The sequence below is a fragment of the Bradyrhizobium sp. PMVTL-01 genome, assembly GCF_051861855.1.
Taxonomy (GTDB): Bacteria; Pseudomonadota; Alphaproteobacteria; order Rhizobiales; family Xanthobacteraceae; genus Bradyrhizobium.
On record NZ_CP193982.1, the window covers coordinates 2,375,689 to 2,836,011 of the forward strand.

Below are 460,323 nucleotides of genomic sequence, written 5' to 3' on the forward strand. Positions count from 1 at the left end.
GCCTGGCGGGCAATTCTATCAGTTGGCTTTGACCCTCGACCTGCCACTTGTCTTCAAAAAAGGCGCTCAAGGTCCGTTTCTCGTCGATGTAGTCTTGTTTCCTCCATCCTCCCAACGTCTTATCGAACAGGTTCGCAATGGCATGACCACAGCGCCCACCCCGCGCGCACGCGATCAGGGACTCTGAACCTTCGACGAAATCGCCCACGAGAATCCCTAGTGTTGATCCAAGATTGCAGCGATCCCGCCGCAAACGGGGCCCTAGGTGGAAAGGCACATATTCAAATATGTGGCCGCAGTATTTGTCGTACTCATCAATGATCTTTTTACGCGGGCCGATTTTCACGAAAAACAGATGGGGATAAGCGCCGGTTGAGCCGCGCTGCACTAACCCGGCCTCCGCTGATGCGTAAGCCTTGAAGACCGGTGCTCCGGACATACCCCCGTTAAGCAATGTCAGTCGAAGTTCCGAGCAATTCCAGAACGCCCGTTTGAGCAAGATCACGCGCTCGGAGTGGCCATCAGGGCCAAACCGGTCGAGGAGAACTTTTTCGTCAAAAACCAAACCAGTTTTTGGAGATGAACTTGCAGGACGATCACAGACCAAAGCTGCGATATCCCCCCAAGACGACGCCGTGTCGAAAAGGTAGACGCAGGGCAGGAGAAAGCCTCGCTCTCTCTCGCGATCACTTTTACGTATGGTCTGCCACTCGTCCGAGCGAAGATTGGCAACGGGAATTGTGCTTTCCAGCAGCGCATTCACGACCAGCTTACGCGGTGCATCCGTTTGGTCCTTATCAGCCGCGAGACGAATGTAGACCCTAACATCATGGTCCAGCAGACAAGGGACAAACGAACCTAACTGTCGAGGCAAGGCGTTAATTTTGTTGCCGTCCTGGGTCCAAATCACAGCATCTAATTGTGCAGCGTATGCGGGATCAGCAAGCTCGCCTGGGGTCGATGGCTGGCACTGGAAGCTGCGGTCGCGGAACTTGTCCAAATCTACTTTGGACGGCACCTCCCCGACGAAAGCGATTTTCGCGCGCGGCCGACCTTCAGGCGAAAATTCGCGTATCGCCATTTCAGTCGTCCCGCGTAAACAAATCTTGCGAATCGCCGCGCGCGAGAACGCCTCGCGAGGAGCATACATAGCAATTCGGGTTGCTGGTGAACGAAACGGCCCGCAATGACGGAGACCGCGCGTCATAGATGAGATGCCTTGCCGCGCTTGGAATACCGACCATCATGGCTAAGAACATCGTGATCGCCATTGAGGTCACGGTGCCGTTGATCGAGATGACGGCGGGCGCCGGCTCATGCGCTCCTTGAATGTATTGGTCCCGGCTTCGCTCCTCGGCGTTCATCATGTCTCGTCGGACTTCTTCAGAGTCTAGGAGCCCGCAGCAGGTGAAGCAGGGCAGCCTTGGAGCGAGGGCTTGGACACGGCCATGTATGCCCGCGATCTGACCAGCTCTGGCGGTGATGATGGAGCCCATATCAACGCAGGGGACTAGGTATTGATACGCAATCTGCTGAATTACCGCGCGGCTCCCATGGGAATCTGTACATGAGAAAATAAAATCTGCAGCCCGGAGCTCACGAGCAATCCCCGTTCGTGTCACATCGCCGATGACGCTCTTACACGCCGCGCCCGGCGCGATGGCTGCGACCATTTCAGCAGCCACGTCTGTCTTGAAGCGGTTCACATCACCTATGCGAGAGCCAGCCACGCGGTTCAGATTCGTTGTTTCGATGCGATCGGGATCGATGAGAATGAACTTGCGCACCCCAAGATGTGCCAACTGTTCTGCAGCAATGGAGCCTGTGCCGCCGAGACCCACTATGGCAATGGTAAGTGCTTCAAGATATTTTTGGCCAGCGGAGCCCAGTGCCCTGACCTGACGGTCAAATTTCAACGACGGGGGGCCTGACCCATCACCGGCGTCGAAGAGCACTTGCAATTGAGGGCCGACCGACACGACGCGCATTGGAGTCTTTTCGCCTAGCCGACGTGCGCACCAGCCGCCAGCGCTGACGACTACCGCGCCGTGGACCGTATCGGGCGCGCGCACGGACAAGAACCGGGCCAGATGTGCCTCACCATCGTCGTCTATCTTGGAGAATTCCGGCGGAGCGGAGCCGGGATGGGAGTGAACAAAGATGGCCGAAAGATTTTGGCGGGCGGCTCTTTTGCCGATCTTCGCAATATACTCCGGCTTGAGCTGCGCACTGATGAGCGACCGATCCGAATAATCTTCATCGGCAGGGAAATCGAGGCTGGATACGACAAAACGGTCCATCCCCGGCAAGGCAACGCGGGATGCCAGCATGACAGCGCAGCGTTCCGTCTCTCTGCCCACAAGCTCACCGATAATTCGGCTGGCATCTCCGTCCTGAAACCTGAGCTCCATCATCGAGCCGGATCCAGTCGCTGAAGGATTGCTCGATAGAACTGTTCCAGCCGGTCGCGGTTGGGGTCCCATGTCTGCAGGTGCCACGAAAACCACGTCAGTGGGCGCCCCGGATTGGTATCATAGGGCAAAGGAGTTCCTTCATTCGCATTCTGCGGAATCGCGCCATTTGGGAGTCGTACTGGCGGCGAAACCCAGAAGCAGTCGGGTCTTGCGGCGGGATAGCCGGGAGGTGCGATGAAGAGAACGTCGACCTTTCTAGCGCTCCAGCCGTCGGGCAGATCGACCCCTTTAACTGTAATGAGGTACGACGCATCGGCGCGGCGCTGAATTTCAGCCTCCTGCCGCTTGAATTCCTGAAGGTATTCCTTCAGTTGCTGAAATTGCTCGCCGATCATCAGAATCCAAATGTCGCTGGCGGGACAGCGAAAAAGTGCTTCACGCGTTCAGTGATTCCCACGGCTTCTCCGTCGCCTACCCCCTTATCCGGCTTGTCACCTTCTTCTTCGAGGAAGAGCTGATAATTGGGGGCGACATTGGCGATCGCCTTTATCTCCGCCCCCGTAAGCGCGGTCTTGGCATTTTCGTGGCGAATCGCGTCCACGTAGAATACGTGAAGTTTTTTGTCCGATTTCTCTGCTTCAGACATATCATGCTCCTTCTAAGTGTTTTGCTTGTGATTCGTCGTCGTCCCTTGAACCTTCAAACTGCGCGCGGTTGGCCCATACGATCGGTTGAGGCTCTTGCGGCAGTTCGATTCGCAGATGGCGCACAAAGTATGAAACCAGCGAGCGGCGGATCGTCTTGGACAGCCGTCCATCCTGCATACCGAAGTCGGCAATGACTGAATCGCGCTGGCTCGGGGTCAGATTCGGATTGGGCTCGATCTCGATCACGACAAAAGTCTGCCAGTCCGTATCGTCCTGCGGATTCACATTGCTAACACGGCGTCCGTGGACTCGCTGGAATCTCGTCAGGACGAAATCGCGAAATCGAGAAGTTCCGTGACACCATGCGCGGGCATGCCAACGAGATCCGTCGAAGGCCAAAGAGTGCGGAGCAATCCACTGGCGAGTCGGATCGGGAGTGCGCATCGATTGGTATGTGACGTCTATCTCCGTGCCATCGCGGATCGCCCAGAGAATTGGCAACAGCATCTCAATGCGCACACGGCGGACTGGCAGAGTCACGACATCACAGGGGGGGCGAGTGCCGACAAAGCTGACTGATCGGGAAATCGTCCCGATGGCGAGGCCCTGAATCTCGTTCAAATAAGTCTGGGTATCGGGCGCGAGAAAAAGCGGCTTAAAATGCTCGGTCGCGCGATAGACCTTTTCGTGACGATCGTACTCCATGTTGTGTTTGGCCAAATCAAGGTACTTTGCGAAATCCAGCGAGGCCTGTTGAACCGAGATGTTGAAATATTCGGCGACCTCACCGCGATTGATTTTGCCGTCCCACAAGAGACGAAATTCGATGAATTCCAGTCGCCGGTCTTGTCCCCATGGCCGGGACTTGGGAGCAGCCTCCATGGACCGATCAGTCATTGTGCCTGTTTGGTACGTCGTGTTACACGATCGGTCATAAAACACGACGCGTTCTGTGTCAAGGAATTCTCGGTAAATGCGTCGACTGGGCCGAGCCCTGAATCAGTGCATTGCTCGTAAGTTATTGAAAACATGCCGACGCTTGCCGTCCGCGTCGGGATCCCGATCTCGTCTTCTTCGCGCGCTCGGGTCGGTGAATCGTCCGCATTGCGTTCTTTGTTGGTTCGTTGCGCTCTGTGATTGCGCTCCGGTTTCTCCGGCCGCTCGCGGGTACGCTTGCGCCGTGGATCGTGATCTCGGCGTCGGCGCAGGGTCCTGAACGGCACCAAAACGCGCGACGGGCGCGCTCACCTAAGAGCGGCGCCTAACGTAGCGGCGGCGCGACCGGCACCGTTCGCACTAAAGCATCGGGGCCACGCTCATGGAGCAGCCGTTGTCCGCATGTTGGTGATCCCGCGAGAAGAGATCAATGCCAGGGAAGCTCATCGCCGGCTTGGTCGGTTGCGAGCTTGTCCTGACGGGGCGACGAAGACAATCGTGAGTCGCCTTCTTCTCTGCGCGCGATTAGGCGGGTGGCAGATAGTCCAGACCCATTCCCGCGTCAGTAGCGCGAGCCAGATACGCCTCCTCTAGCGATCGGTCGACGAGCATCTGCACCGATCGCACGCAGCTGCTGCGGCTCACGCAAGAGTCCGGCACAATCGGCATCGAGCGTGGATGTGAGCCAAAGCGGGGACTTCTCGCTAGTCAGGATAAAGGAAGTTAGCGCTTCCCCAGCGGTTGTTCCTGAGGTCGGGCTCTGCTCAAAACGAGATCGGTCAGCCAGTCAACAATGACATAACCTGACGCGTCCTGGTACCGGTCTAGGAGGACGTCAAGCTCCTTGGCGATCGTCGCGGAGCCAGACCTAGCGATCGCCATCCTTAAATGTCCTGATTGGCAGTAGCCGCGAAACTGCACTGCGGTCGTCGTCTGGCGCCATTCCAGCTTGTAGCGCTCCACAGACACCAGATCGTGCCTCGCACGGAGTTCCGCTTCGAAATCAGCTTTCCCATAACTCCCCCAGAAATCAGAGTAGTGGTCTCGACGAAATCCAGGGATGTAGCGCTCTTGAAGGCTAACGAAATCATCGAGAAATGCGCTTTCCTCGTGCCGATGCTTGTTCTGTAGGAGCAGCAATGTTCCTGAAGGCTTCAGCACCCGTGCAGCCTCTTGGTAGAATAGAGGCCGATCGAACCAGTTGGCCGCCGTTGCTGCCGTCACGAGTTCACATGAACGATCCGGGAGCGGAAGCATCTCAGCAAACCCGGCGAGGACGTCGAGGCCACGAAACCTTGCGGATCGCTCCTTGGCAACGGCGGCCATATCGCAGTTTGGCTCAATACAGGTTAGGCGCTCAATGCTCGGAACCGACGCCATTAGCTGTCTGCTGAAAATCCCCGTACCCGCGCCCACGTCTGCGGCTGACCGCAGTGGCGCGAGTGCCGAGTGATAGTCGGTGAGGATATCAAAGACCGCGTGAGGATACCTCGGCCTATACTCGTCGTAGTCCAGAGCGGCGCCGTTATAGAGCTGCCATGTCACCCGTTCATTCATAGCGATCCTCGAGCGGAGAATTAAATAAGAAGAGAGTGGCGTTCTGCGGTGGAAGCCGAGCAGCGAGTAGGGTCAAATCCACGGATGGTTCCCGCACGTTCAGGGCGACGAAGACGCAAAGCATGCCCCGAGTGCGGGCGAGCTATTCAAATCTGCGATCGATGCCTCCGTCTATCCTATCAAGTAGCGCTCAAGACGCAGACTACGAATACCAGTAGGTGAAGAGCGAGAGGGGAGGTGCGCACCTATTCCGGTTGGGCTCGTGGTGCCAATAGCGCCACTCGCGATTGGTGGCGCGGTCCTTGCCGGTAGCTACCGCAACAGCGTCAGCGGCGCGTTAAGGAATTAGACTCGGCATTGCGGCAGTTCTGGGCTGGAGAACCGCAAATAATTAGACGATTATGGCATCAATGACTGGCTAGAGAAACGCTGAGGTCGTCCCGTTGCATCAATGTCTTCAAAACACAGGAGTTCGCCATGACTCGTGTGCGGTATTCGTTCCAGTGGCGATTGCCCGGTAGCTCTCGATTAGCTGCCGTGTGATCGCTCCGGGTTGACCACTCCCTACCACCATGCGGTCGATCGAAGTCACCGGAGTGATTTCGGCGCCCGTGCCGCAGTAAAACACCTCCTGGGCGAGGATAAGTTCCGTTCGATCAACATCGCGCTCGACGGTGTCTAACCCGAGGTATTCACGTGCTAGCTGAATAACGGTCTGGCGTGTGATCGATTCCAGTATATCGTTGGTGCCGCTTGGCGTTATCAACTGACCATCGCGAACCATGAAAATGCACATTGCTGGCGCCTCGGCTAGTTTTCCTCTTGAATTAAGGAGAAAAGCGATGTCGTACCCATCGAGCTGCGCCTGCATCATAGCCAATCGTGCGTTATGATAGTTTGCATTGCATTTAATGCGTGCGGGCATGACGTTGTCCGGCATGCGCATCCACGAACTGATCTGAGCAGAAGCGCCTTCGACGGATTGTCTGGTGGTCGCGCGCGGCAAGGCCGTAATGGCAGTCCCTACAGGCCCTTTTGTTCCCAAGTCGCCAAGCCCATCAATGTAAGCCATCATCCGAATATGCACCGTCGTGCGAAATGCATTTGCACGGCAAAGGTGAATGAGTGCCTCGATCAGCTTGTCGCTGGAGATCGGCTGATCGAACCTCATTGCTTTTTGCGAGAAGGCATATCGCTCGAGGTGCTCTGCAACACGAAAGAGATACAATTGCTGGAGGGTTTCGTTCCAGTAGCCGCGTATTCCTTCGAAAACACCAATGCCATACTTCGCCACCGGCGAGAATACATGCACCCTGGCGTCATCCCATGGGACGATTCGGCCGTTGAGATACGCAAATTCCGGCGCCAACATCTATGCTTACACCTATCCTGAGTTACCTTGATCCCGTGAGTTAAGTTCGACTGAGGAGTAAGTCCGCTAGAACGCTCAGTCCACGTCGGAGGTCCTCGTGGGTTGTCGGAGCGATCAGCGATGCCCTGATATTGCGCTCGACGTTGATGCCAGGTGCCGCAAACACTCCCGGATGTCTCAGACTTACGCCCTTCGTACGAGCAGCTTGGATGAATGGCTCTGCTGTCCAGGGAGATGGCAAGTCGATCCAGACGTGCAAGGACGATTTATTCGTGCGCATCAGCCCTAGCTGCCCAAGCATCTCCTGCGCAATGTCTTGCCTGGCCGCGATCTCCTTGGATATCTGTCCAACAATGTGACTTGCCGCACCACTTTCAATCAGGTGAGTGATAATGGCCGCGGATAACCCTGGTACAAACCAGCTCGAGACGCTTGGTATTGGTCGAAGAAGATCGGCAAGGCTCTCGTCCGACGGCGCAATAAGATACGCAGTCCTCAATCCGATGCCCAAGCATTTTGAGACACTCATCAGGTACCAAGTGAGATCGGGCGCGATCGAAGCCAGCGGAGGGGGCGCGTTCGCGGTTATAAGGCCATGTACGTCATCTTCGATAATGGGAAGAGCGTACTTGCGGGCAACGCGCGCGACCCTCTGCCTGCGTTCAAGCGACATCATTGAAGTCGTCGGATTGTGACCTGTCGGGTTAATGTAAACAGCCGCCAGATTGTGACTTTTGCACAATGACTCAAGGGAATCGTCACGCATGCCATCTTCGTCTATGTCAACGGGCAGAACGCTTATCCGCCCCAGCATTGCGAGTTGGCCGATCGCTGCATATGTCAGCTTTTCCGCGGCAATGGCAGCTCCTTGGGGAGCCAAGCGCGAGAACAGGACCATCAGCGCGTTCTGAGTGCCACCTGTCATCAGTAAGCGCGTAGGGGTAGGGGGCCCGCCTAGCCGGTTGCTCAACCAATCGGCAGCGGCCTGTTTGTCACGTGCACTCCCGTGGAAGCGATGGCGTTGTATTGTGTTGGCAAGGTCCGGTGCGCGCGCCGCCGCAGCGAGGCTTTTTTCGACATGTTCGCGGAAAGCTGGCACTTGAGGTGCCCATGTCCGCGTCATATCGATCTGCGCCGTCGTTTCACCACCAGACATTTGCACTCTCCTCAACGACCGATACGGCGTTACATCAGAGCTGTGGTTGTTGGCCGGATCTCCGCCGGCAAAGGATGGAAGCGAGGTCGGGGAGGCGACTTCGCATGATGCGGTTTGCGGAATCCACGCTTCGGCCTCCGCCCCAATTGCCACGTTTCGCAGTCAGCTGCAGTTGCTCTGGGACGAGCAGCACGCCTTTAAGACTGATCAGGGCTCTCGGACGTAACTGGGATGGTTCGATGACCCGGCCAGAGCCGCGGGCAGTGACCAACCTCATCAGCAAAAGCATGGGGAATCTGCTCGCCAGTAGTGGCCAGCATAGAGGCCATTCTGCCGCTCAGAATGGACGACATCGCGAGCCGCGAAAGGACGAGTCGCCAATCAAGGGTGCACCTTGAGCGATTGAAACTTAGCGTCATCTGCATGTGCGAAGCTCCGTAGGGTTACCGTTTTCCGATTGCCTGAAGAACATTTCGTATGAACTAAGCCCTTAGTACCGGCCGGCGTACAGGATTTCTAAATGGCATTTTTCGATCAACGTATCAGCAGGCGACAGTTGGTGAAGTAATGAGCGTAACTTTTCGTCGAATTCATCTCTTCTCTTCGTTAGTACACCTGGACAGGCCTTTGATGTGGAATACATATACTGGACGAGTTTCTCGGACGTCCACGACACCGTGTAAGGGATGTGGCTCCTTGTGATGCTCGAAAACGTCGATTGGAGTAGAACAGCTTCATGGTCTACACGCAATTCGCGGCGCTTATCGCTAGGTCCGGCGGGAAAATGGCCTCCCCACCAGCTGTGCACGAACTCCCAGACCCTGTTCCACCAATCACTGGGTACGGCTTCGTCGCGAACTCTTGTGATTATCGCTACCTTGCCGGACGATAGCAGCCGACGATCCAGCATCTCCATAACGAGCGAGCGGTCCATCCAATGAAAGGCACTCGCGATCGTAGCCCCTTGGTAGCCAGTAAAGCCCGAATCCATCTCCTCGGCGGTGCTTTCGATCAGCGAAATGTTGAGCAGGCCGCGTTCGGAGGAGAGTCGGTCGGCCTCGCCCAGCATGGCGCGGTTTGGATCGACGCAGTCCACATGTCCAACGCCGGGAGCAAGTCCAAGTCCGATCTGCCCGGTACCACATCCAAGATCAAGTACCCGACTTTCAGGTGTTAGACAAAGATGCTCGCTAAGGGATCTGAATAGTTCGCGCGGATACTCCGGTTGATGGCGAGCATAGTAAAACGCTGCTCCCTCAAAGATGCTGCTTGCTAACATCCAGCCCTCCTTTCGACTGCTAACACCTCAACCGCCGTTGACGTCGCTAGGCAGCTAAGTCTAAGACGAACCTGCGAAGATCTAGAGCTCCGCACCGATACCACCTGGCGCCGGGTTGGTTTAGCTTACGCCTCTCAATCCCAGAACCGATGAAGCGATGACGGCGAATATTGTGATTGCGACGTACATGGTCACATTTGGCGCTGCGACGCGAATTGGCGCGACGTGCAGCCCTGCGAGTAGGATAAAAGTGCTGAGCGTGAAGTGTCCGAATAACTCATCCGGAAGCAACGGTCGAGCCAGGAAAATGATCGCCATCACAGGAATGTCGTATGATAGTGGGAGCCCTAGAAAACGGCCATCGCCTAAGCGGCCGAAGTTGTCAAAGTAACTGAGCCGAATTGCTCCCGCTGCGAGCAGGGTAGTCGCGGTGACTAGGGCAAAAATCGAGGCCCCGCTGAGTTGGATTAGGATTACCGCGGGCAAGACGGCTCCGTAGATAATGTCAGCAAACCCGTCGAGGCTCTTTCCCATCTTGGCAAAATCTGGGTGGCGATTTTTCGTGTGAGCTGCGACTATTCCGTCGAGATGGTCGGACAGGACCGCCCAAAGTGCTGTCGCTATCGACAGTTCAAGGCGATTGGACAGCGCAAGAAACAGACTGACGGACGAAAAGATAAGGCCACCAGTTGTTATGGCGTTCGCCGGATCCCAGAGATATTTGAGCATCGAAAATTCACCTATTGCCAAGCATGCCTCGATCTTGCGCTCCCCTGAAAAGTCGCTCCGCGACTTGAAGATCTTCAGCGGTGTCAATTTCGTACCACCTGACATGATCGCACCGCGTAGTGGCGAGCTGCAGGCCGCGCCGTTCAATAAGGTGCGAAAGAAGCTCCTCGATATAGGCTTGGGTCACTCCGGACCCTATGATCTGATTTAGCGCTGGAACAATCGTTGCATTGAGGGTCGGGGCTGAAAGCCGTAATAGGTTCATCGTTTTGAAAAGCTGTGGGCCATCCGGGGTTAGGTTTGCACCGGTTTGCCGCATACGGAACTGCGAAATCAGGCCGCTATCCGTTAACAGGACGGCCGAGCCTTCCATGGATTCGTCGAAGGGAACAATTGCTGCCACGTCGGTCGGCCCGCTGTGCAGCAGATGTCGCAGCGCCTCTTCCTCGAAGAACACATCGCCCTCAAGGAGAAAGCAATCTCCCGACAGCAGCGCGTCACGCGCGAGCCACAGCGAATAGGCGCTTCCGGTACGGTCGAAAGCCGAAGAGTCCACATAGTTGATCGCAAGCGTGCCAAAGCGATGCCCGCAAGCGTATTGAATAGCGTGCTTGCGATAACCGACCACGAGCGTCACCTCTTCGACTCCGACGGCTTCCAAATTTCGAAGCGCGTTGTAGAGAATCGGCGTACCGTTGACTTCGACCAAGGGCTTCGGCCGGAGGTCCGTCAAGGGTCGAAGGCGAGAGCCAATGCCGGCGGCGAGAATGATTGCTTTCTTGACAGTCATTTGATGCAGTAGATGTGGCTCGCCAAAGGCTTAGTCTGTTTCGACACATCTCTGGCACTAGTTGGCGCAGCAAGCGGTGCCATTGTTGGTCTAAGCCGACCGTGAATGACCCTAATGCTGCAGCTTGTTAGGATGGAGGTACCGCGCTTCGGCCTCGGCGAGTTCATCATAGCTGGAGAGTTCAAAAATATCTTCGAGGGAGGCGGTATCGGCCTCGATAGTTGCAACGTTCTCTTCAGCGAAGATGGGGCCGCAGACCCGACGCATTGCGGCGGCTGCCGCAAGGAGTGATTGGCCCAAATGACCGTTGAGATGCCAACGTGACGATACTCGTAGGTCCGTGTCCGATAGTATTTCGTTGAAATGATCACGACGGGCAACCTGTTCTGCCAAGCATCTGCGAACGAGAGTATTTCGTCTGCGGAGCTGCTTCGCGAGTGAATTAGGATCGCATCGGCTCCGGCGTTTCGGTATGCGTGAGCCCGTGCGACCGCTTCGTGCATTCCGTGTCCGGCGATCGATGCTTCGATCGGGGCCACAAGGACGAGCTCGTTCGCAACCGTGTCTTTCAGAGCGCGCAAGCGTCCGCAGAATTGGTCAACGTCGGCGAGGGGATGACGGTTGCCAACAAACGAGTTAAGCTTCGGACAGCAGCTGTCTTCCAGCGCAGCACCCGCCGCGCCGCGCTCACGGAGCTTGCGAGTCAGCAGGCGGCTATTGTTGAAGTTCCCGAAGCCGCCATCTCCGTTGACAAGAACCGGAAGTTGGCTTGAATTCACGATGCGCTTGATTGCGTCGACAAGTTGGCTCCACCATGCTTCGTTCACGTTGCAGTAACCGAGGGCACAGCGAATCGACAGACCGGAAGCCCATAGGCCCTTGAACCCTACTCGCTCGGCGATCGCGGCGGACAGGCTGTCGTGCGCTTCCATGAGAGAGAGTGCGCTGCTGGAGCAGACCTCAGCACGCAAGGCAGCAGCTCGAGTTAGATCGAGGGATTGATCATTGCAAGGGGCGACGAGAGATGGTGAATGATCCTGCATGCCAAATCCGTAGCTCGAGGCCGATGTTATCCAGCTTGTGACAGGTTTCTGGCATCTTATTCAATTGCGAGAACTGGTAGGTGACATGAATAGAACGTGTCGCTGAGGATGAGATGACTTCAAGCCCGCGAACGCATTCCACCTCAGATAGCCCGATGCAGACGAAACGGACTATGCGCTATGCTTACATAGTGAAACTGTTCCAGATGGAATAGTCGATCGAGCGCCGTTGGAGCTCCTTATGTGGCTGCACGGGACGAGTTAGGGCGGCTCATGTTCAGGCGTATACCATGTAACGCTCATCGAGCGGAGAGAAGGTGGCCGATGATTGTCGTCCGACAGAATCGGCCCTCGGCTGCCTAATTGAATGTTTGAAGCGGGCATGCTTAGGAAATCGGCCGGCCGCGGTGGTCCTGCGACGATTGACGAGTGCCCCGGTTTCGACAGGGCAGCAGGCGCAGAAGAACGACTAGGTCCTTAATTGCTCCGCAGTTCACGGGTCGGGAATATCAAGCTCGATCTCACGCGTCAGTTCGATGATGCTCTCTGGACGGCGTCCGTTCTTGAAGAGAGCGTATTTCAGAGCTTCAGCGCGGTTGATAAAAAACCCGCCAAACGCGCCTCGTTGTTCACGGGCAACCCAGTTACCGGCCCGATTTCTGCCGACAAACACAATCGACGGAGAGCAGTCACTTGAAGGGGATCGAGGATCTGAATCACCATCGCCTTCGGTGAGATGACGGCTTACATTCATGTGGAACAATCCATAGCGGAGGTGCTCCGGGCGATCGTAAAGCGACTGTCGACTTGCGTGCTACTCACATCGCTGCATCGAAACCAGCATCAGCGACTTCAAAGTTCGTCTGAGGGCCGCCAATCGGCTGTCGCCTTCGCTCGGTGGCAAGTATTCGTCAAGCTGGAATAGCTCAAACGGAAACGGAGTTCTCCTATCAGTTCTGAGAAGAGAGATGAGGTTCCGCGAGGATACGCGGATCGAGCCCGCCAACAGCGAAAACTACTGTGTGTGTTTGCGGGGTGTTGCTGTTGATACCCGGCAGGAGATCGCGCGGGTCATTGAAGTTAAGGCCGAGGGGCGACCGCCCGCCCCCTAGCGCGGAAGAATACGACAGCGCCGGCGCTCGCGTGCTCAAGGACGATGAGCTTCGCCAGGTGTGGGGCGCTGCCGATCAGATGGAGTATCCGTACCGCCCCTGCATATCCTGTGCGGCCAGCGCCAAGGCGGAGATAAGCGAGGCGGTATGGTCCGAGTTCGACCCGCGCAAGAAGCTCTGGATCACCTTGAAGGAGCGCATGAAGATGGACCACGAACATCTCGGGCCGCTGACTGAGGACATGCTGGTGCCGGTTGCCGACCTGCCGCGGTTCAACGCCGGGCCGCATCTGTTCGGCACCACGTTCGGCGAGCGCCCGGCCAATAGCAGGAGCAAGGCGAGGGAGCGCATTGACGAGATCACCGGCCCTGCCGCACGGGGTCTTTCACGACCTGCGCCGCACGATGCGGACTAAGCTGAGTGCCATACCGCAGATATCGGGCCGAGTTCGCGAGGTGATGATCGCTCACAAGGGGCATGCTCGCGGTCTACACCTGTACGACTACGCAGACGAGAAGCGGCAGGGCTTCGGGCTGTGGAACGCGCGGCTGCGGGGCACCCTTGCAGCAGAGGCGGGTAGCAACGTCGTCAGTTTGTTCACGTGTGCGTGACGAACCGTAGTGACGCATCGCGAGCGTTAGCGAACCGCAGCGAGTGGTAACAACGCTCATGTCGACAGTCGGATTGCCCGGCCAGAAAACTGTGCAGTCTCTCCTTAACGCAGGAGCCTGTCCGAATGCCGAACAAAACCCCGAGCCGCCGGAAGGTCGGCTCGAAAACCCGGTATGCTAGCATTACAGTTGGTGCGCCGGGAGACCGGCAAGGAGTAAGTGGTGGAAGTCCACTGCGATGAAGGAGTAGCGACCCACATCGGCCCCGAGCCGTGCGCAGGCGTCCGCGAGGATGTCGGCGAAGCGTCGGCAGGGGAGCGCATAGGCCAGCCATCGAGCCGCGAAAGAATGTTTTCCCGAGAGCCGACGCTGTCAACTGAGCGGAAGGCAACACGAAGGGGCGCGATATCGCGAGCGCCCGGTCGTCTCGGCGTGGTCGCAGACCCTGGCATGTGCAGAAGCTTCTTGTACGGGAACCGGGAGCTCTCTTGGTCGGCCAGATGCTCATGGAAGCAGCCTGGTCCGCGGCGGGAAGGCGAGGAGCTGTAGCCGCCGATGAACGATCAGGAGAAGTCTGACTCCGCCATAGTAGCTATGAAGTCGCCGAACAATGCCGGAGGTGCGGTGGCGGAGGCGATGGAGCGAAGGGCGGGGACCAAGGGAAACGCGAGACAGCAAAGCACACTCCGGACACGGGGCCGGGATCGTGTGATCCAGGAGCTTGATCGCGTACGGCAAGCCGCAAGGCAGAGGAAGAAGGAGCGGTTCACCGCGCTTCTCCACCATATCAACACAGACACGCTCCGTATGGCTTTCTACGCGCTCAAGCGCAAAGCAGCCCCCGGCGTGGATGGTGTGACATGGCAGGACTTCGAGACAGATCTGGAGCCTCGGCTTGCGGATCTGCACCGGCGGGTCCACGGAGGAGCGTACCGTCCCCAGCCGTCACGTCGGACGTACATCCCGAAGACTGACGGCCGGGAGAGAGCGTTGGCGATCGCTGCCTTGGAGGACAAAATCGTCCAGGGCGCGACCGTCATGGTGCTCAACGCCATCTACGAAGGCGACTTCGTCGGCTTCTCATACGGGTTTCGACCCGGTAGAGGCCCACATGATGGGTTGGACGCCCTGGCGGTAGCGATCACCACGCGGAAGGTGAACTGGATACTTGACGCCGACGTGCAAAACTTTTTCGGAAGTGTGAACCAAGACTGGCTGGTCCAGTTTCTGGAACACCGCATCGGCGACAAGCGCATCATCCGCCTGATCCGTAAATGGCTGAAGGCGGGCATTCTCGAAGACGGGGTCGTAACTGTGGACGACAGGGGCACGGGGCAGGGATCGGTGATTTCGCCGCTGCTCGCCAATGCTTACCTGCACTACACGTTTGATCTCTGGGCCGAACGCTGGCGACGGCAAGAGGCCCACGGCGACATGATTATCGTGCGCTATGCCGATGATCTCGTGGTTGGCTTCGAGCATGAGGACGACGCTCGCCGTTTCCTTGATGCGATGCGTGAACGGTTTGAAGCATTCGCGTTGACGCTCCATCCAGACAAGACCCGCCTGATTGAGTTCGGTCGCCGTGCGGCGGCCAATCGCAAAGGGCGCGGATCCTTGGCAAACCGGAGACCTTCATGTTTCTGGGCTTCATCCACATCTGCGGTAAGTCACGCCGGGGGAACTTCCTGCTCGAAAGGAAGACCCGTCGCGACCGTCTGCGGAAGAAGCTTCAGGACATCAAGGAAGAGCTGCGACGACGGATGCACCAACCGATCCGTGCCCAGGGTGCATGGCTGAGACAGGTCGTCACCGGCCACTTCGCATACTATGGGGTTCCTACAAATGGGCGGGCGCTCTCAGCGTTCCGCTACTGTGTGACCGATCTTTGGCGTCGAACGCTTCGGCGGCGAAGTCAACGAGGCGGCTTCACGTGGGACCGTATGACGAGGTTGGCGGACGAATGGCTCCCACAACCCCGCATCCTCCATCCCTGGCCACAGCAGCGCTTCGCGGTCACATACCCAAGGTAAGAGCCGGATGCCTTAATTGGGCTCGTCCGGATCCGCGCGGGGGGCGCTCAGCAATGAGCGTCCCTACCGCGAACAGTTTTTGTCTGAGGTGTGCGCGGCGAGCGTCGGCTTGGTGAGCTCGCCGCCAGAGCGACCATGCGAGAACACGGTCGATCGAGATGCGCCGTTGAGCGAGCTTGATAGCGATGCGACGGATTTCCTGGATCGACCAGCGGATCAGGAACGATGTTTGGTGCGCCGGCGTCGTGTTTTTTTGAGTGCTGGCTCAGCGTTGGCCCGATGACGGATGACGGCCATCATGGCAAAGGCAAGCATGACGAGTGAGACATGGCGATGCCAGCCATGCCAGGAGCGAGTTTCGTTGTGATCAAGACCGAACTCGTTCTTGGCAGTTTCGAAGCTGTCCTCGACGGCCCAGCGATGGCCTTCCACTGACACCAGCTTCTGGATGGAAGTGCCCTTGGGGCACCATGTGGAGAAGAAGGCCAAGCTGCCGTCGGCAATGTTGCGGCGGATCAGAAGACCCCGCGTCCATTCCCCGGCAAGGTCGTCGTTGTATTCACTGGCTTCGAGATCGGCCAACTCGAGATAGGCCCAGTCGTGCCAGCGCGGACCTTTGGTCCCTTCGCCGGACGACAGGTGGTGCCAGGCCTTCTTGGGAAGACTCTGCGCGATCGCGGCGGCGGTGCCGGCGACAGGCTGCTGCTTGCCCCAGGAACGGAACACATGATTGGACGCAACACCCAGAACATAGCCCTTGCCCTCCTTGCGCAGCAGGGTTTCGATCTCACCGGTGCCATACACGCTGTCCGCGGCCACGAACGCGAACGGCACCTGTGCGGCGATCGCGCCAGCGATCATGCGACGCGCGATCTTGGGCTTCGTGGCAAAGCCCACACCGCTCGGGACATGCGCTGCCTTCAGGCGAGCGGGGTCGTCCGTCCATTCCTTTGGCAGGTAGAGCGCCCGGTCGACGAAGGCATGGCCATGCCGCGACACATAGGAGGCGAACACTCCGATCTGGCAGACCGTATGTTCGTTGTCAGAGAGGTGGCTCGTCCGCAGTATGCGATGAGCGAGGGTTGCGCCGGGTGGGCCGGCACCGAGCCTCTCGCATAGGAGGACGAGCCGTGCGGCAGGATAGCAAAATCTACGTGGGACTGGATACGTCGAAGCTAAAGATCTCGGTAGCCGTGGCCGAGGCGGGACGCGATGGCGACGTGCGCTTCATCGGAGAGATCGATAGCGCGCCTGATGCGGTGGAGCGACTGGTTACGAAGTTCGCCAAAAGGCACCAGGACCTCGCCTTTTGCTACGAAGCCGGCCCGACCGGCTACGGTCTCCATCGTCAGATCACACGGCTTGGCTACGACTGCATCGTGGTTGCACCATCACTGATTCCAAAGCGGCCTGGAGAACGGGTCAAGACCAACCGCCGTGATGCGCTGACCCTGGCCAAGCTGCATCGTGCGGGAGAGCTGACCGCGGTCTGGGTACCGGATCCGGAGCACGAGGCGGTGCGAGAACTGGTGCGTGCCCGAGAAGCCGCGATGGAAGATCTGCGGCGGGCCCGTCAGCACTTGCAGTCCTTCCTGCTACGTCACGGCCGGGTCTTCACCGGCCGTCAAGCGTGGACCAAGGCGCATACACGATGGCTGTGCGAGCAACGCTTCGAGCATCCGGCGCAGTATCTCGTGCTGGCCGAGTATCGCCAAGCGATCGAGGCCGCCGAGATCAGGCTCAAGCGCCTGGACGAACAAGTTGCCGAGGCGGTGAGCTCATGGTCCATGGCTCCAGTGATCACAGCCTACCAGGCGCTACGCGGCGTCGCCTTCCTGACCGCGATCACCTTCGTCACCGAAATCGGCGACGTGCGCCGCTTCGACAGCCCGCGCCAATTGATGGCGTATCTCGGCCTGGTGCCTTGCGAAAACTCCACGGGGGAACGCATCCGGCGCGGCGGCATCACCAAAGCTGGTAATGGCCGGGCGCGCCGCGTGCTCATTGAGGGCGCCTGGACTTACCGTTTTCCCGCCCGGATGAGCCGCCTGCTGCAGGAGCGGCAGGCCGGCCTGACGAAAGCGGTGTGCGACATCGCCTGGAAAGCCCAAGTCAGACTCTGTGCTCGCTATCGCAAGCTGATGGCACGTGGCAAACGCCAGGCAGTCGTCACCGTGGCCATCGCCCGAGAACTGGCCGCCTTCCTCTGGGCTATCGGCCGAAAGGTGGAGCCGCACAGCGCAACCTGATCGCTTACCGAATTAGCCAACGCTTCCTTCCACCTCAACACAGGAGAACTCTCAGGAGCGACATCATTGTTGCGCATCGCTGGGGGCAGAGCCCCGGTTGGGGAACTCTCGCACCAATTGTGTGGCCGACATTGTCGATGCCCGCTGGCAGATCGAAGCAGCCCCGGACGAACAAACGGAAATGCGGTATCCAACCCGCGTATCAGAGTCTGCAAACCGTCGTCTCAGCGGCTCTGCCTCCTGCGCTGCGTAACAATCATCCAATTGGCAACTCCGGGATAAACGGAGATCGCACTCTTCATGCCAATAGCCCTGGACAACGAACATTAGAATTGGTGATCTTGCCCGCCGAGCCAGTGTACTGGCGCGCGACCGCGCACGAGGCCTTGCCCTGTTTCAAAAAGCCGGTCTCATCGATGACCAGGACCGCGTCCTCATCGCCAAGCGATTCCAGCGCGTACTCGCGCACAATGTCGCGCAGCGCGTCGGCGTCCCAATGCCCTCGGCCCAGAATCGCCTGCTGGCGCCACAGGCCTGGATCGCCAGCCGCCTCCGCCCGCATCCAACCCGTCTTGCGCGGTTCGTTGCCCAACAGTCCGTCGAGAAACTGCCACGCCGAGGCCGCGACCCGCTCCTGCGTAAACAGCGGACGGATGCGTTGCTTGGCATCTCGCAACGAGGAAGCCCACAGCGTCAGCGTATCTTCAACCGACGCACCACCAATCATCAGATCCCGAATCATGGTCACCCGCGTCCTGGCCTGGAGTGAGATGAAATGCGCAAGGTCTGCAGTCAGGGTCGCTCAGCGGGTGGATTTTCGTGGTCCGCCCGCCGCGCGAGCGGCCGATCGCTTGTTCATGCTTCCCCCTTTTCCGCCGCTCGCCGAGCGATGCGCTTTGATCGTGGTGGAGTCGATGGACAAAGTCACGCCGTCTTTGCCGCAGCGGGCGAGCGCTTCAAAGATCGCCCGCCAATGTCCGCGCTTGGCCCAGCGATTTCGAATCCCGCAGCCGAAAGCGCTTGCGTAAAGATACAAATCTTCGCTGCATCGGGGCGCGAAGCATGGCAGACTTGGGCCAATGAGTGATTTGCCTGATGAGCTGCCGAGCGATCCAGCCGAACTGCGTGACTTTGCCGCGGCTCTGCTGGATCGCTGCGCCAGGCGCAAGCGGTTGCTCAAGCTTGCAAAAGATGCGCAGTTCGGTCGGTCCTCGGAAAAGCTGGACGCTGATCAGCTGCAGCTTGTGCTGGAGGATATCGATCAGGCCGTCGCGGCCCTCGAAGCAGCCGAGGATCGCGCCATCCCAGAGTTTGCGAGAAGAGGACGGCCGAGCGCAGGGCCAACCGTGGTCAGCTGCCGGAGCATTTGCCGCGCATCATCGAAACCCTGATGCCCGCTGCAACTTGCTGCCCGTGCTGCGCAGGCGTCTTTTTCACGATGAGAGCCAGAGGCTGGACGTCGTACCGGCGCAGTATCGCGTCATCTCCGGCCCAAGCTGGCTTGCCGCGCTTGTCACGGCGTCGTCCTCCAGCACGCCGCGCCCGAGCGACTGATCAGGGGAGGATTGCCGACCGAGCGACTGGTCGCGCATTTGATCGATACCAAGTATCATTGGCATTTGCCGCTTTACCGCCAGGCACAAATGCTGGCGACCCACGGAATAGCGCTGGACCGTTCGACGCTCGCCTTCTGGGTCGGCTATGCCGCCCAGGAATTGAAGCCGTTGTGGCATCGTCTGCGCGAGCTTCTGCTCGCCTCCTCGAAGCTCTGTGTCGATGAGACCCCGGCGCCGGTGCTGGATCCGGGGCGCGGCAGGACCAAAACCGGCTACTTCTGGGCGCTGTCGCGCGATGACAGGCCCTGGGCCGGGCCTGATCCGCTTGGGGTGGTCTATGCCTATGCACCGGGCCGCGGCGCCGCTCATGGCTTGCGGCTGCTTGAGGGCTATCGCGGCATCATCCACTGCGACGGCTATCAGACTTACAAGACCATGACCCGAGAGACGCGTGCGGACGCCCTGTCCGGGACGCTCGCCTTCTGCTGGTCGCATCTGTGGCGCCAGTTTGTGAAGATCGAGCGGGAGGCTGCGCCGGCGCCAGCTCCGGTTGCCCGCGAGGCCCTCGAGCGCATCGCCCAGCTTTACGCGGTCGAAAGGTACTCCGCGGCCGGTCTGCGGACGAGCGCTATGCCGGCAGGCAGTCGCATGCCCGACCTCGCGCAGATCACGAAGGCGGTTAGCGCCATAGTGCCGCGATGGAGGTCGTTCTTCGACAGGCCGCCCACAGCGGGGCTCTCGCGATGCGTGCGAGAAACTTGCGGTGCGCTCCAACGGCCCAGACCGGGGCACCTTAGATCGATCCGCATAAGGACATTTGGCCCATCGCCCAGCGGGACTACAAGGCAGGTAAGCGGACGTTCATCCCGGAGGTTAAGCGCGACGCGGGATAGCCAAACGACCGCGAGGCCCTCAAAAGTAATGAATTTGAGAGCCTTCGCCTAACTCCCCGTTTTTCTCTTAGCCAAAGCCTTCATCTGTGCCGGAGTCACGCTGTATCGCAGATAGAACGACTTCCGCTTAGCGCCGGCGCCAACCTTTTTCTTCTTCGGCTTCGGCAGGTGCTTGGTCTTCGGCTTGAATTTGCGGCTGCGACCGCTGGGAGCAGTTTGAGTATGCCATCCCGTCGGCATTCGTTGGATCGTGGCCTCGATATGATCCTTTAGTTCCTTCGGCCGGCCCTTCAATATGTATCTACAGTCGATCTTCTCTGTGTAGGCATCGACGTCGCCCGAGTCGTGGACCGAGTACACGACGACTTGAAACGAGTTATGGCCGGTGGTCCGCGCGCGGCGTGCGGCCATGAGCCCGGGATATCGAAAGAATTCTGTGCCGAGCGAGGCTAGCGGCTGCGCAAGTGCAGGGGACACTGGAATGCTAAGATCAATCACCACGTACCTATAGCGGGTGCTCTCAAGGGCTGCCAAGGCGGATTGAAGATCCTCGGCATGCACCACATTGAACTTGCGGGCTTGAAAGTAATCCCTAAGCCATTCCGTGTTGAACGGCTCATCGTCGATTACTAAAACGGTGTCCAATTCATCTTCAAAAATCTTCATACGTATGCCCTTGGCAGGCGGATAGTGAAGATCGATTCGTTCGAACGCGTTGCGGCGTAGCTGATCGACCCATCGTAGACGCTCAGTATGAGGCGGCAGATATACAAGCCCAGCCCGGTGCCGCTCGCAATTAGCTTCTGCGCGTTTTCGCCTCGAAATCCTGCCTCAAATATCTTGTCCCACAGCTCCTTTGGTATCGGGTCCGACTGATTGATGACTTCGATAAGGAGATCACCCGACTTCTTCTGGATGTGGGTTCGCACGGTAATGTCCGACGACTGGTGGGCATACTTGACGCCATTGTCGAACAGGTTGATGAACACCTGGCGCAACAAGTCGGGATCGGCCTTGATCTTGTATTGAGTATCTCGGTCGACCATGTGGATCTTCATTTTCTTTTTGCGAGCCGTCTCCTGAAAGAAAAGAGCCGCCTGAATCAAAACCTGCGGAATTACGGTGATCTTGCCATGGTGACGCTCTCGATAGAGAACCGGATCGCGAGTATACTCTGCTAGGAAGGCGAGGTTGCGGATTAGCTCCACGCAATATTCTATTTGACCTCGCGAGGCTGCGATGCGTTGCTTTATGCTGCCCTGCGGGACGTCGCCTTTCACGATGTTGTCGAGCGTGCCGCACACCGCGTTGAGTGGGTTAACGACTTGATGCACGAAATTCGACATCAGTGTTAGGCTGAAAACCTGCTCGTCGGGGGCCGCCTTCTGCTCTGTCATTTTCTTACCGCGCCTTAAGGGTGATTTCTGTTTTGCTAAGCTGCCAGTCGATCATGCCAAAGGTGCTGACGAGACCGAACAGCGCATTCCCGCGCAGAGCATCGGTCGTGGCAACCGTGATAACGACAGCCTCTCCGTCGACCCGGCACTTAAGCTCCAGCAGGCTCAAAACGTTCTTTACGGTGGCCAGAGCCGCCCGAAGACTGGTGGAGTCGAAGTTTGCGGCGGGTAAAGGCGCAGGTTTGCACCAGTCATAGGTATCGCGGTCTGGCTTGAAGTGATCGTTGACAAATCGCCCATGCTTCCGCGAGTCTTCTATTCGGGCGGAGACCAGCTCCGTGAGTGCTGCAAGGAGCGTAATTCGGTCTACTGGTGTCTGCCCGAACGCTGCGGCCGCGTAGGTGGCCTGTGCCAGCTTCTTCAGTTCTTCGATAATCTTGGCAAAGTCGACGTGCAATGATTGCTGCGACTTTACCAGGCCGTACTTGACTGCCACCTGGCCATGAATGGTCAATAGTTGATCGAGATAATAGAACGGCCAAACGCGAATCTGAACGCCGCGTCGGTCGTTGTGGCGTTGAATCTCGTCCCGGCAGGGGACCGAGACATTCGCCGTGGTGACAAGCAGCAGGTAATCCGCCTGGTGATTGATAGCAACGGTCAGCTTCTCGTAGATCGTGGGCCAATCGACTGACTTGGCATATCGTTTGCATTCTATGTACCAGCGCTGTCGGTCAGTATGTCCGGAAAAATCGATGCTGACGACTTCGCCCTCCAAGTCGCGACCACCGTCTGCGCTCGGGGTTCGCCATCGCAGATTCTGGACACCTGATAGAAGCAAAATGTCATAGGTCAGATTCTCGAACTGCTCCGGATGCAGGCGCTTAAGACCAGCGACAAGGCTAGAATTGTTTCGTTTCGCCGCCATAACTCCGATGCTCGCTAGGTTTTTCACACGGCTGGAATCGATAGCCTGCGTAGCGGATGGTGCGCCTATGTCGCGCGCGGGTTGTTGCGGGGGCGGCGCCTCGACCATCATCTACGAAAGCAAGGATGCGAACGCACAACAGAAGCGGAGAATCTTCACGCGCCTCAGAAAGGCTCTTGGCGGTGATCCGGACTCCCGTGGCGCTGAAGGCCTCGTCGACGACGACTTTAACTTCAACTGAGCCAGCCCTGGACAAGCGCAAGGTCAGCTCCTGGCCTATCGCGACATTTCGGTGCGCTGCGGGATTTGATCGCTACCGGAGCATAGCGGACTCGCGACTCGTCAGCGCTGCCGATTTATGGGGTCACGGACTAGCCGGCGCTGACCGTAACAACAACGTGATTGCGACTATAGCAAGATCTTTATCTTGATTGATGCAATAAGAAGCGCATCGACGCCCAAATCCCGCGTTGAGGGGCCTGTCTTCGATGATTTTCAGCCAAGCGAATGAAGGCGTTTGCGCCGGCTCGGACTCAACGCGCGACATTCTTGCTTTTGCACCCTCGTAGTGAGCGATGCGATGATCGCGTCCAGGACATTTGTCGCATGATCAGGCGGCGATGTGCGTCTTTCTCGCCATGCATGATTGAAATCCCGAGAAGGCACGGGAGAGTGGAACGGATCAGGTCAACGCCTCGATAGCGGGTACGAGACGCTCACCCGCACCGGTACAATCAATCCTCTAGGGCAAGCTCGAATCCCACCTTTACGCGATCTGACCACGCTCGAGCCGTGCGGCGTGATAAATCCATACCGAAACGGCGTCTTGATTCAGGTTAGCCAGCTACGCGCCCGCTGAGGAGTGCGCGCCAAGGCGCCGTTTGTCTCTGACAGGCTTTTGGTCGACTTCGTCCTCCAGCTCGATAGCAGCCGCAGGAGCTTTTGCTAGCGGCGTTCCTGTTAGCCGTCGACGCCCCGACAGCTTCACGCGATGCTCATCGCGGACAGGAGCTCGGTGCCCGCGAGGACTGACCGCAGCAGAGCACGGCGGATGACAGACTTCTATAGCAGAACGGAGGAGCAATGCAGGCCTTGGCGCTGACGCGGTTCTTGCGGGCGGCGCAGGGCTGCATGAGATCAAGACATCAGTGCTAGTGGTCCATGATCAGAAGGGGCCGATACAGTCAACTCAGGTTCTATCTCTAAACGACGCTGATGCGAGTGATGGCGGCGCCAGTCCGCGTGCTGCTGCCCGTTGATCGTTTCGCCCCGGAAAGCGGCGCTTGCTCTGGGCCACAACAGCACCGTTACGGAACAGTTAGCAGTGAGGCTTGCACGAGCCTTGAACCAGCCCGGATGATCCGGCAGCAGCGCGTATTCTCGATCAAAAATCTCGCCCTTGATATTCTTCGATGAGGACCACGGCTCGTGCGTGGGTCCTCGGGTGGATCAGGATCGTTTAAGCTGGACCTAGCTCCCTCAATTGCTGCTGATGCCCAGCTTCATTTCGCAGTTTTGCGCCGAACAACCTGATCCGGTGCTTGCACCTGTTGTTGATTGTTGGCTCAATCTCAAGACGTGTTGCAACGTGGGCCGTTTTTTAGGGCACTTTTAGTCTCCTCGTCTCGAGCGCGATCCTCTCGGCAATCAGTCAACGAACCGATCTTTCGGCGTGACTAGTGGGTTTTGCGAGGAAAAAGCTCGTCCAAATCGGCAATGCTTGCAGTCAACGAGTCGGAGGTCGCCATGCATACCACGCTTGCCCATGTCGACCTGGCTGCTGATCAAAGCGCCGCTCTTCGTGGGGATGATGCCCGTCAAGTCCGTCCGGTGGCGCCAGCGAGAAGGAACAAGCTCATATGCGGAGGAAAGCAGCATCGCTGCGTCCCGGGTTGTTGCCACTCAAGATCTGGCAGGCGGTTCGCCGACACGCTGTGATGTTCGCTTCGCAACCAATGTCGGCAACCGAACAGGTCGTGCAGCTCCGACGGCTGAAACTTGCGATTCTTTAGCCGGCACGCAGCTTGCAGTGAGGGGGCGCGACATAGCGCAAGCCGCGCTATGTCATGCGCTTGCGTGCTTTCCGCTGCTTCTGCTTGACGCTCCGGGGCCCGCGAGCGTGGCCACTCGACCTCAGCCGGAGCAAATCCATGAAGGCATCACTCCTCGTCGCCGTGCTGATTTCGATTGCCTGCTTCATCTCCACGACGCTTTCACAGGAGCGAACGGATGCGGCGGTGACTGATGATCCATTCCTTTGGCTCGAGGAGATCGAAGGGCCAGGCGCAGTGGCTTGGGCTCGCGCCGAGAGCGAGAAGACGCTCCGGATGCTTCAGTCAGATCCTCGCTATCAGCGGTTCTACGAACAGGCGCTCAGCACCCTACAGGCTAAGAATCTGAGCGCAGATGTTCCATTGGAAGGGCGCGGTTTGGAGCAGTTCTGGCAAGAGGAGAACCAGGTGCGCGGCGTCTGGCGGCGCGCCACGCGTGAGAGAGATCGCAGCCAAGATCCAAAGTGGGAAACCATCCTCGACGTGGACGCCTTAGCCGTCGCCGAGAACAGAAATTGGGTCTATGAAGGTGCCAGCTGCCTTCCGCCTGAAGAGCGCCTCTGCCTGATTAGTCTTTCCGATGGCGGCAAGGATGCCGTGTCTATACGAGAGTTCGATCGCACCGCCAAGCCCTTCGTTGCGGACGGCTTTTATCTCCCAGAGGGCAAGCAGGAGGTCAGCTGGATCGATGGTGACACACTCCTTGTTGCCCGGGGCTGGGGCGAGGGGACTTTGACGCAAGCCGGCTATCCCTTTGTGGTAAAGGAGCTCAAACGCGCTCAGCCGCTCAGTGAGGCTCGCGAGATCTTTCGTGGCGAGCCCACCGACAGTGAGACGCAGCCCCTCGTGCTTCGTGACAGCGAGGGTCATATTCATGTGACCGGCGCGGTCCGCGCAATCAGCTCTTTCGAGTCCGAATATGTGGTCTTCGGCCCCGATGGGCCGGTCAAGCTCAATCTACCGAAGAAGGCCGAGATCGTCCCGCTCGCGTGCGGCCGCCTGCTTGTGAAACTTGACGAAGACTGGGCGCCGTCCGAGCACAACCGCTTCACGGCAGGCTCGGTGATCTCGTATGACCTCGACGAATGGAAGCCGGATCCGCTGCGCGCCAAAGCCTCGCTTGTCTTTCAACCTGGGCCCCGCCAGGCCCTGAGCGAGTTAACCGCCACAAAGAATTTTTTGATCCTGACGATTCTTGAGAACGTTCAGAGCAAAGCGTTCGTTTATAAGTACGATCAGGGAGCTTGGTCCGCGAGCCCGATACCGCTGCCGGAACATACAGGTGTCAGCCTGTCAGTTACCTACGATGAAGCGGACCGGGCCATGTTTACCGTCTCGAGCTATCTCGGACCAACGTCAGTCTGGTATTTTGATGCCGAAAGCAAAAGGCTTGAGGAATTGAAGAAGACGCCGTCTACTGCCTTCGATGCGTCCAACCATGTCGTGGAGCAGCTGGAAGCCACTTCGCGTGATGGCACGTCAATTCCCTATTTTCTGGTGCGGCCGAAGAACGCGAGGTTTGACGGCACGATCCCGACGCTTCTCTATGGCTATGGCGGTTTCCAGGAGTCGCTTCTGCCCTCTGATCTGGGACCGGAGGGCCGGCTATGGCTCGAACAGGGCAATGTTTATGTCGTTGCGAACCTGCGCGGGGGCGGCGAGTTTGGCCCTCTATGGCATCAAGCGGCCCAGGCGGCAACGAAGCAGACCACATGGGATGATTTCATTGCCGTCGCCGAGGACCTGATCCGCCGCAAGATCACGAGTCCACGCCGGCTAGGAGTCATTGGCGGGAGCCAGGGCGGCCTGCTCGTTGGCGCCGCAATCACCCAACGTCCCGAGCTCTTCAACGCGGCGATCATTGAGGTGCCGCTGCTTGACATGCTTCGATACACCAAACCGGGCGCGGGCGCCTACTGGATCGGCGAGTACGGTGACCCTGCCATTGCCGAGCAGCGTGCGTGGATCGAAGGCTACTCGCCCTACGAGAAGCTGTTGGCCGGCAAGACTTATCCCGCTCCCTTTATTCTTACCTCCACGAAGGACGACCACGTGCATCCAGCGCACGGCGGCAAGGCTGCCGCGAAGCTCGCCGCGCTGGGGCAGCCTTACTTCTATTACGAGAGCATCGACGGGGGACACCGCGCCGCCGCCAATATCATGCAACATGCGCGTCAACTGGCGCTTGAATACACCTATGCATCGAGGCGGCTTTGTTCTGAGTAAATTCGCTCGTCGGGGTGATCGAAGCAGACAAATAGGGACCATTGGCAATCTCAAGCGTCTTCACGTGCTCAGCTTAATTCATCGAAGCCAAGCGAGAGGCTGATGAGCCCCCGGCGGCGCGACGAAGTTCGTCAGATGCGCAAGTTACCGTTTCAACAAGATTCACCGTTGCCGAGCGGTTTGCTGGCTTCCTAATACAACATGACGAGCGGATAACTGCCAAATGCGATTCCTTCAGGGTTGTCTCGACAGACCCTGCTCATTCGACAGGGCGCGACCTGCGGTTGACATCCGAAGACGAAAGCCAGAGCGCAGCCCTGCGGGCGTCTTCGTGCTTGAGAAAGCATGTCAAATAGCTTCAATACAGGCATGCGCGGATTGATAATCCCGCTCCAGGCTGCGCAAAGGAGTTCACGACCGCCCTGTTGTTCAACGTCGATGAAAACCATCCGCCAGCTCTGGAGCGCTGGATGCTCGAGGCTCCTCAACTCCTCTGTAAGCCGGTGGCGAGCGACGATTGGAGCGAAGGTCGAATGTCATCTGGACGGAAGCGTTGAGGCGAGGCGTCGTCGCCGTCAGGCCCCTTTTGTCGCTTGCACAATGAGGCCGCAGCTAGACCACGCACTAGCAAAACGAGCATGTGACCAGCGCACGGCTGGGCGTCACTTGCCGACCATCTTGATGGCCGGGAGACTCTTCGCTAGATCACAACGGTTCACTATGGAGATGCCGCCGTGGCAATGGGTATTGTGAAATGGTTCAACCCGACCAAAGGTTATGGGTTCATCAGGCCTGAGGACGGAGGTCCCGATGTCTTCGTGCACATCGGTGCCGTCGAAAAGGCCGGTTACACCACTCTCGAAGAGGGGGCGCGGGTAAGTTATCAGCTCAAGGCCGGGCGTTCGGGTAAGATGTCAGCTGAGGATCTCCGGGTTGGCTGATCCGACTCGCCTCCGCAAACTGCTGTCTGCAAAGCGTGTTCTCGCACCCGTCCGGCGATGCCTTGTGACGGCGCGCCGGGCGTTTGGCCTTTCGACGGTCTCTTCCAGCCATACGGCTGTCTCTTGAGGCCTTCGACCTGATCACTGCTGTCAGAGTCACAGGAGTTGCGAGCCAAGTCGCAGCGTGGGCGTGGCAAGATATTCCTGCCGCCGGACACGAACAGCCCGAACCGGACGCTCGTGACCAACGCGCCGCGCAGTGCACGCCGCCGGGCTGGTGCTCGCCTGTCCAGGCGTGATGCATCTAGGGCATGAGGGTGCTCGCACAACCGGGTTCGTCCGTACTGGCCGGCTGCGCTGAGGCTACAGGTCTGTTTCTGCTACGCTGATGCCGTGAGCTTCGAGGGCCGGTGTAAACAAAACCGCATTGTCTCGTAACGAGGCAGCGCCGCCCAAGGCAGCTGCGACCCTTGTAGACCCAGTTCTTGTTCTCGGCGCGAGCGAGCGCGTCAAACTCTCCGACGGTGGCAAGGACGCCGTGTCCATACGCGAGTTCGACAGCGAAAGCCAAAAGCTTTGTTGCAGGTGGATTCCAGCTGCCCGAGGGCAAGCAGAGCGTCAGCTGGACTGGCGATGCGGCGCGGCAAGTTTATAGTTTTTCAAGGACCGGCAATCTACTTTAGAGGTGTACTGCACCGAATTGGATGCGGGTGCTATCGACGCTTTTAACGCTTTGGTGCTTCCAAGCGTTGACGACGGAGCAAGCAGATCTATGATGTCTCTCCGTTTTCAAACATTTTAGTGAGTCGTATTATGTCACATGCGATGGAGTTGATTGTAGAGGGCTTTATTCGATTGAAGGACCGTCAGTCCCTTGAGGATCTAATGATGCATCGACGTCGGTTGGCGATGGATTTGAAGGCGGGGACGGGTTTCGACTGCAAGGCAACAATAGCTCAGATCGATCAGGACATCTCCATCATTGGAGCTGGATTGAGTGCTCTTTCCAATCCGGTATTAGGAGAGGAAGGCCTGCCGAAGATCCGGGCTGGGCAATCGCAAAAGACTTTCTGAGTCGGGGCGTCTGTAGCACAGCCTTTCAAGAAAATGACGGCCTGTACCATGCTTGATGCCAGGCAGGAATGTGATTCCCACCCTGGCGTCGAGGTGATCACCGGACAGCGCCCGGCGACACGAGCGGTCCTGCTCGCGGCCGCGGCATCAGCCAGGCAAGTAGCGACTCGCATTCTGGCGGCGGTGCATAGATGCCGGCGATGTCGAAGAAAACGGCACCGGAGATTATTGCCATCGTGGAAAGAGGATTATGACCGGGCCCTCGAGACGGTGAGGTGAAGCCTCTTTCCGTCCTCCAGAAGAACAGATAGTAGCGGGCAGTCGCTGGTGGTCTTACTGAGGGCAACCGCGGCCTTGCGCTGCCCGATGGAGTAGTGCCTCAGGAGGGCTTCCGTGAAGTCCTCCGCAAGGATTTCCAGCGGGTCTGAAAGCATGGTGGTTGCCACGGCTTTGATTCCCTAAGCTTTTGCGGCGCACTTTCCTGAGATTTGGACGATTTCCTGCATCGCATAGGAATTTCGCGGCAGAATTCACCTCAGGCCGGAGCTGATCATCCGATACGATCGAGTAGACGCCCACATCCTATAGATTGGGCAAAAGAACAGCCGCCTAACTTCCGAGGTGCTCGGTGAAATGGCCGGGCTTTCTGCTACCGCCCTGTCAATGACGACTGAAGAGGCTCGCTCAGAGAGCATCATCAAAGCGGACGTCTCAATCGTCTCGCCGAAGGCGGTCGGAAGACCTATTCAAGTGCTTGTGCTGGTCACCCTGAAGCGGGAGCGCGCATCCCTTGCGAAATCGATCCTATCTGCCCTTGCTACATGATGCGTTCGGGCGGCGGCAGTCCTAGACGCGAGATCTTGCCGGATCGGCTTGCATGACCAAGTGCTCACCCACAAGGATTTCGTGTCCAACTTCTGACATCGGACAAAGTCCGTCAGGTTCAAAACACCGGCTGCGTTTGGGCCGTCTTGGGTTTTCAAGGCGTAGTCAGGCGTTTGACGCGTGCGAACCGAGATGGCACGCCTTTTGCTGTTGGGATGCAGAAACACGGAGTGAGGGCTGAGCGCACACCACATGCGCAAAACGCGTGATGCTCTCTAACCCGTGTGCTCCGTTTGAGAGAAACAGCGGTCGCGCAACGAGTGGCAATGGTTTTGGAGAGCAACATGGTGCTGCGCATGGAGTCCCCAGCTCCTCCGATCAAGGTGGAGAACTGGCTGCGCGGCGAGCCCCTCACGAGCTTCCAGCCCGGGAAGGTGTACATCGTCGAATTTTGGGCAACTTGGTGCGGACCATGTACGGAAGTCATGCCTCATCTAGTCGAGCTGCAAGAGAAATACAAAGATAGCGGACTTGAGCTGCTCGGCGTCGCAGCTTGCGAAAAAGCTCCAACGGCGGACGAGGCCCGAACAACGTTGGACGCGTGGTTGACCGACAAGTTCTCGAACCTGAACTATCGGATCGGGTTCGACTCCACAGGCGAAATGAACAAGCTTTGGATGGACTCCAGCTTTTCTGTCGGGATTCCCACCTCGTTCGTCGTTGACCGTGACGGCCACATCGCCTTTATCGGTCATCCGATGCAGCTCGATGACGTCTTGCCGAAAGTTCTTAACGGCAGTTGGCGGACCAGCGATGAAGCTAAAGCCGCCGATACAGAGCGGATCGACAGCGGACGACGCGAAATGCGCGAAATGAAGCGCAAGCGGGCGCTGACTGAGCCGATTCTCGCCAAGCTTTCACCGGCGATGGAGGCGGAGGATTGGGCAAAGGCGCTTTCGGCGGTTGAAGAGGCCGTCGCGGTGATGCCGGACGATCTCCGCTTCCGTGCGCTCCATGCGGAACTGTTGCTTCACAAACTGCGCAACTTGCAGACCGGCTTGCCGGTTTTGAGGCAATTCGCTCGCGACGCGATCGACAAAAACGATGAGCAGTGGATGGAGTGGGCGCTGCGCCAACTCTTTGATCCGGCGAATGACAACTCCCACTTCCCGTCTGCCGAGCGCCTCGCGATGGGCAAAGAGTTGTCCGAACACATTCTTGCGCTGAATCCTCCGCAAGGGGACGGTGACTTCAAGTACCTGTCTTATGGGACGGTCGCTCAGTATTATTATGAGAGCGGCAACAAGGATCGCGCGATCGAATTGATCGAAGTGGCGTTGAACTCGCTAGGAGGTCCTGAGCCTATCCCCGACGAACTGAAAAAGGACGTCATGTCGGCGTTGGTCGAAGCGCTGGCTAACTACAAGGGTGAGAAGGCTTGCTATGGGACTGTTTGTGCAACTCCGCAAGACGGGTTTCCAAGAGCGTCAAAGCGCAGGCAACGGAGCAAACAACAAAAAGAAGGATGATAGTCGGAATTGCTCGCTTGACATCATCCATTTCTCCGGCTGCCAGTGACAAGTCTGACGGTTTACACGCAAATGCTAACGACGCCTCCGGCATTAAAATGCACGCGCGCACAGCCATCGGGGAGGCCGGAGTTAGGCGGGCATCGCCACGCTTCTGCAGACAGGCGAAGGAATGTTGTCAATCCGCCGTACGCTCACCGCCATCCCGATGCAGAACGCAAGCATGAAAAGGGCAATTGCGAGTTGGAAGGCAATCTGATGGGCGGCAACGGCTGTGGTGCTGATCACACCCCTCGGAAGCGTCACCGCGGAAAAAGGCCCGAAAAACGGCACCGAAACCGTCGTCCCGGGTCGCGGAACGGGCGACACCGTATGACGAACGAAATCCCGGCAACGAAAGTCGCACTGTTCACAAGACTGGTCGCAAGGCCGGCTCCGAACAAGTGCGACAAGCCGAGTTGGCCTGATCAACCAAGTGCGTTGGTCGGGATGGCGGCGAGAGTGATCTACAAGGCTAGCGTCGGGCAATTGACCGCCGCCATGAAACTGCGGATCGCCAGGAACCACAATGTCGGCAAGATGCCCCAGGCCAGCCCGAACAGATATTGTTGAGCTAGTCGAGCGATGGCTGGTTCGTGGCCGAGCGCAAGCACGATTTGCTCGCCATGCCCCGGCAAAAACCATAATCGGCAATGCAGCCCATAGCCCATGCGCAGCGACCGCGCCACATGCTTGCGCCGCGCGCGGGTCCAGCATCGAGATCACAATCACCACACGGACCTGTGTTGTCTTGAGGGCATTCTCAAATTCGGCAAATTCTGGTTCACGAGATCCGAGTGAACTCAAGCACGGAATCGACATTGCGTGAGAAGAACGCGACTGGAGCGGACGGGCGCTCCCCCTGTTTATCGAATGTCTGCTCACCTCACGATAATTATGCGTCGAACGCTGGAATTCTTCATCGCCTGCTTCAGCCGGGCGCGCCACGATCTCGGCCAATGGCGAGCATATGCGGACAAACGCCGGGGGGGCGCATCGGGCTCTCGCCTTGGATCTTCGCGGTTCATGACAAACCGCCTGCACGATTTTGTCGGACCCGTTCGCTACGACCTCGACGAGGTCTGCGCCGATATGGCCATGTATCGAGAAGGCGACCTTGTATTGTCGGCTGCGCAAAGCCACCCCATTTTTTGTCAGACAGCAACATCGGGATTGCGTCCTGGATCAGTTGGCGCTTGGTCATAGCTTCTTCATTGATCTGAAACTGCCTGGCTCGAAGCATCCGGCCTTTCAGACGAAGCGGAAGTGCGGCGGCAATCATCGGCACGCTCGGATCACCTAGCGCCTCATGTTTTGACGCGGTTCTCGCCGCAGCGAGCCGTCTCCTACATCCCCCATCCGCTGCCAGTTCGTGAGTCCACAAGATCGCCGAGATCGTTGTGGGGCCGGCAGCGCGGCTCGACACCGAGCGGACGATAGAGACCATGCGTTCGACGGGGATTAGCGCGGATTTCCCGTGGGCCCGTCGTCGATCTCCTTTTCAATGAACCCAGTTGCGCCAGAGAGTTCCCGATCGGTAACTTTCTGGACCGCTCAGCCCTCGGTTTGAGGTAATGTTCCCGTTCGGTAACTTTTATCCTTCTTTGGAATAGTAAAGAAAAGTTCCCGTTCGGTAACTTTCCTGTGGACATTTGCTGTTTCAACCCATTAAGTTCCCGCTCGGTAACTTACGACGAGAGAGCTATGAACACGCCTCCAAAACGCACTCCCCCCTCGGGCGGAAACGAGGCTCCTGGCGAGACCGGTGTCGCACGCCAAGCGGCCGAGTTCGCTGCAGCATTCGGTCGCCTCATCCAGGAAGAACGCAAACGCCAGGGCCTCCGGCAGGACGAGCTGGCCATGGTGAGCGGGACAGGAAAGCGCTTCATCGTCGACCTTGAGGCCGGAAAAAGCACCTGTCAGCTCGGGCGCAGCCTACACGTGGCAAACGTGCTCGGGCTGCGCATCGAGGATGTTCTCAAGGATGCGCAAGCCCGCCGCGCGAACACTTCCGAGACACCGGACATTCCCGACAGCGACGAGGAGGAGCCTCATGGACCGTCTTCCGGTCTACTTTGAGACGCGAGAGGTCGGCTGGATCACGGCCGCCGACGAAGCGTCAGGCTTCACCTATGCCGAATCCTGGCGCGGGCTGACCGGCGCCTTCCCTGTGTCGCTCACCATGCCGCTCTCGCGGGCGTCGCATGATGCCTCGGCAATTCTAGTATGGGCGGCAAATCTGCTGCCGGAAAACGCAACTCTCGGGACCGTAGGTCATATGCTCGGCAAGTCGCCGGCCGATGTCATCGGTCTTCTTGCCGAGATGGGCCGCGACACCGCCGGCGCGCTCTCCGTCGGACAACCTGGCACCGGGCTGATCGCCGGCAAATGGCGGGAGATCCCCGACAAGGCCTCCCTCGAGCGCATCCTCAATGAGCTACCCCACAAGCCCTTCCTCGTCGGCGAAGATGGCGTGTCGATGTCGCTTGCCGGTGTGCAGACGAAGCTCGCCGTCGCTCTGGATGGCGACACCCTGTACATACCGATCGACGGCGCGCCATCGACCCACATCATCAAGCCCGATGGCGAGCGCTTGCCTGGCGCCGTTCAGAACGAGGCATTCTGCCTCACGCTCGCGCGCATGATCGGAATCCCGACGCCGAAGGTGACGACCGGGACGGCAGGCGAACGTAGCTACCTGCTGGTTGAGCGCTATGATCGCCGTCATGACGGCAAGAGGTGGCGGCGGCTGCATCAGGAGGACTTCTGCCAGGCCCTGGGCCGACCGCCAGCTGCCAAGTACCAGAACAACGATAGAGGACTAAAAGGACCATCATTGGCCGACATGGTCGGCGTGACCCAGCGCCACATGACAGCACAGGAGACCGCCCGCTTCGTCGACCTTGCCATCTTCAATCCGATGGTTTGGAATACGGATTCCCACGCCAAAAATTATTCGCTGATGCTATCGGCGCGCGGCGCCGCCATGGCGCCAGGCTACGACATCGTCTGTGCGGCGCCATATCCGAAGATCACCCGCAACATGGCGCAGAAGATCGGCGGGCAGAAGCAGGCCGACCAGCTCGGACGCAACCACTGGGAGCGATTCGCCATCGACTGCAAGCTCTCTCCAAGGCAGACGATCCGGCGCGTCTCCGAGATTGCTCAGGCCGTGACGCACCATGCAATGGTGGCTAAGGCCGAGGTCGAAGCCATGCCTGCCGGCGGCGATCCCGTCCTGGACACGGTAGTCGAGGCGGTGATTTCGCGCGCACGCGGCTACCTAGAGCGCCTGAAACAAGCGGAGCCAGCGCCGGAAGGCGCAGCAGCCCCATCGCCCTAGGAATAGGCGCATGTGGCGACAAAGCCGAGCTCGCCTGCCTCACCGCCGGAAAACGTGGCTGCACATCTGCGCTCAAGGCTTCCGGGGGCTTCCGCACAAGTTACGATCATCGCACTCAAGGCGCTGCTCGAAGACGACGACAAGGATTTCATCCAGTAGCCCCCGATCTTCCGCATGGCTTATGTACTAGGCGCGGCCCGGCGGATAGCAAGATGTCTGCTCCCGGCACGATATCCGCGACGTGGCGTGTGAAACCGCAAACGGCGGTTAATCGCAAGGCCATGATGCGTGCCGATCGAGTGGCAGAGCGCCCAGGCTACGGCGAGCTTCGTGCTGATGTCGTGGCCTTCTTCGCCATCAAGGAGACGAACTCGGCAAGCCGCCGCGCCTCATGCGGGTCGTTGTCTCCAACTCTTGCCTCCAAATCCGTTGTCTCCAAAACTTGGCCCCCTCGCGTTTGCGAATCGCGGAGTCATTGGACGCGTACCAGCCGCGGCAGGGTCAATGTGCGTGTCTTTGGATTTCTACCTTCGTCAAAGATGCCGCTTAGGTCATGGCTCTCGCTTCGGAGCAATTGGCCGATCTCTGACAAAGTCGCGCCGGACCGGAGAAGGTCGTTAGCAAGGCGTTGTCGGAAGATATGGACCATGCAGCGGCGGACATATGACCTTACGTTCAGTGGACCACGGGGGGCCGACATCGCGATGATTCCCGGCGTGAATTTTGGCCCCCACACAAGGGCGGACGTTCTTTAGAGGCTCAGAAATCGGCTTCTCGAAACCCCGAGATGATCCGGTCTCGGCATGTCGAACTGCAGTGCGGGCGTTCAAGCGCTAAGCCTTCCACGGAGACCTAACAGAGCAGTTACAACCATTCTGATTCCTCGTCAGCTTCCCGAAAGCTAAGCCTCGTAGCGAGAACGTGTTTATCCAGGTTTGACGTTAGCTGCTCAGATTGTCAGGAGAATCGGATGGATCTGTTCAACCACCTCCACCCATTCGAGGCCCCAGATGTCGAGGCGTATGACGACGAGCTGGAACAGCAGCAGGAGTACCAAGCGGGATTTCAGCAGCACCTGAACGAGTTGCATCCGCACGAGCGCCCGCCCCAGAATTCAAATAACCTCAGCGACCGCGACGTTGTGTCGAACAGAGCGGATTGTTTGAGGATGCCGCACGCGGATCGCGTTGGACAAGGCACCTCGCGGTTACCCTCGGATTCGCCCGTCTTCTCTGGACAAGGGATCAATCAACATCTGCTTTTTCCGGGCGCGGATCGGAGTGGCCAGTTGCCAGCCGGCAGTTCCAGTCTGACGGATAGTTGGCACGGCGTGGATGCAGCTGCCGATTGGCCGACGCAAAGTTTCGATCAGGAGGAGCATTGGTGGGCGGAGCCCGGTGATGTGGTGCCTGAGTGGCCAATGACCGCGGCAATTCCTTGGCAGCAAAATCTCGGAGCATCAATCCTCGGGCGACAGCCCCGGCCGGCCGATGGCAGTACGACGGATCTTGAAGACCCTGTCCTCAGGCAATCGCGGCTCGACCATATCTTGGACACCTGGGCCGGCGAGGAGGGGCAGACGGAAGGCGAAGACCGCCAAGAGGCCGTAAGACGAATAAGAGCCTGGGCAGAGGCCGGCGACGTCTATGCAGGGCTGGAGCTGCATGATCTGGGCCTGACGACATTGCCCGCCGCCCTTCCGCCCGGGCTCCAGTCGCTCAACGTTAGCGAGAACGAGCTGGTGCGCCTGCCCGACACCCTTCCGTCCGGCCTCCGGACGCTTAGCGCCAGCAACAACCGGTTAACTGGCCTGCCCGACACTCTCCCGACTGGACTCCAGTCTCTGGTCATCAGCAGCAACCAGCTGACCGGGCTGCCCGAAACGCTTCCGGAGAGCCTTTCGAGACTCGCCGTCTGCAGCAATCGGCTGACCAGCCTGCCAGACAACCTGCCGGCCGGGCTCCAGGACCTTGATGTCCGCGGCAACCTGTTGACCCGCCTACCCAACACCCTACCATCCGGACTTCAGTCGCTGGCCCTCGGCAGCAACCGGGTGACCAGTCTACCCGACACTCTCCCGCCCGAACTTGAAGAGCTCGAAGCCGACGGCAACCGGCTGACCAGCCTGCCCGACACTCTCCCGGCCGAGCTCCTGTTGCTCTTCGCGCGCGATAACCGGCTGAACAGCCTGCCCGAGACCCTCCCGACTGAGCTCCAGAGACTCCACGTCAGCGGCAACAGCCTGTCGAACTTGCCCGAGAACCTCCCGACCGAGCTCCAGATGCTCGAGGCACGCAACAATCAGCTGACCAGCCTGCCGGAGACCCTGCTAACCCGGCTAGGTTCTGGATGCATGGTTTATGTGGAGGACAATGCGCTGCCCGAGCAGGTGCGGACGAATTTGGCGGCAGCCCTGAATGCGCCGAGCTATGCCGGCCCCCGGGTCTTCTTTTCAATGGGTGAGGGGACGATGGTGGAGCAGGAACGACCGCTGGCCGATGCGGCCGCGGACTGGTTGAAGGGCGAGCCGGAGGCGATCGCTGCCTGGCAGAACTTCGCTCACGAGGATGGTGCCCCGGAATACGCGCGCTTCCTCGACAAGCTGCAGAAGACTGTGAATTATGACAATCCCGAATTCCGAGAGGCGGTGGCCGAGGATCTACGGCAGGCGGCGATCAGGCCGGAATTGCGGCGGCAGTTTTTTGAGCTGGCCTACGGGGCGAGCGAGACCTGCCAGGATCGCGTCACCCTGACCTGGAACGGCATGCAGACCGCACGTCTGAAGGCTGATGTCGAGGACGGAGCCTATGACGATCGGCTCGGCGAACTCATCCAGCAAGCGCGGGTCCTGTTCCGCCTGAACGCGCTCGAGCCGATCGCCCGTCAGAAGGTCGACTCGCTCGGGTTCGTCGACGAAATCGAGGTCTATCTCGCCTATCAGGTCAAGCTACGTGAGCGGCTGGACCTGCAGCTCATCGCTCCGGACATGCGATTCTTTGATGTCGCCCACGTCACTGAAGACGACCTCACCGCAGCCGAGATCCAGGTGCGCAATGAGGCGGCGGCGGGGTTCGCCGACTATCTGGCAACTCGCTGGCAGCCCTGGGAGATGGTGGTGAGCCGGATTGCCCCCCAAGCCCATGCACAGATGCAGGACCGCCTCATCGCGGCGATGGAGGAAGAGTTGCCAAGCCGCCTTGAGCAACGGCTCGCCGATCATCAACTTACCGGAGACAGCGATGCCAAGGTGCAATTTGGAGCCCAGATCCGCGAGGAGATCGCCCGCGAGATCAAGGGCGCTCTAATGCGCCAAGTGCTTGGGGACCGTGGGCTTGAGCTGTGAAGCGGCCATCCAATTGCGAGGAGCGTCAATTTTGCTTCCACCCGCCCTCGCTATGGTGGTCGTCCTCAGGCGTATAGCTGCCCTTGAAGAAAGATTTTGGGGATGCCTGGTCCGCCATCGGATTCATACTTTCGTGCGGGTGGAACGGACAGCGCCTGGCAGCAGTCTTCCTGCGGCAGCCGAACAGGCGGTCGTCGCGCGTCCTGAGGCGATCGAACCGCTCAACTGCGAGCACGCGGCGCCCGGCGAAATCGATGATGCTTGATTTGGCGACAGGCAAGCCGAGTTCCGCAACAGCTCAAGGCACAGATGATCGTTTTCAACGCTGCCGGTGTCAGGTCGATTGCGTTCCGCAACTTCCCAATCTGCGGCTTGATAATGTGCGTAGTTGCGGTCGTGCCATGAGGCACGTGCCACTTGTCTTTCCAGTAAAGCAGCGCTGTCTTTTCTTTCGCGCCTGCGAGAGAAATGCGGAAGTCCTGGTCGGGGCCGATGCCGAGCGGATTGTTGGCAAGATTGCCCAGAATGGCGGCGATCTCCTGACCGCTAGCGGCGCGGCCATCACTCGTGCCGGCGGCGCCGGGTGCGGGACCGTCGGGAAGGAATTGCAGCGCGCCGATGCAATCGCGACCGATTGCGGAGAGCAGGCTGTAAGCGTCGGCTCCGTCAGCATGCGCGCGTTCGGCGACGCGTCGGCGGATGTCGTCATTGTCGGGCAGAAGATTGTCAAAAACAGCGACGACGGGATCGCCGATATAACGATCCTCCCGCAATGGCAGCGACACCGAAACGGGCTGGGCATTTTCCCACGCGAGCCCCTGCCTGTCGTACTGGAAATCGATTGCGCCGCGGCTCTCGGCCGCAGCCGCCCGACCAGCCGTGCGTTGAGATAGACGGTATCGGCGCGCGGGCAGGACGACGCGCCATCAGAACAGATCCTCAATTGCTTCAGCCGTCAATTTGGTGCGAGGCCGGATGACCAACTCGAGGTCGAGCGCGGCCAGCGCATCCATCAGAATACGTAGCTGCGTTGCAGGTGCACCAGCTTCCAGCTTCGAGACCGTCGCTTGACGCGCATGCATCTTCTCACCGAGGCCAGCCTGGGTGAACTTCTTCTGCCGTCGGTAGCGCCTGATCCCGGCGCCAATTTGTGGGGGGGGGGGAGCGGGCAATCGTATCCACTAAAGCAGCATACGTGAACGCGTATATCGCCTCAATATACGCGACCGCGAATATCTGCCGATTATACGTGTTCAGGTATGTTTATGCATAACACGCAATTGCGTCATAAAGCCCCGCGATCCGGCGCCTCTCTTATTGAAATTGCTAAAAGAACCATCACAGGCACCCGCCCGCCTGTGCGCGGTAGAAACAGCCAGCGCCGATGCTATCTTCTCGACCTGGAGGGTAGCGGCCGTCAGCTTATTGGAGGCCCACTCCCCGTAAAAAAACGTGGCCCCCCGGTGGATGCGGTGACGCCGTTCGGACGGTCATCCCGATTAGCTTTTGGACCCTCGACAGCGATTGGGCTGGAAAGCTATGGCGATTATCAGGTTGACACCACAAGGCTCAACGGGCAGTGTCTTGGCCATCGGAGCAGTCCCATGGCCAAGAACAGCCTTTTCGCCGAACCTCATTTCCAGAACGACGAAGCCGCCCGCGAGATGCTGGAAGGCATCATGTGGCCGGATGGCCCGGTATGCCCGCATTGCGGCGTCGTGAACCATGCCTACAAGACCAAGCGCCCGGGCGTATACCGTTGCGCTGAGAAGGCTTGCCGCAAGGACTTCACGGTCACCATGAAAACCGTCATGGAGCGGTCCAAGATTGCGCTCCACAAGTGGCTGCAAGCCTTCCACCTGATGACCAGAAGCAAGAAGGGCGTTTCTGCCCATCAGCTCCACAGAACCCTCCAGATCGGCTACGAGGCCGCGTGGTTCATGGCGCATCGCATCCGCGAGTCCATGCGTGCCGGGGGCTTGCAGCCGCCTATGGGCAGTGGCAGCAAGGTCGTGGAAGCCGACGAAACGTTCTATGGCTTCCAAGAAGGCCAGCCCAAGACCGGCCGTCGCGCTTGGTCGAACAAGAACGTCGTCTTGAAGCTGGTTGAACGCGGCGGCTCTGCCCGCAGCTTCCACGTTGACGGCGTGCGCGTTGGCGACCTGATGCCGATCATCCGCAACTTCAGTCGCGAAGTTCAACTGATGACCGACAAAGCCAACGCCTACAAATTCATTGCGGAGGTTGATGGCCTCGACCATTCGACCGTCACCCACAGCAAGGACGAATATGTCCGCTATGAAGGCGACAAGATGATCTCGACCAATACGGTCGAGGGCTACTATTCGATCTTCAAGCGCCGCATGAAGGGCGTTTATCAGCACTGCGCTGAAAAGCACGTGCACCGCTATCTTTCAGAGTTTGACTTTCGCTATTCCAACCGCTCCGCGCTCGAGGTTACCGATGGGGAACGGCGAACGCTTGCGATCAAAGGCGCATCTGGCAAGCGTTTGACGTATCGGGGACGTCACTAAACCCGATCACTCTCGCCTTGAACGGAGAATCGCTCGCAAGTGCAACAAAAAAATTAAGCGGAAGCCTTAGATTTTTTTCTTTGGCTTCTGTTGCTTCTTGGCTTTTCCCTGAGTCAGACTTTCCATTGGCTTGTGGCCAACAATTCGCGCGCCCTTTAAAGCGGCTTCCAAGCGAAGTCGCGCCTCTTGCACGGAGTAGTTCTCTTCCGTTGGTTTTTTAGCATTCAAGGCTCTCTCATGTGGTTGGCGTTAACTTCAAAAACTCTTCAGGCTCTCGAAGAACTTAAAACCGGCTCTGATCGCGTCGTTGCCGTTGTTGCCGGAGCAATCATCGATTCATTACTCACAGATATTTTGAAGAGCGAACTAAGCCCGAGAAAGTCGGGAAAAGTTAGCGAAGTGCAATCCAACTTCTTCCAGCCCGAAGGCCCAGTTGGAAGCTTCGCGGCGAAGATCAATCTCGCCTATTTGCTCGGCTTCTTCAGCGACGAAGCATACTCCGATCTTCATAACTTCAAAAACATCCGAAACCTGTTTGCGCACTATTCCGAACACAATTCGTTTGACTCGCAACGGGTCAAAGATCGCTGTGCAAACTTCAAATTGATAGAGACTTGGGTCGGTCCCGCCACCGCTACCAGGGATTTGGGTGACGGTAAGACGGAGTATATAGACAGCCTAATGGCATACGGCGACGGAAGCGGGATAAGGCTCTCTCTCGTCAAGCATGAAGAAGTTAAGGTATCCCCCCGGGGCCGCTTTATTGCCACTGCCCAAGTGCTCAGCGCCAACATTGAAATTTTCGCGTCATCAATACCGCTTCATCCTGATTTGAAAGAGAACGTATTTAAGACGAAACCGATACTCTAGCGCGCGCCACATTGCTTGGAAGATACGAGGAGAACATCCTTATGTCTTCTATCCTGCCGTCCCGCATGGCGTAAGCCATCGCACCCGCCTCAATCATCGCAGGCGTTATCTCAATCTCCGGGGAGTCAGCCTCGAAATGGGCCGAAGCGGCCCTATTACTACCATTCGCGTTTGTGGTGGCAACCATATGGTCACCAATTGTACTTCACGTACCCACGGTGCTACCAGTGAGTAGCGCCGGGGAAAGATTCGCTCCCGGCAGGCTATGGAGCCTGTGGGATATGCTTAGAATTCACGCCTACGATTACGTGTTCTTCGGCACCGACCTTGTTTGGCTTCGCGAGAAGTTGGAGGCGATTGAACACCGCTGGTCAATGACAACGCCGGGTGAGGATGGGACTGCAACAACTCTACTTGAGACCGCGCCAGAAGCCCTTTCTGCCGAACAGCAGGAATTTTCCAGACAGGCGTTTGAAACGCTTGGCAAGAGATGTCGGGAGGTGGGTTTGCCGGTCACGGCCGCCCTTGCAGAGCGCGCAATAGAAATTCCACCAAAAACGGCAGCTGAGATTGACGCATTGATAGCGGCGTTTGCTGCCGAGCTTAAATCTCTTCTATTTTTGTTCGTTCCGAACCATCTGGCGAAGTTCTACGAACTAACTCTGCAAAATGAGATCGCTATGGCTTTTCCACACGCGTCTAAGGAAATCGTGGCAGCGGGAAATTGTTTAGCGTCCGGGCTCTTTACCGCATCAGTCTTTCATTCGATGCGAGCGGCAGAGATTGGCGTTCGCGTTCTTGGCGCCGAATTGGGAGTGTCGTTCCCCGATAAACCGCTAGAGTTAGCAGAATGGCAGCAAATCCTAGATCAGTCTGAGTCAAAGATAAAGGCAATGAAAGCCCTTCAGCCGAAGCAACGCAGAGACGAAGAGCTTAATTTTTACTCTCAAGCAGCTGTACAATTTACCTACTTCAAGGATGCGTGGCGGGTTCGTGTCGCCCATGCTCGCGAAACCTACGACGAAAACCCTGCAACCAGAGTATTAAACCACACCATCGAATTTTTCGAGGTGCTGTCTACTCGCTTGAAGGAGCCTTCAATTTAGGACGAACGATCTTTTTGAAGATTCTTTCGAAATCCTCCTCGCTTTCATTCGATCCAAGCTCCCGAGCGGTCTCAATAAACCGCTCGGATTGCTCTTTGTCACTTAGCTTCAGTTTCGGCTTTGCCTTTTTTCCCTTTTGGGAAGCGGCGGCTTTTGCCATACGGGGCCTTTTGGCTAATTAGTCGTTCGATAGGTGAGCCGCTTTCCCGTGAAACCCTTCAACGCGCGTTCTGCACGGTCGGTATCGTTCACGCCAAGCGCGATGCGGTTGCTGTAGCGGAAATCGAATTCGTTCAGATATCGGTGCAAATGCTTCTCAGCGCAATGCTGATAAGTGCCCTTCATGCCGCGTTTGAACACGGAATAGTAGAATAGTAGCCTTCAACGGTGTTGGTCGAGACCATCTTGTCGGCTTCGTAACGGACGTACTCGTCCTCGCTATGGGTGACGGTTGAATGGTTGAGCCCATCAGTTTCCGCAATGAACTTGTAGGCGTTGGCTTCGTCGGTCATGAGCTGCGCTTCGCGGGACAGGTTCTCGCGAACGATAGGCATGATGTCCGCAACGCGCACGCCATCAATGTGGAAGCTGCGAGCAGAGCCGCCGCGCTCCACAAGGGTGAGAACCACGTTCTTGTTAGCCCAAGCGGTGCGGCCCTTCTTGGGAGCGCCTTCAACGCGGCCGAAGAAAGTTTCGTCGGCTTCCACAACGCCGCCGTTACCACCCATCGGGGAGGCGTCAGTCGAGCGCATAGCCTCGCGGATGCGATGGGACAGGAACCACGCAGTCTTGAGGGTGCAGCCAAGGGTGCGGTGAAGCTGGTTGCTTGAAATCCCCTTCTTGCTGGACGCCATCAGGAAGATGGCCTGTAGCCAGTGACGCATGGGGACGTGGCTGGCCTCAAAGATGGTCCCAACCTTCACGGTGAAGGGCTTGCGGCACTGGTAGCACTTGTAAGCGCCGATGCGGGTGGATTTGCCGCCCATCTTGGAGATGCGCTCCACGCCGCCGCAATGCGGGCAGACCGGCCCTTGCGGCCACAAGCGGGCTTCAACGAAAGCATAGGCGGCTTCTTCGTTGTGGAAGTGCTTGGCTGAAAGGACCGATTTCATGACCATTTCTCCCTATGCCGCAACCCTATAGGGACGCGCTGGGTACGTCAAGTATCGCAATTACGGTATTCCGAATTTCAATAGGTAGTCTATCTTTTCTTCAGTCGCGCTTGGACGATTGGGAATGTTTGATGGACGCAGTGCTGCCGCTGGAGGCGAACGGGCCGGTGCGAGTGAAGCGCAACTTCACCGTAATTCGTGGTGGAAAGGACTAGCGGTTGTGCTGCTGGTTGTTGACTCGGGAAAGGGGAATCACCGAAAGTTCCCGGTGGTGTGCAGATTCACGCACCCACTGGAAAACCGGGGTCTGGCCACCCCGGCTTCCCGTGAACCTCAGCAAGGCCTTGGGGACTCTTGCAGAAAGTCGCTCACAACCGGCACCGTAAGGTGCTGCGATAATCTGTCAAGCGTCTTCAAGGCCCTTTCCTAAAAGGGTAATGAAATGAAGACCTCAACTTATGCACTGACTTTCGATGACGCTGTGGATATCTGGCTTCGCCACTGGAACGGCGAATTCCAGCATCGAATCGCAGCACACTACGACGTGAATCCTGGTCGCGTGAACGAAGTCCTGAAGGGCTCTCGCCACGTGGGCAGCCGCGAAGCGGCCTTGTCCCGCAAATCGGCCTGAGATGGAGCCCGCGCAAGCCGGGCTTTTTCATTCACTCGAAACAGGACCCATGTAATGGCAATTATCCTTGTCACCTACGACCTTAAACAGCCGGGGCGCAACTACACGCCGGTTCACAACTATCTGCGCCAGTTCACCCACTGCAAAGGACTGGAGTCGGTGTACCTGCTCGATACCACTGCGTCGGTCAGCACGATCCGCGACAACTTGCGGTCGGTCATCGACACGAATGATGTCGTGTTCGTCGTGCGCCTCACTCAAGAATGGGCGTCGTGGGGTTACTCATGTGGCGACTGGCTGAATTCCCCCCAGCGCAACTGGTAGATACCGAAGCTCCGTAAGGAGTGCCGTCCACCTTGAACTGAATGCGAAGCAGTTTGGCGAAGCAGTGCAGAACTTGCAGTCTCATTTTGGTTCTCCAAAAAAGACCCCGGGCAATGGCCCGGGATCAATTCGTTAGTGTCCTCTCACGGCTGAGGGGCTTGACTGGGTACGGCAAGTGCAATATGTCAAAGCTATATTAGAACATACTAAGAACGATCGAGCTTCCGGTTGTATTTTCAAGACCCACTCTCAATAACGATGTTGTCCGGCACATCATGCGTTTAGCGTTGCCATCTCAGCATGAAGTCGGGCTCAGGAGCCGCGTCATTGACTTTGTTCCGCCATTTGCATGACGACGCGTTTTTGGCCTTCTCGCGCGACCACAAGCATCTCTACGCGGCCTGTCTGCTCGACCTCCATGAACGCTTCTTTTCAGGCGCGCCGTCGTTTCCGACGCCGCAGCAGGTGGTCCATGCCATCTACGACGTCATGCGCGCCAACCCCACCCTCTGGAACGAGGGAGATGATTTGGGCAGCCTGCCGGAAATGATCTCCGCGGGACGCCGCCGGATCCGGAAGGCCGACGTCGCGCTCGCTTCCGAGAAGGGCGACAAGGCGCTCGGTCTTGCCCGACAATTGTATGCCCGGCTGCTCGCCTGGGGATGGCTTGAAGAGGAGGAATACGGGCTTCGCGTTACCGTGGATGTCGCTATGGGACCGCTGCTCGTAATCCAGCGGCTCGCGAGCCTCAACAAGGATCTCTCGCAGCGCTTCGGCGGCTTGATCGTGCAAATCCGCCTCAACCTGGAGGCTGTCGAAAAACTAAGGCCCGAGATCACCGACCGCAAGCAGCGCGAAGCCGCGCTCGCCGTCCGCGAGGCGCGCAATCAGGCCGACCAGTTCACGAAGAGCCTGCGGGCCATTCTGGCCGACCTGAAGCGCGTCCGACGGACTGTCATGGAGTCCAAAACAGTCGCTACCCGGCTGGAAGCCTTTTTCGACGAGTTCGTCGAACAGCTCCTGCTGAAGGATTTCGAGTCCATCCTCACCGTCAACCATCCGTACCGCTTCCGCGACGCCATCGTCGATCTCGCGCGCAGGATCTCCTACACCCCGGAAACCATGCAGGTCCTCGCCGAGGAGTACACAGCTTCCAGCATGGCAGCCGACATCGAGGACGGTCGACTGGCCGCGGCCGACGACCTGCTGGCCATCGAAAGCATCTTCGATCAGATCGGGGAGATGTTCGACAGGATCGAGGCCTTCCGCAGGCAGCTCGAAGCCCGGGTCCGCAACACCATCAAGTACGCCGAGCGGGGCGGGCAGGGACTCGCCGGCCGGGCCGGCGACCTGGTGCGACGCCTGGATGCCCTACTGCGGGACGGCAGACACCACAACGCGACAATCGAATGGAGCATCGAGCCGCGGCGGTCCCCCTGGTCGGAGCACCATCAGGCGCCGACCAGGCAGCCGCGCCGTCCCGTCGAAGCAAGAGAGCTCGCCGAGCCGCCGTCGGATCCGCTGTACGAACTGCGCAAGAAGCTCCGCCTCGAATACATCGCTCGCGTCGCGCCCCGCCCCGAGGATGTCCGACGATTCCTCGAGGGCCAGGTGCCGCCATTCGCGACCAGGGAAGCCCGCTTCATGGAGATCGGTACCGTGGACGACTTTCTCGCCTTCGATTGCGCCCGCCGATATGCGTTGACGGGCGAGGTTCCGGCGCAGGTCGCGGCCGGGTTTGAACTCGAACCGTGCCCCGGCACGCCACCACACGACAGCGAATGGCTCCGTTGCGCAAACTTCCTGGTCAAGCGATCGGGCGCACTTCGGAAGGCGAGGGCGGCTCATGCTCAGTGAATTCGAAAACGTCGAGCGCTCCTTCGGCGCGGAAAAGGCAGCCGACCTCCGCAAAGCGCTGCACTTCCTCCTACGGCGGCAGTTCGTGTTCGCGGGAGACCCCCGGACCGGGACAGTCTACAATACGATCATGGATGGCCGCTCCCGCGACGTGGTCGACGGCTTCTTCGATGGTTGCGGATACCGCGTCCATCGCGATCCGGAGGCGCAATGGGCCGGCATCGTCGCCATGGACGAGGACGTGCCGCTGCCCCGGATGAAGCTCGATGAAACAATCGTCATACTGGTGCTGGCGGCATACTGGCAGCAGGAGGTGAACGTCGGAGCAGTCGAGGACCGGGCCGTCATAGTGGCCACTTTGAATGACCTGTTCGATCGCTACCGCGAGATGGCGCAACACGGCGGCGGTGGCGCGATCTCGCCCGCCCGCTTCCGGGACATCCTGCGCGAAGCCGCCCAACGCAGTTTGGTCGAGATCGGTGATTTTGACGACGAGCAGCAGGACTGCGAGATCAGGATCCGTCCGATGATCAAGCTGATCAGTGGCGGCGATGCCCTCCAACGGCTCGAGCGCTACGTCCGCAGCGAGGAGGCGCGGTTTCCGCAGCCGGCAGGAGACGAGGCATGATGGAGCTACGCCACCTGACGATGGTGAACTGGCACCTGTTCGACGTCGCTGACATCGACGTGACAGGACACGTCGGGGTCCTGGGCGAGAACCGGTCCGGCAAATCGACAATCCTCGACATGGCACAGGTCGTTCTCACCGGGGCGAGCCGGCGGTTCTTGCGCCTGAACGCGGTCGCCGGCGATAGCGGAAAATCGCGCAGCGGCTCGAAGCGCAGCGTCGTCGATTACTGCCTTGGGACGCTCGGCGAAGATCAGCGCCGGCGCGACGAGGCGCGCACCTACATCGCGCTCGGTTTCGAAGACACGGAAGGCGCCCGGCCACCGGTCACGATCGGCATGGCGCTCGAGGCGCGCAAGTCCGACAGCAGGGAGACCGTGCTGGCAATGTTCGTCGCCGTCGGGACCGTTCTGAGCTCCAAAGACTTCATCGAGCAGCGAGGAAAGTCGCAATTCCCGGGGCAGTGGGAGGACGTGCGCGCCCGGATCGTCGCGGCGGTCGGCGAAGGCAACTTCGTCAATCATCGCGACCGGGCGAGCGACTACGTCCGCGAGTACATGCGCCATCTTCTGCCGCATTCGCCCTATGGCGAGCAGAACGCCAGCGCCCTGCAGAAATCAATCGTCAACGCGATGACGCTCGACCACAACCAGACGGCCACGCAGTTCGTGCGGAACTACATCCTCGAGGACAGTCCGATCGGCATCAAGGAGCTGCGCGAGTCGATCCAGACATACCGGAACATCAGCGAAACCATCCGGAAAATGCGCCTCAGGCTCGAAGCCCTCAGGGCGCTTCGGGGCGTCCTTGCCGCGCTTGAAGAGGCGCTCGAGACCAAGTTCAGGGAGGAGTGGATCGCAAAACGCGCGACTTGGCTCGCGGCGCGGGCGACAAACATGGACTTCAAGACCAAGTGGCGTACCGAGTTGGCGCGCCGGAACGCCGCAGCAAAAGAACTCGAATTCATCGACGACGACGTCAAGGCCATCGATAACGAGATCGAACGCCTCACGGCCGCGATCGCCGAGCACGATGCCAAGACCGGCAGAAAGTCCCTGCAGCAGACCGCCGATGTGGCCGGCCAGGCGGCGCACCGCGCCTCGGCGGACTTCAAGGCTCGCATGGAGAACATCCGTCGCCTAGAGCCGCTACGCGCGATGTGCGCGGACGGTTTCGAGGACTTCGTCCCTGCGCTTGAGCGTCTTGTGACCGGCACCGCCGGCGCCGACATCGGGGGCATCTCCGACGAGGTCACCGCGGCCGAGAAGTCCTTCGCGGCAAGCGGCACCAAATGGCTTCCGAAGATCGACGAAGCGCGTCAAACGATCATCGCAGAGCTTTCCGGGCTCCGAGGCCGGCGCGACGAGGTGCTCGAACGGATCCGACAGCACGCCGCCGGAGGGGCGCGCGCCTATCTTGGGGACGACACTGAACTCCTCTGCCGCAGGCTGCGGCAGAGGGGAATGGTCCCGCGCGTGCTCTGCGACATCATCGAAGTCGCCGAACCCGAGTGGGTGGGAGCCGCCGAAGCGCTCCTCGGCCGCGACCGCGAAGCTGTGTTCGTGGACAGAGCGGATATCAGCGCCGCCACGTCAATCTTCAAGGAAGGTCGCCGCGAGTTTCGCCACGCATCCCTAGTGAGCCTAAACAAGCTCGAGCAGTTCAGGGCCAAGCCGGAGCGCGGCACTTTCCCCTCAATCTTCCGGAGCCAGGATCCGGACGCGATGGCCTTCATCATGCGCCGCTACGGCACGGTCCGCCTCGCGGACACGCTCGACCAGTTCAACAGGCCCGGCCGGGCGATTATGAAGGACGGCCTCTACGACGACGGACTCGTAAGGACCCATCGCTGGATCGAGGCCTCGCATCACAAGATTGGAAAGGCGGCCCAGGCCAACGCCCTGCGCTCCCTGCAGGATCAGGCCGAGGAGCTGGGTCGGATCTTGACCGACAAGGGGAGGGAGGCCCATGCCGCGGAGCAGGCTTTTGCCGCTCTGAAGAACATCTGCGAGGGACGTAATGACCTGGGGGCTTGCGCGGCCGCCTTCGCGGCCGCGCAGACTGAGGTCGCTGAAGCTCAGGCCAGGCTCGATGCCCTCGACGGCGCGGGGGACGGCGGGCTTCGCGACAAAAAGAGGGCGCAGCAGAAGCTGAAGGACAAGAGGCTGGAGGAGAGAAAGACACAGCAGAAGGCGTTCGGCGAGCATGACGGCGAGGTCAGGTCGGCGGAGAGGAGGCTCGGAGAGGGCGAGAACGTGCCCGGCTCCGTACTCAACCTCAGGGTCGCCCGGTCGATATACCGCAAGTTTTTCCCACTCTACTCCACCGCGAAAGGCAGGGCCGTCTACCGCGACCGCCTCGATGCCGCAGCCCAAAAGGGCTTCGCGGAGAAACACCGGGCCATCGCCGAGAAGGCCTTGAAGGATGCGAACGCGTCCGATAACGAGCGCGCCCGGATCGAGCGACGGGTCCGCGAGCTTCTTTACGATTACTTTGAACAGTTCGGGATGAGTTCGCAGGTCGGCGCGGAAAGCGAGCCGCTGCGGGAGGTGAAGCCGTGGATGGAGCAGCTCATCTCGGATATCGAATCCAACGAGCTGCGCCAGTACGAAAGGCAGGCGCGGGGAGCGGCGGAGAAGGCGTCCACCCTGCTGCGCGGCGAGTTCATCAACGCGCTCACGGCCCGGATCGGAAAGATGGAGCGGGAGCTGCAATCGTTGAACCGTAGCCTCTACGCACATCCCTTCCATAACGAGCGATATTCATTCCACCGCACCCAGATGGTGGAATTCCAACCCATCCTGAAGATCATCGAGATCGCCAAAACCTCTCCGGAGGCGCTTGATATGCTGTTCCGGGGCGACGTGCCGGATGACTTCCCGCACAAGGATACGATCGTCGCACTCGAGGCGCTGCTCGAGGACCCCGACAAGGATTTCACCCAGTTCGAGGACTACCGCAACTTCTACACTTTCGAGATCCACATGGAGGATGTCGCCACCGGCCGCTCGACCCGCTGGGAGCAGCGGCGCGGCACCGGGTCTGGCGCCGAACAGCAGGTGCCTATCTACGTTGCCATCGGCGCTTCGCTGGCCGCTGTCTACGGCAGCGCGGAGCGTCGCGCCGGCAAGCCCGCCGGTTTCGCGCTCGCCATGTTCGATGAGGCCTTCTCCAAGATGGACGGCAAGAACCAGCGGCAGATGATGAGCTTTTACAAAAACCTTGGCCTGCAGTTCGTGATCGCGGCGCCGTTCGAGAAGCGGGTCGCCGTGCTCGAGCACATGGACACCATCGTGGAGGTGGACCGGATCGGCGAGCAGTCCAGGGCCACCGTGGTGGAACTGAAAGAGAAGGCCAAGCGCGAACTCATGGCCATCGATCCGGACCTGATGTCCGAAGATGAGCTCGCCACCCGTCTGGCCGCAGAGTAGCCATGGCTCGGCGTTTCACGGATGCGATCGGCCTGCTGAACGACCTGCTCAACCGCTTCGAGGCCGGGGCCGCAAGCCCGATCGGCCACCCGGACTACCCCGCTTTCCCATCAGTCGTCGCGGCAGACGCCTTCCTGAAACAGATCAGGGAAGCCGAAAGTGCCGGCGCGGTCTGCCTTGGTTGGGGGCGCGGCGCCATGCGCGACCAAGTGGCACATGTGCGGCTGGCCTCGGCGGAGATCCTATACCGATATCTCCGCCGTACCCCGGCGTCGCGCATCGCGGAGGACGCCGCCGTGCGGCTTGTCGCCGGGTCGGCGATGCACGAGTCTCTGAAGGACAGCGCGTCCCAAGTCGCCGAGGTATGGGGGCGAGGGAAAACGTGGCACGGTTTCTCTTCGTCCGATGTCGAGACACTGCGTGACGCGTTCGTTCTGGCCCAGGCCATCCTGGCCAACAAGCATCTTGGCGTCGACTACAAGACCTTCTCGAGACGAACGGTGGGGCACAGCAAAACGCTCGAACGGATCGAAGGTGCGGTCGTGCGGCTCCTGAGCGGCATCCTGGAGTTTCCGCCCGGTGCGCGGCCACGCGAGGCGCTCCGGGCAATCGGCCTTGAGCGCTTCGCACCGCCGCTGCTGATCGCGGGCAAGATCGACCTCGATGGAGCCGACCTTTCGGGAATCTCTCCGCTGTACCTCGGAATCACTCCCAAGGAAGCAGATCGTGTTCGGTTCCGGGAGCCGCCGGCCTACGTTCTAACGATCGAAAACTTCGCAAGCTTCAACCGGCACCTCGCCGAGGCGGACCCCGGCCGATTAGGAACGACCATGTATGTCGGCGGGTACCCCTCGCTTGCCACCCAGCAGGCGCTGCGGACAATCGCAGGAATCGTATCCGAACAGACGCCGATCTTTCATTGGTCGGACATCGATCCGGACGGCACCTGGATCTTCCACACCATCGAGCGCGCCGTCGATCGACCGATCCGCCCTCACCTCATGAGCGTCGAAGTTGCCGAGCGGTTGGGACAAGTGCCGTTCAAAAAATCGGCACCCGCTCGATGTCCAGAGGACTCCGGGATCGCAGCTCTGGCAGCGTACCTGGCCAAAGATGGAGCCAAGACACTCGAGCAGGAAGAACTCGATCCCGTCCTGCCAGAGTTTCATTAGAATATGCGCGCGGACCAATGCGGTATCGATCCGGATGAGCTTCTTCGGTCGACGATCTCCGTCGGCCGTTGTTCAACAACACCTGTTCCACAGAGCGAACGCCATGAGTAGGGCGGCTCCTTGCCGTGCTTCGGACAACGCCTCCGAAGCACCGCCTCCTTCCCCTCCAGAAGTGAAGAATGGGAATCTCTTACAACCGTGTCTTAGTCCGTTGATGCGACTACGGGGCCCCAGTCGGTCAATGATTTGTCGACAATCACCGAAACAAGACCACTCATGTTGGTGCCGCTCCATAAACGCGCGGCGTGGCAGATCGACACTTGATGTCTTCCTCGGCGGTGATGCCGACCTCGGCCTTCGCCGGGGTCCCAACGCCGCTGTACCTGGCCATGTCAGGAAGGGCGATTGTCAACTTGTTGCAAGATCAAGCGATTGGTCGATCGCGCTCGGCCTTCAAGCATCCGCCGTTCGAGGAGTAAACTAACTTTGTTATAGCGAGATTCGGCTCGCCTCGACGTGCTTAGCGTGGAGGCGCGGTCGATGGCTCGAGGTTCAGGCTGAAGCATCGCTCATGCTTGCAACGGGGGTCTGTTCGCCAAAAGCTGCAAGCGCAGTACAAGGAGGGCCGCGTAGACCGCCTTGCCGATCGACAGGCCAATCCAGATACCAACTGCGCCGAGGTCAGTTTTCAGACCGAGCACGTAACTGAGCGAAAGCCCAATCAGCCAGTAAGCGATGCCGGCAAAGAGGAGCGGCACGCGTGTATCCTTTAAGCCACGAAGGCTGCCAGCCGCGATGCTGTGGACGGCATCGGTCATGAAGAAGCTCGCGCCAACAAGGATAAGAGTTGCAGTCAGCTTGATCGTGCCGTCGGCGTTGCTGGCCGATTGGGCGACGAACAGCTCGGCGATTTCAAACCGAGCGCCGACCACCGCAATCGTAGCAATCGCTGCGATCAGAATTCCGAGCAGCATGGCGGCGGCACCTGCTCGCCTGATGCCGGATAGATCGTTGCGGCCGAGTGCGTGTCCGACGCGTACGCTCACCGCCATCCCGATGCAGAACGGAATCATGAAAAGGGCAGTTGCGACCTGGAAGGCAACCTGATGGGCGGCAACGGCCGTGGTGCTGATCACACCCATCAGAAGCGCCGTCGCAGAAAAAAGGCCTGATTCCATGAAAATTGCAACGGAAACCGGCGTCCCGATCACGATGAGCTGCCGCATCAATGGCCAATCGAACCGCCACAGATATCGCAGCACCTGGTAGTCGCGGAACGGGCGACACGTTGTGACGAACCAAATCCCGGCAAGGAAAGTCGCACTGTTCACAAGGCTGGTCGCAAGGCCGGCTCCGAATAAGTCAAGTTGCGGCAAGCCGAATTGGCCGGTGATCAACAGATAGGCCAGCAGTGCGTTGGTCGGGATGGCGGCGAGCGTGATCCACAACGCTGGGGTTGGGCAGTTGACCGCCGCCATGAAACTGCGGATCGCCAGGAACCACAATGCCGGCAAGATGCCCCAGGCCAGCCCGAACAGATATTGTTGAGCTAGTCGCGCGATGGCTGGTTCGTGGCCGAGCGCAAGCACAATTTGCTCGCCCTGCAGCGGCAAAACCATGATCGGCGCCCACAGAAGGATTGCAACCCATAGCCCCATGCGCACCGAGCGCCGTACCAGAGCTTCGTCCGCCGCACCACATGCTTGGGCCGCGAGCGGACCCACCGCCGAGATCACACCGGCTGCGAAGGTTACGCCGACCGACAAGATCATGCCGGCAAGCGCGGCTGCCGCCACTGCCTCAGTGCCGATATGGCCGATCCAGGCCAGATCCGTCGCCATCATCGCGATCTGTCCGACTTGCGTGAGCGCGATCGGGGTGGCGAGTGTTGCAGTTGCTGCGAGTTCGTCGGTGAGTTGATGGCAAGCCACCCATTTCGCCAACGGACGAGGCCGCGATGCGGGCGTTTTTTCTGCTGTCTTCCTCATGAACACGCTGCCCCGCATTGCGCGCTTCAGCTATCCTTTGCCCTCGCCGACACGACCTTATCGCTGCAGTCGCGTTCGCATCGTCGGTGTCATGGCCAGCTTAGCATGTTCTCAGACAGCAGCGCACCGCTCAAAAATGGTGAGAGCATTCTGGGTGACGTCCGCAAAATCTTCTCTCTATATTGACCGCTGAGCGCTGCTATGGCCCTCGTGGTTGCGGCTTTGGCTGTTTCGTTCAAAACGTCGGTTGTTTCAAACGCGACAAAGCACTGCGTGCAACTACGTGCTGCGGGAAAACCGACATCCTTTCTTCATAAAACGCTCAACCGGCATTGGCATGCCGATTGCTTGAAGATGCGACGAAACCGCTTGTGCGATGCTCGTTCAGCACCCGATCGAGGTATTGAGATGAAACTTGCCCGCTTGATCGATGGCAGAGGTCTCCTGATGCGCTTTCCAAACCGTGCGCCTGCGTCGCGTAACTCTGCCACCTTGGAATCGCGCTCCGGTCTGCCGGGCAGAACCTTATGAAAGGGCTCGCAACGAATGGTGGTCCTCAACAAGAACGCCAGCGTAAAGGCGTCCTCAGGACGTGCAGATGGTCAATGAGCTGATGCAGAACGATTGGGATCTTGAGAAGATACTCAGGCAACAGGACGGGCTCAAGGTCAAGCTGCTTCGCGCCCAATCGGTTGTCGCCGAATGTAAGGCAGGATTGGCGGATCTGGAGCGGAGGCTTGAGCGTCGAGCGGTCTCATCGTCGATCGATGAACCCCAGCGCAACTCTGCGGAAATACGTAACGCACGACCGCCGAAATCGCGAAGCGTCGATAATCCTGTTGAGCAAGATGCTGCCGTGGCGTTTTCGAGTCGATCATGGGACCCCTGAAAGCTGCCGCCGCGCGCGTTAACGGCGATAGGGTTTCCGCGATTGCGGTAAGGTTATCGCCGCTTTGTCCAATTAGCTTCGCAATGAGAAGATCACGCATTGATTCAAGCGAAGATGGTATCTTGAAATCGTCAGGCAAGAGAATGACGGTCAGCGGTTTGACCTGTTGATGTGTCCACGCTTGCTCAAAGACCCACGACTTCCCGTTACCATCTGCCCCCAGGATTGCGGCCACGGAGCCGTCCGGTTTGGCGAAGATGACGTCTGCAAGCTTCGCCCGAAGGGCAGGACGGTCCAGCACACCTGCTATCGACGTATCGTCTGGTGATAGGTTGGCTCTGTTATCTCAAACCACTTCCGTTAGCTGTATTGATTTTATCTTTGCAACAATCGCAACGCCCACCACAGGGGTGGTGAGGCAAGGACCAAAATGGCTGCAAATACGCAACCGGCCGCAATGTTGAACATCATAAACTTGCGCATGGCCACGCGGGCATTGACGGATATCTGAACGCATAGGTCTTCGAGATAGCGCTCGGTGACGCTGTGGTTCTCGCTAGGCTTATAGCGTTCGGTGACCCGCTCGTGATATCGGCCGACGGGAATGTCGGCGATGTGCTCCCAATAAAGAAGACTCTTTGCATCATCTGTCGACTGGTGGAAGCGCGCCAAAACCTGCGGAACGAATGAAAGAATGCAGATAAGTCCAGCAAGCGCAAAAAGGGGAAGAGCGACGCAGAAGGCGACGTTATAGCCGAGCGGAAGGGTGCTTTGGCCGGTCAGGAGATTGATAGAGCCGATGATCCAAGCCGAGGAAAACGTAAGCAGTGCGGCATTCTTCGTCTCCGCGAACTTAACGAAGTCGATATTGCGGCTGAGTTGCGTTGAGAGAGTCTTCTCAAATGCATCTTCTTGATCGTCTTTCATGGTCAACTATCAGGTTTTCAAATCTATAAGTGAGTAGCTTGTACTCCGGCCGCCGGCAGCGTCCTTCTTGAGGATGCCGTGGCCGACGAGTTCGTCGATGTCCCTCGCGGCGGTAGCCTGGGAGACTTTCGTAAGTATCGCCCATTTCGACGACGTAAGTTTCCCTTCGAATCCGTCGAAGAGGCGATTGAGCACCAGCCGCTGACGCTCATTAAGCTGCCGTGCTGCGTGAAGGTCCCAGAAGGCCGCCTTGCGGAGAATGTTGCCGAGAATGGTGTCCGCGCCATCGAAGGCGCGATCCAGGCAGTCGAGGAACCACGTTAGCCAGTCGGTGATGTCAAGACTACCCCTCTGGGTTCTCTCTAGGATGGCGTAGTACTCATTCCTCTCACGGCGGATTTGAGCGGACATGCTGTAGAACCTCTGCGCGCTCTGCTCCGATCTGGCGAGAGCGAGGTCGGCGATGGCGCGTGCTATGCGGCCGTTGCCATCCTCGAAGGGATGGATGGTTACAAACCAGAGGTGCGCAAGCGCAGCTTTCAAAACAGGGTCGATGCTGCTGGCGTTGCCGTTGAACCAATCAAGGAATGTCTGCATTTCCTTGTTCAGACGATCGGCGGGCGGCGCTTCATAGTGGACACGCTCGCGTCCAATGGGGCCCGAGACGACCTGCATCGGACCTGTTTCAGCAGTCCGCCACGCGCCGACAACAATCTTCCTCATACCGCTTCGCCCAGTGGGGAAGAGTGCGGCGTGCCATCCGAAGAGACGCTCGGCTGTGAGTTCGGCAGCATAGTGTTCAGTGGCGTCGAGGATCATTTCCACAACGCCTTCCACATGGCGATCCGCCGGAGCGAGGGCGCCGATGTCCATGCCAAGTCGGCGAGCAATGGATGACCGGACTTGGTGGCGATTCAGAACTTCGCCCTCGATCTCACTGGACTTCACCACGTCTTCAGTGAGGGTCTGGAGAGTTGCCTCGGCTTTGAGCGGGAACCCCAGGCGCTCCATCCGCCCGAGTAGGCGCCCCTGTTTGTGGCGCACAGACACCAAGCGATCGGCAATTTGCTGCAAGTTCCAACGGAAGGTCGGCCACTCCCCCAGCTTGTGAATATAGACCATAATCTCATCATTCTTTGCAGAGATTATGGGGCTTCATCTCGTCATCGGCAAGCCTATTCTCATCATTTTTTGACGAAAAAGAGAGGCGTAATCTCTACAGCCCGGAAATACGGGGAAAACTGCCGATTTTTCTTCCATGCATGTTCCGAAAGTTCCTCTTATGTTCTAAAATATACTCGCTGCGCGCGCAAGGGCAAAAATACCTTCGTGTTTACGGACATCAAAGCAGCGCTGCTACTGCCGGTTGTACCTCATGAGGTTCCGGTCATGCCGCGCCAAAACGGAGCACAGCAATGGCAGGCCGGAATTGGAATAAGGAGCGGGCCACAAAGCGGATTGATGCCAAGATCGACGGGCTTCCACTCAAGGCCATAGAGATCAAGGAGTACGTCCGCGACACGGACCTCTCAAATTTGTCGAACACGGTGGCGTACCGCGTCGACGGCGTGCACCTGTATGCCGATATTCTCAACGTCAAGGATATGCTGGCGGTCACCGACATTGAGGGTGAGACCTGCCACAAGCGCACGCTCCGGTTTCTGAACATGCACTACCGCGCGGCGCACCGGATTATCGCGCGTGTAGACGCCATCCTGGTCGACTTCCACAACCAGCGCCTCCACTCCGTGGTCGCCAAGCCTTACGATAACGAAGCCAAGCGCGTGCATCGGGCCGTGGCGACAGCGCAACTGGTCATCGACGTTTTGGCGCAAACTGGCGAAGACGCCGATCATCCTGCCGCCAAGGTGCGGGTCGGCATCGACACCGGCAAGGCCTTGGCGGTGAACAATGGCCGTCGCGGCCACCGCGAGCCGCTGTTCCTGGGCGAGCCAGCGAATTACGCGGCCAAGCGAGCTGGTGGAGGTACTGCAACGGGCATCTATCTGACCAACAAGGCGCGAAAAGCCATCGGGCTTTCGGAGGCCAGCAACGTAGACACCACGCCCCTGACGACCGCCGAGATCGCGACCAGCCAGAAAGAAGCCAAGCTCGAAGTCACTGCCACGGAGATCGTGAAGGAGTGGCAGGAAGATCTCAAGAACAACCCCATCGGGGCCTTCGAGTTTTCCGGGCATACGCCGCCGTATTCGACGCTCGATATCGAAGCGCTGTCCGCGAAGAACTCGCGCCGCCAGGATGCATGCACGGTCTATGGAGATCTGGACGGTTTCACCAACTATGTCGGTAACAACATCGCCACCGATGCTGGCGCGAAGCACGTCGTTCGCGCGCTCCACGTGTTGAGGGCCGAGCTTGATGCAGCGCTTCACGAGGATTTCAAGGGTGTGAAGGTCCGGTTCATCGGCGATTGCGTCCACGGCCTTCTGGTGGAGGGCACCGCGCAGACCACCGATGTGCAAGAGAGCATCAGCAACATGACCCTTTGTGCCGGTGGTATGCGGAGCAGCTTCAACCTGGCTCTTGCCCGCCTGAAGGCAAACGGTACCGATGCGTCCATCCTGGGCCTGGCCATCGGCTTTGATTTCGGGCCGATGAACGTCACGCGGCTCGGTATGAAGGGCGAACTCATCCGCTGCTCGGTGAGCCGTGGCGTGTTGGCGGCGGAGAAGGAGCAATCCCGCTGTGCCGCGACTGAAACCGCGATCGGACCGAACGCATATGCCAAGGCCTCGGAGCCGGTGCGCACGATCTTTGGTTCAGGCCGCAAACGCGCCGGTTTGGATTACGACACCGCTGTCAACGAGTTGTCGGCCAAGGGCGACAAGGCGGCAAAAGCCGCCAAAGCACTGTCAGCTGGATCGCTCCTGCAGCCTGCGGCCGCCGCGGCCCAGCCGTTCAGCTTTCCCAACCGGGCGACCGGACCGGCGACGCCGGGCGGCTTTGCTTGATGTGGTGGTATCTTTCCGATCTCGCCCGTTTCAAGAGCGAACGGCTAGGGCTTGACGCCCTGGCCGCCACCGCAGATTGGCTCACGCCGCTTGGGTGGCGGACCGACGAGGCCAAGAGATTGATTTTCGACGCCGACATCACGATCGGAAGCCGCACCTATCCAGTTTTTCTCAGCTATCCCGCGCATTTCCCCAACACACCTCCTTCGGTCTATCCGCGTGGTGAGCAGACCACTTTGTGGTCGAACCATCAGTTCGGTCCCGGTGGTGAGCTTTGCCTCGAATACCGCCCTGACAACTGGACCAGCGACGTCACTGGCGCGATGCTGCTGGAAAGCGCGCATCGCTTGCTCTTCATGGAAAATCCACCCGAAGGCAAGGCGGAGAGAGTACCTTCGGCGCACGAAGTATCGCTGGGCCAATCGCTGCGCACGCGTACGTTCCGACTGCTGATGACCCGCAAGCTGGCAGACTTCTTTGCGGAGATGCAGGCAGGCGAGATGCTCAAGGGCAACATGCTGGTGCATTACCGGCCTGAGAGCAACGTCTACATTGTCGACAAGGTCACAAAGAGCGATGGCGAGGTCTGGGTCAATCCTGACGTACCGCCGACCTTGAGCAGCGAAACCTACGAGCGCACGGTGCCGATTTTGCGGATTGCGAAAGACCAAGCGCTGCCACCGACCTCTAATCCGGCAGATTACAAGACCGCTATTGCGGCATTGGGGTTCGAAGAGAACGCGTCAATCATTGTGATCCTGAAAGGAAGCAAGGCGCATTGTTTCTGCGGAGCCGCCGAGTACGCCATCCAGTTTGCGACGATTCCGCAGGAGCCGGAGGTCCGGCGGCTGGACGACAGTCACGAACGATTGCGCGGCATGAGCGTCGCAGTGATCGGCTGCGGATCGTTGGGGAGCAAAGTTGCGACGATGCTCGCGCGTTCCGGGGTGGAAAACTTCTACCTCGTCGACGACGACCTGCTGCTGCCTGATAATCTGGTCAGGCACGACCTCGACTGGCGCGATGTCGGCACCCACAAGGTGGATGCTGTAACCCAGCGGATCAAAAACGTAAATCCGAACGCCAAAGTGTACGTCCGCAAGGTCCGTATGGCCGGTCAGGAAGCGAGCGGAAGTGCCGAGACCGCCATTACCTCGCTGCTTGCACGAGACCTCATTATCAACGCCACCGCCAATCCCAATGTCCACAACCTGGTTTCTGCCGTCGCGGAGTCCGCCGCGAAGCCCGTTGTCTGGGCGGAGGTGTACGGCGGAGGATTCGGCGGTCTGATCGCCCGCTACCGACCCGGCGTAGAGCCGTCACCTCAGCTCATGCGCCGCGCGATCGAGAACTGGTTTGCCGAGCGGAATTATCAGCCCAAGGCGGCGACCAAAGATTACGCGACCGGCGGCGAAGGTCAGCCGATGATCGCGGATGACGCCGATGTTACCAGCATCGCCGCCGCGACCGCGCGCTTTGCCATCGATACGCTCCTCGCCCGCGATCCATCTTACTTTCCTGTGCCGGTCTACGTGTTTGGGCTTGCTCCGGAAGAGGGACTGTTCACGCAAGCCTTTGAAACCTATCCCATTCCGATGCCGGAAGCCTCTCCGCTAGAGAAAGCAATGACGCTCTCGGCTGAGGAGGCGACTGCGGAGATCGTCGAGATTGCGAAGATATTCGACGTAAAATGAGAATGATCCTTCCTCATGCCGTCGTCAAAACGCTGGTTGCAGAGCTCAAGCGAGCTGGCGTTCGCGAGATCGGTGGAGTTCTTGTCGGTGAGCATGTCGGCGACGAGACGTTTCGGATCGCAGACTTATCGATCCAGCGCAGCGGGGGATCGGCGACCCATTTCGTGAGAGACCTGGACCACAACCGCGCTTTCCTGAACGAGTTCTTCGCGCGGACGGGGCACGACTACCAACGCTTCAACTATCTCGGCGAATGGCACTCCCATCCGTCGTTTGAGCCGCTGCCGAGCGTGCAAGACCAGAAGGCGATGCGCGACATCGTCGAAGACCCAGACGTCGGCGTCAATTTTGCGGTGCTGTTGATTGTCGCGCTTGCGCGCCGCTCGACGCTGCACCTCTCCGCGACGGCGTTCCGCGCACAAGCATCGCCGCTCGTCGTTGAAGTGGAAACTGAAAGCGAAGCCAACCCCGAGAGGGGCTGGTTCGTGCGGCTTATCGATCTTCTTCGATAGCGAAGGTGCGCACACCGAGCCGCTTCACGAGTTCGCGGATCGTTTCGCATACCGGCGCGATGCGCTCAGCGACGGTTGCGTCGTCGCCTGCCTGGTAGGGGACGAGGGTCAGGCCCTGGAGATCCGAGGGCAACTTCAGGTCTTTCACTCTCGGATGAACGAGGATGGTGCGGTACCGGCTCAACTTGCCCATGAAAAGTCCCAACTCGAAGAGCACGTTGTCACGCACTGTCGGTGCCCTTTTCCCGCGTGATTCCGAGATGTCGTCGGGCTCGGCGATGGCAACGGCAAAATCGGCCTCGCTCACCTGCTTCTCCAGAGCCTCAAGAGGGTAACCGCCCGCGAAAAAGACCCCGTCATCCCAAACAGTGCTGAATACCTCTTTCTCCAGTCCGGTGCGAAGCGCATGCGCGATTTTGAGCGCCTCGGATGACGACATGACGAAGAGCTTGGGGGCTTGGTTCGGGAGATAGATGGTCTTGTTGCGCTGATGCAGCCGCTTGGACAGCTCCTGGGCAATCGGCAGCCACACGCTGGGAAACTTCTCGCCGATCCCCATAAACGCCGCGCTGCTCAATTTGAGCGCCACCGCATGCTCAAGGACGGTGACCGTTGCCGAGCGCGGGAGTGATGCCTCGATGGCTGCCATCTCGCCAATGTGTTGCCCAGCTGAACGAATGGCGACCTGCGCGCCATTCACGACGACGGCCACGGTCCCGGCCACAAGCAGATAAATATTATTATCAACAGCATGTTGGACGATGATATTCTCGCCGGGGCTAAATTCGATAAGTTCTCCCGCGTCAGCCAGAGCCTTGGCGATGTCAAGCTGACCGCCTGCGAAATCCTGGCGGCGGAGCGAAGCAACGAGTTGAGGACGGTTCTGCTCTCCTTCAAATCGCTCTTTCATCGGCATCCCAATTTCATTTGAATACGTTGGTGCGGGCGGCAGGACTCGAACCGGCACAGGCCTTGCGGCCCCACGGATTCTTCGGCTTTCGCCGCCGCCTTCCGGCGTTCGTGGTCTGGACTACCCCTTCACCCTGGCGCTTGTCAGCTGCAGGTGCTGCCCGTTTAGTCTCTACACCTTCCCCTGGCGGGGGCTTGGCTCGGGATTGCCAGTAAAGGTTTCCCCGACTTTGAGCAGTTCTGCTCGTAGGGTTTCCCCCAGGGCACTCAATGGCTTAAGTCCGATGCGTCTACCAGTTCCGCCAAGCCCGCATCGGCCCATCTATACGGCGCATTTCGCCTAAGGCCAAGAGAATCCAACAGTTTTTGCACATCTCTTGAGCAGCTAGCGGAGCGTTTCCAGCTCGCCACGGTGGATTTCCACCACTTCCTTCTTCGGCGGCTTCTTCTTGCGGACGTTGATGGCACTGGCGTCCAGCACGTCCTTGAGGTGGGCGGCATAGTATTTCTCGATCATCTCGACGCTGGTCCGGCAGTATTTGGCCAGCATGTAGATGTCGGCGCCTTCCATGAGGCGGAAGCAGATGTAGGTGTGGCGCAGGCTGTAAAGGCTGCGGGGTCGTCCTTCCCGGTCGTCTTGAGACCCAGCTCGATCAGGATGCGGCTGAACATCGCGACTTGGGGAAGATCTTGTCCGTAGGCTGGGGTTTGTTTGCGCTTCTTCAAGCGCTCAAACACCGGCACGGCATTCCCCGTGCTCTTGCAGGAACCGTAACGGCAGTCATCCAAATTAGTGAGACGCCAGGAAGAGGGTATCCGGTGGCGAATGCGATCCGGTGCCGGCCGTAGCCTCGTCAGCTTCTCGAAAGCTTTCCCGAATACTCACTGACCCACTGATCCTGGACGAGAGGCTGGCGTGGATTCACGCGCAATTGTAGAGTCAAAAATGCCGAAATCCGGGACCGGTTGGGATGTGAGCAGGCTGACGTTACGAAGCTGTTGGATTTTCCGACTATCGCAGAACGCTTCGTCTTTTTCGCGCTCCAGGCAAGGTGCTACTGCTCGATCGCAAGGTCCAGGCGTCTGCTGCGTCGTATAAATGTCATCTTGCGCAGGCCAGTGACGCGCGCGGCGGCTCGATCGAGCCAGCGCTCAATACCACACACAAGGCACGCGGCAAGGATGCGCGTGACAAAGCACGAGCAGGTCAATGACAAAGCGTTTTCGCAGCTGGGCCCTATTATCCATACTCGCCTCCATGGTTGTCTGCCCCGCCGCAAAAGCGCAAGACCGCCGGACTATCGCCGAGCCTATTGCACCTGACACGGTCTGCGATCGCCCTGTGCCTTCCGGCAAGAACGATACAGTTAGCCTACAGGACTCCATTCAACATTGCCCCGATGGCGCTGCAGTTTATCTCGGGCGCGGCGAGTTTCACTCAGGTCCACTCGAGATGAAATCGGGCGTGACCTTATGGGTCGGACGCGGTGCGACACTGATCGCCATCCCCGAACCTGCTGCTTACGACAAGGGCCTCGGACAATGTGGTCGCATTGCGGAAAAGGGCGACGGTTGCCGGCCATTCATCAGCTTTTCTAAAACGCGCGGCGGCGGCATCTACGGAGAGGGGATCATCGATGGCCAGGGCGGCGCAATGATGGGCGGCGGCGCGGAAACGTGGTGGCAGCTAGCCCGCCGCGCCCAAGCCCAGGGCGGCAATCAGAACGCCCCTCGCTTGATCCAGGTCGATCATGCGCAGGACATCACGTTCTCTGGTGTCACCTTGCGCAACGCTGCCAATTTTCATGTCGCGATGAACCGGGTTGAAGGTGCCACGTTTTGGGGCATCACGATCGATTCGCCGGCGGATGCCCGCAACACCGATGGCATCGATCTTGGCGCCAGTCAGGATGTGACCATCACCCACAGCTTAATCCGTACGGGTGACGACAACGTCGCAATCAAGGCCGGCGATAATGGCTCGAGCAGCCATATCTCGATTATTGATAATTATTTCGGGTGGGGGCATGGCATGTCGATCGGCAGCGAGGTGAATTCCGGGGCCAGAGACATATTGGTGCGTAATCTGACGCTGGATGGTACGACGTCGGGCCTGCGCATCAAGAGCGATGTTAGTCGAGGCGGTGTGGTCGAAGGCGTGACCTATGAGTACGTGTGCCTGAGAGGCAACCGGTGGCCGCTAGCTTTCGATACAAAATATGATCCGCGCGCTCAAGGCACGAGAATTCCGGTCTATCGGCAAATCGTTCTCCGTCATGTGCATGGCGACACTGGTGTGCTGCTGATGCGCGGCGTAGACGAGCGGCATGCACTGGACGTGACACTCGAAGATGTTCGATTTGCCAATTCGGCGACTTGGCAACTGGAACATGCGAAGGTCACCGCAAATCACTCTGACGTATGGCCTCCGCTGCCCGGACGGGCTACACAACCGCTGCTGCGGGGATCGGAGGTATGTTCCAGGGCATTCCGCGACGGCAATCAGTAAGCACTACACCCGGCGCCGAACTCAGGTGGTGAGTTCCGCATCTGGGGCCAAGATTATTGGTGCTGACGAAGCTCGGCCTCATGTCCCGAGTTGGTTGCAATTGGTCGACGGTTTTGCAGGGCCGAAAATGCCAAGGTGACTGATTTGGCGATGAAAATCTCGTGTCGATGCGCGGCGGCTATTCCGCTGAGAAACGAAGTGTGAGATCACATGCGAATTTTCATTTCCGCCGCTGCACTTCTGGCGGGATGTTTCTGCATCTCGGCAGCGTACGCTCAGGCACTATCGGTGTCGCATGCCGGAACTGCAGACTATCACTCCGTGCAGCAAGCCATCGACGCGTTGCCGGCGGAAGGCGGAAATATCCGGATCGCGCCGGGCGTCTATCGCGAGAAGGTCAAAATCTCCAAATCCGGTATTCATATCGAAGGGACTGGCAGGAAGCCGGAGGATACGGTCATTGTGTATGGCGACGGCGCGATCAATGTAAAAGGAACCGCCCATTCGGCCACGCTGGATGCCGCCGGCGATGACTTCCGGCTCGAGAATCTGACCATCCAGAACGACTACGCCCTCGATCCGGCCAATCCACCCTCGCAGGCGGTAGCGCTGTCCGTTACCGGAGATAGGGACGTCATTACGCGCGTCCGTCTGCTCGGCGCCCAGGACACGCTGTTTGCGGGCAAGGGATCAAACGGCAGAATGTCACGACAATACTTCTCGAACTGCTACATCGAAGGGCATGTCGATTTCATATTTGGCAACGCCAAGGCCTGGTTCCGGCAATGTGAGCTGCACGGCGTCGCCAATCAAGCGGTCATCTATACCGCTCAGAGCAAGGCAACGCCGGATGAGGACAGTGGCTATGTTTTTGATCATTGCAGGCTGAGTGCCGACCCTGATGCTCGCTACATCGCACTTGGCCGCCCCTGGCGTCCCTACGCCACCGTGGTCTTCCTTTCGGCGAAGATAGATGCCCCCGTGATTGCGGAAGGGTGGCGCGAATGGACCCCCGGCAAGACCAATACGTTGAGGACAAGCTATTATGCTGAATACAGATCCTCCGGCGTCGGGGCCAACCCCTCAGGCCGCGAGCCTCACTCCCATCAACTGACAGATGGCGAAGCTGCGAGATGGTCGCTGAGCGTGTTCTTCGGGGGTGTCACAGATTGGCTGCCAAAGAACCATCAGGATCGAACAAAGAGCAACGTTCACGGTGAAGGGGTTCGATGGCGATCCTCGGATGAATGACGGGAGGAGAGCCTGATTGTGATGGAGAGTCTTGTACAGCAACCCAACTGCCGCCGGAGTCACACCGACAGAAGGGGCAGGCGCGACGATCTCATCGGTTCGCGGTCCGCCCACAGCGCCCGCTCCACTTCGCAGATCATCTTGTCCGTTTTCGGCGGATCAGTGTCGGCAAGCTCTACGGACCGTCACGTCAGCACCGTCGTCATCGCTCGGGAACGGCTGATTTCTTGCTCAGCGCCTTGCGCAGATCTCCGGAAAACGAAGTGCGCTGATGCTTCGCGGCCATCTTCGTTCGGCCAGTGATGGTCAGGCCCCTCGTAGCTCAGCCAGCAGCCGGCGCCTCGATCAGCCGATACGCGCCGTGCAAGTACGGTGGAGTTCGGCGTTCTTCCAAGCCGGCTCCGGAGCCGTACAAACGCGCGTATCGACTTCCGATTTCGACAATTTGCCCGTATCCATGCGGCCCTCCGATAGCAGCCGACGAGCATCCGCCTCATCGCGAGATCGGCCATCGTCGCTTTCGGGAAACATCCGCTGGAATGAGTCGAGCAGCGTCGGTTTCTAGATTGGCGCTGCGCATGACGTGAAGGCTCTCGGGCACGAACCGGCGCACCAGAGGGAAACTGTAGCAGGAATTAACAGCCTCCGAAGCAAGGTGGCTTCATAGGGTGAGGCCGTGATCATTGAGCACCTTGTCTCTTAGAGCGCCCTTGATCTCACGGGCGATCTCTTTGCGAACTGCGGCACCCAACTCTCGCTTGGCATCCTCGACGAGGTCGGCTTCAACCCCGCTCAAGTGTTCGTGGGCGAGCTGTTGCTCCAGTCGGCTGTCGAACTCCTTTCCCATCGCAGCAATGAGCTGGTCCTGCGTCCTGGCGTGGTCCTCCGGTGCGATGCGACGCACCACGTCGTCCCAAGGTTGCCAGTCCACAGCCAAATAGTCGGCGAATTCCGCCGCCTCCCTGTTCCGCACGGATGTCTCTGCGCTGTCAACATCAGCGTCGGTGACGCCGGAGACCTCAAAGAAGCGCATGTCCGGCGCGACGTGTTGTAGTCCCAGCCGCTCGCGTAGCTTGTTCTGATAAGCAAGAAAGACCTCAACGGCGTCGATGTCTTCGACGTTGTTGCCCGAACCCAGCGAGTGAACCTTCTCGCGCGCAATCCCCTCCAGGGCGTCTAGGCGGAACATGACGCGCCCCAGATCGACGAGATCGGGAAGCCGGGCCTTATTGTCATAGACGCCGTTCTCGACTTCCGCGATGAGGCGGGCGGTCTGCATACCGTTCCAGGTTAATGTTCTGCGATCCTCGCAGGTCTGGTTGGCGTCCCATGCCAGTTGAAAGTACTGCGCACGCAATTGCGGGTTTTTTGCCGCCTGCCGCAGATCATTGGCCACCGATTGCCGGAATCCTTCATTGCCAGCGTTGACGGAGTCGAACAGCTTGCCGAGGAAAAGCCCGTATTCCCGAGCGCCCGGCTCTTCTGCAAAGTTCTGCCAAGCGGCAAGCACCTCCCCATCGCCCTCCTGTGGATTTGCCTTGAGCCATTCTGCAACTGTTTCAGCGAGCGCATCGTCCTGTTCATCGTCTGTCTCGGACGCTTCACTTTCAACGTCGCGCGAAAGATGGACAGTCGGACCGACAAAACCCTCCGCGCTTAGGACTGTACTCAGGTTCGTCAGCACCTGCTCAGATAGCGGATTATCAGTCAGAACTATGGTGGCAGCAGCGCCGAAGCCCGTCAGCAGGTCCTCAGGCAAACTCGTCAAATGGTTTTGGCTTACGTCGAGAAACGCGAGCGAAGCTGGGAGAGCCGGCGGCAGATCCGTCAGTTGATTTTGGCTTACGTCGAGAAACTCGAGCATAGCAGGCAGTGCCACCGGCAGGCTCGTCAACTGATTGTGGCTGACGTGAAGAAATTGGAGCGAAGCAGGGAGGGGTTCGGGTAGGTTCAGTAACCGATTGTAGTTGGCGCCAAGAAATTGGAGCCCGGCAGGCAGGACGGCAGGTAGGCTCGCCAGCCGGTTGGAGGTCACCTCGAGGCCTCTGAGCCCGCTCGGGAGCGCGGGCAGGCTGCTCAGCTGATTGCCACTGACATCAAGACGCTGGAGCGAAGCCGGGAGTTCGTCAGGCAGATTAGTAAGCCGATTCAAGGGCACGTCGAGCACGACGATTTCGCTTGGAAGTCTGGGCAGACTGGTAAGGGACAGTGACTCGAGATTCAGTATGCCGTCTTCACCCAGAGCATTTACCCGCCTTGCCGCTTCGTCCCGGTCCTCAAGGGGGCCCACGTGCGGTTCAGCAGCCCAATTCTCGAGCGCCTCGTCTTGTTCGGCCGCCGCATGGGTTGAATGCCCGGAGTTTGCTGCGAAGCCCGTCACGAAAGCATCCCATTGTGCCGCCCCCCGCCTTCCGCCCCCTCTTGTTGGGAAGACGCAGAAGGAATGCCTCCGCCGCGCCGAATCTGTCCTGCCTCAAAAGGATCCATTCCACTCCCCTTACGACACTGAGCCAACCCAGCCCGTGACAACACGCATCTGGACCTAGGACATTTATCTTTCGACAAGCTGACAGCCCTATCGCCGTAAGGGCAGCGGTGGCACCGAAGTCGGCATAAGTCGGTACAACGATTTGGAGCAAGAAAATGATCGCGGTCGCGGGTGGTTATGTCCCGTCTTCGCACTAACTCCCGCGCCCAGCGCGCCGATGGTGAAATATCTCAACGATGGGCAATGAAGCCTTCTCGGCCGAGTGCGTAAAAGACGAAGAGCGGCAGTCGCTCGAACGCTCAACTCCGCGGCGGTCCTTTCACCTGCTAATGCAATCTGTGCCACGCTGGTCTTTGCCACTGGTGATAAACCGAGCGACTTGGGTGTTCTGCAGCGAGGCTCGTCAGCTAATCGACAGGTGAGCGTGCTAGCGGCAGAACGCTTTCGCGTTGGCGGCCCTCCGGATCTGTCCGCCCAACAAAATGGCAGCAAACGTTGCAGCAGCATCGATCCACTCGCCGACTCCAACTCGTGTGAAGCTGTACCGCTTCGACCAGGAGTGGGTCGCCCCAACCGCTCGCTCGAATGACTAATGACTATTGCGGCAGCGGGCAACCTCCTGCTTCGTAGCCTTGCGCAGCGGCAGGCGTATTCTTCAAGTTTCCGACGACGCAGAAAGATGATGGACACAGGACAGGCACAGCGGAGCGCAGGTTCCGCCCCGGACACTTTTGAAGAAGCGGAGCGGGAAAGCTACCTCGGCGGCTTCAACCGTGCCCTGGCGAATTTGGTCGAAGGATTGACAGGGTATCGGACCCCGGCCTCCGCGCGCGCGCGAATCCTGGACGACTGGGTTGCCGAAGAGGGGCAGGGCGAAGCCGAAAACAGGCGACACGGGCGCTCGCGAATCATGGCTGCGGAGAACATGCGCTCGCACTCGGTCGATGTGTCATCCCTGTCCTTGACCGCTTTGCCCGACGCCCTAGCGCCGAGACTCCTGAACCTCCGCGCCATGCACAACGAACTAGGCAGCCTGCCCGCTAGCCTCCCACCTGGTCTCCACGAACTTTTTATTAGCCACAACCGTTTGACCAGTTTGCCGGACGTTCTTCCGGCGAGCCTCTATCGCTTAGAGGTGAGCGATAACAGGTTAACGAGTCTCCCAGATAGCCTCCCGGCGGAGCTGGGGATCCTGAACGCAAACAACAACCGACTGAGTAGGCTGCCCGAAGCTCTCCCGAGCAGCCTCATCTCGCTCACGGTTAGTGGCAATCAGCTGACCGAACTCCCCGAGTCCCTCCCAGGGGATCTCGTTGAACTCGATGTCAGCAGCAATCAATTGGCCAATCTCCCGGAAACCCTTCCGAGCTGGCTTCAATCGATCGATGTCAGCGGTAATCGGCTGACCAGCCTGCCTGAGGATCTGCTACCGGGGAGTTTGAGCCGTCCGCTGCTGAACGTCGAGTCCGGTAATAACCCATTCCCGGACGAGGTCCGCGCTCACCTCGCGGCACCCCATCTCGGGCAGCTGCCTCTGTACGAGGCTGCCGCGCACTGGCTCGGGGATGATCCGACGGCGCTGGCCGAATGGCAGCACTTTGCGGATGAGCCTGGCGCCCAGGCCTACGCCCGGTTCCTAGATCGGCTACGCGGCACCGTCAACTATGGCAGTGACGAGTTTCGGCGGGCCGTGGCGGATGATCTGCGGCAGGCGGCGACCAATCCGAGATTACGCGAACAGTTTTTCACACAGGCTTCAGAGGCCAACGCGAGCTGCGAGGATCGCGTTACTCTGCACTGGAACGGTATGCGGACCGCGCGCCTTAATGCTGACGTCGAGGAGGGGGTTTATGATGATAGGCTCGCTGAATTGATCCACCGCGGCCGCGTTGCATTCCGCCTGGACGCGCTAGACGGGATCGCGCGCGACAGGGTCAACGCGCTCGTGACCCTCGACCCGGGCGTAGACGATGTGGAGGTCTACCTGGCTTATCAACATCTTCTGCGCGAGCCTCTGGAGCTGATTCACGTCGCCCCTGACATGCGCTTTCTGACGGTTTCTCACGTGACATCCGATGATGCGGCGCGCGCACTGGAGTTGGTTCGCGAGCAAGAGTCGAACCAGTTTACTGACTACATGGCAACCCGCTGGCAACCCTGGGAGACGGTGCTGAGGCGAATTGCTCCTGGCGAATATGAAGCGATGCAAGACCGGCTCGTCGAAGCCATGGACGAGGAGTTTCAAACCCGCTTGAACCAGCGACTGGCCGAGCATGGCCTTTTAGGCGATCCGGACGCCGAGCGGGTGCTCGGAGCTCAAGTCCGAAACGGGCTCGCCAGCGAGATTAAACGCGAGGTCATGCACCGTGTGCTGGCCGAGCGTTGCGGTCTCGAACTATGAGGTCGCAACCGCCTTAGGGATGTTTATCATTGCCCTGCGGCTGCGGCAAAGATTGATGATGAAGTCTCGCCAATCGTCGCCAAGGGCTTTCGCATGTCGAAAGTGTGCTGCCGTCGATCCGCCCCTTTCGGTCTTGCCGAGCGATCGAAAACTCGCGCGTAAGACGAGGCGTATGCGCGTCCGCCCGGAAGTCCCATCGGGACGAGAGCTCCGTCAGTCGATAGTGGTTGAGGTGACCAAGAGGGCGCAGAGCTGAATCATCGCTTCCGTAAGCGCTGCCGCAGCGAACCAGCTCGCTTTGGCGAGGGAGCAACGTTCAAGGCAAAGTGGCCGGGAACAATCCGACCTCAAATAGACCTGTGACTGCACGATAAGCCTTGCGACCCTCAGTCACAGACTGCGGCCGATTGAAGTCGGCGAATGAAGCCTGCCGGATCTCCATTCGTCGAGTCGGCTTGCCAAGCTGATAGTCGCGCAAGAGGTGGAAGTCGAAGGTACGAGAGAACGCCTGCCGGCATCTGCGCCAAGAAAAAGCCTTCGTGATCACCAAAAAGGGCGCAAGATAACAAGCTTAGCGCCAAAGCTGTGCGAAGGACGAGAGGATGCTCGTCACGCATATTGGAGTCTGGTCGCGGCTGAGTGAGCCCGGCCGTGATGCTTGAATTTCTCGCACGATCGACAGGGCGTCCCACCGGTCTTATCAGTTACGAATTTCGTCGATTGGAACAGGCCTGTGAAGAGGTGCGAAAAAGTGCCCCGTCCTGTCGCCAGGGTGCGAGGCCGTTAATCGCGAAGCAATGTCCTCATCTCGTCAGCTTTCCGAAAGGTTGCGGCTACAACAATCGGCAACCTTTTTCTTGCTAGACGATCTGCTACCAGGCCGTACCGATTGCTGTATGGCTTATATAAACATGAGGAGAGCAGGGTGGATCCGGTTGACCCATTCTTCGATTCAGGAGCCTGGATGCGGGAGTACGCCGCGCTGCAGGGGCGGACCGCGCAGCGCGGGGACAACTTAAGTGAGCACGGTGATTTTGAACGGCAGCTGGAGAATTTGCATCTCGATCCCTCTGATGAGAGCAAGTCAAGTTCGCCTGATCGTGCTCCCAAAGCAGACGGGCGAGCAGTCGGGCGGGAGGATTTCGGCGGGTCAATGCGGGTGCCGCCGCCCTCGGCTTTTAGAGAGAGTGCGCTGGGCGACAGGCGCCGGAGCGTAGACATTCCCGGCTTCCCGCCTCTCGCCTCGGCGCAAGTGCCGCAGTCTAGTTTGCGAGATGATCTGTTTAGCAGCGCACGCTACGGCTTTCCGTATGCAGATTCTACCGCGTCGGCCAAGAGCGGAAAAAGCGGCGGATTATGGTCACGCTTCAAGTCGGGAGTCGGCAAGGCTTTTGGCGGGAGCAGCAGCGAAAAGTCCTCGCGCGACGCGGGACAAGCGGACGCCCTTTCCACGAATCTTCGCATTGACTACGCTAGGCAGCCGGGCCGGACGCGCGGGGCGCCTGTCCCTGAGGCGGACGAGGTGCTGATAAAAGATTTCAGAAACAAGGCGGCGGGTAACCTCACCGACGGCACGATCAAGAATGCGGCAGCCGATCTGCGCCATTTGAGCGTGCGCCTGAGCACGGCCGGCAGGCCCTCAATTGCGGATCGAATTCGCCGCGAATTGGAAAACGCGCAGCAGGACAACCCGCAGGTGGAAAACGAGCAGCTGGAAGCTGAACTCGATCAGGATGTCGATACCTACGCAAAGGACCGCAGCACGCGCATCAAGGCGGCCTTGAAGAAGCTCCGTGAGGTCGGTGCCGGAAACGCCCTGACGCCTGATCTCCGCCGACTGGCTCCTCACGGCGCGGACGCAACCCTCATCGGCATGTGGGCGGCGGCGGAAAAGGCGACACACAGGATCGACCCGAAGACGATCGACAGGCAAGCTCGCCGTATGTCTAGGCTGAGTGAGTGGCTGCAGACGAATAACAGGCCACCGATGGCCGGCCGACTTTCCACCCCCGCGCTTGTCCGGGATGTCGAGGAGTACAGGCGCGAAACCAAGGATAAGAAGATCAACGCTGATCTGGTCAAGCTTGGCCAATACGAGCAAATCCTGGAGGCGAACAGGGCGCTTGGAATCCGGCCTCCTGAGGATCCGGGCCAGCCTTCTTGGGAAGCCGCTCGACAGCCGCATGCACTGCAGGATCCTCCCGCAACGCGGGCTAGCCCGAGCGCGGGAGCCTGGGATTGGCGTGGCGAGCAGGTCCACGGGCTCAACATATTGATGCCACCGCCGCCCAGCCATTGGCAGGCCGGTTCGTCGCAGCAGCTTCCCGCAACCCCGGCGACGCCGAGCGCGGGAGCCTGGAACTGGCTTGGCGAGCAGATCCACGGACCCGCCTCACCAGAGCCAGCGCCGTACTGGGCCGCGCAAGCGCATCCGCCACTCGAGCTTCCTGCTACACCGGCCACCCCCAGCCAGGGAGCCTGGGCCTGGCTGGGGCAACAGATGCAAGACCCCGCATCGCCCTCGTCCGTAAGGCCTCGATCGTCAAACATCTACGGCGGTCTCGACTCCTTCGTTGATCTGGATCCACCCACACCCCACGACTTGCGTGACGACGCGCGCTCTGCGCCAGCATCTGAATTTGCAGCCGCTTCGTCGTTCGCAGGACCGCCGGGGGCGGCTCCGGAGCTGCGGGATATAGGAGCGATCGTTGGCGCCGGCTGGCGCCACGGCTCCCAGGCGGCTTCAGACGTGTTGATCGATGTATTGGGCAATATCCATCTGCTGCCAAACCAGTTCGGGCCAAGTCAGTTTGTGATCAATGGGGAGCGCTATTCGGCGACGCTTGGACCGGGAGGCCGCAGGGATGTTCGCCTGATCCACCATCCCCGCCTGAGCCAGCCGGATGAACCTGGCCCGTCTCAGTCGCTCCATCGTCCCCGGCCGATCGTGCCAGCGGCGCAATCCGGTGAGGGGCCCGTTGATCTTGGGTATCTGATCCGCGGGGGATGGGAGCACCGCGAGCGATTCCTGCCGGATTATCTTGTCCGCGCCCTCGACGGCCAGCGCATCATGCCCGAAGTTGGGCGCCCAACCTATTTCGAGATCCGCGGAGTGCCTTACAGGGGCGAATTGGTGGAAAGCGAGGGCCGCCAGCGCGTACGCATTTATCCTGAACGTGGCTGAAGAGGCAGCAGGACTGCAATCGGGCTTTCGGCGGGGCGGCTCGCGTAAGGCGTTCTATGCGAGGCCTTTGGCAGGCGATGGATCGGTTGCAGGGGCACGGCCCGTACCGTCCTGCCTTCTCTTTGTAGAATCTCTTCTACGAATTTGGTGCATGCCCGGACCTGCCTTCTGCATCCCTGATCCTTTCACATAGTCCGACAATTCTTGTCTTGAAAACGGCATACTACAGATCGAACGCATTCGTGATCGATGGAGCACCGCGCCGAGTGCAGGCGACGGACAAGCGCCAAGAACATGGCCACCAAACGAAAGTTTGCTGACGAAGGCGTTTCCTGATGGCGGCCCAAATTCCTCGGCGGGCGGGGTACTTCGCAACGCATCGCTTAAGCCTTCACGCGCAGCTCAGTATTGCGCTATGTAAAGTCTCCTCGCGCTGCGCTGCAAACACCTGGCCTGCTCGGGAGCAGAGTGCAAGGTCCCGCTGGACCGGGGAAGCCGGGAAAGCGAGCTTGGTGCGACAAAAATCGATAAACCATCGTATAGCTCGTTTCCCCCTTCCTTTCGGTCTTTATCGCACAGTCAGCTATTGGAGCGTAGACTCTCGGTGACAATTGTCTCCGCTGTCATCGGATATCTCGATTTCCATGCAAACAGACTACGCAACAGCGACGTGCCCTTAACAATAGGTGTTGGCCAACCCCAGCATGTATTCGGCTGGTTCGACAAGTGTGCCGAGATGTTGTATCATGCAACAGGAAAGGTTGTGCCTGAGACAGCGTACGATCGCGATCTCGCTTTGGACTTCATCAAAGGAATGCTCATCATTTTAGTGATCGTTGGTCACCTGATCCAATATATCCTCTACCAAAACGAAGGATTTTGGGATTCGGCATGCTTCAAATGGATCTACATGTTCCACATGCCCCTCTTTATGGCGATAAGCGGTTATCTTTCTTGCCGAGCGCTACTGGTAAAGTCGTTCACGCAAGCTGTCGGCGATCGTGCGACGCAGCTCCTGGTGCCGATGCTGTTTTGGTGCTCTCTTCTGGAGTCATTGAAGTTTACCGTGTTTCCCCGATCGACGGACGCACCAGGCACCGTTTTGCAGTTCCTAAATGAGTTCGTCGGCACATACTGGTTCGTCTGGGCCGCGTTCATTTGTTTCATTCTCACTAAAACTATTTCGATATTCAATCGTTGGTCGCCCTGGGCCTTGTTCGTATCCGTCATTCTGGTCGTGCTTGCACCTCTGACTTTTTCCATATTCCCTCTCATAAAGTATATGTACCCGTTTTTTTGCCTGGGATTCTTGTTTGCGCAATCGAGAGAACGGTGGACGAGTATAATGCGCTCTCACAGGCTGTTCTTGATTATGTCTGCCTCAATAGCGGCTCTGATGTGCTTTCTGGCCTGGCGCAACGACACTTATGTCTACAACAATCTCGCTTTGGTCCAGGATTTGCAGTCGGCAAAAAATGTGCTTCTGATGTTTCTCGGCTCCGCCGCTGCTTCAGCGGTCATGATTGAGGTCCTGCTTCGATCCTGGAATATTGGTCACTTAAATCGGGTGGTCCGCTTTATCGCCGCGAAACTGGGGCCGAGCACGCTTGTGCTGTACTTCGTTCAGGGTACGGTATTCCGTCTCATGGATTCCATACAGTATGGAGAACTTTGGGACCCCACAACGAGGTTCGCCGCGGCTTCATCTCTCGGGACAATGATTGTTGCCGTCGCGCTAGCGGTTCGCTGGAGCGTGGGCGACATTCCTTATCTATCCCAGCTCATGCTCGGAGTGCCACCCCGCTCACGTCGATGAGTAGCTGTAACCGAGATCTGATCGGGAGGCTCTCGCAAACCATCGTAGATCGCAGGGTGTGAACCTGCTGTCTACGCAAGGCGAGACAATCTGGAAAAATTGTCCCCGAAAATTTGGTCGTTGCCCCACGTAATTTGCTTCCCGCGAACGTCCAGCGCAGATGCGGCCGATCCCTTCAAGGGGATCGCGAAGCTCCTGTCCCATGCGTCACGATAACGTTGAAGCAGAACGGCGCTTGCGATGATCAGAAGAATATCAACGTAGACACCAACAGATTGAGCGCGTGTTCCGTTTGGGGCCTATGTGTGATGCTTGTCGGGTAATGAATGTATGATAGTCCGACGCTTGTATATATTCCCGGAGCGAGATGCGCGATGTATGTTCCCGTGACTGCTGTGCTATCGCGGTGCGCAAGCTGGCCTTTTGCCAGAGCAGCATCCACTGCAACCTTACTCCAGGTCGTGTTGGTCGCAACGAGAGCAACCAGATCACTGGGCCGGTTATCAAAAGGTCCCTTCGCATAAAGACGAAGCTCGTAATACCGGCTGATCCTGTTGCGCTCAGGTGGAGCTCCCATGACGGAGAAGCCGCCGTAGATGCCGCGAGACGGCGACCCAAGGGCGTCATTCTGCCAGAGCTGCCTGTCCGCAGCGATGTAGTGAAAATTATTTCCGCTCTCCCTTTGTTGCTTGGGATCCGCCAAATTCGTGTAGCGGCTACTGTTCAAACCGACGCCCGCCCGCAGCCACGTGTCGGGTACGCCGGGAGCAGCCTTGCTCTTGTAGCCGGCTTCTTCGACGAGAAGAATGCCTGCATTGGCCGTCCTCCACTTCAAGCCGGTGGGATTCTCGGTTATATGGGCATAGGCACCATCTGGACTGATTGAGCGCTGGACGGAGACCTTGTTGTACAGGCGACCGTCAAAATTGTACTTCAAATTGATCGCGGGCGTCGGCGCGGCATTGGTGCTCATCCCTGCCTGGAACAAGGCAGACATGTTCGATCCTGTAGTCCCTCCGAACAATGTACCGGTGAATTCATTCTGGTTTCTGAGGTAGCCAATTTTGAGCTCTAGTGTCCTGTCGAAGAAAGTCTGGTAGTAGGCGAGGGTATTGAGTCCCACTCGATCTGGCCCTGGGCGATCCCACGTCCAGTATTGCTGCTCGGCTCCTACGACAATCTGTCCGTCGGCAATGCCAAACCGGCTCAGATCGTAGGTGACGATCATGAGGTTCGCCGACGCGAAAGTCGGATTCTGGCCCATATAGAGCTGGTTTGCGATAGTGCTTCTGGCTGCATGCGGCAGCTGGTTGCTTGCCAAGGAGTTATGTGTCCACCCAATATAGCCGATGCCGACGTCCGCCAGCGCAGATCTAACGCCGCCCTTGTCCTGACCAACCGTATCTGCAGGACCAGGGATGGGAAACCACAGCCCTTTTTCGCGCAGATTGTCGTACCTTTTGAAGGGATCGACCATTTTTTGCGGTCTCGTCTGAGCAGCTCTGTCCGCATTGCCGCGCCTTTCGAAAGGCACACCGGGACCTGCTGCTGGCGCCGGGGCAGGAGGGCGGATTGCATGACGGACGAGGTCGATCGGGAGCTTGGCGGCCCGATCGGAAGCCTTTCCTCTTTTGCTGGCCTGATCCACAGGGTGGTTACTAGGATCAAGTCCGCTCGCGGTTTGTGCCAGTACGGAATTGCCGACCAGACAAGCCGCTAGCGAAAGTGCGCTAACAAGCCCAGATTGCTTTCCCCTTGGTCTTAAATTGAAAGAAAGTGCTGCCGTAGCCGAGTATGTCCGAGGCAAGGTCGCCGCAAGAAGGCAATCACGCATGACGTAGTTCGGGTCCATGTCTGCCGGCCATGAATAGCTTGAACTGCGCCCTGATTGGCCCAGGGTGGTTCCCGGCGGCGTGTGGCACGCGCCTGCTTCGACATCGTCATTGCGGAGTGCAGCGAAGCAATCCAGAATCCCTCCGCGGCGGAAGTCTGGATCGCTTCGTCGCCAGCGCTCCTCGCAATGACGGAGCAAGCGGCATCGCCGGCGTCCTTTCGCGTCCGAGGGTGAGGGGGACGAGCCAGAACTCGATCTATCCGAACAGAGCCACTGAGGCTTCCTGAACCTCTCAGCTCGCGGCGCGATGATGATCTGGTCCCAAACTTTGCTTGTGCATGACGCCGGTGCGCCGAGAGCCAGCGGAGGGCGCTGGCTCGCCAAATGCTCGCGAGCGCGCGGGGGCTTGCTGCCCTGGCCACCAGAACAATGCGAATATCCACCTTGCTCACTGTGAGTCGGGCGAGTCTGGCGGTGCCGCGCATTTGCATCGAAGGCGGCTTTCTGGACCAAACGGCAGCTACCAGAAAGCAAGGCTCGCCCTGCAAGAGGCTCGGCTTCATGAAGCGCTTCATTGGTATGGTGGTCAGCGAAACACGAGACAATCTCCGGGCTTGAAGGCCGAAGAGCCTTTGAATTTGCGCGCGCGGCAATCACACCACGACATCCAACGTGATGGCCTAGGCTATCTGCGGAATCAGCCATCGAGCAGCTTTGGCGGACATCGGCGAGCAGTTGCTGGCTGCCGTCGGCGCGGCAAAACCTGTCTTGCATCCGAATCCTTGACGGCAGCGTTCGTTGGTCACGCTTGGCACGTGCCCGTCATCTCGAACAACCTGCCGGAACTGGTAGTTGATCAGGTGCAATGCTTGCCGGTCCAATCGCGCCATTGCGGCTCGGTCGATCAGCCGTGGCGCTTGCGGGACGCGTCCCAGATGAAGTTGCTGGTCAGGGCAAGGCGTGAGGCGCGAGCCCATCGAACACACTGCCGGATCAGCGGACGGTTTGCATTCGTGCCGGACACGGTAAGAAAATCTGCAAGGTTCTTCTGAATGAGGGAGAATGCTGCGCCATCGCCGACGAAGACGAGAACCATTGCTCGCTCGGGCGCTATCATCGAGAACGCGCGCAATTGTCGCGTTGCGTTGCTCGAGAAGGACCGTAGGAGCAGGGGCAGCCGATCGGGAAGCTCACAAGACTGATTAGTGTCGACGCTAGCAGCTCCTGGAGCGCGTTAGCATCGCAGGCAGTACGACATAAGACGCCAGGACGTGGCGTCAGACGGTTCTCTGATCAGATCTATGGGAACCCTGGCGTACTTGTGCTGAACCGCGCGTCGACCAAATAAGCCGGCTAGGATGGGGATGTTTGGCGAGTGACAACGGACTTGAATGATCAAGCGACCGCTTCAGACTTGCGGTCGCTCTTGCACCGGCCGTCAAGACGGATTCTCCCGATTTTGGTGCTCTCGCTTAGCCTCGTCGGCTCGTGTGCTGCTGGCGCCTGGCTTTGGGCTAACCTTGCAGAGTTTCTCGAGACGCGGGAAAGCAGGGATATCGCTTCAACAATGAGCCTGTCACTGCAGGACAGGGCATCCCTATTCGAGATAAAGTGGGCACAGGAGAAAACTGACGCTGAGATCGTAGAACTCAATCGCCGGATCAATGCCCAGCGGGATGCCCTCGAAAAGATCTTGGATCAGATCACAATGCTGACTTCGCGGATCGATGCGCTGCAGAGTTCAACACCTCTCCCTTCTGCTGCTTCCGAGCCTCCTTTGTCGCCACCCCAGCCTGTTTCGAGCGTCGCCAGGAAACGCTTCGGGCGGTCCAAACCACAGGGACCTGTTTCCGTCGGAGGCGCGCCCGTGATCGCCGGACCGAAGACAGCCGAGCCTTAAGGTCTGAGATGCTGCAGGCGTGGCGAGCCTCCAGCTGTGCTCGAGGAGGTGGACCGTAGCTTCGCAATGCTGCCTGCAGCCGTAAAATACCCGAAGCTGCTGCGGGCGCCGGCGTCTCTAGCGGCACGTCGCTAAGGCCGTCACCATTATCAAGAGCACTCAAGGGGAGGTTGGGCAGAGCCCTTTCGGCATGATCGAGCCGTGGCCCTGAACGGCGGAATCCGCTGCGCCTCTCCTTCAAATCAGTTTCCTTTTAGTCAGCCCTCCCGGTTTGAGGCCATATCTGAAAGGTCGTTGTCGTGACACTGCCGCTGCATCCTCGAAATCTGGCCTGTCTGCCGGAGGAGCCACTTCAGATCATTCCGTCGCCAGGAGCTTAGATGTTTGAGATCTGCTCACATGCGCGGCTTAGTTAATAGGGGTACGGTCGAGATAGGTGTCGAATGCGGCAGCAACAGCACGAATGAGAAACCGGTGTTCCTGCTTGACCCGAATGAATCCCTCTTCAATGTCCACTATTCCGTCTTCGGCAAGCGTTTCCAGCCGGTCGGCCGAATGGAGAAGAGGAATCGGATCAAACCCATGAGCAGCACAGATCGCTGGTACGTCGGCCTGCAAATCGCACATCAGACGCTCGATGATTGCGGCGCGGAGGCGATCTTCGGCGGTGAGACAATAGCCTTTTGAGGTTGCCGGCCGACCAGCCTGAATGTGTTCGTGATAGGAGGCGGTTGCGATCTCGTTCTGGACGTAACCCTCACCCAGACGGCTGATGGCTGACGGACCTAAGCCGATTACGGTTTTGCAGGTATCAGCCGAATAGCCCAAGGAGTTGCGGCGCAGCCGACCCGATTTCTGCGCCAGCGCGAGCTCGTCGTTGGGCAGGGCGAAATGGTCGAGCCCGATCTGTCGGTAGCCCGCCGAGACCAGCGTGTCTGCAATGGCCGCGGCTTGCTCCGCGCGGGCCACATTGTCCGGCAGCGCCGTCTCATCGATCTGGCGCTGGCGTTTCATATAAGAGGGGACGTGAGCATAGCCGAAAACCGCAAGCTGGTCTGGCCGCATGGCCAGAGCCGTCCGTGTAGAGTCCACGCAAGACCGCACCGTCTGATGCGGCAGTCCGAAGAGGAGGTCGAAATTGATGCGGCTTATCCCATGCTGGCGAAGAGTTTCGACGGCAGACGCCGTCTGCTCCTCGCTCTGCACGCGGTTGACCGACCTTTGAACCACCCCATCGAAGCTTTGCACGCCGATGCTCGCGCGATTGACGCCAGCCACTTGTAATGTTTCGACCATCTCGGCCGTGAACGCACGAGGGTCGATTTCTATGGCAATGGTAACTGATTTGCTGATCGCGAAGCAGCGTCGCAGGAGTCCTATCAAGGCGAGGAAATCGGCCGGTGCAATGGCGGTCGGCGTCCCGCCGCCGAAATGCACGTCGCTGACCGGCAGAGCGCGAGGCGCTTGCTCTGCGACCAAACGTATCTCGGCGTGCAACGCCGCCAAATATTTGCGGATCGGTCGCTCGCCGCGAGCGAGGCTTGTAGGGAAGCCGCAATACCAACAGATAGAACGACAGAACGGAACATGGATGTATAGCGACACGGGATCGTCGGGCGGCAGCCGCCTCAACCATGTCTCACAAGTCTTGGCACCGACAGTCGCGGAGAAATCCGGTACGGTTGGGTATATGGTGTACCAAGGCAGGCGAGCGTCGCAATATTTATTCAGGAGAGACGTCTGCAAAGCCTAACTCTCTTGTGGTCAAGCGGCATGAAGCTGACCGATGTCCACTGTTATGTCTTTGCGCTATGTCAAATGCGTCTAACGGTCCTGAGGTTTGGCCTGCGTTCGATGTCACTGCCAAACGCAGCGTAGGGGTTCAGGCCTGGAAGTGAGAGCCGCTCGTCCGCGATTGTTTGAACGTTTATGGTGGCGTATGAGTTTCTGCGAGGACGCTCGAACTAGCGCGGGGCGCCGCGACTAGCCGCGCGCAGTATCAATCGCTCATCGGGCAGCGTCGTTTCCGCACTTCCTGGCGTGCTACCTCTTTGCAACGGAAACACGGATCTTAAGACGTCAGCAGAGCAGCTGAGCTTGTTGCTGGACTTTCAACCCGGCTTTCCGAGGAAAGGCCGACGTGGTTGCTCTGCAATCGACGGATGCCTCCCGTTCAAAGCCGTAGTGCCACGGAGAGAAGTGGCTTGCTAGATCAGAGCGCGAATATGCGATTGCAGCACATGACGCTACGTGCGATTCAAGTCTTTTGGAGCAGCTCACGAAAAACATTTTTTGGTTTCAAGCATAAAATCAATGAGCCTCAATTCCGCCACGCTGCTTGTCTCATTGCGGCAGGCATCATCACGGATGTACTGATGATGTTGGGGTGGCCCCGGCGCACTTTACCGCCCCCCGCAAGGTGCGTCGGGACGCCTTGGTTCGCCGGCGTCTCGTTCAGATCCAAATACATGTCACCAACTCACAACGACTTGGACGTCGTGCTGATGGCAAACGCGAGCTCGGAACGACTTGGAGAGGCTTCAATCAATCGTGTCGGACGAAGAGCACCTGATGGACGGCCTCGCTGCTCGCCCGGCCTGCCCGACGTTGATCCTCCCCTCGATTGGAGCGCGAACCGGATGCGATCTCGTACTGACCGTCCGGCTGAGGACCATCAGCCGGAACGCGCTCGGATCCGCCTCACCGTCGTTCGACACTATGGCTTTTCGCGATCGTACTGGCGGCTTTCAGAGTTGGGCAGGGCGCTCGGACCAGGCTTGAGCCGCGGCTTGCAGAAACCTTGTACTTCGATCTGACCGCGCTGGGATCCCCGCAGGAAAGATGTCGTTTCGACTTCAAGCGCGAACCAATTGAATGCCGGCAACGAGCAGAACCGCCGCCAGTATGAATCTGATGGTTGTCTGGCTCAACCATTTCAGGCCGATTACTGTTCCAGCGACCGCACCCGCCAGCACGGCGATTGCGTAAAGAGCCAAATGAGGGGAAGGAAATTGGCCAGTGGAAAGAGCTCCGACGAATCCGACTGTGGAGTTGGCCAGTATAAATGGGGGTGATAGCGCGATGGTCTGTCTCGGTGATGCCCAATTCAGTGCGATGAGCGTCGGGGCGAGGAACACACCGCCGCCCATCCCAGTCAGGCCGGAAACGAGGCCAAGGACCGCGCCAATGCTCACGCTCGCCCGCAGCGGAGTTTCGCCCACGCGATCGACAGCTCGTCCCCGCTGCATGATCATCACTGCGCTCGCCAGAAGAAGAACGAGCCCGGTCAGTGTTTTGTACATCTGCTCCTCGAGCACAATCAAGCCTCCGGCAAGCGACGCTGGCATCGACGAAAAAAGAAGAGGGCGCAGGAGTGTCCAGTCAACGACCTTGTTGCGGTTGAACAGTCAAGTAGAATAAGTAGCGACAGCAATGTTGAGACCAAGCGCCGTGGGGCGCATCTCTGTCGATGACATGCCAAAAAATGCCATCAACGAGAGGAATGCAGTACCGCCAGCCTGGCCAACGCTCGCATATAGCAGGGCGATGATCGCGAAGAGCAGGGAAGCCATGCTTCACCGATTTTGGCGACGACCTTCGCCCTGTTTTATCAAGTCCATCATGATTGGTGCATCTGGTGCGGCCCAATTGTGTTTCCGCTCGGGGGCGGCTCTAAGCGTTTCCCCGAATCGCGCGGCCGAAGGTGCAGTCAGTTCAAGTTCCTTAGCGAGTGCCATGTGTGGACCCTCCCATCAATTGCCGAGGTTGGGAGTTGACTGGGTCCCAATAGGGTGGGTTTGAGTCCCTGAGAGGACAGCACTCAAGGAGGGGGCGGCCGAGGTGAGCTGCCGAGGTGAGCTGCATTTCTTGCTGTAGCTCACCTCGTGCCGCGGCTCGCAATGGTGCTGTCGCCTTCCCTCCCCATGTCATGAATGCTTCGTGGCACCTACCTCGTAACCAACCGTCCGCGTTCGAAGCCCATCTGCGACGATTGATTTTGGCGAAATCAACAGTTGGTATGGCACTTGCTAGTCCGATCTGGGGGCCTCTCCCTTCTGGAGATGCGCATGCAAAGTATCTTCCGCATCAAGCAGGTCTCGCGACTGCGGCTATCTCTTGTTGCACTTTTGACGCGGCCCTTTTCGGTTCGTTTGTACCGGGCCTGCCGGACGGGTCCGATGAAACGCCGGACGACGATGTGGAGAACATGGCGTCTGCATCGGATCTTCCGTGCTGCTCATCGATCGCGTCACCGACGCTCTCACACGCCGACGATCAGCGACAGGTTAGCGATGGGCGATGCGAAAGATTGGGAAAAAAGATGACGCTTCTGTTGTCTTCATCTGAAGTCGCATCGAGTCGATCCACGCGGACCACAGGCGATGATCTCCGATTTCGCCAGCTCCGCCATCAGCGAGAATTTGTCGATAGCTTCGGAGCAAGGATGATAATCGCTATTTCGGCTGCTTGACGATTGTGATCATCCCGGCGCAGTCGCCGGCAGAGCGACGAATGCGGCGATGGCGTCTGAGAGGGAAAATCGTCATGGGAAATTGGGATGATCCTGAGAGTCAGCGACAATGCAGTCAATTTTCATCTCGAGAATACGATGGGAAAGCTGGGTGCGACCAGCCGGATTCAAGCAGTCGCGATAGCTATTCGCCTCGATGTTCTTTGAATTCAGTTGAGGGACGAGCGCCAACTGTCACATCTTTGGCCTCCAGCTTTTGGCAAGTTGACCATGGCGCTTTCGGCGAATTCGCAGATATAACGCTCCTTTGGGCAAGTCTGCATCTCGCGCTGAGCGAGGGTTTGGGTCTTCGTAGAGTCGGTGAGATGTAAAATCGGCGGATCTAATGCTCACTGGTCGGAGCATGGCGGCCTCTCTCCATCGAGCGGGTGATCCTTTGCTCAGACGAGCGCGCACTTCTTGCGCCGGAAGTAGGACAGGAGTCTCTGGGGAGCGGAAAGAACCCCGACCGCCGGTCGGGGTCCCGATTCATGCAAGCGCGTGGGCTATCTGGCAAACGGCGAACCAAACTTGTAGTTGAGCCGTGCCGTGATGAGATCAATGTCCTGGTGCACGCGATCCGCGCCAAGGGCCGCTGGGAAGCTTATGTTGCTGCGCTGCATGAACAAGTGGTTATACTCGACGCCAGCCGACCAGCTGGGCGTGAGGCTTACTTCGGCACCGGCGCCCAGCACGCCACCCCAGCGAACATCATTGTTTTTGCCAATCTCTGTGCCAGTTGCCACCGAGTTGACGTGATAGGTGTTGCTGGTCAGCGCGGCGCCGCCCTTGCCATAAAGGAGGATAGCATTGAACGCGTATCCAATATGGCCCGTGAGTAGACCGAATGCATCTGTCGTGGTGCCAACGGTGTCTGCCGGGAAGGCGGTGCTGACATTGGAGCCGCGGAAGTCGGCCCAGTTGCCCTGGCCTTCGAGGCCGTACACCATATTGAAGATGTGCCAACGATAGCCGATCTGGCCGCCAATGGTACCGCCAGTCGAATTATGGCACCCCTCGGAAGCGACGCCATTGAAATCCCAGCAATTGCTGCTCGTTCCCCAGCCACCATTGGCGCCGATATAGTAGCCGGACCAATCGATGATCGGGGCTGCGACCGGCAGCGGTGTCGCCTTGACCTTGACAGGCTGCCCGGCCAGGTCCGTGCCGAATGAGGGAGTGGCCGCACCGAGTGCGCCCATAATGGCAGTCAGAATCAGAATCTTTTTCATTCGAGTGTCGTTTCCTTTCGGTGCCCCCCGGCGCCATGCGTTTAACAACATGAACGCGAATTGCTGTAACTGTCGCACCACATGTCTTCGAAAGAAATGTCACCAATCGGACGTGGCGTCAGATTGCGGAGCGCGCAGGTTGCCGCTGTTCCGCTTCTACGGAGACGCTATGGCTCGGCAGTGGTTGCCCCGCGCGGATTGTTCTTTGACATGATCGTTCATGAGCTACGACGCGAAGCAATCTGGGCGGTGTTTGGCTCCTTCTGTCGCTAAGGAGCGACAAACCCAGGCCGCGCCCTACAATGCTGGACCGATGGTGCGCCTGGGCGCTCAAGGTCATTCTTTCGGCACGGTGTGCTATCGCTTGAGCGACGCGATGCCGGCCGATTGCAGGCTCGCTCCCTTTGGCTCGGGAACTACCACACGTGTAGCTCGAACTCCGTCAACTTCTGCCATCGATCGATGGGTCGGGAAGCCTGCTGTGGCTATGCTAGACAATGCTCTTGCTTGAAATCTGGCCGAGCTCAAGGAGAGGTAGAAAAGGGTGGGCGGTTTCTTGGCGCGAGCGAATACTAGCGCGGCCGCCCCATCTCGCCCCCGATTGGGCCTGTATTCTGCTTACTGGTCTTGCGGTCGCCAGAGGAGCGATAGGCCACAGCTTTCGCCAACGTTCTCGTCAACGGGGCCGCACATGAGTGAGTCTGCTCGACCACGTGCTGACCCGATTGTTCGACCGTATAAGGGTTCCCAAAATACCTTAACGGCGCCGGACGCTCTCGCCGGTACAGGTACAAGCGCCTGGTTGCTCAGGCGACCGCGCCAGTTCAGCGCGCAAGTTGCGTATCGCCTCGTTTGCCAGATTCAGAGTATTCCGTTCGCCGTTTCTTATCGAACACTCGAGGTAAGTGCGCAATCGGCTATGAAGGACGGCCTTCCGATTATGTGCCAGCAGCGGATCTTTCTCGACAAAGCTCCAAGCCCTCTCAAATGCGACGCTCACGACGGCATCTGGCACCTGCCGCGAAAAGAACTGATCCATCTCAAACACTCCTCGACATCCTGATAGAAGGAAATACCTACGCAAAAGCAGACCGAGATTTCGTTGCGTGTCTAAGCAAGAAAGACATCAGCTCTGGTGCTTTCAGGAGAGCATAAAGATGCTTATTGAAGTTGCGATGACCGAACGTCGTGCCAGGCACCATTCGAAATAATTCTGAAACGAGTTAAGACGAATACGGGTTCTCGTACACTTCATTGCCATAGTGGTGCTGTTGGTAGGTTACGAGTCAAAACTTGTGACTCCTGTTCATTCACTCGGAAGGTCGGCGCCCACCAGTCGCGACTAAAGCCGAGCATGATGAATTGGACCGCCCGCTCCTTTCCCACCCTCAAGCCAAGAAGCGTCCAGACCGCAATAGTCCTTTGTGATGTCGGATTGTGGATCATGTAGCGTGTTCCGCGATGCGACTTGTTTGTCAGCTTTTTGACATGTCTCGATGGTCCATTGCGGTGTGAGTCACCTGCGCATGGCTTTCTGCTCCGGGTGTGGTACCGGTCAGTCGCCCTGGAGAGGAGCGAGATGCAACGGCAATGGCGATGCTCCCATAATGGATTCTTTGTCGTCTGGCAAAGACGGTTTGGCCTCGTTCGCTGCGGGTTTGAGACAGACCGGCGTAGGGAAGCCGGCGCAGCGAGGGATCGGAAGCGGCGGTAGTCGTCCGAGGTCTCGCACGTATGTGTTGGGTTGCGCTTCCAAGCTCCCGAACCCTGTAACTGGCCACGGACGTCGAGTGACAGCAAGGTCTAGCTAGATGGAATTTAATGTGTCGTCCGCGGCGCAAGATAGAGCGAGCCTGATTTAGAACGTGGTGGCGAGCGTTTCCTATGTGGAAAGCTAGCGGGAGCGGCGCGCCGGATGGTGAGCCCATAAACAGAGAATGTCGATCGGTGGAGCGTAGGCCTTAGCGCAACTATCAGCCCGCGAAAAACGTTCGGTCAACGCCGTCAACCTCCAGAAAAACGCAAATTAAATCTCAGTCCGCTGCTGCACGTGAAAAAATGAGCTTGGCGATCGTCATTCGGTTGGCGGAAGTCCGCAGCGCGGCCGGTAATGCCGCGACAGTCTGATCAAATAGGCGTCCCAGAACCTGAAGGTCTTCGGGGTGGTAAACGCCACGGTCTCGCGACAGTCGCATTCGTCGGTCGCCGGTTCTCGTATCGCCAAGCTGGCCGAGCTCCAATTCCGCCGTAATCATTTGGCCTATGAGCGCATTAAGTAATCGGATCGCTTCGAGCTCGTTATCTTCTTCGCGCATGAGGGCAGCGACGATGTCGAGTTGCAGGTCGATGCGATCCTCAAGGTTCTGTATGCGTGAATTGGAAGGGTCAAGTCCCACGGTATTTCTCCAAAGTGGTGAAATGCAAGACAGGCTGAGGTATCGTTTCCCGTTCGCCAGATGCCCCCACGCCTCGCTGGACGAATGATTGCTGCACAGGAGGTGCGCCTAGTCCCATAGAGGCGGGCACACATGTGCCGCGAAAGGACTGCAAAGGCGGAATGAGGGTCCAGGGAAAACGAAGAGCGTTGTAGTTGGCGCGGGATTTGAATGGATTGTCGAGCTGTCCAGCGCGTCCGGCAATGGCACCGACTCCGTTGGGGGCCAACAGCTGATGGTACTGCTTTGCTTGGAGGCCGCGGGGGCATCGGATTGGTGACGCTACAGGCCTCGTCAGAGCGAAAAGTCCAGCCTGCACCGGTGCAAAGGGCAGCTCACCTGCCTGAGTTCTATGCTGCGGACGCATTTACCATCGCCGAACAGTGTGCGTGAGAGCTGTCTTCTTGGAGTCTTCAAGTATCGTGCCAAAGGGAGAGGCGACGACGTGATAGATTACGCACCAACCGCGATTGGTCATCGCACTGCATTCGTGCCCCGCGTGTCTCGCTGTCAAACATTGCTCGATGCAGCCGCGACAGACGTGAGTTGCGCTGCGACCAAGCTGGAAAGGATCCTTTATCGCGCGACATTCGTGAACTTTGCCTTCCCCTAAGCCGGCGACCGACTTATGCGGTGATTGGCTTGAATTAGTAAAATAGAAAGTGTTGATGGGATGCATCCAGCTCGTTGATAGCGCACGTGAGCAGTTTCGGTGCCTTCATCGGAAGTCGGTTAATTGGTGTTTCATAAGGTCTAGGTCTAGCGTGCATAAGGAATGCTGGGCAACGCTGCTGATCTGCTGATGCCCGATCAAAATAGACCGGCAGGGGCGAATAGAGTTGAATCCGACCCTAAAATCCTCGGTACTCCCAAGCCGAAGTCAGACAACAGTGCTGCTATTTGTCTATCATTGGATGTAGCACCTCCGGCAGCTCGACGCTGTGTAGCTCTGCGAGCGCCGCAGCGAGAGCGAAAAACGCTCCGAAAGCAGCAAGTATAAAAGAGCTAGCGAGTATCGCTGCGATCAAATTCGGAGGACGTCTCATCTTGCGTATACTTTGCGGTCGGGGGCGCTGCGTTCCGTGCAAATCAGTACCTCGTGACACGTTCAACATGGCCGTTGCGCCAGCGGTAAACCAGAAATCCAGAAGCCGAGTTGTCTCCGTTTTTGTCGAACCGGACCGGGCCAAGCACGGTATCAATCGGCCGTGAACGAAGTGCGCTGGCGACCCGCCCAGGGTCGAAGGAGCCGCTACGGTTCACCGCCTCTGCCCAGGCTTGCACAGCTGCATAAGCGTATAGCGTGTAGCCTTCAGCGGACCGGCTGGAAGCTTTGAGGCCGGCGACCGCGCCGGCCGCGTTGGCATTCCCGGCGGGATCGGGCATGAAGGTAAGCACTGGGTCATTGCCAGCGCTGCCGGTAATGGCCCAGAATTCGGAGGTCACCAGCGGATCGTTCGCCATGACTATGAAGTCTGCGTTTGCTTCTGATGCCTGGCGTAGAAACAATCCAATTCCGGTATGATAACCGCCGATATAGGCGACGCGCACCCGATCCTTCTTCATTCTTGAGACCAACGCTCTGAAGTCCCTTTCACCGGCAACATAGCTTTGCCGAGCGACTTGTCGTCCGAATCGATGAAGCTGGGCTTCAACCACGTCGGGCAATTCCCTTGCCAGCAGTGCTCTTATCGTCGAGCACCGCGATATTCTCGTTGGGATAATTCATGTAAATGTACTCGGCGGCAACGGTTCCCTGTTGGTCGTCGCGGCCGCAGATCCGAAAGACAGTGTCTCAAGGCCGCGCTCTGCTAGCTGAGGAGTTGACGAGCCTGGTGACACCTGAACGATGCCTGCTTCGGCGTAGATGTCGGAGGCGGGGATCGAGGAAGAGGAAAAAAGATGGCCAACCACCAACAGGACCCGCTCTGTCGTGAGCTTATTCGCGACTGCGACAGCTTGCCTGGGGTCGCAGGCGTCGTCAGCGACACTCAATATAACCTTGGCGTTATCGGGCAGTAGGCCCGAAGCATTCAAGACCTCGACTGCCACAGCCGCACCATCGCGCATTTGGGCGCCGAACGCGGCGCTGCTTCCGGTCATTGGGCCAGCCACGGCGATCTCTATTTCAGAGCCGCGCGCAGACGGACCGGCGAGAGCGCAGAAGAGAAGCGCTGCACTCGCAACAGAGGCGTGCCGCCTATTCACCATTGTAGAACTTCCAATGCTCACCTGAAGTGAACCACAGTTAGTTGTAAGCTTGCACGTCGGCAGGGCGAGGTTTTGCCGGGCAGACGTGCGATGGCTCAGTCAGCTTCCGGAGGGTCTACAATTTGACGTTACGTGCGGATCAAGCCCTTTTGGGAGGAGCGATGGAGCCGTCAGGGAAGCGGATCGATGGATGATGACAATCAGCCCGCTCCATTTCCTGAGACTCTTAGCCGCAGCAGAGAGCGGCCGGTTAACCGAGCGCTTCTAGAGGTTGCCCCGGACGACGTGTGGAACCGGCCGTGAACGCGTCAGTACGGCTGATCCTCCAACCCGCCAAGGGCGAGATCGAGATATTGCATCAGGCCGGGATCCCAACCAGCCAGACTGCGGGGGGCGCTTAATCGTGCAAGTACCTTCAGGATCATCGAAACGCGTGAATCGGCGCCGGCGATTTCGCTGATCAGCAAGCGTGCTGCAACTGCGACAGCCTTTGCGCGCTCGCCGCAAGGGTGCTCGCCCCGATCCATGCAGTCGCGAAGGTCGTCGCGGATTCGCCGCCAGCGGTCCTCCCGCTCCGCAGCTAAATTGCAGGTGCATGGGGACGTCTGACTACGCGTCTCGACCCGCGACATGGCATTCAGGGTGGCAGGCAGCTCATGCACACTCACCTGCGCCTCGCCGTCGATGGTCATGTTGCGCAAACGGTCCCGCAACAGAGTTGCTCGCGCGACTTGAAGTTCTATGCGTTCTAGATGTTTGCGGAGCAGGTCCGTGAGTGAGGTCGTGCCCTCCATAGCTTTACGGATCTCGATTAGCGAGAAGCCAAGCTCACGCAGCGCGCGAATCTGGTGAACCCGCTGCACGCTTTCGCGGTCATACATCCGGTGACCGCCGTCAGTACGCTCTGTGGCGGCTAGGAGTCCAGTGTGCTCATAATGGTGCAGCGTGCGTACCGTTACTCCGGTCGCCTCTGCAAGTTCGCCAATGCGCCATCGACGCCTTCTTGGTGTAGCTCTGTTCATGTTGTTCAATTTCAAAGCCTACAACCTGACGTCACGTATGATTCAAGCGGCTTTCTAAGCTCCAGCTGACTCGTCTTCCACCCCGGCACGCGAGTGGTGACTATCCTTAGAATGGCTGCCGATCAACCCTTAGGGGAAATGGTGATCAACAACTTCGTCAGGCGCGCCAGTTGAGCCTCGCCAGCCGCTGTGCGCTCCAGGATGAGTTTGGCGATCGCCGTGCGGTTCTCCGGAGTCCGCATCGATGGGGGAAGCGCGTTGACGGCGCCGTCATAAAGTCGTCCCAGGGCAGCAAGCTCTTCTGGATCGTACACCCCGCTGCAAAGCTTCAACGTTCAGCTCCTTGTTTGAAATTGGCCAGCGCAGCGCACGTCGTCAAGACGTTTGGCTGCGTTAGGGCCAAAAGAAGTCATACCTGCGGCGCGGAGCGATGAAGGTGTGATGTACTGCTGGGTGATGCGCTAGCGCCACACGCGTGCGCGATGGTTGCTTCGACTGCGCGGCAGGTCCGACGATCTCTATGCGAGCAGTGGATGTTGGTAGGACTCCGAAGACGCTGATCGTCTCCGTTCATCGGGAGCAACGACTGACTGAGACGACAAAAGCTGCCTGCCTGTCCTACCTTCTTGAGACAGGTGCGCCCGCACCCGCGGTTGCAACGGAAGCGCCTAGCTCCCACGCGAGCTCGTTGGTTCGTCCCGTCCCCCGTCCCGGCCGCTAAAATCAGACCGGAAGTCTGCCGTTCGGACGCCGCGCGTAAGGCGAAGATGCGAGGAACTACATAACGTCCTACGAGCCGACGGGTCGCGAGGATCTCTACCCTCCGACAATGAGAGCAAACCAGGCGAGATGGAATTGTGTGCGTTGAGAGAAGTGTTGGAATGCGAGGACCGTAGACCTTCGCGGACGGGCTTACGGCAACGGGGAGACAGATCGTACGAGATATCCCGCGGTGTCTGCTTCTTCCGAGATGCTGGTGATAGGGAGCTCTTGTGTAGTTGCCATGCGGGTGGCCTCCTGCAACAATATATCCCTCATCCACAGACTTCCCGGGTCGCTGTTGTGAAGTGCGGGCCATTGGACCGCCTCAGTGAAGGCGGGGAATGGATGCGGAAGCTCGACGATCTGAAGGGGCATCGTTCTTTGGAAATGCCTCACGAGCCCTAACGGCATGGTGCCTATGCGGTTCGTCCCAACCAGGAGGGGCGGGATCATACTGAAGCTCTGCACGAGAATATCGATGCGCCGAGTGGGGCCGAGATCCATTAAGAATGAATGCTCAACTGGCGTCTGGGGCGCACCTCCGTGCTTAACTGCAACGTGACCCATCGACATATATCGATCGAATGTAAGCCGGCGTTGTAATTCCCTGTTGGTGCAGCAGCCTACGCAGACAAGTCTCTCCTCGAATAGGGCTGCTCTAGGGTGCGTGCTGGACATGAAAAAATCTGGCAAGATCACAAAATCGACCTCGCCGCGGCGGAGGAGCTCCTCGTGCTCATCGGTCGGCGTCTCCAGTTGGAAGCTGACGGTGGGGGCTTCTCGCGCGACGCGCTCTGCGACATTTCGGAAGAATACAACTGTCATAAAATCCGAAAGAGCGATCTTGAATCGGCGGTTCAATCGAGCTGGGTCAAACGCATCCCGCGCCATAATCGAGAGTTCAATGTGCATTAGAGCCTCGCGCACAGGAGCCGCCAGGCCTTGGGCGCGCGAGCTCAAGACAAGTTCGCGCCCCCTCATTCCAAACAGCTCATCACCGAAATAGGAGCGCAGCCGTGCAACGGCCGCGCTCATGGCCGGCTGACTGAGATTGATCTTGCGTGCCGCTGAGGAGAGGTTGCGCTCAGCTATTAAAGCATCCAGCGCGACGAGAAGGTTTAGATCCAGACCTTTGAAACGCATCTCTTCCTATCCGGCACAAACGTCTTGCTACGCAAAAGCGTGCAGTACGGCTGCGTCTGGAGCAATCGTCTCGGCTCGCCCGAGTTGACATCGCGCAATCCTGCCATCGCGAAAGGAAGCTCGCGAAATGACCGCAAGAAGGGAGAGCGAACGCTAGGCCAATCGGCAGCGGCGCGTAAGCGTCAGGAGCCTCTCAGCTGATTGGTATCGCCGGTTTCTGGCCGACAACGCAGCTGATTCCGGTGGTTCGCTAATGGCAGATCACAGTCCGCGAGCTCGCCAAGACGCCCTGTCGACGGCTGCGTCCTGCAGCGGCGCCAGTCACGACGGTGAACCTACAACCTGACGCAATGTGCGATTCAAGCCATTTTATTGGCGAAGCTATAAATTTGTACTGGAGGCATGTTCTGCCGCGACGGCGGCTGGCGTAGCTGAATGGGGCGCAAGCGCCTCAAACCACAGCTTCAGGGTCACCACGCTAACCACGGGGAAGTCTTCGCAAGCGCTCTCCGCATTGCGAGGTCTGTGGCAGTTTATCCCCAAAGGACCTTGAAGCGAGGAAAGGAACCGAGCACCTGGAAGGGGCAATAGCGTGCCCTTGGATGTCCAAAGCGTAGCTCGCGGGTAAGCCTAACAGCGCCTGCGAGCCGGAGGCGGTTGCTCCCCAGATGCCATGTTGGATGCCTCCTCTAGCAATATCCGCCGCATCCAGATGCTCGCCGGGTCGGTGTTGTGGAACGATGGCCACTGCACGGCCTCTGTGAATGTGGGGAGAGGAAGAGGCGGTTCGATTATCCGCAGTGGCATTCGCTTTTCGAAGTGTCTGGCCAGCCGTAAGGGCATCGTGCCGATACGGCTCGTGTCTAACAATATGGGCGGAATCAGGCTAAAGCCCTGCACAACGACCTCGATTCGTCTCCTCAGGCCGTGCTCAAGCAAAAACCATTCTTCGAGGTTCGGTCTCAGGGCCCGTCCGAACTTGGCCGTAACGTGCCCCATCGAGATGTATTTCTCGAACGTAAGCTGCCGGGATAGCTGCTTGTTCGTGCGGCATCCCACGCATACGAGGCTCTCATCGAACAGCTTCGCCTTAGGGTGCGAGCTCGACATGAATAGTTCCGGCAGAATGAGAAAGTCGACCTCGCCCCGCCGCAGCAGCTCATCCGGTTCATCGGAAAACGGCAGCAGTTCGAAGCGCACCGCCGGCGCTTCTTGTGCCATGCGGTCCACAATTCTGCGGAAGAAAATGATCGTCATAAAATCTGAGAGAATGACCCTGAAGCGTCGGCTCGACTGAGCCGGGTCGAACGCGTCCCGTGATATAATCGAGAGTTGGATGTGCAGCAGGGCCTCACGAACCGGGCCTGCAAGCGCCTCCGCGCCAGGTGTCGGGACGAGCTCGCGACCTCTCATAGTAAATAGTTCATCGCGGAAATAGGTGCGCAGCCGTGCGATCGCGGCGCTCATAGCGGGCTGGCTTAGGTTAATTTTACGAGCCGCCGCTGTGAGGTTGCGTTCCGTCATCACGGCGTCGAGCGCAACGAGAAGATTTAGATCAAGTCCCTTGAACCGCATGCTGTCAGTCTATCCATCGCGTGGATGTGTTGTATCGAAACAATCGATTTTACCAAATTGGGGGAAGTTGGATAGCAAACTGAAGTTTGCAAAAGTAATTGGGCGCGCCACGATGGTTTCCGGTCGTTCACGTGAGCTAAGAGAAGAGCTCGAAGACGTGCGCGCGCACCATGGGCGCGCGTTCTTGCTTCTTCTTAAGCTCGCCCGTTCGAACGCCAAGCGCCTCCCGATAAACGTTGGTATGCGGATTTCATCCGTTTCCATATTTGACGTTTACCCGCGTACAATTGAGCGCGCGTTCAGCCTCATTCTAGTGTCGAGGAATAGCGGCAGACGCAGATTGCGGATGCCAAGAATTCCAGGCGCCGTTCCAAATGGCTCGCCTGTCCAGTGGATGCGGGGCGTGTCGAAGATGTATAGAAGCCAGTTTGATCCGATGCCGCTCCGATGCGCCATCGATGAGGCTTGGGGGGCGCTGGCCAGCCTTCAGACGCCAATGTGCCGGAGGGCCATGCGACAGCAGGCGCAAAAGCTCGCTGGTGCAGACAGGTTCTGGCTAGTCCAACCGCCTCGTCGGCACCTTCCGATTTATCGCGCGCACGGCATTGACCGGACGAGGTGCAATCAAACCGTCGCTCCGTCGCGCAAAGGCCAGCGGCGCGGAGCAGGCGAGCAGTGCCGAGCTCCGACAGAGCATGGCGGTCCATCTCAGCATTGATCGGCGGTTCGGCGAACTGCGAATTCACGTGACCATCCCCACTCTCAACTCCACTGGCGCAAGGAAGCTCGCCATGAACATTGCCGTGTCCCCGACTGTGGAAGTACCTTCTGCGCGCGCCCAAGTGCAGTGGAGCCGGCGTTGGGAAAGTGAACTGGAGCTCGCGGATCATGCCGTGCTCGCGGAGTTCTTCCGCAAGAGCTACGGACCGACGGGTGCGTTCAATGCGCAGCCGTTTGAGGGCAACCGAAGTTGGGCCGGCGCAAGACCCGAGCTCCGCGTAATTGGTTACGACGCGCGTGGGGTAGCGGCTCACATCGGGCTACTGCGCCGCTTCATCAAAGTTGGTGGAGTCGATCTCCTTGTGGCCGAGCTGGGGTTATATGCGGTGCGCCCGGATCTCGAGGGTCACGGGATAAGCCACGCAATGCGCGTGATGTATCCCGCACTGCAGGAGCTGGGCGTTCCATTCGGCTTTGGCGCGGTTCGCTCGGCGCTTGAAAAACATTTGACCCGACTGGTCGAGAGGCAGGGGCTCGCCACCCTGATGCGTGGCATTCGCGTCCGCTCCACCCTGCCGGACGTCTACCCCAATTTATCGCCGACGCGCATCGAAGACGTGATCGTCGTGGTGTTTCCGGTCGGACGCTCGATAAGCGAATGGCCGGCCGGGACTGTCGTCGATCGGAACGGGCCTGAGTTGTGACAGAGCGTTCCACCCTATCTACTGTCCGCTGCGACTACGCCGACGCGGGCGGAGGTCGAGCTGTCTATTTGACCTTTGATGATGGGCCAAATCCATTTTGTACGCCAGAGGTGCTCGATGTGCTGGCGCAACATCGGGTCCCGGCGACATTCTTCGTCATCGGGACGTACGCGACGGAGCATCCTGAACTCATCCGACGAATGATTGCGGAAGGGCACGAGGTTGCGAACCATACGATGACCCATCCTGACCTATCCAGATGCGGACCTGCGGAGCTACACGACGAGGTGCTGACGGCGAGCGAGGCCATCCGTCTGGCGTGCCCGCAGGCCTCGCCCAGGCATATGCGAGCGCCTTACGGCATATGGACGCAAGAGGTGCTCGCAATGGCGGCGAGCGCTGGTCTCACGGCTCTGCACTGGTCGGTCGACCCTAGAGATTGGTCCCGCCCGGGCGTTGAGACAATTGTGAATTCGATACTGGCGAACGTTCGCCCGGGTGCAATTGTGCTGCTGCACGACGGATATCCTCCCGACGAGGAGAGACTGTGCGGTGATGCCACGCTGCGCGATCAGACCAAGACGGCGCTGGCATATCTGATTCCCGCACTGCAACGGCGCGGGTTTGTAATCCGTCCACTCCCTCAACTCCACTGAAAAAACGACACCCCATGGACCTGCTCGCGACAACCAGTGCTGCCGCCGTTTCATCTTATGCGCTCCTCTCGACTATCTATAAGAGCGTGCAAGCGCTTTATGCCCGGCCGGCGGCCAACTCATCGCTGGACAACATTGGACAAGCCGAGGTGGTCCTTCCTGCTGTGGACGTCATCGTGCCGTGCTTCAACGAGGATCCAAACACACTCGCCGAATGTCTGGAGTCGATTGCCACCCAAGACTACGCCGGAAAGATACAGGTCTATGTAGTCGATGACGGATCCGCAAACCGTGACGTTGTCGCTCCCGTGCACCAGATATATGCGAGCGATCCGAGATTTAATTTCATCTTGTTGGCAAACAACGTGGGAAAGCGCAAGGCGCAGATCGCAGCAATACGCAGCTCATCCGGTGATCTGGTTCTCAACGTCGATTCCGATACGATACTTGCGGCCAACGTCGTCACGAAGCTTGTATTGAAGATGCATGACCCGGCGATCGGTGCGGCCATGGGTCAGCTGATAGCAAGCAATCGCAACCAGACCTGGCTGACCAGGCTGATCGACATGGAATATTGGCTCGCTTGCAACGAAGAGCGCGCGGCACAGGCGCGCTTCGGTGCCGTCATGTGTTGCTGCGGCCCATGTGCAATGTATCGGCGTTCCGCACTCACCTTGCTTCTTGATCAATATGAGGCCCAATTCTTTCGTGGGAAGCCGAGCGATTTCGGCGAGGACCGCCACCTAACGATACTCATGCTCAAGGCGGGGTTTCGAACCGAATACGTTCCGGACGCCATAGCAGCCACAGTCGTCCCGCACAGTCTTCGGCCATATCTACGACAGCAACTCCGCTGGGCGCGCAGTACCTTTCGAGATACGTTTCTTGCTATGCGCCTGCTGCCGGAGCTCGATGGTTATTTGACGCTAGACGTTATCGGGCAAAATCTCGGCCCATTGCTCCTCGCCATTTCATCACTTGCTGCGCTCGCGCAGCTCCTGATCGACGGCTCTATACCCTGGTGGACAGTATTGACGATTGCTGCAATGACTATGGTCCGGTGCAGTGTGGCAGCGCTTCGTGCTCACGAGCTGCGGTTTATCGGCTTCTCGCTCCACACACCAATCAATATCTTTCTCTTACTGCCTTTGAAGGCCTATGCGCTTTGTACATTGAGCAATAGCGACTGGCTATCGCGAAAAGTCACCGATGTGCCGGCGGAAGAGGTGAAAAAGCGTATCATCCTGCACACTAATGCCGGACGAAGTGCAACTGGTGTGGGGGGGGCGCCTGCTCCTATTCGTAAGGCGGCGTTATCGCAGCCTCCATCGAGCCTAGCGGCGACAGAGAGTGTTTCCGGTCGCGATCGCTCGACTGTCTACGAATAGGTGGTCGGCTCGTGACTCAGGACACAAACCATCAGCTATTAGAGCGAGAGTTGGCTGTCGACGACCCATGGCGCCTCGACACTAGTGCGTTCGAGCAGGAGCGATACGCGCAAATGCTCCGGATGTCGCGTTGCAACGGAGATGCGGAGTCTGCCCTCGAGGTCGGATGTGCAGCCGGTGCATTCACCGAGATGCTGGCGCCGCTATGCGAGCGACTTACGGTCGTAGATGTCATGCCGCAGGCAATCGAGCGAGCGCGACTGCGGACCGGGAAGTGGTCACATATTACTTGGGTCACCTGCGACATTCAGCGGTTCTCGACCACTGAGCAATTCGATTTGATTGTGGTGGCCGAGGTTCTTTATTACCTCAAGGGCGTGGTCGAGATGCATGCGGCTATCTGCAACCTGGTGAGTATGCTTGCGCCAAATGGCACTCTCATTTTCGGGTCTGCGCGCGATGAAATATGTCAAGGCTGGGGGCATGCTGCTGGTGCCGAAACGGTGATCGCGCTCTTCAAGGAGAGCCTGTCGGAGGTCGAGCGTCGGAACTGCCGCACCGGGTCGGCGAACGAAGACTGTTTGATCGTCCGGTTTCGGAAGCCGAGCGACGCGTCAGAACAACCAAACGGTGGTCATTAGGCCAGGAGGATGTATGCGCATCTGCGGAATTAAGTTGACACATGACGGAGCAATCGCTGTCGTCGAGGACGGTCGGCTTCTTTTTTGCGTCGAGCAGGAGAAGCGCGGCAACAGTCCACGGTATCAGTCCGTCGATAATCTCGATGCAGTCGTGCTCGCTTTGGCGGAGCATGGCCTGGATCCGCGGGACATCGATCAGTTCGTGATTGATGGCTGGGACGGGGAGAATGAATCGCAATTCCAGCTCCTAAGCGGAGAGTTGCCGGTCGTGCTAAAAGGCGCGCCATATGTCGAGCGTCATGCTGAGGGCCTCCTTGATTCCGTCGACGGCTTTGGGCTCATCCTCGGAGGTGAGGAGTTTCCATATAAGAGCTACCCGCATGTCACGGGCCACGTCGCGTCAGCATATAGCACCAGTCCCTTCGCTAGCGCGGGAAAACCCGCGTTCTGTCTGGTATGGGACGGCTGTATCTTTCCACGCCTCTACTATGTCGAACCCCAGGGGGCGCGGCTCATTGCATCCTTGTTTCCGATGATTGGCCATGCCTATGCTGCCGCGGGCCTTCACTTCGGGCCATACCGGCAGCCGAACCGCTCCAGTTGGGACTTGGGCATTGCTGGCAAGCTGATGGCCTACATCGCGCTTGGCTCCGTGGACGAAAGCATCGTGGAAGTGTTCCAGGAGCTTTATGAAACGCGGTTAGCGGCTGAGACGGAGCAGGCCCGTCGCTACCGCGAAAACATCAACAATGCGGAATCGTCCCTTGCAGCCATTCACGACTTCTTCGAGGCGAGCGCGTTGCGCCTGACGGCCAAGCGCGCGGAGGACGTCCTTGCGTCGTTTCATGTGTTCTTGGAACGTCTTCTTGTTAAGGAAATCGCGATGGTTCTGCTACGATACTCGCAGCTTCCGGGAGCCCGAAATCTCTGCATCGCAGGAGGTTGCGGTCTCAATATCAAATGGAACAGCGCGCTTCGCGCGACGGGATTGTTCGATGATGTCTGGGTGCCGCCGTTTCCGAACGACAGCGGCTCGGCAATCGGGGCGGCGTGCGGCGCTATGGCAGCGCAGGATGGTTTCGGGCCGTTGGAATGGTCAGTTTACAGTGGTCCGGGCTTGCAGGAGAGCGAGGTTCCGCCCGACTGGGAGGCGGCACCCTGCAGTCTGCGTGAACTTGCGTCGATTCTTGCCGACAACAAGCCCGTCATCTTTCTCTCCGGGTGTGCCGAGCTTGGGCCGCGGGCGCTGGGGGGTAGAAGCATTCTTGCAGCCCCAACGTACCTGGCAATGAAGGATCATCTCAACGACATCAAACGTCGCGAGCGCTTCCGGCCGGTGGCGCCGATCTGTCTGGAAGATCGGGCGCCGGAGATCTTCAGCCCAGGTACGCCAGATCCTTACATGCTGTTCGATCACCAGACCCGGGCGAATTGGCGCGACAGAATCCCCGCGGTGGTCCATCTTGACGGCTCGGCGCGGCTGCAGACAATTTCCCGCAACTCTCCTCACAAAGTTGCTGCGCTTCTCGTCGAATTTGAGCAACTCACGGGCATTCCGCTTCTCTGCAACACGAGCGCAAACCTCCACGGACGGGGCTTTTTCCCAGACGCTGCGGCGGCCTGCCAATGGGGGCTTGTCGAGCATGTCTGGTGCGAGGGCATCCTCTGGAGCAAAACGGTCGTCAAGACACCGTCGTCCACGGAACGACTTCTGTCAGCCTAAGATGAACATGTCCACTGTGGCAATCGACTTTTCCGGCGTGAAAAAGTCATTTGGCGACAAGCTCATCGTCAACGACTTGTCGTTCTCGGTTGCGCGCGGAGAGTGCTTCGGACTGCTGGGGCCCAATGGAGCTGGCAAAAGCACGATTGCACGCATGCTCCTCGGCATGATTTCGCCCGACGTTGGGGAGATTACAGTCCTCGATGAGCCTGTGCCTTCCCGCGCTCGTGCGGCGCGTGTGCGCGTCGGCGTGGTGCCGCAGTTCGATAATCTCGAAAACGAGTTCACGGTATTAGAGAATTTGCTTGTGTTTGGCCGCTATTTCGGCATGAGCGCTCGCAAGATCGAGGCGGTTGCGCCCTCGCTGCTCGAGTTTGCGCGCCTTGAGGCCAAAGCGGACGTGCGCGTCTCCAAGTTGTCCGGTGGCATGAAGCGACGGCTGACGCTGGCGCGTGCCCTGATTAATGATCCGCATTTACTCGTGATGGACGAGCCGACGACTGGTCTGGATCCGCATGCACGTCACCTGATTTGGGAGCGCCTACGGGTTCTGCTTGCACGTGGCAAGACGATCCTCTTGACCACCCACTTCATGGAAGAAGCCGAACGCCTGTGCGATCGGCTATGCGTGCTTGAGAGTGGATGTAAAATCGCCGAAGGCAAGCCAGACGCATTGATCGACGAACATATTGGCTGCAACGTGCTCGAAATCTATGGCGGTGATCTACATCAACTCCAAGAGCTGATCAGGCCTTATGCGCGGCACATCGAAGTCAGTGGTGAGACGCTTTTCTGCTACGCGCAATATCCGGAGCAAGTCCGCGTGCATCTGCGCGGGCGAGTGGACCTTCGCGTTCTGCAGCGCCCCCCGAACCTCGAAGACGTTTTCTTGCGGTTGACCGGGCGCGAGATGGAGAAATGAGCAATGAATGAGAGCTATGCGTCGGCGATGCCGGCTAACGCGTACAACTGGATCGCGGTATGGCGACGAAACTTCCTGGCATGGAGGAAAGTCGCGCTTGCATCGATTCTCGGCAATCTCGCAGACCCCATAACCAATCTGTTTGGTCTTGGCTTTGGCTTGGGACTCATCGTGGGACAGGTTGAGGGAACTTCGTACATTGCCTTTTTGGCAGGGGGTATGGTCGCGATCAGCGCGATGACATCCGCGACCTTTGAAACCCTGTATGCCGCCTTCGCTCGCATGGACACCAAGCGCACATGGGAGGCAATCCTTTCTACTCAGCTCACGCTTGGCGATATCGTCCTGGGTGAACTGGTGTGGGCGGCCAGTAAGTCCGTTCTGGCCGGGACAGCGATCGGAATCGTCGCCGCCACGATGGGCTATACGTCATGGCCATCCATTCTGTATGCGATGCCAACTATCGCCCTTACTGGCCTCGTATTCGCGAGCCTTGCGATGGTCGTCATATCTCTCGCACCAAGTTACGACTACTTCGTGTTCTACCAGACACTTGTCCTCACTCCCATGGTGTTCTTGTGTGGCGTGATCTTTCCGACGAGCCAACTGCCCGGTTCATTTCAGCACGCTGCCGCCATGCTGCCGCTCGCACATTCGGTCGACCTTATTCGCCCAGCGATGCTTGAGCGCGGCGCCGACAGTGCTGCTCTGCACGTAGGTGCGCTCTGCGTATACGCGGTCTTGCCCTTTCTCGCGTCGACAGCACTTTTTCACCGCCGGCTTCTGCGTTGACGTGACATGAGCGAAACGGAGAAAGTCGAATCGATGCAGTGGCATGGTAGGTGCCGCGATAGCTCGCGAGTGACCTGGTCTGTGACAGCTTCTGCAATGACCTTAAGAAGCCAAGATCGACCGAGGTCTACGGCCGCCTGTTCGGCCGATCGGTGTCGGACGTCAGCACCCTTATTTATGAGCTCCTGTCGCTCGGCGCCGAGACGGACCTTACAAAGTCGTGTTGTGCTGTCTGGCTCTCGCACCTGCGGAGCGTGACAGTACAGATTAGATCGGTGGGACGGTGCAGTTGGCCTTCCCGCCATGGCCAGTTGGAGAACGCAATGTTGTGCCTGGGACTGAGTGGCGGCCTTGACAGAGTCTATGAAAGCTCTCCGGAGCTGCCGAATACATTTCTTCACGATGGCGCTGCGGTTCTTGTGCAGGATGGCCGCGTAATTGCTGCTGTCGAAGAGGAGCGCCTCAACCGCATCAAGCACTCCAACAAGTTCCCGAGCAATTCGATCCGGTACTGCCTTTCTACCGCAGGAGTCGAGCTCGGCGACATCGACCGTATCGCGTTCTACGCGACTGAAGCCTACTGCAAAACCATGCTCGAGCGCCTTTCTGTTTCTCAGCCCGTTCCGTTGGACGCCAAACTGTTGCTGCGGCAGCTGCTGGCACGGGAGTTCGGGGCCGAGATCGATCCGTCCCGGCTTTCCTTCGTGAATCACCATGAAGCACATGCCGTGAGCGCGTTTGCCATGTCCGGCTTCGAGCAAAGTCTCGTCTTTACGATCGACGGAGGTGGAGATTTTCTCTCAGGCTTATTGGCGGTAGGGTCCGGCACCGAAATTACGCAACTTGTAAGTTTCCCAGAACATAACTCCTTGGGGTTGCTCTATCTTGAGACGATCCGATATCTCGGCTACGGCATGTTCGACGAATACAAAGTGATGGGGCTTGCACCTTATGGTGATCCCAATCGCTATCGCGAACTTTTCGCGCAGTTCTACGAGCTGTTGGACGGCGGTGGCTATCGCGTTCACCTGGACCGAATCGGACCTGGCTTGGTCCGCAACATCCAGGTTCGGCGAAAGGGAATGCCATTCACCCAACAGCATCGAGATGTCAGCGCGTCGCTGCAGGAAGCGCTGGAGCGGATCGTCCTTCACACCATGCGGCACCATCGTGAAGTGACAGGCATGAAACGCTTGTGCCTAGCTGGCGGGGTGGCCCATAACTGCACGCTCAACGGTAAGCTGCTATATTCCGGACTATTTGACGAGATCTTTGTTCAACCCGCGGCGCACGACGCTGGTTGCGCACTCGGCGCTGCATTAATGGTATCAAACGAGCTAGGTAGGCCAGCGCCGCGCAAGCGGCTGCAGGACGTTTATTGGGGGCCCGATCTGGGGAACGAGCAAGCCGTAGAGCTTGAGCTCAACGCATGGTCAAGCCATCTCGACATTCAACGCAGTGATGACATAGCATCCAGTGCGGCAGACTTGATGGCAAATGGCGCTGTAATCGGATGGGTTCAGGGCCGCTCTGAATTCGGCCCACGTGCGCTTGGTAACCGCAGCATTCTTGCCGACCCGCGTCCTGCGGAAAACAAGGACCGCATCAACGGGATGGTCAAGAAGCGGGAGGGTTATCGCCCCTTTGCGCCATCTGTACTGGAGGAGGATGCGAGCGAGTTCTTTGAGCTCCCGGACGGCACGCGCCAGCTCCCCTTCATGAACTTCGTGGTTCGTGTGCGTGAAGCCAAGCGTAACGTGCTCGGTGCGATCACGCACGTTGATGGGACCGCTCGGCTGCAGACCGTATCGCGCAAGACAAACCCGGCCTACTGGGATCTAATTAATGCATTCAAGAAGCGAACGGGCATTCCGGTTCTTCTAAATACCTCATTTAACAACAATGCCGAACCGATCGTGCAGTCCGTGTCAGACGCGATCACCACGTTCTTGACGACTGACCTGGACGGACTTGTTGTTGGGCCGTTCCTCGTGAGGAAGCGACCAACATCACTGGAGGATTGGAGTGCGCTAGGGGTTTCATTGCCCCCGTATGCATCCCTTCATCGTGTTCGCTCCCACACAGCGCCAGATCGTCAGGACACGGTTTGCGAGATCCGCACGGGACATTCTGCCCACTACAGTATGCGTATCTCACCTGAGCTTTTCGAGATGTTGATGCGAATCGAGAGCCATGCGTCGCTCGGGTGGCTTTTCGAACCAGCCATGCTGGACCAGGCCAAGCGTGAAGATCTTGTGAAGGAATTGCGGCTCGTATGGGAACGGCGGTGCATTCGCCTGCATCCGCCGCGCGCGGCTTGCGGTCATAATGAAGCGCAAAGCGGAACATAGCCGTAAGTCATGAGCATGGCGTATGCCTATGCGTGCATGTGAGGGCACCAGGCCGTCCGATGCACAGCAGGCCATTGGGCATCTGGACTTCGGTCTGGTCGATGCAACACCGCTGAAGAAAGCACGGAAAGTATTGAGAGAACGCGGCCCAGCACGGATAACCCCGCTATGAAGTTCTACCGACGCAGCTCGCCCGTACTACGATCGCAGGCCCTGACGTCGGGCGAGAAGATGCCCGAGATGTCTGTGTTGACATCTCGTGTCCAACCAGGAGCGCACAAAAAGGCAAGGCAGATGGGTAGCGATTTGGGGAATGATCGGTTCGTAGTGTCCCGGCGACGTACGGGGTTCGGCGACTGTCTGTGGTCACTGGCGGCAGCCTGGCGTTTTGCAAAGCAGACAGGACGGACGCTAGCCATTGATTGGCGGGGATCTTGTTATCTTGATGAACCATTCGCCAATGCCTTTCCAGTTTTCTTCGAAGCGGTTGATGACATTGCAGGTGTGCAGGTAATTTGCGATGACGACATCAATCAACGTTCGTTTCCGGGACCATTCTTTCCGGCATGGTGGAATAAGCCATCTATCGATTGCGTCTATCGCCCGGACGAGCAGATTTTCCGGGAACGCGACCAACTCGATCAACTGTTCCAAAGTCAGAGAGATAGCGACGCTAACACGGTTGTCTGTGATGCCTGCCTGATGTGGCGCTGCGATCAGGAGGCGGAACGAGAAATCTTCCAGAGTATCAAGCCGCGACCTGAAATTCAGGCTCGGATTGATGCTGTCTACCGCGAGCACTTTGAGCCGTACAGCGTCATCGGCATTCATGTCCGGCATGGCAACGGCGAAGATATTATGGGGCATGCTCCTTACTGGGCGGACGCGGAGCGCGCCTTGCAGCAGGTCTGTAATGCCATTGATAAGGCCAGGGGTTTGCGCCACGCAAAACCTGTGAGGGCGTTCCTGTGCACGGACAGCGCGTTCGTCCTTGAGCAGGTTTCGGCTAAATTCCCTGATGTATTCGTGATCCCAAAGCAGTTCCAGGCGCCTCAAGCCGGCCCATTACACAATCCTGCCCTCGGAGCCGAAGGTGGCTTTTCTGCTCTCACCGAGATGTATCTCCTGGCCCGCTGCGACACCGTGATCCGTTTTCCCCCGACGAGCGCCTTCACGCGCTATGCGCGTCTTTTTGCCCCACGCGTTATAGAATTCGATTTGAACGATCCGGGCCGCTTGATCCTCATAGAGGAAGACTCGCAAGAGCTCATGGCTTCATGAAAGTCGCAGACCGCTTGATCGATCTGTCAGCCGCTCTGTACTCCAAGAGTACTGGAAGATCTTTCCATGCCACGATTTCTGTCCGTGTTGCAGTCTCCACAAACTTTCAGCCGGCGAACAGAAGGAAGCGGCGGTCGGACGCGCGACTTCGACAAGAACGGCCTAAAGTGCTGCTGTAGCGTGGAGGAGCACGTCGTCTTCGTTTCGGGGGCCACAAATGGAAGCTAATCGGCACTCAATCACGGATAAACATTTCAGTACGCCAGCTCGTGCTTGCCCCGCGGGCGAATCTAACGTGCGAGCCCGGTACGTCAGTTTTTTGAGTTAGCGCGGCTAATACCGGTGGCCGTTATCCCGAGCGATCTTCTTCGACGAGAGGTGCCGGCCAGCCGCAGGCTCGTACGGCTGCGCGATCAAGAAGGCCAACGCGTCTGGTCGCCCTTTCAAGAAGCGGGCGAGTGTGCTCGCAAACTTACGTAGCGAATTCACCATCGCTGTCGGAAAGCTCACCGCCGCTGTCTTGAATCCCCCAAGCATTCGGCGTGCGCGACATTAGGACGCGAAGCAGAAGTGGATTTACGTGCATCGCAGTGGCGCAAATCCTGCTACGGGTGCGCGTGCGCAACAGTAGAGGAGGCGGCCGTGGGTCTCGATCTGCCGAATGACAAACTGATCAGAGGCCTTCTGCCCGAAGCACATTTGGATCGCCTCGTTGAGGCCGATAAAGCGCACGTTGATCCTGGAGAACCGAAGACGATGTTGCTCACCGGGGCATCGCGCGGAATTGGCCATGCCACCGCCAAGCTATTCTCGGAAGCGGGCTGGCGCATCATTTCTTGCGCGCGCCAACCGTTCGACGGTGAGCGATGTCCCTGGGAGGTTGGGAACGACGATCACTTCCAGATCGACCTCGGCGATCATCGAATGCTGCCGGGGGCGATCACCGAGGTCAAGAAACGCTTGGCCGGTGCACCCTTGCACGCGCTGGTGAATAATGCCGGTGTCTCGCCGAAAACGCCAACTGGCGATCGGCTGACATCGTTGACCACGTCAACCGATACCTGGATGAGGGTCTTTCACCTTAATCTGGTGGCTCCGATCCTGCTGGCGCAGGGTTTGTTTGATGAGCTAAAGGCCGCGTCAGGATCGATCGTGAATGTAACGTCAATTGCGGGCTCTCGGGTGCACCCATTCGCCGGTAGCGCCTATGCGACCTCGAAAGCTGCGCTTGCGAGCCTCACACGCGAACTGGCCCACGACTACGCGCCGCATGGCATTCGCGTAAATGCGATCGCGCCCGGCGAAATCAAAACCGACATGCTATCGCCGGAGACGGAAGCCCGTCTCGTGCCAAGTATCCCGCTGCGCAGAGTGGGGACCCCGGACGAAGTGGCCAAGGTCATCTTCTTCCTCTGCTCGGATGCGGCGAGTTATGTCACGGGTGCTGAGGTGCCGATCAATGGTGGGCAGCACCTGTGAATAGGTCGGCGCGGCGGCGAAGCTGACTTGAACTGCAGCAACCGCACTCGTGTTCTCCGCAGACGGCGCGCATGCAATCAACAAAAAATGTATCGAAGCCACACTGCAAGTTTACTGTCGTGCCATGAAAAAGTGTCACGGTTCGATGTCATGTCGTCAACACTTGGCGCTAGATCGAGAGTGACATGCAAAACGAAGCTCGCCAATCCGGACATTGCTCCAGGGAGGATGACCAAGACAACGGAGACAGGCTCATGCTGCATATTCCTTCCTCGAGCGAAAGACCTGCCTCGCAACCGGAGCCGGAGCGTAAGCCCCCGGAGGAGCCGTCGCATGAGAACGCGCTGACCGGTATCTTCGAAATATCGAACATACTCAATGCTCCTGGTCGGCTCGAAGTCACCGTGGCCAACGTCCTTGCTGTTCTGCAATCGTTTGTGCCGATGCGACACGGCATCGTCTCACTGTTCAGGGATGACGGCATGCCAGAAATTACAGTCGGCGCCGGCTGGAGCGAAGGCACTGGCGAAGGTTACCGGAGTTGCCTGCCGCAGAAAGCAATCGACGAGATTGTAACGACAGGCAGGCCACTTGTCGTCGAGAACGTAGCCGCTGAGCCGGCCTTCAGCGCTGCCGACCGGGAGGTTCTCGGCGCCTCCGAGAGTATGCCGTTAGCATTCATCGGGGTTCCGATTCGTATTGATCAGGGGGTCGTTGGCACGCTGACGATCGACCGTATCCCGGAAGATAGTTCAAGTCTCCGGCTCGAGTACGATAGGCGGCTGCTCACCATGGTCGCCAACCTGGTGGGACAAGCAGTAAAGTTACATCGCTTGTTTGCCGGCGATCGCGAGCCATTGTTAGTGGACAAAGACCGGCTAGAGAAGCAGATAGTTGACGGCGGGCCGCCCGCTCGCGAACGCAAGAAGCTTCACGCCCACGGAATCATTGGCGACAGCCCGGCGCTGAGCGGGCTGCTCGAGAAGATTGCGGTTGTAGCCAGATCGAACAGCACGGTTCTGCTGCGCGGCGAATCGGGCACCGGCAAGGAGCTCGTAGCCAAGGCCATTCACGAGTCCTCGGCCCGTGCTAAGCGGCCGTTCGTTAAGCTGAATTGCGCGGCGCTCCCGGAGACGGTTCTGGAATCGGAATTGTTTGGCCATGAGAAAGGTGCCTTTACCGGTGCTGTCAGCTCCCGCAAGGGGCGCTTCGAACTTGCTGACAAAGGGACGCTATTTCTTGACGAGATCGGCGAGATCTCAGCTCCGTTCCAGGCGAAGTTGCTGCGAGTTCTGCAAGAGCAGGAGTTCGAGCGCGTCGGCAGCAATCACACGATTAAAGTCGATGTTCGAGTTATAGCTGCGACCAACAGGAACCTTGAAGAGGCCGTGGCAAGGAGCGAGTTCCGCGCGGACCTCTATTATCGTATTAGCGTAGTGCCCTTGTTGTTGCCGCCGCTGCGCGAAAGACGCAGTGATATCCCGCTGCTCGCCAGAGAGTTCCTCAGAAAGTTCAACAGCGAGAACGGCCGTACGCTCACCCTGGAGGCGAGTGCGATCGAAGTACTGATGAGCTGTGGCTTTCCGGGAAATGTCCGCGAACTCGAAAACTGCATCGAGCGAACAGCGACGCTGTGTGCCGGATCATCGATTGTGAGAAGTGACTTTGCATGCAGCCAAGACCAGTGCCTTTCCACGATGCTGTGGAAAGACACATCGTACGGCAAAACAGACCAGGCGGCACCGATGCAACCGATGCCTGCAAGACCCATCATTCCGCTAGCTGAAACGACCCCGCCGCCGCAGTCTGGCTGCGAACTGGCCTCATTGGCACCTCCCGGCACGGTTCTCGTTGGCGGTGCGAGGATGGCCGATCGCGAGCGGGTCATTGCGGCCATGGAAAAATGTGGCTGGGTGCAGGCCAAGGCAGCGCGCCTACTTGGACTAACCCCGCGCCAAATCGGCTACGCGCTGAGGAAATACGGGATCGAGATAAAGCGGTTCTGAACGGCCACATCGGGCGGAACTGATACGGCCAAATCGATAGGTGAAGACGATCCGGTCCATGCAATAAGGGTATAGGTCCATCCGCGGCGACGACCTGGCTGCGAGCGCGGCGACCGCGAGGAGGCCTGATCTGTTCGGTAAGAGACGGAGCGTGCGCCATGAGATCCTCACCTGCGGGTCATAGAATCGCGAACCGCCGGTTGCTCGTCACGTAAAGAGCTATCATCCCGGTGCTCAATCAAGCCGGATTAGCGAACGAAATGCTTATTGGCGCTCGATCGGTGTGATGCGCGCAGGTGATTAGCGGCAGTCATCCCGCGAGCAGTCCTGCCGTCACTTGCCTGGTGTGCGCTCAGGAACAGCGCTGTCCGAGCCCTGACTTGTGTCGGCATTCGTTCGTCAGGAAGAGCAGCCTAGAGAGGCGCATTACCCGGTTTGAGCCTTTGTGACCGCAAGCCGAGTCCAAAACGGCGGGGATGGTACAACACTTGCTGCTCTCTTCGCAGCTGACGCAACTTTAGGAGCAACCCCGTGCATAATGTTGTCTGCATCAAACAAGTTCCGGACTCGGCGCAGATCCGCGTGCACCCCGTAACCAATACAATCATGCGTCAGGGAGTGCCGACCATCATCAACCCATATGACCTCTTCGCGCTCGAGGCCGCGCTGGAGCTGCGCGATCGGTTCGGCGGCGAAATTACCGTGCTTACCATGGGACCGCCATCGGCCGAGGAGTCCTTGAGAAAGGCACTGACCTATGGTGCTGATCGCGCCGTCCTACTCACCGATCGCTGCTTTGCGGGATCCGATACGCTTGCCACAACGTATGCACTTGCAACAGCGATCCGGAAAATTGGTAAGGAATATGGCCGGACAAACCTCATCTTCACGGGAAAGCAGACCATCGACGGCGATACTGCGCAGGTTGGTCCCGGCATCGCAAAGCGCCTGGGCGTAGGCCAGCTAACTTACGTTGCGAAGGTCAGATCCCTGGACGTCGCCAATCAAACAATAGAAGCTGAGCGACGCTCGGAAGGTGGTGTGCAGGTTCTGCACACCAGATTGCCCTGCCTCATCACCATGCTTGAGGCGACGAATCAGATTCGTCGCGGCGCGATGGCGGATGCCTTACGTGCCGCGCGTGCCCAAATCTTGAAATGGAGCGCGCAAGATGCCGGTATCGAAGACATCTCAAAATGCGGGCTCAAGGGCTCGCCAACTGTCGTCAAGCGTGTGTTCGCTCCCTCTGCGCGGGCCGAGAAGGCGGCGTTGGTCGAGTGCGCCGAGCAACCGGCGCAGGCGTTGATAGACGCAATTTTCTCGCATCAACCGAAGCTCGAAACCGATCTTGCGGCACTTGCTCGTGACGCTCGATCTGGAGATTCCAGGCAATCTTAGCAATTACGCTCCAAGGAATGTACCAATGCCGCGCCGGTGTCGATGAGCGTGCAACATGTAGCTAGGAATCTCGGCCAGCTGCTAATAATGTCTGCCATGGTGTCCGTCGATCTCGCTATCAACTGGGGCCGCAGAACTGGGGCCGCATGGTCGATGCCCGGAATCGCACGGGATTGTCGGGATAAAGCCAACCGTGCCTGCGCATATTCCAGATCCTCCGTTCGGTCGTGTTCGATGGAAGGTCACTGCTTCCCCCCTTAACGGTCGCGAGCGAAGACGGAATACGTCGGCGACCCTCGTCACCATACTAACGCTGCCCTCTGCGCGCCAAAAGCGCTGTCGCTGGCTTTAGGGCGCAAAGCCAATCCATGCGGCGCCCTTGAGGCAATCTCCACGATTCAGCAGCCCCGTACGCATGTGAACGGCTGCTGGCCATTCGCTGTTTGAGTTTCTAACGGCAGTGCGCAGCCTCTCAAGGGCTATGCACTTGCAATGAGGAGAGGTCACGAGCGTAGTAACCTCTTCGGCCTCTTACGAAGCGAATTCAAGAGTTGGCATGATGATTGCTGTGAGCCAGTAAGAACTAGGAGGTGGTGATCGCGAACCTGACCCACCAGGCACCGGAGGCCCTATGAGCTCGGTAGGTACGAATTGGATTTTGGAATGCTGTACCAAGCTGACAGCGCTTCGATGAAGTGGCAGCAGCAACCGCGAGGGCTTGGCTCATTGGCCCCGGATCGCGAAAGCTGCAAGCTCGCCGAGCGACCAGGCGCGCCACTCGCGCACGCGATATTAGCATGGCGTGCGCGGCGAAGTATCCACGATGAGCCTCCACGCGCATGCTGGCCGTGGCTGGCTTTGCGGCATCGGATTGCTGGTGACCGGAAATCAACGGATCCTCGCCGCTCCATCAGTGAACGCATTCCCTTCGATGTGCATGAGCAGGACAGAGTATGCCGCCATCCCCGCCAAGGAAACTACGAAAGTTCGCCAGAAAGGTGATCGCAGTCATAGGCCCTTCGAAGCCAATGAACTCAGGGCGTTTAATAGCTGGCCTGGATACGGAGTTGCTTCGTCCACGATCGGTTCGCTTCTCATCTGCAAGGGTCAAATGACATCTCGAGCGTCTCAATTTGCACCTGATCAACCTCCGAAGATATCCTGCGAGTACTTGACCGAGCAAGCGCAAGCCTTATTCGGTCCGCATCCGTTCGCCTCGCCGATGTCCGAAGATCAGCTCGCCAGCCTGCTGCCTGAATACCTGGCGATGTCACAGGCGTTCCCGTACCTGCAGGCAGGGTCCCAAAGGGATCTCATATTCGATGCAATGGATCAAAATCGGGATCTTGCGAGGGACATTGAACTGACAAGCGTGGTCGCCAATTTTATCTGCTGGGATGAGACCGGTGGCCATGCTCGGATTCTGCAGGGCGGCAAGGCGGCGCTACCCGATATTCTTGTGACGGAATACTTTCACTCCAACCTCTTGAGAAAGGATGCCTCGCAACTACTCGGCAGAGCAATACTGCCCAACTATAGCGACAGGACGAGGCAGTACCTGCATTCTCTCTATGCCGGATTGTCATCGAAAGACGCCTTGGTTCGTTGCGCCTACATGGTTGCTTTTGAACTCCATGCTGCGGATATGATCCAGTCGCTGTGGACCACTTTGGTAAAGACCTTCAAAGCGCGGCCGGACGATCTCGAGTATTTTCGCGTTCATGTCGGCGGAGAGGATCCTGCGGAGAAGTACCACGGAGAGATGACAGGCCGGCTGATTGGTAAACTCGTGCCGCCCGGGAGTAGTGATCGCTTTTTGGATGAATTCGATCGAGCCTATGAGCTTAGCGTCCGTTGGTGCCGCGATCTGCTCGGGATGGCCGTGTGCACGGGAGATGATCACTCAGAGATCCAACATCATGGACGTTGTCATTGTGGCTCTATCAAGTTCCACGTCAGTGCGCCCCGAGAGCTGCCCGCAGTTCGATGCAATTGCTCAATTTGTCAAATGTCTGGATTCGTTCACTTGCTCGTAACTGGCGATAAGCTACGCATCGAGTGCGGTGAAGAATTCCTCACTACGTACCAGTTCAACAAGAACATTGCTCGGCACACGTTTTGCCGGCTTTGCGGCGTAAAGCCATTCTATAGGCCGAGGTCGAATCCCTCCGGGTTCAGCGTAAATGTTCGATGTCTGGATAGAAGGGCGATTGAGCTCATAAGAATAACTGAGTTCGATGGCGAGCATTGGGAGCAGGCATTCGCGTCATTGCACCAGGACCCGGAGTCATGCTTCGAAAATCAAAGGAGTGAGCTCGAATGGCGCGCGTAATGAATGATAAATCCCGTCTGCTTACAGAAGAAGTGCTGACAAAGTACCGCGTAGAGCTGTTAGTGAAAGGGACGGTCGTGATCGCCCCGCAGATATTATTCACCCAAGACGACTTGGCCAAGATCGATCAGCTGCAGGCTGATATCCCGGAAGAAGAAGTGCGGGAGGGAGATGCCGGCGACTTGCACAGGGTCTTTGTCAAGCGCGTGAGGGTAGACCCGCCGGGCCGCGCGCCTAGCAACGTGAGCGGGACAGCTGCACGGCAGATCATGGAGCTACTCGAAAGTAAAGACCGCAGCTTCGCGCTAAGCAAGATATTCGGAGCATCCTCAGATTACGTGGTTCGCCGATGCCAAATGCATCGTATGCCGCCGGGGTCTTTTGTCGGCATCCATTTGGACGCGGAGAGCGATCCGGATTTCGAGTACTCGGTGATTGTGCAGCTAACGAGAGACTTCAACGGCGGCGAATTCGTGGTATATCCAACGGGGTACGAACAGCACGTATTCCGACCGCCATTTGGCGCCGTGATTGTCACAACATGTAAGGTGCGGCATGAGGTAAGGCCGGTGTTGAGCGGGGAACGCCGATCCCTCGTGTACTTCTGTTCGAAACGCGGCGGCGCGAACCGTCGGGTCATCGAAGGTCCTACCGCTCGGCTTTAGGGTGGCGCCTGATATGGTTCTCTGAGAATCGGGCGGCGAGCGGCTCTCCGGAGAATTAGATTGCTTTCCCATCTTGTGGTCAGACTGACCTTCGTAAGGTCTGAGACAATTCTTGTCGGAAGCGATGGCTAACATTGATCTCTGTACGGCCACGACGCATCATCCGACCAAAGCTTACTCGGTGATTGTGGCCATCTTCGTCGCTGCGTGAAACCACGGGGGCGCGTCGGCGGTGCGCGATAGTGTACCCGTGGGCAGCGGCGCCAAATTGAGCGGCTGACGGTTTGTTTGCTAGGACCTCAACAGTCGGTGTTGCTGATCGTGGGCCGCGAGCCTGTTGGGCGCAATCACAACACACTCCACAGTGCCAGCCTCTTCGTCGGCGGCAAGTGGGATCACGCCCTCCTTACGGGTGCGGTCAAAGATAAGTCCATCTTTGACGAAACGATCATGCGCGGCTTGGAAGGATGGTGATCGGACATTTCTTACTGACAAAACAACGTTGGAACCGGAATAGTCGAAGCCTAGCAGACGAATGGCGATGTCGTGTAACACCGAGCCGCCACCCCAGCGGCCGTTCGCTTCATTGAACAGCAACCGTCCATCTTTAGCGAAAATGGCGTCGATGTTGATCATTCCGCGATATCCCAGGTCGCGCGCTAGTGCCACAAATCGGTAGGCATGCGCCTGGGCAGACAGCCTTTGCTCATTCTCCAGGTCGCTTGGAAGCTCAAGCCCGGTCCAGATCAGAGCTCTTTCGGATCGGTCTGTGCTTTTGCGCAGATGTATGCTTCCACTATTGATAAAAGCGATTGATGCATCATCCTGGATTGCATACTCGAGATAGAACAAAGATTGGGCCAAGTGGTACGATTCCACGACAAGCGTCTTACACGAGGCTGTTGTCATCTCAGACCAAAGCGCTTCGGGATCAAACGACGGCCACGAAATCCACCGAGTATCCCTGGCTCCAGGTAGCGGATCGCTCTTATTGCTGGTCAAGATGACATTTCCGACTCCACCAGCTCCATTATCCAATTTTACAATGACCCTGCCGGTCTCGGATTTGAGGGAGGTGACGGCTTCGAATAATCCATTTGGGTCTGTCGCGACTGACCCATGAGGGAGCGGAAGTGCGACGCTGGTTGCCAATTGGCGGAAGTGGCTCTTGCGATTCAACAGATCGGGCCCGCGCTGCAAAGCGAACTCGCCACCGGTGTTCGGTATGCCTAGCATGGCCGCCAGGCGTGCAACGCCTTCGGTAGGGTAGCAGGGATACAATCGCCAGGCTGATTTCTGGCAAAGATGTCTTTTTATTCGCTCAACAACAGTCTTGGACAGCAACGTACAATCATCGAGAATCGTCGATTGGCGGCTCGCAGGTACAAGCAGGCGAAGACTCGATACATCGAAATCGAGCGTCCCGCCAATGAAGGATAGCAGATCCGCCGGAATCACTACCGGGGAGACTATCAGGTCGCCCTGCTGAGCAAACCACGCTGAACGATATGCCGAGTTTGCGGCCAGCGAAAGTTGAGCTTTTGTTAGATGGGCGCCGGACATCTGAGGCGTACCGGCATTCATGATTATGATCCGCGGCATCTCTACTCCGGGTATCTGGACGTGATCAGGATGGGATCGTCATGGCAACCATGCCGTGGTGAGGCTCTGAGAGAGCAGAGAGTTTGCGCCCGTCACCTACGATGTAGCGCTTGCTTCTTCCGAGCGGTCATCGGCGCGACCGACCAGCTGCATTCGGCTGCATCTGGATATTCCGTAAGCGCTCGCTCTATTCTTGCTATATGTGTATTTTCGTTTGAAATAATCGGGAGTTGTGTTGCCGCCGTGAAGCGGAAAAGATCCATCGGTGTCGCAGCGTTTAATGTCCCCGGCGAGGCTGGAAATCTCGGGTCGGTCTCCTCTTTGGACACCAAAGAGGCTCTCGAAGGAACGAGACGCCCGCTCGATGTGTCGATTGAGGACGACAAAACTTGGCGTTTTCCGGTCGAAATGGTTTACGGTCTTGTCGAGAGTATACGTATTGTGTCGCTCGACCTGGGTCGAGGAATCCAGTTGGCTATTCATGTGTATCAGGTCCGCACATTATGTCTGCGCCGACGTACTTCAACGATGCCCGGGTGATATGCGTCGCTTGCCCCTTGTACAGACCATGATCACAGGGTCTTGGCAGAACCCGGCTTTTGATGGCTGTCATGGGTTGCGAAGGGTGGATATCGCTCAAGGGAAATCTGCCGATCGATCACTCACTTTGCTCTGCTCTGCTGCGCTCGTGTGCATCTGTCGGTAGTGATAGGCGCACCACGAAGAGGTTTTCTTGCCGCGCCTTTGATATACAGGCTCGCCGCACATATAGGCCGCTCTCATATCTCCATCTTTGAAGCCGATGATGCAACGGCACTGGCCTTCAATATGATCAATTAACAGGACCTTCTTAAGACCGTCCGGGTCTTTCAACTTTCTGCTCCAGCATGCCAAGCAATGTCTTCGGTGCCGCGCTGGTCGCGCGGAGTCACACGCGCGGGTCATTCCTCGAAAACCTGCGCGGGCTCACCATCTGCCGCACCTTGCGCCGCCGAAATGCCTTGCCAGGTGCGGGAAAGAAGTTTGAAAGTAGCGGGTTCGGCAAACTGAGTTTTTGCGTTGCTGCGCGAGACGAGGGGCTTGCTAGCAAAGCAGCGGCACCTAGGGGTTTGGCGTAGAGTGCCGCGCCCACAAATGCTGAGCTTATAGGCTCTCTGGCGGAGCGGCCGCCGACAGCCGCATGGTTCGGATCAGAAATGCCGAACCGCTTGTGGCTAGGTGCGAGTTCTGCCGCCGCAATCGGAACTCGCTGCATAGCCCTCCCGAGCGACGGGTTATAGAGAATGAGGAGCATGATTCGGTCCGCGGATCTGACCAGCTGAGGCATTCGAAGTCCTTCACACCCAGATGGGTGCCACCCCAGAGCCTACGATTTAACGCTACGTCAGATTCAAGTCCTTTTTGGCGGTCGACGGGAAAGTGGCCAAGCTCACGTTAGCCCAAGCTAGCCCAAGCAGCCCGCCAAGGGGCCGTCGCAAGCATTTCAGCGCTGCCCTGGTTGGGGTGTAGCCCTGTGAGGCCTTTGATGAAAGATTCGACGAATGCGCCGGGCCTGTTCAACGCACGTTGGTCGCCGACATCCGAAGAAAGTTAGAGTTGCTCACGGGGCGTATGCGGGAATCGTCATCGGCGGTCAGTCTGAGAAGGGCGAGAGTCGCGGCGCTTGGCAATGTCACTTGGCCACCGCTGGGCAAGCGAGCAGATAGAAGCCCGGCTTGGCGGCATTGTCTTAGGCGTGTGCGTAAAGCACGATGTCGACCTGACAGTCTCTCCGGCATGTAGACCGAATCGCCGCGCCTAATGCGCTCTTAGGAGAACACGCCGTTTTGCCTCGAGAAGATGCTCATCCAGGATCTCGTGCAGTGCACGCCGCAGCTCTGGCGGGATCGAGCTATCTGTATCGATCAATTCCCGAAACTTCAGAATGATGTGTTCTATCGTTGCTATCGTTCCGAGTGTTTCAATCCTTTGCCAGGGCATCACCGATTATCTCCTTTGGCGCGCAACGCACGTTGCGGCGCGGGTCCTCACCTCAGTGACCTGGCCTCGGATAGCCTCTAGTAGACGAAGGGGTGGCTGTCGGGTCACGTGCTCAGCGCGAGTTGTTTTGACAAAGACTTGCGTCGGTGGCGCTCACCCAAATTCCGCAGAACTGACGCGTATTGCGGCTGCAATATTTTCGCGCGCGTAAGCTGCGTCTTGACGGCATTGATCGAGCATCAGCCAACCCGGCTCTCAGGCGTTTGAAACCGCGATCAAGCGATTCAGTCGGGCGGCTGCCGCGCCGCGATCAAGTGATTCTTGTCCAAGTGCCACGCCTTCCTGTAGGTTCGAGGCACGCCCGGCCACCACCAGTGCCGCCGCCGCGTTCAAAAGTGCGGCATCGCGAAAACGTCCTGGCAGGCCGTCAAGCACTTTTTGTAACGCAGCGGCATGAGACTCAACATCGCAGGTCTCCAACGCATCGGCGCGGTAGCGGGGGAGCCCGGCTTCTTCCGGCGTCACTTCGAACGTGCGGACTGTACCGGCCTCAACCGCAGCAACGAAGCTTGTGCCGGTAAGGGATATTTCATCGAGCCCGTCCGAGCCATGAACAACCCATACCGAATCGGCGCCCAGGTTGCTCAAGACGTACGCCAGAGGCTGCACCCATTCGGGAGTGAATACTCCGAGGATCTGCCGCTTGACCCCGGCCGGATTCGACAGAGCCTCGATCAGATTGAACATCGTGTAGGTTCCAAGCACGCCCCGGATCTGGCTGATGCGCTGCATCGCAGGATAGCCGGCTGACGCAAACATGAAGCCAATGTCGGCTTCGTGCACACAACGTGCAATCGCGTCAGGCTTGAGATCGACCTTTACGCCGAGGCGCCCCAACACGTCTGCGATGCTCGAGCGCAAGGATGCAGCGGGGCCGACATTCTTGGCGACGGGAACGCCGACCCCGGCGACGATGAAAGAAGCGCACGTCGATACGTTGAGCGAACACATAGCGGTATCGCTCGTGCCAGTGATATCGATGGGGTCGCATCGCATTTCCACCTTGGGCATTATATTTCGCATTGCGGATGCGGCGCCGGTGACTTCTTCGACTGTCTCGCCGCGGACCCTCATTCCAATCAACAAGGCACCGATTTGCGAGGGAGTTGCGTCACCCGACAGCATGCTGTCGAACGCTGACGCAGCCTCTTCACGCGTCAGAGTGGCGCCGCTGGCAACTTTGGCGATAATCGACTTGAGCGGTTCCATCGAACTTTACACGTTCCTTTGTCAAATCTGCGGCCTGACTGTTCAGCCACGCGTCTTTGCAAACCGCATGCCTTGTCGCAGCTGCCGGTCTATTCGCACGCGCTATGCCGCACTTCGCCTTGAGGCGGCCGTCAGATGAACGTGGGCATCAGTGGCGACGCTACAACCTGACGCCACGTGAGGGTCAAGCTCTCTCCATCGATGGTGCCGTCGATAGGATAGTTGCGGCTAGCCTTGGCTTCCCGGGCGCCGGCGTAACGGAGCCGCTGATCGGCTTCCCACGAATTATGAGTATATCGTGCTGAAGAGTTCAGGCCGAGCTCAGCTGGCTCTACAAAATAAATTCGCCGGGCTGCAAATGAGCCTGTGCGCGACAGCCTTCAAGAAGCGAGGACGCGTCCTTGATCCGCCCGCATGAAGAGGTGAACCGCCCGGCGACCCCTCGAGTGACGCGTTGCACGTCAAGCTGGGCGACGTCTGGAGAGGAGTCGGACCGGGTCGCAGCATCTTTATTTCGAGCCGCTGCTCTTATTGCTAATGTCCCGCCCGGAGATCACGTCGCGACATTGCTGACTGAGGCGATCTTGCTTGGCTCTGAGGCAGGCAGTGATAGCGGTGCGATCTGGTATTTGACTACTACAAAGACGGAACACGTCTTCCATGCAGGCCTCTTTCTCCTCTGCGGTCGGCGTTCGATCGCGCGCGCTGATCGGTCCGAGCATTACAGTTGTCATTGCCAGGCCGAGAGCGATGGGCCGGTAGGAGAGTCTGAGGCACGAAGCCAACTTAATTCGTTGTTTTCGATTCATAGCATTTCTTTGATTCGGTGGAGCTACTTATTGTTCTTGCTGCGCGGAGAGCATCACCTGCCAACTGTACGGAGCTCGTCATCTGTCCAGCATGACAGGGACGACACCTTTCATACCGGCAGAGCCTCACGAAAAGGGGGAAGTACTAGCGAATACGCCGACGCAGCAGATGATCTTTTTGGAGCTGCTGGTGGTTGTACGGCCGATACATGCCTTGATGTCTCGCGGCATTGCTTGGGCCTGCATGACATGACCTGAGAGACTAGGGTCTGTACCTAATTAGCGAACTCTGATTCCCTCGCAGCGGGTTGATTCCACGCGGGGGACTTCGATGCGCAAAGGACTGTTCTGGCTCAACGACAAGCAATGGGCTCTGATAGAGCCGCATCTGCCAACGAACCAGACCGGACCGGTGCGCGATGACGATCGACGCGTCATCAGCGGTATCATTCACATGCTTCAGTGCGGCGCACGCTGGCGCGATTGCCCGCCCGACTATGGTCCGTACACGACGATCTACAATCGTTTCAATCGCTGGGCCAAGCGCGGACATTGGCGGGCGATCTTTGAAGCGCTCGCCCGCTGCGGCAAAGACGGCGTGACTTTGTCCATCGACTCCACCACGATCAAAGCGCATCGCTCGGCGAGCGGCGGAAAAGGGGGGAGCATGAACAAGCGATCGGCCGCTCGCGCGGCGGGCGGACCACGAAAATCCACGCGCTGAGCGACCCTGACTGCAGACCTTGCGCATTTCATCTCACTCCAGGCCAGGACGCTGATATTGCCGCAGCGCCAGCCCTTTTGGAACTCGCGCCACCCATGTCTGCCCTCATTGGCGACAAAGGGTACGACGGCGACGGCTTTCGAGCCGAAATCGTCGATCGTGGTGCCAAGCCCGTCATTCCAAACAAATCCAACAGGGTCACTCTCCACAGCTTCAGCAAACGCGCCTACAAGGGGCGCAACGTTATCGAGCGCTGTTTCTGCCGCCTCAAGGATTTCAGGCGTGTCGCAACTCGCTACGACAAACTAGCCAGGAACTTCTTGGCTGCCGTCCATCTCGCCGCCATCGTTGCCTATTGGATCAAATGAGTCCGAGCCCTAGTCGTCGGCCGATGAGCGACGGAGGGCTCGGCACGATGCCGGCTCGAAGCGGCACAGGCCAGCTCTGGCGACGCAAAGAGATCAGGCAAACCAGATGTGCTTAGGTCGTTGTTGATGACGCATTCGGTCTTGCAGGAGCGACCATGATGACGCGCTGGGACAATGTTTGGTATCATGTTTCACCTTATTTGAAGAGGTCGGGCGGGGTTATCTCTGAGGTAGGTCTCGTCTTGCGTCTGGTTAGGGGGCACTGCGACGATAGGAGTACTGCCGTGCAGACCTCGCAACGCGCGATTTCGTCCAGCAGAGACAGGAATAGCATTCGATGAATCGCGACCAGGTCTGCATCGGGATGATGTTAGGCTCTCTATTCGGTCGTCCTGGGCGAGGGTAGGTGCTTGAGGCATTGGCAATTCTCGTGAACTGTCAGGAATCACGTGATTGTCAGAGGTGATCTCCACTTGTCCAGAACCCTACAATCTGACGCTGCGTGCGATTCAAGTCTCTTCGTGGGACCGATGGTCTTAAGATGTCGGTGCCTGTGCATTGTTCCTACAGGATCGTCTGCAACGCGTACTCAGCCGTTTCTGAACTATTAGTCTGGACTGGGGCTGACTGCTTCGGAGGCCGCCGCGAGGAGCCTGGCTCCTACGTGATGATACGGAGCGTCGGTGTCGCAATTCTTTGATCTACGAGTTGCATGCTCTCGGCATGAATTCGAAAAGCAAACTCTACCAGCCGGATCACTGGCTAGGCCGCGCGGAAGCAACACGAAAGAAAGCGGCAGGGCTCGATGACGGAAAAGCCAAAGACAGGCTGCTTAAGATCGCCTTGGAATACGACAAGCTAGCGCGGCGTGCCCTCGTGTGGCAGATGCGCAAAAATGAGGACGATACGTGGCCTGAGCAAGAGCTTTAGAGCGTCGCTACCGCACATAAAGGCCTCAGCCTGTTATACCCGCTCCAATGTCTAGGCAGACATCGCTCAGCAAGCGATTCAATCCCGCCTCACGGGCGTTGCGGGAGTTAGGGGCGAGGCGGCCCGACCGTCCTTGGCCACACGCACGTGACGGCGGAGCTGGCCGCCTGCCCAACTTTCCTTCAGGTCACCTGCTTCGTCAGCTTCTCGAAAGCGATCTTTCACATGACGGGAGTGGGGAGTACCGGTTCTCACTTGCAGTCAAGCCGTCGCGCCTAACGAGGACGCAGGGATGCCACCTGCGTACGGACGCATTGACCTGCTACTGGTCAACGTTTGGCACTTGGTCGCGGCGGCAACGGCATGTCAGTGTCGCCAATTTGAGCCATCTGGGTTATGCGTCGACCTTCCCTTTGCGGCCGCCGGAGCAGCGCATTCTATATCCAGATAGCAGCGAAGTGCGCACTGGCATCAGGCGATCCGCAGCCCTGCTGGCCGCGGCTTGAGTTAGGCCCTCGGAGCTCCCTGGCGCGGTTGCCACGCGCGAGAGTCTTTCAGAAGAACGATGTGATGACCCAGTAGATTCCAGCCCAAAGCAGCGCATTTATGAGAAGTGCGGCCAAAAGGCCCCAGTTCAACCTCTTCCGGGGTTGCAGGGAGGGACGATCGGCGCCGAAATGCTTGACCATTGCGTGCTTTGTTGCGCGCCAATGTGTCGTTTCATCGCGCTCAGCGCCGGTCAACAGAAATATGCCAAGCTTTGCATGCCTCCTATCACTCATAAGTTAGCAGTCCTCTTTCATAGCAGTATGAGAATCGATGATCGTTGCCTGGCGACCACTCGGTCGACCTCATGCATCCTCGGTACAGCGGGGTCGCGTTCTGGCAGCACAGCAAGCGACATGCCAGGAGGTAGAACTGTCGGCAGCGTTTTTGATGAGATGGGTTCTTCAAACGGAGCCGCTTCGCGACGTCGAAGTCGCGACATTCATGTCGGAAACAACACGCGCACTAGCAGCAAAGGGTGAGCGCTTCGCGAGTGACATGCCGTAGACAACGCGTTAAGAGCTGCACCTTAGTGACGCCGAAAAGATCAGGCGATATTCGCCGTTGCAGTCAATGAGATGACTATCCATTGTTCCTGACCGTTAGCTTACGACCAAGATCGCTGGCGATCCGCTGGATGTATCATTTCGAAGAAGGGGCATGCCACACGTCCGCGGCTATCTGTGCCGAGTTGGACGCCATAGAACTGAATCATTTTCACATAAATGGCGCATTAAGACTGTTCAGCCTTGGCGAGGAGGCCGCGAGATCGTACTCCTCACGAAGCAAGTCGCCCTCACATATCTGGTGCCGTTAGTGGTGTTGCCATCATCATGAGATCTAAATGTCGCCCCCAATAGGGGCACGCCATGATGAAGACCAGTTCGTTGAAGGGGAGGTGAAGCCTCAAGAGCCGCCGACTTCGTGAAGCTCGAGCGGGATGTGCGCTCTGCCGGCGATGAGCAGTGAATGCCTGGCAGCGATAGGACTGCTTCGCCGCCCAACGCGCAGATCGTGCTACCACCCATGCTCGGGCAATCAGCGGCACCGAGGCCGCAATGCACGAGAGGAATAAGAGGAGGGTGAATGACGATAGACATCTACCGCTTTTGCGGATGGTACGCCGTAGACTGATTCAGAAACGCTGGGCCGAGAATTGAGACGCTTGACTTGTTGCGCGACAACGTCATCTACGTAGAGCTTAGTGTCATCCAAGAGGCAAAGGAGCGGGCGTGCGAGCGCAGATGATAGACAAGCTGGAGGCTGGCCGTGTGCAACATGGCCAGTTCGCTACCGCTCCGGGATCAGGACCTTGCGGTGTGTTCTTTGTACAGGGGCCTTGCGGGTGTGAACTCAAGATAACTGCATTTATCCATCCTGGCTGGGAGAATGTCGCTGTTTCGACCCCGCGGCGTTGTCCAAATTGGGAGGAGATGTGCTTTGTCAAAGACCTGTTCTGGGGTGAAGAGGAGAGCGTCATGCAATTGCATCCGCCGCAATCGCGGTATGTGAATAACAGCCGATATTGCCTTCACTTGTGGAGACCCACTTATCGAGATATTCCGATGCCGTCCCCGAGCTTCGTAGGCGTCGTTGGATTAAGCCCCTCAGATGCGGCAACGTTCTTCGCGCGGATCAGCGCGATAGCATGACGGGCTGAGTTAACAAGGTTCGAGCAGAAGGTGAGTTCGAGCGGTTGCAGGAGCACAGGTTCGGCGTCCCAAAATGAGGTGTCACAAGCGGATGTATGTCAGGCTAGCTCGACTGTTGAATTGTGCGCGGCGGGCTGCTCTGAAATGCCGCTGTCAAACAGGAGCAGCTAACGACACCCTGATTCGGGGAAAATGTCTGCGCCACTGTTATAGAGGGAACGATAGATCGTAATTTGGGTCTTGGCGGGTCAAGCCAGTTTTTGCGGATCTCTGCTGAAGGTGCCTGAGCGGCAACAACAGCATCTCGGTGGCCGATGGCCGATCACGGGGCGATCCGAAGACGCGAATTGCGCACTCTTTGGAGGCGAAGTTGTGCCGGCCGAGCGGCGCAACATGAGAAGGGTGAGATCGCTCCAAAACCGACGGTCGAATTTGATTTCACGAAGGCGCTGTCCAGCGTAGCCATCATCCTGACTGCATCTACATTCCACAGGGACGCCCTTCGTCACTGCGCAACAGCGACTAGCTGGTCGACCACTGCCTCACACGTGTAGCCGCGCTCAAGCAGAGACTGTCGCGCAACCAATTTGGCGACGGCGATAGCTTCCCCAAGCTTGTTTGTTGGTCAGCTCTTCGTCAGTTTGCCGCGATATCAGCTCGCAGGAAAGATGGAAGCAGCGCGCCCCCTCTGAGGACGCGTACGCCGAAGAAGCAGGTGAACCGGCATGTATAATCGAGTCGATGGCGAATACACGCGCCGTGACCAAGCTGAAGAATTGAGTAGGCCCGCAGACAGTAGCGAATTTGCGCAAACACTCACCGAAGTCGCGCGGCGGGAGAGCCTGCCGTCAGACGAATCGGTCGACCGAATGGGGCTCTGCTTCAGCAAGCCACATACCTCAGATGCAATCGATTCTAGTCCAAGCACCTCGCGCCACAGCACATCCTCTCTGTCCTCCAGCTCGGAGCTATCCTCAGGCGCTAGTCCTGTCCGTGATCTGTTCGATTACAGGACTGCTGAATTGTCCGAAGCCAATGACAGCGGAATCTGTGTTGGATTGGTAGCGGAGTGGCTCCTTAGTCTCCCAAGCAGCTCTTCATCCCGAAGCAGCCCTTCATCTCGAATGAGGGCTCTGCTCCCGGGCACTGAAAATCACAGCTCAGCGGCAAGGCGGCAGGGGCAGTATGAACAGGTCTTCACTTTATTGAAAGAGGATGGGGCGGAAGGGTCTCACAACCTCCAGGCAAAAAGCACGATGTTACGCGACGCCGGCCTAGAACCGTCTGGTGAACAGACGGGATATAGGTTTGGTACATCTTCGCGCATTGCCAAGATCGTGAAGGAGGTCACCCAAGATGCGTCCCGCTATTGGGTCCGCTTGAATTTCGTCGGGGGTGGCGGCCACTCGATCGCGACGGCGACGTTGAATGGAACGACGACCCTCTTTGATCCTAACTATGGGGAATTTTCTGTTGCGTCAAATCGGGTCGGAGGGTTGTTCAAGAGTCTGGCGGAGCGCTACAGCAGCTCCCCGAACAACCTTGATATATCGACTGTCGTCACACAAAGGATAACGTGAGGGCTTCCGACGCCGCAACGGACTTGCCCGATGCCGCGCGGAACCTCAACGGTCGATGCGGGGACAGCCGCATCGCCGTCCATGGTGCACCCCCCACGGTTCTGACGATATTCAGTCGGTGTTCTCGACGGAAGCTCTCTGGACGTAGTGCGGAGAGGGCGAATGTTCGGCGATATAGGTTGGCCGATCACTCAATTCGGGAGCCCGCCGTCGCTCTTCAAAGCCTTAATCGCCTGCGCTTGCATTCAGGCAGGATCGGCGGCCGTTTGGCGAACCTGTTTCGTTACGCTGCGCCCGATCGCGCACTCAGGGATAAGGTCGGGACCAGGCATCCACAGTCGGCACAAAGCTCTAGTTCGTCTGCATCGGAATCGTCTTCGGCCTTGAATTCGTCAATCAAACAGCTGTTGCTGGGCAAATCCGAATGCCTCGCACCCGGCGCACAAACCCAGTCCTCGCTCGCTAGGAGCTCCGCGACAATCCGCGTCTTCTCCTCGTCGCCGCACTTGAGTCCCGGCTTCGGTGAAGGCCTCGCCCGGGATCTGACTCAGTAATCTTACAGCACTGTGTCGTTCCAAGCGCCTCACTCGAATTGTGCGCCGAGCTGGGCTAGAAAGCCAATTCTTGCCAATAATCGGAATGACATCCTGAAGCTAAGACTAGGAGCTCTCTCCGCGGCAGCGAGGCAAACGGGCTATTATGCGGACTTGGAAGACCGTCGCCTCTTTGGATCTGATCCCAGTCTCACGCCGGAAGCAGCGCGGGCGTGACTCGGCGCTGGCCAGCCTGGATGGACCAGACGTTATCTCTGCCACGCCCGCACTACTGGTTGAAGTTAGCAGAAACGTGACTCGGCGCCGAAATCCCCACGCATACTCGGGGCTAGCGCTGTCCCTACCACGCGCCGCTAACTTTAAGATCATTGTACACCGACTAGCTGTCCAAAAGCTGACGGACCCGACGGGATGCATCAGGCGTAGCGGCCTGTGCGGGTCGATGCCCTCCTGCCTTGAACGCTGCTGTCCGCCTAGCGGACGACTGGCTTAAGGGTGTAGTCGAGCTAAGCACAAGCCCATCCCTTCAATGAAACTGGCATAATGCCATGTGCCAGCGAGAAGGTGGCAGGATGCTTATCATAACTAGCCCAGCGATATTGGATCGCGCGGCTCCGCTGTATCAGCTACGGCAGAAAATGATTGTCTCTGCGACTTTGGGACTGGGCATACGATCAGCATCGACAACGAATCTACCAGCACGTCCGACGATCTTCCACTCTCGCTCAATGGCCAGGAATGGTCACAAGAAAATTGCGTCCGAGTCCAGCGGCGGGGCACATGGATAGGCCGATAGGCCCAATCCTTCGGCGACTGCCAGGGCTACAGGCCGCTTGATGCAGAAAAAACCCTGACATTATTGCCAGGGTTTCACATCTCATCGAGAACTTGAGAAGGGATCAGAAGTCCATACCGCCCATACCGGGGGCCGCCGGAATTGCTGGACCAGCCGTCGCCTTCTTCGGCAGCTCGGCAACCATCGCTTCTGTCGTGATCAGCAGCCCGGCTACCGAGGAGGCGTTCTGGACCGCGATGCGCACGACCTTGGCCGGGTCAATGATGCCTTTGGCGAGAAGGTTGCTGTACTCGCCTGTCTGCGCATCGAAGCCAAAAGAGTACTGCTCGTTATCGAGGACCTTGCCGACCACTATCGAGCCGTCTTCGCCGGCGTTGATCGCGATCTGGCGGGCCGGCCAAGACAGCGCTTTGCGCACGATCTCGACCCCGGTCTTCTGGTCGTCGTTAGTGGTAGGCAGGCCCTTGAGCTGCTCGGAGGCACGGAGCAGGGCGACGCCGCCGCCGGGGACGATGCCTTCCTCGACCGCCGCGCGGGTCGCATGCATCGCGTCATCAACGCGATCCTTGCGCTCCTTCACCTCGACCTCCGTCGCGCCGCCGACGCGGATCACCGCGACGCCGCCCGCGAGCTTGGCGAGACGCTCCTGGAGCTTTTCACGGTCGTAGTCCGAGGTGGTCTCCTCAATCTGCGCCTTGATCTGGGCCACGCGCGCCTCGATGTCGGCCTTCTTGCCGACGCCGTCGACGAACGTGGTGTTATCCTTGTCGATGGTAACCTTCTTGGCGCGACCGAGCATGTTGAGCGTGACGTTCTCGAGCTTGATGCCGAGATCTTCCGAGATCGCCTGGCCGCCGGTCAGGATCGCGATGTCCTGCAGCATGGCCTTGCGGCGATCGCCGAAGCCCGGAGCCTTGACGGCCGCGACCTTCAGGCCGCCGCGCAGGCGGTTCACGACCAGGCTCGCGAGCGCTTCACCCTCGACGTCCTCGGCGACGATGACCAGCGGCTTGCCGGTCTGCACCACGGCCTCGAGCAGCGGCAGCAGCTCGTTCAGCGAGGAGAGCTTCTTCTCGTTGATGAGGATGTAGGCGTCGTCCATCTCAACGCGCATCTTGTCGGCGTTGGTGACGAAGTAGGGCGAGATGTAGCCGCGGTCGAACTGCATGCCCTCGACGACGTTGAGTTCGGTCTCGAGCGACTTGGCTTCCTCGACCGTGATGACACCATCGTTACCGACCTGCTTCACCGCGTCGGCGAGAAACTTGCCGATCTCGGCATCGCCATTGGCCGAAATTGTACCGACCTGGGCGATCTCCTCATTCGAAGTGACCGTCTTTGAGTTCTTCTGCAGGTCAGCAACGACGGCCTCGACTGCGAGGTCGATACCGCGCTTGAGGTCCATCGGGTTCATGCCGGCGGCAACCGACTTGGCGCCTTCACGCACGATCGCGGCGGCCAGGACGGTCGCGGTGGTGGTGCCGTCGCCGGCTGCATCCGCGGCCTTCGAGGCCACCTCGCGCACCAGCTGGGCGCCCATGTTCTCGAACTTGTCGTCGAGCTCAATCTCCTTGGCGACGGTGACGCCGTCCTTGCTAATCCGAGGCGCGCCGAACGACTTGTCTAGCACGACGTTGCGGCCCTTCGGGCCGAGCGTGACCTGCACGGCATTGGCGAGAATGTCGACGCCTCGCAGCATGCGGTCTCGCGCGTCCACTCCGAACTTGACTTCTTTGGCTGACATAGAAAATTCCCTCAGTTCCTATTAGTTATCCTTTAGCGCGCCCTTTGGGCTCTCCTCAGGAGGGGCTGCTGCGAGGCCTGTGTCAGGCGGCTTTCTTCTTCGAGAACACCTGGGTGAGAACGCCCATAATGTCGCTCTCCTTCATGATTAACAGGTCTTGCCCATCGATCTTGACTTCGGTGCCGGACCACTTGCCAAACAGCACTCGGTCACCGACTTCGACGTCGATCGGAATCTGCTTGCCGCTATCATCGCGGCCGCCCGGGCCAACTGCAATGACCTCGCCCTGCGAGGGCTTTTCCTTCGCTGTGTCCGGAATGATGATGCCGCCTGCGGTCTTCTCTTCGGCGTCGATGCGCTTAACCACGACGCGGTCGTGAAGCGGTCGGAATTGCATAGAGGTCTCCTGAGCGTTTGAATAAGTTGGCGTTAGGCAGAATGTGACCAGCAGCCTGTAGCAAGAGTCAGGCCAGAAATTCGCTGAGCGATCTATCCTTCCAGTTCTGCTGAAGCATTGACAGGACTGCGAGTGTCTTTGTCCGGAAGCAAACGTGCTGAGGTGCACGGCCGCCGGGCTGTCGTGAAATTGACATTGCATTTCTTCGAAACACCCGCATCGGTCCTTGGGATACTTCAACATTGCTCCGTTGGCGTTGCACCGATCGAAAGGGCGCCGGTCGACGACGGTGTCGGGATTGCACATGATGACCTGCACCATCTAGCAGCTGGGGCTGGCCCAGCGTGAAGTCCACGAGTATTATCGATGAGCGGCTCGTCAAATCTGTGGTAGTCGTGGATGCGAAGAAGTTTGCAACGATCTCGAAAAATCGAGAGCTGTTTCTTGTAAGACGCGGCGTGCTCCAAGCGAGGTCACCATCGACTTGTAACGAATGATGGGTGTCCAGCCGCGGCGCGGCGCTCAAAGTCTATTGAGTTGAGCCTGGTTATCCTAGGACCACAGCATTTTAAAAAACTTGAACATGCTGCGAAAGCAGGATCACGCCTAGCAACGCGCGGGCCGGTGCTTTCAGGGGCTTCGTTTCCTCGCCGACGATTACGGGGAAAGGATCGCCGGGAGCTACCGTCAGCCAATCTTAGATGGTGGCCGTCAGTCGGCAGAGCACATTTTCGTACCACTCGTCATCGAGCGGAGTGGCTGTTGCACTGCACGAGGGGCACTCTGATCGGCACGCGCCAGACACCGAGGCCGCATTTTCCCAACGATAAGTTCGAGAATTGCATCGCGAGCTGTTCGACAGGCTTTGTTCTCCAAACAGCTGTCGTGGATCAAGGGGTGCTGGCGCATATATGATCTTTATACCTTGATATACGTTGTGCAGCGGCTTCTGACGTGTGATCGGCTTCGAAGTCGAAATTCATCCGATCTCCGCGCACCATGGAAGAGCAGCTGTGTCGTCCGTAGAAGTACATCAGCACATCGTCTCACTGCTTCAGAAGCCGAATCCGGTCATCCTGGATATTGGCTGCAATGATGGGACTGATACGAAAAAGTTTCTCGAGCTGTGCCCTGAACCCAGGCTCTACTGCTTTGAGCCGGACCCCCGAGCGATCGCGCGCTTCAAGAGGAAGCTCGGTCCATCTCTCGATAAGGTGAAGCTGCTTGAAATCGCCATCAGTGATCGAAACGGGACGATTGAATTCCACCCGAGCAATGCAGATGGGGATGCGAAGGATTGGGACTTGTCCGGTTCAATACGCCGCCCAAAGAACCATCTTACCGAGTATGATTGGGTCCGGTTTGATCACCCTGTCTCGGTTGAAACACGGCGGCTCGACGACTGGTGCAGCGAAGCCAACGTGGACGCAGTCGATTTCATCTGGATGGACGTTCAGGGAGCCGAAGCCGACGTTATCGCCGGCGGAATGCGGACCTTGAGCAATACGCGCTTCATCTACACCGAATATAGTGACCGCGAGCTCTACGAAGGGCAGTTAACCTTGCAAGGCATTCTCAACTTATTGCCATCATTTGAAGTGGCCGCTCACTATCCGCGCGCAGTGGAAGGTGATGTATTGCTCAAGAATACGCGTCTCTAGCAGCTACCCATCGAGCGTCTCATTAACGGAAGGCTTGACCGGCGGACTCTATGATGGTCGCAGCTGCACAACGGTGATCGTCAAGGCGAGCGGCCATCGCAGCCGGACAGCCAGCGCACAGGGCTGCCATTGGGCCGGCGTGCACGTCGGCCGCTCCATCGGGGGCGGCCAGCGCTATGGCAGTCCTCGGGCCACGCGGTCCCGAGCAGGCAGGCCGTGGTGCTGCCGCTGCGATCGAACGGGCGATGTAGCAGCGCGGCGCGCGTCTATGCTGATCCGCCAGCAGCGGCCAAGAGCCGAATTGATCCATTAATTCCGATCGGCGGTGTACAGTACGCTCCACATCAATGTCGCACGGCCGTTGCCAGCGCGCTGGCGTGCCGCATCGATGAGCGCAAGGTTGAGTACTAGGATAGTGCACAATGGTCTTCCGCACCGTGCGCCCCAAGCGGCAAGTAGGCAAGGGGTGAGAATCGAGCCACGCGCGGTCATTTGCAAAGTTCGTGAGTTGAATCGCGAGTCGTTGCGCAGACGTTCAGGTGGATCCCGCTCGGCACGTCAATGATCGGGGCAGGGCTGTAGAGGCTTATAAAGGCCCTCTATGTTTGGACAACGAACCTGGCGGTAAAGGATATGAAGTGGGATCTTTTTGAAGGGGGAGAGCCCAAAGCTGTCTTTGTTCACATTGAAACAAGGGGCCAAGTCCTCAGCGGCAGAGCACATCATGACGCTGGGCGTGGCGTATTGCCCGTACGAGACCCACTTCATGGAAAGCCCGGCTGTATTGCAGTGCCGAGCAGAGCGCGGCCAGCGCTCTGAAGCGTTCCCTCGTTTAAAGCTGCGTGCTGAGCAACCACGAAGCTGTCGCACATGGCGCGTGCTAGATTGCCGGTGGTATAGAGCGCCTCAGTACCGGCAAGACCGCTCGCAATCCTGCAGACCTCAGCGCCCTGCCGCGCGGCGTTCGTCGCGGCGAGCCGCATCAGCATCGTGGTGCTCAGATTTACTTCACCCGTGAGCGCTTGCTTCCACAGCTCCTCCGTGGCTTCGTAAAAGAAGGAACGAGCGGAACGTAGCATGGCTTCGGCTTTGGCGATCTCAAGCTGGACATAGCCGCGCTCAGCCATCACAGGCGCTCCAGTGATCGAGGCGCGGCTTCCCGCCATGGCGATCACCTCGTCGATTGCGGAACGTGCAATCCCGATGCCCACAATCGCATGCGCCTGCGCGGCGAAAGCGACGGATGGATAACTATAGATCGGCCCATCAAGTGTCGCCGGACCACCGCGGATCAAGGTCCATTCCTCTGGCACAATGACGTCGCTGACAACAACGTCGTGGCTTCCGGTGCCTTGTAGTCCGATGACGTCCCAATTGGGCCGGATTTTTACCTTCTCGGCCGGAATCACCGCCACGCGCGGGAGGTCTCCGGTCGGATCGTCTTCCACTGTGATACCAACTCCTATCAAATCTGCCCCCGGCGAGCCGCTAGCGAATGGCCACACGCCGTTCACGACAAATCCATCGGTGCATCGCTTGGCGGGCTGGAGCGGGAAAAGCGCGCCCGCCAACACGACGTCTGGCCCATTGGCGTACACTTTTCGAAGCGTGTCGTCCGGAAGAGCAGCGAGGTAGCGAGCTCCATCCCCGAAGCTGGCGACCCAACCGGCGGATCCGTCGGCCTCGGAGATGCGCTCGATCAGGCGACAAAAATCGGCTGGCGTTCGCTCCTCGCCGCCGAATCGCTTGGCGACCATAGCCCGATAGACGCCGACACGCCTGAAGCCGTCGATGATCTCTTTTGGAATTTTCTGCGCGCGGCCAAACTCATTGCGACGCTCACGGATCTCGACGAGTAGCGGCGACAGATGAGCCCAGGTCGCAGCCGCAGCGTGGGTTTCGGGAGTTATCTTTTCTGGTGGTGCGTTCATAAAACGTCCTCCATGTCTTGTGCCGATCATTACCGCACGTCATTCATACGCGCGCATGGCGAAGCCGCGTGATTTGATAGCAACGAATGCATCCCCAAAGCTGTATGGAATGCATGAGATTGCGCACGGTAACTTCTCGGCTCATCGGCGCGGAAGCCTGACCGAGATATAGCTGTTGCGGTTGGCATTGAGGCTTGCTGGCAAACCAGCCGAAGGGCGGCGACATCGATCCGTCTTTGCCGCACTGGGTATCCGGCGTCGATCGGGTGCATGCGGTGTCATGTCTTCCACGGACGTGTGTCACACTTGGGACAAGCCGGGTCAAACTAGGTTAGGAATTACCGAGTTGTGCTTGAGACGGCGCCAAGCCTGTGTCTTCTTTTCCATCTTCCCAGCAATCGACGTGCCATTAATCATGTCTGCCGTTTCTGTCTGAATCGCGCGGGGCAACTCCGGCGTGCCCTGCCAGCGCATGCCCGTGTCTTCATGTCCACTTTCAGGCGCGAATGTCATGAACTCAACTACCCGCAGGCAAAACGACAGAGGCGAACCCCGACCGCCGACCGCCTTCAATGTTTAAGGTAAACTGGGGCCCGCTCCGATCTCCCGACGCTACAAATGTCCAATTTGCTGTTCCTGCGACTGCGGGAGAGCGCTTGGTTAGAAGAGGACCTCCAGACGGCAGGTGTTCAACAACCGCACGGAGCTCAGGATGCTGTAATTTCGTTATCAAGCCAGGTTAGAGGTGATTGCAAGAGTGCCCCGCACATGCAGCGAAGATGAAGCGCTGCGGACAGGTTTCGGGGGGATTTTTCGAGAGTCGCCAGCGTTGCGACAGACCAGGCACCTCACGTTCTGAAGCTAGTGCTCTGTTTCGCACTGAGCAACTGTCTGGTTGAAGAGCCTCATTCCAGGAGCTCTCGGTCCCGAGATCATTTCCTACTGCAGACGCGGTGTGCGACGCTTAAGTCATTGTTGCTGGCCCACCGAATTCATCTAGGCGGATAGATCGAGCTCATTTGCCGAGACCCGCAGGGACTAAGAACCTGAGATCGAACTCGGCATGGAGGACGGTTAGTAGATTGTCCAACGGGCATGCGATCGCGTGGAATGTCAAGCAGAGCGTATGCGAAATCGTGCCGAAAAACAGCCGTGCCCTCAACGGCACCATCAATGTGGGCCGCATCCTTGGCGGCGAACGAGACGACCTAACAAATGATTGAAGAGCGGCTGACTTTTCGAGGTCGCGATCTGCTAAATCGCTAAGAAGGCATGTCCGGCACTGATGCGGAGGGCAGCCAGTCGTGCTGGTGGTTCTATGTGATTTTCAGCCCTGGCTTAGCTTGGTTAAGCAGGACCATGGATGGTTTGCCCGATCTGGGCTGAGAAGCTCTCGTAATCGTCGCGTGCTCTGGAGTTCAGAGGCCAATGCTTCTCATTCCGATCTGCTGGTGGAACCACCTCTGTTCGGTTGGCAACTCAATCTCGAGGCATGAATGCCGTCGGACGCGCTATGTGCGTTTCTTGATGCGGGCCGCGCGTTGCCAACATGAGTGCGTAGAACAGGAGCAGAATTACGAGGCCACGCATACCGAAGGGCTTCCCGAAGCGATGAATGTTGTGGAGCAGATGGTATCCGGCGCATGTGCTGCAGAGGATGGACCAACCCAGCTAGCGCAGAAGAGAAGGTCTGCATCAGAGGGCAGATGATTTGCCGCGGGTGTGAAGGTGCAAGCGTCAGCTCACAATATCGACCTTGCCGGTGTCGATCCGATACAGGCCGCCGACGACTTTCAATCGGTTCTGCTCGACTGCAGTGTTCAGAATCGGGCCCGTCGATTTAAGTTTGTTGACATTATCGATCACATTTTGTCGGGTTGCGTGAGCGAATGTGTCGCCGGCTTGCTGTAGAGATCCTTTCACTGCAGGAGCAAGTGCGGTGACCAGGGATGAAATGTGCCCCGGCGGCGGCTTATCTTGATGGAGAGACTTGATCGTGGCGTCGATCGCACCGCAATGATCGTGGCCGAGTACAAGAATCAGCGGCGTGTTCAGTACTGCGACCGCATATTCCATACTGGCGAGCGTATCGTCATTAGCGAAGTTTCCGGCGATGCGGCAGACAAACAGATCACCTAGTCCGCTGTCGAAGACAAGCTCGGGCGCCACGCGAGAGTCGGCGCAGCTCAGAACCGCCGCATATGGATTTTGGCCCTCAACTAAGACCGGACGCTCGCGCCTGAAATCGTCGACTCGTGATGCGCCCTGGACAAAACGATCATTCCCCCTCAGCAGCCGGTTTAGGGCAGCATCTGGCGCCAGCAGGTTGTCCGGCTTGGGCGGGCCTTTTGCTTCCTTCGCATCGACAATGCTATTGCCGAGCCGCAGGGAAACTGCCAAAGCAGCGAACACCAACAGCGACCGGCGCGAACGCGCGATCTTGGTTAAATGGTGCATGTCTGGAGAATAGGCTGCATGCATGTGTCGCCTCATCGCACGGCCTTACGCCACCCGGTGGCTTTGGCTTCCGCTTCGCTACAGAGCCAGCGTTCGCCGCGTTTCTTCGTCATGTCGATTTGGTCGTAACTGGGTTGCCCTGGCAGGTGATAAAAGCGCTCGCCGCGGCGCTCGAGAGTGCCTTTTATCAGGCACTCGGGGGACGGCGGTTCCGATAGCAGATCGGATCCGACAAGGACTTCCTGAGCGTCGATCGGAACCAACGTCGCGCCGACGATAATCGTGCCCCTATTGCGGCGAGGCCAGTCCCAGGGCGCGATGAACGCCCCCGACCACAGCCCCGCATGGGCTGTGCTCGCCACCAACTCATAGACAGCGTAGGTATGGCGAGATGCACCAGCCGATAGTGCCCAGCCCGAGCGTACCATCCAGGCGTTCACATTCTCGCCTTCGATGAAGCAGCTGCCGTGGGCTCCCCTGTACTCAACGGTTCTTTGGGTATGACAATCCCAGGTTCGCCCATTCGAATGCTTGATGAGCTCGTCGCGAGCAGCTACGCCGCAGGCCCATCTCCGGCCCTGGGCGTCGAGGCAGACCTGGTCCGTCTCAGGAGCTTCGATGCCCGAGAGCCGAACGTTGGTGTGCTCGATCTCGATAGTATTGCCGTCGAGGATGCGCGGAACACCGCTGACTGTCGCGGCGCAGACCGGAGATGTGATGAGAGCGAGCAATGCGCATATGATTCCGCGGTGCTTCATCCCGAGCCTTTCGCTCCTGTCCATGTTCACGCACGATACGGTGCCGTCGACTGCCCGAACGAATTATATCCGCTATCCGGCTGGCATTTTCGACGTGCTTTATGAGAGCTTCGCGAAGCTACGACCTGACGCTGCGTAAGGTTCAAGAGATTTCTTCCGCAGTGCGCGCGGCGGTATTCGAGCATCGACGGCTCTCTCACTGGGAGCGCCCTGTACCCTCTCGACCTGAGGAGAAGATCCGCATCGGGCCCCGCCGAACTCGCGGTGATAGACAAACCCGAGCGTCGGAATGTTGTCTTTGCAAAATTGCCGACTATGAAGCCTCGACGCTCGCGGTGCAGTCAGGCGTGGAGGAGCAACCTTGCTGTGGTTGTTGTTGACAGGAAAAAGATGTTCAAGAAGGTTCTGGTCTGAATCGCTCTGACGGATTTACAAAGAGACGCAATGAAGTTCAGTAAAACGTTCGCCGCGCACATGAACCTTTCTTGTTTGAACAAACCGCACAAATTAGGTGCCTTCTTACGCCCGACCAGATGAACGCTGATGGCAATCGCATTGGAGCTTTTGGCTCGTCCGCGCTGCACGATATTCGTTAAGCGCTCCCTCCCAAACGATTAAGGACGGAATCATTTATGACTGAGGCCGCGCGACGGGCGGCCGCTCGTTGGTAGGGACGTTCCTCGCGATCTCAACGTGCATACCCAGGAGCGCTGCATTAGCATGCGTTTGCTCCAGCAATTGTAAAGGCTGTCGACATTGAGCCGCGGCTTTGGCGTCGACGCGCCGGAGAAGGGGAGGCGGCCCACGTGTTCGGACAATCGCGAGTACCATCCTGATGCAATTCAGTGCGAGGCTTGAGTCTACATTACGCGTTGCGCATCACCGCACTCGATGCGGATAGCTTCTGTGCGGTTGCCGACTTAGGCTGCGCATCATACTTAAGCACCTCGCTGCACGATTGGAATGACATGGTCGCGGCCGGTCGGGAAGTACCGGTCTTTTGTTGCGCGCTTGAAGTGGATGGACGGCTCAGAGCCGAATTCGCAATCAGAGACGGTGCCAGGACAGGCGGAGCAGAACTAAAGACGCGCTTTTCCCATGCTTCGAATCCGGATCGATGCGTGCAGACGAATGAGTGCGAGGGAAGCTAGGGCCCGAGCCAGTCTGGTGCTCGACGTTCTCGGTACGGCCCCGGAGCTTCCCGCCCTGCGCACTCGGAAATGGGCAGGCGCTCATCGTGCATGCCGGGGTCGCTACCGCTGCCCCGTTCGCGGTAACTTCCTCGTCGCTTTTCGTCTCAGAGAAAGGGCAGCCGGACAGTTGCGGAGCCCTAAACAACAGAGCGGGTATGTCTTGCAGTTGGGTCCGACGCGCCCGGCCATGGACGGGCTGCGGCGCGATGTCGCGCTGCACGACGGTTTACTAAGGCCTTCGCTCTTCTAAGTCTTCCTCTTCCTTTGGCTCGATGCGTTGAAACCAGGAGCCAGGAGGAAATTTCGCGATGCGCTTGGCAAAGGAGGATTGTGGCTCCCAATCATGTCCTTCAGTCTTCTCGAATGAGATGACCCCATTGTACGTAAAATAACGTGGTCCTTGGATACTACAGTTCACCACGAGCAGAACGCGCCATATATCACCCTTCTCGGTCGGCTTGTCGTTCCGCTTCGGTAGGTAGTCCACTCCAACAGGATCGACGATAGTGCAGCGGCCGTGCCGCAGAAGATCGCCAAGCCGGCCTTGCGGCGTAGTCACAAAGTTGAAGTTGGTCGGATCATGCAGAAAGTTAAGATTAGCGCCCGGTTCGGCATGTGCGACTTCAGTGGCGATCAACGAGAGCGCCAGGGCGCGCCAGCCCAACTCGATCGGCTTCGCATACGTTGAGGCGAGTTCCATCGTACCGTCGGGCGCGACTTTCCAGGCGATAACGGACTGTTCGTCTGATTTGTTGTCCCGATGCCTGGTCCACGAAACGAAAACAAAGTCGTTTTGGCCAAGTTCAACAACGCCCCACATTTGAGGGACGAACTGGGCCACCATCGAAACATTGGAGATGATTTGTTCTATCGTCTCACCATCTTGCGATCGCCAAGTTGACTTGAGTCGTTCGACAAGGGGGCTGTCGTTGGCGCGAATACTGTTGCTCATGGCAGCCGGCCAGGCGAGGCAGATTAGAAATCCGGCCAGGCAAAGCCATGGCGCTGGTCTTCCAGACATTCTCTTCATAAAGCTCAGCCTATCAGGTCTCATCCAGACATCTTTCAAAGCGGGTGACCTTGAACCTGCTATGAGCGAGCGTAAGAAATGTCCCGAGATGTGAGGGGGCACCCCGCTACTCCCGCGCCAGCAGGCGCTCCCCTCTACGTCACGCGCCGCTGACTTCCCTCGCGAGCGACAGCGTCAATTGGCTGAGCTGGACATGCCCAGCAGGAGGAGACTGGGCATGCCGAGGGCTTGCATTCTTCGTGCCAGGCAATAGGCGCAAATTTTCACGGATTTAGTGTCCCACTTGTCGACTTTCCGACCTGCGCCCGTTTCGATGTTTTCATTCAGTGTATCCGCCGCAGCTGTCGTTTCCCTGTGCTGCGCTGGATAGTTAGCGCAAGAGGTGAACGCCTCGATGCCAAGTGCCTGATGACAATCGGCAGTGCGTTTGCCGCCATTTAAACCGAGCGGTTCGCTATCGCTATCGTCGGCGTTCGAGCTACAGGATTGCCAGCGACACAAAGCCGAGTTCCGCCTTCGAAGTCCGGCTGGCACGCCAAATCAACCTCGCCCCGCGAATGTTGCTAGATTGCGCCACGTGCCCTGGCCTATTCGATGTAGATCCTTTAGTCCGAGAAAACTGCTGGCCAACGGGTGCTGGGCGAGCTTCTGGAAAGCGGAAGCCGCATCGCCAGTATTCCGCTCGAAACAGCGGTACTCCCGGCCGGCAGGCTGCTTCTGTCCCTTTCATCGATCTGGCGTGCGGCACCGCTTCAAGGCACCTCTAATGCTCATTGAGGCATCTGACAAAGACATGTCTGATTTCGGAATCTTTGATTAGAGAATGTCTTTAGATAGTGGTGAATCATACACCTGCGCGCTCATTCGCCCAACAGGTGTCCGAGATCGGCTTGGCACACAATCTGAGAGGTTGACGGAAGAGTTCTCCTGCCGATAATCCAAGCCGTCGAGGTTCTCCGGTGCCCATTTGATCCGGAGCTAAGAGGGAAGCCGGTGCGAATGCCGGCGCTGCCCCCGCAACTGTAAGCGGCGAGCCGCTGTCCAACGATGTCACTGAAGCCTCCAAGGCTTCGGGAAGGCCGGACAGCAGCGATGACCAGCAAGCCAGGAGACCTGCCCCGACAAAATATTGGGTCCACGGGCGGGGTGTCTCGGTGGTGCGCCAAGCAGCCGTCGCACGTGCGACTCCCCTGCCTGCGTCCGCCACGGCCTCTGTCCCCAACAGGGGTTGACACTATGTCTCTTCGCTCTCTTCCAATCGCTACGCTCGGAACGCCGCGCATCGGTCCAAGGCGTGAGCTCAAATTCGCTCTCGAAAGCTACTGGGCCGGAAAGATCAGCGAACAGCAGTTGCACGAGGACGCATCCGGCCTGCGCGCAGCGAACTGGGCTCGTCAGAAATCTCTCGGCGTCACGATCATTCCGTCGAACGACTTCTCGCTGTATGATCAGGTACTCGATACAAGTGCCATGGTTGGCGCCATCCCGGAGATCTACGCCTCGAAAGGAGAATCCGTTTCGCTCAAGAAGTACTTCGCCATGGCTCGCGGATCACAATGCGACGACCAGGATGCGAGTTGCGGTCAGAGCCCGCGGGGATCTGGCGCACCCGCGCAGGGAATGACCAAGTGGTTCGACACCAACTACCACTACATGATTCCCGAGTTCTACAGGGGACAAGCGTTCAGACTGTGCTCTCGCAAACCCATTGAAGAGTACGAGGAAGCAAAGGCTCTTGGCTTCCAGACCCGCCCGGTCCTGATCGGGCCGGTCACATTCTTGAAGCTCGGCAAGAGTGCCGATAGCGCGTTCCAGCCCCTCGCCCTTTTGGATGATCTTATACCGGTCTATATCGACGTTCTGCATGAATTGGCCGAACGAGGGGCTAGTTGGGTTCAGATTGACGAGCCCTGCCTGGCCCTTGATCTCGATGAGGCGGCGCGAAAATCTTTGCTACATGCCTATAACCGGTTCGCAAAGGAGGGACCGGCCATCAAGATCATGGTTGCTAGCTATTTCGGCGCGTTAGGCGACAATCTAAATACTGCCTTGAATCTGCGAGTTTCCGGCCTGCACCTCGATCTTGTTCGAGCGCCAGAGCTATTGGATCAAATCATTGCAGCGGGCCGAAGAGATCTCATCATGTCGCTCGGTGTGATCGACGGCCGGAACATATGGCGCTCGAACTTGTCGTCGCTCCGTCAGCGGCTGGATCCAGCGATTGCGAAGCTCGGCAGGCGCCGTGTACAGCTCGCTCCATCCTGCTCGCTGCTTCACGTGCCTGTCGATGTTGAACTAGAGACCGGGCTTACGTCCGAGGTCAAAAGCTGGCTTGCTTTCTCGGTTCAGAAGATGCGTGAGCTTGCGATCCTGGGGCGGGTACTCGCAGGCGACCAGAATGTTGGGCTAGCTCTTGCCGATTCGGAACGCGCTGTGACTGCCCGCCGGACTTCGCCGAAGATCCATGATGCCAATGTCGCTGTCCGGATGAGGACGATCGACGAGACGATGCGCCGGCGCGCCAGCCCATTTGCCCGCCGTTCCGAGATCCAAAGGAAACGCTTTGGACTACCAGATTTTCCTACCACGACGATCGGATCGTTTCCACAGACCACAGAGGTCCGAAATGCTCGTGCGGCGCATGCGCGAGGTGCGATGAGCGACGAACAATACGACAGGTTCCTCAAGGAGGAGATAGCCCGCGCCGTACGTTGGCAGGAAGACATCGGTCTTGACGTCCTCGTGCACGGCGAATTCGAGCGTAATGACATGGTGCAGTACTTTAGCGAGCAACTCGCCGGCTTCGCATTTACCATGAATGGATGGGTACAGTCCTATGGTTCGCGCTGCGTCAGGCCCCCGATCCTGTTAGGGGACGCAGTACGGTCGAAGCCGATCACGGTGGAATGGTGGCGCTACGCGCAATCACTAACCAGTAAGCCGATGAAAGCGATGTTGACCGGACCGGTGACGATCCTGAACTGGTCGTTTGTTCGCGATGATATTCCTAGAAGCGAGGTCTGCCGTCAGCTTGCGCTCGCGATCCGCGACGAAGTCCGCGATCTCGAGAATGCCGGCGCGGCCATGATCCAGATCGACGAAGCTGCACTCCGCGAAGGATTGCCATTGCGCCGAACAGACTGGAAGGCATATCTCGATTGGGCCGGGGATTGCTTCCGCATCTGCTCATCGGGAGTTGCCGATCAAACGCAAATCCATACACATATGTGCTACTCTGAGTTTAATGATATCATCGCTGCGATCGCTGCAATGGATGCGGATGTCATTTCGATCGAGTCGTCGCGCTCGAAAATGGAGCTACTGGATGCATTCAAGAAGTACGAATATCCAAATCAAATCGGACCTGGCGTGTACGACATCCACTCTCCACGCGTTCCCGAGGCGAGCGAAATGAAGGAGCTGATGGTGCTAGCTCGCACGCGTTTGCGGGATTCGCAGCTCTGGGTCAATCCGGACTGCGGCCTAAAAACGCGCAAATGGGAGGAGGTCCGGCCTGCACTAACCAACATGGTCGCTGCCGCTCGCGAACTGCGCGCTGCAGCCTATCCGCAAAACCATTGATCCCGAGCCCGGGTCTGTTCTCGACAAAGCTAATTCGCTTGTGGCCATTTGCGCTTTCCACAATGTCGAGGCAAGCCCTGGCGTCAAGAAAAATGTCCGGCCCACTTCGTGGACCGAGGAAGGTGCAGGGTCGGAGGAACGACGGTGACGCGTCGCGCTACTTTCGTCCGCCGAGCGAGAATAGCCGAACGGTCGATCAAGGCGACAACATCGAAGGATCTGCGCCTATTATAAAGCACAAGTCCATCGCAGCTAAATTATGCGGCGGTATGCGACCGTACAGCCTGAGATTTAAAAATCTACACCGACGTTTGTCGCCCATGAGCACGATGGCAACGGTTGCGACAGCAATGAGAAAAGTCATGCTTGACGGACACCGCGAAGGTGCCCACCACGATTCGGTCCGCTGGAAGATGATTCCCGTCAGGCTCGCTCATTCAATCGACGCTGCATCGTTTCCGGTCCCTACCCAACTCACGCCGGTCCATTTTGCAGGAAGGCGCCGCTATCCCGGCCAGATACGCCAATGCGTTGGCTGCACGGCGACGTGCTTTCCGGTAGTCGCGTTGATCCATCCGCCGAAGACCCGACGGCAAGGAAACACAACCCGGTGAATCGAATTACCCTCGATCACGGCAATCTCCAGATCCTGATCGAGTGGCGGCACCGTTTCGAGCCGCTCCCAGATCAGATCGCCATTAGATCCTGGTCGGTGTTCATTGCTGCGGGTTGACAAGTTTAGATAACCTTGTGAAGACTACGCACGTTGCTTGGGTTCCGCGCGGACAGGCTCAGCCCGATATCGCGCGAGCGGCCCGCGGTGTCGATCGCGTCAGCCGCGGCGAGAGGGCTATCGGCCATGCGCCGTTGTGAACGGAACGCGATCCACTCGCGAACTGAAATATTTGGATTTCCGCCACGAAAGAACGCCCGAGCTTCCGTCGAATCGATCTGATCAGCTCAAGAACTCGGTTGTTGGTATTTGTAGCTGTACTGCACCAGCTAAACCGGACTGCAGCTCCAGTAATCTGGCCGGCGGCGGGGTAAATGGTCCGGCTTTCTGTCATGTCACGTCCCTTATTGGTGAGACATTCCCTGTCCTGCGGTGTCATCCTGCTGGGCGTGTGGGTGAGCTCGGCTGCGCCCTCGCGCGCGGCAGCCTATCCAGCGAGAGCGCAAAGACATCGGATTCGCTTAACAGCGTTAGGAAGAGCGTAGCTCCGCTCGGAGCCGATAGTCGGGCCGGTCCGCAGGCCGAGAAAGTAGATACGCCCTTGCGAGCGGCGCAACCTATCATGTGCAGGTCATTGGCCCGCGGCTCGGCTGCGCCTGGCAGCAGTCCTAAAAAACGGTCGCTGGTACCCGGACATGAAAGCATCATGGGCGTCAAGTCTTTCTGTCTGCCATGCCTCTGACCTTACTGGAAGATACTTTTATCAGGACGCAGCCGCCGCAGCGTTGATGCGGGTCAAAAAGTGGTGCCCGTTCGGGATTGGTCGAGCTCGAACGGGCACAACGAGCCGCAGACGCCCGCGTTGACAGTCGACATGTCCGAACCCGCGCTTCCGCCAGCGCCTCGCGTTTCTCTGCAACGCGCCCAGCATGTTGATTTGAGGCGCAACTTACGCCCATTGGGCTACGACAGCATTTTCCTCATTGCTCCCACCCGAATCGTCGATCGATGTTCCGCCTTACATTGTCGGTAGCCTTGCCGGCGCTGATCCCACCCTTAAGCTTTGGAACTGAACTCCTGGACCGGGCTCATCGACGACAAGCCTGATGATCGGATCTGCTGTCGCGCCGGCAAGTGGACCGTCGGATGCAAGATCGGGATGCGCGTTGCCCCGCGATCGTTTGCGCGTATAGCCGTCCGTCGGCGCATATCAGAAATCCGGCCGCGATGAGCCGGCAAGCGATCGCGGTTCTTCGCGACAACAGGAGGCTAGCGCCGCGCTGCTATGGACCTGTCTTCGGAGGAGCGGTCAGAGCTCTTCGAATGCTGCTTGAGGCAAATCAAATACTCTAAAGGCGAATGGCAGATATTGGATAAGCGAACCACAGGAAGAGGGGGTCATGCCTTCATTTGACGTTCGGTTTATTAAGACCGTCTGCGACGATACCGGGGGCGAGCATCGCGCGTGCCAGGCAGCGTTCACGGTCGATGCCGCCTCGCTGAGTGCTGCTGCACAGAAGGCGGAGACCGATTTCTGCAGGCAAAAGAGAGTCCGCGATTGGACAATCTTCGCCGATGTGTTGGAGCTTCGAACCCCGCCTGCATGAGCTAATCCGTCCACATCAGCCTTTCGAGCATCCCGTAAGGACGAGGTCTCCTGAATAAGAAAAGGGCCTTGCACTTCTCGATTGTTCCACCGAAGCCGGAAGTATTCAACACCGACTAAGTCTCGTAGTTTTCGGCCGCGACCGTTGTGCTCGCCAGTCATGGCATCGCCATCAGCGTGGACGGCTTGGGCGCCGGGCGCGACATCGTGGTCGTCGAGCATGCCTACGACACGTGTATCCGACGCCCACGTCTCGATTGCACGTACCTTGCCTTTCAGAATGGCCAGCGTCCCCTTTGAACTTTGGCGGTTCCGCTCCAGATCAGGCTTACTTCCGCTCGCTGCATTCCGTGCGGTAGCCTTACTGTGGCACACGCTCCACTTATAGAAACGGCACTACCTCGGCAGTCGTGTTGGAATCCTGAAGGGACGGCCAATACGCCATCACCCCGTGGCGAACCTCCCAAGCCAGATAGGTTGAATTGCTGGTGTAGAGCGCGTATCTGGCAATAGCGTAGCGCCGATCTGACCTATCGAGCAAAGCGAGATCTCGGAAAAGCAGAGAGCGGAAGATCGCGCTGCCAGGAGGTAAGCGTGGCCTTAAATTCGTACGACGAGTGGTCGAGATTGAAGGAAGTCATAGTGGGTACAGCCACTAATTATGCGGCTCACGATCGCGAGCTCTCTTTCGATCTATTCTTTTATGACAACCTTAAGGTCCGCTCGGAGTGGTATTATCCGCGTCTCTTGTCTGCGGCAGCAAGTACGCAAGCTGGCGCACGGGTCCGCCATCGGATCAAGGACTGCTACCTGGACTGACCTTGCCCCCAAGTTTTATCCAGTCCTGAGTTCGCCCCGGCTGTTGGATTTACCCGAATGGGCGGTCGTAGCGACGGGAGCTGGTGCGGAGCCATCGGCATAGCGCAGCGCCAGATCCCGTCGCGGGCAGGTGTGAAGGCAAACTCCGATGGTGTTTTCCATCCGAGTTGCGAGTGAGGTCGCGTATCGTTGTAGTCGGCCCGCTTCGCGTCCTATTTCGACCAAGGCGCGCGATGGTCAGTGATGCCGCGCCCGTTGGTGACCGACCGGTCATTCGACCGTTCCTACGTCCTATCAACGACCGGTGGCCCAACGGAACCGATTTCAAATCCCGGAACGCATCCCCTATGACGTTGGCCTGGAGATGATGTGGGATGGTGCGCAGTGTTTGCGGCTGGGACGCGACCTCGTCGTAAATATCGCCACCGAGAATCATGCGATGGCATGTGATTGGCTAGAGCGCCATTTGGAGGGAAGATCTCGGATCCACCGTGCCTACAAGTTGAGCGATAGCTATATCGATAGCATGGTCATAGCGCTTGCACCTGGGCGGCTGCTCGTGCGGTCTCGCGAGGTGGCCGATTATTTGCCAAAAGCAATGCGCAAATGGGACATGATAGTGGCGCCCGAACCACTCGAAAATAATTTCCCAACTTACGACGATGACGACCACCTTCTGTTGTCCAGTCTTTACATAGATATCAACGTCCTTTCGGTCGCTCCTGACGTCGTTTTAGTCAACGACGCCTGCCCAGAACTGGCTCGGATCCTCGAACACAATCGCTTTCAGGTAGTCCCGGTTCGGCACCGCCATAGGCGGATTTTTGGCGGGGGGTTCCATTGCTTTACTCTCGACACGGTCCGGGAAGGCGGCCCGGAGGATTACCTCAACTAGCACCGACGATATACGTAATCGTTCCGAAGCAACGATCGTACAGTCGCTGCTTTGGAGCCTGATAGCTGGCGAAGGTGTGCTCGTGCTTACGCTGGATCACCTAGTTGCCAGAATTCAAAACTAGGGCGTATGCTCCCCAGCGCCGCAAAGTAGCTGAGCCAGTTAACATGTACTCTCCGCCGCGTTGGAGGTCGACGATCGTCGAGTGTCCTCCAGTGGACCGTAAGTTGGGACACGAACGCGCTCACATCTCGCGGCGCGATCGTGCCCGTGAGGTCTTCACGTGTCAGGACGGGAGCAATTGAATGTCATCTGTTCGTCCAGTGACTTGAAAGGAGACTGTTGCTTCGATATCAGCAAATCGGTGAACAGCCGATCTACGCTCGCGTCAAAAAGAGACACCACATGTTCGACGTTTATTTGAACCAAAGACACGATCTTTTGGTCCTTCCGAAAGGCTTTGCGATCCCCGCGGGATTGGACGGCAATTGGAAGCGAAGGAAGCGTGCGGTTCGTTCCGTGAGCGCCGTCATTCGTCAGGACGTACAACAGCGTGGTTACCACCGGCGTCGTTTGATCTCCAGTCGGTCGAAGGCGGCAGTTGAGACCTCGTCAAACTCCTAGTCAAGCAGCTATCTGGTGCTGAACCGTCCTTCGGAGCACTCTGGCAGGACGTCGCCGATGCCGTCTCGGAAGCGTTGCTTACCTGGCGACGGCAGGTGGGTGTCCTGCATTGGGCTTAAGGAGGAAGCTTTCTTTTCAAAAGCGGCGCGCTGCTCTGGAGCTTACCTCAAAATAAGCATTATCCGGCTTTTCCTTGAATCAATGACGTGCGCCTGAGTTTTCAACTGTCTATACTGAAGCGACTTGCCGCCCAACCGCACGGTCAGGGGAGCATCGAAGTCGTTAAGCAGCATTTGGCGATCTATTATGGCAGCGGCCCGGAGTTGCCGGCTCGTATGAAGCGCATTGCAAGCCGCGCCCCCGCCTCGATATTTTGGGCCAAAGGCTGATCGAGCGGAAGGCCGGGTACTGGATTATCACCGACGAGGGAAGGGAATAGCTCGAGACGCTCGCACACTTGGATCGGGGTACTATGGAGGCGGCGGTCGAGCGAGAGGTCGAAGACCTGAAAGCTGGGCAGCCGCCCTCTCTGACTTCGCAGCTGGGAACGAATGCGCGCAGAAAGCGTCCCACGGCAAGCGATTGAGCCCACGTAAACCAATATCGGGCGTCACGGGCAGCCGCTTAACCGTTGCCGCTGGTTATGTACGACCAGGTCGCGAAGTTCAATTTAGAAACACTGTGGTTGTGATGGGTTTCAGAGGGCGAGGTTTGTATGAACTCTACAAGCTGCACACCCTCGAGACGCCTCGCTGGGAAGACGTGACCGAGCTTATACCCTGGCGCGACTTCCTATGATATTGCCTGTTTTTTGCGGTCGTCGCGCCTAGAAAACCATGTTACAAGCCGCTCCTCTCAAAAGGAGCATTCATCGTGAAGAAAGCAACCAATAAACGCGTTAAGCGGCGCGAATGGACTAAGGCAGATATCAAGGAGCTCAAAGTTCATTCGAAGGCCCGAACCCCGGTGATAAAAATAGCAAAGATGACCAAACGCAGCGTCGGTGCTCTCCGCCAGAAGGCCTTAAATCTTGGAATCGGACTCGGACATCAGCGGTAGCTTTGGGCAGCGCTGGTACTGGCGCGGCAGGGCGGCTCGCAGGCCGCCCTCACCCATGGAAATTTTGACGCAAATTAGTTTTGCCGATCCGCGCTGAGAGGATTTTTTGGATGCTGTTTCAATGTTGCGGTGGGGGGCTCGAGCATCCATCTCATTGATGAACTATTGTGATCTCAGTTGTTGTGACCACTCGTCATCCATATCGGCAGCAGAGACATTGTCTCGGCTATAGCCCTGTCAAGGATCTCCCACACGAACGGCCGAACAATCTGCCTCCGTCACTAGAGGTGCGGCCAAGCTCGCGATTGCCGATCGGGTAGTCCCGTGGCCTGTTAAATCAGGTCCACATCAATCTAACACTAGCAATCTAACACTCATTAGCCCGGTCAGGGAGGAGCAGCGTTGCGAGGTCCGCTAACTTAACTTCTTACAGTTTGGACGAATGGGCTTGTGTAAAACAAGCTGGCGCGACCTATAATACAGTGTGTTGACGGACCAAGGGCGGCGCTCACCGGAAGTGAGTCTGGATCGCTACCGCGCGAGAAGATTGCTGCGTCCTAGCCAGTTGTGATGTCCACGATATGGTCTGCGTCTTTGTCGCACTGCGCTCATAGGCCGAAATTGATTGGAATATGCCGAGCCTCAGCGAGGTGCATGTCGCATTTACCTCTTCAATGCCCCCAGCACATGCATCTTCTGACTAAAGGTAGCAATCTTCCATGCCGCGCGCGGCCCTCGGCAAACGTCGGTATAGTTCTTTTCAACCTTCCCATATCCGCAATCAATCTTCGTGCAATTGAGCTGTTGCTTGATTTCGTCTAATTGGGTCGGGCAATCGGGGAAGCGATTGCAGTTATCCTTCTGTGATCCCACCCAATCGAGCTAGCGCCGACAGGGGGCGCTTGCCAAGCACGAGTGTCTGAACGATGAGCGGACGTCTTGGTCGTTCACCTCAGGTGTGCTTTCTCCTCGGTCTTCCACGATCCGGGACGACACTCCTGGCACATTTGCTGCAGCTCCATCCGGACATTGTAGCTCCGCCTGAACCCTGGTTGATGTTGGCGCTTGAAGCGTTTGGCAGGGTGGATCGGCGCCATCCGGCGGGCAGCTCACTGATTGAGGCCGCAACCTCCGAATTCTTGGGACGGATAGATCGCAAGATCGCTAGCCGTGCTTTTGCAGACGCAGCATACAATCAGTATCTGGCAGGAGCGGGCAAGCGCATCATCATAGACAAGACACCACGCTACTGGACGGTCCTCGACTTTGTTGAATCCGTGTACCCAGAGGCACCACACATCCTCTTGATGCGCAATCCCTACGCCATCGCCGCTTCACTGAAATCGACGTGGGGCATCCCACTGCGGGCAGAAAGCTCGCGGCCGGTCAGCGTATCCAGTCTCGCTGAGCTCATGCTCCGTCTGCCCGATGGCATAATATCTTCACTCGCCGATTTGGTTTTGGGTCTGCCTAGGCTCGCCGCGCAACGTACTCGCCGGCAGACTCATTTGGTGCGATACGAACTGCTCGTGGCGCATCCGGACGAGGAAATCCAGCGTCTACTGGCAGGGCTCGGCTGTGATCCAGGAGGCGTCGCATCGGCGAGGATGGGACGAGCAGATTATCTTCAATCCAGCAGCTTTGGGGATCGAAAAATCCTGGAACGAAACGCCATCGATGAAAGCTCTGTCAAATCATGGCAATCTCAATTGAGCGTCGAAGAGATGCAAACCGTGACCGATCTAGTCGGTGCCGAGCTGTTGCTAGACCTCGGATATGAGGAGGAACTGCTGCATGTTCAGAAAGCCGGAGTTCTGGACAGGGGACGGGAGATAACCGAACTCTATCATCGGATGTTCCGAACCTGGTGGGATTTACGAAGTGCCAAGGCAGGAGGATTGTCCGGCTCATCTCACGCTGGAGGGTCGGTCCACGCTTCTTGGAACATTTCAGAAAACCGAGACGTGGCTATCGAGATGTTGCGAGGCGAGGTCGCGCGGCTCGAACAGATCCTCAGCATCTCCTAAGGAATCTGGATGCTTGTGATCAAGACACGCTGGTTGATTTAGTCAAGCTCGTTAATCGGCGCGCTGATCCCCCGATCAGGTATGACGCAGTGGCGCCGGCCGCACGAGCGGAAGAATGCGATATGCGCTGCCGCGTCCGTAAGTCTGCCGTCCAACGGGCTTGACCTGATGGACGAGCCATGCGTCTCCGCCGGTCGTTTCTGGCGCGGATATCGCCACTCTAGGGAGCCATAGAGCGGCGAAGAATAGAGATCCTCACGGAAAAAAGATATATGCTGCCGAAGCATCTGCGCCGTCTCGAGGCTGAATCGATTGAAATCATGCGTGATGTGGTCGCCGAGTTCGAAAGGCCCGTCATGCTTTACTCCATCGGAAAAGATTCAAGCGTGATGCTGCACATCGCGATCAAGGCGTTCTACCCGGCAAAAATACCTTTCCCACTGCTTCACGTCGATACGACATGGAAGTTCCGCGAGATGATCAGCTTCCGAGACGCAACAGCCAGGCGACTCGGCGTCGACTTGATTGTCCATGTCAACAAGGACGGCGTCGCGCGTGGGATCAATCCGATCGATTGCGGCTCCGCGCTCCATACCCAGGTGATGAAGACCGACGCCCTGAAGCAGGCGCTCGACTTCCACGGATTTGATGCCGCCTTTGGCGGAGCCCGGCGCGATGAGGAAAGGAGTCGCGCAAAAGAACGGATACTCTCCTTCCGTTCGGCCGGACACGTATGGGAACCCCGTAACCAACGGCCGGAGCTCTGGAGCCTGTTCAACACACGGATTCGCCAGGGCGAAACCATGCGCGTGTTTGCGATGTCAAACTGGACCGAGCTTGAGGTGTGGGAATACATCATGATCGAGAAAATTCCGGTCGTTCCGCTCTACTTCGCAAAACAAAGACCGATAGTGCATCGAAATGGTGCGATGATCATGGTTGACGACGAGCGATTGCCCCTTAACTGCGACGAGACGCCGGAAATGCGGATGATCCGCTTTCGCACCCTTGGATGTTATCCCTTGAGCGGGGCAATTGAATCCAATGCGACGACGATCGAAGGTATCGTCGCAGAAATGCAAACTGCGACTGTGTCGGAGCGCCACGGGCGCCTCATTGATACAGATGAAGCCGCTTCAATGGAGAAGAAGAAGCGGGAAGGCTACTTTTGATGTGCACAAATCCGACAATGGAGCCGGTCCCGGCCCGGACGAAGGATCAGTTGCGATTCATCACATGTGGCTCGGTGGACGACGGCAAATCGACGCTGATCGGCCGATTGCTGCACGACAGCAAGATGATCTACCACGATCAGATCACGGCGCTGGAACGCGACAGCATCAAATACGGTAGCACCGGGAATAACATCGACTTCGCTCTGCTTGTGGACGGCCTCGAGGCCGAACGGGAGCAGGGCATCACGATCGATGTTGCCTACCGCTTCTTCTCTACGCCGCGGCGCTCCTTCATGGTGGCCGACACTCCTGGCCACGAGCAGTATACCCGCAATATGGCTACCGGTGCCTCGCAAGCCCAGCTCGCCATTATCCTGATCGATGCCCGCAAAGGCATGATGGTTCAGACGCGCCGCCACTCTTTTATCTGTGCGCTGCTCGGTATTCGGCATATCGTGCTGGCAGTTAACAAGATCGATCTTGTCGCTTACGATAAGGAGTGCTTCGATCGGATCGCCCGTGACTATCTGGCCTTTGCTGCCGGTCTCGGCTTCACCTCGATCGTTCCGATCCCGATCTCGGCCCGCGATGGCGACAACGTCGTAGACCGCTCCGCGCGCGCCAACTGGTATCATGGCCCCTGCCTGCTTGAATATCTGGAGAGCATTGACATCCACTCCGGGACCGCAAGCCTGGCTTTCCGCTTTCCGGTACAATGGGTGAACCGGCCGAACCCGGAGTTTCGAGGCTATGCCGGGACGGTGGCTTCCGGGAAGATCTCGGCGGGGGATGAGATCATCGTCGCCGCGTCGGGACGGACTACGCGCGTCAAACGGATCGTGACCCACGGTGGCGACCTTGTCGGTGCCGAAGCCGGGGATGCGGTGACCATTACACTGGAAGACGAAATCGATATCGGCCGTGGCGACGTTCTGTCACGCCCGGACGATCAACCGCAGGTCGCCGACCAGTTCGCTGCTTATGTCATCTGGATGGACGAGGAGCCGCTCGCTCCGGGACGCAATTACGTCCTGCGGATCGGATCGCAGACGATTGCCGGCAGCATTACCGAAATTAGGCATCGGATCGACGTCAACACTTCTGAGCATCTGGCCGCCGGGATGGTTTCCCTGAACGAGATTGCTTTCTGTAATGTTGCGACCACAATGCCCGCAGTATTCGATCCCTACGACGTCAATCGGAAGACCGGATCATTTATCTTCATCGATCGATACACCAATCGTACGGCCGGGGCCGGCATGATTGCCTTTCCGCTACGCCGGGCTGCGAATATTGCTAGGCAAGGCCTATCCGTGGATCGGAGGGAGCGCGCCGCGCTCAAGAATCAGAAGCCCTGCGTCATCTGGTTTACCGGCCTGTCTGGTGCAGGAAAGTCGGCGATTGCCAATCTCGTTGATCAAAAGCTGTTTGCGATGTCGCGGCATACAATGCTGCTGGATGGCGACAACCTCCGGCACGGATTAAGTGCGGATCTGGGCTTCTCGGAGGCGGATCGCGCGGCGAACATTCGGCGTGTCGGTGAAGTTGCCAAATTGATGGCAGACAGCGGCTTGATCGTGATCTGTTCGCTTATCTCGCCCACCAGAGCCGAACGGGACAGGGTACGCACCCTGGTTGGCAAGGGAGAGTTCATAGAAGTCTTTGTCGATACGCCGATCGAGGAATGCGCGCGGCGAGACCCGAAAGGGCTGTACTCAAAGGTGAAATCAGGCAAGATCAAGAACTTCACCGGAATCGACGCGTGCTACGAAGCACCGGTAACACCGGACATTCATCTCAGGACCATGGAGCAGACCCTAGAGCATTCAGCGAAGACGGTGGTGGATTTCTTGATGGCGTGCTCAATTCTTGATGGTTAGATGTTCCTCACACCGCGTCATCGATTCGTAGGATATGCCGCTGATACGGCTCAGGCGATGTGGCTGAGGCGGGCCTGCGACCGAACGTTTCGCTCTAAAGGAACAAAATGGTCGCACTAACTCGTGTGCTGCCAGCTTCCGGTTATGTGCTCGAAGTGGATGGCCAATTCGAAACCGAGTACGCGAGCAAAGATGGAGCATGGTCAAAAGCCGAGGAGCTCAAGAGACGCCGTCCCATGCTGCAGGTCAGAATTTACGACGCGGTGAGAAAGTCTTGAGAGGAAGTCCGTCTTCCGCCAGGTTGAATTTTCGCTTGGCGCTTTTGCTGCTTGCGGCCAGCAGGAAGGCATAGCTCCCTTCAAGGCCCCCGCGACTCGGCTGGCTTTAACCTTCGGAGTACGAAGCTCGTGCGGCGATTTCCGGGGAGCTGGCTATCCGACGAGCCTGCACTTACTCCCGGCATATTGATCAATTCGGTCAGGACCCATCCTGTCGCGGTCATGGTAACGTCCGACAAGCTTACTCCCTATTGGCCGCCGCTCGTGGGCGAACACCGTCGGCGTACGCTCCGCACCTTCGTATCCGAGGCAATGCTGCCGCGAACATCAGCCATCCTGACCTACGGAGCTCCCGCCGCGTGTTTGGATCATGCTTCGTTCCGCCTTCCATCGTGTCGAATGAAGGCGGCTATGGGCACGGCCGAACCCTTGGCAAGCGACTAAGACTGATGTCTTGATGATCCGCTGTGGTCAACCGTCAACGTGCTCGACCGCGCTGTAGACCGCCTCGGACGGCATCATCGAGCGGCCCCTGCAGAGCAGAAGAGAGCAGAACGACTCGGAAGTGCAGCTATCTCCAAACCAGAGTGTCTCACTGGCGAGGTACTTGCGCGCACCGGGTGCTGGTGGTGCGCAGGAAACTCCTGCTCGCCGGCCACGGTTTGGAGCCGCCGTAACCCACAACATGCTGACCGCCGCCACTCGGTGAGACGTCTCGCGGCGAAGCGGTCGTGTAGTGCCGAGAGATGCTGCCAGCCTAGTGATCGCTTTCAAGATGGGCTGGACTCGGCTCGACGTACTCCTAGCAATTCAGGACGAGATGCTCTGTCTAAGGCCGCTCGCCGAAAGGTCTCGACTGATCCTTGCTGACCGGGCAGCGATCCAAGATCCGCTGCCTGCGTCGGCCTGTCGCTGCGAATGGGAGTACGTGAGGAAAAATTCGCGCGAGAAAAACTCCGGAGAGGGTTGAAACGCCCGTAACGTCAAGTTGTACGATCTCCGAAATCGCCAACACGGTCATTAGCGTGGCAAATCCTCCAGCAAGCGACGGAGTGCAAATGTATCAAGTCCCAAGCAAACGCATTAGACTTCGGCCGCGAAGGACGATGATCGAGTGTGCCATGCCTAATCAAAGGCGCGACGATCCCGGCGGCATCGCCCGTCGGAGGTGTCGCGACACTCGGGCCGCCGAAATTCAGATAGTCATACTCAGCTGTGACCGACCATGCGGGCGTAAGCGCTTGCTCGACGCCCAGCCCGATGATGCCGCCGATGCGACCGTAGCCAAAATGGGTTTTCTCCTGTGGCGATAGGCCCCACTCGTAGTTATTGACGACGTCGCCCCGATTGTTTTGCCAAGCCACGCCTCCCTTGAGATAGGCCAGTGTGCCACCCGACGCGCCAAACGTGTAACCGACACGACCGGTCGCGGTGGCAAAGACGTTCGGACCTGCCTTGCAGTTTGCACCCACGACAAAGCCGGACGACGCGAGGCAGGTATTTGTGCCGTCGGACACAGCACCGCTGGCATCGAGTTCGACGCCAAACACCCAGCCGTTCTTCTTCCAATTGTAGCCGATCTGGCCACCTGCGAGGAACGTCGGCGTATCGACGATGCCGCCAAAGATTGACGGGCCGTAGGGATTGCTGAAGGAGGTTTGGCCGTACCCGCCGCCGACGTGTCCGCCAATATAGCCTCCGGACCAATTCCACACCGCCGGTGGCAGTTTCACTTCCGGCTCAAAGTCTGCCGCATTGCCGGCACCACTTGCGACGAGCGCAATTGTCGTGGCCCCCAAAAGAAGAACTCCAGATCGCATTCAACACGTCCCCTGCATTTTCTCGGTCCATAACCGAGCGTCCATAAGCTATCGCCGCAGCAAACCGTCGGGTCGGAGCAGACGCTAACAGCGACACGCGCCGAATCCGTCCCGAAGACCATCGCACTGCGGTTGGTGATGATACCGCAAAGAGAGCAAGTCGCGTGCCGAATTGAATTCGCAGGATTTGCAGGCACTTCGTCGCGGCGTGTATCGCCAAGTGCTGACATTGTCTCAATACCGACAGCCGCGCGGCCACTGCCCAGCAATACTTGGCTAACGCGGTGTCATGGGCCGAAGCGCACGATGCGCCGGTCTCACTTTGGCTACCAGAAGCCTTGCTGCCTCAACAGATGGAAAGACAGTGCTGGAACGGGCTGCGTCGCTTCGAAGATATTTGAGATCGATCTGTGCTCCCGAGCGGTCTCATCGAGAGCACTCTTCATTTGACGCCGCTCTAGTCTTCAGACGATATCCTTGCCCCTGCGGGTTGAGGACGAGGCTCTCACAGGTCACTCCGGCGATTACGCGTTCTGGGTCACTCCACAGAGTATCGGTCCAAATCAATCAACGAACCCTTCGGCAAGTCTCTGCGCGAAGTGGCAAGGAATCCGTTGTCTCGCCTGGTCGTGGGTCTTGGACAGAAATACAATGCCCGGCGTTATCGTCGTGCGAAGTACAAATCGACCGATATTCAAGAACGACGACGCGAAGGTCACATTTTCTTCGAAAACCGCGTGCTAACTGTCGCTTGGTTGTCGCGGCCGGATGTACGCCGTGGCATCACGGGAGCCCCGGCTTTCGTTTTTTGGGCGCGAGAAGTCCGGCCAATTGAAGATGCCTTTTGTGTAGCTTGATTTGAGTAGGATCATGACGCCTCGCACGACAATTCTGTTTTGATCTGCAGGAACCGTCCGAGGCAGAGCGAAAGCCGAGTAGAGGCGCAGAATATTTGCGACAATCCCGATTTCTTCGCTGGCTACAACCAGTTGCCCGGACAGGTGCATGGGCTGGACGGCGCCCCTGAATGGCCCGCGATCCGGGCTATGCTGCCCGATCTGGGCGGGAAACGTGTCGTCGATCTGGGATGTGGCTTCGGCTGGGCCTCGCGCTGGATGCGCGAGCAGGGCGCGGCCTGGGTTCTGGGTCTGTCGCAAAACATGATCGAGCGTGGCCAGGAGAGACACAGCGGAACGGCCATCGAGTATCGCATCGCCGATCTCGACACGCTGGACCTACCTGAGACGGCTTTCGACCGCGCCTATAGCGCGCTAACCTTTCACTATATTCAGGATTTGGCCGCCTCGTGCATGTGATCCGCAAAGCACTGGTTCCTGACGGCCATTTTGTCTTTACGATTGAGCATCCGATCCTCAAGGCATGCGGCGCATGCGCACTGGATTTCCGATGAGGAGGGCCGCAAAACTTGGCCGGTCAATCGATAAGCGCCATGGCGGCAGTCACGGGGCACGACTCGCATCTGGTCGGATGGTGGGTTATCGCCGAACCCGAGGTATGCAGCACCGCGGTGATGCGGATACGTGCGCCGAGATGCTCGGGATTTCGGGGATGATCGTTATGGCCTCGGAAGCCGCGTGGAACAGCAGGCCATAAGTGCCGATCGCACCCCATAATCGGCAACACTAGAGTCTAACGGCCCTGAACCCGCGGTAAGCGCGCCCCAGGCAAGCGGACGACGAGCTGGCCGTCCGTGATATCGACGACTTCCTTGCGCTTTCTCCCGTCATCGTACCGCAATTCGAACGACACTCCCGATGCAGATGGGGCAAAGGGCTCAGGCGTAAGGCTGATCCACCCCTCCCCCAAATTCAGAATGATCGGTCGATCCGCCCGGAATCGGGCGTCGAGCAGCACCAAGTCCAATCGGAGAGACTGGAGCCGCACGTTGAGCCGTCTCCGCACGCCATCACGTGGCCAGATACGCAGGGTGTGAGCGGACGTCTCCATGATGCCACCGTGACAAACCTGCCCAAAGATGGGATCGTCGGCAACGATCGTCGCAGCAGCGCGGACCGCCCCACAAAATCCCAGGTCGATCTCGCACGAGTAATACCACGATCCACGGTGATGCGGCTGACCGAGCCATGTGGTCCCGCTCGGCGCCGGCTCGAAGCCGCCACCGGCCGCGCCGTCATTCTCCTCGCCCGGATACCAATAGCCATGACCCGCCGACGCAGGGCCGCTGTTCAGCAAAGCCCACGCGCTGAGTTGTGACGCATAGCCGAGACGAAGGAGCGGATGTGGGTCATCTGCATCGTTGAGCGCATGATCAAGCAGCGCCCAGCCACCCATCTGCGCCATGTAAGTCAGCGTATAGGCGTCGCCCGCAGTGGCGCGATAATCGCTGCCCAGGTAGTAATAAGCAGGTTCCAGCCAGCCACGGCAGAACAGATTTGCAGCGATCTGACGCTCCGCGAAGGCACGCGCTGCCGCCTTCGAAACCCCCATGGCGACAGGGTCGTCAAGGGCCGAGCGCGCCAGTGCCTGAGTCGATTCGAAGGCTGTGGAATCGAACGGATATTCAGACGCGAACAGGTCCGCCTTGGGATCGACGAAGGCGCGCACCTTACGCGCCCAGTGCGCCTCCAACGTCGCCGCCTCGCGCGTCAAGCCCGCCGTCGTGAGCGCCGAGACCAGTTCGGGGATCACACATTCGTTGTAGAAGCCGGTGCGGTAGGCAGACCACATTACCACGCGCTTCGGCACCGTGAACATGGCCAGCGCCGTACCGTAGGCGTGTACCAAATAATCTCGTGCGCTCTGGCGGGTGGGTATCGCGGGATGGTCACGCGCGATGCGGTGCATGGCCAAATACATCGCGAAGATGTGCGGATAGTCATAAGGCCGCCAGATATGCAGGCGACCCTTTGGGCCGGGATCGCTGCTTTCCCTGTTCTGCTTCCAATCCGGTATGCCGTAGAGGCCGTAGGCGTATGCCTCCTGTGTGGTACGTTGCAGCCCTCCCCAGACGAACGTATCTATATACCGATCGAGCGCCGCCACTTCCGCCACATCAGGATGCTCGGCATTCTTGGTCGCGAGGTAAGCGGGCTTGCTCAGCCCGGGATCGTCGCACGTCACCTCGTAGATGCGCCAGCCCTTGATCCGGTCGTAATTGTCCGGGCCAAGCAGGACCTGGGTCTCCATATTCCACTCGCCAAACAAACCGTCGTACCATTTGGACGGGTTACGATGCTGTCGCTTCACGATGAAGGTTGCGCGCTTCTTCATCATCGTCTCGACGGGCTCGGTAGCGAAGAATTCAAGAAAGGTCTGGCGCGCACCCGGCTGGTGCAGGGTCAGCCGGTTCTCGCCCAATCGCGAAAAGCGAACCCGCCACAGGCGCCTGCCAGCCCGATCCGGCAACCGTTGTACCACCGTGTCGCCGGTAAATTCCGCTTCGATTCGCTCCACCGGAATGGAGGACGCGAGCGCGATGTCGACATGCAGGTCATTGGGAACCGTCATGCCCGGCATTACTTCCACGTCCACCAGACCGGCGTCAGCGATAGCCCTGCGCGCCGCTTCATAATCGGCAACCCACTGGAAGCGGAGACGGTAGCGCCGTTGCTCGGCCGGCGGCAGGGACAGGGAATGGGTCGGCTGTCGCCAGCGAGTCCCGCCCGCCACTGCCTCGCCGGCGGCCGCCCCGCCCAAGATGTAGGCGCACCACGTTCCACTGGCTTCGGCCGAATCGTTGTGGACATCCCAATATTCCAGTGACGTGTCCGCTTCCGGTAAGAGCATGAGGAAGGGACCGGTGCTGTTGCCGCGAATCCAGAAGATGTGCGATCCATGCCCTGAGACGAAGCTGTGCTTCAAAACCGCCAGCGATACCGGTTGCCTCGCCGGAAATTCGGTGTTCATCGGCATGGGCAAATAGAGATCGCCAACCTCCACGCTCGCCATGCCGTCGTTCCGCAGCATGATCTCCCACGTCAATCCAGCCTCGTCGACTGCGAGGCGGGTCGTGAGAAGGACGTCGGCATCGCGGGCTGCTAGTTCAAGGGCCGCGCTATGCATCGGCTTCGTTGCATCAACGCCGGTTCGAAGCGTATGCCACTCGGACCCGGCACGCCGAACTCTAGCGTGAGCCGTCCCCAGCGCTGCTCCGGGCAGAACATAATCCGTGTCATACACATCGTTACGATAACGCAAGGAGGTAATGCCTTCTTGTGTGCACCCAACGACGAAGGGAGAGTCGGCCGCCTTCAACATCATGGCAACCTTGCGCTGCGGCCGATTGGGTGTAGGCACCGTAACCCCCCCAAAGAACGCGCTAGCCAAGAAGCTACTGCCCAACAGCATCGTACGACGCGTATACGTACAGGCTTTAGATATGCCTTTAGTCTTCGTCATCAACCCTATCCGGTATCGCTCCATACGGATGATCAAGGCGTGCCGTTTCCCACCGTAAACGCGCGCGCGCCGTCAATGCGACAAAGCGACATACCTTCTCAAGTGCCCAGCGTTCGGTTGGCACCGCTTCGTCACCATCGGCGCTCTCGGTGCCCTTGGACACCAAAGCTCGCTCGCAAGGAGGCCAAGCTGCTCTTGGGCCTAGTTGCCATGGCAAGGACCCAGTCGACGACAAAGCCACGGCGCGCCTGAGGTATTCGGCCGAGCGCTGCCCATCGACATTGCGCGGCTTCCACTGCCGGCTCACTACTGCGTAGTCTTACTGAATCAGAGTGTCGCGGCTTTACCGAGAAGATTCATACCTATTTGAGAAGACTCATCTTTTCGGCACGCTGAGAGGCTGAGATGCGTCTGGCAAAATGGGGGGCGTCGCGCCGAGGTTTTCGGCCTATGTTGAGGGTCTTACGAACGTGATCGGGCACGCAGGCCGAGCCAAACCGCTTCGCGATTACTGTGCCGGTCTGATGATGCCTTGCGATCGCAAGAGTGTCGAGCCGATGGCGGCCATCAAGGCTCCTGGGAGCGGACAGCAGCGCAACACCAGCCGTTGTTACATTCTGTCGGTCAAGGCGACGACATTCGGATCAATCCCAAGCATCGGAGTTGCTGCCGGTCCTGCAGAGACCGTCGAAAGGCTTTCGGTGGATCTTTGCTCCTCTAGTCGTATTGCTCGTTCTTTGCGCCGGAGCAGCCTATTTTTTCGAAACGTTTGCCGAGGCGCCGCCGGCGCACGAAGTCGTGCACCTGAGGGTAGGGACGCGTCCTTTTAGAAATCCAATCCGGGCAGCAGAATACGGCCGATGAAATCGCCGAGCTCAATCGCAACGTCGATGCGCAGTAAGCCGAGCTAAAGCGGATCTCGGATCCTTCTGTCGCCAGCGGTGCGCACCACATCCAAGCCGGAAGACAGACGTCCGGCCCTCGAAAGCACAAGGCCCACGTTCTGTCGGAGGCGCGCCGCTGACTGGGAGCCGAGCATGGAACAGCGCTGATTAACAAAAATGCCTGCCATATGGAGGCTGCGCCTTCCGACCACGTCGAAACCAACCGCCACCATCTTGATCGGCAGGCCGAGCTCTCATTGCTCCGCGTGGCTTAGGAAATCCTCTGTGAGTCGCAAGAAGTTCATGAGCAGGACGTGCCCCTGTGAGGTAAGTATCGACTCGGGATGGAACTGGACCCCATAGGTGGGATAATAGCCGTGCGTGAGGGCCATGATCTCGCCTTCCTCCGAACGCGCTGTCACTATGAGGTTCTGCGCACATGACTGATCAAGCTCGACGATAAGAGAATGGTAGCGTCCGACGTCAAGCGGGCTTTGCAGCCCCTCGAATAACCCTCGGCCGTCATGCGCAACGTATGAGCGCCGACCGTGCATGGGCCGATGCGCGCGCGCCACCCGTCCTCCGAAAACGCTCCCTATACACTGATGTCCAAGGCAGATGCCGAGAATTGGTACGCGTCCAGAAAGTTCGCGAACCACTGCTGTCGATATTCCTGCCTCAGTTGGGGTGCAGGGGCCGGGCGATATGACCACCGCGCGCGGGTTGAGACCAACGAGCTCGCTGATGCTGATAGCGTCGTTTCGGATCACTTCCGTTGCTTCACCGAGCTTGTGCAAATAGCGGGCAATGTTGAACACGAAGGAATCGTAATTATCGATGATGACAATCAAAATGCACCAGCTGGTTCAGAAACCAAATGCATCAAAGATTCGCTCTGCCTTGGCGAGCGTTTCCTCGTATTCGGCCTCGGGCTCCGACAAGGCCGTTATACCGCTGCCCGCATGAAACACAGCCAGGTCGCCGTCGATCGTGACAGTGCGGATCGCAATACTCGTGTCCATGTGCCCGTTGAAGCCGATGAAGCCGATCGCCCCACAATAAACCTCTCGCGCTATGCGCTCGATTTCTGTAATAATTTCCATCGACCGGAGCTTTGGCGCGCCCGTAATGGAGCCGCCGGGAAAGCAAGCACGGAGCAGGCTAACGGCGTCTTCGTCTCCGCCAAGTGTCCCAGTAACGATCGACACGAGATGGTGCACCGAGGCATAGGACTCGAGATCGCATAGGGCCGGAACCTCGACCGAATGCGCAGTGCAAACGCGTGACAGATCGTTACGTAAAAGGTCGACAATCATCGTATTCTCGGCATGATCTTTTTCGGAAGCGAGGAGAGCAGCCGCACGGCGGTGGTCTTCCTTGAGATCAGGCGAACGCGCCATCGTGCCCTTGATGGGGCGTGTCTCGACTTGTCGCTCGTCAAGCTTTAGGAATCGTTCCGGCGAACTTGATGCGATGGTCAACTTTCCCCATCGCAGCAGGGCCGCAAAAGGCGCCGGATTCAATGATCGTAGCTGGCAATAGAAGGCGAGCGGATCAAAAGAGGTCGACAGGCGGGTGCTGAAACGCTGCGCAATATTCGTCTGGAACACGTCACCCGCAAGGATCAAGTCGATCACGTGTTGTACCGCCGCAATGTAGCGCTCGCGGCTGAAGTTCGAGCGCCATGCGCCGGCTTTGCTGGGACAACCGTTCTGTGACACCTTTGGCCCGGCAAGCAATGCTGCAAACTCGTCGGCTCGACGACGCGCTCGTTCGCTCCGTCCCGCGCGATCCTGCTCCGGCCATCCGGTCGAGACGATCCAGCATTTGTTATCCCGGTGGTCGAAGCTGATGACCACGTCATAGAAATGCAGGATGGATTGGGGCAAACCCAGACCGGCAATTGCCGGCGCAGGCAATCGCTCCAATGTCCTGTTCATGTCGTAGCCAAGGTAGCCTGCCGCTCCTCCCTGGAACGGCGGGAGATCGGGGCGATGCTCTTGCGGATACTTCGCGAGTAGCGTTCGAAGGACCTTCCATGGATCGGCCTCGAGAGTCAGTCCGTTCCAACTGGGTTGGCCGTTCGCGACCCTGTAGGTGCTGAACGGGTCGCACGTTAGATATGAGTAGCGCCCAAGCAGCTCGTGCCTTGCTGCGCTATCGAGAAACGTCAGATGCGATCGATGCCCGAGACGTCGCATCGCTGTGACAGGTTCAACCCACTCCAACTCGCGAACGTACATCGGATTATCGGTCACCGGCGGCTGACGTCGTGGAAGTGCCGTTCCATCTGTTGCCCCACCCGATGAGCATGACGCTTATCTGCGATGGGCAAAACATGAGGGCCATTGCCAAGTTAACCCGGCGGTGGACGTTTTGCTCCGACAGCACCTGGATCATCCTGCCGGGGAGGCGAAAGGGCATCTATCGACACATCGTAGTCGGCCGCGAACCGCAGCTCGCGGAGCGGTCGGACCCGCTTAATCGACTCCTGGTAGAGATCGTGCGCTTTGTACGCTGCAAGCTCCGCCTCATTGTCGAACTCACCATAGACCACGATGTCGATATCGTTGCCTAGCTGATCGGTCTTACGGTTGCGGGCAACCTCAAGCCGGCGCGCATGTGGTATCGTGGCGAGAAGCGAAAGACCTTCGATGATCCGGTCGATATGCGCCTCGTCCTTGGCGCTAAAGAAGACGATGTGACGAATCATGGCCGTCCGTGGAGATGTCGCTGGCGGGTGCCATAACTATCTGGGAATGGAGCCGGTTGCAATGAGGCTAGTCGGCCGCATGATCGTCGCTTGCGATCGCCGGCGATCGGCAATGAAGCTTGCCAGATTTTCTCAGGACGCCGGAAGGGCAAGGCGCTCAATGGTTTGAATGTGCCGCGTCAGCAGGTTACAGGCTTGATCGACGTTGCGCGCTCGCAAGGCTTGCAGAATCAGGCGGTGATCTTGATTGGAGCGCGGTCGCCAGCCCACCGATCGCGCCATCGCGAACACCAATCGAGAATTGGCAAGCTGCAGTCCATCGAGGCTGGCGAGCAGACGCGGCATTCCGCACGGTGCGACCAAGGCTTGGTGAAAGGCGCGGTTAGCCGTCTCAAACTCCTCGATCGTCTTTGCATTGTCTCCTTCGATCAGGGCGAGCTCGATCTGAGCCAAATGAGTTGTTGTGAGCCTTGGCCCCGAATGGCGCAACGCCACCACTTCGAGCGCGGCGCGCATTTCGGCGATCTCCTTCACTGAACGGGTATCGAGCGGGGCAACCCGAACACCGCGTCGCGGCACAGCGACAACAAGATGTTGTGCCTGCAGCTGCCGAAAGGCCTCTCGCACGGGGACATGGCTGGAATTGAATTCTCGTGCCACGTGATCCTGACGGAGGGGTGCGCCTGGCTCTAAGGCGCCGTTGATAATGCGCTCAGCGATTGAGTCCGCGATGCGCGCGACCGTCGTTATGTTTTTAGCAGTGATCATAGATTATCTACCGCAATAACCGGTGCATTTGCGAGGCAGCTCGATTAGCATCTCTTTGAGAGCGATGACTATAGATAATTCAAGAGATTATCTACAATTAAGCGGGATGGGGTTATGAATGCTACTGAGCAAGTCCAACGGAAGGAAGCAAGCAACGGGGCGCAGGTTGGTAAGCATTGGAACGTCGAAGAGGCTAAGGCGCTCTACGACCTTCCTTTCGCCGACCTGATGCTTCAGGCGCAGCGCGCTCATCGCAAGAACTTCGATCCAAACCACGTCGAAACTGCGAGCCTGCTCAGCATTAAGACCGGCGGCTGTCCGGAGGACTGCGGCTACTGCTCGCAAAGCGCGCATTACGAGACCGGCCTGAAAGCCACCCGTCTGATGCGTTGCGCCGATGTGGTTGCGACCGCGCAGCGCGCGAAGGATGCCGGCGCCACGCGCTTCTGCATGGCCGCGGCCTGGCGCACGCCAAAAGATCGCGATCTTGATTCCGTCTGCGACATGGTCAAGGCGGTCAAGGGACTTGGCATGGAAACGTGCGTCACGCTCGGCATGCTGACACCGAAGCAGGCCGCGCGCCTCGCCGAGGCCGGCCTTGACTTCTACAATCACAACGTCGACACATCGCCCGAGTTTTACAGCAAGATCATCACCACCCGCAGCCTGCAGGACCGCATCGATACGCTGGCGCATGTGCGCGATGCCGGCATCAAGATCTGCTGCGGCGGCATTATCGGCATGGGCGAGCGCGTCGAGGACCGCCTAGGTATGCTCGTACTGCTCGCCAATCTTCCCAACCATCCCGAAAGCATGCCGATCAACCTATGGAACAAGATCGAGGGCGTGCCGGTGGAAGACACCGCGGAGCCTCCCGATCCGATCGCGCTGGTCCGGCTGCTGGCGACCGCGCGGGTCATGATGCCGAGGAGTGTGGTTCGCTTGTCCGCCGGGCGGCAATGCATGACCGATGAATTGCAGGCGCTTTGCTTCTTGGCCGGCGCAAATTCAATCTTCGTCGGCGACGTGCTCTTGACCACCAAAAACCCGAACGTTGATCGCGACGCGGATCTGCTGGCCCGGCTGGGCATCACGTCCGGGCTCGCCTGACGAAAGCAGTGCGCGCAATATGTCGACCCTATATCCAGCCTAGGTGAGAAATGCAGATAACTTTGATGAAGGGAAAAATCCATCGCGCCTCAGTGACCGAAGCCGATCTGCATTATGAAGGCTCGATCTCGATAGATCGTACGCTCCTGGACGCGGCAGGAATGGTGATCAACGAGCGCGTCGAAATTTACAATGTCGAAACAGGGACGCGCTTTGCCACCTACGTGATCGAGGCGCCGCCGATGTCCGGCACGATAAGCCTGAACGGTGCGGCCGCCCGACTGGCGATGCCTGGAGACAAGATCATTATCGTTGCATATGCCTCATTCGACGAGCCCGAAGCAAAGATATTCAAACCACGCATTGTGCGCGTGGACCGAGACAATCGCATCCTGGCAAGTTGAACCTAAAGGCCATCTTTCTTAAACGGCCAACGCATCTTTTGCGTGATTTGATGCGGAGTTGACGAATGCGGTCAATCCAAACAGCTAGACTTAGTCCCTACGTCGCAGCATTGAATGCCCTGAACGAAGATGAACGGCTGCGCTGCCTCAAGCCGCGCGCGGGGATCGATTTCGCATCGAACGACTATCTGGCGCTCGGGAACGCCTCGCACATCAAAGAGGCGATTGTCGCCGCGCTCGAGGCGGGCACTCCGGTTGGAGCCGGCGGGTCGCGCCTTCTGCGCGGCAATTGCGAGGAGCATGAACGGCTCGAAACGGAAGCGGCTCAGTTCTTTGGCGCGGAGGCAGCGCTTTTCTTTGGAAGCGGCTACATTGCAAATTTTGCCCTCCTGACAACGCTGCCGCAGCGCGGCGATCTGCTCGTCCTCGATTCGCTCGTGCACGCCAGTATTCACGAGGGGGCGCGGGCCGGCCGCGCAGAGTGTCGAATTCACGCGCACAATGATCCCCAGGCAGTCGAAGACGCAATTCGCGACTGGCGAAACAAAGGTGGGGCGGGGCGCGTCTGGATTGTGGCCGAAAGTCTCTACAGTATGGATGGCGACTTCGCTCCACTCGAAGAGCTGGTGGCAATCGCCGACCGCCAAGACGCGTTTCTGATCGTTGATGAGGCTCATGCCACAGGTGCTTACGGGCATCAGGGACGAGGGCTCACGGCCCCTTATGACAGGCGCGAAAATCTGATCGTCGTTCATACCTGCGGCAAAGCGCTCGGTGCGGCCGGTGCACTTGTGACAGCCTCGGGCATCTTGCGCGATTTCATGGTCAACCGCTGCCGTCCGTTTATTTTCGCCACCGCCCCATCACCATTGATGGCTGTTGCCGTTCGAGAGGCACTCCTCACCCTGCAGAAAGAGCCGGAGCGGCAGCAACGGCTGGCCAAACTCGTTGCGTTCGCGCATCGGCAGATCACCTCGGTTGGTTTGCGCACAGCATCGACGTCTCAGATCGTGCCGTACATCGTAGGTGACAATGCTCATGCAATGCGACTTGCCTCTGCTCTGCAGGCGCGCGGCTTCGATATCCGCGGAATTCGGCCGCCAACCGTCCCTGCCGGCACCGCCCGCTTGCGAATTTCGTTGACACTCAATGTTGGGGAAGCGGACGTGCGCGCAATGCTCGATGCGCTGGTTGAGGTGACGAGGGACTCGCTTCGATGAATAAGCGGATCGTCGTGACTGGTACGGACACCGGGGTCGGCAAAACGGTATTTTCCGCAGGGCTCGCCGGCCTTCTCGGCGCGAATTATTGGAAGCCAGTCCAGGCTGGACTCGAACAAGAGACCGACTCCGAGTGCATCCGCCGCCTCGGTGGCCTCTCGTCCGATCGGATTGTCCCGGAGCTCTATCGACTTCGGATGCCTGCGTCGCCCCATTACTCCGCGGAGATCGACGGCGTTCGCATAGATACAGAGACGCTTCGACTGCCGGACAGCGGCGAGCGGCAACTCGTGATCGAGGGCGCCGGCGGACTCATGGTGCCGCTGACAAGGCGCACTCTTTACATCGACATCTTCGCGCGCTGGCAGCTTCCCGTCGTGCTTTGCGCGAGGACGGGACTGGGCACAATCAATCACTCGCTGCTCTCCATAGAGGCCCTGCGGAAGCGTCAGATTCGAATCCTTGGAATTGCGTTCATTGGCGAAAGAAACGCCGAAACTGAAAGCGCGATTTGCGAGATCGGGAGAGTGCGTCGGTTGGGACGGCTCCCGTGGCTTGTTCCCCTCACAGAGGATAGGCTGCAGGCCGCTTTCAAAGACTCCTTTGTTAGCAGCGATTTCCTGAACCTATGAAGATAGCCAAGAGCCCGGCGATTTGGCACCCGTTCACGCAGCATGCTCTACAGCGGGACATGACGAAGGTGCTGCGGGGAGAGGGGGCTTATCTCTACACCGAAGATGGCCGACGCCTTATCGATGCAATCTCCTCCTGGTGGGTCGTGACCCATGGCCATTGCCATCCATGCATCGTGAACGCGATCCGAGAACAGGCAGGCAAGCTCAACCAGGTCATCTTCGCCGGATACACTCACGACCCGGCTGAGCAAGTTGCGACGGAACTATTGAAGGTCACCTCCTCGGCGCTCGAGCATGTGTTCTTCTCCGATAGCGGGTCGACCAGCGTCGAAGTCGCGCTGAAAATGGCGCTCGGCTACTGGCGCAATACCGGAAGACAGCGAACCCGAATTGTGGTGATGCAGCACTCGTACCATGGCGACACGATCGGGGCGATGTCGGTAGGTAGCCGAGGCGTCTTCAATGCGGCCTACGGGGCGCTGATGTTCGAGGTGACCTCGATTCCCTTCCCGGAAAGGGATCGTGAGCAAAGAACGCTCGATGCGCTTGAAAACGCGTGTCGAAACGAACATCCCGCAGCCTTTATCGTGGAGCCCCTAATATTGGGTGCCGGTGGAATGCTTATGTATTCTCCCTCGGTGCTAAGAGAGATGAAGCGGATCTGCGAAGCCTTCGACGTCCTGTTCATTGCCGACGAGATCATGACCGGCTGGGGGCGGACAGGTGCCTTGTTTGCCTGTGAGCAGGCCGATGTCACGCCCGATATTGCCTGCTATTCGAAAGGCCTCACGGGTGGGGCGCTGCCGCTCGCCGTCACACTCTGTCGTGCCGACATTTTCGATGCGCATTATTCGGAAGATCGCACGCGTACGTTCTTTCATTCGAGCTCATATACCGCCAATCCGGTGGCCTGTGCCGCTGCCAAGGCTAATCTGGACCTATGGCAGGATCAGGAATATCGCCGGCGGCCGGCAACCTTGGCCAGGATGCAAGAACAGGCACTCGCGCCATTCCGCGCCGATTCACGGTTCGCAAACGTCCGACGCACAGGAACAGTTACAGCGCTTGAACTCAACACGAGCGACGCCGGCTATCTGGCGGACATCGGTCCGAGGCTTTTGGCTTTCTTCCAAGCACGGAATCTGCTGTTACGCCCACTTGGTAACACGATCTACGTGATGCCGCCTTACTGCGTTGCGGCGGCCGACCTTGATGAAATCTATGCTGCCATCCGTGACGCTGCCGACTTGCTGATGTGAGATGCATGAAACTTTGCAATCGTCTGCTGTGACAGGATTTTGCAGGGCGAAAGTGTCCGTATTGCTGCCGTTAGTGCAGCGAGGATGCAGCACCCACAGGCTGAGCGTGCTTTAAGCACTTGCTTTAAGCGCTCCTGATCCAACTGCCGCAGCAATCCTGCGGACGAGCCATGATAGACGCAGCATTTGGCCGAAATGTCGAGCGAATTGCGTTAATCACGACAGAGAAATCCATTATTTTGAGCAAATTCTCGGCGAGGCGTTCTGCGGAAAGTAATGCTTCGCGAGGCAGCCGTACATCAGAGTCAAGGCTCTTGCTGGCTGCAAGAACCAGGGAGATTGACCGCCGGGCGACCGCACCTTTGGTGCGCGCGTGGTGCTGCGATGAGAGGGCAGCGGGGCTTCCCAAGCAATGTCTGAAACAGGAGGCGCGAATGCACATTGGCTTCCGTAAATCCCTCGACCATTCAGCTACATGCTGCGCCATATGCGGCGGAAAGTTTGGGCTGATCCGCCATTACTACTGGCGAACGGCCCTTTGCTCCAAGAAATGCGTCCACCGCTTCAAGGCGCGGCGGGAGGCCGACCAGAAATGGCTTCGATGGTTGCGAGCCGCTTAGGATTGGACTGAGTTGTGCCGGTACGGCCCTGGTCAGAGAATTGGAGTGGCCCTCTAGAGCGCGGGAAATCGAGTGACAGAAACATCGGCAAAAATAATCGACTTCAGGGCCTACAGGGCCAGCAGACTGGCTCGGTCTGAGCGCCTTCGCGGCGACATCTACGCGACGGCCACTCTCGCTGCGCTTACAGCGGCCTGTCACCTTTGGACGTTCCTGGCCTGCCATCCGTTTGCTTTGCTCGGTGCGCCAGCGCCGACGCAGGAGTCTCACGAGTAGCCCTAGGGGCCAGACGCGGAGATGTGCTCAGAAGACGAAGCCCCACTGCGTGCATCTGCAGCTCGGTCCGGGCGAGCCTTCACCGTTTGAAGAGTCTGCAATCGGCCCAGAAAGCGCGTGCAGATGGTGGCTCGTCGCGAGTGCCGCTCCTCGATTGAGGGCGGCAGCCGGCATAATCGCTGAAGCTGCACGGGAAGATGAGCCATCGGGTGGTAAAATCGCGATGAGGAAGGTCTTGCCTCATGGTTGCGCGACCAATGGGCTGTTTTTGCGTTTTTCTCCAGTTTTAGAGAACTGGGATCTTCATCCTCCATGCCATTGACAGGTTTCTCCCGCCTTCTCTAGGAAGCGCCGACGGTGTGTGGGGAGCGGATCCAATATGAGCCAAAATTCAGAGCAGCCTCTAGAACGTGTCACGGTTCCTGCACTGCAGGAGTGGAAGGATAAAGGACGGCGTGTCGTGATGACCACCGCGTACGATGCGGTTGCGGCGCGCATCGCGGATCCCATTGTCGATATCATCCTGGTCGGCGATAGCGTTGGAAACGTCTGCCTGGGATTCGACAACACGCTGCCCGTCAGCGTGGCCATGATGAATCATCACCTGGAGGCTGTTGCGCGCACGAGGCCTCATGCCCTGCTTGTGGCCGATATGCCCTTTCTGAGCTTTCATGTCGGTTCTGAGGATACGATTCGCAATGCAGGAGGTTTTCTGCAGCGCGGCGCGGATGCTGTGAAACTCGAGGGTGGTGCCAAACGCATCGAGATGGTACGCGCCTTGGTCGATTGCGAAATTCCCGTGATGGGACATCTCGGTCTGACCCCGCAGAGCGTCAACGTCATGGGTGGATTCAAGGTGCAGGGAAGGACATCGGATACCGCCTTGCGGCTGCTCGATGACGCGCACCGTCTGCAGGAAGCCGGCTGCTTCGCGCTCGTCCTGGAGGGCATTCCTGCCGAGCTCGCGGCGCGAGCGACCGAATTTCTCACGATACCCACCATCGGGATCGGAGCAGGACCCGATTGCTCGGGCCAAGTGCTCGTGTTTCATGACGTCTTGGGGCTAACCGAAGGCCATCGCCCCAAATTCGTTCGTGCGTATACAAATGGATTCCAGTTGTTCCAGGAGGCGCTGTCACGCTGGGCTGCCGATATCCGCAAAGGTGCATTCCCGGGCTCAGAGGAGTGCTATCGGCTTCCTGATCAGCTTCGGCATGCCGTGGCCAACTGGGTGCCCTCCAACTCAAACTCAAGGTAAGAAATGCAAGTAATTACGAAGGTCGCTGAGCTGCGTCGCGCCCTTGCAGACGTTCGCAATGCCGACAAGCGCATCGGATTCGTTCCGACGATGGGATACCTGCACGATGGCCACCTGGCCCTGATCTCGGCTAGCCGGGGACACTGCGACGTCACTGTCGTTAGCATCTTCATCAACCCCACTCAGTTCGGCCCAAATGAAGATCTCAGCAGATACCCTCGCGACTTCGCGCGCGATGAAGCGTTGTGCCGCAGTGCCGGGGTCTCCATCATCTTTGCGCCAAGCGCACAGGAGATCTATCCGGATCAATTTGAGAGCTTCGTCGAGCCGGGCGAACTCGCAAAACCGCTGTGCGGAGCTTTCAGGCCTGGACATTTTCGTGGTGTAGCGACTGTCGTCTGCAAGCTATTCAACATGGTGCAGCCGGACGTCGCGTACTTTGGGCAGAAGGACTTTCAGCAATGCGCTGTGATACGCCGCATGACCATTGATCTGAATCTTCCGATCGAAATTGTCACTGTGCCAACCGTGCGGGAGCCAGATGGGCTGGCAATGAGCAGTCGCAACCGTTATCTCAGCCCAGAAGAACGTGGTCGGAGCCTTGCGATCAGCCGTGGCTTGTTCGCCGCGGCGCAAGAATTTGCCTCAGGGGAGCGCGACGCGGCAACGCTGATTGCGCTTGCAAGAAAGCATTTAGAAGGGGTCGATCGACTGCAGTACCTTGAGCTTGTCGACACCGGGACCCTCAGGATTGCCGAGAGCCCTCTGTGCCATCCGGCGGTGCTCTGTGTCGCAGCGTACGTCGGCTTGACTCGGTTGATCGACAATGTAGTCCTGTCCTGGTCGCCCGCGGAGGCTCGTACGATCTGATGTACTTGCGTTGCGGTCCAGCAAATGCCCATTATCTTCCTCGATGGGAATGAGGGAGATCTCCCAATGCTGGAAGGTGCCACGACCGCGCTCCTACGCGCGATCCTGGATGAGGTTTGCGAGAGCGTCTCACCGTATGACGCCGGCGTCCGCGCCTACGTCGCCTCCGCAATCCTGGAGGCCGCCACCCGAGGTGAGACGCGCCCCGATCTGCTTAAACAGATCGGTCAGGAAGCTCTTTCCAGAGCACCAACGATGTGGCGATAGATCCAAGACATGGTTTGTCATTGAGGAATTTCCAAGTCACAGTGCTGAAGATCCTGGCCTGCTATCCAGGTTCGCGCGCGCCGTCGTGTCGCCTGCGGCATAGCGAGGCCAGCTCGCAGAGGTGTATCGTTGTCGCAAATCGATGGCGTAACGTCACCGAAGACGCGGCGTTATCCGATGTGATTCGGTTGGCGCGTTCGCTGCGAGGCCGATCGTTGAAAGAGAAAGGAGCTCGCACAACAGCGCATCCAAGCGCCTTGGCGCACGCACCCTTGCGTGCACGATGCCGGTGAGGCGCCGCGCTAATAACCTTCGTCCGGAAAGGGGGGCGAACTCAGTGTTCGGCGCCGGAACGCCATCGAGTCAAGCGAGCCGATGCGCCGTTGCTGTTTACTCCTGTGCAAGCGCCGCAAGTGCCGTTTCACTGTGATTTCTCAACTGACCTGAGCGACCGCTTGCTTCGGATCAATTCCCGTAACGCAGCTCAACTGCTGCAGTAGCTCCCGCCGATGCGCCAGAAGCGTCCCGAGCGCGCTGCGGTCGTTTAGTTTCATGGCCGTCCAGAATTGATCCAATCGAAAGAGACATCGAAACTCTCAAACAAAGCTGTTCTCAACGAAGATGCGTATAGCACATCGGCAAATGATGTTCAGCTCGTCGGGAGAGAATACTGACGAGCAAGCTTGTTACCGACAAGCGTCCGGCGCCAGCGGCGTGGCCGACTATTCCTTGCGCCGGCAGGGCCGTGATCGAATTCGCCGACATCGTCAGCGAGAAGAGCGCCTGGGAGGTGTTCTTCCATTTCACCTCCCTGCTGACGCTGGTCTCGGGCCGCCGCGACGAACCAGGTCTGGCTCGGCGCTTCCCTGGCGAAGCATTTGGTGTAGGCGTCCATTGGCATGGTCTTCCTTGGCCATGGCGTCCTGCGGGGGCTTTCTGGCCATCATCTGCACCGACAAGCGTCCAGCTCTGTTTGAGGGACTAACCGAGCAGAAAGACGGCATATGGAGAGCCAAAAACGCTGCAGATCGTCGCAGTGGAAATGCGAGGCTGGGCGAAAGAATGACATCACGAACTGTCATGGTTCTTATCCACCTGCCGAACGGCTTCCGATATTCGATGACAAGCGGCGCGTTGACGGGCGACATGCTCGCCTGAATATCTCTTCATAGAGATTGCGACGACCTCAGGAGGTCCAGGATGCTCGATGAATCTTTGGCCCGCATTCGTGCTCACCGCAACAACATCCACCGCTATCGTCGCCTGCTGAAGTTGAACCCGTCGGATGTCGAACGTCAGTTCATCGAAAGACGCCTCACCGAAGAGCAGGCCGCGCTCGAGTCTCTTTGGGCCGAGACCTTCCCGCTCGCGTTTAGCCTTCGGAATGGGGCGGACATGTCGGCAAGCTAGGGGCGGGGCCGCGAACGACGCGCGCATTCCGGACCACGCGATTTCTCGCCGACGGCATCATCATGAGCTCGCGATCCCGCAAATAGTCGATGATATCCGTCCGCTGTTGGCCTGGCCCGAGGACCTGATCTGCTGACCTGCACGTGAGTTCATTCGGCTCTGGCATCAGGTGCTCAATCTATATCGGCATTTGGCCATAGCGGGTTAAAAAGCCGCACTGGTTGACCGATTCTCGCTCGCTGGCCTTTTTGTATTCGGCCGTATGTCGGCAGTTTGTTAGATTAGCTATTCCCGCAAATGTGCGAACGAGCATCGATTGCTGCGACAAGTGCGCCGAAGCACTCAAGGTGCCTCACGACTTCATTCTATCGAACGATATCCCTTCATGCGGCGTGCGTGCGAGAGAAGGTCGACAAATTCATCATCCATGACGTGCACTCGGCACGCCCTCTCGTGACGTACCCGGCCCGCAGCACTACTTGATTACGGCAATTGGTCTGTTTGAGCTTTGCGAAAGCCCCACTCGGATTGAAACGCCGGTGACTAGCTAGGACGCGGACTCACTGAGGCGCAGCCATAGCCTGATTGACGCGAGTTGAACGAATGCGAGGTAGTTGGCGCCGAGCCTATCGTAGCGCGTCGTCACCCGACGACATTGTTTGATCCTGTTGAAGAACCGCTAGACGTGGTTGCGAGCGCGGTAGAGATAGGGGCTGAAGCAGATCGGATCGCTGCGATTGCTTTTCGGCGGGGTGTTGGCCCACGCCCCCTTTTTCATGCAGTCGGCGTCATAGCCGCGGTCTGCAAGCAACATTGACCCGGACTTCAGACGGGAGAGCAGTTTTCCTGCAAGTCGAACGTCGTGGGCTCGCCGGGGCTCAACGCCAACCGTACCGGCAAGCCATTCCTATCGACCACCGCGTGGATCTTGCTCGTCAAACCGCCGCGCGACCTTCCCATCGATTGGCGCTGGTTCCTCGTGATGCAGGCCCCATGCTGATGCACGCGGACAATCGAGCCGAGGAACGCCACGCGGCTTGTTCGGCAGCATGGGCTTGATGGTGGTCCATTCATAATCGGCGAGTTCGTGGCGCATGATTCGAGCCCCAGTTTTGGAGTTTGAATCACAGGGGTCTGGCCAGACGCAACACTTCCGGGCAGGCCCCGGTTGGACGCTTACGGGTAGAAGTGGACATCAGCCAGCCGACTATCTCCGCAAAAACCGTCGAAATGACCCCAACGCGACATCTGCCGCTTGTTCGCAGGACTCAGTCAGATGCAGGCAGGTGGTCAGCTAGGCGCGCAGCCTCCACCTTCATGGCTTCGATCGCTAGGTGTTGGGCCTTCGTTTCGAAACGGCTTCTCAATCCGGATACAGACAAGGCGCCGCGCAACCGGCCTGCATTGTCGATGACCGGCACCGAAGCGGCCGCGACGTCTGCGTCGCGCTCACCCAACGAGATATAGAAGCCGTCCTCTCGAATCTGCGCGCCTGGCGGCCACTTCGGCGCCGTGTAGGCGCGCAGAATACGCCCCGCGGCGCCGCGATCGAGCGGGAGCCGTTCTCCCTCTTCAAGATGGTGTCGAACTGCGCGCGGCGAATTCTGGCGATACAGGCAGATGCGCTCGTCGCCGTCGCGGACATAGAACGAGGCGCTCTCCTGGGTCGTATCGACGAGGCGGCGCAGAATCGGCCGGATGAACTCGCCGAGGTCGAGTCCGCGCCGGTAAATGGCTCCAAGACGCCACAACTCCGGTCCCAGCCGGTAGAGCCTGTCCTCTCCTCGTTGCAGGAAGCCGCAGGCTTCGAGCGATGCGGTCAAACGCAAGACCGTGCTCTTGTACAAGCCGGTGCTTTGCGAGATTTCTGTCAGGCTCATCTGCCGGCGCGTTTCGGAGAAGGCGCGCAAGATGTTGAGTGCGCGCTCGACCGACTCCGCGCCGTCTCTGGTCATCAAAAATCACCCCGAAAGTTCTGCAGTGCAGAACTTAGTTGGTGCGGCCGCAAGAATCAATTGGGATAAAAGGGCGCCTCGGGTTCTCCAGAATAGAACGGACTTGACTCGCGCGCTGAACTCATGCATGGGGTATCTTCAGAGCAGAATAAAGTTCTGTACAACAGAACTAGGCTGAGCGTCTTACGAGATCGCCATGAGTTTGCCGCTTGAAGGCGTGCGCGTCCTCGATCTGTCCAACGTGCTCGCCGGTCCCTTCTGTGGCTACAACCTGGCGCGGCTCGGCGCCGAAGTGATTAAGATCGAAAATCCGGAGGGCGGCGATTTGGCTCGGCACCTCGGGGCAGATCCGACGATGGCACAGCGCCTGTTCGGCCTGTCCTTCGTTGCCGTGAATGCCTGTAAACAATCGATCGCGATCGACTTGAAGTCGCCGGAGGGTCAGGATGCATTCCTTCGACTTGTCGACCAGGCCGACGTGCTGCTCGAGAACTTCCGGCCCAAAGTCATGGAGCGGCTCGGCCTCGGCTATGCGCTCCTCGTGAAGCGCAATCCCCGGCTGATCTACTGCGCCATATCTGGGTTCGGTCAGGAAGGCCCCTGGGCAAACCGGCCCGCCTACGACCAGATCGTGCAAGGTCTCTCGGGCGCGATGAGCGTAACCGGCGATCACCGATCGGCGCCGTTGCGCACCGGCTTTCCGATCTCCGACACGATGGCCGGCATCACGGCAGCCTTCGCAATCTCGGCGGCGCTGGTCGCGCAATGTTCGACCGGCCGAGGCCGGTTCATCGATGTGTCGCTCCTGGAATCGACTCTGGCGGGAATGGGCTGGGTGGTTTCTAACCACCTCAACGCTGGCATTCTCCCCGAGCCGATGGGCAACGAGAATTTCACGGCGGCGCCATCCGGCACGTTCAAGACGAAGTCGGGTCCGCTCAACATTTCCGCCAACGAGCAGAAGCAATTCGAGAAGCTCTGCCAGCTGATCGGACGACCCGATTTGCTGAGTGAGGAGCGGTTCGGTGAACGCCACACGCGCAAGCTGCATCGCGCAGCCCTGAGCGACGAGATCAACAAGGCGCTCAAGTCGAAATCCGCCGAGGAATGGGAGGACATTTTCAACGCTGCCGGCGTTCCCGCCGGGTGCGTGCTCTCCGTGCAGGACGCACTGCAGCAGCCGCAGCTGGTCGAACGCCGGTTCGTCGAGAAGCTGCCTGTCGAACCGGCCGAAGGGCAACAGCTACGGGTGACGCGCCCAGGCTTTCTTCTAGACGAAGGCTTTCCCGAACCGTCCGCTCCCCCGCTGCTCGGCGCCGACACGGCGACATGGCTCGAACGGCTCGGCTATACGCGCGCGCAGATCGACGAAATGGCCGACCGCGGCGTGGTCCGCATCGCTTGAAAAGGAAATCCTGGTCATGCCCGAGTCCAATCCCGCCGATCTCCTGACCGAGGCAATCAAATGGTGGTCGACCGACATTATCGACGTGAAGCCGGGCGTCATCCGCTTTCGTGGCTTTCCGATCGAGCAGCTGATCGGCTCAGTCAGCTTTCCGCAGATGATATGGCTTCTGTTGCGCGGCGATCTCCCGTCGTCTGATCATGCCGCTTTGCTTGAAGCCGCTCTTGTGGCTGCGGTCGATCATGGACCGCAAGCGCCCTCGATCGCGGTCGGCCGTATGTCCGTCACCTGCGGCTTGCCGCTCAATGGAGCAATGGCGTCGGCCATCAATTTGCTCGACGACGTCCACGGAGGCGCCGGCCAGCAATGCATGGAGCTGTACGCCGACATCGCTCGACGGATGAACGAAGGTGCGCCACTTGTAGCGGCGACGCAGGCCGGTATCGCCGCCTTCGTCGAGGCACACGGGAAAATCTTGCCGGGCTTCGGCCATCGCTTTCACCCGATCGATCCTCGCTCGCCGAGGCTCCTGTCGCTGGTCGATGCTGCTCGTGAGCGCGGCGTGATCTCCGGCAAGTTTGCCGACATCGGCCGCGCGGTAGAAGCCCATCTGGAAAAGGGCAAGGGCCGCAAGGTTCCGATGAATATCGACGGATCCACCGCCCTCATCTACTCCGAACTCGGTTTTGCGCCGCCACTCGGGCGAGGACTTTTCATCCTGTCGCGCTCGGTCGGCATTCTCGCGCATGCCTGGGAGCAGAAGCAGCAGGGCGGTCGTATCAAGGGGCCGATGCCTCCAGGTGTTCCCTATTCCTACACAGGCAAGCCACCACGCGACTTCAGCCCGGCTAACGATCGTGAACCAAGCACCAAAAGAAGCGCGGTCACCAAATATCCTAGGAAGCACTAATGTCGTCCATTGATATCGCACCGCAGGCCGTTCTAAAGCCAAACTTGCTCAAGAAAGCGCTCGGCCAATGGCGGCTCCTGGTCTGCATTCTCGCGCCGGCGATCGTGTTGCTCTCCCCGATCCCCGCCGGGCTACGTTAGAAGCGTGGCGTCAGTTCGTGCAGCCATGGCGGCCATACAACGAGCCGGTCGTCATCCTTGCGGTTGTAGCGGTATCGGCGATTTTTCTCGGTAACGGGCCGGTCGCCATGGCTGGCTATGCCAGCCCGACGGTCTGGCTCGTGTTCTCGGCCTTCCTGATCGGTTCCGCGATCATCGAAACCGGGCTCGGTCGACGCATCGCATTCTTTCTCGTCGGGGGGGGCGGCAAATCGACCTCGCCCTCGGGTATGTCGCAGCGCTCACCGATCTGGCACTGGCGCCTGCGACGCCCTCCCTGTGCGGTCACGCGGACGAATCCGTGACGGTGATCGATGTGTGAGGAAGTGCCTGAAAATCGGGTTCAGAGAAGGACAGTGGCGTCGTCACTTGTCCATCTACCGTCAAATAAGCAGATGACGTTGCAGTCTGCGCATGCGCGCTTGCCGCAAAGAGGAAAAGGAGAGACGCCGTACGTTTCGTACAGAACACTCGTCATCCTCCCTTCAAAGGTCAGGCCTACTCCCAAGCTCTGACCGAAAGCTGACAGCCGGATCAATTCGGGCTTGCAAAGGCAGATTCGCGCTCTAATTGTATCGGAATAAAATGATGCGTCATAGAGGAAAGAGGCTCATGCGCGTTACTCAACATTTAGGAAGTATATGTCGCAACGTCCTTTTTACGACCACGATGACATGCCTTGCTCCGACACATGGACATGCCGCAAGCGGTTGTGCTCCCGGATCGACTTGCCTGTCGGTGACAGGGAAGGGCATTCCGGCTCCTGAGCCGGCACCTTTCATTGCGCAATGCACCGGGGTCTTCCCAGACTTCGTCACGCCATCAGCGATGGTACCGAGCGCTGGTCCGTGGTTCAAACTCTCCCAATCGTACCCTACGGCTGTCCCGGCGAACGACGCGCCGTGGTCTAATATCGACTTCAAGGACGGAGTGACGGGCGCCAATGCTTACCTCTATGCTTTGCGAGACTATGCATTTGATGGAATGATCGATGCCGACTTCAAGCCGGAAGCCAATAATGTTCGGCCTTGGTTTCACATGCCGCTGATGAATTTTGGACCACGTGCACGAGAGCCGATGCGCGGCTTGACTTCAGAACGTTCTGTGACCGGACCGGAGCTCGGTCTCAAGCCGGGAGTGACCATTCACAATTATGCGGTCGGCTTCTACAATGCAGCAGGTGCCGTCACGATCGGACAGGTCTTGGGCGGCGCCTCGCCCGATCTGGCAAAGGCTCAATTCCCCCAAGGGGCAATGACCTTCAAGATCTTATTCAGCGACGTTACCGGGAATGACTTCCAGGGTTCTGACGTCTTGTCGGGTGCTCCGCAGTGGACGATCCGAACAGCAGCCGGCACCCAAACCGTGCGCCTCATGCAGATGGACGTCGCCGCGGTGGATAGTCGCTCGCCAACCGGGTGGGTCTTCGGGACTTTTGCTTTTGACAGCAATGCAACTGATACGTCCTCGTGGCGGAGGCTCCGGCCCGTCGGCCTTTCATGGGGAAATGACTTCGGCTTCACACCTGCTGATCAGCAAGCAGGCAAGAAGCTGACGGAAACCACGATATCGGACCAGGCGCCTGCTTACGCAGCCTCCCATTTGGGATGGGCGGGGCGCGCGAACGGGCCGGTCGACAATCCGATTTCGGGGTGCTTGAGCTGTCACAGCACCGCCCAATTGCCGTCGGCGCCCATTACATTTTCGAACACCTGTACAACGGACGCTCAGAAGATGCTCTGGTTCAGAGACCTGAAGGGTAATCAGCCGTTTGGAGGCGTGGATGCAAGCTGCAATCCCATCACCAGCGCACCTCCGCCGAAGCCACTCGACTTTTCACTCCAATTATCGGTCGCAGTCCAGAACGTGGTGCAGTTTGGGGATGCCAATCCGTGTTCGCCATCGGCCTCTATCATGAACCTTCGGGTGGACGACCATCCCGGAGAGCACCCGCGCATTGCTCGGTAGCGCCAATTATCTAAGGGATAGAAGAGGCCGCTTCCGCAAGATGGTTCATCTCAACGACGTGCTGCGACATCTTCGTCGCAGCACGGTTGGCATCAATTTCAGGTCGTTGAGGAAGTCCTTCTCGGAATAGGTCTTGGCGTCGAGCGCGAAATTTCGAACTCAGTTCGGGATTTCTGGCGATCGTCTGCAACTGTTCGATCTGCGGTGGGGTTGCGGGCAGAAATCCAGCAAGCCTGTGTGCTCGCTCGACTTCACCCGCATATAATGCCGTGCGGTGAGCCCACTGCAGCTTGAGCTCCTGCTCAAAGCGGGCGTCCCCCTGCGGACGTGCAATAATGAGCTCTGCCAGCAAACCGGCATCAAGAAAGGCATAATAAACGTGCGAATTTCGCGGGCGAAAAGCTGAAATATGCCGGAATGACGTCCTTCATCATGAGCTTTGTCTTGCCATCGGCCGGCACTACATTCCGAGCAGACGAGCTCGCGAGGGAAGTTACCACGTTCGACAGTATCGGGGATTTCTCCACATCCCGGCGGAAGATCCGCGGACGAGCTGGTCGTGTCCCAGCTGGTGGTGTAGCTGGAGCGAAGCCGCTCGCGAAGCGCGCCCTCATATAGCGCTGTAGCGAGCGAGCGGCTTTGCGGGCGGTCACCGATGATTCGTCGGTAAGGTTTGGATTGCGACAGTCAACCTGATTCGAGGAACCACCGATGACCGACGACATGATGAACCTGTGCACGCTCGTAGAGAAGACCCCCAATGCTGCTTCGATCTATATACGAGCCATAAACGTCCTTACGAGCTATTTATGAACCATTTCCATGGCTAAGATCAAGCTCCCATTTCTGCCTATGCAGCCGATGCTGCGATGCTGCTTGGCCAGCTCGTGCGCAAGGCCCGTATCGAACGGAAGATGAGCACGCTCAATGTTGCAGAGCGAGCAGGGATCTCGCGGGGGCTGCTGCGGCGCATAGAGGCAGGCGACCCGCGATCCACCATTGGCGCAGTCTTTGAGGTCGCTGCAATTGTCGGCGTCAGACTGTTCGACGTCGAGCAGGCGACAATAAGGCGATTGAACGCAATCGCGAACTCATGACGCTTCTGCCTACCATGGAAAAGTGCCGGTCGAGCTCGGGTGTCAGCGGCGTTCCTTGTTCGACGAGCGCTGCCGCATTCAAAAGCTCATCGATAGACGCGCCCTCGCCTTCACGCGCGACATAGGCGGAAGGCGAGGCTTGAAAATCGAGCGCGCCGATGCGATCCGACCCTGAGTCGAGGAGAAAGGCCGCTCATCGAGACTGCCCGCGTCAATCTCTTTCCCGCGGGCGCCGAACTTCCGATTGAGAATCACGCGCCGGCCCCAGGCTTCGGAAGCGGCGTCGCGAATACAGTTGGGCATGTTCAGACCTGCAAGAAGCGGAAGGATTCCGCTCCGCAGTGGCAATTCGGGCTGGTAAAGCGCAATGGCGTCCTTGCGCTCGAGATAGCTCCGTCCATAGTTGAACACGAGCTGTTCGCCACGCTCCGACAGAATCCCTGCAACAACCGGTTTTGTCTGGCCCGGCAGCCAAGTCCAGACATAGGCCTCGGTGAATTTGGGATCAGAAGTCATCATTGACCTCTTCACCCCGCCGGGCACGAACGGATTTGCTCCATTGGCGGGGCGCGCCCGAGAGCGACGGTTACCTCCGAGGTTAAGAAATTCATCGCAAAGTTTTCTTCGCAAACCGACTTCTATAGCGTGGTGAAGGTGGAATTCATCGCAATGCGCTTAGCCGCGGCGGTCGGGCTTCGCGTCGCGCCTGTGAGCCTTCAACGTGTGGCGGGCAAGGACATCCTCCTTATAGAGCGCTTCGATCGTGCGAAGGCTGTCGGCGGATGGCGCCGCAAGGCCATGGTATCCGCCCTAACATTGCTTGAGCTGGACGAAATCATGGCGCGGTACGCCAGCTACGAACAGCTCGCTACGATCATCCGCCACCGTTTTACGGAACCCAAGGGGACGCTACGAGAGTTGTTTTCGCGCATTGCCTTCAACGTGCTCTGCGGCAACAAGGATGACCATGCCCGAAATCACGCAGCCTTCTGGGACGGCACGAATCTGACGCTGTCTCTCGATCCTTGCCCCGAACCACGCGTGCAGAGCTGCGGAAGTCGCTTATTGCCGCTGCAACATCCATGGGAGCGTGGGATAGACGCGGAGGGGTGGGACGAGGACCATGCCTTCAAGCGCGTCATTGAATATGAATTCGGGCTTGATTTGTTGAAAGCCTTACGATTCCCACTGCCTCCGACATGGTGACCAGGCCCAGCAAGGCGTCTCTGTCCGCCGGCCAAACCGATGTCGCTGCGATTCCCTGATGACTAGACGCAGCCGTTCCAGGTCAAGACGCTCTTCCATACTTTACAGCGCGAGCAAAGCAGCTCCCAAAAGGGAGTTGTGTTGCTCAGTCACTCCTTCAAGCCGCTTCGCCTGCTCAATTTCGCGACGAAACCGCCAATCCTACGATGGAACGAAGGATAGCTTTACTCTCAATAAGGCGCCGACATCTTATTTCGGCTTTAACAGCCGCGCCATGGGTGTCGATGCAAAGTGGAACGCAACCTGAAATTACACCTGATACCCCACTTCGCCTTGCCGATGCTGTGAAGATCGCATTTCCTTTGGGAGGAATGACGGTCGCGGGTTTGCGTCGTGAGCGCGATCGTAATCGACTGGTTATCGAGAAGATTGCCGGCAAGGAATTTACAACGCTGGCTCATATCGAACGGATGCGAGAGCTATGCCGCGAAGAAGCACGCGACTTCAGCTCAAGGCTTCCCGCCGAAACAAGACCGAAAAGATCACTCACCAGGCAACCTGGATTATCAGAGACAACGGCCGGGATGTCAGCACAGGCTGCGCTGCAGATGAGATTGCGGCCGCGGAGGAAAAGCTAAGAGACTACGTAAGCTCTAAACACAGCCCGAAGCGACGAATTCGCCACAGACGATATCGCTATCGCGGACGTCCTCTCGATCCATTTAGACGCGCAGTTGGACAAGCTTCGTGGCGGTTCGCCATCCGCGCCCTTCCGGAAGTCTACAGGTCGCGTCGCAACGTAAATCATGAGGCCAGCGGGAGCCGTCAGCATGAACGTCAGAAGCCCAGGCGTTCCGCGCACCTCCACCCGTGCCCCCAGGACTCAACCGTAACAGCGGCAGCCTCCGACGATCCGGAGGGCGCGGCAGCCGCCGGCAGCGACGTCTCGGACACCAAAGGCACGAATGATAGTGTAGGTGCCCAGCAACACGCGTCAGAGCGAATGAAACGATCCAAGATTTGACTGCTACACGAGTGTTCTGCTGCGCGGCAGGCGCAAATCGCGCTTAAAAGATGCGTTTCGCCGGGCAGCGTCGCTGGAAGGCTGCTTCGAAATGGGGGCGGGTTAGCTTAGGACCCAGGACAGGTCGCATAATCCGCTCCAACCCTCTCATTGCTCCCCACCCTTATATCCAACGTCCTGCTCAAGTGTCCCGCTCGGGTCGGTGATGGTCTTGCTGACGATAGTCTGACTGGACCCACCATCTGCCATTGATTAAGATCAAACCGCTTAATTCGGATCCTCTATCCTTCAGCCAATTAACGGAGGCAAGAGATCTCATGCGCTACGTTCTCGCTATCGGCGTGCTAACACTTCCTATCCTCGTCGGCTTTGGATCAGGCTCGACCGCCGCTTCACGGATTCACTCGTACACCCCACCGGCCCGCCAAGACGTTTATTGCTTGCAGGGCCGAGCCTGGGGATATCCGGGCAACTGCCAGTTCTCAACCTATAGCCAGTGCATGGCTACCGCATCCGGCACATATGCCTATTGCGGTATCAATCCGATCTACGCCTTCGAGCGACAGGGAAGGCAATTCGGCTGGAGCGAACGTCGTTAGGTCAGCCAAGGACGGCGTTGGATGAACGCTGGCCGTCCAGGTTCTTGTTGCCGTTCGCTCGACCCGCCTATTGGTTGCGTGCCTCGCGGAGCCATGCGGTCCGTCGCTTCTTGAGCGAAGCGGCCCAATGGTCATCGTTGGACCGTTTTAGAGTCGTCAGAGCCGCCATCCTCTCGGGAGAGCGTGGCTCGCCATACGGGTCGTGCCGCACCAGAAGATCGGAAATGGGCTCATCCTTCGGCTTGAGGAACCGAAACTTTGGTTGTAGGCCCAAATCACCGCATGCCCGAAGCCGAAGCCGCGCGCGGCCGTCCCCTACGGCAAGGACGCTGCTGACCTCGAGCGCCGCTTTTGAGCCGATCGTAGACAGTACGTGCTCATTTCTGGAAACGCCGCAGCAGGCGGATGAACGCGATACATGCGGGAAACCCTACTCGGTTAGCGACTCGTATCGTCCGGTGAAGGCGCCGATAAAAACAATCAAAGCTTCGTGCCATCTCCGAAAGTCCAGATCTAATGTTTCTGGTCCCGACTGGCCCCACCGTCGGGGGCTTCGCCGGCGTACTGATCAACACTCTGATGGACCGTCTCAAACGAAGCGTTTCGTCTCGATCGGCGACGTACAACGAACTCCTTGATAGCCTCGTAAGCGTCAAGCAACGGTGGCGTCAGAGAAAAGAAGACGCCCAGCCCAAGCGCGATGATGACATGGCGAAGAGAAAAGCGATCATCCTCTTCGCTCGATGGTCTGCTATTCTCTTTAACTAGTGCGGGTGAAAGCCTACCCGTGGTGCCGGTCTGAGGGCCAGATTTGCGCGGAATGCGCGGGGGAATCATGACTAGTACAAAGAGGACGTTGATCAACAACCAAAGACTCAGAGCTATAAGAATCGTTCGCATCAAGTTTCTCAATTCGGGAGGGCTGCCTGTTGCAATTTCAGAGGCAGGTAAGAAACGATACCAAGAGCCCTGCTGACCGCTGGCGTGTAATGCATGTTGCGTTCGGCAGGGTCAATCCGAGCGGCGGCGCGCTTAGGTCCTCAGCGGTCTCCGCGCGCGCCGGAATTGCCGCCGCAGCGATGATCAAGCCCGCGATCCCCCTCATACACCTGCCCCATTTGCTCAACTCAAAGCGCAATTTTTCAATGACTTTATCGAAGGGCATCGCTGCCTCACGACCGGCGTGCAGATCGCGCAGAAATACAGCGAATAGCGCATCTTCCACGCTGATAATCATCGCGGCTGAGGCCATCCACAACATCGTCTATGCTGACGTTTGCCGACGCATCTTGAAGTAGAAGCGAAGCGTTCTTCTCATTTTCGGCATCGCGGCCGGCGGCCGCAGCGGCTCCTGTTTCGCGCCGCTGACAAGCCGCAGTGCGGGACGCATGTGCGGTGTTTCGGTCTTGGGTCTGGCACGGGACGGCTCTCTCAGCGCGTGGGCGAGGCTACTGGCGGGGTTTTAGGCAGGCGGCAGGCGCGCTTCTCCGCATCCACAACGATCGCTGAGAGCGTTTCGTTCTGATCAATGAGCAGAGAGATCGCCTTCGTCGACCAGTCCTCGTAGGTTAGCGTGCCGGAGTTCCACAAGAAGACAAGCGCGCGGGCGACCGCGTTATGGCGCGATAGTTCCTGCAGTTTGCGGTAAAGCTCGGCGTTCATTTGCTCGGGCATGCTCTTCTGTTCCTCGAGGCCCCGTCGGTGGTTTCAGTCGGCGCGAAGCTCGAGCGCGCAAATGCCTTGAGTGTGTTGCCGCCCATCACGCCAGTGGTGCCGATCCTTCATGATGTCGCGTTCGGCCCGCTCGGCGACCGACACGGGCTCACGGAGGGCTTTTAACATCGCAACCAATGCGATAATCGGCGCCGATCGGCCACCTTGTGCCGTCTTTCTGCTTGATCAGCGGACGGTTAACAACCCCAGGCGCGAGCAGAGCAGAGCAGAGGCGACTGCGACATAAGCTCTAGAGAGATCCGATAATGCAGCTGCCTGGCGAGCGACGCCAAAAGTTAGCGCCATCGCCGACCAGAAGGTCTTTAGCACCGTCGCGGATCTGGCGGACAACGAATGTGCGCTTTCCGGCGAAATGATCCGCAACTAGGACGAAAAACGGCACGCTTTCTATGCGATCCTGCGTCTCGATCCCCTCCGGGATCAAGCGGCTGCGAGGTCCGGCTGGATTTGCCTCCATTGCCGGGCCTCGCTTCCGGCCGGTAGCGGAAGCGCTACATCTCTGGCTGTTCAGCGGCGCCAGGCCGCATTGTCGGCGTCAATGTGCGAGCCGCCAACCGTCCAACCGATTTGGAAGCTGGCGGGGCTTCCTCGAGCATATCGCCTAAATCGCGCCATTGCTCGCCCGGAGCAGTTAGCGCAGAACGCTGGCGAAGGCGTCCGGCGGTCGGCCACGTGCAGAGCGCAAAATTCCTGTAGCGCCCTTCGCCGCTCAGGAACCGTGCACAGCCAGCGATGTCCCGCCGGTCTGAATGACCGCCTAGCTCGAGGCCGACCAGGAATAGCACGCGCCCTAGCAGCAGCAGCTCGACTGCGCGGGATCTCGAGGCGGTTTACTCTTTGGGCTCCTCGGGGAAAGGCTAAAGGCTTATGGGTTTTGCGACCCAGGAACGTGTCCGGCGGCGGGTTTCCTTGAGCCGTGTTCGTTGGATTCCATTCCCGCTTTTGGCTACGGTAAATACGATTGATGACGGGCTTGTCGGGCATTGCGGCGCTCCCTCGCTTTGCAGACGGGAGCGGACTCGGTCTCTCAGCCACCGATGCCTATGCTGACAAGGCCAACCTGACCAAGCCAGCCGACAAGCGGGATTGCTTCAAGCTGGTTTCGGTCGATCTCGACGATAACCCGTTGAGCCGGATCGGCGGCAACCCGTTTGGCGATCTGAAGGGCGATGACATCGGCGTTGCGACCCGCTGGGAGTGGCCTGACCTTCTGGCCGGGGTTACGGCGTCAGATTTCGAGCGCTGCGCGCAAGCGATCAAGGCAGGCCAATGGCGAGCCGACCAACGAGCGGACGGCTGGGTCGGCATCGCGATTGCGAAGACGCTGGGTCTCAGCCTCACCGACAAGCAGGACCGGGCCAAGGTCGTGGCGCTGCTCAAGACGTGGCGCGAAACGGGCGCTCTGGTCGAGGTCGAGCGGCAGGACGAGCGCCGCAAGCCGAAGAAGTTCATTAAGGTCGCCGACGACGATTAGGGCCGCTCGCTGCTCCAGTTGACCGGAGCAGAACCGGAGCAACTGGCGCACTTAATCTGCTCCGCTCCAGTTAAATCCCTTCAGGGATTAACTGGAAGTAAAGCAACAGACTCGGGGGTCGGAAGAACTGGAGCAGATCGGGGGCGTCGGAGTGAGAACATCAACACGGGGTGGCGCTGGCGGTGTCACCTCGTAACTTGGGACCAGATCGAATTCACGTGACCAACTTGAACCTGATCAAACTGTACGTCCGCCAGTTCGCTGAGAAGTACGCTGATGCGCACGGCGCGCAGCACCTCGCGGAGCTGGCCCGGACGGCAAAGGCCATCCCACCGGCCGTTCTAGCCAGCCTGACGGCCAAGATCGCCGGGCTCGAAGCCTGCGCGGTCAACTGGACCTTGGCGACGCTCGCCGAAAAGATCGCGGAGGGCCATACCAACTACGGCGACGCGACCGGGTTCGCGCAGGTGCTGGAGCGGGACTTGGAGTGGCCTGAGCTGATGGAGCTGGCGGCGGTCGAGGTGGAGCGCAAGAAGCGCGAACATCTGCACTAGCCTGCCGTGCCTTGGTTCAGAGGTCAACAAATGCCGCATCTTCCTAACCCTGATCCCGTTCGCCCAGGGCCGCCCACGAGCGTGGCAGCTTGCAATACCTCGGTCGCCCCGGCTAAAACTGACGTGCATGGAGCCACCATCGATATCCACCTTACTGGGTCAGTTATTCGATGTCGCGCGAGCAAGGCGCCGCGCCGAAAACCAAGCGTGGGTGGGCCTATCGCACCGTCTTGCAGGCCGCTTCAACTTGGTCACCGCCGCCACAGACATTCAGCGACAAGGCGAATTGGATATTCTTCTGCGATGTCTGGAGGATGAATTCCGCCCGGGAGCCGACAACGGCCACCCCATGACGATCCATTATCAGATGATGTTCTCTGAAAGCTGGGTCGTCGGTCTCTACGAAATTTTCCGAGCGTTTCAGCAGCGAGACCGCGAAGCCAGAGAGGCAAAGAAGCCGACGTCGGGCGTGTCGAAGATGGATGAATTCAGGTCGATTTTCGACGACCTAGAACTCCTACGAATGCCAATCGCGAAATATGAAATTGCGAAGGACAGAAGGCTAACCGAGCCACTGCCGATGCGCCGAGTTGGCGACGATAGCGACAAGCCTGTCGAGTACTACGATCCCAACGACCCAAGCCGGGTCCACATTATGCCGAAAGGTGTTTCCAGCCGGGGCTCGGCGGTCTGGCTTGCGCTATCCTCTATCCAATCGGTGGATTCCGGCCAGTGCACGGCGGCCACAGCGGCTGACTTTTTGTGCATGGTGCCGAATGGCGCAGCTGTACATCCGAGCTACGCGACCGGCGACAAGGAGGCACTGGCGGGCTTTCTTGATGCCGTCGCCAAACGCTGGTTAACTGGGCTCGTTTCAAATCTAGTGGGAGACCCTAAACGTGGCTATCGGAATTGTTAAATGGTTTAACGCAACCAAAGGTTATGGCTTTATTCAGCCCGAAGATGGCGGCAAGGACGTGTTTGTACACATCAGCGCGGTTGAGCGCGCCGGACTGAGCACCCTCAATGATGGCCAGAAGATCTCGTTCGAGATCGTCGCCGATCGCCGGTCCGGCAAGGCTTCAGCGGATAATTTGCGGGTGTAGGTCTCTGGAAAGATGCAAAAGAGAGCCCGCCGCGAATGGCGGGCTTTTTCGTCGGCCTAATGTCGCAATCATGTCGCACGGAGTCACCGCGCACATTCGTAACCATTGAAACAAGAGGGGAACGTTTGCGACAAGCTGCGACATGAAATCCGAGCAGCGAAATCGCAGAAGTCGTTGATTTTGTTGGCGATCCCGGCAGGACTCGAACCTGCAACCCGCGGAGTAGAAATCCGCTACTCGGCGAGGAAAGCGATGTTGCCATTGTGTTCGGGGTAAGCTGATCGACGATTTCCAGGCTGTAAAATTCCGCGTCAGCCAGGCCGACAAGAGCGACCGGCGGGCGATGCAGTCCAGCTGGTGCAAGGGCGGACGCGCGCGGGAGATCCCGGTAACGCACCCGCGGCAACGGATATTCGCTTCACTGCCGGCGAGATAGACGATGGCGAGATTGCCTGACATGGTCGGCGCCACCTCAAGGCGGCCGAGCTTGTTGAGGCCAGCCGTCGGTCGCCGATGTGTCGTCAGGGTCGGTGCGGATAAGCGGCACGCTGGCGCTGAACAACACCGGCAACGAGCCTTGCGACGCGGCGCACTACTATACCTTCCGCGCCAACCGAATTACCCAGCAGCTCGAAATGTGCCGGCCGTAGGCGGCTCGCGTAATCAATTCGATAACTGCCGACGAATTCGGTGGCGACCGATTTCGTGACCGTGCACGTCTACAACCGATAACTCCGTGTCCTCGTAGTCCCGGTCATCGGTACCGATCTCAAAGGCGACTCGCGCTGCGTAAATGTTGGCCTCGCGCGGCGTCGCGAATTCCATTCCCTCGTCGTCCACCGATACGAAGTTCCCGTCTCGGATATGAAAGAAGTAGCGTCTTGCCATCATTGCGATGTAGACCAACGGAAGCAGAGCGGCACCTGTCATTTCTGTCAGGGTATCCGTAGCCCCATAACCGATGCTGAGCATCTGCGGCCTATCGGCGGCACTACTCTCGCGGCTCTTCCTTCTCCTCCCAGGTGATCTGGGCAACTGCCAGCACCTTGCCCTTGAGTTTGGGGTCGGATTGCGCGGCAACCGCATCATTGGCTGTCTTGTGGATGACGCCGCTCGGGTATTTGATGCCTTCTTCGTTGATCAAGATGTTGGTGAAGCCGGTGAAAACTGTCATGGCACTTCCTGTCCGTCAGTATTTGAGGAGTCGATGGGTGCGGCAATCGAACGGGCCGTCCGACCCCGTGCCATTGATGTTGGCATTGTAGTATTTGCGCATCGAGGGTGCGTTGAGGAAGGCCTCGAAGGTTGCGCCAGGGATCTCGCAATACGGATAGTAGACCGACCTCAGCTGCACGACCATAACTGTTGCGCCTTGTCATAGCAGGCGCGGTTGACAAAGCTGCTGCGGGTGATGTCCGTGCAGACGAGGATGTCAGATCGAGCTTGCACTTGACGTCAATGGTTTCGGCCGCGGTCCAGGTTGTGCCGGCGACAAGCGTATTGACCACCGAGATGAGAATTCCTTCGGCGCAAGGGCTTATGACCTGCACCGGCGGATGCGCAGTAAGTGACCGAGGCCCACACTATCGAGTGCCTCTGAAGAGCTGTGCCGCCGCATCAAGGTCCTGCCGAGCCAGCGAGCTGGGCGCGACACCGATTTACGCTGTTCAAACATATTCGCGGCGACGCCAAAGGCGAAGCTGCCGGGATACCTTTGCCGAAATCGGCGATGGCCTCGTTATAGCGCTTGAGCTTCGTCAAGATCGCCGCTCGCGTTCCATACAGGCCTGGCGCTCCTTTCGGGTGGTAGGCTTCAGCCGCATTTAGATCGTCAAGAGGCAGCGCCAGGTCTCCAAATTCAAGGTGTGCATCTGCCCGAGCCAAGAGCGCCATAAACTGATCTTCTCGATCTCCGGTTTGAATCGCCCGGCGAAATCCGCTAGCGCGTTCCTTTCACCGTTTGCAAGCGGAAATGTCAGCCTTAAATGATTGTCCGAGAAATACGACCCGATTCTCCCCTGGCGCAGTTGGCGGCAAATGCCGGGGCAACTCAACCAACGGATGCGAGACGAGGTGTTCTCGCTCCTGGGGCAGGAGTTCACGTCGACGCTCGATGACAAGAACATCGTCATGGAGGTGAAGCGCGCGTGGCGAACACGGCGCCGACCAGGCTCAGGCCATTCAGTTCGAACTCGAGAAGCTGATCAACAAGTTTCCGCAGGTCGCGTTCGTGTTCTCGCGCACCGGTACGCCCGACCTGACAGTCGATGCTCGGCCAGACTTGAAGCTTAGTGCGAGGAACCTGCGGTCTCGCCACGGAGTTGCGCGACGAGCCAATCTGCAAAGGCTCGTACCGCAGATCTCTGTCGGCTGGCGCGCGGGTAGATCAGACGATGGCCGACGTAGCGGATATCGTTGGCGCGACCTGCGAGTGGCGCAACTAATCGTCCGCTCGCCAATTCGCGCTCAGCGAGAAGCGTTGATTCTAGCGCTACTCCCAATCCCTCCGCGGCTGTCGCGATCGCCAGAAAGCTTCGATCAAACCTCATGCCGTGGAGGGCGGGGGCTTCCAATCCGTTGGCGGTGAACCATTGGTGCCACTGAACCTGCTTCACGTCGGAGCGGATCAACGTGCGATCGAGGAGATCGGCGGGCTTCCTGATCGATTTTGCAAGGGCAGGCGAGCAGAGCGGGGTGACCGTCTCCTCCGGGAGAGGAACCACCTCGACGCCCTCGGCGCGCGGCGGACCGTAGACGATGTCGATATCGAAATCATCATTGGTGAAGCGAGCGTAATCCGTGCTCGCAGCCAGTCGAACCTCGAGCTTCGGGTACGCGGCAAGAAACTGTGCAAGCCGCGGCGCCAGCCATTGCGCGGCAAAGCTTGGCGCGGAGTGGACGCGCACCAATTGCGGTCCGCGCGCGGCGACTTCCTCGAGGCCACGGCGAAGCTGATCGAAGGCCGCTCCCGTGTGGCGCATCAGATTTTCGCCGGCTGGCGTGAGCCGCACCGACCGCGCGCTGCGCTCGAACAGAACGGTCCTAAGCGTGTCCTCCAGTTTCCGGATGGCATGACTGACGGCACTCGGCGTCAGGTGAAGCTCATTCGCCGCATCGCGAAATGATCCCGTGCGAGCGGCGGCTTCAAAGGCGCGAATTGCCGATATCGGGACATTCGACAGCATTCCATAAGTGAACCAGATTCATCTATCCGTGACAACTGCGCGTTTGTCTGTTGAGCCTCCGCGGTTCATGCTTGGCCTTGCGAAGGAAAAACAATTTGCGGGAGGAACTGATGCTGCTCAGCGGTAAGACGGCCATCATTTCGGGCGCGGCATCGCCGCGCGGCATCGGGCTTGCCACCGCACGGCGGTTTGCCGCCGAGGGCGCTCGGGTCGCCATTCTCGACATTGACGCGAGCGCGGCGGGGGACGCCGCGGCATCGCTTGGCAAGTCCCACATTGGGCTGCGATGTGATGTCGCCGACAAATCATCCTGCGAGCAGGCCGTCGCTCGCGTGATCGAATCCTTCGGAAGCATCGATATTCTCATCAACAACGCCGGCATCACCCAGCCGGTGAAGTTCCTGGATATCTCGCCGACTGATTGGGATCGCATTCAGGACGTCAACCTGAAGGGCATTCTGTTCCTCTCCCAGGCTGTGATCCCGCACATGCGCGCGCGCAAGTCCGGATCGATCGCCTGCATGTCATCGGTTTCGGCCCAGCGTGGCGGCGGAATCTTTGGCGGCCCACATTATTCGGCGGCCAAGGCTGGGGCGCTCGGACTTGCCAAGGCGATGGCCCGTGAGTTCGGCCCGGACGGCATCCGCGTCAATTGCGTAACGCCCGGCCTGATCGGCACCGATATCACCGCGGGCAAGCTGACCGACGAGATGAGGGCGAAGATCCTCGAAGGCATTCCGCTCAATCGTCTTGGCACGGCAGACGACGTCGCCGGCATCTACACCTTCCTGGCCTCAGATCTCTCCGCCTACGTGACTGGTGCCGTAATCGACGTCAACGGCGGCATGCTGATCCACTGAGCCAGCAAGACCAGGTCCAGATCGATGGAAACGCTGACCAACACGCCAAAGCTGGCGGACCGGGCCTACAACATTCGCCGCAATGCGCTGCGCATGGGCGAGGTCCAGGGCCAGGGCTATATCGCACAGGCGCTGGACATCTCGGACGTCCTCGCCGTGGCCTATTTTCACGCAATGCGATACCGGCCGGAAGATCCCTGCTGGGAAGACCGCGACCGCTTCCTGCTCTCGAACGGGCACTATGCCATTGCGCTCTATGCGGCTTTGATCGAGGCGGGGATTGTCCCCGAGGAAGAGCTCGAAACCTATGGCAGCGACGAGAGCCGCTTGCCGATGTCGGGCATGGCCTCCTACACGCCCGGAATGGAGATGTCGGGCGGCTCGCTCGGGCTTGGGCTCAGCATCGCCGTCGGCATGGGCCTGGGGCTCAAGCGCAAGAAATCCGAGGCGCGGGTGTACACGTTGTTCTCCGATGGCGAGCTCGACGAGGGGTCGGTCTGGGAAGCCATTCAGTCGGCGAGCCATTACAGTCTCGACAATCTGATCGGCATCGTCGACGTTAACAATCAGCAGGCGGACGGTCCTTCGACGCAGGTGATGGCGTTCGAGCCGCTGGTCGAGAAGCTTCACGCTTTCGGCTGGTTCGTGCAGCGGATCGACGGCAACGATCTCAACGCCGTGGTTGCCGCGTTCGATGCCGCCAAGTCTCATCCGGCGCCCCAGCCGCGGATGATCGTCGCCGACACGCTGATGGGGAAGGGCGTTCCTTTCTTGGAGCAGCGCGAGAAGAACCATTTCATCCGCGTCGAGCAGCACGAATGGCAGCTCGCGCTGGCCGCGCTGGGAGCCGGGAGGCAGGCATGAAGACCGTCAGATCAGCACCGCAGCTGGGCAAGCCGCGCCTGACCACCTCGGCCATGATCGCTTCGATCGCCTCTGAGGGACAGAAAACGAAACCGGCGCCGTTTGGACACGCGCTCGTCGAGCTCGCGCGCAGCCGTCCCGATGTGGTCGGCATGACTGCCGATCTCGGCAAATACACCGACCTGCACATCTTCGCGAAGGAATTTCCGGACCGCTATTACCAGATGGGCATGGCCGAGCAGCTTCTGTTCGGCGCGGCCTCAGGTCTTGCCGCCGAAGGTTTCATGCCGTTCGCAAGCACCTACGCCGTGTTTGCATCGCGGCGCGCTTACGACTTCATCCACCAGACCATTGCGGAGGAAGACCGCAACGTGAAGATCGTCTGCGCATTGCCCGGTTTGACCTCGGGCTATGGCCCGAGTCATCAAGCCGCGGAGGATATCGCGCTGTTTCGCGCCATGCCGAACATGACGGTCATCGATCCCTGCGATGCGCATGAAATCGAGCAACTGGTGCCCGCGATCGCGGCGCATCAGGGACCGGTCTACATGCGCCTGCTGCGAGGCCAGGTGCCGGTCGTGCTGGACGAATACGACTACAAGTTTGAGCTCGGCAAAGCCAAGCTGATCCTTGACGGGAAGGATGTCCTGATCATCTCATCCGGCATCATGACCATGCGTGCGCTCGAGGCGTTGCAAACTCTGAAGAACGACCGCGTCGATGCTGCGGTGCTCCACATTCCGACCATCAAGCCGCTCGACGCCGAGACGGTACTTCGTGAAGCCGGCAGATCAGGCCGCTTGGTCGTCGTTGCCGAAAACCACACGACGATTGGTGGTCTCGGCGAGGCGGTCGCCGCACTCCTGATGCGTTCAGGCGTCCATCCGCCCTTCCGCCAGATTGCATTGCCGGACGAATTTCTTGACGCCGGCGCACTTCCGACGCTGCACGACCGCTACGGAATTTCCACCGCCGAGGTCGCAAGGCAGATCAAGCAGTGGCTTTAGTGCACCGGCACTGAGCGCCAGTCAGGTCCAATCCGAGTCCACCCGCTGCATGTTGCGGCGGGCGAGCGATGGCTATTGCCCGAACGTGGGCGGTCGAAGAGCCCGCAAAGCCGCAGGCTCATGCAACTGGCACAACGTAAATACAGAATTAGGAGGAAACCATGACTGTCTCGAAGCCCGGACGCATCAGCCGCCGTTCGCTATTGGTGGCGGCGAGCGCCGTACCTCTCTGCGGGATTCTGACCCGTCCGGCGTCTGCCGCCGAGTTCGTCTACAAGTTCGCAACCGGACAGGACCCGACCCATCCAGTGAACATCCGTGCGCAAGAGGCGATCGATCGCATCCGCGAGGCAACCAGCGGCCGGCTGGAGATCAGGCTATTTCCGGCCAATCAGCTCGGCTCCGACACGGAGCTGCTGACCCAGGTTCGCAGCGGCGGCGTCGAGTTCTTCAACCAATCGTCCTCGATCCTTGCCACGCTGGTGCCAAGCGCTGGCATCGTGAACACCGGCTTCGCATTCACCGACTACGACAGCGTATGGAAGGCGATGGACGGCGACCTCGGCACCTACATCCGGGCGCAGATCGCCAAGACACCGATCATGGCGGTGTCGAAGGCCTGGGACAACGGATTCCGCCAGGTGACTTCGTCCGGCCGCGAGATCCGCACCCCGGATGATCTGAAGAATTTCCAGATCCGCGTTCCGCCCGCGCCGCTGCTCACCTCGCTCTTCAAGGCGCTCGGCGCCGGCCCGACGCCGATCAACTTCAACGAGGTCTATTCCGCGCTGCAGACCAAGGTCGTCGACGGCCAGGAGAATCCGTTGCCCATCATCGCGACCGCGCGCCTCTATGAGGTGCAGAGCACGTGCAGCCTGACGGGGCATGTCTGGGACGGCTACTGGATCCTCGGCAACAAGCGCGCCTTCGAGCGTCTGCCTAAAGACGTGCAGGAGATCGTGAGGCGCGAGCTCGATCGCTCCGCGGTTGATCAGCGTGCCGACATCGCAAAGCTCAGCCAGTCGCTGCGCAACGATCTCTCGGCCAAGGGTCTCAAATTCGTCGATGTTGATCGCGCCGCCTTCCGTCAGGCCCTGGCGAAGACCAGCTTCTACGCGGACTGGAAGGGCAAGTTCGGCGAAGAAGCATGGTCGCAGCTCGAAAAAGCCGCGGGCCAGTTATCATGAACAGCGTGAGCCATCCGCCCCACCTCGATGCCGGTGTGGCGGCCAGCGCCCAGCAGGCAGGCCGGCGCAGTTGGGTGACAACGGCGAACACGGTGCTTGGTCATGTCGTGGCGGTCCCAGCAGCACTGCTCGTGCTGGCGGAAATTGCGGTGCTGTCTGCCGGCATCGTGGGTCGATACGTGTTCCGCTCGCCAATCATCTGGTCCGACGAGCTTGCCGGCATTCTTTTCCTCTGGCTCGCCATGTTCGGTTCTGTGATCGCGTTCCAGCGCGGCGAACACATGCGGATGACGGCTATCCTTGGCGTTCTCAGCACGGAACTTCGCGCGTTCCTAGATGTCGTCGCGGCCGCAGCATCGCTGGCATTTCTTGCGCTCGTTGTCTGGCCGGCCTATGAATTTGCGGCCGATGAAGCCTTCGTCACGACGCCGGCGCTCGAAATCGTCAACAGTTGGCGCGCGGCGGCGCTACCAATCGGCATCGGCTTGATGCTGATCGCAGCGGTTCTCCGGCTGATCCGGATCGCGAGCCTGCGCAGCCTGCTGGGTTCGGTTGCGTTGGTCGCAGGTATCATTGCGACCTTCGTTCTGCTCGCTCCCGCCTTGAAGCCGCTCGGCAATTTGAACCTCCTGATCTTTTTCGTTTTCGTTGTGGGGGCGATGGTCTTTGCAGCCGTGCCGATCGCCTTTGCATTCGGTCTCGCCACGGTCGGCTATCTCGCGCTGACAACCAGCACGCCGGATGTGGTGATGATCGGACGAATGGACGAGGGCATGAGCCACCTGATCCTGCTCGCCGTGCCGCTCTTCGTCTTTCTCGGCCTCCTGATCGAGATGACGGGCATGGCGCGCGCCATGGTCAGCTTCCTGGCGAGCCTCCTAGGCCACGTGCGCGGCGGATTGCACTACGTGCTGGTCGGAGCGATGTATCTGGTCTCTGGCATTTCCGGCTCTAAGGCAGCGGACATGGCTGCGGTGGCGCCGGTCCTGTTTCCCGAGATGCGGCGGCGCGGGGCCAAACCGGGAGACCTCGTTGCGCTTCTCGCGGCGACTGGCGCCCAGACCGAGACGATTCCGCCCTCGCTGGTCCTGATCACGATCGGTTCGGTGACGGGCGTGTCGATCTCGGCATTGTTCACCGGCGGCTTGCTTCCGGGCGTGGTGCTCGCGGTCATGCTCGCGGCCGTGGTGTGGTGGCGATATCGCCGCGAGGATCTGTCCCACGTCAAAAGGGCGAGGGCCCGGGAGATTGGCCGCGCCTTTGTCATTGCTATACCGGCCATCGCGCTGCCATTTGTGATCCGGACTGCCGTCGTCGAAGGGGTTGCGACGGCAACAGAGGTCTCGACCATCGGCATCCTTTACTCGACTTGTGCGGGCCTCTTCGTCTACCGGCAGTTCGACTGGCGGCGCATCTATCCGATGTTGGTCGAGACGGCTTCGCTGTCGGGGGCGATTCTGCTCATCATCGGCGCGGCTACAGGCATGGCCTGGGCGCTGACCCAATCGGGATTTTCTGCATCTCTGGCCAAGTTCATGACCAGCCTTCCCGGCGGGGGCCCCATCTTCCTGGCCGTGACCATCGTGACCTTCGTGATCCTCGGCAGCGTGCTGGAGGGAATCCCGGCCATCGTCCTGTTCGGTCCGCTGTTGTTCCCGATCGCGCGGCAGGTCGGGGTGCACGACGTCCACTACGCGATGGTGGTCGTCCTCGCCATGGGCATCGGTCTGTTCGCGCCGCCGTTCGGCGTCGGCTATTACGCGGCCTGCGCCATCAGCCGCATCAATCCGGACGAGGGCATGAAGCCGATCGTTGGCTATATGATCGCGCTCCTTATCGGCACTCTGATCGTTGCCGCCGTGCCCTGGCTATCGATCGGCTTCCTTTGACGAGCTCCGCAGGAGGCTCGCTGAAACCCGTGCCTCCTGCTCAGGCGAATTGCGGCAGGTGCAGGGGCAGGCCGTCGCAAGGCGTATCGATCTGCTCGACCTGGCCCTTGCCGACTCCGTCACCCGGAGCTTCTTGCCTCCTGTGAAGGCACAGTTCGTCGGCTGAGGCCCATCCAGGATCAGCCGATCGACCACTTCGCCGCGCTGGTCCAGCACCGCGATGTTTTTCTGGTTGTAGACGGTGCAATAAAGCCGGCCGTCCGCGCCGAAGGCCATCCCATCCGCCCTTTTAGCCATGGCTGCTGACGTCGTGCGCCTGCAGCTCAGCAACCGCATCGACGCCGCCGACCTTGATGGTGGTGAAGGTGAGCGTCCCCGTCGGCTGAATGAGATCGGCAGGTCTTTCCGTCACGCAGGCCGAAGGCGATGTTCTCGTGACGGTCAAATAGGAGTAGAGCGCATAGTTCTGAAACACCATCGCTATATTGCGCTCGCGGGGATCGGCTATGGTGAGATCAACCCCCGAACTACGTGCACATTTGCCGTAATATTTCTGTACTGCAAAACAAACTTCCCCCAAGATCTGCACCGTAATGCTCGCGCGGGGTGGTGCCGGTGTAATCTTGGCGGACCAGGCTGCGCTTCAGGACAGTGGTCGTGGACGTGGCGCCATTTCCGAATCAAGGATCAGTCGACCATCGAGTCGGCCATCCAATCGCTTCACGTATTCTGAAGCTTCATCCATGTGCGCTTTCATGAGTGCGCGCACGCGCTCGCTGTCGCGCGCGCGGGCGGCCTTGGCGATCTCTGTGTGAATCTTGACGTTCGCGCACCCGAATCTCGTGTGCTCTTCCGGAGGCGTCTGGGTGCTGAAGACAACCAGCCGACGGAGCATCTCGTTGACCAGCTCGCATGCGAAGCGCAAGAAAGGATTCGGGTTTGCAGCAGCCAGAATGTCATGAAAGTCGAGATCGGCCTGGCGTTGACGAACCAGGAGAGACGGCTCCTGCGAGGTCGGCTGGCACGTCTGAATGTTCTGCTCCAGCGCGTCGAGCTGCTCGTCCGACAGAAATGGCACCGAGCCGGCAGCCAATTCCGGCTCCAGCAACCGCCGCGCCGCATAGATGTCCTCCATGCTGACCTCTTTGAAGAACAGGTAGTTCTGCAGCAGTTGAAATGTGCGCTCGAGCGGGACCTCGATGATTGTTGCCCCGCCGGTCGGCCCGGTGCTGATCGTGATCAGTCCCTGCACTTCGAGGGACTTAAGCGCCTCGCGGATCGTGCTCTTGCTGACCGAAAACAGCCGCTGCAGCTCCTTCTCCATCGGAAGCTTGTCCCCAGGGCGGAGGTTCTTGTGGGTGATCAGCTGCTTAATCTCTTCGGTCACGAGGTCAGCCCGCTTCTGAATTTTCAGCCGGCCCCCAGGCCGCGCCAATTTTTCCAATTCGACCGTCATTCCCGAATTCTCCAAAACTACCAAGAGGTTGCTGGCCGGCGCTGGAGGTGAGCTGGCCCGGGCCCCGGCAAAGACCGACTCGTCAATTGACACTTCTCCCACAATAGGCATATTCATGCAAATCCGGTTTATAATGATAAACAGGATAGATAGGTTGGATGAAAGGGAGCGGAGCATGACGGTCGGGTGGAACATCCCGGAAATCTGGGCGGCGATCCACACGCCCTTCGACGCCTCCGGTGCCATCGACGAGGCCGGAGTCCGCCAGAACGTCCGCCACTACATCGCAGCCGGATTGGCGGGCGTGTTCTGCAATGGGCTGATCGGCGAAGTCTGGTCGCTCACGCTGCAGGAGAGAAAGCATGTCATCGAGGTCATTGCAGACGAGGCGGCGGGACGCCTTGGGATTTCCGTGGTGATCTCGGGTCCCTCGGTGGAAGAAACCATCGATCTCGGCGAGCACGCGCGCCGGCTTGGCGTCAGCCACGCCGTGCTGATGGTCCCAACCTCCGGGCCGCGATCCCCTGCTCAGCAGTTCGCGTATCTGCACCACATCTGTGTCCGCTTGGAGATGCCGATCGTCATCTTCAACGCGCGAACTGCCGAGGGCAGTCCATTGGATCCCGGCGTTTTCACGCAGCTCTGCTCGCTACCAAATCTCAAGCTCCTGAAGACGACAGGCAATGCCGCCGAGAACGCGGTGCTTCGCCAGGCCGCGCAAAACGGCGTCCTCGTGTCGGACCCATTGGAAGAGAACTTCTTCGCCAACATGCAGGCCGAGGGTCAGTCGATCCTCTATGCCGACCCAGAGCCGTACCTCTATCAACGCGGCGAGTTTCGCCCGATCGCGGACTACGTGGCTCTATTGGCGGCTGGACGGACGGTAGAAGCAACGCGCATCTGCGCTTCACTCGCGCCGCAACGGATCATCTTCAATAAGTGGATCATGGACCCGCTCAAGCGCGGTCACATGCCGAACGCCGCGGTCAAGCATTGGTGCGATCTGATCGGCATGGCGGGCGGTGCGGTGCGAGCGCCAGTCGCCCCCTTGTCGGCGACTGAAAAGCGGGAGCTGGAATCCGACCTCATCAAGTGTGATGCGCCGGGCCTTCGGTCTGCCGCCGAACGCATTTCGTCGTGACGTGCTGACTGCAATCTTCAACGGAGAGGAACATGACTTTGAAGCCTGTCGACCGTCGCTCGGTGCTCCAGATACTGGCCGCTGCCGGCTCCGCACCACTCTTTTTTAAGAGCACCGTCGCCCATGCCGAAACCCCGCTCACCGTCGGAATCCTGTATTCCGGGTCCAAGCAGGATTACGGCTTCAACCAGTCCCACGCGCAGGCCGCCGCGGCGCTGAAGAAGCTGCCCGGCATCAAGGTGATCGAGGAGGAGCGCGTTCCGGAAACGATCGCGGCCCAACGGAGCATGGAAGGCATGATCCGTCAGGACGGCGCTCAACTCATCCTTGCGACGTCCTTTGGCTACTTCAAGCCGCACGTTCTGGAGATGGCGGCCAAGTATCCGGATGTCACCTTCTCTCACACCGGCGGCGTGTGGACGGCGGGTATGCCCGAGAACATCGGCACGTTCTACGCCTACATCTTCGAGGCGCAGTACATTTCGGGAATCGTGGCTGGCCACATGAGCAAGAGCAAGAAGCTCGGTCTCGTCGCTGCAAAGCCGACGCCCAATCTTCTGCGCAGCATTAATGCATTCGCGATCGGCGCGCGTTCGGTCGATCCGGCGATTCAGGTGCAGGTCATCTTCACGGGCGACTGGGTGCTTCCAGTCCGCGAAGCGGAGGCGGCGAACACGCTGGTCGACCAGGGCGCCGACGTCATCGCCGCCCAGGTCGACAGTCCAAAAGTTGTGATCGAGACGGCGGAAAAGCGCGGTGTCATGTCATGCGGCTACCATTCGAGCCAAGCCGATGTCGCTCCCAACGGCTATCTCACGGGCGCCGAGTGGAACTGGATCACGCCCTATCTTGTATATGCCGGCAGCGTGCGTGGCGGCAAGAAGCCAGAGCACTATCTCCGTGCCGGCTTTGGCGATCATTTCGTCAAGAACAGTCCGTTTGGAAAACTCGTTACACCTCAGGCGCGCGCAGCCGCCGAGACGGCGCGGGCAGACCTCATCGGCGGCACGCGCGTGATCTACAGTGGCCCGCTCAAGGACAACAAGGGCAACGTCGTCATCCCTGCTGGCGTCATGCAGAGCAGCAACGACCGTGCGCTCGACGGCATCAATTATCTCGTCGAAGGCATCATCGGCCAAGTCTAGGAGGCGCTCTTGTCTTCGATCTCCGAAATCGAATCCGTGCCTTCGAAGCCGCTGGTAACCGCAGCTCAACTGAGCGTGGCCTTGCCTGTCCTGGCGGTACTGCTCGCGTCGGCCATCTTTGCGGCGTTCGTAGCCTTGTACGGACAGAACCCCGCGACGGTGTTCGGTCTGATCGTCCAGGGTGGCTTCGGTAGCAGCTTCGCTTGGCAGGATACCTTGTCGCGCGCAGCTCCTTTGGTCCTCGTGGGGCTCGCCGTTGCGATCCCCGCCCAAGCAGGTCTGGTGATTATCGGCGGCGAGGGAGCCTTGGTGCTGGGCGGGCTCGCAGGTGCCGTTGTGACGCTGCCGTTCGCGGGGGCGCACGCGCCTCCCATGCAACTCCTCATGTTGCTGGCCGGCGCCTTGATCGGAGGACTTTGGTTCGGTCTGGCCGGTGTGCTCCGTCAATACCGCGGCGTCAACGAAACGATCTCGAGTCTGCTGCTGTCCTATATCGGGATCGCAATCTTTCATCATCTGACGGAAGGTCTGCTCCGCGACCCGGCAAGCCTCGATAAGCCGTCGACCCACCCGATCGACCCATCCTACATGCTGCCGGTGATGTCCGGTGTTGGCGTTCACGCGGGGCTTGCCATCAGCATATCGCTGGCCATCATCGCCCACCTCGTGCTCCGCTACACGCGTTGGGGTTTTGCCCTGCGGGTGGTCGGCGGAAGTGCCCGCGTCGCGACGATGATGGGCCTTGCCGTCAATCGCTGGATCATCGGTGCCTCGGTCGTGGCAGGCGGTATGGCGGGAGTTGCCGGCGCGATCGAGGTGGCCGCCGTGCAGGGGACGGCCAACTCCTCGCTCATCGTTGGCTATGGCTATAGCGGAATCCTCGTCGCGTTCCTGGCGCGACACCAGCCGCTTGCGATTGTCGCTGTCGCGCTGTTGATCGGCGGCATGCAGGCAAGCGCCAGCCTGTTACAACGGCGTCTCGGACTTCCGGATGCGACGATGCTGGTGTTTCAGGGGCTGATCTTCGTCTGCGTCCTCGTCGCGGACGCAATTGCGCAACAACTCCGAGAAACGACGCGGAGGTAAAGGATGGACGGTATATCAATCGGCTGGCTTGCGCTGCCGCTCGCGATCCTGGGTGGGGCCATCCGTGTGTCGACACCTTTCATTTTCGTTAGCATCGGCGAGCTGATCACCGAGAAATCGGGGCGTATCAATCTGGGCCTTGAAGGCACTCTGATGCTCGGTGCCATGGCGGGATACGCGATCTCCTACCTCTCCGGCTCGCCCTGGCTCGGCGTGCTTTCCGCGGGAGTCGCCGGGATGACGTTCGGGCTGCTGCATGGCCTTCTGTGCAGTGTGAAGCGCGTCAATGATACCGCGATCGGGATCAGCCTGATCGTGCTAGGTACGGGCCTCGCGTTCTTCCTGGGCAAACCGCTGGTCGAGCCCAAGGCGCCGCGGCTTCCCTCGATCGCACTCGGATTCTGGTCGAGCGCACCGCAGGTGCGAGCTGCGCTGGACGTCAACGCACTGTTCTTCCTCGGAATTGCATTGGCTTTCGCGGTCTACATCTTCCTGAACAGGACGGGCTGGGGGTTGATGCTGCGCACGGTGGGAGATAGCGAGGATGCGGCACGGTCGCTTGGTTTTCCCGTATTGCGGGTGCGCATCATCGCGACCATGGCGGGCGGCTTTCTCGCGGGCATCGGCGGCAGCTTCCTATCGCTTTCGTATCCGGGAAGCTGGAGCGAAGGCCTGTCGAGTGGCCAAGGCATCATGGCGGTCGCGCTCGTCATCTTTGCCCGCTGGCGTTCGATCAATGCCCTCGGCGCATCGCTGTTGTTCGGCGGGGCAGGCGCTCTCGGTCCTGCTCTCCAGGGCATCGGCGTGACCGGCTACTACTACCTGTTCAACGCGGCTCCCTACATTCTGACCCTTGCAATCATGGTGGCGTCGACGTCGCGGGCTGCTCCGTTTGCCGATGCGCCGGGCGAGCTCAAACTCCACCGGTGACGCCGTGACGGGAATTCATCCTCGAAGGATAGTCCGATGACCGCTCCGCAAGTCGAGCTCAAGAACATGACGAAGCGTTTCGGGGCAAACCTCGCCCTGAACAACGTATCACTGCTGATTCGCTCGGGCACCGTCCACGCCCTGCTCGGCGAGAACGGCGCCGGAAAGAGCACGTTGGTCAAATGCCTGGTGGGCTTTTACCATCCGGACGAGGGCCGCATCCAGGTGGATGGGCGCGAGCACCGGCTAAACTCGCCGAAGGATGCCGATTCGCTCGGCATCGGCATGGTGTATCAGCATTTCACTCTCGTGCCGTCGATGACCGTGGCGCAGAATCTGGTCATCAGCGGTGCGAGATTGCCGGCCTATATCAACTGGCAAAGCGAGCTGAAACGGCTGGGCGAAGTCACCAGCAAGCTTCCGTTCCACGTGCCGCTTGACGCGCGCGTCTCGCAGCTCGCTGCGGGCGAGAAGCAGAAGGCTGAGATCGTCAAGCAACTCTATCTGGGGCGAAAGCTACTCGTCCTCGACGAGCCGACATCAGTGCTCACGCCAGCAGAAGCCGATGAGGTGCTCGGCTATGTTCGCAGCCTGACGCGGGCGGGCGAGCTCAGCGCCGTTCTGATCAGTCACAAGTTTCACGAGGTCCGCCGGTTCGCCGACGACGTGACGGTGCTGCGGCGCGGCGCGTCAGTGCGAACGGGGGCCGTCGCCGATTTGACGGACGACGCTCTGGCAGAAGCTATGATCGGAGAGCCCGTCAGCAAGATGGTGCAGCACGCGCCGAAATCACCGCCGAAGTCAGACATTATCCTCTCCGTCAGGGACCTCTGCGTGAACGGCGACAATGGCCTTCCGGCCGTGAAGGATCTCTCGCTGGAGGTGCGAGCAGGCGAGATTGTCGGGATTGCCGGCGTCTCCGGAAATGGCCAAGTGGAGTTGGTCGAGGCCATGATGGGGCAGCGATATCGCAGCGGTACGACGACCGTCTCCGGATCGCCGTTCAACGGTACGCGAAGGGAAATCGCCCGCCTTGGCGTGTATGGCTTGCCTCAAGAGCCGCTGAAGAACGCCTGCATCGATCGCATGTCGCTGGCCGAGAACCTCGCCCTGCGTAACTTCGATCGGGCGCCGCTCTGCCGCGGTATCGCGATGAACTATGGCGCGCTCGCCAAGCAGGCCGAGAGGCTGGTCGCTCAATTTCGTGTCAGAGCGCCTAGCCTGACCGCAAGCATGAGCACGCTGTCCGGTGGCAACGTGCAACGGGCCGTACTGGCGCGGGAGCTCACACAGGACGTTCGCTTGCTGGTCGCGTCCAATCCAACGTTCGGACTTGATTTTGTTGCGTGCGAAGAAACATACCGTCGGATTCTCGGGGCACGGAATAGGGGAGCGGCAGTCCTGCTCATCTCGGAAGATCTCGACGAGCTAATCGGCCTAGTCGACAGGATCCTCGTCATGAGCGGGGGCCGGATCGTCCATGAGGTCTCGGCCGAAGGCGCCGACAAGCGCGTGATCGGCAAGTACATGGCGGGAATGAAGGCGGCCTGACTCGAGGGTTCGCGTCGGATCAGAATCTAGAAGGAGACGTTCGTGGTCACGCAGATCAATCATTTCATCGATGGCAAGCAGGTCCCGGGCAGCACCGAACGCAGCTCGCCGGTCTTCAACCCGGCAACGGGCGAGCAGACGGGCCGTGTTGTGGCCGCCAACGCGGCCGTGGTGGCGGCCGCGGTAGCCGCCGCGAACAGGGCGGCACAGGGTTGGGCCGACACGACGCCTCTCAGGCGTGCACGCGTCCTCAATCGCTTTCTGCGGATCCTCGAGGATCGCGCAGGTCAGCTTGCCGACGTGATCGTCTCCGAGCACGGGAAGGTTCACTCCGACGCACTCGGCGAAGTTCAGCGCGGAATGGAGGTGGTCGAGTTTGCCACGGCCGCTCCGCAGCTTCTCAAGGGCGAACTTACGGAGAATGTCGGTACCCGCGTCGACAGCTATTCTACTCGCCAGCCGCTCGGTGTCGTCGCCGGAATCACGCCCTTCAATTTTCCCGTCATGGTTCCGATGTGGATGTTCCCGGTCGCTCTCGCCTGCGGAAATGCGTTCATTCTGAAGCCATCTGAGCGCGACCCATCGCCGTCGCTCATCATGGCGGAGTGGCTGAAGGAAGCCGGCCTGCCGGACGGTGTGTTCAACGTGGTGCAAGGCGACAAGGAAGCTGTCGATGCGCTGCTGCATCACCCAGATGTTTCGGCGATCAGCTTCGTGGGCTCCACGCCGATCGCGCAGTACATCTATTCGACGGCCGCGAACACCGGGAAGCGCTGCCAGGCGCTGGGAGGCGCCAAGAACCACATGATCGTGATGCCCGATGCCGACATGGATCAGGCGGTCGATGCATTGATGGGGGCCGCCTACGGTTCCGCCGGCGAACGCTGCATGGCGATCTCAGTTGCCGTGCCGGTCGGCGAGGGGACGGCGGAAAAGCTGATCTCTGCGCTCGAACCCAAAGTCCGAGGCCTGAAGGTCGGGCCGGGTACCGACCGCGAAGCGGAGATGGGGCCTCTCGTCACGAAGCAGCACCTGGAGAAGGTAAGGAGCTATATCGATGCCGGTGTCGCCGAGGGTGCAAAGTTGCTGGTCGACGGACGCAGGTTCAGGATGCAGGGCTATGAAAATGGCTTCTTCGTGGGCGGAAGCCTGTTCGATCATGTCAAACCGAACATGAAGATCTACAAGGAAGAGATCTTCGGACCGGTGCTGTCAGTCGTTCGATCGCCGGACTACGCGACAGCCGCGCGCATGATCAATGAACACCAATTTGGCAATGGTACCGCCATCTTCACGCGTGATGGCGATGCCGCGCGTGAATTCGCCCATCAGATCAAGGTGGGGATGGTCGGCATCAACGTTCCGATTCCGGTGCCGATGGCCTTTCACTCCTTCGGTGGATGGAAAGCATCGATCTTCGGCGACCACCACATGCACGGCCTTGAAGGCGTTCGCTTCAACACCCGAATGAAGACGGTCACGAGCCGCTGGCCCACCGGAATACGAGCCGGTGCCGAATTCGTCATGCCGACAATGTCGTAGTACAACTGCAGCCAAGTCTTTGGATACCGGTTCCTCCCTGACTGCGAGGGCCTCTCAGGCCCTCGCTTCTTTTCAGGCGACTTCATCCGCCACAAGACCCCTTCGGCGCTGGTAACGGTGCTGGTCGCCGCAACGGCGCAAAACCTCCGCAAGCTCGCAAAGTTGATCCCGCTGCTAGCTCGGCTAGGCCGCTCATCGTGACGTAATCGTGTCCGCTGCGTCCTGGCCGTAACGGGTAGCGAGACCGAAATAGCGCCCCTTTGCGAAAAAAGATCGCTTTCGACGCTACCGGCGCCAAGACCCTCAGCTTAGAATTGCGCTTGCCCAAGGCTCAAGAACTGTCTCATGCGAAGGACTGCTATCGTAGATTGGCCTTTGTGGGGAAAAGCGGTAGCGCTCCCCGGCTGCCAACCGTACGATTTTGCACGCTACCACCATTGCGGAAAGCCGCCGAACGGGAGCGGCCGCGGTGCAACGACCATCCATTATTTCTTATGTTTGGAACCTAGTAACTTCTTAATTCATTTTTTTGCCCACTCTGCGGAGGCGTCCGGCACGAGCACCATGAACAGCACCACTATCAGGGCCGCGACTAAGCGGGCAAGGACAACCTCGTTCAGCGCGCTGCTCTCGCCTTCATCAAAACGAAGAGGTGGGAGCCCGCGGCGGTCACCGAAAGGACGCGTTTCAATTTGGCAGGAAGCCTTTAGAGTGGTCAAAGCCGGCCTTTGGCCCGAACAAAGCAGACACGTGGCGACATAAGCTAAGTTCAGCCACGGACCAAAGCCAGCCGTACCCGCTTGGGCGGCTTCCGCTCGAAGCAGAACGCAGCTTGAATATCTGGGGGACCGCATCAAACTGCTATCGTCGCGCGGGTGACGGCTAACTTGACCGTTGCCCCCATCGACTGCGGTGTTCCATACATGCACGAGCGCCAGAGCCACTCGACAGGACCGAACCGATAGCGGCGCAGCCACCACGCGCTGAACACCACCTGCGCGCCATATACGAAAATGCCGATAACCAGTGTCGCGGCCACGCCGAGGCGGCCAAATTGGCCTAGACCATAACCGTAGAAGATCCAGCCGCAGATCACAGATTGCGCGAGATAGTTGGTGAACGCCATGCGGCCAAGCGGCGCGGCCCAGCCCAGCATCCTCCGCCCGCCCGAGAGGTTCACAGCGGCGATGACCGCGGCCGCATAACCCAGGGCCAACACGACCGCCCCCAGCTCTTCCACCATCGGATGCGCGCTCCCCAGTGACGGCCAATCGAAGAGCTCTTGTCCTGCTACCGCGAGACTTAATGCGCCGCCGAGAAGAATGCCAAAGGTTGCGACGACGAACAGCAAGCGCCGGTTCGTCGAAGCGCGACGCAAAACCCCGCTACGCCACGTGAAGGCGCCGACCAGGAACAACGCGACAGTGGGCGGCAAGCCCATGACCTGCAGCGGAAAAATCACCGTCACCTCGTGGATCCGGAACGCGAGTACATCGAAAAATCCGCCGGTGCCGTAGGCACGCGTCGCGTCCGCGGCAAGCGCGGCCATCTCGGCTGCATCCGGCAGCGGCACGATCGGCGGTAGCAACAGCATGGTCACGTAGAGCCCCAGGAGCAGCAGGGCTGCACCAACCATGAGCCACCGCGCCCCGCGGAGGAAGGGCAGCACCACGAAGCCCGCAAGCGCATAATGGACGAGAATGTCGCCGTCCCAGATCAAATAGAGATGCACCAGGCCGATCGCCAGCAACACCACCAGCCTGCGCACGAGCAAGATCACGCGCCGTGCATTGCCCGCAAGCCGCTCGAATTGGATGGCGAGGCCGACGCCGAACAGCAGCGAGAACAGCGTAAGCGCCTTCGACTGGACGGCGACCGTCAGCACAGCCGCCACCGCGCGGTCGAGCGGCCAACCCGGCTCCGCGTTCAGCAAGACCGGCGCGAAGAAGGAGACCCGAAATATGGTCACGATGTTCATGGCGAGCACGCCGAAAAGGGCCAAGCCCCGCAGCACGTCAATCGCGTCGAGTCGCTCCGACGAGCTCATAGGCTTTGCAGGCGCGTCACTCGCCGTTGACGCGGTGCGCGAGCCAATGCTTCCGCTGGTCATTGCAGGACCCCCATTTCCGGTGGAGAGATTTAGAATCCTGCCTCGTGCCGCGTCAAACTACCTGAATTGGGGAGCTGCATCGAACCGTGACAAATTGATTCAGTGCCAACGCGCGAGGAAATAAACAGGATTGGCGTTGGGCAAAGACGGCTGACTTGGCTAGCAAGCATGGGATCTCCCAGGCGACGATCTATAATTGGAAGGCCAAATTCGGCGGCATGGACGTTTCCGAGGCGAAGCGACAGACGGTCTTCGAAGCGGAAAACGCGAAGCCGAAGAAGCTTCTATCCGAGCAGATACTCGACGCGGGATATTGTGGTCTGACGTCCAATTCGGCACCTGACGGGATGTAGTCATGGCACCGGGGAACGACCGACGAGAACGGTGAGCAATCCGCCGCCCCACAGACGCGCCGCTGCTCTCTTGGCATCCTCCAACGTTACGGCATCCACCACGGCGTCGTGTTTTTCGAGATAGTCGATAGGCAGCTTATCAAGCTGATGCCGCAACAGCGTTCGCGCAAGCTTCGATGTTGTGTTGAGAGCTAGTATCTGCGAACCCTTCAGGTAAGACTTTGCATCATCGAGTTCCTGCTGGATCGGTCCTTTCTCGGCAAGGTGGCGGACCTGGCTCTCGATCTCTTCGACTGTCTCGCCGGCGCGGTCAGCCCGCGTGCCGCTATCGCCCACGAACACGGCTGAATGATCCATCCAGACCAGCCGCTCGCTGACGAAATAGGCCAACCCGCGCTTCTCTCGGACTTCGCGGAAGAGCCGCGAGGTCAAACCGCCGCCAAGAATGTGGTTGACGACAGAGGCTGCCATGAAATCCGGTTCGGTGCGCCGGACGCCGGGACCGCCGAATGTCACAAACGTCTGAGGTACATCGAGCGGAATGAAGATGCGCTGCGGCGGCTTTGCTGCAACCACGTCCGCAACTGGCGTCAAATTCGAGCTGGCCGGCAGGCCCCCAAAAGTCATGTCGAGCAGTTTGCAGAGGACCTCTGGATCGATGTCGCCGACCACTGCGATGTTGAGTGTGTCTTTTGCGATTACGCCTCGGACATAGCCCTTGAGATCTGCTACGCCGATCTTCGGGACGCTCTCGAGGGTACCTTTGGCCTGCCGAGCATAAGGATGATCCTTGAAAGCGACCTCAAAGAATTTGCGATCTGCGAGCGACGCCGCGCGATCACAGATCGGCTTTACGCCCTTCTTCAGGGGGGGCGCGTCAGGTCGAGATCGGCACCGACGAGCGGCGAGCGACGCAACGCACTCAAGATGCCACCGGACTTCGGTGACTCGCCAGAAACGGCTTGTTGCACCGCTGCGCCGAAGATCCCCAGCTTCTGGCCCTTCCTCGGTCAACTTACGGGCGAGCGTTCTGATGAAGGTCGCGGTCGATCTTGAGGGCGCACGATGCCCCGCTTGGTCAGCCGGGATCGGTAATTTTCGATCGTCGTTTAACCGGCTGATTTCGGTAGCATGGCAGTCACGAATACGCGGCCCCAAAGCACTGGTCGGACCGCTATCGGCGCTGAGGTGCGCCTGCCATGCGGCACGGAGCGAGATCTCATCATCCGGAAACAGTCTGTTCAAATGTTCGAGGAACTAGCCTTCGCCTAAGAAATAGAGCCAATTCAGGTACCGGCCGAGGATCGCGCGAGGAATGCGCCCATCGGGTGTGCCATCAACCAATTCCGCTTCGAATACCTGCCGGATGGTCCCGTTCCAGCCGTCGCAACGGCGACTGACCCCATCCAAAATTGCCTCGCCCGGTGAGTTCGGGCGCGGCATTACCTTGCGCGGGAGCCGGCCGCGATCTTGCGGCAGCGTCGCACCACGATCATGCGAGCTTCGCAGGATGGACGCGTTGCCCGAGCTTCAGTCGCAAGAAACCGAGGGCGCGTCGTCGTGCTTGAGGTGTCGCTTTCGGACATTGTAACTCACCAGCCAGATCACGCCCACTGAGATCGGCACGAAGGCTGCGGTCAGGAAAGAGGGCTCTACTCGCAGTCCGACGTCATGCGCGCCCTTGGCAAGATAGCTAAACAAGCTGACCACATAATATCCTATCGCCGCGACCGACAATCCTTCGACCGTGCACTGCAGCCGAAGTTGCTGTCTCGCGCGCTCGTTGATAGCCTGCAACAGGTCACGATGTTGTCGTTCGATTTCGACGTCGACACGGGTTCGCAACAGATCGGTAGCACGCGCGAGCTTGACAGACAGAGCCGCCTGACGATCCTCTACAGTCGCGCAGGTTCGCATTGCGGGCGCCATGCGGCGCGCCAAAAACGACGACCAGGTTGGATAACCCGAGACATCGTTGCCTTCAATGATGGACAGTCGCGATTGGACCAGCTCGTTGTAAGCCCTGCTGGCGCCGAAGCGAAACAGGCTGCCGGTCGCGCCTTTTTCGAAGCAGGCGGCCAGCGCCGTCAACTCGGCAAGCAGATGGTTGTTGAACTGCAGTCCCTCACCGCTTTGCATTTTTTCGAGTGCCTCAACAAGGCAGCGGTCGATGCGATCAACGGAAGGTGCAAGCTCAAGGGCCGCCGACAGGCCAAGCAGCGCCAGTGGACGATAGGTCTCGATCTCCAGGAGCCGTTGCACCAGCGCTCCGAGATCGTGCGACGTCAATCCGAGGTCGCAGACGAGGATTTTCGTAAAGCCTTTTTCGTCGACGCGGAAGTCTGAGGCGGCAACGCCTGCGCCGCTCTTTGTCGCAACCATGGCCAGGCTGTTCTTGTCAAAAACATGTTCGGCGCGCCTGGTGGGCTCGGCGTCCTGCTCCACTTCTAGCCTGATCGCGACCAGCAACTGTCCGGTCTGACGCAACGCGCGGATCAGCTTTCGGACAGTACCATCAACTTTGTCAAATCGGTCTGCGGCAGAACCATTCGTGTTACTCCAGATCCAGGTAAATGTTGTGAATTCCGAATGCTGCTCCCAACGTAGCGTAGCGGGCCCGATGACAATCTGATGAAGTTTCGCCGATTGCTCAGGTGGCGGAAGATTGCGCTCGAGGCAAAAATCGATAAAACGGCAGCGATCGCTTGTGGCCGCCTCACCCTGCGCAAGAAAAGCCAAGTGGATCACGCTGAATGGCGAAACAAGGCGCGTGAAAGGGCGCGCGTGCACTTCGCCGAGCACGGCGTCGCGTTGCGGATGTGGCGTGAAGGTTCGCAGATCCAATTCATCGACCATGTATTGACGCCTCTCTTCAGGGTGAGCAAGCAACCGTCAGCCGCGCAAGGCTTGGCAAGCAGGAGCGTCTTCCGTTCGCCCAGCGGGGTGAAGAAAGGCGACCTCCGGTGCGGCAACCGCACAGTCGATTGACAGATCGAGGCCCAAACACGACTCCCATCTTGCTGCTGCCCTGATGCGGAGAGTCGGTGCAGGATTTGGGCCAGCACTGTAGAAGGGGCACGCTCGCGCCTTTGGCGAAATGTGACTTTCGAAAACAGTTGGAGGCGGGTTCCAGACATCAAGCGCGCTTGTATTCTGACAGGATGCATGCGTGGCGCAGGCCGCAGCAAATTGCCTGCTTCGCACGGTGATCGCTCGCCAGGCGGCTACATTATCTGAGACGCGCTGTGGACGGATTTGTCCATGCAGAGGCCGGCGACTGACCGCGCCGGACTAGCCGGGCAAGGCCTGGCCGATGGGCTGATAACGTCACGTTACGTGAGTTTGACGTGATCACAGCCGGAGCGCACGCCGTCATCGTCTTTTGAGGTGACATTCAGGGCAGTGCAAGCGCCGCGGCTCGACCGCAGTGAGGCAGATACGCGGCGAATGTCGTGAGCGATCGACCGAATAGCGGCGGATCACAAGTACGGCCGATTCGACTTGGCGGGCGTATTGCTCGAGTGCGGTCGTGGAGGTTTTGATCCGTCGTAGCCACGCGGCCGAGTCCGGTTTCCGTTGAATTCGCTCGCCCGTCTTTGCGGGACGCGAGGATCGCCACGCTCGTTGATGTCAGCTCTGTTTCCGATCGAGCATACGAACGGCCTCTTCGATGGATCGATCTGGCCGAAGGCCGGCTAGGAAGCCTCGATCGCCTATGGCGCAACAGCGGCGTCACAACTTTCATCCCTGCCGGCTGCGCCGTCATTCCTCGCAAAACAAGAAAGTTCCTCCTTTGCTGTTGAGCCCCTGCGGGGTGCGGCGTCGATCGCCTCCGGCCTCTCGATCATCATCAAGGCCGCAAGGTGCGGGCTCGGAAAACAGAGATCAAGGAGAACTACCATGGCGACGATCGGACGACCGGCACCAACCAGTCCGGCCGCTCAATCTGCCAAAGGAATGGACGGACGACCCCGTTCGCCTGAAAGCCGCGCATGTCCGGAGCGATGTAGGCTTTGCGACGTAGCCCAAGATCGCGCGTCGAATGGTAGCTCGCGCGATCGCCGCAAAGGTGCCGTTCCCGTTCGGGGCGCCGGACAACGTGTATGGCACAGGTGAGATCGAAAGGCTGCTGCGCAAGGCGGGAAGGCTGTGTTCTTGGGGGGCTTTCAATCACGTGTTCCGTTCCTGGGGCAAGCAGCAGCCTGTCGCAGGCACCGCATCCGCGATCGCGCAGAGCCTTCCCAAGAAGGCCTGGCACCGCTCGGCGTCCGGCGAAGGGACCAAAGGTCCGCGCTGGCACGACTGGGCCTATCTTGGCCGATCTCGACGCTGGTGAATACAATGACGATCTTGCCGGAGAATCGAAGCGGGGCCTTCTGAATCCATCGCAACGTTACTGACGCCAGTTTGGCTTTCTTCTCCACATGGTGTCCCAAAGGGCACGTCCATGCAGAAGCTAGTGTTGGTGGGAAGGCCATTGCTGGGCTATCGAGGACAGCTTCGAAGTCGCCAAGAACGAGCTCGGCTTTGACCACAACGAAAGCCGCTCCTGGCATGGCTGGCATCGCCATGTCTCCCTCGTCATGCTGGCCTTCGCCATGATGGCCGTCATCCGTCATCGAGCCAACACTGGACCATCGCTCAAAAAAGCGCGACGGGCCTCGACCGATGCATCGTTCTTGATCCGCTTGTCGATCCAGGAAATCCCCGCATCGCCATGAAGCTTGCCCAACGGCGCATCTCGCACGGCCGCATGGTCGTCCTGGCGCAGGGCTCATCAGGCCAACGGCGCGCAAAGCCCATCTCAGCAAAAGTGTAACTGTAATGCTAGTTAGGACACCCGACGGAACACACCAAGACAGTGTTGTCGTTCTCAGGGGCAAATACAGCAGTGCCATTAGCCCACTACAATAATAAAAAACATAAGTCCCGTACGCACACAATTACTCGTTCCGGTCAATCAACTGGCCCTAGCGAAGAACATTGGGTTCCAAGCCCAGCGCGCCCATTCGCTTCACGACGCGGGCGTCGTTTGGATGATAGATCCGCTCAGCTTCTTGGTCATCCAGGTAGGACTATTGTAAGTTGACCCCAGGCGCTCATATCATGCGACAAAGCCGGGGGCCGACTTCCTCGAAGCCGTTGCGCAGATAGAAGTCGAGGGTGCGCTTCCATTTCGGCTGCCACGGTGCTCCGACCTCCAGCCGCTTCCATCCTCGCGCGCGTCCTTCGGACAGAGCGACCGCGATCAGATGAGGCGCAATGCCCTGCGATCGCATGTCGGGGCGAACATAGAGCTCCGAGATTTCTCCGAACTTGCCGCCCGCGTAGATCGCAGTGCATTCGTTTAGAACCATGACGCCCACCGGCTCGTTATCTCCGCAGGCGATCACCGCGACGACGCTGACATCCGCAAGAACTGCCGCCGCGCTTTGCGTGACGATTTCGATCCCCGGGGCCATCCGGCCCAAGAGCTCGACTTGGAGAGCATAAACGAAGCGGGCGACGGTTCCGGCATCTGTGACTTCAGCGCGGCGTGTGGATATGACGGGCATCTTTCTTTCCTGTTCCGCTTCGCATCGGAATTGAATCACTCTGCGCCACGAGCGTCAGCCTGACATTTGTGATGCACTCCACCGCATTTTGACTCTCGGGAGCCCAGCTCAATCCCTCTGTGATCGCAATCTATAGATATCGGCCATCTCCTTCCTCGGTACTGAATCCTTTACCAGTCACGTGTTTGGAGACCAGCTCTCTGGAATGGTAGCTATGGATCCCCGGCCAGAAGGACCCCTGGGTTAGGATTCGATAACCAATCACAGGATCCTCTCGGTCGTCGAGAGCGATCGGGTCGAGACGATAACTCCCTATTTTGCGCATTTCACCGGCGCCAACCATTGCTCGACTAAGGCAACCAACGTCACCAGCGCGCCGGCCGCCACCACCGCGGACCCGATAATCATCTCCCCGCCGGTCTCGCGCTCGCCGCAAAGGCGCCCCGCCAGGTAGCCGCCCAGCGTGATCACCAGAAGCGCCAGCTCGTTGAGGTCGCTTCCATGGCCATTGATAGAAAGCGACACGCCAACCGTCACCACAAAGGCGACAAACAGCCCATCGCGCACGTTGAACGAGTCAACAACGCTGCAACCAGCGCGGCCAGGGGTGTGACAGGACAGGCCAGCAACAAGCCGGTCACCACGGACCCGGCACCGAATAGACAGTGCGCCAGCACAGCAAGCGAGCTCGCTGAGATTAGAATGCCGAGTAAGCCCTCGAACAAATGAAATCTGCAAATTACCCCCATTACAGCACGTTTTGACGCACGCTCCGCGCGAAAATCACTCCTTCCTCCCGCGGCAAAGTCGATTTGCGCCGGAACCGCCTCGCTTGGCGCGCTCTTGCTACAAAAAAGACCCGCGCACAGGTTCGCAGCACGCGTCGGGCTTTGCACAGGCAATACGCCGCTCCGGCCAAGAGTTGCTCGATCGTGTTGGGATTTTCGACGATGAACTCGGCTTCCCGGTCGGGTCGCCTTGACGCCGACGTCCTGGGCGGTATGTACCGCGTCAACAAAGAAGCGGTCCGGCCACGACCTTCGATTTGGTAGAGAAGGTGCTGGCGTATTGCCCTCTTGGGCTGCGGAGCCTCGCCATTGCCCGTTCGCATCTAGCTTCACTGGTGCCCGAACCCGGGACACCACGCGGCTTGGCTTGGTCAGGCCATGAGCGCGTTGCCTGCCGCGGCGTCATGCTGCCATGAGTTTCGCGAGGGCCGTCAACGCTTCGCGCTCCTTGGTGGCGATTCACGTGCGCAATTTGACCTCGTCAAATGTCCAAGCCTTGAATAGCTTTGCCGCGCCAGGAATTTCGCCCCGAGCTGCCGCTGCCTGTATAGTTCTCTTGTTCTCGCCTGTCATTGGGCGACATCTTCAATCTTGATGCGTTCGGATGTCCCGTTCATCGGTTCTTCGCGCCAATCACGGGGCCCTATTACTGTGTGGTGCTTTCGGGGCGGGTAAGATTTGGCTGCTTTTCCTGGCGCTTCAATCGTGTCTGCTTGTCGGCGTGTATGTCTGCATCCCGACGCGAAGGCGCAAATGATCGGCCCGGCGCGGCACAGTTCATTGATTTTCTCTTCCTCAAGCAAGTCTCGCACAGATACTTTTGCGGCATGCTGATTGCACGAAGACGCTAAAGGACCGTTTCGCAATAGTAGTCGCTCGTTCAACGACGCAGGAGATATGAAAGTTCTCGATCGTATGCAAATTGATACCAAACACTGGCCCCGGTGAGGCAGGTCCCCAATTAAGCGAGCGCTTCCAGCGAACTCCATTTTGTCCATCGCAGGTCCCTCCGTCGTTCTTCACGACGACCGCAGATCATGTCGTTCACGCAAACAAAAAGCGAAGCTCCCGGCACAGGATTTCTGATGAGCTCTACGCAAGCAATTCGTGAACGCCTGCGCGACGCCGGCGCGTCGTTTGCGGCAAACGACAATATCGCAGAATATCTGCTGCCCGGTGACATTGATGTGATCCAAGCCGAGGTCGAGCAGCACGTACAGGCTGTGCTTGAGGCCCTGGTTATCGACACCAGCCGCGACCACAATACCAAAGCTACCGCGAAGCGCGTTGCCAGGATGTACGTGCGCGAGGTTTTTGCCGGGCGCTTTGAGCCCGCGCCCGAGGTTACGGACTTCCCGAACGCGAGCGGCCTGAACGAACTCTACACGTTGGGTCCCATTGCCGTGCGCTCGACGTGCTCGCATCACCTCGTACCCATGACCGGCCGCATGTGGGTTGGCGTGGTGCCCGGTGAAAAAGTGATCGGTATCAGCAAATTTGTGCGCCTTGCCAACTGGATCATGTCGCGCCCGCACATCCAGGAGGAGGCCGCTGTTATGCTGGCGGACGAATTGGAGCGCCGTATCCTGCCGAAGGGATTGGCCGTCATCGTTCGGGCGCAGCACCAATGCATGATCTGGCGTGGTGTTCGCGAGACTGACACTATCATGATAACCAGGCATCATGCGCGGTGCTTTTCGCGACAACAGGACATTGCGCAGCGAATTTATGGCACTGATCGAGGATCAACCGTGACCTACCTATCGACGAAGACATACGGTCATGAAATCGGACTATCCGCCACATTTCGCCAGTGGCGCGCGCTGTCACACTGTCGTCTGCTGCACGGTTACTCGTTGTCATTCCGCTTCGAGTTTGAGGCCGACACCCTAGACGACAAGAATTGGGTCGTTGATTTTGGCGGCCTCAAAGAGCTTAGAGCGATCCTCGAAGACACGTTTGACCACAAGACCATCGTAGCTGCGGACGATCCGGAGCTTGAATGGTTCCACGAAGCGGCGCGGCGCGGCGTGGCGGATATCGTTGTGCTACCTGCTGTCGGTTGCGAAAAATTTGCCGAGCACGTCTACGGCATCGCGAGCAAGTGGCTGCTGACAGAGCGACTTGCTCCGCGTTGCCGGCTTGCATCTGTCGAAGTCAAAGAGCACGGTGCGAACAGCGCGATCTATCGGCGAACGAGCCGTGCTGCCGGTTAACGAGATCTTTGAAAGTATCCAGGGCGAAGCCTGCAGGAGCGGCACGCCGTCCGTGTTCCTGCGGCTACAGGTCTCTTCGCGCAAGCGGAGATCAATGCCATCCCGGAAACAGCTGGGGGACGAGATGATCGGCTTTGCCGCCCAGTGACTGATCGAGCTGGAAGAAGGCGAGACCGGAGCGGCCTACGGCGAAAAGAATCCCGAGCGGCTGGCGCAGCGCAACGGCTACCGCGAGGAGGGGCGGGCTTCGTTTTCCCGATACCTACCGCCGACATCGGAGTGGTTCCGGAGAACCACACCTGCTGCAACCAAGCCGCATGCTTCAAATATCGCGCAAGGGCTGCCCCGTACATTAAGCACGAGAGCAGGCCTTTGTCGGGCACTTGCTGGGCCGGTTGTCGACATTAAAACTCAATGCCAGAAACCTGACACTACGCGGCGCTACGAAGTGTCTGCTGAGCCTGCGAATTCACTTCGGCACGCGATTTGCTCTGTTCACGGCAAGTCGCCAATCGCACTGCGATGGTCTTCCGACGGACCGCCGCGTTCGCGTCTGGTCCCCTCCGACGGTTTGCTGTGGCAGTGACTTGGCGCTCGGTGTTGACCGAGAAAATGCAGGCAAGTGTTGGATGCGATCTAGAGTGCTTCTTTTGGGAGCCGCAACAATCGCGCCCGTCGCGAGCGGTGCAACCAAAACGGCGAACCTTGAGCCAGGAGTGAAACTGCCAACGGTCGTGTGGGGCTGGTCCGGAGGCTATATTGGCGGAGAGGTACCGTCGAACCTCCTTCACCAATCCCTACGGTCAGTCGATCTATGGCGATGCCGACACGTTCGATGTCACTCGGCACAACCCGCAACTGTCGATTGGCGAAGGGCCGCATTTCTGCTCGGGCGCTGCGCTGGCGCGCCTGCAATTGCGATGCGCCTTCCCCGCTCTGTTCGTGCGACTGGAGGATCTGGCGCTGATCATCGCCGCGGAGGACGACGTCTAAATGCCGTCTTACATCATTCGCTGCCCGCAGCGCCCGCCGGTCACCTTCCGCCCTTCCATCGCTTAGACAGTGAAGTGCCACCATGTCCGAACAACCCTTGCCGACGCTGCCGATGTGGCGCGTCGATCACATCGAGCCCTCGCCCGAGATGTTGGTGTTATGCGCCAACGGTCCGATCCACCGCGTGCGCTTCCCGTCCGGGCACGAAGGCTGGTGGGTGACAGGCTACGACGAGGCCAAGGCGGTGCTGTCTGACGCGGCGTTCCGGCCCGCAGGAATGCCGCCGGCGACATTCACCCCGGATTCGGTGATTCTCGGTTCGCCGGGCTGGCTGGTCTCGCACGAGGGGGGCGAGCATGCCCGGTTACGCAAGATCGTGGCACCCGCGTTCGGCAACCACAGGATGAAACTACTCGCCCAGCAGGTCGAGGCGATCGCCGCGCAGTTGTTCGAGACGTTGGCGGCGCAGCCCCAACCCGCCGACCTGCGGTGCCACCTCTCATTTCCCCTTCCGGCCATGGTCATCAGCGCGCTGATGGGCGTGCTCTACGAGGATCACGCTTTTTTCGCCGGGCTGTCTGACGAGGTGATGACGCACCAGCATGAAAGCGGCCCGCGCAGCGCGTCGCGCCTGGCTTGGGAAGAACTGCGCGCCTACATTCGCGGCAAGATGCGGGACAAGCGCCAGGATCCGGGCGACAACCTGCTAACGGCTCTGCTCGCGGCTGTTGACCAAGGCAAGGCGACCGAGGAAGAGGCGATCGGTCTGGCGGCGGGCATGCTGGTGGCGGGCCACGAGAGCACCGTCGCGCAGATCGAATTCGGCTTGCTGGCCATGTTACGCCATCCGCAACAGCGCGAACGCCTGATCGGCGATCCATCCCTGGTGGACAAGGCGGTGGAGGAAATCCTGCGTATGTACCCGCCGGGCGCGGGCTGGGACGGCATCATGCGCTATCCGAGGACCGACGTGACGATCGCGGGCGTTCATATTCCCCCGGAAAGCAAGGTGCTGGTCGGCCTGCCGGCGACGTCGTTCGACACGCGCCATTTCGTCGACCCGGAAATCTTCGACATCGGACGCGACGGAGAGCCACACCTGGCGTTCTCTTCCGGGCCGCACTGCTGCATCGGCGCGGCGCTGGCCAGGCTGGAGCTCAAGGTGGTGTTCGGTTCGATCTTCCAGCGCTTTCCCGCGCTGCGCCTGGCCGTGTCGCCCGAAGAATTGAAGTTGCGCAAGGAGATCATCACTGGTGGGTTCGAGGAGTTCCCGGTGCTCTGGTGAGGCGCGGACGCCGCCGGGCGATCGCGATCTTCTCCGCAACTGCCGGCGCGCTTCGCGCGCGCCCGTCACATCAGCCAGCCAACAGGTAATGTACGTGCAAGAAACCACGGCAGCATGCCGGGACGCCTTCACCGAACTGGCGTCGCCAACCTGCATCCACGACCCGTATCCATTCATGCGGTGGTTGCGCGAGCACGATCCGGTGCATCGCGCGGCGTCGGGCCTCTTTCTGTTGAGCCGCCACGCCGATATCTCCTGGGCGTTCAAGGCCACGGGCGATGCGTTTCGGGGACCGGCGCCGGGCGAACTGGCGCGCTATTTCCCGCGTGCGGCGAGAACCCTGTCGCTCAATCTGCTGGCGTCCACGCTGGCGATGAAGGACCCACCGACGCATACGCGCCTGCGCCGGCTGGTCTCGCGCGATTTCACCATGGGTCAGATCGACAACCTGCGGCCGAGCATCGCGCGCATCGTCGCAGCGCGACTGGACGCCATGGCGCCCGCGCTGGAGCGCGGGGAGGCGGTGGACTTGCATCGGGAATTCGCGCTGACCTTGCCCATGCTGGTCTTCGCCGAACTGTTTGGCATGGCCCAGGACGACATTTTCGGGCTCGCCACCAGCATCGGCGGCATTCTGGAAGGCCTCAGCCCGCACGCCAGCGATCCCCAGCTCGCCGCGGCGGACGTGGCCAGCGCCAGAGTGCAGGCCTACTTCGGCGATCTCATACAGTGCAGGCGCACCAATCCCCGCCACGACATCGTGTCGATGCTGGTCGGCGCACATGACGATAATGCCGACAGGCTGTCGGATGCGGAGTTGATCAGCATGCTTTGGGGCATGCTCCTGGGCGGCTTCACCACCACGGCTGCCAGCATCGACCATGCCGTCCTGGCGATGCTGGCGTATCCCGAACAGCGGCACTGGCTGCAGGCAGACGCCGCGGGGGTGAGGGCATTCGTCGAAGAAGTCCTGCGCTGCGAGGCTCCCGCCATGTTCAGCTCCATCCCGCGTATCGCCCAGCGCGACATCGAACTGGGCGGGGTGCTGATCCCGAAGAACTCGGACGTGCGCGTGCTGATCGCGTCCGGCAATCGCGACCCGGACGCCTTCGCCGATCCCGATCGCTTCGATCCCGCGCGGTTCTACGGCACCAGTCCAGGCATGTCGACCGACGGGAAGATCATGCTGAGCTTCGGCCACGGCATTCACTTCTGCCTCGGTGCGCAACTGGCCCGGGTACAGTTGGCCGAGAGCCTGCCGCGGATCCAGGCCCGCTTCCCCACGCTGGCATTGGCCGAGCAGCCGACCCGGGAGCCCTCGGCGTTCCTTCGGACGTTCCGCGCGCTGCCGGTGCGGCTGCATGCGCAGGGGAGCTGAGATGCGTGTCATGGTCGACCAGGAGCTGTGCGGAACCAGCGGTCAGTGCGTGCTGACGCTGCCGGGCACCTTTCGGCAGCGCGAACCGGACGGCGTGGCTGAAGTATGCGTGGCGACGGTCCCGCAGGCGCTGCAGGCCGCCGTGAGGCTCGCGGCGAGCCAGTGCCCGGTCGCCGCCATTCGGGTCATCGAAAGCGACGCTGGCGATGGCGAGCGCGCCAGCGCCGACCCTGTGCCTTCTCCAGCGGAGGCCGAGCGGCACGCGGCAAAAGACCAGCACAATCTAGGGCGACACGATGGGACGGTTTGAAAGCAAAGTGGCCGTAGTGACCGGCGCCGGCGCCGGCATCGGCAAGGCATGCGCCCTCGCCATCGCGCGCGAGGGCGGCAGAGTGGTGGTGGCCGACATTGATGGCACGGCGGCTATTGCCTGCACCGCTCAGATTGCGGCCGCGGCGGGCCACGCGCTCGCCCTGGCGATCGACATCGCCGATGCGCAGGCGGTGGCGGCGCTGTTCGAGACGGCGGAGCGGCACTTCGGTGGGGTCGACCTGCTGGTGAACAACGCGAGCGCGATGCATCTGACCCCGCGCGACCGCGCGATCCTCGAGCTGGACCTGGCGGTCTGGGATCAGACCATGGCGACCAATCTGCGTGGCACGCTGCTCTGCTGCCGGCAGGCCATCCCACAGATGATCGCCCGCGGCGGTGGCGCGATCGTCAACATGTCGTCGTGCCAGGGGCTCAGTGGTGACACCGCGCTGACATCATACGCCGCGTCCAAGGCGGCGATGAACATGCTGTCGGCCTCGCTCGCCACCCAGTACGGTCATGCGCAGATCCGCTGCAATGCGGTTGCGCCCGGTCTCATCATGACCGAGCGTCTCCTCGCCAAGCTGGACGCGCACATGCAAACCCATCTGCGCCGGCACCAGCTCCTGCCGCGCGTCGGCCGCCCTGACGACGTGGCCGCGCTGGTGGCGTTCCTGCTCTCCGACGATGCTGCGTTCATCACCGGACAGGTCGTGTGCATCGACGGCGGCATGCTGGCGCATGTACCGACATACGCCGACGGTGGCAACAGCCGCGCCGCCCGGCCTGCCGACGACACCGCCGAAGCGGCCGCAACGCCATGCGGCTGATGGACATGCTGCTCAACCCGCTGAACCGTCGGCATCGGCTGCGGCACGACATCCCGGTCGTGCCCGGCGCTTTTCCCTTGGTCGGGCATCTTCCCGCCATCGCCAGAGACCTGCCGCGCCTGCTGCGGCACGCAGAACGGACGCTGGGTAGCCACTTCTGGCTGGATTTTGGCCCTGCCGGCCACCTGATGACCTGCATGGATCCGGATGCTCTCGCACTGCTCCGGCACAAGGACGTGTCCTCGGCGCTGATCGAAGACATGGCGCCCGAATTGTTTGGCGGAACGTTGGTCGCCCAGGACGGCATCGCGCACCGGCAGGCGCGCGATGCGATCCAGGCGGCGCTTCTGCCCAAGGGGCTGACCCAGGCCGGCATCGGCGAGCTGTTCGCGCCCGTCATCCGGGCGCGCGTGCAGAGGTGGCGCGACCGGGGCGACGTCACCATCCTGCGCGAAACCGGCGATCTGATGCTCAAGCTCATCTTCAGTCTCATGGGAATCCCCGCGCAGGACCTGCCGGGATGGCATCGCAAGTACCGGCAACTGCTGCAGTTGATCGTCGCGCCCCCGGTCGACCTGCCCGGACTGCCCTTGCGGCGCGGCCGCGCCGCCCGCGACTGGATCGATGCGCGGTTGCGCCAGTTCGTCCGCGCCGCGCGCGAACATGCCTGTCGCACCGGGTTGATCAACGACATGGTGAGCGCCTTCGATCGCAGCGACGATGCGCTTTCCGATGACGTCCTGGTCGCCAATATCCGCTTGCTGCTGCTTGGTGGTCACGACACCACCGCCTCGACGATGGCCTGGATGGTGATCGAGCTAGCGCGGCAGCCTGGGTTATGGGACGCCCTGGTTGAGGAGGCGCAACGCGTAGGCGCGGTGCCGACCCGGCACGCGGACCTGGCGCAGTGTCCGGTCGCCGAGGCGCTGTTCCGCGAGACGCTGCGCCTGCATCCGGCGACGCCGCTCCTAGTGCGTCGCGCAGTACGTGAATTGCGACTCGGCCAACGGTGCATTCCTCCGGGCACCGATCTGTGCATCCCGCTGCTGCATTTCTCGACCTCGGCGCTGCTGCACGAGGCGCCTGATCAGTTTCGGCTGGCGCGGTGGCTGCAACGCACCGAGCCGATCCGGCCGGTGGACATGCTGCAGTTCGGTACCGGCCCACACGTCTGCATGGGCTACCACCTGGCGTGGCTGGAACTGGTGCAGTTCTGTATCGCCTTGGGGCTGACCATGCACGAGGCCGGGGTGCGGCCGCGGTTGCTGAGCAGCGTCGAAAAAGGCCGTCGCTATTACCCGACCGCACATCCGTCGATGACTATCCGCATCGGATTCTCATGAGCTGGCATCGCATGCCCAGTGTAGTGAGGCAGCGGCGCCGTCGACGCGCTGCATTGCTGCACTCGGCGCGCTCGGTGCGAGGCCAGCAACACCGCGGCGGCTCCCCGCTCGCCGGGGCCGTCTCCTGGCAGGACAAGGATATGAACAACATGCAGACCGGTTCCACGCCACACGACGATCCAACTGGCGTTTCCGCAAGCGGCGGGTTGGTCGCGCAGGCGCGCGGCGCATCCGGCAGGCTGCTGCCCGAGATCTGGATGCAGGACGGCGCAAAGCGGGTCGAACAGGCGCTGGCGCGTCTTCTCTGCGCCGAAGACGACGGTGAGACCGAGCTGATGACGGCGATGCGCTACGCCACCTTGCATGGCGGCAAGCGCACCCGCGCGTTGCTCTGTTTGGCTGCCGGCTCACTGGCCGACACGCCGGCGCACATGCTCGATGACGTCGGTGCCGCCATCGAGATGATGCACGCGTGTACGTTGGTCCACGACGATCTGCCCGCGATGGACGACGACGTACTTCGCCGCGGCCTTCCGACCGTGCACGTCAAGTTCGGCGAAGCCACCGCGATCCTGGTCGGCGATACGCTGCAGGCGCACGCCTTCCTGACCCTGGCGAGCCTGGATGTTCCGGGCGACAACCGTATCGCGCTCGTGCGCGAACTGGCGCAGGCGGTGTCCGCCGAGGGTGCCGCGGGCGGGCAGGCCATGGATCTGTCGCTGGTTGGAAAGCACGTCGAGCTGGACAGGATCCTGGTGATGCACCGGATGAAGTGCGGAGCGCTAGTGCGCGCATCCGTTCGCATGGGCGCGCTATGCGCCATCGCGGAGGATGCCGCGCACACTGCGCTGTACTGTGCGCTCGATCGCTACAGCGCCTGTTTCGGCCTGGCGTTGCAGGTGATCGACGACATTCTCGACGCGACAGCGGATGCCGCGACGCTGGGCAAGACCCCCGGCAAGGACGCGGCGGCGCGGAAGCCGACCTGCGCGTCGATCATGGGGCTGCAGGCAGCGCGGCAGTTCGTGACGGATCTGTTGCGCGACGCCGGGGAGGCCGTCGCCCCGTTGGGGCCGCGTGCGGAACGGTTGGCGCAGATCCTGGAGCGGGCCAACGGGTATCTGTTCAAGCACGCGCCATGCGCATGAGCGCGCCGGTCCGCATGGAGTCGCCCCTGTGCCGCGGCGATCGGCCGGCGGCAGCGGTGCATGTTGTCCGAATCCGCGGCGCCAATCGCAGCGGTGCCCAGCAAGGCCGCGACGTGCCCGCGGCGACGTGCGCGGCGTCTGCCCGATCCTGGTTCCCGTCAACCGTGTGCAGAAGGAACATCCCGCGTGAACGCGCTAGCTGAACAGATCCTTTCCGAATTGCGCCACCTGCTGAGCCAGATGCGCGATGGCGGCAGCGTCGGTCCATCCATCTACGACACGGCGCGAACTCTGCAATTCCACGGCAACGTGACCCGTCGGCAGGACGCATACGCGTGGCTCATCGCGCAGCAACAGGCCGATGGCGGATGGGGAAGCGCGGACTTCCCGCTGTTCCGTCATGCGCCGACATGGGCGGCGTTGCTGGCATTGCAGCGTGTCGATTCTCTTCCCGGCGCTGCCGACGCTGTCCAGGCTGCAACGCGGTTCCTCCAGCGCCAGCCCGATCCCTATGCGCATGCGGTGCCGGACGACGCGCCGATCGGCGCGGAGCTGATCCTGCCGCGGTTTTGCGACGAGGCCGCGTCCTTTCCGGGCGGCGTGGCGTTTCCGCGCCACCCGGCGCTGTTGCCGTTGCGGCAAGCGCGGGTCAAGCTGGGGGCCGTGGCGACGTTGCCGAGCGGCCATCCGTTGCTGCACTCCTGGGAAGCCTGGGGGACGTCACCGACCACCGCTTGGCCAGATGATGACGGCAGCATCGGCATCAGTCCGGCGGCCACCGCCGCGTGGCGTGCGCACGCCGTGACAGAGGGGAGCACGCCGCAGGTCGGGCGCGCCGACGCGTATCTGCAGGCGGCGTCGCGAGCGACGCGCAGCGGCATCGAAGGTGTCGTTCCCAACGTCTGGCCGATCAATGTGTTCGAGCCATGCTGGTCTCTGTACACCTTGCATCTGGCCGGTCTGTTCACGCATCCGGCGCTCGCCACGGCGGTGCGCGTGATCGTCGCGCAGCTCGACGCCCACCTGGGCGTGCGCGGTCTGGGCCCGGCCGTGCAGTTCGCGGCAGATGCTGACGACACCGCCGTTGCGTTGTGCGTCCTGCGCCTTGCAGGCCGCGACCGGGCGGTCGATGCGTTGCGCCATTTCGAACTCGGCGAGCTGTTCGTCACCTTCCCCGGCGAGCGCAATGCGTCGGTGTCGACCAACATCCATGCCCTGCATGCGTTGCGACTGTCGGGAAACCCCGCCGCCGCCACCAGCGCCTACGTCGAGACCAATCGCAACCCGCACGGTCTCTGGGACAACGAAAAATGGCACGTTTCGTGGCTGTATCCCACCGCGCATGCGGTCGCAGCGCTGGCCCAAGGCAAGCCCCGGTGGCGCGACGAGCGCGCGCTGGCGGCGCTGCTGCAGGCGCAGCGCGACGACGGCGGTTGGGGCGCCGGTCGCGCGTCCACATTCGAGGAAACCGCCTATGCGCTGTTCGCGTTGCACGTGCTGGACGGGAGCGAAGAGCCGACAGGGCGGCGGCGTATTGCGCAGGCGGTGGCGCGGGCGCTGGAGTGGATGCTCGCCCGGCATGCGGCGCATGCATTGCCGCAGACTCCGCTGTGGATCGGCAAGGAACTGTATTGCCCCACCCGGGTCGTGCGCGTGGCCGAACTCGCCGGGTTGTGGCTGGCGCTTGGTTGGGGGCGGCGCGTCCTGGCCGGGAAAAAAGGAGCGGCGCCATGATTCAGGCCGCACGCGCGCTGCAGCAGGTGCTGGAGTGGGGGCGTTCCCTGACCGGGTTCGCCGACGAGCACGCCGTGGAAGCGGTCAGGGGCGGCCAGTACATCCTGCAGCGCATCCACCCGAGCCTGCACGACATCAGCGCCCGCACCGGCCGCGATCCGCAGGACGAAACGCTGACCGTGGCGTTCTATCGCGAACTGGCGCTGCTGTTCTGGCTCGACGATTGCAACGACCTTGGGCTGATCGCGCCGGAGCAGCTCGCCGCTGTGGAGCAGGCACTGGGACAGGGCGTGCCGTGCGCGCTTCCCGGATTCGAGGGCTGCGCCGTGCTGCGCGCTTCGCTGGCCGCGCTCGCCTACGATCCTTGCGACTATGCTCAGCTTCTCGACGATACCCGGTGCTACTGCGCGGCCCTGCGCGCCGGACAGGCGCAGGCGGCAGGGGCGGGACGCTGGTCCTACGCCGAGTACCTGCACAACGGCATCGATTCGATCGCCTACGCGAACGTGTTCTGTTGCCTTTCGTTGCTCTGGGGACTGGACATGACGACCTTGCGTGCGCGTCCGGCGTTTCGCCAGGCCCTGCGGCTCATCTCCGCGATAGGGCGCCTGCAGAACGATCTCCATGGACGCCACATGGACAGGTCGGCCGGCGAGGCCGACAACGCGGCGATCCTGCTGCTGCAGCGCTATCCGGCGATGCCTGTGGTGGAGTTCCTCAACGATGAGCTGGCCGGCCATACGCGCATGCTGGATCGGGTGATAGCGAAAGAACGCTTTCCCGCGCCCTGGGGACCGTTGATCGAGGCCATGGCGACCATCCGCGTGCAGTACTACCAGACCTCGACCAGCCGCTACTGCAGCGACGCTACGGGAGGAGGCTAACGTGCGCGGGCCCGAACGCGCGGGAGGCGGCGTGCGCGCTCTCCCGTCGGTCAGATCCGACGCAACACCGTCGCCCGATGCGACGGATGCCCTCATTGTCCACCGTGTCATACGCAGTGGTAGTCCTTGGGAAGCGGATAGTTGGGCAATGGATTGCCGATGAAGGGGGCTGCCATCGTCATCGCGAAATCCCAGAGATGCAGCTTCGGCAGCAGCAAAACTCCGCTTACGTTCTTGTGCGCGCTGTGGTTGGATGCCCGCAATACGCGTTGACGATAGATCTTCGATATATTCGTCCGAAGTCGATGTCAGCAGCGCAACGCCTGCCGCATTCAGGCCGCTGCCTCAGCTTCCGGCAGCTGGAGCCAAGCTCAAGATTTTGACGCTTGCTCAGAAACCCTGTGTGAGACAAGGGTCCCTGTACGCGCAATAGGAGGAACCGCGCTGGAATTTTTTGCGTTTCATCGAACGTGGCAGAACGAATTACTTGCGCCTGCTCGGCAATCAGCAAGCGCTGCTCGAGCAAACGCGGAACGATGAGCCAAGCTTCGCCTTCGTTGCCCGTTCGATGACAATCGATTTTCTAAAACCGGCAGTCTTCGACCTGCTTGACATTGTCAGGGTCCCGCAAGAGGTGAGAGGCGCGTCGATTGACTTGCTGCAGCAGTGCAGGCGCGGGGGCGATCTCTTGGTCTCAGCGCGTGTAAGGAACGCGTTCATCTCAGGCGGAAAAGCGCAGTAAAGGCTCTGAGGGTTGCTATGGAAGAGCACAAATAAATCTGCCTTTTATTCACGCTTCAACGCTCCAGCGACCCAATGATACAATGCGTTGGCCTTCTCTTACGATACGGCTCCTTCATACAAGGCGATCGCGCGCTGCTGACCTGGAGCCAGCATGTCGCTTTTGAGCCGATCGTAGACAGTCGTGCTCATTTCTGAAAACGCCGCAGCAAGCGGATGAATGCGACACATGCGGAGAACCCTAGTCGGTTGGCGACTCGTAAGGTTTTGAAGGCGCCGGCAAAAGCAATGAGATTCGTGCAACTTCTCCATCTCGCGAGAGTTGGACCGTCTCAAACGAAGCGTTTCGTTTCGATCGGCGACGTACAACGAACTCGTTGATAGCATCGTAGGCCTCGAGCAGCGCGGCGTCAGCGAAAAGAAGACGCCCAGCCCAAGCGCGATGATGACATGGCGAAGACAAAAACGATCAACCTCTTCGCTCGGTGGTCCGGTATTCTCTGTTTCGCGGCTGACAAGCCGCAGTGTGGGCCGCGAGTGATGTGTTGCCGACCATGCTGTCGTGCTTGAGAGCGGCGGCAGCGTGCTGTCCGACGCATCAACCGAATTGCGCAGTCGCTACGACATCAAGGCGCTTTACTTCGGTGGTTCGCCGCGAACCGATGTCGCCGAGACACCGCTTATCCATGCCGTCGCCACACTTTGACGAAACACAAAGGAGAATGACCAATGCCCAACGACAATCTGGCGCGCAAGATCGATTCCGACATCTATTCCCGGCTGGACGCCGCGATCGATGCGACCGAAGATCAACGCCGATCGCACTGTTCTTGACCCCACCACTTAGCGACCAATTTTTGTCCCACCCAGGCCAACCATGCTGGGACCGCGTCTGTGAATAGAACGCGACTTGAAGCGAGCTCGACGTGTTATCCGCGTGAAGCCGACTGGATCAAGAAAGTCGTTGCTGTCACAGAACAGAATTTGGTCACCGGCGGGGAACTCCTTCCGCAAGGAGGGATTGAGGCTTTCGAATTTGTCTTATAGCAAAAGGTCGAGTTAATGATCAAATCGTGCCGACAGCGCTGGATTGTGCGCTTGAGCAACCCATCGTGCTCTCGTACGACGAACCGTCAGGCTTTGGACGCCGGGTCTTTGGTTCCGGCAAGCGCAGCTATCCGTTGCCGCTCCCAGCCAACCTTCAAGGCCATTGCTTGTGAAGTTCGTCGATCACAAAAGCATGCGCATGAGCGCGTTGCTCGTCACCGTGCAGATGCGGGTGATCACCGGATAATTCAGGATGGGCGTGCGTCAGAACATCCGGATCGGAGGAGGGCCAGAGCCTGACTGCGAGGCCGGCGGCGGTCAGCGACAAGGCCGCGAGTACGAACAGGGTCAGCGCAAGTCCCGCTGTGGACCCCAGCCAGCCGGCAAGCGGATAGGTTATCAGCCAGCAGACGTGCGAGAGTGCGAACTGTGCGGCGAACACAGCGGGCCTGTCCGCCGCGCCGGCCGACCGGCGCAGCAGACGTCCGGAGGGAGTCATGACGGCGGAGTATCCCATGCCGAGAATGCCCCATGTCGCCAGAAGCGCGTAGGTAAGGCGACCGCCCGCCCCCCATGCAGCGAGTACCACGCCAAAAGCGATGAGCCCCGATGCGAGCACACCTGCCGCTGCCAGCATGACTTTGCGGTCTGCAAGCTGGTCAAGCAATTGCGGCAGCACGAGCGCTGCCAACATCGAGCCACCGCCGAAACAGGCGAGTGCGAGTGCGACGTCTCCGTCGGTGCCACCGATGGCGCCCTTCACCAGGACGACGGTGTTGACGAACACCATCGATCCGGCAGTCGCGACCGAAAGATTGAGCGCAAGCAAACCACGCAGGCGCGGGGTTGCGAGGTAGATGCGCATACCGCGTGTCGTGTCGTTGTAAAAATCCGTGCGGGTGCCAGCGGCCGGCTGCGCAATCGTCACCGAGACGACGAGCGCCGCCGAGCAGAAGAAGCCGATCACAGTTCCGAAGAACAGCCAATTGAATGACACCACCGTCAGCAATGCGGCGGCCAGTGTCGGGCTCAGCAAACTTTCGAGATCGTAAGCAAGGCGCGACAACGACAGCGCTCGGGTGTAGTCGTGCTCGTCCGGTAACACGTCCGGAATGGTCGCCTGGAAGGTCGGTGTGAACGCTGCGGACGCCGACTGCAAGAGGAAAATGAGCACATAGATTTGCCAGACCTGGTCGATGAAGGGCAGCGCGATGGCGACTGCGGCGCGGGTCAGGTCCATTGATACGAGGAAGGCGCGGCGCGGCAGGCGGCCGGCGAGACTTCCGACGATCGGCGCGACGAGCACGTAGGCAGCCATCTTGATGGCAAGCGCCGTTCCGAGTACAGCGCCTGCATTCTCCCCGGCGATGCGGAACGCCAGCAACCCGAGCGCGACCGTCATCAGTCCCGTCCCGATCAGCGCGATGACCTGAGCGGCGAATAGATGGCGGTAGGTGCGATCGGCGAGGACGGTCAGCATGGCGGCCTACTCCGCGACGCGATCGTGTATCAAGGACGGCGGCGAGCCGCTGCGTCGCGCGGTCGTGGCCGGAATGGCGAATCGGGCGTACAGGTCCGCGAGGACGACGAGCGTGAGGAGCGTCGCGGTGAGAAGCCCGCCGATCACGACCGTCGCGAGCGGCTTCTGAACCTCAGCGCCCGTGCCGGTCGCCAGCGCCATCGGTACGAATCCGAGCGAAGCGACGAGGACCGTCATCGCGACGGGGCGGAAGCGCGTCAACGCGCCGTCGCGGATGGCCGTCTTCGGATCGATACCGTCCGCGATCAGCTTGCGGATCTGCGTCAACATCACTCGCCCGTTCAGCACGGCGGCGGCTTGCGCGCCGCTCGTGGCCACCTCCGCACGGCCTGCACAGCGCCGGTCGAGAACGTAGCACTGGAAAAAAAGTGCCACCGGCGCGCCGTTTAGTCGTCAACTTCTGTCGAGCTCGAATGCAACTTTTAGCTTCATCAAGTGTGAAGCTGTAACCGAGGCTCTTTCAGAGCGCGACAATCGATGCAGGGCCGGTAGCAGTTGGTTTTACGAGTTCGAGGAGACCACTCTCATTCCCCAGAGTGACAAATCGCTCTACGTCAGTTCGCGACACAGTCTCCGTGCCTTTGCTCAAGTCGCCAAATCATCTACCTCGCGCTCACAGGCGATCGGTGCCGACGCCGTGAAACAAGGCAAGAGGCGTGCCGAATTGAGATTGCCGATTTTTCGCTTTTTTTGACCCTACGTATCCACTTGGTGACATTTTGTTGCCAAACTGACAATCGGCCTGCTACGCGCGATGAGGTTTCGTTGTCCGTACCCAAACGCAGCGGCTTTCCGATACGCCGTTAGAACTCTCCGTGCGCCGCTCGATCTGACAGCGGCGCTGAGATGCGCGCTCCTGAAGGTCGAAGTCACCTATCGCCCGCTATCACTCATGAGGTGAACCGCCTTCCACTCTAACTTAATAAAAGCCGCACAAAGCCCCGCTGCGAACGCCACAAGCCACGGGGAGCGAGCCGCATCTAACATGGATTAGGGGTTTGCCGCTTTTTCCGGTATGCTGTAGAATGTTCTTCGTGTGAAGTTTTTGAGGGAATAGTTTCCGTCCAGCTCCAGGTTTGCAAATTCATTTGAGAATTCCGTGGGGGATATTGCGATGGCTAAGCCTTCCGTTTCCCGTGAGGCCTTTCGTAGCTTGTTCGCCTTTTATGCGGCCAAGGCCCACCATGATCATAACGGTGCCGCCGAAGGCCTGAAACTATTTGGATCGAGCGACGACATCCCGGACGGGCTCCTCGAATTGTGGTCATCACGGGCCGAGCTGATTGGCTCTGAGGCCGTGGGCAACCTAATGTCACCACTGGCTCATCATATCCTGGAAGGCCGCGCACAATATAATCACGCCAGCGACTTCCTGCATCGACTTTGCGCGAGTTGGACCGAGACGTCCGCTAGCCGCTACCGGGGGCGGTTCCATCGCGGTGCACCGCTGTCTTATTCGTGCTGATGTGTACAGGCTGTTAAGGGTTGGTTTAGTTCCAGGCACGATCATTGGCGACCGCAAGGGACCCAAGCATGCAATTGCACCATGCGAATGCCTTGGAAAGAATCGTGATCGCCCCAGATCGCGGCAGTGGCGAGGTCACGTGGCCCGCTCGCGATCAGTCGGATTTCTCGACCTCCAATCGAGATGAGATCTTGGCGCTATTGGCGCCGGGCCGGCATACAAAACTCACTATTTGGCTCGTCGCGGCCGCTTTGGGTGTGGGCTTTGGGTTGGGGTGGGCTGGCGCTTGGTACGGTCCTGCAGCTATCTCGGCTCTCGACCCGACTGCTCAGGTAGAAGCGGCTTCGCACCACATCCCGGACACAAGGGTAGGCGGTAAAGCCGAAAGCGTCCGAAAGGCATCGGGTTCGCGAACAGCGCCTGCTTTGAATCAACCCTTCACAGTCATCGCGAGCGTTGCTCCGAAGCCTGTGGCCAAAGCGCCAAGTGCGATGCAATCGGCGGATGCCCTCGAGGCGGACATGTCTGTGACGGGCTCGATCCAGCCTGCGCCGCTCCTGTCGGTCCCCGAGACAAGACCAACGACCATTGCCGGTTGGGCTGTGCTGGACGTCCGTGGTGGAACGGCGGTGCTCGAAGGGCCCGATGGGATACGAATGGCAGCACGCGGCGATGTGGTCCCCGGCGTCGGGCGGATCGATTCTATCGTACGTTGGGGCAACCGTTGGATAGTTGCTACGGCAAGTGGATTGATCTCAACGCCGTAGGCGAGAACGATTGCCAACGCAATCCTCCATGCTGTCATCACCGTAATCGAGGGCGGCGGAGAGGAACTCGAAGGCAATACATGGCCCATTACTAGACGATCGGTAGAATTGCCAACACGAGAGTGAGGTGGTGCCGGAATTTTGGACAGGGTGGTAAGTGGAGTTTCTGCCTGACGGCGGCCAGATTGACCGGCGAATCAGGAGAGACGATGAGCAGACCAACCCGTCCGGCACCACGCACCGGCATTCAAGGCGAAGGTGGCGTTAGCCGCGATCAAGGGCGAGATGACGCTGGCCCAACTGGCTGAGCATTTGGACGTGCACCCGAACCAGATCACGCAGTGGAAGACCCAGCTTCAGGAACCGCGACCGATGTGTTCGGTCCTGGCGGAGGCTACCGAATGAGCGAGCCCGCGGTGGACGTGAAAGCGCTGCACGCCAAGATCGGGGAGCTGACCCTGGATCGTTTTTTAGAAGGCGCGCTCAGCAAAGCCGGCCTGCTGAGCGCAAAGCGATGATCGATCGTGAGCACATCTGCCGATCACCAGGCAGGCGGAAGTTTTGAAGATCAGCCGTGGCAGCGTCTATTATCTACCGCGTCCCGTGCCGCCCGCCGACATCGCAATCGTTGCGCATGCAACCGGACTACGCTAGCGCGAATGAGCGGGGATAGGCCGTCAAGGTCGCCGCCTGCGGCGCCCGCCTTGGCCTTGACGGGGGCTGTCCCGATCATCGTCAGGAGCCTTTAGTGCGCTGCAACTTTAGCGAGCTGCCGCTGCAGGTCGTAACTTGGTTAGTGCGAGTACCGAAGCTTACGTGCGGGATTATGGTGACAAGTGCACCCAATCGCCAAGGCAGTTCTAGATGCCGTAATGGGCAAGGGGTCATGATGGTGGCTGTCCCCCTATAGATGATGAAACGGGGTCACGACTAGAGTCGGCCCCAAGCATCTGGAGACGGAGGACAGCCGTGGAGAACTATGCCGGAATTGACGTGTCGTTGGAACTGTCGAGCGTATGCGTCGTGGATGGCCAGGGTAAGATTTCAAGCCTTCCTGTCCTTTTGTTGGGCGAAAAACCCGATGCTCTGGCAACTCAACCGCGAATTCCGCAAATGATATTGAGTCCGCTGTGCGCCTGGCACGCGAGAGCGCCGTTCCGCTGCCGGTTTTGGCTGCCGACGCGCACAAATTAGATGTCTCAGTTGTTGCGGGCAAAGTCGAACTCACACTACCTCATCTGTCTCGCCCATGAGCTCTTCGGCCTATTCCTACCGGTGGAGCGAGTGCAGATTGCCATTTATGGAGAGGTGTAGCTGGCGGGTCCGCGGCCCTCCATCAGTCTGCGCATTTTCATCGGTGCAGAGTACGCATCCGAGCAACATTACGATTACCCACATAGGTGTACTGAGCCGAAAAACTTTAGTCGCCTGGATCGCTTGTGATTCTTTGATGGGTACCTGATTCGAGAAGAGGTGCTCTATGGGACTGACTTCACGCGCCCGGGATGAGGAGGCGCATCGGTTGACGTCTGACGCGACCGTGAAGCAGCGCTTTTCGAATTCCAGGACGCTCGACTAAAAGCAACTTCCGAAGATTGGACGGAAAACCGCAAACGTACACGAGTTGCGGAATATTGATGCAGATGCATTCGAGCCTGGCGGTGACCCTTCAGGGGCTTCCACTGGGGCTCAGCTCCGTGAAGTTCTGGAGCAGACAAAAATTCAGAGGGGTCGCTGCGCTCAAGCGCGAGGTCAACCTTACACGGATCCCCATTGAAAGCCAAGGAGAGCATTCGGTGGCTGGAGAAACTCAAGGAATCCACGGAGCTTTTCGAGAAGCCATCGCAGTGCATCCATATCGGTGATCGTGAGGCCGATGTTTATGAGGTTTTTTGGGCCACCCAAGAGGTTGGAACGCATTTCTTGGTAAGGACCTGTGTCAATCGCCTGGCAGGCGATGGCGATCATACCATTGCAACGATAATGGACGAGGTCGTGGTCAAAGGTGTCGACCGGATCGAAGTCCAGGATAGCAAGGGCAATCCAGACCGGGCTGTTCTTGGAATCCGGTATCGTAAAATCCGTATTCGGCAAGCACTCGTGGTATCCAGCTTCGATTTTTGACAATGATCCACGCGGATGAAAAGAGGAACGCCAAAGAACAGAAAGAAACTTAAATGGAAAGTCCTGTTCCGATGCAATCGCGCGGGATGCGATCGAGAAACTCGAATGGTATTCCCTGCACTGGAAGGTCGAGATCTTCCACACGATACTCAAATCCGGCTGTAGGGCAGAGAACTCGCAACTGCGGACTGCTCAGCCTTGACGGATCTGATCGCGGTATTGTGCATTGTGAGCTGGCGCATTTTTTGGATGGCGATGCTCAATCGTTCAGCGCTAAATGGCTCACCGGAATTTGTGCTGAAATCCAATTTCTTGATCTGCTCGCCAAAAATAGGAAGCCAGTCAGCACACCACGAAAAACATTGTCGCGCTATCTCATCAAGATCGCCAGCCTCGGCGGCTATCTCGCCCGCGCCAACGATCCGCCGCCATGGAATCGATCATGTGGCGCGGATTATCGCGACTCATCGATGTCGCAACGGGAGCGAAACTCTGACCGAAAAAATGCGAGTAATCGTAAGCCGAGCAACCGAGCAAGGCCGCCTTGTCAAAAGGGCGGCTGCGTAGCTGACTGTCCTTATGGATGTGCATAAGGACAGTGCGGGTGTTGATCCGCATGATCGCCGCCAACCGGCGAAGGAGTGCAGGACCGGCGTCGAGCAATGGACAGGAATGTGCGCGCCAACATAAGGCCATCAAGAGATCGGAAGCCATGTCATAGGGCAGCAGGGAATGTCTCTCATCGAGGGGATCGTTCTCTCGATGGGGTTCGTTCTATCCGACCGGCGGCGGCGTCGAAGCGGGGATCGACGGCTTCATCGAGTTGCGTGACGCCGAGACGGGCGAGATCGGCAACCTGCACCTGAAGGTCCAGGGGGAAGGCCACCGAGCGCAAATGACTGCAGGTGGAGACCGAGGAACGTTCGAATTCGCGCGCGCCGACGCTGACATCGAATACTGGACCAAAGGCACGGCTTCCGTCCTGCTGATCGTTGTGGCTCTGAAGACGCGGAAGGCCTACTGGAAATGGCTGAAGGAGTGGTTTGCGGATCCGGCGCGCCGGAAGTCCCGCAAGGTCGTCTTCGACAAGGCGAACCTACCAACGCTAAGGGGTGTCCCGATGGGGCGATCTGAGTACATTAGGAGCTGTGCTTGGTGGCAGGATTAAGCCGCCACAAAGATTGCCCATGCCCAGAAGCGAGGACTACGCATGCGCCCGAATTATCTTTTCGGAATGAGGCAAGCCGCGAGGCAAGCAAAGGCACTCCAAATTCCCGAAATCGCCGCTATCGAGTTTGGCGTCGCTGGCGGTATGGGACTGCTGCAGATGGAACAACTCGCCGAGAGTCTTCAGGCTGAAACGGGGGTCCGCTTCCGACTCTACGGCTTCGATCTCGAAACAGGCTTGCCACCGTCTGACGATTACCGAGATTCGCCATACGTCTGGCGCGCCGGTTTTTTCAAAATGGATAGGGCTAAATTGGAGCCTCAATTAAAGCGAGCCACCCTTATAATCGGCAACGTGGGCGAGACGGTTCTGACGTTTATCGAACGCTATTCGCCGCCTGTTATCGGCTTTGTATCTTTCGATCTCGACCTCTATACAAGTACTAAGCCGGCACTAAACCTTTTCAACTCGGCTGCATCTCACTTTCTACCACGGACGTTCTGCTATTTTGACGATATCGTCGGTGATCTTGATGAAATACACTGCGAATGGGTCGGGGAACTTCTGGCAATCCGGGAATTTAACGATGCTCACGCAGCGCGGAAAATTGCCAAGATAAACGGACTGTCTTGGAAGTTTGACGCACCAACGCAGTGGCATGACCAAATCTTTGTGTTCCACCTGTTCGATCACCCGGCCTACAAGAAATACATCAACGAGCGGGCGGACTGGCAACTGCCCCTACCAGAATAAGAAGTGAGCTGGTCTCGGTCGTCTGAACTGCAATTCCGCGTCGATAAGTCGAGGTTCTGCCAGAGTTAGGCTGCCGCGCGGAACGGCAGCGGGTTGAAGTAAGCTTGATCCGCGGTGCCGCCTTCAAGGCTCAAGTGACGACGCCGACCACCCCTCCAGATGGAGTTAGAGTCCGGCCCGAAGATGTAGCGAAACCGAAGAACTAGAGTTGCGCCTCTCAGCACGTTGGCGGGCTGGTTTCGCCGACATGGTTTTGCAGCAAAATCGGCGGTCGATTGCCGATGCCCCGTGGGGCCGTTCTTCATTGTAGTATCTGCGCCAATTCTCCGCTTTTTGCTGAGCGTCCGCAAGGGCAGGAACCAGTGGGCGTTGAGGCATTCGGCCCGGAAGCGGCCGTTGAAGGCCTCCATGAAGGCATTACCCGGCATGATGTAGCCGGTGTTCCGGTTTCCAGAATCGATTTGGCCCATTAGCGTATACCGCGGGAGCACGCAAGGGCGGGCAGGCCGTCGCACTGACATGAACTGCGAGTTCGAGGTCGTTATCTGGCCGACTGCGGCTAGCCCGGATGCGCTGCGAGCGCGGATCCGTAATTGCCGTGGTGCCCGCAGCTCCCTTTCGCACTGACCATGGACGGAGAGATGCGCATCATTGGCATGGACAGCCATCGCGTGGCGGCGCAGGCGGTGGCGCTGCGCGAGGGACATCTAACGACGCTCGGCCGCATTCCCATGACCCGTGAAAGCTTGGAGGCTTTCGCCAGGAAGGAACTCACCCATGACGATCACGTGTCGTCGAGGCGACTGGCAATGCCGCGGCCGTTGTCGAAGTTCTGGCGCCGTATGTCGACCGTATTGTCATCGCTAACCCGAAGCAGGTGCCGTTGATCGCGCACGCAAAGATCAAGACGGATGCGATCGATGCCGCCGTGCTCGCGAAGTTGTACGCCACCGGATTTCTTCCGGAGATCTGGGTACCCAATGAGCGCACTATGGCCCTGCGTCGGCAAGTTGCGCGCCGTACGCAGCTCGTGCGTCAGCGGGTAAGCTTGAACAACCTCATTTAGTCGATCCTTGACGCCCACCTCATTCCTCCCTGTCCACACCTCAACCTTGTAGGGAGCAACGGTCGCAGGTAGATCGCCGCCCAGATGGTACCTGCCGACGAGCGTGCCGCGCCGATCCGACCAGGCTGGTGAGCCACCTGGGCTAAACCGAGCGTAAGGCAGTGTGGCGAGGGCTTCGCCTACCATGGCAAGATCACCAAGCAGGACCGCGGCCAAGCTCGCAAAATGGTCGTGGAAGCAGCATGGGCTGTAGCCCGTTCGCCGGGGCCGCTGCGTGCATTCTTCCAGCGTGTGGCTTCACGACGCGGCAAGCTCAAACCATACCATTCCAGCTTCTCAATGGCGTCGGTGCGGGAACCAACAGGCAGGTCGGTGATCAGCTTCCAATCGATCTTCTTCCTGTTTTTCGGCGTCCCGCGCTCTTCGGCATGGATCACCGTCAGGGTCAGAGCGGGATAGCGCTTCTGCTTTCCAATCGGCGGCAGGACGCGAATCTTGCGATACCTGATCTCAAGAATGGCCTGGTCGGGATCGCCGTTGCTGTCTCTGACTTCGATGCGATGGAGCCCTTTGACGGCGACCTCGTCCATTTCGTCAGCGATCGTGTGATCCCCGTCTCCAGCCAAGCGGTCGACGCAGGTCCTGATCAGGAAATGGGTTCCGATCTCCTGTGCTGCGCAGAAGAGCTCGTAGATGTCACTCTCGCGATCACCAATATGGATGCATCGTCCCGGATGATCCAAGAGTTGCGTAGACTGCTTGAGATTTTCCAACCACCGGACGCTTTCCTTTTTCTCGATGGGAACCCGGGTCGGATTGATCTTCCTTTTAAGCGCTGCCGTCCCCTTGAATTTCTTCCGGGTCCAGAACTTAACGGCCGCCAACCCCAGCGGCACACCCTCGATTGTAACTGCGAGGCTCGAATGCATGAGGATGCCGCAAACCGTGTGAGATCTGAGGCGCCCCGCCTTATCCCATCCACTGTTTATGCTCTTGGTGATGCCGATTGCTTCGGAATTTGCGCGCCGATAGCTAAATTCGGTTGTGTCATGCAGCACAAGAACGAGACCTTTTGTGGCTGCGGCGCGATCACTTGTCGATTGGAAATGGCCGGCCAGAATGTCCGCTTCGCTGACCCGGTCATTAGAGAAGAAGCGGTAGGCTGCCTTGGTATTCGCCCAATCCTGGCAGACGAGCGGAATGCTTTGTCCCATGGCGCTTCCAATCTGCGTGAGCAGCTTGCGGAATCTGTCGCCCAGCCGCGCGTCCCTAAACTCGCATCCACTAGTCTCTCGATCAATCCAACATTCACCCTCCAAGGATCGCAACCGGCCTCTTGCCGATCGGTCCCTTAATGTCAGCCCCATAGAGCACCCCCCCCCTCGCGAATCAGGTGCTCAGCAAGGAATCACAAGTGATTCTTTCGACTCAAGATTTCGCCGATCAGCAAATCAGACCGAGTGGTCAAAGTTATGGGTAATTGAAAGCTTCACCGGCTTTCAATTACCCACAAATTCTCCTCCGACCATGGCGCCCAGTGCGATGTCAGTGAGGCGTGACAGCCCGCGCCACATGACCGTATTGCCGGGCGGCGGATCGCTGGCACGGGCGAGGTAACCGCCGAGTCGGGCAATCTTGATCAGATAGTGCGAGAGCGTTTTGCGTCTTGCTTTTGGTTTATCGTTGACGAGGCGATCGAGCACGCCGATTTCAGTCGCAGTCAACGCGAGGGTTGGCGGCGCGTCTGGGGCGGAACGGTTGAGCATCGTCATCCAGAAGACCCGCCAACTCAGGATGCAAAAGAGCGAGATCAGATTGGTCAGACGCTGGGCGGTCCTGAGCTTCGACTCCTCAGCTTTGCAGCCCGATTTGAGGATCTTGTGGAACACCTCGATCTTCCATCTCAAACCATACCATTCCAGCTTCTCAATGGCGTCGGTGCGGGAACCAACAGGCAGGTCGGTGATCAGCTTCCAATCGATCTTCTTCCTGTTTTTCGGCGTTCCGCGCTCTTCGGCATGGATCACCGTCAGGGTCAGAGCGGGATAGCGCTTCTGCTTTCCAATCGGCGGCAGGACGCGAATCTTGCGATACCTGATCTCAAGAATGGCCTGGTCGGGATCGCCGTTGCTGTCTCTGACTTCGATGCGATGGAGCCCTTTGACGGCGACCTCGTCCATTTCGTCAGCGATCGTGTGATCCCCGTCTCCAGCCAAGCGGTCGACGCAGGTCCTGATCAGGAAATGGGTTCCGATCTCCTGCGCTGCGCAGAAGAGCTCGTAGATGTCACTCTCGCGATCACCAATATGGATGCATCGTCCCGGATGATCCAAGAGTTGCGTAGACTGCTTGAGATTTTCCAACCACCGGACGCTTTCCTTTTTCTCGATGGGAACCCGGGTCGGATTGATCTTCCTTTTAAGCGCTGCCGTCCCCTTGAATTTCTTCCGGGTCCAGAACTTAACGGCCGCCAACCCCAGCGGCACACCCTCGATTGTAACTGCGAGGCTCGAATGCATGAGGATGCCGCAAACCGTGTGAGATCTGAGGCGCCCCGCCTTATCCCATCCACTGTTTATGCTCTTGGTGATGCCGATTGCTTCGGAATTTTCGCGCCGATAGCTAAATTCGGTTGTGTCATGCAGCACAAGAACGAGACCTTTTGTGGCTGCGGCGCGATCACTTGTCGATTGGAAATGGCCGGCCAGAATGTCCGCTTCGCTGACCCGGTCATTAGAGAAGAAGCGGTAGGCTGCCTTGGTATTCGCCCAATCCTGGCAGACGAGCGGAATGCTTTGTCCCATGGCGCTTCCAATCTGCGTGAGCAGCTTGCGGAATCTGTCGCCCAGCCGCGCGTCCCTAAACTCGCATCCACTAGTCTCTCGATCAATCCAACATTCACCCTCCAAGGATCGCAACCGGCCTCTTGCCGATCGATCCCTTAATGTCAGCCCCATAGAGCACCCCCCTCGCGAATCAGGTGCTCAGCAAGGAATCACAAGTGATTCTTTCGACTCAAGATTTCGCCGATCAGCAAATCAGGCCGAGTGGTCAAAGTTATGGGTAATTGAAAGCTTCACCGGACGGATACCATCAAGCTTGGCCCACGGCGAGTTCGGGCGCCTTTGGGCCGAGGGCAGCTCGTCAGCCGCGCCAAACGTAGCATTGCCGCTAGCGCGCAGAACGTGCCGGTCGCGATGAAAAAGAGCGGCCCTCGCAGGACTCTGGATACTGCACGGTCCTAGATGTTGTATTTCGTGTGGACGGTAAACGATACTATCCCGGCCTCGGGCGCGTGAGCCGTTAGGCCGAAGCGGGCTAAGAGAAGAGCTACCGACCTCGATGCTTGCTCTTCCGGGTTCTGATCGATCGCCAGAGCAACGACGCCGGTCTTCATCATCTGTCTGACCTCGTCGCTAAGGTCGTGCACGATCACGATTGGTGCTCTGGCCAACCACGGTGCCACTGTGTGGGCAAGCCCATTTTTTGATCCCGCCACGTAGATGCCGCTGACAGGGTCCTTGGACATTCCTTTAGGACACTCATCGCCCTCCATTATCTCGACGTGTATCGGAGAAGAAAGTTCTGCCTTCAGACCGTCTCGAAATCCGCTAATCCTAGAGGCGTCCGCTCGGTATTTCAGATTGGAGCAGACCGCTAGATAGATTCCTCGATTGACCATCCGCGACATGAAGAACGCCGCAGCTCGGCCGGCTCTGTAGTGGTCAATACCGACATAGGCCAATCGTGGCGTCGTCGGCAGGTCCGATCCCAGAGTAATGACAGGGGTCCCCGATGAGGTTACCGAAGCAATCGCGTCGATCATTTGATTTGTCTCGGGTCCGTACACGATCACCGCATCCGCCTTGGCGGCGCGGATCAGACTCGGGACCGCTTCCGCTTGCCTTTCGTCGAACAGGACGCGTTCGATCACAAGGGATTTTGTAGTTTGCGCGATTTGGCTTTCAAACGCTCGGGCAAGCCGCAGCAGAAGGGGCGTCCTCTGCGAAGGCATTATGACTTTGACTCGAAAAAGCCGACGATGGGGCGATGGAAGGGTTCGACTGATCCCCAGCTGACGAGCAGCTTCGATGACCTTCAGCGCTGTCTTTGGGGATACATTGGCTCGTTCATTGAGGACGCGATCGACCGTTGCAATTCCGACGCCAGCGAGCTTGGCCACTTCGTTCAGCCCAGGTTTCATTCGCTTCGGCTTTCGGTTTGCAGTATGTTCGTTTATGATAGCCCACCGCACGTCAACACGGCACTTCGCACCAAGATGTCATGGATGCACAGGATTACAACTGATGACCGAGCGATGCAGAATAGTCATCGTTGGAGGAGGGCACGCCGGCGGCAGATTGGCGCAGCTCTTGTCTCGCGGTCCCGATCGCGTCCGCGTGACCCTCGTCGGGGCCGAGCCTATCCATCCCTACGAACGACCTCCGCTGTCTAAAGGAGTTCTCCTGGGCACCAGGGGGCTCGATGACTGCGTTCTGTGGAAGCCTGACGACGCAGTTTGGGGGCGTGTAGAGACTCATCTCGGTGTCACCGTTGAATATGTTGATCGCGTCCGGAAAAATATCCGACTTAACGACGGTAGAATGATTGGATACGACCGGCTGGTTCTCGCTACCGGCTCTCGAATTCGCGAGTTTTCGGTGCGAGGAAGTCAGCTCCGCGGCGTCTTTAGCCTTCGCAGTTACGCTGATGCTCAAAACGTTTCCAGGCACTTCCTGGCATCAAACCAAGTGGCCGTCGTTGGCGGCGGATTCATCGGCCTCGAAGTCGCGGCCGCTGCCGCACAGCGCGGCGTGCAACCAAGAGTGATCGAAGCTTCCGACCGACTGCTTTCTCGCTTGGTCCCCCGACTGGTCGCAGATCGCCTGGCCGAGACGCACCTCCACGCTGGTGTGCAATTGACGTACGGGGCCATGGTCGAGAGGTTCGGTTCCAATGGCCATGGTAGCCTAAAGCGCGCTGTTCTCAGCAATGGAGATGTCGTTGACTGTAGTGTCGCCGTCGTTGCCGTTGGTGTTGAACCCGAGATATCCCTTGCGATTGACGCCGGCTTGGAAATCGACGTTGGCGTAAAAACCAACGAGCAGCTCCGTACCTCTGATCCGAATATATTCGCCTGTGGCGACATCGCCGCCTTCTGGCATCCACTTTACCAACGGCACATACGTTTGGAATCGTGGCAAAACGCGGAGGATCACGCAAGAATTCTGGCCGCCGTACTGCTGGGCGAAGAAGCCACGGCGCCGTCAGTCCCATTCTTTTGGTCTGACCAGTACGACCTCTCCCTTCAAATAATGGGGTTACCTCATCTCGGCACGTCGACAAGGCGAAAACAGACAGCCTCTGGAAGCTCGATCTTGCTTCACTGCGACGCAATTGATCGGCTCGTCGGCGCCACCGCCATCGGACCCTCGGCGCTCATCGGGCGAGAGCTCAGAAAAACGCGTCAGCTGATTGCTTCACGCACCATCTGCAACTCCGTCACGCTTGACGGAGCCGAGTTAGAGGTCGTTGCGGACTAAGCCCGTCGAGGTACCAAAACATTGACCCCTCCATCCACGACTCTCACCTGGTACGTACACAGATTGATGCATACCGGAGCACCAAGTGCCTTTCCCGTCATGTAGCTGAACCGTCCAGAGTGACGGGGGCACTCCACCGTGTGGCCCTCAACATAACCGTCGGACAGGTGGGCGTGTTCATGAGTGCAAATATCGTCTGTTACGAAGATTTCGCCCTTCGGGGAGCGGAATATTGCGTAAGAATGTCCGTCAAACTCCCAGCGACGCACGTCCTGAAGCCGAATATCATCTACCTTGCACGCAAACACCCATGTTCGAGCGGTGTCATCAACCATGTTAAACTCTAGGCTCATATTGAAACTCTCTTCCTCTTTTTTGGAAATACTGCTGAAGAACTCGCGCTGTTACTTCTGCGCCTGACATCGAACCACTCGTTGATCGATCAGTGCCAAAGTCGCGGCCATCATTGATGGTTGACCTCTATCTCCCGCGTAATCCTCGACCTCATTGCATCTTTGGTTTTCTCATTATGCCATCCTTGCGCCGCTTCCGGTCCCGCCCCCCAACCGATGCCGACCAAGCCCGCGCTCTCATAGCTCAAGTCAATAGAAAGAGGCCACCTCGATTAGCACACGGAGCGTGGAATCGACGATAGGACAAATTGCGGTCGCCTTGATCTAGACCCGTACCTCTCAGTCGTCAGTCAGCCGCAGCCGCGCAGTAGGGGCTGTAATTTTCTTTAGTCCAAGGACTGACGTTGTGCTCTATGCGTTGTCTTCCAAGTTTCCTCGGGACTTGTCCCAAACTTTCCTGACGCATTCTCGAAGCATTAGGGCTTCGCTCCAGCGATCCGTTGTATCTTCACCGTCTCGACTGGTTATCGCGTACGGTCTCGGTCCCAACTCACAAGTAAACGCCAATGTCTCCCCCTCGGCCGCGCGCCGGCGCCAACTCCTAAAGCCATAGCCCCACCACTCTAAGAATTGGTCGAGCCACATTTGGTGCTGCGGGAAGCTAATCTCAATTTGTATTTGCTCGCGACTTGCTACCCTACCGTGGAACGCCCAACACCTATCCAAAACTTGATGGATGTAGCTGTGATTTTCTTCGGTAATTGGCCATGAGAACTCGCGGCCAACAACGAAGTGCGAAATGTCCCCCAGCAGCTTGAGATCGGGAACTCGTTCAAGTAGATCGAGTGTAAAGAACAGGTCGGTCGTCATCCGGTCGCGATGCGTCTCTATATAGATGGGAAAATCGACCTCCTCGCCAAGCCGCAGCCATCCTTCTAGAAGCGGGATGCAATCATCCAAGCGACGTGGCCGTACATCCGGTTGAATCTCAAGATGATGAAGACCAAATTCCGTTGCATTTTCGAGCACCGGCTTGAGCTCATCGATAGTTCTCGGAAAACACTGACCTTCGGCTGTCAGCCCATTCGCCTTCAACAGGCCATGCAGCTCGCGTACGTACTCCCGGCTTCGCCAATCCGCGCTAACGCCGTCATAGCCGGCATCTTTGATCATTCGGATGTTTTCCTCAAGCCTGCGTTCTGGCTCCGTCGTGCTTCGCAACTCCATGGCCCAAAGGGACTGAAAGAACAGGATGGTGTTCATGTAATTTCTACCTTCTAACTGCTGAGAGTGCGGCTTCATGCGTGGAATGGGCGTTGGCGGCATCTGACCGCAAGAGCCTTCTCAAATCGTAGCTTGGGTCCTGCAGCACGGAAGGCGACGGGCGAAGGCGCCTCTCAATTATCGAGGTCGCGACTCGGACGATCTTTGCTACTTGCGATAGGCTACCGAACGCTACCGTGGCCTCTAGAACGCCAAATCTGTCTAGGAGAAACGTTACTATACCCCCATCGTCTAAACTACGATTTACCTCGACTTGCGATTTGTTCGGAACGCCAGCAACTTGGAATACTTTGTCGAACTGATCAGACCACATCCAAGGAACTGCCCTATAGGAAACCTTTCGTCCCAAAATGTTCAGCGCGGCAGTGGCCCCCTGGTCCAGCGCATTCTTCCATGCCTCCAATCGTATCGTGTCTTTACCCGTCGACGCCGGATATCTTGCTGCATCTCCGGCGGCGAAGATCCGAGAGTCTGCAGTTTGGAGGTATTCATTGACGAGAATGCCGTCGTCGGTGGCTAGGCCCGCCTTCTGCGCCAATTCGACGTCGGGATCCGCGCCAACAGCAACGAGAACCGTATCGGCTCCGAATTCCTGTCCTGATCTAAGTCGCACGCCCTCGACCATGTCGCAACCAATGATCGCCTCCACGTCCGCCCCGAGGAAGACCTTGGTGCCTTTGAGGCGATGCAGTTCTAAGATTCTCTCTGACGTCGAAGTCGGCACCACGCGAGACAGCAGAGCGGGGGCCTTTTCTAAAACTGTTGTGTCCACACCTCTTGCCCGGGCAGAAGCCGCGACTTCCAACCCGATCAGTCCTCCGCCGATAACGACAAGCCTTCGTGCTGGCACCAATCTCTCTCGGAGGACGGCGGATTGATCCAACGACCGCAGCGCGATCACTCCTTTCGAGCCGACGCCAGGCAACTGTGGCAAACGCGCTTTTGCTCCCGTCGCGAGCAGGAGGTAGTCATACCGAAAATGATCTCCTCCAGCGAGGGTAACGCGCTGTGCGTTCCGGTCGATTGCTTGCACTCTGACCCCAGAGCGGAAAAGAATTCCGTTCTGGTCAAGCCAACCTGGGGCAAGGGCCGCTACGCCGCTGAAGCACTCCTCTTGTGTAAGGACTGACTTGGACAGAGGCGGACGCTCATAAGGCGCGGACCGTTCCTCCGTTAGTAGTACAATCTCGTCGGACGACCCATGCTCCCGTAGTGCACGAGCTGCACTCGTCCCAGCATGTCCAGCACCAACTATGACAATTCTTCGAGCCATCACATCATATCCAAACTGTACGAGCTTGGAGGTTAGTCGCCGACATCTGATTTATGCCATTCTGAACCTGATGTTTTTCCATCAGGTTTACGATTTGTGGACTCGCTCGTGTCAACTCCGACCCGCCCCGAGGCGGCGGCCTGCCGGCGTAGGATCAACGCCATGTAGTGTGGCGTGTTCGCCATCAGCGCCTCTGAGACCAAAAGAAGGACTTCATAAAAGGAGGATTTCTGGTTCATGGTAGCCGTACGGACTGAAGTTGAAGCAGAAATGCGGGCCGGGCAAAGCCCCGGCAGAACAAGTGCTGAAGGACATCCGACGCCAGGCACGTGGGCAGTATTTCAGCGGAAAAGAATATCCGTATTGTGCTGGAAGGATTGCGCGGCGAGGAGAATATCTCCGACCTGTGCCGCCTCGATGTACTATGGCCGGTCCAAGGAGTTCCTTGAGGCTGGCAAACGCCGCCCTGGGGGGCGACACTGCCCGCTCAGCCACGTCCGGCGAGGTCAAGGATCTTCGTCGTGAAGCCTCCGAATTGGAGGAGGTGGTCGCCGATCGTGCCCTGGAGAACCGCTTCTTAAAAAACAGTTTGAGCGGGGCTGGAGAGGACGAGGCATGAGGTATCCTGCGTCCGCGAAGGCCGAGATCATCGCGCTGGTCGAGCAATCACATCTGCCTGCCAGACGCACGCTGGAGAAGTTCAGCATCCCGCGAGCCACATTTTGTCGGTGGTACGATCGCTACCGTGCGGGTGGCACCAGCCCCGCCCATGAGGTGATCAAGGCGGCCAACGAGTTCAACGACAAGACCACGGCGATCAACCAGCTCTGGCAGACTGAATTCGCCTACCTCAAGATCACCGGCCGGGGCTGGTATTATCTGTCCACAGTGCTCGATGACTTCTCGCGCTATATCGTGGCGTGGAGGTTGGGCCCAACCATGTGCGCCTCCGACGTTACGGCCACGCTCGACCAGGCGCTTGTCGCCTCAGGCCTGGGCTACATCAATATAAAGCAGCGGTCACGGCTTCTCAGCGACAACGGATCAAGTTACGTCGCGGATGATCTGGCGACCTGGCTGAAGGGCAAGGACATACAGCATGTGCGTGGTGCGCCATATCATCGCCAGACCCAGGGCACTGGCATCGGACCTTGAAGAACCGCATCTTGCTGAGCGCATCAAGCGCGAGACCATCGCAATCCGTCGCTTCCGGCATCGACTGCAGGTCGCTTAACCTCTAACCCAAGATGATCCGAAGCCTCCCTTCTCGAAATGCATGAGCGGTCTCAAATTATCTGACGACGGACACAACGCGAACATTGCGGCGCCGTGGTCGAAGTTGGGAAGAGTTCGGCTGCGGCCGTGAAAGTCGTGTGGTCCGTTGTGAGCAAGACGCCAAAGTTCGTCGCCGGCGAAGCTGTGATCAGTGCACAACATGATTCGGTGCTAATAGTGCAAGCGACCGGCTCGCGGCGAAGTCGGTCACCTCGAAGTGGCGCCCGGCGTAATCCGTTGTGGCCGCTCAGATGCTGCATCGCGTTTCGAAAGGCAGTGATCTGGTGTAAGGGTGTTTCGATAGCGAGCACGCTAAGCTGCATCAGTTGCGGATCTGCAATCTATACTCTCGACCGCTATACGCAGCGTGCAGGGGAGCAGACGAGCCGTGCGACGACGAGCGTTTAGCGGCCGTGGCGATGATGCAGTAAGCCATAGCTCGACATTTTGATGGGTTTCAATCAACCTAACCATCGAGCCATCCAACGCTCTGCCGTATATTGAAGAAAATAGGGTGGCTTGCACGCAGGAGGAAGCGATGATGGAGGAAACTAAATTCGGCCGTCGCGATGAGTTTGGTCACTACGTGCCTAAGGAGCTCATCAGTTATGGGCCATTGTTCACGTTGCCTCCGAAACCCATCGCGGTGATAAAGTGGTTGCCAGAGTACTTTTTGCCTTGGAACCTGCTGTTTATCGCGTTCGGGATCGGCTACTGGCACTTCCTTGCGCCGTCTCTTGAACAAATGAAGACACTCGAGATCGGCTGGGTGCTTTATCTCGTTCTCCTCAACTATGCCATTGTCGTCCTTTGGTTTGGCGCCTGGCACTGTTGGCTCTACGTTTTGCGCCGGCAGGAGACGCGCTTCAAGTACAACCCGCGTTGGCCCACGGCCAAAGCATCTGTTTTCCTCTTCGGCCAACAGACTTTGGACAATATTTTCTGGACGCTAACGAGCGGCGTTCCGGTCTTTACAGCATATCAGGTCGCAGCGTTTTATCTTTATGCCAACGGCTACGTGCCTCTCAGTACCCTGTCAGGCAACCCAATATGGTTCATCGTCCTGCTGTTACTCGTCCCATTCATTAGTGAGGTCCACTTTTACGCGGTTCACCGACTGATTCACACTCGTCTCCTCTACAAGTACGTTCATTCGTTGCACCACAATAATACGAACGTGGCTCCTTGGTCGGGATTAGCGATGCACCCGGTCGAACACATCCTGTATTTTTCTGGCATCTTCTTGATCGCTGTCTTCAATTCCCATCCAATACATATGCTTTCCTTGGCGATGCGCGTGGGCCTCGCTCCAGCAATTGGCCATACCGGTTTCGATCGAACCGAGCTGGGGGGCGAGCACACCGTCCAATCTGGAATCTACGCTCATTATCTTCACCACAAGCTTTTCGAGGTGAATTACGCTGATGGGGCGGTCCCGCTAGACAAGTGGTTCGGCAGCTTTCACGACGGCAGCCCTGAGGCCGATGAGCGTCTAAAGCTTCGTATGAAACGGCGTGCCGAAGCTTACGCCAAGAAGGACGCTCAAGCCTGAGGGCGCTCAACATACCCTAGGAGGTTATTGAAGAACTCGGTCGCATGGGGAACTCCGTGACCAAATAACAGCAAAGGGGAAAACGTTATGATAGTGACAAAGATTGTTCGTCGCGCATTTCTTGCAGGCGTCGCGGGGATCGCCCTTACAAGTGTAGCGTTCGCAGACAAGCCCACTCCGATCAGAGTCAAGTCGGACGCGCACGCCGAAGTCCCGCAAAAGTTCAAGGATCACGCGGTTAGGATCGCGGTCGTCCGCCAACTCAACACCGGCGACGTGTATCAGGAGTGGATCGCCGGCGTTGAGGCTGAAGCGAAGAAGCTCGGCGTCAAGCTGACGGTCTACAACGCCGACGGCGACAATGCAAAGCAGGCATTGATGCTGCAGCAGGCCGTAGCTACTCAGCCGGACGCGATCGTCATTGGTTGGGGGTTTGGTGATAGTCTGCGCGACGGCATCAAGGCGGCCGCCGACACCAATATTCCTGTCGTGACCTACTACGTTTCGGTCGAACCGTCGGACAAGGTCATCACCGTTGATCAGGGCGACAAACTGATGATGACCGGCATCCTTGATGGTCTGAAGGCGCATATCGGCGGCGACGGTGCAAAGGCTGACGTCATCTATGTCTATGTGCCAGGCTATCAGGCGCTCGATCTGCGCAATGAGGCCTGGAAGGAATTCCTGAAGGCCAACCCTGGCGTCAATACGGTAGCGACGATCGGCGTCGTCAACGCCAACACTGCCGCCCAGACGGCCGATCAGGCCAAGGCAGCGCTGACTTCCCATCCAAACGTCAAGGCGATCGTCGCGCCGTATGATGAGTTCACCAAAGGTGCATCGCTAGCGATCAGCGAACTCGGTCTGGCGGACAAGGTCAAGGCCTATGGCATGGACATCTCAACTGCCGACATCGCGGTAATGACGAAGCCACACAGTCCTTGGGCGGTCACGGCTACCACCAGCCAGTCCAATGTCGGCTCGGTCGTACTGCGGGTGGCCGCGGCCAGGATTGCTGGTGACCTCGTCGGCAACACGCTGAGCGTGCCGCCGCTGGTCATCACTCAGGAACAGCTGCGCACGAACAAAGTCGAGAACATCGAACAGCTTGGTGCGGTCTTTCCGGATCTGAAGACGCCGGACGTGGCGAAGGCGCCTTGGATGGATAAGGTGAAATGAGTCGGTCCGCGCAGGAAAGCCTCGCTGGAGGTTGCCCTATGTCCGAGCGACCGAGAGCCCTCATCGAGTTCCGCGACATCACCAAGCGCTTCGGTGCCACGCAAGCGCTAAAGGGTGTGAGCTTCTCGATCATGCCGGGCGAGACGCTGGGTCTGCTCGGTGCCAACGGCGCCGGCAAGTCCACGCTCATCAAAGTGCTCTCCGGCAATTTCCTGCGCACATCCGGCGAAATCCTGATCGAGGGCGAGCGGACCGAAATCCGCTCGCCGACCGAAGCACGTGACTGCGGCATCGCGACCGTTCACCAGAACATCGACGATGCTGTGGTGTTCGGCATGACAGTGGCAGAAAATTTGCTGCTCGACGAGCTCTCGACCACCGATTCGCCCTTCTTTCTCAACCGTCGCAGCGTCATGGATCGCGCGCGGCAGGTGCAGCAGAAGTTGGGCCTCAAGCTACCGTTGGAAGCTCCGGTGGAGGAGCTGTCAGCAAGCGGCCGGCAGGAGGTGGCGATCGCGCGCGCCCTAGTGAAGAACCCTAAGCTGCTGATCCTCGACGAGCCGACTTCGACGCTGTCGGCGCGTGAAGCGGAAAAATTGTTCGAGGCGGTGGCGGACCTCAAGCGGCGCGGTATCGCGGTGCTTTACGTCTCGCACCGCATGAGCGAGATCAAGCAACTATGCCACCGCGCAGTCGTTTTGCGCAATGGTCAGATCGTTTCCGAGCACCAGTCACCGCTCGATACGAATGCGATAGCGACATCAATTCTCGGAGATCTGATCTTGTCGGCGAAACATGTCATCCGCCGCTCGGACCAGGCGGCGGTGTTTGTCGGACGTGGCTTGCGTGTGCGGCCCGATGCGGTGCCCGTCGACCTGACGTTCCGCAAAGGCGAGGTGATCGGTATCACCGGGCTCGTTGGTGCCGGGAAGACCGAGCTTCTGGAACAGATTTACGGTGCTATGCCGCTGGTTTCGGGCGAGATGCTGCTCAACGATCGGCCCTTCAAGCCGCGCGACGCAGCCGATGCGCTGACGAGGGGCGTGGCGATGGTGCCGGAGGAGCGCGCGAAGCAATCGATCTTCCCTGGCGAGGGCTTGGCGAAGCATTGCTCGATCGGCGCAATGGGATTCTTCAGCCGCTATGGCTTCATCGACCAGCATAAAGAAGCGGCATTCACCCGGGATATTATCCGTGACTACAACGTCAAGTGTCCCGGCTGGGATGCCCCCATCGAGGCGCTGTCGGGAGGCAATCAGCAGAAGCTGCTAGTCGGCCGCTGGCTCAAGCACGGCTGGTCACTTCTAATTCTCGACGAACCGTTCCGGGGAATCGACATCGGATCGCGCGGCATCATCTCGGAGGCGCTGCGGGCTTTCTCGGAGTACAACTCGGTCGTAGTCTCGTCGTCGGACCCTGAGGAAGTGGTGGAGGTCGCCGACCGCGTACTCATCATGGTCGAAGGAGCGATCGCGGGCGAAGTTATGGCCGACGCGCTCAGCTCCGAAGAGCTTTCCGAAATCATGAGCCGGACCGGTGCAACTCGGCAAGGCGTAAGTGGGGGCACCCTTCAATGACAATCCAAAATTCGCTCGCGCAGCCGGCCGAGCCTGGATCCACCCGCGGCAGCGCGGAAAAGCTGAAAGTCTTCATCTACCGCTACGGGCTTTTGGCCGTTCTGGTGCTGATGATTCTGGTCTTCTCCTGGCAGCAGCCGTTCTTCCGCACGTTCGCCAATGCGATGTTTATCCTGCAAGCGGCCTCGGTGGTCGCGGTGATCGGGCTTGGCACCACGGTTTCGATGACGGTCGGCGGATTCGACCTGTCCGTAGGAGCGTCGATGTCGCTTGCGGTGATGGCGGCAGCCGCGGGGATGGTGATCGGCGACCTCGGTGGCGTCCCAGCGATTCTGATCGCCGTGGCGACGGGCGTCGCGGTCGGCCTGTTCAACACTTTTCTCATTGTCTACGCCCGCATCCCCGATCTGGTAGCGACGCTATCCAGCTTGTTCCTCATCAACGGGTTGACCTTGCTCGGCGTCTCGGGCCAGTCGATCGCGGAGGGTATGTCGTTCAACGGCAATGTCGCTCCGGGCAAGTTCTCGCCGCTATTCGGCTGGCTGGGTGGTGGGCGGCTGTTCGGTATCCCGGCGTCAGTCTTGGTCGCAGGTCTGATCTTCATCGTCGTCATCGTGCTGCTCAATTACACGCGGTGGGGGCGGGCCTTCTACGCCGTTGGGGGCAATCCGATCGCAGCCGCGGCGGCCGGCATCCGCGTGGCGCGTTATCGCATGGCGGCATACCTGATCTCCGGCGCGTTGGCAGCAATAGCCGGAGTCATGTTAGCGGCCCGCTCCAACCGGGGCGACGTCAACGTGGGCGACGCGTACTTGCTGCAGGCCGTGTCCGCCGCGCTCGTGGGATACGCCGTGCTTGGCGCCAACAAACCGAATGCCGTCGGTACGCTGGTTGGCGCGGTCTTCGTCGCCATACTAATCAACGGGCTGACGATGTTCAATTTCCCGTACTACGCGCAAAGCTTCGTTCAGGGAGTGCTGCTCGTGGTCGCGTTGCTGATGAGTTACACGCTCGGCCCACGCCGGCGTTGAACTCAGTTCTTGGTCGGCGATCTTGTGCGCGGTTGACGAACAACGAGCTGCTACGCAAGAGATCTCCTCCAATATCCAGGAGGCACACAAGGGGGCTGCCGAGCGGCTTCGAGCATAGCCGACGTGAAGCACCGCGCAATGGAGACCGGCTCGGCCTCGAGTTAACTGCTCACCTCCGCGCAGATGCTGTCCAACGACAGCGCGCGGCTGAAGACCGAGGTCCGGAGATTTCTGATGACGGTTCTCGTAGCTCAAGGCCGTTTCGGCGCATGCGGAGGAACGGTACGGAAGACGATACAACGTGTGAAGTACTGCCTAGATGTGAGCGCACGCTGAACTTTGTTGGTAGCTCATATTCCAATGAGAACTGCACGCCTAGAAGTCTGCTCGGCTCAAAAAGCCTATCGCTGGCTTCTCTGGATTGCGGGATCCGCTGGCAGGCGGGCCTCGTCTGCTTCCTCCCTCGACTTCAGCCGCTGTTGGAGAAGTCCAGCAGCGGCCTCTTTTTTCCCGCCAATACCACGGCATGCGAAGCGACCCGCACCCTCAGACGGCTTGTAAATATGACCTCTCATCGGGTCCGATTTTGCCTCCTCCGCGGGCGCTGTTTGCGCTAATTAGCGCTCGGCTGGTCGGAGCTGGCCGGAATTGCGGAGACCAAGCGCCGGTGCGTGATCGTCGTTGCCGCTTTTGAATCGCCAGCTGTCATTCCGATCTCGACGATGTCACAGGGGGCGCATCATCGAGCAGCGGAGCGGTCATCTTGGCGTCGCCGAACACACTCGGCCAATCGCCGAAGGCGAGATCCCGCGGACACCTACGCCTTCCTCACTACGCAGTCCGATGCTGGGGTACGTCACGTTCAGTCCAAAGCGTCTACTCTATAAATCCTCACGAAGACAGAGGAGAAAGACGTCTGGATGCGCCTCCCCGGGACGAGGCGAGGTCCCGCAGCCTGCACTCCCGGATGGCACGGAAACGCTGCCCAACCCAAGGTGGAAGTCGTTCCAGTCTATGACAAGGGCACGCATCTACCCGATCTTACCCAATCGCACCCGTCACCGATCTTATAGCCCGTTCCGGCCCGGTCTAGACCACATGCTGTTAAGGATGATCCGAGAGGAAGATCGTGTCTCACCATTGCGCGGACGACCAGGGGTTGGTCCGGGATGGTAATTTATCCCAGCTTCCGGTCGTGGCCTCCGGCGCGGTCGCAATCGTGGCCACGTTGGACACCAAGGGCCAGGTTGTCGCGATCACGGCGTTCGGTGTGACGACGCCGGCGGCAAATCAGTGCCTGGCGCGTCTAGCCGAGGCCAGTGTCGACACGATCGTCTTTCCTGCCAATGGCGCAGGTGGCCGGAAAATGGAGCAGCTGATTGCCGCCGGCGAATTCGATGGCGTGCTCGATCTGACCACAACGGAATTGGCCGACGAGCTCATGGGAGGCACGGCCAGCGCAGGGACCGATCGGCTCAAGGCGGCATCGCGCCAATCGATCCCCCAAGTCATCGCGCCCGGCGCGGTCGACATGGTCAATTTTGGCCGGCCCTCCAGCGTTCCTGACCAGTTTCGCGGCCGCCACTTCTGTTCCCATACGCCCTACACGACGTTGATGCGCACCACGCCTGCGGAGAACGCAGCTATTGGCCTGCTTACGGCCGAGCGGCTCTCGCAAGCACGGGGGCCGGCAACCGTGCTTTGGCCGGCCAAGGGCGTGTCCGATTACGACCGCGAGGGAGGGGTCGTTCGCGATGCCGATGCCGACAAGGCCTGGCTCGATGCAGTCAAGGACAACCTCCGGCCAGAGATCGGTGTCCGCGAACTGGATTGTCATATCAACGATCCCGAATTCGCTGAGGCCGCCGTCACGTGGCTCCTGAAACAATTGGGTCAAGGAGGTTCATCCCGTGCCGATGTTTGAGCGAACCGAAATTCTTTCGAAGATTGCACGTCAGGTCGCGGAAGGAAAAACGATCCTCGCTGCGGCTAGCAGCTGCGGTCTCGTAGCAAAATGTGCCGTGCTGGGTGCGGCGGATATGCTTGTGGTCTACTCTACCGGGTTCTCGCGGCTCATGGGGCTCCCAACCAGCCGTATCGGTGATTCAAACGCGCGCACGCTGGAGCTTGCGGCAGAAATTCGCAACGTGGTCTCGTCCGTGGCCTGTCATAGGCGGCGTCGAGGCATGGGATCCCTGGCGGCTCGATCTCGATGCGCTTCTGGACGGGCTTTCAAGCGCAACTAACGTTGAGGAAATGCTGGCGCCTGCGCCGTCGGCAAATGGTAGTCGTACAAATCGGACATCCGACAAAAATTTCGCGCGCGACTGACGAGCGCTCCTTCGTCGATAGTGACGGTCAAATCATTCGTTCGAAGATTCTCGTCGTCACAGTGGTGCTGGCAAACGCTTTTCGTCGAATTATGCACTACCGCCGCGGGTTTTCTGCGTTATGAGTCTTGAAGAAGGTCGCGCCTGATGTTTCAAGCAACGGCATCGATCAGCAGGGGCCGAACGCGACCCTCTCGTCTTTTAAGAACGAATTAAGCCAAGCTGGATTTGATGCCGCCCGGGCAGGAAGCTTAGGTCAGTGGGGCGTGTGATGAGTGCTGCCAACAAGCAGTCCGTGGAATCGGATACGAAGCTGTTCAATGACATGCCGGTCCTGCGGCGCAAGTGGCAGGCTGCGCTCAAGCCCGGCGAAACGCTTCCGCGTTACGAAAATGTGCTGCTGGGAAGCCTCGGGCGGCTTGCCGATCATCTTGTGCTGCTCAGGTGTGACAATGGCGCGTTTGCCGTTTCGCGCACTGGTCGCTATGCTCAGAACTGGTTGGGCGACGGCCGTTGGGACATTCCGCTGGATGCGTTGCGTCCAGATTGCGCGACAGCCCTCACCGGGGCGGCCTCGAATGCGATTGCAAACAACCATCCCTATCTGGCAATCGCTCATTGCGTGCACGCCGGCATGGTGCGGACCTACGACGTGCTGGCGCTGCCGACCTTATCGCGTTGGGGCGGTACGCTGGTCGGCGTCTATGTCAACGAGCGCGCTACAGAATACAATTTGATCGATGCAATCTTTTGCAAGGCCGACGATGGCGTTATCTCGCTCTCAACCGTTCGCGATCCCGCAGGCAGACCATTTGATTTTCAGGTCGTGCACCACAATCAGGCAGCAGCAAGGCTCCTCGGTGTGGAAGAGGGCAGCCTGTTGTGGCAGCGCCTCGGCAATTCAGAGCATCTGCTCTGTTCGCAAGAGGTGATAGAGCGGTTGCGCGGTGTGGTCGCGAATGACCTGGGTGACGAGTTCGAGATCGAATGCGGTGATCAGAGCATGCGCTTACGCGTCGATGCCTTCGGAGACATCGTGTCCGTGGTCATTTCCGACGTTACATCCTTCAAGCGCCGGGACGCATCGTTCAGGTTGCTGTTCGACAGCAATCCGATGCCGATGTGGGCGTTAGATGCCGAGACAATGCACTTCGTGAGGGTTAATGACGCGGCGGTGCAGCACTATGGATATGCTCGCGAGACGTTCCTGCGAATGAAAGTTCAGGAGATCTGGCCAGACGACGAGCGGGGCAGCTATACGCTTGCGCTGCGGGACGCGGGCGATATCTATCAGTCCGAACACCCCTGGCGCCATGTCAAGGCTAACGGCACTGAGATTTCTGTGCTGACCTTTGGGCGGCGCCTCATGATCGAGGGACGCGAGGCCTATCTGGTCGTGGTGGTCGACATTACCGAACGGCGCAAAGCCGAGGCCCGCATCGCCCATATGGCACTTCACGACGGGTTGACCAACCTCGCAAACCGCGCGCTCCACCAGAGGTGGCTCGGTGAGGCGCTCGAAAGGGCTAATGCAACTGGCAACCGCGTCGCGGCGCTGTGCATCGACCTCGACCTCTTCAAGAACGTCAACGATTCGTTCGGCCACCTCATCGGCGATCACCTGCTCGAGCAAGTGGCCGGCCGGCTGCGGTCCAAGGTGGCCGGCAACAATCTGGCGGCACGGCTCGGCGGCGACGAATTTTCGATCATTCTCACGGATAACACCTCGCCGACGCATGTGAGCCAATTCGCGGCCGACCTGATCAGGACGTTGAGTGCGCCTTACGAGATTGACGGCAACCAAGTCATTATCGGCGCCTCGGTCGGAATCGCGCTGTCACCAGACGACGGCACCAGCAGCGCCGAACTGATGCGTAGCGCCGATATGGCGCTCTATCGCGCCAAAGAGGATGGCCGCGGAACGCATCAATTCTTCGAGCGGGAGATGGATCAGCAGGTGCGGCGACGCCGCGAAATGGAGCTTGATTTGCGCCGCGCCTTTACCAGCAGCGAGTTCGTGCTGCACTATCAGCCGTTGGTTGACATAGCGAGCGACAAGATCTCAGGTTTTGAGGCGCTTCTCCGCTGGCCGCACCCAGGGAAGGGCATGATCTCTCCGGCCGAGTTCATTCCCCTTGCGGAGGAAATCGGGCTGATAGGGCCCCTCGGAGAATGGGTGCTTCGCGAAGCCTGTAACGAGGCGGTAAAGTGGCCTTTAGAGATCAAGGTCGCGGTCAACCTGTCGCCGGTCCAATTCCGTAGCCGCAATCTGGTTCAGGTGGTGATTTCAGCGCTGGCGAATTCCGGCTTGGCCCCGAAGCGGCTCGAGCTTGAAATCACCGAATCGGTGTTTCTGGCGGAGACGGAGGCAAATCTTGCGATCCTGCACGAGCTCCGCGAGCTCGGCGTCTCCATATCGCTGGATGACTTTGGAACGGGCTATTCGAGCCTCAGCTACTTGCGCAGCTTTCCCTTCGACAAGATCAAGATTGATCGCTCCTTTGTGAAGGATCTGGCGAAACGCTCCGATTGCGGGGCCATCGTGCGCGCGATCTCGGGCCTCGGCCGGAGCCTCAACATCACGACGACAGCGGAAGGGGTGGAGACCGCGGAGCAGCTCGATTGGCTTCGTGCCGAGGGTTGCAAGGAGGTGCAAGGATTTTTGTTCAGCGGCGCCAAGCCAGCCGCCGAAGTGGCGCAGCTCTTGTTTCGCTTTGGCGTAAGGGCGTCCAGGGCGGCATGATCGCCGTGCCGCAGGGACAGCTTCGTCACGTTGAGCCTTCGCAAATCGAACCCGATCAGGCCACGAGGTCGTCCGTAGCCGTCTCTGCCCCAGGAGTTGATCTCCGACACTTCTCGCGCGCCTTCACTGCGGGACGGCGTGGTGCCAAGACGTCAATGGAGCTTCAGCGCTCTTGGCGGCAGCCGGCACCAGATGCACGATTCGATACCCGTTCTGATGCAGGTAGCGCAGGAACGCAGGCAGCATGGCCGCGGTCCGCGTCTGCGCATCATGCAGCAGAATGATGCCCTTACGAGCGGCCTCGAGCCGCTCGATCAGGATTGTGAGCTCCTGCTCTGGAGTTATGTTCTCCCAATCGCTCGCCCAAAGGTCAGCTCCGAACACGACAATTCCGCGCGCCTGCAAGAGATCGAGCGTCGCAGGTGTCGCGTCGAAGTAGGGGAACCGGAAGAACGGTGTCGAGGGAATTTTGGTGGACACACCGTTGAGCGCCATTTCGACCACGGCGATACCGCGCTCGATGTCGTCTTTCGCCTGCTCGAACGAGATTTTCGACATCACCGGATGCGACCAGCTGTGATGCGCTACGGTGTGGCCCTGGGCGGCCATACGCCGCACGAGCTCGGGAAATTCCGCCGAGGATCGGCCGACCAGAAAGAACGTGGCTCGCGCGCATTCCTGTGCGAGCGCAGCCAGCACCTTATCCGTGTTCGGCGGCCGCGGTCCGTCATCGAAGGTGAGGACGACTTCATAGTCCGCCAGAGGAAGCGTCTCTGGAAAGTTCTTCAGCCCCACGCGCGGGAAGAGCGCGGCATCGACAGCGAGCAGCCGCGCCGTGCCGAGCGCATCGCGCCGATTGCAGCTAGAGGCGTCTGTTACGGCAGTACCGGCGAGCAACGCCAGCCCACCACAGACGATGCGAAAAGCTAATCTAGGCAGACGCAACTCTGTCATTGCGCGTTAGTGCGACCTTGATCGGTTGGTGAGGCCCGTGGCGCTCAGCAGATTATCTGATCGGCATCGCGGGATTTCGGCGCATCGAGGCTACGTCGTGCGCAAAAAGGTCGCCGAATGCCCCGTTATCAGCTCGAACCGCTCCCGCTGCCTGACTTGATTGGGGGTAGGCGGCTTAGCTCGGACAATCGCTGTTCGTCTTTGGGAAGATCAGTGTCTTGGCGCGCACCCGGCGAGAGTGCGCAGGATGCGAAAGGCTGATGGCGGACATCGCAGCGTCCGTTGGAGGTTCGAGGGTCAATTTTCAGGGCGGTGGTCGCGCCGAAAAAGGGCGTCGCTCTACCTATCCCCGACATAAAGCTGCACATTTCACGCGTATGGGATCTTGTTCTTACGCCTCGGTTGCGCTCGGATGCGCTTCTACATGCGAAAATGGGCTGGGATGAACATGAAGTTGAATCTGGCTGCTGCTCGGCTTAATCGGCGAAGCAAACGCACGCGGAGCACATGGAGGGCGCGTCAGCTACGGCGGCGGACATCCCACTACCAGTCTTGGCGGCGGCTATTTGGGGGCGTCGGGCTCGTCACACCGTCGCGGGACTTATGTCAATTCGAGAACTGGGAACCGCTACGGGACTCACCAATAGCGCGCGAAGAAGCAGCACCCGAGGCGCGCCGTTCGATGGGCTTTTTTCGCAGGCCGCAATGGGAGCCGACGTTTCGGCTGCGAAGCCGTCAGGCTGCAGGAAGGGGCTTTCTATCCGCGCTCTTTTGGTCCTGGGGGATGGTCGGCCTCCTCTTCAATCCAGCCACTCTCTTGCTCGGTTGGTGTCGGCACTTCGACTTATCTGACCGCCACCACCCTCATCTGGATTGGCGGCATGGTTCTGTTCGGCATGGGAGCGCTGTTCTCGCACAATGACTTTGACGGCGAGCGGCCGCTGCCGGAAGGAACAGGCGATATTCGGAGCCGATGACCTGGCGCTGGCGCGGTGAACAAGTTCGACCCGATTGCGGCGCTCGAGATCGAACGACGTTTTCGCGTTTCCGAGATCGCTGTTACCACCGAGCCGGCTGTGAGGCTCGCTGGTCAATGCCGCACTTGCAGTTTTTTATCCTAGTGGCGGCTCTTTCGCTCGATTGATTTTACGGCCCTTCACGGCCCCGTGCCCCGATCATGCGCTCGACGAAGTCGAGAAACCGATAGTGGAGACCACGTCATGAGGAAGACAAAGACGCCCAACGTCACCCCAAGCCTGCCAAACGCCGCCTGCGAAGCCTTCAATAGCGCGATGGGTGGGTGTTGAGGCTGACAAGCTCCTCCGCAAGTGACTTCGAAAAGGCACGCTAAGGGAAAACGCTGGGGCTGATTTGGCAATGGTAAAACGCTCACCGAGAAAATGTGAAGCCTTCGTTATGCATGCGCATCACGATACAACGGCAACCTATTCCGACCTTTTCGACAGGCTTAGCCGGCTGCGACCGGAAGATCGGGTATACAAATTCAGCGACGAAGTGGTGCTCGGCTTCCCGATCGTATCGAGCGAAAAGGGCGGGTATTTTATCCAATCGGTCTTGGGTAGGTCCGAGTCAGCGCTTGTTCTCAACACCGAGACGGGAAGTACCCGAGAAAATACCCTGGCCAAGTCCGAAATGCTCAGCCATCCGACACACTTGTCTGTTTCTCCTCAAAAGCGTCGAGCTGCTATCGAGTATTCGCATCGGGGCCCGAAAGCACCAATGCTTGCAGAGGCAATCGAGGGAATACTTAGAGAGAACTATACTGATCTAAAAGAGATTGGATTTAGCTTCGCACCCGTGATCCGAGAGAACTTCATCACTGAAATAAATGCATTCGGGCGCATTCGCGAGGCTGAGATTCGCGTGACCCGACCAAACGCTAGTTGGACAGATCACTATACCGAACTATCTGATTTGGCGGAGCAGTCGGGTGGAGATAAAGTTGGTCTGGGTGTGAAAGCCGGCCGCAATGAAACGCTCAAGAAGAATACGGGCATCGTGCGGGTCATCAAAGACGTTGTAAGGGATAAGGAACCGTACCTCGACGATGCGAGCGTGAAGGGCGTTCGTGAAAACGAGACAACTGAAACTACCGTGCATGCAAAGAAACACGTTCAACATGCCCGGTCCCTCGTCCAAACCGATGAAGCAGGCGTACCCATCTTAAACGACATCAAAGCAAAGCTTACCCAATTCCTGACGACAATATTGGGCTGACCATGATTGAAACGGCATGGACATTCTGGCGCAAGAATGTTCGGAAGCACACGACCCGAATTGTCGCGACGACGCACCCCTACCTCAGCGGCTTACTAGCTATGTTGGTAGTCGGCTATTCAGGACTGACGGTGAAGCCATTCGTTCTCGCTGGCTTCTTCGTGCCATACGACACCGTGGTGTTCGGATTTACCGCGACGGCTGTCGCACTGTCTATCGCGCTGCCCAGTGAGCGGTTCATCAAGTTTCTTAGCCAGATCAGGGACGGCACGACACCGTTTCGAGATTTTCTGTTTATCTTAGCGTGGAACGGCGTCGTCCATATCCTCGCATTCTTTATGTTCATCCCTGTTGTCTTCATTGGAGATCAGACAAGCTTCGGGCCAACTGATGCAGTTGGGAAATTGCAGGTATTCGTGTTCTTTGCACTTTGGGTACAATTTTATGCGTGCTTCCAGTTTTTGGTTACGACAATCGGCGTGTACGAATTAGCCGATTTGTACGGCACCTACTGTGCCAGCCTAAGAAAGGCAGATGACGCGAATCAAGGACAGTGATCTCTAAGGCCCGGTCAGCGACACCTCATTGGGGTCGATCAGGTCAGTTCGCCGCGCTTTTCCCCAATTTGCTTCCAACAATTAAGCTCCCAGCCTCTTGTTAGATTGTAGCCCTCTCTCTCTCTCTCTCTCTCTCTCTCCGTTAGCGGCTTCACTCGACCTCGTGGTATTCGGCCTGGTTGAAATCTGACCCGAACAGCGCTGCTGCGGCATCGTAGAGCGCGACAGTGTTAGCGGTATCCCGCTTCTTGTACCAGGCGCGCAAGGCGTCGATCGCCGACGCATGAACTCGCAAATGTTGCACGGTGGCCGAGGTCCGCTCGCCGGATAAGGTGACGCCGCTGGGTTCCTCCATAGCGTGGCGCGGATGTTCGCGTGGGGCAAGCGCGCGGTGCCCAGTCATGCCGTTGGTTTGTGCTAGCTCTTCGCTGTTCCATGTGGCCGCTGCCTCTTCCATGCTCGCGAAGCTCTTGGTTGCGATGAGCATTCCGTGGCGCGCGCATCCCTCGCAATGAAGGTGCCAGCCAGCAACCCCGCGGATCATGACCGGGCGACCACAGCAAATCCGGCAATCGACCACCTTCGGGGCGGGCGCTTCGAGTTTGGCGTTGCTGCCGGCGGCCGTGGCGAAAGTGAATGTCGTTACCGCGTTGCGAAAAGGCTCAACCATCGTGTGTCCCGGCCTACTGATGCGAGCGAGCCTAACACTACAACCAGTACGATAATCAGCGATGATCGCTCACCATCGGCCGTCTTTCTGCGCGCTGCGCGGCTCGGCGGGCGCGAGTTTACGCGCCGTATCTCGCACTGGCTTCGATGAGGGCCTGAGGGTCTTCGGTTGGCTTGCTTAGGGCCGTGATCGAGCGTCCATGCGGGCTTCATCAATGTCAGCAGTCGACTGTTTGGGTGACGCTACCGAAAAGCGAGAGCTCGAAGCCGGTTTGTTACCGGAGCATACGTCCTGAAAAGTAGGTAGCCAAATGGTTATTTCGATAATGATTTCAATGTCCTATCTTAGGATTTGGATTCCGGACAGGACTCGAAACCTGCAACCAGCCGAGCAGAAATGCGTGGGGCAAGGTCACTAGCGAGCTCTTATCGTCCGGCTCGAAGCACTGCCACGTTGGTGTGTCGAGCCGGTAGCAGGCCACACCTTCAGTTGGACTTTTCGCTGTAAACCATTGATCTGTAATGGTCGAATTTTGGCTCAGTTGGAAAAATTCTCCTGAGAAATCAATGCTGGCAGCGTGTCTCTTAATCAGCGGGTCCCAGGTTCGAGCCCTGGTGCGCCCACCATTAAAATCAAGCACTTATAGAAGATTGTTAATTCGTCATTCCGACAGGCTGAGTCAGCGGCTGTAAAAGAAAACAATCCTTATGGCTCACGAGGTTCGATGCGCGCGTGATCGGGAAGGTAACGGTGAATCGTGGGTTTGATTCCGACTCTCCCCCGCCATTCCCACGACTTGCTAGGCCAAGCGACGAACTCGCGGTTGGTTCGCTTGAGCCAGCCGGCCGCACACTGATGGTTAGCGACAAGAAAGGTGCGCGAGACTCGGCGCCGCGAACTAGATCGTGCCATGGCCGCGGCGCGCTACGACGGAGGTCGAGCGGGGCTCGTAGGCTCAGCGTCAGCGGCGCTAGTCTAATCCGTTCAAATCAGATTTGCGAGCGACGGTAACCTGACGAGACTTCCGCCATTTGCGCTAGCAGGTGATCGCGCCCGGCCGCATAGCCGGTGACGTGGAGCGTGGTGGCCATCCCGGCCAGTCGGCGCACGGCCGCAAGGAGCGCGCGTGCCTCGACCAGCGCTGCCGTTCGGCTTTCGCCCGGCATGATCAACCGGTGCAGGGTCTGCTCGGCGGCGGTACTCGTCAGGCCAGCGCGTTGCCGGGCCACATCAACCGCCGTCCTGTCCTGACTGGGCGAGATGACGGCTGCCGCAAACTGGAGATTGGTCTCAACCGCTTCGGCGAGCTGTGCTGCAAAGCGATTGAAACGGCGTTCCGGCCAAAGCACCATGCAGCCCAAAAGCGCCAGGACACTGCCAAACACATTGTCCATCGCTCGCGCTGTCGCGGCTAGCTGCCCCAGGCCCGGCGTTACCAGCTCCGCGACCAGGATAAACAGCGGCGTCAGGAAAAGTACAAAGAGCGTGTAGTTCACGGATCGCAGCGCCAAGGCAGCAGCGGCGAGCGGCAAGACGGCGGCGACCAGTTCCCATGGCTCGGTTAGAAGTAAACCAGCCGCGGCCGCGGCCAGCCCGCCCGCCAGGCTGCCCAGCACGCGCTCGATCATGCGCGGCCCGGAGATCTGCGCGTCCGGATGCGTGACCACCACGGCCGCCATCGTCGCCCATTGCACCTCCGGCAACGCAATCACGTGGCCGAGCGCATAGGTAATCAGAACCACGGTGGCGCGGCGAAGCGCGTTTGCGGCGACCTCTCGGCCGGAAGCCGATCCGGAACCGGCAGGCAGCACGGACGCGATCGACGCTGGAACGACGCCCGCAACCGCGGGCTTGATGAGATCGTCGATACAGGCCGCCACAGCCTCGATCGCGCGCGCCGTGATCTCGTCTTCGTACAGCGCATGAGCTCGAATGCGCGCGGCCGTTCCGTGGAGTGCAACTGCATCGGCACGTCCCCTGCGCACCTGACGGGCTGCTGCAGCGAGTGCCGCCTCGATGTCGGCGAGAACGCAAACCCAGTCCCGAGACCAGCTCCGCCGCCCCTGCGGATCATTGCTGAGCGCGATCAGGCCCGCGAAGATCCCGTCGCAAGAAGTGAGCAGGTTTCTCAGCTCAAGCGCGCTGCTGTCATCTTTTTCAGCGGCCGCGTGCTCAATCGCGGCACGTGCACGCTGGATCGCGTCCCGGACCGACCTGCGATGCTCGGCATCAAGGCGCAAGCGGCTTTGCTCCGCATCGGGTCGTCCATCTCCGGAGGCCGCGATTTCAGCTGTCATATCCCGCAATTCGGTTAGGACGCCGGCAATGCCCCGGCGCGCCGCATCATGGGGGTTGGTGGGCCGCAATCCCAAGGCGAGGATGATGGTCAGCACGCCACCCCCGAGAAACAGGAGACACACGAGTGGGGCTTCTGCGAACTGCACCGGCTGCTCGATCGCGACCACCGCGACGACGCCGACGAGTGTGCCGACGGTCGCGAGGCGAGGCTTGCGCAGGCCGCCCAAGGTGGAAACGGCGATCATGCCGAACACCGCCGCGCCGGCAACTGGCGCGCCGAGTGCGGCGATCACAGAAACCGCCCCGGCGGTCGCGCTGCCGCATAGAACGAAGACGCTCATCACCCATAGCCGTGCATGCCGTGTCCCCCCAGGGTCCGCAAGGCACGTCCAGAAGGCGGCGAATGCGCTCCAGGCGAGCTCGGGCTGGCGAAACACGAGTGCGGCGCAGACCATCAGCGCCACGGCCGACGCGCCCTTGAACCCGTCGCCGATGCCGATTTGCTCTGGGTGGACGCTGAATGCGCGCGTGTGCAGCCACCGCTTGGCGCGGCCCACCCGTGTTGGGCGGCGCATCGAAAGGGCAGGGGGTCGAGAGGGTAGGCACATCAGTGTCTCGGTTTTCTGACGCTCACTTGATAGGCTCGCGCCACCCATCGTCAAAACGACATTTCCGACTGCATTCTATTCTGATATGGAATAGCAAATGGATTTCCGGACCTTGCGAGCATTTGTCGAAGTGGTGCGCCAGGGCGGCTTCTCGCAGGCGGGCAAGACGGTCTTCGCTACGCAATCGACGGTGAGCAAGGCCGTGAAGCAGCTGGAAGACGAGATCGGCGCACGGCTGCTTGAGCGCACTGGCCACAAGACCAAGCTCACCGATGTGGGCGAGGTCGTCTATCCGCGCGCGGTCCAGCTCCTTGCCGACCGCAGTGACCTTTTGGCCGCGCTCGAGGAGTTGCGTGGGCTGAAGCGCGGCACCTTACGGATCGGGTTGCCGCCGGTGGCGAGCAGCAGCATCTTCGCGCCCTTGCTGGCTCGTTTCCGGCGACGCTATCCGGGCATTGACGTGCGCTTGACCGAGCACGGCGGCGACGAACTCATCGAGATGGTTCACTCGGGCGATCTCGACCTCGCCGCTGCGCTCATGCCCGACACGGAAGCACTGGAATGGCAGGATGTGGAACGCGAGCCCCTCGTCGCTGTGCTGGCCTTGGGCCACCCACTCGCGCGCGCCAGCTCGACTGATATTGCGGCGCTGCGGGACCTGCCCTTCCTTCTCTTTGCAGAAGGGTATGCGATCAACCGCTTGATCACCAACGCATGCCGCCGCCACAGCTTCGAGCCCGCCGTCGCGGCGCGAAGTAGCCAGGTCGACTTCCTTGTCGAACTGGCCGCGTCAGGTCTCGGCGTCGCTTTCCTGCCCCGCATTCTTGCCGATCGTGCTTGTGGGCAGCGGGTCAAGGCCCTGCTCCTTACGGAACCGGATACCGAGTGGCGATTGACGATGATCTGGCGTCGCGGCGCCTACCTCTCCCACGCCGCGCGTGCCTGGCTGGAGATGACCGGGAAGAAGAAAACTGCCGAGTGACGATTGCTATTCCTTTGCCGACTAAGTCCTAGTCCAACGTTTCATTTTAAGAATGCGAGTTTCTCCGTTATTGAGGCTGCCAACGCCAGCCGAAACAAACGTGAGAAACGATATGATCATCTCGGCACCAACAGATTATCGCGAGGCAGCGCGTCGCGCGCTGCCGCGCTTCCTGTTCGATTACATCGACGGCGGCGCCGGCACCGAGTTCACCATGAGGACCAACGTCGAGGCGCTGCAGCAGATCGCGCTCCGCCAGTTCGTGCTCCGGGGCGTCGGCGCCCCGAAGCTCGACACGGAGATCCTTGGCACGAGATGGGCGATGCCCATCGCGCTCGGGCCGGTCGGCGCAACCGGCATGTATGCGCGGCGCGGCGAGGTCCAGGCGGCGCGGGCCGCGACGACGACCGGCATCCCCTACACTCTTTCCACCGTATCCGTCTGCCCGATCGAGGAGGTCGCCGAAGGTGCGGATGGCGAGCTCTGGTCGCAACTCTACGTGCTGAAGGACCGCGGCTATATGCGCAACGCGCTGGAGCGCTCATGGGCGGTCGGCATGAAGACGCTCGTCTTTACCGTCGACATGCCGACCCCCGGCTCGCGCTACCGCGATCGCCATTCGGGCATGTCTGGCCCGCGCGCGAGGCTGCGACAATATATGCAGACCATCACCCACCCACGCTGGGCCTTGGCGGTGGGATTGCTAGGCCGGCCGCTCTCGTTCGGAAACATCGAGGCGTATACCCGCCGTCACATGAGCATGACGGACTACACGACTTTCCTCGACGCCAACTTCGATCCGTCGATCGGCTGGCAAGATCTCGAATGGCTGCGCGACAGCTGGAAGGGCAAGCTCATCATCAAGGGGCTACTCGACCCGCAGGACGCACGCGACGCGGTTCGTCTCGGCGCCGACGGGATCGTGGTGTCAAACCATGGCGGCCGGCAATTGGACGGCGCCATGCCAACGGTGAGCGCGCTGCCCACCATCGTCGACGCGGTGGGCGACAAGCTGACCGTGCTAGCCGATTCCGGAATTCGCTCCGGCCTTGACGTCGTGCGCATGCTTGCGCTGGGCGCCAAGGGCGTCCTGCTCGGCCGCGCCTACATCTACGCGCTCGCCGCTGGCGGCCAGCAAGGCGTGTCGCATCTACTGCAACTTCTTGCCGCCGACATGAAGGTGACGATGACCCTGATCGGCGCGAAATCGCCGGCCGAGATCACAAGTGCCAGCCTCGAGACGGCAGCGAGGCAACTCGAGTCTCAACAGCTGTCCAGACCCGGTTTGTTGCCGAAAGCGGCTGCGTGACGACTGATTGCCGTTTGCTCCGTCGGGCGCGAGGATGCATGCGTCGGAGCAGATGGATCGAGACGCACGTAGGCGCCGCACGCGACGCGCGCTCAAAGCGGATTTTGTTTTTGCCAACCTTCTGGCAGTAAATCTCAAAGCCGTCAAAGGCCATCCGGTTCGGCACTGCTGACGATACTCGCCCGCGCTTCTGCTGATGTGCTCCCTGCACCTCGGGCTTTTGGTTCTTGAAGAAAGGTGAGACGATGGATGCGACGTTCGTTTCAGCAGCCGCGGCCTTAGGCGGGGCCTCGATCGGCGGAGCGATGTCCTTTCTCGGCTCCTGGATTGTTCAGCGGCGCGAGGTTCGCGCCCGATGGCTGGTCCAGGACAGGCTGCGCCGCCAGGACCTCTACAAGGAATTCATTGAAATCGCCTCCAAGTGCTTCGCGGATGCGCTCCAGCACGATAAACCCGATGTCGGCTCACTGACCGTTCTATACGAGAAGATAAGCCGCATGCGTGTTATGTCCTCGCCTGAAGTTCTTTCGGCTGCCGAACATGTGCTTGCTCGGGTCATAGATACGCTTTTCGAGCCGGCGGTTGCGGTTACGAATGTAAAGGTTCGGGAGCTGTTCGAGTCAAAAAAGGGCGATATTCTTCGCAACTTCAGCGAAGCATGTCGCGACGAATTCGAGGCGCTCCGGAGTCAGCAACTTCGCACGTGCTCGGACCGGCGATCGCGCGCTTTCTGAACGATCCGGCGATTGTTGAACTGATGCTCAACCCTGATGGCCGGCTGTGGGTCGACCGACTAGCGAATCCTCTGACGGACACAGGACAAATGATGTCCGCTCCCGATGGAGTGCGCATCTATCGCGCCATTCCGACAAGAGCGAAACCAATTGCAGGTTCAATGCTGGTTAAACCGTACACTTGTCGGAATGGTCGTTGATTCTGCTGGCAATTCATGCGCCTCTTAATCAGCGGGTCCCAGGTTCGAGCCCTGGTGCGCCCACCATTAAAATCAAGCACTTACGGCTGATGGCGCGAGCCATTCCGACAAACCGGGGCATCGGCTGTACAGCGCCGCGCGGCAATCACCCGCGAACGGACATCGTTCCGGTTCGGCGCGAATCCCCCGACCAAATCGCTTCGATCACTCAGGTCCTCGACTAAGCGAGCCAGCGCTTGCGACGCTTGTAGTGCTTCACATCGCGGAATGATTTTCGCTTGTCACCAGCGACGCCAAGGTAGAACTCCTTGACGTCCTCATTTGCAGCGAGCGTCCGTCCCTCGCCGTCCATCACCACGCGACCATTTTCGAGGATATAGCCGTGGCTCGCGTATTTTAGCGCCATATGGGTGTTCTGCTCGGCGAGAAGAAAGGAGACGCCTTCCTTAATGTTGAGATCCTTCACGATCTCGAAGATTTCTTCGACGATCTGCGGCGCGAGGCCCATCGAGGGCTCATCGAGCAGGATCATCTTGGGGCGCGACATCAGCGCACGTCCGATCACGCACATCTGCTGTTCGCCGCCCGACGTATAGCCGGCGATCGAACCTCGCCGCTCCCTGAGACGGGGGAAATAGGCATAGACTCGCTCCAGATCCTGCGTGATCGCCAACTTGCCGTCTCTGCGCGTGAAAGCGCCGGTCAGGAGATTTTCTTCGACCGTAAGATGAGGGAAGGCACGCCGCCCCTCCATCACCTGAATGCAGCCGCGCCGCACCAGATCGTTTGGCGACAGGGACTGGACCTCGACGCCGTCGAACAAGATCGAGCCCTTGGTGACCTCGCCGCGCTCTGCATGCAGCAGATTGGAAATCGCCTTCAGCGCCGTGGTCTTGCCGGCACCATTGGCGCCGAGAAGCGCGACAATGCCGCCCCGAGGGACCGCCAGCGATACGCCCTTCAACACGAGGATGATGTGATCGTAGACAACCTCGATATTGTTGACGGACAGAACCGGAGCTGCCTCTTCCGTCGCCGTGGCAACGACCTTGGAAATTGACACGCGCAAACCTTTCCAAGCAGGGTGGCCGGAATCCGGGAGCCAAAGCCTGCTCCCGGATCGCTCACATGCCTCAGCTTTCCTTCGCGCAATCGCGCGGCGGGATCTTCTTGTCCGCGGCATACTTCGCGGAAACGTCGGCGACGAGCGGGTCGATGAGCGATTCGTCAGCCGTGTACCAGTCGGAGATCACCTTCCAGGTCTTGCCATCCCACTGCTGTACGCGCCCGTCACGCGTGCCCTCGTGGTCGGAGCAGGAGATCCTGATCGGCTTCAACATTCCCTCAAAGCCGAGCTCTTTGATGCGTGCATCAGAGAGATTGAGATTCTCGAGGCCCCAACGGACCTGCTCACCCTTCAGCGGCTTGTGGCCGAACTTCTCCTGCGCCTTGCGGATCGCCTCCACGCCGAGCATGGCATTAACCACGCCACGGTTGTAGAGAACTTCGCCGACCTTGCCAGGTTCTGTTGAACCCTTACCCTTGGCGTAGACGTATTTCGCTATGTCAGCGTGCACGGGAAACTTACCTGCGCCATGCTGCAGCATCAGCGACTTGTAGCCTGTGGCCTGATCGCCTGCGGGCGTGACATCCGGCTCTGCACCCGACCACCAGACACCGATCATCTTGTCGCGCGGATAAGCAACGGCCGCCGCTTCCTTGACTGCCGTGCTGTTCATGACGCCCCAGCCCCAGACCAGGACATAGTCCGGCCGGTTCTGGCGGATCGCCAGCCATTGCGATTTCTGTTCGACGCCGGGGTGCGTCACGGGGATCGGAGTAAACTCAAAACCGTACTTCTTTGCCAACACGTGCAGCATCGGGATCGGCTCCTTGCCGTACGGGCTGTCGTGATACAGCAGCGAGATCTTCTTGCCTTTGAGCTTATCGAACCCACCCAGCTCATTGGCGACGTGCTGGATCGCGATATCGGCCGCGGACCAGTAGGTGCCGAGCAATGGGAAGTTGTACGCGAACACCGCACCGTTCTTTGAGTCGGCACGGCCGTACCCCATCGTGATGATCGGGATCTTGTCCGCCTCCGTCTTTTCGGTGAGGGCGAAGGTGATGCCGGTCGACAGCGGATTGATGAAGGCCGCGCCGGTCGGCCCCTTGCCCTTGAGACGCTCATAACACTCGACGCCCTTGTCGGTGGCGTAACCGGTCTCGCATTCCTCGACCAGGAGTTTGACGCCGTTGATGCCGCCGTCGCGCTCGTTGACCAGGGTGTAGTAGTCGGCAACGCCGTTCGCATATGGGGCGCCATTCACAGCGTACGGTCCTGTCCGGTAGGACAGAATCGGGACGAACTGCTCGTTTTGCGCTGCAGCCGGTGCGGTGAACGCCGCGCCCGACAGGGCGGCCACCACCAGTATCAATACATTCCGTGCAGTACTTGCCATCTTGATATCCTCCTCCTTTGAGCCCCTCTTTTTCCGTCCGGGGGATTTGTTTCCTTCCTCCTCAGCCAGCGGTCGCATCTGCGTGGCGATCCAGGCGCGATCGCTCCTCAATAGGGAAACGGCCAAAGTCTCAGCTTCTCCTTGCCAATCGTTATCAGCCGGGCGAAGCCCTGGGGCTCTTTGATGAGAAGATAGCAGATCAGCGATCCGAAGATGATGAACTCGAGATGAGTGATCGTTTGCGTCGACAGTGGCACGCCGAGCTCGGTTGGAATCAGATTTAGCATGATCGGCACGATGAGGATGAAGGCCGCCCCGACGAACGAACCCATTATCGATCCGAGCCCGCCGATGATGACCATGAACAGAAGCTGCAGTGAACGGTCGATCGAGAACGCAAGCGGCTCCCATGAGCCCAGGTAGACGAACGCCCAAAGCGCCCCCGCCACGCCGACGATGTACGAAGAGACGGCGAAAGCCGTGAGCTTTGCATAGAGCGGCCGGATACCGATTAGCTCGGCGGCGATATCCATGTCGCGGATCGCCATCCATTGTCTGCCAAGATTTCCGCGAACGAGATTCTTCGCCAAAACCGCTATCACGGTCACGAAGAGCAGGCACAGCAGATAGCGCTCGACCGGCGTGCGAACGACCAGACCGAAGAAATCCAGCTCCGGCGCATTGACTGATCCCGACGGGGCGTAGTTGGTGAACCACGGGATCCGGAGGAAAGCCCAATCGAAGAAGAACTGCGCCGCGAGCGTTGCTACTGCCAGGTAGAGGCCCTTGATCCGCAGACTGGGAATGCCGAACAGGATTCCGACCCCCGCCGCGATGAGCCCGCCAAGCAGAATGGATGCCAGCACGGGCAACGGCGGGATCGAGATCGCGAAGCCAAACCAGGCAAGCGGGATATGAACACCTACTGCCAGCTTGTAGGCGGAATAGGCGCCGATGGCCATGAATGCGCCGCTGCCCAGCGAGATTTGGCCGCAATACCCGACGAGAACGTTCGTGCCGATCGCCGCGAGCGACAGGATTAGGAAGGGCAGCAAGATGGCCCACAGCAGATAGTCGCTGCCGAACGGCCAGATATGGAGGGTCGCCAACAACGGCACGCCAATGAACGCGAGACCAAGCAAGATCGCCAGCGCAATACGGTCCTGACGGATCGGGAAGATCGCCATGTCCTCTGCGTAGGTCGTCTTGAACTGGCCAGCCTCGCGATAAAGCACAACGAACTCCTCATCTCAGACGCGTTCGATGATCCTCTCGCCGAATAGCCCTTGCGGCCGCACGAGCAGCACCGTTAACGCCAGCACGTAGGCAAACCAATATTCGATGCCGCCGCCGATGGACGGCCCCAAATACACCTCGGCAATCTTCTCACCCGCCCCTACAATGAGCCCGCCGATGATGGCTCCCGGAATGGAGGTGAGGCCCCCGATGATCAGAACCGGCAGAGCCTTAAGCGCGAGGAAGGTGATGGAGAACTGCACGCCGAGTTTGGTACCCCACACGGTCGCCGCGACCAGCGCAACGAGACCGGCAACGAGCCAGACCACGAACCAGATCCAACTGATCGGAATACCGACTGAATGCGCGGCCAAATGGTCGTCGGCCACCGCTCTGAGTGCGCGACCGGTCTTGGTGCGCTGGAAGAAGATCGCGAGGCCGGCGACCAGGATGCCGGCGATCAACGCGCCCCAGACATCCAGCTTGTTGATCAGAATTCCACCCGGGAAGAGATCCTCGAGCACAAACCAGGCGTCCGTCGGGAACAGCCGCAACGGGTAGACATCCGACCCGAAGATCATCTCCGACGCGCCCTCGATGACGAATGTCACGCCGATCGTGGACATGAACAGCGTGAGCCCGTCCTGGTTGACGAGAGGTCCGATCACGAACCGCTCGATCAGCCAAGCCGTTGCCGCCATGATCACTGCGGCACAGCCGATGCCGAGGACGATCGCAGCCCAAGGAGGAAAGCCGCTGGCAACCAGGAGATCGAGGGTGCGAACCAGTGCGAGCCCTGCCAGCAATACCATTGCGCCCTGCGCATAATTGAACACACCGGATGCCTTGAAGATCAGCACAAAGCCGAGCGCGACCAGCGAATAGAGCACGCCGGACAACAATCCGCCGATCAGAACTTCCAGAAATTGGCCCAATGCGATCACGAACGCTCCTCAATGTGCAACGCCAAGATAGGCTTCGATGACGGCTTGGCTGTTTTTTACCTCGTCGGGCGTGCCGTCGGCGATCTTGACGCCGTGATCGAGCACCGCCACCCGATCCGAGAGATCCATAACCACGGCCATATCGTGTTCGATCAGCGCGATCGTCGTGCCGTATTGGTTGTTCACGTCGACGATGAACCGCGACATGTCCTCCTTTTCCTCAAGGTTCATGCCCGCCATCGGCTCATCGAGGAGAAGAAGGTCGGGCTCCATCGCGAGAGCGCGACCAAGTTCGACGCGTTTCTGCAGGCCGTATGGCAAACGCGCAACCGGCACCCTGCGGATCGCCTCGATCTCCAGGAAGTCGATGATCTGCTCGACCCGGTGCCGATGCTCGAGTTCCTCTGCCCGCGCAGGACCGTAGCGCAGCATTTGCCAGAACAGGCCCCGGCGCACCTTTAGCGTGCGGCCGGCCATGATGTTGTCGAGCGCGCTCATTCCCTTGAACAGGGCGACATTTTGAAAGGTGCGCGCGATGCCGCCGCGGGCTGCCTCGAAGGGTTGCATTTCGGCCCGGGTGCGCCCCTTGAAGGTGATGGCGCCATGATGAGGATGATAGAAGCCGTTGATGACGTTGAGCATCGAGGTCTTGCCGGCGCCGTTGGGGCCGATGATCGCGCGAATTTCGCCCTTTCTGATGTTGAACGAAACGTCTGTCAGCGCTTTAACGCCGCCGAAGGCCAGCGATACGCCTTCGACCTGCAGCAGGATTTCGTTGGTATCCGGCGCTCTCATGCGGCCTTCCCCAGAGAATCCGCAGAACCAATTGCTTGCGTGTCGCGAATCTTGACCCGCGCCGCGATCGTGCCCTTGCGGCCATCCTCAAAAGTGACCTCGATGGAAATGTCGGCTTCGTGCGAGCCGTTGTAGAGCGCCGTGACCAGCGGTGCATAGCGTTCGGCAATGAACCGGCGGCGCACCTTCTGCGTACGGGTCAATTCGCCGTCGTCGGCGTCGAGCTCCTTGTGCAAAATAAGAAAGCGGCGGATCTGCGCCCCCGCCAGCACCTTTTCCCTGGCAAGAGATCGGTTCACCTCGGCGATATCTTTCGCCACCATATCATAGACCAGCGGATGCGCGGCGAGCTCCTGATAGGAACCGTAGGCGATGTTGTTGCGTTCGGCCCAATTCGCCACAGCGGTCGGGTCGATATTGAGCATGGCGCAAACGAACTCCCTGGAGTCGCCGAAAGTGACCGCTTCCTTGATGTTAGGAAAGAACTTCAACTTGTTCTCAAGATACTTCGGCGCAAACATCGTGCCGTCGGCCAGCCGGCCGACGTCCTTCGCACGATCGGTGATCTTCAGATGTCCGGTTTTCTCGTCGAAGAAGCCCGCATCGCCGGTCTTCACGTAACCGTCGGAAGTCATGACCTCCGCGGTCTTCGCTTGATCCTTGAAATATCCAATGAACATGCCGGGCGAGCGGAACTGCACTTCGCCCGATTCCGTAATCCGGATGTCGACGTTCGGCGCTGCCGGACCAACCGTATCGGAGTAAATCTCACCATCCGGCTGGCACGTCACATAGAGGAACGCCTCGGTCTGCCCGTAGAGTTGCTTCAGGTTCAGTCCGATCGAGCGGTAGAACGCGAACAGATCCGGACCGATGGCTTCGCCGGCAGTATAGGCGACGCGAACGCGGGACAGGCCAAGGACGTTCTTGAGCGGCTCGTAGACCAGCAAGCGCCCGAGCGCGTAGAGCAGCCGGCCTGACAGCGGCACCGGATTCCCGGTCACAATCTGTTCGCCATATCGGCGCGCAATGCCGAGAAAGTAGTTGAACATCCGCCGCTTGATGGGCGCAGCGTCCTCCATGCGGATCATGACCCGCGTCAGCATGGCCTCGAAACCGCGCGGCGGGGCGAAGTAGAAGGTCGGCCCGATCTCACGTCTATCCTGCTCGATCGTTTCGCCGCTCTCGGGACACGCCATGCAGAAACCAGCGACAAGGCCTTGCACATAGTTGAGGTAATGATCGCCAACCCAGGCCAGCGGCAGATAGGCGAACACTACGTCGTGGTCGGTCAGTCTGTCGAACCTGGTGGTATCTGTCGCCGCATCAATGCAGCCTCGCGTCGACAATACAACGCCCTTCGATGTGCCGGTCGTTCCAGAAGTATAGAGGATGACCGCAATGTCAGAGTCGTCGCCTTTGCGGATGAATTCATCAATCTGGCCACCAAGCGCTGCGTCGGCCGCAAGCGCTGCGCAGCCGTCTTCGACAACGTTGTGAATTGCGATCAATCGGCTGTGATCGTAGTCGTCAAGGCCGCGCGGCTCGTCATAGAAGATCTTCCGCAGAGCCGGCACTCGGTCGGATACCGAGAGGATCTTATCGACCTGCTCCTGATCTTGTGCTGCCGCAAACATTGCCTCGGCGTGAGCGAGAACAAAAGCAAGTTCGTCAGCCACCGCATCCGAATAAACCGGAACCGGAATCGCTCGCAGCGCCTGCGCTGCCATGATGGTCCAGTAGAGTTTCGGCCGATTGGAGCCAACGACAGCGACCTTGTCTCCTTGCCGCACGCCAAGTCGATACAGGCCCGCGGCGTAAGCACGTACGATTGCGGCCACCTCGGCCCAGGTCCAGGTCTGCCAGATGCCAAGATCCTTGTGCCGAAACGCCGGACGCGTGCCGAACCGTGCTGCATTTCGCAGGAGCAATTTGGGGAACGTATCGAACGATCCACCACAGGCCATGTCGGTCTCGATCCAAAAAACCGGCGCGTTGGTTCGCGCCTGCTTATGGTGATTCCGCGCCCTTTTCGGGAAGCAGCCATGCGAATGTCCGCATGTTCCAACATTACAACGGATCAAAAGTCCTACAAGCCCTCGTTTGCCGCGCCAAGTCGTCATGGCGGCCGACGCGGTGGCATTGGGATGCCGGTCGCTAATACCGATGCAGACTCAAACGTCCAGATTTATGTTGCGGTGCGATGGAGCGCGCTCTTCGCGCCTCTTAATCAGCGGGTCCCAGGTTCAGCCCGGGTCGCCCACCACCCTTAAACGATTGGCCCGCAGGGGCTTTTTTAAATTTGGCGGCAGCGCAAAGCGGGTCTCGTGCGACGCTTTTGATGGTCCTACGGCACGGCGTGCAACGCGTCGGATAAGCGTGTCATCAGGTGCGGGCGATCGTCGATGGCTGAGCCTGCGCGTTCACGGATGCGCCAGTGCCGAAGCGCTCGGGTCGTTGTACGAATGAGTTGAAACACAGAACGCGTGGTTGGCGGCGCGGGGCGCAGGCAATATCGCTGGTCGCAAGGGACGCCATCGCGTCGATCGGATTCACTTCTTCAGCTTAAGGCGTGACCGGCTAATCCGTAGACCCACGGCTCGTTTTCCTTTCGGTTCAGGAATTGACGTCCTTTGGACATGGTTGTGACTGTGTCGTTCATGGCGAGGCGGCTCTGTTGAAGAAACTCGGCAAACAGGCCCGTCTGCTCCCGCGTATCGATGCGGACGAATTTTCCCGCGAGGTCCCTTTGATGCACGGCCGTAAGATGGATCGCGTCACAATCGTTGCTGGCGACGATGGGGCCGATCACATGACCGCGCCCAAATTCGCGCTTCATCGAATAACCGACGGTCTCTCCGCCGCGGCGCAGGACGCAAATTGACGCGCCTTCGCAAAGCAATGCCAGCAGCCTCTGACGGTTGGTGCCGAACGCGCGTTCATCCAGTGCTGCGATCTCTTCGATATTCTCGCTGGACAGCGAGCTCAATTCGCCGTCCAGAGCCGGCACCGGCGGGGGCGGCGACACGAACTCGCCCTGCCACTGATACACGGTGGCTTCCTTCGTGAAGCCCAGCGAAAGATACATGTGATATGCGGCATCGGTCGAGTTGAGGCTCAAATTGCGGTCGCCGCACCGCTCGAACACCTGTTCCATGAGCCAGCGGCCAGTACCCTGAGCCTGGGTTCGGGGCGATGTGATCACCAGGCCGATGGTTGCGAATTCGCGGCCATGTGGGAACCACATCGCGCTGCCGAAGACGCGTCCAATGCCATCAACGGCTACGATGCCGTGACCTGCGCGGCGTAGGAAATCCCAATCCTTGGGCCGATGGGGCCAGCCAACCCCGGTCGAGAGGGCGTGGAGCAGCGTCACATCAATGTCGTTGATGTCTTTCGCGGTCAGTTCAAAGGACTTCACGCGTACCGTTCGTCCCATCTCGACTCGTCCATTCCTTCGGGGGATGCCAATCTCTCGCACATCGCGCCTTTTTCCTCCCACCACGATAGGGCAGCAGGCGTATTTCGCCGCACTATCGCACGGAATCCCAGCAGGTTTCCCCTGTTTGGGCCTTCATTTCGAAATCTTCGGCCTGTCTTGCAGTTTGATTCGGCAGGGAAAGCTCCGGCTCGCAGCTACCCTCTCGAATGTTCGGCAAGCTGCGCAGGAAAGATTGGGCGGCGGGAATGCTCAAGAAGATCTTGCGAGGCTAGTCGCTTTTCCGGGCGTCGTCGACGCGCCAAGCCAGGCAGAGGCGTGCACCGATGGCATTTCCTGGCTTTGTTGGGATCTGGCGCACGATCGAGACCGTGCGAAAGATCTACGTCTGCCATTATGACTGAGGCGAGGCCGAGGGCAGAGCCGGCGCTGGAATATTCGACTTACGAGGCACCATCTGACGAGATTCAGAGCGGCCAGGCACTTCGTGATCAACGAAAAATGCGGCGTGCGGGCGTGTACTGCTCGCATGAGACGGCTTCGTCCCGCCACTCGCAAATCCAGGCAGTGACGGCGGAGTCGAGCCCGAGGCAAGGAGCAAGGCCATGATTGCATTGAAGGAGAAGGATCTGTTTCGGCAGCAAGCGCTGATCGGCGGTACCTGGCGGGATGCGAGCACGAAGGCGGTTGTTGATGTCATCGATCCCGCGAGCCAGAGCGTGCTTGGTACCATCCCCCACATGGGTCGAGACGAGACCAGGGCAGCAATCGAGGCCGCCGCCGCTGCGTTCAAGCACTGGAAGGCAAAGACTCATGCAGAGCGTGCCGTACTGCTCGAGCGCTGGTATGAGCTCATGCGGCATCATGAGCAAGATTTGGCGCTTCTACTGACGCTGGAACAGGGCAAGCCGCTTGCTGAATCGCTCGGCGAAATCCGTTATGGGGCGTCCTTCGTCAAATGGTTTGCAGAAGAGGCACGGCGGATCAACGGATCGACGATCCCGTCACCGACCGTCGACCGCCGTATCCTGGTGCTGAAAGAGCCGGCGGGCGTCTGCGGGATCATCACGCCCTGGAATTTCCCGAACGCGATGATTACCCGCAAAGTGGCACCCGCGCTGGCTGCCGGCTGCACTGTGGTCATCAAGCCCTCCGAATTCACGCCCTTTTCGGCCCTCGCCATCGCTGTTTTGGCCGAGCGGGCGGGAATTCCCGCGGGCGTGATCAACATCGTGACGGGCATGCCGGCGGACATTGGAAAGGAGCTGATGGCCAACGAAACCGTTCGCAAGATCTCGTTTACCGGATCGACCCGCGTCGGCGCCTTGTTGATGAAAGGTGCTGCTGACAACATCAAGCGGCTGAGCCTCGAGCTCGGCGGCAACGCGCCGTTCATCGTTTTTGACGATGCCGATATCGACCGGGCGGTCGAGGGGGCGATTGCGTCAAAATTCCGCAATGGCGGGCAGACATGCGTCTGCTGCAATCGCATTCTCGTTCAATCCGGCATTTACGACGCCTTCGCCCAGAAGCTTGCCGGCCGGGTCGCGAAAATGAAGGTCGGTCCCGGCACGGAGGACGGCGTGGCGATAGGGCCGATGATCAATGGCGCCGCGATCGAGAAGATCAAGCGGCACGTCGTGGACGCCCTGGACAAGGGCGCAAAGATCATCGCGGAGAGTGATGCGGTGCCGGAAGGTCGGCAATATGCCCGACCTCTCGTGCTCGGCGGCGCGACGACCGAGATGCTCCTGGCTTCAGAGGAGACCTTCGGGCCGGTCGCACCGCTCTTTCGGTTCGAGACCGAGGACGAGGCGATTGCGATAGCAAATGGCACGCCCTTCGGCCTTGCCGCCTATTTCTTCACTGAGAGCCTGAGGCGCTCCTGGCGCGTTGCCGAGGCGCTCGAGTTCGGCATGGTCGGCCTGAACACCGGCCTGATCTCGACCGAGGTGGCGCCTTTCGGCGGCATCAAGCAGTCGGGCCTCGGACGCGAGGGATCCCAGCTCGGGATAGAAGAATATCTCGAGACGAAGGCGCTCCACGTGGGCGGGCTGGACTGAGCGGTCCATCGGATCGGCATCGGAAGCAAGAGAGGGGGCGGTCGAACCGCCCCCTCTTTCCTTCACATCACACCAATCCATCGAAGCTTCGAAGAAATGAAGCGCAGCGAGAGGACCAGAACCAATCGCTCTCACGCGGTTTTGCGCATCGGCTCCAGGCCGACCGCCGCGGCGAGCCCGTCGATGCCAGCGACCTCGGTGTATTCATAGAAGGGGTTCGCGGGCTCGTGACCGCGGTTCACCCAGACCTTGCTCTTGATGCCGAGGTCGTAGGCGGTCATCAGGTCATAGCGGAAGGAAGAGGAGACGTGGGTGATATCGTCCGGGCCGCAGCCCAGCTTGTCCAGCATATACTCGAAGCCCTTCATCTGCGGCTTGTAGGCGCCGGTCTCCTCCGCCGTGATGACCATGTGGAAGGGAGCGCCAAGCTTCTCCACATTCGACATGATGAGGTTCTTCATTGAGTTCGACAGGATGACCAGCGGAATCTCCCTGGCGACCTTGGCCAGGCCTGCCGGAACGTCGGGATGTGGACCCCAAGTGTGGATCTCCTCATTGATGCGCTGGGCATGCTCCGGCCGAAATACGATACCGTTTCGTTTGCACGCGCGCTCCAGCGCATTGTGCACGACCTCGAAGTACGGCTTCCACGCGCCGAGAACCTCGTCCAGGCGATGGGCAGAAAAGTCCGTGATGAGCTTTGCCATAGCCGTTGGCGAAAGCTCGGCGCCATAAACTCTCCTCGCCGCGCCCGCCATGTCGAAATTCGTCAGCGTGCCGTAGCAGTCGAAGGTGACGTATTTGGGTCTGAACGTCGCCATGGCTCGAATCCTTCTTCAATCCTCTCGCACCGCTTCCCGGCACGACAAGCATCATAACGGGCAGCCGACCAGAGAAAGCACCGCTATCGCGGCGGTCGGGAGCAGATTGTGTCGTATCGGATCGGAGCTATGGCAGAGAGTTGCGCAAACAAGTCGAGCGCCGGCGCCGCCCAATGCCGGCACAAGATGCCGCGTCAATCGTCAATGAAAGTCAAAACGCCTTCCGCCGGTGTCCTGCCTGGGAGCAAGTGCCGTCTTCGGCAGCTTACATTGAGCCCGAAAGCATCGGGGTGGTCGCCCAAGCATTGCGGTTGATCTGGAGGACGACATGTTGAGCAACTCGCTGATTGAACTCGATCGGGCGCATCTCGTTCACCCGGTCTCATCCTATCGCAGCCACGAGACGGCAGGCGTCCGTGTGCTGAAGTCAGCGAAGGGCGCGACGCTGACCGATGTCTCGGGACGTCAATTGCTCGACGGTTTTGCGGGTCTGTGGTGTGTCAATGCCGGCTACGGACAGGACAGCATCGTCGAAGCGGCCACGAGGCAGTTGCGCGAACTTCCCTATGCGACGGGTTATTTCGGGTTGGGCTCCGACCCGGCCATCCGGCTGGCTGCCAGGCTGGCTGAATTGGCGCCTGGTGACCTGAACCATGTTTATTTCACGTTAGGTGGCTCCGACGCGATCGACAGCACGATCCGGTTCATTTCGTACTACCATCATGCCAGGGGGACGCCACAGCAGGACCGGTTCATTTCGGTCGAGTATGGCTACCATGGATCGTCGACTGCAGGGGCCGGCTTGACCGCGCTGCCGGCCTTTCATGCGGGCTTCGGAGTGCCATACAACTGGCAGCACAAAATACCGTCGCATTACGCCTATCGCAATCCGGTCGGTTCCCACCCCCAGGCTATCATCGCGGCGTCGGTCGCCGCTCTGCGGGCCAAGATCGCCGAGCTCGGCGCCGAACGCGTCGCGGCCTTCTATGTCGAGCCGGTACAGGGATCGGGAGGCGTCCTCGTGCCGCCGCCATGCTGGCTGAAGGCCATGCACGCTGTTTGCAAGGAGCACGACATTCTGTTCGTTGTCGATGAGGTCATCACCGGCTTTGGCCGTGTCGGTCCGCTGTTCGCCTGTGAAGAGGATGACGTCGTGCCGGATCTCATGACCACGGCAAAGGGCTTGACGTCGGGCTATGTGCCGATGGGGGCCGTTCTGATGTCCGACCGCGTCTACAACACGATTGCCGATGGTGCCGGCGAGTCTGCCGTCGGCCACGGCTACACCTATTCCGCACATCCCGTCAGCGCAGCCGTCGGGCTTGCATGCCTTGATCTTTACGAAAACGGTTTACTGGAAAACGGTCGGAAGGCGGGACACCGCCTGATGGAAGGTCTTCGCGCGCTGGCCGATCATCCGCTTGTCGGCGATGTCCGCGGTCGCGGCATGCTGGCTGCAATCGAGCTCGTCACTGATAAGGAGCGCAGGACGCCCCTGCCGGCGGAAGCCGATCCAGCACGCCGTATTTTCGACCGCGCATGGGACAACGGCCTCGTCATCCGCGCCTTTGCCCAGGGCGTGCTGGGCTACGCGCCGCCGCTCTGCTGCACGGATGCGGATATCGACGGCATCATCGAACGGACGAGGACCACGCTCGACCAGACGCTGCAAGACAGGGACGTCCGCGCAGCGATGAGAGGATAATCGACGCGCCTGTCTGTCAGTTATTGAATATGCTTTCGAGCGGCAGATGGGATTTCACGATCGGGGACTTCAGCACCACGAAACTGAAATACTTGTCGATGCCGATATCCATCTCGACCAGCCGTTCCATGACGGCCTGGTATTCGCTGATCCCAGCCGTGATGAACTTGACGAGATAGTCGTACCCGCCCGAAACAAGGTGGCATTCGACGACGGAATCGATCTTTTCAATGGTCGTGAGGAAGCGGGCGAAATCGATCTGCCGGTGATTCTTCAGGGTGATTTCAGCGAAGACGATTAGGGTTTGTCCGAGCTTGGCAACATCGATCTGGGCGGAATAGCCGGTGATGAAGCCCTCCGTCTGGAGCCTTTTGACGCGCATCAGGCACGGGCTCGGAGAAAGGTTGATCAGCTCTGCGAGCTCGACGTTGGAAATCCGGCCGTTCTTCTGCAGTTCGCATAAAATCCTGATGTCGATCTTATCGAGCTTCATAGCAATGCCATCAGATCCGGGCGATTACGGCGTCAATGCTTCGAGACTTCATCGTCATATGCATCGTCATAGCATCAACCAGCATCTTTTCCCACCGGGGGCGGGAACTGCAATTAGAACTCGCTGACCTTGCCCCAGGCGCTCATTGTCAGCCGCTCCGGCCTGTAGGGGCGCGGGTCGACGATCGGCGGACTACCCGTGATGATGTCAGCGATCATATGACCCGCGCCTGGGCCAATTCCAAAACCGTGGCCGCTGAATCCCGCCGCAAGGATGAACCCTGGAATCGACTCAACTTCACCGATTGTTGGAATGCCGTCCGGCGTGCTGTCGATGTAGCCGGCCCAAACATTTGAGATTTCGACTTGCTCAAGTTCCGGCACGAGCTTGCAAGCTCGTCGATGCGTCGCGCGAATCTGCCTCATGTCAGGACGAGGATCGAGCGTCCGGTTCAGCTCCATCGGGGTCACCTCATCGAGCCCCCATTTCCCCAGGGTTTCATGGCCCTGTCGCAGGCCCTCGAAAGCCCCAGGGCTGAGACTTCGCCAGCGGCGGGCGAACATGGGCAGGAATTCGCGGCCGAACCTGAACTGCTGCGGCGTCGGATCGACTCGCGCGCGCCCGCTGATAGCGAGCGTGTATCCGCCATTGCCGCGCCGCGTGAGCGAGACGAGCCCGGTGTAAAGGGCATCGGGCAGGCCGGCGGCGCCAGGGGCCAGGGCGAGAATGGACTGGCGTACCGATGCCTGAGGGAAGCGAATTCCCAGCTGGTTGCAGAACGACGAAGCCCATGCACCTCCTGCCATGACCGCCGTCTTCGTCCGGATCGTGCCCGCCTCGGTCACCACTCCGCTGACCCGGCCGGCGCTGAGTTCTATGCCGCGAGCCGCGCAAAGCTGGTGCACGGTGCCACCCGCCGCCATGATCCCGCGCGCGGCGACGGGCACGGCCTTTGAAGTATCTGCCGTCCCGTCAGTCGGCGAGAAGACGCCGCCTTTCCACTTGCGACCGGTCGCCTTGCCTCGGTCGTTCGCTTCTTCCGCACTCAGCATGTGCGTCTTGACGCCCACGGTCCTGGCGAGGTCTCGCCACTTTGCCCAGCCCGCCAGCTCATTCTCGTCGTTCGACAGATACAAAAGCCCGCAGCGGCGAAAACCCGTATCTTCACCGGTCTCTCCAGCAACCCTTTCCCAGAGATCCAGGCTCCTGGTCGCAAGCGGTAGCTCGCGCGCATCGCGGTTCTGTTGGCGGCACCATCCCCAGTTGCGGCTGGACTGCTCGGCGGCGACGCGGCCCTTTTCAAGCAACGCAACCTTGAGGCCGCGACGAGCGAGATAGTAGCTTGTGAACACGCCCACGACGCCGCCGCCGATGACCACGACGTCTGCCTCACGAGGTAGGGATGGACTGGATTCGATATGCAGGAGCGGCGCGCTCATCGGACAGGAATCTCCGGTGGTTGCCGTAACGTAACCGAGGAATTTCGGCAGCTCCCCGCGGACTTTCGTCGTGTGGCCGAACATCCTGCGGTTTACCGCCTTCGACACAGGCTATTATTGCGAAAATACTTTGCCTGCACCGCATTTGCAGGCGCCGAGACCGACGGACGCGCTCCCGCAATCCCTTGCGCTCTCTCCTGGCTGGGCGCCGCCGCGGGCCTCGCGGCGCAGACTGAAATGCCAAATCGGACTTCGTTTTCAGAAGTTCATGCTGCTTCGATGCCGGCTTTCGGCGACTCCGGGGTGATCGACATCGTCAAGATCGGCAGAACCAGCCGATCGATGGCCGAAGTCCAAAGAGGCAACTTGCATGAGCCTTATCCAGGGGCGGGCCTTCGCGGAAAGCGATCAAGCCATGACGGGGGTGACATCCGAGCTTCGCTTCGATCGAGGTGGCCGATCAGGCCGGTGGCGCGCTCTGAGCATCAGCTGCTGCTTCTTGCGCGAACAGGCCTGAATCATGTCGCAGCCTCCAACGAAGGAATGGCAAGTTGAGCGCCGAATTATTGACCTGTCCAAGGAGCGTATCGACGCAAAGGGCCGAAGGCGCGGCCGGCAGCAGGGTGACCGTGCTCGGTTGAGAGGGGAGGATGTTCCTATGGCCTCTGGCATCGACGTGGCAACTCCCACGGATGTGGCGCTCTCGGTGCGCGAACTGACCGTAAGTCTGCCGATGGGAATGGAGCGGGCCTACGCCGTCGAGAACGTCTCCTTCGATCTGAAACGTGGACAGATTCTCTGTATCATCGGGGAATCCGGATCAGGCAAGTCGGTCACCGCCAACGCGATCATGGGGCTTTTGCCGAAGGCGATCCGGGTCTCCTCGGGTGCGATCCACCTGGACGGGATGAACATCGTAGGTTTCTCGCCCGACAAGCTCCGCAGCCTGCGCGGCCGCGTCGTTTCAATGATCTTTCAAGACCCTCTCTCGGCGCTCAACCCGCTGATGACCGTGGGCGCGCAGATCGAGGAGGTGATGGCTGCGCACGACGTTGGAACGCCGGCCTCCCGTCGCAGCAGGGCGATTGACCTGTTGATCGAAGTGGGTCTGCCCGACCCGCAGCTGATGTATCACCAATATCCATTCCGGCTTTCGGGCGGACAGCGGCAGCGCGTGATGATCGCCATGGCTCTGGCTCTAGAGCCCGCGATCCTGATCGCGGACGAGCCGACCACCGCCCTGGACGTGACGACCCAGGCGCAGATCCTCAAGTTGATCCGCGACATTCAGCGCCGGAAGGGGATGAGCGTCATGTTCATCACCCATGACTTCGGCGTCGTGGCCGAGATCGCCGACTACGTTGTGGTGATGGAGAAAGGCCATTGCGTGGAGCAGGGCGGTGCCGAGCAGGTGCTGAAGTCGCCCAGCCATCTCTATACGCGCCGCCTGATCGCAGCCGTCCCGCACCTGACCGGCAAAAACCGTGTGGCCCTGGAAGCTGCGGACCCACTCGCCATTCTCAAGGTCGAATGCCTCGCAAAAACCTATCGCAGCGGCAGCGCGCTTTTGCGCACGCAGCGCATCGTGCCTGCGGTCAATGGGGTCAGCTTCGACCTCACGTCGGGCCGCACGCTCGGCGTCGTCGGGGAGAGCGGTTCGGGCAAGTCGTCGCTCGGTCGGCTGCTGATCAAGCTCATGGAGTGCGACAGCGGCTCGATTCTGTTCGAAGGGCGCGACATCGCCGGGCTTTCCGAGGCCGAGTTTCGATCGCTGCGGCCCAAGATCCAGATGATCTTCCAGGATCCCTTTGCCTCGCTGAATCCGCGATCGACGGTCGGACATATTCTCACGGTCGGTCCAGTCGCACATGGGGTGCCCTACGGCGAGGCTTGTGGGCGGGCGCGGGAGCTTCTGTCCCACGTTGGCCTCGATTCAGGAGCCTTCGATCGCTATCCCCACGAGTTCTCCGGCGGGCAGCGCCAGCGCATCGGGATCGCGCGGGCGCTGATGTTGAAGCCAAAGCTGCTGATTGCCGACGAGGCGGTCTCTGCGCTCGACGTCTCGATCCAGGCCCAAATCCTCAAGCTGCTGGATCAAATTCAGCGCGAGACGGGCGTCTCGATGATCTTCATCACCCATGATCTGCGCGTCGCAAGCCAGATCTGCGATGAAATTGCCGTCATGCATCGAGGACAGATCGTTGAACGCGGACCGCCGTCTCAGATCTTCCTCGACCCGAAATCCAGCTACACGCGCGAACTGGTGGCAGCGATCCCCGGAGAGCAGCCCGGGGAAATGCCCCAAGATGAAAGCCGCGCCGGACACCACAGGCAAGGAGAGAAGTTATGACCGAGCGTTCTGCGACGACATCGAACTACTCGCGGCGCGATGCCCTGCGCCTGGTGGCAATTGGCGGAAGTGCCGGCCTCTTCGCGCCCAATCTCCTGGGCAAGCCGGCCTTGGCGCGCACCTCTTCGGCAAAGCCAACCGGCCGCGTGATCGTCGGACTTGGACAGGAGCCGACCGTCTTCAATCCGCTGATGGTCCACATCGAAGTCGACGATGGCGTGCATTTCTCGGTTTTTGACGCGCTCTTCCGCATCGATCCTCAGGGCGTCATTCAGCCCAACCTTGCATTGGAAGTGCCGAACCAGAAGAACGGCGGTATTTCGGAAGACGGTCTCAAATGGCGCATTCGGTTGCGTGACGATGTCCGCTGGCACGACGGCAAGCCTTTCAGCGCCGAGGACGTCAAGTTCACGCTCGAACTGATCACGAACCCCAACTTCCGGAGTTGGCGCACGTCCGGCCATGCTCTCGTGCGCGACATCACGGTGGTCTCCCCCACGGAGATCTCGTGGCGAATGGAAGAGGCCTTTGCGCCGTATTTGTCGTTCCTGACCGAAACCTTCATCGTGCCCAAGCACATCCTGGAGAAAGAGGCCAATCCGAACAACGCCGCCTTCAACCAGGCGCCGGTCGGCACCGGCCCGTTCAAGTGGGCAAGCGGGTTGCTGGTGATCATCTCGAACTCGTGGCCAACACCGAATACTTCGGTGAAGGCCCTCATATCGAGCGGCTGGTCTTCAAATACATTCCCGATCTGACCGTCCTCTACACCCAGTTCAGGAGCGGCGACATCGATCTCGTGGGTCAGCCCTACATCACGCCCGATCACTATGGCGAAGCCAAGACCCTGCCGAACCGCGTGGTGACGCTGGTCCCCAGGGCCTCGTTCGAATCCTTCTACCTGAACCTCGAGCGCCCGCAGTTCAAGGAACTTGCGGTCCGCGAGGCGCTTTATGCGGCGATCGACAAGGAGGCGATCATCCAGGGGCTCTACTACGGCGTGCCGACGCCGACGGAGACCTTTATGCCGCGGCAGTCCTTCTTCTTCAACGCCAATCTGCCGCTGCACCAATTCGACCTGAATCGCGCGCGCAAGATCCTCGATCAGGCCGGCTGGGCGACCGGAGGCGACGGCATTCGCACCAAGAATGGCGTCCGTCTGTCCTTTACCAATTCGACAACGTCCGGCGATCCCCTCCGCGAACAGGTGCAGCAATTCCTTCAGCAGACCTTTGCTCAGCTGGGCGTCGAGATGAAGATATCGAACTTGCCCGCCGCCGTGATGTGGGGCGAGTTCTGGATGCAATCGCAATTCGATTCCGTGATCGTCGGCAGCTCGTACCTGATCGGCGCCGATCCGGATGTCACCAATCGCCTTCACTCGCGTTCGATCGGAGTGAAGGGCGGTCGCGGCTCGAACAATGCGCAGTATGCAAATCCGGAGGTCGACGCCCTGCTCGACAAGGGCGCGCGCACCTTCGATCCTGAAGCCCGGCGCGCGATCTACTCTCGCGTCCAGGAACTTGTTCGTCGCGACCTGCCCTTCCTTCCGTTGTACCAGAGCAATGCGGTCGAAGGTCTCAAGAAAGGGATCAACGGCTTCGTGCCGAACGGCAATACGCGCACGGAATCCTGGAATGCGCTGGCCTGGTACTGGGCGAGCTGATGTCCGTCCGCCGGACCTGGAAGGACGGCGAACGCCATAGTCACGCTACCGGAGTCTCGGATGTCTGCCTTCCTGCTCAATCGCCTCTCGCAGAGCATCGTGCTGCTGGTGATCGTCTCGATCATCGGCTTCACGGTTCTCAACCTCATGCCGGGCGGTCCTCTCGCGCAATTCGGTCTCGATCCCGGCATGACGCAGAAGGACGTCGAGCGACTTGCAGCGCAGCTGGGGCTAAACCGGCCGCTTTGGATTCAGTATCTGGACTGGGCCTGGCGACTGATCCGGGGCGACTGGGGACACTCTTTCCGCGATGGCTCTGCGGTGCTGGCGGTGATTGGCCGACATCTGTCGGCGACGCTTCTGCTGATGGGCACATCCACTGCATTGGCAATCGCGGCCGGCACTTGGATCGGCGTCCGCGGTGCCACGCACCGCTATTCCCTGTTCGACTATTGCGCGACTGTCGGTGCCATGGTCGCACTGTCGGTGCCGACCTTCTGGTTCGGCCTCATCGGCATCTACACCTTCACGCTGAAGCTCGGCTGGGTTCCTGCAGGCAACATGTACACGATCGGCGATGGCTCGGTGCTGGATTATCTGCACCATCTGATCCTGCCGAGCCTGGTGCTGTCACTGGTTCATGTCGCGATCTGGAGCCGCTACATGCGAACGGCGACGCTCGACGCGCTGAGCCAGGACTTCATCAAGACCGCCCGCGCCAAGGGTGTGAGCGAGCGACGCATCCTGCTGAAGCATGTCGTCGGCAATGCGCTGTTGCCGATGATCACCCTGGCCGGGATGCAGTTGCCCAGCATTCTGACCGGCGCATTGGTGACGGAGACGGTCTTCACCTGGCCGGGAATGGGGCGGCTGTTTCTCGACAGCCTCGGCTACAGTGACTATCCGATGGTGATGGGGCTGTTGATCTTCTCGGCCATCCTGGTCGTGCTGGGCAATCTGACCGCAGACATCGTCATCGCCACCGTCGACCCGCGCATTCGCCTGGGCTGAGCCCGCCGGCTCACCTATGTTACCAGGAGGCAGCAGATATGACCGCCATCGTCGTGCACGCAGCTCCAACTCGCTGGTGGCACAGCCGTGCGGTGGCGCGCTTCATGCGCCATCATCTGGCACTTGTCGGGATCGCGATGCTCACCGTGCTTGTGCTGGCGTGCGCCATCGGCCCCTATGCGTTGCCGTACGACGCGCTCCAGATCGATCTGCGCGCCCGCTTTGCGCCACCTCTCAGCGGTCACCACTATTTCGGCACCGACCCTCTCGGACGTGACTTGGCCGCACGGCTATTGATGGCAGGGCGCGTGTCGCTGCTGGTGGGATTCTCCGCGATGCTGCTGTCGACGCTGATCGGCACCCTGGTCGGCGTGACGGCGGGCTATCGCGGCGGCTGGGTCGGGGCAGCGCTGATGCGCACTGTGGACGGCTTCCTTTCGTACCCCTCCATCTTCCTCGTGCTGGCGCTGGCCGCAGTGCTGCGGCCGAGCCCGGTGATGATCACCGTCATCATTGCCGTCACGAGCTGGATGGAGACCGCCAGAATCCTCGAGGCCGAGGTCCGCTCGCTGCGCGAGCGCGAGTTTGTCCAGGCTGCACGCATGGTGGGGCTGAGCCGCCGGCACATCATGTTCCGCGAGATCCTGCCCAATGCCATGGGCCCAATCATCGTCGCCGCAAGCCTGGCGGTCGCCCGCGCGATTCTTCTGGAAGCCTATATCAGCTTCCTCGGCTACGGCATCCAGCCGCCGCTGCCGAGCTGGGGCAACATGCTCAACGGCGCCCAGCAATATCTGGCGAGCGCTCCATGGCTCGCCATCATTCCCGGCGCCGCGATTACGATTGCGGTGACGAGCTTCAATTTCATCGGCGATGGCCTGCGAGATGCCCTCGACGTTCGGAACGACCACATCTGATCAGTCCGAGCCAAGCCTCGGCTGAACGCGACGAGACATAGGAGAAGCTAAGGCCATGCATGATCATGACGTGCCGCCTGGCGGTCGCCGAGTTCAGGACCGGATTCGAGATCATGCGGGCGGGCACCTGCGGCAAGATCGTGCTGGACTGGAAGGCTGAGTGAGCCTGCTCTGAGGGCCCGCTCGAAGCGGTTTGTTGGGCGGCGGCTCCTGACAGCAGATTGGCCGCTCCCGGGCACCTTCAATGGAATTCTATGCCGAACTTTGCTGCGGTCCGATCGCGTAATGCTGTCGGGCGCAACGTACGCTGCAGGTGCGGGGATCGTCAGATGGCTGCGCCCCGCCACTGGCAATCAGGCCGGCACCGCGACCAAGAGACGACCCATGATGACGAGCGCGGCTTACCGAACCGGCGAACGCAACAATGAGGCCGCGGTGCTGCTTCCATTCGCCAGAGCGCACCTGGAGGGCGCCCTGAAGCTCTCGCAGGAGATGGGTTGGCCCTACCGGATCGAGGATTGGGACGTCGCGCTGCAGTTGGGCCATGGCTTCGTTCTACAGCGCGCCGGAGTGGTGATCGGGACAGCGGCGTGGTGGCCATATGGCGCGACCCATGCTTCCGCCGGGATGATCATCGTCGCGAAGGCGGCTCAGGGCCGCGGCTATGGGGCGCGGCTCATGGATGCGTTGCTGGCGTCGGCACTTCCGCGGACCATCGCACTGAATTCGACGGCCGAAGGCATCGCCCTTTACGGGCGCCGCGGCTTCGTGCCGATCGGGGTCATCCACCAGCATCAGGGAATTCCGAGCGAAGCCCGCGAGGCGCCGCGCTCGGGCCGCGTCGGGTCAATGGCTGCATCGGATTTCGAGGCAATGGTGCGGCTCGATCGCGAGGCCACCGGTTGGGAAAGGCACCGGATGCTGGATCGGCTCGTCCAGAGCGGGGATGGCTATGTCCTGCACCGTGACGGCATGCCCCGCGGTTACGCCATCTCCCGGCTTTTCGGCCGCGGGCATGTCATCGGCCCAGTCGTTGCCGAAAGCCCGGCCGACGCGCGCGCGCTGATCGAGGCTGCGCTCGTACGCCTCGGGCCTCGCTTCGTTCGCATCGACACCTCCGCCACGTCGCAGCTCGGAGCGTGGCTCGAACGCATCGGTCTGCACCAGGTCAGCCACGCCACCACCATGATCTTGGGCGCGCCGACACCATCGACCGGGCCGGCGCGCAGCTTCGCGATCGCCAACCAGTCGTTCGGCTAGGAGGCATCGAAGTGCTGCGGCAGGATATTCACGGACCGGATACCCAGAAGGGCGAAAGCGCCGGAACGGCGAGCACGTTGGCAACACCGGCCCTCCTGCTCGCGGGAGGCCGGCTGGATCGCAATCTCGACCGTCTGTGGGTTGACCAGGGCTATGGTCTGGTCTGCGATCTCTCCGGCAGGGTTTATCCGGACTTGATCGTCGCGCAGGCAAGCCAGGAGCACGGCATCCTCGCGATGAGATCGGGATCGACGCAAGCTTTGCCGCATCTTTCGATCGGCGCGAAAGTCAGGATCCAGCCTAATCAGGCCTGCGCGACGGCATCGCAACACGATCTGTACAACGTCGTCTGCGCCGGCAGCGACGTAATCGAAGCGCAATGGCCGCGGATGCGCGGCTGTTAGTTCAACCGATGTGGGTTGCCGCGATGTGCGAAGCCCAGCGGTCATGAGTGGAGCTCTTGGAGCCGGGTATGAAGCTTGCGTCCTATTGGCTGGATACATCGGGGCCGTTCACGGCGGCCGCGGCAGGGCCGCTGCAGGGAAGCTGCGACGTCGCAGTGATTGGGGGCGGCCTGACCGGCTCCTCCGCCGCGCTGGCGCTCGCCAAGAAGGGCGCGCGCGTGGTGCTGCTCGAAGCCGAGACGATCGGGCACGCGGCGTCCGGCCGCAACGGCGGGATGTGCAACAACGGGTTCGCCCAGGACTACGGCACGCTCTCGGCCAGGCTCGGTAAGGACACTGCCGACCGGCTCTACCGGGCCTTCGACGCCGGCGTCGACACGGTCGAACGTCTTGTGACCGAAGAGAAGATCGACTGCAGCTTCGCGCGCGTCGGCAAGATCAAGCTCGCGGCGAGGCCGGAGCATTATGACAAGCTGGCGCGCAGCCAGGAATTGCTCGCCGCGAATGTTGATCCGGATACGGAGATGGTGAGCCGTGCTGGCCTCGCCGGCGAAGTGGGCTCGCAGCGTTATTATGGCGGGCTCATCTACCGCAAGAGCGCCGGCATGCATGTCGGGCGCTTCGTTCGCGGCCTCGCGGAAGCCGCGGCGCGGCGCGGCGTCGAGATCCACGAGCATACGCCGATGATGGGCCTGCGGCCGATCGCCGGAGGCGGACACGAGATCGAGACATCCAAAGGTCGGCTACGGGCCTCGCAGGTTCTGCTTGCGAGCGGCATCTCGCAAACCGGACCGCTGGGTTGGATTCGACGCCGGATCGTTCCAGTCGGTGCTTTCCTGATCGTCACCGAGCCCCTGCCGCTCGCGACGCTCGATCGACTTCTGCCAAGCCGCCGAATGGCGGTGGATACGAAGAATCTGGTCAACTACTTCCGAACGACGCCCGACAACCGGCTGCTGTTCGGCGGACGCGCGCGCTTCGCCATCTCCAATCCGACATCAGACGAGAAGAGCGGCGCCATCCTGCAGGCGGCGCTGCACGACGTGTTTCCCGAGCTTCGCCGCGTGCGCGTCGATTACTGCTGGGGCGGAATGGTCGACATGACGCGCGACCGGCTGCCGCGCGCCGGCGAACGCAACGGTATCTACTATTCCATGGGCTATAGCGGCCACGGCACCCAGATGTCGACCCTGATGGGGACGATCATGGCTGAGGTCATGGACGGCCGCGCCGATCTCAATCCGTGGAAGGACTTCGCCTGGCCCGCCATTCCCGGCCATCTCGGTCCGCCCTGGTTCCTTCCGCTGGTCGGCGCCTACTATCGCATCAAGGATCGCTTCCAATGACCTCGCCCGTTCGATACCTGGCGGAAGCCGGCTTCCTCGGCAAATTCTACATCGATGGAGAATGGCGCAAGCCGGTCGGCTCGGCCACGGCGAGCGTCGTCAATCCGGCGACCGAGCAGCGGATCGCAGACGTCGCTCTCGGCAATGACGAGGATGTCGACAGTGCGGTCGCAGCTGCGAGAAAAGCCTTCGGCAGCTGGTCCCTTACGCCATCTGCTGAGAGGGCGGCGCTGCTCGACAGGGTTCACGGTTTGCTCCTGGAGCGGCTGGAACTGTTCGCACAGGCCCTCACGTGCGAGATGGGAGCCGCCATCACCTACGCGCGCCGCGCCTCGGCGCCCATGTGCAGGGCACTGATATTGAGACGGTGCGCGCAGTCGCCCGTCAGATAAGGTCGGGTCAAGTTCATCTCAACCATCCCGACTGGGACCCCAACGCACCCTTTGGCGGATACAAGCGGTCCGGCAACGGCCGCGAATATGGCATCGAGGGCATGGAGGAGTATCTCGAGACCAAGGCTGCCCTCGGATTTTATCGCTGAAAGCTGCGGAAACATCTGCTTAGCACCGCCCGAAACTGTCGATGCGGTCTGCGCCGTGATCGGCCGGTCAGATTTCGCACTGTCGTTGTTACCAAGAGGCATCGGGATTCGTAGCTGCGGATCAAAGAAGCTCATTCGTCGCAGATACGTCGGGTCATTTGCTCGGCCTGCAACCCTGCAGGTTCCTTCTGAATTGTGCGACGCCAGGAACCTTTACAGGTCGGGTCCCATTGTTTCGAAGTTGATATCCCCAGCCGGACCGATTTAGTCGTGAGTCTGCTCGATTTTCTTCTCGGCCGGCGCCTGGCCAATAGGGAGTTCAAGGAACGCAAGATCGGAGCGTTCGAGGGGCTTCCCGCAATGGGGCTGGACGGACTCGGCTCGTCCGCTTATGGGCCCGAGGCGGCTCTCACAATTCTCACGCCGCTCGGAGCGGCAGCGACGTTCTACGTTGGTTGGGTCATGGCGCCGATCGTGGTGCTTCTCGGGATATTGTTCGCCTCCTACTGGCAGACCATTCGGGCGTACCCCAACCACGGTGGTGCCTACATCGTTGCAAAAGACAACCTCGGCACCAATGCCGGCTTGCTCGCGGCTGCCGCGCTGATGATCGACTACGTTCTGAACGTCGCGGTGGGCATCGCAGCTGGCGTGGGCGCGTTGGTCTCGGCCGTGCCGGTCCTGCACCCTTACATTCTTCCGTTGTGCCTCGCGATTTTGGCTTTGGTGACGGTCGTAAACCTTCGCGGCACGCTCGATGCCGGCAGGGTGTTCGCGTTGCCGACCTACGTCTTTGTAGCGAGTTTCGGCATCATCCTGGCGATCGGTATGTACAATGTGGTTACGTCCGGCGGATCGCCCCAGCCGGTGGTGCCGCCCCCGCCCATTGGGAAAGCCATCGAGGGTGCCAGCCTCTGGTTGCTGTTGCGCGCGTTCGCCAGCGGTTGCACGGCGATGACGGGCGTCGAGGCCGTTTCCAATGGCATGACCGCGTTTCGCGAGCCTACCGTGAAACACGGTCATCGGACCCTAACTGCCATCGTCGTGATCCTCGGTATCCTGTTGATCGGGATCAGTCTCCTGACCCGCGCTTACGGAATCGGTGCGATGAATCAGGAACAGGAAGGTTATCGCAGCGTGCTGTCGCAGCTTGCGGCCGCCGTCGTGGGAGACGGGCTTGTGTACTACGTCGCGATCGGCTCTCTCCTGTGTGTACTGGCTCTTTCGGCGAATACCAGCTTCGTCGACTTCCCCCGCCTTTGCCACGTGGTCGCCGAGGACGGCTTTCTGCCAAAATCCTTTGCAGTCGCAGGCCGTCGCTTGGTTTTCGACATCGGCATTCTCTACCTCGGGTTCACATCGGGGATTCTGTTGATCGTCTTTGGCGGCATAACGGACCGTCTGATCCCGCTATTTGCCATCGGTGCATTTCTCACGTTCACGATCTCCCAAACGGGGATGGCCTGGCACTGGCGACACGCCATCGATCAACCAGGAGAGCCGAAGCCGCGACAATTGAAAGCCCATCTTCTGGTCAATGCGGCAGGCGCAGTAACGACGGCTATCGCTCTCATCATTATTGTCGCGGCCAAGTTCACCGAGGGAGCCTGGATAACGCTGTTGGTGCTGCCAATCGTCATCATCCTGCTCAAGGTGATAAGGGCATACTATGACGAACTGGCCACGCAGCTCCGCGATCCAACGCCATTGGATCTCAGTGGATTGAGCCCGCCCATCGTTGTCGTGGCTTTCGAAGGCTGGAATAAGTTGAGCGACAATGCATTGAAGTTTGCGTTGAGCATTTCACCCCAGGTCGTTGGCGTTCACCTGATGCAGCTGTCAGGCCCTGATACCACGGAAGAGCAGCGCATGCTCAGGGAGAAGTGGTGGGCGGACGTTGAAGTCCCCGCACGGAAAGTCGGGCTCGCGCCTCCGCGTCTCGTCCTACTCCATGCCCAATACCGCACCATCCAGTTTCCCATATTGAGAGCGATTGACGAAATCAGGAGCCAATTCCCGGGCAAGCCCATCGCGGTGCTCATTCCCGAGGTCGTCAAGCGGCGCTGGTACCAGCATTTCCTGCATACCCATCGCGCGCTCCGGCTACGCCGGCAGCTGATCGCGCTTGGACAACCCGACTTAACGGTGATCAACGTTCCGTGGCGCCTGGATCTGAACAAGAATGTGCGCAACGTACCTGCCAGCGCCCGCCGGAATAGACAGCCTGCCTGAGTCGGAGTCTGGGGAGGCGGCGGGGACTTGCGGCCTATGGCAAAGACTACGAAAGACCGCGTCCGGGCAACACCACATTGATCTGGGCGCCGATGCTCTACCTCCGGGTTCTGCAACTGTAACCCTTGGGCTTACTCCATTTGCGCCTAGCTGGAATGTTGCTCCCGGCAGATTGAACGCCAGGACAGTGTGCTCCGGTAAGTCTTGTGCCTCGCAGAGCAGACGCGGGATAACCGCCTCAAGGGAAATTCTTGTTCCTAACGCAGTGTCCAAACCCTCTGCGGGTGCTCGGAGGAGCAGCGACCCCGCCAATGCTGTTACACATGGCGAGGCCGCCTGCGCTCCGGGTCGGCCGGAGGGGCTGGTTCCCGGAGGCCGACAGATTTTACGTCTCCCAGATTTAGGATGGCGATTGCTAGAAAGAGGCACTCATTCGGAGGGCCTAATCTGTCTCTGCGCGTGTCCTACAATGCAGCGACCCCACCTGGCACGGGGAGGCTCGGCGGGGTCGCCTGCTCTCTCGGGCGTCCCGGGGCTGGTGCGGCGCGAGCCCGAGAGGCGCATGAAGTCTACGCCTGCCACTTGCGGAAAAACAGGCCGGAATTCGACAGGGGCTGCGGGCTACTCTGTGGCCTCTTGGACGGTCCGGATCAGTGCCGCTCGACGGGGGAGGTCGTCGTAGATCCTGGCGATTCTCCGCAGCGTTTTCCTGACCTGCTCGTGCTCGCAATAGTCCGCCTTTGCGCGGAACTCTTCTGCGCGCAACTCCCAATGTTTTGGCGGGGATCAGTCCCGCGCGGCCCTGTCGCTGCGCGCGGGTTCGTCGTAGCCCTTGCGATGGCTGTAGAACATCAATGCGATCAGGCCGCAGCCCGACACCAGGATGAGGGCAGCGGCCCCGGCCAGGATGACATTGCCGTAGACCGGCATCGCCGGCGTCGAGCGCCAGACCGATACGCAAAACCAGGTTGCCATGACGAGAAGCGCGGCCAGCACGGCGGCGAGGGCCCATTGGTAGTTGTTGCGCACGATTCCCTCCATCACCTTGGCAAGGGCTCGGCACGTCCTAGCGCCAGCGCCATCCGCAATGACGACGACCGCGATGCCACCAGCAAACCCAGCGGCGACGACGACGACGCGGCGGTGGGGGACCCCAACCGGGACGCGGTGGCGGGGCGCCCCAGCCCGGGCTGCCCCAGCCCGGACTGGGTCCCGGTCCCCACTGCGCCGGCATGACAGGGAGCGCTGCCTCGCCGGCCCGTCCGGGATCGGGGTCGACCGGCATCGCCTCGGCGACGCCGATAAGGCGAACGCCGGCGGTGCCGATTGCGGCCGCGGCAATGGCATTCGTTGCAAGGCCGAGGAAGGCACGGCGGTTGGGAGCAATCATTGTGCTTCTCTCCTTTATGATTCGGCCGTCCGCAGCGATTGCAGTGCGTAGAGCAACCATGCGAGACCATGCGAGATCAGGTCGACACCGAGCAGGACGCCAAGCGCCCAGACGCTGATGTCGGGGAAGCCGAACAGGATGAGAACGCCGGCGATGACGGCAAAGATGCCGGAGATCAGCATCATCCAGCCGTTCTGATGCCAGTAGGCAAAACTCAGCACGCACCGAATGACGCCGGACGCGAACAGCACCGCGCCGAGGAAATAGGTCAGGATCAGCGCGCCGGAGGCCGGTTGGGTCAGCAGGATGAGGCCGAAGACGAGGTAGAGCGCGCCGAGAACGATCCGCCACAGGAAGCCGCCCCATTCCTTGGTCCAGAACGCATGCGCGATCTCGAATCCGCCGGCGGCGATCGCGGTCAGTCCGATGAACTTGACGCTGATGATGGTGGCAAAGGCGAGGTCGCCGAGCGCAAAGAAGCCGGCGGCGATCAAGACGGCGCCGAGGAGAGCGCAGACCCAAAGTGGCGGAGGACCCAGCGCTGCGATGCCGGACCGGCTGTCATAGGCTGTCATGCGATCCTCTCCGACAACGATGGTTCCATCGACGGACGGTGAATCCTAGCGGCGAACCCGCCATGCGGACATCAGACGAAACCCTGAGCCATCGGGCGGGAATGTTCGCATCCCCTTCGGTCTGCATCAGCGCCAGCATCCACCAGGCGGGATGCGGATTATTGCGCGCCCCGCGGTCCCAACGTCAGATGAGTCACGCCGGCAGCGAGATTGAGACCGATCGAACGTTCAATCGAGATCGGCTGCAGCATCAGGCTCCTCCGTGAGCCGCCGATGAGGACGTTGGCGCCGAGACTCGGACCCAATGCAAAATTGCCGCTCGCCCCGACATAGCTGCCGCGGAGCGTGCCGGGGCCAATGCGCGAATTCCGGGCGAAGACCGCCCATGACAACGTGCCGGCGCTGGTCACGCCGAGGTCAAGGCCGACGCGCCTGATCCGTCCCTCATAGATATACTGCCGGGGCGACCGCAGCCCGGTGAAGACGCAACGCATCGCCTGTGTCGATCCCAGCACCAGCCCGACGCGAGGCTCGGAGAAGCACAGCAGCCTGCCAATCCTGAATCTCTCGGCGCGCGCGGACGTGGTGGTGGCGGAAAGAGCAGCCAAGGCGCAGATGGCCGCAAGATTTCGCAATGTTCGCATTCAAGCCTCCGTCAGGTGTTGGGCTTTCCTCGTGCGGCGCGAGAGGCGGCTGTCCTGGCGCAGCGAGAACGAGATCGCGAGGCCGATCAGCAGCACGGCGCCGAGCAGGAAGAAGAAGATGGACTGCTTCAGCCAGGATATCGCCGGGACGGCGGCGCCCATCGCAAGCCCGAGAAAGGCAATCTGCAACGACAGCAGGCTGACGCCCGCAAGAAACGTTCCGAGCGCAAGCAGCGTCAGCAGCACGAGACCGGTCGCCGGCGTCGGAAGCATCTGCTGAACCCCGGAGACCAGCATGATGTTCATCGTGATCAGGACCGCGATCCAGTGCAGCGCCTGGGTCCACACCAGGCGGATCTGGCTTTCCCTGCCTTCAGTCTCGGGCCATTTGGTATTGACGCAGACCACGCCGATGGCGAGCGCCAGGAACTCCCAATAGCCGACCAGGGGCTGGTGCGAGATGTTCGTGTAGGCGACGCCTGCGATGGCGAGCAGCAGCGCGACGACATACGGAAGCTGGTGCCAGAGAAATTGACCGGCCCCTGCGCGCGTCAGGGGAGGCTCGGGAACATCGCGTTGCTGTGCATCGATTTCGCTCATGGCGGCTCACTCACGAATTTCGGTTGCCGGCTCGCGGCCGTCGCCGAGATAGTCCTCGACATAGAACCGGATCACCGCGACCCGTCCGACGGCGACGAGCGGCATCGCCAGCGCGATACCCATGATGCCGAACAGGGCGCCGAGCAGGACGATCGCAACCAGCGTCCAGGCCGGCGGTGTCTCGACCGCCCGGCGCTGGATCAGGGGGCCGATCACGTAGCCTTCGATCGACTGGATGATGGTGTAGACGGCGACGGCCCAGATCAGCAGCGAGGCGCCGAGCGGCATGGCCACGAGCGCGATCGGGACCGCGGCGACGATCGGCCCGAGATAAGGGATGAAATTCGACAAGCCCGCCTGCAGCCCCAGCAGGAACGGCCCCGGCAGGCCGATGAAATAGAGCGCCGGCCAGACGCAGAGCGTCATCAGGATGATGCGGATCAACTGGCCGACGAACCACAGCCGCATGACGTTGCCGATCTCGTCCATCACGGTGCGCATGCGGGCGCGGTAGGATGGCCTGACCAGCACGACCAGGCTGTCGCGGTGGCTGGTGGGATCGAAGGCAAAGAGGATCCCCAGGAACACGACCACGAGCACGCCGGTCAGAAGGCTCGAGGCGCCCCCCAGCAGGAATTGCGCGTGGCTGAGAAACCGTCCCTGGTCGGCGAACAGCCATTGGGCGAAGTCGCGCCCCCATTCCGGGCCGAGCAGGTCCACGCCGTAGGACAGCAGGTGCTCTTGCAGAATATCGACCTGGGCATCCATGACCTTCAGCAGCAGGCGCGTCTGCTCCGGCAGCTTGCCGGCGCCCCAGACCAGCCCGAAGCCCGACAAGGCCGAGAGCAGCATGAGAACCAATGTCAGACGCCAGATGCGGCTGAGCGGAAGGACCGGCGCCAGAGCCCGCGCCGCGGCATCCAGAAAAGCTGCGAACAGCACCCCCGCGAAGACGATGAGGAGGCTGGACACCGTTTGCCACACCAGGAACAGGACAACGGTTATAGCAAGCAAGGTGAGGCCGACCCCCAGGAGGCCCGGCCCTCCGGCTTGCCCGGACTCGTCGACGGGGCTCGCGTGCAGAACGACCCCGTGGGCTCGCTCTGGTCCGATCCTGGAATCGCTCATTGACCGGTCCGCCGTCATGTGGCCGTGTCTCAGGTGCGAACGCGGCGGCTGCCGTAATGCGGATGCTTGCCGCCGCGATGACGCCAATAGCGGTGCTTGACCGGATTCGTATTGGTGTTGGGCCGTGCATCGCCTGGCGTGGCCACACCGGTTTGCTTCGGTGCCGCGACGGTGCCGTCCGTCGGCTGGGCCATGGAAATGGCCGATGGTGCGACGACGGCCACCACTGCGCTCAGGATCGACGCTCGACACACGGTCCAGATGTTCATACTCGCCTCCGGTCAGCGACAATCGGTCAGATCGAGATGGCTCCGACAGCCAGCCCATAGATTCCGGCACCCGCGGCGATGGCGATCGCCGCGAACAGGACGGACTCAACCGGCCTGAACAGCCTCTCCTTGCGCTCACGCTTGGCGATCAGGAACAGCAGCGTTCCCGGCGCGTAGAGGATTGCGGACAGCAGTAGAAATTTCGGTCCGCCGGCGTAGATCATGGCGGCCGCGTAGAGCGTCGCGACGGCTGCGATGATCCCGTCGGTGGTGCGGGCGCGCTCGCCGGCATCATAGGCCTCGCCGGTCGACGCGAGCTTCAGGCCGTACGCGGCGACGAGAAAATACGGGATCAGAGTCATCGCGCTCGTCATCTTCAGGGCGAGCGTGAAGGCATATTCTGCGAACCAGCTGACGAAGAGAAAACTCTGTATCACGCAATTGGTGAGCCAGAGTGCCCCGACCGGAACCCTGTGCGCGTTCTCGCGCGCGAGAAAGGCCGGCATGGTGCGCTGGTTCGCCGCCGAGTGCAGGATCTCGGCTGCAAGCAGCGACCACGACAGGTAGTTGCCGAGGATCGAGATCAGCACGGCGATGCTGACGAACACGCCGCCCCAGCGGCCGACCATCGCTTCCATCACGCCCGCCATCGACGGTGTCGGCAGCTCCGAAAGCTCGCCCCGCGGCAGGATGCCGTAGGACAGGAGCGTCACGAGCACGAGAAGACAGAGCACCGTCAGAAAGCCTGTCACCGTTGCGATGCCGATGTCGGAACGCGTCCTGGCGTAGCGCGAATACACGCTCGCACCCTCGATGCCGACGAACACGAACACCGTGAGCAGCATCGTGCCGCGGACCTGGGACAGCACGTCGCGGGCGTCCGGCCGCTCCGCACCCCAGAAATTTCCCGAGAACACGTCGCCGTTAAGGGCGATCGCGGCCACGACGATGAACAGCAGGATCGGAATGATTTTTGCGAACGTCGTGGCGGTGTTGAGCGCGGCAGCGCCCTTGATGCCGCGCAGCACCAGGACATGGACGCTCCACAGCAGCAGGGACGCCGAGGCGATCGCGATCGGCGTCGTGCCGTCGCCGAAGACCGGGAAGAACTGCCCGAGCGTGGCCTTGATCAGGATGAGACAGGCGACGTCGGCGAGGCAGCAGCCGATCCAGTAGCCCGCGGCGGACGCAAAGCCGATATAGTCACCGAAGCCGTCCTTGGCGTAGGCGTAGATGCCGGCATCGAGCTCCGGCTTGCGCCGGGACAGCGATTGGAACACGAAGGCCAGCGTCAACATGCCGGTGCCGGCAATCACCCAGGCGATGATCGCGCCGAGGGCGCCGGTGGTGCGTCCGAATTGGGCGGGCAAAGCGAAGATGCCGGACCCGACCATCGACCCGATCACAAGCGCAATCAAGGCGTTGCGCGAGAGTTTCTGATCGGCCTCGTTCACCGCCATGACGGATGGCCTTCCAATCCGAGACGGCCGCAGTTGCAGCAGCCGCCTCAAGCGCGGACCTTAGAGGGCCGCACCCCGTGCGCCCATCAGGGATTCTCTGTAGGGAGCAGCGCAGGAAATCGGCGGACGCGGAGCGTCAGGTGCGGTCGTCAGGTCCTGGAAGGCAACCCGGCCGGGTCGTCCTCGCTCGCGGAGCAGGAGAGGGTCTCCGTGGCCCGGGCAACCAGCACGACACTGCCACGGAAGAATTCGCCGGCCTTGGCAAGCTCGGCGGCAAGGCGGCTGGCATGCAGGACGGCTGCGTCCTGTCCGGCATACTCGCATCCGATCCCATCGGTCGAGACACCATACTTGTCGGCGATATGGAAGAAAAAGCGCATGCCCCCGATTAGGCCGGACCGCGGCGAGCCTCCAGTGACAACGGTGTAAGGTGCCTCGGCCAAAAGACCTAGAGGCCTAAAAACGGTTCCCGACTTGCGGATTGGTCATGAAACGCGGCTGCCGTGGGCGCTCCGGCATTGGGAGCCGGTGGTTTTCACCGATGGCCCTCGGGGGATTGTCCGATGTTGGTCAGCGGGTTCGGAGGCTAGCGTGACCTCATTCGGCGAGCGCCAGAGGAGGCAAGCGATGTCGAACTATGATCAAAACCTGACCGCCACGGATTCCGCCGGCGGCCTGACCGCGGTGGATACCGGACTGCGCGATTACATGCTGCGGATTTACGGCTACATGGCCGCCGGTGTCGGCTTGACCGCGGTCGTCGCCTGGGTGACGTATCAGGCCATCGGACCCGAGTTGCTCGAGAGTCCCCTGATGTGGGTCTTCATCCTGGCGCCGCTGGCCCTGGTGTTCTTCATCGGCTCGCGCATCAACACGCTGTCGGTGTCCGCGGCGCGGATCTTGTTCTTCGTCTATTCGGCCCTGGTCGGCGTATCGCTATCGATATTGCTGCACATCTATACGAGTTCGTCGATCACCCGCGTCTTCTTCATCGCGGCCGCGATGTTCGGCGCGCTTAGTATTCTCGGCTACACGACCCGGCGCAACCTGTCGGGGTTGGGCACCTTCCTGTTCATGGGCCTGATCGGAATCATCATCGCGAGCCTGATCAACCTGTTCCTGGGGTCGACCGCGCTCGACTGGCTGATCTCGATCGTCGGCGTCGGCGTGTTTGCCGGCCTGACGGCCTACGATACGCAGCGGATCAAGGGGATGTACGACATCTCGGATGACCACAACGCCGCGGGCCGCAAGTCGGTCGTCGCCGCGCTGTCGCTCTATCTCAATTTCCTCAACCTGTTCATGATGCTGCTGCGACTTGCCGGCGGCCGCCGTTGAGACGCGAGAGGACGGCGGCTCAGGCCGCCGGCCGCTCCAGGCTACTTGCGAGCGCGTCGCGCAACGCCGCTTCCTTGGTCTCATCGAGCGAGGTCTTGAGCACGACGCCGCCGGCGTCCTTGATCTCCTTGATCACCTTGTCCGCGGTCATGTGCTTGATCAGGACGAACAAGGCGGCATTGCCGGGCTGGAGATTGGCTGACAGGTTCTTCATGAAGGAATCGTCGATGCCGAAGTCGGACAGCGCACCGCCCAGCGCGCCTGATGCGGCGCCTACGGCCACCCCGAGGATCGGATTGAGAAACAGGACTCCGATGAGGAGGCCCCAGAAGCTCCCGGTCATCGCACCCATGGCGGTGGTGTTGACGAGCTGATTGAGCTTGATGCCGCCCGAAGCCGTCTTCACGGCGATCACGGCGTCGCTGATCGTGATCAGATATTCCTTCTGCAGCTTGAGTAGCCGCTGACGCACTTCTTCGGCTTTTGCCTCGGACGGATACACGATCGCGACCAGATCGGACATGAAGACCTCCCGTTGGATCGAAAATGCGGACCAAAATGTTGGTGCGGACCGTATCCCGAGGGCGACACCTCCGGGATCAGAGGAAACCCTGCCTCAGGCGGATGAATGTCCTGATAGATGCACCCGCTTTGGAGTTTGGGCGGCGCGAGACAACCGGGAAATCGCCTAGCGACGCCCGACCGGCGAGGCCTGAGGACGGGCCCGAGTCTGCCGCTACTACCCCCAACGATGATTTCGAACGCAGGTGCCGTGTCGTCCGCTGATGGATGCGCGGCATTGTTGGCGCGTCGAGTACATGCAGTTGGTCATTCCCTTGATCTTCGTGCACCACGCCAGATCTTGCGCGCGTCCTGGCGCAGCCGCTCCCATGACGCCAAGGGCCATGGTGATCGCGGCCGCCAGCAAAGCCAGCTTTTTCATGGAGAGTCCTCCTGTCCTGGAGTCAAACGTGCGGAGCCCGCGTAACCCGCTCCGTCGTGCGCCGGCGATCTTGGCGAACGCTGGTCGCGCCACCATGATGGCCGGTGCAGGTGTTATGCGCCGCGTGTGACGCTCTCGCTATCGGGTGATTGCCTGACGCGGGAGAGGGAATCATCCAGTCATCGTCGGATCAAGTCTTGGGCAGGAATCCTGGGAGAATCTTGGGCACGAATCTTAGGCAAGACGCGTCGATCACGATTGTATCCGCGGGCGCTCAGTAGATTTACCGATACAAGGACGATGGCTCCTCGGCAAAATCAGGTCCGGCGAAGTCGATCGGTGATCATCTCATGCCGACGCTCAGGACGATGGCTATTGCCGGCGCGATGTCGCTGCTGCTGGCGGCCTGCGAAAGGGAAGCGGCCAGCGACGTCGCGCCGGCGCCGCGCCCGGTTCGCACGACGACGATCGGGAAGCGGGAGTCGCCGATGCCGTTCGTCTTCACCGGACACATCGAAGCCGAGGACGAGATCAGTGTCGCGTTCCGAATTTCCGGGCGGCTGCTCGCGAACAACACCAGGCTCGGCGAGCGCGTCGAGGCCGGCCAGCTTCTGGCGCAACTGGAATCACAGAACGAAGTGAACGCGCTGCGTCAGGCGCAAGCGGCTCTCGCCGCCGCGCAAGGGCAGCTCACCCAGGCACGCAATCATTTCGAACGCCAGCAGACATTGCTCGCGCAGGGATGGACCACGCGCGCCAATTTCGAAGCGGCAACGCAGGCGCAACAGACGGCCCAGTCCCAGGTCGACGCGGCCGAGGCGCAGTTGAGCGCCGCCCACGACCAGGTCAACTTCACCGAGGTGCGCGCCGATGCGCCGGGCAAGATCATCGAGACCGGGCCGGCCGCCGGCGAGGTGATCCAGGCCGGACAGACCATTGCGCGGATTGCGCGGCAGGATGGCCGCGATGCTGTCTTCGAGGTCCCCGCCCAGCTGGTGCGAGCGGCTCCCGCCAATCTGCAAGTGACAGTCACCCTGACGGACGATCCGGCAGTCACCGCGCAAGGGCGCATCCGGCAGGTTGCCGCACAGGCGAACCCGGTCACGCGCACCTTCGAGGTGAGGGTGGGACTTGGCGATCCGCCCGCGGCGATGCGACTGGGCGCCACGGTGATCGGTCGCGCCGAGGCGAGCGCCGGACCGATGATCGATATTCCCGCAACTGCGCTGACCAGGATGAACCAACAGCCGGCCGTCTGGATCCTCGACCCCCTGAGCAAAACGGTCTCCGTCCGGAATGTCGACGTGCTGCGGTTCGATCAGGCACAGGTGATCATCTCGCAAGGGCTCGATGCTGGCGAGATCGTCGTGACCGCGGGCGTTCAGGCACTTCATCCGGGCCAGAAGGTGCGCGTGCTCGGGTCCGAGCCATGACCGGTTTCAACCTCTCGGAGTGGGCGGTCGAGCGCCGCTCGCTCGTCATCTATCTCATGCTCGTCGCCGTGCTCGCCGGCGGACTGTCCTATGTCCGCCTCGGCCGGAACGAGGACCCTGCGTTCACCATCCGGACCATGATCGTTCAGGCGGCGTGGCCGGGGGCGACGGCGGCCGAGACGATGAAGCAGGTGACGGAACGGCTCGAACGCCAACTGCAGGAGACGCCGCATCTGGACTTCCTGCGCAGCTTCACCCGGCCCGGTCTCACCACGATCTTCGTGAATTTGAAGGGGAGCGCCAACGCGAGGGACGTCTCCGATACCTGGTATCAGGTGCGGAAAAGCATCGGGGATATCCGCCATACGCTTCCCGGGGGAATCGTCGGGCCGGCGTTCGACGACGATTTCGGCGACACCTTCGGTATCGTCTACGGCTTCACCAGCGACGGGTTTACCGAGCGCGAGCTGCGTGACCGGGTCGAGGCGATCCGATCGGGCCTCCTGGGCGTGCCAGACGTTGCGAAGATCGAGCTGCTGGGCGCGCAGGACGAAGTGATCTTCGTTGAGTTCTCCAAGAAGGAGCTCGCGAATCTCGGGGTTGATCGGACTGCGCTGATCGCCGCTCTCCAGGCTCAGAATGTCGTGATGCCGACCGGGACGATCCAGACCGGCTCCGAGCGAATTTCGCTTCGGGTGTCGGGAAGCTTCCAGTCCGAGCAGGACATCGCCGGCATCAACTTCGCGGCCGGTGGCCGCATGCTCCGCCTGAGCGATCTTGCGGCGGTGCGGCGCGGCTATGCCGATCCGCCGCAGCCGCTGTTCCGGGTCAACGGCCATCCGGCAATCGGGCTCGCGATCGCCATGCGCGACGGCGGCGATATCCTCGCCCTCGGCAGGAACGTCAAAGCTGCGATGGCGGCCATCACCGCCGACCTGCCGATCGGAATCGAGCCGAGCCTGGTTGCCGATCAGGCGGTCGTGGTGGACAAGGCGATCGGCGAGTTCATGACGTCGCTGGTACAGGCGATCGCCATCATTCTCGCGGTGAGCTTCGTCAGCCTCGGCCTCCGTCCCGGCCTCGTCATCGCACTGGCAATCCCGCTCACGCTTGCCATCGTGTTTCCGAGCATGGAGCTTCTCCGCATCGACATGCAGCGCATTTCGCTCGGCGCTCTCATCATCGCACTCGCGCTGCTGGTCGACGACGCCATGACGACGACAGATGCCACACTCAACCGGTTGGCGCTGGGCGACAGCAAGATTGCCGCCGCGAGCTATGCCTTCCGCACCCATGCGCTGGCTATGCTGGCCGGTACGCTGGTGACCATCGCCGGCTTCATTCCGGTCGGCTTTGCCGCCAGCTCCGCCGGCGAATACACGTTCTCGCTGTTCGCAGTCGTCGCGATCGCCCTGCTGGCATCGTGGTTCGTCGCGGTCATCTTCGCGCCGCTGCTGGGCTTCGCCATCCTTGTCCCGCCCAAGCAGGCGGGCGCTCCGGCTCCCGGGGCGGTGTTCCGGCTGTATCGGCGCATTCTGGTGCTGGCGATCCGCGCCAAATGGCTGACGCTGAGCGGGACGGCAGCGCTCTTCGTCGCGTCCATGCTCGCGCTCCCGCTGATACCGCAACAGTTCTTCCCCCAGTCCGACCGGCCGGAGCTGCTCGTCGATGTCAGCCTGCCGCAGAACGCGTCGATCTTCGCCAGCGAAGCCGCTGCCGGGCGCCTGGACGCGGCGCTGACCGGTGATCCCGACGTCGCGCATTGGAGCACCAATGTCGGCCGCGGTGCGATCCGCTTCTATCTGCCGCTCAGCGTCGAGCTGCCGAACGAGTTCTTTACCCAGGCCGTGGTCGTGGCCCAAAACGTTGCGGCGCGCGAGCGCTTGCATGCCAAGCTGGAGCGGTTTCTGGCGAATGAGTTTCCGAACGCGATCTCGTCGGTTTCGCCGCTCGGCCTCGGTCCTCCCGTCGGATGGCCGCTGCAATATCGCGTCAGCGGCCCCGATGTCGAGCGGGTGCGCGACATCGCTCTCGAAGTGGCGCGGATCCTCGCGTCCGATCCGAGCGCAAGAAGCACGAACTTCGACTGGATGGAGCCGGATCGCCAGGTGCGCATCCGCGTCAATCAGGATGAGGCACGGCTTCTCGGTCTGAGCTCGCAGGCGATCGCCACGGTCCTGAACACTGTGATCTCCGGTACCCCGGTTACACAGGTTCGAGACGATATCTATCTGGTCAACGTGGTCGTCCGCGCGACAGACGAGCAGCGGGCGTCGCTGGCGAGCCTGCGAACGCTGCAGGTGCCGATCCCCGGCGGCCGGACCGTTCCGCTGAGCCAGTTTGCCTCCTTTGAGTACGATCAGGAATTCCCCTTGATCTGGCGCCGCGACCGCGTGCCCACCCTGACGGTGCGGGCTGCCATTCCCGACGGGGTACTGCCGGAGAGGGTCGTCAATGCCTTGGCTCCCGCCATCGCCAAGCTGAGGACGACTCTGCCGCCGTCCTACGATGTCGTTGTCGGCGGCACCGTGGAGGAGAGCCGGAAGTCCCAGGCGTCCGTCATGGCCGTCGTGCCGGTGATGCTGTTCGTCATGTTCACGGTCCTGATGGTCCAGGTGCAGAGCTTCCCGCGGCTGTTGATGGTCGTCAGCGTTGCCCCGCTTGGTCTGATTGGCGTGGTCGCGGCGCTGCTCCTGTCAGGACGGCCGCTGGGTTTCGTCGCCATTCTCGGCGTCCTGGCGCTGCTCGGCATGATCAGCAAGAATGCGGTGATCCTGATTGGGCAGATCGAGGCCGAACGCGCGCAGGGAAAGGACCCCTGGGAGGCCGCCGTCGATGCCGGCAGCTCCCGCTTTCGTCCGATCATGCTGACGGCGGTCTCCACCGTCCTCGGCATGATTCCGATTGCGCCGACTGTCTTCTGGGGGCCCATGGCCTTCGCGATCATGGGCGGACTGCTCGTCGCAACCGTGCTCACGCTCGTGTTTCTGCCGACCTTGTATGTGACCTGGTCGGGCGGAAAGGAGCCGGTCGCGGCTCCCAATGCGGCGAGCGCGGCCTGAGCGTCGTGCCGTGAGGGGAATCCCGGACTCCGACTAGGTAATCACCTGATATGCCACCTTCATGCGCGGGCGCATGGTTCGGCCTCGGAATGAGCAGGCGATCGGTCACGGCATCGGTCATCGTTCGCGGTTCGAGGTCTCCCCATGACTGCGACGCCAACGGCCCAAAAGCTTTCGTTGTTCGCGCTGACGGCGATGGTCGTCGGCTCCATGGTCGGTTCAGGCATCTTCTCGCTGCCGCGGACGTTCGGCATCGCCACCGGCCCGTTCGGCGCCATCCTCGCCTGGTGCATCGCAGGCGGCGGCATGTACACGATGGCGCGCGTGTTTCAGTCCCTGGCCGAGCGAAAGCCGGATCTCGATGCCGGCGTCTACGCCTACGCCAAGGCAGGTTTCGGCGATTATCCCGGCTTCCTGTCGGCGCTCGGCTATTGGACCGGCAGCTGCATCGGCAACGTGTCCTACTGGGTCCTGATCAAGTCGACGCTCGGCGCGTTCTTTCCCGTCTTCGGCGACGGCAATACGGTCACCGCGATCATCGTCGCCTCGATCGGGATCTGGCTGTTCCACTTCATGATCCTGCGTGGCGTGCAACAGGCCGCCGCGATCAACACCATCGTCACCATCGCCAAAATCGTACCGATCCTGATCTTCATCGTCATCCTGGCGTTTGCCTTCAAGGCCGACCTGTTCCAAGCCAATTTCTGGGGCGGCGAGGGCATGCCGGATAAAAGTCTGTTCGATCAGATCCGCGCGACCATGCTGGTCACGGTATTCGTCTTTCTCGGGATCGAGGGAGCCAGCGTCTATTCCCGCTACGCCAGGGAACGGTCCGACGTCGGCGCCGCGACGATCATGGGCTTCGCGGTCGTCACGAGCCTCATGGTGCTCGTGACGATGCTGCCCTATGCCGTGCTGCCGCGCGCCGAGATCGCCGACGCGCGGCAGCCGTCGATGGCGACGGTGCTGGAGGCGGTGGTCGGGCACTGGGGCGCCGTCTTCGTCAGCATCGGACTTCTGGTCTCGGTGCTCGGGGCCTATCTCGCCTGGTCGCTGATCTGCGCCGAGGTGCTCTCCGCCGCCGGCCGAACCAGGGATATGCCGCGCGTGTTCGGCACCGAAAACGCCAACAAGGTGCCCGCCGCAGCGCTCTGGCTCACCAATATCGTCGTGCAGCTGTTCGTGATCAGCACCTATTGGTCGCGGGATGCCTTCGCGTTGATGCTCAATTTGACGAGCGTCATGAACCTCATTCCGTTTTTCCTGGTCGCCGCCTACGGGCTCCTGCTGGTCAGGCGCGGCGAGACCTACGAAAAGAGCCCGGGCGAACGGCGACGCGACCTGATCTTCACCGGCATTGCCGTGGTCTACACGCTTTTCCTGATCTATGCCGCCGGAATGAAATATCTGCTCCTGTCGGCGATCCTCTACGCTCCTGGCACGGCGCTGTATTTCTGGGCGCGCCTCCAGCAGAAGGCGAAGATCTTCACGCCGATCGATTGGGTCATCTTCATCGCAGCCGTGATCGGCGCCGCGGTCGGGATTCATGGTCTGGCCACCGGCTACATCACCATCTAGGCGAGGCATTTCCCATGGCGACAGCACAGGCGTCGGATGCAAGGACCCCGTTCGGTGTTCATTCGGAAGTCGGTCAGCTGCGCAAGGTGATGGTCTGCTCGCCGGGCCGCGCGCATCAGCGCCTCACGCCCACGAACTGCGATACTTTGCTGTTCGACGACGTGCTGTGGGTCGACAATGCCAAGCGCGATCATTTCGACTTCGTGCAGAAAATGCGCGACCGCGGCATCGACGTCGTCGAAATGCACAATCTGCTCACGGACACCGTGGCCATTCCGGAAGCAAGGAAGTGGATTCTCGACAACCAGGTCCTTCCCAATCAGGTCGGGCTCGGGTTGATCGACGAGCTGCGCGGCTATCTGGAAAGCCTCAGGCCTCGCGAGCTGGCCGAGACCCTGATCGGCGGACTGTCCACCCGCGATTTTCCCGAGGCCCATGGCGGCGAGATGCTCCGGCTGATCCGGGAAGCGGCGGGCATGACCGAATATCTGCTGCCGCCGCTGCCAAACACGCTGTACACCCGCGATACCACGTGCTGGATCTATGGCGGCGTGACGCTGAACTCGCTGTTCTGGCCGGCGCGTCATGAAGAGCCGATTCTCGCCGCTGCCATCTACAAATTCCACCCGGATTTCGCCGGCAAGGTCAATGTCTGGTGGGGAGATCCGACGCAGGATCACGGTCTCGCCACGCTGGAAGGCGGTGACGTGATGCCGATCGGCAAGGGCAACGTTCTGATCGGGCTCAGCGAGCGGACCTCGCGGCAGGCGATCAGCCAGCTTGCTGCGGCGCTGTTCAAGAAGAAGGCGGCCGAGAGGGTGATCGTGGCCGCCATGCCCAAGCTCCGCGCGGCGATGCATCTCGATACCGTGTTCACCTTCGCCGATCGCGATTGCGTGCTGCTCTACCCCGATATCGTCAACAACATTACCGCATTCTCCTATCGGCCGGCTGATAATCCGGCCGGCCTCGAATTGCGCAAGGACGAGAAGCCCTTCGTCGACGTCGTCGCAGAAGCGCTCGGCCTGAAGAAGCTGCGCGTCGTGGAGACCGGCGGGAACGCCTATCTGCGCGAGCGAACCCAGTGGGACAGCGGCGCCAATCTCGTCTGCGCATCCCCCGGCGTCGTGTTCGCCTATGACCGCAACACCTACACCAACACGCTGCTGCGCAAGGAGGGGATCGAGGTGATCACCATCGTCGGCGCGGAGCTCGGGCGAGGCCGCGGCGGTGGTCATTGCATGACGTGTCCGATCATCAGGGACGCGGTTGAATACTAGGCGAGCGCGATCTGTGGCCTGCGCCAAGGCCGCTCCGTTCGCAACAACCACTGATTTAAAACTGTGACATTAACACGCCACAATCATTGCGCAGCGTGACGCGAAACCGGGCTGCCTAGCAGCATCGGAGGTGGATGCCATGCTAAGGTCTGGATTTCTTCTGCCGATCGTCGGCTTGCCCGTCCTCGGCCTGCTCAGTGCTGGCACGGCCGGTGCGGCGGATCTCGATCTCAACGAGTTCAAGACCGGCCCGATTGCCGCTGTACCCTACTACTCCGCACCGTCCTGGAGTGTCGTCGGTTCCATCTCTCCGACCTTCACCGACAACGCGCTTTTCACCCGCGACAACCGCAAGTCGGACATCTACTACGAGCCCGACGTCAGTGTCAGGCTCGACGGCAACCTCACCAACGATCTGTCCTATCGGCTCTACGCGCGGACGCAGTACGAGGCCTTCTCGCGTGAGAAGGACGGCAACTTCGCCGTGGCGCGCGTGGGCGCGCGTCTGACCGAGAACTGGAACGGCTGGCGCTTCTCTGCCAACTATGAACACCGCTATGATTTCGACGGGGTCTATCGCGATCTCGCATTCACGTCCGATGATGTGACGGGCTCGGTGGCGCGCGACTTCCGCATCGACAACGCGATTTTCTCGCCGCTGCTGCTGCTGACCTATCGATTCTCGGATCTCGCGGAAGCGCGCCGCTGGCGCTTTGACGCCGTGCTCGGTATCGAGGTCAAGCTCGATCCCAGTTGGTCGATCGTAAGCACGCCGCTGTTCGAGGCCTACTGGTTCACCGATGGGCTCAACAGCGGCCGTCAGGATCAGCTTTATTCGGTCGATGTGGGCCTGAAGTATAATTTCGCCAGTAATGTGTCGCTCACGACCACCGTGTTATACGAGGCGCGAACGTCGAACGTTCCGCTGCGGCGGTACAGGGACGTTCGCATCGGCCCTCGCCTGGATTTCGCCTTTTGAGTGAGACCTGAAAGATGCCCGCAAGACGCCTGCTGACGCTGACCTGCATCGTGGCCGGAAGCCTCGCGGCATCCATGGCGCTCGCCGATCCGCGCGATGCGGTGGATCGAGGCCAGCGTCTCGATACCGATGCGCTTCGGGATGATGCCGCGATACACCGTTTGCAGCAGCCGTCGCATCCTCTCGCTATTGCGCCGCCTCGCCCCGCACCAGCGGCGAAGGCAGCGAGGAAAAAGAAGTCAGATGCGAGCAGCAGCCGTTAGGCTGGTTCCGAGTCGCGTCGGCAATGGTAGTGGTGAATTGCATAAGTGTGCTGCCGTGTATGGGGCAGCCACGTTGCCGCAACGATCTCGCGGCCACCCGCACTTTGACTTTGATTCTCTGTTGCATCGGATTTGACGTTGCGGGCGTGGCAGAAACTGCATATTGCCCGCCGCGGAAACATGCCTCACGAATTCGAGATTTCAATCTGTAAACAATACTACCTGATGGTGTGGCCGCGCGGCGGGGTGTATGATTGGTCAACCCCAATGGCTTGCGTCTTCCGGATCCGGTGGCGGATGTCTCGCCGGTGGGGCGGGGAGGGGACCTGCGATATCGTCGCCAATATCGGGCGTCGCCGGAATACAGTGAGTGCGTACCGTGAAGCCACATGGCTGCCCCGACAGTGAGTCGGACCGAACCGGTCTGAAGAACTGGTTGCGCCTAGGTTCGCAACAATCGGTCGACGAGCTCTATTGGACGTCTTCGGCGGATCTGCTCTTCGCCGCGCGCCCGTTGTTCCGTGGACACTTCGCCTACGAGGGAATCAATCCGGCATTCGAGTCTCAGCTCGGCGTATCGTCGGAAGACGTCAGCGACATGGACGTGTTCGATTGCATGAGTGCGAACGACGCAAGGTCCGTCTGCGAGGCGCTTCAGGCGGGCATCGCGGAGGGAACGGAGGTCAGGATCCGCCAGCGGCTCGCGCTCGGCGGGGCGCCGCGGGCGATGGAAACGACGGTGACGCCGATCGTGGACGGCGGGGTGGTCCGGTTGATCGGCAGCCACCGCGAACTGCGCAACGGTCCTTTCGAGCACGCCGCCGCATGCGGCGACGGGCTCGATATCGACATCGGCCTGCTCGCCATTCAGGAAGGCATCCAGCAACGGATCGCCTCCGATCTGCACGATTCGACCTGTCAGCATCTGATTGCTGCCAGCCTCGGCGTGATGCGGATGCGCAACAATCTGGGCGACGCCGCTCCGGCGGAGCGGCTCTGCGACGATATCGACGCGTCGATCGATGAAGCCCTCCGGGAGCTCCGCGCCTTTGCCTATCTCCTGCATCCGCGGAATCTGGCGGGGGAGGGATTGAAGGCGACGATCGAGCGATACGCGGAAGGATTTGCGGCGCGCACCTCGTTGCGCGTGACCGTGAACATCGTTCCGGACGTCGATCGGCTGCCGTATGAAACGAAACGTTCGCTGCTGCGCGTCGTTCAGGAGGGGCTCACGAACGTCTACCGCCATGCGAAGGCGACGGAGGTGGCCATCGTCATCGACCTTGCCGACAGCCGTTTCGTGCTGACGATCAGCGATAATGGACGCGGTCTTCCCGATGCAGTCGGGCGCGGCCACACTGCCGTATCGATCGGGGTCGGCATTCCCGCGATGCGGGTGAGGCTGCATGAGATCGGAGGTACGCTGGACATCCGGTCCAGCCGGACCGCGCCACTGTCCGGAACCGTCCTGTGCGCGACGTTTCCGCGTCGCCTCGCGGCGAACAGACGGAACCGGCGAAAAGCCACGACCATCATGAGGGCCCACGCAGGCACACGATCAGCGAAAGAACACTAGCCCGCGGCGGAAGGCCGGATGGGCGGCCGAACCGCCGTGAAGGATTGGGAGCGTGCTGCCATGAAACGAATTCTCATAGCCGACGATCACGAAGCGGTGCGGTCCGGCTTGCGAGCGGTGCTCGAACGGCGGGCGGATTGGGAGGTGGTGGCCGAGGTCACCGATGGCGGCCGGGCGGTCGCTGCGGCAATCGAGAGCCAGCCCCATGTCGCCATCCTCGATTTCTCGATGCCCCGTATGACCGGCGTGGAGGCGGCGCGGCGGATCAAGGACTATCCGTTGCAGACCGAGGTCCTGATCTTCACCGTGCACAATTCGAGCCTGATCGCGCAGCAGGCGTTCGAGGCCGGCGCGCGTGCGTTCCTGGTGAAGTCGGACGCCAACAAGCTGCTGCTTGCGGCGGTCGAGGCGTTGCTGCTGCATCGCCCGTTCTGCACCACCAGCTGCGTGACGGAATTCGGCCGCGGCTCGGGCGGTAGCGGCGAGCGGCATCACGAATTGACGGCGCGCGAGCAGCTCGTGGTCAAGCTGGTTGCGGAAGGCTACAGCAACAAGGGGATCAGCGCGATCCTCGATCTCAGCGTCAAGACAACGGAGGCGCATCGGGCGGCTGCGATGCGCAAGCTCGAGGTGAACTCGACGGCGGGCCTCGTCCGATACGCGGTCCGGACGGGGCTGGTCGAGGCCTGAACGGTGAGTCGGCGAGCCGGTCTTCGGCGTCAGTACCTTCGCCGGGACATCTCAGGGTTTTGTTGGATAACGTTGGCCGCAGGGCGCCGTATGATCGTTCGACGCTACGGCCGGTCACTGCCGTTGTCCGCCCGGCCGGACAGGAGCCGGCAAACGGGAACGATGTCGTGAAACGCATCTTGATTGCGGATGATCATGAAATCGTACGTTCCGGCCTTCGCGCGATCGTTGGAACGCGGTCCGACTGGATCGTGAGCGGTGAGGCCACCAACGGCGAGCAGGCTGTTGCGCTGGCGCTCGAAACCCGACCGGACATCGTGATTGTCGATTACTCCATGCCGATCATGAACGGCCTGGAGGTCAGCCGTCGCCTCAGGACGCTGCATGTGCGAACCGAGGTGCTGATCCTGACCATGCACGAAAGCGAGGAACTCCTGACGGAGGCCATCCTGGCCGGCATTCGCGGCTTCCTGTTCAAGTCCGATGCCCGCAAGCACCTGATTTCCGCCATCGAGGCCTTGCTCGACGGTAGGCCCTACTTCACCAGCGTCCTCCTGGAGAAGCTGCTGCACGACTACCAGGCGAACAAGCAGAATCGGGCCGACATGCTGCTGACGTCACGCGAGCAGAGCGTGGTCCAGCTGATCGCGGAAGGGAATACCAACAGGTCGATCAGCGCGATCCTGAATCTGAGCGTGAAGACCGTCGAGACCCATCGCGCTTCGGCCATGCGCAAGCTCAGAATGTCGTCCACCGCCGAGCTGGTGCGCTATGCCGTCCGCAAGAAGCTGGTCTCGCCCTGAACGGATGCTGATGCCCGGGCCGGTGCGGCTTCAGCCCGTATGATGACCTTGTCTAGAAGTCCGAGACTTTGCCGACCGCAAGTGGTCACGCAAGAAGCTTCCGGTGCCGAAGGCAGTGGCGATTTGGTGGATTGTTTCGCCAGGTGGCTGTTCCGAAACGTAATCTGCGGCTGGCCGCGCCGCTCCGGAAGACTGGCAGTTTCTGCGCGAGGTCGGCCACGGCATCGTCGTTCACGATGAGATCGGGCGGGTGCCGACGCTCCAGGCACTCAATTGACGTTGTCGCCGAGCATGTTGTGCAAACCCGTGGCGACCGCGGCGAGGCCGCTCGCGCCTTGCATCAACGCGATCTCGCCCTGCTGCGCGTGGCGGATCGCATGAGCCATGACGCGAAGGCGCGGATCGCCGCGGCTATGCCACATCTGGTCGGCCATTTTGACCGCACCCTTGTGATGCCTGCTCATGGCTTCGACGAACGTCCTGTCGAATTCGCCGGGCGGCGCTGTCTTCACCTGTCGCATCTCCGCCGGTGTCAGGAAGCCGGGCATCGCAGCACGCTCCTGCGCGTCGCAATCCGGCATCTCCGCGTCGAACCAGCTCAGCCACCAGTTCTCGAAGATCCGGTTTTCGCCGGTCTGGCTTGCCACCATCAGCATCGCGAGCTTGCGCAAATGCGGGTCGTTGGCGCGTTCGGCGGCAAGCCGCGCCAGTTCGATGCCCTGGGCGTGATGCGTGGTCATGTGGCGGATATAGGTCTGGTCGGCGTCCCTGTCGCGACCGAGCCACGGCAGCTCGTAGCCATGGTCGCCGAACAGCGCGACCGTTCCGAGCACAGCGATCACGACGAGCGCCCCGGCGATCCAGGCATTGGTGAAGCGCAAGTCTTGCTTCGGCACGTTGCCGCGTGCCCAGCGCAGCCGAGCGAACAGAGGATACATCACCGCTGACGAGCCATGGACAAGCAGCCCGATCCAGTACGGCTGCTGCAGCGTGAACAGCGGCTGCCAGAACGGAAACAGCGGCACCAGCACGAACCACTCCAGGCCTGAGGAGAACACTGCCCAGGGCATCGCGAGCAGCCGGATGGTCAGCGGCCGCAGGTTCGCCGTCCAGCGGCCGAGCACGCCGAAGAAAAGCAGCGCCCACGAGAAGTCCGCCCATTGGTGAAAGGCGATCCCGGCGAGGATCGCGTTCCACGACGGTTCGGCAGTGATCGCCCAGTCGCCCGCGGGAATGGCGGCAACCGTCATCCAATCGACCGTCGCCTCACGGCCGATCCGCGCCGCGGACAGTTGGCTGACGATGGTCGAAAACGTGCTGCTGATGAGGCCGAGCTCGATCGCGGCGATCCAGCGCGAACGGCGTTCGGACGTCACGCGCGCCGCTGCGTTTGACTCGGTCGGCCCGGCTGGAGCGGCGGGCGGCGCGGTCGCACTCACGTTAGTTTGTTGAGCTTCTTGAACGGATTGAGTTCGCTGGGCTTGTCTTGTTCTTCGCGGCCACGCTGCGCTTGCGTCTTGCCGTCCTCATGCAGATCCTGATCTCCGATCAGCTCACCGACAGCCTGCTTGGCTTTGCCGACGATCCGCTGCTGCAAACCCTTCGTCTTGCCCATGGCTGGTCTCCGAGCTCACGCCGCGACCCCGGCGCCTGAAAGGGGGGGGGAGCGCCGGGGCTGCGGTTTCGTCCAGTCTGCCTCCAGCAGCAGGGGGGAGTGCCGGAAGCGTTGGTCAGACTCTCTGGCGCTCCAATAGTTCCTCGCTAGGCTACCTGACCTCAAGTGCGATAACGACGCCTTCATTGGCCCGGAGCAGGATCGAGGCATCGGGCAATGGCTCAGAGGGCCGGTCCAGATGTGTCGATAGCAGCAGGCGGCCACGACCGCGCCAGTGCCATTTTCGCGGTTCGGCGGCGATGTTGAGCACGATCAGGGCCTCGTTCCGGCCCTCCGTGCGTTTGTAGGCCAGCACGTCGTTGTGAGATCGCAACGGCGCGTAGCCGCCTTGACGCAGGCACGCATGCGCGCGACGAAGCGCGATCAGCGCGCGAAACAGCGCCAGGTTCGATCGCTCGTCACTTTGCTGCTCTGTCACGCTGGTGCCGCCATCAGCCTCCAACGGAAGCCATGGACTGCCTTTCGTGAAACCGCCGTGCGGGCTGGCGTCCCACCGCATCGGGGCGCGCTCGGGATCTCGGCACAGTCCATATCCCGGCACCAGCTTCTCGAAGGGATCGCGGATGCGATCGGGCGGAATTGTCACGCGCTTGCGGCCGATCTCGTCCCCCATATAGAAGAACGGCGTCCCCCGCAGCGTCATCAGCAGCATGGCCAGCACGCGCATCTGCGCCGCGCCGATCTTGCTGGCGATCCGCTGCTTGTCGTGGCCGCCGACGACCCAGACCGGCCAGGCGTGCTCCGGCAGCGCGTTGAAATAGGCATCGATCGCCGCCTGCAGCGGCAGCGCGTTCCATGGCGTATCGAGAAGCACGAAGTTGAGCGGCAGATGCAGCCGCGGCCGCTCCGTGCCGTAGAAATGCCCGATGCGGTCGGTCTTGCCCTGGACTTCGCCGCAGAGCAGCCGGGCCGGATAGCTGTCGATCACCTCCCGGATGAACTCGATGCAACTCATGGTCTCCGGCCGGTCGTCGGTGAAGACGGGCGTGTGACGCTGCGGCGGCGGTTTGCCCGCAGCGCCCGGGTTCGGCGGGTTGTCGCGCAGGAGCGCGTCCTTGATCAGGACCGCGCTGGCATCGACGCGAAAGCCGTCGACGCCGCGATCGAGCCAGAAGCGCATGACCTCGCTGATCGCGGCACGCACCTGCGGATTGCGCCAGTTGAGATCGGGCTGCTCGACCAGGAAAGAATGATAATAGTACTGCCGCCGCGCTTCGCACCATTCCCATGCGCTGCCGCCGAAGCGGCTCAGCCAGTTGTTGGGCGGGCCTCCGTTCTCGGCCGCATCGGCCCAGATGTACCAATCGGCTTTCGCGCTGTTGGGCGAGCTGCTGCTCTCGACGAACCATTTGTGGTCGTTTGCGGTGTGATTGGGGACGAGATCGAGGATGAGGCGAATGTCTTCGGCATGCAGGGCTTTGACGAGACGGTCGAACTCGTCGAGGCTGCCGAAGGCAGGTTCGATGGCGCAATAGTCGGATATGTCGTAACCGAGATCGCGGAAGGGACTCCTGTAGATTGGTGTGAGCCAGACCGCATCGACGCCCAGCCACTTCAGGTAGTCGATGCGCGAGATCAGGCCAGCGAGGTCGCCCTTGCCGTCGCCGTTCGAGTCCTGGAAGGAGATCGGCGCGATCTCGTAGATGACCGCGGATTGCCACCACGCGCTTTCGTCAGGGGACTCGTCACTCATTGCCTTGCTTCACCCCGCATGGCTCGCGTTTCATCGACCTCAGCTCTGTCGCGCGGCGGCATGCGATGCGATCTGTCTGGCCTTGCTTCGTGCACTCTCGATGCCCCTGGGAAAACCGCTCCTGTTCGGATAGAGCCTGCGCCGAGCATCACGCGGCGGCCGTCGCGGTCTGGTATCCTGCGCGGCGCGGTAGTCGAGCACGGCGATGCCGCCCACCATCAGCAGCGCCAGCGCGATATTGCCCTTTTTGGGATTGTCGGAGGTCAGACCGGAGATCAGCGCGGCGGCATCGAGGCCGTCGCCGCCGACGCGGGCCCAGAGGCCGGCGTTCTTGTCCACTGACAGCGACATGATCCCCGCGAGGATTTCGCGCACGCCGAAAGCGCGGACCAACGTCTCGTGACCTTCCATGCCGAGCGTTTCCGTGACGCGCCTCGGCGCGAAGAACTCGACGACGCCGAGGCCGATGCTGAACCAGCCGAGCGCGCGGGCAAGCTGGTCTTCCGGCCGCTTCAGGCTCGGCCCGCCCCTGACGATTTTCGGATCGCCCTTGGTGCGCACGATGTTGGAGAAATGAAACATTGGCTTCGCTCCTTCAGGGCTTCAACACGACCTTGACGCAGGAATCCCGCTTGTCGCGAAACACCTGGTACATCTCCGGGCCCTGCTCGAGCGGGACGGTGTGGGTGATGACGAAGGATGGGTCGATCTCGCCCTCCTCGATGCGGCGGAGCAGGTCGTCGGTCCAACGGTTGACGTGAGTCTGGCCCGTCCGCATCGTCAGTCCCTTGTTCATGAATGCTCCCATCGGGAGCATGTCCGAGAAGCCGCTATAGACGCCAGGCACCGAGATGATGCCGCCTGGCCGGCAGACATAGATCATCTCGCGCAGCACATGCGGCCGATCGCTCTCCGCCATCACCATCTGCTTGGCGCGGTCGAGCAGCGTATCGGGCAGTGAGGCCATCACATGCGATTCCATGCCGACGCAGTCGATGCATTTTTCGGGGCCCCTGCCGTCGGTGAGGTCCCTTAGCCGCTCCAGAACGCTTTCGTTTTCGAAGTTGATCGTGGTGGCACCGCCGGCCTCGGCCATGCTGAGCCGCTCGGGCAGGCAATCGATCGCGATCACCTGGTTGGCCCCGAGCAGGATGGCGCTGCGGACCGCCATTTGTCCCACCGGACCGCAGCCCCAGATCGCGACTGTATCCGTCGGCTCGATGTCGCATTGTGCGGCGGCCTGCCAACCGGTCGGGAAGATGTCGCTGAGAAACAGCAGCTGTTCGTCCGGGATGCCGGCGGGCACCTTGATATGGGTGGCATCGGCATAGGGCACGCGCAGATATTCAGCCTGGCCGCCCGGGTAGCCGCCGGTGAGATGGGTGTAGCCGAACAGGCCCGCGGTCGTGTGTCCGAACACCTTGTCGGCCAGATGGCGCTTGCGGTTGGTGGTCTCGCAGATGGAAAAATTGCCGCGCTTGCACTGGTCGCATTCGCCGCAGATGATCGTGAAAGGGACGACGATGCGGTCGCCCTTCTTCAGCTTGCCGTCGACGCCGGAGCCGACGTCGACCACTTCGCCCATGGTCTCGTGGCCCATGATGTCGCCGGGCAGCATGCCCGGGATGAAGTTGTGGAAGAGGTGCAGGTCGGAGCCGCAGATGGCGCAACTCGTGACCCTGATGATGGCGTCGCGCGGGTCCTGGATCTCCGGGTCCGTGACGGCGTCGCACCTTATGTCCTCCTTGCCATGCCAGACCAGCGCCTTCATCTTCCGTCCTCCGGGCTCACCCACGAGGCATCTAAGTCGAGGAATGCGCGATGGTTGCTATGTCGTACGCGAAATCTTTCACCTGGTTGACATGTGCTGCAACTGCAGTGAGGAGGCCATGCGCGGCCCGGACATCCATTCCGCTCGTCGAGGTCCAGGCCGCGCTGGACGCCTTCGCGTTGTCCCTGGCGAACAGTCCCATGTCCGCCAATTCCTCCGTTTCCAAATGACGGGTTGGAACACGGGCAGGGCGGCTGCAGTTCCTATCCTCAGGCCCGAGAGGGAGGGTCGACATGGCCGACGAACGCTTTGCTTATCTGCTGGGCCAGGCTGCCATGGAGGTGTGGGGTGATATGCCACGGGATGTCCAGGAGGCGCTGTTCGAGACGGCGATGAAGGGCCATGCCTCGGAGCGTGAAGCGCTCGCGCGACTGCTGCACGAGCGTCATCCGCGCACAGCGCATCCTGCCAAGCCCGCTTGAGAGAAGGGGCGGCTACGTTTGGATGACCAAGCGTGTTGCGAGTATCGACCATGGAGCCAATGGAAGCCGAATCCGTCACCGAGCTTCCCCAGGGGGAGCAATGGCAATACGAGCCGAAATGGGACGGCTTCCGTTGCCTGCTCAGTCGCGACGGTCGAGGCGTTCGCATGCAGTCCAAGGGCGGACGCGACCTCGTCCGCTATTTTCCGGAAGTCGCGTCCGCCGCATCGGCACTATCCGCTGAGTCCTTCATGCTCGACGGCGAGCTGATCATCCGGCTCGACGAGGGTTACTCGTTCGACGCCCTGCTTCAGCGCATCCATCCCGCGGCCAGCCGGGTCAAGCGCCTCGCGCAGGAAGCGCCTGCGCGCTTCATTGCCTTCGACCTGCTGCGATCGGCGGACGTGGATGTCGGAGCGCTGCCGCTGGCAAAACGGCGGCCCGCACTTGAGAAATTCGCGCGGCGCTACTTCCGGGGCAACGACGTTTTCGAGCTGTCGCCGGCGAACCGCAATTACGCAGAGGCGAAACGGTGGCTCCAGCATGTCGATGACGGCCATGACGGCGTCGTTGCAAAGCGGCTGGACCTCGCCTACCGCAGCGGCACGCGCGACGGGATGCAGAAGATCAAGCTGCTGCGATCGGCCGATTGCGTGGTCGGCGGCTTCCGATATGGCGAGAAGAGGCAGGGCAAACGGAAGGTGCTCGGCTCGCTGCTGCTTGGGCTGTACGATGACGCCGGCCGCCTGCACCACGTCGGCTTCACTTCGGCGATCAAGGCGTCCGACAGGCCTGGCCTCACGGATAAATTCGAGAAGATCGTCAGCAAGAGCAGTTTTACCGGCAAGGCCCCGGGCGGGCCCAGTCGATGGTCGACCAAACGATCTGCCGAGTGGCAGCCCGTGCGTCCGGTTCACGTCGTCGAAGTCTGCTACGACCATGTGTCCGGCGACCGGTTTCGTCACGGCACGACGATCCTGCGCTGGCGCCCGGACAAGAAGCCTTCGCAATGCCGCATGGATCAGCTTCGGCAGAAATCAGCGAAGCGACAGAAGACGGAAGCCGCGAAGCCGGATCGACGATCGCGGCTCGCGCCCGCACCTGGAACGTGGGCTGCGGACCGACGTTGAGTGGGCAGATATCGGGAGGAGGAGGCGGATGGAGAAACCGACGGAAGATCGGATCCGGACTCGCGCGCATCAGCTCTGGGAACTGGCAGGCAAGCCGGACGGGCGGGAAGACGAGTTCTGGCGCGAAGCGGAACGCGAGTTGTCGAGCGATCCCGCCATCAACGCCGACGAAGCCTCCAGGAGGTTCACGGAATAGCGCAATCCAGGCGCAGCTGGCGCTCCCGTCGCGTTAGGAACGGCCGAGGTCTTTCGCGATTAGACCGGCAAGTTGCGCGAAAATGGAGAGCGGAAGATGGACAGGCAATTTGCGATTGTCACCGGTGCGTCGACTGGGATCGGCCTTGAGCTTGCGCGCATTTGCGCGCGCGAGGGATGCGATCTGCTGATTGCCGCGGACGAGCCGGAGATCGAGACGGCGGCCGCACGCCTGCGCAACGAGCCGGGTGCGGGTACCATCGAGGCTCTCCATGTCGATCTCGCCACTCAGGAAGGTATCGAGGCGCTCTACGCCGCCGCTAACGGCCGTCCGATCGACTTGCTCATGGCGAATGCCGGGCGAGGCCTTGGACACGCGTTTCTCGATCAGCAGCTCGCGCGAATCCGCGATGTCATCGATACGAACATCACGGGAACCACATGCCTGCTCCACCGCGTCGGAAACGACATGCGGCGCCGCAATCACGGCCGCATCCTGATCACGGGTTCGATCGCCGGCTTCACGCCCGGCAGCTTCCAGGCGGTCTACAACGCGTCGAAATCCTATCTCAATTCGCTTTCCTTCGCGCTTCGCGAAGAGCTCCGCGATACCGCGATCACGGTGACCTGCCTCATGCCCGGCGCGACCGAGACCGCGTTTTTCGAGCGCGCCGATATGCTCGACACCAAGGTTGGCTCTGAAGCGAAGGACGATCCCGCCATGGTGGCGCGGCAGGGCTTCGACGCCATGATGAGAGGCGAGGGCGATGTCGTCACAGGTCTGAAGAACAAGATCCAGTCTGCGATGGCAAACATCACGCCCGCGGAGAGGCTGGCCAAGCAGCATCGCAAGATGGCGGAACCCGGCTCCGCCAGGCACTAGCCGGTGAAAGCGAGGAAGGAGATTGTCATGTTTCACAAGTCAATGTTGGCCGGCGCGCTGCTCGTGCTCAGTTCGACGTTCGCGCTCGGCGGGCCCTGCAATACGGCCAGCCGCGATGCCGGCTCCGGGCCAGTCACGACAGGTAAAGCCGGTGAGACGACGGGAGTTGCTTCATCGAATGCCAAGGAGCATCCGCCGACCTCAGCCATGAACAAGGCGACCGAGGGGACCGCGGCCTCGTCGCAGGATGCCCAGCGTCAGATGCAGAGCCAGCCGACGGCTGCCGAGCAATCGACCAAGTCCACCGCTGCCGACGCGAGCAAGTCGACCGCTGCCGACGATGGTTGCTGACTGGGTTCGCCCGTCGTCGTGTCCGATTCAGAAGGGCGCCCCGTTGCCGGGGCGCCCTTGTTGCGATCGTCCTTCAATTCGCTCTACGGCATCGACTGCGGCGTCTTCGCCGGGTGGCGTGACCAGCGGTTCGAATGCGTCATCCAGGCAGAGAGTGGTTCGCCGTCCCTGTGCCGTCCGCCGGCCGCGGCGCCAGCCCAGGCGGCAACGGCTCCGAACAGCAGTGCGGCGGCCGCCGAGAAAGCCAGAATGATGCTCGCCGCGCGCGCCTTGGAGATGGCGTTCTTGGCGTTCGCAATCGTCGCATCGACCCGCTTCTCCGAATCCGGCCCGGTCAGGCCGGTCAGCGCGGTGACCTGTTGGACGAGGTAGGCGCGATCGTCGGTCGCAACGCCGCTGTGGCTGGACGACGTCATCAGGATGCGCGCGGCTTCGGCTCGTTCTGCGCTCAGATCAACGTTCGGCGGCCGGCGCGGCGCACGAAACAGGCGGTCGAGCTCGAAACTGAGAACCGTAGGTTCGGAAGCCGAAGGCGCCTGCATCGTCGAGGACGGCTTGCTGGCCGCCCATGCGACCATGGCGGTCAGGACGGCGCCGATCACGACGGCGAGCGCCCAAGAGGCGACACCATGCATCCCGTCGCGGGTTGCGACGTCGTCGTCCAAGGACGCATCGGGTGATCGGATCCGCCCGGCAAAATAGCCGCCGCAACCGAAGCTGATCAGGGCTTGAAGGATCAGATAGATGCCCGAGAGCAGCCAGAGCGCAAACGACGTGTCCCGCCAGGTCGGAGCCGTCGAGGCGACGCCAAGCCCGAGAGCGGTCGCAAACGAGATCAGGATAAGCGAAAGCGCCGATGCCGCCAGAGCGCCGGCAATGACAGGCGTCCATTGCAAGCTCCACGGCTCCAGTCGGCCTTGCTCGCGCATCGCCGCGTTTTCGCCTCTCACCAACGTTTCCATGATGATCACCGCAAGCCGAATAGCGACAGGATGAACATGATGATCACGATCAGCCCAACGAGATAGATAATCCCATCCATGTGAAATCCTCCGAATTGTGCGGTACCAATTCGGTGTCGTCGGGGAGGTTCCTAATCGGGCCGGTTGGGCGTTATAGGAAGGCTTCCCGCACCACCCCCGTGGCGGACCGTCGTTTCATGGAGCGGTCAGCGGCACGTACCTTTCAGCGGAGGAGGCGCACCCGGAAGCTTGGCGACATGACAGCCTGGTCAGTCCACCTTCGCGCCGGTCGGCGCGGCTGCTCAATAGTCGCGCCCGTGCACCTGCGCAGGCGGCGCCGTCGCCTCAATCGCCGTAAAGGTCTTCTGAATCCGGTAGGCGTGCTTTGCCGGCGCTGGAACAAGCCAGGAATCGCCAGATTTCAGATTAATCGTTTGTCCTTCAAGCGTGAGTTCGGCCTGCCCCGCAATGACATAGCCAACGGTCTCGTATTCGCGTTGCGTCATGGCGCCCTGTTGCGGCGCCTCGTTCTGCCACAAGCGCATTGAAACGCGCTTTCCGGAGACCAGGTACGTCTGTCCCATCTCCCCGACCGGGGACTCGCGGGCCGAAACTTTCTTGATCGTGGTTTCACCCATGCTGACCTCCACCGTCGTTCTGTCCGGTTAAGAAGCCTGGCTCCTCCTTGTTCCTCGGGGATCCGCCTTGGAACCAGCGTTCTTGTTTCAGGTTTCTTGGGCAGGCCTGCAGTGGCCGCAAATAACTCCGGGACGCCGCTCGCGCCCTCCGGCGCCGGCGCTTGCACGCGGATCGGTCGGGCTTGTGAGTACGGGTCATCCAGGCGGACGGTGGAAGATAATGAGGGACAGCAAGTCGGAGGTCGCGGAGATTCGCGGCGCCGTTCATCTCTGCATCGACATGCAGAACATCTTTGCTCCCGGCGGACTTTGGGAGACTCCGTGGATGGAGCGGGTCCTGCCAACGATCGTCACGATCGTGTCGCGCTACGAGGCCCGAACCGTGTTTTCACGCTTCGTCACGCCACAACACCCGGAGGAACGTCCCGGGCAATGGCGCAGCTATTTCCGGCGTTGGGAGCAGGCCACCCGCAACCATCTTCCGGCATCGGCGCTCGACCTCGTGCCGGCACTGGCACGCCACGTTCCGCCGGCTCGCGTCATCGACAAGCCGGCCTATTCGGCGTTCAGCAATCCAGCGCTGGCGACCTCGTTGATTGAAAAAGGAATCGGGACGGTGGTCATCACCGGCGCCGAAACCGATGTTTGCGTCCTGTCGACGGTCCTGAGTGCGGTCGATCTCGGCTTCAGGGTCGTCATCGTGCAGGACGCTCTGTGCAGCTCATCCGACGTCGGCCATGACGCGCTCATGACGATGTATCGCACGCGTTTCCATGGCCAGGTCGACCTGGTGACCGCGGAGGAGCTCGCGGAATTCTGGCGTGAATAGCAGTGCGGTCCTGCGCGCGGCCTATAGCAGCGACCGAAGCTTCAGGGCATCGCTTGGTGCCGCGCTTTTCTGGTCGTTGTCAAAATAGACATAGACGTCGCAGCCCTGGCGCTTCCAGGACTTGATGCGCTTGGCCCACTCCGCAAGCACGGGCCGCCGGTAATGGCCGTAATAGCGTCCGCTCGGGCCGTGGCCCCGCACGTAGACGAAATCCGCTGTCCGTCGCCATGGCGCGGGTGCGTCGTGATGGTCCGACAGGCATAGCGAGATGTTCTCGTCGGCCAGCATTCGCAGGATACGAGGCTGATACCAGCTCGGATGACGAAACTCGAAGCTGTAGCGGCGCTTTCGGGAGAGCAGCTTGAAGAAAGAGGCAAGGCGGTCGGCGTTTGCTTCAAACTGGGGCGGAAGCTGAAACAGGATCGGCCCCGCCGCCGGACCGAGCAAGGAAATGCGATCCTCCAGCAGCTCAAGGCTGTTCGTGGAGTTGTCGGACAAGCGTTTCCAGTGCGTGATGAACTTGGAGGCTTTCCACGCGAATACGAAATCCCCGTTCACCTGCGACCGCCACGTCTTGACGGCTTCCGGCGTTGGCGTGCGATAGAAGACGCCATTGAGCTCGGTCGTCTCGAATTGATTGGCGTAATAGCCGAGTTGCTGTTTCAGGGGTAAATCGCTTGGGAAGAATGGACCTCGCCACGAGGCGTAGTGCCAACCCGAAGTTCCAACAAGTACGCGAGCCATCTGTCGCCACTCTCCCTCGTCGGGAAACGCCTGGCGGCCCTATATGTTGCTTTCACGAAACGCTCTTGGCTTCGGCCTGACATCTTTGGAACCGCGCGCAGCACTCTCCGGTTGAACGGATTGCACCGATGTCCAGAGGATACAGCATGACGGATCCGGATATTCGCAAGGGGATGCCGACCGTCAAACTGTCGCGCGAGGAGTTCGAGCGCCGCTACAGGGACCAGTTTGTTGATCCCGCTTTTGCGCCCCTGCAGCATGAGCTGGATGCTGTGATCGGCGCGGCCTGGGATGCCTATAGTCATTCGCGCAAAGCGCCGGTCACCCGAAAGGCAGGGGCGGGCTTCTCCGATCCCGACTACGATCTCGCAGTTGACTGGCTGAATGCCCGGTCTGCGGTCCTCGAGGCCCAGCGGCGGCATGATGACGCCGCTGAGCCTCCCCGCGTCCTCATCATCAACGGGTCAGCGCGGAGCGAGCACACCTGTCCTGGAGAGATGTCCAAGACCTGGCGCATGGTCAAGATGGCCGAGCCCGTCTTCATCGAGATGGGCTTTGCCGTGGATATCCTCGATCTCTCCCGCCTGACCTCGGAGTTCGGCAAGAACATCCATCCCTGCAAAGCGTGCGTGTCCACCGCCATGCCGCTCTGCCATTGGCCTTGCAGCTGCTATCCGAACTACTCGCTGGGCCAGACCAGCGACTGGATGAACGAGATCTATCCGCTCTGGGTCGCTGCCCACGGCATCCTGATCTTGACGCCCGTGAACTGGTACCATGTCCCGGCCGGGCTCAAGGCGATGATGGACCGCCTCGTATGCGCCGACGGGGGAAATCCCGATCCGACCTCGACGCACGGCAAGAAGGCGGATGAGGCCAAGGCGATCGAGCTGAAAGGCTGGCCCTATCCGCGTCATCTCGCCGGTCGCCATTTTGGCCTCGTGGTCCACGGCGACAGCGTCGGCGCCGAGGGTGTGCGCAGGACCCTGTCCGACTGGCTGACGGACATGCACCTGATCTCGGCGGGCCGCTTCGGCGAGCTCGACGGCTACGTCGGTTATATGGAGACATATGCCACGTCGCATCAGGAGCTGGACGAAGACCAGGAGTTTCAGAAGGAGGTGCTGAACGCGGCACGTGCGCTGGGAAATGCGGTTCGGCTTGCGAGGGGCGGGCGCCTGGATGAACCGGGCGCAGGATTGGAAGAGCCTAACCCGAAGTGACGCGAGCGCGTTCGCTGCGAGCTCTGTTCAATCGAGCGCGGAAATCACGCCGTCGATGAGATTGCGGGCCGGCGAATGGTCGCTCGTGGGCGCGGCGGTACGCTTGACCTCGACCAGGGACGCGTCGATGCGCCTGATCCGTTCGCGCATCTCGCGGGCGAGCTGCACGGCGACGTCTTCCCCGGTCGCCTGAAAGCGGACGCGTTCGCCGGGGCGGAGCTCAGCCAGTCGCGGCAGGCATGTTCCTCGAAAACCGTCTTCCGCCCATGCAAGCGGCACGCCGAATTTGTCGTGACGCACACCGCGTATCACGGGTATATCAAACCTGCACGCCAAATGAGGACGATGATGACTCTGATCGACATGAACTGCGACATGGGCGAAGGTTTCGGCGTCTACACGCTCGGCGATGACGCCGAGATGCTGCGGACCGTCACCTCTGCCAACATCGCCTGCGGCTTTCATGCCGGCGATCCGCTCGTCATGCATCGCACCTTGAGCGAGGCGAAGGCCAATGGCGTGCAGGCCGGTGCGCATCCCGGCTTTCTCGATCTCTGGGGGTTTGGCCGCAGGCCCATCCAGGGCGAGCGGCCCGCCGACATCGAGAAGATCGTGCTCTACCAGGTGGGCGCGCTGATGGCGCTGGCCTCCGATGCCGGTCACACCGTTCGCCACGTCAAGACCCACGGTGCGCTCGGCAACATCGCGGCGGAGGATCGTGACCTCGCCGAAGCCGTGGCGCGTGCGATCCGCACCATCGACAGGAACCTGATCTTCGTGGTGATGCCTGGCCAGGAGACGGAACGGGCCGGCGAGAAATTCGGCCTGCCGCTGGTGCGCGAGATTTATGCGGATCGCGCCTATGCCGACAACGGCAATCTGGTATCGCGCCGTCTGGCCGGGTCGGTCATTCACGATGCCGAGGTCGCGTCCGAACGGGTCATTCGTATGGTCGAGGACAGCGCGATCACGTGCCTGTCGGGAGCGCAGTTGCCGACCCGCATCGACAGCGTCTGTGTCCACGGCGATACGCCTGGCGCGGTCGCGATGGCACAGCGCCTGAAGGCGCGCCTTGCCGCAGCGGGAGTGACGCTGGCGCCAATGGCTGAGGTCATCGGCGCCTGAGCGCCCTCGGTCTGGCCTCCGCCCGCTGGGACAGGCCTAGACGTGGATCGCGTGGCCGAGTGCCTTGAAGGCCGCTTCCTGGATCGCTTCGCCCAGCGTGGGATGCGCGTGGATCGTGCCGGCGATGTCCTGCAAGACCGCGCCCATCTCGATCGCCATGCCAAACGCGGCAGAGAGCTCCGAGACGCCCTGTCCGACGGCCTGGATGCCGAGGATGCGTTGATTGTCGGCCCTGGCAACCACGCGCACAAAGCCGGGCTCGCCATGGCGTGTCATCGCGCGGCCGTTGGCAGCAAAGGGAAACTGCCCAAGATTGATGTCGATGCCGGCCTGGCGAGCCTCTTCCGGTGACAGGCCCGCCGCGACGATCTCGGGATCGGTGAAGCAGATCGCCGGGATGCACTGCTTGTCCCACGCGCGCGGCATGCCGGCGGCGATTTCCGCCACCATCTCACCTTGCGCCATGGCGCGATGGGCCAGCATCGGCTCTCCCGTGACATCGCCGATCGCGTAGATGCCGCGCATCGAGGTTTCGCAGTGCTGGCCGATGCGGATGAAGCGACCGTCCATGTCGAGGACGAGTTGCTCCAGCCCTAATGCGGCAGTGACCGGCGCCCGGCCGACCGTGACGAGAATCTTGTCAGCCGCCAGGCTGCGCTCGCGCCCATCGGCCGTCTCGATGCGCAATCCGTCGCCCTGGGCGGTCAGGCCGAGCGCCCTGGCGTCGGTCAGCACCTCGACGCCGAGTGCGGCGAGGCGTCTCGTGATCGGAGCGGTCAATTCCGCATCGTAGAGCGGCAGGATGTTGTCCTGCGCCTCCACCAAGGACACCCTGCTTCCCAGCTTGGCGAAAGCGGTCCCAAGCTCGAGCCCGATATAACCGCCGCCGACGACAACAAGGGATTTTGGCACCTCTGCGAGCGACAGCGCACCGGTCGAGGAGATGACCTTGCCGCCGAACGGCAGGGACGGCAACTCCACGGACGCCGAGCCGGTCGCGATCACGACCGTCTCGGCCTTGATCGTCTTCGGGCCGGTCTCGGTCTCGACAACGACCGTCTTGCCGTCGCGAAAGCGAGCATGGCCCTGCACGATCTTGACCTTGGCCTTGCGGAGCAGCGCGGCGACGCCGTTGTTCAGCCGTTGGACGATACCGTCCTTCCAGGCGATCGCCTGTTTGAAGTCCAGCGCGGGCGCTGCCGCCGTCAGGCCGAACGGCGTCTTGCCGCTCGCGGCCTCGGTCAACTTCTCGAATTCCTCGGCAACGTGAATCATCGCCTTCGAGGGAATGCAGCCGACGTTGAGGCAGCTTCCGCCCAGCTTGCCGCGTTCGACGAGGACGGTGTCGAGGCCGAGCTGGCCGGCGCGGATCGCGCACACATAGCCGCCGGGGCCGCCACCGATTACGACGAGCTGACAGGTGATCTCGGCCATTGCTTCTTCCGCCTCAGGGGTCGACGAAGATCGTCGCCGGATTCTCCAGCAGCTCCTTGAGCCTCTGCACGAAGACGGCGGCGTCCCATCCGTCGATGACGCGGTGATCGAAGCTGGAGGAGAGGTTCATCATCTTGCAGGGCATGAACTGCGTGCCGTCCCAGACCGGGCGCACCGCGATCTTGTTGACGCCGACGATGGCGACCTCGGGATGGTTGATCACCGGCGTGGTCGCAAGGCCGCCGAGCGCGCCGAGCGAGGTGATGGTGATGGTCGAGCCGGTCAGTTCCTCGCGCGTCGCGGTGCCCTCGCGGGCGCGTTGCGCGAGACGGTTCAACTCGATGCTGCAGTCCCGCAGGTCGCGCGCTTCCACATGCTTCACCACGGGTACGACGAGACCCAGCGGAGTCTGCGTCGCGATGCCGATATGGATGCCGGCATGCTGATGCACGATACCGGCCTCGTCGTCATAGAGCGCGTTGAGCGCGGGCTGCTCGGCAAGCGCCTTGGCCATGGCGCGCATCAGGAACGGCAGCAGCGTCAGCTTGGGATGCTCCGGCGTGGGTTTCCTGTTCAGCGACGCGCGAAAATCCTCCAGCGGCGAGACGTTCACTTCCTCGATGATGGTGATGTGCGGGATGCGCGATTTCGACAGCGCCATCTTCTCGGCAATGCGGCGGCGCAAGCCTACCACCTTGACGTCGGTGACGGCGGTCTTTGGGCTCATGCCGCGACCATGGAGCGGTGCCGGTCCACGCGCCAAAAAGGCGTCGATGTCCTCGTGGGTGATGCGCCCGGCGGGACCCGTGCCGTGGACCTGACGCAGGTCGATACCGGCTTCGCGCGCCTTCAGGCGTATCGCAGGCGAGGCCAGCGGCTTCTCGCCCGGCGCGCGGCGGACCGCGGATGTGATCGCCGGCCGGGTCTCAATCGCCGCCGAGTGAGCGCGGGCGGGGGGCGCCGGCTTGGCAACCGGGGATTCGGCCTTCGTCGCGACCAATGGCGTCGCGGCATCTTTCTTTGGTGCCTCGTCTGCCGGCTCCGCGGCGTCATCGCCGACGACCTTGAGCCTCACCAGCGTCGAGCCGATCGCGACCGCTTCACCGATCTGGGCGCCGACCCAGCTGACCTCGCCCGCGAGCGGCGAGGGAATTTCCACCGAAGCCTTGTCGGTCATGACGGTGGCAAGCAAATCGTCCTCGCGGACGAGATCGCCCACCTTGACGTGCCATTCGACCAGCTCTGCTTCGGCAATGCCTTCGCCGATATCCGGAAGCTTGACGCTGCGCTCGCCCATCAGCGTGTCTCCACGATCTCGCGCAGCGCCTGCCCGAGCCTCGCAGGGCCGGGGAAATAGTCCCATTCCTGCGCATGCGGGTAGGGCGTGTCCCAGCCCGTGACGCGCATCACCGGCGCTTCGAGATGATAGAAACAGTGCTCCTGCACCAGCGCCGTCAGTTCCGCGCCGAAGCCGGAGGTCAGGGTGGCTTCGTGCAGCACGATGCAGCGGCCAGTCCTGGCGACGGAAGCCACGATCGTCTCGAGATCGAGCGGAAGCAGGGTGCGCAGGTCGATCACCTCGGCGTCGACGCCCGTCTCCTCGGCGGCCGCGAGGGCAACGTGAACCATGGTGCCGTAGGCAAGGACGGTGACGGCCTCGCCGGCGCGTCGCGTCACGGCCTTGCCAAGGGGCGTGGTGTAGTGTCCCTCCGGCACGTCGGAGAGCTCATGCCTGGCCCATGCGGTGACCGGGCGATCGTGATGACCGTCGAACGGGCCGTTGTAGAGCCTCTTCGGCTCCAGAAAGATGACCGGGTCCGGATCCTCGATGGCCGCGATCAGGAGGCCCTTCGCATCATGGGGATTGGACGGCACCACGGTCTTCAGTCCCGCGACATGCGTGAACAGCGCCTCGGGGCTCTGGCTGTGGGTTTGCCCGCCGAAAATGCCACCGCCGGTCGGCATGCGGATGACCAGCGGGCAGGTGAAGTCGCCGGCCGAACGATAGCGCAGGCGAGCTGCCTCCGAGACGATCTGGTCGTAGGCCGGATACATGTAGTCGGCGAACTGAATCTCGACGCAGGGGCGCAGCCCGTAGGCGGCCATGCCGATCGCGGTGCCGACGATGCCGCATTCGCTGATCGGCGCGTCGAAGCAGCGCGAGACGCCGTATTTCTGCTGCAGGCCCTGCGTACAGCGGAACACGCCGCCGAAAAAGCCGACGTCCTCGCCATAGACCACGACGTCGTCGTTGCGAGCCATCGAGACGTCGAGCGCCGAGCGGATTGCCTCGATCATCGTCATGCGCGGCATGGCTCAGACCCCGATCTGCTGGCGCTGGCGCCGCAGGTGCGGCGGCAGTTCGGCATAGACGTCCTCGAAGATGTCACGGGCCGAGGGCTTGCCGCCGGAATGCAGGGTGCCGAAGGCCTCGGCTTCCTTCTGAGCGGCGATGACGGTGGCAAGAATCTCGGCTTCTGTCTGCTTGTGGCGTTCCTCCGACCAGGCCCCGGATGCGATGAGATGCTGCTTGAGCCGGATCACGGGATCACCCAGCGGCCACTCCTCGGATTCGTGCTTCGGCCGGTAGGCGGAAGGATCATCCGAGGTTGAATGCGCGCCGGCGCGGTAGGTGACGTATTCGATCAGCGTCGGCCCGAGGTTGAGCCGCGCCCGCTCGATTGCCCATTTTGCGACGGCATAGGTCGCGAGATAGTCGTTGCCGTCGACTCTGAGCGCGGGGATGCCGAAGCCGAGGCCGCGCGCCGCGAAGGTGCCCGAGCCACCACGCGCGATGCCCTGGAAGGTCGAGATGGCCCACTGGTTGTTGACCACGTTGAGGACGACCGGCGCCTTGTAGGTCGAGGCGAACACAAGCGCCGCATGAAAATCCGACTCAGCCGTCGAGCCGTCGCCGATCCAGGCGGCGGCAATGCGGTTGTCGCGCTTGATCGCCGATGCCATGGCCCAGCCGACCGCCTGGACGAACTGCGTGGCGAGGTTGCCCGAAATCGAAAAGAAGCCGTGCTTTTTCGAAGAGTACATCACGGGCAATTGCCGGCCCTTTAGCGGATCGTGCTCATTGGAATAGATCTGGCACATCATGTCGACGAGCGGATAGTCATGCGCGATCAGCAGGCCGGCCTGGCGGTAGGTCGGGAAGTTCATGTCCTCGGGGCCGAGCGCGATGCGGAAGGCGCAACTCACGGCTTCCTCGCCGGTGTGCTGCATGTAGAAGGATGTCTTGCCCTGCCGTTGCGCCATCTGCATGCGCGCGTCGAACGTGCGCAGCGTCATCATGTGGCGCACGCCGGCGACGAGCTCGTCCTGGGAGAGGTCCGGCACCCACGGCCCGATCGCCCGGCCCTCGTGATTGAGCACGCGGATGATCGAGTAGGCGAGATCGCGAATCTCCTCGGACGGCACGTCGACCGGCGGGCGCCGGACCGAACCTGCCTTCGGAATCGAGACGCCGGAGAAATCCGGCTTGCCCCCGGGACGGCTTGCAGGCTCCGGAACGTGAAAGCGAAGCGGCGTGGGGCTGGTCATGGGAGCATCCGCTCGTTTGCCGGTTCTGGAGAGACGGCGTCTGGCCGACCGGCGTCCTCGCGCGCGAGCTCCACGACGTGAAGGCCGGTGATCGCGGCATGCCGTGACAACCGTTCCGTGAGGTCGGCGCAGTCGGCCGACGGCTGGACTTCAAGAACCATCCGTATCGTTCGGTTCCCGTCCGCCTGCGTGGTCATCGAGACCTGATCGAGGCCAAAGCCGAACCGGCCTGCGTCGAGGACAAGCCGAACGATACCGTCAAAGGGGTCGGACGTCGTGGCCGTCACGCTGACGCAGCGGCGCTGTTGAGGTTGCATGTCACGTTCTCTCGCGGCACAATGATAATCTCTTCATTCACGAAGATTTCCCAAAAATTCGACGGACTGGTCAAAGTTTCGGGATATTTTCCCGCAAGACAGCCGAGATACAGAAGGATTATCTGATGCCTGCCAGGCGGGGCCCCGTCGAGGAGCTCGATCAGCTGGATCGCCGCATTCTCTCGGCTCTGAGCGAGAATGGCCGCCTGACGACGAGCGCTCTTGCGGAGCAGGTCGGGCTCTCGAGTTCGCCGTGCTGGACCAGGGTGAAGCGCCTCGAGGAAAATGGCGCGATCGAGAAATACGTCGCGGTGCTCAATCACGCCAATCTTGGCTACAACAACATCGCCTTCGTGGAGATCACCCTGGACAAGCATGACGAGAAGGTGCTCGAGCGCTTCGGCACCGCACTGTCGCGAATTCCGGAGGTGATGGAAGCCTATCTGGTGACCGGCGAATACGATTATCTCATCAAGGTCGTCGTGCAGGACACCGATCACTACGAGCGCTTCCTGCGACAGGCGTTGTACAGGATACCGGGCATCCGGCAGTCGCGAACGACGTTCGGCCTGCGCACGCTGAAGCGCCAGATCTCGATCGATCCTTCCAAGGCCGTCCAGCCCTGACATTCGGATCGACGCCTTCTCCCGCGTTCAAGCGAAAGCCCGAGGATCGTCAGAATGCAGTCCTCGCCGTCGTTGCGGACCCTGCCCGAGGCGAAGAATAACCGCTATGAAAGCGCGAAATCAAACGGCGGCGGGGTGTCCGTCCTCGCCTCCGTCGAGACAGGAGTACTGCGATGACGAAAGCTGAGATCCGATTTCCGATCGACGGCCGAACCCGAAAGATGTTCGTCGATGGCGCCTGGGTGGAGGCACGTTCGGGCAAGGTCTTCGAGACGCGCAATCCAGCGACCGGCGAAGTCATCGGTCGAGTCCCGCGCGGTGAGGCGGCCGACATCAACGACGCGGTCGCCGCGGCCCGTCGCGCCTTCGTGGGACCGTGGAGCCGTTTCAAGCCGTTCGAGCGGCAGGCGCTGCTGCTGCGTATCGCCGACCTGTTCGAGAAGCACTGGGAGGAGATCAGCCAGTCCGATACCGCCGACATGGGAATGCCGATCGTCCGGACGCGGGCGAACAAGCTCCGCGTGATCGGCATGCTGCGCTACTACGCCGGCATGGCGACCGCGCTCCACGGTCAGACGGTGGACAATTCGCTTCCGGGCGATATCGTCTCATTCACGCGGAAGGAGCCCATCGGCGTGGTTGGCGCTATCATTCCTTGGAATGCGCCGACGGCAGCATCGGTCTGGAAGATCGGACCTGCGCTCGCGACCGGCTGCACGATCGTGCTGAAGCCGTCGGAAGAGGCGCCGCTGACACCTCTGCTGATCGCGGACCTGATGAACGAGGCCGGCGTGCCGCCCGGCGTCGTCAACGTGGTAACTGGAACCGGATCCGAGGCCGGTGCGCCGCTGGCCGAACATCTCGGCGTCGACAAGATCGTCTTCACCGGGTCCACTGCGACCGGCCAGGCGATCATCCGCGCGTCGGCCGGCAACCTCAAGCGGGTGTCTCTCGAGCTTGGCGGCAAGTCGCCGGTCATCGTCTGCGCCGATGCCGACCTCGACAAGGCCGTGCCGATCGCAGCGATGGCTGCGTTCGCCAATTCGGGCCAGATCTGTATCGCCGGCTCACGCCTGTTCGTGGAGCGCAAGATCCATGATGAACTGGTCGAGCGCCTCGGCAAGTTCGCCTCGGCGCTGAAGATCGGCGATGGCGCGGATCCGGCGACGGAGATCGGGCCTCTCGTTTCCCAGCGACAGCTCGACAAGGTCGAGGGCTTCCTGCAAAGCGGGCGCGAGGAGGGCGCGAAGGTGGTGGCCGGCGGCCGTCGAGCGAAGGAGGGCAGTCTCGCCAGGGGCAACTTCGTCGAGCCAACCGTGTTCGCCGGTGTCTCCGACGACATGCAGATCGCACGGGAGGAGATCTTCGGCCCGGTGATTTCCGCCTTGCCGTTCGACACTCTCGACGAGGCCGTGGAACGAGCCAATGCGACGCCGTACGGGCTCGCGGCAGGTGTGTTCACGCGCGACGTGAGCAAGGCGCACGTGATCTCGCGCAGCCTCCGTGCAGGGTCGGTATGGGTGAACACCTATCACGCAATCGATCCCGCCATGCCGTTCGGCGGTTACAAGATGAGCGGTTATGGCCGCGAGGGCGGCACCGAGCAGCTCGACGAATACCTGCAAACGAAGGGTGTGTGGATCAAGCTGGACTGATGCGCCGCTATCCTCGGGCAGCGATGGCGGTCATCTCGAGCTTCACGCCCGGACCGAGATCGGCCACGCCGATTGCCGCGCGCGCCGGCAGATCCGCTTCTGCGAAATGCGCCTTCCAGGCCGCATTGAACTCGGCCTTCTCCTTCAGGTTGGTCATGTAGATGGTCACCTGAAGGACGTTGGCGAGGTCGGATCCGAGCGTCTTCAACAGGCCTGCCAGCTGTCCGAGGACGTCGTTGGCCTGGCCCGACATGTCGAGGCTGGTGTCCTCGGGGACGATTCCACCGATGTAGAGCACACCGTTGTGCTCGACCACTTCGTGGAGGAGTCCTTCATAGGGCAAGACGCGCTGGATCATGATGAGGCCGATGTTGCTTGAGGGGATGGGCGGCGTATCGCACATTTCCATGTCGGTGTCGCTGCTGGAGATTTCGCGTGCTTGCAAATGGTTCGACCGAAGGCGCTCAGATAAGGCACTGAAAACAAAAGAATAAATTTCCGGTGGAATCGTCGTCGATCGCTCGCCGAATGTTCACCACATGTCGTTGCGCACGAGAGCCCAGCATTTCCGCCGACCCTGAGCCCGACGACATCGGCGGGTGGATCGGTATACTGCCACCGGAATTGACTCGGGGCGGCTGAACCGTGCCATGCCTCGGAACCAGGATCAGATGATGGACGATACGATTGGCCACCCCGACCCCGGCCTCGACCTCTCGGACGGCTTCAAGCCGCACACCTCCCATTGGGGTGTATTCTCGGCGCGCAACGGCGCGACCGGGCTCGAGGTCAGGGCCTATGCGGGCGACCCCGATCCGAACCGCATCATCGACAATTTCCCCGGCGCGCTCCGCCATCAGGCGCGCATCGCGCAGCCGGCGATCCGCCGCGGCTGGCTCGAGCGTGGCCCCGGCCCGGATGATCGCCGCGGCCGCGACGAATTCGTGTCGGTGAGCTGGGAGAAGGCGCTCGATCTTCTCGGCGACGAGCTCGGCCGCATCCGCGACACGCGCGGGCCCGGCGCCGTGTTCGGCGGCTCCTATGGCTGGTCGAGCGCAGGCCGCTTCCATCACGCCCAGAGCCAGGTGCATCGCTTCCTCAACATCGCCATGGGCGGTTATGTGCGTTCGGTGAACACTTATTCTTCCGGCGCGTCCTCGGTGCTGCTGCCGCAGATCCTCTGCGGCTACGAGGACATCACCAAGCGCAACGTCACCTGGGAGCAGATCGCGACCGAGACCGACGTCGTGCTGGCCTTCGGCGGCATGGCGCTGAAGAACTCCATGGTGGCCGGCGGCTCGATCAGCAAGCATGTCGAGCGCGGCGCGATGGCGGCGGCGCGCCGGCGCGGCTGCGAGTTCATCCTGGTCAGCCCGCTGCGCGACGATCTGCCCGTAGAGGCCGGTGCCGAATGGATGAGTTGTGTGCCCGGCACCGACACCGCCTTGATGCTCGGCATCGTCCATACGCTGGTCAGCGAGAACCTCCACGACCAGGCCTTCCTCGATCGCTTCACCGAGGGCTGGGCCGTCTTCCTGCGCTATCTCACCGGCGAGAGCGACGGGCAGGCGAAGCACGCCGAATGGGCCGCCGCGATCTCGGGCGTCGATGCGAGCACGATCCGCAACTTGGCGCGCCGCCTCGCCGGAAAGCGCGCGCTGATCACCGTCTCACACTCGCTCCAGCGCGCCGAGCATGGCGAGCAGCCGGTGTGGATGGGCATGGTGCTGGCGGCAGCGCTCGGCCAGATCGGTCTTCCCGGCGGCGGCTACGCCTATTCGCTCGGGGCGATCGGCTATTACGGCCGCCGCGTCAACGACGTGCCGGGGCCGACGCTCGGGCAGGGACGTAACGGTGTCGCCGATTTCATTCCGGTGGCGCGCATCGCCGACATGCTGCTCAACCCCGGCACGACCTATCGCTACAACGGCGAGACCCGCACCTATCCGGACATCCGCCTCGTCTATTGGGCCGGCGGCAATCCCTTCCACCACCACCAGGACATCAACCGTCTGCGCAAGGCGTTTGCGAAAGCAGACACCTTCGTCGTGCACGAGCTCGCCTGGACCGCCACCGCCCGCCACGCCGATATCGTGCTGCCCGCGACGATGACGCTGGAGCGCGAGGATATCGGCTATTCCACCAACGATCCTCTCATGGTCGCGATGCACCAGATCGCCGAGCCGTTCGGCCTTGCGCGCGACGATTACGACATCTTCGCCGATCTCGCCGAGCGCCTCGGTGCGCGCGAACCCTTCACCGAGGGCCGCACATCTCGGCAGTGGCTGGAACATCTCTACGAGCCGACCCGCGCCTCGCTCGCCAAGCGTGGTTTGGAGGCGCCTGAGTTCGACGAGTTCTGGCGCCGCGGCAGCCTGGTCGTGCCGCAGCAGCCGGACGACGGCGGCCGGCTGCGCCGTTTCCGCGAGGATCCCGTCAATCATGCGCTACCGACGCCGAGCGGCTGCATCGAAATCTTCTCCACCAAGATTGCCGCCCATGGCGATGCCGATTGTCCCGGCCATCCGGTCTGGCTGGAGAAGACCGACACGCCCAAGCCCGGCACACCGTGCTTCCTGGTGGCCAACCAGCCGGCGACGCGCCTGCACAGCCAGCTCGATTTCGGTGGACATTCGCTCGCCGCAAAGCATCGCGGCCGCGAGGTCGCGCGCATGAACCCGGTTGATGCCGACCCGCGCGGCATCAAGGACGGCGACATCATCCGCCTGTTCAACGAGCGCGGCTCGTGCCTTGCCGCCGTCCACGTCACCGACGGCATTGCAGCCGGGGTCGTGCAACTGCCGACCGGCGCCTGGTACGACCCGATGGACCCCGAAGACGACGCGCCGCTCTGCGTCCATGGCAATCCCAACGTGCTGACGCGCGACATCGGTACCTCGTCCTTCGCGCAGGGCTGCACCGGGCAGCTGACGACGGTCGAGGTCGAGAGGTTCACCGGCAACCTGCCGCCGATCCGGGCGTTCGATCCGGTGTAGGGATTGGCTCGTCATCCTCCGCCATTGCGAGCGCAGCGAAGCAATCCAGAATCCCTCCGCGGTTGCTTCGCTGCGCTCGCAATGACGGTGTGGAAATAGCATCGGTCCCACTTCCGTCCTCCGTGCGAATTCGAAATCGTCGCGCGGATGACGGAAGAACCACACCCGCGGCGCTGCTAAGGGTTCGTCTCCTCACCGATGGATCAACGAACATGACCAAAGCAGACCTTCAAGGCCCGACCGATCTCGGCGCCAACGCGAGCCGCGACATTCCCGCCGCGCTACGCGCCTTGCTCGCCGACGTCTTCGCGCTCTATCTGAAGACCAAGAACTTTCACTGGCACATGTCGGGCAGCCATTTTCGCGACTATCACCTGCTGCTGGACGAGCAGGCCGACCAGATCTTTGCGATGACCGACGACATCGCGGAACGCGCCCGCAAGATCGGCGGCACGACGCTGCGCTCGATCGGACAGATCGCGCGCGAGCAGCGCATCCTCGACAACGATGCGGACTATGTCGATCCCCTGGACATGCTGGCGGAGTTGCGCAGCGACAACCAGCAGCTCACGCGCGAGATGCGGCGCGTCCACGAGCTCTGCGACGAATATGGCGATGTCGCAACGGCAAGCCTGATCGAGAACTGGATCGACGAGGCAGAGCGGCGGGTCTGGTTCCTGTACGAGTCGGGCCGCACCGGCGCGCATGGGTGATTCCCGACGCCGAGAAAAAACAAGAAAAAAGGGGCCGTCCCGTGTGGGAGCAGGGACGGCCCCAACTGGCTCACAGACCCGGGAGGAAGAGGGTGCGAGCCGGCGCAAGCGGCAGGGCGCCTGCGCCAAAGGCAGGGAACGACGTGCTACGCAGCCGCGCTGGCGATCCAGCCTCCGTCCGTAGCGGGCCGGTGCCGCGGCATCGCCTCGATCTCACGCCGAGCGCTTTTGCTGGTGAGGCGCCAACGTGCCGGGGACTGGCCGCTGATCCGCTTGAAGACGGTCGAAAAATGCGCCTGCGTAGAGAAGCCGACGGCAAGCGCGATCTCCGCCAGTGGCCGCCCGGTCGTCGCCAGCAGCGTCTTGGCGTGCTCGATCCGGTGATTGAGCAGATATTCGCGCGGGCGATAGCCGGTCGCGGCGCGGAATTGCGCCGCAAAGTGCATCCTCGACAGGCCGGCGACGCTGGCGAGCTCGGACAGGCTGATGCTGCGGTCGAAATGATCGGCGATATGCCGCTCGACTCGTCGCAGCCGCCATTTCGGCAGCGCATTGACCCGCGCGCGTGGCGGCTCGAGCCGCGTGAGATGCATCGCAAGGGTCTGGCCGACACAGCGCGCGAATTGACGGTCTGCGGCATCGCCATGCTCGATCAGCGCCTTGGCGAGCTCGGCGGCGAGCGGATCGCGTAGCAGAACGAGGTCGCCAAGCCCGTCGGTCGCGGGCGATTGCGCCGGAAATTGGTCAGCCGGGAGGTGGAAGTGCAGGAAGGCGCAGGGCGCCTGGAATTGTGCACGGAGCGGCTTCGACGGCGCGCTGACATACAGCGTGCCTGCGGGCATGACGCCGTCGAAAATGATCTGGCGGTCGCGCGTCAATTTCGCTCGCGTGGTCTTCAGTGCAATGCCGACGAAATACCGATCCTCAGGCGTCGTTGCCTCGTGCGACGAGCTGTCTCTCACATCCTCCCATCGCGAAATCGCGATGTCCTCGATCGCCGCATTCGTACCGCGCTCGAGCCTGCGCCATCCGCTTTCTCTGGGAATCGGCTGTGCCGCCTGATGCACCTGATGGTCCCGGGGGCCAGCCTGAAGATCAGTCCAGGCATGTGCCGCCTGCAAGTCGGTAAACATCGCTCATTCTCTCCGCATCGCGGTCGCTGGGGGCGACCGGCAAACTCTCAAGCCCGGTCACCAGGCTTTCGAGAAGGCTTTCCATGGTCGGAGGATAGGCGTGGGCCCGACAAGAAGCCCGTTAGGGGTGATTAGGATGTGTTAGATTTTGTGCGAGTGCACAGGATGCGGCAGCTCGTCGCAGTTGATCCGACTTCGTCAAGCTTTTCAACTGCTTGCTTCAGCCGGCGTGGCGCGGGAGAGTTCGATCGCGTTGCGCGCGCATGGTCAACGCTGTGATAGCTGATGGAGCGACGGCTCGATCGCAGATCGCCTGCCGAGGCCTGCGCGCTCGTTGGCGCCTCGCCGCTGCTACTCGAATACGGCATCGAAAATCTCCACATCCATCAGCACGGGCCTGGCGATCACGGTTCCGTCAGGCTGCAGCGCCTGCGCGCGCCGCAGCGTCGGCACCACGATGCCGCCGAAACTGTCATGGGCCCAGGAGTAGTGCGCGACCTTCGTTCCGAACAGATCGTGATCCGTCCGTCGTTGCAGCGCGTTCGCGTCGAAATAGAAGATCTGATCGGGCGCGAGCGTGATCAGGCTCGGGGGAAATTGCGCGCGCAGCCGCCGCCAGGTTTCGGTGTTCTCGTGCCACGGCGCCAGTTCCTCCAGCACGACACCGGGGTGGGCGAGCAGGAACGGATTAGTCAGATAATTCCAGATCGCGACGCCGCAGAAGAACACGAGGTGAAGCTCGTCCGCGAGTGCAGCAGAGCCGGTCCCGGGGAACGCCAGGCTCGGATTGCGCCAGGTCCGCAGCACCTCGCCATCGGGGCTTTCGATCGTGATCGCATCCGGTTGAAAGGAGGCCGAATATTCCCCGCCGGTGATGCCGGTGAAACGAACGGATTGCGTCCGGGTCGAGCCTTCCGCAATCACATCCTTGAATTCCCTGGCATGTCCGGCGCTTGCGAACAGCGTTCCGCCGACGGACAAATGGAGCGTGAACCGGTTCAAGCTGTTCCAGCGGGCCAAACCGCCGCTGGCATCGATCACGTCGTCCAGAAGAGCCATGTCCCGCAATATCCGCAGTGAGTGCCACCACCATGGCGGGGCGCTTGCGGCTTGGCGTGTTAGAAGTTGTTAGGAGTTGCGAGCAGGGATTTGGGCGGTATCCCGTTGAACACGCTGTCAATTCAGCGCGCCCAGCAGTCCCGTTGCGGTCACCAGATCACGAGTCGCGAGGCCCTCCTGGTAGCGCGCCACAAGCGGGGCGAGCAGGTCGCGAGCGTCGCGGGCTTTTCCGGCCCGGTGCCAGATGCGGCTGAGGCTGATCGCTCCGCGAAGCTCCCAGCCGAGAGCGCATTGCCGGCGTGACAGATCGATCGCTTTGCGCAAGCAGGTTTCGGCCTCGGCTGGGTTGCCCGAGCGGGCCAGGATGTCGCCCTTGACCCTGAGCATCTCCGGCATGTCGAAGGATTCGCCATGATCGGGAATCTGGGCGATGGCCTCGTTGATCGTGCGCAAGGCCTCGCCGGTCTGGTCGTGCGCCGCGAGACCCTCGGCGAGCGCCGTCGCAAACACCGTCGTCATGATCCGGTGCCGCGTCGCATAGAGGGTGGCCTGGCTGCGGCGAAGATGTTCGATGCCGGCGGCAAGGTCGCCGCGGCGCAGCATCAGTTCGCCCTTCTGGCCGATCCCGACCGCGTGATAGGGGCCGAGGAAGTGCCGCGCCGAATGATCGATCAGCCGTTCGATCAGGATTTCGGCATTGGCCCAGTCGCCGACCCAGAGAAAGACGTAGATGGTCCAGATCAGGGAAATGCCGAGCGTCAGCGGCTGTTCGAGCAGCTCGGCCTCGCGCACCGTGTATCTGGCCGCCTCGATGGCGCGATCGGGCCGGCCGATGAGCCAGAGCCCCCTCGCCAGCGCCACCAGTGCGACGATGCGGTCGTCATAGCCGAGATGTCCGATATTCAGCCGCTGCGAGCCGGGATTGTGCAACATCGCGCTCTCGCAGAACCGCACCGCCTTGTCCTGATTGCCGATCAGATGATGTGCGACGCCGAGCATCCATTCCACGTTCAGTGCGGCAGCTGGATCGTTCAGCTTGCGCGCAACACTCTCGCCATCGACGCCGGTCCCGAGCGCGCCGTGGAAATCTCCGACCCTGGTCAGGTAGATATGCAGGCCGCGTAGCAGCCAGAGCTGCCAGTGCAAATCCTCGAGCTCGCGGGCGAGTTGAAGGCTGCGCGTGAACGCGGCTCGGACTTCCTCCGTGTTGCCTTGCGTGAACATCACGGAGACGCCGAGCGCGGCTTGCAGCGTCATCTCCTGGCGGCGGTCCAATGTGCCCGTATCGGAAGCGGCCAGCGCCTGCTGCGTCCAGCGAAGACACTCCGTCAGCAAGGTCAGCTCGAGGAAGAACTGCGCGGCCGAGGCTGCCAGCTCCACGCCGAGCGTCCGGTCGCCGCTGTCCGAAAAGCTCCAGGTTAGCGCGGCCCGGACATTGGGCAAATGGTCAGCATAGGGCAGGAAGCCGCCCGCGCTCTGCAGCCCGGAGGATTTGAGTGCGATGTCGCGCAGCAAATCGCGGAAATATTCGGCATGTGCACGCGCGACGCGGTCCGCTTCCCCGTTCTCGACGAGCTTGTCGCCGGCGAAGGTGCGGGTGGTATCGAGCAGACGATAGCGCAGCCGCCGCTCGGCAGGGGAGGTTGCGATCAGGGATTTGGACAGGAGGTTCGAGATCGCCTCGACCGCCTCGGATTCGCCGATGCCCTGGCTGGATGCGACCGCCAGCGCGGCCTCCAGCGTGAACGGCCCGACGAACACCGAGAATCCGCGCAGCGTCGCGCTCTCGGCTGCGGGGAGCAAATCGTAGCTCCAGGCGAGCGCGGCGCTCAGGGTCTGGTGCCGTGGAATGGCGGTGCGGCGTCCCCGCCACAGCAGCGAGAAGCGGCTGTCGAGTTGCGAGGCGGTCCCGGCGATGCCGTAGGCGTTGACGCGTCCGGCCGCGAGCTCGATCGCGAGCGCAATGCCGTCCAGCCGCCGGCAGATTTCCGCGACGAGCGGCGCGTCCTGCTCGCTGAGCTCGAAATCGCCGAGGCTTTCGGTAATGCGTTCCACGAAGAGCTGGCTTGCTGGATAAGCAAGGATGTCGGCAATGCCGAGCCCGTCGCGCTCGGGCGGGCAATCCAGCGGAAACAGCCGATGCACGCGCTCGCCTTCGCTGCGAAAGGATTCCCGGCTGGTGGCGAGAACGTGCAGCTCGCTCGCCTCCTGGATGAGGCGCTCGGCCAGGGGCGCGAGGTCGTCGAGGATGTGCTCGCAGCTGTCGAACACCAGCAGCGTGCGGCGGCTGCGCAGGAAGCTCAGCAAGCCCGGCGTCGGGTTGTCGGAATTGACCGTCAAGCCGAGGGTGGCCGCGATCGTTCCGGGAATGAGCCGCGCATCCGTCAGCGCGCCGAAATCGACGAAGCACACCTGGCCTTCGAACGTCTCGCGCTCGCGATGCGCGACGGCGACTGCGACCGAGGTCTTGCCGATCCCGCCGGGGCCAACGATGGTGACGAAGCGATGCAGGGCGAGCTCGGCGCAAATCTTCTCGACCGCGTCGTCCCGTCCGATCATCCGCGCAAGCGGCGAGGGCAGCGCGTGCGGCGAAGTGACAGGCGTGCCGGTTCGGCTCTCCGCAACAGCAGGACGGAGCAGCGGGGCGGTGAAGCAATAGCCGCGGCCGGGCACGTTGACGACGTAGCGCGAGCCTTCTCCGGCGTCTCCCAGCGCCTTGCGCAGCGTCGTGATGTGGAAGCGCAGGCTGCCCTCGTCGACGTTCACGTCGGACCACACGCGCTTGATCAACTCCCGCTTGTCCACGACCTCGCCGGCGCGCTCGGCGAGAAAAATCAGAATGTCGAGCGCGCGACCGCCGAGATGAAGCGGGGCGCCGTCCTTCTCCAGAAGCCGCGATTTTGCAAACAGCCGGAATGGTCCGAAGAAGATTGCCGAATCCTGGTCGTTAGTGTCCGACACGAGCCAATGGTCCAATGAAGGGATGCTGTCTGCAACTTTGGTCTAGCAGAACGACATCGCGAGTAAACCGGTCGAAAGTGGCGAAATCGCGTGGCGATCGCCGGAGCGCCCGGGGAATGACACCCGCAAATTCTGCATAAACGCGAGCGGCTTACGACGCGGGCCGCGACAATTCGTCAGTGTGCTTGACCGTCGCGACGGCGGTCTCCGCTGCCGGATTGTGACGCCGCCGATCATAACAGAATCTTGCAAAGTCTAACGAGCAAATCGCAGGCGGCGCATTCAGTATAGCTTTCGAGTGAGGTCTCATTGCAGCGGGAGCCTGTCATGTCCACCATCGGCTCGATGCCGAACGGGAGTGCCGTTCGATCTCAATTCGCCGCAGGTCTCGACGATCAGTCGCGCGATTGGGAGCTCGTGCTGCGCGAGTCCCACCATCGCATGAAGAACACGCTGACGCTGCTGGGTGCGTCAGTCCGCCGCGACCTCGCACGGACCGGCACGAGGGACGTCTCGCTGGCGGTGGACCGGTTCGAGCGGCGCGTCGTTGCCTTTGGCAGGCTCTATCAGCTGCTGTGCTGCAACGACGATCCGTCGACGGTCTCCGTCGGGCCTTTCTTCGAAAATCTGTGCGGGGCGCTTTCCGAGGCGGTGCTGGAGCCGGCGGGCATCCGCTGCGAAGCCGCAATCGAAGGCGGCGTGCTGCCGGCCTCACACTGTCATCGGCTCGCGCTGATGCTGACGGAGCTGGTCACGAACGCGGCAAAGCACGCCTTCCCGAACATGAACGGCGGGCTGATCCGCATCGACGTCGCGCGCCGCGGCGGCGCCTGGGTCTGCACGGTGGCCGACAACGGCATTGGTGCGATCGGTCCGCTCCGGGGCACCGGCAGCCGCATTCTCGAAGGGCTCGCCCGCAGCATCCATGCGCGGCTGCATGGTGAAGCCGGGCAGGGCGGCACGCGGGTGACCATCGTGATGCCAACCGCCGCCTGAAGGATTGCCTCAACTCACACCACGGGAGTTCGACATGGCCACACTCGAAATCGACCGCAATGCCGCGGCCAAGCCGTCGGCATCACGCAGCGTTGACATGAAGCTCGAAGTCGTCGTCATTCCGGTGTCCGACGTCGACCGCGCGAAGGCATTCTATGCGCGGCTCGGCTGGCGACTGGATGCCGATTTCGCCTCACTCGACGACTGGCGCGTGATCCAGTTCACGCCGCCGGGCTCGGCCTGCTCCGTGATCTTCGGCAGGAACGTCACGCCGGCCGCCCCTGGCTCGGCGCGAGGTCTGTATCTGATCGTCTCCGATCTCGCGGCCGCGCGAAAGGATCTGCTCGAGCGTGGCATTGCCGTCAGCGAGCCCTTCCACGGTGCCGGTGATGTTCATGCCGGGCCCGATGAGCCGTATCTGTTCGGCAGAGTTCGCGTCAGCGGCGCTGACCCGAAGCGCGGCAGCTACAGCTCATTCGCCTCGTTCAGTGATCCCGACGGCAATGGTTGGCTGTTCCAGGAGGTCACGACACGGTTGCCCGGACGCATCGCGGCAGACGACACGACATTCGCATCGCAAACTGATCTCGCCGCGGCGCTGCGCCGCGCCTCGGTGGCACATGGCGAGCACGAGAAGCGTACCGGCGGTCACGACGACAACTGGGCGGATTGGTATGCCGACTACATCGTGCGCGAGCAGGCCGGCCAGGAACTGCCAACCTGAAGCGAGCTGGCGCCAGGCGGTCACGCTGATGTCGCCTTCGGCCGGTACGGAGCGCCGGTGTCAACAACAAGCGAGGAGAAGTGAGATGATCCGCAAGGCAACGGCAGTCTGGAAGGGCACCGGTCGCGATGGCACAGGCCAGCTGTCGAGCGAATCCGGCGTGCTTGCCGGGACTCCCTATTCGTTCAAGACCCGCTTCGAGAACGAGAAGGGCACCAATCCCGAAGAGTTGATCGCAGCAGCCCATGCCGGCTGCTTCACCATGGCGCTCGCCTTCGGCCTGCAGATGGCGGGTTTCACGCCGGACGAACTCTCGACGGAAGCCGCCGTCACGCTCGAGCCCGAGGGCAAGGGTTTCAAGATCAGCAAGTCGGCGCTCACCTTGCGCGCAAAAGTGCCGAACCTCGACGATGCCGCCTTTGCCCGAATCGCCAGTGAGGCCGAGAAGAATTGCCCGGTGTCGAAGGTGCTCAACGCCGCGATCACGCTCGACGCCAAACTGGGCTAGAGGCGAGTTTTCAATTTGGGTCCGTCCGGTTCTAGGAACCGGGTGGACAGGCGTGAGATGCGTGGCTTTCCGCCGGGCGTCCGAGAGCCTATGATGCGGCAGACGCAGAACCGACAGAGCGATCAATTGGGAGCATCAGATGACGACTGAGCGCGCAGTTTTGGCCGGAGGCTGCTTCTGGGGCATGCAGGATCTCATCCGCAGGCAGCCGGGCGTGATCTCCACCCGGGTCGGCTACACCGGTGGCACGGTCAAGAACGCCACCTATCGCAATCATGAAGGCCACGCCGAAGCGATCGAGATCATCTTTGATCCGGCGAAGACCAGCTTCCGGACCATGCTGGAGTTCTTCTTCCAGATCCACGATCCCACCACGCTCAACCGTCAGGGCAATGATCTCGGCACGAGCTACCGTTCCGCGATCTTCTATACCAGCGGCGAGCAGAAGCGGATTGCCGAAGACACCATCGCCGACCTCGATGCGTCCGGCCTGTGGCCCGGCAAGGTGGTGACCGAGGTCGCGCCCGCAGCCGAGTTCTGGGAAGCTGAACCCGAGCATCAGGACTATCTCGAGCGATATCCCGACGGCTACACCTGTCACTTCATCCGGCCCGACTGGAAGCTGCCGCGCCGCGCGGCTGCCGTGGGAAGGTAGAGCGTCTCAGCGCAACTGCGCGATCAGTTCACGCGCGCTGCGCATGTCGGCGATCTCGGCACCCTCCGTCAATGATCCGGCGGCGTTCTCCAGAACGGCCAGAGCGTCCGTGTTCCGGCCGGTCGCGCCCATCAGCCGCGCGAGGCTGGTCGCGCAGCGCAGCTCCCAGAAACGTGCGCCCTGCTGGACTGCGATGCCCATGGCCTCGCGAAAATGCGCTTCCGCGTCGCCCGAATGCTTTGCGCTCCGGCGCATCAGTTCTCCCTTGATGCGGGTCAGCTCCGGCAGATACCAGAGCTCCTGCCGGTCGTGGCAGCGGGTCAAGACGTCCTCGATCACGTCGAGGCCGCGGTCGACCTGGTCGGCCCCGCCAAAGCACGCCGCAAGCTCGCCAAGTAGTGGAAGGAAGCGCGGCAGGAAGCGCGCATCGCCGGCGCGGTTGAGCTCCTCGCGCAGCAGCGGCAGGCCGCTCGCGACGTTGCCGCGCCTGGCGATCACCGCCGCATTGAAGGCCCGCGCCCACAATCCCCACAGCCGGATCGCGTGCCGCTCGGTGTGATCGAGCAGCTCGGTGCCGTGGCGTTCCGCAGCGTCGAAATCGCCGGCCCAGAAGGCGATCGGGCAGGCGGCCTGTCCCAGCACGCTGCAGAAGGTCAGGGCGTGACCGTTGGCGCGGCCCTCCTCGATGTTTCTGGCGGCGAGCGCCTGCGCCTGGTCGGCAAGGCCCTGCAGCCACAGGATGCGCGCGCGGAAATATTGCGTGGATATTCTCAGATCGAGCGGGAAGATCTTGGGCTTCTCCGCCAGCACATGCAGCGACGCGTGCACCCGGTCGATGCGCAGCCGCGCGTCGTTCTGTTCGCCGAGATAATGTAGCGCGACGGCCGTCAGCCGGTCGCCCAGCATCACGTCGGTCCTGTCGGGAGAGTTCGCCGCCGCGTCCGCAAAGCGATCGGCGAATGCACGGGCCTTGCCGAACTGTCCGTTGTTGAACTGATCGATGCACAGGCCCCAGAGAGCGCGCAGCCGGAAATCCTTGTCGTCGAGCCTGTCGGCGAGCTCGAGCGTCGTCTCCAGGATCGGGCGCGCCTCGCGCGCGCGGCCCTCGCCATACATCAGCGACCAGCCGAGTGCCGACAGGAGCTGCATGCGGATACGGTCTTCGCCGGCGTCGCCGAGCGCCGCGAGTGCGGTCTTGCTTCGTTCGCGACATTCGGCGAACAGGGAAAGCCGCACCCACAGCGTGACCGCGGCCGCCGTCAGCGCGATTCCCAGCTCGGTGTCGCCCTCGGGCGCGAAAGCCCAGTCGAGCGCTGTGCGCACATTATCCAGCTCCGCACCATAGATGCCGAGCCATTCGGGCAGCGGTGTCGATGTGTCGGCCTCCGCATGCGCGAAGAGATCGCGAAAATACTCGGCATGGCGGCGTGCGAACTGCCTGGTTTCGCCGAGCGCGCTGAGCTTTCCGTGCGCGTAGGCCCGCGTGGTGTCGAGCAGGCGATAGCGCAACGTCCGCGCACCGCACGGCGAGATCAGCGACTTGGTGACCAGGCTGTCGATGGCCTCCAGCGTTTCCGATGCGCTGAGGCCGTCACCGGATGCAACCGCGGCAGCCGCCTCCGGCGCGAAAGGCCCGGCGAATACGGAGAGCCGGCGCAGGGTCGCGCTCTCGGCCTCAGGCAGCAGGTCGTAGCTCCAGTCGAGCGCGGCGGCGAGCGTCTGGTGCCGCGGCACGGCCGTGCGCCGGCCGCGCCATTGCAGCGAGAAGCGGCTGTCGAGCAGCGAGGCGGTGCCGGCGATGCCGTAGGCATTGACCCGCCCCGCCGCGAGCTCGATCGCGAGCGCAATGCCGTCGAGGCGCCGGCAGATGCTCGCGACCAGAGGCGCTTCCTCCGCACCGAGCTGGAACGGGCCGGAGCTCTGCGCGATGCGCTCGACGAAGAGCTGGGCGGCGGGATAGGCGAGGACCTCGGCGACAGCGAGCCCTTCGCGCTCGGGCGGACAATCCAGCGGGAACAGCCGGAAGATGCGCTCGCCTTCGCTGCGGAACGATTCGCGGGTGGTTGCGAGAACGCGAAGCTGCGGCGCCTCGCGCACGATGTGCTCGACCAGCGGGGCCAGATTGTCCAGCACGTGCTCGCAGCTGTCGAGGATCAGCAGGGCCGGCCCAACCTTGAGGAACGTCAGCAGGGCCGGCGTCGGATCCTCCGCGCTGATGGTCAGGCCGAGCGCGGAGGCAATGGTGGTTGCGACGTGGGTGGCATCCCGGAGCGGGCCGAAATCGACGAAGAAGACGCGCCCGGGCAAATCGGGCGAGCGGCGGTGCCCGACGGCGATGGCGACGGCGGTCTTGCCGATGCCGCCCGGGCCGACCAGCGTCATGAAGCGATGGAGCGAGAGTCCGTTCGATATCTTTTCGACGACCTCCTCCCGTCCGACCATCTTCGAGATCGGCGCGGGAAGCGCGCGGGGAGGCAGGATGTCGATGGTCGGCTGCGCGGCGGGCGCGGCCGGCGGGGCGAGCGAGGCGACGAAACAATAGCCGCGGCCGGGCACATTGACGACGTAGCGTGCCGACTTGCCGGTATCGCCGAGCGCTTTGCGCAGCGCTGCGACATGGAAGCGCAGGCTGCCCTCGTCGACATTGACGTCGGCCCAGATGCGCTTGACGAGCTCTCTCTTGTCGACGACTTCACCAGGCCGCTCGGCCAGGAAAATGAGGATGTCGAGCGCGCGGCCGCCCACATGGAGCGGCACGCCCTCCTTCTCCAAGAGCCGGGACCTGGGAAACAGTCGAAATGGCCCAAATGAAATGGACGAGTCTTCGCTACGATCTGGCACGCGCCATTGCCCCCGCGACGGGAGTCAGAAGGTATTTCTTCGTGGTCTATCAGAACGGACCACTGGCCGAAAGCAGTGGGCAGGGCCGGCAGCCCTGCATGGGCCGCGTGGGTCGGCCGTCTTCCGAAATATTGTTTTAAAAGTAGCGGGTTAGAGCACACGACATGGCGGTGACGCCACCGCCTAATCCAGACGGAGCATTGACCTCGGTCGCCGGTTGCTGCGATGGGATCCGGTATCCGGTCTCGTCTCGGTCCGTAACCAATCGCTTCCGGAATTCGGGCATGTCTTCCTTCTCGCGGCGACAGATCGTCCATGCATTGTCGGGCGCAGCCGCGCTTGCGGCGATTCCGCGCATCGGGCACGGCGCCGATTATCCCTCCCGTCCCATTCGCCTGGTCATTCCCTATGGGGCAGGCGGATCCGGCGACCAGATCGGGCGTCCCTGGGCGGAGAAGATGTCGTCGCTGCTTGGACCCGTCTTCATCGAAAACATCACCGGTGCGGGCGGCGCGATCGGGACAGGAGCGGTCGCGCGCGAGAAGCCCGACGGTTACTCGCTGCTGCTCGGAAACGACAGCACGCAGGCGGCCATTCCGCTGCTAGCGAAAAATCCATCCTATGCGATGGACGATTTCCGCGCCATCTGCCGCCTCATCACCAGCGCGCTGGTTTTCGTCGTCCATCCGGCGGTGCCCGTCACAAATCTGCGGGAGCTGATTGCCTACGCGAAGGCCAATCCGGGAAAGCTGTCCTACGGGACACCCGGTAACGGCAGCGGAAATCATCTCGTCGGTGAAGCCTTCAAGCTGCAGGCGGGCGGGCTCGACATCGTCCATGTCCCGTATCGGGGCATCGCGCAGGCCAGCAACGACCTCCTCGCCGGCCAGATCCCCCTCATCATTGCCGTGATGTCGGCGCAATTGCAGCAGTGGCGGGAGGCCGGCAAGATCCGGATGATCGCGGTCGCCACCGCGAAGCGGCTGAGCGTGGCTCCCGATATCCCGACCGCCATCGAATCCGGCATGCCTGAACTCCGCTATGACGGCTGGTTCGGCCTGTTCGCACCCCGGCAGACCGAGGATGCGATCATCGACCGGATCGCGCAGGCGTCGCGCATGGCGATGGCGGACGAGGCGATGCAGGCCAATTACCGTGCCGAGGGTATGGAGCCGGACAGCGATTCGAAGCCGGCCGAATTCCAGCGCCTCGTCGAGGCGACGTCGGCGAGCCTGGCGGGCATGATCAAATCGATCGGGCTGGAGAGGTTTTGAGATCACAGCATGATCGGGACCCGGAGGACAGGGTTAGCGAAAAGTGTGAAGCGGTTTTCCGAAAGGATCACGCTCAAGCAATAACCTAGAGGGCGATGACGATTCATCCCAATCTCATCGCGCTTTGGTCACGCCGCGGGTGACGATGCTGGCCGGTCGTATCTGCCGTCCCCGGTGTGCCTCCTCGCCGCACGTGGCGCGCGTCACGGCCGACGCGCGCCAAGTGCGTCGCGAGGGTCGAGCTCGACCCGAACCGGCCTCGGCGCAAGGGGCGTCGCGTGGTCCTCGATACCGGAATGATTGTCAAGACCTGCGCCTCGTTGAGCATGCGACGTGCGCGGATCACCTTGTCCCGCTGGCATGGAAAGGCGCCAAGATCGGCGTGAGGGATGCCGCGAGCGCCGCGAAGAGTCGTGAGTGCATGATCCCCAGGAGCACGAAGCCCACCGGCTGTGGGCGGTCAAGCAGCAGAGCAAGGAAGCCCCGCCGTCGAAGGATCAGCGCGATTTTCGCTTGCGGCGTGTTTGTTCGCGGCTGAGCCGTTTGGCGTTGGCCGCCACCTTCCTTCGATACTGCGCAACAATCTTGTCTGCGGAGGCTCCGGCCATCAGGCTTGTACCGGCCTTCGCCGCAGCAAACATCTTTTCAGTGACCATGCGCTGGGCTTCGCGTTGCGCCGCTTTGCCGCCTCGCATCAGCTTCGTGATCCGCAGTCCGATTACGCGGTTGGTTTCCAGTCCCAGCAACATCCAGTTCCACATGACGTTTGGCCCTCAACTGGCATTCAGTCGCATCTGCTGACTGTAGCACAGGTTCGGGTTTTTCCGCGATGCGCCAAACAGCCTGAGCTATTGCCGAATAGCGATGTGAAATCCGGGATGTCTGTCATCGCTACGGGTATGGCAGCTATACAAAACAGATTTCCAAGAGAGAACATCGCAAGCAAGCAGAGCGTTTTGTTCCTTCGGGACCATTTTCTCGGGCAGATGGAGAAGTCGGAACGTCAAGCGAAACGCGAAGAAAACGCCGCCCAGAAACGAAACCGGGCGGCGCTTCAAAATAACTTTCCGACCGGATCAAAGTCGGTGCCTTGAGCTTCCCCTTCATAACCCGGTCAAACTCAGCTCCGAAGGCGTGTCTGTGATTTGAACTAGAATGCGACGTTTGCGCCGTTGTCGTGCATTTGTGAAAATCTGACGAGCCTCGCGTACGCCCGCGTGGACAGACATTGGCGGATGTCGGATAATGCGCCGCAGAATTGCAGGACGCTGTGGCCTGCACTTGGACTGCCACAGAAGGACTAGCCGATGACACAGGCAGGCGCCTACGGAAAGAGGCTCGGGCAATTCCTGCGCTTGAAGGACGCGCCGCCCGTGCTGGTCGCTCGCTCGCTGCGTAGTGCCGAGCTCGCGGTCACCGAGACCCGAAACGACCATCCGGAGCGCGGCCTGTCCGGCTCTCTGGCCGCGGAGGATGCCTTCCTGGTCAGCCTGAAGCTGCACGATTACCCGGATTGCGAGCTCTGGGAGCGCGGCAAATCCGTCGCGAAGGCAGACGTTCGCGCCGGTACGACCTACCTCTATGACCTCAAGCGCGATCCGCGCTACGTGATCGACAAGCCGTTCCATTCGCTGTTCTTCTATATTCCACGCTCGGCGCTCGACAGCATCGCCGATCAGAGTCATGTACCGCGGGTCGATGATCTCGACTGCGAGGTCGGTGTCGGGCATGATGACGGAATCATCCGCCACATCGGCGCGTCACTGCAGGAAGGGCTGCGCAGGCCGGACGAGGCCAATCAGCTCTTCATCGACCACATGATGCTCGGGCTCACCGCCCACGTCGCCCGGGCCTATGGCGGGCTGCAGCGTAAGTCCGCGCCCGCGCGCGGCGGTCTTGCGCCCTGGCAGGCGAAGCGCGCGTGCGAGTGGCTGGAGTCGGACCTCGGCGGCAAGCTCTCGCTGCAGGAGGTTGCGGCCGAGCTCGATCTCTCGGTCAGCCATTTCTCGCGCGCATTTCGAATCTCGGTCGGCATGCCGCCGCACCAATGGCTGCTGCATCAGCGCGTCAAGGCAGCCAAGCAGTTGATGGGCGTCCGCGACCTGCCGCTGTCGGAGATCGCGATCTCGGCCGGCTTCGCCAACCAGAGCCACTTCACACGCGTGTTCTCCTCGATCGCCGGCGTTAGTCCCGCAGCGTGGCGCCGCGAGGCGCCCGGCACTTCCGGCAGCGAGGCATGAAGCCGACGCCTCCGTCCCCAGCGGCGTTTCGCGAGAGAGATGGTGTAGGCGGCGCGCCGCGCCGCAAAGATCTCGTCGGGCGGGGGACCGATGCCATCGGAGAGATTGGCTGGGTTGAAGATGGAGCCGTCGCAGGCCTGGTTGGGCTCGAAGCCGGTGATCACGATCGTGCCGAGGCGCACTTACTCGCGATCATCTTCATCGGGCCAGCGCGTGTGACGTCCAGGGTGGGATCGCCGGGCCGATCTAGCAGCGCCATCACGTTGAAGCGGACAGTGCCTGCGGCGATCCGCTTGCCGAGATCGTCGTGCAGGAAGTCGGCCGGCTTTGCCTTGGCGTCGTCCTCGCTCAGCGTGATCTCGCCGCCGGCCGGAACGACCTTGAGCTTGATGAAGCGCGTCTCGCCGTGCTCGTTCGTGGCGGAAAGGCGTGTACGCCCCAATAAGTCGTGCCGGCAAAACTTCCGGGTAGCGCACGCGCGGCGATATAGTTCGCCTGGTTGAGCGTCTCAGGGTTGGCCGCCGAGAAAGCCTTCACCTTCGCCATATCAGGGTGCCATCCGGCCCCGGGATGCGCGCTTTGAGGAAAGCCAGCATCTGATCGAGCGTTCGCGCAAAATGCACGGGCGCGCTCTCGGCGAGGATATCCGAGCGGTGATCGTAGGCGCCGAGCTTGAAGCTGAAGCCGCGCAGCACGAGATTGTTGGTGTCGGCGACGGCGGGATTGCCGCCGCCGACCGAGAAGCGTGCCAGCACGCGCGATGGTTTCGTGCCCTTGGCGAAGCTGGCGCGGACCTTTGGCGGGTTGCCGGCGACGGCTTTGAGGGCGTCGACGATGGATGCGGGCGTTGCGGCGGGGACATTGGACATGCGAGCCTTCTCGCGTTGGGCGGGCAGGCTAGAGCGGTTCACGGATTTATTGAATCGGAGGGGATTCCGGGTCTGGGACGAATATGATTCAAGATGCTGGCTGGGCTGGAGGCCAGCATCCGATGGTCCGACCAATTTCCAACGATTTGCGTAAGCGTGCGGTATCCGCTGTTGCCAAAGGTGAGAGCTGCCGATCTGTGGCGGAACGGTTTGGCGTTGCTGTCTCGTCAGTTGTGAAGTGGTCACAGCGTTATCGAACGACCGGCTCGGTAGCGCCTGGCAAGATGGGTGGTCACCGCAAGCCTGTGCTTGATCCGCACCGCGCCTTCATCGTCGAGCGGATCACTCAGACGCCGCACCTGACGCTGCATGGTCTGAAGGCGGAACTGGCAGCCCGTGGGGTCAAGGTCTCACACAATGCGGTCTGGCTGTTCCTGCGCCGGGAAGGGCTGCGGTTCAAAAAAAACACTGTTCGCCCTCGAACAGGCTCGCGCCGACGTCTCTCGTAGGCGCTTGCGTTGGCGAGCCTGGCAGGCCGGGCTCGATCCGGGCCGGCTCGTCTTCATCGATGAGACCTGGATCAAGACCAACATGGCCCCTTTGCGAGGCTGGGGACCCAAAGGGGCGCGCCTGCGCGGCTTCGCTCCGCACGGTCACTGGCGTACCCTCACATTCCTCGGCGCGCTCCGCCATGACCAACTCACGGCACCCTGCGTCTTCGATGGCCCGATCAACGGTGAATGCTTCCGTGGTTACGTAAAGCACATTCTCCTGCCAACCCTGCGTGAAGGCGACATCGTCATTCTCGACAATCTCGGAAGCCATAAGTCGAAAGCCGTCAGGCAAATGATCAAGGCTGCTGGCGCCAGACTCTGGTACCTGCCGCCATACTCGCCCGACCTCAACCCAATCGAACAGGCCTTCTCCAAGATCAAACACTGGATGCGGCAAGCTCAGAAGCGCTCAATCGAGGAGACTTGGCGCCATATCGGTCACCTCGTCCAAGACATCCAGCCTCGCGAATGCGCCAACTACTTCGCCAGCGCCGGTTATGCTTCAATCAAAATGTGAAACGCTCTAGGTGGTGCGCGAAACGGTGTCTTGCCCAAACCGATCGTGCCTTGCACGATCCCGCTCAAAGCGCGTGCAAGGTGGAACGAATGTGATCGGTTGCCGTTCTGTCGGCGCGATGCGGAGGACTGCCTCCGGCTACCCGCTCAAGATGCGCCGGCAGGCATCGACGAAGACCTGCGCGCCGGTGATGATATCAGCATCGGCCGTGTTCTCGGTCCAGTGATGACTGATGCCGCCGATCGACGGCACGAACAGCATGCCGGCCGGCATGACGGTCGCGAGCATCTGCGCATCGTGGCCGGCGCCGCTGGGCATGCGGACGGATCGGCCGCCGGCAACGGCCTTGCTCGCAGCTTCGATCGCGTCCTGAATACCTGCGTTCATCATGGCAGGTGCGCCGGTGCGGATTTTCTCCACGTTGACAGTGCAGGGGCCCTTGGCACTGGCCTCGTCCGCCATCGAGCGCAGCAACTGCTCCAGCCGTTCGATGACCGCCGGATTATCGTCGCGGATCTGGAACAGCATTTCGGCACCGCCCGGAATGATACTCGGCGCGCCCGGCTCGAGCGTGATGCGGCCGGTCGTCCAGACCGTGCGCGGACCGCAGCTATCAGGAAAACGTTCGTCGATCGCGACGCAGAACTTCGCCAGCGCGAGACCGGCGTCCTTCCGAACGGCCATGCGAGTGGTGCCGGCGTGGTTCTGCTCGCCGCTGAAATTGATTCGGTATTGCCAGATGCCGACGATCGAGGTCACGACGCCAATCGCAAGATGGCCGCTTTCGAGCGTGTCGCCTTGCTCGATATGCGCCTCCAGATACCCGACGTGCCGGCGCGGCTCGACGGCGACACGCGCGCGCCCCGACAGACCCATCTCGGCGAGGGCATCGCGCATGGCGCGCCCGCTGGTGCGATCGCGCGCGGCGTCGATTTCAGCCTCCGTCACTTGTCCCACATAGGAGCGCGAGCCGAGGAAGCTGCCAAAATGTCCTTCCTCGTCGCACCAGGCCGCGACTTCGACGGCGCCCTTCACGGAGGGATCGGCATTGAGCACGCGGGCGGCTTCGAGCGCATAGATCACGCCGAGCGGGCCATCGAGCCAGCCGGCGTAGTTCTGGCTCTCCAGATGCGAGCCCGCCAGCAGCTTCGGCCCGGGCTTCGTGCTGGTACCATAGACGTTGCCGATGCCGTCGATCGTTGCGGACAGGTCAGCGTCGGGCAGTTTTCGTACCAGCCAATCCAGCGATTGCCTGTGCGGCTCGGAAAAGGTTGGCTTGTGCACGCCGGTCTTGTAGGCGCCGATGGCGCGCAGCGCATTGAGGTCGGCCAGGACGCGATTCCCGTCGGCGCGGGGCTGAGTATCAGGCATGTTCGGCAACCTTCAACGCCTCGGTGCGGATCTCCTCGACCAGCCGCTCCTTGAGCTGCACGAATTCGGGCGTGGTCTTGATCTTGTACGAGCGCGGATGCGGCAGGTCCACGGTAATCTCGGCCTTGATGCGGCCGGGACGTGCGCTCATGACGATGACGCGGCTGCCGAGGAAGATCGCCTCTTCGATGTCGTGGGTCACGAACAGCACCGTCTTCTGGTCGCGCTCCCAGATCCCGAGCAGCATCTCCTGCATCAGGGCGCGGGTCTGATTGTCCAGCGCGCCGAAGGGCTCGTCCAGCAGCAGGATTTTCGGATCATTGGCGAGCGCGCGTGCGATCGCCGTGCGCTGCTGCATGCCACCGGAGAGCTGCTTGGGCCAATGGTTCTCGAAGCCGGACAATCCGACCTGGCGGATGAAGGCATCCGCGATCTTGTTTCGCTCCGCCTCGGATGCGCCGCGCTCGCGCAGGCCAAAGGCGATGTTCTCGCGCACGGTCAGCCAGGGAAACAGCGTGTAGGACTGGAACACCATGCCGCGGTCGGCGCCGGGGCCGGTCACCTCGCGCCCGTCGAGCGTGACGCGTCCGCCGGTTGGACGGTCGAGGCCCGCAACGATGCGCAGCAGCGTGGACTTGCCGCAGCCTGACGGGCCGAGAATGGTGACGAAGTCGTTGTTGCCGATGGTGAGGTCGGTCGGCTCCAGCGCCCTGGTCGGCGCGTTGCCGTGGCGTGCGGGGAAGGTGCGCGAGACCTGTTCGATCTTGAGAAGGGTCATGCGAGCTTCCACGGAAACAGCCAGGCGTTGAACGCCTTGAACAGGAAGTCGGAGACGAGGCCGATAAGTCCGATCACGATGATGCCGAAGATGATCTGGCCCGTGTTGAGCAGGGCCTGGCTGTCGGTGATCATGTGGCCGATGCCCGAGGACGAGCCGATCAGCTCGGCGACGATGACATAGGTCCACGCCCAGCCCAGCACCAACCGGAGGATCTCCGCAATCTCGGGAGCGGAGGAGGGCAGCAACACGCGGCGGATGATGCCGCGGTCCTTGGCGCCCAGCGTGTAGGCCGCCTCGACCAGGTCGCGCCGCGTGGCGCCGACGGTCACCGCAACCATCAGGATGACCTGGAACACCGAGCCGATGAAGATGACGAGCAGCTTCTGCAACTCGCCGATGCCGGCCCACAGGATCAGAAGCGGGATGAAGGCGGAGGCGGGCAGATAGCGCGCAAAGGACACGAAAGGTTCGAGGAACGCTTCGACCGGCTTGTAGGCGCCCATCAGCACGCCGAGCGGCACTGCGATGATCGCCGCGAGCGCAAAGCCGCCGACGACGCGCCAGATCGTCATGCCGATGTCGAACAGGAAGCCCTGCTTGGCGAGCAAGTCATAACCTTCCTGCACCATGGTCAGCGGGTTGGCGAGAAAGGTCTTCGACACATGGCCGCCGAAGGTCGCCCAGGACCAGAGGGCAACGAACAGCACGAAGAACGCGAGGCCAAAGGCCAAGCGCTGCCTCGATGTCACGGGATCCAGGGGACGCATCAAACTGTCTATCCAGGTGGTCGATCAGGCGCCGGTCCCGCCTCGAGGCGGGACCGGCAGCTCGTTGAAGCTTACTTGATGAAGCTGGCGTCGTAGAGGTCTTCGACCTTCGGCGCGGACTTGATGATGCCGATCTCGAGCAGGAGCTCGGCGGCCTCCTTGTTGAAGGTCAGGAAATCGCCGGCGAAGAACTTTTGGTTCGCGGCCTTGTCCTGCCAGCGCAGGTACTTTGCCGAGTTGCCGAACTGCTCGCCGTTCTGCTTCACGTCCGCGCCCATGATCTCATAGGCCTTGGCCTGATCCTTCGCGATCACGTCGAGCGCCTCGAAATAACTGTCGGCGAGCGCCTGCGCGGCCTTCGGATTCTCGCTCAGGAACTTCGGCGTGCAGCCAAACGTGTCCATCACGATCGGGTAGTCCAGCGTGGTCGCGATGATCTTGCCCTTGTCGGGCGCGGCGCGCACGGTCGACAGATAGGGCTCATAGGTCATCGCGGCGTCGTTCTGGCCGGAGACGAAGGCTTGCGCTGCGGCAGCCGGCTCGAGGTTGACGACGGTCACGTCCTTCGTGGAGAGGCCGTTCTTCTTGAGCATCCAGGCCAAGGCGAAATAGGGCGACGTGCCGGGCGCGGACGCCGCGACCGTCTTGCCCTTGAGGTCCTTGATCGCGGCGATGTCGTTGCGCACGGCCATGCCGTCGGCGCCATAGCTCTTGTCGAGCTGGAAGATCTGCTTGGTGGCGACGCCATTGGCGTTCCAGGAGATCCAGGTCTCGACCGTGGTGGCCGCGCACTGGATGTCGCCGGACGCGATCGCAAGGTGGCGGTCCTTCTGCGGGATCTTCTTGATCGTGACGTCGAGGCCGTTCTTCTTGAAGATGCCGGCTTCCTTGGCCAGCGTCAGCGGCGCGAAGCCGGTCCACCCGGAGATGCCGACGCCGACCTTGACCTCGTCGGCGAGCACCGGCGTGGCTGCCGCAAGTGCAATGATTGTCGTAAAAATTGTCGAACTACGCATGATTGTCGTCCTCTTGCCGATCGATGGATTGACGTCCTGTTGATCCCTATTGGTCCATGTAGACCGTTGTCGGAAGCATTGCACGAATTGTGCCGACATTCTCCTCTCAGCCTCCCTTGAATCGTGCGACGAGGCGGTGAGTGTCACCGGGATAAAGCAGCCGCACCGCGGTGATGGTGCGGGCGCTGCGCCAGGTGTAGCGGTCGATCACGAGGCAGGGCGCGCCGACGGCGATGTCGAGCGCTTCCGCCGTGCGATCGTCCGCAACGATCGCGCTGATCGTATGCTCGGCCTCGGTCCATGGGACATGGTGAAGCAGCCAGGAGCCGGGCGGCTCGCGGGAGAAATCAGCGGTCGCGGCATTCGGTACGGATGAGAGGTCGATCAGCCTGTCCTCGACCGCGAACGGTACCTTGTCGGCGCTATGGCGGCAGGTGATCGCGACCACCTTGCCGGCCTTCTTGACGCCGAGACGGTCGCGGTCGGCAGCGGTCGCCGCGCGCAGCTTGCGGCCGATCAGCTCGTAGCCGTAAGCGCGGCCGAGCGTGGTGATCTCGGCGCGGATGTCGGCGATCTTGAGCACCGCCGACTGATGCTGCGGCCGGCGCACGAACGAGCCGGCGCGCCGCCGCCGCTCGATAAGGCCCGCCTGGGCGAGTTCCGACAGCGCTTTGTTGACGGTCATGCGCGAGCAGCCGTAGCGCGCGACCAGCTCGTGCTCGAAGGGAATGCGATGCCCGGGCGGCCATCCGCCGGTCAGGATGCGCTTTTCGATATCGGCGCGGATGCGCTTGTAGAGCGTCGGCTTGTCCGCCGCTTCTGTAGCGAGGCTCATGCGACGAGCCTCCGCACCGCTGCCTTGAAGCGTTCGCGCGCGGCCTGGCGCAGCCTGTGCCGCCCGCCTTCGACCACCTTGTTGCCGCCGGCCCAGACGCAATCGATCGCAGCGCCGCCCGCGGCAAAGATCCAGCCGTCGATGACAGCGTCATGCGTACGCCCTGCAAGCGAGGGATGCGCGGCGTCGAGCGTGACGATGTCGGCGCGCGCTCCGGGCGCGAGGCCGACGGTCTGCTGCGCCAGCGCCCGCGCGCCGCCGGCAAGCGCATCGTCGAACAGTGAGCGTCCGGTCGAGCGGCCCGCGCCGCCGGAGAGGACGTTGCGCTGGCGGTGCTTGAGCCGCTGGCCGTATTCAAGCTGGCGCATTTCGTCGGCTGCGCCGATCAGCACGTTGGAATCGGTGCCGACACCGAAGAGGCCGCCAGCGTCTAGAAACTCGCGCGCCAAAAAGATGCCGTCGCCGAGGCTCGCTTCCGTGATCGGACAGAGGCCGGCGACCGCGCCGGTCTTCGCGAATGCCGTCACTTCCTCATCCGTCATGTGGGTCGCGTGAATGAGACACCAGCGCTGATCGATGGGGGCGTGTTCCAGCAGCCATTGCACCGGGCGACGGCCTGACCAGGCAAGGCAATCCTCGACTTCCTTGACCTGCTCGGCGGCGTGAATGTGCACCGGCCCGCCGTTCGCAAGCGGAATGATCGAGGTCAGCTCGTCCGGTGCCACCGCCCGCAAGCTGTGTGGCGCGATGCCGATATTGGCGCCCGGCAAATTTCCGATGGCGTTGCGTGAGGCAGCCACCAGCGCGGCGAATTGATCGACCGTGCAGATGAAGCGGCGCTGGCCGGCATGCGGCGCCGCGCCTCCAAAAGAGCCATGCGCATAAAAACTCGGCAGCAGCGTCAACGCAATGCCGGAGGCCTCGGCGGCCTGCGCGATCTTCGCGGCCATCTCGGCGATATCGGCATAGGGCGAACCGTCGCGGTCGTGATGCAGATAGTGGAATTCGCCGACGCGGGTAAAACCCTGCTCCAGCATCTCGACATAGAGCAGCGTCGCAACGGCCGCGACGTCGTCGGGCGTCATTGCCAGCGCAAAGCGATACATCGTCTCGCGCCAGGTCCAGAAAGTGTCGGTACTGTCACCGCGCAGCTCGGCAAGTCCCGCCATGCCGCGCTGGAAGGCGTGGCTGTGCAGGCTCGCAAGTCCCGGAAGCCCGATCGCGTGGCGCTCGTCGCCGGCAGCTGGCGCCACGCCGGCTGTCACCGCCGCGATCGACCGGGCGGCGACGACCACCTGCACGTCATTGGCCCAGCCCGAGGGCAGGAGCGCGGAGGCAAAATGCAGTCGGGACATGATGACACGCCGGCTGGACAGAACCGGCTTACGATTATATGTCTAGACATATAAGTCAAGCATCCCCACGCCGAATGGATACCCGCATGGCAGAGCGCTTCGACCGGATCTGGCACAATGCCCGCCTCGCCACGATGCGGGCCGATCGGCCCGATCTCGGCGAGATGGAGCATGGTGTCGTTGCCGCGCGCGGCGGCCACATCGCCTATGCGGGCTCGAAGGCGGATTTCCCGGTTGATGCGGAGGCGATCGATCGGATCGATTGCGAAGGGCGCTGGATCACGCCGGGTCTCGTCGACTGCCACACCCATCTCGTCTATGGCGGCAACCGCGCGCATGAATTCGAGCTGCGCCTCAAGGGGGCAAGCTATGAGGAGATCGCACGCGCCGGCGGCGGCATCGTCTCGACGGTTGCGGCGACGCGCGAAGCGAGCGAAGCCGAACTCGTCTCAAGCGCGCTGTCGCGGCTCGATACGTTGATCAGCGAGGGCGCAACCACGGTCGAGATCAAATCCGGCTACGGCCTCGATGTTGAAACCGAGATGCGGCAACTCTCCGCAGCGCGCAGCCTCGGCGGTCAGCGGCCGGTCGCGATCCGCACCTCCTTCCTCGGGGCGCATGCGCTGCCGTTGGAAGCCGATGGCGACAAGGATCGTTACATCGATCTCGTCTGCAAGGAGATGCTTCCGGCTGTCGCAAAAGCCGGCCTTGCCGATGCGGTCGACGCCTTCATGGAAGGGATCGCGTTCTCGGCCGAACAGACCGCGCGGGTGTTCGAGGCCGCGAGAGGGTTTGGGTTGCCGGTGAAGCTGCATGCCGATCAGCTGTCGAACCTCGGTGGTGCCGCGCTCGCTGCAAAATTCTCGGCGCTGTCCGCCGATCACCTCGAGCATACGGACGAGGCCGGGGCGGCTGCGATGGCGAAGGCGGGCACGGCAGCTGTGCTGCTGCCCGGCGCCTTCTACTTCATTCGCGAGACGCAGAAGCCCCCGGTCGAGGCATTCCGCAAGCACGGCGTTCCGATGGCGCTCGCGACCGACTGCAATCCCGGCAGCTCACCGCTGACATCGCTGCTGCTCGCGATGAACATGGGGGCAACGCTGTTCCGGATGAAGGTGGCCGAGTGCCTCGCCGGCGTCACCCGTGAAGGCGCGCGTGCGCTCGGCGTGCTGGATCAGACCGGCACGCTGGAAGCGGGGAAGTGGTGCGATCTCGCGATCTGGGACATCGAGCGGCCCGCCGAGCTAGTCTACCGCATCGGCTTCAATCCGCTGCATCGGCGGGTATGGAGGGCGCAGTGACGGAGCAGGGCGCGCCGATCGTCGTCAAGCCGGGCGCAGTGAGCCTCGACGATCTCGTGCGCGTGCTCGCAGGCGCCCCTGTCGTCCTCGATCCGTCGTTCTGGCCGCGTGTCGAGGCGGCTGCGCGGATCGTTGCGCGGGCCGCGCAGGCCGACGCCCCCGTCTATGGCATCAACACCGGCTTCGGGAAGCTCGCCTCGAAGCGCATTCCGCCGGACCAGACCGCGCTGCTGCAGCGCAATCTCATCGTCTCGCATTGCTGCGGCGTCGGCCCGGCGACGCCGGAGCCGATCGTTCGCCTGATGATCGCGTTGAAGATCGTCTCGCTCGGGCGCGGTGCCTCCGGAGTGCGGCGCGAGGTGATCGAGCAATTGCAGGCCATGTTGGCGCAGGGCGTCTATCCGCTGGTGCCGCAGCAGGGCTCGGTCGGTGCCTCCGGCGATCTTGCGCCGCTTGCGCATATGACCGCGGTGATGATCGGCGAGGGACAGGCGATCGTCGACGGCAAAACCGTATCGGGCAGCGAGGCGCTCGCTGCCGCCGGTCTCGCGCCGCTGACCCTGGGGCCCAAGGAAGGCCTCGCGCTGATCAACGGCACGCAGTTCTCGACCGCCTACGCCATATCGGGCGTGCTGCGTGCATTTCGCCTCGCTCGCGCCGCGCTCGTCACCGGTGCGCTGTCGGTCGATGCGGCGATGGCCTCGACGGCGCCGTTCCGCCCCGAGATCCAGGCGCTGCGTGGCCATGCCGGGCAGATCGCCGCGGCCGCGACGCTGACGGCGCTGCTCGACGGCAGCGACATCCGACTGTCGCATCTCGAAGGCGACGAACGCGTGCAGGATCCCTATTGCCTGCGCTGTCAGCCGCAGGTCGCGGGCGCAGCGCTCGACCTGGTCACGCAGGCCGCGCGCATGCTGACCGTCGAGGCCAATGCCGTCACCGACAATCCGCTGGTGCTGGTCGAGACCGGCGAGATCGTCTCCGGCGGCAATTTCCACGCCGAGCCGGTCGCCTTCGCTGCCGATGCGATCGCGCTGGCGCTGTCGGAGGTCGGCGCGATCAGCGAGAGGCGGATCGCGACGCTGGTCGATCCTGCGCTGAATTTCGGCCTGCCGCCGTTCCTCACCCCCGATCCCGGCCTCAATTCCGGCTTCATGATTGCCGAGGTGGCGGCGGCCGCGCTCTATGCCGAGAACAAGCAGCGCGCAGCTGCCTGCTCAATCGATTCTACGCCGACCAGCGCCAATCAGGAAGACCATGTCTCGATGGCCGCGCATGCCGCGCGGCGCTTGTCCGATATGGCCGACAATCTCGCCGCGATTCTCGGCATCGAGCTTCTGGTCGCAGCCCAAGGCATCACCCTGCGCGCGCCGCATGCGACCAGCGCGCCGCTGGTCGCAGTCATCGCCGCGTTGCGCGAGCAGGTGCCGGCGCTCGGCGCCGATCGCTACATGGCGGGCGATCTCGCCAAGGCCGCCGCCCTGATCGAAGCCGATGTGCTGCCGGCCGTGGCGATTGCTTCGCTTCCAACCGACCCGTTTCCGCGACTTGACTGAGAGGTCCACATGAACCGCCGACTGGACAATGACCGCACCATTCGTGCTCCCCGCGGCAGCGAGATCAGCGCCAGGAGCTGGCTGACGGAAGCCCCGCTGCGTATGCTGATGAACAATCTCGACCCTGACGTCGCGGAGCGCCCGAGCGAGCTTGTGGTCTATGGCGGCATCGGCCGCGCCGCGCGCGACTGGGAGAGCTTTGACCGGATCACGGCTGCCTTGCGCCAGCTCGAGGGCGACCAGACGCTGCTGGTGCAGTCCGGCAAGCCGGTGGGCGTGTTCCGCACCCATCCCGATGCGCCGCGCGTCCTGATCGCGAACTCCAACATCGTGCCGCATTGGGCGACGCTCGATCATTTCAACGAACTCGATCGCCAGGGCCTGATGATGTACGGCCAGATGACGGCGGGCTCGTGGATCTATATCGGCAGCCAGGGCATCGTGCAGGGCACCTACGAGACATTTGTCGAAGTCGGCCGTCGCCATTATGGCGGCAGCCTCGCCGGCAAATGGATTCTCACCGCCGGCCTCGGCGGCATGGGCGGCGCGCAGCCGCTGGCGGCGACCATGGCCGGCGCGTCGATGCTCGCCGTCGAATGCCAGCCGAGCCGCCTCGAGATGCGGTTGCGCACCGGCTATCTCGACCGGCAGGCCGCAACGCTCGATGACGCGTTGGCGATCATGGCGGACTCCGCAAAGACGAGGAAGGCGGTCTCGGTCGGCCTGCTCGGCAATGCTGCGGAAATTTTTCCGGAGCTGGTGCGCCGCGGCGTCAAGCCCGACATTGTCACGGACCAGACCAGCGCGCATGATCCGATCAACGGGTACCTGCCGAAGGACTGGACGCTTGCCGAATGGGAAGCCAAGCGCGCCTCGGATCCGAAGTCGGTCGAGCGTGCGTCGAAAATGTCGATGGTCGAGCACGTCCAGGCCATGCTGGATTTCCATGCACAGGGCATTCCGACGCTCGACTACGGCAACAACATCCGCCAGATGGCGCAGGACATGGGCCTGAAGAACGCGTTCGATTTCCCCGGCTTCGTTCCCGCCTATATCCGTCCCCTGTTCTGTCGTGGCGTCGGGCCGTTCCGCTGGGCCGCGCTGTCGGGCGATGCCGAGGACATCTTCAAGACCGACGCCAAGGTGAAAGAGCTGATGCCCGACGACAAGCATCTGCACAACTGGCTCGACATGGCCAAGGAGCGCATCAAGTTCCAGGGCCTGCCGGCGCGGATCTGCTGGGTCGGTCTCGGCGATCGCCATCGCCTCGGCCTTGCGTTCAACGAGATGGTGGCGCGTGGCGAGTTGAGGGCGCCGATCGTGATCGGCCGCGATCATCTCGACAGCGGTTCGGTGGCGAGCCCCAACCGCGAGACCGAGGCGATGAAAGACGGGTCGGACGCCGTGTCGGATTGGCCCTTGCTCAACGCGCTGCTCAATTGCGCCAGCGGCGCGACCTGGGTCTCGCTGCACCATGGCGGCGGCGTCGGCATCGGCTATTCGCAGCATGCCGGCATGGTGATCGTCGCGGACGGCACGCCGGAAGCGGCGAGGCGCATTGAGCGCGTGCTTTGGAACGATCCCGCCAGCGGCGTCATGCGCCATGCCGACGCGGGTTACGACATTGCGATCGAATGCGCCCGTGAGAAGGGGCTCGATCTGCCGAGCCTGTCGAAGTAGCCGCGCCTCAGGCCACGATCTTGGCGCCGGCGCCACCGAGTCGCTGGCCTTCGTTCCGAGGCGGCGCAGGCTGTCGAACTGGGCGCGCGTCTCGACGCCCTCGACGACGCAGGGTCGATCTTGATCTTGTCGAGCGGTAGCCGGTGCCGAAATCGTCCAGCGAAATGCCGCTGACGTTTGAGGGCAACTGCCTTGTGTCCGCAACAACTCATGGGCCGCGCGGGAATATCGGCGCGTTTGGTGTCAGCGGAGCGAGAGCCTATCGGCCGATCGTCACGCCGGCGGTCGAGCGCATGGCGTCCCGCAGGCTCGTCGCCTTCATGTCGTCGAGGACTTCTCGCGTCAGCACGGTGGTCTGGCCAGGCGTATTGAGGATCGTCTCGCCACGCGAGGACGAGAGCCGGTCGGCCTTGTAGGGCGTTGCGGGATCGACGGCGGATGCCGCTGTCGGCGCGTGACGCGGCCGCTTGCTGGACGCTGCAAAAGCTCCTTGCGAGAAGCAGAGGGCCGCGATGACGATCAATCGCAACGATGTAGCGGGCATGCGATCTCGCATAGCGGGGACGTCAGCCTAGCATATGGGGCGCATCGTTCGCAGAGAAAAGGATCAGGCGAGAGCGGCCTGGCGTTCCCGCACGGGTTCACGGACCCGGTCCGGAACCCGCGGCTCGGCGAGGCGGGTGAAGCTGCGATGGCCGGCGTGCGCGGGCGCCTCGACGATGACGCCCTCGCACACGATCTGTCCGCCGAGTATTTTGAATTCCAGCTTGTCATAGCGCGGCATGGTCTCGCCGGCCGCGGGCGGCAGCAACTCGATGCTGCCCTGGATGTTCAGCGTGGCATTGCCGGCGCCGTGAAGCCGCGGATTCCACATCCGGATCCCGGTCTCGGCCCAGCGCTGTCGGATCAGCGCGGCACGATCGGCTGGTTCGGCAGGCTTGGCGCGAACTTTCGGGGCGCTGCGGGCCTCGGGCGCTGGAGACGCGAAGACCGGCTCCGGCGCGATGTCCGTGACGACGTTGGGCGTGTCGTCGGAAGAACTCTCAGTGGTGGCTGCGACGACGATCGGCGCAGGATCGTTCGCCGGGATCATCTCGATCTCGATCTCGACGCTGGAGGTCGCCGCGCTGTCGATGTAGCTCTCGAAGACGTCCTCCACCGGGACTTCGCTGCCGCCAAGCGCGACGCCGGGGGCGCCTGCAACGGCGCGCTCGACGTCAGCGGGAATGCCCGGGGCGTGAGCGCCGTTGAGGCTGAGGGCGTCAACCGGCGCGATCGCGACGTCCAGGGAGACGACCTCGGTCTCCTCCGCGACGACGGGCTCGATGTCGGCCGGAAACTGGGGGGACGGATCGCTGCTGATAGCAATGGGCTCGGCGTCGGCCGATTCATTTTCGGCTTCGACAGATGCGGCCGCGGCCGTCTCGCCGGGCGCAACGTCACGCGAAGCTGTCGCCGGCGGAGCGTTGTCGATGATGAACTCGGGAACATCTGTCGGTCCGGGCGCGACGTCGACCGGCGAGATTGCAGCCTCCGCCGCGACGACCGGTTCGCCTTCCCTCGGCGTCTCCCGGGATGAATCCTCGGTGACACTCACATCAGCCGGCGCGGCCGACGGGCCCTCCGCGAGGACAGAGATCGCGGTTTCGTCCGCGGCTGCGTCACCGGGCAGCGGATCGGTGCTGATGCTGATGTTCGGAGCGGGCGCAGTTTCTGCCGCGTCGACGACGAGAGCTGACGAGTCGTTCGCGGTAATCGGGGTGGCGTCGATGCCGCCGCCGTGCGGCGCGGGCCGAAGCCGGGTCAACGCCCATTTCACCGCAGGAATACGGTGCAGCAACGATATCAGTCTCGAAAGCACTGGGAGTTGTCCAAGAGGTACTCGGCGTGAGGCAATCGCTGATTCGTCAGCAATGTGAAAAACTGCCCCGGCCGTCACACTGATGTCAATGTAGGTGGGACTAATTGCAGAACATACGCGCGTCGTCGCGCGTGATCGACGGCTAGCCTCTGATTCGACTCTGCGGCGTAGCGCTCTACAGCCGAGGGATTTTGCCTTGTCGTGGAAGGGACGCCCGCTCCCTCCCACGATAGCGGCTACTTTCCGGAGCCTGCGCCACCGCCGGCCTGCGTGGAGGGGCCGTTCCAAGCTCGGGCGTGGCGCGCCGGAGCAATGTGAGTTGCGCCGAACGTGGGGGTTCCCTGTGGTGCGCTCTCGAAGTTAGGCTGGAACTCTCCGGGCACCTGGCGTGAGAACGTGGCATGAAAAGGATAGTCGCCATTGGAGCAGTTCTGCTCTGGTCCACCATCACCTTTGCGCAGAATCGCACCATCACGGTGGCTTCGACGACGTCGACGGAACAGTCGGGTTTGTTCGGCCATCTGCTGCCGCTGTTCTCGAAGGCCGAGGGTATTGACGTGAAGGTCGTTGCCGTCGGCACCGGCCAGGCGTTGGACATCGGGCGGCGCGGTGACGCCGACGTGGTGCTTGTCCATGACAGATCCGCCGAAGACAAGTTCATGTCCGAAGGGCAGGGCGTGAAGCGCTTCGACGTGATGTACAACGACTTCGTCATCATCGGCCCGAAAAGCGATCCGGCGCAGATTTCCGGCAGCAAGGACGTCACCGATGCGCTGCGCAGGATCGCGGCGGCAAAGGCGCCGTTCGTCTCGCGCGGCGACAAATCCGGCACCCACGCAGCCGAGCTCAGATTGTGGAAAGAGGCGGGCGTCGACGTCGGTGCCGGCAAGGACAGCTGGTATCGCGAGATCGGCCAGGGCATGGGTCCTGCGCTGAACATGGCGTCATCCTCGAACGCCTATCTGCTGTCGGATCGCGGCACCTGGCTGTCGTTCAGGAATCGCGGTGAGCTCGCCGTTCTCAACGAGGGCGACAAGCGGCTCTTCAACCAGTACGGCGTCATGCTGGTCAATCCGGCCAAGCATCCGAACGTGAAGGCGCAGGATGGGCAGGCCTTCATCGATTGGCTGGTGTCTCCGAAGGGACAGCAGGCGATTGCCGGCTACAAGCTCGGCGGCGAGCAGCTATTTTTCCCCAACGCGGCCAACTAGCAAAAACGCGACGGTCGACACCGCCACGCTGAGTGCGAGCAGGATCAGCCCGAGACCCAGCGCCAGCGGCAGGTCTCCCTTGCTTGTCTCGAGCGCGATCGCGGTGGTCATCGTTCGCGTGAAGCCGCGGATGTTGCCGCCGACGATGATGATGGCGCCGACCTCCGCGATGGCGCGTCCGAAGGCGGCGAGGAAGGCCGTCAGCAGCGAGGTCCGTCCCAGCGCGAACAGCAGCGCCATGCTGCGCAAGGCCGACAGACCGTCGATCCGCGCCAGATCGCCATACTCCGCCCAGAGCAGGCTCGCCGGGCGGTGCACCAGCGCCACCACGATCGGCGTGGCGAGCAGCGTCTGCGCGATCACCATGGCGGTGGGTGTGAACAATAGACCGGCCGCTGCGAGCGGGCCGGACCGCGACAGCAGCAGATAGAGCGCGAGCCCGACCACGACCGGCGGCAGGCCGAGCAGCGCATTGGTCAGCACGATGATGACCTGCCGTCCGTGGAAACGGCTGATCGCAAGCAGGGCGCCAAAAGGTGCGCCGATCAGGAGAGCGACGAGGCTGGCGGTCAGGCTGACGCGGACAGACAATGCGACGATGCCCAGCAGCTCGGCGTCGGCATGGCCGATCAGAGCGAAGGCGGCGCCGGCGGATTGCGCGAAGTCGTTCATCCGCGCCTGAACTTCGGGTTTCGGCCGTATGCCTCCGGGCCATCGATGTCGAGGTCGCAAAAGCGCGTCACGGGCTGGTCCCCTGCAAGTGCGTCACTGAATTATATCAACCCGCGCAGCTCGTCGATCAGGCGGCCGCACTGCTCATCCGGTCCGACAGTGATGCGCAGGAAGTCCTCGATGCGCGGCTTCTTGAAGTGCCGGACCAGCACGCCGCGCTGACGAAGTGCGGCCGCGAGATCGGTGCCGCTCCGGCTGAGATGACGTGCGAACACGAAGTTCGCAAGCGAGGGCAATACCTCGAAGCCGAGTTGCCCGAGATCGCGCGTCAGCACGTCGCGTCTCTTGATGATACGGGCGCGGGCCTCGAGGAACCACGCCTCGTCCTCGATCGCAGCGATGGCGCCGGCGATGGCGAGGCAGTCGACGGGATAGGAGTTGAAGCTGTCCTTCACCCGCTCCAGCGCCTCGATCAGCGGCCGCTGGCCGATGGCAAATCCGACCCGCAAGCCCGCGAGCGAGCGCGATTTCGAGAAGGTCTGGATGACGAGCAGATTGTCGTGGCGCGCAACGAGCGGCACGGCGCTCTCGGCGCCGAAATCGACATAGGCCTCGTCCACCACTACCAGCCGGTTCGGATTCTCCGCAAGCAAGGCGGCGATCGCCTCGCGCGGAAGCGCGATGCCGGTGGGCGCATTCGGATTGCAGAGCAGGATCGCGCTCGATGACCGACTGTAGTCGGTGGTCTCGATTCTCATCGCGGCATCGAGCGGCACTTCCTCATGCGCAATGCCATAGAGGCGGCAATAGACCGGGTAGAAGCTGTAGGTGACATCAGGGAACAGAAGCGGCGCATCGTGCTTCAGGAGCGCCTGGAAGGTGTGGGCCAGAACCTCGTCCGACCCGTTGCCGACGAACACCTGTTCGGGCGCAACGTCGCTATGGGCCGCGATGGCCTCGCGCAGGCGGGTGGCGTGCGGATCGGGATAGAGGCGCAGCCGCTCGGCGGCCGATGCGATCGCCGCCAGCACGCGCGGCGAGGGCGGATAGGGATTCTCGTTGGTGTTGAGCTTGACGATTCCGTCCTGCTTCGGCTGCTCGCCCGGCACGTAGGGCGAAAGCGAGTGGACGACGGGACTCCAGAAGCGGCTCATGATCTCCAATCCGGGTTGATCCGGCACAGTAGGGGATGCGGGGCGTCGGCGGAAGGGCACTTGCCATCGGCATCCTCGGCGGATCCGCGCGAGCCTCATGGCCGGTGACGTTCCCCTGCGCGCGGCCTTCATGCTAGCCTCATCGCGCAAACGCAAGACCTGAAAAACAACAAGGAAGGCCGGCGCGGCCCAAGGCTGCGCACAAGAGCCGCAAAGAGAGGAACACATGCCGGGTGCAGCCCTTGTCAGAACTCCCTCCATTCCGACCGCGCCCGTGACGCCAGCCGTTCTCGACCGATTGCGAGCGATCGTCGGCGACAAGGGCCTGATCCTGGACGAGCACGACAAACGGCCGTTCGTGACCGACTGGCGCGGTGAGCTCGCAGGGCAGGCTGCAGCGGTCGTGCGACCGGCCAGCACCACGGAGGTCTCCGCGGTCGTCAAGCTCTGCCACGACAACGGTATCGCCATCGTGCCCCAGGGTGGCAACACGGGCCTGATGGGCGGTGCCACGCCGTGGCCTGCGCACCGCGGCATCCTGCTCTCTCTCGGCCGCATGAACCACGTGCTGCATGTCGATCCCGTCGGCTACACCATGACCGTGGAGGCGGGGTGTATCCTCCAGTCGCTTCAGGAGACGGCCGCGCGCCATGACCGCTTCTTTCCACTCAGCCTGGGTGCGCAGGGCTCGTGCATGATCGGAGGGAATCTCTCCACCAATGCGGGCGGCGTGCAGGTGCTGCGCTACGGCAATGCGCGCAATCTGGTGCTGGGCCTCGAGGTCGTCCTGGCCAATGGCGATGTCTGGGACGGGCTGCGTGCGCTCAAGAAGGACAACACCGGCTACGATCTCAAGCATCTGTTCATGGGCGCTGAAGGCACGCTGGGCATCATCACCAAGGCAGTGCTGAAGCTGTGGCCCGCGCCGAAAGACGTCTGCACGGCATGGCTCGCGATCCGCGATCCCAGCGCTGCGATCGAGCTCCTGTCGGAGGCGCATGCCGCCTCCGACGACAATGTCGGCTCCTGCGAGCTGATGAGCCGCGCTTGCATCGACATGGTGCTGCGGCATATTCCCGGTACCCAGGATCCTCTCAAGGCGGAGACCGACTGGTATCTCCTGCTCGAATGGTCGTCGGCACGCGCGCGGCAGGACGGCGGCGCGGGCATGTCGGACAGGATGGAGCAGTTCCTGGCCGATCAGCTCGAAGCAGGCCGCCTGCTCGATGCGGTGATCGCGCAAACCGAGACGCAGTCACGCAACATGTGGCGCATCCGCGAGGGCGTGGCCGAGGCCTCGCGCGCGGAAGGACCGGGCCTGAGCTACGACGTGTCGGTCGCGATCTCCCGGATTCCCGAATTCATCGACAAGGGCCTGAAGTCCGCGCTCGACATCCTGCCGACGATCCGCCCTTATCCGCTCGGCCACATCGGCGACGGCAATGTGCACTTCTCCTTCATGGGTCCGAAGGGCATGGATCGCACCACGCTCGGGCAGTATTCCCCGGCGATCACACGGGCCGTCAATGATCTCATCACGTCGATGGGCGGCTCGATCTCGGCCGAACACGGCATCGGCATCGAGAAGCTCGACGAGCTCGAGCACTATCGCTCCAGGACCGAGCTCGACATCATGCGCACGATCAAGCGGGCGCTCGACCCCAACAACATCATGAATCCGGGCAAGGTGCTGCATCTCGGGTGAGATGAGGACCGGCGTCACAGGCCGGCCGCCGGCCGGCGGCCATTGGACGCGGATGTGGTGCAAACCCGGGCAAAAGCAGGCTCCAGCGGTGCAAGATCGTGCCTTTTCGCCCCGTGCGAACGGCTTTATTCCCCCCGTGGATGCGCTAAGGAAGGGCAGGATCAGGTCGCAGGCGCCTCTTGGCGGTGCTAGACCCTGATGCAGGAACAATGGGACCGGGGGCGGCAGCCGGACGGCCCACAAGGATGAAGGATACGAGGCAATGATCCAGAGCATTGGCATCATCGGGGCAGGCACCATGGGGAACGGCATCGCGCAGGTCTGCGCGGCGGCGGGACTTTCGGTCGTGATGGTCGATATTTCCGATGCGGCGGTGAACCGCGGCCTGTCGACCGTTGGCGGCAGCCTCGAGCGTCTGGTCAAGAAGGAGAAGATGTCGGCGGCCGACCGCGACGCGACGCTCAAGCGCATCACCGGCACGACCGACCGGGCGAAGCTGTCGGATTGCGACCTCGTCATCGAGGCCGCCACCGAGAACGAGGAGCTCAAGGTCAAGATCCTGAAGGACCTCTGCGCCACGCTGCCGCCGCGCACGCTGGTTGCGACCAACACCTCGTCGATCTCGATCACCAAGCTCGCCGCGGCGACCGACCGTCCCGACCGTTTCATCGGCATGCATTTCTTCAACCCGGTGCCGGTGATGGCGCTGCTGGAACTCATCCGCGGCCTGCAGACCTCCGACGACACCCATGCCAAGGCGCTCGATTTCGCCCAGCGTGTCGGCAAGGTGGCGATCACGGCCAAGAACAGCCCGGGCTTCGCCGTCAACCGCATCCTCTGCCCGATGATCAACGAAGCGATCTTCGCGCTCCAGGAAGGCATCGCGACGGCCGAAGAGATCGACGCCGGCATGAAGCTCGGCTGCAACCATCCGATCGGACCTCTGGCTCTCGCCGATCTCGTCGGTCTCGACACCATGCTCTCGGTCATGGAGGTCTTTTACAAAGGCTTCAACGATCCTAAATATCGGCCAGCGCCGCTGCTGAAAGAGATGGTCGATGCCGGCCATCTCGGCCGCAAGACGGGGCAGGGTTTTTACACTTACAACGCCTGATTCAAGTGTCGGCGGCGGGCGTCGAGCGTCCGCCGCCGGAGCCCGCATTTGCGCTGCGACAAAGACGGACGTAGCGATTGGCCCGACAATGTCGAGCGGGCGACCTCGCGGGAACAACGGAACGGATACCAAAGGATGTCGGATCGACCGAAGGCCGAGCGGGAAGCTGCGTCCGCGCGGCGGAACCTGTTGACCCAGGATGCGATCGAGCGCACCGGGATCACTGAAGAGATGATCGGGGAACTCGTCACCCGCTTTTACGGGCGCGCGCGCGAGGACGCGCTGCTGGGGCCGGTGTTCGCGATCGTGCAAAATTGGGACGAGCATCTCGCAAAGCTCGAGGATTTCTGGTCGTCGGTGGTGCTGATGAGCGGCCGCTACCATGGCTCGCCGATGCGCTCGCACCTGCCGCTGAGCTTGGTCGGCGATCATTTCGATCGCTGGCTCGATCTGTTCGAACAGACCGCACGCGAAGTCTGCCCACCTCCGGCAGCCGGGCTCCTTATCGACAAGGCGCGTCGCATCGCCGACAGTTTTGAGATGGCGTCGGCAACTGTCGCGGGCCGCATCGCTTCGCCGCGTCACGTGCTCAGATCGTGAAATACAAAATTCCTGCCGGCGAAAGTTACAGCCCGCATCGCGTGGTGGCGCGCTGCACCAATTCCAGCAGCATCGGTCTGATCTGCAAAATCATCATGCCGTTCGCGCAATGCGATGTAGAAGCTGCGAAAACGCGCTTGCCGGTGTTCATTCACGTTCAATCAATGCGAGTAAAGCCATATTGATGCATTGCGGCGTCAAGTCTTCGCCTTGTTTTTGGCAGACTTCCGGCGCCTGCTACCGGCATGGCTGGCGCATTGTTCAACACCACATCTTCACCGTCCGAGAGTGCTGCGGAACCTGAGGTCGTCGCGGGCACGGAGCAGACGCGGCGAACACTGCTGCTTGGTGCACTCGCGACTACCGCATGCCTCGGCTGTTCCAAGGAGTCGCGCGCCGGCGAAGATCCGCTCGGCTCCGACGAACGGCCGCAGAAGGGCGACGTGCTCGTCTTCTCCGAAGGCGACCAGGAAGGAAAGCCGGTCACCTTGGCCGACCTGCAAGCAGGCGGGCCGCCGGTGCACGCCTGGCCGAAGGATCCCAAGACATCGGTGGTGCGCAGCGCGTCCCGGCTCAACGAGATCCTCATCATCCGCCTCGATCCCGCCGAGCTCGACGAAAAGACCCGCGAGCGTGCCGTCGACGGCATCCTCGCTTATTCGGCTATCTGCTCGCATGCCGGCTGTCCCGTCACCGCCTGGGTGAAGAGCGATGTCGGCGACAAGGAGGTGTTCAAGTGCATGTGCCACAACTCCGAATACGATCCTCGCGCGGGTGCGAAGGTCGTGTTCGGGCCGGCGCCGCGGCGGCTGGCGGCGCTGCCGCTGGCGCTCGCTGACGGCTCGCTCAGCGTCGCTGGCAACTTCATCGGAAAGGTAGGTGGCGCGCAGCCGGGATAATGGACCGTGCGGGGTATGCCCCCGTCACGAGAGGCCGCAATCCGCCCAGGGGCGGACGACGGGACGAACGACAGAATTCAAAACAAGAATTCAGACGGATGAAAAAGGGAAACGTCCATGAACACGTCCAAGCAAACGTCGATCACCAGAAAGCAATGGTACCTGTCCGGCTTTGTCGCCTTCACCTGTCTTGCCGCGACCGCTGCGACGGCCGGTCCGATCGAGAATTATTCGCCGGTGACCGCGCAGCGGCTGGAAAATCCGGAACCCGGCAACTGGATGCTCTACCGCCGGACCTATGACGGGCAGGGCTACAGCCCGCTCGACCAGATCAACGCCTCGAACGTGAAGAATCTCACGCCGGTCTGGACCTTTGCCACTGGCGTGGTCGAAGGCCACGAGGCGCCGCCGATCGTCAACAACGGCGTGATGTTCGTGGCGACCCCGATGGGGCAGGTCATCGCATTGAACGCGAAGACCGGCGACGAATATTGGCGCTACAAGCGGCAGCTTCCCGACGATCTGTTCCAGTTGCATCCGACCAGCCGCGGCGTCGGCCTCTGGGAGGACAAGCTCTATCTCGCCACCACCGACGATCACGTCGTCGCGCTCGATGCCAAGACGGGCAAGGTGGTGTGGGACACCAAGGTGCAGGACTACAAGAAGGGCCAGTACATGACCCTGATGCCGCTGATCGTCGACGGCAAGGTCATCGTCGGCGGCTCCGGCGGCGAGTTCGGTGTGCGCGGCTATGTCGCCGCCTATGACGCCAAGGACGGCAAGGAGCTGTGGCGGACTTACACCATTCCCGGTGAGGGCGAGCCCGGTCACGACACCTGGCAGGGCGACGACTGGAAGAACGGCGGCGGCTCGGCCTGGATGACCGGCAATTACGACAAGGATACCAAGACGATCTATTGGGGCGTCGGCAATGCGGCGCCGTGGCCCGGCGAGACTCATCCCGGCGACAATCTCTACACCTCCTCGGTGCTGGCGCTCGATCCGAACAACGGCAAGATCAAGACCTATCACCAGTATCACCAGAACGATTCCTGGGATTGGGACGAGGTCGAGGCGCCGATGCTGATCGACCTGCAACGCGATGGCCGCAACATCAAGAGCCTGGTCCATCCGGGGCGCGACGCGATCTTCTGGGTGCTCGAGCGCACGCCGACCAAGATCAATTACGTTGCCGGCTGGCCGTTCGTCTCCACCGACGTGTGGAAGGGCATCGATGCCGAGACCGGCAAGCCGATCGTCGATCCCGCGCACAAGCCAGGGATCGGCAAGCGCGTCGAGTTCTGCCCATCGCTGTGGGGCGGCAAGGATTGGCCGTCGGCGGCATACAGCGAAAGGACCAAGCTGGTCTACGTGCCCGCCAACGAGAACTTCTGCGGCGGCTTCACCGGCGAGAAGGTTGCGCTCAAGCCGGGTGAGCTCTGGCTCGGTACCAAGCCCGAGGACATCGGGCTGAAGACAAAGCCTGGCGCTGATCATTTCGGCGAGCTGCAGGCGTGGGATCCCGTCACCGGCAAGAAGGTGTGGCAGCACAACTTCCCGAAGTCGCAGCTGTTCGGATCGGTCACGGCAACCGCGGGCGATCTCGTCTTCGCCGGCGGTACCAACGACCGCAACTTCCGTGCCTTCAACGCCAAGACCGGAGAGCTGTTGTGGGAGCAGAAGACCAACTCCGGCATCATGGGCATGCCGGTGTCCTATGAGATCGACGGCACCCAGTACATCGCGATCCAGTCGGGATGGGGCGTGGACGCGCAGCGCATCCAGGATGCGCTGGTGACCAACAACATCGGCATAGAGGCCAATGTGCCGCAGGGCGGCGTGATCTGGGTGTTCGCGCTGAAGAAATAGCTCCGCGGGCGGATCGACGAAGGCGGAGCAGCAGGGGGGTGGCGAATGCGGCGGACGGCAACGTCCGCCGCATTCTTGCGTGGTGGTCATCGTGCTTTCCTGCCCTTCGCCCCTTGTGGGACAAGGCGGCATAGGCGGCCTTCGGCCGCCGTACTTGAGAACGCCGAAGTCAAGCTTCGGCTTTGGCGCCGGATGAGGGGGTCTATCCGCGCACACTCATCGCGACTTGGGCTCGCGGAGACAAACCCCTCACCCAAGCGAGTGCGGATCTCTCAGCGTCGCTGCCCTCTCCCGCAAGCAAGGGGAGAGGGCGCATCAATGCCCACCGCAAATCGTTACTTCCCCTCGCGCTCCACCTTGTCCTTCTCCTTCTGGTTCATCTCCCGAACCTTCGGATCCGGATTGTGCTGCCCGGTGGTCTGGGTAGTCGACGCCGGCGGGGCGTTGGCGTTGGGCAGCGAGTTCTGGTCCGGCGCGGTGGGGCGCGTGGCCGTGGTCGGGGGCGTGGTGTTGGTCTGGGCGAATGCGCCCGCGGTCGTCAAAAGAAAGGCGCCCGACAGCGAGACTGCGAGCGCCTTTGAGATGTTGATCATCGATCTGCTCCTGTCAGATCGATGGAAACGGCGTGAGGCCGCCTCCGTTCCTTCACGCCTCCAACTGCTTGCCGATGGGCAAGCTTCGGATGCGTTTTCCGGTCGCCGCGAAGATGGCATTGATCAGCGCCGGTGCGAACGGGGGGACGCCGGGCTCGCCGACGCCGCTCGGCGGCGTGTCCGGGCCGGGCGGCACGATATAGACGTTGGTCACGACAGGAGAGTCGTCCATCCTGACGACCTGGAAGTCGTCAAAGTTCTTCTGCTGCACCTTGCCGTCCTTGAACGTGATCTCGCCGTATTTGGCGATGCTCAGGCCCATGATCGCCGCGCCCTCGATCTGCGAGGCGATGCGTTCCGGGTTGACATAGGTGCCGCAGTCGATCGCGGTGTCGACCCGCGGCACTGTCAGCTTGCCTTTCTCATCGACGGCGACCTCGACGATGGTCGCGATGTAGCTGACGAAGCTGCGGTGCACGGCGATGCCGAGGCCGTGCCCCTTCGGCACCTGTCGTCCCCATTCGCCCTTCTCGGCGACCAGCTCGACCACCTTGCGCAGGCGCGCGGTGTCGATCGGGTAACTGTCGAAGGGCTCGCCGTAGTTCCAGAGGTCCTTCACCGCCGGCTTGACGATGCGCGGACTTCCGATCAGCGCGAGTAGCGTCTCCTTCTGGTCGCGGCCCGTGGCCTGCGCGATCTCGCCGACCATCGACTGGACCGCGAAGGCGCGCGGGATGTTCGAGACCGAGCGGAACCAGCCGATGCGGGTGTGCGCGGCCGCCTCCGGATTCTCGCAAGAGATGTTGGCGATCTCGAACGGCATGTCGACGAGGCCCATGCCGATTTCGAAAGGCGCCTGATGCACCGTGCCGGCCGCAAAGGTCGAGGCGATGCTGGGGGCGACGCTACGGTGGCGCCAGGCGACCACCTTGCCGCTCTTGTCGAGACCCGCCTCGATGCGCTCGACCGAGACGGTGTGCAGGAAGCCATTGTGGATGTCGTCCTCCCGCGTCCACTGCACCTTCACCGGCGCGCCGAGCTCCTTCGACAGGAGGGCAGCTTCGAGCGCAAAGTCGCATTTCGACTTGCGGCCGAAACCGCCGCCGAGCAGCGTCACGTGGACGGTGACGTTCGCTTCCGGAATGTCGAGCGTCTTGGCGACATCCTCGCGCGTCCCGCCCGGGCTCTGCACCGGCGCCCAGATCTCGGCCTTGTCGCCCTTGACGTCGGCCACCGCCACCGGCGGCTCCATGCTGACATGGGCGAGGTGCGGGATGTAGTACTCGCCGACGATCACCTTGTCGGCGCCCTTCAGGGCGGCGTCCGCATCGCCCTCCTGGCGCAGGACCAGGCCGGGCTTGCGCGAGGCCTCCTCGAGCTCCTTGCGATACGCGGCCGACTCGTACTTGCCGTTGGGGCCATCGTCCCAGGTCAGCTTCAGCGCGTCGCGCCCCTTGATCGCCGCGCCGGTGTTGCGCGCGATCACGGCGACGCCGCCGAGCGGCTGGAATTTCGACGGCCACGGCCAGCCGCGCACCTGCATCACCTTTTCGACGCCGGGCACCTTCAGCGCCTCGTCCGGCTCGAACTTGACCAGCTTGCCGCCGGTCACCGGCGGCCGCGCGATGACGGCGTACTTCATGCCGGGCAAGCGGACGTCGGCGCCGTATTGCGCTTTTCCGGTGGTGATGTCGTGCAGATCGACGATGCCGACCTGGCCCTTGCCGAGATAGCGGAAATCCCGGGGGTCCTTCAGCTTGAGGCCCTCGATGCTCGGCACCGATTCCTTGGCGGCGTCGGCAGCAAGCTCGCCGAAACCGAGCTTGCGACCGCTGGCGCTGTGGACGACCTCGTGATTGACGGCCTTGACCTCGGTCGCCGGCACGCCCCAGCGCTTCGCTGCGGCCTGCTCGAGCATGGTGCGGGCGGAGGCGCCGATCTGGCGCATCGGAATCAGATAGTGCCGTGTGCTGCGCGAGCCGTCGGTATCCTGGTTGCCGAATTTGACCTCGTCGCCATGGGCCTGCTGCACCTTGACCCTGGACCAGTCGGCTTCCATTTCCTCGGCCACGATCAGCGGCAGGCTGGTGCGCACGCCGGTGCCCATTTCGGAGCGGTGCCCGACGATGGTGACGATGCCATCAGACGCGACCGAAACGAACACGCGCGGATCGACCACGACGCCGTGCGGCATCTTTCCGGCGCCTGTCTCATAAGCGAGCGCCTGGCGTGACATCACGGGGGCGGCAAGCACGAAGCCACCGGTGACGCCGAGCCCCTTCAGGATGCTGCGGCGCGAGATCTTTTCGACCCTGATATGCTTTTCGAAGCCGCGAAGCTTGCGGGGATTGTCGATGAAATTCATGTCACACTCCCGTCGATGCGAGATGGACCGCGTTCTCGATGCGCTGGTAGCAGCCGCAGCGGCAGATGTTGCCGGCCATCGCCTCGCGGATCTGATCGTGCGACGGCTTTGGATTGTCCATCAGCAGCGCCGCGGCCTGCATGATCTGGCCGGTCTGGCAGAAGCCGCATTGGGGCACATTGACCTGGCGCCAGGCCTTTTGCACCGGGTGATCGCCGCTCGGGTGCAGCCCCTCGATCGTCGTGACCTCGCGTCCGGCGACGTCGTTCACCGACGTGATGCAGGCGCGCACGGCCTGCTTGTCGATGATGACGGTGCAGGCGCCGCACAGGGCCTGGCCGCAGCCGAACTTGGTGCCGGTCAGCCCGGCCTCGTCGCGCAAAAACCAGAGTAGCGGAAGATCCGGGTCGCCGTCCCAGCTCTGTTCCTGGCCATTGATCTTCAACTTGATCATGATCGTCCCTCGCTCTTCATAAGCATGCAAATTCAAATCCGCCGATGTCGGCGGGCCGTGGTCCGTGCGTCGCATCCCTGCCGTTGTCCCGCACGGGCAAATCCCGGAGGGAGGCAGGAAGGCCGATAGCGATGTCTGGATGTACTCGATACCTCCCGTCTTGTTCTTGATTGTTTTGAGCTTCGTGCGGCATCGTGACGGTGCGAGCGTAGCAGAGATCGCGCCGACCCGGCGTTCACAGCCGAGTGTTCTCACCGGGAAAAGATTGCATCGATGGTTTGTCAAAAGCAGGGCGCGACATCACGCCACGCGCACTGTGCGCCCGCAGATGGGCAACGAAGAACAAGGCTTCGTCCGCCGGGAAAACCGCGCGGACGAAGCAGGATGCCTCAGTCGAGGGAGGGAGAACGCAGGGACCGCGAACCTCAAGCAGGAAGTGGGCGGCCCTGCGCAGTCATTCAGAGACCAGGACTGAGGGAGCCGACAGTTCTCGCCAATCCATCGACGGCGAGGAGGCGGCTTCGCCGCAATCGTCCGGGCGCCAGCCCGTCCGGTTCGCTGGGAGTGGAGGAGGGGGAACCAGCGATCGGCGTGGCGATAGCGCGGGCCGCCGGCTCAGGCGGCCTGCTCAGTTCAAGCTGCCTTGTTCAAGCGGCCTTGTTCAAGCGGCCTTGGCTTTGGCCACATGGGTCGCGATCGCGTCCATCAGCGCCGGCGACAGGCAGTCATAGGGCTCAAGGCCGATTTCCTTCAGCCGCGAACGGATGCCGGCCATCTGCTCCGGCTTCACGCCGGATTCGATCACCGAGGAGACGAAGGCGGCGAATTGCGGCGCCTGCCAGCCCTGCTCCTGGAACAGTTCGGGATGAATGAAGTCGAGACCGTAGAACGGATGGTTCTTGTTCTCGATGCGGCCGTACATGTGCGTGCCGCAGGCCTTGCAGGCATGGCGCTGGATCACCGCCGAGGGGTCGACGATCTGGAGCTTGTCGCCGTTCTCGAGCACGGTGACGTTCTGGCGCGGCACCACGGCGACGACGGAGAACGTCGCACCTTGCGGCTTCCAGCACTTGGTGCAGCCGCAGGCGTGGTTGTGGGCGACGTCGCCCTTGATGCCGACCTTGACCGGATGGTCGCTGCATTTGCAGACCAGAGTGCCGCCGGCAAAGCTGCCGCTACCCTGCTTGACGCCGTTGTCGATCGATGGATGGAGTGCAACAGTCATGGTCGATCCTCCTGGGTGTGATGACTTTGGGCTAGTATACGACGACTGAACGGATGGATTTGCCCTCATGCATGAGGTCAAAGCCCTTGTTGATCTCTTCGAGCTTGAGCACGTGGGTGATCATCGGATCGATCTGGATCTTTCCGTTCATGTACCAGTCGACGATCTTCGGCACGTCGGTGCGGCCGCGCGCGCCGCCGAACGCCGTGCCGCGCCAGTTGCGCCCGGTGACGAGCTGGAACGGGCGCGTGGCGATCTCCTTGCCGGCCTCGGCGACGCCGATGATGATCGAGGTGCCCCAGCCGCGATGGCAGGCTTCCAGCGCCTGGCGCATCACGGTGGTGTTGCCGGTGCAGTCGAAGGTGTAGTCGGCGCCGCCGTCGGTGAGGCCGACCAGATGCTGGACGATGTCGCCGGTGACCTTCTTGGGGTTCACGAAGTGGGTCATGCCGAACCGGCGGCCCCAATCTTCCTTGGAGTCGTTGATGTCGACGCCGATGATCTTGTCGGCGCCGGCCATCTTGGCGCCCTGGATGACGTTCAATCCGATGCCGCCGAGGCCGAACACGACCACGTTGGCGCCCGGCTCGACCTTGGCGGTGTTGACGACTGCGCCGACGCCGGTGGTGACGCCACACCCGATGTAGCAGCTCTTGTCGAACGGCGCGTCCTCGCGGATCTTGGCGATCGCGATCTCCGGCAGCACGGTGAAGTTCGAGAACGTCGAGCAGCCCATGTAATGGTAGATCGGCTTGCCCCTGTACGAGAAGCGGCTGGTGCCGTCCGGCATCACGCCTTTGCCCTGCGTCGCGCGGATGGCGGTGCAGAGATTGGTCTTCCGACTCAGGCAGCTTTTGCACTGCCGGCATTCCGGCGTGTAGAGCGGGATGACGTGGTCGCCCGACTTCACCGAGGTCACGCCGGGGCCGATCTCGCGAACGATCCCGGCGCCCTCATGGCCCAGGATCGACGGGAAGATTCCCTCGCTGTCGAAGCCGTCGAGCGTGTAGGCGTCGGTGTGGCAGATGCCCGTTGCCTTGATCTCGACCAGGACCTCGCCGGCCTTGGGCCCTTCCAGGTCAACTTCGACGATCTCGAGTGGCTTCTTGGCTTCGAAAGCGACGGCGGCACGTGTCTTCATCGGTAGCTCCTCAAATTCTCACAAGACGCCAGGACGTAGTCTCGGCAGTCCTCGTAAGGTTCATTTCTTGCCCATGCAGGCGTCTTCGGCCTTGGTGTAGGCCTCCGTCTTCTCTTCCTTCTTGGAGGGACGCTGCCGGCCCCAGGCTTCGCTGGAGCGCGCGCGCAGATAGACGTAGAGATCGTCCATGTAGCAGGCGACGTTCGGGTTGTCGCCAAAGGCCGGCATGACGTTTTCCTGCGCCGTCGAGATGTTCTTGCGGCCGGAGGCGACCACGCCGAGGAAGTCGCCGTAGCTCATGGCCTTGACCGAATCCTTCAATGCCGGTGCGTAGGTGGATCCCATGCCGTCGGGGCCATGGCAGACGTGGCAGTCGGAGTGATAGCGGCGGTAGCCGGAATAGGTGAACCAGTCCACTGTGCCGTCGGCCGAAATCTTGTAGGTCGGGTTTCCTTCCTTATCGAGCCATTTCCCGTCGTCTTCCCTCTTCAGGGCGGCCGGGTCGCCCGGCCCCTCCGCGGTCGCAATTCCTCCCGACCCAACGAAGACCATCGCAGCAACGACAAAGCAGATTTTACGCAAGAGATTTTTCCTCGGAAGGCGTTCGGTGGAGACGAACCGGCGCGTGGAGCGATCCACGCGCCGGAGCGATGCCGAGAGGGCTAGTTGGGCAGCGAGAACACGGTCAGCGTACCGCCGAGTGCGGTGTAGTTGCTGAGGGCCGCGTAGCCGCCGACTGCGCCGAGGCCGGCGGTCGGATCAGTCAGGCCCGCGGCCAGACCAATGCCGGCCCAGCCACCGACGCCGGAGAGCACTGCGACATACTGCTTGCCGCCGTTCTCATAGGTCGTGACGTTGCCGATGATGCCGGAAGGAGTCTTGAACTTGTAGAGCTCCTTGCCCGACTTGGCGTCGACCGCCTTCAGGTAGCCTTCGAGCGTGCCGTAGAACACCACGCCGCCGGCGGTTGCGAGCGCACCCGACCAGACCGAGAACTGCTCCTTGTTCGACCAGACGATCTTGCCGGTCTTGCCGTCCCAGGCGATGAAATTGCCCATGTGGCTTTCACCCTGCGGCGGATACATCGAGAGCGTCGCACCCACATAGGGCTGGCCCGCGGTGTAGCTCACCTTGAACGGCTCGTAGTCCATGCAGACGTGGTTGGTCGGAACGTAGAACAGCTGCGTGTCCGGCGAGTAGGCTGCCGGCTGCTCGTCCTTGGTGCCGAGCGCGGCCGGGCAAATGCCCTTCACGTTGTGGTCTTCACCGGCCTTGTCGGTCGAAGCTGCGTCGAGCACCTTCGGACGGCCATAGGTCGGCGAGTTCTTGTCCATGTCGACGCCGGAGGTCCAGTTCACCTTCGGATCGTACTTTTCGGCGACCAGCAACTCTCCGCTCTCGCGGTCCATGGTGTAGGCGAGACCGTTGCGGTCGAAATGGGTCAGGAGCTTGCGCGCCTGGCCGTTGATCTGCTGGTCCGAGAGGATCATCTCGTTGACGCCGTCATAGTCCCACTCGTCGTGGGGCGTCATCTGATAGACCCACTTGGCTTCACCAGTGTCCGCGTTGCGCGCGAAGATGGTCATCGACCATTTGTTGTCGCCCGGACGCTGCTTCGGATTCCAGGTCGAGGGATTGCCCGATCCGTAATAGACGAGGTTCAGAGCGGGATCGTAGGACATCCAGCCCCAGGTGCAGCCGCCGCCGATCTTCCACTGATCGCCCTGCCAGGTCTTCAGCGACGAGTCGGCGCCGACCGGCTTGCCGAGCGAGGTCGTCGCAGCCGTGAACTTGATCTGGTCGTCCGGACCTTCGGAGAAGGCGCGCCAGACCTGCTTGCCGCTCTTGAGGTCATAGGCGGTGACGTGGCACTGCACGCCGAACTCGCCGCCGGAGATGCCGACCAGGACCTTGTCCTTGACGACGAGCGCCGCCGAGGTGCCGGTCTCACCCTTTGCAGGGTTGCCGTTGGTCGAGCTCCAGGCCACCTGGCCGGTCTTGGCGTCGAGCGCGACGAGGTTGGTGTCGGCCTGATGCAGGATGATCTTGCCATCGCCATAGGCCAGGCCGCGGTTGACCGTGTCGCAGCACATCACCGGGATGACGTTCGGATCCTGCTTCGGCTCGTACTTCCAGATGATTTTGTTCTCGTTCGAAAGGTCAATAGCGTAGACCTTGTTCGGGAACGGCGTGTGGACGTACATGACGTTGCCGATGATCAGCGGGCCGCCTTCATGGCCGCGCAGCACGCCGGTCGAGAAGGTCCAGGCGACCTGGAGCTTGCCCACGTTTTGTGCGTTGATCTGGTTCAGCTTGGAATAACGAGTGTTGGCGTAGTCGCCCGCCGGCATGACCCAGTCTTTAGGGTTCTGCGACATCTTGATCAGCTCGTCATTGGCTGAAGCGCTGCCGACGGCGAGAGCCGCCGCGGAGCCAAGATAGGTCGCCAGTAGCACCTTGCGCATAGTGATTTCCTCCGTTGGTCTCGTTTATTGTTTCCGAAGCATTGCTCAATCACCGGGCTTCTCGTCCGGCGTCTGCTCGTGCAGGGCGGTCACTTTGGGACCAGAAACGATGCTGTGGTGTTTCCTCCTCCTGATGAGAGCCACGGGTCCACGTGCAGGAGCGGCCCGTTCTTATTGTTCCTGCCGCAATCCCTAACCACTTCGCCATCGGGAAACTTGCCCAAGAGAGAAGGCGGTTTGCTCGACAGCGCACGGAGATGAAGATTTTGATTTTGCAGTAGCGAATTCAGCGGCTTCGGTAAGCCTTTTGCACCGCGTTCAACGCTCAGGTTCCCCTTGACGGCGCTGCGACTAAGGCGGAGGATTAAGCTTCAAGAGTGGCAATGAAACGATGGCGCTCGTTGCAGAAGACCGCTCAACTTCGAGGTAAACGTCACGCAATCACGGCTGAGGGCTCCGGTGGCGCTGGTCGCGATTCGCGTCGAATCTCCAGATCAAACCAGTGGCTGGATTAATGTCCGACACCATTCACACGCTCTCGACGACCGGAATGACGCCGAAGCGGCAGATCCAGAGTTGGATCGACGGGCTGACGAGCCTGTGCGGATATTTCGACGTCGATCCGCTGGAGGCGTCCTCGCTCGAAGGCCGCATCGACTACACCACGGTCTCGCGCCTGAAGCTCTGCCAGATCGAGGTCAGTCAGCACCGCATTGCGCACACGATGGCGCGAGCCAAGGCCAATGAACACCCGTACATCAAGATCCACTTCCAGACCTATGGCGTGTCCTATTTCGAACAGGAAGGCCGCCACATCGAAATCAATCCGGGCGACATCATCGCCTATGACGTCTCCTGCCCGCATTCGATCATCAGCCCCGCCTTCACGCGTCACGACGTGGTGATCGTGCCGAAGGCGCTGCTGCGCGACCGCGGCTTCCCGTCGCAGCGGATGCCCGCGTGCAAGCTGTCGGCGAAGACGGGGACGGGGCGCATCGCCCACGATTTCGTTCATGCGGCTTTCGACGAGGCGGCAAAACTGTCGGCGAACAGCGCGGTCGGCGTCGCCGATTCGCTGATCGACCTGTTGCTGCTGCCGCTACGCGAAGCCGACACGATGTTCGACCGTGTCGGGCCCGAGGCGATGTATGTCCGCGCGCAGTTCTTCATCCGCGAGCACCTGCGCGATCCGGATTTGTGCATCGACCAGATCTCCGCCGAGCTCGGCTGCTCCAAGCGCTATCTGCACATGCTGTTCTCCGAGCGCGGCACCACGGTGAGCGACTATATCTGGCAGGCCCGGCTGCAGAACTGCCGCCAGGAGCTCGAGGCCCACGCCGGCAAGACCATCACCGACGTCGCTTTCTCCTGGGGCTTCTCCAGCTCATCGCATTTCAGCCGCGTGTTCCGGAAATATTTCGGCGTGGTGCCGTCCTCGATCCACAAGGCCCAGCAGGGCACGGCGATCTCGGGCGAACATTAAAGCGCGATGAGATTGGGATGACTCGTCATCGCGCTGTAGGTTGTTGTTTGCGAAAACCGCTGCGCACTTTTCCGCATCATGCTTCAGGCGCACGCCGGAGCTCTCCCGACGCGGTTACGCGGCCCTCGCGACATAGGGAATGCTGGCCACGAGAGCGACGAGCAGCACCGCATTGCCCAGCATTCCGCTCCAATGCAGCCGGCGCAACCGACGCGGCGCCTCGGCATCGCCGGCGTCCCGCGCACTGAGCTGGTCGTCCATCCGTTGCATGAACCAGGGACGTCCCCAGATCGCCAGGGCCGCGATGATGCCGACGCCCATCGCGGCGAGCAGGCGGCCGTCGAGGAGGAGAGCCACCGTTCCGACGACACCGGCAACGCGCATCACCAGGAAATGGGCATTGAACATTCCGCGCAGCAACTGGGCGACGGGCTGGATATCGAGCTTCACCAGCAGGAAGGCGGGCGATGCCAGCGTGAAATAACCCATCGGAAAGAGCAGGATGATCATAACGCCAACGGCGACTGCATCCGGTGTCATGCGATCGGCCCTTCTTGACCGCCCTTGCGAGGCTTCCGGCGGCGACGCACAATCATAGTGAGAAAATGCGTTCCCGACACTAGGCTTTGGTCGGAAGGCGAGGCGGGCCGAGCGCTTCGAGCGGGTGGCTCGAGATTCAGGCCGGCTCGAGGCCGAGCGACTGCGCGCTCTCGATCCAGATCGGCAGCTCGCGTTGGTACAGCGCATTGCTCTCCCTGAAACCGATCGCGGGTTCGAGCACGAAGGTCGCGAGAACCTCCTTCACCTTCGGATCGTTGTTGGCGGCGACGCAGAGCTCGGCGAGACGGTCGACCACCGGCTGCGGTGTTGCCTTCGGCACGGCCCAGCCCGAGAAACCGCTCACCGTGAAGAACTTCGAGGTCGCGCCCTGTTCGGGCAGCGTCTTCACGTTCGGGATCGCGTCGACCTTCTTCGAATGCACCGCGAACACGGTGCCGCGGTCGCTTTGCAGAACCGACTGCGCGGCCGTGTAGCTGCCCATGGCGGCATCGAGCGTGCCCTCCAGCATGCCCGTCCACATCGGCGCCTCGCCGCGATAGTGCACCGGCTCGATGGTGAGGCCGTACTGCTTGTTGAGCTCGTTGATCGTCATGTGCGGGGCCGAGCCCGCGCTGTAGGTGCCGAAATTCACTTTGCCGCTCTTGCGCGCGAAGGCGACGAAATCCTCCAGCGTCTTGACGCCGGTCTTGGGGTTCGCCACCAGCAGCAGGCCGGCGCCCGGAATGACGCTGACGAGCGTCAGATCCTTGTCCATGTCGTAGCCCGGGTTCTTCATCACCACCCGGTTCATGATGTAGGTGGTCGAGATCGAGCACAGGACGGTGTGGCCGTCGGGCTCCGCGCGAGCAACTTCGGCCGTGCCGATCGCGCCGGAAGCACCCGGCTTGTTCTCGACAACGACGGTCTTGCCGACCTGCTTGGAGATGAATTCGCCATAGGCGCGTGCGAGCAGGTCGGTCTGTCCGCCGGCGGGATAGCTGCAGATCATGCGGATCTGGCGCGATGGCCAAGTGCCTTGCGATGTGCCCTGCGCCGGGGCGCTGCGCGAGACAAAGGGCATCGCGAGTGCGACGCTGCCGGCGGCGACGAAGTGGCGGCGATCGAGTTTAGCGGACATGATTCTCTCCCTGATTTTTGCCCAAGGTACCGCATCGGGCTGGCGCCGGCATGGGCGGGGGGCGAGACAGATTGGCGCATTCGAGAAGGCGGCTGTGCTCATTTGCACGTCACCCGGACGATCGCACCTTTCGCACGACCCGCAGCCAGACGATTTCGGTCAGCGCCACTGCAATCAGGCCGAACGTGCCGCCAATCAGGACGTTGACGATGCGCTCCTCGGCGATGCCGCTGGCGCCGCCGGCAAAGGACGCAGCCAGCGCAATGAAGAAGCAGCGCAGGCCGAAGCCGACGATATAGCGGGAGAACGAGATCAGCGTGAGGGTGGCCGCGAGCACCGCGACCGCATAGCCGACCCGGCTCTGCGGCAGCGCCATGCCGGCGAGCAAGCCGAGCGGCACGCCGACGAGAGCGCCGATCGCCCGCTGCTTCAGCTTGCGGGCCGCCACGAGGCGAGTCGATGCCGTCGGGCTGCCGCAAGAGGTACGCTCCCGCTCCTCTGCACTCCCGTCATTTGCGAGCGTAGCGAAGCAATCCAGAATCTTTCCGTCGAGGGACTCTGGAATTGCTTGTGCGCCAGGCAAGCTGGCGTGGTCCAACCGGTGGAAGTCCGGTCCGGGTAAGCGGTAGCGAGCGCCCGGTAGTGAGTGTTGCGTGGCCGTCGGCAACGGCGGCTGCGAAGCGTACACAACGATGCTGTGGGGTGGGCTATTGAGCCGCGAAAGACAGAAACTCGCAGAGGCCGAGCCGGTAAGCAACGTCGAAGGCAACATGTGCGGCGCCGTTATGCGAGGCGCTGACGCTCTGCCGTGGTCGAAGACCCCATCACGCAGCAAAGGACCGCGTCGGAACCTGGGAGGTCCCGCATCTGACCGATGGCAACATGCCCCCAAGGTCCGCATCGGGAAGGCGAGGAGCCAAAGCCGATGACGAACGGATGCGGGAAGTCGGACGCGGCCGTAGTAGCGTCGAAGCCTGCGAACGAAGCGGAGCGATCCGCGGAGGAGTTGGTGGAGCGAAGGGCCGCGACCAAGGGGAATGCGGACCAGCAAAGCACGCCCCGGACGCCGAGCCGGACAAGCGTGACACAGGCGTTGGAACGCATACGGCGAACTGCAAGGGAAAGGAAGAAGGAGAGGTTCACTGCGCTGCTTCACCACATCACGCCTGAACTGCTCGAGGCGGAGTTCTTCGCGCTGAAGAAGCATGCCGCGCCGGGTGTGGACGGAATGATGTGGCGGGACTACGAGCAAGACCTCAAGGCCAATCTTGAGGACCTGCATGCTCGTGTTCACCGGGGAGCGTACCGGCCGCAGCCGTCGCGGCGGGTCCATATCCCGAAGCAGGATGGGCGGCAGCGACCGCTGGCGATTGCGTCCCTCGAGGACAAGATCGTTCAGCGGGCAACCGCTACGGTGCTCAACGCGATCTACGAGGAGGACTTCCTCGGGTTCTCGTATGGGTTCCGGCCCGGGCGCAGCGCGCACGATGCGATGGATGCGCTGCTGGTCGGAATCGAGAGCCGGCGGGTGAACTTCATTGTTGACGCCGATATCCGCTCGTTCTTCGACATGGTGGACCAGGAATGGCTCATCCGCTTCGTCGAACATCGGACCGGCGACCAGCGTATCATCCGTCTGATCCGCAAATGGCTCAAGGCGGGTGTTCTCGAAGAAGGAACGGTCAGGGTCAGCGAACAGGGGACGGCACAAGGGGCGGTGATCTCGCCGCTGCTTGCCAACATCTACCTGCACTATGCCCTCGATCTGTGGGCCGAACGCTTCAGACGGCGCGAGGCCGCGGGTGACATGATCATCGTGCGCTACGCTGACGACTTCATCGTCGGCTTCGAGCATGAGAATGAGGCCCGGCACTTCCTCGAAGAATTGCGCAAACGGCTGCAGGAGTTCGCGCTGTCACTGCACCCTGAGAAAACCCGGCTGATCGAGTTCGGACGTCATGCGGAGGACAACCGCAGGCGGCGCGGGCTCGGCAAGCCGGAGACCTTCAACTTCCTCGGCTTCACCTTCATCTGCAGCCGATCCAAGCAAGGCAAGTTCCAGATCAGGCGCAAGTCTCGCAAAGACCGCATGCGGGCGAAACTGCAAGCCGTGAAGCAGGGAATGCGACGGCGTATGCACCAGTCGGTGCTCGAACAGGGCAAATGGCTGCGGCAGGTCGTTACCGGGTACTTCAACTACCACGCGGTACCGACCAACAGCCGAGCGCTCAGCGCCTTCCGCTACTTCGTCACCGAACAATGGAGGCGGATGCTTCGGCCCCGCAGCCAGACTGACGGGACCACGTGGCAGCGGGTCGCGCGGCTTGCCTCCGACTTGCTCCCCAAGCCACAAATCCTCCATCCTTGGCCCCGAACACGCTTCACCGCTACTCACCCGAGGTTGGGAGCCGTATGCGGGAAAGCCGCACGTACGGATCTGTGCGGGGGGCGCCCAGCAATGAGCGTCCCTACCGCGACCGCTGCGCTCGCAATGACGGTGTTGATACAGCTACTCGCAAAAACCAAGTCTTGTGTTCTGGATGCAGCCAGGCACGAAAGCCCTTACCGTCACCGTTGAATGATCTTCATCCAGACATCGCCGAGGATCGCCGGCTCGCGTGGCGGCAGATAGGTCAGGCCGGCCTGCTTGCCGAACTCTGCGATCTTGCCTTCCTGGGCGAGCTCCGTCAGCGCCTTGTTGACCGCCTCGATCAGCGCGGGATCGCTGGCGAGCCCGACATAGCCGCGATTGGCGCCGATCGGGTAATAGTAGCCGGACGCGGTGATCGCCGTATCAGGATATGCAGCGCGGTAGGCGTCGAAGCGGGCAAGGTCGATCAGCGTTGCGTCATGGTCGCCGCGCTGGAGCGCGCCGAGGAGGTCGTCGCGGCCGGGGACGAGATGAGTGATGCCGTCGATCAGGCGTCCCTTGTCGAAGGTCATCAGGATGGCATCGCCGAGCGAGCCGCTCTCGATCACGAGACGAAGCCCGGCGAGGTCGCCGATGTCGGCGATCTTGCGTCCTTTCGCCTTCGGCCCGAGCACGACCGTCATCGGTGAATAGATGTAGGGCTGGCTCGGCGCAAGCACGCCAAGCGCGACGCGGCGGCGCCGGTCGTCGCGCGTGGCCCCGGCGAAATCCGGCAGGCGTGCCGTCTTCATGCCCGGCTTGACGAGGGAATCCTGCGTCAGCGCATAGCCGCCAACCAGCGCGCAGCGCCCGTCGGAGAGCAGCGCATTGGCCTCGAGCTGCGGGCTGGAATCCTCGTCCAGCTTGCTCTCGAACCACTGGATCTTCAGCGGCCGTCCCATCCGCTCCGCGATCGCCTGCGCCAGCAGCACGTCGAAGCCGGCGTCGGGCTCGCCCTTGTGATGCAGCGAGAGCGGCGGCCGGTCCTCGTCGAGACAGATTTTCAGCGGATCGTCGGCCGCATGCGCGGTGGCCGCCGCGAGCAGCGCAGCAACGCCCCACACCGCGAGCCAGCCTCTCATGGCTTCCTCCGGCTCGAGATGAAGGCCCAGAGATCGCCGATCTCCTCGTCGCTCAGGATATCGCCCCAGGGCGGCATCTTGTTGTTCTTGCCGTTCTTCACGGTGGTGACGAAGCGCGTCTTGTCGTCGGGGAAGGCGCGCAGGTCCGGCGTGATGGTGCCGGAGTTCATCATGTTCGGGCCGTGGCAGTGCGAGCATTTCGACGCATAGGTCGACTTGCCATGGTCAATCTGCGCCTGAAGCGGATTACCGGTTGCATCGTCCGCGGCACGGACGGTCGCCGCCAGCGCGACCGTCAGCGCCGCGACGGTGGCGATCATAGCCACTGTGTTGTGAGCTGCGTCTTTCAGCATCGTGCCGTGGTTAGTGCTTGACAGCAAAAACCCACAGCGAGCCGCCGGGGGGCACCTTGGCAAGCCGCTCGTCGCCGGAGAACAACGAGTAGACGCCGCCATAGCCGCTCGTGACCGCGACATACTGCACGCCGTCCTGCTGCCAGGTCACCGGTTGTCCCTCGATGCCGGAGCCGGTCTGGAACTGCCAGAGCTTCTTGCCGCTGTCGGCGTCGAAGGCCTCGAACTCGCCGGTCAGCGCGCCCGTGAACACCACGCCGCCCGCGGTCGACAGCACGCCGGAGAAGCGCGGAATATCGGCGGGGGCTTCCCACTTGGCCTTGCCGGTCATGGGATCGATCGCCTTGAGATGACCACGCGGGCCGTCACCCCATTCCCAGAGGTCGGTGAGGTCCATGCCGAGATACCATTCACCCTGCTTGAAGGTGACGGGCTCGGTCTTGTACCGGCCCCCGAAGGCGAGGGTGTTGGCATAGGCGAGGCCGGTCTGCGGGTTGAACGACATCGGCTCCCAGTTCTTGCCGCCGAGGATCGACGGATAGACCGTCACCTTCTTGCCCTCGCGCGCGTCCTTGGAAACGTCGGTCTCGATCGGGCGGCCCGTCTTCATGTCGATGCCGGTCGCCCAGTTGACCTTCACGTAGGGGTTGGCCGCGAGCAGCTTTCCGTTGGTGCGGTCGAGCACGTAGAAGAAGCCGTTGCGATTGGCATCCATCAGCACCTTGGTCGGCTTGCCCTCGACGTTCATGTCGGCGAGCACCATCTCGGCCACCGAGTCATAGTCGAACGGATTGTTCGGCGAGAACTGGTGGTGCCACTTGATCTTGCCGGTCTTGGGATCCATCGCCAGCACGGAGCAGGTGTAGAGATTGTCGCCGGGACGCACCGCCGAATTGAATGGGCCGGGATTGCCGATGCCCCAATACACAGTGTTCAGCTCGGGATCGTAGGACCCGGTGATCCAGGTCGAGCCGCCGCCGAGCTTCCAGGTGTCGCCCTTCCAGGTGTCGCCGCCAGGCTCGTCCGGCGAGGGGATCGAATGGGTGCGCCAGAGATGCTTGCCCGTCGCCGGATCCCAACCGTCGATGAAGCCGCGGGTGCCGAACTCGGCGCCGGAGATGCCGGTGATGACGACACCGTCGGCGACCAGCGGGGCCACCGTCATCGAATAGCCTTCCTTGATGTCGGCCGCCTTCTGCCGCCACAGCTCCTTGCCGTCCTTGGCGTCGAGCGCGATCACGTTGGCATCCAACGTGGTGCGGAATACCTTGCCGTCGTAGAGCGCAGCGCCGCGGTTGATGATGCCGCAGCAGACGATGCGCGGCGTCTCGGCGGGATACTCGACCTTGGATTTCCATATCTGCTTGCCGGTCTTGGCATCGACCGCCATGGTCGCGTTGTGCGAGGTCACGTAGATCACGCCCTGGTACACCAGCGGCTGCGATTCCTCGCTGCGATCGTCGTTGAAGGAGTAGTTCCAGACCGGGACGAGGTTCTTGACGGTGTCCTTGTTGATCTGGTTCAGGGTCGAGAAGCGCTGCAGATTGTAGCCCATCCCGTAGTTGAGAACGTTCGATGTATCGGTCGCGCCCTTGACCAGCTGCTCGTTGGTCTGTGCGTACGCACAATTCGATGCAAGCATGACGAGGCCCGCGGCCATCGCAAAGCGTTTCATCCGTTCCTCCCAATATGCGCGCCTTTTGACGCCGCGACGGCAACACTCCGCCCGAATGCAAAACGCGTCAATGCGAAAGTCGTAATCGCGGTGGCGATATGTTGAGCGCCAGATGCCAGTTGCCTGACGGAAACCTTACAACCGACTCTTACTTGTGCGCAGGCGCTGGAAAAATTCCGCGGCATGATGCATTGCCTGGGCACAGTTGCGGGCCATTGGGTTCCCTGAGGTTGCGGCGCGCAGGTTGCAATTCTGCTTGAACCTGGGCTCGCCTTGCGGATTTATGCTGCTTGATCCCGTTCGAATCGGGGCTGTTGGTCTGGGAGGTCTTGATGATATCGCGTCGCTCTGTTGCACTTGCGTTCACGCTTGCAGTTCTGTCCGGACCGGCCTGGTCGGCATCCGCCGTCAAGATGTTCGATACCGACAATGACGGCACGCTCGATCTGGCCGAGGTGAAGAAGGCCGCAAGCGCGTTGTTCGCCAAGCTCGATCCCGATCACGACGGTACGCTGGACGCGCGTGAATTGCGCGGACGGTTGACGGCGAAGGAGCTCGCCGCCGCCGATCCCGATCGTGACGGCACGCTCACGCTCGACGAATATCTGTCCGTGGTGGAGCAGCGCTTCAACGCGGCCGATCCAGACAAGGACGGAACGCTCGATGCAAAGGAGCTCAACTCGCGCGCCGGCCGGGCGCTGCTGCGATTGCTGCGGTAGCGCTTGACTGGGAGCGAAGGCGATTTGCACGAGAGCGAAATTCGCAAGCAATATTCGACAGTTCGCTGTATCGGCGGTTCGATTCCAGCTTGCGCTGTGCATGACGCAGCCCTAGGTTTTGCCCCGCGCGATGTCGCGCTCAATACCTTGGGAGACCCCGAATGGCCTGGAAAGCTCCGAAGATCGTGGAAGTGCCGGTCGGCATGGAAATCAACATGTACGCCTGCGCTGCGCGCAAGTAAGACTGACGAACCTGCCGCGGCTTCGGTGGCGAATGCCGTCGGAGCCGTGGTAGTGTTCGCCGGATGCGCATTGGAGCCCACACAATTTGGATGGCGGTCGCGTGCACCGTCACTGTCGCGCCGGCTTGCGCAGGCGCCGAAGAGGGTTTTGATACCGAGCACATCTTCGGCTTCATGATCGGCACCGACGTCGGCAACGTCGGTGAACGCGAATTCCAGACCCAGACGACGGGCCGCTTCGGCAGGGGCGGCGGCACCTATCGTGGCCTCGCGCAGGAGGTCGAGATCGAAGTGGTGCCGCTGCCGAACTTCCGGATCGAGCTCGGCGGTACGGCCAGTCTGCACGACATCACCGGCGTCCCCGACATCGACGACCGCCGCCAGTTCAATTTCCAGGGCGCCTCGCTCGACCTGCGCTACCGCCTGCTTGATCGCGAGCGTGCCCCGTTCGGTCTCACCATCGCCGCCGAGCTCCATGGCGACCGCATCGACGAGACCAGCGGCGCCAAGGGGCGGATGTACGGCACCGACTTCACGCTCGCCTTCGACCGCGAGCTCGTTCCGCACTTCGTCATCGGCGCGCTCAATTTGATCTATCAGCCGGAATGGGCGCGCTTCGAGGTGGCGGGAACGTCCGAGAAGAGTTCGACCATCGGCGCGGCGTTTGCCGCCCTGGCGCGGGTGCGGCCCAACGTGCTGCTCGGCGGCGAGATGCGCTATTTCCGGCAATATGAGGGCATCGGCCTCGGCGAGTTCTCAGGCCAGGCCCTGTTTGTCGGGCCTACGGCCTATTTCCAGCTATCGGAGAAGTCGCGCCTGACCCTGAGCTGGAGCATGCAGGCCTGGGGGCGCCCGGCCGGCTCAGGCGGCAATCTCGACCTCGTCAATTTCGAACGCCATCAGGCGCGATTGGTCTTCGGGGTCAATTTTTAGGGCGCTTTTCGCCGCTCCGCGCTTGCGGCAGGGCAATCGCATTTGAAAACTTTTCCCGCGGCCATCCCTCGAGACGCCCGCTTCAGGCGGGCTCCTCAGGATGAGGACGGAGTGCGCGGCAGCAGTTTCACGGGCACTGATGCTGATTAGCCTCATCCTGAGGAGGCGCATAAGCGCCGTCTCGAAGGACGAGGCGTGCGCGCAGGCCGCCGCAACGAGTCTTATGCGATAGCCCTGCCGCTCGCGGGGAGAGGCCGGAGTTTGCGCAGCAAATTCTGGGTGAGGGGACTCTCCACGAGTCTCACTTTCACCGCCCCTGCGGAGACACTCCCGCACCCTGACCCTCTCCCCGCCAGCGTGGACGGGAAACAGGTCCTCATCCCTCACATCCGTTTGAAACTACCAGCTCCTTGGAACGTAACCTATCGTGCTATTCTCCATTGCGACTTGCGAGGGATTGCGGCATGAACCCGATCGACCTGGTGGTGACCGTGTGTGCGGTGCTCTCGCCTGCGACCTGCGAGGAGCAGCATCTGGTGTTCAACTATGCGGGCTCGCCCCGCCAATGCGTGATGGCCGCGCCGCCCTACATCGCGCAATGGATCGGTGATCATCCGAAATGGCAGGTGGTGCGCTGGCGCTGCGAATATCCGCACCCGAACGACAAGGCGTAAGCCGGCGCACTACTCAAAGATCCTCATGGTGAGCAGCGCGAAGCGCGTCTCGAACCATGCAGGCCCGGCTCTCGCTCGCAGCAATCCGTCGAGACGCCTGCTTCGCGGGCTCCTCGGGGGAGGTGCTTGTGGGGCGCTACTTCGTGCAGTCCTTCAGATCCTTGTCGGCGATCGAGAACACCGCGTCCGCCCTGATCTCGATGCCGCGGACGATGCACTGCCGTGCATTGGGGTAGCTGACCTTGGCGTCGTAGCGGCCGGGCTCGACGCCGGTGATGCGCAGCCGCTCGTCGTGGTCGACCTCCTTGTCCTTGTCGTTCAGGCATTGGTTCGGTCCCCAGTCGGTCTTGCCGGCCGGCGAGAGCTGGAATCCGGAGATCGTCTCCGTCGTCAGATTCCAGAGCCGGATGCCCTTGCCCTTGGCCTGCGCGGCTGCCTCGCCGGCAAGCGTCAACAACGCGATCAAAGCCAGAATCCAACGCATCAGCCGATCCTCCCATAGGCGCGCCGTCATTCCCTGATCAGGCGCTCGCGGTTCTTTGCCTTGTCGAAATTCTTGGCGCGGTCAAGGCCGTTCAGGGCGATCAGCTTCGCCGAGACGAGATCGGCGCCATTGAAATCGGTGTCGATGACGGTGGCGCCGGTCAGATCTGCTCCGCCGAGCTGGGCGTTCTTCAGTGATGCGCCGCTCAGGTCGGCGCCCCTGAGGACTGCGAATTCGAGATCGACGCGCGACAAATCGGCGTTGCGCGCGTTCAGCCGTTCCAGGTTGGCGGATCTCAGCACCGCGCGCATCAGCCCCATCGACTGGTTGCGCATATCGGCGCCAAGATGCGCGTCCGCGATCGAGGCACCGACCAGGCTGGCGCCGGTGAGGTCGGCAGCGATGCGCGCTTCCGACAGGTTCGCGCCATCGAGACGCGCGCGGGCCATTTGCGAGGCGAACAGATTGGCGCCCTTCAGGCTTGCGCCGGTCAGATCGGCATCCAGCAGCCACGCCTGATCGAGGATTGCGCGGTCAAGCCTGGCGTCTCGGAGTATTGTCTTGTTGAGCCGCGCGGCGCGGAGAACCGCGCTGGACAGGTCCAGCCCCGAGAGATCGAGACCCGACAGGCGTTTGCCAGTGAAATCGGCAGGTTGCGCTGGGCTCGCTTTGGCCAGCACGGCCTCGATCTCCGGCCTCGTCATTTCGGCCGAGACCATCGCCGGGGAGGTAAGGTCGACGCCACGCATCATGTCCTGCGCGCCCGCCGTCATCGCAAAAAGTGCGAGGCCAAGCGCCGCAAGACCATGCGTTGCGAGGGTGACCGTTCGCGTCATCGTCAACTCCGCCGCCTGCCTGTCTAGCACGCCCGCCAGGCGACCGGCTATGAGACATCCCGCTCGGTGCGGTCGCCGTGAATTCGTTGGGCGAGGCCGGTCTTGATCGCCGCGATCTCGGCTTCGCCGCGCGTGCCGCGGGGAATGCCGATAGGCACCTCGGCCACGATCCGCGCCGGCCGCGGCGACAGGAAGAACAGCCGGTCGCCCAGGCGCACTGCATCATCCAGGCTGTGTGTCACCAAAAGCGTCATCACCGGGCGGCTCGCCACCAGCGTCGCGATCTCCTCACGGAGGCGGCCGGCGAGGGCGTCGTCGAGCGAGGCCAGAGGCTCGTCGAGCACCAGGAGATCGGGCTCGACAGCGAAGGCACGGGCGAGCGCAACGCGGCGGGCAAGCCCCAGCGACAATTCGCCAGGGAAATGGCTGCGATGGGCTTCCAATTCCAAAATCCTGAACAGCTCGGACAGCTTGGCCTCGGTAACTTCAGGCGCGGCGAGCCGCACATTCTGCTCGACGGAGCGCCACGGCAGCAGCCGCGGCTCCTGGAACACCATGCCGATGCGCGCCTCCGGCGGCCGCGCGATGCGGCCTGCAAAGTCGTGGTCCAATCCCAGGATGATGCGCAGCATCGTGCTCTTGCCGCAGCCCGACGGGCCGATCAGCACGCCGACCTCGCCGGATTGGAGCGCGAACTTGACCGGCGCCAGCACCTCGTGCGTTCCGCCCGCGGCACTCCTGAAGGTCTTGCCGGTGATATCGACCTCAAGCCGCACGGGGCCGCCACACGTTTGCGCGGGCTTCGAACGGCTGCACCAGCAAGGTCTCGATGACGAGCACGACGGCGGCGAATGTCAGCGAATAGGCCAGCAGCCGCGGCGTGTCGAACAGCTGGAAGGCAACGCCAATCTCGAAGCCGACGCCGTTCGGCCGTCCCAGCAGTTCGGCGACCAGCACGATCTTCCACACCAGCGACAGGCCGGAGCGGGCCGAGGCCGCGATATAGGGGGCCAGCTGCGGCAGCACGACGTGGCGGAACGCGCGCCAGCGCGGCATCGCGAACACGCTCGCCATCTCGTCTAGCGAACGGTCGAGCGCGCGCGTACCCTCGCGCAAGGTGACGATGGCCGTCGGCAGCTTGTTGATGGCAATCGCGGCAATGGCCGCGGCTTCGGTGAGCCCGGCCCAGATATAGGCGAGCACGATCACGACCAGCGCCGGTAGATTGAGCAGCAGGATCAGCCAGGGATCGCCGAGCCGGTCGGCGAGCTTCACTCGGCCCATCAAATAGCCGATGGCGCTGCCGAGCGACATCGCCAAGATAAAGGCGAGCGCGACGCGGGCCAGCGTCGCCCCGAGATGCAGGAACAGCGCGCCGCTCGATGCTTCCGCGACCATCACCTGAAGCACGGCCGGGGGGGAGGGCAGCTTCGCGCCGCCGACGAGGAGTGCGGTAATCCACCAGGTCACCAGAAACAGGGCGAACGACAGAAGGCGCAGCACCTCAGTCTCCGGGGATCGCGTGATAGAAGGTGCCGGGATCGAGCTCGGCCGCGGGGCCGACGAGATCCCGGCCGCCGGTCTCGGCCAGCACGCGGTAGAGCACGCGCGCGTCCTTCTCCTCGTCGTCGATGCTCCGGCGCGGAATGCCGTCGCGGTAGCGGTCGCGGTAGGTCTTGAGCAGGGCCGGATCGGACGTGCCGGTGAGCGGCGCGACCTTGTCCCAGGCGGTATCGGATGTGACCAGCAGCTGCTTGGCCTTGCGGGTGATCGCGATGAAGCGGGCGACGGCATCCTTATGGCTCGCCGCCCAGCTCTCGTCGAAGACGTAGCCGACCGCGGAAACAGCTCCCTTGGCGCCGAGGTTCGGCAAAATCTCCTCGATGCTGGCGAGGCGCCGAAAACCCTTGGCCTCGAGCTGGGCACAGAAATTCCAGAAGTTGAGGCTCGCATCCATTTCGCCGTCGAGCGCCTTGGCCGCGATCAGCGGCGGGGCGCCGTAGACGATGGTCGCGTCCGACTTCAGGTCGATGCCGTCGTGCTTCATTCGCGCCTGCAACAGCAGCCAGCTCTTGTCGATTGCCCCGCCGGCGACCGCAAGTTTGCGGCCCTTGAGGTCGGCGAGCGTCTGAAGTGGCGAGGACGCAGGCACCATCACGGCGCCGAGCGCGCTGGAATAGGGATAGAAGGTGAGCTTGGCGCCCATCGCGCGTTCGCGCGACACCCACAGCCAGTCCGACAGTATGATGTCCGCGCTGCCTGCACGCATCGCGATCTTGCCGGCTTCGGTGCTCGCGAGCTCTGTGACCTCCAGTGACAGATCGGCCTCCTTGTCGAGGCCGGTGCCGCGGATCGCGGCCAGCTCCCAAGAGAATGTTCCGGTCTTCTGCACCGCAATGCGGATGGTATCCGCCGCGTGAGCCGGTGCACCCAGCGTCAGTGCCAGCGTCACCGCAAGCGCCGATATTCGTCCCAAAACTCTCGTCACCTTGTGAGCCGCTTCCTCTGACAGAGTGCTTTTCAGGACAATAGGCATAGCATAGCTTTGGTCGCAACCTGCGAGAGGACGCGCATGAAACTGGCCGGGCAGCTACGACCGATTGTCGCCGCATGGGCGGTATTGGCGGCGACCGCATGCGTGGCGCGGGCCGGGGAGGCCAATGACTATCCGACCGCAGCACGCGCGGAATATGTCTATGGCTGCATGAAGGCCAATGGCGAGACACGGTCGGCGATCGAGCAATGTTCCTGCTCGATCGACGTGGTCGCCTCGATCGTGCCCTACGAGCGCTATGTGACCGCGGAGACCGCGCTCAGCATGTCCCAGGTCCGCGGTAATCTCGGCGTGCAGTTCCGGACCTCGGAGCAGGCGAATTCGGCGGTGAATGATCTGCGCCGGGCGCAGGCGGAAGCCGAGGTGAGGTGTTTCTAGCTATTGCGGCACAGACGGCGCCCTCTTCCTTCTCCCCTTGTCTTGTGGGAGAACGTGGCGCGAAGCGCCGGATGAGGGGTATGTCTCCTCATACTCAGATACTCAGGCGTCTAACAGTATCAACTGCGGAGAAATACCCCTCACCCGTCTCGCCGCTACGCGGCGATCCACCCTCTCCCGCAAGGGGAGAGGGGAGTCAGTGGTAGCCTGGAGAAACTACGTCCCCGGCTTCTCCACGTCCCATTCATTCCGGAACACGTGCCCGTCCGTATCCTTTGCCTCCGCGCGAAAACGCTTGGCGCCGTTGGAGACGTAGGTGAAGCGCAGATTGGGATCTTCCGAGATCGAGATGCCGGCTTCCATGGACAGCACGGGGCTGTCGTCCTGCGTCAGCTTCAGCTGGTTGATGAAGAAGGAGGGAATATAGAGCTGCGTGACCTGGTCCATCTGCAGCCCGGAATTGTTGGGATGGCCGATCATGATCTGAGCCTCGCGGACGCGGCTCGCAGGACCGTCCTCACGGGCGAATTGCCGGTAGCGCATCTGGCCGAGCCGGTTCCTTGCTTCCTCGATGTTCTTTCCCGCCGGTGCGGAGCAACCGCCGGAGGCCTTCACATAGACTTTCGAGACGTAGAGCTGGCCGTCGCTCAGCTCGGCCACCGCATGGACATCGGTGTAGTTGTTGACGCGCACGCGGGTCGAGATTTCCGTGACATTGGCATCCGCCCCGAGCTCGAACTTCGCCGCCATCGGCGCGGGATTGCGGTCGATCACCAGCGTGATGAAGCGGATGCGGCGGCTATCAGCCGGCGACAGCTTGCTGCGCAGAGTCACCGGCACGATCGCCGCGTCCTCGGCGCGATACGGCATCTCGATGCCGATGATGTCGGCACCGTCGTTCATCGGACGGTTGCTGAAGATGTCCTGCACCAGGCTCGGCCAGGGATCGTAGGCCTCTTCCGCCTGCGCCGGCACGGCGAAGGCGATGCCGAGGAGCAGGGCGATCAGGGGCAGGCGGCGTGTGCATCCCGTCATGGTCATGATCCTGCGCGCGAAGCAGAATTCGGCCTGAGCGTAGCGCGCCCGCTACTCCCATTCAATTTCCGAAAATGCTGCAGTTGCGTTGCGGGCGTTGTAGTCGTCGAACAATTGCCAGTGCGGCCGCTCCCCGGCGGCCGCCTCGTCCGCGGCAACGCGGATCGGCTGGCCCTTCTTGTTCAGGGCGCGGACGTCAGACAGCAGCGTTGACAAGTAACGCCGCTCTTCAGTCAGCGCGGCAGGCCAAGCGCTCACAGGGCCGTGACCGGGAACGACGCGCAGTGCGGGGATGGCCTCCAAATCCTTCAGCGACGTCAGCCAGCCGCGGATGCTGCCGTCCATCACCGGGATGTGGCGGAGAAAGACGAGATCGCCGGCGAACAGGGTCTTTGTGCTCTCGTCGAACACGGTCAGATCATTGTCGCTGTGCCCGACCGGCCATGCGCGCAAGGTCAGGCGGCGCGAGCCGAGGTGGAGCGTCAATGTGTCCGTCACGAGCAGGGTGGGCGGCACGATCTTCACGGAATCGATCAGCTCGCCGCCCATGATGCGTCTGAAATTGTCGAGATAGAACGGCCCGCGGCTCGCCAGCGCCTGCGGCAGCTTGCTGTGCCCGGCGAAGCTGGTTCCCTCCGCCACGAAGGCGGCGTTGCCGAAGACATGATCGGGATGGCCGTGGGTGTTGACGACGTAGCGGATTGGCTTGGTGGTGCGTGCCTTCACCGCCGCCAGCAGCGCCTCGCCCTCGCGAAAACTGCCGCCGGTGTCGACCACGGCCACCGCATCTTCGCCGACGATAAAGCCGACATTGGCGATGTCGCCAGCGTTCTCGCGGCTCATCAGGGCGATGGTCCCGGAGTGTACGAAGATTCCCGGCGCCACTTCGCTCACAGGCAATTCGGCCGCGCCGGCGCGTGCTAGCGTCGCTGTTCCGAGGGACAAGGCTGCGATCACGAGGGCAATGCGAGACACTTTTCCGCCTCAGTTCCAAGGGTTTTCCGCATTGCGCTGCAACAAAGCAAGGCCAGCACAAAGCTTGGCAAGCCATGGTGCGTCATGCGTTGCATGGATAACATTCAAACAAAACGAGGAGGAAGCGCGATGACGAAGGCCGGACGACATCGTCGCTGGTTGTTTTCACTATGGGTCCTGGTTGCATGCCGCGCACTCGGCGATGTCGCCGTTGCGCAGACGAGTGAGACCGGCGATCTCTCGTTCGAACTGGTCGATCCAAAGGTGCTGCGCGTCTGCGCCGACCCGCGCAATCTGCCGTTCTCGAACGAGAAGGGCGAGGGCTTCGAGAACAAGCTCGCCGAATTCCTGGCGGACAAGCTGCAGAAGAAGCTCGACTACGTGTTCTTCCCGCAGGCTACCGGCTTCGTGCGGATGACGCTGGGCGCGCATCGCTGCGACGTCATCATGGGCTTCCCGCAAGGCGACGACCTCGTGCAGGGCACCAATCCCTATTACCGCACGACCTATGCGCTGGTCGCCAAGACCGGAAGCGGTCTCGAGGACGTCGACACGCTCGAGGACGCGCGCCTCAAGGGCAAGCATGTCGGTATCGTCGCCGGAACACCGCCTGCAACCAACATGGCGCTTGCAGGCCTGATGGGGGACGCAAAGCCCTATCCGCTGATGATCGATACGCGGTTCGACAATTCGGCGCAGGCGATGATCGACGACCTCGCCGCCGGCAAGATCGATGCCGGCGTGCTGTGGGGGCCGATGGCCGGCTATTACGCCAAGAAGGCCGGCTCTTCGCTCCATGTCACGCCGCTGGTGAAGGAAACGACGGGGCCGAAGCTGGTCTATCGCATCGGCATGGGCGTGCGGCCCGCCGACCAGAACTGGAAGCGGCAGCTCAACAGGCTGATCCAGGAGAACCAGGGCGAGATCAACAAGATCCTGCTCGATTTCGGCGTGCCGCTGCTGGACGAGAGCGACCGGCCGCTCGGCGCGGAGACCGCCAAGAAGATGCCATGAGACGGTCTGTCGCCACTGTGCTGGTTGCCGCCATTCTGGCGGCGCCGGCTTTAGCCCAGCAGGAGCCGTTCGAGCCCGAGGACTACCGCACCGACAATTACCGCGCGCCGGTGCCGGCGACGCTGGCGAACGCGCGCGTCCTCGCGACGGCGGAAGCCGAAGCGATCTGGCGCGCCAGGAGCGGCGCGTTTGTCGACGTGATGCCGCGTCCGCCGAAGCCGAAGAACCTGCCCGAAGGCACGGTGTGGCGAGACGCCCCGCGCAAGAACATCCCGGGCAGCATCTGGCTGCCCGATACCGGCTACGGCAATTTGCCGCCGGCGATGGACGATTATCTCCAGCGCGGCCTCGCGCGTGCCTCGCGCGGCGACAAGGCCGCGCTGCTGGTGATCTATTGCCTCGCCGACTGCTGGATGTCGTGGAATGCGGCCAAGCGCGCGCAGGCCTACGGCTACTCCAACATCGCCTGGTACCCTGAAGGCACCGACGGCTGGGAGCGCGCGAACCTCCCCACGGAAGATGCACGGCCCGAGCCGCGCCCGGAGCAGTAGGCGTCTGAATTGGCTCCGCAATGACGGTGCTGGAGAGGGACGCAATTCTCTCCTCGTCATTGCGACCGCAGCGATCCAGAGTCCCTCCGGAAAGATTCTGGATTGCTTCGCTGCGCTCGCAATGACGGTGTGGATGGAGTGTCGCTAAATCGATCGGACGAACTCGCCGAGACTCCCCCTCACCCGGATTGCATCTTCGATGCAATCCGGCCTCTCCCCGCAAGCGGGCGAGGCGAAAATACCAGCGCTACTGCTTCTGCAGCTTCGTCAGCGTCCCCGTACCGTTGGTCTCCGTGGCGGAGTACGTCACCCTGTCGCCGGCATGGACCGCGTCCAGCATCGCGGCGTCCTTGGTCTTGTACTCCTGGAGCGCGCCAGCGCCGCCGGCACTGCCGCCGACCGTGCCTTTCTGGGTCTGCTGGATCGAAATCGTGCCGTTGAGCCGATCGATCCGCGTGACCATTCCGGTCATGTCGTCAGCGAGAGCGCTGGAGGCGAGCACGCTGATGACCGCAGCGCCCGCGAAAATGAATTTTGTTGTTCCCATCGAGGTCTCCTGACGTCTGGAGTTGACTTCGACAAGCCATCATAAATCGATTTGGTTCCGGTAGATAGCGCGGCAAAAGGTTAACGCTTCCGAGGCCATCGCGGGAACTTTTCGTGAGCCGTCAGCGTAGCTGACGCTATTCCATTTCCTGCTGAATCACACGGCCGAGCGCAAACAGGCGCTGGTCGATCGAGGTTGGAACCTCGCAGACGAAGCGCACCACCTTGTGACGGTCCTCGAAGATGCGGGTCTTCCAGATCAGCTCGTTGCTGAGCGACTCGATCTTGGCCTCGTCGCGCGGAGACGCGCTCTGCAGGGCCTGGAGCTGAAGCGTTTCCTCGCGGATCTTGTCGGCGGCGTCGCGCTGCTTGCGGCTGACGCGCTCGAGCCCGAGCATGACCTGGGAGCGCTGGACGTTGAGCGTGTCGAACAGGCCGGCGAACAGCAGCTTGGCGTTTGCAGTCTTATCGGCGGCGGAACCTGCGAGAAACTCCTTCACCATCTTTTCCGCCTCGTCCAGCGGCGTCTTGCGCGCGGCCAGCTTTGAGACCAGGGTGCTGACCTTGGCGTCGTCCTTCCACTTCGTCTCGGCGTCACCGAGCGCAGGACCGGCCCAGACGGCGGCAAGCGAGATCTCCGGCACTTTTGCCTGTGTGCAGGGCCAGTCCGGGAAGCGCGGATCGGCCGCGCGCGCGGCCGTGCTCGCAGCAGCGAGCACTAGGACAGCCGTCGCCAGAACCCGAACCTTCATCCTTCGCCTCCCGCAGGCGCCCGTCGCGCCAGCCCGCGCGAGGGATCATAGGCCAGAATTGCGCCGGTCATGAAGACGATTGTGCAGGCCGCGACCACTGCCAGCGAGACCCAGTTGATCTGTCCGTATAGCGCGAAGCGGATCAGCTCGACCGCATGGGTGAACGGATTGGCCGCGCAGAGATAATAGAGATAGGGGCTGCCCTCCTGCACCCGCCAGAGCGGATAGAGCGCGGAAGAGGCGAAGAACATGGGGAAGATCACGAAGTTCATGACGCCGGCGAAGTTTTCCAACTGCTTGATGCCCGAGGAGATCAGCATGCCGAGCGAGCCCAGCATCAGCCCGGACAGGATCAGCGCCGGCAGCACCGTGAGATAGCCCGATGGCGGCGGGGTGATGTCCCAGAACCAGGCGATCAGCAGGAAAGCATAGACCTGGAGCAGCGACACTGCGGTGCCCGCGAGCAGCTTGCAGAAGAGCAGGAAGCCGCGCGGCAGCGGGCTCACCAGCAGCGTGCGCATGTTGCCCATCTCGCGGTCATAGACCATCGACAGCGAGGACTGCATGCCGTTGAAGAGCTGGATCATCGCCATCAGCCCGGGCGCGATATAGACCTCGTAGAGAATGTAGGTCTCGTAGGGCGGGATGATGGAGATGCCGAGCACCTGGCGGAAGCCGGCGGCGAAGATGAACAGCCACACCAAAGGCCGCACCAGCGCCGAGACGAAGCGCTCGCGCTGATGCAGGAAGCGCAGGCCCTCGCGCCAGACGATGCCGGTGAGGCAGGTCATGTACTCCGCGGTCGAGAAACCGCGCGGCGCATCGCGCGTGGTGATGCTGCTCATGAGCCGCCTCCCGGCATGGTTTGCGCGCCGGTCAGGCGCATGAAGGCGGTGTTGACGTCCTGCGCGCCGGCCTCCGTAATCACGCGGCTCATCGGTCCCCGCGCCAGCACCTTGCCCTGGTGCAGCACCACGAGATCGTCGCCGGGCAGGATCTCGTCGAATAGGTGCGTGGCCCAGAGCACGCCGATGCCTTGCTCGGTCACGAGCTGACGGACATGGCTGATGATGTCGGCGCGCGCCTTGACATCCAGGCCGACGGTCGGCTCGTCCAGCAGCAACAGACGCGGCCGGTGCAGCAGCGCGCGGGCGATCTCCAGCCGGCGCATCTGGCCGCCGGAGAGGTCGCGGACCTTGCTGCCGGCGCGCTCGGAAAGCCCGATGCGGCCGAGCAGATCGGCACTGCGCGCGGCGGCTTCGCGGCGGCTGATGCCGTGCAGCGCGGCGTGATAGAGCAGGTTCTGCGTCAGCGACAGGTCGAGATCGAGCGTGCGCGGCTGGAACACGACGCCAAGCAGCCGCAGCGCCTCGCCAGGACTCTTGCTGACGTCATGCCCGAAAATGCCGACTTGGCCGGACTGGATGCCGAACAGCCGCGTGATCAGCGAGAACAGCGTGCTTTTGCCTGCGCCGTTGAGCCCGAGCAGCGCAGTGAAGCTCGCGGGCTGCACGTTGAAGGAGACGTCCATCAGCGCGCGGCGCGGGCCGTAGGAATGACTGACACCATCGATCGCGAGCGCCGGCACCGCGGCCGGATCGGGCTTCGGCGTGTCGCGCGGTTCGGTGATGGGAGCGGGGCTGGTCATGGCGTGATCGTGATGCCCCAGGGCAGTTCGCCCACCTGGATGGTCTTGATCACCTTTTGCGCGGCAACGTCGATGACGGACACGTCGTTCGACACGCCGTTGGTGGTGAGCAGGTATTTTTCGTCCGGCGTGAATGCCATGTGCCAGACGCGCTGTCCGACCAGCAGGTATTTCGTCACCTTGCGCGAGGCGACATCGACCACGGCGACGCGGTTGGCGGGGCCGAGCGCGACGAAGGCGGTCTTGTCGTCTTTGGTCATGCCGATGCCGACCGGCTGGATCGCCTCCTTCCGCAAGCCCGGAATCTCGAACGTGACCTTGCCGATCACCTCGTGCTTGCCGGGGTCGATCACCGATACGGTGCCGCCGATCTCCGAGGACACCCAGACTTCGGAAGAGTCATGCTTGAATTCGGCAAAGCGCGGGCGCGCATCGACCAGCACATTGGCGACGATCTGGCGCGAACTGGTGTCGATGAAGTGCGCCATGTTGGTGGTCTCGGACGTGTTGATCAGCATCTTGCCGTCGGGGCTGATGGTCATGCCTTCTGGCTCGACGCCGACCTGGATGTCGCCGAGGCGGGCGCGCTTCTCAAGGTCGATCACCGTCACCGTGTTGTCGTTCTCGTTGGCGACATAGAGAATTTTTCCCGCCGCATCTTGGGCAAACAGCTCGGGGTCGGGGCCGGAGGGCAGGCTGTCGACCACGCTTTGCGTCTTGGCGTCGATCAGCTGGATGGTGTCGTCGTCGCCGACCGCGACCATGACGAACTTGCCGTCGCGCGTGAACTCGATGCCGCGCGGGCGCTGGCCGACCTTGATGGTCTTGGTCACGGTCCAGCTGTCGGTATCGATCACCGAGACCGTGTTGCTCTTCTCGTTCGAGACATAAGCGATGAACGCATGCGCGGGCGCTGTCGCAAACGCTAGACCCGCCAGCAACGCTGCTCCCAGCTTACGCGACATCTGTCCGCGAGCTCGTTTCACCTCCCGCGCCTGCGGGGGAGGTCGCATCGCATCGTAAGATGCGATGCGGGAGAGGGCTCTTTCCTCGTGGGGAGTCTTCGTCGTGGAGACACCCTCTCCCCAACCCTCCCCCGCGAGCGGGGGAGGGGGCCCAGTGTCGTCGCGGTACCAGCTTGAACTCATCGCACAATGCTCACTTCAGCTTGCATTTGCTCTCCGGGCGGTCGTAGCCGAGCGTGTCGAGTTCGGAGACCTGGTGCAGGAAGCCTTCCTGCGGCGACACCGACACCACCATGCGGCCGTCGACCAGCAGGATCGGCTGGCGCAGCTGCAGGTTCCAGTCGCGCAAGGTGAGCCGCGTGCCCTTGAAGGCGGCCACCGAGAAGTCCGGGCCCTTGATGAAGCCGGTGACCTTGCTGACGTCGCCGGAATTGGTGCGCGAGGTGGCTTCGCCGATCATGCGCACCGCGGTCCAGGCCTGCATGTCGAGCGCGGTCATGCGCCGCGAATTCAGCTTGATGAAGCGGTTCTGCATCTGGATCGCGCCCCACTGGTCCTGCGACGCGTCCCAGCTGCGGGGCACGAGGCCGGCCGAGCCCGCGACGGGCCGCGGGTCCCAGGTGCGATAGGGCAGGTAGGCGCCGAACACCTCGCTCTCGTCGGCGGCGACCAGCACGTCGTGGGCGGGCGCCTGCTGCGTGAATACCGGCATCTGCCGCTGGATCTGCGTGACGCCGGAGTCGGTGCGCCGCGCGCCGCCTTTGTCCTCGAAGGTGCGCTCCTGCACGATCTTGGCGCCGAACCGCGTCGCGGTGCGCCGGAGCGCATCGGCGAACAGCTTGTCGTCCTCATGCGAGCCGACCACCAGCAGCCAGCGCGACCACTTCTTCCACACCAGATATTGCCCCAGCGCATCGGCCAGCATCGCTCGAGTCGGCGCGGTGTGGATCACATTTGCGCGGCAATCGGCCTCGCGCAGCCGCTCGTCGATCGCGCCGGCATTGAACAGCAACGTGCCGCGGTCGCGCAGGGCGTCGGCAACCTTCAAGAGCGCATCGGCCGGCAGATCGGCGATGATGAAACCGTTCTTCTCGGCGAGCGCGGTTGCGGCCTGCACCGCGTCTTCGCCTTCCTTGATGCGGCGCTCCTCCAGCGTAAACCGCTGGCCCGTGAATTTTCCGGTGGTGTTGTTGTCTTCGATGGCGAGGCGGGCGCCGGCGACGCCGTCGTTCTCGGCGGGCTGCTCGACCAGCGACAGCGTCGATCTGGTGCCGGCGACGCCGAGATAGCCGACGCCGATCGTGACAGGGTCGGCCGCGAGCGCGCTCGTCGCGGCAAGACTCCAGCCGATCAGGCCGACCAACCATCGGATCATATTTCCTCCAGGCATTCTCCCCGGCTTGACCGCCGGTGGAGAATTGTTTCTGCTTCAAACATGACCGATTTGTCAGGGCATGCAACCCCGCATTTCGTCCTTGCGCGCCTGAGGGCGGGAATCACGATCATGCGAGCATTATTGACGATCGCAGCTTTGGCGTTGACGGGATCGACCGCGTTGGCCGATCCGCCGAAGCTCGCCGTGTTTGATTTCGAGCTGATCGACACCAGCCTGCCCGGCGAGTTCTACGGCTCCAAGCCCGAGGAGGCGCGGCTCCAGCGCATCAGCGAGCAACTGCGCAAGGAATTGGCAGAGTCGGGCAAGTTCCAGGTGCTCGACATCGCGCCGGTCAGGGATGCCGCCCGTCGCGCGAACCTGCAGGCCTGTGGCGGCTGCGACCTCAAGCTCGCCGGGCAGCTGGGCGCCGAGCTCGAGATCACCGGCATGGTGCAGAAGGTCTCGAACCTGATCATCAATTTGAACATCTATCTGCGCGACGTGAAGACCGGCAACATGATCACCGCCGCAAGCGCCGACATGCGCGGCAACACCGACGAATCCTGGACGCGCACGATGAGCTACCTGATCCGCAACCGCCTGCTGGCGCCGAATTACGGCAAGCCGTGAGTAGGGCGGGAGAAGGGAAGGAAGATCACGCCGTCAATCTCGCCGCGTGCCAGTGCAGATGATCGCTCATGAAGGTCGAGATGAAATAATAGCTGTGGTCATAACCTGGCTGGCGCCGCAGCGTCAGCGGGATGTTGGCCTCGCTGCAGGCCGCGTCGAGCAGCTCGGGCTTGAGCTGCTCCTTCAGGAAATTGTCGGCATCGCCGTAGTCGACCAGGAAGCCGGAAAATTTCGCACCGTCCTCGATCAACGCCACCGCGTCGTGGTTGCGCCAGGTGTCCTTGTTCGGTCCGAGATAGCCGGTCAGGGCCTTGATGCCCCAGGGCACCTGCGATGGTGCGACGATCGGCGCGAATGCGCTGGCTGCGCGGTAGCGGTGCGGGTTGCGCAGCGCCACCGTCAGCGCGCCGTGGCCGCCCATCGAGTGTCCCATCACCGACTGCCGCTTGGCATCGACGGGAAAATTTCCCGCCACGAGCTTGGGCAACTCGTCCGTGACATAGCTCCACATGCGATAGTTGCGCGCGAACGGTTCCTGCGTCGCGTCGACATAGAAGCCGGCGCCGAGACCGAAATCATAGGCATTGTTGGCATCACCGGGCACGTCGGGCCCGCGCGGCGAGGTGTCGGGCGCGACGAAGATCAGGCCGAGCTCGGCGCAGGCCCTGCGGAATTCGCCCTTCTCGGTGACGTTGGCATGCGTGCAAGTGAGGCCGGAGAGGTACCAGACCACGGGCAGCTTGGCGCCGGCGGCATGCGGCGGAACATAAACCGAGAACACCATGTCGGTTCGGGTCGCCTGGCTGGCATGGCGATAGACGCCCTGCACGCCGCCGTAGGACTTGTTGGTCGAGACGGTCTGAATCGTCATGCCCTAAGCTCCAGTGGCATCCAACCACATCAACATTGCAACGCTTGTGTGACCGAAGTTGCGGCGGCGCGTGTCGTCAGGCGACGCCGCTGTCGATCGCCAGCCGGACCAGCTCGACCGAGGTCTTCACGCCGAGCTTCTGTCGCATGATCGAGGAGGTGTTGGCCACCGTCTTGTAGGACGACTGCACCAGCCAGGCGATCTCGGACAGGCTCTTGCCGGCGCTGAGCAGCCGCAAGATTTCCATCTCGCGTGCGTTCAGCTTCGACAGCGGGCTTTGCGCCAGCGTCGGCCCTGCGAAGGCGATGCTGCGCGCGATCGCGGTGGGCAGATAGGTGCCGCCGCCGCCGACCGCACGGATCGCCTCGACCAGATCGTCGGGGTCGCCGGTCTTGGAGACGTAGCCCTTGGCGCCGCATTCGATCGCGCGCGCGGCGAAAGCTGGGTCGTCGTTCATGCTGAACATGATGATGCGGGCCTCGGGCGCGCGCTCGAGGATGCGGCGTGCGAACTCGAAGCCGGACACCGTCGGCAGGTTGATGTCGATGATGCAGAGGTCGGGGCGCTCGACGATGAAGACGCTCTCGCCGTCTTCGGCGTCGGCGGCCTCCAGGATCTCGATCTCGCCCTCGTCGGCCAGCACGGCACGGCAGCCGGAGGCGACAATGGGATGATCGTCGACGATCAGAATGCGCATAGGCGTTTCCCCGTAACAGCGACGGCCTGTTGTCGCGCCGCATGATTCGAACAGGAGCGCCGCGCGCCCTCATGTCGCCTCATGCAACCCGGCCGGGATTGCTGTACGCTTTCGATTAGATATCGGGCGCTTCGTCCCTGTCAACGTCGTCAGACAGGCGCGGGCGAACCTTTCGCGAGGCACGGGCGGCATCAATGTGGCAGAATCTATCCTTGCGCGGGCGCATCAACCTGTTGCTGGCGCTGCTGCTGGCGCTGGGCCTCGCCGTGAATATCGGCCGCCAGGTCGCGGAGGCGGGGCCGCGCGTGCAGGCCGAGGACCAGAGCGTGATCCGCCTCGCGCGTGAATTCATCGAGATGATCGTGGCCGATCTCAACGAGGCGCCCGATCCGGATGCGCGGCTGAACCAGATGGCCCGCGATCTCAGCCGCCTGCGCCATGTCAGCATCGCGCTTCACGACTCCGGCGGGAACCCGTTGACGCCGCCGCGGCCTGACGCCGAGGACGACACGCGCGCCCCACCGGCGTGGTTCGTCAACCTGGTTCATCCCGAGCAGACCGCGGTGAACGTGCCGGTGTCGATCCGCGGCAGCCCGGGCTCGCTGCGGATCACCTCGCATCCCGACGACGAGACCGCCGAGATTTGGGACGGCATCGTGACCCAGCTCGAGGTCGGCTCGGTGGTCGCGCTCGCGCTGTTTTTCCTGATGATGAATGTGGTCGGCCGGGCGCTGGCACCGCTCCAGTCGCTGACGCAGGTGATGGGGAAGCTCGAAGGTGGGGACTACGAGGCGCGTGTCGCGCCGGGCGGCGCGCCGGAGCTCGCCGCGATCTGCACCCGGCTCAACCATCTTGCCGCGACGCTCGGCGAGGCGGTCGAGGACAAGCGGCGCCTCGCCGAGCGCGCGGTGTCGCTGCAGGACGTCGAGCGCAAGGAGATCGCGCGCGAATTGCATGACGAATTCGGGCCGTATCTGTTCTCGCTGCGCGCCCATGCCAGCGCGCTGGCAAAGCTCGCGGACGGCAAGGCGCCGAGTGCAGAGGCGGTGCGCAAGCATGGCAGCGCCCTCCTGGAGCAGATCAACGCGCTCCAGCAATTCACCCGCCGCGTGCTGGAGCGCCTGCGGCCCGTCGGCCTTGCCGAACTCGGCCTCGGCCAGGCGCTGGAATCACTGTCCCGGCTGTGGCGGGAGTCGCATCCCGACGTCACCATCGAGACCACGATCTCCCCGCGGCTGGGGACGACCGGCGAGACCGCGGACCTCACCATCTACCGCGTGGTGCAGGAGGCGCTCACCAACGTGTTCCGCCATGCCGGCGCCACCGCCGTCAAGGTCGTCATCGAGCCGGCGGAGCAACTGACGCGCGGTGGCCGCCTCTGCGCCCGCGTGCGGGTCAGCGACAACGGCCGCGGCATGCAGCCGGGCCAGAAGCTCGGCTTCGGCCTCGTCGGCATGCGCGAGCGGATTCTGGCGCTCGGCGGCACGCTCGACGTTGTCTCCGGCGACGGCGGCCTGACCATCGAGGCGCTGGTGCCGACGGCGGCGGCCTGATGGCGCGACACGATCGGGAAAAATTCCCGATTAGGTCGGGAAAACGTGTGCGGATATTATCCGACCTTTTGTGGCTGGCGCGTGAGTTCCTGCCGATTACACTCGTCGGCACCAACCGGCGAAAAGTCAGAACAGCCGGTGGTCACCGGTGGGGTGGGAAGGCGGGAATGGGCAAGCGTCTTAGGGGTAAGCGTCGTTTGTTGATGGTCTCGGTGTCGACGGGGCTGGTCTTTGCCAGCCCTGCCGGGGCCGCGCCGGAGGAGGAAACCAACGTCCAGAACCTGCCGCCGGTCGAGGTGACGGCGCCGTCGCCCTCGACTGCGAGGCGCACGACGCCATCCCGGCCGGTCGCGCGCACGGGAGCCTCGTCGTCGAACCGCCCCAAGCCACGCATCTATGTCTACCCGACCTCGCCAGGCACCGGCAGGGGTCTCGACGTCGACAAGGTCGCCTCGGCAATCAACGCGGTCGATGCCAACCAGATCAGGCGCACCGGCTCGCTCAACGTCACCGACGCGCTGCGCGACAACATCGCCGGCGTCAACATCACGGAGGTCACCGGCAATCCGTTTCAGCCGGATGTCGAGTTCCGTGGCTTCGTCGCCTCGCCCGTGACGGGCACGCCACAGGGACTTGCCGTGTACCAGAACGGCGTGCGCATCAACGAAGCCTTTTCGGATGCCGTCAACTGGGACCTGATCCCGACCGCTGCGATCAGGTCCGTGACGCTCGTTACCAACAACCCGGCTTTCGGGCTCAATGCGCTCGGCGGCGCGGTCAACCTGCAGATGAAGGACGGCTTCACCTATCAGGGTGCCGAGCTCGATCTGATGGGCGGCTCGTTCGGTCGCGTCCAGGGTTCGGCGCAATGGGGCAAGCAGGTCGACAAGAACTACGGCGTCTATGCCGCGCTCGAAGGCCTGCGCGACAACGGTTTCCGCAACTTCTCGCAATCGACCGTGCGGCGCTTCTACGGTGACGTCGGCTACAAGGAAGGCGACAGCGAATTCCACGTCAACATGGGCGTTGCCAAGAACGATTTCGGCGCCAGCGCCACCGTTCCGGCCGAGCTGCTCGACAAATATTGGGGCGCGACCTACACGACGCCGCAGACCACGAGCAACCGCGTCGGCTATCTCAATTTCACCGGCAAGGTCGATGCGACGCCGACCTGGACGCTGGAAGGCACCGCGCATCTGCGCAGATACGAGCAGAAGCTGGTCGATGGCAATCCGACCGACGTGCAGGAATGCGGTGCTGATCCGACGCTGCTCTGCTTCGGCAATGACACCACGCCCGCGAATGGCCCGGGCGGCGTGCAGCTCGCCAATCCTTTTGCGCCGGGAACGATCCTGGGCGAGATCGACCGCAGCTCGATACGGTCGACCACCTTCGGCGTGTCGGGGCAGGCCACCAACACCGACCAACTGTTCGGGCACGACAACCGGTTCGTGATGGGCGCAAGCTACGACGCCAGTGTGACGCGCTACAACGCGACCGCCGAGATCGGCACGATCGCAGAAAACTACGTCGTCAGCGGCAGCGGCCTGTTTCTCGGGCCGACCGGCGTGCCTGACACCGTCGCAGGTCCGGTCTCGCTGCGGACCGTCAATCAATATAACGGCCTCTACGCGATGGACACGTTCAACGTCACGGATGCCTTCGCCGTCACCGGCGGCGGCCGCTTCAACGTGGCGCGCATCACGCTGGAGGATCAGCTCGGCACCAGCCTCAACGGCGACCACACCTTCACCCGCTTCAATCCGGTGATCGGCGGCACCTACAAGATCACGCCCGAGCTGACGGCCTATGCCGGCTATTCCGAGACCAACCGCGTGCCGACGCCGCTCGAGCTCGGCTGCGCCGACCCGGTCCGGCCCTGCCTGCTGGCGGCGTTTCTGGTTTCGGACCCGCCGCTGAAGCAGGTCGTGTCCGAGAACGTGGAGGCCGGCTTTCGCGGCACCAAGGAGCTGAACATCGGCTCTCTTGGATGGAAGATCGGTGCGTTCCGCGCCACCAACTATGACGACATTGCCGCCGTTCCCGCGGTCGGACGCACCGGCTTCGGCTATTTCACCAATGTCGGCCGTACCAGGCGTCAGGGGCTCGAGGCCGAGGTCAATATCAAATCGCCCACGCTCCAGTTCCAGGCGAGCTACGCCTTCGTCGACGCACGCTATCTCGACGCTTTCGAGCTCGGCTCCGAAAGCCCGTTCAGGGATCCCGTGACCGAGACCATTCAGGTCCTGCCCGGCGACCAGATCCCCGCGATTCCCCGCCACCGGGTCAAGATCGGTATCGACTACAACGTCACCGACGTCTGGAAAGTCGGCGGCAACGCGCTGTTCGTTTCCAGCCAGTATTTCGTCGGCGACGAGTCCAATCAGTATTCGAAGCTGCCGTCCTATACCGTGTTCAACCTCCACACCTCGTATCAGGTGACGAAGAACATCCAGCTCTATGGCAAGCTCGACAACATCTTCGACAAGCGCTACGCCACCTACGGGCGGTTCTTCGACCGTGAAGCCTTGCCCGACTTCGCCAATGGCGGCGCCGAGTTCACGGACCCGCGCTCGCTGAGCCCGGCCCGGCCGCGCGCGTTCTACGCGGGGTTGCGCGTGACATTCTAGGCGCGCCGAGGTCCGGCCGTCCGCGTCACGGGCGAAGTGGGGGGTTAGAGCAGACATTGGTCCGCTCCTTGCGCAGACAGCTTGCTTCAAATATCCCGCCTCCGGCATCATGGATCCGGAGGCTTGCTTTGTCGTGTCATTGAAAAATCCGGACGCCGTCGCCGCTATCGTTGCAGCGCTCCGACACGTTTACGGTGACGAGGTTGCGCGCCTCATGCTCGTCGAGGGCATGAGCCTCGCCAACCTGATCGATACGATGTTTTCCGCACCCCTGACGCACCGCGAGGCGATCAGGGCCATCACCGACGGACTGGACGACTTCGTCATTTCACCGGACCTCGGCCGCATGTGGCACCTAAGGTACATCTATGCCGACGAGCCCGGCTCCCTCCATGTCGTGGACATGGAGATCGCCACGCCGAGCGGTACGTTGGTGAGCAAGGACGTCTGGCTTCGGCTGTCGTCCTAGAGAAGCGGCACGTCGTTTCGCTGCCGCATCTCCCGTCGTGAGGGATGGGATCGGCCATGTTCTACTTCAGGCCGATTGACTCAATGTTCATGATTTGTTCTTATGCTGCGCGTCCAGCCAAGGAGCGAGCCATGGACAACCGCATCAATGAAATCCGTAAAATCATCAGGGCGTTACGTGTGAGCATGCGTGAGGCCGAGGCCATCATGCATGAGCAAATCAACCGGAACGAAGACTGCACCTTCGTGGCCGAGGAGGTCATGAAGATGCGCGCCGTGATGAGCGGGCTCGTCCAGGAGCGGGCTGCTCTCGGGGACACCGACCCGATCGTCGTCGCCAGCCTCTTCGTTCCCCGCCGGCGGCCGGCGCCACGGCGCCTTGTTCCGCCGAGCCTTGTACCGCCAAGAGAGGTCGCGCGGGCATGAAAGGTGAGAGGCCGACTTACTTCTCCGATATGCAGGAGCCCCCGGAGTTCCTGAAAGCTCTCGAGCATGTGCGGCGCCTGTCCTGCCTCGAAGGCTGGTGCCGCATGCACATCGAGGCGATCCAGGTCGCGATCGATCAATACGCTGAAGCAGCTCTCGGCAATCGGGAGTTCTTCCTCAACAAGCCGCACAGCATCGGCGAGAGGCGCAGGAGCGGCGAGGTGCCGTAGGATGGGAGGCGTCCTGCGCCGAATGCCGGCGCTGCAGCTTTTACTGATCGGAAACCATGTCAAATGATCCGAAAACTTTAACGAAACTGTTCGGCTGCCTCCGCGTCAGTTCGGCGGAGGGTCCGTCCGATGACAGAGCACCAGTTGAAAGAGCGGCAATTCCAGATCGCGCGTTACCGTCGCCTGGAGCGGGAAGTGACCGACCCGCTTGCCGCGTGTCTGCTTCACAGCATCATTGAGGAGCTTGAAGAGGAGCTGCACAGGGACGTCCCGGATTGTCACGGGCCGCGTGATTAACGCTTTCTTAGCGCTGCTCATGCGGATTATTCGTGGGGGACTACGAGGGGAGACTGCTCCCATGCTGAAGGACGGTACCTACGCGGCTTGGTACAAGACGCCAATCGATCAAGGCACCGGAATCGTCCATGTTGCAGACGGCCAGATCTGGGGCCGCGACAGCCTGATGACCTATCACGGCTCCTGCAAGGTCGATGGAGACCGTTTCACCGCCACACTGTCGACGAAGCGTCATACCGACGGACGCGCGACGATCTTCGGTATTGAGGACGAGCTGACGCTGGACATCGAGGGAAGCTGCCCCGGCAAGATCGCGACCTACACGGCGACGGCACAACAAGTGCCAGGAATGGTTCTCCGTGGTACGCTCATTTTGACCGAGCCGCCGGCGGCGTCCGCGCAAGCCGAGCGGGTGCCGGCGTTCAACCCCGACAAGCTTCCAAAGCTTCCGAAGCTGCCCAGGCGCCCGCGCTGACGGCGGGAGCCATTTCCGGCGCCTCGCATCCACCTGCCGCGCCCCCGAGCTGCGCAATTCTGCAGATTCAGCACCCGTACTGCCGCTTCTCAAACGGCCCGCGACCCGCCATTGTGCCACTGCTAAAGCATCACCCGGAGCAGCATCGCATGTCGGACAAGGTCTCGCGTCGCCAGTTTGCCGCGCTGGCGGGATTGTCCGCGGCAGCCATCGCAAATCCTCTGGAAGGCGCCGAAGCGAAGCCGGCGGCAGCAGCCTCGCGCGACAGCGGCTTTCCGGCAGGCTTTCTCTGGGGCACGGCGACCTCGTCCTATCAGATCGAGGGCGCGGTCGACGAGGGCGGGCGAGGGATCTCGATCTGGGACAAGTTCGTTCGCATTCCCGGCAAGATCGAGGACGGCTCGACCGGCGACCGCGCCAACGAGCACTACCATCGCTACAAGGAGGATATCGCGCTCATCAAGGAACTCGGCTGCAAGGCCTATCGCTTCTCGGTCGCCTGGCCGCGGGTGTTCCCTGATGGGGCCGGCAAGCCGAACGCTGGCGGGCTCGACTTCTACAATCGGCTCATCGACGAGCTGCTCAGGAACGGCATCGAGCCGTGGGCGACGCTCTATCATTGGGATCTGCCGCAATCGCTGCAGGACCGCTTCGGCGGCTGGCGCTCGACCGAGACCTGCAAGATTTTTGGCGACTATGCGGCCTATGTCGCCGAGCGCCTGACCGACCGCGTCAAGAACGTGTTCACGCTGAACGAGAGCGGCCGCTTCGTGCAGTTCGGCTACGGCCTCGGCATCGACGCGCCCGGCATGACGCTGCCGCAAAGAGAGGTCAACCAGATCAGGCACAACAGCGCGCTCGCGCACGGGCTTGCGGTTCAGGCGGTGCGGGCCCATGGCCGCCACGGCACCAGGGTGGGTCCTGCCGAGAACATCGACGTCTGCGTTCCCGCGATCGACACGCCCGAGCATGTCCAGGCCGCCGAGATCGCCCTGCGCGAGATGAATGCCGGCTATCTCAACGTCATCATGGAAGGCCGCTATACCGACGCGTTCCTGAAATATGCCGGCGCCGATGCGCCGAAGTATACCGAGGCCGAGCTGAAGATCATCTCCTCGCCGGTCGATTTCCTCGGTCTCAACATCTACGCGCCCCAGAACTATGTGGTTCCGTCAGAGGAGGGCGCGGGCTTCATGCCGCTGCCGATCCCGAAATCGTTCCCGCACATGAGTTCGAACTGGCTCCGCGTCGCGCCGGAGACGATCTACTGGGTGCCGAAGCTTGCGGCAAAGATCTGGAAGACGGATGCGATCTACATCACCGAGAATGGCACCTCCGGCGACGATGTGGTTTCGCCCGACGGCAAGATCTACGACACCGACCGCATCATGTATCTGCGCAATTATCTCGCCCAGCTGCAGCGCGCCACCGCCGAGGGCGTGCCGGTGCGCGGCTATTTCCTCTGGAGCCTGATGGACAATTTCGAATGGGTGTTCGGCCTCAGCAAGCGCTTCGGCCTCTATCACGTCAACTTCGACACCCAGGTGCGAACCGCAAAGCTCAGCGCGAGTTTCTACCGCAACGTCATCGCGAAGAACGCCGCGGGGGTTTGATCACTTCGCCTCTCCCCGCGCGCGGGCAGAGGCCGGATTTTACGCGCAGCGGAAAATCGGGTGAGGGGGAGCCTCCGCGAGTCCGTCTGTTACCGTTTTTTTTGCCGAGGCAGCTCCTCACCCCAACCCTCTCCCTAAGAACAGGGAGAGGAGTGCAGCAGCGCGCATTGACTCCATTCGGCGCCTGATTCACAACGCCTCTCAACACCAACAACAAGAGGACAACGCCAATGGCTGACGCGCTGATCATCGATGCCTGCCGCACCCCGCGAGGCGTCGGCAAGGCCGGCAAGGGAGCTCTGTCGGGCATTCATCCGCAGCAGCTGGGAGCAACCGTGCTGCGTGCGCTCGCCGATCGCACCGGCATCAATACCGCCGAGGTCGACGACATCGTCTGGGGCTGCAGCGCGCAGGTTGCGACCCAAAGCGGCGATCTCGGCCGCATGTCGGCGCTCGATGCCGGCTATGACGTGCGCGCCAGCGCGGTGACGCTGGACCGCTTCTGCGGCAGCGGCATCACCAGCGTCAACATGGCGGCGAGCTCGATCATGGCGGGCGCCGAAGACCTCGTCATCGCCGGCGGCTGCGAGATGATGTCGATGGAAGGGCGGCGCGGCGGCGGGCCGATGATGATGGACTCCGGCAATCTGCGCCTGCGGGCACGGCATCCGCAGTCGCATCAGGGCGTCTGCGCCGATGCGATCGCGACTCTCGAAGGGATCACGCGCCAGGATGTCGACGCCCTCGGGCTCGAGAGCCAGAAGCGCGCCGCGCATGCCATGGCGAACGGCCATTTCAAGAAGAGCCTCGTACCCGTGCATCGCGAGGACGGGAGCCTCGCGCTCGACCACGAAGAATATCCGCGGCCGCAGACCACGATGGAGGGTCTCAGCAGCCTGAAGCCGGCCTTCCCCGCCATCGCCGATTACGCGCTCGACGACAAGGGCACGACCTATCGCGGCCTCATCCTGCAGAAATATCCGGACCTGAAGATCGACTTCGTGCATCACGCCGGAAACTCGTCCGGCGTCGTCGACGGCGCCGCCGCGATCCTCCTGGCTTCGCCCGCCTATGCCAAGGCGCATGGCCTTAAAGCCCGCGCCCGTGTCGTCGCCATGGCGAACATGGGGGACTCGCCGACCCTGATGCTGAACGCACCGGTGCCGGCGACGCGCAAGGTGCTGGCGAAGGCGGGGCTCACCATCGACGACATCGACCTGTTCGAGATCAACGAGGCCTTTGCGGTGGTCGCGGAAAAATACATCCGCGACCTCAAGCTCGACCGCGCCAAGGTCAACGTCAATGGCGGCTCGATCGCGCTCGGCCATCCCATCGGCGCGACCGGCTCGATCCTGATCGGCACCGTGCTCGACGAGCTCGAGCGGCGCGACATGAAGCGCGGTCTCGTCACGATGTGTGCCGCCGGCGGCATGGCGCCCGCCATCATCATCGAGCGCGTGTAGCCTGTTCACCTCGCCCCGCTTGCGTGGGGAGGTCGGATTCATGCAATGCGGGCGAGGGGGACTCTCCGCGCACTGAACTCTCACCGTCTTTGCTGAAGCAGCCCCTCACGCCCACCCTCTCCCCGCAAGAACGGGGAGAAGGAGAGCACCTGCAAAAGCGGCTGCAGTGCGATCCAACCCTTATTTTTCAGGGTGAATCGCGCGCCCTCGTTCGCTCGTAGCTTGTCGAAAGGCGCGAATCAGCTTTAGCAAGGTTGCGTGCGGGCCTTTGAAACAAGGTAAAATCCGCTGTCAGAGGCTTCTTCCGCTCCGGAAGTAGCTAAAAAGCAGGGTTTTTTGCCACAGGGGGCCAAAAAAGCCCGTAAAATCGCGACAAAACTGTGCAGAGGGCTATAGGCCTTCGCCGCTTGGTCTAATATGCAACCGGCAACGAATCAGAGGAGACACGATGCCAGCCCAAATGTCGAAATCGCAGTTGATCGAAAAGATTGCGACCGCCACCGAGCTTTCCAAGCGCGACGTCAAGAGTGTCATGGAGACGCTGACCGACGTCGGCCACAAGGAGCTCAAGAAGAACGGCCTGTTCCTGGTGCCGGGTTTCGCCAAGTTCGTGGTCATCAAGAAGCCCGCGACCAAGGCGCGCAAGGGCACCAACCCGTTCACGGGTGAGGAGATGATGTTCAAGGCCAAGCCGGCCCGGAAGATCGTCCGCGCCCGCCCGGTCAAGGCTGCCAAGGACGCCGTGGCCTGATACCGCAAAGGCCCCCTCGCACCGAGGGGGCCTTTTGTTTGGGGCAGCCGCGGGGGCCTGAGACGGAGGGGCTCAACCCTTGCGGCGCTTCACCCGGACCGGGACCGGCTCAAGCCGCGGCTCGGGCCCTGCAAGCGCATCGCGAACCCGGTCGATGGCGCGATCGAGCAGCTGGCGCAGCCGCTGCGTCCTGCGCGATCTCTTCGCTTTTTCCAGCAGTTTCTTCATCGCATCACTCCGCCGCTTCGACGTTCGCATCGACTTGGGCCGCCGCCGGCTCGAGCGCTGCGGCGATGGCCTCGTCGACGCGCTCCAGCCAGATGAATTCGAGGGTGTCCCGCGCGCTCTTCGGGATGTCGTCATAATCCCGCTTGTTGCGCGCCGGCAGCATCACCCGCTTCAGCCCGGCGGCGGCCGCAGCCACCACCTTCTCCTTGATGCCGCCGACCGGCAGCACCAGACCGCGCAGCGAGATCTCGCCCGTCATCGCGGTGTCGCTGCGCACCGTGCGATTGGTGAGCAGCGACGTCAGCGCCGTGAACATCGCCACACCCGCGCTCGGTCCGTCCTTCGGGGTCGCCCCCGCGGGGACGTGAACGTGGATGTCGCTCTTCTCGAACACGGACGGATCGATGCCGAGCTGCGAGGCCCGGCTCTTCACCAGCGTCAGCGCCGCCTGCACGCTCTCGCGCATGACCTCGCCGAGTTGGCCGGTCAGGATCATGCCGCCGCGGCCGGGCACGCGCGAAGCCTCGATGAACAGGATGTCGCCGCCGACCGGCGTCCAGGCAAGGCCGGTGGCCACGCCCGGAATGCTGGTGCGCTGCGCGATCTCGCCCTCGAAGCGCGGCTGGCCGAGCACGGTGGCGATGTCCTTCGTCGTCACCGCGACCTTGGCAGCCGTGCCTTCGGCGACCTGCACCGCGGCATGGCGGAACACCTTGCCGATCTCGCGCTCCAGGTTACGGACGCCGGCTTCGCGGGTGTAGCCCTTGATGATCAGCTTCAGCGCCTCCGGCTCGATCTCGGCCTGCTCGGCCGAGAGGCCGTTGGCCTCGAGCTGCCGCCGCACCAGGTAGCGCCGCGCGATCTCCAGCTTCTCGTCCTCAGTGTAACCGGCGAGGCTGATCAGCTCCATGCGGTCCAGCAGCGGACCCGGAATCTGGTCCAGCATGTTGGCGGTCGCGATGAACACCACGCGCGACAGGTCGAAGGGCACGCCCAGGTAATTGTCCCGGAACGTCCCGTTCTGCTCGGGGTCGAGCACCTCCAGCATGGCTGCGGAGGGATCGCCCTGCACGCCGCGGCCCATCTTGTCGATCTCATCCAGCATCATGACGCAGTTGCGGCTGCCCGCCTTCTTGATGCCTTGGATGATGTTGCCGGGCAGGGCACCGATATAGGTGCGCCGGTGACCGCGGATCTCGGCCTCGTCATGCACGCCCCCTAAGCTGACGCGCACGAAGGGGCGATCCATCGCGCGGGCGATGGACTGGCCGAGCGAGGTCTTGCCGACGCCGGGCGGGCCGACGAAGCACAGGATCGGGGCCTTGCCCTGCGGGGCGAGCTTGCGCACCGCCAGATATTCGATGATCCGGCTCTTGATCTTCTCCAGGCCGAAATGATCGGCATCCAGGATGCGACGCGCCTCCTTGATGTCGATCGGCTTCTCCGCCGGCAGCGCCCAAGGCAGCTCGATCAGCCAGTCGAGGTAGGTGCGGACCATGCCGGCTTCGGCGGCCGCCTCGGGCATGCGCTCGTAGCGGCGCAGCTCCTTCTTGGCATGCGCCTCCGCTTCCGGAGGCATGTTCGCCTTGGCGATGGCAGCCGTCAGCTCGGTGACCTCGGCGGCCTTGCCGTCGCCTTCGCCGAGCTGGCGCTGGATGGTCGCCAACTGCTCGCGCAGGATCGCCTCGCGCTGTCGCTCGTCGAACGTGGCCTTGGTCTTCTGGCCGATCTCGTTGCTGATGCGCAGCACCTCCAGCCGCTCGGCCAGGTGCTTCGACACCTTCTCGACGCGCAAGGCGAGGTCGATGGTCTCCAAGACCTCCTGCTTGTCCTGAGGCTTGATATCCATGAACGAGGTCGCCAGGTCGGCCAGCGCGCCGGGCGCGGTGGTGCCCTGGAACATCGCGACCAGCTCGGGCGGCGCCTGCGGCAGCAGCTCGATCGCCTCGATCGCCTGGCGCTGCAGGTTCAGCGCGCGCGCCTCGATCTCGGGCGAGTTCGTGGTCGGCTCCGGAATCTGCTGGATGCGCGCGGCCGGGAACGGCGTCCCCGGCAGGAAGTCGAGGATGCGGGCGCGCTGCACGCCCTGGCAGACGATGTGATGCGTGCCGTCGGGCGCGGTGATGTAGCGCACGATGTTGGCGATAGTGGCAACCCGGTAGAGGTCGTCCGGCCCGGGGTCCTCGATCTGCGGGCTGCGCTGCAGGACGATGCCGACCGGCCGCTGCTCGCGCAGCGCCTGCTGCGCGGCGGCGATCGACTTCGCCCGGCCGATCGCGATCGGCGCGATGGCGCCGGGAAACAGCACCATCTCGCGCACGGGGATGATGATCAGTGCGTCCTCGGGGATCTTCACGTCGGAGCCGTTTTGGGAATTGGTCTGTGCGTTATTCATCGGTTCGGTGGCCATGATCGACCTCAGGATTTGGCGAGGCGCAGTGCGACGCAGCCGTCCATCACGAAGCGGCTGATGGCGTAGCGGCCGAGGGGCAATGCAATGCGGCGCTCAAAACGCCCCTGCGGCAGCTCGAGCCGGTGGATGCGGGCCTTGCGAAGCTCCGGCGGCAGCGTGCGCTGGCCGGAAATCACGAGCACGCCGTCATGGATGACCGTCTCGACATTGTCCGGATTGACGCCGGGAAGCGCGACCAGGATCAAAAGCTCATGCTCGGTCTCGAGCACGTCGATCGGCGGCTCCCAGCAGGCTTCCTGGCGGCCGAACTGGTGCCGCAGCCGCTCGGCACGCGTCAGCGAGTCCAGGGCTTCGGACAGCATCCAGTCGAGGGGATTTTTGGGTTGCATGATGCGGACCTGGGGGCTGGGAAAGCCTGCATATGGGGCCGGTTCCGGGGAAGTCCAGTGCAGTGCTGCTGACGTGCCATGCGCCATCGTGCGATCCCACAAGCAAACGCCGCGGCAAGGCCGCGGCGTTCTGTCATGAGAGCGGACAGCATCAGGCCGCGGCGCGATACTCGTCTTCCGCTTCGAGGTTGATGACGGAGGTGGCGAGCTCGGTCAGCGTGCGATCGGTCGCCTCTTCCTCGTCCAGCGTCTCCTGGAGCAGCCTTGCTGCGTCCTGCATGCCGAGCTCCTCGGCCCAGGTGCGCAGCGTGCCGTAGCGGGAGATTTCGTAATGCTCGACCGACTGGGCGGACGCGAGCAGTCCGGCGTCGAGGGCGGGGGCTCCCTTGAATTCCTTCATGATCTCGGCGCCCTCGTCCGCGATGCCGTTGATGGCCTCGCAGGGCTTGCCGCGCGCGGGTTTGCCCAACATCCGGAAGATCTGGTCGAGGCGCTTGACCTGACCCTGGGTCTCGCGCAGATGCTTGTTGAAGGCAGCCGCGAGGTCCTTGGACTGCGCGGCCTTGGCCATCTTCGGCAAGGTCTTGATGATCTTGTTCTCGGCGAAATAGATGTCCTTCAGCGTTTCCAGAAACAGATCGCTGAGCATCTTCGGCGCCTGACGCGGCCGGCGCGCCGCGGTCTTCTTGCTTGTTCGTTTCTTCGCTCGTTTAGCCATACGTCCTCCTCTTGAGGTGACACGGGAAGGCGTCTCCTTCCTTGATCCTCAGGCGGTCAAAGACTTTGGGAGATCGAAAGTTCCAAACTGCAACCGGCACTGGCGGCGATCGCTCAGGTCGGCCGCTTGTAGGGATCTTCCTGCCGTTGTCGTGCCTCGGTGTCGCGGTCGAGCCGCGCGCGTTCGCCGCGCCGCAGGCGTCCGGCCTTCATCACGCCATAGACGAGAACCGCACCGAGCAGGAAGGCTCCGATGAACCAGAGCCAAAGCAGATTGGCCGAGAGCTGGCCAAGGAGCATTCCGATTCCACTGTCGCTCATTGTCGTCTCCGGTGATTTCCAGACTGTTTGCGCTGGGCTAAGTCAGCCCGGCAGCCATCGTTCCAGCGTCGAGGACCGGGCCGGAGCATGCCTGCGACGTCGCCGTGTTTCCCCTGGCCATCCCGATGAGGCCGGTCCCGGCGCGATCGCGACCACGCTGCTGCTGTCGGGCGACGCCGGCTACGGCACGCGATTTGCGATCATCATCGCGATCGTGCTCGCGGTTTGCCTGCTCTGCATGCCCTGCTTTTTCTCTCCGCAAGCCTGATCGCCCGTACCCTCGGGCGCACCGGAAAACGCGCTGCTCTCGCGTGTGCTCGGCGTGCTGCTCGCGGCCTATTCGGTGCAGTTCATGATCAACGGCATCGCGGCCGTCCGGACGAACCTCGCCCAGGCCTGCGACAATCTGTTAATTTGTTGATTTTATGGTCTATTTCGCGAAGGAGCGGGCGCGCCGTCCGGATGCCGACGGGCCGGCCGCTTTCGCTTGCGCTGCCATGTTGCTTTGACGTACTTCCCCTCCTACCAGCACCAGGAAAATCGGATGTCGATGCCAGCGGACGAGCTCGCCAAGAGACAGGCCATCATCGACGCCTGCCGCCGCATGAACGCGCTCGGCATCAACCAGGGCACGTCAGGCAATATCAGTGTCCGGCATGCGGACGGGCTTCTGGTCACGCCGACCAGCGTGCCCTATGACGCCATGACGCCGGACCAGATCGTGTTCATGGCAATGGACGGCTCGCATGCGCGCCATCAGAAGGCGTCCAGCGAATGGCGCTTCCATCGCGACATCCTGATGTCGCGGCCCGACGTCAACGCCGTCGTCCACGCCCATCCGACCTATTGCACCATCCTGGCGATCATGGGCATGGAGATCCCGCCCGTACACTACATGATCGCGGCTGCTGGCGGCGACAGCATCCGCTGCGCTCCCTATGCGACCTTCGGAACGGAGGAACTGTCCGACCACGCGGTGCGGGCGCTGGAGGGGCGGCTTGCCTGCCTGCTCGACCATCACGGCATGATCGCGATCGGCAAGACGCTGGACAAGGCGATGTGGCTCGCTGTCGAAGTCGAGACGCTGGCGCGGCAATATCACGGCTGTCTTCAGATCGGACAACCGCCGCTGCTTTCCAGTGACGAGATCGAGCGGGTCCGCCAGCGCATGGCCGGCTACGGCCTGTCGGAAGGGTAGGGCGGGCAGACGGTGTTCGTACGGATCAGGCATCTCGTCGATCGCAAGGGAACGAACCGCACCATGGTTCGGCTGCGCGCTCTGTTGCGCAGCAACGAGTTCTACCTGATCCCGCTGGCGCTCGTGATCGGCACGCTTGCCGGCGCCATCGTGACGCTGATGGCCGAGATCGCGCAGATCGCCCATGTGGTGATCTACGGCATCCCCGTCGACGTTCGCCTGTCGGCCAATGCGCGCGTGAGCCCCTGGGCCGCGCTGCTCGCGCCTGCGCTCGGCGGACTTGCGCTCGGAATCATGGAATGGTCGCGGCGGCGCATGAAGATCTCCAACGCGGTCGACCCGATCGAGGCGAATGCGCTGCGCGGTGGCAATCTCTCGATGCGCGACAGCGTGGTGGTGTCGAGCCAGACGCTGATCTCCAATGGCTGCGGCGCGTCGGTCGGCCTCGAGGCCGGTTATACCCAGATCGGCTCCGGCATCGCCTCCCTGCTCGGCAAGTTCTTCAATCTGCGCCGCAACGATCTGCGGCTGATGGTCGGCTGCGGTGCGGCCGCTGCGATCGCGGCCGCGTTCGGGGCGCCGATCACCGGCGCCTTCTACGCCTGCGAGCTGATCGTCGGCGTCTATTCCGTCGGCAGCGCTGCCCCGATCCTGGCGGCCTCGCTCGCCGGCGCACTGACCGCGCAATGGCTCGGCGGCGCACCGTATTCATTGGAGATACCCAAGGTCAGCGCCGTCGGCGTCGAGCAATATCTGGCGTTGATCGGGCTTGCGCTCATCACCAGCGGCGTCGGGATCGCCGTGATGCGTTCCTCGCCGGTGTTCGAGCGCCTGTTCGCCTGGCTGCCGGTCTGGCTCCGCCCGGTGCTGGGCGGCCTCATCGTCGGCGGCTTTGCGATCGTCACGCCGCAGGTGCTGGCGGCCGGCCACGGCGCCATGGTGCTCGATCTGTTTCACGACATGACGATCGGCCTGATCGCGCTGATCATCGCCCTGAAGGTAACGGCCTGCCTGATCTCGCTCGCCTCGGGCTTCCGCGGCGGCCTGTTCTTCGCCTCGCTGTTCGTCGGCAGTCTGATCGGGAAGTTCTTCGCCGAGTTGTTGGAACTGATCAGCCCGAACTTCGTGATCGATCCGCTGGTGGCGATGCTGACGGGCATGGCGACACTGGGTGTTGCCATCGTCGGCGGCCCCCTGACGATGTCGTTCCTCGTGCTCGAGATGACCCGCAATGTCGACGTCACCGCCGTGGTGCTGGCCGGCTGCATCGTCACCTCGATCTGCGTGCGCTTCATGTTCGGCCACTCCTTCTCGACCTGGCGCCTGCATCTGCGCGGCGAGACCATCCGCAGCGCCAACGACGTCGGCTGGCTGCGCAACCTCACCGTCGAGCGCCTGATGCGGTCCGACGTCGGCAAGGTACCGTCGACCACGACGATCGCGGCTGTACGCCGGGAATTCGCGCTGGGGTCGCGGCCTGGCATAGTCATCGTCAACAACGCGGACGAATATGTCGGCCTCGTCCTGCTGCCCGACTTGTATTCCAGCGATCTTGACACCATCGCAGACGACATCCAGGTGATCGAGCTCGCCCGCCTGATCGACATCGTGCTGATCCCGGAAATGAACGTGAAGTCGGCGATGGCGGTGTTCGACGAGGCCGAAGCGGAGATGCTGGCGGTGGTCGATTCCACCGACAGCCGCAAGGTGGTCGGCTTCCTCACCGAGACCTTCGCCCGACGCCGCTATGTCGAGGAGATCGACAAGGCCACGCGCGGCGTGCTGGGCGCGCTGTCGTAAGACGTTGAGGGGGACGGCGTGCGTGCGCCGGCGATCATGTGGTCGTCATTTTCGCGAGCCGGGCTTGCGGTGGACGCGGCAGCGTCGGGCGCGAAAGCTTGAGGACAGGGGGGATTGCTCTCCGTGAGCCCGAGGCCTCGTGCGGACGAACGGCGCTGACAGGTTCGTCTCGTCTGTGAGTTTCCGGCTCTGTCGACGGGGCTGGGAATACTGCGACGAATTGGCGGGCCGTGCGTACGGCAAAACCGTGTGGTCCTGGCCGTCGTTGCTACGGTCAAGCTCTTGCGGAGGCGGTGATCGCGTCAACCGGCGCGGTGCTGGTGAATTTCGTGAGAGTGAGGGAGGCAAGAAGGAATTCGGCTCCCGGGAGAGCGCGGCATAAGCCGTCCAGCCGTCGCGCAGGGAAGGCCGCGTGATTAACTACACCTGTATGCCGCTGTGCAGTTTCCTGCGTGTGCTTCCGCGCAGCGGACCGCAGGTGCGAGGTCAGCACCCGGCCTTCCCTGCGCCCTTGTGTCCAGCAAATCTGTCAGAATGCGCGAACGGGCTACTTCCAGCACAGTTGCTCTTGGATCGAGAGGGCGGAACGATCAAGCAAAGCTCGGGCGAAATGCGCCGCGAGGATGCGAAGGTATGTCCGCGATTCGAAATGCGAGCCGAACGAGCGACGCTGCTGCCGCTTGCTCCGTCCTTGCGAGCGCAGCGAAGCAATCCAGAGTCTTTCCGTGGCGGCAGTCTGAATTGCTTCGTGGCAAGAGCTCCTCGCAATGATGGTTGGGACGCAGTTGTGCTCGGTCGCTCTACGCTTCCAACATCACCGTCCCGCCGGCGCCGACAACGCGCCGTTGGCATAGCGCGACCAGTCGGGTGCGGTCGGCTGCGAGGGCCAGAGCGCGGCATTGGAGTCGCGGACCGATTGAGTGATGGGAGCGCGTTGCGCCTTGCGGGCGTGGTGGCGGTCGCTTGCGGCGGCGGTTTGGACGGTGGCGGCGGCAATCAGCACGGCGCCGAGAAGGGCGATGGTCTTTTGCATCGTTGTTTCTCCCGTGACGACGTTCCGGCTCTGAGAAATGTTGTCGTCGTCTGGGCTGACTTGGCGATGCGCCTTTCCAAATATCAGCGGGTGCCGCCTTCACGTTGGAGCGAGCAAATTTTTTGGTCCCGGCTAAATTTTCGGCAACCGCCCCACGGCGCCGATGGACTTGCCCGGCGCAATCCGGTTCAATGGGGTGAATTGGCTTTCCAGGCGACAACGATGTCGAAATATCTGCTGGTCCTTCTCTTGATCGCCGCACCGGCCACGGCGCAGGTCAAGCCCCCGCCGAAGAGTTCGGCGGCGCATCCCGACCCCTGCGCGCCGATCGGGCGGACCGCGGACGGCAAGCTGGTCTATTCCATGAAATGCGAGAACCTGCCGGCTCCGCCTCCGCCGCAGGCGGAACTGAAGGAGGCGCCACCTTCGGCCGCGCCCGCCGCCGAGCCCGAGCCCGAGGTGCGCCGGAGCGGCATTTTCGGCTGGTCCTACGACCGCAGGTGACGGACCGCGCCCCTTGCGCGAAGCTCGATGGAGTGCTTTTTGCTGAAAGTTCCCCGTGGGGCGCATCGCCCCCGATCCAGAGAGATGAGATGAGCAAACTCGTTATCCGCGCCGGCGACTACACCTTCGATGCACGCTTCGAGGAGCAGGCGGCGCCCAAGACCGTGGCCGCGTTCCGCAAAGCCATGCCGTTCGAAAGCCACATCATCCATGTGCGCTGGAGCGGAGAGGCCGTCTGGATGCCGCTTGGCGACCTCGATTTCGGCGTCGGCTATGAGAACCACACCAGCTATCCCGCGCCGGGCCAGATCATCCTCTATCCCGGCGGCATCAGCGAGACCGAGATCCTGATGGCCTATGGCGGCGTGAGCTTTGCCAGCAAGATGGGCCAGCTCGCCGGCAACCACTTCATTACCGTGACCTCGGGGCTGGAGAACCTGGCGACGCTGGGCAAGAGCGTGCTCTGGAAGGGCGCCCTGCCGATCCGCTTCGAGGAAGTCTGAGTGGCTGATCCCCGCTACCCGCGCGATCTCCGCGGTTACGGCCGCAACCCGCCGCATCCGCGCTGGCCTGGTGACGCGCGGGTCGCGGTGCAGTTCGTCGTCAATTTCGAGGAAGGCGGCGAGAACAACATTTTGCACGGTGATCGCGCTTCGGAAGCGTTCCTGTCGGACGTGCTCGGCGCGCAGCCCTGGCCGGGCCAGCGCCACGCCAACGTCGAATCCATGTTCGAGTATGGCTCGCGCGCCGGCTTCTGGCGGCTGTGGCGGATATTCAATGAGCGCAAATGGCCGGCTACCGTGTTCGGCGTCGCCACCGCGCTCAAGCGCAATCCGGAAATCGTAGCTGCGATGAAGGAGGCGGGCTGGGACATGGCCAGTCACAGCCTGAAATGGATCGAGCACAGGGACATGACCGAGGCGCAGGAGCGCGCCGAGATCGCCGAGTCCATTCGCATCCATACCGAGGCGACCGGCGCGCGGCCGCTCGGCTGGTACACGGGGCGCTCCTCGATCAACACCAATCGTCTGCTGATGGAGGAGGGCGGCTTTCTCTATCTCTGCGACTCCTATGCCGACGACCTGCCCTATTGGGTCAAGGGCCCCAGGGGCAAGCAGCTCGTCATTCCCTATACGTTAGATGCCAACGACATGCGGTTCATCAACCCGCAGGGCTTTGCCGAAGGTGAGCAGTTCTACACCTATCTGAAGGACGCCTTCGACGTGCTCTATGCGGAAGGCGAGACTGCGCCGAAGATGATGTCGGTGGGACTGCACTGCCGTCTTGCGGGCCGGCCCGGCCGCGCCGGGGGGCTGATCCGCTTCCTGGATTACATCGGCAAGCACGAGCGCGTCTGGGTGCCGACCCGTCTCCAGATCGCGCAGCATTGGCACGACAAGCATGCGCATCTCGCCGCCGATGCGTTCGAGATCGAGTGAGGACGATGCCGCAAATTTCACTCGCCGCTCTCAATGCTGCAAGCAAGGCCGATTTTGTCGCGACGCTCGCCAACGTGGTCGAATACTCGCCGTGGATTGCGGAGAAGCTTGCCGAGCAGCGGCCATTCACCGGCATCAACCAGTTGCACACGGCGCTGATGGCCGCGATGCAGGCTGCCGAGCCCGACGTGCAGCTGGCGCTGATACGGGCGCATCCCGATCTCGCCAACAAGACCCAGCGCGCTGCGGGCCTCACGCCGGAATCGACCGACGAGCAGAACAGCGCCGGGCTCGACCGGTTGTCGGACGGCGAATACGCAGCGTTCGAGCGCGTCAACAACGCGTACCGTGACAAGTTCGGTTTCCCCTATATCGTCTGCGTGCGCCGTCACACCAAGGATTCCGTGCTGCGCGACTTCGAGACGCGGCTGCTCAACATCGCCAAGACCGAGACGCGGCGCGCGATCGAGGAGATCGGCCGTATCTCGGCGTTGCGGCTTGATCAGCTCGTCGTCTCCGACGACAAGCTCAAGGTACATGGCCGGCTCTCGACCCATGTGCTGGACAACCACGCCGGCAAGCCGGCGCCCGGCATTCCGGTGGAACTCGTCGAGCTCGCCGCGCTCGGCGAGAGCCGCGTGATTGCGCGCACCGTCACCAATGCGGACGGTCGCACCGACCAGCCGCTGATCGGCGGGCGTCCATTGCCGATCGGCCGCTACGAGCTCCGCTTCAGCGTCGCCAAATATTACGCCGAGCGCAATGTGCCGTTGTCAGACCCGCCGTTCCTCGACGAGATCCCGTTGCGCTTCGCCATCAGCGAGCCGGAAAATCACTACCACGTACCGCTGCTCGTCACGCCCTGGAGCTACGCGACTTATCGCGGCAGCTAGAGCATGTAGGTTTGGCTCCGCTGTCCGTGGTTCACGTCTCCCCGAAGGGGGCCCCTGCGGGAGAGGTGAACCATCCCGCTCTAGCCACCAAACTTCTCGAGCAGCGCCGGAAACAGCCGGTCCGGCTTGAAGGGCGGCGCGGTGAAGCGGATGCCGGTGGCGTCCGCGATCGCGTTGCCGAGCGCCGCTGCGACCGGATTGTAAGGACTCTCGCTCATCGACTTCGCGCCAAGCGGCCCGATGGTGTCCGACGTCTCCGCGAACAACACTTCGGTGCGCGGCACGTCGGCGAAGGAGGGCAGGTGGTAGTCGCGGAACTTCGGGTTGGTGACTCGGCCGGTCGCATCGATCACCATCTCCTCATAGAGCGCAGCACCAAGGGCCTGCGCGACGCCGCCCTCGACCTGGCCACGGCACTGCATGGGGTTGGCGACGACGCCGGCATCCGCAGCCTGTACGCTCCTGAGAATCTTGAGCTCGCCGGTGCCCTTGTTCACCGCCACGCGAAAGCCCTGCACGTTGAACCCGACCGAGCGCGGCGTGCCGCCGGAATTGCCGCTGGCTCCGAACGGCTGGCCGCGTTCGCGGGCAAGCTTGGCCAGTTCAACAAAGGACATGCGTCGCACGCCGCTGACCACGGTCTCGCCCTCGAGCACGCAGCTCTCCACGTCGCACAGCCAGGCGTCTGCGGCCGCAGCCCTCAGCTCGGCCGCAAGGTGCGTGGCGGCGGCCTGCGTCGCCTTGCCGGCCACGAAAGTGCCGGCGCTGCCATAGGCGCCGGTGTCGTGGCCGCCATGGGCGGTGTCGGACTGACGCAGGGAAATCCTGTCGACCGTGGTTGCCAGGATCGTCGCCGCGATCTGGCGATGGACGGTGCTGGTGCCGTTGCCGAACTCGGCAGTGCCGACGGTCAAGTTGAAGCCGCCGTCGTCGTTGAGCGCGATCATGGCATCCGCGATGTGGCCTGCCGGCGGCACGGTGTCGATCATGGTCAACGCGACGCCGTCGCCGATCAGCCATTCCGACGACAGCTCAGGTTGCAGGCCGTCTGCCTGCATCGCGCGCTCGACGAGGTCGAGGCACTGGTCGAGCCCGTAGGAGCCATAGAGCACGTCGTGAAATTCGGACGGCGGCGGCGACAGCATGGGATCGCCCAGCCTGACGATGTTGCGGCGGCGCATCTCGTAAGGGCTGATGCCCAGCTGCTTCGCCAGCTCGTCGATCGCGGCCTCGATCGCGATCAGTGTTTGCGGCAGGCCGTAGCCGCGAAACGCGCCAGATGGCACCGTGTTGGTGTAGACGGCGTAGCCGTCCACCCGCTTGTTCTGGCAATTGTAAACGGCGATGGACTCGGACAGGGAGTGGAACATCACGGGCCCGGCGTGATTGCCGTAGGCGCCGGTGTTGGAGAGCACGTCGAGCTGGAGCGCGGTGAGCTTGCCGTTGGCATCCGCGCCGGCCTTGATGTGGACCCGCATCGGATGCCGCGTCGAGGTTGCGATGAACTGCTCCTCGCGCGTCAGCTCCAGCTTTACCGGTCGCCCGGTCCTGAGCGCGGCGAGTGCAAGGATGTCCTCGACGAACATCTCCTGCTTGCCGCCAAACCCACCGCCGACGCGCTCGCAGAATACGCGGACCTTGTCCATCGGAAGCTGGAAGATGTCCGACAGCGCGCGCCGGGTCAGGAACGGCACCTGCGTCGAAGTGCGGACGTTCAGCGCGCCCGCTTCATCGAGCCAGGCGAGACCGCCGTGAGTCTCCAGCGCGGCATGCTGGACGCGGTGACTGTGGAAGGTGGCCTCATAGGTGACGGCGGAGGTGGAGAGCGCGGCGGCTACGTCACCGAACTCGCCATGCGTCTCCGCCGCGAGGTTGCGCTGGGGATCGGCGATGCGGTTCGCGATGGTGCGGTCAGGATGAAGGACGGGCGCGCCCGGTGCCATCGCCTGCTCGGGATCGATCAGCGCCGGCAGGATCTCGTACTCCACCTTGATCCGCCGGCAGGCCTCCTCGGCCGCGCCCTCGCTCTCGGCGACGACGGCGGCGACCCTCTGGCCGACGAAGCGGACGACATCGTCGAGGACGCGGGTGTCCTCGGGGTCCATCCAGTCCTTCTCGTGACGCGCGGTCGAGATCAGGACGGTCGGCGCATCCTCATGCGTCAGCACCGCGTGCACGCCTGGAACGCGAACGGCCTCCGACGTGTCGATCGCGACGATCCTCGCATGGGCATGAGGCGAGCGCAGCAGCTTGATATGCAGCAGGCCCTCGATTGCGATGTCGAAGGTATAGCGCGCCTTGCCGCGCACGACGTCGGGACCTGCGGGCGCCGGCAGGCTGCGGCCGAATGCGGCGCCTGCCTCGACACTCTCCTCGACATTGGACTTGCCAAGCAGTGCGTCCTCGACCGCGCGATAGCCGGTGCAGCGGCAGATATTGCCCTTCAGCGCCGCGCCAAGATCGGTGCGTTGCGCCTGGTTCAGCGACGCGCAGGTCAGGATCATGCCGGCGGTGCAGAAGCCGCATTGAAATCCCTGCGCGTCGAGGAAGGCCTGCTGCATCGGATGCGCGCCATGGTCGCTGCCAAGGCCTTCGATCGTGGTCACGGCGCGGCCCTCGGCGCGGAACGCCGGGATCAGGCAGCTGTGCACCGGCTCGCCGTCGAGCAGTACGGTGCAGGCGCCGCAATCGCCGGCGTCGCAGCCCTTTTTCACGCCGAAATGGCCGAGCTCGCGCAGGAAGGTGCGCAGGCACTGCCCGGCGCGCGGCTCCTGCGCGAACGTCGTTCCATTGACCTCGAAGCTCATGATGTTGCCCCCAGGAGCTCGCCGCGGATCTCCTCTGCGAGCCGCAGCGTCATGTGCCTGCGCCATAGCGGCTTGCCGTGGATGTCGGTGTGGTAGAGATCATCGGTGATCTGCTGCAAGATCGCATCGCGAACCGCACTCGCATCGGGCGGCTCGGGAAACGCCAACCGGATCGGCCGCACGGTCGATGCGGTGACCGTAAGCATCAGCGTGCCATCGACATCGAGGCTGCCGATCAGCAGCACCGCCGAGCGGCCGACCGGCGCGAGCGAGATCTGGCGAAACGCCGTGCGGCGCGTCAAGGCCGCGATCGGGATGTCGATCTGCCGGACCAGGTCGCCTGGCGTCAGGCGGTTGCGCTGATTGCCGGTGACGAAGTCGACGACGGCGATCCGCTGCTCGCCACCGCCGGCCTTCCAGATGGTGCAGACACCGTCGAGCGCCGCGGTGAGCGAGATCATAGGCCCGGCCGGCAGCGACATACAGAGATTGCCCCCGACGGTCGCGGTCTTCCAGATCTTGAACGACGCAAGGAAGGCACGGCAGCACTGGCCGATCAGCGGTGCTGCGAGCCAGTCGGGCGGGCAGGCGAGTCCATCGAGCTGTGCGACGGTGCATGTGGCCGCGATGCTGAGATGGCTGTCCGTGATCGCCAGCGCCGGCCAATTCAGATCGGTGAGATCGATCAGCCGCGTGAGGTGGGCTTGCGGCTCCGAGAACAGCCAGGTGCCGCCTGCGAGCCAAGCATCACCTGGCGTCCAAACGGGCAGCTGCGCGCGCGTTTGCGGATGGGCGACCGCTGTGATGGTATTCAAATCCATGCTGCGCCAAAAGCTTCCGCCGGTGAATCGTGCGATAGAGTCTTGCAAGACCGGAGCCAAGTCGCAACAAGCAAAGTCGTGGCATGAACGCGTTTTGGCTGGCGCCCGCCTTGCAGGCCTGTCGTCAGCACATGTGAGGAGAAGCGGCTGATGAGCGATGCAACGCCGATCTGGATCAGGGATCCGCTGGCTATCCTCGCCGACGGTGCCGAGCGTGGAATCGTGGTCCGGGATGGCTGGATCGTCGAGCTCGTGCCGGCCGGCGGCATGCCTGCGACCGCGGATGTCGCGGTGTTCGACGCGGGCGAGCATGTCGTGTTGCCGGGGCTCATCAACACGCATCATCACTTCTACCAGACGCTGACGCGGGCGCTGCCGGCGGCGATGGACCGCGAGCTGTTTCCCTGGCTCCAGGCGCTCTATCCGGTGTGGGCGAAGCTGACGCCGGAGCGGCTCGAGCTCGGTGTCACCGTGGCGATGTCCGAGCTGCTGCTGTCGGGCTGCGCCACCACGACGGATCACCATTACGTCTTTCCGGCGGGCCTCGAGGAGTCCGTCGATATCGAGGTTGGCGTCGCAAAGCGGCTCGGCATGCGCGTGCTGCTCACGCGCGGCTCGATGAACCTGTCGCAGCGCGACGGCGGCCTGCCGCCCGACAGCGTCGTGCAGGACGAGGACACGATCCTCGCCGACAGCGCGCGCGTGGTGGCCAAGCATCACCAGCGCGGCGCGGATGCGATGGTGCAGATCGCGCTGGCGCCGTGCTCGCCGTTCTCGGTGACGACGTCGCTGATGCGCGCCACCGCCGATCTCGCCGACAAGCTCGACGTGCGCCTGCACACTCATCTCGCCGAGACCGAGGATGAGAACAGATTCTGCCGGCAGATGTACGGTTGCCGTCCGCTCGACTATCTCGAGCAATGCGGCTGGCTCAATGCGCGGACCTGGCTGGCCCACGGCATCTTCTTCAATCCGGACGAGATGAGGCGGCTCGGCAAGGCCGGCACGGCCGTCAGCCATTGCGCCTGCAGCAACCAGCTGCTGGCATCCGGGTGCTGCCCGGTGTGCGAGATGGAGGAGGCCGGCGTCGGGATCGGCATCGGCGTAGACGGTTCGGCCTCGAACGATGGATCGAACCTGATGCAGGAGGTGCGCGCGGCCTTCCTGCTGCAACGGGCGCGCTACGGGGTAAAGAAAGTCAGCCACAGGGACGCGCTGCGCTGGGCCACCAAGGGCTCGGCGGCTTGCGTCGGCCGTCCGGAGCTCGGCGAGATCGCGGTCGGCAAGGCGGCGGATGTCGCGCTATTCAAGCTCGACGAGCTGCGCTTCTCCGGGCATGGCGATCCGCTCGCCGCGCTGGTGCTGTGCGGGGCGCATCGGGCCGACCGGGTCATGGTGGCGGGGAAATGGGCCGTGATCGACGGTGCGATCCCGGGCCTGGATGTCGCCGACCTCATCCGCCGCCACAGTTCGGCGGCGCGGGCCATGCAGGCGGGATAATCTGGCAGAAAATTGAAAGAGGGGGCGACCACAAGTGCCGGGTGCTTCTGGCCACCCCCTCCGAACCTCCTCCGGGAGGAGCAGGTGATTTAGTCAAAGCAAGAAGCGTGCTACTTGCCCGGCAGCTTGTCGTCGATGCCCTTCACGTAGAAATTCATGCCGAGAATCTGGCCGTCGTCGAGATTGGCGCCGCCCTTGCACTCGACCTCCTTGCCGTCCTGCGCAACAATCGGGCACTTGAACGGGTGCAACTTGCCCGCGGTGATCGCAGCCTGGGCATCCTCGGCCATCTTTTTCACGTCGTCGGGCATGTTGGTGTAGGGCGCCATCGCGAACATGTGGCTGTCGAGGCCGCCCCAGGTGTCCTCGGATTTCCAGGTTCCGGCGAGCTCGGCCTTGACGCGTTCGATGTAGTAGGGACCCCAGGTGTCGAGGATCGAGGTCAGCTGGGTCTTGGGCCCGAACTTGATCATCTCGGAGTCCTGGCCGAAGGCGAGCTTGCCGCGCTCGCTCGCGATCTGCATCGCGGCTGGCGAATCGGTGTGCTGCATGATGACGTCGGCACCCTGGTCGATCAGCGCCTTGGCGGCGTCGGCTTCCTTGCCCGGGTCGAACCAGGTGTTGGCCCAGATGATCTTGACCTTGATGTTCGGGTTGATGGTCTGCGCCGCCAGCATCGTCGCGTTGATGCCGGAAACGACTTCGGGGATCGGGAACGAGCCGATGTAGCCGAGCACGCCCGACTTCGACATCTTGGCCGCGATAAGGCCCTGGATGTAGCGGCCCTGGTACCATTTGGCCGAATAGGTCGACATGTTCTTGTCGCGCTTGTAACCGGTGGCGTGCTCGAAATGCACGTTGGGATACTTCTTGGCGACCTTCAGCGTCGGGTCCATGTAGCCGAACGACGTGGTGAAGATCAGCTTGTTGCCGGCGCGGACGAGCTGCTCGATGGCGCGCTCGGCGTCGGGACCTTCAGGCACATTCTCGAGATAGGTGGTCTCGATCTTGTCGCCCAACTCCTTCACCAGCGCCTGGCGGCCGAGGTCGTGCTGGTAGGTCCAGCCGAGGTCTCCGATCGGGCCCAGGTAAATGAAGCCGACCTTCAGCTTGTCGGCGGCGGAGGCTGCGCTGGCGCTCCCGGCAAGCAAGAGCCCGGCAGTCAGCGCAAGAAGTGATTTCCTCATCATCAATCTCCAAACATCAGGGGAAAGCCACGGTCCGCAACGTGCGCGCCCCATCCCGCACGCCGCGGAAGCGAAACTCAGCGATCAGGCACGAACACGGTGCCGAGCGCGGCCGGCGCGGTCGAGCCGCCGGTGCGCGCGCGGGAGAGCAGGACCAGCACGATGACCGTCGCGAGGTAAGGCAGCGCCGACATGAATTGCGAGGGAATGCCGACGCCCCAGCCCTGCGCGTGCAGTTGCAGGATCGTCACCGCGCCGAACAGATAGGCGCCGATCACAAGCCGGCCCGGCCGCCAGGACGCGAACACCACCAGCGCCAGTGCGATCCAGCCTCGGCCGGCGGTCATGCCGGGAATGAAGAAGGGCGTATAGGCGAGCGGCAGATAGGCGCCGGCTAAGCCAGCGCAGGCGCCGCCGAACATCACGGCGAAGGTGCGGATGCGCAGCACGGGATAGCCGAGCGCATGCGCGGAGACGTGATTGTCACCGCAGGCGCGCAGGATCAATCCCGCTCGCGTGCGGTACAGGAACCACCAGACACCGATGATCAGTGCGACCGAGAAATAGACGAAACCATCTTCGCCGAACAGCACGCGGCCGATCAGCGGAATGTCGGTGAGGCCGGGAACAGAGAGGTGCAAGGCCGGCGTAATGCGTTCTCCGACGAAGCCGGCGCCGATCAGGCCTGACAGTCCGATGCCGAGGATGGTCAGTGCGAGACCGGTCGCGACCTGATTGACGGCGAGCCCGAGAGCCATCAGTGCAAACACCAGCGACATCAGGATGCCCGCGACGATGCCGAACAGTGCGCCGACCAGAATGGAGCCGGTGAGCCAGGCGCCGGCAAAACCGCAGGCCGCACCGACGATCATCATGCCTTCGACGCCGAGATTGAGCACGCCGGAGCGTTCGGTCACGAGCTCACCGGTCGCCGCGATCAGCAGCGGTGTCGAGGCGGCAAGCACCGCGAGGATGATGGCCTCAATGAGTTCCACTGGCCACCTGTCGGTTCGGGAACACCAGCCTGAAGCGGTAGAGGATGAGGGAGTCGCAGGCGAGCACGTAGAACAGCAGAATGCCCTGAAACACCTTGGTGACATCCAACGGGATCTTCATCGCGATCTGCGCCTGCTCGCCGCCGATAAAGGTCAGTGCGAGAAAAAGCCCTGCAATAAATATTCCAAGCGGATTCAGCCGGCCGAGGAACGCGACGATGATCGCGGTAAAACCGTAACCTGGAGAGATGCCCGGCTGCAGATGCCCGACGGGACCTGCGACCTCGATGATGCCGGCAAGGCCTGCCAGGGCGCCGGAAACTGCGAAGGTCAGGATGATCAGCTGGTTGGCGTTGAAGCCGCCGAACCGCGCCGCGCGCGGCGCTGCGCCGACCACGCGGATCTCGAAACCCTTGATGGTGCGCCCGAGCAGGATCGCGGCTGCAGCGACGACGAGCAGGGCGATGATCGAGCCGAGATGCAGCCGCCCGCCTTCGATCAGCAGCGGAACGGTTGCGACCGGATCGAACTCCGCGGTGGTCGGGAAGTTGAAGCCGTGCGGATCGCGCCAGGGGCCGCGCACGAGATAGTCGAGAAAGAGGTCGGCGACATAGACCAGCATCAGGCTGGTCAGGATCTCGCTGGCGCCAAACTTCACCTTGCAGATCGCAGGGATCAGCGCATAGAGCGCGCCGGCGGCGGCTGCGAGCACGAGCATCGCCGGCAGCACCCAGGCGCCGGCATCGGTGCCCTGCGTCTTCACCGCGATCCAGCTTCCGGCAACGGCGCCGATCAGGAACTGCCCCTCGGCGCCGATGTTCCAGGCGTTGGCGAGATAGCAGAGCGACAAGCCGATCGCGATCATCACCAGCGGCGTCGCCTTCACCGCGATCTCCTGCAGCGAATAGCCATCGGTGAGGGGCGCGACGAAATAGGCTTGCAGCGCGAGCAGCGGATTCTTGCCGAGGATCGCGAACAGGATGGTCATGGTGACGATCGTCAGGCCGATTGCGATCAGCGGTGAGACCAGCGCGATCACCTTGGAGCGCTCGGCGCGCTTCTCAAGCACCAATTGCATGCGCGGCCTCCTTCGGTTCGAGGCTGCTGCCGCCCATGAGGAGGCCGAGCTTTTCGCGGGTCGCTTCGCTTGTCGCGAGCGGTGCCGAGAGCCGGCCGTGGAACATCACGGCGATGCGGTCGGCGATCTCGGCGAGTTCGTCGAGATCCTGGCTGGTCACGAGCACGGCCGCGCCCGCAGTTGCGAGATCGAGCAGCGCCTGACGGATGACAGCGGCGGCGCCGGCGTCGACGCCCCATGTCGGCTGGCTCACCACCAGCACCGCCGGATTGCGCAGGATCTCGCGTCCCACGATGAACTTCTGCAGATTGCCGCCGGACAGGCTTGCGGCCTCGGGATCGCGCTTGGCTTTGCGCACATCAAAGGTTTCGGTCGCGCGGTCGACGGTCTTGAGCGTGGCCGCAGTGTCGATGAAGCCGTGATGGACCATGCCGCTCGCGGCGTGTCCGGTCAGCAGCGCATTCTCGGACAGCTTCATGCGCGGCGCGGTACCGTGGCCGAGCCGTTCCTCGGGCACGAAGGCCGCGCCGAGCTTGCGGCGCTGCGTGATCGAGAGATGACCGGCGGCGATGCCTTCGATCACGACCGTGCCGGGATCCTTGGACAGCCGCTCGCCGGAGAGCGCGGCAAAGAGCTCGTCCTGACCGTTGCCGGCGACGCCGGCAATGCCGAGGATCTCGCCGCCCTTCAGCTCGAACGAGATGTGCTCGAGTGCCACGCCGTGCGCCTCGCTTGGCGCGAGCGAGAGATCGTTGACCACCAGGCGCGGCACCGTGGTCTTCCGGCCGACGGGGGCCTTCACTTCCTTGATCTCGGCGCCGACCATCATACGGGCGAGCGAAGCTGCGGTCTCGAGCCTGGGATTGCAGGTCTCGACCTTCTTGCCGCCACGCAGGATCGTGGCGGTGTCGCAGAGCCGCTTCACCTCTTCCAGCTTGTGGCTGATGTAGAGGATGGCGCGGCCCTCGGCCTTGAGGCGCTCCAGCACGATGAAAAGCTGATCGGCTTCCTGCGGCGTCAGCACCGCGGTGGGCTCGTCCAGGATCAGGAATTTAGGGTCCTGCATCAGGGCGCGGACGATCTCGATGCGCTGGCGCTCGCCGACCGACAATTGCCAGACCTCGCGCCTGGGATCGAGCGGCAGGCCGTAGGTCTTCGAAACCTGCTCCAGCCGCGCCGACATGTCCTTGAAGGATTCCTTACCGTCGAGGCCGAGCGCGACGTTCTCGGCGACGGTGAGATTGTCGAATAGCGAGAAGTGCTGGAACACCATGCCGATACCGCGACTGCGCGCTTCGGACGGACCGGACAGCACAATTGGTTGCCCTTGCCAAAGAATCTTGCCGGCGCTTGGCTGGATCAGCCCATAGATCGCCTTGACCAGCGTCGACTTGCCGGCGCCATTCTCGCCGAGCAGGGCGTGAATCTGCTTCGGCCAGACGTCGATGTCGATGGAATCGTTGGCGAGGAAATCGCCATAGCACTTGGTGAGCCCGATCGTCCTCAGCAACGGGGACTCGCCGGAATGCAGGCCGTTAGGCGTCGGATCTAACATTCGCTGATGCGCTGGCATGGGGTGAAGTGCCTCAATAGTGGGCCAGTTTGACCCGCCGCGTAAGGTGTGAAAAAGCGTCATCCCTTGCTCAACGCTTCGGCAGGCGGGTGGTGTCGGCGAGTCGTGGTCCTCGTCGGGCGCGAATCGTGCTCGGGCGGCCGTCGGACTCCGGTGAGGGCCGTGCTCGCGCGTGACGCCTGTTGCAAATTTGTGACGGTTCAATCCAAATCGGAACCCGCTGTGCAGGCTTGACGGGAAGTTGAGCAAAATCGCGCCAGCACGCGTATGCAATGCCGGACTGCCGCATCGTGCGCTTCGGCAATTCTGCCGGCTTGTTCGTTCGAGACGAAATGCGAACAAAATCAAACGGGAATGTCTGGCAATGGCCAGCCTCGCGTTGCTGCGTGACAATCCGCAAGGTCGGCAAATGCCTTTAAGATTCCGAAAGGGACGTCGTCTGCTGCCGAAACAAGCGGCATGCCTTGAAAAAAGTTGAGGCTTCTCACTCCGGGATATAGGCGCAAGTGTCGCACCCAAGGGCGTTCATTTACGTGTCCAACTTGGGGGTATTCAGGATGTCGTTTCGTTTCAAGGCAATTGCAGCAACGGCGCTGTCACTTGCTACGCTGGCCATCGGTGGCTGGGCTCACGCGGCGGACCTGCCGGTCAAGGCCGCCAAGAAGGCGCCGGATCTTCCATTCTTCCTGGTGATCGACAACCGCGTGACGTTCTCCTGGATGCCCAAGGGCACCGATCCCGGTATGTGGAGCGTCGGCCCCGATGGCAGCATCAACGGCACCACCGCCAAGCAGGTCTACTCCTTCACGCACTTCGACCTCTGGACCTACGGCACCAACTTCTTCACGATCTCGATGTTCAAGTCGGGGAAGAACGATCCTGCCAACCCCTGCGTCGCGCCGGGCGTGACCATTACCGGCGGCGCCGCCGATTGCGCCGGCGCGACCGAGATCTATGGCCTGTTCCGCTCGACCTTCGGCTGGAACGAGCTGTTCGACACCAAGGCCTTCACGATGGGGCCGCTGCACAACATCTCGTTCGAAGTCGGTATGGACGGCAACACCGAGAACAACTTCCTCGCGCCGGCCAAGCGCGACGTCGTTGCCGGTCTGCAGTTCGCTTTCGACCTTCCCTACAAGGGCTACTTCAACCTCGCGCCGTTGATGTATTACGAGTTCCTGAACCACAACGCCTTCACCCAGTGCGGCTTGTTCGGACCGGGCGTGCCGGGCGTGACCTGTAACTCGGATGGCAACGTCAGCTATCGTCCGACCTGGGCCGTCGAAATCAACTACTACATGGATCTCGGTTTCCTGCCGCCGAACATGCAGTTCTGGTCGATCAGCGGCCGCGCCGGCTGGTACGGCTCGAAGGGCGATTCCAACGGCCTGCCTGCGCTCTCGGGTGTCGGCCGTTTCTCCACCGCGTCGAAGACCGAGCTGAACAGCGAACCGATCCGCCTGACCTTCGACGCCTCGAAGGCGGTCTGGGGTGACAAGTACTCCCACTTCGTCGACCTCTGGGTCGCCTACCGCTACTGGCAGAACAAGTTCGGCCTCGACCACAACGCCATGCCCGGCGTCTGCACCGTCGCCGCGACCGGCCAGAGCACCAAGAGCTGCACCGAGTCGACGGTCTATGGTGGCATCACTGTGAAGTTCTGATCGACTGAACATCTCCAGGTTCGGATGGCGCCGGGCAGATTTGCGCGGCGCTATTCGCTTTCGCCCCGGCTGCGCGAAGCGCAGTCCCTTGCGTGAGCCACCAACTTCGTTCGGCGGTGCGGAAGCGCGTGGTGGGTCACGCCAGCGGACTGCGCTTCGCGCAGCCGCCAGCTAACCAGCCTATCGATCGGAGTTTGGGGCGACGGCCTACTTCGTCCACACGCCGTCGTGCAGCGCTGCGGCTTCGTCTTCGAGCAGCGGCCCGACGACCTCCGTCGGTCGCTGGCCGCTGGCGAAGACGTCACGGCAGGGCAGGTCCAGCGTCGGGTTCTCCGGATGGTTGCCGGTGACGCCGCGCAGGCGGCGCTCGCTGAGCCCATAGACGACCCGGCCGATGCCGGCCCAGTAGATCGCGCCGGCGCACATGGCGCAGGGTTCGGCCGACGAATAGAGCGTGGCCTTGGCCAGCACATCGCGATCGAGCGTGCGGCAAGCCTGCGTCGCCGCGAGGCGCTCCGCATGCGCGGTGCCGTCATGATCCGGCATGTAGCCGTTTTCGGCTTCGATCAGCACCTCGCCGTCGGCATCGACGAGGATGCAGCCGAAGGGATGGTTGCCGTGGGTGAGCGAACGGCGGGCGACCGCGATGGACAGCCGCAGGAAGTGCTCGTCGCGCCCTGCTGCGTCGTCCATAGATCCTCCGTTCAATGACCCGCCATGTGCCGGCCGACCACGGTGAGATCGGCTTCGCTGGTCCGTGCTTCATACACGAATTCGCCGTGGAACATCACCACCAGCCGGTCGGACAGTTCGAGCAATTCGTCGAGGTCCTCGCTGACGAGCAGCACCGCGGCGCCGCGGTTGCGCGCGGCCATGATCTCGGCGTGGATCTGCGCCACCGCCGCGAAATCGAGGCCGAAGCAGGGATTGGCGGCGATCAGCACCTCAACGTCGCCTGCAAGCTCGCGGGCAAGCACGGCGCGCTGGATGTTGCCGCCCGACAGCGCCGAGATCGGCGTGTCCGGCGTACGGGTCTTGATCTTGTACTGGCCGATCTTCTTCCTGGCGTCGTTGCGGAAGGCGCCGCGATTGAGCCACCAGCCGCCGCTGGCGAAAGGCGCGCGGTCGAATTCGCGGAAGGCGATGTTGTCGGCGACGCTCATGCCGCCGACGCAGGCGTTCTTCAGCGGCTCCTCGGGCAGCAGCGACATCCTGTGGCGTCGCATCTCCTCGCGGCTGGCATGATAGGGAGCGCCGGCGACCCGGATATGGCCGCTCTCGGCCTCACGCTGGCCGGCCAGCACTTCGACGAGCTGGCGCTGGCCGTTGCCGGAAACGCCGGCGATGCCGACGATCTCTCCGGCGCGCACCGTGAGCGAGACATCGTGCACGGCGACGGCGCCCGCATCGTCGAGGGCGCGGAGCTTCTGCAGTTCCAGCCTCGCCTGTCCGGCTTCGCCCGTGCGCGGCGGCTGCACGGTCAGCTCCTCGGCGCCGATCATGGTGCGCGCCATTGCATCCGGCGTCAGCTCGGCGACCTTGCCGGCGCCGGCGAGCTTGCCGCGGCGCAGGATGGTGACCTCGTCGGCGAAGGCCATGACCTCGCGGAACTTGTGGGTGATCATCAGGATCGTCAGCTCGCCCCTGACCACCATGTCGCGGAGCATGCCGAGAACTTCGTCCGCTTCCGCCGGCGTCAGTACCGAGGTCGGCTCGTCCAGGATCAGGAAGCGCCGCTTCAGATAAAGCTGCTTGAGGATCTCGCACTTTTGCCGCTCGCCGGCGGAGATGTCGGAGACCTTGGCTGAGAGCGGCACCTTGAAGGGCATCCGGGCAAGGAACGCCTCGAGCTCCTTCATCTCCTTGGGCCAATTCACCACGGCCGGCACGTCGTCGCGCGCCAGTACGAGATTTTCGGCAACCGTCATGGCTGGGACCAGGGTAAAGTGTTGGTAGACCATGCCGAGGCCGATCGCGTGGGCGTCCTTGGGATTGGCGATGGCTTGTTCGCGGCCGCCGACGATGATGTCGCCTTGGGTCGCGTGGTAGTAGCCCATGATGCATTTGACGAGGGTCGACTTGCCGGCACCATTCTCACCGAGCAGGGCGTGGAACGAGCCCGGCCGCACCTTCAGCTCGACGTTGTCGAGCGCCAGAAAGTCGCCGAAGCGCATGGTCATGGCGATGGCGTCGACGCCGAAGGCGCCCGATGGCGGTGGCGTTTCGCCGATGATCACGAAATCGCTCCGATGAAGGAGTCCGACGTCGAGACCGCGCCGAACACGCCGCCCTGCATCTTGATCATCTTCAGCGCGTGGTCGTGGTTGCTCTTGTCGGTGGCGCCGCAGCAATCGTGCAGCAGCACGCATTCGAAGCCGCGGTCGTTGGCCTCGCGCATGGTGGTGTGGACGCAGACGTCGGTGGTGATGCCGGTCAGCACGATGTTCTCGATGCCGCGGACGCGCAGGATCAGCTCGAGGTCGGTCGCGCAGAACGAGCCCTTGCCGGGCTTGTCGATGATCGGCTCGCCCGGCAGGGGGCTGAGCTCCTCGATGATGTCCCATCCGGGCTCGCCGCGCACCAGGATGCGGCCGCACGGACCGGGATCGCCGATGCCGGCGCCGATCTGGCGCGAGCGCCAGCGCTTGTTGGCGGGCAGGTCGGAGAAATCGGGGCGGTGGCCCTCGCGGGTATGGATGATGTGGAAGCCCTGCTTGCGCATCGCTGCGAGCAGCCTCTTGATGGGCTCGATCGGCGCCCGCGTCAAGGAGAGGTCATAGCCCATCTTGTCGACATAGCCGCCGACGCCGCAGAAATCGGTCTGCATGTCGATGATGATCAGCGCCGTGTTCTCAGGGCGAAGATCGCCATTGTACGGCCAGGCATAGGGCTCGGACTTGATGTAGCGCTCGGGCATGGACGACCTCGTGCGTGTTTACCGGGTGATCGAGAGTTCGGCGGGCGCGCCGGTCAACGTGCGCTTCGGCGAGCAGGTGATGATCATGATGGCCAGCGTCAGGATGTAGGGCGCGGCGTTGAAGAGGTGGTAGCCGGAGGTGACGCCGACCGATTGCAGCGCAGGACCCAGCGCCGCCGCGCCGCCGAAGGCGAGCGAGGCCCACAGGCACAGCAGGGGATCCCAGCGCGCGAAGATCACGAGCGCCACGGCGGTGATGCCCTGACCGGAGGAGAGGCCCTCGTTCCAGCTTCCCGGATAGAACAGCGATAGGAAGGACCCGCCGATGCCGGCGAGGAAGCCGCCAACCATGGTGGCGTGCAGACGGATCAGCAGCACGGAATGGCCCATCGCGCGTGCGGCATCCGAACTCTCGCCGGCGGTGCGGATGAGCAGGCCCCAGCGCGTGGTGCGGAAGGCCCAATAGAGAATCGGCGCCAGCACCACGCCGATCAGGAAGAGCACGTTGATGCGCAGGGCGGCGCGGACCTGCGGGATGTCGCTCCACCAGCCGAAGTCGATGGCGGGTAGCCGCGGCGCAGTCGGCTCGATCAGCGGCTTGCCGAGATAGAAGGCAAGGCCGGTGCCAAACAGCATCAAGGCGATGCCGACCGCAACGTCGTTGACGCGCGGCAGCGAGCAAATGCCGGCATGCAGTGCGCCCAGCAGCGCGCCGGTGATGCCGGCGGCGAGCACTCCGAGCCATGGCGATCCCGTGAGATAGGAGATGCCGTAGGCGCTCATCGCGCCCATCACCAGCGTGCCCTCGAGGCCGAGATTGATGCGGCCCGATCGCTCGGTGATGCATTCGCCCAGACTTACGAACAGGAAGGGCGTCGACACGCGAATGGCGCCGCCGAGGACGGCGAGCGGGACGGTCCAGAGGCCGATCGAGCCGTCTGCCATCAGGATTTTCCCTTCAAAAATCCGATGCGGCCGTAGAGCGCATCGCTGGCGAGCACGAAGACGAAGATGATGCCCTGGAGCACCAGCACGGACGCATCCGGCAAGCCCAGGCGGCGTTGCAGCAGGCCGCCGCTGGCGCTGATGCCGCCGAGCAGGATCGCGACCGGAATGATGGCGAGCGGATTTTGCCGCGCGAGGAAGGCAACGAGGATGCCGGTGAAGCCGTAGCCCGCTGCGAGGTTGGCGTTGGTGCGCCCCTGCACGGCGGCGACCTCGATCATGCCGGCAAGACCCGCCGCGCCGCCGGCGAGGAAGCAGACGGTCAGGATCAGCTTGCTGACGCCGAGGCCGACGATCTTCGCAGCACGGATGTTGCCACCGGCGACGCGTGCGGCAAAGCCGAATACGGTGTGATAGATCAGAATGTAAGAGGCGATCGCGGCAATCAGGCCGAAGACGAGACCCCAATGCACGTCGGTGCCGGGAATGGAGCCGATCATGTTGGCGGCGCCGATCTCTCGGGTCGACGGTTTGTTGAGGCTGGCGGGATCGCGCATCAGCCCCTCGACGAGATGGTTGAGGATCGCGAGCGCGATGTAGACCAGCAGCAGGCTCGAGATTGTCTCGTTCACGCCGCGATACTGCCGCAGCGCGCCGGAGAGCGTGATCCACAAGCCCCCGCCGATCACGCCGGCGCAGACCATGGCGATATGGACGACGAACGGCGGCATGCCCTGAAGCGCGAGCGCGGCGCTGGTCGCCGACAATGCGCCGATCAGCAGAGCGCCTTCGCCGCCGATGATGACCATGCCGAGCTGCGCCGGCAGCGCGGTGCAGAGCGCGGTCAGGATCAAGGGCGCTGCGCGCGTCAGCGTGTTCTGCCAGGAGAACCAGGTGCCGAACGCGCCGTAATACATGTAGAAATAGAGATCGAGCGGGTTCTTGCCGAACATCGCGACGAAGATGCCGAACACCGCGAGCGCGCCGACAAGCGCCGCGCCCGGGAGCAGGACATATTCGATCGTGCCGCCGTAACGCTGGAGGAAACCGGAATCGGCGGCCGGGGCAACTGTCCCGACCGCTTCAGTGGAATCCGCCGTTTCCGCGGTCAAGAAGTCGCTCCGATCACGCCTTCGACGAGGTAGTCCATCTTCTCGAGTTCAGGATCCTTCTGGCCTCGGTCGGTACCGGCGGGGATCACCGTCTTGCCCTTGTTGTCGACCAGCCCACCCCTGAAGATGGCGTAGCCTTCTGCCGACAGGAATTTCGCCTTGGCCTCGTCGGCCGCCTTGCGCGCTTCGGCGGAGACGGCCTCGCCGTAGGGCGAGACCTTCACGATCTCTTCCTTCAGGCCGCCGCGGTAGAAATTCGGGATGTCTTCGCCGGCCGCGATCATCTTGACGAACTTCGGATAGAGCGCTTCCCAGTTCCACTCGGCGCCGGTGAGATAGGCCTTGGGTGCCAGCGCCGACTGATTGGTGTGATAGCCGCAGACGAAGGCGCCGCGCCGTGCGGCGTTCTCGACCATGGTCTTGGGGCCATCGACATGACAGGTGAGAACGTCCACGCCCTGGTCGATCAGGCTGTTGGTGGCTTCGGCCTCCTTGACCGGCATCGACCAGTCGCCGGTGAAGATCACCTGCGTGGTGGCCTTTGGATTGACGGACTTGGCGCCAAGCGTGAAGGCGTTGATGTTGCGTAGCACTTGAGGGATCGGCTTGGCCGCGACGAAGCCGAGCTTGCTGCTCTTCGACGTCAGTCCGGCGACGATGCCCGAGATGTACTGGGCCTCGTCGATGTAGCCGAAATAGCTGCCGGCGTTCTTGGGATCCTTGTCACTCCAGAGGCCGCCGCAGTGCTCGAAGCGCAGCTTCGGGTACTTGGTGGCCATCTTGATCATGTGCGGATTGTAGTAGCCGAACGAGGTCGGGAAGAGCAGGGTGGCGCCATCGAGATTGATCATGGACTCGATCGTCTTCTCGACCGCGTCGGTCTCCGGCACCTTCTCCTCCTCGACCACCTTGAGGCCGGGAATCTTCTTCAGTGCCGCCGCGCCCTGCGCATGGGCCTGGTTGTAGCCATAGTCGTCGCGCGAACCGACATAGATGAAGCCGATGGTGGTCTCGGCCGCGAAGGCCGGGCGGAGGCCCGCCGCTGCGCCGAGGGTGAGGGCCGCGCCGCCCTGCAACAAATGACGTCGTGAAATCCTGCCAATGTCCATTGCTCGCTCCCTTGGCGGATGACCCGCCTTGATCTCGCGGCTGCGCCGGCCTGGCGGAGCCGGAACGGGATGTCGCAAGCTTCGTGCCAGAGGCTATCAATGGAGCACATACAATTAAGCAACTGAAATGTATGAACTATATTGATTGCCAAGAACTTGGCGAGGAAAGTGGCAGATTAATTTATGAGCATGATCATCTGATTGTATGCAGAGTAGTTAAGCACTCTTAACCGGCTCCCACATGTGCATGACCGGCTTCGGACGGTCGGCCGACAAGGCGCATTCATGCTAACCACGCGCTGACTGGGACGGCGCCGGCGGAAGTTCGCTGGCACCGAACTTGTATCGATTGTCGTCAGGACCGCCGCTGCCGTGGTCCCCAAGAAGATGGAAAGCTCGCCAAGATGGGCGCTGGTACCGTTTACGATGCATCGCTTGGCAAGGAGATCGTTCGCCGCATCAACGAGCTTGCTGCGATCTCGGAAGAGCCCGACAAGCTCACCCGCATCTACCTCAGCAAGGAATTGCGCACGGCCGCGGACCTGATTCTGGGCTGGATGCGCGACGCCGGCATGAGCGCGCATCTCGACGCCATCGGCAATGTCTGCGGCCGGTATGAAGGTGAGCGGCAGGGCGCGCCCTGCCTGATGCTCGGCTCGCATTATGACACGGTGCGCGATGCCGGCAAATGGGACGGGCCGCTTGGCGTGATCACCGCGATCGCCTGCGTCGCCGATCTCAATCGCCGCGGCAAGCGCCTGCCGTTTGCGATCGAGGTCATCGGCTTTGCCGACGAGGAAGGGGTGCGCTTTGCCTCGACCCTGCTCGGCAGCCGCGCGGTGGCTGGCACCTTTGACGAGAGCGTTTTGAACACGCGCGACCGCGCTGGCGTGTCGATGCGCGATGCCCTCGTTCAGTTTGGGCTCGATCCCGATCACGTCGGCGCGGCCGCACGGGCCCGGCGCGAGCTGCTCGCCTATCTCGAATTGCACATCGAGCAGGGACCGGTGCTGGAAGCGCAGAACCTGCCTGTGGGCGTGGTTACCGCGATCGCTGGCGCGACGCGGCTTGCCGCCCGGCTGACCGGCATGGCCGGTCATGCCGGCACGGTGCCGATGGCGCTACGCCGGGACGCGCTCACCGGTGCTGCCGAATGCATCGCCGCGATCGAGCAGTTTTGCCGGACCGACGAGGGCGGCCTGGTCGGCACCGTCGGTTACATCCAGGCAAGGCCCGGCGCGACCAATGTCATTCCGGGTGAAGTGTCGTTCACCATCGACATGCGCGCTCCAACCGACATGCATCGCAAGCGCGCAGTCGCAGATATCGTCCGCCAGATCGAGGCGATCGCAAAGGGGAGGCAATTGGCGCTCCAGCTCGATGTCACCCACGAGAACCGCACCGCGCCTTGCGCACCCTGGCTGAAGCAGCAGATCGCGCAGGCGATCGCTGCGGAAGGCCTCTCCGTGTTCGAGCTGCCGAGCGGAGCAGGTCATGACGGCATGGCCATGATCGACATCGCCGATGTCGGCATGATCTTCGTGCGCTGCCGCGGCGGCATCAGCCATCACCCGGACGAGCATGTCGAGCTTGCCGATGCCGACGCCGGCGCGCGGGTGCTGCTCAGGGTGATCGAGGATTTCAGGCCACGGGTGGCCTAGCCGAGCGTCATAAACCCGCAAGTCACCGGGTAGAGATACGAATCGGTCATGTTTAAAATGGTGGCCTCCATCGCGGGGGTCACGAGACACCAGCCGATTGACGGACATGAACCGCGACATCTCTTTTCCATCGCACCGTGAGAACCGGTTTTACCAGGGCATGGCTGCGACCCTTGTCGCCAACGCTCTCCAGGCAGTGAATTTTCTTGGTGATCGATTCCTGAGACAATCGCCCCATTCGTTGTCAGCCATCGAGGACCTTTACCGGCACTCGATGGACAGCGCCTTTTCGGTGACCGAGGCGTTCCTGGTCACCGGCGCGCCGCACGCCTCAGCCTATTACCCGCGCGACTTCGCCTGGTTCTATCCCGACGTCCTTGATCCAGAGACCATCATGGATGCGCACGACGCCCTGCGCCGGGTCCGTCTGCTCGAAAAGAGCGTGCGTCTGTTGCTGGAGGCGGTCCGCACCGACGTCGTCACGACGACCATCGTGCCGGCGGGACGGGGACGCTATCTCGGCGTGAACTATTTCTCGCGGCCCTCGGACACGCTGCTCGGCATTGTCGCCGGCCTCCAGCAGATGCTCTCTGCCGAGGAGAGGGCGTCGTCCTTTCTGGCGATGTCGCAATGCGCACATGCCGGCCGTCTGTTGCTGGCCGAGTATGGCGGGGACCTGAAGCGTGCGATCCTGAAGCTTGCGAGCGAGCTGGAGTCGTTCGACGCTGACGGCACAAGATATTTGCTCTGCGACGCCGCCGGGCCTCGCTCTGCAGCAACGGATACCCGCGCCGAGCGCCGGCGTTTCGTCACCAATGCCTGCGTCTACACGACGTTCTTGTGGGGTGTGCAGCTCGGGATCGTCGGCGAGAACGAGCTGAAGCGGCTGCTCGGACGCGACCTCGCGCAGTACAAGAGGGACCTGCTCCGCCTGTTCGGCCAGGACGGCTATATCAGGCATTCCCTGGATGGTCCGACGGGCCCGCCGGTGTCGCTGGTCGCGCTGGATTTCGTCAGCGTGCATCGCGGATTTTGGGATATGAACGATGCCAGCGAGCGCGAGCTGTTCGCGGCGACAACCGACCTGATCATCGCCGAGCCGCGCTTCCGCATCCCGAGCACGTTCCACTTCCTGGTGTCGGCGGATAATCCGCGCAACAAGATGATCCACAAGATCGCGGCGCCCGCCTATCAGGGGCGCTCGTCGTGGCCGACGTTCAATGTCGAATTCGCCGATCGCATGCTGGACTTCGATGAAGCCTCGGAGAGCGATACCTATCGCGCTTGTGCGCAGGGGATCTTGAAAGACATTCGGACCGCGACCGAGGTCCACGGCGGATATCAGGAACTGATCTCGGAGCAGGGGCTGAAATATCGCACCTGGGCCTACAGGGGCGCGGTGGCCCATTCCTGGTTTCCGCGCTTCCTGTCCGTGTGGAGGCGGGCGTACGGAACGCCACTCCTCCAGTGGCATGACTGATCCGCGGGTTATCCCGCGGTCACGTCCACGAGCTCGCCGCCCTCGAGCACCTTGGCCGCCTTGGCGCGGTCGAGATCGCCTTCCCAGGCCGCCACCACGACCGTCGCCACGCAATTGCCGACGAGATTGCCGAGCGCGCGGGCCATGCCGATGAACCAGTCGACCGATAGCACCAGCACGAGCCCGATCGCGGGGATGCTCGGTACCGCGTTCAGGGTCGCGGCCAGGATCACGATCGCCGAGCCGGGCACGCCGTGTGCGCCCTTCGACGTGATGAGGGAAACGCCGAGCACCAGCAAGAGGTCGCCGAACGAGAGCGGCGTGTTGGTCGCTTGCGCGATGAAGACGACGGCGAGCGTCAGGTAGATCGAGAAGGCGTCGAGATTGAAGGAATAACCGGTGGGGATGACGAGGCCCACGACCGAATCCTTCACGCCCATGCGCTCGAGCTTCTTCATGATCTGGGGCAGCACTGCGTCCGATGAGGCAGTGGCGAGCACTATGGTTAGCTCCTCGCGCAGGTAGGCGAGGAATTTGAGGATGTTGATTCCGGCAAGTGCCATCACGCCGCCGAGCACGCCCAGCACGAAGATGCCGACCGAGACGTAGAACAGCATCACCAGCGAGACGAGCTGCTTCAAGGAGCCGACGCCGTATTTGCCGACGGTGTAGGCGACCGCGCCGAGCACGCCGAGCGGCGCGACACGGACGATCAGCCCCATGACGCGGAACAGCACGGTAGAGGCCGCGTCGATGATGGAGGTGACGAGCGCGCCCTTCTCGCCGCCGACGAGCGCGAGGCCGACGCCGAAGAGCACCGCGAAGAACAGCACCTGGAGCACGTCGTTGCGCGACAGCGCATCGAAGGAGGTGGTCGGGATCACGTTCATCAGGAAGGCGCCGATGCCACCGCCGGACAGCTTGTGGGCGTTGTCGGCATAGGTGTTGAGCGCCTTGGCATCGAGCGTCGAGGGATCGATGTTCATGCCATGGCCGGGGCCGAAGATGTAGGCGAGCAGCAGGCCGACCACGAGGGCTACCGTCGTCATGACCTCGAAATAGACCAGCGCCTTGACGCCGACCCGACCGACCTTCTTGAGGTCGCCGGCGCCGGCAATGCCATGAACGACGACGCAGAACACGATCGGGGCCACGATCATCGAGATCAGCTTCAGAAAGGCGTCGCTGATGATCTTGAGCCCGATCGCGAAATCCGGAACGGCCATTCCCAGAATGACGCCGAGCACCAGCGCGGTCAGGACTTGGACGAACAGCGAGGTGTAGAGCGGCTTCGGCTCGGCGGTCGGTGCCGCAGCGATGGTCGACATATGGTGGACTCCCCCTTTTGACGCGTCTTGGGCGTCAAAACGAGAGCAACAACCGTGCCAGAATGTCGGGGTCACCCCTTGGGAATCCGGCTATTCCGCCCCCTTGGCTGTCCTGCCGAACATCCGCGTCGGCGCGGGAAGCCGCAGGAGGTGCCGTCGGTGACCTTCCCCTGGTCTTTCCAAGGCAGGCGGAAGGTGCCGGCGACCATGTCCTGCATGAAGGTCTAGGGCAGTCCATCGCGCCGTCCGTCACTGCGAGATGACCGCGGTGCCAGAGCTGGTAGATGTTGCTCTCGAGGCCCCAGTTGATGCGGGCCTCGCGCACGAGGTCCGGGCGGACCTCCGAGGTGATCATCTCGTCGACGCGGCCGGTGGTGCCATCGGCCAGCACGGTGCCGACGAAATTGACGATCATGCCTTCGCCCTTGTCTCTCCGGCGCTGCGTCGTTGCGGGTCGGAACCTGTCGCAAGAAGCAAACCCGATTCGGCGAGGAGCTAAAGATTATTTTTCCAGCGATCACGTGGTTACGCGGCAGCAGGCGATCTCGTCATGCGACGAGATCCAGCAGCCGGCACGAGCCACGTACCAGCACCTTGCGTCCGGCGGGGGTGATCGCAGGGATGCCGTCATTCATGACAACGAGGCCGAGCTCGATGAGGCTTTCGACGAGATAAGCCTTCGAGAGGCGGACATTCGACACCGGAGTGCGAAGCGCCTTCAGCGCTTCCCACTGGCCGGATGAAAGATCGAAGTCGAAATCGTTGCTCATATTGCCTCAGGCGATCATCCAGTTCGCGTGCCCCTGTTAGCGGCGCCGCACGAAGATCGTGCGACGACAATGAGTCGGGAATCGGTCAGCCTGTTTAGAACATCTCTTCACAAACTGCGGCACTTCATTGCGGCCACAGGAGTTAAGATCGTTTGCGCACGAATAACGTCCCAACGATCACTAATTGATGATCTGCATTTCATGCTGCGCTGCGAATTGCCGCGGTGCAGAGGGAGCATCGCGGTCCATGCTGCGTCGCGATACGCACAGAAATCATGAGGCGAGGGGCTCTGGAGTCTGTTAGGTTGATTCGCAGGGAATGGCTTCACACGGTGGGAGTGGAGTGCATGAACAGGCTGGTGGAAATTCGCAACCAGGAATCCCTGTGTCGCGAGCGTGCTGCGCTGGATTCGGAGCGCCGGATGTTCTGGCTCGCGCAGGCCCAGGAGTGGGAGCAGCGGGCGCTCGACGAAATCGCGTATCACTTTCGGGAGTGCAATCTCGTCCAGGCCGAGTTTACCGCCGCTTGACGCGATCGTCGCCGTCTACTGATAAGTCGCTACGATGTCCGACACCGCGCGCTCGAGCTGCTGCGCAGTGGCGCATTGGCGCACGACGCTGCAAAAGGTCCCGTAGCGCGGCATCTCGGAATCGCCAAAGCCCCAGGCGAGCCGCCCCTCGGGATTGAGCCAGACCAGCCGTTTCGAGCGCTCGGAAATCCGGCGCAGGATGTCGGCGCGCGGATCGAGATTGTTGCTGCGGGCATCGCCGAGCACGATCACCGTGGTCTGTGGCGTCAGCGTGCTCATGAAATCCTTCTCGAAATCGATCAGCGAAGAGCCATAGTCGGACGATCCGAAGCCGACCTTGGACATGATCTCTGCCATCGCCTCTTCCGGCGACTTAGCTTCCAGGATGTTACTGACCTCGATCAGGTGCGATGAGAAGGCGAAGGAGCGGACGTCGTCGACGACCTCGTGCAGGGAGTGGATCAGCAGCAGGAAGAAATCTGAGACCTGTGCGACCGAGCCCGAGACGTCGCACAGGGCAACGATTTTCGGCCGGTCGCGGTGCTTGCGCTTCCACGCGGTGAGAAAGGGCACGCCGCCCCAGGCCGCGTTCCGGCGGAGTGTGCGTCGCACGTCGAGATGGCCGCGACGCTGGCGCTTGCGCGGCTTCGAGTATCGTTCGCGGAGCCGGCGCGCGATCTGGCGGATCAGCGCGCGCATCTCGGCGACCTGGCGCCGCTCGATGCGGGCGAGCGGCGCGTTGCGCAGGATCTCGTTGCGGAGATTTTCAGCTTCCTCGCGGGCATAGAGCGCAAGCCCCTGCGAGACCGTGTCGCGCACCGCCTCGCGCAAACCATCGAGTGCAGCGCGCAGGCGTTCGGCAAGCGACGGATTGATCGCGGTGAGCTCGTCGAGATCGTCGTGCAGGCGCTGCAGGCCCATGGCGTCGAGGATGCGGCTGGAGAAGATGCCGCGCTGGGTGGAGTAACGGATGTCGGACAGGGACGCCGCGCCGGCCGCGCCGGCAATCGCGGCCGCGATGGCATTGCGATCCTGCGACAGCAGCATCTGTGCGAGCGGGCCCAGTTCCTGTTGCGGTGAGCCGCCTGCGGCATCACTGGCCGCCCCGGAATTGGGCGTTTGAGCCGCGCCCCGGGCGATGTCCTGGTCTGCGCCCTCGGGCTGCTCCTGCCGCGGTTCGGGCTGGCTGAAGAACAGATCGAAGCAGTCGCCGAGCGCGAGCTTCTCGTCCTGTGACTTGGCAAGCGTCAGGAGCAGCGCATCGCGCAGGATGGTCCGATCGGAAAAGCCGACCTGCGACACTGCGCGCATCGCATCGATGCTTTCGGCGGGCGAGACGTGGACGCCGACGCCGCGCGCCGCCCGAAAGAAACGATGGAGATTCTCGCGCATCGGCGTCAACCGAAGACGTTGGATCGTGCTGCCTTGGCAATGAAGGTCGTGACTTGCGGGGCCGCCGCCTCGATATCGGCCTCGTATTTCAGGAGCACGTTGAGCGTGTCCTTGACGATATCGGTGTCGAGTTCGGAAGCCTGGAGCAGCACCAGCACGCGCGCCCAGTCGATGGTCTCACTGACGGAGGGCAGCTTCTTCAGATCCAGCGAGCGTATTTCGTGGATGAAGCCGACCATCTGCCGGCGCAGCGTCTGCGAGATGCCGGGCACGCGGCTCTCGACGATGCGCTCCTCCAGCCGCTGCTCGGGGAAACCGATATGCAGATGCAGGCAGCGTCGCTTCAGGGCGTCGCCGAGGTCACGTTCGCTGTTGGAGGTGAGGATCACCGTCGGCGGGGTGATTGCCGAGACGGTGCCGAGCTCGGGGATGGTGACCTGGAAGTCGGACAGGATTTCCAGCAGCAGCGATTCGAATTCCGCATCCGACTTGTCGATCTCGTCGATCAGCAGCACGCAGCCGCCTGGCTGCTCAAGCGCCTGGAGCAGCGGCCGCGGTTCGACGAATTCCTTGGAGAAGAACACGTCGCCGAAATCGTGCAGTTGGTCGAGCGCGGCGTGCAGCGTCTGCGCGCCGCCGAGCACTTCACCGAGCTTGTCCTTGAGGATCTGTGTATAGAGAAGCTGTTTTGCGTATTTCCACTCGTAGAGCGCCTTGGCCTCGTCGAGACCCTCATAGCACTGCAGGCGGATCATCTTCTTGCCGCGCCAGGCGGCAATCGCCTTGGCAAGCTCGGTCTTGCCCACTCCCGCTGGGCCCTCGACCAGGATCGGCTTCTCGATCTGTTGCGACAAATAGACGGCGGTCGCGATCTGCCGGCTCGCGATATAACCCTGCGCGGCGAGGCCGCTCTCCACTGCCTCGATCGACGCCGAGGCTTTCTGTTCTGCCACGAAATGGCGCTCCCAAAGGTCTTGCTTAAGTTTGTTCTGCCTGCGTTCCGGGCAAAGAACAAGCCTCGTTTGGGAGACATCAGATCCGCGTGAACGGCGTTTTTTCCGTTCAGCGCAAATAGTTGAGCGGTTCTTCGGTCGCGCTCAGTGGTGCAGCAGCTCCGGCTTGCGAATGGTCTGCCGGACCTCGGCGCCGCAATCGGCGCATTCGTAGACGAAGTCGATCTTGGCAAGGCTCCAGTGCGGCTCGACCTCGCGCACATACATCGGCAGGAACCCCATGCATGTCGGGCAAATCACAGGCGCGATTTCGACGTCCTGATGATGCTGTACATAAGCTGGCATCTCGGCTCTCCTTCGCAGACGACCACCAATCCCCGCGGAAAAGGTACTGCCGGTTGCCCCAAGGCCGTCATCAACTCTTTCGAACAGAGGCGGAACACCGGGCGTTTGTCGTTTGCTGTGACATTCTTGTTACGCCTCTGCACTGTAACGGGCGGACCAAATGCCTATTTCTGCGGCTGATCCGCGTTTCTCGGACCCTCACTGCAACCATAAGGGAGCAACGCCCATGACCCATGCCATTCGATTTCACAAGACCGGCGGACCGGAAGTCCTGGTCTGGGAAGAGGTCAGTGTCGGCAAGCCCGGCCCCGGCGAGGCGCGAATTCGTCACACGGCCGTCGGTCTCAACTTCGTCGACATCTACAACCGTTCCGGTCTCTATCCCGCGCAATTGCCGAGCGGGCTCGGCAGCGAGGCGGCCGGCGTTGTTGAGGAGGTCGGTCCGGGTGTCACCGATCTGAAGCCGGGCGACCGCGTCGCCTATGGCGCTTCGCCGCTCGGTGCCTATTCGGAGGCGCGGCTGATCCCTGCCGACCGTCTCTTGAAGCTGCCCGATGGTGTCGATGACAAGACCGCGGCGGCGATGATGCTGAAGGGACTGACGACGCAGTACCTGATCCGGCAGACCTATCGGGTGAAGGCCGGTGACTCGATCCTGCTCCATGCCGCAGCCGGGGGCGTCGGCCTCATCCTCAGCCAGTGGGCCAAGCATCTCGGCGCGACTGTGATCGGCACCGTCAGCAATGACGAGAAGGCGAAGCTCGCCAAGGCGCATGGCTGCGACCATGTGATCATCTACACGCGCGAGGATTTCGTGAAGCGCGTCGACGAGATCACCGGCGGCAAGAAGGTGCCGGTGGTGTACGATTCCGTCGGCAAGGATACGTTCCTGAAATCGCTGGATTGCCTCGCGCCGCTCGGCGTCGCCGCGCTGTTTGGTCAGTCTTCAGGCGCGGTCGAGCCACTCAATCTCGGCCTGCTCGCGCAGAAGGGCTCGCTCTACGTCACCCGGCCGACGCTGTTCACCTATGCGGCCAAACGCGAGAACCTTGTGGCCATGGCGGCCGAGCTGTTCGACGTCGTCAAGTCCGGCGCGGTGAAGATCGAGGTGCACCAGACCTATCCGCTCAAGGACGCGGCCAAGGCGCATGCCGATCTCGCCGCGCGCAAGACGACGGGATCTACCGTTCTCCTGGTGTAATATTCGTCCAGACGTGATGCAGGCCGGCGCGGCCTGCATCACGTCCGTTCGTGCTTGCGCAGGTCGCGGAGGTGATCGAGGCTAATCGCCTGGAGGTCAACGTCCTCGGGCTCGACCTGCGGGAGGGCCGCCTCGGCCAGGACGGCCTCGGTGACGTCCTCGACCGAGTTCTCCACGATCTCGTGGATGAACGAGACGTTCCGATACTCACCCGAGGCGAGGCGGGAGATGATCTCGCGCCTGGTGATTTCAGGATCGACGACCGCCTCGCGGCCGCGCCGCCCGTAGTCGATCATCACGACGAAATACTGCATCATGCAATCCTGCCGCG

General features: G+C 61.1%; 386 protein-coding genes, 1 tRNA gene, 34 pseudogenes and 1 riboswitch (1 of these 422 only partly in view). Of the genes and pseudogenes, 217 read left to right on the top strand and 204 right to left on the bottom strand.

Translation table 11 applies throughout. The features are described 5' to 3' along the window. The 13 genes and pseudogenes from ACRQ5Q_RS10775 to ACRQ5Q_RS10835 form a co-directional block, all read right to left on the bottom strand. On the bottom strand, window positions 1–1,081 hold the 5' portion of the coding sequence (locus ACRQ5Q_RS10775; protein ID WP_439397616.1) for a hypothetical protein. Its footprint begins 623 nt before the window's first position; 1,081 of the gene's 1,704 nt are visible here — the first part of the coding sequence; its start codon is at window positions 1,079–1,081; the stop codon falls past the left edge of the window. A 1-nt stretch (window position 1,082) separates the two neighbouring features. Then, window positions 1,083–2,414 (bottom strand): HesA/MoeB/ThiF family protein, encoded by a 1,332-nt coding sequence (locus tag ACRQ5Q_RS10780; protein ID WP_439397618.1) that lies wholly within the window; start codon window positions 2,412–2,414, stop codon window positions 1,083–1,085. Next, on the bottom strand, window positions 2,411–2,809 hold the full coding sequence (locus ACRQ5Q_RS10785; protein WP_439397620.1) for an E2/UBC family protein: 399 nt from the start codon (window positions 2,807–2,809) through the stop codon (window positions 2,411–2,413). The genes ACRQ5Q_RS10780 and ACRQ5Q_RS10785 overlap by 4 nt, the downstream gene beginning before the upstream one ends. Then, on the bottom strand, window positions 2,809–3,060 hold the full coding sequence (locus tag ACRQ5Q_RS10790; protein WP_439397622.1) for a multiubiquitin domain-containing protein: 252 nt from the start codon (window positions 3,058–3,060) through the stop codon (window positions 2,809–2,811). The genes ACRQ5Q_RS10785 and ACRQ5Q_RS10790 overlap by 1 nt, the downstream gene beginning before the upstream one ends. Window position 3,061: 1 nt before the next feature. Next, window positions 3,062–3,943, bottom strand: a complete 882-nt coding sequence (locus ACRQ5Q_RS10795; RefSeq protein WP_439397623.1) for a WYL domain-containing protein — start codon at window positions 3,941–3,943, stop codon at window positions 3,062–3,064. Window positions 3,944–4,720: 777 nt separating this feature from the next. Beyond that, complete coding sequence (locus ACRQ5Q_RS10800) at window positions 4,721–5,554, bottom strand: class I SAM-dependent methyltransferase (protein WP_439397625.1); 834 nt, start codon at window positions 5,552–5,554, stop codon at window positions 4,721–4,723. A gap of 457 nt (window positions 5,555–6,011) precedes the next feature. Beyond that, window positions 6,012–6,926, bottom strand: coding sequence for a branched-chain amino acid transaminase (locus ACRQ5Q_RS10805; RefSeq protein WP_439397627.1), 915 nt, complete (start codon window positions 6,924–6,926; stop codon window positions 6,012–6,014). Window positions 6,927–6,966: 40 nt separating this feature from the next. Beyond that, a complete protein-coding gene (locus ACRQ5Q_RS10810) occupies window positions 6,967–8,082 on the bottom strand; it encodes an aminotransferase class I/II-fold pyridoxal phosphate-dependent enzyme (RefSeq protein ID WP_439397628.1) in 1,116 nt (371 codons plus the stop codon). Between the two features lie 490 nt (window positions 8,083–8,572). Continuing rightward, on the bottom strand, window positions 8,573–9,361 hold the full coding sequence (locus ACRQ5Q_RS10815; RefSeq protein WP_439397630.1) for a class I SAM-dependent methyltransferase: 789 nt from the start codon (window positions 9,359–9,361) through the stop codon (window positions 8,573–8,575). A 120-nt stretch (window positions 9,362–9,481) separates the two neighbouring features. Beyond that, window positions 9,482–10,177: a CDP-alcohol phosphatidyltransferase family protein gene (locus ACRQ5Q_RS10820; protein WP_439397632.1), complete on the bottom strand. Its 696-nt coding sequence runs from the start codon at window positions 10,175–10,177 to the stop codon at window positions 9,482–9,484. Continuing rightward, complete coding sequence (locus ACRQ5Q_RS10825; protein ID WP_439397634.1) at window positions 10,098–10,880, bottom strand: phosphocholine cytidylyltransferase family protein; 783 nt, start codon at window positions 10,878–10,880, stop codon at window positions 10,098–10,100. Before ACRQ5Q_RS10825 ends, ACRQ5Q_RS10820 begins: the two co-directional genes overlap by 80 nt. A 111-nt stretch (window positions 10,881–10,991) precedes the next feature. Next, window positions 10,992–11,812: pseudogene (locus tag ACRQ5Q_RS10830) on the bottom strand (isocitrate lyase/phosphoenolpyruvate mutase family protein). 604 nt (window positions 11,813–12,416) lie between these two features. Beyond that, window positions 12,417–12,677, bottom strand: a complete 261-nt coding sequence (locus ACRQ5Q_RS10835; RefSeq protein WP_439397636.1) for a hypothetical protein — start codon at window positions 12,675–12,677, stop codon at window positions 12,417–12,419. Between the two features lie 389 nt (window positions 12,678–13,066). Here ACRQ5Q_RS10835 and ACRQ5Q_RS10840 point away from each other — a divergent pair, with 389 nt between their 5' ends. Together ACRQ5Q_RS10840 and ACRQ5Q_RS10845 are read left to right on the top strand one after the other, a co-directional pair. Then, window positions 13,067–13,450, top strand: coding sequence for a hypothetical protein (locus ACRQ5Q_RS10840; protein ID WP_439397637.1), 384 nt, complete (start codon window positions 13,067–13,069; stop codon window positions 13,448–13,450). A gap of 751 nt (window positions 13,451–14,201) precedes the next feature. Continuing rightward, window positions 14,202–15,446 (top strand): reverse transcriptase domain-containing protein, encoded by a 1,245-nt coding sequence (locus ACRQ5Q_RS10845; protein WP_439397639.1) that lies wholly within the window; start codon window positions 14,202–14,204, stop codon window positions 15,444–15,446. Window positions 15,447–15,895: 449 nt separating this feature from the next. Here ACRQ5Q_RS10845 and ACRQ5Q_RS10850 read toward each other — a convergent pair. Then, window positions 15,896–16,711: pseudogene (locus ACRQ5Q_RS10850) on the bottom strand (IS701 family transposase); the annotation flags it as partial. 98 nt (window positions 16,712–16,809) lie between these two features. On the opposite strand from ACRQ5Q_RS10850, the gene ACRQ5Q_RS10855 reads away from it, so the two are divergent. Continuing rightward, the gene (locus ACRQ5Q_RS10855) at window positions 16,810–17,928 is read left to right on the top strand and encodes an IS110 family transposase (protein ID WP_439397640.1); all 1,119 of its coding nucleotides are present in this window, start codon (window positions 16,810–16,812) and stop codon (window positions 17,926–17,928) included. 322 nt (window positions 17,929–18,250) lie between these two features. Here ACRQ5Q_RS10855 and ACRQ5Q_RS10860 read toward each other — a convergent pair. Continuing rightward, window positions 18,251–18,670: pseudogene (locus tag ACRQ5Q_RS10860) on the bottom strand (transposase); the annotation flags it as partial. Between the two features lie 7 nt (window positions 18,671–18,677). Further along, window positions 18,678–18,922, bottom strand: a pseudogene (locus tag ACRQ5Q_RS10865) (IS5/IS1182 family transposase); the annotation flags it as partial. 85 nt (window positions 18,923–19,007) lie between these two features. On the opposite strand from ACRQ5Q_RS10865, the pseudogene tnpC reads away from it, so the two are divergent. Further along, window positions 19,008–20,149, top strand: a pseudogene (gene tnpC, locus ACRQ5Q_RS10870) (IS66 family transposase); the annotation flags it as partial. A 276-nt stretch (window positions 20,150–20,425) separates the two neighbouring features. Here tnpC and ACRQ5Q_RS10875 read toward each other — a convergent pair. The 3 genes from ACRQ5Q_RS10875 to ACRQ5Q_RS10885 are packed head-to-tail and all read right to left on the bottom strand — an operon-like array spanning window position 20,426 to window position 22,813. Next, on the bottom strand, window positions 20,426–21,043 hold the full coding sequence (locus ACRQ5Q_RS10875) for a response regulator (protein WP_439397642.1): 618 nt from the start codon (window positions 21,041–21,043) through the stop codon (window positions 20,426–20,428). Next, window positions 21,040–21,774: a sensor histidine kinase gene (locus ACRQ5Q_RS10880; protein WP_439397643.1), complete on the bottom strand. Its 735-nt coding sequence runs from the start codon at window positions 21,772–21,774 to the stop codon at window positions 21,040–21,042. Before ACRQ5Q_RS10880 ends, ACRQ5Q_RS10875 begins: the two co-directional genes overlap by 4 nt. Window positions 21,775–21,778: 4 nt before the next feature. Continuing rightward, complete coding sequence (locus tag ACRQ5Q_RS10885) at window positions 21,779–22,813, bottom strand: restriction endonuclease (RefSeq protein ID WP_439397645.1); 1,035 nt, start codon at window positions 22,811–22,813, stop codon at window positions 21,779–21,781. A 2,039-nt stretch (window positions 22,814–24,852) separates the two neighbouring features. Between ACRQ5Q_RS10885 and ACRQ5Q_RS10890 the strand changes: the two genes are divergently transcribed. The 3 genes from ACRQ5Q_RS10890 to ACRQ5Q_RS10900 all read left to right on the top strand — a co-directional run bounded on the left by ACRQ5Q_RS10890 (window position 24,853) and on the right by ACRQ5Q_RS10900 (window position 28,994). After that, complete coding sequence (locus tag ACRQ5Q_RS10890; RefSeq protein WP_439397646.1) at window positions 24,853–26,979, top strand: prolyl oligopeptidase family serine peptidase; 2,127 nt, start codon at window positions 24,853–24,855, stop codon at window positions 26,977–26,979. 734 nt (window positions 26,980–27,713) lie between these two features. Continuing rightward, window positions 27,714–27,920, top strand: coding sequence for a cold-shock protein (locus tag ACRQ5Q_RS10895; RefSeq protein ID WP_271610760.1), 207 nt, complete (start codon window positions 27,714–27,716; stop codon window positions 27,918–27,920). A gap of 813 nt (window positions 27,921–28,733) precedes the next feature. Beyond that, a complete protein-coding gene (locus ACRQ5Q_RS10900; RefSeq protein ID WP_271610761.1) occupies window positions 28,734–28,994 on the top strand; it encodes a hypothetical protein in 261 nt (86 codons plus the stop codon). Window positions 28,995–29,242: 248 nt separating this feature from the next. Here the strand turns inward: ACRQ5Q_RS10900 and ACRQ5Q_RS10905 are convergent, their stop codons facing one another. Continuing rightward, on the bottom strand, window positions 29,243–29,440 hold the full coding sequence (locus ACRQ5Q_RS10905) for a hypothetical protein (protein ID WP_439397649.1): 198 nt from the start codon (window positions 29,438–29,440) through the stop codon (window positions 29,243–29,245). Window positions 29,441–30,163: 723 nt separating this feature from the next. On the opposite strand from ACRQ5Q_RS10905, the gene ACRQ5Q_RS10910 reads away from it, so the two are divergent. Beyond that, entirely contained in the window at window positions 30,164–31,348 is a 1,185-nt protein-coding gene (locus ACRQ5Q_RS10910) for a redoxin domain-containing protein (protein WP_439397651.1), read from the top strand. Window positions 31,349–31,854: 506 nt separating this feature from the next. Here the strand turns inward: ACRQ5Q_RS10910 and ACRQ5Q_RS10915 are convergent. Further along, window positions 31,855–32,076, bottom strand: a complete 222-nt coding sequence (locus tag ACRQ5Q_RS10915; protein WP_439397652.1) for a hypothetical protein — start codon at window positions 32,074–32,076, stop codon at window positions 31,855–31,857. A 1,015-nt stretch (window positions 32,077–33,091) separates the two neighbouring features. Between ACRQ5Q_RS10915 and ACRQ5Q_RS10920 the strand changes: the two genes are divergently transcribed. From ACRQ5Q_RS10920 to ACRQ5Q_RS10930, 3 genes are all read left to right on the top strand, one after another. Then, window positions 33,092–33,466, top strand: coding sequence for a helix-turn-helix domain-containing protein (locus ACRQ5Q_RS10920; protein ID WP_439397653.1), 375 nt, complete (start codon window positions 33,092–33,094; stop codon window positions 33,464–33,466). Then, window positions 33,441–34,730 (top strand): type II toxin-antitoxin system HipA family toxin, encoded by a 1,290-nt coding sequence (locus tag ACRQ5Q_RS10925; RefSeq protein WP_439397656.1) that lies wholly within the window; start codon window positions 33,441–33,443, stop codon window positions 34,728–34,730. The genes ACRQ5Q_RS10920 and ACRQ5Q_RS10925 overlap by 26 nt, the downstream gene beginning before the upstream one ends. Window positions 34,731–35,700: 970 nt before the next feature. Continuing rightward, complete coding sequence (locus ACRQ5Q_RS10930; protein WP_439397657.1) at window positions 35,701–38,073, top strand: NEL-type E3 ubiquitin ligase domain-containing protein; 2,373 nt, start codon at window positions 35,701–35,703, stop codon at window positions 38,071–38,073. A 221-nt stretch (window positions 38,074–38,294) separates the two neighbouring features. Here the strand turns inward: ACRQ5Q_RS10930 and ACRQ5Q_RS10935 are convergent, their stop codons facing one another. Together ACRQ5Q_RS10935 and ACRQ5Q_RS10940 are read right to left on the bottom strand one after the other, a co-directional pair. After that, on the bottom strand, window positions 38,295–38,987 hold the full coding sequence (locus tag ACRQ5Q_RS10935; RefSeq protein WP_439399770.1) for a HipA N-terminal domain-containing protein: 693 nt from the start codon (window positions 38,985–38,987) through the stop codon (window positions 38,295–38,297). A gap of 12 nt (window positions 38,988–38,999) precedes the next feature. After that, on the bottom strand, window positions 39,000–39,251 hold the full coding sequence (locus tag ACRQ5Q_RS10940; protein ID WP_439399772.1) for a helix-turn-helix domain-containing protein: 252 nt from the start codon (window positions 39,249–39,251) through the stop codon (window positions 39,000–39,002). Window positions 39,252–39,677: 426 nt separating this feature from the next. Here ACRQ5Q_RS10940 and ACRQ5Q_RS10945 point away from each other — a divergent pair, with 426 nt between their 5' ends. Then, window positions 39,678–40,607, top strand: coding sequence for an IS1595 family transposase (locus ACRQ5Q_RS10945; RefSeq protein WP_439397659.1), 930 nt, complete (start codon window positions 39,678–39,680; stop codon window positions 40,605–40,607). A gap of 66 nt (window positions 40,608–40,673) precedes the next feature. Here the strand turns inward: ACRQ5Q_RS10945 and ACRQ5Q_RS10950 are convergent, their stop codons facing one another. Continuing rightward, on the bottom strand, window positions 40,674–40,835 hold the full coding sequence (locus tag ACRQ5Q_RS10950) for a hypothetical protein (RefSeq protein ID WP_439397660.1): 162 nt from the start codon (window positions 40,833–40,835) through the stop codon (window positions 40,674–40,676). Window positions 40,836–40,844: 9 nt separating this feature from the next. Between ACRQ5Q_RS10950 and ACRQ5Q_RS10955 the strand changes: the two genes are divergently transcribed. Further along, on the top strand, window positions 40,845–41,477 hold the full coding sequence (locus ACRQ5Q_RS10955; protein ID WP_439397661.1) for an MltR family transcriptional regulator: 633 nt from the start codon (window positions 40,845–40,847) through the stop codon (window positions 41,475–41,477). A gap of 281 nt (window positions 41,478–41,758) precedes the next feature. Then, the gene (locus tag ACRQ5Q_RS10960) at window positions 41,759–42,583 is read left to right on the top strand and encodes a hypothetical protein (protein WP_439397663.1); all 825 of its coding nucleotides are present in this window, start codon (window positions 41,759–41,761) and stop codon (window positions 42,581–42,583) included. Here ACRQ5Q_RS10960 and ACRQ5Q_RS10965 read toward each other — a convergent pair. Further along, on the bottom strand, window positions 42,555–42,743 hold the full coding sequence (locus ACRQ5Q_RS10965; protein WP_439397664.1) for a hypothetical protein: 189 nt from the start codon (window positions 42,741–42,743) through the stop codon (window positions 42,555–42,557). The two genes, ACRQ5Q_RS10960 and ACRQ5Q_RS10965, sit on opposite strands and share 29 nt — an antisense overlap. A gap of 14 nt (window positions 42,744–42,757) precedes the next feature. Next, window positions 42,758–43,695: pseudogene (locus ACRQ5Q_RS10970) on the bottom strand (IS1595 family transposase). A gap of 442 nt (window positions 43,696–44,137) precedes the next feature. Between ACRQ5Q_RS10970 and ACRQ5Q_RS10975 the strand changes: the two are divergent. From ACRQ5Q_RS10975 to ACRQ5Q_RS11000, 6 genes are all read left to right on the top strand, one after another. Further along, the gene (locus tag ACRQ5Q_RS10975; RefSeq protein ID WP_439397666.1) at window positions 44,138–44,326 is read left to right on the top strand and encodes a hypothetical protein; all 189 of its coding nucleotides are present in this window, start codon (window positions 44,138–44,140) and stop codon (window positions 44,324–44,326) included. Between the two features lie 54 nt (window positions 44,327–44,380). Continuing rightward, a complete protein-coding gene (locus tag ACRQ5Q_RS10980; RefSeq protein ID WP_439397668.1) occupies window positions 44,381–44,650 on the top strand; it encodes a hypothetical protein in 270 nt (89 codons plus the stop codon). A gap of 333 nt (window positions 44,651–44,983) precedes the next feature. After that, window positions 44,984–46,507: a Wadjet anti-phage system protein JetA family protein gene (locus tag ACRQ5Q_RS10985; protein ID WP_439397669.1), complete on the top strand. Its 1,524-nt coding sequence runs from the start codon at window positions 44,984–44,986 to the stop codon at window positions 46,505–46,507. Next, on the top strand, window positions 46,497–47,135 hold the full coding sequence (locus ACRQ5Q_RS10990) for a DUF4194 domain-containing protein (RefSeq protein WP_439397671.1): 639 nt from the start codon (window positions 46,497–46,499) through the stop codon (window positions 47,133–47,135). Before ACRQ5Q_RS10985 ends, ACRQ5Q_RS10990 begins: the two co-directional genes overlap by 11 nt. Continuing rightward, the gene (locus tag ACRQ5Q_RS10995; protein ID WP_439397673.1) at window positions 47,132–50,566 is read left to right on the top strand and encodes an SbcC/MukB-like Walker B domain-containing protein; all 3,435 of its coding nucleotides are present in this window, start codon (window positions 47,132–47,134) and stop codon (window positions 50,564–50,566) included. The genes ACRQ5Q_RS10990 and ACRQ5Q_RS10995 overlap by 4 nt, the downstream gene beginning before the upstream one ends. 2 nt (window positions 50,567–50,568) lie before the next feature. After that, a complete protein-coding gene (locus tag ACRQ5Q_RS11000; RefSeq protein WP_439397675.1) occupies window positions 50,569–51,738 on the top strand; it encodes a Wadjet anti-phage system protein JetD domain-containing protein in 1,170 nt (389 codons plus the stop codon). 569 nt (window positions 51,739–52,307) lie between these two features. Here the strand turns inward: ACRQ5Q_RS11000 and ACRQ5Q_RS11005 are convergent. Then, window positions 52,308–53,726 (bottom strand): MATE family efflux transporter, encoded by a 1,419-nt coding sequence (locus tag ACRQ5Q_RS11005; protein ID WP_439397677.1) that lies wholly within the window; start codon window positions 53,724–53,726, stop codon window positions 52,308–52,310. Between the two features lie 598 nt (window positions 53,727–54,324). On the opposite strand from ACRQ5Q_RS11005, the gene ACRQ5Q_RS11010 reads away from it, so the two are divergent. Further along, entirely contained in the window at window positions 54,325–54,615 is a 291-nt protein-coding gene (locus ACRQ5Q_RS11010) for a hypothetical protein (protein ID WP_439397679.1), read from the top strand. 375 nt (window positions 54,616–54,990) lie between these two features. On the opposite strand, the gene ACRQ5Q_RS11015 is transcribed toward ACRQ5Q_RS11010, so the two are convergent. Next, entirely contained in the window at window positions 54,991–55,542 is a 552-nt protein-coding gene (locus ACRQ5Q_RS11015) for a Pycsar system effector family protein (RefSeq protein WP_439397681.1), read from the bottom strand. A 9-nt stretch (window positions 55,543–55,551) separates the two neighbouring features. After that, window positions 55,552–56,664, bottom strand: coding sequence for a Fic family protein (locus ACRQ5Q_RS11020; RefSeq protein ID WP_439397683.1), 1,113 nt, complete (start codon window positions 56,662–56,664; stop codon window positions 55,552–55,554). A gap of 293 nt (window positions 56,665–56,957) precedes the next feature. Here ACRQ5Q_RS11020 and ACRQ5Q_RS11025 point away from each other — a divergent pair, with 293 nt between their 5' ends. From ACRQ5Q_RS11025 to ACRQ5Q_RS11035, 3 genes are read left to right on the top strand one after another with little or no spacing between them, the layout of a single operon-like run. Next, entirely contained in the window at window positions 56,958–58,514 is a 1,557-nt protein-coding gene (locus tag ACRQ5Q_RS11025) for a transcriptional regulator (RefSeq protein ID WP_439397685.1), read from the top strand. Next, a complete protein-coding gene (locus ACRQ5Q_RS11030; RefSeq protein WP_439397687.1) occupies window positions 58,514–60,208 on the top strand; it encodes a ThiF family adenylyltransferase in 1,695 nt (564 codons plus the stop codon). Before ACRQ5Q_RS11025 ends, ACRQ5Q_RS11030 begins: the two co-directional genes overlap by 1 nt. Then, window positions 60,205–60,720, top strand: coding sequence for a Mov34/MPN/PAD-1 family protein (locus ACRQ5Q_RS11035; RefSeq protein WP_439397689.1), 516 nt, complete (start codon window positions 60,205–60,207; stop codon window positions 60,718–60,720). Before ACRQ5Q_RS11030 ends, ACRQ5Q_RS11035 begins: the two co-directional genes overlap by 4 nt. On the opposite strand, the gene ACRQ5Q_RS11040 is transcribed toward ACRQ5Q_RS11035, so the two are convergent. Continuing rightward, window positions 60,701–61,636, bottom strand: a complete 936-nt coding sequence (locus tag ACRQ5Q_RS11040; protein ID WP_439397691.1) for a TIR domain-containing protein — start codon at window positions 61,634–61,636, stop codon at window positions 60,701–60,703. The two genes, ACRQ5Q_RS11035 and ACRQ5Q_RS11040, sit on opposite strands and share 20 nt — an antisense overlap. Window positions 61,637–62,014: 378 nt before the next feature. After that, a complete protein-coding gene (locus ACRQ5Q_RS11045; protein WP_439397692.1) occupies window positions 62,015–62,200 on the bottom strand; it encodes a hypothetical protein in 186 nt (61 codons plus the stop codon). Between the two features lie 639 nt (window positions 62,201–62,839). Between ACRQ5Q_RS11045 and ACRQ5Q_RS11050 the strand changes: the two genes are divergently transcribed. Then, the gene (locus tag ACRQ5Q_RS11050; protein WP_439397694.1) at window positions 62,840–64,138 is read left to right on the top strand and encodes a glycoside hydrolase family 28 protein; all 1,299 of its coding nucleotides are present in this window, start codon (window positions 62,840–62,842) and stop codon (window positions 64,136–64,138) included. A gap of 210 nt (window positions 64,139–64,348) precedes the next feature. Further along, the gene (locus ACRQ5Q_RS11055) at window positions 64,349–65,389 is read left to right on the top strand and encodes a pectinesterase family protein (RefSeq protein WP_439397696.1); all 1,041 of its coding nucleotides are present in this window, start codon (window positions 64,349–64,351) and stop codon (window positions 65,387–65,389) included. 661 nt (window positions 65,390–66,050) lie between these two features. On the opposite strand, the gene ACRQ5Q_RS11060 is transcribed toward ACRQ5Q_RS11055, so the two are convergent. Beyond that, window positions 66,051–67,769, bottom strand: coding sequence for an NEL-type E3 ubiquitin ligase domain-containing protein (locus ACRQ5Q_RS11060; RefSeq protein ID WP_439397697.1), 1,719 nt, complete (start codon window positions 67,767–67,769; stop codon window positions 66,051–66,053). A gap of 790 nt (window positions 67,770–68,559) precedes the next feature. Here ACRQ5Q_RS11060 and ACRQ5Q_RS11065 point away from each other — a divergent pair. The 3 genes from ACRQ5Q_RS11065 (at window position 68,560) to nolL (ending at window position 75,278) form a co-directional block, all read left to right on the top strand. Next, window positions 68,560–70,278, top strand: coding sequence for an NEL-type E3 ubiquitin ligase domain-containing protein (locus tag ACRQ5Q_RS11065; RefSeq protein WP_439399773.1), 1,719 nt, complete (start codon window positions 68,560–68,562; stop codon window positions 70,276–70,278). Between the two features lie 925 nt (window positions 70,279–71,203). Further along, complete coding sequence (locus ACRQ5Q_RS11070) at window positions 71,204–73,462, top strand: hypothetical protein (protein ID WP_439397699.1); 2,259 nt, start codon at window positions 71,204–71,206, stop codon at window positions 73,460–73,462. A 736-nt stretch (window positions 73,463–74,198) separates the two neighbouring features. Next, entirely contained in the window at window positions 74,199–75,278 is a 1,080-nt protein-coding gene (gene nolL, locus ACRQ5Q_RS11075) for a nodulation factor fucose acetyltransferase NolL (protein ID WP_439399775.1), read from the top strand. A gap of 244 nt (window positions 75,279–75,522) precedes the next feature. On the opposite strand, the gene ACRQ5Q_RS11080 is transcribed toward nolL, so the two are convergent. From ACRQ5Q_RS11080 to ACRQ5Q_RS11090, 3 genes are all read right to left on the bottom strand, one after another. Further along, complete coding sequence (locus ACRQ5Q_RS11080; protein ID WP_439397701.1) at window positions 75,523–76,755, bottom strand: carbohydrate porin; 1,233 nt, start codon at window positions 76,753–76,755, stop codon at window positions 75,523–75,525. Window positions 76,756–77,792: 1,037 nt separating this feature from the next. Next, the gene (locus tag ACRQ5Q_RS11085) at window positions 77,793–78,002 is read right to left on the bottom strand and encodes a hypothetical protein (protein ID WP_439397703.1); all 210 of its coding nucleotides are present in this window, start codon (window positions 78,000–78,002) and stop codon (window positions 77,793–77,795) included. A 14-nt stretch (window positions 78,003–78,016) separates the two neighbouring features. After that, window positions 78,017–78,208, bottom strand: coding sequence for a hypothetical protein (locus ACRQ5Q_RS11090; RefSeq protein WP_439397704.1), 192 nt, complete (start codon window positions 78,206–78,208; stop codon window positions 78,017–78,019). Window positions 78,209–78,679: 471 nt separating this feature from the next. Here ACRQ5Q_RS11090 and ACRQ5Q_RS11095 point away from each other — a divergent pair, with 471 nt between their 5' ends. Next, complete coding sequence (locus ACRQ5Q_RS11095) at window positions 78,680–79,012, top strand: hypothetical protein (RefSeq protein WP_439397706.1); 333 nt, start codon at window positions 78,680–78,682, stop codon at window positions 79,010–79,012. Window positions 79,013–79,420: 408 nt separating this feature from the next. Here ACRQ5Q_RS11095 and hemN read toward each other — a convergent pair whose 3' ends face one another. From hemN to ACRQ5Q_RS11110, 3 genes are all read right to left on the bottom strand, one after another. After that, window positions 79,421–80,758: an oxygen-independent coproporphyrinogen III oxidase gene (gene hemN / locus ACRQ5Q_RS11100; protein ID WP_439397708.1), complete on the bottom strand. Its 1,338-nt coding sequence runs from the start codon at window positions 80,756–80,758 to the stop codon at window positions 79,421–79,423. A gap of 1,109 nt (window positions 80,759–81,867) precedes the next feature. Further along, window positions 81,868–82,359 carry a sulfite exporter TauE/SafE family protein gene (locus ACRQ5Q_RS11105; RefSeq protein ID WP_439397710.1) on the bottom strand — a complete coding sequence of 164 codons (492 nt, stop codon included), beginning with the start codon at window positions 82,357–82,359 and terminating at the stop codon, window positions 81,868–81,870. A 60-nt stretch (window positions 82,360–82,419) separates the two neighbouring features. Beyond that, a complete protein-coding gene (locus ACRQ5Q_RS11110; RefSeq protein ID WP_439397712.1) occupies window positions 82,420–82,584 on the bottom strand; it encodes a hypothetical protein in 165 nt (54 codons plus the stop codon). Between the two features lie 986 nt (window positions 82,585–83,570). Between ACRQ5Q_RS11110 and ACRQ5Q_RS11115 the strand changes: the two genes are divergently transcribed. Next, window positions 83,571–83,690 (top strand): LuxR C-terminal-related transcriptional regulator, encoded by a 120-nt coding sequence (locus tag ACRQ5Q_RS11115; RefSeq protein ID WP_439397714.1) that lies wholly within the window; start codon window positions 83,571–83,573, stop codon window positions 83,688–83,690. Window positions 83,691–84,028: 338 nt separating this feature from the next. Here the strand turns inward: ACRQ5Q_RS11115 and ACRQ5Q_RS11120 are convergent, their stop codons facing one another. The 7 genes and pseudogenes from ACRQ5Q_RS11120 to nodD1 form a co-directional block, all read right to left on the bottom strand. Next, window positions 84,029–84,754 carry an outer membrane protein gene (locus tag ACRQ5Q_RS11120; RefSeq protein WP_439397716.1) on the bottom strand — a complete coding sequence of 242 codons (726 nt, stop codon included), beginning with the start codon at window positions 84,752–84,754 and terminating at the stop codon, window positions 84,029–84,031. 2,033 nt (window positions 84,755–86,787) lie between these two features. Next, complete coding sequence (locus ACRQ5Q_RS11125) at window positions 86,788–87,150, bottom strand: NolY (protein ID WP_439397717.1); 363 nt, start codon at window positions 87,148–87,150, stop codon at window positions 86,788–86,790. 1,128 nt (window positions 87,151–88,278) lie between these two features. Further along, window positions 88,279–89,400, bottom strand: a pseudogene (locus tag ACRQ5Q_RS11130) (branched-chain amino acid ABC transporter substrate-binding protein). A 308-nt stretch (window positions 89,401–89,708) separates the two neighbouring features. Further along, window positions 89,709–90,422: a MerR family transcriptional regulator gene (locus tag ACRQ5Q_RS11135; protein WP_439399777.1), complete on the bottom strand. Its 714-nt coding sequence runs from the start codon at window positions 90,420–90,422 to the stop codon at window positions 89,709–89,711. 122 nt (window positions 90,423–90,544) lie between these two features. Continuing rightward, window positions 90,545–90,754 (bottom strand): hypothetical protein, encoded by a 210-nt coding sequence (locus ACRQ5Q_RS11140; RefSeq protein ID WP_439397719.1) that lies wholly within the window; start codon window positions 90,752–90,754, stop codon window positions 90,545–90,547. A gap of 580 nt (window positions 90,755–91,334) precedes the next feature. Next, window positions 91,335–92,327 (bottom strand): transcriptional regulator NodD2, encoded by a 993-nt coding sequence (gene nodD2, locus ACRQ5Q_RS11145; RefSeq protein WP_439397721.1) that lies wholly within the window; start codon window positions 92,325–92,327, stop codon window positions 91,335–91,337. 630 nt (window positions 92,328–92,957) lie between these two features. Beyond that, window positions 92,958–93,902 (bottom strand): transcriptional regulator NodD1, encoded by a 945-nt coding sequence (gene nodD1 / locus ACRQ5Q_RS11150; RefSeq protein WP_439397723.1) that lies wholly within the window; start codon window positions 93,900–93,902, stop codon window positions 92,958–92,960. Between the two features lie 791 nt (window positions 93,903–94,693). On the opposite strand from nodD1, the gene ACRQ5Q_RS11155 reads away from it, so the two are divergent. The 14 genes from ACRQ5Q_RS11155 to ACRQ5Q_RS11220 all read left to right on the top strand — a co-directional run bounded on the left by ACRQ5Q_RS11155 (window position 94,694) and on the right by ACRQ5Q_RS11220 (window position 112,960). Next, window positions 94,694–95,326 (top strand): NodA family N-acyltransferase, encoded by a 633-nt coding sequence (locus ACRQ5Q_RS11155; protein WP_439399779.1) that lies wholly within the window; start codon window positions 94,694–94,696, stop codon window positions 95,324–95,326. After that, window positions 95,323–95,982, top strand: a complete 660-nt coding sequence (gene nodB / locus ACRQ5Q_RS11160; protein ID WP_439397725.1) for a chitooligosaccharide deacetylase NodB — start codon at window positions 95,323–95,325, stop codon at window positions 95,980–95,982. The genes ACRQ5Q_RS11155 and nodB overlap by 4 nt, the downstream gene beginning before the upstream one ends. A gap of 14 nt (window positions 95,983–95,996) precedes the next feature. After that, a complete protein-coding gene (gene nodC / locus ACRQ5Q_RS11165) occupies window positions 95,997–97,370 on the top strand; it encodes a chitooligosaccharide synthase NodC (RefSeq protein WP_439397726.1) in 1,374 nt (457 codons plus the stop codon). A gap of 11 nt (window positions 97,371–97,381) precedes the next feature. Next, window positions 97,382–98,011, top strand: coding sequence for a nodulation methyltransferase NodS (gene nodS, locus ACRQ5Q_RS11170; RefSeq protein WP_439397728.1), 630 nt, complete (start codon window positions 97,382–97,384; stop codon window positions 98,009–98,011). Window positions 98,012–98,024: 13 nt separating this feature from the next. Next, window positions 98,025–99,734 carry a nodulation protein NodU gene (gene nodU / locus ACRQ5Q_RS11175; RefSeq protein ID WP_439397730.1) on the top strand — a complete coding sequence of 570 codons (1,710 nt, stop codon included), beginning with the start codon at window positions 98,025–98,027 and terminating at the stop codon, window positions 99,732–99,734. Window position 99,735: 1 nt separating this feature from the next. After that, a complete protein-coding gene (gene nodI / locus ACRQ5Q_RS11180) occupies window positions 99,736–100,656 on the top strand; it encodes a nodulation factor ABC transporter ATP-binding protein NodI (RefSeq protein ID WP_439397731.1) in 921 nt (306 codons plus the stop codon). 3 nt (window positions 100,657–100,659) lie between these two features. Next, the gene (locus ACRQ5Q_RS11185; protein ID WP_439397732.1) at window positions 100,660–101,448 is read left to right on the top strand and encodes an ABC transporter permease; all 789 of its coding nucleotides are present in this window, start codon (window positions 100,660–100,662) and stop codon (window positions 101,446–101,448) included. 323 nt (window positions 101,449–101,771) lie between these two features. Further along, window positions 101,772–103,799: a carbamoyltransferase family protein gene (locus ACRQ5Q_RS11190; RefSeq protein ID WP_439397734.1), complete on the top strand. Its 2,028-nt coding sequence runs from the start codon at window positions 101,772–101,774 to the stop codon at window positions 103,797–103,799. Window positions 103,800–103,967: 168 nt separating this feature from the next. Then, the gene (locus ACRQ5Q_RS11195) at window positions 103,968–105,080 is read left to right on the top strand and encodes a nodulation protein NodZ (protein WP_439397736.1); all 1,113 of its coding nucleotides are present in this window, start codon (window positions 103,968–103,970) and stop codon (window positions 105,078–105,080) included. 642 nt (window positions 105,081–105,722) lie between these two features. Next, window positions 105,723–106,559, top strand: a complete 837-nt coding sequence (locus ACRQ5Q_RS11200) for an SDR family NAD(P)-dependent oxidoreductase (protein WP_439397738.1) — start codon at window positions 105,723–105,725, stop codon at window positions 106,557–106,559. Window positions 106,560–106,813: 254 nt separating this feature from the next. Beyond that, a complete protein-coding gene (nifA, locus tag ACRQ5Q_RS11205) occupies window positions 106,814–108,565 on the top strand; it encodes a nif-specific transcriptional activator NifA (RefSeq protein WP_439397739.1) in 1,752 nt (583 codons plus the stop codon). Between the two features lie 531 nt (window positions 108,566–109,096). Further along, window positions 109,097–109,963: an electron transfer flavoprotein subunit beta/FixA family protein gene (locus ACRQ5Q_RS11210; protein WP_439397741.1), complete on the top strand. Its 867-nt coding sequence runs from the start codon at window positions 109,097–109,099 to the stop codon at window positions 109,961–109,963. A gap of 823 nt (window positions 109,964–110,786) precedes the next feature. After that, window positions 110,787–112,295, top strand: coding sequence for a GFA family protein (locus ACRQ5Q_RS11215; protein WP_439397742.1), 1,509 nt, complete (start codon window positions 110,787–110,789; stop codon window positions 112,293–112,295). Next, complete coding sequence (locus tag ACRQ5Q_RS11220; RefSeq protein ID WP_439397744.1) at window positions 112,295–112,960, top strand: 2OG-Fe(II) oxygenase; 666 nt, start codon at window positions 112,295–112,297, stop codon at window positions 112,958–112,960. Before ACRQ5Q_RS11215 ends, ACRQ5Q_RS11220 begins: the two co-directional genes overlap by 1 nt. Before the next feature lie 291 nt (window positions 112,961–113,251). Here ACRQ5Q_RS11220 and ACRQ5Q_RS11225 read toward each other — a convergent pair whose 3' ends face one another. The 4 genes from ACRQ5Q_RS11225 to trpD form a co-directional block, all read right to left on the bottom strand. Further along, complete coding sequence (locus ACRQ5Q_RS11225; RefSeq protein WP_439397746.1) at window positions 113,252–114,544, bottom strand: peptide ligase PGM1-related protein; 1,293 nt, start codon at window positions 114,542–114,544, stop codon at window positions 113,252–113,254. Between the two features lie 114 nt (window positions 114,545–114,658). Next, window positions 114,659–115,045 carry a hypothetical protein gene (locus tag ACRQ5Q_RS11230; protein WP_439397748.1) on the bottom strand — a complete coding sequence of 129 codons (387 nt, stop codon included), beginning with the start codon at window positions 115,043–115,045 and terminating at the stop codon, window positions 114,659–114,661. A gap of 153 nt (window positions 115,046–115,198) precedes the next feature. After that, window positions 115,199–115,435: a hypothetical protein gene (locus tag ACRQ5Q_RS11235; RefSeq protein ID WP_439397750.1), complete on the bottom strand. Its 237-nt coding sequence runs from the start codon at window positions 115,433–115,435 to the stop codon at window positions 115,199–115,201. 1,362 nt (window positions 115,436–116,797) lie between these two features. Continuing rightward, window positions 116,798–117,811, bottom strand: coding sequence for an anthranilate phosphoribosyltransferase (trpD, locus tag ACRQ5Q_RS11240; protein WP_439397751.1), 1,014 nt, complete (start codon window positions 117,809–117,811; stop codon window positions 116,798–116,800). Window positions 117,812–118,951: 1,140 nt separating this feature from the next. Here trpD and ACRQ5Q_RS11245 point away from each other — a divergent pair. From ACRQ5Q_RS11245 to ACRQ5Q_RS11260, 4 genes and pseudogenes are all read left to right on the top strand, one after another. Continuing rightward, a pseudogene (locus tag ACRQ5Q_RS11245) lies at window positions 118,952–119,712 on the top strand (IS5 family transposase). A 696-nt stretch (window positions 119,713–120,408) separates the two neighbouring features. Then, window positions 120,409–120,642: a hypothetical protein gene (locus tag ACRQ5Q_RS11250; RefSeq protein WP_128948446.1), complete on the top strand. Its 234-nt coding sequence runs from the start codon at window positions 120,409–120,411 to the stop codon at window positions 120,640–120,642. Window positions 120,643–122,621: 1,979 nt separating this feature from the next. After that, entirely contained in the window at window positions 122,622–122,840 is a 219-nt protein-coding gene (locus tag ACRQ5Q_RS11255) for a DUF7694 domain-containing protein (protein ID WP_439399780.1), read from the top strand. Between the two features lie 869 nt (window positions 122,841–123,709). After that, window positions 123,710–124,420, top strand: coding sequence for a YopT-type cysteine protease domain-containing protein (locus ACRQ5Q_RS11260; protein WP_439399782.1), 711 nt, complete (start codon window positions 123,710–123,712; stop codon window positions 124,418–124,420). A gap of 1,453 nt (window positions 124,421–125,873) precedes the next feature. On the opposite strand, the gene groL is transcribed toward ACRQ5Q_RS11260, so the two are convergent. Next, window positions 125,874–127,514 carry a chaperonin GroEL gene (groL, locus tag ACRQ5Q_RS11265; RefSeq protein WP_439397753.1) on the bottom strand — a complete coding sequence of 547 codons (1,641 nt, stop codon included), beginning with the start codon at window positions 127,512–127,514 and terminating at the stop codon, window positions 125,874–125,876. An 82-nt stretch (window positions 127,515–127,596) separates the two neighbouring features. After that, the gene (gene groES / locus ACRQ5Q_RS11270) at window positions 127,597–127,911 is read right to left on the bottom strand and encodes a co-chaperone GroES (protein ID WP_439397755.1); all 315 of its coding nucleotides are present in this window, start codon (window positions 127,909–127,911) and stop codon (window positions 127,597–127,599) included. 1,013 nt (window positions 127,912–128,924) lie between these two features. Between groES and ACRQ5Q_RS11275 the strand changes: the two genes are divergently transcribed. Next, window positions 128,925–129,572 carry an FkbM family methyltransferase gene (locus ACRQ5Q_RS11275; protein ID WP_439399784.1) on the top strand — a complete coding sequence of 216 codons (648 nt, stop codon included), beginning with the start codon at window positions 128,925–128,927 and terminating at the stop codon, window positions 129,570–129,572. Between the two features lie 764 nt (window positions 129,573–130,336). On the opposite strand, the gene ACRQ5Q_RS11280 is transcribed toward ACRQ5Q_RS11275, so the two are convergent. The 5 genes from ACRQ5Q_RS11280 to ACRQ5Q_RS11300 form a co-directional block, all read right to left on the bottom strand. Beyond that, window positions 130,337–131,503, bottom strand: coding sequence for a flavin-dependent monooxygenase (locus ACRQ5Q_RS11280; protein WP_439397757.1), 1,167 nt, complete (start codon window positions 131,501–131,503; stop codon window positions 130,337–130,339). A 321-nt stretch (window positions 131,504–131,824) separates the two neighbouring features. After that, the gene (locus ACRQ5Q_RS11285; RefSeq protein ID WP_439397759.1) at window positions 131,825–132,016 is read right to left on the bottom strand and encodes a hypothetical protein; all 192 of its coding nucleotides are present in this window, start codon (window positions 132,014–132,016) and stop codon (window positions 131,825–131,827) included. Window positions 132,017–133,240: 1,224 nt separating this feature from the next. Beyond that, window positions 133,241–133,984, bottom strand: coding sequence for a carbonic anhydrase (locus ACRQ5Q_RS11290; protein WP_439397760.1), 744 nt, complete (start codon window positions 133,982–133,984; stop codon window positions 133,241–133,243). Between the two features lie 8 nt (window positions 133,985–133,992). Next, complete coding sequence (locus ACRQ5Q_RS11295; RefSeq protein ID WP_439397762.1) at window positions 133,993–134,718, bottom strand: thermonuclease family protein; 726 nt, start codon at window positions 134,716–134,718, stop codon at window positions 133,993–133,995. Window positions 134,719–136,140: 1,422 nt separating this feature from the next. After that, window positions 136,141–136,863, bottom strand: coding sequence for a nodulate formation efficiency C protein (locus ACRQ5Q_RS11300; protein ID WP_439397764.1), 723 nt, complete (start codon window positions 136,861–136,863; stop codon window positions 136,141–136,143). Between the two features lie 1,010 nt (window positions 136,864–137,873). Continuing rightward, a riboswitch (cobalamin riboswitch) is annotated at window positions 137,874–138,076 on the top strand. 101 nt (window positions 138,077–138,177) lie between these two features. Between ACRQ5Q_RS11300 and metE the strand changes: the two genes are divergently transcribed. The 3 genes from metE (at window position 138,178) to ACRQ5Q_RS11315 (ending at window position 142,803) form a co-directional block, all read left to right on the top strand. Continuing rightward, entirely contained in the window at window positions 138,178–140,523 is a 2,346-nt protein-coding gene (metE, locus tag ACRQ5Q_RS11305) for a 5-methyltetrahydropteroyltriglutamate--homocysteine S-methyltransferase (RefSeq protein ID WP_439397765.1), read from the top strand. Between the two features lie 526 nt (window positions 140,524–141,049). Continuing rightward, the gene (locus ACRQ5Q_RS11310; protein WP_439397767.1) at window positions 141,050–141,256 is read left to right on the top strand and encodes a hypothetical protein; all 207 of its coding nucleotides are present in this window, start codon (window positions 141,050–141,052) and stop codon (window positions 141,254–141,256) included. A gap of 1,340 nt (window positions 141,257–142,596) precedes the next feature. Further along, window positions 142,597–142,803 carry a hypothetical protein gene (locus ACRQ5Q_RS11315; protein ID WP_439397769.1) on the top strand — a complete coding sequence of 69 codons (207 nt, stop codon included), beginning with the start codon at window positions 142,597–142,599 and terminating at the stop codon, window positions 142,801–142,803. A gap of 833 nt (window positions 142,804–143,636) precedes the next feature. On the opposite strand, the pseudogene ACRQ5Q_RS11320 reads toward ACRQ5Q_RS11315, so the two are convergent. Then, window positions 143,637–143,824 (bottom strand): annotated as a pseudogene (locus ACRQ5Q_RS11320) (IS3 family transposase); the annotation flags it as partial. 101 nt (window positions 143,825–143,925) lie between these two features. On the opposite strand from ACRQ5Q_RS11320, the gene ACRQ5Q_RS11325 reads away from it, so the two are divergent. The 5 genes from ACRQ5Q_RS11325 (at window position 143,926) to cysN (ending at window position 151,281) form a co-directional block, all read left to right on the top strand. Next, complete coding sequence (locus ACRQ5Q_RS11325) at window positions 143,926–144,516, top strand: hypothetical protein (RefSeq protein ID WP_439397770.1); 591 nt, start codon at window positions 143,926–143,928, stop codon at window positions 144,514–144,516. 1,497 nt (window positions 144,517–146,013) lie between these two features. Then, window positions 146,014–146,199: a hypothetical protein gene (locus tag ACRQ5Q_RS11330; protein ID WP_439397772.1), complete on the top strand. Its 186-nt coding sequence runs from the start codon at window positions 146,014–146,016 to the stop codon at window positions 146,197–146,199. Between the two features lie 926 nt (window positions 146,200–147,125). Continuing rightward, on the top strand, window positions 147,126–148,226 hold the full coding sequence (locus ACRQ5Q_RS11335; RefSeq protein ID WP_439397774.1) for a sulfotransferase family protein: 1,101 nt from the start codon (window positions 147,126–147,128) through the stop codon (window positions 148,224–148,226). A 272-nt stretch (window positions 148,227–148,498) separates the two neighbouring features. After that, window positions 148,499–149,398, top strand: coding sequence for a sulfate adenylyltransferase subunit CysD (gene cysD / locus ACRQ5Q_RS11340; RefSeq protein WP_439397776.1), 900 nt, complete (start codon window positions 148,499–148,501; stop codon window positions 149,396–149,398). Further along, the gene (gene cysN / locus ACRQ5Q_RS11345) at window positions 149,398–151,281 is read left to right on the top strand and encodes a sulfate adenylyltransferase subunit CysN (RefSeq protein WP_439397778.1); all 1,884 of its coding nucleotides are present in this window, start codon (window positions 149,398–149,400) and stop codon (window positions 151,279–151,281) included. Before cysD ends, cysN begins: the two co-directional genes overlap by 1 nt. A 1,261-nt stretch (window positions 151,282–152,542) precedes the next feature. Here the strand turns inward: cysN and ACRQ5Q_RS11350 are convergent. Continuing rightward, window positions 152,543–153,379: an outer membrane protein gene (locus ACRQ5Q_RS11350; RefSeq protein WP_439397780.1), complete on the bottom strand. Its 837-nt coding sequence runs from the start codon at window positions 153,377–153,379 to the stop codon at window positions 152,543–152,545. Between the two features lie 899 nt (window positions 153,380–154,278). Between ACRQ5Q_RS11350 and ACRQ5Q_RS11355 the strand changes: the two are divergent. Beyond that, window positions 154,279–154,821: pseudogene (locus ACRQ5Q_RS11355) on the top strand (class I SAM-dependent methyltransferase); the annotation flags it as partial. 208 nt (window positions 154,822–155,029) lie between these two features. Here the strand turns inward: ACRQ5Q_RS11355 and ACRQ5Q_RS11360 are convergent. Further along, the gene (locus ACRQ5Q_RS11360; RefSeq protein WP_439399786.1) at window positions 155,030–157,783 is read right to left on the bottom strand and encodes a DUF5695 domain-containing protein; all 2,754 of its coding nucleotides are present in this window, start codon (window positions 157,781–157,783) and stop codon (window positions 155,030–155,032) included. Between the two features lie 395 nt (window positions 157,784–158,178). On the opposite strand from ACRQ5Q_RS11360, the pseudogene ACRQ5Q_RS11365 reads away from it, so the two are divergent. Next, a pseudogene (locus ACRQ5Q_RS11365) lies at window positions 158,179–158,387 on the top strand (IS701 family transposase); the annotation flags it as partial. Window positions 158,388–158,897: 510 nt separating this feature from the next. Here ACRQ5Q_RS11365 and ACRQ5Q_RS11370 read toward each other — a convergent pair. From ACRQ5Q_RS11370 to ACRQ5Q_RS11385, 4 genes and pseudogenes are all read right to left on the bottom strand, one after another. Then, window positions 158,898–159,494 (bottom strand): anthranilate synthase component II, encoded by a 597-nt coding sequence (locus ACRQ5Q_RS11370; protein ID WP_439397782.1) that lies wholly within the window; start codon window positions 159,492–159,494, stop codon window positions 158,898–158,900. Further along, window positions 159,491–160,886, bottom strand: a pseudogene (pabB, locus tag ACRQ5Q_RS11375) (aminodeoxychorismate synthase component I). Before pabB ends, ACRQ5Q_RS11370 begins: the two are co-directional and overlap by 4 nt. 113 nt (window positions 160,887–160,999) lie before the next feature. Further along, window positions 161,000–161,356 carry a Dabb family protein gene (locus ACRQ5Q_RS11380; protein WP_439397784.1) on the bottom strand — a complete coding sequence of 119 codons (357 nt, stop codon included), beginning with the start codon at window positions 161,354–161,356 and terminating at the stop codon, window positions 161,000–161,002. A 132-nt stretch (window positions 161,357–161,488) separates the two neighbouring features. After that, window positions 161,489–162,124, bottom strand: a complete 636-nt coding sequence (locus ACRQ5Q_RS11385) for a GntR family transcriptional regulator (RefSeq protein WP_439397786.1) — start codon at window positions 162,122–162,124, stop codon at window positions 161,489–161,491. Between the two features lie 114 nt (window positions 162,125–162,238). Between ACRQ5Q_RS11385 and bioB the strand changes: the two genes are divergently transcribed. The 9 genes from bioB to ACRQ5Q_RS11430 all read left to right on the top strand — a co-directional run bounded on the left by bioB (window position 162,239) and on the right by ACRQ5Q_RS11430 (window position 171,453). Beyond that, window positions 162,239–163,234 (top strand): biotin synthase BioB, encoded by a 996-nt coding sequence (gene bioB, locus ACRQ5Q_RS11390; protein ID WP_439397788.1) that lies wholly within the window; start codon window positions 162,239–162,241, stop codon window positions 163,232–163,234. A gap of 50 nt (window positions 163,235–163,284) precedes the next feature. After that, window positions 163,285–163,638: an aspartate 1-decarboxylase gene (gene panD, locus ACRQ5Q_RS11395; RefSeq protein ID WP_439397790.1), complete on the top strand. Its 354-nt coding sequence runs from the start codon at window positions 163,285–163,287 to the stop codon at window positions 163,636–163,638. A gap of 65 nt (window positions 163,639–163,703) precedes the next feature. Beyond that, the gene (locus ACRQ5Q_RS11400) at window positions 163,704–164,858 is read left to right on the top strand and encodes an 8-amino-7-oxononanoate synthase (protein WP_439397792.1); all 1,155 of its coding nucleotides are present in this window, start codon (window positions 163,704–163,706) and stop codon (window positions 164,856–164,858) included. Further along, window positions 164,855–165,490, top strand: coding sequence for a dethiobiotin synthase (gene bioD / locus ACRQ5Q_RS11405; RefSeq protein ID WP_439397794.1), 636 nt, complete (start codon window positions 164,855–164,857; stop codon window positions 165,488–165,490). The genes ACRQ5Q_RS11400 and bioD overlap by 4 nt, the downstream gene beginning before the upstream one ends. Continuing rightward, a complete protein-coding gene (locus ACRQ5Q_RS11410) occupies window positions 165,487–166,752 on the top strand; it encodes an adenosylmethionine--8-amino-7-oxononanoate transaminase (protein WP_439397796.1) in 1,266 nt (421 codons plus the stop codon). Before bioD ends, ACRQ5Q_RS11410 begins: the two co-directional genes overlap by 4 nt. A 1,275-nt stretch (window positions 166,753–168,027) precedes the next feature. Then, window positions 168,028–168,906, top strand: a complete 879-nt coding sequence (gene panB, locus ACRQ5Q_RS11415) for a 3-methyl-2-oxobutanoate hydroxymethyltransferase (RefSeq protein ID WP_439397798.1) — start codon at window positions 168,028–168,030, stop codon at window positions 168,904–168,906. 3 nt (window positions 168,907–168,909) lie between these two features. Beyond that, entirely contained in the window at window positions 168,910–169,776 is an 867-nt protein-coding gene (gene panC, locus ACRQ5Q_RS11420) for a pantoate--beta-alanine ligase (RefSeq protein WP_439397800.1), read from the top strand. Between the two features lie 66 nt (window positions 169,777–169,842). Further along, the gene (locus ACRQ5Q_RS11425; RefSeq protein ID WP_439397802.1) at window positions 169,843–170,043 is read left to right on the top strand and encodes a hypothetical protein; all 201 of its coding nucleotides are present in this window, start codon (window positions 169,843–169,845) and stop codon (window positions 170,041–170,043) included. A gap of 1,200 nt (window positions 170,044–171,243) precedes the next feature. Next, window positions 171,244–171,453: a hypothetical protein gene (locus ACRQ5Q_RS11430; RefSeq protein ID WP_439397804.1), complete on the top strand. Its 210-nt coding sequence runs from the start codon at window positions 171,244–171,246 to the stop codon at window positions 171,451–171,453. Between the two features lie 547 nt (window positions 171,454–172,000). Here the strand turns inward: ACRQ5Q_RS11430 and ACRQ5Q_RS11435 are convergent. Together ACRQ5Q_RS11435 and ACRQ5Q_RS11440 are read right to left on the bottom strand one after the other, a co-directional pair. After that, window positions 172,001–172,549, bottom strand: a pseudogene (locus ACRQ5Q_RS11435) (IS5 family transposase). Window positions 172,550–172,721: 172 nt separating this feature from the next. Continuing rightward, window positions 172,722–173,408 (bottom strand): IclR family transcriptional regulator, encoded by a 687-nt coding sequence (locus ACRQ5Q_RS11440; protein ID WP_439397806.1) that lies wholly within the window; start codon window positions 173,406–173,408, stop codon window positions 172,722–172,724. A gap of 196 nt (window positions 173,409–173,604) precedes the next feature. On the opposite strand from ACRQ5Q_RS11440, the gene ACRQ5Q_RS11445 reads away from it, so the two are divergent. The 5 genes from ACRQ5Q_RS11445 to ACRQ5Q_RS11465 all read left to right on the top strand — a co-directional run bounded on the left by ACRQ5Q_RS11445 (window position 173,605) and on the right by ACRQ5Q_RS11465 (window position 177,849). After that, complete coding sequence (locus tag ACRQ5Q_RS11445; protein ID WP_439397808.1) at window positions 173,605–174,813, top strand: CaiB/BaiF CoA transferase family protein; 1,209 nt, start codon at window positions 173,605–173,607, stop codon at window positions 174,811–174,813. A 16-nt stretch (window positions 174,814–174,829) separates the two neighbouring features. Further along, window positions 174,830–175,723, top strand: a complete 894-nt coding sequence (locus ACRQ5Q_RS11450) for a citryl-CoA lyase (RefSeq protein ID WP_439397809.1) — start codon at window positions 174,830–174,832, stop codon at window positions 175,721–175,723. After that, complete coding sequence (locus ACRQ5Q_RS11455) at window positions 175,723–175,863, top strand: hypothetical protein (RefSeq protein WP_439397811.1); 141 nt, start codon at window positions 175,723–175,725, stop codon at window positions 175,861–175,863. Before ACRQ5Q_RS11450 ends, ACRQ5Q_RS11455 begins: the two co-directional genes overlap by 1 nt. A 17-nt stretch (window positions 175,864–175,880) precedes the next feature. Continuing rightward, a complete protein-coding gene (locus tag ACRQ5Q_RS11460) occupies window positions 175,881–176,186 on the top strand; it encodes an anion permease (protein ID WP_439397813.1) in 306 nt (101 codons plus the stop codon). A 625-nt stretch (window positions 176,187–176,811) separates the two neighbouring features. Further along, window positions 176,812–177,849, top strand: a complete 1,038-nt coding sequence (locus ACRQ5Q_RS11465; protein ID WP_439397814.1) for a hypothetical protein — start codon at window positions 176,812–176,814, stop codon at window positions 177,847–177,849. 10 nt (window positions 177,850–177,859) lie between these two features. On the opposite strand, the gene ACRQ5Q_RS11470 is transcribed toward ACRQ5Q_RS11465, so the two are convergent. After that, window positions 177,860–178,201 carry a hypothetical protein gene (locus ACRQ5Q_RS11470; protein ID WP_439397816.1) on the bottom strand — a complete coding sequence of 114 codons (342 nt, stop codon included), beginning with the start codon at window positions 178,199–178,201 and terminating at the stop codon, window positions 177,860–177,862. A 517-nt stretch (window positions 178,202–178,718) separates the two neighbouring features. On the opposite strand from ACRQ5Q_RS11470, the gene ACRQ5Q_RS11475 reads away from it, so the two are divergent. Continuing rightward, a complete protein-coding gene (locus ACRQ5Q_RS11475; RefSeq protein ID WP_439397818.1) occupies window positions 178,719–178,946 on the top strand; it encodes a helix-turn-helix transcriptional regulator in 228 nt (75 codons plus the stop codon). A 78-nt stretch (window positions 178,947–179,024) separates the two neighbouring features. On the opposite strand, the gene ACRQ5Q_RS11480 is transcribed toward ACRQ5Q_RS11475, so the two are convergent. After that, window positions 179,025–179,465, bottom strand: a complete 441-nt coding sequence (locus ACRQ5Q_RS11480; protein ID WP_439397820.1) for a hypothetical protein — start codon at window positions 179,463–179,465, stop codon at window positions 179,025–179,027. A gap of 36 nt (window positions 179,466–179,501) precedes the next feature. Here ACRQ5Q_RS11480 and ACRQ5Q_RS11485 point away from each other — a divergent pair. The 3 genes and pseudogenes from ACRQ5Q_RS11485 to ACRQ5Q_RS11495 all read left to right on the top strand — a co-directional run. Beyond that, a pseudogene (locus ACRQ5Q_RS11485) lies at window positions 179,502–179,987 on the top strand (HipA domain-containing protein); the annotation flags it as partial. A 449-nt stretch (window positions 179,988–180,436) separates the two neighbouring features. Continuing rightward, window positions 180,437–180,790: an excisionase gene (locus ACRQ5Q_RS11490; protein ID WP_439399788.1), complete on the top strand. Its 354-nt coding sequence runs from the start codon at window positions 180,437–180,439 to the stop codon at window positions 180,788–180,790. Between the two features lie 703 nt (window positions 180,791–181,493). Continuing rightward, window positions 181,494–181,775, top strand: coding sequence for a DUF3551 domain-containing protein (locus ACRQ5Q_RS11495; protein ID WP_439397821.1), 282 nt, complete (start codon window positions 181,494–181,496; stop codon window positions 181,773–181,775). Between the two features lie 937 nt (window positions 181,776–182,712). Here the strand turns inward: ACRQ5Q_RS11495 and ACRQ5Q_RS11500 are convergent. Next, window positions 182,713–183,027: a hypothetical protein gene (locus tag ACRQ5Q_RS11500; RefSeq protein WP_439397822.1), complete on the bottom strand. Its 315-nt coding sequence runs from the start codon at window positions 183,025–183,027 to the stop codon at window positions 182,713–182,715. A gap of 179 nt (window positions 183,028–183,206) precedes the next feature. Further along, window positions 183,207–183,449, bottom strand: a complete 243-nt coding sequence (locus tag ACRQ5Q_RS11505) for a hypothetical protein (RefSeq protein WP_439397824.1) — start codon at window positions 183,447–183,449, stop codon at window positions 183,207–183,209. Window positions 183,450–184,473: 1,024 nt separating this feature from the next. On the opposite strand from ACRQ5Q_RS11505, the gene ACRQ5Q_RS11510 reads away from it, so the two are divergent. The 4 genes from ACRQ5Q_RS11510 to ACRQ5Q_RS11525 all read left to right on the top strand — a co-directional run bounded on the left by ACRQ5Q_RS11510 (window position 184,474) and on the right by ACRQ5Q_RS11525 (window position 186,643). Then, window positions 184,474–184,983 (top strand): hypothetical protein, encoded by a 510-nt coding sequence (locus tag ACRQ5Q_RS11510; protein ID WP_439397826.1) that lies wholly within the window; start codon window positions 184,474–184,476, stop codon window positions 184,981–184,983. Window positions 184,984–185,210: 227 nt separating this feature from the next. Then, window positions 185,211–185,537, top strand: a complete 327-nt coding sequence (locus ACRQ5Q_RS11515) for a hypothetical protein (RefSeq protein ID WP_439397827.1) — start codon at window positions 185,211–185,213, stop codon at window positions 185,535–185,537. A gap of 247 nt (window positions 185,538–185,784) precedes the next feature. After that, complete coding sequence (locus ACRQ5Q_RS11520; RefSeq protein ID WP_439397829.1) at window positions 185,785–186,456, top strand: hypothetical protein; 672 nt, start codon at window positions 185,785–185,787, stop codon at window positions 186,454–186,456. Beyond that, window positions 186,437–186,643 (top strand): cold-shock protein, encoded by a 207-nt coding sequence (locus ACRQ5Q_RS11525; RefSeq protein WP_439397831.1) that lies wholly within the window; start codon window positions 186,437–186,439, stop codon window positions 186,641–186,643. Before ACRQ5Q_RS11520 ends, ACRQ5Q_RS11525 begins: the two co-directional genes overlap by 20 nt. A 184-nt stretch (window positions 186,644–186,827) precedes the next feature. Here ACRQ5Q_RS11525 and ACRQ5Q_RS11530 read toward each other — a convergent pair. Beyond that, window positions 186,828–186,926, bottom strand: a tRNA-Arg gene (locus ACRQ5Q_RS11530). A gap of 9 nt (window positions 186,927–186,935) precedes the next feature. Here ACRQ5Q_RS11530 and ACRQ5Q_RS11535 point away from each other — a divergent pair. Next, window positions 186,936–187,052: pseudogene (locus ACRQ5Q_RS11535) on the top strand (integrase); the annotation flags it as partial. Window positions 187,053–187,306: 254 nt separating this feature from the next. Here the strand turns inward: ACRQ5Q_RS11535 and ACRQ5Q_RS11540 are convergent. The 4 genes from ACRQ5Q_RS11540 to ACRQ5Q_RS11555 form a co-directional block, all read right to left on the bottom strand. Further along, a complete protein-coding gene (locus tag ACRQ5Q_RS11540; RefSeq protein WP_439397832.1) occupies window positions 187,307–187,615 on the bottom strand; it encodes a DUF6894 family protein in 309 nt (102 codons plus the stop codon). 19 nt (window positions 187,616–187,634) lie between these two features. Beyond that, a complete protein-coding gene (locus tag ACRQ5Q_RS11545; RefSeq protein WP_439397834.1) occupies window positions 187,635–187,817 on the bottom strand; it encodes a hypothetical protein in 183 nt (60 codons plus the stop codon). 15 nt (window positions 187,818–187,832) lie between these two features. After that, window positions 187,833–188,003, bottom strand: coding sequence for a KTSC domain-containing protein (locus tag ACRQ5Q_RS11550; protein WP_439397836.1), 171 nt, complete (start codon window positions 188,001–188,003; stop codon window positions 187,833–187,835). A 928-nt stretch (window positions 188,004–188,931) separates the two neighbouring features. Continuing rightward, window positions 188,932–189,828, bottom strand: a complete 897-nt coding sequence (locus ACRQ5Q_RS11555) for a LysR substrate-binding domain-containing protein (protein ID WP_439397838.1) — start codon at window positions 189,826–189,828, stop codon at window positions 188,932–188,934. A 110-nt stretch (window positions 189,829–189,938) separates the two neighbouring features. Here ACRQ5Q_RS11555 and ACRQ5Q_RS11560 point away from each other — a divergent pair, with 110 nt between their 5' ends. The 5 genes from ACRQ5Q_RS11560 to ACRQ5Q_RS11580 all read left to right on the top strand — a co-directional run bounded on the left by ACRQ5Q_RS11560 (window position 189,939) and on the right by ACRQ5Q_RS11580 (window position 195,635). Beyond that, on the top strand, window positions 189,939–190,688 hold the full coding sequence (locus tag ACRQ5Q_RS11560; protein WP_439397840.1) for an SDR family NAD(P)-dependent oxidoreductase: 750 nt from the start codon (window positions 189,939–189,941) through the stop codon (window positions 190,686–190,688). A 24-nt stretch (window positions 190,689–190,712) separates the two neighbouring features. Further along, window positions 190,713–191,552 carry a transketolase gene (locus ACRQ5Q_RS11565; protein ID WP_439397842.1) on the top strand — a complete coding sequence of 280 codons (840 nt, stop codon included), beginning with the start codon at window positions 190,713–190,715 and terminating at the stop codon, window positions 191,550–191,552. Next, window positions 191,549–192,559: a transketolase family protein gene (locus ACRQ5Q_RS11570; protein ID WP_439397843.1), complete on the top strand. Its 1,011-nt coding sequence runs from the start codon at window positions 191,549–191,551 to the stop codon at window positions 192,557–192,559. The genes ACRQ5Q_RS11565 and ACRQ5Q_RS11570 overlap by 4 nt, the downstream gene beginning before the upstream one ends. A gap of 161 nt (window positions 192,560–192,720) precedes the next feature. Beyond that, entirely contained in the window at window positions 192,721–193,746 is a 1,026-nt protein-coding gene (locus ACRQ5Q_RS11575; RefSeq protein WP_439397845.1) for a TRAP transporter substrate-binding protein, read from the top strand. Continuing rightward, entirely contained in the window at window positions 193,743–195,635 is a 1,893-nt protein-coding gene (locus tag ACRQ5Q_RS11580; protein ID WP_439397847.1) for a TRAP transporter large permease, read from the top strand. Before ACRQ5Q_RS11575 ends, ACRQ5Q_RS11580 begins: the two co-directional genes overlap by 4 nt. Here the strand turns inward: ACRQ5Q_RS11580 and ACRQ5Q_RS11585 are convergent. From ACRQ5Q_RS11585 to ACRQ5Q_RS11595, 3 genes are read right to left on the bottom strand one after another with little or no spacing between them, the layout of a single operon-like run. Further along, entirely contained in the window at window positions 195,615–195,971 is a 357-nt protein-coding gene (locus ACRQ5Q_RS11585; RefSeq protein WP_439397849.1) for an SMP-30/gluconolactonase/LRE family protein, read from the bottom strand. The two genes, ACRQ5Q_RS11580 and ACRQ5Q_RS11585, sit on opposite strands and share 21 nt — an antisense overlap. Next, the gene (locus ACRQ5Q_RS11590) at window positions 195,925–196,224 is read right to left on the bottom strand and encodes a hypothetical protein (protein ID WP_439397851.1); all 300 of its coding nucleotides are present in this window, start codon (window positions 196,222–196,224) and stop codon (window positions 195,925–195,927) included. Before ACRQ5Q_RS11590 ends, ACRQ5Q_RS11585 begins: the two co-directional genes overlap by 47 nt. A gap of 54 nt (window positions 196,225–196,278) precedes the next feature. Then, window positions 196,279–197,091, bottom strand: a complete 813-nt coding sequence (locus tag ACRQ5Q_RS11595) for a FadR/GntR family transcriptional regulator (RefSeq protein ID WP_439397853.1) — start codon at window positions 197,089–197,091, stop codon at window positions 196,279–196,281. Window positions 197,092–197,266: 175 nt separating this feature from the next. On the opposite strand from ACRQ5Q_RS11595, the gene ACRQ5Q_RS11600 reads away from it, so the two are divergent. Genes ACRQ5Q_RS11600 through ACRQ5Q_RS11625 form a run of 6 tightly spaced genes read left to right on the top strand, consistent with a single transcriptional unit; the run spans window position 197,267 to window position 204,486 of the window. Beyond that, complete coding sequence (locus ACRQ5Q_RS11600) at window positions 197,267–198,232, top strand: dihydrodipicolinate synthase family protein (RefSeq protein ID WP_439397855.1); 966 nt, start codon at window positions 197,267–197,269, stop codon at window positions 198,230–198,232. Between the two features lie 32 nt (window positions 198,233–198,264). Then, window positions 198,265–199,377, top strand: coding sequence for a BMP family ABC transporter substrate-binding protein (locus ACRQ5Q_RS11605; protein WP_439397857.1), 1,113 nt, complete (start codon window positions 198,265–198,267; stop codon window positions 199,375–199,377). Between the two features lie 9 nt (window positions 199,378–199,386). Then, window positions 199,387–200,463 carry an ABC transporter permease gene (locus ACRQ5Q_RS11610; protein ID WP_439397859.1) on the top strand — a complete coding sequence of 359 codons (1,077 nt, stop codon included), beginning with the start codon at window positions 199,387–199,389 and terminating at the stop codon, window positions 200,461–200,463. Window positions 200,464–200,466: 3 nt separating this feature from the next. Then, the gene (locus tag ACRQ5Q_RS11615) at window positions 200,467–201,393 is read left to right on the top strand and encodes an ABC transporter permease (RefSeq protein WP_439397861.1); all 927 of its coding nucleotides are present in this window, start codon (window positions 200,467–200,469) and stop codon (window positions 201,391–201,393) included. Window positions 201,394–201,429: 36 nt separating this feature from the next. Next, the gene (locus ACRQ5Q_RS11620; protein WP_439397863.1) at window positions 201,430–202,944 is read left to right on the top strand and encodes an ABC transporter ATP-binding protein; all 1,515 of its coding nucleotides are present in this window, start codon (window positions 201,430–201,432) and stop codon (window positions 202,942–202,944) included. Between the two features lie 42 nt (window positions 202,945–202,986). Then, complete coding sequence (locus ACRQ5Q_RS11625; RefSeq protein ID WP_439397865.1) at window positions 202,987–204,486, top strand: CoA-acylating methylmalonate-semialdehyde dehydrogenase; 1,500 nt, start codon at window positions 202,987–202,989, stop codon at window positions 204,484–204,486. A gap of 853 nt (window positions 204,487–205,339) precedes the next feature. Here ACRQ5Q_RS11625 and ACRQ5Q_RS11630 read toward each other — a convergent pair. After that, complete coding sequence (locus tag ACRQ5Q_RS11630) at window positions 205,340–206,596, bottom strand: DUF418 domain-containing protein (protein WP_439397867.1); 1,257 nt, start codon at window positions 206,594–206,596, stop codon at window positions 205,340–205,342. A gap of 140 nt (window positions 206,597–206,736) precedes the next feature. On the opposite strand from ACRQ5Q_RS11630, the pseudogene ACRQ5Q_RS11635 reads away from it, so the two are divergent. After that, window positions 206,737–206,901 (top strand): annotated as a pseudogene (locus ACRQ5Q_RS11635) (transposase); the annotation flags it as partial. A gap of 48 nt (window positions 206,902–206,949) precedes the next feature. Here the strand turns inward: ACRQ5Q_RS11635 and ACRQ5Q_RS11640 are convergent. Together ACRQ5Q_RS11640 and ACRQ5Q_RS11645 are read right to left on the bottom strand one after the other, a co-directional pair. After that, the gene (locus ACRQ5Q_RS11640) at window positions 206,950–208,194 is read right to left on the bottom strand and encodes a M16 family metallopeptidase (RefSeq protein ID WP_439397869.1); all 1,245 of its coding nucleotides are present in this window, start codon (window positions 208,192–208,194) and stop codon (window positions 206,950–206,952) included. A 285-nt stretch (window positions 208,195–208,479) separates the two neighbouring features. After that, window positions 208,480–209,805 carry a DUF3422 family protein gene (locus ACRQ5Q_RS11645; protein ID WP_439397871.1) on the bottom strand — a complete coding sequence of 442 codons (1,326 nt, stop codon included), beginning with the start codon at window positions 209,803–209,805 and terminating at the stop codon, window positions 208,480–208,482. A gap of 1,078 nt (window positions 209,806–210,883) precedes the next feature. Here ACRQ5Q_RS11645 and ACRQ5Q_RS11650 point away from each other — a divergent pair. Continuing rightward, window positions 210,884–211,670 (top strand): annotated as a pseudogene (locus ACRQ5Q_RS11650) (IS701 family transposase); the annotation flags it as partial. Between the two features lie 378 nt (window positions 211,671–212,048). Here ACRQ5Q_RS11650 and ACRQ5Q_RS11655 read toward each other — a convergent pair. Continuing rightward, a complete protein-coding gene (locus ACRQ5Q_RS11655; RefSeq protein WP_439399790.1) occupies window positions 212,049–212,504 on the bottom strand; it encodes a GNAT family N-acetyltransferase in 456 nt (151 codons plus the stop codon). A gap of 312 nt (window positions 212,505–212,816) precedes the next feature. After that, window positions 212,817–213,071 (bottom strand): hypothetical protein, encoded by a 255-nt coding sequence (locus ACRQ5Q_RS11660; RefSeq protein ID WP_439397873.1) that lies wholly within the window; start codon window positions 213,069–213,071, stop codon window positions 212,817–212,819. A 1,258-nt stretch (window positions 213,072–214,329) separates the two neighbouring features. On the opposite strand from ACRQ5Q_RS11660, the gene ACRQ5Q_RS11665 reads away from it, so the two are divergent. From ACRQ5Q_RS11665 to ACRQ5Q_RS11725, 13 genes and pseudogenes are all read left to right on the top strand, one after another. Next, window positions 214,330–215,508, top strand: coding sequence for a GTP cyclohydrolase I (locus ACRQ5Q_RS11665; protein WP_439397875.1), 1,179 nt, complete (start codon window positions 214,330–214,332; stop codon window positions 215,506–215,508). 121 nt (window positions 215,509–215,629) lie between these two features. Then, a pseudogene (locus ACRQ5Q_RS11670) lies at window positions 215,630–215,834 on the top strand (IS256 family transposase); the annotation flags it as partial. 433 nt (window positions 215,835–216,267) lie between these two features. Further along, window positions 216,268–216,501 carry a cytochrome P450 gene (locus ACRQ5Q_RS11675; RefSeq protein ID WP_439397877.1) on the top strand — a complete coding sequence of 78 codons (234 nt, stop codon included), beginning with the start codon at window positions 216,268–216,270 and terminating at the stop codon, window positions 216,499–216,501. A gap of 82 nt (window positions 216,502–216,583) precedes the next feature. Beyond that, complete coding sequence (locus ACRQ5Q_RS11680) at window positions 216,584–217,786, top strand: cytochrome P450 (RefSeq protein ID WP_439397879.1); 1,203 nt, start codon at window positions 216,584–216,586, stop codon at window positions 217,784–217,786. A gap of 88 nt (window positions 217,787–217,874) precedes the next feature. Next, entirely contained in the window at window positions 217,875–219,164 is a 1,290-nt protein-coding gene (locus ACRQ5Q_RS11685) for a cytochrome P450 (RefSeq protein ID WP_439397881.1), read from the top strand. A 1-nt stretch (window position 219,165) separates the two neighbouring features. After that, window positions 219,166–219,474: a ferredoxin gene (locus tag ACRQ5Q_RS11690; protein WP_439397883.1), complete on the top strand. Its 309-nt coding sequence runs from the start codon at window positions 219,166–219,168 to the stop codon at window positions 219,472–219,474. Further along, complete coding sequence (locus tag ACRQ5Q_RS11695) at window positions 219,461–220,306, top strand: SDR family oxidoreductase (RefSeq protein WP_439397885.1); 846 nt, start codon at window positions 219,461–219,463, stop codon at window positions 220,304–220,306. The genes ACRQ5Q_RS11690 and ACRQ5Q_RS11695 overlap by 14 nt, the downstream gene beginning before the upstream one ends. Continuing rightward, window positions 220,306–221,649: a cytochrome P450 gene (locus ACRQ5Q_RS11700; RefSeq protein ID WP_439399792.1), complete on the top strand. Its 1,344-nt coding sequence runs from the start codon at window positions 220,306–220,308 to the stop codon at window positions 221,647–221,649. Before ACRQ5Q_RS11695 ends, ACRQ5Q_RS11700 begins: the two co-directional genes overlap by 1 nt. 149 nt (window positions 221,650–221,798) lie before the next feature. Beyond that, on the top strand, window positions 221,799–222,797 hold the full coding sequence (locus tag ACRQ5Q_RS11705; protein WP_439399794.1) for a polyprenyl synthetase family protein: 999 nt from the start codon (window positions 221,799–221,801) through the stop codon (window positions 222,795–222,797). A gap of 186 nt (window positions 222,798–222,983) precedes the next feature. Further along, entirely contained in the window at window positions 222,984–224,531 is a 1,548-nt protein-coding gene (locus ACRQ5Q_RS11710) for a hypothetical protein (protein WP_439397887.1), read from the top strand. Beyond that, window positions 224,528–225,415 (top strand): terpene synthase family protein, encoded by an 888-nt coding sequence (locus tag ACRQ5Q_RS11715; protein WP_439397889.1) that lies wholly within the window; start codon window positions 224,528–224,530, stop codon window positions 225,413–225,415. The genes ACRQ5Q_RS11710 and ACRQ5Q_RS11715 overlap by 4 nt, the downstream gene beginning before the upstream one ends. A gap of 448 nt (window positions 225,416–225,863) precedes the next feature. Next, a pseudogene (locus tag ACRQ5Q_RS11720) lies at window positions 225,864–226,192 on the top strand (acyl-CoA thioesterase); the annotation flags it as partial. Window positions 226,193–226,718: 526 nt separating this feature from the next. Then, a complete protein-coding gene (locus tag ACRQ5Q_RS11725; protein WP_439397890.1) occupies window positions 226,719–226,862 on the top strand; it encodes a hypothetical protein in 144 nt (47 codons plus the stop codon). A gap of 495 nt (window positions 226,863–227,357) precedes the next feature. On the opposite strand, the gene ACRQ5Q_RS11730 is transcribed toward ACRQ5Q_RS11725, so the two are convergent. Continuing rightward, window positions 227,358–228,683, bottom strand: a complete 1,326-nt coding sequence (locus ACRQ5Q_RS11730; RefSeq protein WP_439397892.1) for an MFS transporter — start codon at window positions 228,681–228,683, stop codon at window positions 227,358–227,360. 6 nt (window positions 228,684–228,689) lie between these two features. After that, window positions 228,690–229,037: pseudogene (locus tag ACRQ5Q_RS11735) on the bottom strand (efflux RND transporter permease subunit); the annotation flags it as partial. 820 nt (window positions 229,038–229,857) lie between these two features. Here ACRQ5Q_RS11735 and ACRQ5Q_RS11740 point away from each other — a divergent pair. Together ACRQ5Q_RS11740 and ACRQ5Q_RS11745 are read left to right on the top strand one after the other, a co-directional pair. Next, the gene (locus ACRQ5Q_RS11740; RefSeq protein ID WP_439397894.1) at window positions 229,858–230,208 is read left to right on the top strand and encodes a hypothetical protein; all 351 of its coding nucleotides are present in this window, start codon (window positions 229,858–229,860) and stop codon (window positions 230,206–230,208) included. A gap of 1,025 nt (window positions 230,209–231,233) precedes the next feature. Beyond that, window positions 231,234–231,605, top strand: a pseudogene (locus ACRQ5Q_RS11745) (transposase); the annotation flags it as partial. 1,128 nt (window positions 231,606–232,733) lie between these two features. Here ACRQ5Q_RS11745 and ACRQ5Q_RS11750 read toward each other — a convergent pair. Next, the gene (locus ACRQ5Q_RS11750) at window positions 232,734–233,243 is read right to left on the bottom strand and encodes a hypothetical protein (protein WP_439397896.1); all 510 of its coding nucleotides are present in this window, start codon (window positions 233,241–233,243) and stop codon (window positions 232,734–232,736) included. A gap of 54 nt (window positions 233,244–233,297) precedes the next feature. On the opposite strand from ACRQ5Q_RS11750, the gene ACRQ5Q_RS11755 reads away from it, so the two are divergent. From ACRQ5Q_RS11755 to ACRQ5Q_RS11765, 3 genes are all read left to right on the top strand, one after another. Further along, window positions 233,298–233,666: a hypothetical protein gene (locus ACRQ5Q_RS11755; protein ID WP_439397898.1), complete on the top strand. Its 369-nt coding sequence runs from the start codon at window positions 233,298–233,300 to the stop codon at window positions 233,664–233,666. A 256-nt stretch (window positions 233,667–233,922) separates the two neighbouring features. Continuing rightward, window positions 233,923–234,267 (top strand): DUF4365 domain-containing protein, encoded by a 345-nt coding sequence (locus ACRQ5Q_RS11760; protein WP_439397900.1) that lies wholly within the window; start codon window positions 233,923–233,925, stop codon window positions 234,265–234,267. A 42-nt stretch (window positions 234,268–234,309) separates the two neighbouring features. Then, on the top strand, window positions 234,310–235,020 hold the full coding sequence (locus tag ACRQ5Q_RS11765; RefSeq protein ID WP_439397902.1) for a hypothetical protein: 711 nt from the start codon (window positions 234,310–234,312) through the stop codon (window positions 235,018–235,020). A gap of 217 nt (window positions 235,021–235,237) precedes the next feature. Here ACRQ5Q_RS11765 and ACRQ5Q_RS11770 read toward each other — a convergent pair. Further along, window positions 235,238–235,439 (bottom strand): annotated as a pseudogene (locus tag ACRQ5Q_RS11770) (integrase core domain-containing protein); the annotation flags it as partial. 222 nt (window positions 235,440–235,661) lie between these two features. Between ACRQ5Q_RS11770 and ACRQ5Q_RS11775 the strand changes: the two are divergent. Then, a pseudogene (locus ACRQ5Q_RS11775) lies at window positions 235,662–236,395 on the top strand (IS110 family transposase); the annotation flags it as partial. A gap of 68 nt (window positions 236,396–236,463) precedes the next feature. Here the strand turns inward: ACRQ5Q_RS11775 and ACRQ5Q_RS11780 are convergent. The 3 genes and pseudogenes from ACRQ5Q_RS11780 to ACRQ5Q_RS11790 form a co-directional block, all read right to left on the bottom strand. After that, a pseudogene (locus ACRQ5Q_RS11780) lies at window positions 236,464–237,453 on the bottom strand (IS4 family transposase); the annotation flags it as partial. Window positions 237,454–237,585: 132 nt separating this feature from the next. Next, entirely contained in the window at window positions 237,586–239,043 is a 1,458-nt protein-coding gene (locus ACRQ5Q_RS11785) for an IS4 family transposase (protein ID WP_439397375.1), read from the bottom strand. 284 nt (window positions 239,044–239,327) lie between these two features. Then, window positions 239,328–240,290 (bottom strand): LacI family DNA-binding transcriptional regulator, encoded by a 963-nt coding sequence (locus tag ACRQ5Q_RS11790; RefSeq protein WP_439397904.1) that lies wholly within the window; start codon window positions 240,288–240,290, stop codon window positions 239,328–239,330. A gap of 103 nt (window positions 240,291–240,393) precedes the next feature. On the opposite strand from ACRQ5Q_RS11790, the gene ACRQ5Q_RS11795 reads away from it, so the two are divergent. Further along, complete coding sequence (locus tag ACRQ5Q_RS11795) at window positions 240,394–241,629, top strand: NAD(P)/FAD-dependent oxidoreductase (RefSeq protein WP_439397906.1); 1,236 nt, start codon at window positions 240,394–240,396, stop codon at window positions 241,627–241,629. Here the strand turns inward: ACRQ5Q_RS11795 and ACRQ5Q_RS11800 are convergent. From ACRQ5Q_RS11800 to ACRQ5Q_RS11815, 4 genes are all read right to left on the bottom strand, one after another. Further along, on the bottom strand, window positions 241,626–241,982 hold the full coding sequence (locus tag ACRQ5Q_RS11800) for a MocE family 2Fe-2S type ferredoxin (RefSeq protein WP_439397908.1): 357 nt from the start codon (window positions 241,980–241,982) through the stop codon (window positions 241,626–241,628). The two genes, ACRQ5Q_RS11795 and ACRQ5Q_RS11800, sit on opposite strands and share 4 nt — an antisense overlap. 411 nt (window positions 241,983–242,393) lie before the next feature. Next, window positions 242,394–243,245, bottom strand: coding sequence for a sugar phosphate isomerase/epimerase family protein (locus ACRQ5Q_RS11805; RefSeq protein ID WP_439397910.1), 852 nt, complete (start codon window positions 243,243–243,245; stop codon window positions 242,394–242,396). Window positions 243,246–243,252: 7 nt separating this feature from the next. Continuing rightward, window positions 243,253–244,539, bottom strand: a complete 1,287-nt coding sequence (locus ACRQ5Q_RS11810) for an NAD(P)/FAD-dependent oxidoreductase (protein ID WP_439397912.1) — start codon at window positions 244,537–244,539, stop codon at window positions 243,253–243,255. Window positions 244,540–244,571: 32 nt separating this feature from the next. Continuing rightward, complete coding sequence (locus tag ACRQ5Q_RS11815) at window positions 244,572–244,778, bottom strand: hypothetical protein (RefSeq protein ID WP_439397913.1); 207 nt, start codon at window positions 244,776–244,778, stop codon at window positions 244,572–244,574. A gap of 20 nt (window positions 244,779–244,798) precedes the next feature. On the opposite strand from ACRQ5Q_RS11815, the pseudogene ACRQ5Q_RS11820 reads away from it, so the two are divergent. From ACRQ5Q_RS11820 to ACRQ5Q_RS11845, 6 genes and pseudogenes are all read left to right on the top strand, one after another. After that, a pseudogene (locus ACRQ5Q_RS11820) lies at window positions 244,799–245,711 on the top strand (DDE-type integrase/transposase/recombinase); the annotation flags it as partial. 641 nt (window positions 245,712–246,352) lie between these two features. After that, window positions 246,353–247,366: a sterol desaturase family protein gene (locus tag ACRQ5Q_RS11825; RefSeq protein ID WP_439397915.1), complete on the top strand. Its 1,014-nt coding sequence runs from the start codon at window positions 246,353–246,355 to the stop codon at window positions 247,364–247,366. Between the two features lie 87 nt (window positions 247,367–247,453). Beyond that, window positions 247,454–248,545: a substrate-binding domain-containing protein gene (locus tag ACRQ5Q_RS11830; RefSeq protein ID WP_439397917.1), complete on the top strand. Its 1,092-nt coding sequence runs from the start codon at window positions 247,454–247,456 to the stop codon at window positions 248,543–248,545. A gap of 38 nt (window positions 248,546–248,583) precedes the next feature. Further along, a complete protein-coding gene (locus ACRQ5Q_RS11835; protein ID WP_439397918.1) occupies window positions 248,584–250,122 on the top strand; it encodes a sugar ABC transporter ATP-binding protein in 1,539 nt (512 codons plus the stop codon). After that, window positions 250,119–251,153, top strand: coding sequence for an ABC transporter permease (locus ACRQ5Q_RS11840; RefSeq protein ID WP_439397920.1), 1,035 nt, complete (start codon window positions 250,119–250,121; stop codon window positions 251,151–251,153). Before ACRQ5Q_RS11835 ends, ACRQ5Q_RS11840 begins: the two co-directional genes overlap by 4 nt. A 13-nt stretch (window positions 251,154–251,166) precedes the next feature. After that, window positions 251,167–251,405, top strand: a pseudogene (locus tag ACRQ5Q_RS11845) (HAMP domain-containing methyl-accepting chemotaxis protein); the annotation flags it as partial. Between the two features lie 365 nt (window positions 251,406–251,770). Here ACRQ5Q_RS11845 and ACRQ5Q_RS11850 read toward each other — a convergent pair. Beyond that, window positions 251,771–251,960 (bottom strand): annotated as a pseudogene (locus ACRQ5Q_RS11850) (ATP-binding protein); the annotation flags it as partial. A gap of 421 nt (window positions 251,961–252,381) precedes the next feature. Between ACRQ5Q_RS11850 and ACRQ5Q_RS11855 the strand changes: the two are divergent. The 3 genes from ACRQ5Q_RS11855 (at window position 252,382) to ACRQ5Q_RS11865 (ending at window position 256,226) form a co-directional block, all read left to right on the top strand. Beyond that, window positions 252,382–253,077 (top strand): Tm-1-like ATP-binding domain-containing protein, encoded by a 696-nt coding sequence (locus tag ACRQ5Q_RS11855; RefSeq protein ID WP_439397922.1) that lies wholly within the window; start codon window positions 252,382–252,384, stop codon window positions 253,075–253,077. Continuing rightward, on the top strand, window positions 253,070–253,399 hold the full coding sequence (locus ACRQ5Q_RS11860; protein ID WP_439399796.1) for a phosphoenolpyruvate hydrolase family protein: 330 nt from the start codon (window positions 253,070–253,072) through the stop codon (window positions 253,397–253,399). Before ACRQ5Q_RS11855 ends, ACRQ5Q_RS11860 begins: the two co-directional genes overlap by 8 nt. Before the next feature lie 355 nt (window positions 253,400–253,754). Beyond that, complete coding sequence (locus ACRQ5Q_RS11865) at window positions 253,755–256,226, top strand: putative bifunctional diguanylate cyclase/phosphodiesterase (protein WP_439397924.1); 2,472 nt, start codon at window positions 253,755–253,757, stop codon at window positions 256,224–256,226. Window positions 256,227–256,349: 123 nt separating this feature from the next. On the opposite strand, the gene ACRQ5Q_RS11870 is transcribed toward ACRQ5Q_RS11865, so the two are convergent. Continuing rightward, window positions 256,350–257,180 (bottom strand): polysaccharide deacetylase family protein, encoded by an 831-nt coding sequence (locus ACRQ5Q_RS11870; protein ID WP_439397926.1) that lies wholly within the window; start codon window positions 257,178–257,180, stop codon window positions 256,350–256,352. An 800-nt stretch (window positions 257,181–257,980) separates the two neighbouring features. Beyond that, on the bottom strand, window positions 257,981–258,274 hold the full coding sequence (locus tag ACRQ5Q_RS11875) for a hypothetical protein (RefSeq protein WP_439397927.1): 294 nt from the start codon (window positions 258,272–258,274) through the stop codon (window positions 257,981–257,983). A 283-nt stretch (window positions 258,275–258,557) separates the two neighbouring features. Between ACRQ5Q_RS11875 and ACRQ5Q_RS11880 the strand changes: the two genes are divergently transcribed. Together ACRQ5Q_RS11880 and ACRQ5Q_RS11885 are read left to right on the top strand one after the other, a co-directional pair. Next, window positions 258,558–259,418 carry a hypothetical protein gene (locus ACRQ5Q_RS11880; RefSeq protein ID WP_439397929.1) on the top strand — a complete coding sequence of 287 codons (861 nt, stop codon included), beginning with the start codon at window positions 258,558–258,560 and terminating at the stop codon, window positions 259,416–259,418. A gap of 2 nt (window positions 259,419–259,420) precedes the next feature. Beyond that, a complete protein-coding gene (locus tag ACRQ5Q_RS11885) occupies window positions 259,421–259,975 on the top strand; it encodes a hypothetical protein (protein ID WP_439397931.1) in 555 nt (184 codons plus the stop codon). A gap of 151 nt (window positions 259,976–260,126) precedes the next feature. Here the strand turns inward: ACRQ5Q_RS11885 and ACRQ5Q_RS11890 are convergent, their stop codons facing one another. Then, window positions 260,127–260,645, bottom strand: a complete 519-nt coding sequence (locus ACRQ5Q_RS11890; protein ID WP_439397933.1) for a hypothetical protein — start codon at window positions 260,643–260,645, stop codon at window positions 260,127–260,129. 989 nt (window positions 260,646–261,634) lie between these two features. Beyond that, window positions 261,635–263,518 (bottom strand): FUSC family protein, encoded by a 1,884-nt coding sequence (locus tag ACRQ5Q_RS11895; protein WP_439397935.1) that lies wholly within the window; start codon window positions 263,516–263,518, stop codon window positions 261,635–261,637. 130 nt (window positions 263,519–263,648) lie between these two features. On the opposite strand from ACRQ5Q_RS11895, the gene ACRQ5Q_RS11900 reads away from it, so the two are divergent. The 4 genes and pseudogenes from ACRQ5Q_RS11900 to ACRQ5Q_RS11915 all read left to right on the top strand — a co-directional run. Then, entirely contained in the window at window positions 263,649–264,533 is an 885-nt protein-coding gene (locus tag ACRQ5Q_RS11900) for a LysR family transcriptional regulator (RefSeq protein ID WP_439369865.1), read from the top strand. 112 nt (window positions 264,534–264,645) lie between these two features. Further along, a complete protein-coding gene (gene lldD / locus ACRQ5Q_RS11905) occupies window positions 264,646–265,842 on the top strand; it encodes an FMN-dependent L-lactate dehydrogenase LldD (RefSeq protein ID WP_439375667.1) in 1,197 nt (398 codons plus the stop codon). Window positions 265,843–266,087: 245 nt separating this feature from the next. Further along, the gene (locus tag ACRQ5Q_RS11910) at window positions 266,088–266,576 is read left to right on the top strand and encodes a hypothetical protein (RefSeq protein WP_439369863.1); all 489 of its coding nucleotides are present in this window, start codon (window positions 266,088–266,090) and stop codon (window positions 266,574–266,576) included. Continuing rightward, window positions 266,501–266,707 (top strand): annotated as a pseudogene (locus ACRQ5Q_RS11915) (P-type conjugative transfer ATPase TrbB); the annotation flags it as partial. The gene ACRQ5Q_RS11910 and the pseudogene ACRQ5Q_RS11915, both read left to right, overlap by 76 nt. A gap of 289 nt (window positions 266,708–266,996) precedes the next feature. On the opposite strand, the gene ACRQ5Q_RS11920 reads toward ACRQ5Q_RS11915, so the two are convergent. The 7 genes from ACRQ5Q_RS11920 to ACRQ5Q_RS11950 all read right to left on the bottom strand — a co-directional run bounded on the left by ACRQ5Q_RS11920 (window position 266,997) and on the right by ACRQ5Q_RS11950 (window position 275,652). After that, window positions 266,997–267,839, bottom strand: coding sequence for an ABC transporter ATP-binding protein (locus ACRQ5Q_RS11920; protein WP_439369862.1), 843 nt, complete (start codon window positions 267,837–267,839; stop codon window positions 266,997–266,999). Between the two features lie 70 nt (window positions 267,840–267,909). Beyond that, window positions 267,910–269,364 carry an ABC transporter substrate-binding protein gene (locus ACRQ5Q_RS11925; RefSeq protein WP_439397937.1) on the bottom strand — a complete coding sequence of 485 codons (1,455 nt, stop codon included), beginning with the start codon at window positions 269,362–269,364 and terminating at the stop codon, window positions 267,910–267,912. Continuing rightward, entirely contained in the window at window positions 269,346–270,473 is a 1,128-nt protein-coding gene (locus ACRQ5Q_RS11930) for a branched-chain amino acid ABC transporter permease (protein ID WP_439369860.1), read from the bottom strand. The genes ACRQ5Q_RS11925 and ACRQ5Q_RS11930 overlap by 19 nt, the downstream gene beginning before the upstream one ends. 15 nt (window positions 270,474–270,488) lie before the next feature. After that, complete coding sequence (locus ACRQ5Q_RS11935; protein ID WP_439397938.1) at window positions 270,489–271,418, bottom strand: branched-chain amino acid ABC transporter permease; 930 nt, start codon at window positions 271,416–271,418, stop codon at window positions 270,489–270,491. A 9-nt stretch (window positions 271,419–271,427) separates the two neighbouring features. After that, complete coding sequence (locus ACRQ5Q_RS11940) at window positions 271,428–272,213, bottom strand: ABC transporter ATP-binding protein (RefSeq protein ID WP_439369857.1); 786 nt, start codon at window positions 272,211–272,213, stop codon at window positions 271,428–271,430. Then, the gene (locus ACRQ5Q_RS11945; protein ID WP_439397940.1) at window positions 272,210–274,180 is read right to left on the bottom strand and encodes an AMP-binding protein; all 1,971 of its coding nucleotides are present in this window, start codon (window positions 274,178–274,180) and stop codon (window positions 272,210–272,212) included. The genes ACRQ5Q_RS11940 and ACRQ5Q_RS11945 overlap by 4 nt, the downstream gene beginning before the upstream one ends. Window positions 274,181–274,773: 593 nt before the next feature. Beyond that, window positions 274,774–275,652 carry a GNAT family N-acetyltransferase gene (locus ACRQ5Q_RS11950; protein ID WP_439397942.1) on the bottom strand — a complete coding sequence of 293 codons (879 nt, stop codon included), beginning with the start codon at window positions 275,650–275,652 and terminating at the stop codon, window positions 274,774–274,776. 335 nt (window positions 275,653–275,987) lie between these two features. Here ACRQ5Q_RS11950 and ACRQ5Q_RS11955 point away from each other — a divergent pair. Continuing rightward, window positions 275,988–276,056 (top strand): annotated as a pseudogene (locus ACRQ5Q_RS11955) (cupin domain-containing protein); the annotation flags it as partial. A gap of 201 nt (window positions 276,057–276,257) precedes the next feature. Continuing rightward, window positions 276,258–277,715, top strand: coding sequence for an NAD-dependent succinate-semialdehyde dehydrogenase (locus tag ACRQ5Q_RS11960; RefSeq protein WP_439369854.1), 1,458 nt, complete (start codon window positions 276,258–276,260; stop codon window positions 277,713–277,715). A 131-nt stretch (window positions 277,716–277,846) separates the two neighbouring features. Here the strand turns inward: ACRQ5Q_RS11960 and ACRQ5Q_RS11965 are convergent, their stop codons facing one another. Next, window positions 277,847–278,536 (bottom strand): haloacid dehalogenase type II, encoded by a 690-nt coding sequence (locus tag ACRQ5Q_RS11965; RefSeq protein WP_439397944.1) that lies wholly within the window; start codon window positions 278,534–278,536, stop codon window positions 277,847–277,849. Window positions 278,537–278,864: 328 nt separating this feature from the next. On the opposite strand from ACRQ5Q_RS11965, the gene ACRQ5Q_RS11970 reads away from it, so the two are divergent. After that, window positions 278,865–280,241: an aspartate aminotransferase family protein gene (locus ACRQ5Q_RS11970; protein ID WP_439369852.1), complete on the top strand. Its 1,377-nt coding sequence runs from the start codon at window positions 278,865–278,867 to the stop codon at window positions 280,239–280,241. 16 nt (window positions 280,242–280,257) lie between these two features. Here ACRQ5Q_RS11970 and ACRQ5Q_RS11975 read toward each other — a convergent pair whose 3' ends face one another. Beyond that, window positions 280,258–280,734 carry an Lrp/AsnC family transcriptional regulator gene (locus ACRQ5Q_RS11975; RefSeq protein WP_439397946.1) on the bottom strand — a complete coding sequence of 159 codons (477 nt, stop codon included), beginning with the start codon at window positions 280,732–280,734 and terminating at the stop codon, window positions 280,258–280,260. 113 nt (window positions 280,735–280,847) lie between these two features. Then, on the bottom strand, window positions 280,848–282,173 hold the full coding sequence (locus tag ACRQ5Q_RS11980; protein WP_439397948.1) for an NAD(P)/FAD-dependent oxidoreductase: 1,326 nt from the start codon (window positions 282,171–282,173) through the stop codon (window positions 280,848–280,850). 658 nt (window positions 282,174–282,831) lie between these two features. Here ACRQ5Q_RS11980 and ACRQ5Q_RS11985 point away from each other — a divergent pair. The 10 genes and pseudogenes from ACRQ5Q_RS11985 to ACRQ5Q_RS12030 all read left to right on the top strand — a co-directional run bounded on the left by ACRQ5Q_RS11985 (window position 282,832) and on the right by ACRQ5Q_RS12030 (window position 293,900). After that, window positions 282,832–284,523 (top strand): ABC transporter ATP-binding protein, encoded by a 1,692-nt coding sequence (locus ACRQ5Q_RS11985; protein ID WP_439397950.1) that lies wholly within the window; start codon window positions 282,832–282,834, stop codon window positions 284,521–284,523. Next, window positions 284,520–286,189, top strand: a pseudogene (locus ACRQ5Q_RS11990) (peptide ABC transporter substrate-binding protein). Before ACRQ5Q_RS11985 ends, ACRQ5Q_RS11990 begins: the two are co-directional and overlap by 4 nt. A gap of 60 nt (window positions 286,190–286,249) precedes the next feature. Next, window positions 286,250–287,200, top strand: coding sequence for an ABC transporter permease (locus ACRQ5Q_RS11995; RefSeq protein ID WP_439397952.1), 951 nt, complete (start codon window positions 286,250–286,252; stop codon window positions 287,198–287,200). Window positions 287,201–287,238: 38 nt separating this feature from the next. Next, window positions 287,239–288,117, top strand: a complete 879-nt coding sequence (locus ACRQ5Q_RS12000; protein WP_439397954.1) for an ABC transporter permease — start codon at window positions 287,239–287,241, stop codon at window positions 288,115–288,117. 384 nt (window positions 288,118–288,501) lie between these two features. Next, window positions 288,502–289,377, top strand: a complete 876-nt coding sequence (locus ACRQ5Q_RS12005; RefSeq protein ID WP_439369845.1) for a GNAT family N-acetyltransferase — start codon at window positions 288,502–288,504, stop codon at window positions 289,375–289,377. An 11-nt stretch (window positions 289,378–289,388) separates the two neighbouring features. Next, window positions 289,389–289,781, top strand: a complete 393-nt coding sequence (locus tag ACRQ5Q_RS12010; protein WP_439369844.1) for a hypothetical protein — start codon at window positions 289,389–289,391, stop codon at window positions 289,779–289,781. A gap of 68 nt (window positions 289,782–289,849) precedes the next feature. Beyond that, window positions 289,850–291,127 carry an NAD(P)/FAD-dependent oxidoreductase gene (locus ACRQ5Q_RS12015; RefSeq protein ID WP_439369843.1) on the top strand — a complete coding sequence of 426 codons (1,278 nt, stop codon included), beginning with the start codon at window positions 289,850–289,852 and terminating at the stop codon, window positions 291,125–291,127. Beyond that, a complete protein-coding gene (locus ACRQ5Q_RS12020) occupies window positions 291,124–291,519 on the top strand; it encodes an aldehyde dehydrogenase family protein (protein ID WP_439397956.1) in 396 nt (131 codons plus the stop codon). Before ACRQ5Q_RS12015 ends, ACRQ5Q_RS12020 begins: the two co-directional genes overlap by 4 nt. Then, complete coding sequence (locus tag ACRQ5Q_RS12025) at window positions 291,495–291,668, top strand: aldehyde dehydrogenase family protein (protein WP_439397958.1); 174 nt, start codon at window positions 291,495–291,497, stop codon at window positions 291,666–291,668. The genes ACRQ5Q_RS12020 and ACRQ5Q_RS12025 overlap by 25 nt, the downstream gene beginning before the upstream one ends. A gap of 270 nt (window positions 291,669–291,938) precedes the next feature. Continuing rightward, window positions 291,939–293,900: an APC family permease gene (locus ACRQ5Q_RS12030; RefSeq protein ID WP_439397960.1), complete on the top strand. Its 1,962-nt coding sequence runs from the start codon at window positions 291,939–291,941 to the stop codon at window positions 293,898–293,900. Between the two features lie 786 nt (window positions 293,901–294,686). Here ACRQ5Q_RS12030 and ACRQ5Q_RS12035 read toward each other — a convergent pair. From ACRQ5Q_RS12035 to ACRQ5Q_RS12075, 9 genes are all read right to left on the bottom strand, one after another. Then, window positions 294,687–294,929 carry a hypothetical protein gene (locus ACRQ5Q_RS12035; RefSeq protein ID WP_439397962.1) on the bottom strand — a complete coding sequence of 81 codons (243 nt, stop codon included), beginning with the start codon at window positions 294,927–294,929 and terminating at the stop codon, window positions 294,687–294,689. A 37-nt stretch (window positions 294,930–294,966) separates the two neighbouring features. Continuing rightward, complete coding sequence (locus tag ACRQ5Q_RS12040; protein WP_439397964.1) at window positions 294,967–295,290, bottom strand: twin-arginine translocation signal domain-containing protein; 324 nt, start codon at window positions 295,288–295,290, stop codon at window positions 294,967–294,969. Between the two features lie 14 nt (window positions 295,291–295,304). Then, entirely contained in the window at window positions 295,305–295,865 is a 561-nt protein-coding gene (locus ACRQ5Q_RS12045) for an HdeD family acid-resistance protein (RefSeq protein WP_439397966.1), read from the bottom strand. A gap of 158 nt (window positions 295,866–296,023) precedes the next feature. Continuing rightward, window positions 296,024–296,509, bottom strand: coding sequence for a DUF992 domain-containing protein (locus ACRQ5Q_RS12050; protein WP_439397968.1), 486 nt, complete (start codon window positions 296,507–296,509; stop codon window positions 296,024–296,026). Continuing rightward, window positions 296,510–297,109, bottom strand: a complete 600-nt coding sequence (locus ACRQ5Q_RS12055) for a hypothetical protein (RefSeq protein ID WP_439397970.1) — start codon at window positions 297,107–297,109, stop codon at window positions 296,510–296,512. A 6-nt stretch (window positions 297,110–297,115) separates the two neighbouring features. Continuing rightward, complete coding sequence (locus tag ACRQ5Q_RS12060) at window positions 297,116–298,237, bottom strand: AI-2E family transporter (protein ID WP_439369832.1); 1,122 nt, start codon at window positions 298,235–298,237, stop codon at window positions 297,116–297,118. Between the two features lie 29 nt (window positions 298,238–298,266). Beyond that, window positions 298,267–298,506 carry a hypothetical protein gene (locus tag ACRQ5Q_RS12065; protein ID WP_439369831.1) on the bottom strand — a complete coding sequence of 80 codons (240 nt, stop codon included), beginning with the start codon at window positions 298,504–298,506 and terminating at the stop codon, window positions 298,267–298,269. 26 nt (window positions 298,507–298,532) lie between these two features. Further along, complete coding sequence (locus ACRQ5Q_RS12070; protein ID WP_439397972.1) at window positions 298,533–299,966, bottom strand: basic amino acid/polyamine antiporter; 1,434 nt, start codon at window positions 299,964–299,966, stop codon at window positions 298,533–298,535. Between the two features lie 149 nt (window positions 299,967–300,115). Further along, on the bottom strand, window positions 300,116–300,346 hold the full coding sequence (locus ACRQ5Q_RS12075; protein WP_439369829.1) for a DUF6894 family protein: 231 nt from the start codon (window positions 300,344–300,346) through the stop codon (window positions 300,116–300,118). A gap of 247 nt (window positions 300,347–300,593) precedes the next feature. Here ACRQ5Q_RS12075 and ACRQ5Q_RS12080 point away from each other — a divergent pair, with 247 nt between their 5' ends. Further along, window positions 300,594–301,304: a Bax inhibitor-1/YccA family protein gene (locus tag ACRQ5Q_RS12080; protein ID WP_439397974.1), complete on the top strand. Its 711-nt coding sequence runs from the start codon at window positions 300,594–300,596 to the stop codon at window positions 301,302–301,304. Window positions 301,305–301,323: 19 nt separating this feature from the next. On the opposite strand, the gene ACRQ5Q_RS12085 is transcribed toward ACRQ5Q_RS12080, so the two are convergent. Both ACRQ5Q_RS12085 and ACRQ5Q_RS12090 read right to left on the bottom strand, forming a co-directional pair. Continuing rightward, window positions 301,324–301,827 (bottom strand): DUF1269 domain-containing protein, encoded by a 504-nt coding sequence (locus tag ACRQ5Q_RS12085; protein ID WP_439397976.1) that lies wholly within the window; start codon window positions 301,825–301,827, stop codon window positions 301,324–301,326. A gap of 216 nt (window positions 301,828–302,043) precedes the next feature. Continuing rightward, window positions 302,044–302,247 carry a DUF3551 domain-containing protein gene (locus ACRQ5Q_RS12090; protein WP_439369825.1) on the bottom strand — a complete coding sequence of 68 codons (204 nt, stop codon included), beginning with the start codon at window positions 302,245–302,247 and terminating at the stop codon, window positions 302,044–302,046. Between the two features lie 350 nt (window positions 302,248–302,597). On the opposite strand from ACRQ5Q_RS12090, the gene ACRQ5Q_RS12095 reads away from it, so the two are divergent. The 9 genes from ACRQ5Q_RS12095 (at window position 302,598) to ACRQ5Q_RS12135 (ending at window position 313,911) form a co-directional block, all read left to right on the top strand. Next, entirely contained in the window at window positions 302,598–303,680 is a 1,083-nt protein-coding gene (locus ACRQ5Q_RS12095; protein ID WP_439397978.1) for an efflux RND transporter periplasmic adaptor subunit, read from the top strand. Further along, window positions 303,677–306,742 (top strand): efflux RND transporter permease subunit, encoded by a 3,066-nt coding sequence (locus ACRQ5Q_RS12100; protein WP_439397980.1) that lies wholly within the window; start codon window positions 303,677–303,679, stop codon window positions 306,740–306,742. The genes ACRQ5Q_RS12095 and ACRQ5Q_RS12100 overlap by 4 nt, the downstream gene beginning before the upstream one ends. A 144-nt stretch (window positions 306,743–306,886) precedes the next feature. Beyond that, window positions 306,887–308,320 (top strand): basic amino acid/polyamine antiporter, encoded by a 1,434-nt coding sequence (locus ACRQ5Q_RS12105; protein WP_439397981.1) that lies wholly within the window; start codon window positions 306,887–306,889, stop codon window positions 308,318–308,320. 14 nt (window positions 308,321–308,334) lie between these two features. Next, window positions 308,335–309,600, top strand: coding sequence for an arginine deiminase (arcA, locus tag ACRQ5Q_RS12110; RefSeq protein ID WP_439397983.1), 1,266 nt, complete (start codon window positions 308,335–308,337; stop codon window positions 309,598–309,600). 139 nt (window positions 309,601–309,739) lie between these two features. Then, entirely contained in the window at window positions 309,740–310,579 is an 840-nt protein-coding gene (locus ACRQ5Q_RS12115; RefSeq protein ID WP_439397985.1) for an outer membrane beta-barrel protein, read from the top strand. A gap of 14 nt (window positions 310,580–310,593) precedes the next feature. Continuing rightward, window positions 310,594–310,842, top strand: coding sequence for a hypothetical protein (locus ACRQ5Q_RS12120; RefSeq protein ID WP_439369817.1), 249 nt, complete (start codon window positions 310,594–310,596; stop codon window positions 310,840–310,842). Between the two features lie 370 nt (window positions 310,843–311,212). After that, window positions 311,213–312,418 carry an ATP-binding protein gene (locus ACRQ5Q_RS12125; RefSeq protein ID WP_439397987.1) on the top strand — a complete coding sequence of 402 codons (1,206 nt, stop codon included), beginning with the start codon at window positions 311,213–311,215 and terminating at the stop codon, window positions 312,416–312,418. A 60-nt stretch (window positions 312,419–312,478) separates the two neighbouring features. Further along, complete coding sequence (locus ACRQ5Q_RS12130; protein ID WP_439397989.1) at window positions 312,479–313,108, top strand: response regulator transcription factor; 630 nt, start codon at window positions 312,479–312,481, stop codon at window positions 313,106–313,108. A gap of 167 nt (window positions 313,109–313,275) precedes the next feature. Beyond that, the gene (locus ACRQ5Q_RS12135) at window positions 313,276–313,911 is read left to right on the top strand and encodes a response regulator (protein ID WP_018642565.1); all 636 of its coding nucleotides are present in this window, start codon (window positions 313,276–313,278) and stop codon (window positions 313,909–313,911) included. Between the two features lie 269 nt (window positions 313,912–314,180). On the opposite strand, the gene ACRQ5Q_RS12140 is transcribed toward ACRQ5Q_RS12135, so the two are convergent. From ACRQ5Q_RS12140 to ACRQ5Q_RS12165, 6 genes are all read right to left on the bottom strand, one after another. Further along, window positions 314,181–315,287: a DUF305 domain-containing protein gene (locus ACRQ5Q_RS12140; RefSeq protein ID WP_439397991.1), complete on the bottom strand. Its 1,107-nt coding sequence runs from the start codon at window positions 315,285–315,287 to the stop codon at window positions 314,181–314,183. A gap of 59 nt (window positions 315,288–315,346) precedes the next feature. Further along, window positions 315,347–315,526 (bottom strand): CsbD family protein, encoded by a 180-nt coding sequence (locus ACRQ5Q_RS12145; RefSeq protein ID WP_439369812.1) that lies wholly within the window; start codon window positions 315,524–315,526, stop codon window positions 315,347–315,349. 151 nt (window positions 315,527–315,677) lie between these two features. Further along, a complete protein-coding gene (locus ACRQ5Q_RS12150) occupies window positions 315,678–317,279 on the bottom strand; it encodes an alpha-amylase family glycosyl hydrolase (RefSeq protein ID WP_439397993.1) in 1,602 nt (533 codons plus the stop codon). Between the two features lie 39 nt (window positions 317,280–317,318). Then, entirely contained in the window at window positions 317,319–317,861 is a 543-nt protein-coding gene (locus ACRQ5Q_RS12155) for a hypothetical protein (RefSeq protein ID WP_439369809.1), read from the bottom strand. 13 nt (window positions 317,862–317,874) lie between these two features. After that, entirely contained in the window at window positions 317,875–319,050 is a 1,176-nt protein-coding gene (locus ACRQ5Q_RS12160) for a zinc-dependent alcohol dehydrogenase (protein ID WP_439397994.1), read from the bottom strand. A gap of 31 nt (window positions 319,051–319,081) precedes the next feature. Next, complete coding sequence (locus ACRQ5Q_RS12165) at window positions 319,082–319,252, bottom strand: hypothetical protein (protein ID WP_439369807.1); 171 nt, start codon at window positions 319,250–319,252, stop codon at window positions 319,082–319,084. A gap of 91 nt (window positions 319,253–319,343) precedes the next feature. Between ACRQ5Q_RS12165 and ACRQ5Q_RS12170 the strand changes: the two genes are divergently transcribed. From ACRQ5Q_RS12170 to ACRQ5Q_RS12190, 5 genes are all read left to right on the top strand, one after another. Continuing rightward, complete coding sequence (locus tag ACRQ5Q_RS12170) at window positions 319,344–319,532, top strand: hypothetical protein (RefSeq protein WP_439369806.1); 189 nt, start codon at window positions 319,344–319,346, stop codon at window positions 319,530–319,532. A 59-nt stretch (window positions 319,533–319,591) separates the two neighbouring features. Next, entirely contained in the window at window positions 319,592–320,662 is a 1,071-nt protein-coding gene (locus tag ACRQ5Q_RS12175; RefSeq protein ID WP_439397996.1) for an ATP-dependent DNA ligase, read from the top strand. Window positions 320,663–320,690: 28 nt separating this feature from the next. After that, window positions 320,691–320,858: a DUF2934 domain-containing protein gene (locus ACRQ5Q_RS12180; protein WP_439369805.1), complete on the top strand. Its 168-nt coding sequence runs from the start codon at window positions 320,691–320,693 to the stop codon at window positions 320,856–320,858. 96 nt (window positions 320,859–320,954) lie between these two features. Next, window positions 320,955–321,740, top strand: coding sequence for an SDR family NAD(P)-dependent oxidoreductase (locus ACRQ5Q_RS12185; protein ID WP_439397998.1), 786 nt, complete (start codon window positions 320,955–320,957; stop codon window positions 321,738–321,740). Between the two features lie 27 nt (window positions 321,741–321,767). Then, window positions 321,768–322,091, top strand: coding sequence for a hypothetical protein (locus ACRQ5Q_RS12190; protein WP_439398000.1), 324 nt, complete (start codon window positions 321,768–321,770; stop codon window positions 322,089–322,091). 83 nt (window positions 322,092–322,174) lie between these two features. Here the strand turns inward: ACRQ5Q_RS12190 and ACRQ5Q_RS12195 are convergent, their stop codons facing one another. Beyond that, window positions 322,175–323,053 carry a hypothetical protein gene (locus tag ACRQ5Q_RS12195; RefSeq protein ID WP_439369802.1) on the bottom strand — a complete coding sequence of 293 codons (879 nt, stop codon included), beginning with the start codon at window positions 323,051–323,053 and terminating at the stop codon, window positions 322,175–322,177. A gap of 302 nt (window positions 323,054–323,355) precedes the next feature. Beyond that, a complete protein-coding gene (locus tag ACRQ5Q_RS12200; RefSeq protein ID WP_439398001.1) occupies window positions 323,356–323,691 on the bottom strand; it encodes a cupin domain-containing protein in 336 nt (111 codons plus the stop codon). Between the two features lie 220 nt (window positions 323,692–323,911). Here ACRQ5Q_RS12200 and ACRQ5Q_RS12205 point away from each other — a divergent pair, with 220 nt between their 5' ends. Continuing rightward, window positions 323,912–324,520 carry a cysteine hydrolase family protein gene (locus tag ACRQ5Q_RS12205; RefSeq protein WP_439369799.1) on the top strand — a complete coding sequence of 203 codons (609 nt, stop codon included), beginning with the start codon at window positions 323,912–323,914 and terminating at the stop codon, window positions 324,518–324,520. A gap of 21 nt (window positions 324,521–324,541) precedes the next feature. On the opposite strand, the gene ACRQ5Q_RS12210 is transcribed toward ACRQ5Q_RS12205, so the two are convergent. Beyond that, window positions 324,542–325,264, bottom strand: a complete 723-nt coding sequence (locus ACRQ5Q_RS12210) for a DUF72 domain-containing protein (protein WP_439369798.1) — start codon at window positions 325,262–325,264, stop codon at window positions 324,542–324,544. Between the two features lie 146 nt (window positions 325,265–325,410). Here ACRQ5Q_RS12210 and ACRQ5Q_RS12215 point away from each other — a divergent pair, with 146 nt between their 5' ends. Continuing rightward, a complete protein-coding gene (locus ACRQ5Q_RS12215; protein WP_439369797.1) occupies window positions 325,411–326,487 on the top strand; it encodes a flavodoxin family protein in 1,077 nt (358 codons plus the stop codon). Between the two features lie 27 nt (window positions 326,488–326,514). On the opposite strand, the gene ACRQ5Q_RS12220 is transcribed toward ACRQ5Q_RS12215, so the two are convergent. Then, a complete protein-coding gene (locus ACRQ5Q_RS12220; RefSeq protein ID WP_439369795.1) occupies window positions 326,515–326,787 on the bottom strand; it encodes a hypothetical protein in 273 nt (90 codons plus the stop codon). A 48-nt stretch (window positions 326,788–326,835) separates the two neighbouring features. Here ACRQ5Q_RS12220 and ACRQ5Q_RS12225 point away from each other — a divergent pair, with 48 nt between their 5' ends. Beyond that, window positions 326,836–327,612 (top strand): LamB/YcsF family protein, encoded by a 777-nt coding sequence (locus ACRQ5Q_RS12225; RefSeq protein WP_439375665.1) that lies wholly within the window; start codon window positions 326,836–326,838, stop codon window positions 327,610–327,612. Window positions 327,613–327,648: 36 nt separating this feature from the next. On the opposite strand, the gene lpdA is transcribed toward ACRQ5Q_RS12225, so the two are convergent. The 5 genes from lpdA to ACRQ5Q_RS12250 are packed head-to-tail and all read right to left on the bottom strand — an operon-like array spanning window position 327,649 to window position 332,912. Next, window positions 327,649–329,046 carry a dihydrolipoyl dehydrogenase gene (gene lpdA, locus ACRQ5Q_RS12230; RefSeq protein ID WP_439369793.1) on the bottom strand — a complete coding sequence of 466 codons (1,398 nt, stop codon included), beginning with the start codon at window positions 329,044–329,046 and terminating at the stop codon, window positions 327,649–327,651. 13 nt (window positions 329,047–329,059) lie between these two features. Beyond that, complete coding sequence (locus ACRQ5Q_RS12235) at window positions 329,060–330,343, bottom strand: dihydrolipoamide acetyltransferase family protein (RefSeq protein ID WP_439398003.1); 1,284 nt, start codon at window positions 330,341–330,343, stop codon at window positions 329,060–329,062. Beyond that, window positions 330,343–331,359, bottom strand: coding sequence for an alpha-ketoacid dehydrogenase subunit beta (locus ACRQ5Q_RS12240; protein WP_439398005.1), 1,017 nt, complete (start codon window positions 331,357–331,359; stop codon window positions 330,343–330,345). The genes ACRQ5Q_RS12235 and ACRQ5Q_RS12240 overlap by 1 nt, the downstream gene beginning before the upstream one ends. Before the next feature lie 3 nt (window positions 331,360–331,362). Next, the gene (locus tag ACRQ5Q_RS12245) at window positions 331,363–332,595 is read right to left on the bottom strand and encodes a 3-methyl-2-oxobutanoate dehydrogenase (2-methylpropanoyl-transferring) subunit alpha (protein ID WP_439398007.1); all 1,233 of its coding nucleotides are present in this window, start codon (window positions 332,593–332,595) and stop codon (window positions 331,363–331,365) included. Next, window positions 332,592–332,912, bottom strand: coding sequence for a hypothetical protein (locus ACRQ5Q_RS12250; RefSeq protein WP_439398009.1), 321 nt, complete (start codon window positions 332,910–332,912; stop codon window positions 332,592–332,594). Before ACRQ5Q_RS12250 ends, ACRQ5Q_RS12245 begins: the two co-directional genes overlap by 4 nt. 125 nt (window positions 332,913–333,037) lie before the next feature. Between ACRQ5Q_RS12250 and ACRQ5Q_RS12255 the strand changes: the two genes are divergently transcribed. Further along, window positions 333,038–333,538, top strand: a complete 501-nt coding sequence (locus ACRQ5Q_RS12255; protein ID WP_439369788.1) for an Lrp/AsnC family transcriptional regulator — start codon at window positions 333,038–333,040, stop codon at window positions 333,536–333,538. Between the two features lie 173 nt (window positions 333,539–333,711). Further along, the gene (locus ACRQ5Q_RS12260; protein WP_439398011.1) at window positions 333,712–335,193 is read left to right on the top strand and encodes an aldehyde dehydrogenase family protein; all 1,482 of its coding nucleotides are present in this window, start codon (window positions 333,712–333,714) and stop codon (window positions 335,191–335,193) included. Window positions 335,194–335,200: 7 nt separating this feature from the next. Here the strand turns inward: ACRQ5Q_RS12260 and ACRQ5Q_RS12265 are convergent, their stop codons facing one another. Next, on the bottom strand, window positions 335,201–335,551 hold the full coding sequence (locus ACRQ5Q_RS12265) for a RidA family protein (RefSeq protein ID WP_439369786.1): 351 nt from the start codon (window positions 335,549–335,551) through the stop codon (window positions 335,201–335,203). A gap of 316 nt (window positions 335,552–335,867) precedes the next feature. Here ACRQ5Q_RS12265 and ACRQ5Q_RS12270 point away from each other — a divergent pair, with 316 nt between their 5' ends. Continuing rightward, window positions 335,868–338,189, top strand: coding sequence for a molybdopterin guanine dinucleotide-containing S/N-oxide reductase (locus tag ACRQ5Q_RS12270; RefSeq protein WP_439398013.1), 2,322 nt, complete (start codon window positions 335,868–335,870; stop codon window positions 338,187–338,189). Between the two features lie 212 nt (window positions 338,190–338,401). Next, on the top strand, window positions 338,402–338,902 hold the full coding sequence (locus tag ACRQ5Q_RS12275; RefSeq protein WP_439369784.1) for a Dps family protein: 501 nt from the start codon (window positions 338,402–338,404) through the stop codon (window positions 338,900–338,902). A gap of 146 nt (window positions 338,903–339,048) precedes the next feature. On the opposite strand, the gene ACRQ5Q_RS12280 is transcribed toward ACRQ5Q_RS12275, so the two are convergent. From ACRQ5Q_RS12280 to ACRQ5Q_RS12290, 3 genes are all read right to left on the bottom strand, one after another. Then, a complete protein-coding gene (locus ACRQ5Q_RS12280) occupies window positions 339,049–340,035 on the bottom strand; it encodes a helix-turn-helix domain-containing protein (RefSeq protein WP_439369783.1) in 987 nt (328 codons plus the stop codon). 351 nt (window positions 340,036–340,386) lie between these two features. After that, window positions 340,387–341,094 (bottom strand): hypothetical protein, encoded by a 708-nt coding sequence (locus ACRQ5Q_RS12285; protein ID WP_439398014.1) that lies wholly within the window; start codon window positions 341,092–341,094, stop codon window positions 340,387–340,389. A gap of 117 nt (window positions 341,095–341,211) precedes the next feature. After that, window positions 341,212–344,055 carry an ATP-binding protein gene (locus ACRQ5Q_RS12290; RefSeq protein ID WP_439398016.1) on the bottom strand — a complete coding sequence of 948 codons (2,844 nt, stop codon included), beginning with the start codon at window positions 344,053–344,055 and terminating at the stop codon, window positions 341,212–341,214. Window positions 344,056–344,382: 327 nt separating this feature from the next. Here ACRQ5Q_RS12290 and ACRQ5Q_RS12295 point away from each other — a divergent pair, with 327 nt between their 5' ends. The 4 genes from ACRQ5Q_RS12295 (at window position 344,383) to msrA (ending at window position 346,938) form a co-directional block, all read left to right on the top strand. Continuing rightward, window positions 344,383–345,051 (top strand): sensor histidine kinase, encoded by a 669-nt coding sequence (locus ACRQ5Q_RS12295; protein ID WP_439398018.1) that lies wholly within the window; start codon window positions 344,383–344,385, stop codon window positions 345,049–345,051. 34 nt (window positions 345,052–345,085) lie between these two features. Continuing rightward, window positions 345,086–345,775, top strand: a complete 690-nt coding sequence (locus tag ACRQ5Q_RS12300; RefSeq protein WP_439369780.1) for a VOC family protein — start codon at window positions 345,086–345,088, stop codon at window positions 345,773–345,775. Window positions 345,776–345,860: 85 nt separating this feature from the next. Then, window positions 345,861–346,283 (top strand): OsmC family protein, encoded by a 423-nt coding sequence (locus ACRQ5Q_RS12305; protein WP_439398020.1) that lies wholly within the window; start codon window positions 345,861–345,863, stop codon window positions 346,281–346,283. 139 nt (window positions 346,284–346,422) lie between these two features. After that, window positions 346,423–346,938, top strand: coding sequence for a peptide-methionine (S)-S-oxide reductase MsrA (gene msrA, locus ACRQ5Q_RS12310; protein ID WP_439398022.1), 516 nt, complete (start codon window positions 346,423–346,425; stop codon window positions 346,936–346,938). A 6-nt stretch (window positions 346,939–346,944) separates the two neighbouring features. On the opposite strand, the gene ACRQ5Q_RS12315 is transcribed toward msrA, so the two are convergent. Continuing rightward, a complete protein-coding gene (locus ACRQ5Q_RS12315; protein WP_439398024.1) occupies window positions 346,945–349,779 on the bottom strand; it encodes an ATP-binding protein in 2,835 nt (944 codons plus the stop codon). A 284-nt stretch (window positions 349,780–350,063) separates the two neighbouring features. On the opposite strand from ACRQ5Q_RS12315, the gene ACRQ5Q_RS12320 reads away from it, so the two are divergent. Beyond that, window positions 350,064–351,053 (top strand): Bug family tripartite tricarboxylate transporter substrate binding protein, encoded by a 990-nt coding sequence (locus ACRQ5Q_RS12320; RefSeq protein WP_439398026.1) that lies wholly within the window; start codon window positions 350,064–350,066, stop codon window positions 351,051–351,053. A gap of 497 nt (window positions 351,054–351,550) precedes the next feature. Here the strand turns inward: ACRQ5Q_RS12320 and ACRQ5Q_RS12325 are convergent, their stop codons facing one another. Further along, window positions 351,551–351,814, bottom strand: a complete 264-nt coding sequence (locus ACRQ5Q_RS12325) for a hypothetical protein (RefSeq protein WP_439369775.1) — start codon at window positions 351,812–351,814, stop codon at window positions 351,551–351,553. Between the two features lie 117 nt (window positions 351,815–351,931). Between ACRQ5Q_RS12325 and ACRQ5Q_RS12330 the strand changes: the two genes are divergently transcribed. Both ACRQ5Q_RS12330 and ACRQ5Q_RS12335 read left to right on the top strand, forming a co-directional pair. Next, a complete protein-coding gene (locus tag ACRQ5Q_RS12330) occupies window positions 351,932–352,147 on the top strand; it encodes a hypothetical protein (protein ID WP_439398028.1) in 216 nt (71 codons plus the stop codon). A 213-nt stretch (window positions 352,148–352,360) separates the two neighbouring features. Continuing rightward, on the top strand, window positions 352,361–353,293 hold the full coding sequence (locus ACRQ5Q_RS12335) for a helix-turn-helix domain-containing protein (RefSeq protein ID WP_439369774.1): 933 nt from the start codon (window positions 352,361–352,363) through the stop codon (window positions 353,291–353,293). Window positions 353,294–353,313: 20 nt separating this feature from the next. On the opposite strand, the pseudogene ACRQ5Q_RS12340 reads toward ACRQ5Q_RS12335, so the two are convergent. Beyond that, window positions 353,314–354,162, bottom strand: a pseudogene (locus ACRQ5Q_RS12340) (catalase); the annotation flags it as partial. A 122-nt stretch (window positions 354,163–354,284) separates the two neighbouring features. Between ACRQ5Q_RS12340 and ACRQ5Q_RS12345 the strand changes: the two are divergent. Further along, window positions 354,285–355,233 (top strand): IS630 family transposase gene (locus ACRQ5Q_RS12345; RefSeq protein ID WP_439368321.1). Its coding sequence is split into 2 segments (ribosomal slippage): window positions 354,285–354,620 and window positions 354,622–355,233, totalling 948 coding nucleotides; the frame shifts between segments, so codons are not numbered across the junction. 138 nt (window positions 355,234–355,371) lie between these two features. Here ACRQ5Q_RS12345 and ACRQ5Q_RS12350 read toward each other — a convergent pair. The 6 genes from ACRQ5Q_RS12350 to ACRQ5Q_RS12375 form a co-directional block, all read right to left on the bottom strand. Then, window positions 355,372–356,604 (bottom strand): Zn-dependent hydrolase, encoded by a 1,233-nt coding sequence (locus tag ACRQ5Q_RS12350; protein WP_439398030.1) that lies wholly within the window; start codon window positions 356,602–356,604, stop codon window positions 355,372–355,374. Next, complete coding sequence (locus ACRQ5Q_RS12355) at window positions 356,597–357,382, bottom strand: ABC transporter ATP-binding protein (RefSeq protein ID WP_439369771.1); 786 nt, start codon at window positions 357,380–357,382, stop codon at window positions 356,597–356,599. Before ACRQ5Q_RS12355 ends, ACRQ5Q_RS12350 begins: the two co-directional genes overlap by 8 nt. After that, window positions 357,379–358,152, bottom strand: coding sequence for an ABC transporter permease (locus tag ACRQ5Q_RS12360; RefSeq protein ID WP_439399797.1), 774 nt, complete (start codon window positions 358,150–358,152; stop codon window positions 357,379–357,381). The genes ACRQ5Q_RS12355 and ACRQ5Q_RS12360 overlap by 4 nt, the downstream gene beginning before the upstream one ends. Window positions 358,153–358,223: 71 nt before the next feature. Then, window positions 358,224–359,168: an ABC transporter substrate-binding protein gene (locus ACRQ5Q_RS12365; protein ID WP_439369770.1), complete on the bottom strand. Its 945-nt coding sequence runs from the start codon at window positions 359,166–359,168 to the stop codon at window positions 358,224–358,226. A 106-nt stretch (window positions 359,169–359,274) separates the two neighbouring features. After that, a complete protein-coding gene (gene hutC, locus ACRQ5Q_RS12370; RefSeq protein WP_439398032.1) occupies window positions 359,275–360,003 on the bottom strand; it encodes a histidine utilization repressor in 729 nt (242 codons plus the stop codon). Beyond that, on the bottom strand, window positions 360,000–361,358 hold the full coding sequence (locus tag ACRQ5Q_RS12375) for a formimidoylglutamate deiminase (protein WP_439398034.1): 1,359 nt from the start codon (window positions 361,356–361,358) through the stop codon (window positions 360,000–360,002). Before ACRQ5Q_RS12375 ends, hutC begins: the two co-directional genes overlap by 4 nt. An 86-nt stretch (window positions 361,359–361,444) precedes the next feature. On the opposite strand from ACRQ5Q_RS12375, the gene hutI reads away from it, so the two are divergent. The 3 genes from hutI to hutU are packed head-to-tail and all read left to right on the top strand — an operon-like array spanning window position 361,445 to window position 365,895. Beyond that, window positions 361,445–362,659 (top strand): imidazolonepropionase, encoded by a 1,215-nt coding sequence (gene hutI / locus ACRQ5Q_RS12380; protein WP_439369767.1) that lies wholly within the window; start codon window positions 361,445–361,447, stop codon window positions 362,657–362,659. Next, window positions 362,656–364,215, top strand: a complete 1,560-nt coding sequence (hutH, locus tag ACRQ5Q_RS12385) for a histidine ammonia-lyase (RefSeq protein WP_439398035.1) — start codon at window positions 362,656–362,658, stop codon at window positions 364,213–364,215. Before hutI ends, hutH begins: the two co-directional genes overlap by 4 nt. Window positions 364,216–364,224: 9 nt before the next feature. Continuing rightward, window positions 364,225–365,895 carry a urocanate hydratase gene (gene hutU / locus ACRQ5Q_RS12390; protein ID WP_439398036.1) on the top strand — a complete coding sequence of 557 codons (1,671 nt, stop codon included), beginning with the start codon at window positions 364,225–364,227 and terminating at the stop codon, window positions 365,893–365,895. Between the two features lie 259 nt (window positions 365,896–366,154). On the opposite strand, the gene ACRQ5Q_RS12395 is transcribed toward hutU, so the two are convergent. Beyond that, window positions 366,155–366,439 carry a TonB-dependent receptor plug domain-containing protein gene (locus ACRQ5Q_RS12395; protein ID WP_439398038.1) on the bottom strand — a complete coding sequence of 95 codons (285 nt, stop codon included), beginning with the start codon at window positions 366,437–366,439 and terminating at the stop codon, window positions 366,155–366,157. A 63-nt stretch (window positions 366,440–366,502) separates the two neighbouring features. Next, window positions 366,503–367,735, bottom strand: coding sequence for a hypothetical protein (locus ACRQ5Q_RS12400; protein WP_439399799.1), 1,233 nt, complete (start codon window positions 367,733–367,735; stop codon window positions 366,503–366,505). Between the two features lie 422 nt (window positions 367,736–368,157). Here ACRQ5Q_RS12400 and ACRQ5Q_RS12405 point away from each other — a divergent pair, with 422 nt between their 5' ends. Beyond that, window positions 368,158–368,967 (top strand): substrate-binding domain-containing protein, encoded by an 810-nt coding sequence (locus ACRQ5Q_RS12405; RefSeq protein ID WP_439369761.1) that lies wholly within the window; start codon window positions 368,158–368,160, stop codon window positions 368,965–368,967. On the opposite strand, the gene ACRQ5Q_RS12410 is transcribed toward ACRQ5Q_RS12405, so the two are convergent. Further along, on the bottom strand, window positions 368,941–369,639 hold the full coding sequence (locus ACRQ5Q_RS12410) for an ABC transporter permease (RefSeq protein WP_439369759.1): 699 nt from the start codon (window positions 369,637–369,639) through the stop codon (window positions 368,941–368,943). The genes ACRQ5Q_RS12405 and ACRQ5Q_RS12410 overlap by 27 nt on opposite strands. Window positions 369,640–369,740: 101 nt before the next feature. Continuing rightward, window positions 369,741–370,793 (bottom strand): histidinol-phosphate transaminase, encoded by a 1,053-nt coding sequence (hisC, locus tag ACRQ5Q_RS12415; protein WP_439398040.1) that lies wholly within the window; start codon window positions 370,791–370,793, stop codon window positions 369,741–369,743. 226 nt (window positions 370,794–371,019) lie between these two features. Between hisC and ACRQ5Q_RS12420 the strand changes: the two genes are divergently transcribed. The 6 genes from ACRQ5Q_RS12420 to ACRQ5Q_RS12445 all read left to right on the top strand — a co-directional run bounded on the left by ACRQ5Q_RS12420 (window position 371,020) and on the right by ACRQ5Q_RS12445 (window position 376,980). Further along, window positions 371,020–372,498 (top strand): FAD-binding oxidoreductase, encoded by a 1,479-nt coding sequence (locus ACRQ5Q_RS12420; RefSeq protein ID WP_439369756.1) that lies wholly within the window; start codon window positions 371,020–371,022, stop codon window positions 372,496–372,498. 262 nt (window positions 372,499–372,760) lie between these two features. Continuing rightward, complete coding sequence (locus ACRQ5Q_RS12425; RefSeq protein ID WP_439369755.1) at window positions 372,761–373,612, top strand: 3-hydroxybutyryl-CoA dehydrogenase; 852 nt, start codon at window positions 372,761–372,763, stop codon at window positions 373,610–373,612. Window positions 373,613–373,747: 135 nt separating this feature from the next. After that, entirely contained in the window at window positions 373,748–374,212 is a 465-nt protein-coding gene (locus ACRQ5Q_RS12430) for a group III truncated hemoglobin (protein WP_439398042.1), read from the top strand. Then, window positions 374,209–374,397 carry a hypothetical protein gene (locus ACRQ5Q_RS12435; protein ID WP_439398044.1) on the top strand — a complete coding sequence of 63 codons (189 nt, stop codon included), beginning with the start codon at window positions 374,209–374,211 and terminating at the stop codon, window positions 374,395–374,397. The genes ACRQ5Q_RS12430 and ACRQ5Q_RS12435 overlap by 4 nt, the downstream gene beginning before the upstream one ends. A gap of 60 nt (window positions 374,398–374,457) precedes the next feature. Further along, window positions 374,458–375,111, top strand: coding sequence for a ubiquinol-cytochrome c reductase iron-sulfur subunit (locus tag ACRQ5Q_RS12440; protein WP_439398046.1), 654 nt, complete (start codon window positions 374,458–374,460; stop codon window positions 375,109–375,111). A 117-nt stretch (window positions 375,112–375,228) separates the two neighbouring features. Further along, on the top strand, window positions 375,229–376,980 hold the full coding sequence (locus ACRQ5Q_RS12445; RefSeq protein WP_439398048.1) for a methanol/ethanol family PQQ-dependent dehydrogenase: 1,752 nt from the start codon (window positions 375,229–375,231) through the stop codon (window positions 376,978–376,980). A 335-nt stretch (window positions 376,981–377,315) separates the two neighbouring features. Here the strand turns inward: ACRQ5Q_RS12445 and ACRQ5Q_RS12450 are convergent, their stop codons facing one another. The 7 genes from ACRQ5Q_RS12450 to xoxF5 all read right to left on the bottom strand — a co-directional run bounded on the left by ACRQ5Q_RS12450 (window position 377,316) and on the right by xoxF5 (window position 385,223). Further along, window positions 377,316–377,573, bottom strand: coding sequence for a hypothetical protein (locus ACRQ5Q_RS12450; RefSeq protein ID WP_439398050.1), 258 nt, complete (start codon window positions 377,571–377,573; stop codon window positions 377,316–377,318). 52 nt (window positions 377,574–377,625) lie between these two features. Continuing rightward, complete coding sequence (locus tag ACRQ5Q_RS12455; protein WP_439369747.1) at window positions 377,626–379,938, bottom strand: molybdopterin cofactor-binding domain-containing protein; 2,313 nt, start codon at window positions 379,936–379,938, stop codon at window positions 377,626–377,628. Between the two features lies 1 nt (window position 379,939). Beyond that, window positions 379,940–380,392 (bottom strand): (2Fe-2S)-binding protein, encoded by a 453-nt coding sequence (locus ACRQ5Q_RS12460; RefSeq protein WP_439369746.1) that lies wholly within the window; start codon window positions 380,390–380,392, stop codon window positions 379,940–379,942. 661 nt (window positions 380,393–381,053) lie between these two features. Further along, window positions 381,054–381,617, bottom strand: a complete 564-nt coding sequence (gene gfa, locus ACRQ5Q_RS12465; protein WP_439369744.1) for an S-(hydroxymethyl)glutathione synthase — start codon at window positions 381,615–381,617, stop codon at window positions 381,054–381,056. A 31-nt stretch (window positions 381,618–381,648) separates the two neighbouring features. Further along, window positions 381,649–382,758, bottom strand: a complete 1,110-nt coding sequence (locus tag ACRQ5Q_RS12470; RefSeq protein WP_439369743.1) for an S-(hydroxymethyl)glutathione dehydrogenase/class III alcohol dehydrogenase — start codon at window positions 382,756–382,758, stop codon at window positions 381,649–381,651. 60 nt (window positions 382,759–382,818) lie between these two features. Further along, complete coding sequence (locus tag ACRQ5Q_RS12475) at window positions 382,819–383,310, bottom strand: c-type cytochrome, methanol metabolism-related (protein ID WP_439375662.1); 492 nt, start codon at window positions 383,308–383,310, stop codon at window positions 382,819–382,821. 110 nt (window positions 383,311–383,420) lie between these two features. Beyond that, the gene (xoxF5, locus tag ACRQ5Q_RS12480) at window positions 383,421–385,223 is read right to left on the bottom strand and encodes a lanthanide-dependent methanol dehydrogenase XoxF5 (RefSeq protein ID WP_439398052.1); all 1,803 of its coding nucleotides are present in this window, start codon (window positions 385,221–385,223) and stop codon (window positions 383,421–383,423) included. A gap of 514 nt (window positions 385,224–385,737) precedes the next feature. On the opposite strand from xoxF5, the gene ACRQ5Q_RS12485 reads away from it, so the two are divergent. Beyond that, on the top strand, window positions 385,738–386,706 hold the full coding sequence (locus ACRQ5Q_RS12485; RefSeq protein ID WP_439369741.1) for a helix-turn-helix domain-containing protein: 969 nt from the start codon (window positions 385,738–385,740) through the stop codon (window positions 386,704–386,706). A 114-nt stretch (window positions 386,707–386,820) separates the two neighbouring features. On the opposite strand, the gene ACRQ5Q_RS12490 is transcribed toward ACRQ5Q_RS12485, so the two are convergent. The 3 genes from ACRQ5Q_RS12490 to ACRQ5Q_RS12500 form a co-directional block, all read right to left on the bottom strand. After that, on the bottom strand, window positions 386,821–387,246 hold the full coding sequence (locus ACRQ5Q_RS12490; RefSeq protein WP_439398054.1) for a hypothetical protein: 426 nt from the start codon (window positions 387,244–387,246) through the stop codon (window positions 386,821–386,823). A 136-nt stretch (window positions 387,247–387,382) separates the two neighbouring features. Further along, window positions 387,383–388,384 (bottom strand): Bug family tripartite tricarboxylate transporter substrate binding protein, encoded by a 1,002-nt coding sequence (locus tag ACRQ5Q_RS12495; RefSeq protein WP_439398056.1) that lies wholly within the window; start codon window positions 388,382–388,384, stop codon window positions 387,383–387,385. Between the two features lie 109 nt (window positions 388,385–388,493). After that, complete coding sequence (locus ACRQ5Q_RS12500; RefSeq protein ID WP_439398058.1) at window positions 388,494–388,832, bottom strand: FUSC family protein; 339 nt, start codon at window positions 388,830–388,832, stop codon at window positions 388,494–388,496. A gap of 633 nt (window positions 388,833–389,465) precedes the next feature. On the opposite strand from ACRQ5Q_RS12500, the gene ltrA reads away from it, so the two are divergent. Continuing rightward, window positions 389,466–390,962 (top strand): group II intron reverse transcriptase/maturase, encoded by a 1,497-nt coding sequence (ltrA, locus tag ACRQ5Q_RS12505; RefSeq protein ID WP_439398060.1) that lies wholly within the window; start codon window positions 389,466–389,468, stop codon window positions 390,960–390,962. Here ltrA and ACRQ5Q_RS12510 read toward each other — a convergent pair. Genes ACRQ5Q_RS12510 through ACRQ5Q_RS12520 form a run of 3 tightly spaced genes read right to left on the bottom strand, consistent with a single transcriptional unit; the run spans window position 390,953 to window position 393,904 of the window. Continuing rightward, window positions 390,953–391,876 (bottom strand): ABC transporter substrate-binding protein, encoded by a 924-nt coding sequence (locus tag ACRQ5Q_RS12510; protein WP_439369736.1) that lies wholly within the window; start codon window positions 391,874–391,876, stop codon window positions 390,953–390,955. The two genes, ltrA and ACRQ5Q_RS12510, sit on opposite strands and share 10 nt — an antisense overlap. Beyond that, window positions 391,873–392,229, bottom strand: a complete 357-nt coding sequence (locus ACRQ5Q_RS12515) for a c-type cytochrome (RefSeq protein ID WP_439369735.1) — start codon at window positions 392,227–392,229, stop codon at window positions 391,873–391,875. The genes ACRQ5Q_RS12510 and ACRQ5Q_RS12515 overlap by 4 nt, the downstream gene beginning before the upstream one ends. A gap of 10 nt (window positions 392,230–392,239) precedes the next feature. Then, the gene (locus tag ACRQ5Q_RS12520) at window positions 392,240–393,904 is read right to left on the bottom strand and encodes a methanol/ethanol family PQQ-dependent dehydrogenase (protein ID WP_439398062.1); all 1,665 of its coding nucleotides are present in this window, start codon (window positions 393,902–393,904) and stop codon (window positions 392,240–392,242) included. Window positions 393,905–394,236: 332 nt separating this feature from the next. On the opposite strand from ACRQ5Q_RS12520, the gene ACRQ5Q_RS12525 reads away from it, so the two are divergent. The 4 genes and pseudogenes from ACRQ5Q_RS12525 to ACRQ5Q_RS12540 all read left to right on the top strand — a co-directional run bounded on the left by ACRQ5Q_RS12525 (window position 394,237) and on the right by ACRQ5Q_RS12540 (window position 396,472). Beyond that, entirely contained in the window at window positions 394,237–394,623 is a 387-nt protein-coding gene (locus ACRQ5Q_RS12525; RefSeq protein WP_439369733.1) for an EF-hand domain-containing protein, read from the top strand. 161 nt (window positions 394,624–394,784) lie between these two features. Beyond that, window positions 394,785–394,865 carry a pyrroloquinoline quinone precursor peptide PqqA gene (pqqA, locus tag ACRQ5Q_RS12530; protein ID WP_012029362.1) on the top strand — a complete coding sequence of 27 codons (81 nt, stop codon included), beginning with the start codon at window positions 394,785–394,787 and terminating at the stop codon, window positions 394,863–394,865. 25 nt (window positions 394,866–394,890) lie between these two features. Next, a pseudogene (locus ACRQ5Q_RS12535) lies at window positions 394,891–395,798 on the top strand (hypothetical protein). 464 nt (window positions 395,799–396,262) lie between these two features. After that, complete coding sequence (locus ACRQ5Q_RS12540; protein WP_439369732.1) at window positions 396,263–396,472, top strand: hypothetical protein; 210 nt, start codon at window positions 396,263–396,265, stop codon at window positions 396,470–396,472. Between the two features lie 136 nt (window positions 396,473–396,608). On the opposite strand, the gene ACRQ5Q_RS12545 is transcribed toward ACRQ5Q_RS12540, so the two are convergent. From ACRQ5Q_RS12545 to ACRQ5Q_RS12565, 5 genes are read right to left on the bottom strand one after another with little or no spacing between them, the layout of a single operon-like run. Next, window positions 396,609–396,956, bottom strand: a complete 348-nt coding sequence (locus ACRQ5Q_RS12545; RefSeq protein ID WP_439369730.1) for a hypothetical protein — start codon at window positions 396,954–396,956, stop codon at window positions 396,609–396,611. A gap of 26 nt (window positions 396,957–396,982) precedes the next feature. Then, window positions 396,983–397,792, bottom strand: a complete 810-nt coding sequence (locus ACRQ5Q_RS12550) for a pentapeptide repeat-containing protein (protein ID WP_439369729.1) — start codon at window positions 397,790–397,792, stop codon at window positions 396,983–396,985. Between the two features lie 47 nt (window positions 397,793–397,839). Beyond that, window positions 397,840–398,568: an ABC transporter ATP-binding protein gene (locus ACRQ5Q_RS12555; RefSeq protein ID WP_439369727.1), complete on the bottom strand. Its 729-nt coding sequence runs from the start codon at window positions 398,566–398,568 to the stop codon at window positions 397,840–397,842. Further along, a complete protein-coding gene (locus tag ACRQ5Q_RS12560; protein WP_439369726.1) occupies window positions 398,558–399,295 on the bottom strand; it encodes an ABC transporter permease in 738 nt (245 codons plus the stop codon). The genes ACRQ5Q_RS12555 and ACRQ5Q_RS12560 overlap by 11 nt, the downstream gene beginning before the upstream one ends. Before the next feature lies 1 nt (window position 399,296). Beyond that, complete coding sequence (locus tag ACRQ5Q_RS12565; protein WP_439398064.1) at window positions 399,297–400,280, bottom strand: ABC transporter substrate-binding protein; 984 nt, start codon at window positions 400,278–400,280, stop codon at window positions 399,297–399,299. An 84-nt stretch (window positions 400,281–400,364) separates the two neighbouring features. On the opposite strand from ACRQ5Q_RS12565, the gene ACRQ5Q_RS12570 reads away from it, so the two are divergent. Beyond that, window positions 400,365–400,724: a hypothetical protein gene (locus ACRQ5Q_RS12570; RefSeq protein ID WP_439369724.1), complete on the top strand. Its 360-nt coding sequence runs from the start codon at window positions 400,365–400,367 to the stop codon at window positions 400,722–400,724. 216 nt (window positions 400,725–400,940) lie between these two features. On the opposite strand, the gene ACRQ5Q_RS12575 is transcribed toward ACRQ5Q_RS12570, so the two are convergent. Beyond that, the gene (locus ACRQ5Q_RS12575) at window positions 400,941–401,759 is read right to left on the bottom strand and encodes a quinoprotein dehydrogenase-associated SoxYZ-like carrier (protein ID WP_439398066.1); all 819 of its coding nucleotides are present in this window, start codon (window positions 401,757–401,759) and stop codon (window positions 400,941–400,943) included. Between the two features lie 51 nt (window positions 401,760–401,810). Then, a complete protein-coding gene (locus ACRQ5Q_RS12580; RefSeq protein ID WP_439398068.1) occupies window positions 401,811–402,734 on the bottom strand; it encodes a quinoprotein relay system zinc metallohydrolase 2 in 924 nt (307 codons plus the stop codon). Between the two features lie 129 nt (window positions 402,735–402,863). Between ACRQ5Q_RS12580 and ACRQ5Q_RS12585 the strand changes: the two genes are divergently transcribed. Together ACRQ5Q_RS12585 and ACRQ5Q_RS12590 are read left to right on the top strand one after the other, a co-directional pair. Further along, window positions 402,864–403,748, top strand: a complete 885-nt coding sequence (locus ACRQ5Q_RS12585; protein WP_439369721.1) for a substrate-binding domain-containing protein — start codon at window positions 402,864–402,866, stop codon at window positions 403,746–403,748. Then, entirely contained in the window at window positions 403,745–404,299 is a 555-nt protein-coding gene (locus ACRQ5Q_RS12590; protein WP_439369720.1) for a PQQ-dependent catabolism-associated CXXCW motif protein, read from the top strand. Before ACRQ5Q_RS12585 ends, ACRQ5Q_RS12590 begins: the two co-directional genes overlap by 4 nt. A gap of 247 nt (window positions 404,300–404,546) precedes the next feature. Here ACRQ5Q_RS12590 and ACRQ5Q_RS12595 read toward each other — a convergent pair whose 3' ends face one another. The 6 genes from ACRQ5Q_RS12595 to ACRQ5Q_RS12620 form a co-directional block, all read right to left on the bottom strand. Beyond that, window positions 404,547–404,846, bottom strand: coding sequence for a copper-binding protein (locus ACRQ5Q_RS12595; protein ID WP_439369718.1), 300 nt, complete (start codon window positions 404,844–404,846; stop codon window positions 404,547–404,549). Window positions 404,847–404,982: 136 nt separating this feature from the next. After that, window positions 404,983–405,597: a hypothetical protein gene (locus ACRQ5Q_RS12600; protein ID WP_439369716.1), complete on the bottom strand. Its 615-nt coding sequence runs from the start codon at window positions 405,595–405,597 to the stop codon at window positions 404,983–404,985. Then, window positions 405,594–406,442, bottom strand: a complete 849-nt coding sequence (locus ACRQ5Q_RS12605) for an ABC transporter permease (RefSeq protein ID WP_439369715.1) — start codon at window positions 406,440–406,442, stop codon at window positions 405,594–405,596. The genes ACRQ5Q_RS12600 and ACRQ5Q_RS12605 overlap by 4 nt, the downstream gene beginning before the upstream one ends. Further along, complete coding sequence (locus tag ACRQ5Q_RS12610; protein ID WP_439369714.1) at window positions 406,439–407,245, bottom strand: ABC transporter ATP-binding protein; 807 nt, start codon at window positions 407,243–407,245, stop codon at window positions 406,439–406,441. Before ACRQ5Q_RS12610 ends, ACRQ5Q_RS12605 begins: the two co-directional genes overlap by 4 nt. Beyond that, window positions 407,242–408,210 (bottom strand): YVTN family beta-propeller repeat protein, encoded by a 969-nt coding sequence (locus ACRQ5Q_RS12615; RefSeq protein WP_439369713.1) that lies wholly within the window; start codon window positions 408,208–408,210, stop codon window positions 407,242–407,244. The genes ACRQ5Q_RS12610 and ACRQ5Q_RS12615 overlap by 4 nt, the downstream gene beginning before the upstream one ends. A gap of 193 nt (window positions 408,211–408,403) precedes the next feature. Next, complete coding sequence (locus tag ACRQ5Q_RS12620) at window positions 408,404–409,585, bottom strand: ABC transporter substrate-binding protein (protein WP_439369711.1); 1,182 nt, start codon at window positions 409,583–409,585, stop codon at window positions 408,404–408,406. Window positions 409,586–409,645: 60 nt separating this feature from the next. Here ACRQ5Q_RS12620 and ACRQ5Q_RS12625 point away from each other — a divergent pair, with 60 nt between their 5' ends. Next, window positions 409,646–410,215, top strand: coding sequence for a DUF3280 domain-containing protein (locus ACRQ5Q_RS12625; RefSeq protein ID WP_439369710.1), 570 nt, complete (start codon window positions 409,646–409,648; stop codon window positions 410,213–410,215). Window positions 410,216–410,240: 25 nt separating this feature from the next. On the opposite strand, the gene fghA is transcribed toward ACRQ5Q_RS12625, so the two are convergent. Next, window positions 410,241–411,086: an S-formylglutathione hydrolase gene (gene fghA, locus ACRQ5Q_RS12630; RefSeq protein ID WP_439398070.1), complete on the bottom strand. Its 846-nt coding sequence runs from the start codon at window positions 411,084–411,086 to the stop codon at window positions 410,241–410,243. Between the two features lie 76 nt (window positions 411,087–411,162). Next, the gene (locus tag ACRQ5Q_RS12635; protein WP_439369708.1) at window positions 411,163–411,783 is read right to left on the bottom strand and encodes a response regulator; all 621 of its coding nucleotides are present in this window, start codon (window positions 411,781–411,783) and stop codon (window positions 411,163–411,165) included. 194 nt (window positions 411,784–411,977) lie between these two features. Here ACRQ5Q_RS12635 and ACRQ5Q_RS12640 point away from each other — a divergent pair, with 194 nt between their 5' ends. The 10 genes from ACRQ5Q_RS12640 (at window position 411,978) to ACRQ5Q_RS12685 (ending at window position 421,689) form a co-directional block, all read left to right on the top strand. Continuing rightward, window positions 411,978–413,336 (top strand): histidine kinase, encoded by a 1,359-nt coding sequence (locus tag ACRQ5Q_RS12640; protein ID WP_439398072.1) that lies wholly within the window; start codon window positions 411,978–411,980, stop codon window positions 413,334–413,336. A 167-nt stretch (window positions 413,337–413,503) separates the two neighbouring features. After that, window positions 413,504–415,966, top strand: coding sequence for a TonB-dependent receptor (locus tag ACRQ5Q_RS12645; protein WP_439398074.1), 2,463 nt, complete (start codon window positions 413,504–413,506; stop codon window positions 415,964–415,966). A 109-nt stretch (window positions 415,967–416,075) separates the two neighbouring features. Continuing rightward, window positions 416,076–416,435, top strand: a complete 360-nt coding sequence (locus ACRQ5Q_RS12650) for a hypothetical protein (RefSeq protein ID WP_439369705.1) — start codon at window positions 416,076–416,078, stop codon at window positions 416,433–416,435. A 131-nt stretch (window positions 416,436–416,566) separates the two neighbouring features. Beyond that, complete coding sequence (locus ACRQ5Q_RS12655) at window positions 416,567–416,860, top strand: hypothetical protein (protein WP_439369704.1); 294 nt, start codon at window positions 416,567–416,569, stop codon at window positions 416,858–416,860. Continuing rightward, window positions 416,857–417,090, top strand: coding sequence for a hypothetical protein (locus tag ACRQ5Q_RS12660; RefSeq protein ID WP_439398076.1), 234 nt, complete (start codon window positions 416,857–416,859; stop codon window positions 417,088–417,090). Before ACRQ5Q_RS12655 ends, ACRQ5Q_RS12660 begins: the two co-directional genes overlap by 4 nt. 129 nt (window positions 417,091–417,219) lie before the next feature. Next, window positions 417,220–417,387: a hypothetical protein gene (locus tag ACRQ5Q_RS12665; RefSeq protein ID WP_439369702.1), complete on the top strand. Its 168-nt coding sequence runs from the start codon at window positions 417,220–417,222 to the stop codon at window positions 417,385–417,387. Between the two features lie 61 nt (window positions 417,388–417,448). Further along, complete coding sequence (locus ACRQ5Q_RS12670; RefSeq protein WP_439398078.1) at window positions 417,449–417,862, top strand: hypothetical protein; 414 nt, start codon at window positions 417,449–417,451, stop codon at window positions 417,860–417,862. A gap of 149 nt (window positions 417,863–418,011) precedes the next feature. Continuing rightward, window positions 418,012–419,475, top strand: a complete 1,464-nt coding sequence (locus ACRQ5Q_RS12675; RefSeq protein ID WP_439398080.1) for a GH1 family beta-glucosidase — start codon at window positions 418,012–418,014, stop codon at window positions 419,473–419,475. Window positions 419,476–419,705: 230 nt separating this feature from the next. Continuing rightward, complete coding sequence (locus ACRQ5Q_RS12680; RefSeq protein WP_439398082.1) at window positions 419,706–420,938, top strand: acetyl-CoA C-acetyltransferase; 1,233 nt, start codon at window positions 419,706–419,708, stop codon at window positions 420,936–420,938. Between the two features lie 448 nt (window positions 420,939–421,386). After that, on the top strand, window positions 421,387–421,689 hold the full coding sequence (locus ACRQ5Q_RS12685; protein WP_008139488.1) for an HU family DNA-binding protein: 303 nt from the start codon (window positions 421,387–421,389) through the stop codon (window positions 421,687–421,689). Window positions 421,690–421,761: 72 nt separating this feature from the next. Here ACRQ5Q_RS12685 and ACRQ5Q_RS12690 read toward each other — a convergent pair whose 3' ends face one another. From ACRQ5Q_RS12690 to ACRQ5Q_RS12710, 5 genes are all read right to left on the bottom strand, one after another. Continuing rightward, the gene (locus tag ACRQ5Q_RS12690; protein ID WP_439369697.1) at window positions 421,762–421,917 is read right to left on the bottom strand and encodes a hypothetical protein; all 156 of its coding nucleotides are present in this window, start codon (window positions 421,915–421,917) and stop codon (window positions 421,762–421,764) included. A gap of 4 nt (window positions 421,918–421,921) precedes the next feature. Next, window positions 421,922–424,327 carry an endopeptidase La gene (lon, locus tag ACRQ5Q_RS12695; RefSeq protein ID WP_439369695.1) on the bottom strand — a complete coding sequence of 802 codons (2,406 nt, stop codon included), beginning with the start codon at window positions 424,325–424,327 and terminating at the stop codon, window positions 421,922–421,924. A gap of 8 nt (window positions 424,328–424,335) precedes the next feature. Next, the gene (locus ACRQ5Q_RS12700) at window positions 424,336–424,719 is read right to left on the bottom strand and encodes an Hsp20/alpha crystallin family protein (protein WP_439398084.1); all 384 of its coding nucleotides are present in this window, start codon (window positions 424,717–424,719) and stop codon (window positions 424,336–424,338) included. 151 nt (window positions 424,720–424,870) lie between these two features. Continuing rightward, on the bottom strand, window positions 424,871–425,437 hold the full coding sequence (locus tag ACRQ5Q_RS12705; protein WP_439369693.1) for a YciE/YciF ferroxidase family protein: 567 nt from the start codon (window positions 425,435–425,437) through the stop codon (window positions 424,871–424,873). Window positions 425,438–425,550: 113 nt separating this feature from the next. Continuing rightward, entirely contained in the window at window positions 425,551–425,757 is a 207-nt protein-coding gene (locus ACRQ5Q_RS12710; protein WP_439369692.1) for a hypothetical protein, read from the bottom strand. Between the two features lie 80 nt (window positions 425,758–425,837). Here ACRQ5Q_RS12710 and ACRQ5Q_RS12715 point away from each other — a divergent pair. The 3 genes and pseudogenes from ACRQ5Q_RS12715 to ACRQ5Q_RS12725 form a co-directional block, all read left to right on the top strand. Next, window positions 425,838–426,178: pseudogene (locus tag ACRQ5Q_RS12715) on the top strand (MarC family protein); the annotation flags it as partial. Window positions 426,179–426,301: 123 nt separating this feature from the next. After that, a complete protein-coding gene (locus ACRQ5Q_RS12720) occupies window positions 426,302–426,955 on the top strand; it encodes an L-fuculose-phosphate aldolase (RefSeq protein WP_439369691.1) in 654 nt (217 codons plus the stop codon). Between the two features lie 12 nt (window positions 426,956–426,967). After that, window positions 426,968–428,755, top strand: a complete 1,788-nt coding sequence (locus ACRQ5Q_RS12725) for a chloride channel protein (RefSeq protein ID WP_439369690.1) — start codon at window positions 426,968–426,970, stop codon at window positions 428,753–428,755. A gap of 814 nt (window positions 428,756–429,569) precedes the next feature. Here ACRQ5Q_RS12725 and ACRQ5Q_RS12730 read toward each other — a convergent pair. Then, the gene (locus ACRQ5Q_RS12730) at window positions 429,570–429,788 is read right to left on the bottom strand and encodes a hypothetical protein (protein WP_439369625.1); all 219 of its coding nucleotides are present in this window, start codon (window positions 429,786–429,788) and stop codon (window positions 429,570–429,572) included. A gap of 222 nt (window positions 429,789–430,010) precedes the next feature. Here ACRQ5Q_RS12730 and ACRQ5Q_RS12735 point away from each other — a divergent pair, with 222 nt between their 5' ends. The 4 genes from ACRQ5Q_RS12735 (at window position 430,011) to uraD (ending at window position 432,624) form a co-directional block, all read left to right on the top strand. Beyond that, the gene (locus ACRQ5Q_RS12735; RefSeq protein ID WP_439398085.1) at window positions 430,011–430,292 is read left to right on the top strand and encodes a hypothetical protein; all 282 of its coding nucleotides are present in this window, start codon (window positions 430,011–430,013) and stop codon (window positions 430,290–430,292) included. Window positions 430,293–430,381: 89 nt separating this feature from the next. Further along, entirely contained in the window at window positions 430,382–430,795 is a 414-nt protein-coding gene (locus ACRQ5Q_RS12740) for a DUF3830 family protein (RefSeq protein ID WP_008134648.1), read from the top strand. After that, window positions 430,796–431,731 (top strand): allantoinase PuuE, encoded by a 936-nt coding sequence (gene puuE / locus ACRQ5Q_RS12745; RefSeq protein ID WP_439398087.1) that lies wholly within the window; start codon window positions 430,796–430,798, stop codon window positions 431,729–431,731. Window positions 431,732–431,736: 5 nt separating this feature from the next. Beyond that, complete coding sequence (gene uraD / locus ACRQ5Q_RS12750) at window positions 431,737–432,624, top strand: 2-oxo-4-hydroxy-4-carboxy-5-ureidoimidazoline decarboxylase (protein WP_439398089.1); 888 nt, start codon at window positions 431,737–431,739, stop codon at window positions 432,622–432,624. An 80-nt stretch (window positions 432,625–432,704) separates the two neighbouring features. Here the strand turns inward: uraD and ACRQ5Q_RS12755 are convergent, their stop codons facing one another. Both ACRQ5Q_RS12755 and ACRQ5Q_RS12760 read right to left on the bottom strand, forming a co-directional pair. Beyond that, window positions 432,705–435,431, bottom strand: coding sequence for a molybdopterin-dependent oxidoreductase (locus ACRQ5Q_RS12755; RefSeq protein WP_439398090.1), 2,727 nt, complete (start codon window positions 435,429–435,431; stop codon window positions 432,705–432,707). Beyond that, entirely contained in the window at window positions 435,428–436,252 is an 825-nt protein-coding gene (locus ACRQ5Q_RS12760; protein ID WP_439398092.1) for an FAD binding domain-containing protein, read from the bottom strand. Before ACRQ5Q_RS12760 ends, ACRQ5Q_RS12755 begins: the two co-directional genes overlap by 4 nt. Before the next feature lie 150 nt (window positions 436,253–436,402). Between ACRQ5Q_RS12760 and ACRQ5Q_RS12765 the strand changes: the two genes are divergently transcribed. Further along, the gene (locus ACRQ5Q_RS12765) at window positions 436,403–437,752 is read left to right on the top strand and encodes an 8-oxoguanine deaminase (RefSeq protein WP_439398094.1); all 1,350 of its coding nucleotides are present in this window, start codon (window positions 436,403–436,405) and stop codon (window positions 437,750–437,752) included. 110 nt (window positions 437,753–437,862) lie between these two features. Here ACRQ5Q_RS12765 and ACRQ5Q_RS12770 read toward each other — a convergent pair whose 3' ends face one another. From ACRQ5Q_RS12770 to ACRQ5Q_RS12785, 4 genes are all read right to left on the bottom strand, one after another. Next, window positions 437,863–438,939 (bottom strand): BMP family ABC transporter substrate-binding protein, encoded by a 1,077-nt coding sequence (locus ACRQ5Q_RS12770; RefSeq protein ID WP_439399801.1) that lies wholly within the window; start codon window positions 438,937–438,939, stop codon window positions 437,863–437,865. A 77-nt stretch (window positions 438,940–439,016) separates the two neighbouring features. Further along, window positions 439,017–439,934 (bottom strand): ABC transporter permease, encoded by a 918-nt coding sequence (locus ACRQ5Q_RS12775; protein WP_439369617.1) that lies wholly within the window; start codon window positions 439,932–439,934, stop codon window positions 439,017–439,019. Further along, window positions 439,921–441,012, bottom strand: coding sequence for an ABC transporter permease (locus tag ACRQ5Q_RS12780; RefSeq protein ID WP_439369616.1), 1,092 nt, complete (start codon window positions 441,010–441,012; stop codon window positions 439,921–439,923). The genes ACRQ5Q_RS12775 and ACRQ5Q_RS12780 overlap by 14 nt, the downstream gene beginning before the upstream one ends. After that, window positions 440,996–442,567, bottom strand: coding sequence for an ABC transporter ATP-binding protein (locus ACRQ5Q_RS12785; protein WP_439398096.1), 1,572 nt, complete (start codon window positions 442,565–442,567; stop codon window positions 440,996–440,998). Before ACRQ5Q_RS12785 ends, ACRQ5Q_RS12780 begins: the two co-directional genes overlap by 17 nt. 575 nt (window positions 442,568–443,142) lie before the next feature. Here ACRQ5Q_RS12785 and ACRQ5Q_RS12790 point away from each other — a divergent pair. Then, window positions 443,143–444,249, top strand: coding sequence for a hypothetical protein (locus tag ACRQ5Q_RS12790; RefSeq protein WP_439369613.1), 1,107 nt, complete (start codon window positions 443,143–443,145; stop codon window positions 444,247–444,249). Between the two features lie 207 nt (window positions 444,250–444,456). On the opposite strand, the gene ACRQ5Q_RS12795 is transcribed toward ACRQ5Q_RS12790, so the two are convergent. From ACRQ5Q_RS12795 to ACRQ5Q_RS12820, 6 genes are read right to left on the bottom strand one after another with little or no spacing between them, the layout of a single operon-like run. Continuing rightward, the gene (locus tag ACRQ5Q_RS12795; RefSeq protein ID WP_439369612.1) at window positions 444,457–444,942 is read right to left on the bottom strand and encodes a nucleoside deaminase; all 486 of its coding nucleotides are present in this window, start codon (window positions 444,940–444,942) and stop codon (window positions 444,457–444,459) included. 11 nt (window positions 444,943–444,953) lie between these two features. Further along, on the bottom strand, window positions 444,954–446,486 hold the full coding sequence (locus tag ACRQ5Q_RS12800) for an ABC transporter ATP-binding protein (protein WP_439398098.1): 1,533 nt from the start codon (window positions 446,484–446,486) through the stop codon (window positions 444,954–444,956). Continuing rightward, the gene (gene biuH / locus ACRQ5Q_RS12805) at window positions 446,483–447,166 is read right to left on the bottom strand and encodes a biuret amidohydrolase (protein ID WP_439369609.1); all 684 of its coding nucleotides are present in this window, start codon (window positions 447,164–447,166) and stop codon (window positions 446,483–446,485) included. Before biuH ends, ACRQ5Q_RS12800 begins: the two co-directional genes overlap by 4 nt. Window positions 447,167–447,184: 18 nt before the next feature. Beyond that, window positions 447,185–448,111 carry an ABC transporter permease gene (locus tag ACRQ5Q_RS12810; protein ID WP_439398099.1) on the bottom strand — a complete coding sequence of 309 codons (927 nt, stop codon included), beginning with the start codon at window positions 448,109–448,111 and terminating at the stop codon, window positions 447,185–447,187. Beyond that, entirely contained in the window at window positions 448,111–449,223 is a 1,113-nt protein-coding gene (locus ACRQ5Q_RS12815; protein WP_439398101.1) for an ABC transporter permease, read from the bottom strand. The genes ACRQ5Q_RS12810 and ACRQ5Q_RS12815 overlap by 1 nt, the downstream gene beginning before the upstream one ends. After that, entirely contained in the window at window positions 449,220–450,332 is a 1,113-nt protein-coding gene (locus ACRQ5Q_RS12820; protein WP_439369607.1) for a BMP family ABC transporter substrate-binding protein, read from the bottom strand. Before ACRQ5Q_RS12820 ends, ACRQ5Q_RS12815 begins: the two co-directional genes overlap by 4 nt. Window positions 450,333–450,736: 404 nt before the next feature. Between ACRQ5Q_RS12820 and ACRQ5Q_RS12825 the strand changes: the two genes are divergently transcribed. Both ACRQ5Q_RS12825 and ACRQ5Q_RS12830 read left to right on the top strand, forming a co-directional pair. Further along, window positions 450,737–451,993 carry an allantoate amidohydrolase gene (locus tag ACRQ5Q_RS12825; protein WP_439398103.1) on the top strand — a complete coding sequence of 419 codons (1,257 nt, stop codon included), beginning with the start codon at window positions 450,737–450,739 and terminating at the stop codon, window positions 451,991–451,993. 106 nt (window positions 451,994–452,099) lie between these two features. Then, on the top strand, window positions 452,100–453,473 hold the full coding sequence (locus ACRQ5Q_RS12830) for a hypothetical protein (protein WP_439399803.1): 1,374 nt from the start codon (window positions 452,100–452,102) through the stop codon (window positions 453,471–453,473). Window positions 453,474–453,481: 8 nt separating this feature from the next. Here the strand turns inward: ACRQ5Q_RS12830 and ACRQ5Q_RS12835 are convergent, their stop codons facing one another. The 3 genes and pseudogenes from ACRQ5Q_RS12835 to ACRQ5Q_RS12845 form a co-directional block, all read right to left on the bottom strand. Beyond that, the gene (locus tag ACRQ5Q_RS12835) at window positions 453,482–454,801 is read right to left on the bottom strand and encodes a dicarboxylate/amino acid:cation symporter (RefSeq protein ID WP_439398105.1); all 1,320 of its coding nucleotides are present in this window, start codon (window positions 454,799–454,801) and stop codon (window positions 453,482–453,484) included. A gap of 90 nt (window positions 454,802–454,891) precedes the next feature. Further along, window positions 454,892–455,225 (bottom strand): annotated as a pseudogene (gene amiF / locus ACRQ5Q_RS12840) (formamidase); the annotation flags it as partial. 124 nt (window positions 455,226–455,349) lie between these two features. Continuing rightward, on the bottom strand, window positions 455,350–455,571 hold the full coding sequence (locus ACRQ5Q_RS12845; protein WP_439369602.1) for a hypothetical protein: 222 nt from the start codon (window positions 455,569–455,571) through the stop codon (window positions 455,350–455,352). A gap of 347 nt (window positions 455,572–455,918) precedes the next feature. Here ACRQ5Q_RS12845 and ACRQ5Q_RS12850 point away from each other — a divergent pair, with 347 nt between their 5' ends. After that, window positions 455,919–456,101, top strand: coding sequence for a hypothetical protein (locus tag ACRQ5Q_RS12850; RefSeq protein ID WP_439369601.1), 183 nt, complete (start codon window positions 455,919–455,921; stop codon window positions 456,099–456,101). 15 nt (window positions 456,102–456,116) lie between these two features. Here the strand turns inward: ACRQ5Q_RS12850 and ACRQ5Q_RS12855 are convergent, their stop codons facing one another. From ACRQ5Q_RS12855 to ACRQ5Q_RS12865, 3 genes are all read right to left on the bottom strand, one after another. Next, complete coding sequence (locus ACRQ5Q_RS12855; RefSeq protein ID WP_439398107.1) at window positions 456,117–457,493, bottom strand: vWA domain-containing protein; 1,377 nt, start codon at window positions 457,491–457,493, stop codon at window positions 456,117–456,119. 5 nt (window positions 457,494–457,498) lie between these two features. Continuing rightward, on the bottom strand, window positions 457,499–458,446 hold the full coding sequence (locus tag ACRQ5Q_RS12860) for an AAA family ATPase (protein WP_439398108.1): 948 nt from the start codon (window positions 458,444–458,446) through the stop codon (window positions 457,499–457,501). A gap of 144 nt (window positions 458,447–458,590) precedes the next feature. Then, window positions 458,591–458,791 carry a hypothetical protein gene (locus tag ACRQ5Q_RS12865; RefSeq protein ID WP_439369596.1) on the bottom strand — a complete coding sequence of 67 codons (201 nt, stop codon included), beginning with the start codon at window positions 458,789–458,791 and terminating at the stop codon, window positions 458,591–458,593. A 226-nt stretch (window positions 458,792–459,017) separates the two neighbouring features. Here ACRQ5Q_RS12865 and ACRQ5Q_RS12870 point away from each other — a divergent pair, with 226 nt between their 5' ends. After that, a complete protein-coding gene (locus tag ACRQ5Q_RS12870; protein WP_439398110.1) occupies window positions 459,018–459,992 on the top strand; it encodes a quinone oxidoreductase family protein in 975 nt (324 codons plus the stop codon). 38 nt (window positions 459,993–460,030) lie between these two features. Here the strand turns inward: ACRQ5Q_RS12870 and ACRQ5Q_RS12875 are convergent, their stop codons facing one another. Continuing rightward, window positions 460,031–460,306: a hypothetical protein gene (locus tag ACRQ5Q_RS12875; RefSeq protein WP_439375657.1), complete on the bottom strand. Its 276-nt coding sequence runs from the start codon at window positions 460,304–460,306 to the stop codon at window positions 460,031–460,033. Between the last annotated feature and the right edge of the window lie 17 nt (window positions 460,307–460,323).

Coding starts and splice junctions, on each gene's coding strand:
- ACRQ5Q_RS10780 (WP_439397618.1), bottom strand. CDS start 2,414: ATGATGGAGCTCAGGTTTCAGGACGGAGATGCCAGCCGAATTATCGGT.
- ACRQ5Q_RS10785 (WP_439397620.1), bottom strand. CDS start 2,809: ATGATCGGCGAGCAATTTCAGCAACTGAAGGAATACCTTCAGGAATTC.
- ACRQ5Q_RS10790 (WP_439397622.1), bottom strand. CDS start 3,060: ATGTCTGAAGCAGAGAAATCGGACAAAAAACTTCACGTATTCTACGTG.
- ACRQ5Q_RS10795 (WP_439397623.1), bottom strand. CDS start 3,943: ATGGAGGCTGCTCCCAAGTCCCGGCCATGGGGACAAGACCGGCGACTG.
- ACRQ5Q_RS10800 (WP_439397625.1), bottom strand. CDS start 5,554: ATGAATGAACGGGTGACATGGCAGCTCTATAACGGCGCCGCTCTGGAC.
- ACRQ5Q_RS10805 (WP_439397627.1), bottom strand. CDS start 6,926: ATGTTGGCGCCGGAATTTGCGTATCTCAACGGCCGAATCGTCCCATGG.
- ACRQ5Q_RS10810 (WP_439397628.1), bottom strand. CDS start 8,082: ATGTCTGGTGGTGAAACGACGGCGCAGATCGATATGACGCGGACATGG.
- ACRQ5Q_RS10815 (WP_439397630.1), bottom strand. CDS start 9,361: ATGTTAGCAAGCAGCATCTTTGAGGGAGCAGCGTTTTACTATGCTCGC.
- ACRQ5Q_RS10825 (WP_439397634.1), bottom strand. CDS start 10,880: ATGACTGTCAAGAAAGCAATCATTCTCGCCGCCGGCATTGGCTCTCGC.
- ACRQ5Q_RS10835 (WP_439397636.1), bottom strand. CDS start 12,677: ATGAATGTAAGCCGTCATCTCACCGAAGGCGATGGTGATTCAGATCCT.
- ACRQ5Q_RS10845 (WP_439397639.1), top strand. CDS start 14,202: ATGAACGATCAGGAGAAGTCTGACTCCGCCATAGTAGCTATGAAGTCG.
- ACRQ5Q_RS10875 (WP_439397642.1), bottom strand. CDS start 21,043: ATGAAGATTTTTGAAGATGAATTGGACACCGTTTTAGTAATCGACGAT.
- ACRQ5Q_RS10880 (WP_439397643.1), bottom strand. CDS start 21,774: ATGACAGAGCAGAAGGCGGCCCCCGACGAGCAGGTTTTCAGCCTAACA.
- ACRQ5Q_RS10885 (WP_439397645.1), bottom strand. CDS start 22,813: ATGATGGTCGAGGCGCCGCCCCCGCAACAACCCGCGCGCGACATAGGC.
- ACRQ5Q_RS10890 (WP_439397646.1), top strand. CDS start 24,853: ATGAAGGCATCACTCCTCGTCGCCGTGCTGATTTCGATTGCCTGCTTC.
- ACRQ5Q_RS10900 (WP_271610761.1), top strand. CDS start 28,734: ATGTCACATGCGATGGAGTTGATTGTAGAGGGCTTTATTCGATTGAAG.
- ACRQ5Q_RS10910 (WP_439397651.1), top strand. CDS start 30,164: ATGGTGCTGCGCATGGAGTCCCCAGCTCCTCCGATCAAGGTGGAGAAC.
- ACRQ5Q_RS10920 (WP_439397653.1), top strand. CDS start 33,092: ATGAACACGCCTCCAAAACGCACTCCCCCCTCGGGCGGAAACGAGGCT.
- ACRQ5Q_RS10925 (WP_439397656.1), top strand. CDS start 33,441: ATGGACCGTCTTCCGGTCTACTTTGAGACGCGAGAGGTCGGCTGGATC.
- ACRQ5Q_RS10930 (WP_439397657.1), top strand. CDS start 35,701: ATGGATCTGTTCAACCACCTCCACCCATTCGAGGCCCCAGATGTCGAG.
- ACRQ5Q_RS10945 (WP_439397659.1), top strand. CDS start 39,678: ATGGCCAAGAACAGCCTTTTCGCCGAACCTCATTTCCAGAACGACGAA.
- ACRQ5Q_RS10955 (WP_439397661.1), top strand. CDS start 40,845: ATGTGGTTGGCGTTAACTTCAAAAACTCTTCAGGCTCTCGAAGAACTT.
- ACRQ5Q_RS10960 (WP_439397663.1), top strand. CDS start 41,759: ATGCTTAGAATTCACGCCTACGATTACGTGTTCTTCGGCACCGACCTT.
- ACRQ5Q_RS10965 (WP_439397664.1), bottom strand. CDS start 42,743: ATGGCAAAAGCCGCCGCTTCCCAAAAGGGAAAAAAGGCAAAGCCGAAA.
- ACRQ5Q_RS10975 (WP_439397666.1), top strand. CDS start 44,138: ATGAAGACCTCAACTTATGCACTGACTTTCGATGACGCTGTGGATATC.
- ACRQ5Q_RS10980 (WP_439397668.1), top strand. CDS start 44,381: ATGGCAATTATCCTTGTCACCTACGACCTTAAACAGCCGGGGCGCAAC.
- ACRQ5Q_RS10990 (WP_439397671.1), top strand. CDS start 46,497: ATGCTCAGTGAATTCGAAAACGTCGAGCGCTCCTTCGGCGCGGAAAAG.
- ACRQ5Q_RS10995 (WP_439397673.1), top strand. CDS start 47,132: ATGATGGAGCTACGCCACCTGACGATGGTGAACTGGCACCTGTTCGAC.
- ACRQ5Q_RS11000 (WP_439397675.1), top strand. CDS start 50,569: ATGGCTCGGCGTTTCACGGATGCGATCGGCCTGCTGAACGACCTGCTC.
- ACRQ5Q_RS11005 (WP_439397677.1), bottom strand. CDS start 53,726: ATGAGGAAGACAGCAGAAAAAACGCCCGCATCGCGGCCTCGTCCGTTG.
- ACRQ5Q_RS11010 (WP_439397679.1), top strand. CDS start 54,325: ATGGTCAATGAGCTGATGCAGAACGATTGGGATCTTGAGAAGATACTC.
- ACRQ5Q_RS11015 (WP_439397681.1), bottom strand. CDS start 55,542: ATGAAAGACGATCAAGAAGATGCATTTGAGAAGACTCTCTCAACGCAA.
- ACRQ5Q_RS11020 (WP_439397683.1), bottom strand. CDS start 56,664: ATGGTCTATATTCACAAGCTGGGGGAGTGGCCGACCTTCCGTTGGAAC.
- ACRQ5Q_RS11025 (WP_439397685.1), top strand. CDS start 56,958: ATGGCAGGCCGGAATTGGAATAAGGAGCGGGCCACAAAGCGGATTGAT.
- ACRQ5Q_RS11030 (WP_439397687.1), top strand. CDS start 58,514: ATGTGGTGGTATCTTTCCGATCTCGCCCGTTTCAAGAGCGAACGGCTA.
- ACRQ5Q_RS11035 (WP_439397689.1), top strand. CDS start 60,205: ATGAGAATGATCCTTCCTCATGCCGTCGTCAAAACGCTGGTTGCAGAG.
- ACRQ5Q_RS11040 (WP_439397691.1), bottom strand. CDS start 61,636: ATGCCGATGAAAGAGCGATTTGAAGGAGAGCAGAACCGTCCTCAACTC.
- ACRQ5Q_RS11045 (WP_439397692.1), bottom strand. CDS start 62,200: ATGGAAGGCGCCGACATCTACATGCTGGCCAAATACTGCCGGACCAGC.
- ACRQ5Q_RS11050 (WP_439397694.1), top strand. CDS start 62,840: ATGACAAAGCGTTTTCGCAGCTGGGCCCTATTATCCATACTCGCCTCC.
- ACRQ5Q_RS11055 (WP_439397696.1), top strand. CDS start 64,349: ATGCGAATTTTCATTTCCGCCGCTGCACTTCTGGCGGGATGTTTCTGC.
- ACRQ5Q_RS11065 (WP_439399773.1), top strand. CDS start 68,560: ATGGACACAGGACAGGCACAGCGGAGCGCAGGTTCCGCCCCGGACACT.
- nolL (WP_439399775.1), top strand. CDS start 74,199: ATGTTGTATCATGCAACAGGAAAGGTTGTGCCTGAGACAGCGTACGAT.
- ACRQ5Q_RS11080 (WP_439397701.1), bottom strand. CDS start 76,755: ATGGTCGATCCCTTCAAAAGGTACGACAATCTGCGCGAAAAAGGGCTG.
- ACRQ5Q_RS11085 (WP_439397703.1), bottom strand. CDS start 78,002: ATGGCGCGATTGGACCGGCAAGCATTGCACCTGATCAACTACCAGTTC.
- ACRQ5Q_RS11090 (WP_439397704.1), bottom strand. CDS start 78,208: ATGGTTCTCGTCTTCGTCGGCGATGGCGCAGCATTCTCCCTCATTCAG.
- ACRQ5Q_RS11095 (WP_439397706.1), top strand. CDS start 78,680: ATGAGCCTGTCACTGCAGGACAGGGCATCCCTATTCGAGATAAAGTGG.
- ACRQ5Q_RS11105 (WP_439397710.1), bottom strand. CDS start 82,359: ATGCCAGCGTCGCTTGCCGGAGGCTTGATTGTGCTCGAGGAGCAGATG.
- ACRQ5Q_RS11110 (WP_439397712.1), bottom strand. CDS start 82,584: ATGGCTTCCCTGCTCTTCGCGATCATCGCCCTGCTATATGCGAGCGTT.
- ACRQ5Q_RS11115 (WP_439397714.1), top strand. CDS start 83,571: ATGATCCTGAGAGTCAGCGACAATGCAGTCAATTTTCATCTCGAGAAT.
- ACRQ5Q_RS11120 (WP_439397716.1), bottom strand. CDS start 84,754: ATGAAAAAGATTCTGATTCTGACTGCCATTATGGGCGCACTCGGTGCG.
- ACRQ5Q_RS11135 (WP_439399777.1), bottom strand. CDS start 90,422: ATGAACAGAGCTACACCAAGAAGGCGTCGATGGCGCATTGGCGAACTT.
- nodD2 (WP_439397721.1), bottom strand. CDS start 92,327: ATGCGTTTCAAAGGTCTGGATCTAAACCTTCTCGTCGCGCTGGATGCT.
- nodD1 (WP_439397723.1), bottom strand. CDS start 93,902: ATGCGGTTCAAGGGACTTGATCTAAATCTTCTCGTTGCGCTCGACGCC.
- ACRQ5Q_RS11155 (WP_439399779.1), top strand. CDS start 94,694: ATGAACATTGCCGTGTCCCCGACTGTGGAAGTACCTTCTGCGCGCGCC.
- nodC (WP_439397726.1), top strand. CDS start 95,997: ATGGACCTGCTCGCGACAACCAGTGCTGCCGCCGTTTCATCTTATGCG.
- nodU (WP_439397730.1), top strand. CDS start 98,025: ATGCGCATCTGCGGAATTAAGTTGACACATGACGGAGCAATCGCTGTC.
- nodI (WP_439397731.1), top strand. CDS start 99,736: ATGAACATGTCCACTGTGGCAATCGACTTTTCCGGCGTGAAAAAGTCA.
- ACRQ5Q_RS11185 (WP_439397732.1), top strand. CDS start 100,660: ATGAATGAGAGCTATGCGTCGGCGATGCCGGCTAACGCGTACAACTGG.
- ACRQ5Q_RS11190 (WP_439397734.1), top strand. CDS start 101,772: ATGTTGTGCCTGGGACTGAGTGGCGGCCTTGACAGAGTCTATGAAAGC.
- ACRQ5Q_RS11195 (WP_439397736.1), top strand. CDS start 103,968: ATGAAGTTCTACCGACGCAGCTCGCCCGTACTACGATCGCAGGCCCTG.
- nifA (WP_439397739.1), top strand. CDS start 106,814: ATGCTGCATATTCCTTCCTCGAGCGAAAGACCTGCCTCGCAACCGGAG.
- ACRQ5Q_RS11215 (WP_439397742.1), top strand. CDS start 110,787: ATGAGCCTCCACGCGCATGCTGGCCGTGGCTGGCTTTGCGGCATCGGA.
- ACRQ5Q_RS11220 (WP_439397744.1), top strand. CDS start 112,295: ATGAATGATAAATCCCGTCTGCTTACAGAAGAAGTGCTGACAAAGTAC.
- ACRQ5Q_RS11225 (WP_439397746.1), bottom strand. CDS start 114,544: ATGAATGCCGGTACGCCTCAGATGTCCGGCGCCCATCTAACAAAAGCT.
- ACRQ5Q_RS11230 (WP_439397748.1), bottom strand. CDS start 115,045: ATGAATAGCCAACTGGATTCCTCGACCCAGGTCGAGCGACACAATACG.
- trpD (WP_439397751.1), bottom strand. CDS start 117,811: ATGGAACCGCTCAAGTCGATTATCGCCAAAGTTGCCAGCGGCGCCACT.
- ACRQ5Q_RS11255 (WP_439399780.1), top strand. CDS start 122,622: ATGTGCTTTGTCAAAGACCTGTTCTGGGGTGAAGAGGAGAGCGTCATG.
- ACRQ5Q_RS11260 (WP_439399782.1), top strand. CDS start 123,710: ATGGGGCTCTGCTTCAGCAAGCCACATACCTCAGATGCAATCGATTCT.
- groL (WP_439397753.1), bottom strand. CDS start 127,514: ATGTCAGCCAAAGAAGTCAAGTTCGGAGTGGACGCGCGAGACCGCATG.
- groES (WP_439397755.1), bottom strand. CDS start 127,911: ATGCAATTCCGACCGCTTCACGACCGCGTCGTGGTTAAGCGCATCGAC.
- ACRQ5Q_RS11280 (WP_439397757.1), bottom strand. CDS start 131,503: ATGAACGCACCACCAGAAAAGATAACTCCCGAAACCCACGCTGCGGCT.
- ACRQ5Q_RS11285 (WP_439397759.1), bottom strand. CDS start 132,016: ATGACATTCGCGCCTGAAAGTGGACATGAAGACACGGGCATGCGCTGG.
- ACRQ5Q_RS11290 (WP_439397760.1), bottom strand. CDS start 133,984: ATGCATGCAGCCTATTCTCCAGACATGCACCATTTAACCAAGATCGCG.
- ACRQ5Q_RS11295 (WP_439397762.1), bottom strand. CDS start 134,718: ATGAAGCACCGCGGAATCATATGCGCATTGCTCGCTCTCATCACATCT.
- ACRQ5Q_RS11300 (WP_439397764.1), bottom strand. CDS start 136,863: ATGAGCAACAGTATTCGCGCCAACGACAGCCCCCTTGTCGAACGACTC.
- metE (WP_439397765.1), top strand. CDS start 138,178: ATGTCTCTTCGCTCTCTTCCAATCGCTACGCTCGGAACGCCGCGCATC.
- ACRQ5Q_RS11310 (WP_439397767.1), top strand. CDS start 141,050: ATGCGTTGGCTGCACGGCGACGTGCTTTCCGGTAGTCGCGTTGATCCA.
- ACRQ5Q_RS11315 (WP_439397769.1), top strand. CDS start 142,597: ATGCCTTCATTTGACGTTCGGTTTATTAAGACCGTCTGCGACGATACC.
- ACRQ5Q_RS11335 (WP_439397774.1), top strand. CDS start 147,126: ATGAGCGGACGTCTTGGTCGTTCACCTCAGGTGTGCTTTCTCCTCGGT.
- cysD (WP_439397776.1), top strand. CDS start 148,499: ATGCTGCCGAAGCATCTGCGCCGTCTCGAGGCTGAATCGATTGAAATC.
- cysN (WP_439397778.1), top strand. CDS start 149,398: ATGTGCACAAATCCGACAATGGAGCCGGTCCCGGCCCGGACGAAGGAT.
- ACRQ5Q_RS11350 (WP_439397780.1), bottom strand. CDS start 153,379: ATGCGATCTGGAGTTCTTCTTTTGGGGGCCACGACAATTGCGCTCGTC.
- ACRQ5Q_RS11360 (WP_439399786.1), bottom strand. CDS start 157,783: ATGGAGCGATACCGGATAGGGTTGATGACGAAGACTAAAGGCATATCT.
- ACRQ5Q_RS11380 (WP_439397784.1), bottom strand. CDS start 161,356: ATGATTCGTCACATCGTCTTCTTTAGCGCCAAGGACGAGGCGCATATC.
- ACRQ5Q_RS11385 (WP_439397786.1), bottom strand. CDS start 162,124: ATGATCACTGCTAAAAACATAACGACGGTCGCGCGCATCGCGGACTCA.
- bioB (WP_439397788.1), top strand. CDS start 162,239: ATGAATGCTACTGAGCAAGTCCAACGGAAGGAAGCAAGCAACGGGGCG.
- panD (WP_439397790.1), top strand. CDS start 163,285: ATGCAGATAACTTTGATGAAGGGAAAAATCCATCGCGCCTCAGTGACC.
- ACRQ5Q_RS11400 (WP_439397792.1), top strand. CDS start 163,704: ATGCGGTCAATCCAAACAGCTAGACTTAGTCCCTACGTCGCAGCATTG.
- bioD (WP_439397794.1), top strand. CDS start 164,855: ATGAATAAGCGGATCGTCGTGACTGGTACGGACACCGGGGTCGGCAAA.
- ACRQ5Q_RS11410 (WP_439397796.1), top strand. CDS start 165,487: ATGAAGATAGCCAAGAGCCCGGCGATTTGGCACCCGTTCACGCAGCAT.
- panB (WP_439397798.1), top strand. CDS start 168,028: ATGAGCCAAAATTCAGAGCAGCCTCTAGAACGTGTCACGGTTCCTGCA.
- panC (WP_439397800.1), top strand. CDS start 168,910: ATGCAAGTAATTACGAAGGTCGCTGAGCTGCGTCGCGCCCTTGCAGAC.
- ACRQ5Q_RS11425 (WP_439397802.1), top strand. CDS start 169,843: ATGCTGGAAGGTGCCACGACCGCGCTCCTACGCGCGATCCTGGATGAG.
- ACRQ5Q_RS11430 (WP_439397804.1), top strand. CDS start 171,244: ATGCTCGATGAATCTTTGGCCCGCATTCGTGCTCACCGCAACAACATC.
- ACRQ5Q_RS11440 (WP_439397806.1), bottom strand. CDS start 173,408: ATGACCAGAGACGGCGCGGAGTCGGTCGAGCGCGCACTCAACATCTTG.
- ACRQ5Q_RS11445 (WP_439397808.1), top strand. CDS start 173,605: ATGAGTTTGCCGCTTGAAGGCGTGCGCGTCCTCGATCTGTCCAACGTG.
- ACRQ5Q_RS11450 (WP_439397809.1), top strand. CDS start 174,830: ATGCCCGAGTCCAATCCCGCCGATCTCCTGACCGAGGCAATCAAATGG.
- ACRQ5Q_RS11455 (WP_439397811.1), top strand. CDS start 175,723: ATGTCGTCCATTGATATCGCACCGCAGGCCGTTCTAAAGCCAAACTTG.
- ACRQ5Q_RS11475 (WP_439397818.1), top strand. CDS start 178,719: ATGCTGCTTGGCCAGCTCGTGCGCAAGGCCCGTATCGAACGGAAGATG.
- ACRQ5Q_RS11480 (WP_439397820.1), bottom strand. CDS start 179,465: ATGATGACTTCTGATCCCAAATTCACCGAGGCCTATGTCTGGACTTGG.
- ACRQ5Q_RS11490 (WP_439399788.1), top strand. CDS start 180,437: ATGCAAAGTGGAACGCAACCTGAAATTACACCTGATACCCCACTTCGC.
- ACRQ5Q_RS11495 (WP_439397821.1), top strand. CDS start 181,494: ATGCGCTACGTTCTCGCTATCGGCGTGCTAACACTTCCTATCCTCGTC.
- ACRQ5Q_RS11500 (WP_439397822.1), bottom strand. CDS start 183,027: ATGGCCTCAGCCGCGATGATTATCAGCGTGGAAGATGCGCTATTCGCT.
- ACRQ5Q_RS11505 (WP_439397824.1), bottom strand. CDS start 183,449: ATGCCCGAGCAAATGAACGCCGAGCTTTACCGCAAACTGCAGGAACTA.
- ACRQ5Q_RS11510 (WP_439397826.1), top strand. CDS start 184,474: ATGACGGGCTTGTCGGGCATTGCGGCGCTCCCTCGCTTTGCAGACGGG.
- ACRQ5Q_RS11540 (WP_439397832.1), bottom strand. CDS start 187,615: ATGCTCAGCATCGGTTATGGGGCTACGGATACCCTGACAGAAATGACA.
- ACRQ5Q_RS11545 (WP_439397834.1), bottom strand. CDS start 187,817: ATGACAGTTTTCACCGGCTTCACCAACATCTTGATCAACGAAGAAGGC.
- ACRQ5Q_RS11550 (WP_439397836.1), bottom strand. CDS start 188,003: ATGGTCGTGCAGCTGAGGTCGGTCTACTATCCGTATTGCGAGATCCCT.
- ACRQ5Q_RS11555 (WP_439397838.1), bottom strand. CDS start 189,828: ATGCTGTCGAATGTCCCGATATCGGCAATTCGCGCCTTTGAAGCCGCC.
- ACRQ5Q_RS11560 (WP_439397840.1), top strand. CDS start 189,939: ATGCTGCTCAGCGGTAAGACGGCCATCATTTCGGGCGCGGCATCGCCG.
- ACRQ5Q_RS11565 (WP_439397842.1), top strand. CDS start 190,713: ATGGAAACGCTGACCAACACGCCAAAGCTGGCGGACCGGGCCTACAAC.
- ACRQ5Q_RS11570 (WP_439397843.1), top strand. CDS start 191,549: ATGAAGACCGTCAGATCAGCACCGCAGCTGGGCAAGCCGCGCCTGACC.
- ACRQ5Q_RS11575 (WP_439397845.1), top strand. CDS start 192,721: ATGACTGTCTCGAAGCCCGGACGCATCAGCCGCCGTTCGCTATTGGTG.
- ACRQ5Q_RS11580 (WP_439397847.1), top strand. CDS start 193,743: ATGAACAGCGTGAGCCATCCGCCCCACCTCGATGCCGGTGTGGCGGCC.
- ACRQ5Q_RS11585 (WP_439397849.1), bottom strand. CDS start 195,971: ATGCGGTTGCTGAGCTGCAGGCGCACGACGTCAGCAGCCATGGCTAAA.
- ACRQ5Q_RS11595 (WP_439397853.1), bottom strand. CDS start 197,091: ATGACGGTCGAATTGGAAAAATTGGCGCGGCCTGGGGGCCGGCTGAAA.
- ACRQ5Q_RS11600 (WP_439397855.1), top strand. CDS start 197,267: ATGACGGTCGGGTGGAACATCCCGGAAATCTGGGCGGCGATCCACACG.
- ACRQ5Q_RS11605 (WP_439397857.1), top strand. CDS start 198,265: ATGACTTTGAAGCCTGTCGACCGTCGCTCGGTGCTCCAGATACTGGCC.
- ACRQ5Q_RS11615 (WP_439397861.1), top strand. CDS start 200,467: ATGGACGGTATATCAATCGGCTGGCTTGCGCTGCCGCTCGCGATCCTG.
- ACRQ5Q_RS11620 (WP_439397863.1), top strand. CDS start 201,430: ATGACCGCTCCGCAAGTCGAGCTCAAGAACATGACGAAGCGTTTCGGG.
- ACRQ5Q_RS11630 (WP_439397867.1), bottom strand. CDS start 206,596: ATGACCAGCGGAAGCATTGGCTCGCGCACCGCGTCAACGGCGAGTGAC.
- ACRQ5Q_RS11645 (WP_439397871.1), bottom strand. CDS start 209,805: ATGGTCGATGAATTGGATCTGCGAACCTTCACGCCACATCCGCAACGC.
- ACRQ5Q_RS11655 (WP_439399790.1), bottom strand. CDS start 212,504: ATGCCCGTCATATCCACACGCCGCGCTGAAGTCACAGATGCCGGAACC.
- ACRQ5Q_RS11665 (WP_439397875.1), top strand. CDS start 214,330: ATGTCGTTCACGCAAACAAAAAGCGAAGCTCCCGGCACAGGATTTCTG.
- ACRQ5Q_RS11680 (WP_439397879.1), top strand. CDS start 216,584: ATGTCCGAACAACCCTTGCCGACGCTGCCGATGTGGCGCGTCGATCAC.
- ACRQ5Q_RS11685 (WP_439397881.1), top strand. CDS start 217,875: ATGTACGTGCAAGAAACCACGGCAGCATGCCGGGACGCCTTCACCGAA.
- ACRQ5Q_RS11690 (WP_439397883.1), top strand. CDS start 219,166: ATGCGTGTCATGGTCGACCAGGAGCTGTGCGGAACCAGCGGTCAGTGC.
- ACRQ5Q_RS11695 (WP_439397885.1), top strand. CDS start 219,461: ATGGGACGGTTTGAAAGCAAAGTGGCCGTAGTGACCGGCGCCGGCGCC.
- ACRQ5Q_RS11700 (WP_439399792.1), top strand. CDS start 220,306: ATGGACATGCTGCTCAACCCGCTGAACCGTCGGCATCGGCTGCGGCAC.
- ACRQ5Q_RS11705 (WP_439399794.1), top strand. CDS start 221,799: ATGCAGACCGGTTCCACGCCACACGACGATCCAACTGGCGTTTCCGCA.
- ACRQ5Q_RS11715 (WP_439397889.1), top strand. CDS start 224,528: ATGATTCAGGCCGCACGCGCGCTGCAGCAGGTGCTGGAGTGGGGGCGT.
- ACRQ5Q_RS11730 (WP_439397892.1), bottom strand. CDS start 228,683: ATGCTGACCGTCCTCGCCGATCGCACCTACCGCCATCTATTCGCCGCT.
- ACRQ5Q_RS11740 (WP_439397894.1), top strand. CDS start 229,858: ATGGCTAAGCCTTCCGTTTCCCGTGAGGCCTTTCGTAGCTTGTTCGCC.
- ACRQ5Q_RS11765 (WP_439397902.1), top strand. CDS start 234,310: ATGCGCCCGAATTATCTTTTCGGAATGAGGCAAGCCGCGAGGCAAGCA.
- ACRQ5Q_RS11785 (WP_439397375.1), bottom strand. CDS start 239,043: ATGGGGCTGACATTAAGGGATCGATCGGCAAGAGGCCGGTTGCGATCC.
- ACRQ5Q_RS11790 (WP_439397904.1), bottom strand. CDS start 240,290: ATGAAACCTGGGCTGAACGAAGTGGCCAAGCTCGCTGGCGTCGGAATT.
- ACRQ5Q_RS11795 (WP_439397906.1), top strand. CDS start 240,394: ATGACCGAGCGATGCAGAATAGTCATCGTTGGAGGAGGGCACGCCGGC.
- ACRQ5Q_RS11800 (WP_439397908.1), bottom strand. CDS start 241,982: ATGAGCCTAGAGTTTAACATGGTTGATGACACCGCTCGAACATGGGTG.
- ACRQ5Q_RS11805 (WP_439397910.1), bottom strand. CDS start 243,245: ATGAACACCATCCTGTTCTTTCAGTCCCTTTGGGCCATGGAGTTGCGA.
- ACRQ5Q_RS11810 (WP_439397912.1), bottom strand. CDS start 244,539: ATGGCTCGAAGAATTGTCATAGTTGGTGCTGGACATGCTGGGACGAGT.
- ACRQ5Q_RS11815 (WP_439397913.1), bottom strand. CDS start 244,778: ATGAACCAGAAATCCTCCTTTTATGAAGTCCTTCTTTTGGTCTCAGAG.
- ACRQ5Q_RS11825 (WP_439397915.1), top strand. CDS start 246,353: ATGATGGAGGAAACTAAATTCGGCCGTCGCGATGAGTTTGGTCACTAC.
- ACRQ5Q_RS11830 (WP_439397917.1), top strand. CDS start 247,454: ATGATAGTGACAAAGATTGTTCGTCGCGCATTTCTTGCAGGCGTCGCG.
- ACRQ5Q_RS11835 (WP_439397918.1), top strand. CDS start 248,584: ATGTCCGAGCGACCGAGAGCCCTCATCGAGTTCCGCGACATCACCAAG.
- ACRQ5Q_RS11840 (WP_439397920.1), top strand. CDS start 250,119: ATGACAATCCAAAATTCGCTCGCGCAGCCGGCCGAGCCTGGATCCACC.
- ACRQ5Q_RS11860 (WP_439399796.1), top strand. CDS start 253,070: ATGTTTGAGCGAACCGAAATTCTTTCGAAGATTGCACGTCAGGTCGCG.
- ACRQ5Q_RS11865 (WP_439397924.1), top strand. CDS start 253,755: ATGAGTGCTGCCAACAAGCAGTCCGTGGAATCGGATACGAAGCTGTTC.
- ACRQ5Q_RS11870 (WP_439397926.1), bottom strand. CDS start 257,180: ATGACAGAGTTGCGTCTGCCTAGATTAGCTTTTCGCATCGTCTGTGGT.
- ACRQ5Q_RS11880 (WP_439397929.1), top strand. CDS start 258,558: ATGGTAAAACGCTCACCGAGAAAATGTGAAGCCTTCGTTATGCATGCG.
- ACRQ5Q_RS11885 (WP_439397931.1), top strand. CDS start 259,421: ATGATTGAAACGGCATGGACATTCTGGCGCAAGAATGTTCGGAAGCAC.
- ACRQ5Q_RS11890 (WP_439397933.1), bottom strand. CDS start 260,645: ATGGTTGAGCCTTTTCGCAACGCGGTAACGACATTCACTTTCGCCACG.
- ACRQ5Q_RS11895 (WP_439397935.1), bottom strand. CDS start 263,518: ATGCGCCGCCCAACACGGGTGGGCCGCGCCAAGCGGTGGCTGCACACG.
- ACRQ5Q_RS11900 (WP_439369865.1), top strand. CDS start 263,649: ATGGATTTCCGGACCTTGCGAGCATTTGTCGAAGTGGTGCGCCAGGGC.
- lldD (WP_439375667.1), top strand. CDS start 264,646: ATGATCATCTCGGCACCAACAGATTATCGCGAGGCAGCGCGTCGCGCG.
- ACRQ5Q_RS11910 (WP_439369863.1), top strand. CDS start 266,088: ATGGATGCGACGTTCGTTTCAGCAGCCGCGGCCTTAGGCGGGGCCTCG.
- ACRQ5Q_RS11940 (WP_439369857.1), bottom strand. CDS start 272,213: ATGAGAGCGCCGGATACCAACGAAATCCTGCTGCAGGTCGAAGGCGTA.
- ACRQ5Q_RS11945 (WP_439397940.1), bottom strand. CDS start 274,180: ATGGCCTGTGGTGGATCGTTCGATACGTTCCCCAAATTGCTCCTGCGA.
- ACRQ5Q_RS11950 (WP_439397942.1), bottom strand. CDS start 275,652: ATGGGACGAACGGTACGCGTGAAGTCCTTTGAACTGACCGCGAAAGAC.
- ACRQ5Q_RS11960 (WP_439369854.1), top strand. CDS start 276,258: ATGATTGCATTGAAGGAGAAGGATCTGTTTCGGCAGCAAGCGCTGATC.
- ACRQ5Q_RS11965 (WP_439397944.1), bottom strand. CDS start 278,536: ATGGCGACGTTCAGACCCAAATACGTCACCTTCGACTGCTACGGCACG.
- ACRQ5Q_RS11970 (WP_439369852.1), top strand. CDS start 278,865: ATGTTGAGCAACTCGCTGATTGAACTCGATCGGGCGCATCTCGTTCAC.
- ACRQ5Q_RS11975 (WP_439397946.1), bottom strand. CDS start 280,734: ATGAAGCTCGATAAGATCGACATCAGGATTTTATGCGAACTGCAGAAG.
- ACRQ5Q_RS11980 (WP_439397948.1), bottom strand. CDS start 282,173: ATGAGCGCGCCGCTCCTGCATATCGAATCCAGTCCATCCCTACCTCGT.
- ACRQ5Q_RS11985 (WP_439397950.1), top strand. CDS start 282,832: ATGGCCTCTGGCATCGACGTGGCAACTCCCACGGATGTGGCGCTCTCG.
- ACRQ5Q_RS11995 (WP_439397952.1), top strand. CDS start 286,250: ATGTCTGCCTTCCTGCTCAATCGCCTCTCGCAGAGCATCGTGCTGCTG.
- ACRQ5Q_RS12000 (WP_439397954.1), top strand. CDS start 287,239: ATGACCGCCATCGTCGTGCACGCAGCTCCAACTCGCTGGTGGCACAGC.
- ACRQ5Q_RS12005 (WP_439369845.1), top strand. CDS start 288,502: ATGATGACGAGCGCGGCTTACCGAACCGGCGAACGCAACAATGAGGCC.
- ACRQ5Q_RS12015 (WP_439369843.1), top strand. CDS start 289,850: ATGAAGCTTGCGTCCTATTGGCTGGATACATCGGGGCCGTTCACGGCG.
- ACRQ5Q_RS12020 (WP_439397956.1), top strand. CDS start 291,124: ATGACCTCGCCCGTTCGATACCTGGCGGAAGCCGGCTTCCTCGGCAAA.
- ACRQ5Q_RS12040 (WP_439397964.1), bottom strand. CDS start 295,290: ATGATTGCTCCCAACCGCCGTGCCTTCCTCGGCCTTGCAACGAATGCC.
- ACRQ5Q_RS12045 (WP_439397966.1), bottom strand. CDS start 295,865: ATGACAGCCTATGACAGCCGGTCCGGCATCGCAGCGCTGGGTCCTCCG.
- ACRQ5Q_RS12050 (WP_439397968.1), bottom strand. CDS start 296,509: ATGCGAACATTGCGAAATCTTGCGGCCATCTGCGCCTTGGCTGCTCTT.
- ACRQ5Q_RS12055 (WP_439397970.1), bottom strand. CDS start 297,109: ATGAGCGAAATCGATGCACAGCAACGCGATGTTCCCGAGCCTCCCCTG.
- ACRQ5Q_RS12060 (WP_439369832.1), bottom strand. CDS start 298,237: ATGAGCGATTCCAGGATCGGACCAGAGCGAGCCCACGGGGTCGTTCTG.
- ACRQ5Q_RS12065 (WP_439369831.1), bottom strand. CDS start 298,506: ATGAACATCTGGACCGTGTGTCGAGCGTCGATCCTGAGCGCAGTGGTG.
- ACRQ5Q_RS12070 (WP_439397972.1), bottom strand. CDS start 299,966: ATGGCGGTGAACGAGGCCGATCAGAAACTCTCGCGCAACGCCTTGATT.
- ACRQ5Q_RS12075 (WP_439369829.1), bottom strand. CDS start 300,346: ATGCGCTTTTTCTTCCATATCGCCGACAAGTATGGTGTCTCGACCGAT.
- ACRQ5Q_RS12080 (WP_439397974.1), top strand. CDS start 300,594: ATGTCGAACTATGATCAAAACCTGACCGCCACGGATTCCGCCGGCGGC.
- ACRQ5Q_RS12085 (WP_439397976.1), bottom strand. CDS start 301,827: ATGTCCGATCTGGTCGCGATCGTGTATCCGTCCGAGGCAAAAGCCGAA.
- ACRQ5Q_RS12090 (WP_439369825.1), bottom strand. CDS start 302,247: ATGAAAAAGCTGGCTTTGCTGGCGGCCGCGATCACCATGGCCCTTGGC.
- ACRQ5Q_RS12095 (WP_439397978.1), top strand. CDS start 302,598: ATGCCGACGCTCAGGACGATGGCTATTGCCGGCGCGATGTCGCTGCTG.
- ACRQ5Q_RS12100 (WP_439397980.1), top strand. CDS start 303,677: ATGACCGGTTTCAACCTCTCGGAGTGGGCGGTCGAGCGCCGCTCGCTC.
- ACRQ5Q_RS12105 (WP_439397981.1), top strand. CDS start 306,887: ATGACTGCGACGCCAACGGCCCAAAAGCTTTCGTTGTTCGCGCTGACG.
- arcA (WP_439397983.1), top strand. CDS start 308,335: ATGGCGACAGCACAGGCGTCGGATGCAAGGACCCCGTTCGGTGTTCAT.
- ACRQ5Q_RS12115 (WP_439397985.1), top strand. CDS start 309,740: ATGCTAAGGTCTGGATTTCTTCTGCCGATCGTCGGCTTGCCCGTCCTC.
- ACRQ5Q_RS12120 (WP_439369817.1), top strand. CDS start 310,594: ATGCCCGCAAGACGCCTGCTGACGCTGACCTGCATCGTGGCCGGAAGC.
- ACRQ5Q_RS12130 (WP_439397989.1), top strand. CDS start 312,479: ATGAAACGAATTCTCATAGCCGACGATCACGAAGCGGTGCGGTCCGGC.
- ACRQ5Q_RS12145 (WP_439369812.1), bottom strand. CDS start 315,526: ATGGGCAAGACGAAGGGTTTGCAGCAGCGGATCGTCGGCAAAGCCAAG.
- ACRQ5Q_RS12150 (WP_439397993.1), bottom strand. CDS start 317,279: ATGAGTGACGAGTCCCCTGACGAAAGCGCGTGGTGGCAATCCGCGGTC.
- ACRQ5Q_RS12155 (WP_439369809.1), bottom strand. CDS start 317,861: ATGTTTCATTTCTCCAACATCGTGCGCACCAAGGGCGATCCGAAAATC.
- ACRQ5Q_RS12160 (WP_439397994.1), bottom strand. CDS start 319,050: ATGAAGGCGCTGGTCTGGCATGGCAAGGAGGACATAAGGTGCGACGCC.
- ACRQ5Q_RS12165 (WP_439369807.1), bottom strand. CDS start 319,252: ATGGGACTGTTCGCCAGGGACAACGCGAAGGCGTCCAGCGCGGCCTGG.
- ACRQ5Q_RS12170 (WP_439369806.1), top strand. CDS start 319,344: ATGGCCGACGAACGCTTTGCTTATCTGCTGGGCCAGGCTGCCATGGAG.
- ACRQ5Q_RS12175 (WP_439397996.1), top strand. CDS start 319,592: ATGGAAGCCGAATCCGTCACCGAGCTTCCCCAGGGGGAGCAATGGCAA.
- ACRQ5Q_RS12180 (WP_439369805.1), top strand. CDS start 320,691: ATGGAGAAACCGACGGAAGATCGGATCCGGACTCGCGCGCATCAGCTC.
- ACRQ5Q_RS12185 (WP_439397998.1), top strand. CDS start 320,955: ATGGACAGGCAATTTGCGATTGTCACCGGTGCGTCGACTGGGATCGGC.
- ACRQ5Q_RS12190 (WP_439398000.1), top strand. CDS start 321,768: ATGTTTCACAAGTCAATGTTGGCCGGCGCGCTGCTCGTGCTCAGTTCG.
- ACRQ5Q_RS12195 (WP_439369802.1), bottom strand. CDS start 323,053: ATGGAAACGTTGGTGAGAGGCGAAAACGCGGCGATGCGCGAGCAAGGC.
- ACRQ5Q_RS12200 (WP_439398001.1), bottom strand. CDS start 323,691: ATGGGTGAAACCACGATCAAGAAAGTTTCGGCCCGCGAGTCCCCGGTC.
- ACRQ5Q_RS12205 (WP_439369799.1), top strand. CDS start 323,912: ATGAGGGACAGCAAGTCGGAGGTCGCGGAGATTCGCGGCGCCGTTCAT.
- ACRQ5Q_RS12210 (WP_439369798.1), bottom strand. CDS start 325,264: ATGGCTCGCGTACTTGTTGGAACTTCGGGTTGGCACTACGCCTCGTGG.
- ACRQ5Q_RS12215 (WP_439369797.1), top strand. CDS start 325,411: ATGACGGATCCGGATATTCGCAAGGGGATGCCGACCGTCAAACTGTCG.
- ACRQ5Q_RS12225 (WP_439375665.1), top strand. CDS start 326,836: ATGACTCTGATCGACATGAACTGCGACATGGGCGAAGGTTTCGGCGTC.
- lpdA (WP_439369793.1), bottom strand. CDS start 329,046: ATGGCCGAGATCACCTGTCAGCTCGTCGTAATCGGTGGCGGCCCCGGC.
- ACRQ5Q_RS12235 (WP_439398003.1), bottom strand. CDS start 330,343: ATGGGCGAGCGCAGCGTCAAGCTTCCGGATATCGGCGAAGGCATTGCC.
- ACRQ5Q_RS12240 (WP_439398005.1), bottom strand. CDS start 331,359: ATGCCGCGCATGACGATGATCGAGGCAATCCGCTCGGCGCTCGACGTC.
- ACRQ5Q_RS12245 (WP_439398007.1), bottom strand. CDS start 332,595: ATGACCAGCCCCACGCCGCTTCGCTTTCACGTTCCGGAGCCTGCAAGC.
- ACRQ5Q_RS12250 (WP_439398009.1), bottom strand. CDS start 332,912: ATGCAACCTCAACAGCGCCGCTGCGTCAGCGTGACGGCCACGACGTCC.
- ACRQ5Q_RS12255 (WP_439369788.1), top strand. CDS start 333,038: ATGCCTGCCAGGCGGGGCCCCGTCGAGGAGCTCGATCAGCTGGATCGC.
- ACRQ5Q_RS12260 (WP_439398011.1), top strand. CDS start 333,712: ATGACGAAAGCTGAGATCCGATTTCCGATCGACGGCCGAACCCGAAAG.
- ACRQ5Q_RS12265 (WP_439369786.1), bottom strand. CDS start 335,551: ATGATCCAGCGCGTCTTGCCCTATGAAGGACTCCTCCACGAAGTGGTC.
- ACRQ5Q_RS12270 (WP_439398013.1), top strand. CDS start 335,868: ATGGACGATACGATTGGCCACCCCGACCCCGGCCTCGACCTCTCGGAC.
- ACRQ5Q_RS12275 (WP_439369784.1), top strand. CDS start 338,402: ATGACCAAAGCAGACCTTCAAGGCCCGACCGATCTCGGCGCCAACGCG.
- ACRQ5Q_RS12280 (WP_439369783.1), bottom strand. CDS start 340,035: ATGTTTACCGACTTGCAGGCGGCACATGCCTGGACTGATCTTCAGGCT.
- ACRQ5Q_RS12285 (WP_439398014.1), bottom strand. CDS start 341,094: ATGGCTCTTCTGGACGACGTGATCGATGCCAGCGGCGGTTTGGCCCGC.
- ACRQ5Q_RS12295 (WP_439398018.1), top strand. CDS start 344,383: ATGTCCACCATCGGCTCGATGCCGAACGGGAGTGCCGTTCGATCTCAA.
- ACRQ5Q_RS12300 (WP_439369780.1), top strand. CDS start 345,086: ATGGCCACACTCGAAATCGACCGCAATGCCGCGGCCAAGCCGTCGGCA.
- ACRQ5Q_RS12305 (WP_439398020.1), top strand. CDS start 345,861: ATGATCCGCAAGGCAACGGCAGTCTGGAAGGGCACCGGTCGCGATGGC.
- msrA (WP_439398022.1), top strand. CDS start 346,423: ATGACGACTGAGCGCGCAGTTTTGGCCGGAGGCTGCTTCTGGGGCATG.
- ACRQ5Q_RS12320 (WP_439398026.1), top strand. CDS start 350,064: ATGTCTTCCTTCTCGCGGCGACAGATCGTCCATGCATTGTCGGGCGCA.
- ACRQ5Q_RS12325 (WP_439369775.1), bottom strand. CDS start 351,814: ATGTGGAACTGGATGTTGCTGGGACTGGAAACCAACCGCGTAATCGGA.
- ACRQ5Q_RS12330 (WP_439398028.1), top strand. CDS start 351,932: ATGTCTGTCATCGCTACGGGTATGGCAGCTATACAAAACAGATTTCCA.
- ACRQ5Q_RS12335 (WP_439369774.1), top strand. CDS start 352,361: ATGACACAGGCAGGCGCCTACGGAAAGAGGCTCGGGCAATTCCTGCGC.
- ACRQ5Q_RS12350 (WP_439398030.1), bottom strand. CDS start 356,604: ATGCCTGATACTCAGCCCCGCGCCGACGGGAATCGCGTCCTGGCCGAC.
- ACRQ5Q_RS12355 (WP_439369771.1), bottom strand. CDS start 357,382: ATGACCCTTCTCAAGATCGAACAGGTCTCGCGCACCTTCCCCGCACGC.
- ACRQ5Q_RS12360 (WP_439399797.1), bottom strand. CDS start 358,152: ATGCGTCCCCTGGATCCCGTGACATCGAGGCAGCGCTTGGCCTTTGGC.
- ACRQ5Q_RS12365 (WP_439369770.1), bottom strand. CDS start 359,168: ATGCGTAGTTCGACAATTTTTACGACAATCATTGCACTTGCGGCAGCC.
- hutC (WP_439398032.1), bottom strand. CDS start 360,003: ATGAGCCTCGCTACAGAAGCGGCGGACAAGCCGACGCTCTACAAGCGC.
- ACRQ5Q_RS12375 (WP_439398034.1), bottom strand. CDS start 361,358: ATGTCCCGACTGCATTTTGCCTCCGCGCTCCTGCCCTCGGGCTGGGCC.
- hutI (WP_439369767.1), top strand. CDS start 361,445: ATGGCAGAGCGCTTCGACCGGATCTGGCACAATGCCCGCCTCGCCACG.
- hutU (WP_439398036.1), top strand. CDS start 364,225: ATGAACCGCCGACTGGACAATGACCGCACCATTCGTGCTCCCCGCGGC.
- ACRQ5Q_RS12395 (WP_439398038.1), bottom strand. CDS start 366,439: ATGCCCGCTACATCGTTGCGATTGATCGTCATCGCGGCCCTCTGCTTC.
- ACRQ5Q_RS12405 (WP_439369761.1), top strand. CDS start 368,158: ATGAAAAGGATAGTCGCCATTGGAGCAGTTCTGCTCTGGTCCACCATC.
- ACRQ5Q_RS12410 (WP_439369759.1), bottom strand. CDS start 369,639: ATGAACGACTTCGCGCAATCCGCCGGCGCCGCCTTCGCTCTGATCGGC.
- hisC (WP_439398040.1), bottom strand. CDS start 370,793: ATGAGCCGCTTCTGGAGTCCCGTCGTCCACTCGCTTTCGCCCTACGTG.
- ACRQ5Q_RS12420 (WP_439369756.1), top strand. CDS start 371,020: ATGCCGGGTGCAGCCCTTGTCAGAACTCCCTCCATTCCGACCGCGCCC.
- ACRQ5Q_RS12425 (WP_439369755.1), top strand. CDS start 372,761: ATGATCCAGAGCATTGGCATCATCGGGGCAGGCACCATGGGGAACGGC.
- ACRQ5Q_RS12430 (WP_439398042.1), top strand. CDS start 373,748: ATGTCGGATCGACCGAAGGCCGAGCGGGAAGCTGCGTCCGCGCGGCGG.
- ACRQ5Q_RS12440 (WP_439398046.1), top strand. CDS start 374,458: ATGGCTGGCGCATTGTTCAACACCACATCTTCACCGTCCGAGAGTGCT.
- ACRQ5Q_RS12445 (WP_439398048.1), top strand. CDS start 375,229: ATGAACACGTCCAAGCAAACGTCGATCACCAGAAAGCAATGGTACCTG.
- ACRQ5Q_RS12450 (WP_439398050.1), bottom strand. CDS start 377,573: ATGATCAACATCTCAAAGGCGCTCGCAGTCTCGCTGTCGGGCGCCTTT.
- ACRQ5Q_RS12455 (WP_439369747.1), bottom strand. CDS start 379,938: ATGAATTTCATCGACAATCCCCGCAAGCTTCGCGGCTTCGAAAAGCAT.
- ACRQ5Q_RS12460 (WP_439369746.1), bottom strand. CDS start 380,392: ATGATCAAGTTGAAGATCAATGGCCAGGAACAGAGCTGGGACGGCGAC.
- gfa (WP_439369744.1), bottom strand. CDS start 381,617: ATGACTGTTGCACTCCATCCATCGATCGACAACGGCGTCAAGCAGGGT.
- ACRQ5Q_RS12470 (WP_439369743.1), bottom strand. CDS start 382,758: ATGAAGACACGTGCCGCCGTCGCTTTCGAAGCCAAGAAGCCACTCGAG.
- ACRQ5Q_RS12475 (WP_439375662.1), bottom strand. CDS start 383,310: ATGGTCTTCGTTGGGTCGGGAGGAATTGCGACCGCGGAGGGGCCGGGC.
- xoxF5 (WP_439398052.1), bottom strand. CDS start 385,223: ATGCGCAAGGTGCTACTGGCGACCTATCTTGGCTCCGCGGCGGCTCTC.
- ACRQ5Q_RS12485 (WP_439369741.1), top strand. CDS start 385,738: ATGTCCGACACCATTCACACGCTCTCGACGACCGGAATGACGCCGAAG.
- ACRQ5Q_RS12490 (WP_439398054.1), bottom strand. CDS start 387,246: ATGACACCGGATGCAGTCGCCGTTGGCGTTATGATCATCCTGCTCTTT.
- ACRQ5Q_RS12495 (WP_439398056.1), bottom strand. CDS start 388,384: ATGTCCGCTAAACTCGATCGCCGCCACTTCGTCGCCGCCGGCAGCGTC.
- ACRQ5Q_RS12510 (WP_439369736.1), bottom strand. CDS start 391,876: ATGAGAGGCTGGCTCGCGGTGTGGGGCGTTGCTGCGCTGCTCGCGGCG.
- ACRQ5Q_RS12515 (WP_439369735.1), bottom strand. CDS start 392,229: ATGCTGAAAGACGCAGCTCACAACACAGTGGCTATGATCGCCACCGTC.
- ACRQ5Q_RS12520 (WP_439398062.1), bottom strand. CDS start 393,904: ATGAAACGCTTTGCGATGGCCGCGGGCCTCGTCATGCTTGCATCGAAT.
- ACRQ5Q_RS12525 (WP_439369733.1), top strand. CDS start 394,237: ATGATATCGCGTCGCTCTGTTGCACTTGCGTTCACGCTTGCAGTTCTG.
- pqqA (WP_012029362.1), top strand. CDS start 394,785: ATGGCCTGGAAAGCTCCGAAGATCGTGGAAGTGCCGGTCGGCATGGAA.
- ACRQ5Q_RS12540 (WP_439369732.1), top strand. CDS start 396,263: ATGAACCCGATCGACCTGGTGGTGACCGTGTGTGCGGTGCTCTCGCCT.
- ACRQ5Q_RS12545 (WP_439369730.1), bottom strand. CDS start 396,956: ATGCGTTGGATTCTGGCTTTGATCGCGTTGTTGACGCTTGCCGGCGAG.
- ACRQ5Q_RS12550 (WP_439369729.1), bottom strand. CDS start 397,792: ATGACGCGAACGGTCACCCTCGCAACGCATGGTCTTGCGGCGCTTGGC.
- ACRQ5Q_RS12570 (WP_439369724.1), top strand. CDS start 400,365: ATGAAACTGGCCGGGCAGCTACGACCGATTGTCGCCGCATGGGCGGTA.
- ACRQ5Q_RS12575 (WP_439398066.1), bottom strand. CDS start 401,759: ATGACGGGATGCACACGCCGCCTGCCCCTGATCGCCCTGCTCCTCGGC.
- ACRQ5Q_RS12585 (WP_439369721.1), top strand. CDS start 402,864: ATGACGAAGGCCGGACGACATCGTCGCTGGTTGTTTTCACTATGGGTC.
- ACRQ5Q_RS12590 (WP_439369720.1), top strand. CDS start 403,745: ATGAGACGGTCTGTCGCCACTGTGCTGGTTGCCGCCATTCTGGCGGCG.
- ACRQ5Q_RS12595 (WP_439369718.1), bottom strand. CDS start 404,846: ATGGGAACAACAAAATTCATTTTCGCGGGCGCTGCGGTCATCAGCGTG.
- ACRQ5Q_RS12600 (WP_439369716.1), bottom strand. CDS start 405,597: ATGAAGGTTCGGGTTCTGGCGACGGCTGTCCTAGTGCTCGCTGCTGCG.
- ACRQ5Q_RS12605 (WP_439369715.1), bottom strand. CDS start 406,442: ATGAGCAGCATCACCACGCGCGATGCGCCGCGCGGTTTCTCGACCGCG.
- ACRQ5Q_RS12610 (WP_439369714.1), bottom strand. CDS start 407,245: ATGACCAGCCCCGCTCCCATCACCGAACCGCGCGACACGCCGAAGCCC.
- ACRQ5Q_RS12615 (WP_439369713.1), bottom strand. CDS start 408,210: ATGTCGCGTAAGCTGGGAGCAGCGTTGCTGGCGGGTCTAGCGTTTGCG.
- ACRQ5Q_RS12620 (WP_439369711.1), bottom strand. CDS start 409,585: ATGATCCGATGGTTGGTCGGCCTGATCGGCTGGAGTCTTGCCGCGACG.
- ACRQ5Q_RS12625 (WP_439369710.1), top strand. CDS start 409,646: ATGACCGATTTGTCAGGGCATGCAACCCCGCATTTCGTCCTTGCGCGC.
- fghA (WP_439398070.1), bottom strand. CDS start 411,086: ATGACGATTCAGACCGTCTCGACCAACAAGTCCTACGGCGGCGTGCAG.
- ACRQ5Q_RS12635 (WP_439369708.1), bottom strand. CDS start 411,783: ATGCGCATTCTGATCGTCGACGATCATCCCATTGTCGCCTCCGGCTGC.
- ACRQ5Q_RS12640 (WP_439398072.1), top strand. CDS start 411,978: ATGTGGCAGAATCTATCCTTGCGCGGGCGCATCAACCTGTTGCTGGCG.
- ACRQ5Q_RS12645 (WP_439398074.1), top strand. CDS start 413,504: ATGGGCAAGCGTCTTAGGGGTAAGCGTCGTTTGTTGATGGTCTCGGTG.
- ACRQ5Q_RS12650 (WP_439369705.1), top strand. CDS start 416,076: ATGGATCCGGAGGCTTGCTTTGTCGTGTCATTGAAAAATCCGGACGCC.
- ACRQ5Q_RS12655 (WP_439369704.1), top strand. CDS start 416,567: ATGGACAACCGCATCAATGAAATCCGTAAAATCATCAGGGCGTTACGT.
- ACRQ5Q_RS12660 (WP_439398076.1), top strand. CDS start 416,857: ATGAAAGGTGAGAGGCCGACTTACTTCTCCGATATGCAGGAGCCCCCG.
- ACRQ5Q_RS12665 (WP_439369702.1), top strand. CDS start 417,220: ATGACAGAGCACCAGTTGAAAGAGCGGCAATTCCAGATCGCGCGTTAC.
- ACRQ5Q_RS12670 (WP_439398078.1), top strand. CDS start 417,449: ATGCTGAAGGACGGTACCTACGCGGCTTGGTACAAGACGCCAATCGAT.
- ACRQ5Q_RS12675 (WP_439398080.1), top strand. CDS start 418,012: ATGTCGGACAAGGTCTCGCGTCGCCAGTTTGCCGCGCTGGCGGGATTG.
- ACRQ5Q_RS12680 (WP_439398082.1), top strand. CDS start 419,706: ATGGCTGACGCGCTGATCATCGATGCCTGCCGCACCCCGCGAGGCGTC.
- ACRQ5Q_RS12685 (WP_008139488.1), top strand. CDS start 421,387: ATGCCAGCCCAAATGTCGAAATCGCAGTTGATCGAAAAGATTGCGACC.
- ACRQ5Q_RS12690 (WP_439369697.1), bottom strand. CDS start 421,917: ATGAAGAAACTGCTGGAAAAAGCGAAGAGATCGCGCAGGACGCAGCGG.
- lon (WP_439369695.1), bottom strand. CDS start 424,327: ATGGCCACCGAACCGATGAATAACGCACAGACCAATTCCCAAAACGGC.
- ACRQ5Q_RS12700 (WP_439398084.1), bottom strand. CDS start 424,719: ATGCAACCCAAAAATCCCCTCGACTGGATGCTGTCCGAAGCCCTGGAC.
- ACRQ5Q_RS12705 (WP_439369693.1), bottom strand. CDS start 425,437: ATGGCTAAACGAGCGAAGAAACGAACAAGCAAGAAGACCGCGGCGCGC.
- ACRQ5Q_RS12710 (WP_439369692.1), bottom strand. CDS start 425,757: ATGAGCGACAGTGGAATCGGAATGCTCCTTGGCCAGCTCTCGGCCAAT.
- ACRQ5Q_RS12720 (WP_439369691.1), top strand. CDS start 426,302: ATGTCGATGCCAGCGGACGAGCTCGCCAAGAGACAGGCCATCATCGAC.
- ACRQ5Q_RS12730 (WP_439369625.1), bottom strand. CDS start 429,788: ATGCAAAAGACCATCGCCCTTCTCGGCGCCGTGCTGATTGCCGCCGCC.
- ACRQ5Q_RS12735 (WP_439398085.1), top strand. CDS start 430,011: ATGTCGAAATATCTGCTGGTCCTTCTCTTGATCGCCGCACCGGCCACG.
- ACRQ5Q_RS12740 (WP_008134648.1), top strand. CDS start 430,382: ATGAGCAAACTCGTTATCCGCGCCGGCGACTACACCTTCGATGCACGC.
- uraD (WP_439398089.1), top strand. CDS start 431,737: ATGCCGCAAATTTCACTCGCCGCTCTCAATGCTGCAAGCAAGGCCGAT.
- ACRQ5Q_RS12755 (WP_439398090.1), bottom strand. CDS start 435,431: ATGAGCTTCGAGGTCAATGGAACGACGTTCGCGCAGGAGCCGCGCGCC.
- ACRQ5Q_RS12760 (WP_439398092.1), bottom strand. CDS start 436,252: ATGGATTTGAATACCATCACAGCGGTCGCCCATCCGCAAACGCGCGCG.
- ACRQ5Q_RS12765 (WP_439398094.1), top strand. CDS start 436,403: ATGAGCGATGCAACGCCGATCTGGATCAGGGATCCGCTGGCTATCCTC.
- ACRQ5Q_RS12770 (WP_439399801.1), bottom strand. CDS start 438,939: ATGAGGAAATCACTTCTTGCGCTGACTGCCGGGCTCTTGCTTGCCGGG.
- ACRQ5Q_RS12780 (WP_439369616.1), bottom strand. CDS start 441,012: ATGCAATTGGTGCTTGAGAAGCGCGCCGAGCGCTCCAAGGTGATCGCG.
- ACRQ5Q_RS12785 (WP_439398096.1), bottom strand. CDS start 442,567: ATGTTAGATCCGACGCCTAACGGCCTGCATTCCGGCGAGTCCCCGTTG.
- ACRQ5Q_RS12790 (WP_439369613.1), top strand. CDS start 443,143: ATGTCGTTTCGTTTCAAGGCAATTGCAGCAACGGCGCTGTCACTTGCT.
- ACRQ5Q_RS12795 (WP_439369612.1), bottom strand. CDS start 444,942: ATGGACGACGCAGCAGGGCGCGACGAGCACTTCCTGCGGCTGTCCATC.
- biuH (WP_439369609.1), bottom strand. CDS start 447,166: ATGCCCGAGCGCTACATCAAGTCCGAGCCCTATGCCTGGCCGTACAAT.
- ACRQ5Q_RS12810 (WP_439398099.1), bottom strand. CDS start 448,111: ATGGCAGACGGCTCGATCGGCCTCTGGACCGTCCCGCTCGCCGTCCTC.
- ACRQ5Q_RS12820 (WP_439369607.1), bottom strand. CDS start 450,332: ATGGACATTGGCAGGATTTCACGACGTCATTTGTTGCAGGGCGGCGCG.
- ACRQ5Q_RS12825 (WP_439398103.1), top strand. CDS start 450,737: ATGGGCGCTGGTACCGTTTACGATGCATCGCTTGGCAAGGAGATCGTT.
- ACRQ5Q_RS12830 (WP_439399803.1), top strand. CDS start 452,100: ATGAACCGCGACATCTCTTTTCCATCGCACCGTGAGAACCGGTTTTAC.
- ACRQ5Q_RS12835 (WP_439398105.1), bottom strand. CDS start 454,801: ATGTCGACCATCGCTGCGGCACCGACCGCCGAGCCGAAGCCGCTCTAC.
- ACRQ5Q_RS12845 (WP_439369602.1), bottom strand. CDS start 455,571: ATGAGCAACGATTTCGACTTCGATCTTTCATCCGGCCAGTGGGAAGCG.
- ACRQ5Q_RS12850 (WP_439369601.1), top strand. CDS start 455,919: ATGAACAGGCTGGTGGAAATTCGCAACCAGGAATCCCTGTGTCGCGAG.
- ACRQ5Q_RS12855 (WP_439398107.1), bottom strand. CDS start 457,493: ATGCGCGAGAATCTCCATCGTTTCTTTCGGGCGGCGCGCGGCGTCGGC.
- ACRQ5Q_RS12865 (WP_439369596.1), bottom strand. CDS start 458,791: ATGCCAGCTTATGTACAGCATCATCAGGACGTCGAAATCGCGCCTGTG.
- ACRQ5Q_RS12870 (WP_439398110.1), top strand. CDS start 459,018: ATGACCCATGCCATTCGATTTCACAAGACCGGCGGACCGGAAGTCCTG.
- ACRQ5Q_RS12875 (WP_439375657.1), bottom strand. CDS start 460,306: ATGCAGTATTTCGTCGTGATGATCGACTACGGGCGGCGCGGCCGCGAG.